This is a genomic window from Gordonia hankookensis (genome assembly GCF_014673215.1).
GTDB classification, from domain to species: domain Bacteria; phylum Actinomycetota; class Actinomycetes; order Mycobacteriales; family Mycobacteriaceae; genus Gordonia; species Gordonia hankookensis.
The window spans coordinates 287,363-748,735 of the sequence record NZ_JACWMS010000001.1; the positions used below are offsets into that span (position 1 = coordinate 287,363).

Here is a 461,373-nt window from a genome sequence, read left to right on the forward strand (position 1 = left end):
CCACAGCCTTGTTTTCACGTTTGCGCTGATCACACTCCCTGGGACACGTTTCGATAACGCATCTCAAAGTGGTGTCGAACCAGGTGTGGGTTAGATCAAGTTTGTGGGAACCCCACAAAAGGTCGCGACAAGGTTCATGGGGCTCAACACCCACAAAGACCCCTCGGACAGTGTTCTCTGGTCACGTGCTTTCGATGCTTGCGCCCGGCCAGGGCTCACAGACACCCGGGATGCTGTCCCCGTGGTTGGAACTTGCCGGTGCCCGCGACCAACTCGCGACGTGGTCGAAGCTGATCGGCCTCGATCTCGAGCGCCTCGGTACCACCGCGACTGCGGACGAGATCACCGACACGGCGGTGACCCAGCCGCTCGTGGTCGCGTCGGCGCTGCTGGCTCATCAAGAACTCGCGAGGCGTTCGGAACTGCCCGCCGATGCGATCGTCGCGGGCCATTCGGTCGGTGAGCTCGCCGCCGCCGCGATCACCGGTGTCATCAGCAGCGACGAGGCAGTGTCGCTCGCCGCCATCCGTGGCGCCGAAATGGCCAAGGCCTGCGCACTCGAGCCCACGACGATGGCCGCGGTTCTCGGTGGCGACGAATCCGCCGTCCTCGCGCGCCTCGACGAACTCGATCTCGTCCCGGCCAATCGCAACGCGGCCGGCCAGATCGTCGCGGCCGGCACCGTCGCAGCCGTCGATGAACTGATCGCCAACCCGCCGGAAAAGGCTCGCACGCGTAAACTCGCAGTGGCGGGAGCGTTCCATACGCGATTCATGGCCCCAGCGCAGGAGGCCGTCGCCGCGGCCGCGGCGAAGATCACCCCCGCAGATCCCCATCGGACGCTGTTGTCCAACTTCGATGGCCAACCTGTAACGAATGGCGCCGAAGCGCTGACAAGACTAGTGGGACAGGTGACAAAACCGGTCCGCTGGGACCTGTGCTCCGCGTATATGCGCGAGCGGGCCGCCACTGCCGTCGTCGAGCTTCCGCCCGCGGGCACGCTCGTCGGCATTGCCAAGCGAGAGTTGAAGGGCACGCCCACCCTGGCGCTGAAATCGCCCGACGACCTCGACAACATCACCGAACTTGGATAGCGGTCACGGCGAGAGGCCGTGACCCCCGGAAGACCGGCTCCCCGGTTGTCCAACCACTCACGGGCGGGATGCTCGTGAGTGCTCCGGAGAACATCAAAGCAAAACAAGAAGGGAACCACATCGTGGCTGCCACCCAGGAAGAACTCATCGCCGGCATCGCCGAGATCATCGAGGAAGTCACCGGCATCGAGCCGTCCGAGGTGACGTTGGAGAAGTCGTTCGTCGACGACCTCGACATCGACTCGCTCTCGATGGTGGAGATCGCCGTGCAGACCGAGGACAAGTACGGCGTGAAGATCCCGGACGAGGATCTCGCCGGCCTCCGCACCGTCGGCGACGCCGTCGCCTACATCCAGAAGCTCGAGACGGAGAACCCCGAGGCTGCTGCCGCCATCCAGGCCAAGGTCGAGGCAGACAAGAACTCGTGAGCTCCCCATCCCTCCGCGAATACTCGACGCTGGGCGGGAACTTCCCGAGCGTGGTGGTCACCTCCATGGTGGCCACCACCTCGCTGGGCGAAGATCTCGACACCACGTGGAAGAAGCTGGTGGCGGGTGAGTCGGGCATCCGTGAACTGACTGACGACTTCGTCACCAAGTACGGCGACCTGCCGTGCCGCATCGGTGGCCGTCTCGTCAAGGATCCGTCCGAAGAAGTGACGCGCGTCGAAGCACGCCGGATGGCCTACGTCGAGCGCATCGCACATGTCATGAGCAAGCGCCTGTGGGCCCAGGCGGGCGAGCCGGAGGTCGATCCCGACCGTCTGGCCGTCGTCTTGGGCACCGGTCAGGGTGGCGGAGATGCGATGGTCGATGCCGTCAAGGCGATCGAACAGTCGGGCAACTACCGCAAGGTCTCGCCGCTGGCGGTCTCGATGGCGATGCCGAACGGTCCGGCCGCCGTCACCGGACTCAATGTCGGTGCACGCGCCGGCGTGATCACCCCTGTCTCGGCGTGCTCGTCGGGTGCAGAGGCCATCGCACACGCGTGGCGCCACATCGTCATGGGTGACGCCGACATGGTCGTCACCGGTGGCGTCGAGGGACACATCGACGCGATTCCGATCGCGGCGTTCTCGATGATGCGTGCGATGAGCACGCGCAACGAGGATCCTGCTGGTGCCTCGCGGCCGTTCGACAAGGATCGTGACGGCTTCGTGTTCGGCGAGGGCGCGGCGATGATGATCATCGAGCGCGAAGAGCATGCCAAGGCACGTGGTGCACACATCCACGCTCGCCTGCTCGGCGCCGGTATCACTTCGGACGGTTTCCATCTGGTCGCGCCGGACCCGAGTGGCCAGGGCAACGCCCGTGCCATGACCCGTGCGATCCAGACGGCAGGCCTCACCAAGGCCGACATCAGTCACATCAACGCACATGCGACGTCGACCCCCATCGGCGACACGGCCGAGGCGGCAGGCATCAACGCCGCAGTCGGTCAGCATGCCGCGGTATATGCGCCCAAGTCGGCGCTCGGTCACTCCATCGGCGCAGTCGGGGCGCTGGAGTCCGTGCTCACCATCAAGAGCGTCGAGGAGGGTGTCATACCTCCCACGCTCAACCTGCAGAACCAGGATCCAGAGTGCGACGTCGACGTCGTTCACGGTGAAGCCCGTTACGGGCAGATCGATTACGCGTTGAACAACTCGTTCGGATTCGGTGGGCACAACGTCGCGCTCGCTTTCGGTCGCTACTGATACACCACCCCGACACCACAGGAGACAGCGATGACCACATTGGCTCCCATCACCGGCCATGAGGAAGCTGCGGATCCCAGCGATCCGCTGCTCCGGTTGACCAACTTCTTCGACGAAGGCTCGATGTCGCTTCTGCACGCTCGCGACAAGTCGGGAGTGCAGGCCGCAATCGGCTCGGTCAACGGCGTTCGTACTGTCTCTTATTGCACCGATGGCACCGTGATGGGCGGTGCCATGGGTGTGGTGGGTTGCGCTCACATCGTGAACGCAATCGACACCGCCATCACCGAACAGACGCCGGTCATCGGCATCTGGCATTCCGGTGGTGCCCGACTCGCGGAGGGCGTCGAGGCGCTCCACGCGGTCGGCCAGGTCTTCGAGGCGATGGTCCGCGCCTCCGGCTACGTGCCGCAGATCTCGGTGGTCGTCGGCTTCGCCGCCGGGGGCGCCGCATACGGACCGGCACTCACCGACGTCGTGATCATGGCCCCGGCCGGCCGCGTGTTCGTCACGGGCCCCGACGTGGTCAAGAGCGTCACCGGCGAATCCGTCGACATGGAATCGCTCGGTGGTCCGCTCACCCACGGCAAGAAGTCGGGCGTGTGCCACATCATCGCCGACTCAGAGCCGGACGCGTACTGGCGCGCACGCCGACTCGTGTCGACGTTCAGCCGGCAAGGGCACTTCAATCGGGAACAAGCCGAGGCAGGCGATGTCGACCTCAAGGCGTTGTTGCCCGAATCGAATCGTCGCGCCTACGACGTGCATCCGATCGTCGAGCAGATGCTCGACACCCAGATGGCCGCCGACGGCGAAACCGAGATCTCCACTTTCGAAGAGCTGCAGGCGAAGTGGGCTCCGAATATTGTGGTGGGATTCGGTCGCCTCTCCGGCCGCAGCGTCGGCGTCATCGCCAACAACCCGCTCCGTATGGGCGGCTGCCTCAACTCCGAGAGCGCCGAGAAGGCAGCACGATTTGTCCGCCTGTGCGACGCCTTCGGCATCCCGCTGATCGTCGTGACCGATGTCCCCGGCTACCTGCCCGGCGTCGGCCAGGAATGGAATGGTGTGGTGCGTCGCGGGGCCAAGCTGCTGCACGCCTTCGCCGAATGCACCGTTCCGCGTGTGACGTTGGTGACGCGCAAGATCTACGGCGGTGCCTATATCGCGATGAACGCACGCGCCCTCGGCGCCACCGCGGTCTTCGCGTGGCCGGGCTCAGAGGTCGCCGTGATGGGCGCCAAGGCGGCCGTCGGCATCCTCCACAAGAAGGCGCTGGCCGCCGCACCGGACGACGAGCGGGAAGCTCTGCACGAACGTCTGACAGTCGAACACGAGGCCATCGCCGGCGGACTGGGTCGCGCCCAGTCGATCGGTGTGGTCGACGACGTGATCGACCCCGCGACCACCCGCAGTCGCATCGCCGAGGCACTGGCAGCAGCACCTGCACGGCGTGGTCGTCACAAGAACATCCCGCTCTGACCCTCAGCCGGGCGGCACGCTCGGCGATCTCGATACGGCGCCTCGCTACGCTCGGTGCCTACTCGATCAGCATGACCAGGCCCCGCACGAGGTGTCCCTACCTGCCGGTCGAGTAGCGGCGACGAAGGAGCCGCGTATCGAGACCCCCACTCGCCGGTCGAGTAGCGGCGACGAAGGAGCCGCGTCCCCACTCGCCGGTCGAGTAGCGGCGACGAAGGAGCCGCGTATCGAGACCCACCCACCGACACAGCAATTCGGCCCCGGTAGTTCGCTACCGGGGCCGAATCTCGTATCGACGGTCGAAATCGGTACCGCCGAGGGGTCTATCCGACGCGTTGCTGGAGCCAGGTCACCTCGGCACCGGCGCCGCCCATCCGGTACGACTCGAGGGCGTCGTCCCAGGCCGTACCGAGGGCGGCCTCGAGTTCGCCGGCCAGTCCGGCACTGTCGGGCTGGGATTCGATCAACGTGCGAAGCTGCATCTCGCCGATCATGACGTCGCCGCTCGCGCTCGTGGAGCCACGCCACAGCCCGAGGCCCGGTACGTAGCTGAAGCGCTCGCCGTCGACGCCGTCGCTGGCGTTCTCGGTCACCTCGAAACGTAACGCAGACCACTCCCGCAGCGCCGTCACCAGGCGCGCGGCAGTGCCGACCGGGCCGGCCCAGTCAACGGTCGCACGTTGCATACCGGGGTCGGCCTCTTGCGCAGACCACTTCAGGTTGGCCCGCGCATTCAGGGTCGACGACAGAGCCCACTCGACATGCGGGCACAGCGCCACCGGCGCCGAGTGGATGTACACCACTCCTGTCGTCCTGTCCGCAAACTGACTCAGATTGCGCACCTTGTTCACCTCCGGTTTCGACGAGGAACGTCTTCCCCAACACACCTCGGAAACCAGATATCACACTTGTGTGGTTAATTGTGCCTCAAGTTGCCCGTGTTGCGCCAGTTTCTGGAGTGCTTTCTCAGGTTTCCCGATCACCGTGACCACTCGGCGACGACCGCGTCGTTGAAGTCCGTCCACAGCGGCTTGGACCACGCTCCGAATGCGCGGTCGGTGAGCACGACGCATGCCGTGGTCAGAACCGGATCCACCCAGAGGAACGTGCCGCTCTGGCCGAAATGGCCGAAGGTTCGCGGTGAGTTCTGCGTCCCCGTCCAGTGCGGTTTCTTCTCGGCCCGGATCTCGAATCCCAACCCCCAATCGTTGGGGCGGTGTTTGCCGTATCCGGGGACGAAGCCGTCGAGACCGGGGAACTGCACCGATGACGCGCGAGCTGCCAGGTCCGGCGACAGCATGGTCGCCGACAGGAGTTCGGTGGCAAAGCGCCCCAGATCGGCGGTCGTCGAACGGGCCCCGTGACCGGCAGGCCCCGCCAACTCGGTCGACGACAGGCCGAGGGGTTCACAGACCGCCTCGTCGAGGTAATCGGCGAAAGCGATGTCGGTCGCACGCTCGACCGTCTCGGCGAGCACCTCGAAACCCGAACTCGAGTAGATGCGTTGAGTCGCCACCGGCGCCGCGACCTCGCGGCTGTCGAAGGCGAGTCCCGACGCGTGAGCGAGCAGGTGCGCGACGGTGGCCCCCGGCGGACCGGCGGCGTCGTCGAGCTCGACGGCGCCTTCTTCCACCGCAACGAGAACCGCCTCGGCCACAAGGAGTTTCGTGACCGAGGCGAGCTCGAAGACACGATCGGGGTCGCCGAATTGCTCGACGACCCCGTTCGCGGTGACAACGGCGGCCGACACGTGGTCGACCGGCCAGCCGGCTAATGCATCAAGTGGCGACACACCGCACGACATTACCGTTCGTGGTACTCAGTGATCCTCGTCGGTGTACCGGATCACGCCGCGGATGTTCCGGCCCTCGAGCATGTCCTGGTATCCCTCGTTGATCTGGTCGAGGCGGTACTGACGGGTGATCATGTCGTCGATGTTGAGCTTGCCCATGCGGTACATCGAGAGCAGCTGCGGGATGTCGAGCTTCGGGTTGGCGCCGCCGAAGATCGAGCCCTGCAGGTTCTTCTGCAGCAGTGTCAGCATCGCGAGGTTGAGGGTCACCTCGGACTCCATCATGTTGCCCATGCCGGTCAGCACACAGGTGCCGGCCTTGGCGGTGATGCCCATCCAGGTGTCGACGTCTTTGCCGTGCACCTCCCCCACGGTGACGATCACCTTGTGGCACATGTGCCCGTGGGTGAGCTCCGCGATGCTCATCGCAGCCTCTTCGACCGACGCGAAGGTGTGCGTGGCGCCGAACTTCATCGCCTGCTCACGCTTCCACTCCACCGGATCGATGGCGATCACGTTGCGCGCACCGGAGATCACGGCACCCTGCAGCGCGGCCGTGCCGACCCCGCCGACGCCGACGATCGCCACGTCTTCACCCGGGCGGACGTGGCCGCTGCGGGTGGACGACCCGTACCCGGTCGGGATACCGCAGCCACACAGGGCGGCGACCTCGAACGGGATGTCCTTGTCGATCTTCACCGCCGACGCCTCGTGGACGACCATGTACGGCGAGAAGGTGCCGAGCAGCGTCATCGGATAGACGTTCTCGCCCTTCGCGGTGTGAATGCGGAAGGTGTTGTCCGACACGGCTTCACCCTGCAAGAGCATCGCCCCGAAGTCGCACAGGTTGGCGAGACCGGCCTTGCACGACGGGCACTTGCCACACGACGGGATGAACGACAGGACCACATGGTCGCCGACCTCGAAGTCGGTGACCCCCTCTCCCACTTCGGCCACGACTCCGGCGCCTTCGTGTCCACCGAGGATCGGGAATCCCGCCATCGGGATTCCGCCGGTCATCAGGTGGTGGTCGGAATGGCACATTCCGGCCGCTTCCATCCTGATCTTGATCTCGCTGCGCTGCGGATCGCCGATCTCGATCTCTTCGATCTCCCACGGCTTGTTGAGTTCGCGCAGCAGCGCACCCTTGGTCTTCACTTCACTTCCTCCACTTGTAGACACGCGTCATCCGACGGATCGATCCCCCCGACAGACGCAAGACAACCTATGAGAGACCCTAGTCACTCACGACCAAAAATGAAACGTGTTCTAGTCGCGATTCTCGTGACGTGACCCGGCAGCGGCTCGGATCAGTGGGCCAGGCCGGCGTCCTTGCTCCCGTACGACGCACGCAAAGTCGGCTTGACCACCTTGCCGCCCGCATTTCGGGGCAGGACGTCGACGATCACGATCTCCTTCGGATGCTTGAACCGCGCAAGATTCTCGTTGAGATACGGCTCGAGCTCGGCGAGGGTGAGGTCGTCGATGCCCTCGGCGAGGACCACGACGGCGACCGGCACCTCTCCCCATTTCTGGTCGGCACGACCGATGACGGCGGCCTCGGCGACCTTCGGGTGACCGAACAGGGCGTTCTCCACCTCGGCGCAGTAGATGTTCTCGCCACCGGAGATGATCATGTCCTTGGCGCGATCCACCACGTAGAGGAAACCCTCCTCGTCCTCGCGCACGAGGTCACCCGAGTGGAACCACCCGCCGTGGAACGCATCAGCCGTCCCCTGCGGGTTCTGCCAATAGCCCTTCATCATGTTCGGGCCGCGGTAGACGATCTCCCCCACCTCCCCGCGGGCGACATCGCGCATCTCCGGGTCGACGACCCGAGCGGTCACCGCCGGAACGACCTTCCCGATCGACCCGATCTTCCGCAGGGCATCCCGGCCCTCGAGCACGCAGGTGATCGGAGACATCTCGGTCTGACCGAAGACCGCGACGTTGACGGCGTCCGGGAAGGTCTCGTTCATCGCGTTCAAGACGGTGTCCGACGCCGGTGCCGCACCCCAGCTGATCACTCGCAGCTTGAGATCCCGCGGTTTGGCCTGCTGCGCAGCGCACACCGCCTGCCACTGGGCCGGCACCAGGAAGATCGAGGTCGTGCCCTCACGCTCCAGGGTGTCGAGCATGTCGTTCGGATCGAACGCACCGAGCGGATGGATCACCGACAACGCGCCCATGTAGATCAGCGGCGTCATGGCACCGAGACCCGCGATGTGGAACATCGGTGCGACGCAGGCCCCGATGTCGTCCCGCGAAGTCTGCAACGCCTGCAGACAGGTCACCGCCTGCGCCTGCAGATTGGTGTGGGTCAGCATGGCACCCTTGGGCTTTCCCGTGGTGCCGGACGTGTACATGATGAGCGAGACGGTATCTTCCGGTACGTCGATCTCCGGCAGATCGGATGAATCCTCGGCCACCAGCGCCTCGAAATCGAGATGGGCATCGACCTCGGTACCGCCCGCGACGATGATCGACTCGATGGCACCGGTCGAGGCGCTGACCGCATCCGCCAACGGCGCCAGCATCGACTCGGTGACGATGAGCTTCGATCCGCTGTCGGTCACCAGGAACCCGATCTCCGCGGGACTCATCCGGATGTTGACCGGCACGGGGATCGCACCGATCAGGTTGGCGCCGAGCACCGCCTCGACGTACTCGGTGCGGTTCAGCATGAGGATGAGGATGCGGTCCCCGAATTGCACTCCTCGCCGGCTGAGCGCCGCGGCGAACCCGCGCGCCCGCTCGTCGAGCTCGGCCCACGTGGTGACCGTGCCCTGGAACTTGAGGGCGGGCCGGTCGGGCGTCATGAAGGCGTGCCGGCGCACCTGGTTGTTCCAGTGGTTGCGGCGTGACCGCAACGGCTCGGTGGTCAGATCACTGCCGGGATCGATCGCGGCGGTCATGGGTGTCTCCTGTCCTGTGACGCTGTGACGGTCACGGTTTCGGGTCGGGTGTGATCGGTCGAAGTGTGGTCCGGCACACTCCGCCAAAGGCCGCCGATCAGCGCTTGGCGCCGGCGAAAGCGGCCATTGCCGCCTGGAACTCGGCAGATTGCAGCAGAGTCGTCTGCCCCTCGAGCTCGCGGTCGAGCGCCTTGTCGAAATCGGCCATCGAGTGGGCGTCGAGCGCCGCCTTGGTCAGTCGCAGTGCGCTCGCCGACGACGTCGCCAGCTTTGCCACCGCCGCGCCGACCGATGCGTCGAGCGCCGTCCGGTCGGCGACGACCTTCGTGATCAGACCGGCGTCGAATGCCTCTGCGGCGGGGAGCTTCTCACCGAGAAGGGCCATCGCGTTGGCCCTGGCGCGACCCACCGCCGCCGTCACCGACATGGAGGCCCCGCCGTCGGGCATCAGACCGATGTTGATGAAGGCCAGCAGGAAGTAGGAGCGCTCGGTCGCGTAGATCAGGTCGGCGGCCAGTGCCAGCGAGGCTCCGATCCCGGCGGCCGGACCGTCCACGACGGCGACGACGGGCACCCCGACACTGCGAACCGCACGCGCGAGATCCGATCCGGACGAGATGACGCCACGGGCCTGCGTCGCGTCGAGACCACCACCCGGCCCCCCGGCCGCGTCGGCGATGTCGATGACGTCGGCACCGGTACTGAAACTCCCACCGACGCCCTCGATCACCACGACACGAACATCCCCACGCGTCGACCAGTCGTCGAATGCATCGATGATGGTGCGACTCGCCGCCCCGTTCAGCGCATTCATCCGATGCGGCCGGTCGATCTCGATCCGGGCCACCCCTCGGTCATCCACACTGACCCGGACCTCGTCCGCACCGGCCGCATTGTCGCTCACGCTGCCTCGCCCCTCACTCGTTTCCTGATACCGACCCCTCGGGTCGGACGTCGACCACACTACTACCACGGTGCGATCCAGATCACGAGAATACTCGTTAACTTATCGATGCGAAAGGTGCCGTTTTGCTGGCATTTCTCGCTTCAGAGTCCAAACCGAGATGGTGAACGTCGACTCCGACTATGCTCGCACGACATGACCGCCCAGCCGACGCCACCGGCGACACCGCACACCGACCGCGTGCGCCGTCGCCGACCGGCCGACCGACGCGACGTCATCCTGCGGTCGGCGGCCAAGGCCTTCAGCGCGAACGGCTACCACGCGGTCCGTCTCGACGACATCGCCGACGCCGCCGGGGTCTCCGCACCGGCGCTCTATCGGCATTTCCCGAACAAATACGCGCTGTTCTCGGAGACCGCGCGCAACCTCGCAGACGCGCTCGCCGACGCCACCGGGTCGATCCCGCACGACCCGGACCATCCCGAGATCGAGCTGCGTGGGCTGCTGGCGGCGCTCACCGGTGCATCGATCGACAACCGCCGCACCGGCGGTCTCTACCACTGGGAGGCCGATTACCTCCACACCGACGATGCGCGATATGTGCGGGACATCGTCATCGCCCAGCATCGACGGATCCGTGCCGCACTTCGCCGGGCGCGGCCTCACCACGACGCCGAGTCCGCCGATCTGATCACCGCGGCGATGACGAGTGTCGTCGCCAGCCCGGCGACCCACCGCGCGGCGTTGCCTGCGCGCCAGATCAGCGATCTGATCACCGGGGCGGCCATGTCGCTGAGCGATGCCGATCTGCCCACCCGGCCCGAAGCCGACACCGACCCTCCGCCGACCGGGCTGTCGCCGACGTCCAAACGCGAGGTACTCCTCACCGAGGCGATGAAACTCTTCGCGGCACAGAGCTTTCGCGAGGTGACCATCGACGACATCGCACGCGCGGCCGACCTGCCGTCGTCCGGGGTCTACCGGCATTTCGAGAGCAAGGCGGCGATCCTGCAAGCCGCGTTCTGGCGCACATCCGATCGCGTCACCGCCTTGATCGCCGACGCGCTGTCGTCGTCGAGTACACCGAGGGAGGCCATCGTCGCCCTCGTGACCCGCTACGTCGATCTGTGCTGCACCAACACCGCGATGTTGTCGGTGTATGTGTCCGAGATCGGCAACGTGGCACCAGCCCAGCGGACCGAACTGCGCAATCAACAACGCATCAACGTCGAAGAATGGGCTGCGTGGCTCACCCGGGAGAGGCCCGAGCTCACCGCCGTCGCGGCCCGTTTCCTCGTCCAGGCCGCGCTCAACGTCACCATCGATCTGACTCGCCTGAGTCGCAGGCCGACGCCCGAGCGGATCTCCGCACTCGGACTCCGACTGCTGCTCGGCAGTGCGGATTCAGCTGGCGCAGATTCAGCGGGCGCGGATTCGGCCGGCGGGTCAGACGGTGTCGAGATCGGCGAGTAGCCAGCGACCATCCCGCCGTTCCAAGGTCACCTTGACCCTGGACTGGTACGGGATCCCTTCGGGCACTTCCGCACTCACCTGCGGCGAGGTCACCGTCTGGTCCAGGGTCACCAGAACCACGGCCTTGCCGTTCGAAATAGATTGCAGCCCTGCCTCTTTGGAATCCGCGCGGGAAGTCCCCCGGGCGGCGGCATTGCCGCGACGGGCATCTTGGGACGAGGTGATGTACGACTTGGCGAACTCTGGCGTCGCGATGTCGTGAATCCGCCGGTCGAGGTCCCCGTAGTTCGCCGGGTCGTAGGTGGCCACTGCTGCGGCATAACGCTGCGCCGATTCCATTGCGTCCTGACGAGCAACCTCCGATGGCCCGCTCGCATCTGCACGTCGGTCGGCCTGGTGCGCCGCATACGCGAAGTAGGCCGTGGTCACGGCCAGCACGACGACCAGCACCGACAAGGCGATGATCAGCATGCGTGATCGCCGGGACACGCCCCGAGGTGGTGCCGTCACGCGGCCGGGCGTCCGACCGGCAGCTGCCCCTGCGGAACCGTCTCCCTCGTCCGGTGTCCCATTCGGCGAGCCGTTCGCGCTCGAGTCGTCCGCAGTCTGCCGACCCCGCCGCCGCGACTCACGCTCGGCCTTCTGCCGGGCCTGCTCCCGAAGGCGTTCCCGGTTGGTGCGGTTGACAGCCAGGAAGTCGTCGCCGTCGAGGGGGGTCACCTCGCCCGGATCGCGGGCGTCGTCACGAGGTCGGTCGAGCACCGCGTCGGCGTCGCTCTCGGCCGCGGTCGGCCGCTGGGACTTGGGCATGCGACCAATGTAGCGACTCGATTCGGCGCTCCGGTGACGCCTATCAGATATATGTGCGCTACCTTGAGGGTCGACACAGAACTGAGAAACCGGGTTCGGCTCCGAGGATGGCTACTCGGCGCGGTCCCATCGACCGGCTACGGTGGCACGAATGAGACCCAGCGCGACATCCTCGCAAAGCCCTGCGGGCGCCGAGCGTTCCGCGCCCGCGCAACGCCTGCGACGTCGGCCGCAGCTGTCCGAAGAGGTGGCCACCCACCTTCGGGAACAGATCATGACCGCCGCCATCCGCCCCGGCGATTACGTGCGGATGGACGAGACCGCGGAACGTCTCGGCGTGAGTGTGACCCCGGTCCGCGAAGCCCTGCTGACGCTGCGCGGTGAGGGCATGGTGAACCTCGCGCCGCACCGCGGCTACATCGTCGCCGAACTCAGCCGAACCGACGTCGACGATCTCTTCTGGCTGCAGGGTGAAATCGCCGTCAAGCTCGCACTGCGTACCGCCGACGCGATCACGACGGAACAGATCACCGACCTGGAGCGTCACAACCAACAGCTCCGCGATGCACTGGAACTCGGCGACGGCGAGCAGGTGGCGATCGCCGAGTTCCAGTTCCACCGGGCGCACAACCTGGTGGCCGCAGGCGGAAAGCTCGCCTGGTTCCTCCTGAGCGCGACCCGCTACACGCCGTCACAGCTGTACGCCACCGATCCCGAGTGGGGCAAGGTGGCCGTCGATTCACACGCGAAACTCATCGAGGCCTACCGCGTCGGCGATCGCGACCAGATCGTCGAGCAGACACGCCGCCAATTCACCGACGGCGCAACCAGGCTCACCCGGCATCTGGAGACGACCGGCATCTGGGACGACCAGCAGTAGACTCGCCGGCCACACCAGCCCACCGCCATGCACCGCTCCGGGTCGGGTAGGGTGGATTCGTGGCGCCGCCCAGGGCGGGGCTGGTCACCCCCGACGACCAGCTCCGCCCTGGGCGGCGCTGATACATTTCGGGACCTCGACGTTCACAGGCGGCCGAGATCAGACGACACCCATCGTTGGGCGCGCAACACCACCTTGGTCTGAGCACCATGGTTCTCCCACGCGAAGTCGACGTACCCCGCGACCTTCTCGGCAGGCAGATAACGCGCCGCCATCTCGGTGAGTTGCTCGCGCGTCCCGTCCGTGTAGCTCTCGATGTCTCCCGAGACCGACACGTACCGGATCGTCGGTTCCAGTGTCTCCACCATGAGGCTGCAACGCCCGGCTTCCCGGATGAGTGCAAGCTTGCGCGATGACGTCCCGGTGAGGAACCAGACAGATCCCCCGGGCGCGTACTGGTACCAGATGGGGACCACGAGAGGTGCACGGTCGGGACCCGCCTCGGCGGCCAGGGCGGCGATATGGGGCTCGGCCAGGAACAGTTCTCGTTCTGATCGGGTGAGTGCCATGGCGCCACAGTAAGCCGCGGCAACGACAAGAACGCCCGCCTCCGGCATCGCTGCAGGTGACGGGCGTTCTGTTGCTCCCCCAACTGGACTCGAACCAGTAACCGTTCGATTAACAGTCGAATGCTCTGCCAATTGAGCTATGGGGGATTGTGCTCGAACCGAGTGCTGACTTTAGCGCATGGACACTCCCGACAACAAAACGCCTGCATCAGTACCGGCGGTGCGGCGGTCGATGCCTCGTTCGGGCATGGACCGCCACACCCCCTGGGCGGATCCGCACGTTGCTCAGTGGCCGGCGACCACGTCCGCCTCGTCGACGGTGACCGGCGTGCGGGCACCCGGGAGGAACCAGTAGGCGATGCAGACGATGCCGAACAACAGATAGCCGAGTGCCACTTCCGGATTGGCAGCCCAACTCACCTCGGGCGCATGGATGAGGCCGATGAACGACAAGACCGCACCGACACCACAGGCGATCGCGGCGATGTGGAATTTCTTGTCCACGATGAACGTGACGATCGCGCCGAGCACCAACCCCACCAGGACGGCACCCTCACCGAGGGTCCGCAGTCCCTCGTAGACGACGCCGGCGTTGTTGAGCGCGTCGTCGCCGACCTGTGACGCTGTGGTACCCGCCGCGCTCAGCGCGTTGTCGATCATCCCGGATCCCCATTGGGCGAGGTTCGGCAGGATGGCCGCCACCACCGCGACCGCGTGGATGCGCGGTACGGCCTGGAAGGCCTGCGCACCGATGAGTAGTCCGATGTAGAGCAGGATCGGCACGATCGCCGGCACCGGCAGCAAGGCCTCGAGCACCCCGAACAGTCCGACGAAGCAGAGGACTCCGATCGCCACGCCGCTCGCGAGCGAATAGCTCGAGCGGCCGCCTGCGTCTTTCCAGCCGGGATGCCCGATGTACACCGCGGGCGGGAAGGGCGAACCGAAGGCCGCTCCGATGCAGGCGCCGGCACCGTCGGCCAACAGGACGCTGCGCAGGTTGTAGTTGTCTCCTGCCGCGGCCGCACTCTCCACGTTGCTCATCGCCTCGGTGAAGTTGTACACGCCGAGCGGGATGGCCGTGCCGAGGAGCGGGGCGAGATCGCTCAGTCCCGAGAAGAGCATGTCGAACCGCTGGTCCGGGATGCCGACCGCGATGTCCGACACCGCCTGGGTGAGATCGGGTACGGACATGAACCCACCGATCCAACCGATGGCGGTACCGACCAGCAGGGCGGCGAGACCCACCGGGATGTTGCCGGGCAGGCGCACATCGGTGAAGAAGCCGATCAGGATGATGGCAAGCACCGGGAGTCCGATCCAGGCCGCTTCCCACATCTGCGCCGCGGGTCGCATCGCGATGAAGGTGATGGAGATACCTGCCAGTGTCCCCAGCATGGCCGCGCGCGGGGTGATCTTACGTACGTACGGCCCGACGAAGGCTCCGATCATCACGATCACGCCGATCATGAAGGCCCAGGCCAGGCCTGCTTCCCACGCCTGCATCGCATCGTCGGTGGCGAGATACACCGGCAGCATCACGACGAACACCACGATGAACATGTGCGGCACGCTCGGACCGTACGGGAGGGCGGTCACATCGTCGCGACCCTCGCGGCGTGCGAGCCGTCGCGCCAGGAAGGTGTAGTACACGTTGCCGAGGATGAGGGCGACGCCGAGTGCGGGCAGCACCGTGCCCAGGACATCTCCCGGTGACAGCTTGACCACCCCGATCATCAGGCCGGTCAAGGTGAGGACGTTCACCAGGATGTTGAACCCCAGCCCGAAGAAGGCGTTGGTGTCGCCACGCGTCCACCATGGCACCGTGACGGATGGGGCGGAGGGCGGATCAGCGGGTGGTGCGGGTTCGGTGGTGGTACTCATCGGCTTCGAATTCCTTTCGGCAACAGGAGATTGCAGCGATCACGATGCTGCGGACGACGGCGCCGTTGCCGAGTGGTCGGTGAGCGCGGCGATCAGTTCGCCGCTCGCGGCGGTCCAGCCGAAGATGCCGCCCTGCGCGGCGATCATCTCCAGACCCACACGCTGGAATTCCGGGAAATACGATCCGACACAGTCGGACACGACCACACACTCGAAGCCGCGATCATTGGCTTCGCGGGTGGTGGTGTGCACGCAGACCTCGGTGGTCACACCGGTCACGAGCAATTGGGTGATGCCGCGTTCGGCCAGGACTGCGGCCAGTTCGGTGGCGTAGAACGCACCCTTGCCCGGCTTGTCGATCACCACTTCGCCTGCCATCGGCGCCAATTCGTCGATGATGTCGTGGCCGTACTCGCCGCGGATGAGGATGCGCCCGAAGGCACCGGGGTCACCGATGCGCTTCGAGGGTGCACCCCGGTTCAGTTTGGCGGGCGGACAGTCGGACAGATCGGGTAGATGCCCCTCACGGGTGTGGATCACCATGAGGTCGGCGGCACGTGCCGCGGCCAGCAGGTCTGCCAACGGGCCGACGACGCGCTGCAACTGGGCGACGTCGTTGCCGAGCGTCTCACCGAACCCGCCGGGCAGCAGGAAGTCTCGCTGCATGTCGATGATGACGAGTGCGGTCCTGGCGAGGTCGATCGCGATCGGCTCCGGTTGTGCGGCAATGGTGGTCACGGTGTCGGCCATGTCGAGATCCTCTCGGTGTCGGTGATCATGGAGATGACGGGCGCACGGTCACGCGGCTCATCGAGCAGGGCTGCCGCGAACTGCAGCACCACGTCGTCGGACAACGCGTTGCCGAGCACCATCGCGCTGTGCGGGCGGCCGTCGTCGGTATGGCCCTGCGGCACCGCGACTCCGAGCAGGTCGAGCAGATTCCCGAAATGGGTGTAGTGACCGAGCATCGTGTTGCAGTCGATGGGCTGGTCCAGCACCTCGTCGACGGTGAAGGTGCGCCCGATCGTGGGCACGATCAGCACATCCATCGAGCCCCACAGCCGACCGACCTCCGACCGCAGTTCCTGCAGTTCCTGCAACGCCGCGAACGCGTCCACCGCGGAGTACCGCAGGCCACTGCGCAAGATGTCACGTACGACCGGATGTATGGCGTCGGGGTGGCCGGCGAGGAACTCGCCGAACACGACGAGCCGTTCGGCCACCCAGGGACCCGCGTAGAGCAGCTCACCGGCGGCCAGGAACGGCGCCGGCGACACCTCGACGATCTCGATGTCGAACGGGAATCCGCCGTGCGCGAGCCGGGCGCGGAACGCGAGGTGAGCGGCCCGCATGGAGTCGTCACCGAAGAACTCGAGCTCCGCGACGGGAGGCAGACCCACCCGGATCACATCCCCGGTGAACGACGCGCCCGGTGAACGCGACCACGGGTCGGCGTCGTCGCGCCCGGTCACCACCGACATCACCCGGTCGACGTCGCCGATGCAGCCCGCCATCAGCGTGATGCAGTCCAACGACTTACACGCCGGGACGAGACCCACCGTGCTGATCAGGCCACGGGACGGCTTGTATCCGACTACTCCGTTGAGCGCGGCCGGCACCCGCCCGGAACCAGCGGTGTCGGTCGCAACGGCGAAGGGCACCTGCCCGAGCGCCACTGCCACCGCCGATCCGGAACTCGAACCACCCGAGATCATCTCGCCGCCGTAGACGCTGCGCGGGATGGTGTACGGGGTCCGGGTCCCGTTGAGTCCGGTGGCGAACTGGTCCAGGTTGGTCTTGCCGACGTACAGCGCTCCGGCGTCGAGCAGCCGCTGGACCACCGGGGCGGTGCGATCGGCGACATAGGCGTAGTCGGGACACGACAGGGTGGTGCTCACCCCGGCCACATCGATGCTGTCCTTGACGCCGAAGGGCACCCCGTACAGCGGCAGTCCCCGTGCTCCCGGCCGCCGTTCCAGCTCCGCGGCCGCCGACAACAACTCGGCTCGCGGCACCGTGGACAACCACGTCCCGTCGTCGGCCCGGGCGTCGATGGCGTCTGCGACCGATCGTGCGGTTCGCGTCGGAGAGCCACTTCCACCGACGTGACTCTCGAGGATCTCGGCGACCGATGGACCGAGGGAAGGGCCGGATTCGGACCGGGATGCTTCTGTCATACCGTCGATTGTCGACAGAATTATGGCGCCTGCGGATCGCCTGTGTGTCGGTTGTGTTAGCGGGTCTCCGCCACCCCGGTGGCTTCGTCCGGGCCACCCGTCAGATCGAGGTACTGCAGGTGCCCGTGGTCGTGCAGGGCCGACACCGCCGCCGCCGGATCATTCCTCTCCAGCGCATCGAGGATGGCGAGATGGCGTTTGACGCCGTCATCGGGTCCGTGATGGTCGGCGGCCTCCATACGCAGATTCACCGCCATCGGCAATTGGAGCTTGAGCAGGATCGGTTCCAATGCGATGTCGAGCTGCCGATTTCCCGCCAGGCCCACGACCGCGGCGTGGAACCGGCGGTGCGCATCATCCTTGGCGAGCTCGTCGGAGGCCTGTTTCATCTCCTCGACCGCAGCCCGGACCGGCGCCAGCTGGACATCGGGATCGAGAAGCGGGAGCGCCGACTCCACCGCGAAGCTCTCGAGCAGCTGACGCAGGCCGAACAACTGGACGATGTCACGCGGCGACCACTCCGTCACCCTGGTGCCCCGGCGCGGCTGATGCTCGACAAGACCCTGCTGGGCGAGCAACCGCAGTGCCTCGCGCACCGGGGCACGACTGATCCCCAGGTCGGCACACAGGTTCTCTTCGACGATCTTCTGCCCCGGCTTCAGACTGCCGGACAAGATGGCACCCCGGATGCGGTGCCCGGCGACGTCCACGAGGCTTTCCGGCAGGGAGCTGTCCCCATTCGCCCCATCGGCCCCGGCCATCCGCTCCTCGCCCCTGTCGATCATGTCTGATGTCTCGCCGTCTTCTGATCTCTCGCAGTCTAACGGCGCCGCGCCGCGAACCGCCGCGACGGCCCGCACGGATGGCGACGCCGGATGCCGTCTGCGGTGTGCGGTAATGTGCACCGGCGGGTACGCCGTTGCCCCGGGGCGGTAGCTCAGTCGGTTAGAGCCGCGGACTCATAATCCGCTGGTCGTGGGTTCGAGCCCCACCCGCCCCACTCCCCCGGTTCGACCGGCCGCCACCGTCCGACCTCGGGCTCATGCCACCTGTCCGACGCCGCTGCCGGCGGAGCATGGAAAATCAGTGCGGGAGAATATAGTTCGTCGCACTAAGGGATTCAGCGTTACCCTGCGGCGGCAACGGCGGGCAGTTCGACAAACCGGCATCGAATATCGTTGCAATGGAACATGGTTCGCGGCGCTAACAGAATGTGCGACGACGGGTTAGCGATCGCTCGGTCGCCCCGGGGCGACCTGCTCACCATGCACACGCGTCTCACCTGCCACCACTGGCACCACGAATGCTGCTGCACTGCAGTGAAATACAACCCCCATTGAGTCCCGACAGATTGATTCGTTCGACTTGGCCTCCGGCACAACGGGACCGCTACTCGGCCGATGAGATGAATTCTCACCTCAGGCGGGGCACATCGCGGTATCGTTTCGACATCATCTCGACGTGATTTCGACGCAGCGCCTGTTCATTGCCACTCACAGAGCATCAGTTCCCCACAGCCCCGGCGGAGCCCCCGATGTCATGTACCCCTTCCTCGAACCGAGACCGATTGTCGTCTCCGCGCTCCGGTGAGCTCGCCCCATCCCCACCTGTCCGGCGGCCGTCCGTTCGTGGCCGGATTCTGGATCATTCCGTCGCCATGACGATCGGTACGGTCGGGGTGACCGTGGCTCTCGCGCTGGCGCCTGCGGCGACCGCCGTCGCCGACACCTCCCCCACCGCGTCCGGCGCAACGTTCAACCTGTTCATCCCGGGCACGTGGGAGACCAGTGAATCGGCGGATCCGTCGAAGCCCATCGGGGCACTGAAACCGATCGCCGACCGCCTTCGTCACGACCATGGCGACTCCGCGGTCATCTATTTCCTGCCGTATGTCGCACGGGCCTTCGACAACGGAGAGAGCTACGGCACCAGCAAGGCGACCGCACTGGAGAACGCCGGCACGGTGTTGCGGGATTACGCGTCACAGCATCCCGACGCCAGGTTCACGATCACCGGCTACAGCCAGGGCGCGGACGCGGCGGGCGACCTCGCCTCCGCGATCGGCAATGAGCTCGGTCCCATCGCAGCCGACGCCGTACTCGCCGTCGCTTTGTTGGCGGACCCACGTGCAGGCACCGCGGGCGAGACCGTTGTCGGTCCGCGGGAGGACGGGATCGGGATCGCCGATCCACGCCCGGCGGGCATGGGCAGCCTGATGGGGCGGGTTTCGGCCATCTGCGCCCCCGACGACCTCTACTGCTCGATCGACAAGTCGCAGAACCCGCTGCTCGGCCAGCTCGGTACGGTGCTCGGCAAGACGCCGGCCGACGCGGAGGCCGCGGTGAAGAAGGCAGCCACCGCGACGACCGTCCTCGCCTCCGTCGACATCCCGGGCATCATCGACGGGTTGACCCGGCTCCCGCGCGAGGTCGCGGCCGGCGACCTCCGGTCGGCCCACGTGGTCTCCGGGACCCTCAACAATCGCCTACGGCCACTCGTGACCCTGGCCTCGATGGTCGACTTCACCGAGGTCTCCACGACGTTGGCGTTGATCCCGGACGAGACCGGACTGACCAAGGCGGCCTCCCTGCTCGCCGCCGCCCTCGCACATGTCGACTTCCAGCGGACCGCCGATCTGGTGGGCAGAATCCAGGAGCTCACCTGGTCGGGGGTGGGGGCGGTGGCCGCCCGCACCGGCGCGAAGACGCTGCCGACCACCACCACGACACCATCTGATGTCCGACAGGTCGCCCGCGAACTCGCCGTACTCTCCAGCAGCATCGTCACGGTCCACCCGCGCACCGGCACTGAGGTGACGGCCGTCTCACCGGATCTGCGGAGCATGGCGACCGCGGTCACCGAGATCGTCGCGACACGCGCGATCACCGACCCGGCGACGGTGGTCACGGACGCAGTCAGCGCCGGCTCGTTCTACGCGTCCGACAGCCACGTGCACTATGGGACCCTCGTCGTCGACGCCGAGGGGCGTGACGCGATCGACTGGTTCGGGAAGTGGCTCTCGGACAGCATCGCCCGGGCATCGTGAGCCACGGACACCTACCGCTCAGCCCACGTCGACCGTGGGATCGACGGCCTGTTCGAGCAGGCTGCGCCGGTAGGCCTCCAACGCCACGAGGTCACCGAAGACGGCGTTGTACCCGTCCGGGTCCTCGCCCGGCGCCATTCGCCGCAGTCTGGACTTGATATCGGCGATCTGGGCGCCGACCCAGACCTCCTGCAGGCGGGCCATCACGCTCGAGATGTAGCGCGGGATGTTGTTCTCGCTCACCGGCATCGCCTCGACTGCGAGTTCGGTGACGAGTGGTCCCACGAGGAGGTCGTCGATCGAGTTGTGCACCGCGTCGACCCACTCGGCTCCGCCCATGCCGGAGGCGGCGCCGCCGAGTGAGGTCATCGCGGTCCGGATCATGGCGTAGGCCGGCTCGGTGAAACACTGGACCGGCAGCGAATCGAACACGGTGCCTGCGATCGCCGGATACTGCAGCGCGGCCTTGAGCGCCTCGCGCTGCGGCCACAGTCGCGGATCGGTGGGCAGCGGGCGCGGTGTCAGTGGTGCCGAGGCGGCCTCCGGGCGCTGACGTCGCATCGAGGTCACCCGGTCGCTGCGGCCGGCTGCGCGGCCATGTCGCGCGCCCTCCTCCCGCACCCGGGACAACACCTGGCCGACGTCTTCCCACCCGACCCAGCCCGCCAGTTGCCTGGCGTACTCGTCCCGCAACGCGATGTCCTTGATGCGTGCGACCACCGGCACGGCGTCGCGCAGCGCGTGCACCCGCCCCTCGGCGGTGTCGAGGTCGTGGTCGGACAGCAACGCCTTGATCGCGAACTCGAACATCGGGACCCGCCGGGCGATCAGGTCCCGGACCGCCGGGTCGCCGCTCCGCTGGCGGAGTTCGCACGGATCCATCCCGTCCGGGGCCACCGCCACGAACGTCTGGCCTGCGATACTCTGCTCGCCCTCGAAAGCCTTGAGGGCAGCGGCCTTCCCGGCTTCGTCACCATCGAAGGTGTAGATGACCTCGCCACGGAAGTACGAGTCGTCCATCATTAGCCGACGCAGGAGCGCAAGGTGGTCCTCGCCGAAGGCCGTTCCACACGAGGCGACCGCGGTCGTCACGCCGGACAGATGCATCGCCATCACGTCGGTGTAGCCCTCGACGATGACCACCTGATGTCCCTTGGCGATGTTCTTCTTCGCGTGGTCGAGACCGAAGAGCACCTGAGACTTCTTGTACAGCATGGTCTCCGGCGTGTTCATGTACTTGCCGAGATTGTCGTCGTCGAACAACTTGCGGGCGCCGAAGCCGATGATGTCGCCGCCGAGGTTGCGGATCGGCCACAGCAGGCGCCGATGGAACCGGTCGATCGGCCCCTTGCGACCCTGCTTGGCCAACCCTGCGGCTTCCAGCTCGGAGAACTCGAAACCCTGGGACAGAAGGGTTTTGGTCATCGTGTCCCAGCCGGCCGGCGCGTAGCCGCACCCGAAGGCGGTCGCGGTGGCGGCGTCGAAATCCCGTTCGGTCAGGTAGTCGCGGGCCTTCTGCGCCTCCGGGGTCTGCAATTGCTCCGCGTAGAACCGCTGGGCCGCCGCGTTGGCCGCGACGAGTCGCGCGCGCGTACCGCGATCCCGGACCACGGTGGTGCCGCCGCCCTCGAAGTGGATCTGATATCCGATCCGGTCGGCGAGCTGCTGCACGGCCTCGACGAAACTGACGTGTTCCTGCTTCTGCAGAAAGCTGTAGACGTCCCCACCCTCACCACAGCCGAAGCAGTGGAAGTGTCCGTGGTTGGGACGCACGTGAAACGACGGCGTCTTCTCGTCGTGGAACGGGCAGAGACCCTTGAGGCTGTCGGCCCCCGCGCGGCGCAACGCCACATAGTCGCCGACGATCTCCTCGATACGCGTCTGCTCACGGATCGCCGTGATGTCACGATCGGGGATTCGGCCTGGCACGCGGACCAGTGTAGTGACTGCACCCCGGGAACCGGCAGCCACACGTGCGGCCTCAGCCCAGATGCGCCTGTGCGCCCGAGTTCTGTCGGTCGGTGCGCTCCAGGCGCCCCTCTGTCATCGAGGCGATCTGATCGACGATGACGCGCAGGCGGGCATCATCGTCGACGGCCTCATGCCAGGACGGCACGAAGATCGGGTCCAGTCCGCCGGGAGCGGCCGCGGTCAGCCAGCCGGCCACCCGGTGGATGCGCTCGCGCTGTCGCTGCTGATGGGCCTTGTGACGGCTGTTGGAGAAGATGAACCGCAACGCCAGGGTCTTGAGGATCGCCACTTCGGCGGCCACCAGGGGTGAGACCGTGAGGTCGGCGTCGTAACGGGCCACCGAGCGACCACCAACCGCCGCCCGCGTCCCGGTGATCGCCGCCGACGCGAACCGGCCGATGAGCTCACTGGTCAGCCGTTTGAGAGCGACGGCGCTGTGCAGGCTGCCGTCGTAGACCCCGGCCCGGCCGACGATCTCCATCTGCGACAGGCGTTGCGCTGCGTCGATGAGGGCACCGGCCTCGAGTCCCGCGAACTCCTTCACCCCGATGTCGGCGAGTGCCCGCTGATCGGACGCGTCGCCGAGGGTGCGCAGGTCGATGCGGTTGGCGATCACACCGTCCTCCAGGTCGTGCACGGAGTAGGCGACGTCGTCGGACCAGTCCATCACCTGGGCCTCGATGCACTGACGGCCGGCCGGGGCGTCGAGCCGAATCCAGTCCAGGGCGTCTGCGTCGTCGTCGTAGGCACCGAACTTCGTCCCCGGCGCGCTGCGGGTCCAGGGGTATTTGAGCGTGGCGTCGAGCGATGCCCTGGTCAGGTTCAGTCCGGCACTGCGGCCGCTCTCGTCGAGGAGCTTCGGCTCCAGACGCGTGAGAATCCGGAGATTCTGGGCGTTGCCCTCGAACCCGCCGATCGCCGCAGCGACCTCGTCGAGAGCCCGCTCACCGTTGTGCCCGTAGGGCGGGTGACCGATGTCGTGGGCGAGACCCGCGAGCTCGACGAGATCGGGTTCGCAGCCGAGCCCGATCGCGATACCCCGCCCGATCTGGCCCACCTCGAGCGAGTGGGTCAGGCGGGTCCTGGGGGTGTCGCCCTCACGCGGCCCGACGACCTGAGTCTTGTCTGCCAGTCGACGCAGGGCGGCCGAATGCAACACCCGGGCCCGGTCACGAGCGAAGTCGCTGCGATGGTCGGTTCGGGTTCCGGGCAGGCTCGCGACCTTCGGCGCCTCCGGCACGATCCGTTCGACGGCCTCGTCGCCGTAGTCCGCCGTCGGCGGTATCGCGGCCGAACGGCCGGTCGGCGGTGCGCTAGTCAAGCACCCATCCCCGGGCCACCGCGAATTCGGTGATGCGCTGGCGGATCGCCACGATCTGAGCCGCGGTCAGGTCGTCGGACGAGTCGAGCAGCAGCTCGGTGACCTCTTCGGTGAACGATGCCGCGTCGAGCGAACCGCCGCCTCGCGGCTTGCGTGAACGGTCACGGTCCCGGTCTCGGTCACCGCCATGCGGACGACCGTGATCGTGGCTGTCGCGACGGTGCGGCCGGCCCGCCGGGGCGTCGTCGGCCGGCGCCGACTCGGTCACCGCGACGTTGACCGCCTTGGTGCCGCGGTCGGTCTCCTCGATGTCGAAGGCGACCTTCGCGCCCGGCTTCAGGGCGTTCTCGTCGATGTCGATGTCGTTTATGTGCAGGAAGACGTCGGCACCGCCCGCGTCCGGCGCGAGAAATCCGAAGCCCCGATTCGCATCGTAATGAACGACTTTGCCGTTGACGGTCACTGCTGCACTCACTCTCCTCGCCGCACACAGCTCCGGACCCCATGCCCGGGCGTGCGACAACTCCACACTCAACTATGACAGAACTATGCAGGTCGCACGTGGCGACGATGACCTCGACCGCTGGTCGGCAGGCCGCACCGAAGGGTCACGCCCCGAGCAGCTTGCCGCCCAGGAACTCCACGACCTTGTCGAGCGCGACGCGCTCCTGGCTCATGGTGTCGCGCTCGCGCACGGTGACCGCCTGATCGTCGAGGGTGTCGAAGTCCACGGTCACGCAGAACGGGGTGCCGATCTCATCCTGCCTGCGGTATCGCTTGCCGATGCCCTGCGCATCGTCGAACTCGACGTTCCAGTGCTTGCGCAGCTCCGCGGCCAGATCCTTGGCCTTCGGCGACAGCTTCTCGTTGCGGGACAGCGGCAGAACCGCCACCTTGACCGGCGCGAGCCGTCGATCGAGGCGCAACACCGTGCGGGTATCGGTGCCGCCCTTGGCGTTCGGCACCTCCTCCTCGGTGTACGCGTCGCACAGGAACGCCATCAGCGAGCGGGTGAGACCGGCAGCGGGCTCGATGACGTACGGAGTGAAGCGCTCGCCGGAGGCCTGGTCGAAGAACGACAGGTCCTCGCCCGAGTGCTTGCTGTGGGTCGACAGGTCGAAATCGGTACGGTTCGCGACACCCTCGAGCTCACCCCACGGATTCCCGGAGAAGCCGAACTTGTACTCGACGTCGACGGTGCGCTTGGAGTAGTGCGAGAGCTTGTCCTTCGGGTGCTCGAAGAGGCGCAGGTTCTCCGGATCGATGCCCAGGTCGACGTACCAGTCGAAGCGCTGGTCGATCCAGTACTGGTGCCATTCCTCGTCCTCGCCGGGCTTGACGAAGTACTCCATCTCCATCTGTTCGAACTCGCGCGTGCGGAAGATGAAGTTGCCGGGGGTGATCTCGTTGCGGAAGCTCTTGCCGATCTGGGCGATACCGAACGGGGGCTTCTTGCGCGCGGTGGTCATCACGTTCTTGAAGTTGACGAAGATGCCCTGTGCGGTCTCGGGGCGCAGGTAGTGCAGACCCTCCTCGTCGTCGACGGGGCCGAGATAGGTCTTCATCAGACCGCTGAACGCCTTGGGCTCGGTCCACTTGCCGGGCTGACCGGTGTCCGGGTCGTTGATGTCGGCGAGGCCGTTGGCCGGCGGCCGACCGTGCTTGACCTCGTAGGCCTCCAGAAGGTGATCGGCACGATAACGCTTGTGGGTGTAGAGCGACTCCACGAGCGGGTCGGTGAACACCTCCACGTGACCGGACGCCTCCCACACGCGCCGCGGCAGGATGACCGCCGAGTCGAGCCCGACGATGTCGTCGCGGCTGGTGACCATGCCGCGCCACCACTGCCTCTTGATGTTCTCCTTGACCTCGACACCGAGCGGGCCGTAATCCCACGCGGAGCGGGTTCCGCCGTAGATCTCGCCGCTCGGGAACACCAGGCCACGACGCTTGGCGAGATTGACGACGGCTTCGACGCGGTTGGACTGGGCGGCCACGGTTAACTGATCTCCAACGACTAGGGGTTCGATACGGTGACGCGGCCATTCCGTCGGAACACAGAACGGCAGCCCTTACAGGGTAGCCACAGAGGTGCCGGTCGTCGGAATCGTCACCCTTCTCCGATCACGCGTGCACGCGTCACAGCCGCTCCACCCTGCGTCGGCTCTGCCCACCCCAAATGAAAACGACTTCCTTTAGTATGGAGGCAATGGACTCCCAGGAACGAGATTGCGCAGCCACCACCGCCGACCGCGGTGTCGTCGGCGCGGTGGAGTGTGCGGCCGCAGGCGACCTTCTGCGCGCGCTGGCATCGCCGACCCGCATCGCCATCGTCATGCTCCTGCGCGAGCGTCCGCAGTGTGTCCACGAGATCGTCGGCGCCCTGGAGGTCAGTCAGCCCCTGGTGAGCCAGCATCTTCGAGTTCTCAAGGATGCCGGCGTGGTGCGTGGCCACCGGACCGGTCGGGAGATCGTCTACGAACTCGTCGATCATCACCTCGCCCACATCGTGACCGATGCGCTCGCGCATGCGATGGAGGTCTCCGACGGCACGGTGGCCGAATGACGGCGGGCCCGGACCGCCCGGTGACCGGCGTCCGGTCGACCAGGCAGCGTGCCGCGATCGCCGACGCGCTCGCCGCCGGGGACGACTTCGTCTCCGCGCAGGAACTGCACGATCAGCTCAAGGCGCGGGGAGAATCGATCGGGCTCACCACCGTGTACCGAAATCTGCAGGCGTTGAGTCAATCAGGGCAGATCGACATGCTGTGGGACGGCTCGGGCGAGACGCGGTATCGCCATTGTTCGTCCGGACATCATCACCACCTCGTGTGCCGTCGCTGCGGCACGACGGTGGAGGTACAGGCCGAGCCTGTCGAGAAGTGGGCGGCGAGTGTGGCCGCGCGGCACGGTTTCACCGACATCAATCACACCGTCGAGGTCTTCGGCTACTGCGCCGACTGCCGCGTGCAGAACTGACGGACCGCGGGAACGCGTGCTCGCCGACACCACACCCGGGGGAGCGAGCTCGCGAGCGTCTCGAAAGACCTAGGCACCCGAGAGGCGGCGAGCGGTATCGGCACCCGCCGACAACACGATGTGCAGCACCGTCAGCAGCGGGACGTCGTCGAGGGTCCCGGCCGGGAACGTGTAGTACTGCAGTACGTCGGTGGTGACGCCCTCCGGATCGGATCGGCGCAGTGCACCGAAACTCAGGTGGGCGTCAGCCGCCTCCACGTCGTCTCGTAGTGCGGATGTGTTCGGCAGGTTCACCGCGACCAGTTGTGTCACGGTGAGCACGTCGAGTCCGTCGGCCAAGGTCAGGACCCGCAACGACGCGCGGGTCGTACCCACCTGCACGATCACCGAATCCGCGTCTTCGTCTCCGACGTCTCCGAGCTCACCGACGAGGCGGGCGACCCGGGTCAGAAGGCCTTGGGTCCCCGATGCCGCACCGGTCATGTCGGCATCACTCCGCCGAATCGTCGGTCGCGCGATGCGTATTCGAGACATGCCGCCCACAGGTCGCGTCGGTCGAAGTCGGGAAAGAGCTTCTTCTGATACACCATCTCGGCGTACGCGGACTGCCACAGCAAGAAGTTCGAGATCCGCTGTTCGCCGGATGGGCGCAGGAAGAGGTCGACGTCGGGCATGTCCGGCTCGTCGAGATAGCGGGCGAAGGACGCTTCGGTGATCCGATCCGGATCGATCTCACCCGCCGCGGCACGACGGGCGATTTCCTTTGCCGCGTCCGCGATCTCGGCTCGACCGCCGTAATTGACGCACATCGTGAGGGTCATCACGGTGTTGTCCTTCGTCATCTCCTCGGCCACCTCGAGCTCGCGGATCACACTGCGCCACAAGCGCGGTCGGCGGCCCGCCCAGCGCACCCGAACGCCCATCTCGTGCATCTCGTCACGCCGACGGCGGATCACGTCACGGTTGAAGCCCATCAGGAATCGGACTTCTTCTGGACTGCGCGACCAGTTCTCCGTCGAGAACGCGTAGGCGGACAGCCAGGTCACGCCGAGTTCGATACATCCGCAGACGGTGTCCATCAAGACCGCTTCACCCTGCTTGTGACCTTCGGTGCGGGGCAGCCCTCGATCTTGCGCCCACCGACCGTTGCCATCCATCACCAGGGCAACGTGCCGCGGTATCAGTTCGGGCTGAATCCGTGGTGGGCGCGCGCCGCTCGGGTGCGGGTCGGGTGGGCGTACGGGGGTGCGATCTGCTCGTGATTCCGGTGCGGCCTGTCGTTTCCCGGATCGCGAGCCGGGTCGTAACGCCATCAACCGTCTCCTCTCACGCGGTGTCCACCAGCCTATGAGGTGCTTCGCGTTCGATGAGCGGCAGGGTTCTCAACTGACGCTCGAGATGCCACTGCAGGTGGGCGGCGGTCAGCCCGCTCGCCTGGCGCTGCATCGACGACGTGGCCTCGGCGGTGTGTTCCCACTGGCCACGGAACAGGGCATCCATCAGGTCGAGAACCCCAGGTGACGGGGTGGCCGATCCGGGTGGCCGACAGTGGATGCACACCGCACCACCGGCTGCCACATGGAATGCCCGATGTGGGCCCGGTTGCGTACAGCGGGCGCACACGTCCAGCGTCGGCATCCACCCCGCGCAGTGCATCGCGCGCAGCAGGTAGGCATCGAGGATGAGTTGGTTGGCGCGGCGGTGTTCGGCGAGCGCTTCCAGGGCACCGACCGTGAGTCGGTGCAACTGTGCGGCCGGTGCACGTTCCTCACCGGCCAACCGCTCCGCGGTCTCCAGCACCGCGCAGGCCGTGGTGTATCGGCCGTAATCGGCCACGATGGCGTCGGCGAATGCATGAAGGGTGTGCACCTGGGTCACGACGTCGAGGCTGCGACCTGGGTAGAGGTGGACGTCGACATGGGCGAAGGGTTCGAGCCGGGCACCGAACTTCGAGCGGGTCCGGCGGACGCCTTTGGCCACGGCACGTACCAGACCATGGTCCTGGGTGAGCAACGTGATGATGCGGTCGGCCTCGCCCAGCTTGTGCTGGCGAAGCACCACGGCCTCATCCCGATAGAACCTCACCGGCACATTGTTCCACCGGGCACCGACAGCACCCCACTACGACATGCGTCCCGGGTCCGCTGGTGCCTGTGTGACATCTGGTGTCTCCGATGCGGCCGGCGGGCCGGACGCCCCGGGAGGCCGAGGTGACCCCGGACCACTCACCGCAGCGACGTGTGCCGGGGACGGTGTGGTGATCGAGGCCGGCCCGTCGCCGTCGGCCAGCCTGCGCAGCCGCGGCGACAACGTCATCCCGCCGGGGAACCGGTGCCAGCCCTTGCGGTCGTAGAGCTTGGTGCCGCCCAGACCGAGCAGCACGCCCACCAGCAGACCGATAGCGCACTGGATGATCGACCGGCCCAGTCCGGCGTCGAGATCCGCGTCGAAATAGAGGATGGCGCGAGTCCCGAGATAGACCAGGTGCATCGGTTCCACCGCGGCGATCCAGGCGAACAGCCGCGGACTCGCCTCCAGCGGCACCGTGCCACCTGACGACGGGAGACCGAGGATCACGAAGAACACCAGGTTCAGGATGAGACCGGGATTGCCGAACACCGCCATCATCGAACTCGCCGACACCCCGACCGCGGTGATCACCAGCACCGAGAACAGCCACAGCGCGAACGCATTCGGCAGCGACGTGCCGACCGCCGTGCACACCGCGATGAACAGTGCTGATTGGATCACCGCGACGAGCACCATGACGGTCCACTTGGTCGCCAGCGTTCCCCAGCGAGAGATCGCGAGCCGCTGCCTGAGCTGATAGAAGGGGCCGTACTCGATGGGCGTCTGTCCGAGGATGCCGTCGACCACGACGCTGACCATCATCGCGCCGGTGAACCCCGCCAGGATGAGCAACAACGTGAAATAGAACGCGGACAACCCGTTTCCGGATCCGTCTGGCAACGGGGTCGGCTCGACGATCCGCACATCCACCGGGTTGGACAACGCCAGCTGGGCGGCCCCCGAGAACGGCACGTCGGCCTTGACCAGGCTCTGCCGGACGGTGGCCACGAGGCGTTCGCCGACCTGGGCATTGACCTGCTCCGACATCCGGTCGGCGAAGGTGGTGGTGACCGCCGACGCGAAGGTCCCGGAACCGCGGTTGATGAACACGTCGATCGCCATCGGATCCGGTTTGGCCTCGAGCACCGCGGCCCGGCCGAGGCTCACTGCGCGATTGGTGAAGTTGGGGCCGATCACCACCGCCCCGTAGGCCTTGCCGGAGTTCAGTCGGTTGAGTGCGGTGGTCCGGTCCACCTTCTCCACCGCGATCCCACTCTTGGCCGCTGTCGAGATCACACCCGCGGCGACCTGGTCACCGAAGTTCTGCTTCGTGGTGCCGCCATCCGGGTTGTCGACGTCGCCGCCACGATCCTCGTTGACGAGGGCGATCGGGAAATCGTGCAGGTTGCGCTGCGGGTCCGCGACCGCCCCCATGTAGAGCGCCGCCATGAACGACATGATGACGACGACCAGCAACAGCGGCGCCAGCCAGAACCGCGGTGAGCGCAGGACACCGGCGATCGTGGTGCCTGCCGCCGCATCCTGTTCGGGGGCGGCGTGTTCCGCGCCAGAGTATCCGGCAGACTCCCGCCCGCCGAGCCCGTTGCGCTCCGGCTCGTCGCCTGTTTCGTGCCGCCCCATCCGGACTCCCTCTCGACTCATTCGCACCGACGGACGGCTACGGACATCAGAAACCCATGCGCCCCAACTGCTTCGGGTCCCGCTGCCAGTCCTTGGCCACTTTCACATGCAGATCCAGGTACACCCTGGTGCCGAGCAGCTTCTCGATCTGTCCCCGCGCGACGGTGCCGACCTCTTTCAGCCGGGCACCTCGATGGCCGATGATGATGCCCTTCTGGCTGTCGCGCTCGACGTAGAGGATGGCGTGCACATCGACCATCGACGGCCCCTGCCCCTCCTGCTCCTCCTCGCGCGGGATGATCTCCTCGATGACCACCGCGAGGGAGTGTGGGAGTTCGTCACGGACACCCTCGAGGGCCGCCTCACGGATGAACTCCGCCATCAGCACCTCCTCGGGTTCGTCGGTGAGCTCACCGTCGGGATAGAACGCCGGGCCGGGTTCCATCAGGCCGACCAGCACGTCGGTCAGGATGTCGAGCTGAGCGCCCGACCTCGCCGAGGTCGGGACCACCTCCGAGGTGGGGCCGAGCAGTTCGGACAGCGCGACGAGTTGCGCGGCGACTCGATCCGGGGTGACGCGGTCGATCTTGGTGAGCACGCCCAGCACCGTGGTGCGGGGGGCCATCTGACGGACCTGGGACACGATCCAGCGGTCGCCGGGCCCGATCGTCTCGTCGGCCGGTACGCACACGCCGATCACGTCGACCTCCGAGTACGTGTCCCGGACGAGGTCGTTGAGTCGCTGGCCGAGCAGCGTCCGAGGCCGGTGCAGACCTGGTGTGTCGACCAGGATCAACTGGGCGTCGTCGCGATTGACGATCCCCCGGATGGTGTGCCGTGTGGTCTGTGGCCGGTTCGAGGTGATGGCGATCTTCTCACCGACCAGAGCGTTGGTGAGGGTCGATTTTCCGGTGTTCGGCCGACCGACGAAGCAGACGAAGCCCGACCGGAACTCGGTCATCGGTGCGCATCCTGACGACCGGTCGGTGTCCCCGACAGGTCGGTGTGCACCGCATATGCCTCCGAGCCGAACTCCGCGAGCGTGGCCAGACCCGGATCGTCGGCGGCGCCGTTGACCAATACGGCCGCCTCGAAGGCCTGGGCACCGCTGGAGAGCGCACTCGCCAGGGCGACCTGGAGGCCGGACAGGTTCAGCGTCTCGGCGGCCACGGGCGCGCCGGCATAGGTCCGGCCGTCGGCATCACGGACGGCGGCTGCCGATGGGCTCTCCGCGCGGGCGAGTGCGCCCCGCGCCAAGACGACCAGCTTCTGGTCCTCGTCGGACAACTCGGGCAGTCCGCTCGACGGTGCGGTCACGTTCGGTCCTCGCTCCTGGTGGTGTCACCCGTTGGGTCGCCGTGTCGTCGGACCTGCTCCCGGACCTGCGAACGCCCACGGCTGGACATCGAGTATTCCGCACCGCGGTCGGATTGCGCCGGATCGGACGTGGGCATGTCGGTGTCGTCGCGATCACCGTCGGCCGACGACGTGTCGCCGACGTCGGGGTCATCGACCCGGGTGACCAGCAGGGTGGTGATGCGTTGGCGGCCCCGCCGGTTCGGACCGCCTTCGGCGACGAGCAGCAGCCCGTTCGACTCGACCCGGGCCCCCGGCAGCGGTACCCGTCCGAGTTCGAGGCCGAGCAAACCGCCGACGGTCTCGATCTCGTCGTCGTCGATGTCGATGCCGAAGAGTTCGCCGAGATCTTCCACGGGTAGCCGCGCCGACACGCGGTAGGACCCGCCCTCGAGTTCTTCGATCGGCGCGACCTCGTCGGTGTCGTACTCGTCGGTGATCTCACCGACGATCTCCTCGAGGACGTCCTCGATGGTCACCAACCCCGCGATCCCGCCGTACTCGTCGACGAGAAGTGCCATGTGATTGCGTGTGCGCTGCATGTCCGCCAACACCTTGTCCAGCGGTTTGGAATCCGGGATGAACTCGGCGTCGCGCATGAAGTCGTGGACGTGCGCAGACGCCGAACGGCCTCCTTCGGCGACGAGGTCCTTGAGATAGACGACGCCGACGATGTCGTCGGGGTTCTCCCCGATCACCGGGATACGCGAATGCCCCGACCGCACCGCGAGATTCATTGCCTGGGCGGCGGTCTTGTCCTGCTCGATCCAGATCATCTCCGGTCGCGGCACCATGATCTCGCGAGCGTTGGTGTCGCCGAGATCGAACACCGACTGGATCATCCGACGCTCGTCGGCCGCCACCACACCACTGGCCTCGGCGAGGTCCACGACCTCGCGCAGTTCCACCTCGGTGGCGAAGGGCCCGTTGCGGAATCCCTTGCCGGGTGTCACCGCGTTGCCCACCATGATGAGCAATCGCGTGAGCGGTTTGAGCAGCAATCCGATGCCCTGCAACACGATCGCCGACGACAGCGCGATCGTGTACGCATGCTGCCGACCGAGGGTTCGCGGCCCGACGCCTACGGCGACGAACGACACCACCGCCATCCCGACGATGGCCGCGAACAGACCCCAGCCGACGCCGAGCCAGTCGGTCAACACCAGCGTCATCAGGGCGACTGCCGCCGTCTCGGAGGTGACCCGCATCAGGACGGCGAGACCCACATAGGTTGCCCGTCCATGCAGCACCGCGATCAGGCGCACCGCACCGGCGCGCTGCTCTTTCGCCATGTCCTCGACACGCGCCATGGACACCGTGGTGATGGCCGCGTCGACGGCGGCGAACAGCCCGCCGATCGGGATCAGCACGAGTGCCGCCACGACGAACCAGACGTCGTCGGGCACCGTCACTCGTCCTCGACGGGAGCGTTCTCGGGCCGGGCGGTCTCGGCGAAGCCGATGTTGGTCAGCAACTGGGTGTCGCGATCGGACTGTCGCTGTTGCTGTGCCCGGCGATGCCGCGCCGCGTAGAACTCCTCGAGGATTCGGTTCTGCAGGCCGAACATCTCTTTTTCCTCGTCGGGCTCGGCGTGGTCATAGCCCAGCAGATGAAGCACCCCGTGGATCGTCAGCATCGACAGTTCGTGCTCGAACGAGCGCCGCGCCGACTTCGCCTGCTGGGCGGCGAACGCCGGGCACAACACGATGTCACCCAGGATCGCCGGCCCCGGTTCCGCGGCGTCGGGCCGTCCACCCGGGACCAGCTCGTCCATCGGAAAGCTCATCACGTCTGTCGGGCCGGGCAGATCCATCCACTGCATGTGCATGTCGGCCATCGTGTCCTCGTCGACACAGACCACCGAGAGTTCCGCGGCCGGATGGACGTCCATCGCGGTGATGGCGAAGCGTGCCGATTCGATGATCAGGTCCCCGGGGACCTCGACACCGGATTCGTTGGCCAGTTCGATACTCATGAGCGACGTCCGTGCGCGGCGGCCCGACGAGACGCCCGGTTGCCCGGCAGATTGTCGGCGTCGCGTAATCGGCCGCCGACGCGCGAGTTCTCCTCGGCCCGTCCGTATGCGTCCACGATGTCGGCCACCAACCGGTGCCGGACCACGTCCGCGCTGGTGAGGTGCGAGAAGTGGATGTCGTCGATGCCGTCGAGAATCCTTGTGGCCGCAGTGAGTCCGCTCTGCGCCCCACCGGGGAGATCGACCTGTGTGGTGTCGCCGGTGACGACGACCTTGGACCCGAAACCCAGTCGGGTGAGGAACATCTTCATCTGTTCGCCCGTGGTGTTCTGGGCCTCGTCGAGGATGATGAAGGCGTCGTTGAGGGTGTTGTGGGTCAGCAGGAAGTCCTCGGTGACATACAACGAATCCTCGGCGGCGACGCTGATGCAGACCGCCTCCTCGCTGCCAACCGATTCGATGCTCTCGATGTGGCGACGGGGCTCCTCGGAGCCGTCCGCGCGGTACCGCTCGGCCTTGCTGCGGAGCCGGAAGGGTGCAACATCGTGCGGAAGTCGGATATCGAGCACATGGGCGTCGTGCCGCACCTCGGGCCCACGCGCACTGCCCGGAGTGCCATCTTCGGCAGCGCGCGTGCGTGTGTAGGCGATACCGCCGAGCGATTGAACGAGGAACGTCACGTCATCGCGCAGCTGGTCGGACACGGTCGTGTACCGGACGCCGCAGGTACGCCCGGCGTGTCCGACGGGAGCGCCGTCGGCGTCGAGCAGACCCTGCAGGACCGCGAGTCGCACCTCTGCGGAGTTGAGCTGGTACTGCTTCGGCACGCACTCCGTCGGCGACGTGCGAATGCCGGGCACCGCCGCATCGACCACCGCGTCGACCGGTTCCGGGTTCTCGGTCGTGGAGGACGGTGCCGTCTGGCCGGCCCCGCACTGCTCGCCCAGCATCAATCCGAGCGTGTAGGGGTCCAACGGCACCGGCTGGGCGTCGAAGGCCACCGGCGCGGTCACCAGCGGAAGCTCGTAGCGGTGGTGATGCGCCGCACGCAGATTCCCGATCATCTCTTTCGCCGCAAGGACCCGTGGACCCTTGCCCCGCCGCCGATCGCCGCGCGTGTAGACCGACCAGAGGTGGTCGGTCGAGCACAGTGTGGACGCACCGTCCTGGGTGGTCACCCGAACGATGTCCTTGAAGCCCTGGGGATACACACCGCGCACTTCGGTCGGTGTGCCATCCGAACCGATGACGGCGTCACCCACCTGCAGTTCGCCGATGGGGCGGAAACCTTGCGGCGTCAACACTCGGGTCGACAAGGGCTGTGCCCGCCCGCGCATGTACGCCAGCGGCGCGACCTCGATGACCCCGGCCGCCATCAGCTTCGGGATCGACTCCGGATCCATCATGTCGTGCAGTGCGTCGTAGAGCGGCCGCAGATACGGGTCGATCTTCTCGCTGAGCGTGCCCGGCAGGAAGCCGAGACGCTCACCGGCCTCGACGGCAGGCCGGGTCAGGATGATCCGGTTCACGGACTTGGACTGCAGGGCCTGCACGGCCTTGGCCATCGCCAGGTAGGTCTTGCCGGTACCGGCCGGGCCCAGTCCGAAGACGACGGTGTTGTTGTCGATCGCGTCGACGTACTTCTTCTGGTTCAGGGTCTTCGGCCGGATCGTCTTGCCGCGTCGGGACAGGATGTCGAGCGACAGCACGTCGGCGGGCGATTCGGCCGATCCCTCGGAGAGCATGGAGACGCTGTGCCGTACGAGGTCGGGTGTCAGGGGTGTGCCGCGACCGACCAGATCGACGAGTTCGGCGATCACCCGCTCCGATGCCGCGACGTCGGCGGGCACACCGGTCAAGGTGACCTGGTTGCCGCGCACGTGGATATCGGCCGGCAGCAATTGTTCGAGGGTGCGCAGATTGACGTCACTGGTCCCGAGCAGCCCGAACACCACCTCGGGAGAGATTTCCACGTTGGAGGTGACAGATCGACCCGCAAGAGTCCGGCTGGTCGGCGCGCTCAGGTCGGGGTTGTCGTCACTCACGTATGCAATCACTCCTAGGGGGTCGTCGCGGCGCGTCGATACGCCGGGATGTAGCCAGTCTAACGCGATTGAACCGTGCGCCAGCAGGCAATATTCCGGAGGCCGCGCAGGACACCTGCCGGAACCTCAATGAGAGTGTGCTCGCCAGTCCGCGGCCTGCCGGGCGGCGATCCCGACCAGCCTGTCGAGCCCGAAGGTGAAGTCGAGGTCGTGGGTGTCCAGCAACGGCACCTGGTTGATCGGCTGTGGCCGGATCATCCGTATGTGGTACTCGCGGATGCCGTACACCTCGTCGCAGCTGCCCACCCCGCGACCGCGGCCCGTCGTCCAGGTCGAAGACGACGTCGGCCAGGGATCCGGGAACCGGGTGTAGGTCAACACACCCGCGAGGAGCCAAGGCGGGAACGGCTCACTCGGCACCGTGATGCCGACCGGCGCACGACTGCCGCTCACCACCGCCGGGTCGGTGCAGGCGACCTGGTATTGCGGCCCGTTCGGCAAACCCGATGCCCGCGACGTCACGTCGACCGCACTGTTGCCGAACGCCGACACGGGTGGATAGACGACGTTCGACGAGTACGCCATCACGCACCGGTACTCACCCTGGCGGGTACACACGGGAATGTTGCGGAAATCCCCGCCCACGGCACTCCCCTTGGCGGTGGTCACGTTGGCGCCCATCAGAAAAGCGCCGGCGAATCGATGGAGCAGCGCCGGCCGGCCGTCGACTTCTTCGCGGATCAGTTTGCGGAGGTGGTAGGCGCCCTGGGAATCGGCGATGAAGATCACGCCCCGGTTGCCCGCGTGGGCGAGATACTCCCGCCAGGCATTGCGGACATCGCGATAGGCGATGGCCAAGGGTTCGGTCAGGCCGAGATTGGTGGGCACGGCGGCGGGCAGGGACACCTGTCGGTAGACAGGGGCGAACATGCGGCACGTCCGGTTGAATCGTGCCCCATGCAGTGAGGCGGCCGCCCGGATCTCCGGCGACGCAACCAGATCCGCGTTGAGCGAGAGCGCGTTTGTCGCGGTCCCGTACACGAAGAAGCAATCCACCGGCTTGGCGGATTCCGCGACCGGTGGCGGCGCGGTGACCCGACCGGTCAGCAGGTCGGTGGTGTCCTGAGGGAGGTCGCAGGGGTCCGACGCCATGGTCGGACTGCACAGCCACTTGGTGGGCGGGGCCGGTGCGGCGACGGCGGTGGATTGCGCACCGACCAACAGCGAGAACGACGCGACCGCGACACCGACCGCGACGAGGAGCCGACCGACCGACCCGGATCTGAGGGATTGCACCGCGACCTCCCACGGCCGAACCGGTTACTGACCTCGTACGCAAGGCCGTCGCTCACCACCGTCGCGCCACAGCAGAGACTGTCCGCGGTCTTGTCAAGATACGCCGTCGGCGACCACCACGAACGTGAACGACGTAATCAGATGCCCAGCAGCCGCACGGTGTGCCGGGTGGACGCGCTTCGCGGATCGACGAATGCGTCGTGCCCCTCCCCCGGGACAACGACAAGTTCGGCCGATTGGCCCCTGGCGGTCACGGCGTCGACGTATCGGCGGCTCGACTCGACCGGGATCGCCGTGTCGTCCTCCGCGTGGAGAGCGACGACATGCGCGGGGAACGGCTCCTGCGAGATCGGTGACGCCTCGCGGTATCGGTGCGGGATCTCGGCATACGGACGGCCCATCAGACCCCGGATCGACGGTCGATCGGCACCCGACACCAGGTCGAGCGCCGCCGATTGCGCGATCACCGTGCTGATCTGGCACGACTCGGTGCGCGCCCGCAGCTGTGCGGCCGACCACACGGCCAGCTGTCCGCCGGCGGAATGACCGACCACGGCCACCGAGCCCCAGTCGACCTGTGCCGACATCTCCGCCGGCAAGGCCGCGCGCACGGGACCGTCGAGTGCCTGCAGCGCGGCGACCACGTCGCGACCACTGTTCGGCCAGCCGCCGCCGTTCTCGCCGACACGCCGATACTCGACGTTCCACACGACCGCACCCCGCTCGGCGAACCGGCGGGCGATGGCGGTCTCGATCGTCAAGCCGAACTCGGTGGTCCAGTACCCCCCGTGGACCAACACCACCGCGCGCACTCGATCAGTCGGCCCCAGTCCACTCACCGGGTGATAGACGTGACCGAATTGCGATGGCGCACTTCCATATTCGACCTTGACGCGGTGCGCCCCACACTTCTTCACCGGCGCACCTGCCTCACCGGAGTGCCCACCGATCGGTCAGCACACCGATTGCACCGAGGGCCACCGCGGCCGCGCTCGATGTTCTCAACACCTCCGGTCCGAGGATCACCGACGACGCGCCGAGTGCCGAGAGGTCGGCGATCTCGGTGTCGTCGAGGCCGCCCTCCGGGCCGATCACGAGGACCAGCTCCGTCGCATCCGCCAGTGGTAGCTCACGCAGAGACGTCACACCGTGTTCGTGCAGGACCGCGACCAGGCCACCGGCAGCGACGACGTCGGCGCATCGCGCCCGGATGTCGGTGGTGGACGCCAACGGGGCGATGTCGGGAATCCAGGCCCGTCGGCTCTGTTTGGCGGCCGCCGACGCGGCGGCCGTCCACTTCGCGTGGCCCTTCTCCGACTTCCCCGTCCATCGGGCCACGCACCGGGCGGCCTGCCACGGAACGATCCGGTCGGCGCCCGCCTCGGTCGCGAGATCGACGGCGAGTTCCGATCGCTCGGACTTGGGCAACGCCTGCACCACCGTGACACGGGGGCGGGGCGGCTCGGCATATCCGTAGGTGTGCGCCCGTGCGACCAGGGTGTCCTTGGAGGTGATCGCACTCACCTCGCACAGCGCTGTGGAGCCGCGACCGTCCCCGAGGGTGATCTCCTCACCGACCGCCAGGCGCGCCACGGTCACCGCATGTCGCCCCTCCGGACCGGAGAGGGTCACGTCGGAGCCGACGCGCGGTACCTCGTCGACCCAGAACAGCGGCGGACTCACGCACGGACTCCGGTGGTCGTCAACGCCCGGCGAAGGCGTTGCGCAGTCGGGAGAACAGTCCGCCGGCTGCTGCACCGGTCGCCGTCGTGACGACCTCGACGCGATCGTCGGATGCGTCGCGGAAGGTGGTCAGGGCCTCGGTCTGCGCGGCGTCGAGTTTCGTCGGCACCACCACGTCGAGATGGGCGTGGAGGGTGCCGCGTACCCCGGTGTTCAGGTGCGGCATGCCCTGGCCCTTCACCTTGACGACCTGCCCGGGCTGGGTGCCCGCCGCGATGGTGATGCGAGCGGTGCCGTCGAGGATGGTGTCGATGTCGATGGAGCCGCCCAGGGCCGCGTCGACGATCGGCACCCGGATGGTGCAGTGCAGGTCGTCCTTGTCGCGGATGAACACGTCGTTCGGACGCTCGCCGACCTCGACGTACAGGTCGCCTGCAGGTCCGCCGCCTGCGCCGATCTCGCCTTGGCCCGACAGCCGGACCCGCATCCCGCTCTCGATCCCGGCGGGGATCTTGACCGTCATGCTCCGGCGGGAACGGACCCGTCCGTCGCCACCACACTTGCGGCAGGGGTCCGGGATCACCTCACCGACGCCATGGCAGGTCGGGCATTCGCGAACGGTCATCACCTGACCGAGGAACGACCGCTGGACCGCCTGGATCTCGCCGGCACCGTTGCACGTGTCGCAGCTGATCGGCTTCGAATCGCCGTGCGTCCCGGAGCCCTTGCACAGGTCACAGAGGATCGCGGTGTCGACGGTGATCTCCTTGTTGACCCCGGCCGCGCACTCCTCGAGGTCGAGTTCCACGGCCACCAGGGCGGGCTCACCCGGCTGCACCCGGCTCCGCGGGCCTCGGCCGGAACCGAATCCGCCGCCGCCGCCGAAACCGCCACTGGATCCGAAGAACGCCTCGAAGACATCGCCGAGGCCGCCGCTGCCACCGAATCCCCCGCCGAAGCCGCCGGCACCCGGACCGGCCAGCGGGTCACCGCCTGCGTCCACGATGCGGCGCTTCTCGGGATCGGTCAGCACCTCGTAGGCGGTGCTGACCTCTTTGAAACGCTCTTCTTCACCCGGATTCACATCGGGGTGCAGTTCCCGCGCCTTCTTCCGATATGCGCGCTTGATCTCCTGGTCGGTGGCGCCTTTGGCGACACCCAGGATTCCGTAGTAGTCACGTGCCACGGTCGTCTCGGTCCTCTATCTCACACTTGGTCTGCTTGGTGGGCGGCGTCTGTGGTCGTGGCCGGCTGTCGGCATCTCTGTCGGACCGGGGCCGCATGGTGGCGGCCACACAGGTCATCGATCGGCCAAGACCTCGCCGACGTATTTGGCAACGGCCGCGACCGACGCGATTGTTCCCGGATAGTCCATGCGTGTGGGGCCTACCACTCCGACGCCGCCGAACACCGTGCCCGATGCACCGTACCCTGTCGAGACAACCGAGGTACCACGCAGGTTCTCGGTCTGGGTCTCCTCTCCGATCTGGACTGTGACCCCGCCCATCCGTTGGGTGGTGGCGAGCAGTTTCAGCACCACGACCTGCTCTTCGAGCGCGTCGAGCACCGAGTCCATACCGCCGACGACCGGTGTGAAATCCGCCGCGGCCCGGGCCAGATTCGACGTGCCACCCAGCACCAGGCGGTCGTCACCACGTTCCACCAGCGTCTCGACGAGCACCGTGGCCACGCTGACCACCACGTCGCGGATGTCGTCGGGCGCCTCGTTGGCCACCTCGGCAACCGCGGCCGATGCCGCCTCGAGCCGCTTTCCGTACAAGGCCGCGGAGAACATGTCACGCAACCGCACGAAGTCGTCGTCGACGAGGTCGTCGCTGAGCGCCACCATCCGCTGCTCGACACGACCGGTGTCGGTGATCACGACCAGCAACAGCCGCGACGGCGACAGCGACACCACCTCGAGGTGTCGCACCGTCGCCGTCGACAGCACCGGGTACTGGATCACCGCGACCTGTCGCGTCAGCTGGGCGAGCAGTTTGACCGAGCGTCGCAGCACGTCGTCGAGATCCACGCCGGAATCCAGGACCGACAGGATGGCGCGACGTTCGGCCGCTGACAGCGGTTTGACCTCGCTGATCCGGTCCACGAACATCCGGTAGCCCTTGTCGGTCGGCACGCGGCCGGAACTCGTATGGGGCTGGGCGATGTACCCCTCGGCCTCGAGGACCGCCATGTCGTTACGCACCGTGGCGCTCGACACCCCGAGCTGATGGCGATCGACGATCGCCTTGGAACCGATCGGCTCCTGCGATTCGACGAAATCCGTCACGATCGCGCGCAGGATCTCGAATCGACGATCATCGGTACTCGACACGCGACACTCCTCCCGGCACAGAACTCTGCCATACAGTAGGTGACGTCCATCTTACGAACCGTGACGCGAAACTCGCTCGAACAGTTTTCGCGGCGGGCCGCGCACCGATGAGCATCATCGGGCCGGCCGATGCTCAGGAAGTGCCGGGATGATCTTCAAGGGGGTGCGGGAGGGTAAGCCCTATCCCGACCACGGATTGTCGGCGCGCGGTTGGGCGAAGATCCCGCCCCGACAATTCCGCCTGAACGAGCTGACCACGGTCACCACCGTGCTCGCCCTCGACCGGCTCCTCAGTGAGGACTCGACGTTCTACGGCGACCTGTTCTCCCATGTCGTCCGCTGGCACGGAGAGCTCTATCTGGAAGACGGACTGCACCGGGCCGTTCGGTCTGCGCTGCGGAACCGTCACATCATCCACGCCCGGATGCTCGATCTGGACGCACTCGATCTCGACCTCGATCCCGAGGCCCCGCCGGTCGAGGATCAGGTGGACACGGCGGAACTCCCGTCGCCGGGACGGGAGTCGGCCGGCGGCGTGCACCGGCGTGGCGCCCGCAGTACCGGCTGGACGGTGCCGGTGGCGGGCCGGCAGCCGCCCGAGTGGTGATGAGTCCGGGCCGCGACCGCGCTCAGCCGGCGACCAGGATCTCGCGCACCACACGGTCGGCAAGCAGTCGGCCCGCGTCGGTGAGCACCAGCCGGGCACCGACACTGCCCACGTGTTCGAGCAGGCCATCGTCGATGAACTCCGCCGCCCGCTGATATTCGCCTGCGGTGAGCTCGTCGACCCCGAGCCCGTCGCGGCAGCGCGCCTTGAGCATCACCGCTTCGAGATGCCGGTCCTCCGGCGTGAGGATCTCATGTCCACCGATCGGAAGCTGTTCGGCGGCAAGCGAATCCGCATAGCGCGCCGGGTGTTTGACATTCCACCACCGCACGCCGTTCACGTGTGAATGCGCGCCCGGCCCGATTCCCCACCAGTCGTGGCTGTACCAGTACGCCAGGTTGTGCCGGCATTCCGCGGCGCGCGACCGCGACCAGTTCGACACCTCGTACCAGTCGAAACCCGCGGTCGACAGCCTGTCGTCGAGAATCCGGTACCGGTCGGCGAGGACGTCGTCGTCGGGGGCGGGCAATTCGCCGCGCCGGATGCGCCGGGCCAGCGCGGTGCCGTCCTCGACGATCAGGGCGTACGCGGAGACGTGGTCGACCTCGGTCGAGAGGACGGCATCCAGACTCGCGTGCAGGTCGTCGTCGGTCTCCCCCGGCGTCCCGTAGATCAGGTCGAGATTGATGTGGTCGAACCCCGCGGCGGTCGCCTCGCGAGCTGCGGCGACCGCGCGGCCCGGCGTGTGCGTGCGATCCAGGGTTGCCAGCACGTGCGGAGCGGCGGACTGCATACCGAGGGAGATGCGATTGAACCCCGCGCCGAGCAGACCGTCGAAGAACGCCGGTGATGTCGATTCCGGATTGGACTCGGTGGTGACCTCCGCGTCGTCGGCGAGGTCGAAGTACTCGGTCACCGAATCCAGCAGCCTCGACAATCCCGCCGCACCCAGCAGCGACGGCGTACCGCCGCCGACAAAGACCGTCGATATCGGCCGACTCGGGTTCATCAGCCGTGCAGCACTTCTCAGCTCGCGATCGACGGCCTCCTGCCACGACTCCGGCGACGACGAACTCCCCAATTCACCCGCGGTGTAGGTGTTGAAGTCGCAATATCCGCAGCGCGTCGCGCAGAACGGAACATGCAGATACAGGCCGAATGGCGTCGTGGCGTCGACTGCGCCACACGCCGCACCGACGACGTCGCCGGTGTCCGATTCCATCTCGACCCTCACTCCTCCATCATGCTCGCCCCGCGCGGTGTGACCGTGACCACGCCACCGATCCGGGATTGCCCGCAACGACTGTCGCCGATGCGCGCCGACGGTGGGAATACCTCCCGCTCCGACTGCCTTGTCTTCTACATGCGGACCTCACGGCAGGGCTTTGCCTCACCGTGAGGGAAAATAACCCCAAGTAGACGAGGCAAGGGGCATCGTGGCACTATGAACGGCGTGACTTCCCCAGGGGTGTGGCTCGCGGCCCGACGCCACATCGATCTCAAGCGCGTCTGCAGCGCATTCTGTCGTCCTTAGACGACGTGCGCACTGTCCCCTGACGACAGGTCGGCCCCGAGAAGTCCCCGCTCAGCCGCGGGTATGCCAGCACGTTTCCAGCCCACTTCCATGTGAACGCTGACGCATGCTGCGTCGGCTCAGGAGACTTCATGACGTCCACCACCGACGATCTTTCCGTGACCACCTCGGACGCGGCCGAAGGGTCGGCCGCACAGGATCGCGCCGCCGGATCGAAGCCCACAGCACCCGCCGGTGATCGGCCGGCCCGCGGTGAGCGCCCGGCCCGCAAGCCCCGGCCGACCAAGCGTCGCGCCGAGGGCCAGTGGAAGCTGGGTTACCGCGAGCCCCTCAATCCCAACGAGCAGGTCAAGAAGGACGACAACCCGCTCAACGTGCGCGCCCGGATCGAGAACATCTACGCCAAGCAGGGCTTCGACTCGATCGACAAGCAGGATCTCCGCGGTCGCATGCGCTGGTGGGGTCTCTACACCCAGCGGGCCGAGGGCTACGACGGCACCTGGACCGGCGACGAGAACATCGACCTCCTCGAGGACAGCCACTTCATGATGCGAGTGCGCTGCGACGCCGGCGCCCTCGATGTGGCCCAGTTGCGCACGATCGGCGGCATCTCGACAGAGTTCGGGCGCGACACCGCCGATCTCTCCGACCGCGAGAACGTCCAGTACCACTGGATTCGTATCGAAGACGTGCCCACCATCTGGGAGCGACTCGAAGGCGTCGGCCTCAAGACCACCGAAGCCTGCGGCGACTGCCCGCGCGTCGTGCTCGGGTCGCCGCTCGCAGGCGACGCTGTCGACGAGGTACTCGACCCGACATCCGCGATCGACGAGATCGTCCGCCGCTACATCGGCGATCCCCAGTACTCGAATCTCCCGCGCAAGTTCAAGACCGCCATCTCCGGTCTCCAGGATGTCTCCCACGAGACCAACGACATCGCCTTCATCGGCGTGAACCACCCCGAACACGGTCCCGGCCTCGACCTGTGGGTCGGTGGCGGACTCTCGACGAACCCGATGCTCGCGCAGCGGGTCGGCGCCTGGATTCCGCTCGATGAGGTACCCGACGTGTGGGAAGGCGTGGTCGCGATCTTCCGTGACTACGGTTACCGCCGGTTGCGGACCAAGGCACGCCTGAAGTTCCTCATCAAGGACTGGGGCATCGAGAAGTTCCGCCAGGTGCTCGAGGACGAGTACCTGGGCCGCAAACTCATCGACGGCCCGGCGCCGGAACCGCTCACCGCGCCCCGCGATCACGTCGGCGTGCAGAAGTTGAAGAACGGGCTCAACGCGGTCGGGTTCGCCGCGATCGCCGGCCGCGTATCCGGCACCATCCTGAGCGCGGTCGCCGACGCGGCCGAGCGGGTCGGTTCCGACCGCATCCGGTTCACCCCGTACCAGAAGCTCGTGGTCCTCGACGTCCCCGATGACAAGGTCGAGCAGCTGATCGGCGAGGTCGCCAAGCTCGGCCTTTCCGCGCGGACCTCCAATTGGCGTCGAAACCTGATGGCCTGCAGTGGGATCGAGTTCTGCAAGCTGTCCTTCACCGAGACCCGCAAGCGGTCTCAGCGGCTCGTTCCCGAGTTGGAGGAACGACTCGCCGACATCAACTCGCAGCTCGACGTCCCGATCACGGTGAACATCAACGGCTGCCCCAACTCCTGCGCCCGGTCTCAGATCGCCGACATCGGATTCAAGGGTCAGCTCGTCGACGACGAACACGGCGGCCAGACGGAGGGCTTCCAGGTCCACCTCGGCGGAAGCCTCGGCCAGGACGCCGGTTTCGGCCGCAAGCTGCGACAGCACAAGGTTCTCTCCACCGAGCTCGGCGACTACATCGATCGGGTCGTCCGGAACTTCGTGGAGCAGCGTGACAACGGAGAGCGGTTCGCCCAGTGGGCCGTTCGCGCCGATGAGGAGGCATTGCGATGAGCACGGTCACCACCGCCACGACGGGTCGCCGTCACACCGAAGACGAGTTGCGTGCCATCGCAGAGGCAGGTGCCCGCGATCTCGGCCCGGACGCGACCCCCGAAGAACTGCTGCGCTGGACCGCAGAGACCTTCGGTGACAACTTCGTCGTCGCCTCCAACATGCAGGACGCCGCGCTGGTCGATCTCGCCAGCAAGCACGTCGACTCCGACCACCTGCACGGCGAGAAGCTCAAGGTGCTCTTCCTCGACACCGGGTATCACTTCGCCGAGACCATCGGCACCCGCGATGCCGTCGAGCAGGTCTACGACGTGGACATGGTCAACCTCACTCCGGAGCACAGCGTCGCCGAGCAGGACGAACTGTTGGGCCGCAACCTGTTCGCCCGCGACCCGGGCGAATGCTGCCGACTGCGCAAGGTGGTCCCGCTCAAGTCCGGCCTCGCGCAGTACGACGCCTGGATCACCGGTATCCGCCGAGTGGAGGCGCCGACCCGTGCGAATGCACCGCTCATCTCGTTCGACGAGGGATTCGGGCTGGTGAAGATCAACCCGATCGCCGCGTGGTCGGACGAGACGATGCAGGACTACATCGACTCCAACGGGGTGCTCGTCAACCCGCTGGTCGACGACGGCTACCCGTCGATCGGCTGCGCCCCGTGCACAGCCAAACCCGAACCCGGATCCGATCCGCGCAGTGGCCGTTGGGCCGGTCGCGCCAAGACAGAATGTGGGCTCCACGCATGACCATCGCCGACGCCACCGTCACCAGCAGCGCCTCCGCGGTCGAGGCCGACGCGGACGACTTCACCACCCTCGACGCACTCGAATCCGAGGCCATCCACATCTTCCGTGAGGTGGCCGGCGAATTCGAGCGGCCGGTGATCCTCTTCTCCGGCGGCAAGGACTCCACGGTGTTGCTGCACCTGGCACTCAAGGCCTTCTGGCCTGCTCCGCTGCCGTTCTCGCTGTTGCACGTGGACACCGGCCACAACCTGACCGAGGTGCTGGAGTTCCGCGACCAGGTCGTCGAGCGGCACGGGCTGCGCCTGCACGTGGCGAAGGTTGAGGACTATCTCGCCGACGGACGACTCACCGAACGGCCGGACGGTGTGCGCAACCCGCTGCAGACCATCCCACTGCTCGACGCGATCACCGAGAACCGTTTCGACGCGGTCTTCGGCGGCGGACGTCGCGACGAGGAGCGCTCGCGCGCGAAGGAGCGGATCTTCTCCCTACGCAACGCATTCGGCCAATGGGATCCGAAGCGTCAGCGCCCCGAGCTGTGGAACCTCTACAACGGTCGCCACGCGCCGGGTGAGCATGTCCGCGTGTTCCCGCTGTCGAACTGGACCGAACTCGACATCTGGCGCTACATCGCTCGCGAGCAGGTGCTGCTTCCGCAGATCTACTACGCGCACGAGCGCGACGTGTTCCTGCGCGACGGGATGTGGATGACCTCCGGTTCGTGGGGTGGTCCGCGCGAAGGCGAAACCGTCGAGCGTCGCTGGGTTCGCTACCGGACCGTCGGTGACGGGTCGTCCACCGGCGCCGTGCTCTCCGACGCCGCCGACAACGACGCGGTACTGGCCGAGGTGGCCGCCTCCCGACTCACCGAGCGCGGGGCGACCCGCGGCGACGACCGCGTCTCCGAGGCCGCGATGGAAGACCGCAAACGCGAAGGATACTTCTGATGTCACATGCTCCCGACCTTCTCCGCATCGCGACCGCGGGCAGCGTCGACGACGGCAAGTCGACGCTCGTCGGCCGGCTGCTCTACGACACGAAATCGGTCCTCGTCGACCAGATCGACGCCGTCACCAAGGCGTCGGTCGACCGCGGCCTCGAGGGTCCCGACCTCTCGCTGCTCGTCGACGGACTGCGCGCCGAGCGCGAGCAGGGCATCACGATCGACGTCGCCTACCGCTACTTCGCCACGCCGGCACGATCGTTCGTGCTCGCCGACACCCCGGGCCATGTGCAGTACACCCGGAACACCGTGTCCGGCGCATCGACCGCCCAGCTGGTGATCCTGCTCGTCGACGCACGCAGTGGTGTGGTCGCCCAGACCCGTCGTCATACCGCGGTGATGGCACTGCTCGGTGTGCCCCAGCTCGTGTTGGCGGTCAACAAGATCGACCTGGTCGACGACCAGGAGACGGCCTTCGCGGAGATCTCCGCCGAGTTCGGCGAACTCACCCGGTCCCTGGGATGGTCGCCCGAACAGGTGACCGCGATCCCGGTGTCGGCACTGCACGGAGACAACGTCGCCACACGCTCGAAGAACACCCCGTACTACGACGGCCCCGCGCTGATCGAACACCTCGAGACGGTCCCGAACGTGACCGATCCCCGGCCGGTCGGGTTGCGCTTCCCCGTCCAGTACGTGATCCGTCCGCGTACGCCCGAGTATCCCGACTACCGGGGCTACGCCGGGCAGATCGCGGCCGGTCGCGTCTCGGTCGGCGACGAGGTCGTGATCCTGCCCTCCGGTGTCCGCAGCACGATCCGCCAGATCGACACCGCCGACGGCGAACTCACCACCGCGCACACCGGGCGCAGCGTGACGCTGCTGCTCGACGATGACGTCGATGTGTCGCGCGGCGACCTGATCGCGGCCGTCACGGATGCACCCGAGCCGGCTCAGCAGTTCACCGCCACGGTCTGCTGGCTGGCCGAGAAGCCACTGCGGCCGGGCGCCCGGTTGCTGCTCAAGCACGGCACCAGGACCACCCAGGCGATCGTCGGGGGGCTCGAGGTGCTGTTCGACGAGCAGTCACTCGCGCTGATCGACGCCCCGGACACGGTGGAGCTGAACCAGATCGGCCGGATCGCGATCCAGACCGCCGAACCGATCGCGGCGGACGACTACCAGGTGAACCGTGAGTCGGGCAGCTTCCTGCTCATCGATCCGCAGGGCGGGAACACTCTCGGCGCCGGACTCGTCGGCGACGCCCTGGCAAATCTCCATCTGTCGGCGACACCCGAACTCGTCTGAGACCGTTGAGGATTCGGTTACGTTGACCCCTACCCTGCTGCTGGTCGCGCACGGCAGTCGTGACGCGCGCTTCCCGGCGACGGCCTGCCGCGTGCGCGACGCCGTCGCGGCCACGCTGCCGGGTGTCGACGTACGCCTGGCATACCTCGATCTCAACGCCCCCCTGGTCGGCGATGCCCTCGATGAGATCGCCGGTGATTGTGTGGTGGTGCCGCTGCTCTTCGCAGCCGGTTATCACCAGAAGATCGACCTGCCCGCGATCATCGGCGAGCACGACCGCCGAGGTCGGGTGGTGATCCGATCCGAGGTGATCGGAACGTTCCCGCTGGCGAATGCGCTGGCCGAGCGGCTGTCCGAGGCCGGCCTTGGCGAATCGGCCTGCCGGCGGGCAGGGATCATCCTGAGCGCTGTCGGATCATCGGACGCGGCCGCCGATCGCCACGTCAGACGCCGCGCCATCGAGCTGTCGACCTTGCTGAACCGTCCGGTGGAAGTGGTGTTCGCCACCAAGCTCGGGCACCGGGAGCACCAACTCCGCAACGCGGTTCGCCGACTGCGCGCCGCCGGAGCGGACCGCATCGCACTGAGTCCTTATTTCCTGTCCGCCGGACTGCTCACCGAACGGGTCGAGGCCGCGCTCGATGTCCACGCACCGGGAGCGCTGGTCGCCGGACCGCTGGGCGCCCATCGCGACATCGTCGACGCCGTGTGCCACCACTATTGGACTGCGGCCTCCACCCGCACGATGTCCGCGAAGGCCCCCGATCAGGAGTCGGTCAGCGCGGCCACCTTCGTCGCACGCGCGTAGATCGCCTCTCCCGCCTGCAGATTGAGCGCGTTGGCATCGCCTCGCGTGATCTGCGCCTGGAACTCGTCACCGGTGGTGGCCGCGATCAGTTCGACCCGGGTCTCGAATCCCAGATGGACCACCCGCTGCACCGTCGCCTTGATCACCCCGGTGTCGAGGGACGCATCGGCTGCCGGCAAGGCCATTTCCGGATTACGGCCGATCCGGATGTCGTGCGGACGCACCAGCTCACCGTTGAGGCGCACGGTGGATCCGAGGAACGACGCCACGAACTCGTTGGCCGGACGGTCGTAGAGGTCATCCGGCGCGCCGACCTGCTCGATCCGCCCCTTGTTGAGTACGGCGATCCGGTCGCTCACGTCGAGCGCTTCCTGCTGATCGTGTGTGACCAGGACGGTGGTGACGTTGACATCCTCGTGTAAGCGCCGCAACCACTTTCGCAGATCTTCACGGACCTTCGCATCCAGGGCACCGAACGGCTCGTCGAGCAGCAGGACCTGCGGGTCCACCGCCAACGCGCGGGCCAGTGCCATGCGCTGACGCTGGCCTCCCGACAGCTGCGACGGGAAGCGCCGCTGGAACACGGTGAGTCCAACGATGTCGAGCAGCTCGTCGACCTTGGCGTCGATCTGCGCCTTGGGCCGCTTGCGGATCTTGAGTCCGAATGCGATGTTGTCGCGCACGGTCAGGTGTTTGAACGCCGCGTAGTGCTGGAACACGAATCCGATGTCGCGCTTCTGCGGCGCCGCGCCCGACACGTCGTTCCCACTGATGATGACGGTGCCCGAGTCGAGACTGTCCAGTCCCGCGATGGCCCGCAGGAGGGTGGATTTGCCGGAGCCCGACGGTCCGAGCAACGAGGTCAACGACCCTTCCGGAATATCGATCGACACGTCGTCGAGCGCCGCGAAGTCACCGTATCGTTTGTTCGCGCCGATAACCGAGATGGACATGTCACACGCCTTCCTTGTGCTGCACGACTTGCTGGGCATCGATGGATGCGGGTCCGTGGGGGACGGTGAGATCGGGTTCGACCTCGGTCTCGGTGCTGCCGGTGTAGGTTTCACTCGCGTCGGCGTACCGGCCCTTTGCCCGCCGTTCGATGAGCGTCATCGCCACCAGGACGAGGATCGCCACCAGCATCAGCAGCGTCGCCGCGGCGTACGCACCGAATTCGTTGTAGTCATCGGTGTAGCGCGAGTTCACCAGCAGTGTCAGGGTCTGCGAGATGCCCGGGAAGTTCGACGACACCATCGTCACCGCGCCGTATTCGCCGAGAGCGCGGGCGATCGTCAGGACGATGCCGTAGGTGAGTCCCCAGCGGATGGCGGGCAACGTGATCCGGCTGAACGTCTGCCACCCGTTGGCGCCCAGGGTCGCCGCCGCCTGCTCCTGCTCGGTGCCGATCTCACGCAACACCGGTTCCACCTCGCGCACCACGAATGGCAGGGTGACGAACAAGGTTGCCAGCACCAGTCCGGGGAAGCCGAAGATGATGCGGAATCCGGTGCTCTCGATCCCGCCGAACCATCCCCCGTATCCCCACAACAGGATCAGCGCGACACCCGCCACCACCGGCGAAACCGCGAACGGCAGGTCCACCACGGCTTGGAGGAAGCCCTTCCCCGGGAACCGGCCTCGGACGAGGGCCAGCGCGGTCACGATGCCGAAGATCACGTTGAGCGGCACCACGATCACGACGATCAGCAGACTCAATTGCAGGGCGGCGATGGCCGCCGGAGTGGTGATCCACTCCCAGAACTGTCCCAGTCCGTGCTCGAACGATCGCCAGAAGATCAGCCCCACCGGCACGACGAGCAGGATGAACAGGTAGAGGAGCGCGATGGCGCGCAACGTATATCGCGTGGTTCTGGAGACCTTCATCGATCCTGCTCCTCTCGCATGGACTGACGGCGGCCGACGATCCGCAGGATGAGCAGGGCGACAAAGGCGATCACCAGGAGCATCACCGACACGGCCGCGGCGTTGACCGGCTCGTCGACCTCGATCTGTTGCTGGATGTACTGCGACGCCACCTGGGTGTCGCCGGGGATGTTGCCGCCGATCAGGACCACCGACCCGAACTCACCGATCGCACGGGTGAAGGCGAGGCCTGCGCCGGTCAGGATGGCGGGCAACAGCGCGGGCATGATGATCTTGGTCCAGATGATCCAGTTGCCCGCGCCCAGCACGGCCGCGGCTTCCTCGACGTCGGTGTCGAGCTCGATGAGGACCGGCTGCACCTGCCGCACCACGAACGGCAGGGTCACGAATGTCAGCGCGATCACCAGTGCCGGCTTCGTCGCATTGAGCTGGATGTCGATCGGACTGTTCGGACCGTACAGAGAGAGCAGCACCAGGCTGGCCACGATCGTCGGCAACGCAAAGGGCAGATCGATGATTGCATTGACGAATCCCTTGCCCGGGAAGTCATCTCGTACCAGCACCCAGGCGATCAACGTGCCGAACACGACATTGATGAGCGCCACGACCACGGAGACCAGGACCGTGATCCACAACGCGTCGAGCGCGTTCGGATCGGTGACCGCATCCCAGAAGCCGCCCCAACCGTCGGTGAAGGCCTGCACCGTGATCGCCGCGAGCGGGAGCAGGACGATCACGCTGAGCCACAGCCACGCGACACCGACCCCGAACGGCGACACCCCGCTGAACGTCCGGTTTCGCCCGAGGAACCCTCCCGGCGGGGTGGAGTCCACCGTCTGCGTACTCATTGCCGGCCTCCCGCGTTGTAGATCTCGGTGATGGCGCCCTTCGAGCCGAACAGGGCCGAGTCCACGGCCTTCCATCCGGTCAGGTCCTTGCCGTCGTTCTCCGCCGCCGTGCCCTCACCGAGCACCGCTCCGAGCTCCTTGATCGTCCAGAGCTTCGCGATGTCGCCGGGGAACAGGTCGTGGGTCCGCGCGATCACGTCCGGCAGCACCGGACGGAACCCCTCCTGCGCCCACAGTTGTTGGGCCGCGGGAGTGAAGAGGTAGTCGACAAACGACTTCGCGCCGTCCTTGTCTGTGGAGGTGTTGACGACGGCGACCGGGTTCTCGATCTTGAAGGTCTGGGATGGGAGGAGGTAGTCGACCTGTTCGTCGGCAGGCACCGACGCGTTGGCGCGGTTGAGCATGATCGCCTCGTTCTCGTAGCTGATCAGGACATCACCCTGCCCTTGCTCGAACGCGGTTGTCGCCTCGCGACCCGACTTGGGCACCACCTTGATGTGATCCCGGACGAGTTCGCTGACGTAGTCGAGACCCGCCTGAGAATTGCGGCCACCATCGCTCTTCGCGGCGTACGGGGCGAGGAGGTTCCACTTCGCCGATCCCGAACTGCCCGGATTGGGCGTGACGACCTGCACTCCCGGCCTGAGGAGGTCGTCCCAATCCCGGATGTTCTTCGGGTTGCCCTTGCGCACCACGAGTGCCACCACGGAGCCGAACGGAGTGCTGTTGTTGGGTGCCTGCTTCTTCCAGTCCTCATCCACGACGCCCTCTTTCACCAGACGCGTGATGTCGGGCTCCACCGAGAAGTTGACCACGTCCGCCGGGACCCGCCGGGCAACCTTGCGCGACTGGTCACCCGAGGCGCCATAGGACTGGGAGAAACCGATGTCGTGGCCTTGCTCGGTGTCGCGGAACGCGGGGATGATGGCGTCGAAACCCGGCTTCGGCACGGCGTACGCGACGAGGTTCAGGTGCCGGCTGCCACTCGAGATGTCGGCCCCTCCGGGTTCGTCGGTCGAACCGGCTCCACACGCCGTCACACTGGTGATGGCCATGAGTGCGACCGCCGCCACCACAGCGGTTCGCCACCTTCGCACAACCATGGTTCTCGCCACGCAATCCTCCCGGACTCACACGCCTGGACCGGGATGATCGAGCGCCTGCCCGTCCGCCCCCGGCACAACCTCGGACGCGTAAACGCTAGCAATGCCGTTTCGGTGTCCTGCGCATGTCAGATGCATGATTTGGGGTGCGCAGTCCGCTGTGCTAGCGGGTGAGCACCCACGCGAGGACCACCAGCACGATGAGGGCGATCAGGGCGAGGGTCACACGGGAACGGATCATGGCCTAGAGCCCCTTCCCGTCGTCATCGGCGAAGCGCCTGCGGTCGAGGACGTCGGAGACCGTATCGACCAGCAGATTGAGGACGGCGGCGATCAGGACCGCCAACGGGATGACGACGACCAGGGTCACCAGGAGCTGCGGCACGAAGGACAGTCCGGTCAGCCACTCCTCGACGCTGTCCCACCAGGCACTCACCGATGTCATCGTTCACCTCTTCCCGCAGTTCGCCCGAATCGGACACCGATCGAGAGTTTCGCTCAGTCTGAATAAAACGCCCGACAGTCGGGTCGCCGGTCGAGTGGCGACAACAGGGGCCGATGGCAATGATATAGCCATGACCGTCCCGGAAGACGCCGCCGTCACCGCACTGCCGACCGCGACCGCGTCGAACCGGCCGGATTCGACCGTCACCGAGCCCGAGGCCAAGGCGTTCTCGCCGGCCACGGCGGCGCACAATGCCTTCCCGCCCATCGGTGACTACGCCTTTCTCTCCGACACCGAGACCAACTGCCTGATCGCCCGGAACGGGTCGATCGAGTGGATGTGCGTGCCGCGGCCGGACTCACCGAGCGTGTTCGGCGCCATCCTCGATCGCAGCGCCGGTCATTTCCGGCTGGCGCCGTACGGCGTGAACGTCCCTGTCGACCGCCGCTACCTCCCCGGCAGCCTGATGGTGGAGACCACCTGGCAGACCGAGACGGGGTGGATCGTGGTGCGCGATGCACTCGTGATGGGTCCGTGGCACGACAACGAGCGTCGCTCGACCACCCACCGCCGCACCCCCACCGACTGGGATGCCGAGCACATCCTGTTGCGCACGGTGCGCTGTGTGTCGGGGACCGTCGAACTGTCGATGAGTTGCGAGCCGGCATTCGACTATCACCGCGGCAACACCGTGTGGGAGTACACGGGACCCGCCTACGGCGAGGCGATCGCGACAGGCACCAACACCACCTCCCCGAGTCCCACCCTGAAGCTCACGACCGACCTGAGGCTGGGACTCGAGGGCCGGGAGGCGCGCGCACGTACGAGGCTCGTCGAGGGCGACGACCGCTTCGTCGCCCTGTCGTGGTCGCGCCAGCCTGCCCCGCAGAACTTCGAGGAGGCGGCCCAGAAGATGTGGTCGACCTCGGAATGCTGGCGCCAGTGGATCAACGCCGGGACCTTCCCCGACCACCCGTGGCGTACCCATCTGCAACGCTCGGCCCTCACGTTGAAGGGTCTCACCTACTCCCCGACCGGCGCCCTGCTCGCGGCCGCCACCACATCGCTCCCGGAAACCCCTGGCGGCGAACGCAACTGGGACTATCGCTACGCGTGGGTGCGCGACTCGACGTTCGCCCTGTGGGGTCTGTACACACTCGGCCTCGACCGTGAGGCCGACGACTTCTTCTCGTTCATCGCCGACGTGTCCGGCGTGACCAACTCCGAACATCACCCGCTGCAGGTGATGTACGGGGTCGGCGGCGAACGCACCCTCGAGGAAGCAGAACTCCACCACCTGTCCGGGTACGACGGCGCGCGACCGGTCCGCATCGGCAACGGCGCGTACAACCAAGCGCAACACGATATCTGGGGAACAATGCTCGACTCGGTGTATCTCAACACCAAGTCCAACGAGGCGGTGCCCGAGACATTGTGGCCGGTGCTGAAGGCCCAGGTCGAGGAAGCGGTGAAGAACTGGCGCAAACCGGACCGGGGGATCTGGGAAGTGCGTGGTGAGCCCAAGCACTTCACCTCGTCGAAGGTCATGTGCTGGGTGGCACTCGACCGTGGTTCGCGGCTGGCCGCACTGCACGGCGAGAAGTCCTACGCCAGGCAATGGGCCGAGATCGCCGACGAGATCCGCGACGACATCCTCGCCCACGGAGTCAACGCCCGCGGCGTCTTCACCCAGCGCTATGGCGACGACGCACTCGACGCCTCCCTGCTCCTCGTACCGCTGCTGCGCTTCCTGCCCTCCGACGACCACCGGGTCCGCAACACCGTGCTGGCCATCGCCGACGAACTGACCGAGAACGGACTGGTCCTGAGATACCGCGTCGAGGAGACCGACGACGGTCTGTCCGGCGAAGAGGGCACCTTCACCATCTGTTCGTTCTGGTTGGTGTCGGCACTCGTGGAGATCGGCGAACTGCCACGAGCAAAGGCGCTCTGCGAACGCCTGCTCTCCTACTCCAGCCCGTTGAAGCTCTACGCCGAGGAGATCGACGCGAAGACCGGGCAGCACCTCGGCAACTTCCCGCAGGCATTCACCCACCTCGCGCTCATCAACGCGGTCATGCATGTGATCCGGGCCGAGGAGGCCGCGAGTCACGGGACCTTCCAGCCTGCACACCACTGACTGCGACGGCAGCGCAATCGAATCCGAGCGTCAGCAGATCACGCCGGGACCTCACCCGCGAGATGGTCGAATGCCACCTGGACGTGAATGCGCAGACTGTCGACCAGGCAGTCGTCGTCGGCGTAGAAGGCCGGACTGTGATTCATCGCCATGCCTCGCCCGCCCTCGACCGGCGCGAGCGATGTGCCCGCGAACTGCGTGTCCTGGGTGCCGAAGTTGAGGTACGCACCACCGAAGGCCCGCGTGAACTCCGACATGTCGTCATAACCGAGCATCCCGGGCATCTCCACCAGACGGTCGGGACCGATGACCCGTTTCACCGTCGGCAGGATCGCGTCGATCCACTCTTCGGTGTTGGCCAACGGCGGCACGTACTGCAGATAGTCGACCGTGGCACTCGCTCCGTAGGCCGCGGCGTGATGCTCGGCCATTCGGCGGAGGTTGTCCTGCACGGTGCCCATGGAGGTCTCGTCGAGGCAGCGGATGGTGCCCCACAGCGTGACCCGCTCACCGATGATGTTGAACCGGCCGACGTCCTCGACATGCCCGATCGACACCGTCACCGCGTCGGTGGCCGGTACCTGTCGGTACAGCTGCCCGGCACCGGAGATGATGTCGGCGACCGCCGGCATCGGATCGATGCCGTACCAGGGCATCGAACCATGTACCTGCTTGCCCACCACCTCGATCTTCACCAGGCACGACGCCGCGTACTGGTTGCCGATGCCATAGCCGACAACGCCTTTGGGCAACGGCGCGACATGCATACCGAACATCATCGTCGGGCGCAGGTCGGCGAACGCGCCGGCGTCGATCATGGCCTTGGCACCGCCGGCCTCGTCGATCGGCGGCCCTTCTTCGGCGGGCTGGAACACGAACATCACCGTCCCGGGCAGGTCGTCGCGAACCGACGCGAGCACGTCCGCCGCACCCAGCACTGTCGACGTGTGGCAGTCGTGGCCGCATGCGTGGGCCACCGGGAACGGACCGCCCGGATAGTCGGAGTCGACGACCGTGGACGCGAACTCGACACCTGAGGCCTCCGCGACCGGTAGCGCATCCATGTCGGCACGCAGACCCGCGACTCGATCTCCCGCGCGACCGCCGCGCAGGACACCGACCACGCCGTGCCCGGCGATGCCGGTGTGAACCTCGTCGAGGCCTGCCCGTCGCAGCCGCTCCGCCACCAGCGCCGAGGTGTTGACCTCACGGTTCGACAGCTCGGGATGGGAATGGAGGTGGTGACGCGTCTGGATCAGTTCGCCCAGTGCGTCTCGCGCCCTCTCGTCCAGCAGTTTCCTCGTGGCGGCAACGTCATCGGCATCCATCGGACCATTGTCGCCGATCTGCCCTGTCAGGTCAGCGGTATCTCAGTCCAGCCGCCACGGCTCGTACGCACGCGGATCGCCGATGGGTTCCACATGAGTGACCACGCTGAGGTGGTCGAGCATCGCCCGCAACTCGTCCTCGACCTCCTCGACCACGTCGTGTGCATGGTCCACCGACCAGTCGCCGGGCACGAGCATGTGCATCTGCAGGAAGCGTTCGTGGCCCGATTCACGCGTCCGGATGTCATGGAATTCGATCCCGCCGGCACGGTGCCGGTCGAGCACGGCGTCGATCGCTGCCCGATCACCTGCGGGCATCGCCGAATCCATCAGGCCCGCGCCCGACCGCAGCACCAGTCGCCCACCGACCACCAGGATGTTGATCGCCACCGCGATGGCGACGAGTGAGTCCAGCGCCAGCCAGCCGGTCACGGCCACCAGGGCGACCCCGACGACCACTCCTGCCGTGGTCCACACGTCGGTCAGAAGGTGCTTGCCGTCGGCCTCCAGGGTCAGCGATCGATACCGCCGCCCGAGCCGGAGCAAGACCACCCCGACCGCGCCGTTCACCATCGTGGCCACCACCGAGATCAGTAAACCCAGTCCGACGGAGTCGAGTTCACGCGGATGCAGGAGGCGCTCGGCCGCCGCCACGATGATCACCACCGCAGCGACGACGATCATGACACCCTCGAAGACCGCCGAGAAATACTCGACCTTGGTGTGTCCGAAATTGTGTCCCGCGTCGGGTGGGCGGGCGGCGACGCGGAGCGCTACGAATGCACCGATCGCCGCCACCACGTTCACCACCGACTCGGCCGCGTCGGAGAGCAGACCGACCGACCCGGAGACCTGCCACGCGACGATCTTCAACGCGATCACGACAATCGACGCCGCGACGCTCAGGGCAGCGTAGCGGGACAGATCCTGCCGCGTGGTCACTCGCCTGCCAGGCCCCGACGCACCAGCAACGGGCCGATCTCGGGTCGGCGGCCGATCAGTTTCTCATGTGCGACAAGTGGATCGACGCTGTCGCCCCGGGAGAGTGTCGCCTCGGCGAACTTCTGCCCGTTGGCGCGTTGCAGACCGCCTTCGGCCAGAAACCACTGTTCGGTCTCGGCGTCGAGAACCTCCGACCAGATGTAGGAGTAATAGCCGGCCGAGTACCCGCCGCCGAAGATGTGGTTGAAGTAGGCGCTGCGATATCGCGGTGGGATGAGATCGCCGACGAAGCCCGCCGACCGTAGCGCCGTGCGTTCGAATGCCTCGACGTCGTCGACGGTGTCGTCGGCGGCGATCCGGTGCCAAGCAAGGTCGAGGACCGCGGCGGCAAGGTATTCGATGGTGGCGTGCGCGGTCTCGGTGTTCGCCGACTCGCGCGCCGCCTCGGCCAGCGCCACCGGGATCGGTTCGCCGGTTGCGTGATGACGTGCGTAGTGCGACAACACGTCCGGGTGAAGCGCCCACATCTCGTTGACCTGCGACGGAAACTCGACGAAGTCACGCGGCACCGACGTCCCCGACTGCGACGGATAATCCACCGCCGACAACAGTCCGTGCAGGGCGTGACCGAATTCGTGGAACAGCGTGGTCAGCTGATCCATCGTGAGCAGGCACGGCTTGCCGTCGTCCGGCTTGGTCAGATTGAGGACGTTCACGACGACCGGCTGGGTGGAGAGCACCGTCGACTGGTCGACGATGTTGTTCATCCACGCCCCGCCCCGCTTCGACGGCCGCGCGAAATAGTCGCCGAGGAACAGACCGATGCTTCGACCGCCATCGCTGAAGACCTCCCAGATCCGGACATCCGGGTGGTAGCCGGCCAGGTCACCCCGCTCGGTGAATCGCAGTCCGTACAGCTTGCCCGCGGCGTGGAACACGCCCCGCTCCAAGACCGTGTCGAGCTCGCAGTAGTTCTCGAAGTCGTCCAGCGGTACGGCCGAGTTCGATCGTCGATCCCGCTCCAGCCAGAACGTGAGATCGGCAGGTCCGATGTCGTGGTCGGCCAGCTGTGTCAGCCTCGTCAGCTCCCGGCCACCGGCCCGCATCGCGGACTCGGTCAGCTCACCGAGCAACGCGGTGACCGATCCCGGGTCGGGCGCGGTCTCCTCTGCGATCACGTATTCGGCGTGATCGGTGTACCCGAGCAGCCGAGCACGCCGGGCACGCAGACCGACGATCTCCAGGACCAGTTCGCGGGTGTCATGGTCGTTGCCGCGAGAGCACCGGTTGACCGACGCATCGAAGACCCGTTGCCGCACTGCGGGATCGGTCAACGAGGTGAGCACTGATTGACTCGTCGGCAGTTCCAGCGTGATCAGGTATCCGGAGTCGTGCCCCGCGTCTGCGGCGGCACGGCGCGCCGCACGGATCTCCCCGTCCGACAACCCGTCGAGATCTGCTTCGTCGTCGACCACCACCGCCGAGGCGTTGGTGTCGTCGAGAATCCGCTGCGAGAACGTCGTGGTCAGAAAGGCCAGTCGCGACGAGATGTGCCGCATCTGCTCCTGATCGTCGCTTCGCAGGCCCGCACCGGCGCGGACGGATTCGCGGTATCGCTTGGCCAACAGTCGTTCCTGCGCCTCCGTCAGTCCCAGGTCGGGCAGGCGCGCGTGGAGATCGGCGATCCGCGAGAACAGTCGGCCGTCCATCGCGATGGTGTTGGCGTGGTCGGTGAGCAGTGTCGAGAGCTTCTGGGAGATCTCGTTGCGCACCGGATTCGTGTCCGGCCCGACCAGATTGAAGAACACTCCACTCGCTCGCGCCAGGTCGCGACCGGAGAGTTCGAGCGCCTCGACCGTGTTGTGGAAGGTGGCCGGGCGCGGGTCGGTCGCGATCGCCTCGACCTCGGCGATCTGGGTCGCCATCGCGTCGGTGAAGGCGGGCAGGAAATCATCGTCGCTGATCGACGCGAAGTCCGGCAGTCCATGCGGCAGTGCGCTCTCGGCCAGAACCGGGTTGACCTCACGACGACTCATCAGCCTATTTCCCCTTCGATTTGTCTCCGCCTGCATCGGTGGACAGAGCTGCGACGAAGGCCTCCTGCGGGACATCGACACGGCCGATCGTCTTCATCCGCTTCTTGCCTTCCTTCTGCTTCTCGAGCAGTTTGCGCTTACGGCTGATGTCGCCGCCGTAGCACTTGGCCAGCACATCCTTGCGGATCGCCCGGATGTTCTCGCGTGCAATGATCTTCGATCCGATTGCGGCTTGGATGGGCACCTCGTACTGCTGACGAGGGATGAGCTCCTTCAGCTTGGTCGCCATCTTGTTGCCGTAGGTGTAGGCGCCGTCTCGGTGCACGATGGCGCTGAAGGCGTCGACCGCCTCGCCCTGCAGCAGGATGTCGACCTTCACCAGGTCGGCCTCCTGTTCGCCCGCCTCCTCGTAGTCGAGGCTGGCGTACCCCCGGGTCCGCGACTTCAGGGCATCGAAGAAGTCGAAGATGATCTCCGCCATCGGCAAGGTGTAGCGCAACTCGACGCGGGTCTCGGACAGGTAGTCCATACCGCCGAGCTCACCCCGACGAGCTTGGCACAGCTCCATGATGGTCCCGACGAACTCGCTCGGAGCGATGATCGTCATCTTCACGATGGGCTCGTAGATGTGTTTGGCCTTGCCTGCGGGCCAGTCCGACGGGTTGGTCACGGTGATCTCCGCACCGTCCTCCATGATCACGCGGTACACGACGTTCGGTGCCGTCGAGATCAAATCGAGGTCGAACTCCCGCTCGAGACGTTCGCGGGTGATCTCCATGTGCAGCAGGCCGAGGAATCCGCATCGGAAACCGAAGCCGAGCGCCACCGACGTCTCGGGCTCGAACGTGAGTGCGGCATCGTTGAGCTGCAGTTTCTCGAGGGCCTCGCGCAGCACCGGGTAATCCGATCCATCCACCGGGTACAGCCCCGAATAGACCATCGGCCGCGGCTCCCGATATCCGGTCAGTGCCTGTTCGGCACCGTTGCGCGCGGTGGTCACGGTGTCGCCGACCTTCGACTGACGCACGTCCTTCACGCCGGTGATCAGGTAGCCGACCTCACCGACACCGAGGCCTTTCGACGGTTTCGGCTCCGGGGACACGATGCCGACCTCGAGCAGTTCGTGTGTCGCGCCGGTGGACATCATCAGGACCTTCTCGCGCGGGACGACGCGACCGTCGACGACGCGCACGTAGGTGACCACACCGCGATAGGTGTCGTAGACCGAGTCGAAGATCATCGCGCGCGCCGGGGCGTCTGCGTCACCGGTCGGCGCCGGGATCTCGTCGATCACCTTGTCGAGGAGCGCACCGACACCCGCACCGGTCTTGCCGGAGACACGCAGCACGTCGTCGGCCTCGCAGCCGATGATGTGGGCGATCTCGGCGGCATAGCGGTCGGGATCGGCGGCGGGGAGATCGATCTTGTTCAGCACCGGGATGATGGTGAGGTCGTTCTCCATCGCGAGGTAGAGGTTCGCGAGTGTCTGGGCCTCGATGCCCTGTGCCGCATCGACCAGCAGGACCGCACCTTCGCAGGCCTCCAGGGCGCGTGACACCTCGTAGGTGAAGTCGACGTGCCCAGGAGTGTCGATCAGGTGCAGAACGTAGTCGGTGGACGAGCCGTCGGCGTCGGTGACGGTCCACGGAAGACGCACGTTCTGCGCCTTGATGGTGATACCCCGCTCACGCTCGATGTCCATCCGGTCGAGGTATTGGGCGCGCATCGCACGTTCCTCGACCACGCCGGTGAGCTGCAGCATCCGGTCGGCCAGGGTGGATTTTCCGTGGTCGATGTGGGCGATGATGCAGAAGTTCCGGATCCGCGCGGGGTCGGTGAAGGTGGTGTCGGCGAAGGTGGGAATCGAACTGCTCCTCGGAACGTGCGTGGCATGGTTCGCGGTCGGTGCGGCCGCATGTCCAGACCAGTTTCTCATGCCTGAGCGTGGTGTCGACGTGGACGCTCGCCGCTACCGTGAGTGACATGGCCTCGAGCACCCCTGAGACGACGTCCCACGAGACCGGCGGCGTGGTCGCCGAGGTGTCTCGTCCGCCCGGCCGGCGGGTCGGCGTGGCGGTTCTCGCGCACGGCGCAGGCGGCAATCGCCACTCGCTGATCCTGCGTGCCATCGCCGCAGAACTCTGCGCGCACGGGCTCGTCGTCGCCCGCATCGACCTTCCGTACCGGCAGCGGCGACCCAAGGGGCCGCCGAGTCCGTCCACGGCCGCTGCCGATCGCGACGGCATCGTCGCAGCCTGCGCGACCTTTCGCGACGAGTCCACCGGGCCCCTCATCGTCGGCGGTCACTCGTACGGCGGTCGGCAGGCATCGATGGCAGTGGCCGAGAATCCCGACCTCGCCGACGGCCTGTTGCTCAGCTCCTACCCGCTGCACCCACCGGGCAAGCCCGAGCGCCTCCGAACCGAGCATCTCCCCTCGATCTCCGTGCCCACCGTGATCGTCCACGGGAGTACCGATCCGTTCGCGACCCCGGACGAACTCACCGCGGCCGTCGCACTGATTCCGGCACCGGTGCGCGTCGTCGAGATCGAGAAGGTCGGACACAATCTGAACCCTGACCGGAAGCCGACCGCCGCGCTCACGGCCGCGGCGGTCACGGAGACCTTCTTCAGCCCGGAGCCGACGTGACCGCCGACCGCGGGACCGGCGGGGCGCAGAGCCCGGCGCCCGGGCATCCGACACACGAGTTGGCCCGGCAGATCCTCTACTCGCCGGACCTCGACGGCGCGGCCGATCCGGGTGAGATCGTCTGGACGTGGGTCCCGTACGAGGACCGCGCGGACAAGGGCAAGGACCGGCCCGTACTGGTCGTCGGACGCGACATCGATGACGCCGACCGTTCCCACCTGCTCGGCCTCATGCTGTCCAGCAAGGACTGGCACCGCGAGGACCCGGATTGGATCTCGCTCGGGACCGGGGTGTGGGATTCCTGGCACCGCGAGAGCTTCGTCCGCCTCGACCGTGTTCTGATGGTCGCCGAACACGGCATCCGGCGCGAAGGGGCGATCCTCGACCAGGATCGGTTCGAGGTCGTCGCCGCGCGGCTGCGTACCGATTTCGGCTGGCAGTGAACCCTCGCGCGCACTCTCCGCAGACCGAGGCCGGTTCTCACGCGAGTCGTGTGATCTCCACGACGACGTCGAGGTCCGTTGCGCCGCCGCCGGTGTAGATGCCCTTCAGCGGTGACACATCGGAGTAGTCACGACCGACGCCGACCGAGACATGCTGTTCGCTGACGCCGGTGTTGTTGGTCGGGTCGTATCCCCACCAGCCGCCGGTCCACGCCTCGATCCAGGCATGGCTCTGCCCCTCGACGGTCGCGTCGATCACGGCATTCGGCTTCGGGTGCAGGTATCCCGACACGTAGCGGGCCGGTATCCCCAGACTGCGCAGCATCAGCAAGGTCAGGTGCGCGTAGTCCTGACACACGCCCTTGCGTTCGTTCCAGGCATCGACGGCCGTGGTGTGCACACCGGTGGTACCCGGGACGTATTCCATCTCCTCGTGCACATACCGGCACACCGCCTCGACGGCGCCTTCGGGATCGAGTCCTTTCGCCAGTCGGTTTGCCGCAGAGGACAGTTGACGGTTCTTGCAGACATATGAGGTGTACGAGAGCATCTCGTCGTAGCGATCGGCGACATACCCGCCGCGGATCTCGTCCCACGTGACCTTCTCCGAAGGACGTTCTCCCGCTTCGGTTTCCACCACCGACATACCCGACACCTCGAGCTCTTCATGTGGAGCGTGCAGATCGAACGCGGTCACTGCGCTGCCCCAGTAGTCGGTGTATCGATACGACCGGGTGGCGGGCACCGTCTCCACACGGTTCACGATGACATTCTGCCGATTGTCGCTGCGCGGGGTCAGGCGCGCCTCGTTGTAGGACGACGTCACCGGGCTCTTGTAGGCGAATCCGGTGGAATGGACGACGCGCAGACGCCAGCTCACAGCTCACTCTCCTCGATGACATGGTCTTCGGCATCGCTGACCCGGGCGTCCGCCCACGACACGTAGGGCGACACATGGAAATACTGTGCGGTGACCGCCTCGTTCACCTCACGACAGGTGTCCTGGAGATCGATCAGGCGGTCTTGCAGGTCGTCGAGGAGCCTGCCCGGCTCGAGGAACTCGAGCGAACTCCGCGCGCGCCCGAGCAGCAGGAGCGCCTCCACCTGGGCTCCAACCCGGCTCGGACGTTTCTCCAACTCGACCAGATTGCTCTCGGCCACACGAAGGGCGTGGAAGACCGATCGCGGAAAGAGCCGGTCGACCAGCATGAACTCGACGATGTTCTCCGCGTTGAGTACGCCGCGGTAGGTACGCAGGAACGTGTCGTGGGCGCCTGCCGACACCAGGACGCTCACCCACGCCGGCGAGCTGACCCGGTCTCCCGCACGCGACAACAGCATTCGGATGGTCATGTCGACCCGTTCGACCGACCGCCCGAGGAGCAGATAGCGGTACCCGTCGTCGTGACTGAGGGTCGCGTCGGCGAGGCCGGCGAACATCGCGGCCCGATTCTTCACATACGAGAGGAACTCGTGCGGCCCGAGCCGACGGGCTCGTCGTTCGGCGTCCCCGAGTCCGTTGTAGGTGGTGTTGAGGCACTCCCACATCTCGCTCGAGGTCACTTCTCGTGCACCGCGGGCGTTCTCGCGTGCCGAGCGGATCAGGTCGATGATCGACCCGACGGAATCCTTGTCGTACGCGACGCGTTCGGTGAGGGTCCACACGTCGAGCGGATCGTCGGTGTCGGGTGTGTCCAGACCCAACACCTGGATCACCAGGCGTGCCTGACGATCCACGTCCACTGTCGCGTCCTCGAGGAGTTGGTGGATCGCGACATCGAGGATGCGGGCCATGTCGTCGGCGCGCTCGACGTATCGGCCGATCCAGTACAGCGATTCGGCGTTGCGGGCCAGCATCATTGTCGGCCACCTCGCTCGGCGGCCGTGCCCTGCTGGGGCAACGCGGATTCTTGTCCCTGCTGCTGTTGCTGAGATTGGGTGTGCAATGGGTCCGGCGCACTCTCGGCCGGCCGCGCGGCAGCAACGCTGCCGGCGCCGACGACCTTCGCCCCCGAGAGTTCCCGTTCTTCCGATGACCGGGACGACGCGAGCACCCACGTGTCCTTGGAGCCGCCACCCTGGCTGGAATTGACCACCAGTGAGCCCTCTGGCAGGGCGACGCGGGTGAGTCCGCCCGGCAGCACCCAGACGGATTCACCGTCGTTGACCGCGAACGGCCGCAGGTCGACGTGTCGGGGCCGGACGTCACCGTCGATCTTCGTCGGCACGGTCGAGAGTTGCACCACCGGCTGGGCGATCCAGCCGCGGGGATCGTTGCGGACCTTGCGCGCCAGGGTGTCGAGCTCCGCCTTCGTGGCGTCCGGACCGAACACGATCCCGTAGCCGCCGGAACCCTCGACCGGCTTGATCACGAGTTCGTCGATGCGGTCGAGGACCTCCTCGCGTTCGTCATCGAGCCAGCAGCGCAGAGTGTCGACGTTCATCAGCGACGGCTTCTCGCCGAGGTAATACTCGATGATCTCCGGTACGTAGGTGTAGATCAGCTTGTCGTCGCCGACCCCGTTGCCGACTGCGCTCGAGATCACCACGTTGCCGGCCCGCGCGGCGTTCAGGAGCCCCGCGACGCCGAGCATCGAATCCGGCCGGAACTGCATCGGGTCGAGAAAGTCGTCGTCGATGCGACGGTAGATGACATCGACCCGCTGCTCTCCCTCGGTCGTCCGCATGTAGACGATGTTGTCGCGGCAGAACAGATCTCGTCCCTCGACGAGTTCGACCCCCATCAGGCGGGCCAACAACGAATGCTCGAAGTAGGCGGAGTTCGCGACGCCTGGCGTCAGCACCACGATGTTGGGGTCGGCCTCGTTGAAGGCGGCCGAAGCACGCAGCGCCCGCAGGAGGTGACTCGGGTAGTCGGCGACCGCGCGGACGCGGTGTGACGAGAACAGATCCGGGAACACCCGCGCCATCGTTCGTCGGTTCTCCATGACATAGGAGACGCCGGACGGCGAACGGAGATTGTCCTCGAGGACGCGGAAGTCACCGTTCTCGTCGCGGATCAGGTCGATACCCGCGACATGGATACGAACCCCGTTGGGTGGCCGGATGTTTGCGGCCTGCCGATGAAAGTGCTCGCACGAGTGGACCAGTCGTTTGGGCAGGACGCCGTCCCGAAGGATCTCCTGCTCGCCGTAGATGTCGTCGAGAAAGAGTTCGAGCGCTTGCACCCGCTGGGTGATCCCGGCCTCCAGCTTCGTCCATTCGGTGGCCGAAATGACCCGTGGCACAACGTCGAGCGGAAACGGTCGTTCTTTCCCCGACAGCGAGAACGTGACGCCCTGATCGATGAAGGCGCGTCCGAGCGCGTCCACGCGCACGTCGAGATCGGCGCGATCGTACTCGGCCATCGCCTTGTAGATACCCCGGAACGGGGCACGAACCTCGCCGTCGGCGTCGAACATCTCGTCGAAAGCCTTGCCGTATGGTCCTTTCGAGTACCCGGTGAAGATCGTGTCATCGATCGCCTTCGGTTCCCGCACAACGGTCTTCGCACGCTTGGCGGGTGCACTCGACTCACGTGCCCGCCCCTTGGCGGCCGGGGCCGCCTTGCCGTCGCCACGACCGCCGCCGGACTTGGCACCCTTGGTCGTCGCGGTTGCGTTCGACTTACCGGAGGCGGCCTTGGGAGCAGCTCGCTTGGTGGACGATGCGGACGTCGACGCGGGACTCATAACTTGACATGGTGCTACAAAAAAGCGGATTCGGCATGACGGTTCGGCATGCCTGTCTCACAGCGAGCGGCGAACTCCCAGTGCACGCCGCCGGATCCGGCGCACGATGTTCATCGCGCGGGTCTTCCACCTCGGGCCGACGGCAGGCAGCGGCGCCACCTTGACCATCTCGGCCATCGTGTCGAGAGCCACGTCGAGGACGTCCTGGACCGTCGGCGGCAAAGCGTCACCGGCCGCCAGCCGACTCACGGCCAGGTCACCGAGGTCTCCGGATACCCGGTATCCGGCCGAGCGCACCTCGCCGATCATCTCGTCGGCGGTGTGGGCGATCCATGTCCGCTGGTCCGACGTCAGGCCACGTGGGGCACCGTTGGGCGCCTCGAAGAGGATCTCGCCGATCAGTTGACCTTTGATGACGCGTTCGTAGCGCTGCCATGCCACCTCGGTGGGTTGCAAACGGTGGTTGAGCTGACGCAGGAACTCCGCCTGGGCGGCCGACAGCGACGAGTTGAGACTGGGCACCGGGATGGTGAGGGCGGCCGGCTCGACGTCGAGCACGCGCAGGAACCTCTCCCACAGATTGTCGCCGGGCGTGTCGCGGCGCGTTGGCACGGTCACGACGTGTACCCGCTCCGGCCCCACCGCCTGAGCCCAATCGGCGAGGATCCGGATGTAGTCCTGGAACTCCCAGAACGGTTCCTCGACGGCTCCGTCGGTCGGTGCGACGAATCCGGGAAGGGCCGGACCGCAGGTGTGCACGGAGGCGAGGAACTCGTCGAAGGTCGCCTCTCGCTGGTTCTTGATGTTCTCCTGCCACACCGACGGCAGTTGTCGCGCCAGGTCACGCACCGTGGCGATGACGTGCACCTCGTCGGCGAAGGAGAGGTCGTCCACCAATGTCGCGATGTGCTCCGGCGTGGCGGTGGCGTAGAGCTCGTGCGAGAGCAGGGAGGTCTGCGGCCACGCCTTCATCTGTGCGAGCAGCGTCGGCCACTTGCGCGCGAAGGCCGGGTCGACCCAGTCGAGGTAGCGCTCGGGCTGGAGATGGACCGCAGCGTGGAAGTGATCGGAGATGACATCACCCGGATAGAGGAGACCGGACGACCGCATTGCCAGGTCGCGGTTACGCCAGAGCCGATCCTGGAGATGAGTGGTCCCCGTCTTGGGCAGGCCGATATGCACGTAGACAACAGACATGATGAATTGAAGCCTAGTTGGTGGAAACCCTTGCGCATCGTCGGGCGACGGAGGCTCCGGTAGCGCCGACTGACACGATTTGGGCGCTGTCGAGCCCGGCTGGTAACGTAGAGCGCTGTCGCAGTGTCGGCAGGATCCTCCGATCCGGACCCGTCCGAACTGCTCAGGCGCGAGCCGCTCGCCGCCGAAACAGAACAACGAGTACCAACCCGAATCAAAGAGGTATACACGCGTGGCAAACATCAAGTCGCAGGTCAAGCGCATCCGCACCAACGAAGCGAACCGGCAGCGCAACCAGGCTGTGCGCTCGTCGCTGCGGACCGCGATCCGTCAGTTCCGCGCGGCTGCCGATGCAGGCGACAAGAACAAGGCCGCCGAGCTCGCCGCCGATGCAGGCAAGAAGCTCGACAAGGCCGCCTCGAAGGGCGTCATCCACGCCAACCAGGCCGCCAACAAGAAGTCGGCGATGGCGCTGGCAGTCAACAAGCTCTGACCTGCCCCCCCAACAGCTACAGCCAGATCTTCACGGCTCACCCCGGTGACATCCACGCGGTCACCGGGGTGAGTTGCGTCCTGTCATTCCCGTCGGCTGCGTTCGCGTGCCGGACGTAGATCCGCGACCGTCGCGACGGCATGCTCGAGGCTGAAGTCCGCATCCGCGGCCTGTCCCTTGACGTCGCCGTTGAGCTGGGCGACCACGACGATCGCCGACGCGATCGAGGTGGAGTCCCAGGCCCGGGCCTGTGCCTGCACCTTCTTCACGCGTCGCGGCGGCATACCCAATTCCGATGCGGCCGCGTACTGGTCCATCGACCCCATCGCCCGCACGCGGGCGATCGCGTGCACCGCCTCCGCGAGGGCGTCGGCAAGCAGTACCCGAGGCACCCCGTGATGCTCGGCCCACGCCAAAGACTCCAGGGCACCCGCCCGATCGCCGGTGACCGCCTTGTCGGCGACCTCGAAACCCGTGATCTCCGGACGGCCCTGATAGTAGAGCCGGACCGCATCAACGGTGACCTTGCCGCCGGTGTCGGCCATCAGCTGGCTGCATGCCGCGGCGAGTTCCCTCAACTCGGAGCCGACCCCCTCGACGACCTGCTCGACGACCTCGTTGCTGACCTTCGCACCGAGTGACCGGAACTCGTTGCGGACGAAATCGATGCGCTCGGACGGCCATTTGGGACCGGCGCAATCGTGCTCGACCGCACCCGCCTTCTTCAGCGCGGGCACCATCGACTTGGCGCGGCCCCCACCGGTGTGGGCGACCATCAAGGTGATGCCCTCGGGCAACTCCGCGGCCGCCGCGCTGATCAGCGCCGCCGGCTCCTTGCCTGCCTCGGCAGCCGACTCGACCACCACGATGCGATCCTCCGCGAACAACGACGGACTGAGCAGCTCGGCCAGCTCGTGCTCGGTCACGTCGCCCGCCCGGACCCGCGTGACCGGGATGTCGGCACCGGTGGCCGCGGACTGCTCGGTGACCACCGCCGTGATCACCCGGCCCGTCAAGAAGTCATCGTCCCCGAGCAGCAGGTGCAGGCGTTGCGTCACGGCGACCATGGTGCCAGACCCGCCCGACATCGCGCCCACGACCGGGGGCCCGTGCGTCGAGTTCGCCGCGCCGTGCCGCACGGTGAGCCAGGAGGTGGAGCACGAACACGAACAGACCGCTGCCGCCCGCCACGACGATCCCACCGACGACGCCCGACGGCACCGGCACCGCAGCCCAGGACAATCTGCCGAGTACGCGGGCACACATCGACATCCACCACAGCTCGGGCTCCAGACCTCGGATGACCAACTCGGCACAGCGCGCGCCGACACCGTCCGGACCGCCGATGGCACCCACCACCGCAGCCGCCGTTCCGACGACTCCGACAAGGCCGACCACCGGGACGACCAGGATGTTGGCCAGCAACCCCACGATGCTGAATCGTCCGCTCAGCACCGCGATGAGCGGTGCGGTGGCCAGTTGAGCGGCCGCCGCCATCGCCACGAGCTCCGCCAGCATCGGGGGAACACGCCGATCCCGCAACCAATCCCGTAGTCCGCCGGACCACAGCACCAGCCCCGCAGTGGCCGAGACCGACAACGCGAACCCCGGGGCGACAGCCAGTTCCGGCCACCACAGCAGCCCGATGACGGTCGCCCCGCCGAGGGCGGGCATCGCCTGTGCCCGCCGTGACCCGACCAGCGCCAGCAACCCGACCATGCCCATCATCGCCGCCCGCAACACGCTCGGCGACGGGCGGACGAGGATCACGAAACCCACCAGGACGATCGTCCCGGCAACCGCCGTGACCCACGGCGATGCGCCCAGCCACCGGATGCCGAATATGGCTGCCCCACAGACGATCGCGAAATTGCTGCCGGACACGGCAAGTAGATGGGTCAATCCGGCCTCGCGAAAGTCGTCACGCACCTCCGCGCCGAGCATGCTCGTGTCCCCGAGGACCAGCCCCGGCAACAGACCCGAGGCATCCGGGCCGAGTGCGCGTGCCGACAGCAGCCTCAGCCGTTGACGGATATCGCCCGCGACACGCTGGTGCGGTGGTGGGCGACCGACCAGTCGCGGAGCGGACACCGCTGACAGCCGTGCCGCCAGCAGGTCGTGGCCTCGCGCCGGACTGATCCGCACCAGAGCCGAAACATGCTGTCCCGGGGTGACTTCCGCCCAGTCATCGCCCGGACCGATCAGCTCGGCAGCGATACGGCGACAATCGCGACCGGCGACCGCGGCCACGTCCACGCGGATCCGGACCCGCGCTCCAGGATCGAGGGTCACCGGGTCGTCGCGGATGATGACCGTGACCCCGACCTTCCCGTCGATGTGCGACAACGGATGTGCGGCACGCGCATCGAGACGGATCGCCAGGGCTCCCGCGGTCACGGCCGCCACACCGCAGATCACCACCACGAATGACACCGCCGACCAGCTGACCCACCCTCGTCGGACGGCCCCGACGCAGGTCGCGCATCCGGCACCTCCGGCAATCACGATCGGCCAGAGCGAATCCGGCGGGCCAAGCAATCCGACCACGCTGACCACCCAGATGACCGATGCGGGGACGACCAGCCGGTAGTCGCCCGAGGGAATGAGCCCAACGATCGTCGACCTGCGCGTCACACGGCGACCAGGTCGCGCAGCTTCGCGAGCCGGGCCGGGCCGATGCCGTCGACTTCGCCGAGTTGCTCGACCGAGCCGAACCGGCCATGGGACTCGCGCCAGGCGATGATGGCCTTGGCCGTCACCGGACCCACGCCGGGCAGCTCGTCGAGCTGAGCCTCGGTCGCGGTGTTCAGGTCGACCTTGCCCGCCGCTCCCGCCGTCGGCGACGACGCCGCCGGTCCGCCGTTGGCGGACAACGGTGGTCCGGACGCGCCGGTGGTACCGGATGGCCCGACGACGGCGCTGCGGATCGACATCCGTCCACCGCTGCCGGCGTAGCCGACCAGGATCTGATCACCGTCGCTCAGCCGCTGAGCCAGGTTGAGAGACAGGAGATCTGCGCCTCGACGGGCACCGCCTGCCCGATCGATGGCGTCGGCGACGCGCGGCTGCCCGCGAAGCCGGACCAGTCCGGGCCGATGCACCAGGCCGACGACGCTGACCACGAGTTCCTCGGCAGCGGGCGGCGGCGACCCGGCCGACCCGCCCACCTCAGCCGACGCGGCCGGGGCCGCCGCCGAACTCGTCGGCCCGGCCGACATCGGAAAGGCCACGGGTGTCGTCGCGTCACCGGATCCGCCTCGGAGCAACGAGAACCCGGCCACGGCACACGCGACAATGCCGACCAGGATCAGGGCGATCGCGGCCGGCGGGGCGACGGCGAACCGCCGCCGCGGGCCCGGCTCGTCCAGGTCGTCCGGATCGAGGTCGCCGAAACTGTCTCCGACAGTCATCCGGGATCGCGGGCGGTCCTCCGGCGGAACGGGATCCAACCAGGTGGGCACAGCCGCGACCCCCCACGGACTGCCCACCGCGCCGGTGCTGCCGGGCGGGTCGTCCATATCATCGATGCGAGCAGCGGCGATACGGCCGACGTCGGGAGCAGCGTCCGGACCGGAGCCCCACCCGTCGGGGCGGTCGGTGTCACGGACATCGGGGACCTCGGCGTCACGGTCACGCGGCGCCGGTTCGGCGGCCGGCGGCGACAGTCGGTCCAGCGCGGATCGGGAGCGCCGCCCGCCCCGGTGCTCGACCGCTGGTGCACCGAAGGAGGGTCGTCGCGCAGAGGTGCTCATGACCGATGAGCCTAAGAACCGGCACCGCCGATGACGGCCGGGAAGGGGCAGGCAGGCCCGATCTGTGGATGAATCCGGATCTGTGAACGGCTCTCGGCCGCCGGCCTTCTCAGACCTCGACGGGGTCGAGTCCGGTGGCGATCGCCACCCCGATCGCCCCGGGACCAACATGGCAGCCCAGGATCGGCCCGAGATCGACGATGAGCTCCGACGTCACGACCCGCAGCCGCTCGGTCAGTTGGCCTGCCAGTTCTCGCGCGAGCTCGGGGGCCGCACTGTGCTGGACACCGAGGGTGACCGGCCTGCCGTCGGCCGATTCGACGGCGGCATCGACCATCTTGGTGAGCGCCTTGGAGAAGGTGCGGTGGCGCTCCTTGAGCGTGAGGATTCCGTCGACCATGTGCAGGATCGGTTTGATCGACAGCGCCGAACCCAGCATCTTGCTGGCGGCACTGATCCGGCCGCTCTGGCGGAGATTGTCGAGTTGGTGGACGCAGATCATCGAGTCGACGGTGGCCGCCTGTCGGATCGCCGACTCGTACACCCGGTCCCGATCGGCGCCGGACGCCGCGGCCTGGGCGGCACCGATGGCGGTGAAGCCGACGGCGAGACCGACCGACCTGGCATCGACGACCCGCACCTGTCCGGGAAACTTTTCGGCCGCCAGCCGGCCCGCCCCCCACGTGCCCGACAGCCTGCGCGACATGTGGACGGCAACCACGCCGTCGCCGTCGCTCGCGGCCAATGCTTCCTCGTAGGCGATCGCGAGGTCGTGTGGATTGGCACCGGATGTCGTCACGCCCGGCGTCGAGATGATGTCGTCGGGGATGTCGTCGACGCCTTCGAGATAGTCGGTGCCGTCGAGCTCGAGGTGGAGTGGTACCTGCCGGATGCCATAGTGATCGGTCACGGCGCGCGGCAACCGCGACGATGAATCGGTGACGACGACGACTGGCACGGGTCTACGTTAGCCGGTCGCCTCGCGGCCGGCCGCGCGCCGGTCGAGGACATCGTCGACCACCGGCACCACGACGTCGGCGATGCCCCGATGACACTCGTATCCCCAGTGGATCCCATCCGGATTCATCTCGTCACTCGCGCCGCCATCGACTGGATAGAACCCGTCTCTGGTGACCGGATAGAAGTCGGCGACGGCGAGATCGTGCGTGGTCGCCCACTCGGCCATCGCAGCCGTGGTGGGGATCCGGCCACTGTGCACGTAGCCGTAGTACGGACTCCGATGCGTGGGTGGCAGGCACACCACGATCGGCAGATCGGGCCGGAGGTGGGTCAGCGCGGCACGGATCTTCTCCAGGTATTCGACCGTCACCTTGGGCGGCAGGGCCAGCGGCCACCCAACCGTGGACAGCCGCGGTTGCAGCCACTGATACCCGTCCCGGACGACCTGTCGCAATCGGTTCGGCCGGACGTACCGGATCTGTTCTCGCACCGCGGTCGGCAGCGGCGACGGAAGGCTGTCCATCCCGCCGAAGGCCAGCACCACGACGTCGGCGCCCGGTACCGCGGCCCAGATGTTCGGGTCCTGGGTCAGCGCCCACCACACGTCTCGGCTCGTCCAGCCGATCCGTCCGAACAGGCGTACCTCACGGCCGCAGGCCTCACCGACCAGGTTCGGCCAGATCCTCGGGTCGTCGGCGGCCAGCCCGCCCGACGGGCCGTAATAGGCCAACGAGTCGGAGAGGATCAGGACCGTACCGTCCGAACGCCCGGACGCCGGCGTCGGGAGGCTCATTGGACGGCCGCGTCGGCGCTCTCGGCCGACGCGTTCCAGACGTCGAGCCGCCACCGTGGCGGACTCCCCGGGACGCCGTGCCCTGACAGTTGCACCCAGCTGGTGTTGGCGAGCCCGCCGAAGACCGGCCACGATGTCTCCGGGAGGTCGAGGAGCGCCGCGGTCAATGCGGCGATGACACCACCATGCGCGACCAGCACGACGGGAGCCTCCGGATTGTCGCCGGTCCCCCATTCGTCGAGATCGGCGACGAGTTCCGCCACGAGCGGCACGGCCCGACGGGCCACGTCGATCCGGCTCTCGCCGTTCGGAGGACGCCAACCCGCGTCGTCGCGCCAGATTCGTCGCGCACCCGGCATGACCTCGTCGACCTCGTGGTGGGTCATCCCCTGCCAGTCGCCGAGATGGGTCTCACGCAGTCGCCGATCGGTGTCGACCGACAGTCCGGTGCTGCGCGCGAGCGCTTCGGCGGTGTCCCGGGCACGCGTGAGATCCGACGACCTGATGAGCATCGGGGCGCGCTTCGCGAGCACCTCCGCCGCGGCAGCTGCCTGCCGGACCCCGAGAGCCGACAGATCGGTGTCGAGTTGCCCCTGCATCCGACTGGTCGCGTTGTACTCGGTCTGGCCGTGCCGCAACAAGATGAGGCGCCGCACCACCGGTGTCAGTCGCTCGACCGCGGTGTCGTGCGAATCGGGTCCCCCGCTCATCCCAGGCCGTCCACCTCGATGATCGGGCAGTCCTGCCACAGCCGTTCGAGCGCGTAGAACTGTCGCTCGTCGCTGTGCTGGATGTGCACCACGATGTCGGCGTAGTCGATCAGGGCCCACCGCCCCTCCCGGGTGCCTTCACGTCGCACGGGCTTGTACCCCGCCTCGCGGAGTTTGTCCTCGACCTCGTCCACGATCGATGTCACCTGCCGCTCGTTGTCGGCGGAGGCGATCACGAAGATGTCGGTGATGACGAGCTGTTCGGAGACGTCGATGACGGTGACGTCATGCGCGAGTTTGTCGGCGGCGGCGAATGCCGCGACCTTGGCCATCTCCAGCGCTTCGGCTGTGGCAGTCACGGGTGTCCTTCCATCGGATGTTTCGGGGCGGTCGCAACCGGATCGGTCGCACCAGATCGATCAGGGAGCGGAAACGCCCGGCGAGGATGCCCTCGGTGAACGGTACAGCTTGCGTTTGGCGATGTACTGGACCACACCGTCGGGAACCAGGTACCACACCGGTCTCCCGCGGGCTGCGCGGGCGCGGCACTCGGTGGACGAGATCGCCAGCGCCGGGATCTCGAGCATCTGCAGGGTGTCCGGGGGCAGCGCCTCGAGGTGCTGCGCCAGGTGCTTGACATGGAGTTCGTACCCGGGCCTGCTCACACCGATGAAGTTGGCGAGTTCGAAGAGTTCCTCCCAGTCCTGCCAGGACAGGATCGACTCGAGCGCATCGGCTCCGGTGATGAAGTAGAGCTCGGCTTCCGGATGCATCCTGCGCAGATCACGCAGTGTGTCGACGGTATAGGTGTCGCCCTCACGCTCGATGTCGACACGGCTCACCGTGAACCGCGGATTGGACGCGGTGGCGATCACCGTCATCAGGTAGCGATCCTCGGCCGGGCTCACCGCGCGTGCCTGATCGGCTTTCGCCACGGGGGCGTCGTCGTCGGTGAGTTTCTGCCACGGCCGACCGGTCGGCACAAAGATGACCTCGTCGAGGGAGAACCGGTGACCCACCTCGCTGGCCGCGACGAGGTGGCCGTTGTGGATCGGATCGAATGTGCCACCCATGATGCCGATACGGCGTGCACGCGGCTGCTGTTGCAACGGGCGGTCGGTGGCCATGAGGTGTGAGTTTACGCGGTCGGCGCCACGTGCCCGCCCGGCCCGGGCCAGATCACACCGGGAGCAGATCTGCGATCGCCCGGCCGAGTTGGGTCGCGTTGCGGCATTCGAACATCTCGATGATCTCGGCGTATTCGATCGCGGCGGAGTCGCCGGTCCCCCAATTGCGCTCCGCCTCGGGATTGAGCCAGTACGCATGCCGGGCACGGTCGGTGAGTTCACGCAGCGCGCCGAGATGAGGGTCGTGATAGTTGGTGCGCCCGTCGCCGAGGATCAGCAACGCCCCGCGATGGGTGAGCGACTCGCCGTATTCCTCGACGAACCCGCGCAGCATGTTGCCGTAGTCGGAATGCCCGTCCCGCGTGCTGATCCGCGCGGTCGTGATCATGCGGTGCATGCTCGCACCGAAGTCCTCGTCATCGGCGCCGCGGTCGAAGAAGTCGGTGACCTCGTCGACGGTGTCCACGAATGCGAACACCCGCACCTTCGAGAATTGTTGGCGCAGTGCGTAAACCAGCCGGAGGGTGAACTGCGAGAAGCCGGCGACCGATCCCGAGACATCGCAGATCACGACGAGTTCGGGCCGGCCGGGCCGCGGCTTGCGGTGGCTCAATTCGATCGGTACACCACCGGTCGACATCGACGCGCGGAGCGTCTTGCGGACATCGACGGCACCGCGGTGGGAGCGGCGACGTCGGATCTCCAGCTTCGCCGCGAGCAATCGAGCAAGCGGCTGGATGGTCCGTCGGATCTCGGCGAGATCCTTCGCGCCCGCGCTGAGGAAGTTGATGTTCTCGGGCAACGGCGGCACCGCGTAGTCGGCGACCCGGTCGCGACCGTTGCGGCCCGCCATCCGACGCTGCGTCTCCGCCTCGATGGCGGCCCGGAGCTCTCCTGCCCGGGCGCGGGCGGCGCGACGGTAGAGGGGTTCGGTGCCGGGGCGGTCGCCGCCCGCGCCGTTCGCGTCTCCCCCGCCCGCCATGGCCGCCGCGATCCGCGCGATCAGAGTCTGCGGGTTGACCGTCGACAGCGCCTGATAAGCCGAGAACGCCTCACCGCGCGTCGAGTCGTACCGACCGAGCTGATCGACGATGAGGGCGATCATCTGGTCGAGCCGACCATCAGCATCGGCCTCATCGTCGGCGAGCATGTCGGCGACCATCTCACGCATCGCCTCCACGTCGATCTCCCCGTCCGGTGTGCGCGGCAGATCTGTCGCCGTCGTCCGCGCGCCGGTGCCCAATGGGAACCACAGGTCGAAGACCGTGTCGAACACCCTGCGGTGCATCTGGTCACTGATCAACGTGGTGGCCAGGCCCTCGCGGAGGCTGCGCCGGTCGAGGAGGTCGAGGACCTCCATCGCCTGCGCGGCGTCGATGAGCGACGACGGCCCGACGACCATTCCGCGCCGGCGCAATTCGTCGACGAACCCGGTGAGGTGGGCGATCATCGGCACCTCATCGGTGCCCGCGGCACCCGACACGGCGGACCCGTCGGTCGACATCAGCCCAGCTTGAGTTCTTTGAGGGCCGTCTTGAGGTCCGGTCGGTGCTTGAGCACCACTCCGAGCGTGCGGGCGATGAGGCCGTCGTCGAGCTTGCCGCCGCCCTGCGAACCACTCGACTCACCGGCGCCCAGTGCGAGCAGGGTGTTGGCCCAGTCGATCGTCTCGGCCACCGACGGCTTCTTCCGGATGTCGAGGGTGCGCAACACCCCGACGACACGCACCAGTTCGGCCGACAATGCATCCGACAGTCCCGGCACGCGCGAAGCCAGGATCTCCCGCTCACGGGCGGCGTCCGGGAAGTCGATGTAGAGGTAGAGACAGCGACGTTTGAGCGCCTCCGACAGGTCCCGGGTCGCATTCGAGGTCAGGATCACCACCGGGCGCCGGGTCGCAGCCACTGTACCCATCTCCGGGATGGTCACGGCGAAATCGCTGAGCACCTCCAGGAGCAGACCCTCCATGTCGACGTCGGCCTTGTCGACCTCGTCGATGAGGAGCACCGTCGGCTCCGACCGCGAGATCGCCTTCAGCAGCGGCCGAGGCAGCAGGAACTCATCCGAGAAGATGTCGGCTTTTGCCTCGTCCCATTCGCGACTACCGGTCGCCTGGATGTGCAGGATCTGCTTGGCGTGGTTCCACTCGTAGAGCGCGCGTGCCTCGTCGATGCCCTCGTAACACTGCAGGCGAATGAACTCCGCGTCCGTCGCCTGCGAGATCGCCCGCGCCAGTTCGGTTTTGCCGACCCCGGCCGGACCTTCGACGAGCAACGGCTTGCCGAGACGATCGGCGAGGTACGTGGACGTCGCGGTGGCGTCGTCGGCGAGATAACCGGTCGACCGCAGCCGGGTGACCACGTCGGCGACATCACCGAACGAGGGAACAGTCGTCGGGCCTCTGCCGGCCGCATCACCCATCATGCCGGCCGGATGTGGCCGTCGCCCCAGACGATCCACTTGGTCGAGGTCAGTTCGGGCAGACCCATCGGCCCACGCGCATGGAGCTTCTGGGTCGAGATCCCGATCTCCGCGCCGAAGCCGAACTGTTCTCCGTCGGTGAATGCCGTGGAGGCATTGACCATCACCGCTGCCGCATCGACGCGGGAGGTGAACTCGCGGGCGGCCGCGAGATCGGTGGTCACGATCGCCTCGGTGTGGCCGGTGCCGTAGGTGTCGATGTGCGCGACCGCGGCGTCGAGTCCGTCGACGATCTTCATCGCCACGTCCATCGACAGGTACTCCTCGGCCCAATCGGTCTCGGTGGCCGGCTCCATTCCCGGCTCGTCACCGTGGATGACCACTCCCTGCGCCTGGAGAGCCTGCCTGATCTTCGGCAGCGCGTCGCCTGCGACAGCCTTGTCGATCAGTACTGTCTCGGCGGTGTTGCAGACGCTGGGGCGCCGCGTCTTGGAGTTCAAGATGATCCGCGTCGCGACATCGACATCGGCGAGCGCGTGGACGTAGACATGGCAGTTGCCGGTGCCGGTCTCGATGGTGGGGACCGTGGCGTTGGCGACGACCGCGTTGATGAGTCCGGCGCCACCGCGCGGGATCACCACGTCGACCAGACCCCGTGCGCGGATCAGCGCGGTGACGCTGGATCGATCCTCACTGGGCAACAACGCGACCGCGTCGGCGTTCACGCCCTTGGCGCGCAGCACTTCCCGCAGGACGCGCACCAGCTCGGCGTTGGAATCGGCGGCCGAGGACGAGCCGCGCAACAGCACTGCGTTGCCCGATTTGAACGCGATCCCGAAGGCGTCGACGGTGACGTTCGGGCGGGCCTCGTAGACCATCCCGACCACACCGAGCGGAACTCGGACCTGCCGAAGGTCGAGACCGTTCGGAAGCGTCTTGCCCGAGACGACCACACCGATCGGGTCGGGCAGCACCGCCACCTGCCGGAGGCCGTCGGCGATGCCGGTGATCCGTTCCGGGGTCAGACGTAGACGATCGATCAGGTTCGCCTCGGTGCCGTCGTTCTCGGCACGGAGGACATCGGCGGCGTTGGCGGCGAGAATGACCTCGGCGTCGGCTTCGATCGCCTCTGCGGCGGCGAGCAGGATCTCGTTCTTGGCCGCTGTGGTCAGGCCGGCCAGCGTCCTCGACGCGATCCTCGCCGCCTTGGCCAGCCCCCTGACGACCTTCTCTATGTCGGCCGTCTCCACGCCCGGTACGGCGGTGGGTGCACTCATGGATTCCTCGACTTCACGTGCGGAATTATGTCGCTCACCAGACTAACGCGGGTTGCCGAGACGCCCGCAGCGCGGTGCACCCACCGCCGAGCCGGAACCATGGCTCACTCGTCCGATGACCACACCTTCAGTGCGCCGTAGCCCGCGTCCGGGGTGTTGCTGATCTTCTCCATGGTGTTGAAGCTGACGTGCGGCCACCGGATGAGGCCCTCGGTGCCGTCGATGCGGTCGAAGAAGTCGAGCATCACGATCTGCAGATATTGCAGACGCAGCCTCGGGTGGCCGTCATTGTCCTTCTCCGTCAATTCCTGAATCCAGAACGTCGACGTCATCGACGTCGCGTCGGCCTGCTTCACGACGAACGGGATGTTGGAGATACCGCCATCGGTCTCGGTGTCGAGGCTCAGGATCGTGGTCCGTTCGATCTCCACGGCGCTGTTGACGGAATTCATCATGTCCGACACCTTGCTGATGTCGAACGATGCATTGTCGCCCTGGAACGGGGAGTCGATGAAGAACTGATAGGGAGCCAGATATCCCGATCCCGCGGGTACTCCGATGGGAAAGACGTCCACCGGCGCAATCGCGGGCATGCCCGCGACGACGTGGTCGTTCGGGATGTGTTTGCCCAATGCCAGCACCGCGTCGCCGTGCGGCACGGTCGCGAGACGACCGATGTTCGGACCGGGTTCGGTCTCGTTCTGCATGTACAGGAACAATCCCGGCTCGTGATGGATCGCGTCGCCGCGCTTGCCGGCGAGGTCGGTGCCCAGGTTGTCGGCCGAGGCGATCTGTTCGATCGACTGCTCGTAGTCGAGCGTGCCGACCTGCTGATCCGTGTTCGCGTTCGGGAGTCCTGACGGATCATTTCGCCGCACGCCCCGGTTCGGCACGTTCTTGTCGACGAGACTGAATTCGAGACGTTCGTTGAACTGGTTCAGCAGGACTCGATAGTCGGGCCGGCCGGCACCGATGTGTGGGAGTGCGATGAGATTCCACCCCCGCCCGACGAGGGCGTCACCGGTGGAGCCGCAGTTGGCCCAGACGCCCGGGAGCATGGCGAGCGGCCCGAGGTCTTCGTCGCCGGACCGAGCGATGCCGATGGTGCGCTGGTGGATGTCGGCGGTGCTGGGCGTCAGCGTGGCGGCAGGCGCGACACCGTTGGTCGTGGGGTCGTCGATCGTTGTCATGAGGTGATCCTTCGATGAGAGGCTGATCCCCCGAGGATCACCGGACAAACCGGACATGACACGAGTAGCCGACTACCCATTTCACGGCTGCTCGGTCGCCGAACTACTCAGGCTTGCGAACCCCGATCGGTCACCACCCCTGCCATGGCCGTACTCAGCACTGCCGCAGGGATTTTCGCAATATCGTCGCCGACGGGGCATCGAGTAGCAGGTGGTATGTGGACACCACGGTCACGAACTGAATGGAGTACTGACACCGGAATCCCCTGTTCGGGGGCATCCATCTCGCCGGCTCCTGATCCGACTTCGTCTGATTCGACGCCGCGTCCACCGCCACCAGATTGGCGGGATCGTTGGCCAGGTTCACGCGCGCCGTCGGCGACCACGACCACGCGCCCATGTCCCAGGCGTAGGCCAGCGGAACGATGTGGTCGATCTGGATGGCCCCCGCACGACGGTCGCGCCGGAACACGATGAACTCGCCCGTGTAGGGACTACGGAACTCGCCCGCGACAACCGCTCGCGCGCAGGAGGACACCGCCGCCCGGCGCGTGTCCGTCAGGTCGCGGGCGAGGACGTCGTTACGGGTGTCGCACCCGTTGAAACCTCCCGCAGCCGCCGTGGCATCGGTCCACGCGGACCCGAATGCTTCGCGTCGGTAGTCCCCTCGCGAAGGACGTTGCGCCAGTGCCGAAACCGCCGACAGTGCCTGCAGCGCCCGATCGGCGTGCTCGCGCACGGCGGGATCCGATGTCGAACGATCGCCCGGTACCACTGCCCCGACTGCCACGATCAGCGCGCTCAGGACACATCCGCCGAGGATCAGCCACCAACGCAGCGGCCAGTCGCCCATGAACGTCATGGTCCATTGGACGTGGCGGCCGCCCGCGCCGTTCCATCTGACGCAGGCGACTACGACTTGTCGAGGTACTTGACCTTGTTCGGCACGAGGATCGCATCGACGAGATCGGCGAGCGCACGGTGATCGGCCAACGGCAGATCCGTTCCCACGATCTGGTCGGCGAGGTCGCGTGCGTCGCTGATGACGTCGCTGTCGCCGAGCAGCGACAGGAAACGCAGTGACGAGGTTCCGCCCGACTGCAGCGATCCGAGGACGTCCCCCTCGCGTCGTTGTTCGAGATCGACTCGCGCGAGCTCGAATCCGTCGATCGACCCCTCGACCGCACGCAGGCGCTGCATCGCCTGCGACACCTGCGGGGCCGACGTCATCAAGAGGCACAGGCCGGCATGGCCGCCACGACCGACGCGGCCGCGCAACTGGTGCAACTGGCTGACCCCGAACCGCTCGGCATCCACGATCACCATCATGGTGGCGTTCGGGACGTCGACGCCGACCTCGATGACGGTTGTCGACACCACCATGTCGACCTCGCCGCGGCCGAACGCATCCATCACCGCGTTCTTCTCGTCCGCTGGCAGGCGCCCGTGGAGCATCTCGATCCGATGGGCCCCGAGCGGGCCGGTCAGCAACTCGGCATATTGGTCGACCACCGACGTGCTCTTCGGCGCCTGCCCGTCGCCGTCGCGTAGCGACTTCTTGTCGCCGTCGCGTAGCGACTTCTTGTCGCCGTCGCGTAGCGACTTCTTGTCGCCGTCGCGTAGCGACTTCTTGTCGCCGTCGCGTAGCGACTTCTTGTCGCCGTCGCGTAGCGACTTCTTGTCGCCGTCGCGTAGCGACTTCTTGTCGCCGTCGCGTAGCGACTTCTTGTCGCCGTCGCGTAGCGACTTCTTGTCGCCGTCGCGAAGCGACTTCTTGTTGTCGTCGACATCGTCGCCGATGCGGGAGCAGACCACGTAGACCTGCCGGCCCGAAGCAATCTCCTCGGCGGCGCGGGCCCATGCGCGGTCGACCCACGCCTCGTTGCCCATCGGGACGACCGACGTGCTGATCGGCTGCCGCCCCCGTGGCAGCTCGGTCAGCGTCGAGGTCTCCAGGTCGCCGAAGACCGTCATCGCCACGGTCCGCGGGATCGGTGTCGCCGTCATCACCAGGAAATGCGGCATCAATCCGTCTTTCCCTTTGGCACGCAATACATCCCGCTGTTCGACGCCGAACCGGTGCTGCTCGTCGACCACCACCATCCCCAAGTCGAAGAAGGTGACGTTCTCCTCCAGCAGTGCATGGGTTCCGATGACGATCCCCGCGGTACCCGTCACCACGTCGAGAAGGGTCTGCCGCTTGCCCGCGGTTTTCATCGAGCCGGTCAGCAGAGCGATCGTGGTGGCTCCCTCTGCGGCGGTGAGCTCGCCTGCCTCGGCGAGGTCGCCGAGCATCGTCCGGATGGTCCGATGGTGCTGGGCCGCAAGAACCTCGGTGGGCGCCAGGATCGCGCATTGATGACCGTTGTCGACGACACGCAACATGGCCAGCAGGGATACGAGCGTCTTGCCGGACCCGACCTCGCCCTGCAGCAGCCGGCTCATCGGCGCTTCTCGTCCGAGTTCCTCGGCGATCTCGGCGACCACCGTGCACTGTCCGTCGGTCAGGGTGAACGGCAACCGGTCGAGCAGCCGGTCCTCGAGTCCGCCGGGCACGTGCGGACACGGCGACGCGCTCTCGCCCCGCCCGGCGATCCGGCGTTGCGCGAGAACGGTCTGGATCGCCAGCGCCTCGTCGAACTTCAGACGGGCACGTGCCACGTCGATGTCGTCCTCGGTGTCGGGCAGATGAATCCGGCGCAGGGCGTCGCCCGTACCGATCAGACCACGGTCGGAGCGCTGGTCCGGGCTGAGCGCGTCGTCGGCGTTCTCGCCGCCCTCCATCGCCGCCAGGACACGACGGATCGCACCCCAGATGTCCCAGGTCTGGATGTCCTTGGTCGCCGGGTAGATCGGCACGATGGGGCGGTCGAAGGCGCCCGGGTCCACGTCGCCGCCGGTGATCTCGGCCTCGACGGCGTACATCTCGGAGAGCATCGCGGACCCCACCACGCGATCGACGTCCGGATCGCCGTCGGGGAGGATGGCCCATTCCGGATGGGACAGTTGGACCTTGCCCTGGAAGGTCTTCACCTTCCCGGCCATCATCACCCGTGCACCGGATTTGAGCTGGTGCTGAATGAACTTGGCGTTGAAGAAGTTCGCCTCGTAGGCGTGGCTGCCGTCGGTGACCGCGACCTTGAGGAACTGACCATGCCGCTTGCGCATCTGGATCATCCGCGAGCCGGTGATCCGGCCGACGATCGTCACCCACTCGTCGTTCTCGGGCAGTTCGTCGTTGGACAGCTGGCCGTGGCGGACGTAGCGGCGCGGTGCGTACCGCAGCAGCTCCCCCACGGTCGACACCGACAGGGATGCGAGCTTCGTGGCGGTCTTCGGGTCGAGCGCCACGTCGAGCGCGTCGGACATCTGAACCACTATTCGACCCCGACCTGGATCAACTGGTCCGACTGTCCCGTCTGGTAGACCGCGAGTTCCACACCTGGGTAACTGCGCCGCATCTGGACGCCGACCGCTTCGAGGGCCACGTCGTCCACATCGGCCCCGGCCATCACCGTGACCATCTCGCCACCGGTGGTCAGCATCAGGTCGATCAGCGCGGTGGCGGCGCCGGTCTGGTCGGGTGCGATGACCAGGACATCGGAGCCGATCAAGCCCAACACATCACCGACCTCGCAGGTACCGGCGAGTGTCATCATCTTGGCGCGGGCCCGGACCAGCGAACCCCAGCGCGTGGCGGCCGCCGCCTCCGCCATCGCGTAGGTGTCCGCGTCCGGCGACTCGGCGTCGTCGTGCACTGCCAGTGCCGAAAGACATTGCACCATAGACGATGTCGGCAGGTGAACCACTGTGCGCTGCGTCGATCGGGTCGCCGCGGTCACCGTCACCAGATCCTGTGACGCGAGCTTCCCGTTGGCCATCACCACCACATGCGCGCTGTCGGTCGCGCGGATAGCCTCGACCAACGCCTCCGGGGTGAGTCCGTCGTCGGCGCGCAACACGGCGGCGCCTGCGTCGCCGAACAGGCCGGCGGCCCCCTCCCCGGTGACCACGGCCACCACCGCCCGCTTGTGGCGGGGCGGCGGCTCGGCGGAGTCGGTCTGCGCCCTGATGGCGTCGAGTGCGAAACAGCTGATCCGGATGTCCGACACGGCACCCCGGGTGACGCCTGCCTCGACGGCCTTGCCGGGATCACATGTGTGGACGTGGACCGAGAAGCGCTCGCCGTCGCCTGCCGAGCTGTCCCCGACGATCACCACGGCATCGCCGAGATCGTTCAGCGTCTCCCGCAAGGACCCGATCTCACCACCGGCTGCACCGTCGAGGAAGTACATGACCTCGAAATCCATGTCGCTGCCACCGGAACACGCATCGTTGCCCTGATGTCCCGGCTCACCCCCGCCGGTGAGGATGCCGCGGTAACGACGGCGACGCTGGGCGACGCCGGTGAGCACCGCGACCATCGCGTCGGCGAGCGCCAGGAATCCGCGCGCGCCGGCGTCGACGACCCCTGCGCTCGCCAGCTCCGGCAGTTGTTCCGGCGTTCGCTCCAACGCATCGGCACAGTCGTCGGCCACCGCCCGGGCCAGGTCACCCGCCGACTCCGAGATGTGTGCGGCCGCGGTCTCGGCACCCACCCTGATCACGGTCAGGACCGTTCCCTCCCGGGGCTCGCTGACCGCGCGCACCGCGGCGAGCGAGCCCAGGCGGAGGCCCGCGGCCCACAGGTGGTTGAACGTCATATGCGACCCGTCCGGCGACAACTCGGCGGCGTCGGAGAGCCCGACCAGGATCTGAGAAAGGATGATGCCGGAGTTGCCCCGCGCCTGGGTCACCGCGCCGTCGGCCATCGCATGGGCGACCGCCGCGATCGTCGTGTCCTCCGGTACCCGATCGGCTGCATCTGCCGCGGCCCGCATGGTGAAGAGCATGTTGCTGCCGGTGTCCGAGTCGGGGATCGGGAAGACGTTCAGGTCGTTGATCTCGCCGCGCAGCGCCTCGAGACCGTCGACAGCCGCGTGCGCCCAGTCCCGCAAGAGCTGCGGATTCATCGTCCGGGTGGTAACGCCGTCGAACGCCGACTCCATGAAACCCCTTACCGTTGGCCGTGGCGAAGGCCGCCCGTCGGATGTGTTCGAGGTTACTCGCGCGGGCCGACAGCAGCGTAGGGTGACCACGCGCGGGCGGGTGCCCACATCGGTCTGGACAGGGTGGATTTGTCCGGGCCGGGCCGGTGCGGCTATTCTTGCAGGGTTGCCTTGCTGCAGTACCGGTCGACGCGGAGTCGCCGATCGTGGGACGAGCAGGTAGAACACGACCACTTTCATCAACACAAGGGAGTTCGACGATGGCTGCCGTCTGCGATATCTGCGGCAAGGGACCGGGCTTCGGCAAGTCGGTTTCGCACTCGCACCGGCGCACGAACCGCCGGTGGAACCCGAACATTCAGTCGGTGCGCGTCGAGGTCGCGCCGGGGAACCGCAAGCGTAAGAACGTGTGCACCTCCTGCCTGAAGGCGGGCAAGACCGCACGCGTCTGATCGTCGGGCGGCGACGCCCACATCGATCGAACCGATCTTCACGCTGAGCCCGACACCGAGCGAGCATCCGCTCGCCCTGGTGTCGGGTCTTTGTGCGTTCGGCGATAGAGTCTGCAGATCATGACCGCAGAGCCCATGACCGAAGCCGCAGAATCCCTCGTCACGCAGGACGGTTCCGTCCTCACGATCGCCGTGTCCACCCCTGCGGCGGGCAATTCGCTCGCCGACGATGCGATGCTCGCCGGAGCCGCGGCCCTCCGCGAAGTGGCGCGCGGCGAACGCGAGGTCGGCGCCGTCCTGCTCGTCGGTACCGGCAACAACTTCTGCGCGGGCGGTAACGTCAAGGCGTTCGCCTCCGCCGACCAGCGCCCGGCATATCTTCGCGAGATCGCCGACAACTTCCACGCCTTCGTCGGCGCGCTGTACGAGGCCAATCGCCCCGTCGTCGCCGCGGTCAAGGGATGGGCGGCGGGCGCCGGGATGAGCATCGTCCTGCACGCCGACGTCGCGGTCGGCGGAGCATCGACCCGCATGCGCCCCGCCTACCGCGGCATCGGCCTGTCTCCCGATGGCGGGATGACGTGGACCCTTCCGCGCATCGTCGGTCCCGCCCGTGCACGTCATCTCATCCTCACCGATCAGGTCATCGAGGCCGAGCAGGCACTCGCGTGGGGCCTGCTGTCCGACGTCGTCGACGATGCCGAGGTCGAGTCGTCCGCCCGCGCGGCAGCCGACAAGATCGCCGCAGGCCCGTGGCAGTCGGACGCCAGCACCCGCGAGCTCCTCTGGCGATCGGCGAACACATCTCTCACCGAGCACCTCTCCGCGGAGGCCAGGTCGATCTCCACGCTGTCGGGAAGCGTCGAGGGCATCGAGGGCGTCGACGCATTCGTCGCCAAGCGCAAGCCCGATTTCGCCGCCGCCCGCAAGTCCTGACGGGCCGATCAGGCCGGCAGGCGCCAGTCGACGGGTTCGGCACCCAACTCCTCGAGCGCCTCGTTGGCGCGACTGAACGGCCGGGATCCGAAGAAGCCTCGACTCGCCGACAACGGGGACGGGTGCGCGGACTCGATCACCGGGACGTCGGGCAGCCATTGTTTGAGGCTGCCCGCGTCCCGGCCCCACAGGATCGCCACCAGCGGCTCTGCGTCCCGCGCGACGAGGGCCTTGATGGCGCATTCGGTCACCTGCTCCCACCCTTTGCCACGGTGCGAGGCCGGCTCACCCGGAGACACCGTCAGGACCCGATTCAGCAGCAGCACACCCGATTTCGCCCACGGCGTGAGGTCCCCGTTGGCCGGCGTCGGATAACCGAGATCCTCGTTGTACTCACGGTAGATGTTCGCCAGGGATCGTGGGATGGGTGAGACGTCCTGGGCCACCGAGAAGCTCAACCCCACCGCGTGACCCGGCGTCGGGTACGGATCCTGGCCCACGATCAGCACCCGGACGTCGTCGAGCGGCTGAGTGAAGGCCCGCAAGACGTTTGCGCCCGCGGGGAGATAACCGCGGCCTGCGGCGTTCTCCTCGCGCAGGAACTGCCCCATCGCCGAGATCACCGGCTCCACCGGCGTCAGCGCCGTCGCCCAGCCGGGATCGATCAACTCCGACAACGGTTTCGGCGAGGATGCCGCCCCGGCCGCGGTCACCCGATCCTCCGCAACGCGTCACGGAAGTACTTGCCGTTCTGGAAGTACATCTCCACGTTGAGGTCCACGTGGCCCTCCGGGACCTCATATCCCGCACGGATCTTCGCGGGTACCCCGAGCGCCATCGACCTCTCCGGCACCGCGAACTTGAACGGCACCACCGCGCCCGCTCCGACGATGGCACCGGACCCGATCGTCGAGCCGTTCAGGACAACCGAACCCGACGCGATCAGGCAGTGGTCACCGATCGTCGCGCCCTCGATGTGCGCGTTGTGGCCCACCACGCACTCGTCGCCGATCACCGTCGCGTCGATCGGGGTGCAATGGATGATGGTGCCGTCCTGGATGTTGGTGCGGCGACCGATCGTGATGGTTCCCGAATCGCCACGCAGGACGGCACCCGGCCAGACCGAGACGCCCTCGGCGAGGGTCACGTCGCCTATCACCGTGGCATCCGGATGGATGTAGACGTCGTCACCGATGGTGGGTTCGCGGTCGCCGAGTGCGTAGATAGCCATGCACCGAATCTAAACATCCGACCCGGCAGGGGCGTCGTCAGGCGTCCGTCAATCCCCGAACGACTGCCACCCGTGCAGTCCGCGCACCACGCGACCGTCCACCCGCACCGCACTTCCCAGCCCGACGTCGCCGATTCGGGTCCAGCCGGGCGGCAGGACACCCGGGGGGAAGGCGGCCAACAGTTCGTGGTCCTCGCCGCCGGTCAGCTTCCACTCCTGTGGGTCCATGCCGAGCGTCGCCGCCGCGTCGTGCACCGCTGCGTCCGTGGGGATCCGGTCGGTCTGCACGTCCAGCGCGAGGCCGGCTGCCGTTGCCATGGTGATCAGTTCCTCGATCAGGCCGTCGGAGATGTCGGTCATCGCATGCGCCCCGGCCCGGGCCGCCACCGGTCCCTGCGTGAGATCGGGCGACGGCAGCCGGTAGGCGGCCAAGAGTGTGGGGAACTCGTCGAGGTGACCGGTGTCTCCACGGGTGTCGGCGTCGACCAGCAGAGCCAGACCGGCGGCACTCGCCCCCAGAGCGTGTCCGGTCACCGCGAGCACGTCCCCGGGTCGAGCACCACCCACGACGATCGGGACGGCGCCGTCGAGAGCCCCCACTGCGGTGACGCCGAGGACGACCTGGTCGGCGGCCACGAGGTCACCCCCGAGAACCCGTCCCCCGATGCGGTGAGCGGTCTCGACGATCCCGGCGTTGAGATCGAGAACGGTCCCGACCGTGGTGTCGGGAGGGCAGCCGATGGACACGACGATCCCGGTGGTGCGGCCGCCCATGGCGGCGATGTCGGCGGCGCTCTGGATGACCGCACGAGCACCGACCGTGCGCGCATCCGACCAGTCGAACCGGAAATGTCGTCCCTGTACGGACGTGTCGGTGCTGATCACCGTCGGGCCGGCGGTGTCGATCACGGCTGCGTCGTCGCCCGAGCCGATGACGATGTCATGGCCTGCGAGCGGCCCGACCGAGTCGTCGGCGAGAGCCGCGCGGGTGAGTTCGGTGATCAGGCGCCGTTCCCCGACCTCACCGACGGTGCGGGCCCGATCCACCGGGTCCCCGGCCCTTCCCACGGTCACGGCGTCTCCTCGGTCTCTGAGTCGCGCTTGGACGGGGTTGTCAGCGACAATATGGCGACAGTGTATTGGCTCGCCGGTACGTCACTGCGCCGTGCGGTCGTTCGCGACTCACGACGTCGGTGTCGGCGGGTCGGGCAGCGCGATCCCGGCCGGGGTCGCGTCGACGAGAGGATGGGCGTGGTTCAGGCATACATACTGATCCAGACCGAGGTCGGACGGGCCGCGCTTGCCGCGGCGACGATTGCGGAGATCTCCGGCGTCGCCTCGTCCGAGGAGGTCAGCGGTCCGTACGACGTCATCGTCCGAGTCGACGCGGCCGACGCCACGCACCTCACCGACGACGTCGTGCCGCAGATCCAGAAGGTCGACGGCATCACCCGCACCCTGACCTGCCCGGTGGTGCAGAGCCCTCACTGAGCCCGGGTCGTCCGGTCGCCGGCGCCTGCGAACGGGGCCGACGCGAGGGCGCACTAGGGTGTTGGACGTGACCGAGGAGAGCAAGCCCGACGGTGCACCCGACCAGGTGGAGGGCACGTCGGCCGACACTGTCGAAACCCGTTACGGCACCGGTCCGCGCCTGAGCCCGGCGTTGATCGCGACACTGGTCGCCGTCCCGGTCATGGTCATCATCGGTTTCATCACATTCGCCGCGCTGCGTCCCGACGACACCACGCCCATCGAGTCCTATGCGACCGGAGAGTCGGCTCCGGCCGACTGCGCGAAGCTGATCGCGGCGTTGCCGCAGACCTTCGACGGGTTCGGCGACAAGCAGGTCGACGGCACGACCGTGAGATGGCCTGCCGACGGTGACGGGGATGCGGTGACCTTGCGGTGCGGCATATCCCGGCCGTCCGAGCTGTCCCCGACCAGCAACCTGCAGGTGATCAATCCGGTTCAGTGGTTCATCACCGACACCGTCGAGGGCTCGGGTCAGGCCTACGTCTGCGTCGATCATCGTCCCTACGTGGCGATGTGGATACCCGCCAATGCAGGCAACGGTCCGATCACAGATGTCTCCGCGGTGATCGAACGCACCCTGCCGCGCGGCCCGCTCGATTTCGGCTGAGCCGGAACCCGATCGAAACTCACTCGTAGATCTCGGGTTTGGTGCTGCGACCGAGCAGCGAGCTGATCGCGTCGGCGACCGACAGCCCACCGTGACAGACCTGGTGGACCGCGTCGGTCAGGGGCATCTCGACGTCGAATTTGTCGGCCAGGGCACGCACCGAGGTGCACGACTTGACGCCCTCGGCCACCTGGCCGTGGGTCGCTTCCTGCGCTTCGGTGAGTGACAGGCCCTCACCGAGCCGGGCGCCGAACGTCCGGTTGCGTGACAACGGAGACGAACACGTGGCGACCAGATCACCGATCCCCGCCAGCCCCGCGAGCGTCTCGATCTGCGCACCGACGGCCACCCCGAGGCGGATTGTCTCCGCGAGGCCGCGGGTGATGATCGTCGCCAGGGTGTTCTGTCCGAACCCCACTCCGCTGGCCATCCCGCAGGCGAGCGCGATGACGTTCTTCACCGCCCCGCCGATCTCGCAGCCGACCACATCGGTGTTCGTGTAGGGCCGGAAGTATCCGGTGTTGAAGGAGTGCTGCAGTTCTCGTGCGCGTCCATCGTCGGTGCACGCGATCACCGTGGCCGCAGGCTGACCCTCGGCCACCTCACGTGCCAGATTGGGCCCCGACAACACCGCCACCTGTCCGGCCGGGACGCCGGAGACCTCGGCGATCACTTCGCTCATCCGTAGCAATGTGCTCGTCTCGACCCCCTTGGCGAGCGAGACGTAGGTGGTCTCCGGTGTCACATGCGGCAGCCAGTCGGTCAGGTTCGCGCGCAGCGACTGAGACGGTACCGCGCACACCACCACATCGGCGCCCGTCAGGGCGTCGGGGATCGAACTCGTCGCGACCAGCTGGTCGGGCAACGTGATGCCCGGGAGATAGTCGACATTCGTGTGATCGCTGTTGATCCGATCGGCCAGTTCCGGACGCCGGGCCCAGATGGTCGTGTCCGTACCCGCATCGACCAGCACCTTCGCCGTGGCCGTCCCCCACGACCCGGCACCCATCACCACCGCACGCACGACCACTCCTTCGCCGACCACCACTGCCGCCCTCAGCCTAGTGCGTGGCACGCCGGGCCCGGCGACGAATCCTTTGTGGGGTGCCCGTGACCACCCCGGTCGACGGGTCGGCATCATGGAGGCCATGGACACGCCATCGCATCCGGGTCCGGGCGGTCGTGGCCTGGGTGATGTCGTCGCGGTGATGGCGGTCAAGCGCCTCGAGCAGGCCAAGACACGTCTGGCCGCGAGCCGGGGGCCCGGTCACGGTCCCCTGCACCGTGCTCTCGTGCTGGCGATGATGGTCGACACCGTCGAGGCCGTCGAGGCCGCGGGAATCGGGCGCGTCATCGTGATCAGTCCCGACGATGCCGTGTTGACCGCGGCGGGTGCCGCGGGGGCCGTCGGGGTCCGCGAACCGTCCGACTCCGGATCGAGTGGGGTGACTCGGCTGAATCTCGCGTTCGCGCATGCCACGACGGTGGCGCGGGATCGATGGCCTTCCGCCCGGCGGGTGATGTTCGTCCAGGCCGATCTGCCCGCAGCCGGTGCCGGGAGCCTCCGCGAGGTGATCGCCGCCGCCGGGGCCCACCCGCACGCCCTGCTCACCGATCGCGACGGCAGCGGAACAACCATCCTCCTGCGCGACACGTCACTCGCCGGACCGCCCCATTTTGGTCCGAATTCCGCTGCAGAACACCGGAATTCAGGAGCCGTCGAGATCGACCCACAGCATGAGCACTGGCCCGACCTGCGCACCGACGTCGACACCGCCGAGGATCTGGAGGTCGCACGATCACTCGGTCTGGGCCCGCACACCGTGGCGGCGCTGGCGGACCGCGAGTGCTCCGCCGACGACACCGTTCCGATCGGTAACGGCACCTGACCGGTACCGCGCACAAGCCACCACCGGGCAGACGTGTCACGACACGGCCGATGCGTCATGATTGAACGGTGAGCCCCGCCGACGACATCGCCACCCAACCGATCACGTCCATCCCCGGTGCGCCCCCGGCCGCGACGCTGCTTCCCGACGAGTCCGCGGACCTGCCCGATGACCGCTACCTCAATCGCGAACTGAGCTGGCTCGATTTCAACTCGCGAGTGCTCGCGCTCGCCGAGGACGTCTCGATGCCGTTGCTCGAGCGCGCAAAATTCCTCGCGATCTTCTCGTCCAACCTCGACGAATTCTTCATGGTCCGCGTCGCCGGACTCAAGCGTCGCGACGAGACCGGGCTCTCCGTGCGTTCCGCCGACGGTCTGTCGCCACGCGAACAGTTGCTGCGGATCGCCGGGCGCACACAGACCATCGCCGACCGGCACGCCCGGGTCTTCCTCGACTCGGTTCGCCCGAACCTGGCGGAGAACGACATCCACGTCGTCACCTGGGCGGAACTGAACGACGACGAGAAGGCCCGCCTGGTCGATCATTTCCACGAGGACGTGTTCCCCGTCCTCACCCCGCTCGCGGTCGATCCGGCGCATCCATTCCCCTACATCAGCGGATTGTCACTCAATCTGGCGGTGACCGTGAAGGATCGCGCGGAGGGCGGCGAGCACTTCGCGCGTGTGAAGGTGCCCGACAACGTCAATCGCTTCGTCCGCGTCGACCGGCTGATGCGGCGGGGCTCCGGCTCGTCGAAGGACTCCGACCAGCGGGCGATCTTCCTGCCGTTGGAGACGTTGATCGCGGCCAACCTCGAACACCTTTTCCCTGGCATGGAAATCGTTGAACACCATGTCTTCCGGATCACCCGTAACGCCGACTTCGAGGTCGAAGAGGACCGTGACGAGGACCTGTTGCAGGCACTCGAACGCGAACTCGCACGCAGGCGCTTCGGTTCGCCTGTGCGACTCGAGGTGGCCGACGACATGAGTGAGCACATGCTCGAACTCCTGTTGCGCGAACTCGACGTGAATCCCGCCGATGTCATCCAGGTGCCCGGTCTTCTTGACCTGTCATGCCTGTTCGAGATCCACGGGCTCGATCGTCCCCATCTCAAGGACCGTCCCTTCGTCCCCGCCACCCATCCGGCCTTCGGCGAGCGCGAGACGCCCAAGAGTGTCTTCTCGACGTTGCGCGAGGGCGACGTGCTCGTGCACCACCCGTACGACTCCTTCTCCACCAGCGTCCAACGATTCATCGAACAGGCCGCCGCCGACCCTCAGGTGCTCGCGATCAAGCAGACCCTGTATCGCACGTCCGGTGATTCACCGATCGTCAACGCGCTGATCGATGCCGCCGAGGCGGGCAAACAGGTCGTCGCACTGGTGGAGATCAAGGCGCGCTTCGACGAGCAGGCGAACATCAAGTGGGCCAGGCAGCTCGAGCAGGCGGGCGTGCACGTGGTCTACGGCCTCGTCGGGTTGAAGACACACTGCAAGACGTGCCTCGTGGTCCGTCGCGAGGGGTCGGTGATCCGTCGCTATTGCCACATCGGCACGGGCAACTACAACCCCAAGACCGCCCGTCTGTACGAGGACGTCGGTTTGTTCACCGCCGCACCCGACATCGGCGCCGACCTCACCGACCTCTTCAACACCCTCACCGGCTACTCGCGAAAGATGGAGTACCGCAACATCCTGGTCGCCCCGCACGGCATCCGGTCCGGGATCATCGCCCGGATCGACGGCGAGATCGAACGCCACCGCCAAGGCGACACCAGTGCGCTGATCCAGCTCAAGGCCAACGCGCTCGTCGACGAGCAGGTGATCGATGCCCTCTATCGGGCCTCGCAGAGCGGCGTTCCGGTCGAGATCGTGGTGCGCGGTATCTGTGCGCTCCGTCCTGGAATGGCGGGGATCAGCGACAACATCGTCGTGCGCTCGATTCTGGGGCAATTCCTGGAGCATTCGCGAATACTGCATTTCGGCGCCCAGAATGAATACTGGATCGGCAGTGCCGACATGATGCACCGCAATCTCGATCGCCGTGTCGAGGTCATGGTCCAGGTCCGCGACGAACGCCTCACCTCCGAACTCGGCGACATGTTCGCCTCCGCACTCGACCCGCGCACACGGTGCTGGGTGCTCCACTCGGATGGGAGCTGGGTCGCCTCACCGGCCGAAGGAGAAGAGGTCCGCGATCACCAGCGTCAGATGATCCGACGCAATCGTCGCCGACCGGACCCGAATCCGTAACCGTTCTCGCAACATCGAACCCCTAGGATTCGTGTCGATGTCGAAGACAACGAAGACGGTCTGGGCTGCCGGCGGCGTCCTGTGGCGCCCGACTCGCGACGGGCAGGTCGAGGTCGCGGTGGTCCACCGACCCGACTATGACGACTGGACCCTGCCCAAGGGAAAGATCGACGCAGGCGAGACCTTGATCGCCACCGCTGCGCGCGAGATCCGTGAGGAGACAGGACAGCAGGCCCGGCTGGGGCGGCATCTGCGCGACGTCGGGTATGTGCTGCCGAACGGCAACCGCAAGCGTGTGCGGTACTGGGCAGCACGGGCCCTCGGCGGCGAATTCGAACCCAGCCACGAGGTGGACGAACTCCGCTGGCTCGACATGGCCACCGCCACCGAAAAATTGAGCTACCGACTGGATCGGGCGATTCTCACCGAGTTCGACAGACTCCCCACCGACGTCCACACGTTGTTGCTCGTCCGCCACGCGCGAGCCGGGCGGAGGTCACGCTACAAAGGCGACGACCGACTGCGGCCCCTTGATCGCACGGGCCGCCACGAGGCCCGCCAACTGGCCGGCCTGCTCGAGACCTTCGGGGCCGAGCGACTACACGCGGCCGATCGGGTCCGGTGCGAGCAGACCCTCGCACCGCTGGCGCACGATCTCGGGGTGGTGACGGTCCCCGAACCCACGCTGTCCGAAGAGGCCTACCTGGCCGACCCGCAGCGGGCACACCAGCGCATCCGTGAGATCGCATGGGACACCTCGGCCATCCACGCGGTCTGCAGTCAGGGCAAGGTCATCCCGCCGATGATGCGATGGTGGTCAGATCAGGATGGCATCACGCTGCCGCCCAAACGCAATCGCAAGGCGAGTGTCTGGGTGCTGTCGATCCATCAGGGGAAGCTGCTCGCCGCCGACCACATCGACAGCCCACTGGCGCACACCGACATCGACGTCGAGTCCTGACCCCGGACACACATCAGCCCCCGACGAGGGAAGAACGTCGGAGGCTGATGTCGGGTGACTCAGGACGCCTCAGCGTCGTGTGGCCTTCTTGGCCGGAGCCTTCTTGGCTGCGGTCTTCTTGGCCGGAGCCTTCTTCGCCGGAGCCTTCTTGGCCGGAGCCTTCTTGGCTGCGGTCTTCTTGGCGGGTGCCGCCTTCTTGGCCGGAGCCTTCTTGGCTGCGGTCTTCTTGGCGGGTGCCGCCTTCTTGGCCGGCGCCGCCTTCTTGGCCGGGGTGGCCTTCTTCGCCGCGGTCTTCTTGGCCGGGGTGGCCTTCTTCGCCGCGGTCTTCTTCGCCGGGGCCGCCGCGGCACCGCTGCCACGCTTCACCGCCGGGCCGGACGAGGCGAGCTTCTGCTTACCCGCGACGACAGCCTTGAACTGCGCTCCCGGACGGAACGCGGGAACCGAAGTGGCACGCACCTTCACGGTCTCACCGGTGCGCGGGTTGCGGGCGACGCGTGGGGCGCGCCTCCGCTTCTCGAACACGCCGAAGCCGGTGATGGTGACACTCTCACCCTTGTTCACCGCGCGCACGATCGTGTCGACGACAAGCTCGACAGCGGCAGTCGCAGTCTTGCGATCCGCATCCAGCTTCTTGGTCAGCTCATCGATGAGCTCTGCCTTGTTCATTGAAAACCTCCGCAAGCTGTTCTGACCCATCTGTAAAGCCAGCTATCTCCACACGGTAAACGTCCAATTCGAAAACGTCCATCTTCCACGCCAATTAACCAGGCATGTTGCGAAATCGAAAGCAGCAATCGCTTTCCGGGGAGGGAGTTTCCAGGCCGCGAATTTCAGCTGTCGAGGGTGACCGGCTTGAAGCGAGGACGCGAGGTCTCGAACTCAGAAATCGCTTCTACCTGGCGTAATGTCAGGCCGATGTCGTCCAGGCCCTCCATCAGACGCCATCTCGTGTAGTCATCAATTGCCAACGGCACCACTAGGTCTGCCGCGGTGATCGTCCGATCGGCAAGACTGACCGTCAGTTCCAGGCCTGGCTGCTCTTCGAGCCGCTTCCACAGCAGTTCGACGTCCGACTGCTCCACCTGGGCGGCGACCAGGCCTGCCTTGCCGGCGTTGCCGCGGAAGATGTCTGCGAACCGCGACGAGATCACGACCCGAAAGCCGAAGTCCGACAGAGCCCAGACCGCGTGCTCGCGCGACGATCCGGTACCGAAATCGGGACCGGCTACCAGAATCGAGCCGTTGCTCCACGGCTCGTTGTTGAGGATGAAGTCCGGGTCGGTGCGCCACCCGGCGAAGAGACCGTCTTCAAAACCTGTGCGGGTCACCCGCTTCAGGTAGACGGCCGGGATGATCTGGTCGGTGTCGACATTGCTGCGGCGCAGCGGCACACCGATCCCGGTGTGAGTGATGATGGGGTCCATGGTCCGATTCCGATCTGAGGAGTGGGGGCGGCGGTCAGGCGAGATCCGCGGGAGCGGAGAGCGTGCCTCGAATGGCCGTGGCCGCGGCCACGGCCGGTGAGACCAGGTGAGTTCGACCACCCTTACCCTGCCGCCCTTCGAAGTTGCGATTCGATGTCGATGCGCATCGCTCCCCGGGGGTGAGCTGATCCGGGTTCATTCCCAGACACATCGAGCAACCGGCCTGGCGCCAATCGGCGCCGGCCGCGGTGAAGATCTCACCGAGACCTTCGTCTTCGGCCTGTGCCCGCACGCGCATCGAACCCGGAACGATGAGCATCCGCATGCCGTCGGCGACCTTGCGACCCTTGAGGACATCGGCCACCGCACGCAGATCCTCGATGCGGCCATTGGTGCACGACCCGACGAACACGGTGTCGACCTTCACGTCCCGCAAGGGCATTCCCGGCTTCAGGTCCATGTACTCGAGTGCACGACGAGCGGCGCTCGCAGCGTTCTCGTCGGCGATCTCGGCCGGATCCGGCACGCGCGCGGCCAGCGGAAGGCCTTGCCCGGGGTTGGTGCCCCAGGTGACGAACGGCGTCAGTTTCGTGGCATCGATGTGGACCTCGGCGTCGAACTCGGCACCGGCGTCGGTCCGCAGACTGTCCCAGTACGCGACGGCGTCATCCCATTCCGAACCTGTCGGCGCGTTGGGCCTGCCCCTCAAGAATTCGTAGGTCACCTGGTCCGGGGCGATCATGCCGGCACGTGCGCCCGCCTCGATCGACATGTTGCAGATCGTCATTCGCGCCTCCATCGAGAGCTTCTCGATGGCCGATCCCCGGTACTCGAGGACGTAGCCCTGGCCACCACCGGTGCCGATCTCCGCGATGACGGCGAGGATCAGATCCTTGCTCGTCACCCCCGCCGGCAGTTCGCCGTCGACGGTGATCGCCATCGTGCGGAACGGGCGCAACGACAGTGTCTGAGTGGCCAGTACGTGCTCGACCTCGGAGGTACCGATTCCCATTGCCAGGGCACCGAATGCGCCGTGCGTCGAGGTGTGACTGTCTCCACACACCACGGTCATCCCGGGCTGCGTCAGGCCGAGCTGCGGACCGACGACGTGCACGATGCCCTGTTCCGCATCGCCCATCGGATGCAGACGGATGCCGAACTCCTCGCAGTTGCGGCGCAACGTCTCCACCTGCGTGCGCGAGACCTCGTCGGCGATCGGCTTGAAGATGTCGACCGTCGGGACGTTGTGGTCTTCGGTGGCGATGGTCAGGTCGGGCCGACGCACCGGACGGTCCGCGAGACGGAGACCGTCGAAGGCCTGCGGACTGGTCACCTCGTGGACGAGGTGGAGATCGATGTAGATGAGGTCGGGATTGCGATTCCCGGACGCGTCTTCTTCGCCGCGCACGACGACGTGGTCATCCCACACCTTTTCGGCGAGAGTACGCGGTGTGTTTGGGCTGTAACTCATGGCTGTACTCGCATCTGTTCGGATCGTCACGGCACGCCACCCGCTCCCGGGTCAGACGTGCATCTCACTATTTGGAACGCTAGTATCGTCCTATGGGAAAGGATAACGCATCGGAGCCCAGCAGTGGAATCGGTGTCCTCGACAAATCGGTGATAGTTCTGCGGGCCATCGCCGAGGCGCCCCGCAACCTGACCGAATTGTGCGATCGCACCGGTCTTCCGCGGGCCACCGCGCACCGCCTCGCCGTCGGGCTCGAGACCCACCGTCTGCTCGCGCGCAATGCCGCCGGACGCTGGTATCCCGGTCCTGCACTGAGCGAACTCGCGGCATCGGCGCACGATCCGGTCCGCGAGGCCGCGTTGATGGTACTGCCGCGCCTGCGCGAGATCACCGGCGAATCGGTACAGCTCTACCGCCGCGAGGGTGCCGAACGTGTCTGTATCGCCGCCATGGAACCACTGACCGGTCTCCGCGACACCGTTCCGGTCGGCACCCGGTTTCCGATGAGCGCCGGCTCGGCCGCCAAGGTCCTGCTCGCGTGGGCCGAACCCGGCACCCAGCGGGCGCTGCTGCACGACAGCGTCTTCGGTGAACGCGCATTGCACGAGATCCGGCGCCGGGGGTGGGCGCAGAGCGCCGGGGAACGGGCCGCCGGGGTGGCGAGTGTCTCGGCGCCGGTACGCGACGCGACCGGCGAGGTGGTCGCCGCGATCTCGGTCTCCGGGCCGATCGACCGGATGGGTCGTCGCCCCGGCGCCCGATGGGCCGCCGACCTTCTCGCCGCCGCGGACGCGATCCACAAGAGACTGCAACCCGCACGTGGCTGACGCGAGGGCCGTGACCGCCCGCGCGCCGATCGCCTGCACGCCGTCGCAGCCGGTCGGTTAGCGTCAGAGCATGGGAGTCAATCAGCGCAATCAGATCGTCATGTCCGAGACCGAGATCAACGAATTCGTCACGAACGGGAGAACCGCGACGCTCGCGACCACCGGTTCGGACGGGAGCATTCATCTCGTCGCCATGTGGTACGGCGTGGTCGACGGCGAGATCTGGTTCGAGACCAAGGCCAAGTCGCAGAAGGCCGTCAACCTACGACGCAACAATCGGTGTTCGGTCCTGATCGAGGATGGCGACACCTACGACACGCTGCGTGGCGTCTCCTTCGAAGGGACCGCCGAGATCCTCGACGACCCGGATTCCTGCCTGAAAGTGGGGATCAGTGTGTGGGAGCGCTACACGGCCCCGTACACCGAGGAGTCACGTCCGTTCGTCGAGCAGATGATGAACAAGCGAGTCGCGGTCCGCATCGTCCCGGGACGCATCCGATCGTGGGACCACCGCAAACTCGGGTTGCCCGAGATGCCCGTCGCCGGGAGCACCGCGCCCGGGGCGTGACGCGCGAATCCGGAGGACCGGAGAACACGCCCCGACCTTCAGACACAAAGAAACCCCCTCCCCTGCTTCATTGCAGGTGAGGGGGTCTCTTTGTTGTGTAGCCCCGACGGGATTCGAACCCGCGCTACCGCCTTGAGAGGGCGGCGTCCTAGGCCGCTAGACGACGGGGCCAGGAACTGAATGTTCAGTTGTACATCTGTGAATCTACGGGATACGGCCTCGGTTCGAGGTCGGCCACCCGAGGACTCGCTGGGGTACCAGGACTCGAACCTAGAATGGCGGTACCAGAAACCGCTGTGTTGCCAATTACACCATACCCCAAGGTTTTCCCTTCCCGGCTGGCTGGACTCAGCGCCCGGCCAGTCTGAAAAGGACCGAGGAGAAGAGTACCGAGGGGCACCCTCAGTTCACAAATCGCCAGGTCAAGGCGCTAGCTCGGCACGGTTTCACGCGCCGCGCCAAGGCGCGCGAGGCTCTTGTCGCGGCCGAGCAGCTCCATCGATTCGAAGAGCGGCGGGCTCACCTGGGAGCCGGTCACGGCCACCCGGACAGGACCGAACGCCTTACGCGGTTTGAGTCCGAGCGTGTCGACCAGCGCCTCCTTCAAGGCCTCCTCGATCTGCGGGCCCGTCCATGCCGGGAGCCCGTCCAGCGCGGCGACCGCGGCGTCGAGGACCTCACCGGCGTCGGCGCCGAGATTCTTGGCCGCCGATTTCTCGTCGATGACGAAATCGGCGTCGGAGACATACAGGAACGACATCAGCGACCAGGCGTCCCCGAGGACCTGGATGCGTGTCTGCACCAACTCGGCGAGCGCGGTGAACGACGCGTCATCGATCGGCTCAGCCAACTTGCCGTGCACGATGAGATAGTCCTTGAGTCGAGCAGCGAAGTCGCCCGGTTCGAGAGCGCGGATGTGTTCGGCATTGATCGCGTCCGCCTTCTTCTGATCGAACCGGGCGGGATTCGAATTGACCTGACGCACATCGAAAGCCGCGATCATCTCGTCGAGGGAGAAGACGTCGGTCTCATGGGAGTAGCCCCAACCGAGGAGGGCGAGGTAGTTCAGCAGCCCCTCGGGGATGAATCCGCGGTCACGATGGTGGAACAGGTTCGATTCCGGATCACGCTTGGACAGCTTCTTGTTGCCCTCCCCCATCACGAACGGCAGGTGCCCGAACTCCGGAACACGGTCGGCGATCCCGATCCGGGTCAACGCCTCGTAGAGCGCGATCTGCCGGGGCGTCGAGGAGAGCAGATCTTCTCCCCGCAACACGTGGGTGATCTTCATCATCGCGTCGTCGACCGGATTGACCAGTGTGTACAGCGGATCGCCGGTCGCCCGGGTGAGGGCGAAGTCGGGGACCGTGCCTGCCTTGATCGTCGTGGTGCCACGGACCAGGTCGTCCCACACCAGGTCGTGGTCCGGCATGCGCAGGCGGACAACGGGTTTGCGCCCTTCGGCGGCCAAGGCGGCGCGCTGCTCGTCGGTCAGGTCGCGGTCGAAGTTGTCATATCCGAGTTTGGGATCGCGGCCCGCCGCACGGTGGCGCGCCTCGACCTCTTCGGGTGTCGAGTAGGCCTCGTAGGCCTCTCCCGCGGCCAGCAGTTGGGCGACCACGTCGAGGTGGGTCGCGCGGCGCTCCGACTGCCGGTACGGCCCATAGGGCCCGCCCACCTCGGGGCCCTCGTCCCACTCGAGCCCGAGCCACCGCAGCGCGTCGAGGATCGCGGCGTAGGACTCCTCACTGTCGCGCGCGGCGTCGGTGTCCTCGATCCGGAAGACGAACGTGCCGCCGTCGTGCCGGGCCTGGGCGAAGTTGAACAATGCCGTCCGGGCGAGACCGACATGCGGAGTTCCGGTCGGGGACGGGCAGAAACGGACGCGCACATCGGAGCCACTCATGGAGGTCAGCGTATCGAATCGAGCGCCGCCGTCGGTTCCCCGTCCGATCTACGACCGGACGCTCAGGCCTGTGCGGCCAGGAAGTCCACGAGAAGCCGGTTCACCTCGGCAGGCTGTTCGAGGTAGCCGAAGTGTCCCGCCTTGGCCACCTCTTCGTACCGGGCCCCCGGGATCGCCTCGGCAACCTCACGCGCGAGCTTCGGCGGCAGAGTGCGATCGTCGGCGAATCCGATGACCATCGACGGCCGGGTGATACCCCGATACGCGCCCAGACGGTCGGCCTCATGGTCGTGCAAGGCGAGCTGTGCACGCACTCCCGGCGTGACCGTCTGCGGCGAGAAGCCGATGACGTCGAGCCAGTCCTTCGCCGTGCGGTCGTCGTCGAGCGTGTGCGGCGACAGATTCAGGTGGGCAGTGATCGCGGCCGCGTAGTCCGGCGGCAGGGTGATCTTGCTGTCGTACAGGGCGCGCTCCCCCGCCGAGATGGCCTGCTGCAACGGGGTGTTGCGACCATACGTGGCGATCATCACCGCCGCCTTCACGACGTCGGGCCGCGCCAGCGCCAGTTCCTGGGTGATCCGCGCCCCCAGCGAGGTCCCGACGACGAAGGCCGGACCACTGGCGAGATGCTCGATGAGCGCCGCGGTGTCGGCAACCATGTCGTCGTGGGAGAACCCGTCAGCACACTCCGACGAGGGGGCGATTCCCCGATTGTCGAAGGTCACCACCCGAAAGCCCGCCTTGGTGAGCGCCGGTTGCTGGTGGGCCTGCCACACCCGCCCGGGACTACCGGTCCCCATCACGAGCACCACCAGCGGACCTGAACCGAACTCCTCGTAGGCGATCTCTATCCCGTTGACCTGCGCGACCTTCGGGCCCCTCACGGCTTGTCCACCACCGGATTGACGAGTGTCCCGATTCCTTCCACGGTCACCGAGACCCGTTGTCCGGCCGTCATCGGGCCCACGCCCTCCGGCGTTCCGGTCAGGATGACGTCACCGGGCAGCAGCGTCATGACGCGCGAGATCCACTCGACGATCGACCCCACGTCGTGCAGCATCGACGAGGTCCTCGACCGCTGGGTCACCTCGCCGTCGAGTTCGGTGACCAATTCGGCGTCGGCAGGATCGAACTCGGTCTCGATCCATGGACCGAGCGGGCAGAACGTGTCGTAGCCCTTGCCGCGGGTCCACTGTCCGTCCGCCTTCTGCTGATCGCGGGCGGTCACGTCGTTGGCGACGGTGTAGCCGAGAATGACGTCCTTGGCCTTGGCGGCGCTCACGTCCTTGCACGGCTGGCCGATCACGACCGCGAGTTCACCCTCGAAATCGACGCGCTCCGAACTCGGCGGGCGCACGATGGGCACCTCCGGACCGATGATCGACGTGTTGGGCTTCAGGAATATCACCGGGTCCGCCGGCGCCTCCCCACCCATCTCGGCGACGTGAGCGGCGTAGTTCTTCCCGATGCAGATGACCTTCGACGCGAGAATGGGCGCGAGCAAACGCACATCGGCAAGCGCCCACGACCGCCCGGTGAACGTCGGGGTGCCGAACGGATGCTCCGCGATCTCGCGTGCCCGCTGCCCACCGTCGACGTCTTCGATGGAGACAAACGCGACCCCGTCTGGGCTGGCAACTCGTCCTAAACGCATGGCACGACATTATCGCACCGGCTTTCCCACAACTCGGGACACCGGTTTGACGTGAACTTCTCGCGTTCTAGAATATGGACGTTGCGTTCCACTATTTGAGATGAGGTGATCGTGTGAACGGCGTCGGGACAACCCGGTCGACGGCCGGACCGGCGGCGGTGACGATGTCACCGCGGCGCCGATGGGCCATGCTGTGTTGCGCGTTGGTGGCGGCCATGACCACGACCTGTGCCGTCAGCGGTGTGGCCTATCTCATCCCGGCGCTCCACACCGACCACGGGCTGTCCCTCACGCAGGCATCCGTTCTGGCCACCATTCCGACCGTGGGCCTGATGCTGCTGATCATCCCGTGGGGTGCGCTGCTCGATCGGTTCGGCGAACGCCGGGTGCTGATCATCTCCCTGTGCATCACGCTGGCGGGCACGGCGGCCACCGCAGTGGTCTCGGCCCTCGACGCGCCCTACTGGGTGCTGGCGACCGGCCTGTTCGTCGGTGGCCTGGGCGCAGGCGCGGCCAACGGCGCGAGTGGCCGGATCGTCGTCGGCTGGTTCCCCGCCCACCAGCGCGGAACCGCGATGGGCGTTCGCCAGATGGCACAGCCCCTGGGCATCGGAGTCTGCGCGCTCACCATGCCGTTCACTGCCCAGTCCTACGGTGTCACAGCCGCACTCCTCATCCCGGTCACCGTGACCGCCCTGGGTCTGGTCGCGTGCGTGATCGGGATCGTCGACCCTCCATTGGCCGGTACCCAGCCGTCGGGCGCCCCGCACAGGACCGACAACCCGTACCGCGCAGGCAGTTTCCTGGCCCGCGTACACGGAGTCAGTGTGCTGCTGGTGATCCCACAGTCGATGATGTGGACCTTCGTGCCCACCTGGCTGATCGTCGCGCACCACTGGTCGCCCGGCGCAGCAGGCGCACTGGTGACCGCCACGCAGGTCGTCGGGGCATTGGGGCGGATCGCCGCCGGCCGGGTCTCGGACAGGTGGGGCTCGCGGATGCGGCCCATCTGCGTGATCGCGGTCGCCGCGGCGTTGTCGATGGCGGTACTGGCGTTGACCGACTGGCTGCACAGTCCGGTCGCACCGGTGGTGATGGCGATCGCGACCATCGCCTCGGTCGCCGACAACGGCTTGGCGTTCACCGCGATCGCCGAGTTCGCGGGTCCAGGCTGGAGCGGCCGCGGTCTGGCGGTACAGAACACGGCTCAGTATCTCGCGACGGCCGCCACCACACCGGTGCTGGGTGCGCTGATCGGTGCCGCCGGGTTCCCCCTCGCGTTCGCCCTCACTGCCCTGACCCCGCTGGTCGCCGTTCCGCTGGTCCCTCGGGATCCAGCAGCCGATTGACCACACCTGCGGCGGTCGACGCGTCATCGACCACCACGATGTCGCGTCGACCGTCCTGCCGCACCACCAGGAGTGCGGAGCCGGATTTCAACACGAATCCCTTGGCTCCCTTGAGATCTCCGTGAACTGCGACGCGATAGCCGAAGCCCCCGAAATCACGCAGCGCCCGGACCCGGACCGCCTCGGCGTGGTCGATCTCCGGCATCGCGGCATGCGAGCGCGGCCACCCCAGCCTCCCGCGCACGCTGACCCCGGTCCGATCCACGGTGACCCGAGTGCCCCACATCGCGATGGCCGCCACCACGACGATCAGCAGGATCGCCGCGACGAGCCACGAGCGCAGCACCAGGGCCAGGCACGCGAGGATCACCACGGACCCACCGAGGATCAGCGACGCACCAGGCGACGGTGAGACGAACCGGGTCCAGACGATCCGCTCCTCCGCCCCGATCGCCACGAATGGGCGCTCCCCGATGTCACCGGCCGGCGGCGTCGCCGTCCATGATGGCACCAGCGCGGCGAGACCGAGACCGCTCGCGAGGCCGATCGCCATCGACAACGCGATCTGCCACTGCGGGGTCGGCACCGTGGCGGCATCTGCCACACCCCGTTGACAAGCCGTGGTCGACACGATCACGGCCACAGTCGAGATGACAACGCCTGCAACGATTCCGATACTTGTTCGGATGATCGTGGGGTCGGTGGCCCGGATACTCAGGGCCGCGCCGACGAATGGGCCGACCATCCCCACCACGATCGGCGCGACGATCACGAAGGTCAGACCGGAGAACCCGTCGGCGCCGTCCGACGACCAATGCGTGGCAACCGGATCGGGCAGGGTCGTCCGCCAGGACGCGACCAGGATGGCGCCGATCACCGCCGCCAGCACCGACGGCAGAATCGCCAGCGCGCACACGATCCGACGATCCCGGGCGGTCATGCCGGCCTCGCCCTCGCTCCGACCGTCCGTCGAATTCCTCACGTCTGCCACCTCTCTCGGATCTCGACCGCCAGCACGTCAGGCCTGATGTCCAACCGGCGCGCCACATCCACGAGCCGGTCCATCGCCTCGACGAACTCCGAGCGATCCGGAGCCGCTGCCGTGACGACTGCACCCCGGCCCCGACGGAGTTCGACGACCCCTTCGTCACGCAGCATCTGATACGCGCGCAGCACTGTATGCAGATTGATGTCGAGGCTCCGGGACAGGTCGCGGGCAGCCGGCAGGCGTTCACCGGCTTCCACCTCGCCGCGGACGATCGCCCCGCGGACCGACGCCGCCACCTGTTCGAAGATCGGGGCGCGTGAGGCGGGGTCGATACGGATCAACACACAAAGATCATATAGTTCTATTTCAACTAGAACAATATGGCCCGCCGACGCGAACGACCCCCACCCGGATACGTCCAGGTGGGGGTCGCAGGTGTTGTGCCCTAGAGGCGCTCGCGGATCCGGCGGCCGATCTCCGAGGTCTTCAGGTCGCCCGACCCGCGCTCGGCCAGGTCGTCGATGACGGCCTTCTCCACGCGCTCGGCGGCGTCCGTCTCGCCGAGGTGGGCAAGCAGTAATGCTGCGGACAGGATCGCGGCGGTCGGATCCGCCTTGCCCTGTCCCGCGATGTCGGGCGCACTGCCGTGCACGGGCTCGAACATCGAGGGATTCGCTCCCGTCGCGTCGATGTTGCCCGAAGCTGCCAGGCCGATACCACCGGTGACGGCAGCCGCGATGTCGGTGATGATGTCGCCGAAGAGATTGTCGGTGACGATGACGTCGAATCGGCCGGGATCGGTGACCAGATAGATGGTTGCCGCATCCACGTGGCAGTAGTCGGTGCTGACGTCCGGATACTCGGCGCCGATCTCCGCGACGGTCCGACTCCACATCGAGCCCGCGAAGGTCAGCACGTTCGTCTTGTGCACCAGCGTCAGCTTCTTCCGACGCGCCTGTGCACGCTCGAAGGCGTTGCGCACCACGCGCTCCACACCGAACCGGGTGTTCACGCTCACCTCGGTGGCCACCTCGTGCGGGGTCCCGACACGGATCGCGCCACCGTTTCCGGTGTAAGGGCCCTCGGTCCCCTCGCGGACGACCACGAAATCGATGTCGGGGTCACCGGCCAGCGGCGAGGTGACACCCGGCAGACGCCGCGAGGGGCGAAGGTTGACGTGGTGATCGAGCGCGAAGCGCATGTTCAGCAGCAATCCCCGCTCGAGTACCCCCGACGGGACCGACGGGTCCCCGATCGCGCCGAGCAAGATCGCATCGTGCCTGCGCAGCGATTCCAGGTCGTCCTCGGTGAGCAGTTCGCCGTTTCGGTGATAGCGGCGCGCGCCGAGGTCGAACTCGGTGGTCGAGACGTCGGGGACAACGGATTCGAGTACGCCGACGGCCTCCTCGATGACCTCGGGGCCGATACCGTCGCCGGCGATGACGGCGAGTTTCATGACAAGTCCACCTGTTCGATGAGAGTTGCGCCCACGGCGTCACCGATGGATGCGATGAGGTCGTCGTCGAGGGGGCCACTGACGCGCAGCATCACGGTCGCCCCGCCGCCTTCGGCATCCTGGGACAGACCTGCGGCCCGGATGTCGATGCCCGCGTTACCGAGCAGCGTGCCGATCTTGCCGAGCGAACCGGGCTCGTCGGCATAGCTCACGACGAGATTCAGTCCCTCGGCACGCAGATCGAAGTTGCGGCCGTTGATGTTGACGATCTTCTCGACGAGACGGGGCTCGGTGAGGCTGCCGGAGACGTTGTGCACCGACCCGTCGGCGAACACGGCCTTCACGTCGACCACGCTGCGGTGGTTGGGACTCTCCGACGCCGTGGTCACCTCGCTGGTCACGCCACGATCGGCGGCGACAGTCGGCGCGTTCACGAAGGTGACGGGCTCGTCGAGCACGGCCGAGAACAGCCCGCGCAGCGCCGACAGCCCGAGAACGTCGACATTGTTGGCCGCCAGTTCACCGCGGACATCGACGACGATCGAGGTCGGCGGCTCCTTGCTGATGGCGCCCACGAGGACGCCTGCCTTACGCGCGACCTCGAGCCATGGCGCGACCTCCTCGTCGACCGTGCCGCCGGTGATGTTGACGGCATCGGGCACGAAATGTCCGGCCAGAGCCAGACGCACGCTCTTCGCGACATCGGTGCCCGCGCGATCTTGCGCCTCACTGGTCGAGGCGCCGAGATGCGGGGTCACCACGACCTGCGGGAGTTCGAAGAGCGGCGAGTCGGTGCACGGCTCGGTTGCGTAGACGTCGAGCCCGGCGGCCCGCACGTGACCGGACGTGATCGCATCGGCGAGCGCCTGCTCGTCGATCAGGCCGCCCCGGGCCGCGTTCACGATGACAACGCCCTTCTTGGTACGCGCCAGCTGATCCGTGCCGATGAGGCCGAGGGTCTCCGGTGTCTTGGGAAGGTGCACGGTGATGAAATCGGCACGCTCGAGCAGCTCGTCGAGACTCACCAGCTCGATACCCAACTGGGCTGCTCGCGCCGGGGACACATAGGGGTCATAGGCAATGATCGATGTCTCGAAGGCGGCCATCCGGGCGGCGACCAACTGGCCGATACGGCCGAGTCCCACCACTCCGACCGTCTTGTCGAAGATCTCCACGCCGTTGAACGACGAACGCTTCCAGGCATGCTCACGCAACGTGGCGTCGGCCGCCGGGATCTGGCGCGCCGCGGACATCAGTAGGGCCACCGCGTGCTCGGCGGCGGTGTGGATGTTCGAGGTCGGTGCGTTGACCACCATCACTCCACGCTGCGTGGCGGCGGGCACATCGACGTTGTCGAGGCCAACGCCGGCACGGGCGATGATCTTCAGCCGCGGTGCGACGTCGAGGACCTCGGCGTCGACAGTGGTGGCCGAACGAACCAAGATGGCGTCGGCGTCGGCGGCGGCTTCGAGGAGCTTCGGTCGATCGGGGCCGTCGACCCAGCGCACCTCGACGTCGTCTCCCAGCGCCTCGACGGTCGAGGGTGCCAGTTTGTCGGCGATCAGAACGACCGGACGGCCAGCTGAGGTCACAATATTCTCCATGATCGAGGGGCGAAGTGAACGGTGCGGAGACCACCGCGACCCGCTCCGGTGACCGCGACGACTTCCGCGAACAGCTTAGTGGTCTGCTCGTCACCCATTCGCAGCCGGTCTCGACAGCTCGTACTCGGTCCCGCGATTTGCGGGTAGATTGTGATCGGCATTACGGATAGGTTGCAAACCGACCCCGGGACGATTCCGCGGAGCGCACTGCGCGGGTACCGACCGGTACGGTGAGCTTGGCCCCGAGCGACGTCTCTCGGGGCCGATGATTTCTTGTGTCTCGAACGAGCGGAGTGTGGATGATGAGGAAGCTGACGGCACTGTTGGCGGTTCTGGCTGCAACGGTGCTGGCCGGCTGGGGGGCTGGCATTGCCCACGCCGCACCGGCAAAGGTCTATCTCGGTGGAGGCTCCGGGATCCTGGTGCTCAAGGGCGGTAGTTCTGCCGCGGCCTGCACCCTGACCACGATCGGTAAGTCGAACACCGGCAAGCTGATCGGTATCACCGCAGGACACTGTGGCAAGCCGGGGCAGAAGGTGTACTCGGAGACCTTCCAGGACCGGGGACAGGCAGGAACCATCACGTACTCCGCCAGTGATCTCGACATCGCGGTGATCGAGTTCAACCCGGCGAAGGTCGTCCCCCTGCGCACTGTGCGGGGCGTGACCATCCGATCGGTCGACACGCGACCGCTCGCCTTCCCGACGATCGCCTGCAAGGAGGGCCGGACCACGGGCAACACCTGCGGCATCAGCTGGTTCTCCGACGGAGACGCGCACTTCAGTCAGATGTGCGTGATCGAAGGCGACTCCGGTAGCCCCGTGGTGGTCGGTGACCGCCTGGTCGGGATGGTGAACGCCTACTACTTCGTGGGCTGTATCGGCCCCGAGACAGGCACCAACATCGGCCCGGTGCTCAAGCGGATCGGATCACTCCCGCAGTATCGCGGATACCGGCCGATCTGATAGCAGGCCGACATACGAAGGAGGCCCCGGGACTTCGGTCCCGGGGCCTCCTTCGTGTACCGCAATCACCACGTGGCGATCAATCACTCGGTGTCGTATCGAGTCCCCGGATGCAGCCGCAACCACGCGGAGAGTTCGGCCAGGAACTGTGTCCGAACAAAATCCTCGACGCGGCTGAGCTCGTTCGGCGTGAGGCCTTCGATTGCTCGGCCGCCGGCGTCGGCGTCCCACTCGTCGACTGCCAACGCGCGTCGCCGCTCGTACTCGGCAAGCCGAACACGCCGGTCGACGCAGAACAGCTGGTAGTCGTCAGACCGCCACTGCTCCGGGATGGGCAGCACAGCATTCCTCAACTGCGCATCGCCCAGGTCCGCAAGCGCTTCGCGAATCTGCTCGATGGCGCTGGGATCCATCGCCATCGCCCGCAAGATCTCAACGTACTCAGCGGGGACGCTGCATACCCCCGCTCCGTCAGACATTGCGATGCGCATCCGGCACCAGCGATCCGTCACGCAACCGCCTGATCACTGCCGTGCCCCCGAGTTCTGCCCTCAACTCTGGGTGCCGATGGTAGAAATCGATGAGCCAGAAGGTCGCGGGGCCACCGAGACACGACTCGTCAACCCGGATCTGGTCGTACCGTTCGCCGGGACGAAGCGACATCCATGCCCCGTTACGTTTGTCGCCCTTCGTCAGAACCGGCGTCACTTCGGTGACGATTCCCCAGTCGAGGCCGTTGGCGGTCCGATGCGAGGGCACACTGATCCCCCGTTCCGACACGATCATCCATGCGGAATCACCGTTGGCCGCCCGCACCGCGTGGCCGATATAGAGGATTCCCACCACGAATGCCACAGGCGGATATAGGTTTTCGGCATGCTCGCTCGCGAGCGAAATGTGCACCGCATCACGCCAGGCCCCCAGTGCGAAGAGCAATGCACCGGCCCCAAACGTTGCGGTGGAAGCAATGTCGAATCCGCGCATCAGACGATCACGCCGGATGGTCAACACGCCGTCCCGGAGGAATGGAGCAACCCCCGCAGTTGTCATTGTGCGTAGCCGCGCTGATCGAAGAATCGAGCAGATGTCCAGGATCATTCCGCACGCAATCAGCTCGGCGCAGAGAAAGCCGAGTCGCTGACCACCCGCCAAGCCCACGATACCGATGCCGGCGAACAACGTACCGAGAACGGTGTAGACCAGTGCACCCGACCAATCGCCGCGCGGTCGCGATGACCACTCGTCCGGTACCGGAAACAGTGACCGCTGACTCGATGTCACTTGCACACTGCCTGACCAATGAGGCTCCCAGCCATACCCAAGGCAAGACCGCTGCCTGCGGTGATCCCGAAAGTCGTCAATGCGCCGGCTCCCTCCGGCGCGGCCAGCATCACCGCAACGTCACCGGCGAGACTCACACCTCCAACTGTGGTCGCCACGCACTTGTCGTAACCGCTCTTGGCATCCGCCACGGCGAGCGCGGTTCCGAGAATCGTCAGCGCCGGTCCTGCCGCCTTGGTCCCGATGGCCAGCTTCTCGGCCTGTGCTGTACTCAAGTACGGCAAACCGTCCGCCACATGGGGTTCCAGGGCGGCCATCCCACCGCTGGCCAAGGCCTGGGCGACGTCCTTGGTACCCGGAACCTGGACCTGCACACCATCCACGTCGGCAACCGCCTTGCCGTCCTTGGTCTCTCGCACGACAATCGGCGACTTCCCCTCACGCGTCAGCCTGGTCACGATCGACCCATCGGGGTTGTTCACCTTCGTCGAGACGAGGTTTCCCTTCTCGTCGAACAGGTCGAAGGTATCCCGCACCCCACCACGATGAGCATCTGTGTAGACCTGCCTGCTGCCATCGAGCATCCGCAAGGTCGTCACCGTCTTCCCGTCCGTGGAAGTCGTGTCCTTGTCGACGACTGTTCCCATCATGTGCTCGGCCAGCTTCTTCTGCTGGTTCTCCCGGCCTCTGGTCGGGTCCTCGCCGCGCGTTTCGTCAGAATACGGATCCGTCGTGGCGTCCTTCGGTGCATTCCTGTCGCTCCACAACTCCGACAGTCCGGGAGTCACCGACATGGTTTGCGACCGAATGAAGTTCCCGAGATCGTAGTCGGCATGTCCGAGATTCATCAGATGCGGATTCAACTGATCCTGGAATCCGGTCGCGGCGAGCACCAAGAGCTTCGCCATCGCCGGTGACATGACCTTCTCGCGAACGAGCACCGTCCAGTCGTCCGTGACGTAGAGATCGCCGGATTCGATGATCCGCACCAGATCGCTGATCGCTCGATGTTCAGCTGCCAGAGTCGCTCCGAACTTGTGGACGCCGACCTCGACATTCATCCCCAGATTGCCGAATGTCGAAGTCCGGCCACGAACGCGACCGGCCATGTCACCGGCAGCGCGGTATGCGAGACCATCCCAGTTCTCGTTGTTGTTGAGACCGGAGATCTCCCAAACCACCTCCCAGCCGGCCTGGTCGACGGTTTCGGAAGACGACTTGGCCACGTCCACGGCCGGCCCGAGTGCGTCGGGTCGCCACGTCTCGAATACGGAGCGACTGGGAATCATTGCGCGGATGCAATCCGGTTGAACGCCGCCGCCAACTCGTCATCGGCCGCCTCGAACTCGCCGGCAGCGTTGTGAACCGCGCCGGACATCGCCGAGTACGCCTCTGCCGTTCGCCGCAGCGGATCGTGCAGCGCATCAGCCAAGGTCGTCAACGCATATGCGGCAGACGATCCCGTCATACACGCAGCGATCCCGAGGAGGTCCGTGGGCAGCGACGAGTCGCGGATGACTGCCGCGGTCTCCTCCACCGTCCCCGAGAACTCGCGCAAGATCCCCGGATTCACCGTCGTCCCAGACATGTCTCCCCCTGTGCCACAGTCCGAATCGATGCGATGGTACCGGACAAACTGGGTGGTACCGGGCGCCGATCGAAGGGTGTGGACAAAGCTGTAGCCGTTGTCGCCGACCATCGGCGACAACGGCTACAGGATGCCGGGCGAGGCGCTTACGCGGTCTCGGTGATCGGGCGATCGACCCAGCTCATGAGATCGCGCAGCTTCTTGCCGGTGACCTCGATCGGGTGCTCGGCGTTCTTCTTGCGCAGGCCCTCGAGCTCCGAGTTGCCGTTCTCCACATTGGCGACGAGACGCTTGGTGAAGGTGCCGTCCTGGATGTCGCGGAGGATGCCGCGCATCCGCTCCTTGGTGTCGGCGTCGATGACGCGCGGTCCGGAGAGGTAGCCGCCGAACTCGGCGGTGTCGGAGACGGAGTAGTTCATCCGGGCGATGCCACCCTCGTACATGAGGTCGACGATCAGCTTGAGCTCGTGCAGCACCTCGAAGTAGGCCATCTCCGGCGCGTAGCCCGCCTCGACCATCACCTCGAAGCCGGTCTTGACCAATTCCTCGGTACCGCCGCAGAGCACGGCCTGCTCACCGAACAGGTCGGTCTCGGTCTCTTCCTTGAAGGTGGTCTTGATGACCCCGGCACGCCCACCGCCGATGGCGCTGGCATAGCTCAATGCGAGGGCCTGGCCCTCACCCTTCGGATCCTGGTCGACGGCGATCAGGCAGGGCACGCCCTTGCCGTCGACGAACTGACGGCGCACGAGGTGACCGGGCCCCTTCGGCGCGACCATGCCGACAGTGATGTTCGCGGCAGGCTTGATCAGATCGAAGTGGATGTTGAGGCCGTGTCCGAAGAACAGGGCGTTGCCGTCCTTCAGGTTCGGCTCGATGTCCTCGGTGAAGATCTTGGCCTGCGAGGTGTCCGGAGCCAGCAGCATGATGACGTCGGCCCACTCGGCGGCCTCTTTGGCGGACATGACCTTGAGGCCCTGCTCGGCAGCCTTGTCGCGAGACTTGCTGCCCTCACGCAGACCGACCGCGACATCGACCCCGGAGTCGCGCAGCGACAGCGAATGTGCGTGTCCCTGGCTGCCGTAGCCGATCACCGCGACCTTGCGGCCCTGGATGATCGACAGATCGGCGTCGTCGTCATAGAACAGTTCGATCGCCACAGTTGGATTCCCTTCGATTTCTGTTGTCCCTCAAAGTGTTGTGTAGTCCTCGAGGGCCTGTGTACTTCTCTGTGCGGCTCGCGCCGTGTGTCAGCGGTTGGCCGACATGCTCTTTGGGCCACGCCCCAGGGTGACCGCGCCGGATTGGGCGATCTCGCGGATTCCGTACGGATCGAGCATCCGCAGCAACGCCTCGAGTTTCTCGCTGGTACCGGTCGCCTCGATCGTCAAGGATTCGGTCGAGACGTCGATGACCTTCGCGCGGAACAGGTTGACCACCTCGATGACCTCGCCGCGCACCGACGAATCGGACCGGACCTTGATCATCATCAGTTCACGCGACACCGAGCTCGACGGGTCCTGCTCGACGATCTTGATCACGTTGATCAGCTTGTTGAGCTGCTTGGTGACCTGCTCGAGCGGGAAATCGTCCACGGTGACCATGATGGTCATCCGCGAGATACCTTTCAGCTCGGTCGGTCCGACCGCCAACGACTCGATGTTGAACCCACGCCGGGAGAACAGGCTCGAGACCCGGGCGAGAACACCCGGTCGGTCCTCGACCAGAACGCTGAGGGTGTGAGTGGTGCTCACTTGTCTTCCTTCCCTGCAGAAGCGGGCCGATTCGCCTGATCCGGACGCGCCATCGTCTCGTGGATGTCGACCGGATCCGATGCGGATTCGTCCTCGTCGAACAGCGGCCGGATGTCGCGGGCCGCCATGATCTGATCGTTACCGGTGCCTGCGGCGACCATCGGCCACACCTGGGCATCGGCGCCGACGATGAAGTCGACCACCACCGGCCGATCGTTGATCTCCCTGGCCTTGGCGATGACCTCGTCGACGTCCTCTTCGCGCTCGACCCGGAATGCCGCGCAGCCCAACGCTTCCGCGAGCTTCACGAAGTCGGGGATCATCCGCGAGTGGGTCGAGAGGTCGGTGTTCGAGTAGCGCTCCTCGTAGAAGAGGGTCTGCCACTGCCGCACCATGCCGAGATTGCCGTTGTTGATCAAGGCCACCTTGATGGGGATGCCCTCGATGGCGCAGGTGGCCAACTCCTGGTTGGTCATCTGGAAGCAGCCATCTCCGTCGATGGCCCAGACCTCGGTGTCCGGCGCGGCCATCTTGGCACCCATGGCCGCAGGCACGGCATAGCCCATCGTGCCCAGACCACCCGAGTTCAGCCACGTTCGGGGCTTCTCGTAGGAGATGAACTGCGCAGCCCACATCTGGTGCTGGCCGACGCCCGCACAGTAGACGGCGTCGGGACCTGCTGCCTTGCCGACGGCCGAGATGACGAACTCGGGCGACATCGATCCGTCCGCCTGACGGTCGTAGCTCAATGGATACGTACGGCGGACCCCGTCGAGGTACCTCCACCACTCCGAGATGTCCGGCGCCCCGGCGGTGGTGGCCCGCTCATTGCGGATCGTCTCGATCAGGTCGACGATGACCGCTTTGCAATCCCCGACGATGGGGACGTCGGCGTGCCGGTTCTTGCCGATCTCGGCCGGGTCGATGTCCGCGTGGACAACCTTGGCATTCTGTGCGAATGACGACAACTGGCCGGTGACGCGATCGTCGAAACGTGCGCCGAGCGTGATCAGCAGATCACTCCGTTGCAGGGCGGCCACCGCGGCGACCGTGCCGTGCATACCCGGCATGCCCAGGTGCTGCTGATGGCTGTCGGGGAACGCCCCGCGCGCCATCAGTGTGGTCACCACCGGGATGCCGGTCAGTTCCGCGAGTTCCCGCAACTCCTCCGACGCGTTCGCCTTGATGACGCCGCCGCCGACGTAGAGGACGGGCGCCTTGGCCGCCTCGATCAGCCGAGCAGCCTCCCGGACCTGCTTGCCGTGCGGCTTGGTGACCGGACGATATCCGGGCAGGTCGATCTGCGGCGGCCACGCGAACGTGGTCTGCGCCTGCAGGATGTCCTTGGGGATGTCGACGAGAACCGCGCCCGGACGGCCACTCTCCGCGATGTGGAACGCCTCGGCGATCACGCGCGGGATGTCGGCCGGGTTGCTCACCAGGAAGTTGTGCTTGGTGACCGGCATCGTGATGCCGGAGATGTCGGCCTCCTGGAAGCCGTCGGTGCCGATGAGCGCACGCCCGACCTGTCCGGTGATCGCGACGACCGGCACCGAGTCCATCTGTGCGTCGGCCAGCGGAGTCACCAGATTGGTGGCACCCGGACCCGACGTCGCCATGCAGACGCCTGCGCGGCCGGTGATCTGCGCGTAACCGGTCGCCGCATGTCCCGCACCCTGCTCGTGCCGGACCAGGACGTGACGAACCTTCTGCGAATCCAGCAGCGGATCGTAGACCGGCAGGACCGCGCCGCCGGGAATGCCGAAGACCACCTCGACGCCGAGTTCCTCGAGCGACCGGACCACGGACTGGGCACCGCTGACGCGCTCGGGTGCCACGGTGTGCTGGCCTACCGCCCGCAGGTTTCCTGCCGCGGGTGATTGCTGGCGCGGCGCCGTCTCACGGGAGGTATCGGCTCCGGTCGCGGCGTTGGTTCGTGCTGTTGGTGCGCTCACTGCACGTTCCCCATCTTCTGGTGTTCTGGTTGTTGACAAGAAAAAACCCCCGACAGCTGGGCTGTTCGAGGGTGGCGCGTCGATGCTCGAGGGTCTACGAAGTGACCGGTCAGGCGACGACGCGCCGGCCGAGTACTACGAGAATATCGTGCTGCATCACGCCTTCACGGTAGGACCGGCGCATGTCAAGAGTCAAACCACGGGACATCGCGTCTCACATGGTGGGAAATCACTGGTGGATCTGCGCTGTCGACGGGATGAGACAATGGAGACGTGTCTACCCCATCCGCCGCATCCTCCGACTCCACACCCCCCGAGGTGGAACTGCCCCAGACGTTCCGCATCCAGCGGATCGCCTATTTCGCGGTCCCGATGATGTTCATCGTCGCCGTGATCCTGGCGGGGGCCTCACTGGTGTGGCTCGGCTGGACTCTGGCCCTGCCGATACTCCTCGGCTGGTGGATCGTGCGGATTCGCACGGTGGTGACCGAAGACGGGCTGAAGGCGGTGCACACCTTCTCCACCCGCGAGATCGCCTGGAATGAACTCGACGGTCTGCAGTTCCCGCGGTGGAGTTCGGTGCGCGCGGTCCTGGTGAACGGCGCTCGGGTGCGATTGCCCGCCATCACCTTCGCCGATCTCCCCCGGTTGTCGGCAGCCAGCCGCGGACGGATTCCCGACCCGTACGCGGCGGCAGCGGCCGACCAGGCCTGACCACCACGAACCCTTCGGCAACCCCCGATCGGCGCGGAGTAGCCTCGAAACCCGGTGATGCGCACGCATTCGGCCGCCGGTGACCTCCACCGCAGAGGTCGGTCCGTCGTCCCGTGTCGAGATCACCACCCATTCCACGCCTGCCCGAGCCCAGGCAGGACGACGAACACCGAGGATTTTGCATGCCAGCTCTGAGGTCCCGAACCACCACCGTCGGCCGCGAAGCAGCCGGTGCGCGCTCGCTGTGGCGGGCCACCGGAATGACCGATGACGACTTCGGCAAGCCGATCGTGGCGATCGCCAACTCCTACACACAGTTCGTACCCGGTCACGTGCATCTCAAGGATGTCGGTGAGATCGTCGCCGACGCCGTCCGTGCGGCCGGTGGTGTGCCTCGCGAGTTCCACACCATCGCCGTCGACGACGGCATCGCGATGGGCCACGGGGGCATGCTCTATTCACTCCCGAGCCGCGAGATCATCGCCGACTCGGTCGAGTACATGGTCAACGCCCACACAGCCGATGCCCTTGTCTGTATCTCCAACTGCGACAAGATCACTCCCGGCATGCTCAACGCCGCGATGCGCCTGAACATCCCCACGGTGTTCGTCTCGGGAGGCCCGATGGAGGCCGGCAAGGCCGTCGTCGTCGACGGTGTCGCGCAGGCGCCCACCGACCTCATCACCGCGATCTCGGCGTCGGCGAACAGCGATGTCGACGAGGAAGGGCTGAGTGAGGTCGAACGATCCGCGTGCCCGACCTGTGGGTCGTGCTCGGGTATGTTCACCGCCAATTCGATGAACTGCCTCACCGAGGCACTCGGACTCGCGTTGCCCGGCAACGGCTCGACGCTGGCCACCCACGAAGCGCGCCGCGCATTGTTCGAGCGCGCCGGCAGCGTCGTGGTCGACGCGGCCAACCGCTGGTACCGCGACGACGACGAGTCGGTCCTCCCCCGCAACATCGCGACCCCCACGGCGTTCCGCAATGCCATGGCTCTCGACGTCGCGATGGGCGGATCGACCAACACCGTGCTCCACATCCTCGCCGCCGCGCAGGAAGGTGAGGTCGCCGACTTCGACCTCTCGGTCATCGACGAGATCAGTCGCAACGTGCCGTGCCTGTCCAAGGTCGCGCCGAACTCGGACTACCACATGGAGGACGTGCATCGGGCCGGTGGCATCCCGGCGATCCTGGGTGAACTACGCCGGGCCGGGCTTCTCGACGACACCGCATCAACGGTGCACAGCCCGACCGTCGCCCAGTTCCTCGACGACTGGGACGTCCGCGGCGGCAAGGCCCTCGACGAGGCACGAGAGCTGTTCCATGCGGCACCGGGCGGCGTCCGGACCACCACGCCGTTCTCCACCGCGAACCGGTGGAGTTCCCTCGACACCGATGCCGAGGGTGGCTGCATCCGCGATCTCGCACACGCGTACACCGTCGAGGGTGGGTTGTGCGTGCTACGCGGCAATCTCGCCGAAGACGGCGCCATCCTCAAGACCGCGGGCATCGATGAGGATCTCTGGCACTTCGAAGGTCCGGCCCGAGTCGTCGAGAGCCAGGAGGAAGCCGTCCAGGTGATCCTGTCCAAGACGATCCAGGCCGGTGAGGTCCTCGTGGTTCGATACGAAGGGCCGTCCGGCGGGCCAGGCATGCAGGAGATGCTGCACCCCACCGCCTTCATGAAGGGCACCGGCATGGGGAAGAAGTGCGGATTGATCACCGACGGCCGGTTCTCCGGCGGATCGTCGGGACTGTCGATCGGTCACATCTCGCCCGAAGCGGCGGCAGGTGGCGTCATCGGTCTCATCGAGAACGGTGACCCGATCCTGATCGACGTCAAGACCCGTCGCCTCGAAGTTCTCGTCGACGACGATGTGCTGGCCGAGCGACGAGCCAAGATGGAGGCGTCGGAGCGGCCGTGGCAGCCCAAGGACCGTGAGCGGACGGTGACCACCGCATTGCGCGCCTACGCCAAGTTGGCCACCTCGGCCGACCGAGGCGCTGTGCGCGTGGTCGACTGAGCGATCACGATTGCCGGCAGACCCGGCCGGCGTCAGCCGGTCGGGTTACCCGGCGACTCGAACGGATTGGTGCCGTTGAACACCATCCAGACGGCGACTGCGGCACCGATCCCGACGACGAGCAACGCCAGTGACCCCCAGGCCGGTCGTCGCGCCCAGCCGCGCGGCGCATCGAGTGAGATCCGGCCCGGACCGGTCAGGATGATCGCCACCGCGCACGCGCAGATGAGCAGTTCGTACTCGATGCCCGCGCCGTTCGGATCGGCCGCGAAGAACCAGACCCCACCCGCCAAGGTCGCCTTGTAGGCCGCGGCGACCAACATCACACCCAGGACCGCGGACGCGGCGAGCGGTGTGAACAATCCCACCACCAGCATGAGACCGCCGAGCGTCTCGGAGACCGCGCCCACTATGGCCAGGGGACGTGCGGCGTCGGGAGTGAATCCGATGGCCGGGTTGGGCGAATTGAGGAGCATGTCCTCGAACCCCGACAGTCGCGGCCCGTTCCACCAGCCGAAGAGCTTCTGCGACCCGTGCGCGAGGGCGATCACCCCGACCGCCACGCGTAATACGAGCAGACCGATGTCGAGGGTGCCACGGCGTGCACGGCGCTGCGCCTCGGACAGATCCTCCTCCGCCGACCGGAGACGTTCATCGGCGACTGCCGGGGCCGCCTCGTAGGAATCCCCGACGCCGGGCGCGACAGCGTCGGACACGTCGCTCTCCGGCACGGCGGTCTCCGAAGCCGCGACCCGGGTTGGCGGGACAGCCGTGAAGTCATCGGTGCGGACGTCCTCGACCGGTTGCGGGTTGGTGCGCGGTTGCGGCGTCGCAAACCGCTGGGTCTGTGCATCGGCGGGATCGTCGGGCCGTCTGATCGCCTCGGTCGGCGTCGCGGCGGGTGCGGCGCCGCTCTGCGCGGCCGGGCGGGCAGGCATTGCCTGGGTGTCGAGTTCGTCGGGATCGATGTCATCGAGGTCGTCGACTCTCGAGACGCCGGGCCGTTCGGGAAGCGCATGTCGGGCGTAGAACTCGTCCCGGTCATCCGCAGGCACCTGTCGACGACGCATCGAGGCGTCCTCGCCCAGATCGATCTCGCCCGTCGGCTCGTCGTACGGACTGGAACCGCTGCCTGCAGCCATGTCGCGTTCGCTCACACGCCCGACTCTATGCGCTGTCGGGCGAACCTGGCTCCAGCAGCACGCGGTGAGTCGAAATCGATCACCTACTCTGGGTCGTATGCGCAAGGGGTGGCCGACAGGAATGCGCGGCCGGAAGCGGTCGGCATCGGGGGGCCGGACGTATCGGGTCCGGGTCGGCGCCGTCGTCGCCATCCTCTCGGTCCTGACGATGATCAGCGGATGCGCGGACTTCTCCGCGCAGGACCGAGAGAAGGACGCGGGCACGTTCAGTGCCAACAACGAGTCACAGCAGAAGAAGCAGGCGCCGCCCCCGACACCCGCCGAGCCACCCATCCCTCCCCCACCTGGTCCCTGTGTGGATCCGGATCCTGCCGTGATCGCGACCTGCCTGGCATCCACCGCAGGGGTGATGCCGGGCGACGACAAAGGCGATGCCACGGTGGTCGCCGAGCGGACGACCGGCAAGATCATCACCACCAAACGCTATGGACCGCAACGTGTCCTGGCGACCGTGCCCGTCGACGCATCCGGCGACGGCGGACTGATCGACTTCGCGTTCTCACCGACCTACGCGCAGGACCGACTGATCTACGCGCTGATCACCACCGCATCCGACAATCGCGTCGTGCGGATCGCGCCCGGCGACGTGCCGAAGCCGATCCTGACCGGTATCCCGAAGGGCACCAACGGAAACATGGGTGCGATGTACTTCCGCAACCCTGCCGAACTGATCGTGGCGACCGGTGACGCAGGCGATCCCTCCGCTGCGGCGAGCCCGTCGTCACTGGCCGGGAAGATCTTGTCAGTGACCGCACTCGGATCGGGGGCCAACCCGCGTCCGCGCACGCTGGCCTCCGGTCTCGGTTCCAACGTATCGCTGTGCCCGAGCACGACGTCCGGGTCGCTGTACTTCGCCGATCAGACCGCCGCCGAGGATCGCGTGCAGGTGCTCGAATCGTCCGGCCCGAAGGTGTTGTGGACCTGGCCGGACCGGCCGCAGATCGCCGGCTGCGCCGTGACGTCGGGTGCGATCTTCGTCTCCACCACGCGAACACAGCACATCGAGGCGATCAACGAACCGACCCGGCAGAAGCCGGCGATCACCCCACCGGTGGTGGTGCTCGAGAAGCGGTACGGGGCATTGGGTCGAATGGTGGCACTGCAGAACGGCATCCTTCAGTTCGCGACGGTCAACAAGCAGTACGGAAAACCGGTGAGTACCGACGATCGAGTGGTGAAGTGGCTGCCGCCGTCGTCGACCGAAGATCGCACCTGACCCGACCTGTCCGGTTCACCTGCGGAAACTGCTGGTGACATAATCTCGAAAACACACGCACGCGCGGACGAATGCTGGTCAGATCGAGCATCGATCATTCACCCGTCGCGGAGGGTTCCCGTCATGGTTCGTCGTAGAGTCCTTCTCGTCCTGGCGTTCGCGTTCTCCCTGTTGTTCGGCGCCGGCGCCGTCGCCCAGGCCGCGCCGGGCCCGTTGGGACGCTTGGACCTCGGATCGCTCGGCGGTCCGGCAACCCAGGGTTGTTCGGTGGCCTCGTACGACGGAAACAGCCGATACGGGCCCCAGACCTTCTCGACTCAGCCGCCGACCGGCAGGCAGCTGGCCGGCTATCAGCGTTTCGGGTCGTACACCGGCGTGGACGCCGCCAGGAACTTCGACGAGAAATACTATGACGCCGACGCGAAATGGTGGATCTATCCACCGGAGCAGGGCTATGTCCTCGACCGCAACAAGCAGCCGATCAAACACAAGAAGTCGTTGCCGGTCGGTACCCGGATGGACCGGTACGGCGGCGAAGGTGGCAACTTCCTGGCGGTCCCGGGCACGAAGTATGCGGCCCGTGCCCTCCCGCCATCGAATCTCTCCGGCCCGCAGGGTCAGGAGCAATACTGCAACTATCACGTGTACGAGGTGATCAAGACCTTCTCGGTGGACACCGGCCGGATCGCTCCGTGGTTCGCGCAGCGCGGCGGCGGCATCCAGTATCAGGTGGTGAGGTCCTACCTCGACGACCCGTCGTATCCGCAGTGCATCAGCTTCATCAACCAGGACGGCACGCTGAGCGTCGGATGGTTGAAATGTGCCGGCTATCTGCGGCAGTCGTTTCCCGCCGTGAGTTGATGGTCGGGCCTTCTGCCGGCCGGGACGGATCGGATGATCTGCTCGACGACGAGATGCGTGCGCGGATCGAGGATCTCGCGGAGCGGCTCGGTGCCCGTCCGGAAGACCTGCCGGTGCTGGGCTCGGTGCGCGGTGAATCGACACCCTATTGCGTTCGCGGCCCCGACGGCTGGCATCTCACCGCGCGCGAACGCGACCGCATCCTGTCCGACCGGAGCACGCCGGACCCCGACGAGTTCCTCCGCTGGGTGGCGGAATCGATCTCCGAGCGTATGTCCTGGCGATTGCACCCGCCGGGCTCGCCGGACTTCAGCCGGGCCTCGTGGCAGGCGCAATACGAGATCCTGGCATCAATCGATCAGATGTGGGCCGACACCTGGCTCTCGTCGATGCGATCCCGATTGATCGATGCAGGCGCGACGGCCGACGTCCTCGCGATGCTGCCCACCCCGACGTGACCCTTCCCGGCCTCACACCGAATCGTCCTGACCGGCGAATCGTCACCGGGCAGAGAATCGTCACTGGCAGGCGGCGATCACAAGCTCTTTCACCCGCGCCGGATCCGCCTGACCGCGGGTGGCCTTCATGACGTCGCCGACGATCTTGCCGGCCGCCTGAACCTTTCCGCCCCGGATCTTGTCGGCGATGTCGGGGTTGGCGGCCAGCGCCTCGTCGACCGCCTTCTGCAATGCCGAATCGTCGCGCACCACCTCGAGCCCGCGGTCGGCGACGATCTGCTCCGGCTCGCCCTCACCGTCGAGTACCGCCACCACGACCTGCTGGGCGAGCTTGTTGGTGAGCTTGCCGCCGTCGACGAGCCCGATCACGGTCGCGACCTGAGCCGGCGAGATCGACAGCTCCGCGAGCTCGACGGCGCGGGTGTTGGCCTGCTGGGCAAGGAAGGAAACCCACCAGCCGCGGGCGGCCTCCGGACTTGCGCCCGCCTCGACGGTCTCGATGATCAGGTCCACCGCACCCACATTGACGAGATCGCGCATCACCTCGTCGGAGACGCCCCACTCCTCCTGGATTCGGGCTCGCCGCACCCAGGGCATCTCCGGCAACGTGGTCCCGAGCTCCTTGATCCACGACGGATCCGGTTGCACCGGCGGCAGGTCGGGCTCCGGGAAGTAGCGGTAGTCCTCCGCGGTCTCCTTGCGACGGCCCGCCGCGGTGGTGCCATCCTCCTCGTGGAAATGCCGTGTCTCCTGGACGATCTCACCACCGGCCTCGAGAATGGCCGCCTGACGGCGCATCTCGTGACGCACAGCGATCTCGACGCTCTTGAGCGAATTGACGTTCTTTGTCTCGGTGCGGGTACCGAACTGCGCGGCGCCCTTACGCATCAGGGACACGTTGGCATCGCAGCGCATCGATCCCTGGTCCATCCGGACATCGGAGACCTCGAGAGCCTTCAGCAGGTCGCGCAGGGCCGTCACATATGCCCGGGCCACCTCCGGCGCACGCTCCCCCGCACCGACGATGGGCTTGGTCACGATCTCCACCAGCGGGACGCCGGCACGGTTGTAATCCAACAACGAGTGACTGGCACCCTGGATGCGGCCGGACCCGCCGACGTGTAACGACTTGCCGGTGTCCTCCTCCATGTGCGCGCGTTCGATCTCGACGCGCCAGGGCGTTCCGTCCGGGAGCAACACCTCCAGGTACCCCTCGTAGGCGATCGGTTCGTCGTACTGGGAGATCTGGTAGTTCTTCGGCTGGTCGGGATAGAAGTAGTTCTTACGCGCGAACACACTCGACGGCCGGATCGAGCAGTTGAGCGCGAGGCCGATGCGGATCGCCGACTCGATGGCCTTCAGGTTGGCCACCGGCAGTGCACCCGGCAGGCCGATGCACACCGGGCACACCTGGGTGTTGGGGTCGGCACCGAACGTGGTCGGGCAGCCGCAGAACATCTTGGTCACGGTCCCGAGTTCCACGTGCACCTCGAGGCCCATGACCGGATCGAAATCCGCGATGACCTGGTCGTAGTCGAGCAGTTCAGTGGCAGCGGCTGTCATGGGGTCCATCTTATTGCTCCGCCCACGCCGCGACCGCATGGGTCGGCCAACTGCACGCGAGAACCGGGGTCGAGGTCAGGGTCATCCCCGATGCCGCCAGGCCTTCATCTGCGTAGCGTCGGGAGGATCAGAAAGGAATCCCCGATGACCACACCAGAACCGGCCACCACCCGATTGATGCGTTCCCGAGACGACGCCTGGCTCGGCGGAGTATGTGGGGGCATCGCCAAGCGCTTCGGCTGGGACGCCACGCTCATCCGTGTCCTGTTCGTCGCCTCGATCCTGCTACCCGGACCGCAGGTGCTGCTGTACCTGGTGCTCTGGATCGTCATCCCGCGTGAGCCGGTTGCGCAGCCGCCGGTCATGACCTCGCCGATGACCTATCCGTCGTCGAGTCCGTAGACCATCACCCGAAGATGACGCGGATCTCCTGATACTGGTCGGAGGGCACCGACTTCTCGTTGGCGAGAGCATCGGCGAAGTCGACGTGCACGATGTCCGTGCCACGCAACGCGACCATCTTGCCCCAGCCCTTGTCGGCGCACAGGTCGGTGACCGCCATGCCGAGTCGCGTGGCCAGCACCCGGTCGAACGCGGTGGGGACGCCGCCTCGCTGGATGTGGCCGAGCACCGTCGAGCGGGTCTCGATGCCGGTGCGTTCCTGGATGAGCGGGGCCAGCACCTCGCCGATGCCGCCCAGCCGCGGCCGGTTGAAGCCGTCGAGTCCTTTGTCGGAGTAGGCCTGGTCCATGTCGGGAAGCTTGAATCCCTCCGCGACCACGACCATCGGTGCACGTCCGCGATTCTTGACGCTGGTCGCCCAGGCGCAGATCTGATTGAGACTTTCCGGCTGCTCCGGGATCAGGATCGCGTGCGCACCACCCGCGATACCCGAGTAGAGGGCGATCCACCCGGCGTGGCGACCCATGACCTCCAGGACCATGCACCGTTTGTGTGAGTTGCCGGTCGTCCGGAGCCGGTCGATCGCCTCGGTGGCGATCTCCACCGCGGTGTTGAAGCCGAATGTGTAGTCGGTGGCGTCGAGGTCGTTGTCGATCGTCTTGGGCACGCCGACGATGTTGATGCCGTCCTCATAGAGTCGCTTCGACGCCGAAGCGGTGCCCTCGCCGCCGATCGCGATGACACCGTCGATTCCGAGGTTCTTCAGCACTTTCTTGATGGCCTCGGGGCCACCGTCGGGCTCCTGATACGGACCGAAGCGACTGGTGCCCAGGATCGTTCCGCCCTCGTGCGAGAGACCGCGGACGCGGGTGCGGTCCAGTTCGATGATGTCGCCGTAGACGAGGCCGTACCAGCCATCTTTGAAGCCGACGAACTCGTGGCCGTAGACGGTCTCACCCTTGAGTACTGCACCGCGGATCACCGCGTTCAGTCCAGGGCAGTCTCCGCCACTGGTGAGAATGCCGAACCTCTTGGCCATACCCTGGGACCTCCATGCCGACCGACGTCTTACCTACGCCACTCAATCTAGTGGGCGGGGCCATCATCTGCCGGACGTCGCACATCCCGGATGGCGAGCGCATCGAAGAGGACGCCGCTACTTGAGCCCGTTCTCGTAGGCGAAGACCACGGCCTGCGCTCGATCGCGCAGTCCCAGCTTGCCGAGCACGCTGCTGACATGCGTCTTCACGGTCTGCTCTGAGACGTACAGATCACCGGCGATCTCGCCGTTCGACTTGCCGTCCGAGACCAGGTCGAGCACCTCCCGCTCACGGGGCGTGAGATGTTCGACAGCGGCACTGCGCGGTACCCGCCCGCGGCGCGAGGTCACCTCGGCGATGAGTCGCCGGGTGATCGAGGGCGCCAACAGCGCCTCGCCCGCGGCGACCACCCGAACTGCTCGGACCAACTCGTCGGCCGGCGCGTCCTTGAGCATGAAGCCCGACGCACCGATGCGCAGGGCCTCGAAGACGTAGTCGTCGATGTCGAATGTGGTCAGCATGAGCACTCGGGTGGGGGTTCCGTCGTTGGGACGTGATGCCGATCGCAGGATCTCCTCGGCGGCCCGCAGCCCGTCCTTGCGCGGCATCCGCACATCCATCAGGACCACATCCGGCCGCACGCGCGCACACAGCTCGACCGCCTCGACCCCGTCCGCGGCGTCACCGAGAACCGAGATGTCGGATTGCGCGGCGAGCAGGGCCGAGAACCCCTGACGCACCATCGCCTGATCGTCGACGACCACCACGGTGAGAGCCACGAATCAGAGCCTATTCGCCCGCGCGCAACGTCGACGCGGCGACACCGACTGTGCGACCACCCTGTTCGGGGATCACGGCGCGGACCACGAAGCCCCCGTCGTCGCAGGGCTCGGTGGTCAGCACTCCCCCCACCGCCGAGGCCCGCTCGATCATCCCGGGGATGCCGGTGCCGGGCCCCGCGATCCGGACCGGCTCCGACGTCGGGGCCGAATTGCGAACCTCGATCTCGGTGGTCCCGGCACCTGCAGGCGCGATCCGCACCTCGATCCGGGCGCCCGGTGCATGTCGGGTGGCGTTGGCCAGACTCTCCTGCACGATCCGGTAGATGACCAGGCTCGATGCCTCGCCGATGCGGTCGTGGTCGACCGAATCGGAGAGATGGACGACTGCTCCGGCCATCCTCGTCTGCATCACCAGTCCGTCGAGGTCGCCGAGACCGGGGTTGGGAGCCGACAGCACCTCCCCGTCGGTCCGCAGCACACCCAGCAGCTGACGGACCTCGTCGAGTGAGGCACGCGCGGACACCGCGATCGCCTCGAATTCCGCAGCCGCTTCGTCACTGACGTCGTCGAGTCGGTATCGCGCGGTCTGCGCCATCACGACGACGACCGACATCCGGTGTGCCACAACATCATGGAGATCCCGGGCAATCCGGGTCCGCTCCTGCAGGATCGCCTTCTGGGATTCCACCAACTGCGTCTGCTCGGTGCTCCGCGCGAGTTGACGGCGCGAACGCGAGAGGAAACGCACCAGGGCCACCACCACCGCGAGGAAGGTCAGCCCGAACACCCACCCGCCGCGCGCATCGGGTGGCGCGGCGATCGCGAACACGATCGCGGTGCAGACCCAGACAACGGGCACCCATCGCAACGCGCAGCGGACATAGGCGAAGAACGTCAGCACCAGCAACGCGATCAGATGAGTCACCTGAATCGACCACGGCCAGCCGTTGACGGTGGGCACCACGATCCCGATCAGCTGTGCCGAGACGACCGAGATCGCCCAACCGATCAGTGGCGCCGACCACGCGAGCGCGACCGGGAAGGCCGCGAACGCCGCGACGACCGGCAATGCATAGGTCGGCATCGAATGGGTCAGCGGCAGCGTCGGCCACGACACCGAGTAGAGGACCACGGCCATCGTCAGGAAGAACCAATTGGCCCGCGACGCGAAGTAGCGGCGGACTGCCGGGTCCTGGGCAGCGGGCAGACCCTGGATCTCGCGCACCGCCGCCGTCCCGGCCGTACCGATCAACGACCTCGTTCGTCGGAACATTCTCATCACCTCGACTGTCCACGGTATGCGGGCACGACCTCGCACGTCCTCATACTCGAGAGGGATTCCGTTCTCCCCCGTCCGGAGCAGAGACCTCGGTTCACTCCCGACCATGCGACGGTGACTTATTCACCGTTAAGGCCGATGTGGCATAGTGCCGTGGATTCGTAACTTCGACGCCATGAGAAATCACAGAAACGACCGGCCCCGAGGGCGCCGGAGCTTGGTCATCCTCATTCTCATCGCCGCAGCCACAACAATTCTCGGCCTCGGCTTCGGTGCATCCGATGCACGGTCATCGTCCGAGGCGGACATACCGGGCACCACCCGGACGGCCCTGCCGCCGACGCCAGGTGATCTGGCCACACCGGCCGGCCGGATGGTGTGGGACCTCACATCCGGTCATCCCGATCGCGTCGCTCGCGAGCTACCGCCGGAGTTCACTGCAGATCTCGGCTACCGGCCGCGGGTCGTCGCCGGCTACCCGGTCAACCCGAGCGGTGGCTGCTCCTCACCGGTGACATTGCCCCGCCGGTTCGAGGTCCTGTGCCGATCGCACGACTTCGGTTACGACGTACTGCGTTACGCCGCGGCGACCGGGCATCCCCTGGGTGGATGGGCGCGCGTGAACCTGGATCGTCTACTCGTCGACCGGATGCACGCGTCGTGTACCTATCCGCTCTGTGACGCCGCCGCCACCGCGACGGAAGTGGCCCTCCGCCTCAACACCTGGCGGCAGTACGACGGTCCCCCCACCGCCGTCGAGTCCGCGACCCAGATCGTGTCGTCCGGCGTCGGACGGGGCTGGGCAGACCTCCTCGACCGACGAGCCGATACGCCGCAATGAGCACCGCCGCACCCCCGTTCGGGCCGGTGCGGTACCCACGACGAGCCACCTTCACCCCGCCCCACCCTGCCGTCTCGATCGCGGCGGCCCTGGGTGCGGTGATGGCGCTCTGGCCGTGTGGGCTCCCCCGATCCGGGATCATCTCGGGCGCCCTCACCGCCCTGTGCGTGGGAATCGCAACGACCGCAGCACTTGTCGCAACCCGGCACCGCACCGCGAACCCCGCCCAGGCGGTGGCAGCGGTCGCCGGGGCAACCGGTGCACTGGCCTCGATGTCGCTGTTCAGTCTGTCGTGGCAGAACTCACTGCGGACCGATCTGGGTGCACCACAGGCCGGTGCGTCCTGGCTCGCCGCCTCGATCGTCCCGGCGGCACTGCTGTTCACGGCGATCGTCTCGGTGCCACGGACCACCGCGATGATCGGTGCGACGGTGGTGGCGGTCGCAGCGGGATACCTTCCGGCAGCTCAGGCCGACGATGCGCCCTCCCCACCCCGCACACCGGCAGGCGTGATCTACGGCCTCGACGACGGCACGTCGCTGACGAATCGCAGCCGGGACCTCGCAACACGGTGGGTGGCCGCGGGGGGACTCGACCTCCAGGCCGTGGTGATCGCCGTGCCGACCGGCTCCGGGTGGATCGACACCACCGCCGTCGCCGGCTACCAGGACCGATTTGCCGGGCATGTGGCGATCCTGGCCCTGCAATACGCCCAGATGCCGTCGTGGCGAGCGTTTGTCGGCGACCGCTCGGCGGCCGGACGCAGCGCGGTTGCTGTGCTCCACGAGGTGATCGACCGCACCATGGACCGCCCGCCGGATCGACGACCACGCATCCACCTCTACGGACAGAGTCTCGGAGCCATCGGCGCGGAGGAGGCCAGGGTCTGGGCGGGCGACCACCGCCCCGGCGCGGTCGCCGAGACGCTGCTGGCGGGAGTCCCCGGAGACGCCGTCGCCGTCGACCCGGGAGCGGGCGCGCGACGGGTCGTGCTGGCCAACGCATCCGACCCGATCCCGCGGTGGTCACCCTCGCTGATCTGGCGACCGGCTCGGCAACCACAGGGCACGGTGGTCATCGGACGATCCGTCCGCCACCCACCGTGGTTACCGGTTGTCGGCTTCCTGCAGACGAGTGCGGATCTGCTCGGGTCGCTCGACGGCGCGCCGGGCGTCGGTCACCGATACGGGCAGGAGCAGTCGTCGAGCATGTCCTCGACGACCGACGGCGGGTGAGGGGTCAGCCGACGGGTCCGCGTGCGGCCTCGTAGGCAGCACCCACCCGGTACAGGCGATCGTCGGCGAGAGCGGGAGCCATGATCTGCAGGCCGACCGGCATCCCGTCGTCGGCGGACAGTCCGGACGGCACCGACATCGCGCCGATGCCCGCCAGGTTCACCGGCAACGTGCAGAGATCGAACAGGTACATGGCCAGCGGATCGTCGACCTTCTCGCCCAGGTCGAACGCGGTGGTCGGAGTGGTCGGCGACACCAGCACGTCGACCTTCTCGAACGCGTCGGCGAAGTCCCGGGCGATCAGGGTCCGGACCTTCTGCGCCTGTCCGTAATACGCGTCGTAGTAGCCCGACGACAGCGCGTAGGTGCCGATCATGATGCGGCGCTTGACTTCCGGTCCGAAACCCTGGTCGCGGGTCAAGGCCATGACCTCTTCCGCGCTGTGCGTGCCGTCGTCGCCGACCCGGAGGCCATACCGCATGGCGTCGAAACGCGCGAGGTTCGACGACACCTCGGACGGCAGGATCAGGTAGTACGCGCCCAGCGCGTAGGTGAAGTGCGGGCACGACACCTCGACGACCTCGGCGCCGCGGTCGGTGAGCACCTGGAGGGCCGCGCGGAACGAATCCAGTACGCCCGCTTGGTAACCCTCGCCTTGGAGTTCGGTGACCACACCGATCCGCACACCCGAAAGATCTTGCTGCGCACCGAACTCGGCTGCGGCAACCACATCGGGGACCGGCGCGTCGATCGAGGTGGAGTCACGCTTGTCGTGTCCGGCGATCACCGCGTGGAGCAGAGCCGTGTCGAGTACGGTGCGCCCGCACGGCCCACCCTGGTCGAGGGACGACGCGCACGCCACCAGGCCGTAGCGCGACACCGTGCCGTAGGTCGGCTTCACGCCGACCGTCGCGGTCACGGCGGCCGGCTGACGGATCGATCCGCCGGTATCGGTTCCGATGGCCAGCGGCGCCTGATACGACGCGAGTGCTGCCGCGCTGCCGCCGCCGGAGCCTCCCGGGATCTTGTCGGTGTTCCACGGGTTGCGGGTCACCTGATACGCGGAGTTCTCGGTCGAGCTGCCCATCGCGAACTCGTCCATGTTGGTCTTGCCGAGGATCGGGATGCCCGCCGCGCGCAGCCGCTCGGTCACGGCCGCGTCATACGGCGGCACCCACCCTTCCAGGATCTTGGAACCACAGGTGGTCGGTGCGTCGACCGTGGTGAACACGTCTTTCAGTGCGATCGGGACGCCGGCGAGCGGCGAGGGCGCCTCACCCGCCGCGATCGCGTCGTCGGCGGCCTTGGCCGCCACCAGCGCCTCGGCACCGCTGATGTGCAAGAAGGCACCGAGCTGGTCGTCGATCTCGGCGATCCGGTCCAGGTGAGCCTGGGTGACCTCGACCGACGACACCTCGCGGTTGCCGATCTTCTCGGCGAGATCGGCGGCCGAGAGGCCGGTGATCTCCCCGGCGACCCGTGATGTGTCGGTCACTGTTCCTCCCCCAGGATCTGCGGGACCGCGAACCGGTCCTGCTCGACGGCGGGTGCGCCGGACAGTGCCTGCTCGGTGGTCAGGCAGGGCGCCTCGACGTCTGGACGGAGCACATTCGCGAGTGCGGCGGGGTGTGCGGTACCCGGCACGTCGTCGGCCGCCACCTCCGACACCTGGGCGACATGCGCCAGGATCGAATCGAGCTGGGTCGCGTACTGGTCGAGTTCGTCGTCGGTCAGCGCGAGCCGGGACAGCCGAGCCAGATGCGCGACCTCCTCCCGAGAGATCGCCGACCCTGATCCGCTGGACATGCCAGGTCCTTTCGCCGTGTCGTGCGTGGTCTGCCCATCAGCCTATGGGAATGCACCGGGGCGGTGTCGTGGCGGTGGTCAGTCCAGCCATCGATGGAGCCGGCCGTCAGCCATGGCGGCACCAGGTAGACCATCAACGGCGTGTTGACGAGTGTGGCGATCAGCGTCGTGACCGCCGGCGGCGCGTGGCGATGACTGATCAGCAACAGGTTGACGGCCGGGGACAAGGGGAAGGCGCCCAGCCAGACGGTGATCGCCTGCCTCCAGCACGGCGGCGGCGTACCGGATGCCTCACCGCACGCGGGTCGATCGGTGGTGCGACAATGGCGGGCGTGTCTTACCTGCTGCGGGTGTACCTCCAGGACCGGCCGGGCAGTCTCGGATTGCTCGCCGTCCAGCTGGGTTCGGTGGGGGCCGACATCCTCTCGCTCGAGGTCGTGGAACGCGGCGACGGCTATGCCGTCGACGACCTCGTGGTCGAGGTGTCCCCGGGTTCCCTGCCCGACGCCCTGATCACGGCGGCCGAGAAGCTCAAGGGCGTCCGAGTCGACTCCATCAGGCCGTATTCGGGGGTGCTCGACACCCATCGGGAGCTCGAACTGGTCGACCAGGTCGCGACGGTCGGCCGGGATCGTCTGCAGGTTCTCGTCGACAACGCCCCACGCGTGTTGCGCGTCTCCTGGGCCATGGTCGTGACCGATGCCAGTGGCGGCGTCCTGCAATTGTTCGGCAGTTCAGGTGCCCCGGAGACCCCACTGACGCATGTCGACTGGCTGCCACTGCACGACGCCGCGCAGCTCGACGGCGAGGGCGACTGGGTACCCGATGCGTGGAAGGACATGGACACCCGGATGGCCGCAGCCCCACTCGGCAACGGGGACAAGGCGATTCTCCTCGGCCGTATCGGTGGTCCCGATTTCCGACCGTCGGAGGTGGCCCGGCTCGGTTACCTCGCGGGCATCGTCAGCACCGTTCTGCGCGCGGAGAGCTGACGTACAACAGCGATCCCGCCGTCTCGGCCGCCCGACTCAGACCTGGCCGGGATCCCCTGTCTCGAGAAGACGTTTGAAGGCGTCTTCGTCGAGGACCGGAACCCCGAGCTGTTCGGCCTTGGCGGCCTTGCTGCCGGGCGAATCACCCACCACGACGAAGTCGGTTTTCTTGGACACCGACCCCGACGCCTTGCCGCCGCGCACCAGAATCGCCTCCTTGGCGCCGTCGCGCGAGAAATCCTCGAGTGAACCGGTCACCACGACGGTCTTGCCCTCCAGCGTCCGGGCGATCGACTCGTCACGCTCGTCCTCCATGGAAACGCCTGCGGCACGCCATTTCTCGACGACGTCACGGTGCCAGTCGACGGCAAACCAGTCCCGAATGCTCTGCGCCAGCGTTGCGCCGAGTCCCTCGACGTCGGCCAGCTCGTCGGCACTCGCATCCTCGATCGCCTGAAGCGATCCGAACTCGGTGGCGAGCGCACGTGCCGCGGTCGGCCCGACGTGCCGGATGGACAATCCCACCAGGACCCGCCAGAGCGGTACCGTCTTGGCGTTCTCGAGATTCGCGATCAGCCGCTTGCCGTTGGCGGACAGGGCCCCCGCCTTGGTGGTGAAGAGATCGGTCTTCACGAGATCGTCGGCGGTCAGGCCGAACAGGTCGCCCTCGTTGACGATCACACCCGACGTCAGCAGCGCGGTCGCAGCCTCGTAGCCGAGGGCCTCGATGTCGAACGATCCGCGCCCGGCCAGGTGGAACAGTCTCTCACGTAACTGCGCCGGGCAGGATTCCGTGTTGGGACAACGGATGTCGGCGTCGCTGTCCTTCTCCGGCCGGAGCTCGGTCCCACACTCGGGGCAGTGCGTGGGCATGACGAACTCGCGTTCACTCCCGTCGCGGACGTCGACGACCGGACCGAGGACCTCGGGGATCACATCGCCGGCCTTTCGAATGGTGACGGTGTCACCGATCAGCACGCCCTTGCGCTTCACCTCGGACTCGTTGTGCAACGTCGCACGGGCCACCGTGGATCCGGCGACCAGGACCGGCTCCATGAAGGCGAACGGCGTCACACGACCGGTACGCCCGACCCCGACCTTGATGTCGAGGAGCTTGGTGGTCGCCTCCTCGGGCGGGTATTTGTAGGCGATGGCCCATCGCGGGGCACGAGAGGTCGCCCCCAGCCTGCGCTGCAGGGTGACGTCATCGACCTTGACGACGATCCCGTCGATCTCGTGCTCGACGTCGTGGCGGTGTTCACCCCAGTAGGCGATCTTGTCGAGGATCTGCGCCGCGCCGTCCAGTTTGGTGGTGTGGGCGGATACCGGCAGGCCCCATGCGCCGATCGCCAGGTAGGCATCGTGCAGCGATGCCGGTCGCCAGCCCTCGGTGTGCCCGATGCCGTGGCAGATCATCCGTAGCCGACGCCGGGCGGTCACCTGTGGATTCTTCTGGCGGAGCGATCCCGCAGCGGAGTTGCGTGGATTCGCGAACGGCGCCTTGCCGTCGGCGACCAGGGACGCATTGAGCGCCGCGAAGTCCTCCCCACGGAAGAACACCTCCCCGCGAACCTCGAGCACATGAGGGATCGGGAAGTCGTCGGATGCGGTCAGCCGGTTCGGGATGTCCTCGATGGTGCGCGCATTGAGCGTGACGTCCTCCCCCGTCCGGCCGTCGCCACGGGTGACGGCCCGGGTGAGTGCGCCGTCGGTGTAGACGAGGGCCAGTGCGACACCGTCGATCTTGAGTTCGCAGAGGAAGTCGACGCCGCTGCCCGTCTCGGCCTGCACCCGGTCGACCCAGGATCGCATCTCGTCGGAGTCGAAGACGTTGTCGAGGGACAACATCCGCTCGAGATGATCGACCGGTGTGAACGCGGTCGAGAATCCGCCGCCGACGAGCTTGGTCGGCGAGTCGGGGGTCGCCAGTTCCGGATGCGCGTCCTCGAGCTCCTGCAGCGTCCGCAGCAGGCGGTCGAACTCACCGTCGGAGACGATCGGTGCGTCCTTGACGTAATACCGGAACTGGTGATCGCGGATCTCGTCGGCGAGCGCGGTCCACTTCTCGCGCAGGTCGCCGCTCTGATCGGTGGTGCCGACATCTTCTGCCACGACCTGAGCCTATCGGAGCAGACCGACACCTCCGGCCTGCCGACCCGCCCTATCCTGGGTTCATGCCGCACCCGATCATGTTCGACGACGCCGATCCCGTCCTCGCTCGTGTACGGGAGATCGCGCTGGCATTGCCCGACACCACCGAAGTGATCGCCCACGGCCGCCCCACCTTCCGGTGCGGGAAGATGTTCGGCAACTACGGCGGCAGCGACAAGGGCAGCAAGGTACGACACGATCAGTCCATCCTGTTCATCCCCGACGAGGCGGAACGTCCGGCTCTCCTGGACGACCCGCGATTCTTCCTGCCCGCCTACCTGGGAGCGTACGGATGGCTCGGCCTGGTGCTCGAGGAGAAGTCCGACTGGGCTGAGGTCGGCGAACTCCTCGACGCCAGCTACCGACAGATCGCACCCCGGCGATCCATCGCCAAATTGCCGGCGCCCGACTGACCCCGGCGGTCGGGGCCGACACCAATCCGGCTGCGCCCCTTGTAGGTACGACAAATCCGACAAGTCGGCGAGTTGCCCACCGCGCGGTGACCGGGGTCTAGGCTGGGTTCGCAGTCGACCCGGGAGGTTCGGATGTCCACGGCCGCAGCGTCACCGCGCGAACGGCTCACCCCAGACCAGCGCAACTCGTTCGCCGCCGCCTATCTCGGGTGGGCGATGGATGCGTTCGACTACTTCCTGGTGGTGTTGATCTACGCCGACATCGCCAAGGATTTCGACGTGCCGCTGGATCAGATGGCCTTGATCACCACGATGACCCTCATCATGCGGCCGGTCGGCGCGTTCATCTTCGGCCTGTGGGCGGACCGTAAGGGCCGCAAGATCCCACTGATGGCGAACGTCGTGTTCTACAGCTTCGTCGGTTTCCTCTGCGCGTTCGCACCCAACTTCTGGATCCTGATGATCCTGCGAATGCTGTACGGCATCGGCATGGGTGGTGAGTGGGGCCTGGGTGCCGCACTGGCTATGGAGAAGATCCCCGTCTCACGTCGCGGCTTCTTCTCGGGCTTTCTGCAGAGCGGCTACTCGATGGGCTACCTGTGCGCCTCGCTCGCGTTCCTGCTGCTCAACACCTGGTGGGGACTCAGTTGGCGCTGGATGTTCGCCCTCTCGATCATCCCGGCCCTGATCAGCCTGCTCATCCGGGCCAAGGTCGAGGAGTCCGAGGCGTGGCGAGCCACCCGGGAGCGGGTGAAGCAGACCCAGACCTCGGTCCGCGACCTCCTGGCCAATCCGGTGATCTGGCGGCGATTCATCTTCCTGGTGCTGCTGATGACGGCGTTCAACTGGATGAGTCACGGCACCCAGGACATCTACCCGACCTTCCTGAAGGCGACCGAGCACGGCGGAGCGGAACTGGCAAAGAGCACGGCGACCTGGATCGCGGTGATCTACAACGTCGGTGCGATCATCGGTGGCCTCATCGCCGGCGCACTCTCCGAACGCTTCGGCCGCAAGGTGCTCATCGTCGCGTGCGCCCTCCTCGCCCTGCCGATCGTGCCCCTGTTCGCGTATTCCACCACCGCCGGCAGCCTGGCCCTCGGATCGTTCCTGATGCAGGTGATGGTCCAGGGCGCCTGGGGTGTGATCCCGGCCCACCTGACCGAACTGTCACCCGACGAGATCCGTGGGTTCTACCCCGGTGTGACATACCAGTTGGGCAACTGCCTGGCCGCATTCAATCTCCCCATCCAGGAGCGCCTCGCCGAAGGGCACGGCTATCCGTTCGCGCTGTCGGTGACGATCGTGCCGGTCCTGATCGTCGTGATCGTGCTGACGACGCTCGGCAGGGAACGCAAGGGCGTGGTGTTCGGGACCACGCAGACGAGTGTGCAGTCCACCGTCGACGCGGAGTCCGGCTGACGCTCCTCCGGAGGGAGTCGGACTCCCCGACCGGAAGCTACAGGGCCGTCGGATCGGCGGCCAGCAGTTCGCCTGCTGCCGCGCAGAGCCCCAGGGCAGCCTTCGCCCACGCCGGAGTGGCACCTGCCAGACCGCACGTCGGACTGACCATGACGTTGTGCGACAGCACTTTCCGGTCAAGGCCGATTCGGTCGGTGAGCGCCGCGAGGCGCGTGGCGACGATCTCCGCACGGAGTTCCCGATCACCACGGACGGCCGGGACGACACCTGCCACCAGCACGTCGCCACGGTCGATCACCGATCCGATGCCGTCGAGGTCCGTGGTGGTGGGCGAGGTGACGTCGAGCGACCATGCGACGCCCCGGAGTCGTTCGACCAGATCCCAACGCGGCGCCGCGCAACTGTGGATGATCGTAGGACGGCCGATCTGTTCGACCACCCCGTGCAGGGACTCGGCGACGTCTGCCACCGGCACCGCGGGAATGGTGTCGAAACGCGTCAGTGGCGTCACCGCACCATCGATGACCTGGCCGATCATCGGTTCGTCGAGTTGCACGATGACCTCGGCACCGAGCCGTCGGGTCACCTCGCCGACGAGTTCGCGCAGTCCCTCGGCCGTGGAGGCCACCACGTCGTGCCATGCGCCGCGGTCGCGCAACACCTTGTGTCCGGCGCGGAGCTCCACCGACGCCGACAGGGTGAACGGGCCACATGCCTGGATCTTGAACTGTCTTCCGGTCCCGCGGAAACCCGCTCGGTCCCAGAGCTCCTCGACGACATCGAGGTCGGCACGCAGGAAGTCCCGGGAGCGTCGGGAGACCGCCGAGCCGCGAGCCGCGAGCCGGTAGCCCCACGTTCCCGCATCCATCGGCAGATCCACCAGGACCGCCGCCATGCGGCCGACCATGTCCGCACCGGCGCCCCGGTCCGGGAGTTCGGCGAGGTGGGCGAGGTCCAGTTCGCCGTTGACCACCGCAGCGGTCTCGCGCGGATCGGTCCCCGGCATCGAACCGATGCCGGTGCCGACACCGCCGCCGAGGACGCTATTCGGTTGGTTCACGCGTTACGACCGGACGCGACCGGGTCCGGTCGAACGCCCGAGGCCGGATCGGAATCGGTCGCCAGGATGCGCCCCGAGCCCAGCACCAGGTCGCCCTGCTCCGAGTCGGGCAGATAGAGGACCGCGGCCTGTCCCTTGGCGACGCCGGTCAGCGGTGTGCGCAGGGCGATCTCGATCACCGGTCGACCGTCGCGGACGGCGGGGGTCGCGACGACCGGGGCGAGGCCGCCGTGCGCACGGACCTGGACCATCGCCTCGAACGGCCCGTCGGGTGCGGTCCCGGCGGTCCAGACGGGGCGATGTGCGGTGATCGACCAGACGTCGAGACGGGCGGCCGAGCCGACGGTGACCGTCCCCGAGTCCGGGTCGATCTCCGTCACGTAGCGGGGCCTGCCGTCGGAGGCAGGCGCCTCGATCCCCAGCCCCTTGCGCTGCCCGATGGTGAAGCCGTGGACGCCGTCGTGGTCGGCGAGCCGGTCGCCGGTGTCGGCGTCGACCACCGCCCCCGGCCGGATGCCGATGTTCGCGCCGAGGAATGCGCGGGTGTCACCGGTCGGGATGAAGCAGATGTCGTGCGAGTCGGGCTTCTCGGCGACCGCGAGGCCGCGCCGTGCGGCCTCGGCGCGGATCTCCCCCTTGGGGGTGTCACCCACCGGGAACATCGCCCGGGACAGTTGGTCGGCGGTCAGCACCGCGAGCACGTAGGACTGGTCCTTGTCCTCGTCGACGGCACGGCGCAGCTCACCGTCGTCGAGTCGGGCGTAGTGACCGGTCGCGAGGGCATCGAACCCGAGCGCAGCCGCCTTCTGGGCGAGCGCGGAGAACTTGATCTTCTCGTTGCAGGTCAGACACGGATTCGGGGTCTCTCCCGCGGCGTAGGCGTCGACGAACTCATCGATGACGTCGTCCTTGAAGCGATCGGCGAAGTCCCACACATAGAAGGGAATCCCCAGAACGTCCGCGACTCGTCGGGCATCCGACGCGTCCTCTCGGGAGCAACAACCGCGTGAGCCGGTGCGCAACGCCCCGGGGGCGGTCGACAGCGCCAGATGTACCCCGACGACGTCGTGTCCGGCGTCCACCGCACGGGCGGCGGCCACCGACGAGTCGACGCCGCCACTCATCGCTGCCAGTACTCGCATCAGCGTCCCTTTCCTGTCGGTGACGAGACCAGTCCCGCGGCCCGGGCGCGATCGACGACCTGGCCGATCACCTCGGCCACCGCGTCGACATCGGCTGCCGTCGAACTCGGCGCGAGAGAGAAACGCAGGGATCCGCGTGCCGTCGAGACGTCGAGTCCCATGGCCAGCAGGACGTGACTCGCCTGAGCCACCCCAGCGGTGCAGGCGGATCCCGTGGAACACTCGACGCCGTTGGCGTCGAGCAGCATCAAAAGCGAGTCGCCCTCGCATCCGTCGAAGGAGACGTGGACATTTCCGGGCAGTCGCCGCTCGTCGCGGGGCCCGTTGACGGTCGTGTCACCTACGGCGAGCAGGGCGTCGAACAGCCGGTTGCGGAGCGCGACGACGTGCTCGGTGGCAGCAGGCATGTGCTCGACCGACAGTCGCAGCGCGGTCGCCATCCCGACGGCACCGGCCACGTCCTGGGTGCCCGACCGCACGTCGCGCTCATGTCCGCCGCCGTGCAACAGCGGTACACATTCGACGTCGCGGCGCAGAAGCAGCGCGCCGACTCCCTGCGGCCCACCGAATTTGTGCGCGGCCAGACTCAGCGCCGACAGTCCGCTCGACCCGAAATCGACCGGGATGTGGCCGACGGCCTGGATGGCGTCCGAGTGCACGGGGATTCCGAACTCGGCACCGACCGCTGCGATCTCGACGATCGGCTGGATCGTCCCGACCTCGTTGTTGGCCCACATGATCGAGATCAACGCGGTCTCGTCCGCGTGCGCCGCCAATTCGGCGCGCAGCCACGACGACGACACGAAGCCCTCGGCGTCGACCGGTGCGATCACGAGTTCGGCGCCTGCCGCGTCGGCGAGCCAGGTCGCCGGATCGAGAACCGCGTGGTGCTCGACGGCCGACACGATGACCCTGCGCCGCTCCGGATTGTCCCGGCGGCGAGCCGCATAGATGCCCTTGACGGCGAGGTTGTCGGACTCGGTGCCGCCGCCGGTGAAGATCACCTCGGAGGGCCGTGCACCCACCGACGAGGCGATGGACTCCCGCGCCTCTTCGAGTCTGCGACGAGCCCAGCGACCCGAACCGTGCAACGACGACGCGTTGCCCGGCTGCGCGAAGACAGCCGTCATCGCCTCGACGGCGTCGGGAAGCATCGCTGTCGACGCAGCGTGGTCGAGGTAGACCGGGGCTCGAGAAGGCATGGACATGTCGTTGCAAGGATAAACGCGCGAACACCGCCGACCAATTCCCGCGCATCGGACAACGGGGATCACACCGCGATGACCGGCGGTTCCGGTCGCTCAGCTGTCGAGCAGCAGCACCGGTTTGATCGTGGCGCCGGTGAGCGAATCGGTCGCTGCGCGCTCGATCTCGGCGAACGGGTAGACGGTGATCAGGTCATCGAGGGGCAGCTGCCCGGCGGCGTACAGGTCCGCGAGCTCGGGGATGATCTCGTCCGGCACCACGTCGCCTTCGATGACGCCTCGGATCGCCAGCCCTTTGTACAGCACGGACATCACGTCGAACTCGAGGCTGCGACCGATCCCGACCAGCGCGATGTCGCCACGCGGCTCGGCGGCCGCAACGGCCGCGGCGAACACGTCCTGACGAGCGGTGGTGTCGATGGCGTGGTCCGTGCCACGCCCGTGCCGGGCGACCACCTCGGCGGCGAGGTCGTCGGTGGTGGCGGGATCGATGGTCGCGAACGCCCCGAATCTCTCGGCGATGGCCCGACGAGCGGCGATCGGGTCCACCGCCACCACCCGAGCGCCGGCACGAGCCGCGGCCAGCACCGAACACAAGCCGACACTGCCCGCGCCGTACACGGTGAGCGTCGCACCGGGCGCCGGCCGGAGAACCCTGGTCACCGTGCCGTAGCCGGTCTGCACGCCGCAGCCAAGCGGGGCCGCGATGACCGGCGGCAGGGTGTCCGGCACCGGAATCGTGTTGTCCTCGTGGGTGATCGCGTACGTGGCGAAGCTGGACTGACCGAAGAAGCCGCCGAAGACGGGTGCATCGTCACGGGTGAGCGTCGGGGTGCCGTCCGGCCGTCCGGCGGTGTTGAGGCCTGCGGTGCAGTACGCGGGGTGTCCTGCGCGGCATTGCGAACAGGTGCGGCAACTGCGGTAGGTCAGCGACACCGCCTGGCCGGGACGCACGCGCGTGACCCCTGGTCCGACGGCCTCGACCACCCCGGCGCCCTCATGGCCGAACACCTGCGGGCATCGTCGGGTCGACCAGGTCGCGCGCATCCCCAGATCGGTGTGGCAGATGCCGACCGCCCGAATCCGTACGAGCACCTCACCGACGCGCGGTGAATCGATCTCGAGCGGTGTCACCTCGAACGGGCCGCCGGGCACGGAGACCACGGCGGCGTCGATCCGCACCCGTCAGACCCGTTCGAGCAGGAAATACAGGTGGCGACCGTCGACGACGGCGGCCTTGCCGTTCATGATGCCCATGACGGTGTTCTCGTCCACCTTCTTGAAATGGTCGATGACGGCCTGCCCGTCGTAGACCATCGACGCCGTGACCTCACCGCGGAACTCGACCGCCCACAAGCTTGCCTCGCCCTTGCCGAGTTCGGTGTTCGAGAACAGGTCGCCGTTCTCGTCTCGGCACATCAGCGGCTGGACGTCGGAACGCGACGTGAACGTCTTGCCGAACCAGCCTGCCTTGTCCAGCAGGCCGTTGACCGGATGTCCGGTGGTGAACTCGTCTCCCTTCCACGCGCCGAACATCTCCTCGGGGCGCAGGGTTTCCAGAGCGGCCCACACTGCGTCGAGTTCGGCATCGTCGACGAGGCCGGTCACGGACCTGAGTTCGGTGAATCGTGCCCGGGCCTCGGCTCGGGACAGGGCCGGTGCGGAAGTCATGACTCGAACGCCTCCTGGTGATGATCACGATGCCGGGCGGGCGCCCGGCGTAGAGATACAACATATATGAGATATGTTCCAGGGCATCGGGCGGTGGCTGCGGTCAGGCCGTGACCAGGCGCTCGCAACGGGCGGCCAGGGTCCGACGATCGGTGTCGGGCAGCAGCGACTCGTGTACCCGGATGACGACCGTCAGGCCGCGCGCCCGCAGCACCCGACGCAGGGTGTCCACCGGGGTGTCGTCACCGATGAAACTCGGGACGGAGGTGGGCGATCCGTCCATCGCGGTGAACATCAGTCGGATCGGTGTCACCGCGACACCGGCATCGATCGCGGCCTGGAAGAACGCCGGACGGAATCGCCCGGCCTCTCGCCCACACCACGTGGTGCCCTCCGGGAACACCGCGACCGAACGGTCGCGGTGGAGTTCGTCGACCGCGCTGCGAATCGTCGTGGGGAGCTCACGCAGTGAGGCCCGCTCGACCGGGATGATGCCGAGGCGCCGTGCCAGACCCGAGATCACCGGCATCGTCGTCACGTCGGACTTGGCGACGAAATGCGAAGGGCTGACCACTGCGACGGCCAGGATATCCAGGTAGGAGATGTGATTGGCGACGACCAGGCCTCTGGATGTACCGGCGAACGGACGCCGGTCGTCGATGCGGACGCAGACTCCGAGAGCGGCCAGCAGGTGTCTCGCCGCCCGGCTGAGGAACCGCCTGCGCAGCAGCCGCGGGGCGAGCGCCACCACCGGTCCGAACGCGGCGAGGAAACCGACGACCGCCACCAACCGGACCACCCGGACGATCATCACCAGGCGGTTCACGACCGCCGGTGCCTGGTCGCGACAGTGGTCGCCGCACCGACTCGCCGGGTACCACGCGTGGCGTGTGTCCGGTCGGGCCGGCGCGACGACCCGCGCAGTGCTCGGCGCGGGGGCCGATCGCGCCGGGGAAAGCCCCGGCGCGGTCAGCGCGGCCGTCATGCGCGCGCTCCCACCGCGAGCCGGTCGACGCACGACCGCATTCGTTCGAGATATCGGTCGTTCCCGTGTCGCCGGTCGAGCACGGTGACGAAATCCCCCACGTCGAAGGCCGCATCGTGCGCCGGTTCACCGCAGACGCGAGCACCGAGCCGCAGATAACCACGCATCAGTGCGGGCATCACCACCGCATCCGGTGGTCCGATGTCATCGAGGCGCCGCCCGTGGATGCTCACCGGCCGACGCGGATACACCTGCCAGGCGGCCTGATGTCGATCCCGCAGGACGTCACGAACACCGCGCAGCGAGCTCGCTCGCGGACCCGGCCCGCTCAGCGGCACCGACACACAACCCATCAGGTAGCGAAGACCGGATTCGTCGAGGTGCCGCAGGAGTGCCGCCCACATCAGCGCGGTGGTGGTGCCCTGGCGATGACCGGGGGCCACCACGGCGCGACCCATCTCCACGGTGTCCGGGGCGATGCCGGCGAGTTCGTGGACGTCGAACTCAGTGCCGGTGTACCACCCGCCGGCGGCCACGGCGCGTGACGGCGACAGCAGCCGGGCCGACCCGATGATCCCGTCGTCGGCGTGGCGGACCACCAGATGCTCACAGAACTCGTCGAATCGGTCGCCGTCGCGGCCGGTGATCGGGTCACCGATGACGTCGGCGAAGCCTGGTTCCGCCCCGAACACCCGGCAGCGCAACTCCTGGATCTCTACGATGTCGGCGGCATCCTCGGTGAGACCCACGACCACCGGGCCGGCCATCAGGAGGGGACGGGCGACGCCGGTACGGGTCGGGCTGGGCGCGAGTGTCATGCCCTGATGACATCCACCACGGACGACGGGGCGCCAACGGCGGTGTGTCGTGTCGGTGCTGGGCCGGTGAACGTCGGCGACACCGGTTGAACACGGCCCGAAACGGCGATGGCCCCCCGGCGTGTCGACATGACACGGCCCGGGGGGCCATCGCTGAAGTGATCAGGTCACTTGCGCTTCTTGACCTCTTCGGTCAGCTGCGGGGCGACGTTGAACAGGTCGCCCACGATGCCGTAATCGGCGATCTCGAAGATCGGCGCCTCTTCGTCCTTGTTGACGGCGATGATCGTCTTCGAGGTCTGCATGCCCGCGCGGTGCTGGATCGCACCGGAGATGCCGAGTGCGATGTAGAGCTGCGGCGACACGGTCTTGCCGGTCTGACCGACCTGGAACTGGCCCGGGTAGTAGCCGGAGTCCACCGCGGCGCGCGAGGCACCGACGGCAGCGCCGAGCGAGTCGGCGAGTTCCTCGACCACGGAGAACTTGTCCGCGCTGCCGACGCCACGTCCACCGGACACGACGATCGACGCCTCGGTCAGTTCCGGACGGTCGCCGCCGACGTTGGGCTCGACCTTGGTGATCTTCACGACGCCCTCGGCCTGGGCCGGGACCTCGACGTCGACGCGCTCACCTGCGCCGGCCTGCGGGGCCGCCTCGACACCACCCGGACGCACCGAGAAGACCGGGGTGTCGCCCTTGGCCTTGGCGTCGACGGTGAACGCACCGCCGAAGATGGAGTGGATACCCACGCCACCCTCCTGCACGTCGATCACGTCGGCGAGCACGCCCGAACCCAGGCGCACGCCCAGACGACCGGCGATCTCCTTGCCGTCGGCGGTGGCCGCGACCAGGATGCCCGCCGGAGACGCCTGCTCGGCGATCGAGGCCAGGACATCGACCTGCGGGGTGACCAGGTAGCCCGCGGCGTCGTCGGACTCGGCGACGTAGACCTTCTCCGCACCGGCCTCCTTGAGGCCGTCGATGACACCGTCGGCCGATCCCGGCTTGCCCACGACGACCGCCGCGGGGGTGCCGAGGGCACGCGCAGCGGTGATCAGCTCGCTGGTGACCTTCTTGAGGGCGCCTTCGGCGTCCTGCTCCACGAGCACTAGTACTTCAGCCATGTTCTTATCTCCCTGAATGTCTCTTTTATCGCCAGTTGCTCTGAGTGACCGTCCGGACTAGATGATCTTCTGCGACACCAGGTATTCGGCGACCTTGGTGCCGCCGTCACCTTCGTCGGTGACGCGCTCACCGGCGGTCTTCGGCGGCTTCGGATTCGATGCGGTCACCTCGGTGCCTGCGTGCTCGAGACCCACGTCGGTGGCCTCGACGTCGATCTCCGCGAGGGTGACGACCTGAACTTCCTTCTTCTTGGCGGCCATGATGCCCTTGAAGGACGGGAAGCGCGGCTCGTTGATCTTCTCGTTGACACTCACGATCGCCGGCAACTGCGCCTCGATGTGGAAGATGCCGTCGTCGGTCTCGCGCTCACCGGTGAGGGTCTCGCCCTCCAGGGTCAGCTTGCGCAGATGGGTGAGGTGCGGGAGTTCCAGGTATTCGGCGATCATCGCGGGGATCGCGCCGACCCGTCCGTCGGTGGCCTCGTTGCCCGCGATGACCAGCTCGACACCCTCCACCGTGCCGAGGGCGCGCGCCAGGACGTATGCGGTCTGAACCGCATCCGAGCCGTGCAGCTGATCGTCCTTGATGTGGATGGCCTTGTCGGCGCCCATGGACAGGGCCTTGCGGATCGCCTCGGTCGCGCGCTCGGGACCGGCGGTCAGCACGGTCACCTCGCCACCGTCGGCCTCCTTGATCTTCAGGGCCTCTTCGACCGCGCGCTCGTTGATCTCGTCGAGAACGGCGTCAGCGGCTTCGCGATCCAGGGTGAAGTCACCGTCGGTAAGCTTGCGCTCGGACCATGTGTCGGGAACCTGCTTGATCAGAACGACAATGTTTGTCATGGGTCTGCGTCGACCTCCTGCGTCGGTTTCTCCCACCTTACTGCCGAGTAAGTTGGGTTCGGTCTCCCCCACTTTAGCGTTAGCTCGGTAAGCACAAAACATCGACTACCTCACATAACGCGCCGACTGGGGCAACCGACGAATCGTGGCCCACCGCGATACACGCGATGGGCCACGACAGCCGAGGGGTCGCCGGACCCGTCAGACGCCGACCAGCGAGTGCTCGGTCGACCGCTCGTCGGCCTCGATTTCACGGACGAGGGGCAACACACGCTTGCCGAAGTATTCGACTTCCTCCTGGAAGTGCAGGAACCCCGCCAGAATGAGGTCGACGCCACGCTTCCGGTAGGCCACGATGCGCTCGGCGATCTGATCCGGGGTGCCGATCAGTCCGGTGCGGAATCCGTCGTTGTACTGCACGAGATCCTCGAATGAGGAGTCCGCCCACATCCCGGTGTTGGTGGACGTGGAATTACCGGCCTGCCGGACGGCGTCCCGGAACCCCTCGACCGCGGGACGATTCGCTTTCTCCACGATCTCCCGCAAGGTGTCCCGGGCCTCCTTCTCGGTGTCCCGGGCGATGATGAAACCGTTCAGCCCGAACTTCACCTCACGACCGACCTCTCGTGCGGACGCCTGGACGTCGATCAGCTGCTCGGTCACCCCGTCGAAGTCCTTGCCGTTGGAGAAGTACCAGTCCGAGTGCCGACCGCCGTTGCGGCGCGCGGCCAACGAATTCCCGCCCTGGAAGAGCTCCGGGTTCGGGCGGGCCGGGGTGTTCAGCGGCTTGGGCTTGAGCGTGAAGTCATGGATGCGGTAGAAATCGCCCCGGAAATCCACGTTGTCCTCGGTCCAGATCTTGCGCAGGACCTGCAGGAACTCCGCACTTCGCCGATACCGTTCGTCGTGCTCCAGCCATGGTTCGCCGAGGTGGGTGAACTCGTCCTTGAACCAGCCGCTCACCACGTTGACCGCGAAACGACCTCCTGAGAGCTGATCGGCAGTGGCACCGAGCTTCGCGAGCACCGCAGGCTGCCACAGGCCGGGATGGACCGCAGCGATCACCTTCAGGCGCTGGGTCGCCAGGAGCAGCGCAAGACTGAAACTCGTTGATTCATGCTGGAATTCGGCGCCGTAGCTGGCCTCGTAGCGGACCTGGGACAGCGCATACTCGAAGCCGTTCTCCTCGGCCGTCTGCGCCAGCCGCACGTTGTAGTCGTAGTCCCAGCTCGTCCGCTGTTCGATGTCGCTGGTGACGAGTCCGCCGCTCACATTGGGGACCCAGTAGGCGAACGTGATCTCGTCGGAAACCGATTCGGTGGTCATGGCAGTGGTCAATCCTCCTGATTGCGGGCACGACAAGGCCCACACCTGTTGTGTGTCAAGCGAAGTGGAGTTCGCGATGTCGTTCGCGGAGGCACCGGGCCGGCATCCGTCGCCTTGTCTGACCATGTCAGCACCCGGCGGTCGAGCGGGTCAACGATAGGTTCAGGATGAACCAAACGAGCGCCAGGAGTGCGTTGGCCAGGCCGTCCGGGGAGAACACCCTCCGGTCGCCGTGACAGGGGGCACTAGTCTCGTGGGGATGAGCGAGTCACACGAGACCCTCGCGTTGACGGGCGAGCGAACCGTCCCCGGTATCGCCGAGGAGAACTACTGGTTCCGGCGGCACGAGATCGCCTACGCCCACGTCCTCGACCACTGTTCGGGTGCGGACGTACTCGAGGCCGGCTCGGGCGAGGGATACGGGGCGGCGATGCTGGCCGCCAGCGCACGCTCGGTGACCTGCGTCGACTACGACACCAGCGCCGTCGAACACACGCGGCGCAGGTATCCGGAGCTGACCGTCCACCACGGCAATCTGATCGACCTCCCACTCCCCGACCACTCCGTCGACATCGTGGTGAACTTCCAGGTCATCGAGCATCTCTGGGATCAGCCGGCATTCATCGCCGAATGCCGACGCGTCCTGCGCCCGGGTGGGCGGCTGTTCATCTCCACACCGAACCGCATCACCTTCTCCCCCGGTCGCGACACCCCGCTCAACCCGTTCCACACCCGCGAACTCGACGCCGTCGAGATGACCGGCCTGCTCTCCGACGGCGGATTCGACGTGACGACGCTGTCCGGGGTGTACCACGGCCCGCGGCTGGTCGCGCTCGACGAGAAGTGGGGTGGTTCGCTGATCGACGCCCAGATCGAGCGAGCGCTGGCGGGCGAACCGTGGCCTGACGACCTCTCGGGTGACGTCGCGGCGGTCGCCACCGACGACTTCACCGTCCTCGATCCGGCTCGGGACGGTGTCGACATCGACGCCAGCCTCGACCTCTTCGCCGTCGCCGTCCGACCCTGATCGGCGGCCGCCCCCGATGACCACCCGCTCCGATTCCCCCGTACCCGGCCGATTCACGTTGGTCCTGCACTCCCATCTGCCATGGCTGGCCAACCACGGCCGGTGGCCGGTCGGTGAGGAATGGCTCTATCAGTCCTGGGCCGGTTCCTACCTGCCGCTGTTCGCGATGCTGCGCCGGCTTGCCGACGACGGAGCACTGGATCAACTGTCACTCGGCATCACGCCGGTGCTGGCCGCACAACTCGACGATCCGCACTGCGGCTCGTCGATGCACGAATGGCTCGCCGACTGGCAACTCCGTGCGGTCGAGGCGGCGATCTCGCCCGACCCGTCGCGTCGCACACTGGGCAGTCGCGAGTACCTCGCGGCAGCGGATGCGATGACCGAGTTCGAGACTCACTGGCGGCACGGCGCGAGCCCGCAGATCCGCACACTCGCCTCGTCCGGCGTCGTGGAGATCCTGGGCGGCCCGCTGGCCCATCCCTTCGCCCCGCTCCTCGACCGTCGGCTTCGGCGGTTCTCGCTGGCCGAGGGGCTCGACGACGCGCGAGCACGGTGGGCGGCTCGTCCGGCGGGCATCTGGGCCCCGGAATGTGCGTTCGACCCGGGAATGGAGACCGAGTACGCCGCGGCGGGCGTCGGCCATTTCATGGTGGACGGTCCGACGCTGAAGGGTGACACCGCCCTCGGCAGGCCCGTCGGTGACACCGATGTCGTGGCGTTCGGCCGAGATCTGAGCATCAGCTACCGCGTGTGGTCGCCGAAGTCGGGATATCCGGGACATGCCGCCTACCGCGACTTCCACACCTATGACCACGCCACCGGCCTGAAACCGGCCCGGGTCACCGGACGCGGAGTCTCGTCGGCCGACAAGAAGCCCTATGACCCGGCGCGCGTGGATGCCGTGATCGACCGTCACGTCGACGATTTCGTCGACCATGTGCGACGCAGACTCATCGACGAATCCGCACGACAGGGGCGCCCTGCGCTGGTGGTGGCGGCCTTCGACACCGAGTTGTTCGGCCATTGGTGGCACGAGGGTCCCCTCTGGCTCGAACGCGTCCTGCGCCGGCTCCCCGAAGCGGGTGTCGAGGTCGGAACGCTCGCCTCGGCCCGACGAGACGGCTTCGTCGGTACACCGGTGGAGCTACCGGCGTCCTCGTGGGGATCGGGCAAGGATTGGCGGGTGTGGAACGGCCCGCAGGTCGAACACCTCGTCGCACTGAACGCCGAGGTCACCGAGACGGGACTCGAGGCGGTCGACAAGATCCTCGCCCCGGGGATCGGTGGCGCGCCCGGCCACCCGGCCGGACGCAACCGGGTGGCCGACCAGATCCTCCGCGAGACCCTGCTGACGGTGGCCTCGGACTGGCCGTTCATGGTCTCCAAGGACACCGCGGCCAACTACGCTGTGGACCGGGCACACAAACACGCGCACGCGACCCGCGAGATCTGCGACGCCGCACTCCGGGGACGGCACGACCTGGCGAACCGCCTCGCCGGCGACTGGGCGCGCGCCGACAATCTGTTCGCCGGGCTCGATGCGCGACGATTGCACACCAGGGATGCGGTCGACGAGGTCCGGGGATGATCGCGACGGGGGATGGTAGATGAGGATCTTGATCGTCTCGTGGGAGTACCCGCCCGTGGTCGTCGGCGGCCTCGGCCGTCACGTTCACCACCTGGCGACCGAACTCGCCGCCCAAGGACACGACATCGTGATGCTCACCCGCCGTCCGACCGGGACCGACGCGGTGAGTCACCCGACCACCGACACCCGTGTCGACGGTGTCCGGATCATCGCGACGGCCGAGGATCCCCCGGAGTTCGAGTTCGGCCGCGACATGATGGCATGGACGTTGGCGATGGGCCATTCGTTCGTCCGGACCGGCCTGAGAGTTCTTGCCGGCGAACGTAATACACCGGAGCAGCAGCCCTGGGTACCCGACGTCGTCCATGCCCACGACTGGCTCGTGGCGCATCCGGCGATCGCCCTCGCCGAATTCTTCGACGTTCCGCTGGTCTCGACCATCCACGCCACCGAGGCAGGCCGCCACAGTGGCTGGGTGAGCGGACCCACCAATCGGCAGGTGCATTCGGTGGAGTGGTGGCTGGCGACCGAATCGGACTCGCTGATCACCTGCTCGGCGTCGATGCGCGACGAGGTCACGCGACTCTTCGGACCCGACCTCCCGGACGTCTCGGTGATCCACAACGGGATCGATATCAGGACCTGGCCCTTCGCGCCACGGCCGGTTCGTTCCGGCCCACCCGAACTGTTGTTCGCGGGGCGCCTCGAATACGAGAAGGGTGTGCAGGATCTGCTGGCCGCGCTCCCCCGCATCCGACGCACCCATCCCGGCACCACCCTGACCGTCGCCGGGACCGGTACACAACAGGAGTGGTTGGTCGAACAGACCCGGCGCCACCGCGTGACCAAAGCCGTCCGGTTCCTCGGCGCCGTGGACCACCAGGGTCTGGTCGGTCTCATGCATCGATGCGCGGCCATCGTGCTGCCCAGCCGCTACGAGCCGTTCGGGATCGTCGCACTCGAGGCTGCCGCGACCGGCGCGCCATTGGTGGTGTCGACGGCGGGCGGACTCGGCGAGGCGGTGACCGACACCACGACCGGACTCACCTTCGATCCGGGCGACGTGGCGGGCATCGCGACGGCGGTGCGTGCAGCGCTGGGCGACTCGGCGGCGGCCGCCACCCGCGCCGCACGTGCGCGCGACCGACTCACCGAGGAGTTCTCGTGGAGTGAGGTCGCCGAGCGCACCGCAGGCGTCTATCTGGCTGCCAAACGCCGGGTCCGTCATCCGGTCGGACGACCGAGCATCCCGGAACGCCCCCTGCCGGAACGCGATCCGGGACAATCGGACTGAGGCATCACCCAGCGCCACCCAGAGGAGCCACCGACGTGCGCAGTCCGATCTTCGACCAGGTGAATCGAGAGAAGCAGAGCACCGAGCGGTGGACGATGCAGTCCGACAAGATGCTCCGGGTCGGATTCGGGCCGGAAGCGTTGGCCGCCAAGGGCGCGATGGTCGCCTATCAGGGCGAATTCGACTTCTCCCACGAAGGATCGGGCAGCGTGTCGAACTTCCTCAAGAAGGCGGTCACGAGTGAGGGCGGCCAACTCATGCGGGTGCGCGGCCAGGGCGAGGTGTTCTTCGCGCGCCGGAACAGCAACGTCTTCACCATCGACCTCGAAGGTGACTCCATCACCATCAACACCTCGAGCCTGCTGGCCTTCGATGCGTCACTGCAGTGGAAGATCACGTCGCTCGGCAACGCGGGCATGCTCGCCGGCGGGCTCTTCAACCTGACGTTGACGGGGCAGGGCACCGTCGGCATCAGCAGCGACGGCCCGCCGATGCTCCTCGACTGCTCGGTGCAGCCCACATTCGTCGACCCGCAGGCCGCGATCTGCTGGTCGGCCGGTCTTACGCCCGGCATCAAGAACGACTTCAAGCTCGGGTCACTGATCGGTCGCGGTTCGGGCGAGTCGTTCCAGCTGTCGTTCCACGGTCCCGGCTTCGTCGTGGTGCAGCCCAGTGAGGGAGTCGCCGTCACGCCAGGGCGCTGAGCGCGCTCACCGCTCCCGCTCGGCCGCCGCCTTCTTCCGCTCGATGTCGGCGAGCGCGCGTTCGAGCTCGGCTCGCTCCTCGGCACTCGTGGCCCAATCGTCCTTGCGATTCTTCACGACCCGGGCAGGTGCACCCACCGCGATCGAGAAGTCTGGGATGACACCTCTGACCACCGCGTGCGAACCGAGCACACAGCCGCGGCCGACGATCGTGTTGCGCAACACCGACACCTTGGCCGCGACCCAGGTGTCCGGCCCGATCCGCACCGGGCCCTTCACGATGCCCTGGTCCTTGATGGGCAAGGTGATGTCGTCCATCTTGTGGTCGAAGTCGCAGATGTAGCACCAGTCTGCGATGAGCGTGGAGCCGCCGATCTCGAGATCGAGGTAGGAGTTGACGACATTGTTACAACCGAAAACGGTCTTGTCGCCGATCTTCAGACTGCCCTCATGACAGCGGATCGAGTTACCGTCGCCGATGTGCACCCAGCGCCCGATCTCCATTCTCGACATCTGAGGGGTCGCGTGGATCTCGACGTTGCGGCCCAGGAAGACCATGCCGCGCAGCACCACGTGGGGGTTGGCGATCCGAAAGCGCGCCAGCCGGTAGTACCGAACGAGATACCACGGCGAATACGCCCGGTTACGCAGCACCCACCGCAGCGAATCAAGGCTCAGAAACCGCGCCTGTGCTGGGTCTCGGCGCCGGCCCGCCGTCCACCGGGACCGATAGGAGGCATTCCACATCGTGGTCATGACGACAAACCCTAATCGACCCGAATTCCGGGCACGATAGGCTCTCTGCTGGCACGTCGTCCGACGGGGCAGATCGCGATGAGAACAGGAGCTTCGATGGCTGTGACGGCCGGTGGGCGTCGGGTTCCCCGTCGCGTTGCGACAACCTTCGCGGCGCTGCTGGTGACCGTCATCGCCGTCGTGGTGTCGGCCTGCTCGGACGGCGAGGTCGATGTCCGGTCGGTGGCCGGCCCCGGGTGGTCGAGCTACGGCGGCAACGCAGCCAACTCGAACTTCTCCTATCCCCCCGTTCCCGACGACCTCGCGCTCAGCTGGACCCGCCCCACCGGTGGGCCGGTGACCGCGCCGGTCACGATCTCCACCCAGTCCAACGTCGGCGTCACGTCGAACACGGCGAGCGGGTGCAATCTGTTGATCCTCGATCCGCACAGCGGCCGGAAGAACTTCTGCAAGCGGATGCGCCCGGGTATCGAGGTCAACTCGCTGCTGTCCGACCAGTTCGACCAGCCGTACGTCGGTGAGGAGACCACCTTCCTGGCGTTCAACGCAGGTGGTGCGATCCGATGGCGGAGGCCCGTGTCGGGAGTTCCGTTGTCGGCCAAGTTCGCCGCGCCAGGGCAGGTCCTCGTCGCCACCACCCAGGGCCAGCTGCTCCTCATCGACAGCCAGACAAACGAACTCGTCGCACCCGAGGTGCGGCTGCGCGCCGATGCCGACCCCGACGACCCGACCAACGGCTTCGGCGAGTGCGTGACCAACGGCCCACGCTGCGCGGTTCCCGCGCCGCCTGCCGTCGACGAGGCGCACGAGAGGTTCTTCCTCAATTTCTGGCCGCAGGGCGCCATCGCATCGCAGGTCCGGGCGATGTCCTACGCCGAGCAGAACGGCGCGCGCGTGATGCGTGAGGCCTGGCATGCCGATGTCCCCGGCGGTGTCGTCGGGTCGCCGACATTGTCCGCAGACGGCGCCACGGTGTACACCTTCAGTCGCCTCGGCAAGCTCGTCGCCCTGGATGCGGCCACCGGCAAGACGCGGTGGACCTATGACAACGGCGGCTACGGCTTCGGCACCATGTCGGTGTCGCCGGACGGCCTGATCATCCCGACGGGAGTGCTCGGTGCCCCGCTGACGCTGCTGCGTGACCGTGGCGATCATGCCGAGCAGGTCTGGCAGCGCAAGGATCTCGCATCGGTGAGCCTGTCCACCCTGACCGCTCAGGACACCGCATGGACCGTCATCCGCGACAAGGGCAAGGACACCTTGTCACTGGCCGAGGTCTCGACCGCCGACGGCTCGACGAAACGCACACTGGCGCTTCCGGAATCGGGAGGATTCGCGACGGGTGTCGCCGTGTCTGCCAAGGGGCAGATCGCGACCGCGACGAATATCGGCAAGGTCTACTTCTTCGACAGCAGGTCCGAGATCGACTGATCTGCCACCGAATCGGAACCAGCGAAGGTCTTCCGGTACGACGACGGTGACATCCCCAGGCCACGTCGGAGGTGATGGCGGAGGTTGTCCGCCGTCCCCAGGCCGGACCGTTCGGCGACGAGATCGACTGGCAGGTCACCCGTTTCGAGCAGTTCTCGGGCATGGTCAAGGCGCCGTTCGCGCACCCACACCCCGGGCGGGACGCCTGTCTCCGCTCGGAATCTGCGACTGAAGGTCCGCGGGCTCATCCCGGCGCGCGCGGCCAGCTGCGGCACCGACAGCGGTTCGGTCAGGTTGCGCAGCGCCCACTCCTGGGTGGGAGCCGTCGTCCGCTCACCCGCGTTCGGCACATGGCGCTCGATGAACTGCGCCTGCCCGCCCTCGCGCCACGGCGGCACCACACAGTGGCGAGCCACCCGATTGGCCACGGCAGATCCGTGGTCACGCCGGATGATGTGCAGGCACAGGTCGATTCCCGCCGCCAGCCCCGCCGAGCTCAGCACGTCACCATCGTCGGTGAACAGCACTCGCTCGTCGAGCTCGACCCGCGGGAAGAGCCTGCCGAAGTCCTCGGCATAACGCCAATGGGTGGTCGCCCGACGCCCGTCGAACACACCGGCCGCGGCCAGGACGAACGCCCCCGTGCAGATCGAGACCAGCCGCGTCCCCGGACGGATGGTCGACCACGCCGCAGCGAGGTCCTCGGGTAGTTCCCCCAGACGGCGGGCGAGTTCCACCTTGGTGCCCGGGACCACCACGGTGTCGGCGGTGGCGAGCACCTCGGGGCCGGCCGCCGCGACCAGCTGGTAGTCGGTGGTCGAATCCACCGGGCCCGGCACCGGACCACAGGTCACCACTTCGTAGAGCTCCCGCCCCTGATCATCGACCGCCTGCCCGAAGAGCAGGGACGGAATGGTCGCGTCGAACCCGACGACGGGCGGTACCCAGAGAACTGCCACCCGATGGCGACGACCAGACGGTGATGGGTTGGCATGATTTTCCGACATATTGTCGATTATGCCAATGGTGTGATCCGTGGACCATGCCCGATGCTTGTCCCATGACCACACGTCTCGAGTCGGGCAGCCGCGTGCCCTGGGCCTGGCTCGTCGCCGGAGCCTCGTTCATCGCGATCATCGGCGCGGCGGGATTCCGCGCGGTGCCCAGCGTGATGATGGATCCGCTGCACATGGAGTTCGGGTGGTCGCACGCCACCGTCGGTGCCGCGATGTCGATCAACATGGTCCTGTTCGGCGTCACCGCCCCGTTCGCCGCGGCCCTGATGGACCGCTTCGGCATCCGCCCGGTTCTCACCGGCGCACTCCTGCTGATCGCCGCCGGTACCGGTCTCGGCGTCTTCATGTCCGCGAGTTGGCAGTTGCTCGTGCTGTGGGGCGTGCTGGTGGGCCTGGGCACCGGCTCCATCTCGATGGGATTCGTCGCCACGGTGTCAACGCGATGGTTTGTCGCACGACGTGGCCTGGTCACCGGAGTGCTCACGGCCGCGAGTGCCACCGGGCAACTGATCTTCCTGCCGGTGATCGCCCAGGTGACCGACAGCCACGGGTGGCGTTGGGCATCGGTCCTCGTCACGCTCGCGGCTCTGGCGGTCATCCCGCTGGTGCTGCTGCTGATCCGTGACCATCCCCGCGACGTGGGTACCACCGCATATGGCGCAGGCCCCGACGACACCGAGGACCACCTCCCCAACGGAAGTTTCGGGGCGGCAGCCCGCGGACTGGTCAGCGGTGCCAGAGTGCCCGCATTCTGGTTGCTGGCAGGCAGTTTCGCGATCTGCGGGATGACCACCAACGGATTGATCGGCACACATTTCATCCCGGCCGCACACGATCACGGCATGCCGACGACGGTTGCCGCCTCGCTGCTCGCGACGATCGGGATCTTCGACGTCGCCGGGACCATCTTCTCCGGGTGGCTCACCGATCGCGTGGACGCGCGTGTGCTGCTCGTCATCTACTACCTCGGCCGTGGCGCTTCGCTCGTCCTGCTGCCGATGCTGCTGTCTCCGCATGCGGAGCCCAGCACCTGGGTCTTCATCATCTTCTATGGTCTGGACTGGGTCGCCACGGTGCCGCCGACCATCGCGATCTGCCGCGAGTACTTCGGCGCGGCGACGCCGGTGGTCTTCGGCTGGGTGTTCGCGTCACATCAGATCGGGGCCGCGGTGGCTGCATTCGGTGCGGGTTACATCCGAGACGCACAAGGCAGCTATGACAACGCCTTCCACGTGGCCGCCGCCCTCTGCGTGGTCGCGGCGATCCTGTGCGGGGCGATCCGCCGCAGGCTCCCTGACCCGCGGCCGGACCTCGAACCGGTGCACGACGACCCCGAGATCAGAACGGCCTCATCCGAACACAGCGCGTGACCGTCAGAACCGGACGCCGGGCTCACAGAGAAAACCGATCCCCTTGCGGCCGATGCGGGTCAGCACGAGCGACAGGGGCCGGGAACCGCCGAGCTTCAACCGTTTGCGAAGCCGATCCGGGTCCACATCGAGTCCACGGACCAAGATCTCGAGGCTTCCGCAGTCATGTGCGGCAAGACGCTTGCGCAGTTCCTTCTCGGCGACACCGGTGGCCTCGATGACCCGAAAGCCTCGCTCCCCGGCAGGCACGTCGTCGCCGGTGAGGTAGGCGATCTGCGGGTCGAGCTGCCAGAGTCGGTGCCGGCGAGCGTAATTCCGGACCAGTCCGGCCCGCACGACCGCACCGTCCGGGTCGATGATCCACCGCCCCACCTCGCCGACCGGCACCTGGTCGGCACCATCGTCGACGACCTCGTAGCCCGCCACCGAGCCGTCCGGGCGGGACCGCAGGACGGTGGCGCGCCGACTCGGGTCACCATCACGTTCGGTCCACAGGCATGCCTCGCGAACCGCCCCGTCGAGCGAGGTGATCTGCACCTGACCGGCGAATCCGAAGCGATCCCGAAGCATCCGGTAGTCCAGCCCCGGAGCGCATTTCACACCGATCGGCCGACCGGCATAGGTGGTGAGCACATCGAAGAGTGGCGGCGCGAGCTGATCGAGCCGGAACACCCTACCCGCCCCGGATCGCCGCGCCGGATCGGCGAGCACGACGTCCGCGGTGGAGGTCGGGGTGAGGGCGTCTGCCTGCACGATCGTGGTCCGGCGATCGGACAACGATCCGTTGTGGCGCGCCATGCGCAGACGCACCGGGTCGATGTCGCTGCCCAGGACACCCGAGATCCCTTCGTGCGCGGCGAGCTCCATGATCTCGGCACCGATCGAACACGTGACATCGTGCACCACCGCCCCCGGGAAGCGCTCGGCTATCTCGGCCGCACGGTGTCGGGCCACCGCACTGGCGGTCGCCTGTTGCAGCGCGTCGTCGGTGAACAACATGTCGTCGGCCGCGTCGAGTCTCGCACGTCCTCGACGGCGACACCGCACCGTCTCGATCAGGGCGCCGTCGTATGAGCCGTACCGTCGGCGCAGCTCACCGATGTCGGCGAGCATCGACACCGCCGAGAGGTCCAGCATCGAGGCGGAGTCGAGCGCCTCGATGCCCGTCGGAGTCTGCAAGAAGGCGACGTCGTCGAGTGTGAATCGATACCCCATCGCCGATCATCCTTCCCGGCCGACGTCCGCTGCACGGACCCCGCGTTACGGCTTCGTGCCGGCGACGATCGCGTTGTAGAAGAACTTGGGCGGCACCACTTTCCGCAGGACTTTCTCGTCCAGCCAGGACAGCCGCTTCCATCCGTTGAACGCGAACATGGCCCAGCCCCAACCGAGCTTCGACGGCGGGACCGCCGCCTCGAAGGTCCGCACCGGCCACCCGAGCATGGCCGCGGCGAGTTCCTCGGTCGCGGTCTCCACGGCCGTCGCCCCCGCGGCGCGCGCCATGCGTTCGAGCTCGGCCGGATCAAAGGTGTGGATGTCGACGACGGCCTCGAGAGCAGCGGCGCGCGACGACTCGTCGAGCTCCTCCTGGGGACGCCGCCAGGACTGCAGCGGTCCGAGTCTGGTGATGTTGGTGGTCGCCGCCCACGTCGCCCGGCTCATCCACCGGGCATAGAAATCGCCGATGGTCGTCGGTTCTCCGGCGAACACGAATCGGCCACCCGGCTTGAGCACCCGCAACACCTCGCGCAACGCCTGCTCGACATCCGGGATGTGATGCAGGACAGCGTGTCCGACGACGAGATCGAAAGTGTTGTCGTCGTACGGGATCTTCTCGGCGTCGGCGACGCGACCGTCGACATCGAGGCCGAGGTTCTCGGCATTGCGCAACGCGACCTTGACCATGCCGGGCGAGAGGTCGGTGACCGAGCCCTTCTTCGCCACACCGGACTGCATGAGGTTGAGCAGGAAGAACCCGGTGCCGCAGCCGAGTTCCATCGCCCGCTCGTACGGCAGCGCGGTGTCCGACGCGACCGCGTCGAAACGTCCACGCGCATAGTCGATGCAGCGCTCGTCGTAGGAGATGGACCACTTGTCGTCGTAGGTCTCCGCCTCCCAGTCGTGGTAGAGCACCTGCGCGAGTTTGGTGTCCTCGAGGGCCGCCTTGACCTGTTCCTCGGTGGCGTGCGGATTCGGCTCCGGATCGGTTCCCGGCGTCACATTCGTGGTCATTCCTCGGCTACTTCCTCGTCATCGGGGTGAATCGCGGTCTGGTGAATCGCGGTTGGTGGGTCACTTGCCGGTGAACTCGGCCTTGCCCGGGCCGTTCTCGATGAAGGACTTCATCCCGACGGCACGGTCCTCGGTGGCGAACAGTGCCGCGAAGAGCTGTTCCTCGATCTTCAGACCGGTTGCGAGATCGACTCCGAGTCCCTGATCGACCGACTTCTTGCCGGCCGCGAGCGCGATGGACGCCGCATTGCGGAACTGCCCGGCCCACGTCAATGCCGCGTTGTACACCTCGTCGGGCGCCACGACCTCGTCGACCAGACCGATGGCGAGCGCTTCCTCGGCGCCGACGAAGCGACCGCTGAAGATCATGTCCTTGGCCTTGGCCGGCCCGACCAGTCGGGCGAGACGCTGGGTTCCGCCGCCACCGGGGATCACGCCGAGCAGGATCTCGGGCACACCCAGTTTGGCGTTGTCCCCGGCGATGCGCCGGTCCGCGCCGAGGGCGACCTCCAGACCACCTCCGAGCGCGTACCCGGTGATCGCGGCGACCGTCGGCTTCGGGATGTCGGCGATGGAACCGAGAGCAGCCTGCAGCCGACCGGCGACCTTGCTCATCTCCGCATAGGTCATGTCGTTCATCTCTTTGATGTCGGCGCCCGCGGCCAGCACCTTCGGTCCGCCGTAGACGACCACGGCCTTGATGTCGTCACGCACGGTCGCCTCCGCGGCGGCCGCAGCGAGTTCGGTCTGCACCTGCCGATTCAGCGCGTTCATCGGAGGACGATCGAGCCGGATGGTGCCCACGCCGGGATGATCATCAGATGTCTCGAGGGTGACGAACTCAGCCATGGTCGAAGGCTACCGTCTGCATTGCGTGTGCAGCCCCGGCGGGGGAGGTCACGGCTCTACAGTTGGCTCATGGCGAAGGCCTCGGAAGCCGGTGAGCCGGTCGAGCTGGAGGTAGGTGACCGGACGATCCGTCTGTCCAGCCCCGATCGCGTGTACTTCACCGAACGCGGCGAGACGAAACGCGACCTGGCCGAGTACTACCTCGCCGTCGGCGACGGGATCGTCCGCGCACTGCGCGAACGACCGTGCATGCTGCACCGGTTCCCGAAGGGAGTCAGCGGGAAGAAGGTGCACCAGAAGCGGATCCCGGCCGGCGCACCCGACTGGCTCGAAACCGTCGAGATCTGGTTTCCGCGCTTCGGCCGCACCGCCGACGAACTCTGCGTCACCGAGCTGGGCAGCGTGATCTGGGCCGTCCAGATGTCGACGGTCGAGTTCCATCCGTGGAACTCGCGGCGCCAGGACCCCGAGTGCCCGGACGAATGGCGTATCGACCTCGATCCGATGCCGGACTGCCCGTTCTCCCGTATCCAGCGAGTCGCACACGTCGTCGAGGAAGTCCTCGACGAACTCGGCATCCGGGGTTTCCCCAAGACGTCGGGCGGACGGGGACTGCACATCTACGTGCGGATCGAACCGGAATGGGGCTTCCCGCAGGTGCGCAGCGCCGCGCTCGCCTTTGCACGTGAGGTCGAACGCCGCGCCCCTGCCGACGTGACGACGACGTGGTGGCGCAAAGACCGTGATCCGGCCGCCGTGTTCGTCGACTTCAACCAGAACACCCGTGATCACACCATGGCCTCGGCATACTCGGTGCGCGGGAATCCACGCGCGACGGTCTCGGCACCCATCGACTGGGCCGAGATCGATGAGGTGGCACCCGACGATTTCACCATCGCGACCATGCCTGCCAGGTTCGCCGAGATCGGCGATCTGCACCGTGAGATCGACGATGTCGCCCACCGGCTCGACACCCTGCTGGAATGGGCTGAGCGCGATGGCGCCACCATCGGCGACGTCGGTGGTGACGGGCTCGATGGTGACGGGGTCGTCGACCTGGATTCCTGAGCTGCCCCGTGATCAGCGACTGAGGCCGGGCACCTCGCGGTCGGCGGCGACGGCGAAGTACCGATCCGATCCGGCGAACTTGAGACCGGCCAGCCCGGCGCCGGGCGTGACGGACGGTTCGATCGGCTCGATCACCCGATCAGCGCCCAGCAGTTCCGCGACCGAGGAGAACTCGGCCAGATGATTCAGCTGCGCCCAGGTCGGCGGGAGAAGCGTGTGCTCGTTCGCGATCCACGCGTCGAGGGCGGCACGCGGTGTGGCCCATGCGGTCACCTCGGCCTCGGTGGTCTTGCCGTCGGCCGTCTGTCCCTCGGGCAACGCTGCCAGGAAGAAACGGGTGTCGTAGCGACGCTTCTCGATGATCGGGGTGATCCAGTGGGCCAGCGGTCGCAGGAGATCTGCCCGCAGGCTCAGCCCCTCCCCGCGGAGGAAATCACCCAGCGACAGCGTCTTGTCGACGAGTTGGTCGCGATGGGACTCGTACGACTGCGGATCGACCGGAGTGCCATCGGGTCGGCTGGCCAGCAGCACGCCGCATTCTTCGAAGGTCTCGCGGACCGCGGCACACACCAGCGCCTGCGCCGTCTTGGGGTCGGTGTGGAACGCGTCGGCCCACCACTGCGCGTCTGGCCCGGTCCAGTCGATGTCGGCATCCGCGTCGCGCGGATCAACCCCGCCACCGGGAAAGACGGTCACCCCGCCCGCGAAAGCCATCTGCTTCACCCGGCGCTGCAGGAAGACCTCGACACCGTCCTCCGAGTCACGGACCAGCACCACCGTCGCCGCCCCACGCAGCGGGGCAGGTTCGGTTGCGGTCGGTTCCGGGGCAGATGGGCTCATGGCAGACACTCCTGTCGAACGATCACCGTATGACGGTAGCGCGCGCCGATCAGCCTGCCGCTCGGCGATGCCCTCCGGGGCGCCGGGTCCGCCGGGCGAAATAGCGCCCGTCGACCTTGCTCAGGGTGATCTGCTGCCGGAACGCCGTCGACAGGTTCTCGCTGGTGAGGACATCGTCGAGAAGTCCCTGCCCGACGATCTCCCCTTCGGAGAGCAACATGACGTGAGTGAATCCGTCCGGGATCTCCTCGACGTGGTGGGTGATCAGCACGATCGCGGGCGCCTCCGGATCGGAGGCCAGTCGACCGAGGCGGTCCACCAGTTCCTCCCGGCCGCCGAGGTCGAGGCCTGCCGCCGGTTCGTCGAGCAGCAGCAGTTCCGGATCGGTCATCAGCGCACGCGCGATAAGGACTCGTTTGCGTTCACCCTCCGACAACGTCCCGAACAGGCGATCGGCGAGGTGTTCGGCACCCAGCGACTCCAGGGACTCGACTGCCTGAGCGCGGTCGATGTCGTCGTAGGTCTCGCGCCACCTCCCGATGACCGAATACCCGGCAGAGATCACCACGTCGCTCACGACCTCGTCGGCGGGTACCCGTTCGGCCAGGGCCGCGCTGGACACACCGATGCGTGTCGAGAGCTCCCGGACCTCCACCTTCCCGAGCGGCTCGTTCAACACAAAGGCCCTACCGGCGGTCGGGTGGACCTGCGCGGCGGCCAGCCGCATGAGCGAGGTCTTGCCCGCGCCGTTCGGCCCGATCACCACCCAGCGTTCATCGAGTTCGACCTGCCAGGAGACGGGCCCGACCAGTGTGTTGCCACCGCGGACCAGCGTCACGTCGCGGAAATCGACCAACAGGTCCGGATCGGATTCGTACACCTCGTCGTCGTCGGTCGCGTCTGTCACTCCCCCATGGTGCCCTACGACGATGGCCGCCGCGTGGAGCCATGCGACACATGCTCGCCGACAAGGGAATCCGACATGCCGGAATACACCGGGGCGCCGGCGCCTTGACCACTACATGAGTGTTGATCTGTCCATCCTCGACCTGGCGCAGGTCGGCCCCGGTGAGACCGTGCATGACAGCTTCGTCGCGAGCGTCGACATGGCACAGCGCGCGGAACGTTGGGGCTTCCGTCGCATCTGGTACGCGGAGCACCACAACATGTCGTCGATCGCCTCGGCCGCGCCAGCTGTTCTCATCTCACATGTGGCGGCACACACCGAATCGATCCGGCTCGGCGCCGGTGGCGTGATGTTGCCGAATCACTCGCCACTGGCCATCGCCGAACAATTCGGCACCCTCGGCGAGCTGTACCCGGGTCGCATCGATCTCGGACTCGGCCGGGCGCCGGGCGGAGATCAGCAGACCTTCGCCGCATTGCGACGCTCGATGGCGTCGGCAGATCGGTTCCCATCGGATGTGCTGGAACTGCAGGGGTACCTCCGTGGTCAGTCTCGTGTCGAGGGTGTGGCGGCGACGCCGGGCGCCGGGACCGACATCCCGCTGTACATCCTTGGCTCGTCGCTCTTCGGCGCCCAACTCGCCGCCGCGCTCGGCCTCCCCTATGCGTTCGCATCGCATTTCGCGCCGCAGGCCCTCGAGGAGGCTGTCGCGGTGTACCGGCGCGAGTTCCAGCCGTCCGAACAGCTCGAGTCCCCTTATGTGATCGCCGGTGTCTGTGTGATCGCCGATGACGACGAGGCGGTCGCCCAAGAGCAACTGCGGCAGGCAAAACGTCACCGTGTCAACGCGCTCTTCGGCCGCGGCCGGAAGTTCACCGACGAGGAGGCCGACATGATCCTCGACATGCCGCAAGGCCGTCAGATCGATTCGATGATGACCTACGCAGGCGTCGGCACACCGACGCAGGTGCTCGACTACCTCGACTGGTTCGCAGGCCACGCCGCAGCAGACGAACTCATCGTCGCGTCCATCGCTCCTGATCGAGAGATCTGGCGGAACACCTTGGGGCACATCGCTCCGGCGACCGCACGTACCGCGACGCCCTGACAGTTCGCAGCACCCGCCGGGCGTCGGATCAGGTCACGTCGGGAGCGAGACGGAAGTCCGCGAAATCGAAGCCCGGCAGCACCAGACAGCTGACCAGCGACGGCTCCTCGTCGGTCGGTCGGGCGCGCTGCCATGTGCCGGGCGGGACGACGGCCTGGGGCTGCTGACCTTCGGCGATGTCGGCCCCGACCACGATGCCCGCGGGCGCACCGGGCGTCGGTCCGTTGCCACCCAGTTCGAGCAGCACCGGCGAGCCTCGGTGATGCAGCCACAGCTCTGCACCGCGGACCGTGTGCCACGCGGAATGCTCACCCGGCAGAAGCAGGAAGTAGATTGCGGTACCGGCCGATCGATCACCCGGATAGCCGTGCGGGAGAACATCGGCCGGGATCGTGACATCGCTGCGCCACGTCTCCCGATACCAGCCGCCTTCCGGATGCGGCGAGAGACCGAGCCCCCGTGCCCAATCCGGCAGTTCCGAGGCTGCACTCATCCGTCGATCACCTCCGCGATCACCGTCACCGATCCGGGTGCGATCTCGGTGAACCCGGCGTCGCGGACCGCGACCGCGTGACCCGTCGAGTCGGCGTCGAGCAGCGCCGCCCACTGCGCTGGCGACGCCTCGCGAACCGCGAGCGAACACGCCGCCCGGCGCCATTCCCGTGCCCGGTCCGCTGTCATCAGCTTGACGGCGAGCATCGCACCGTGACCGACCTGGGCTGCGGCCTTTCCCACCGTCATCTCGAGACCCGGATTGATCCAGAGGCACACTCCCACGTCAGGTGCGGTGGACGCGACCTCCCCGCCGATCTCCGTCCCGCCGATCTGCAGACGGGAGATCCGCTTGTCGACATCGCCGACCCGACCCGGCACGATCGCCCGCGCCTGCGCACTGCCCTGCGCGACGGTCACGCCCCAGACCTCCTGCGCCGCTGCCCATTGCGCACCGCGTGCACGGCGAGCGATCTTGCGGATGCGGGCATCGCACCAGGCATCCAGCGGCGCCCTCCACGGGCCGTCGCCACCTGAGCGGTCGTCGAGACAGAGCAGCGCCACCGAGCGGGCGGCAGCGGTCAGCAGCTCGGTGCGATCCGGCGGATCCGCCTTCTCGATCCGCACCACCATCTGCATGGCCAGCACGTCGCCGGGATCGTCCGGGTCCTCTCCCCCTCCGACATAGTCCACCAGGCGCCGATAGGCGTCGTCGAAAGGGTCCGCGGCATCGATCTCGGTCGCCGTGTCGGTCACCCCCACATCACCCCCAGTTCTCTGCTTTCGTGAGGCAGAACGGATGTCCCGACGGGTCCAGCAGCACCCGCCACGTCTCGCCGGGCTGCTCGGCCGGTACCGTCGCACCCAGCTCGACACATCGCGCCGACGCCGAATCGATGTTCTCGACGGCCAGGTCGAAGTGGAATTGCTTGGAGCCGTTGGGATTCGGCCACGCGGGTGGCACATAATCGGGAATCGCACCGAACCCGAGCGCGGCTCCCGTGCCCGTCAGCATCGCGTAACCGTCGCCCGATGCGGTGATCTGCCAGCCGAGCACCGCCGACCAGAACTCGGACGACACCTTCGCGTCGGCACAATCGAGCGTGACCATCGCCAGATCGCCGACCTTGTGTTCACTCGCCATCAGAATGTCCTCTCCCTGGGTGATTCGACAGTCCGATCATGCTCCTCGCCGCCGACAACGGCTTGAAGGAATACGACACGTCCATCGCTCAGCCGAGCGGCACGCGCCGGACCACCCCGTCCGCGGCGTCGGCCGCCTCGATCTCGTCGCGCGTGACGCCCAGGATGAAGAGCACCGCGTCGAGGAAGGGGTGGCTCAGTGCCGCGTCCGCGACCTCGCGCAGGGCCGGTTTGGCGTTGAAAGCGATGCCGAGGCCGGCCACGCTGAGCATGTCGATGTCGTTGGCGCCGTCCCCGACTGCGATGGTCTGCTCCATCGGAACGCCGACCTGGTCGGCGAAAGCGCGCAGTGCCTTGGCTTTTCCCGCGCGGTCGATGACCTCCCCGACGACCCGTCCGGTCAGTTTGCCGTTCACGATCTCGAGCGTGTTGGCTCGCACGAAATCCAACTCGAGTTCGTGCGCGAGTCCCTCGATCACCTGGCGGAATCCGCCGGAGACCACGCCGCAGTGGTAGCCGAGACGATGCAGGGTTCGGACCGTGGTCCGTGCGCCGGGCGTCAGTTGCAGTGAGCTTGCCACGTCGTCGATCACGCTTGCATCCAGGCCGGCCAGGACGGCGACCCGTTGATGCAGTGACTCGGAGAAGTCGAGCTCACCGCGCATGGCGGCCTCGGTGACCGCCGCCACCTCGGCTTCCTTACCCGCCTTGGCCGCCAGCATCTCGATCACCTCACCCTGGATGAGCGTCGAGTCGACGTCGAAGACGATGAGACGCTTCGCGCGCCGGGCCAGCCCCCCACGCTCCACCGCGATGTCGACCCCGTGGTCGACCGCAACCGCCGCCAGACCCTTGCGTAACGCCGAGTCGGCCGCGATGTCGTCGCGGTTGGTGCTCACCATCAGTTCCAGGCCGGTGAGCGGATAGTCCGCGACGCCGCGGATGGAGTCGATGTTGCCGCGCTGACTGGCGAGTTCGGCGGCGATCGCACGAAACGCGCGTGCGGTCACCGGACTGCCGAGGACCACCACCGCGTGGCTCGACGGACGTCGGGTTCCGGTGTCCGGACCGACCTCCACGATGACGTCGATGCCCACCGAGTCCATGGCCTGTTCGACCACGTCCTGGAGTTCCTCGGGATCCCCCGAAGCCGACACCAGCACACCCAGCGTCAGCCGACGCCGGATCACCACCTGCTCGACGTCGAGGAGGCTGACCTTCTGGCCTGCCAGCGCACCCATGAGCACCGACGTCACGCCGGGCTTGTCCGGCCCGGTGACGGTGATCAGGACTGTGGTGTCACCCGATTCCTTCGCCACGTGTTCGCGGTTGCCCGTGGCGTCAGCGCGGATCCGCGTCCCCGGACGCCTCGTGATCGCCGGTGGTCAGTGGCGCTCGACGGAGGTGCTCGGCCTCTTCGGCAACCTGCCGATCATGGCCGTGCTCGTCGTGACCCGGGCCGACATGAGCCTCCGCACGCATCCGGTCGATCATGTGCGGATAGTGCAGTTCGAAGGCCGGACGCTCGGAACGAATCCGGGGCAGTTCGGTGAAGTTGTGCCGCGGCGGCGGGCAACTGGTGGCCCACTCGAGCGAGTTGCCGAAGCCCCACGGGTCATCCACCGTGACCACCTCGCCGTACCGGTAGCTGCGGAAGACGTTCCACAGGAACGGCAGGGTCGACAGGCCGAGGATGAAGGCACCAAGCGTCGACACCATGTTCAGTGTGGTGAACCCGTCGGACGGCAGGTAGTCGGCGTAGCGCCGTGGCATGCCCTCGTTACCGAGCCAGTGCTGCACCAGGAAGGTGGTGTGGAAACCGATGAACGTCAGCCAGAAGTGGATCTTGCCGAGGCGCTCGTCGAGCATGCGGCCGGTCATCTTCGGGAACCAGAAGTAGATGCCGGCGTACGTCGCGAACACGATGGTGCCGAAGAGCACGTAGTGGAAGTGGGCGACGACGAAGTAGCTGTCGGACAGGTGGAAGTCGAGCGGCGGGCTGGCGAGCAGCACACCGGTGAGACCACCGAAGAGGAACGTGACGATGAAGCCGACAGAGAACAACATCGGCGTCTCGAACGTCATGTTGCCCTTCCACATCGTGCCTATCCAGTTGAAGAACTTCACACCGGTCGGCACCGCGATGAGGAATGTCATGAAGGAGAAGAACGGCAGCAGCACGGCACCGGTGACGTACATGTGGTGCGCCCAAACGGCCACCGACAGCGCGGCGATCGACAGTGTCGCGTACACCAGTCCCGAGTAACCGAAGATCGGCTTGCGGGCGAACACCGGGAAGACCTCGGACACGATGCCGAAGAACGGCAGGGCGATGATGTAGACCTCGGGGTGGCCGAAGAACCAGAACAGGTGCTGCCACAAGATCACACCGCCGTTGGCGGGGTCGTAGAGGTGCGCGCCGAACTGACGGTCGACCTCGAGACCCATGAGAGCAGCGGTCAGCAGCGGGAAGGCGAGCAGGATCAGGACGCTGGTCACCAGGATGTTCCAGGTGAAGATCGGCATCCGGAACATGGTCATACCGGGTGCGCGCAGACACACGACGGTGGTCACCATGTTGACCGCGCCCAGGATGGTGCCCAGACCGGACACGGCCAGACCCATGATCCACATGTCGGCGCCGATGCCGGGCGAGTGGATCGCATCGGTCAGCGGCGTGTAGGCCGTCCAGCCGAAGTCGGCGGCACCACCCGGGGTCAGGAAGCCTGCGACCGCGATCGTGGAACCGAACACGAACAGCCAGAAGCCGAAGGCGTTCAGACGCGGGAACGCGACGTCGGGCGAACCGATCTGCAGCGGCAGGACGAAGTTCGCGAAGCCGATAACGATCGGCGTCGCGTACATCAGCAGCATCACCGTGCCGTGCATGGTGAACAGCTGGTTGAACTGCTCGGTCGACAGGAACTGCATGCCCGGATGAGCGAGCTCGCCACGCATCAGCAGCGCCATCAGGCCACCGATGAGGAAGAACGCAAAGCAGGCGGTTATGTACATCATGCCGATCAACTTGTGATCGGTCGTCGTCAGCAGCTTGTAGATGAACGAGCCCTTGGGCTGGTAGCGCTCCGGATACGGACGCACTGGTGCCACTTGCGTGGTGGGCTGGTCTACCGCGGTCACAGATCCTCCTCGTTGCGCAACCGATCAGGGCCGGTCAACTCCCGTTTCCCCGCGGTCGCCACATGAACAAAGCGAGCGCTGAGTACTGATCCTAAACCCTCACACGGGCAGTGGCCGAGTGGGTCCTACGATACGTCGTATTCGACTGTCCGGGCCCCTCATCGGCACAGTTCAGGGCCCCCTTCGGCGGCGACGCGCTGGCCGTCGGGCGCCATCGCCCGTCGTCGCCGGCGACGCGGCGCGACCGCGGGAGGCCAACCGATCGCCCGGTGCTAGCGTGATCGCGTGCACCGCAGCGGCGAAACCCGGTTGAAACGGTCGGATCGAGGGGCCCGGGGCGTGGTTCGGGCCATCGGGGCCATGTCGTCGATCGCCGCCCTGCTGGCCGTCGCCGCCTGCAGCGACAACGCGCCTCTGACGACACCCGATGGTCAGCCGGTCTCCACGGTCACCACGCGGGTGGCCGAGGTGAACATCGTCAACGCCGACCGTGACCTGACCAAGACCTGCCTCGCGCCCACGGCACCAGATGCCGGACAAACGGACCCGGCCCGCATCGTCGTCACCGATCCGAGGCTCCTGGACGCCGTGTGCGCTCTGGGAATCGGACCGAGGGTTGTCGCGGTGACCGCCCAGAAGGGTGCGATCCCGACCTACCTCGGACCGCAGTTGACGTCGGTCCCGGCGATCGGCGAGGGTCCGGATCCTCAGGCCGCGAGAGCGGCGGCACCGGACCTCGTACTGAACAGTTCACAGAGTTTCGGGACCGGCGACCACACATTTCCGGGCATTCGTTCGGCGACCATCGACGTCAACAAGGATTGGCAGTCGCAGTTCCAGGCCACCGCCGACGCTCTCGGCCGGTCATCGACCGGGAAACGACTGCTCGACGAGTTCCACGCCGAGACCCAGAAGACCGGACGGCGTATGGACGCTCCGCACAGCCAGGTATCGCTCGTCCGTTTCACCGGAACTTCCGAGATGATCGCCGGGACCGAGACGTTCGCCGGACAGATCCTGTCGGAGGTCGGCGTGCAGCGACCCGAACCGCAGCGCTCACCCCGCTCGTTCACTGTCACCGACAAGAATTTCACCGACGCCGACGGCGACCTCATCTACGTCAGCTTCCAGGGCGAGGACGGGCTCGAGCACGGAAAAAAGGTGCTGCTGAGCGATCGCTGGCTCGACATGGGTGCGCCCACGTGGAAGCGGGTTCTCTCTGTCGACGATCAGATCTGGTACGGAACCTCCGGCCTCGCTGCCGCCTGGCTGGTCCTGAACGACGTGAAGGGATCCCTCGATGGCAACTCGTGATCTGGCCGTACAGGCCCGGGAACTGCTCGATCTGCACCGGCCCGGTGATCCGGGGGTGTTCCCGACGGTGTGGGACGCCTGGTCGGCAGGTCTCGCGGTGAGCGGCGGTTTTGCGGCGCTCACGGTGGGCAGCCACCCGGTCGCCGACTCGATCGGTCGGGCCGACAACGAGGGCATGACCTTCGACGAGTTGCTGGCCCGGGTGCGCCAGATCAGCGACGCCGTCGACGTCCCGCTGTCGATCGACATCGAATCGGGCTACGGCGAGTCGCCCGAACGCCTCATCGAGGGACTGCTCGAGGCCGGCGCGGTCGGCCTCAACATCGAGGACACCGTGCACTCCGAGGGCGGTCGTCTCCGCGATGCACAGGAACACGCGGATCTGGTCGCCGCGCTGCGCAGCGTCGCCGACGCGGCCGGTGTGCCGGTGGTCATCAACGCGCGGACGGATCTGTTCCTGAAGCAGGTCGGCGACGAGGCGGATCGGGTCGACCGGGCGGTCTCGAGGTTGACCTTGTGCGCCGACGCCGGGGCGAGTTCGCTCTATCCGGTCGGTTTCCACACCGACGCCGTCCAGCGGCGGCTCTGCACCGAGCTGCCGCTGCCGGTGAACGCCATCGGCAACCCGGCCGAGGGCTCGCGCGCGCATTTCGCCGAGCTCGGCGTCGGACGGATCAGCTTCGGCCCGCTGTGGCAGATGAGCATCGCCCAGCGAGCGACCGATCTGCTCGCCGACTGGCACTGAGTCCGATTCCGATCCGGCCGTCGGACTAACGGTCAGTCTGCGTTCAACCCTGGTCTCGGGACCCGGGACGTATGAGCCTGGACGCATGAGTGTCACCGACGACTACCTCGCCAACAACGCCGAATACGCGGCAACCTTCACCGGGCCCCTGCCCCTGCCGCCGAGCAAGCATGTGGCGGTGGTCGCCTGCATGGATGCCCGCCTCGACGTTTACCGCATCCTCGGCCTCGGCGACGGTGAGGCGCATGTGATCCGCAACGCCGGCGGCGTCGTCACCGACGACGAGATCCGCTCGCTCGCCATCAGCCAGCGCCTGCTCGGCACCACCGAGATCATCCTCATCCACCACACCGACTGCGGAATGCTCACATTCACCGACGACGACTTCAAACGCGATATCCAGACCGAGACCGGCCAGAAGCCGGAGTGGGCCGCCGAGGCGTTCCCTGATCTCGACGAGGATGTCCGGCAGTCGATCACCAGGATCAAGAACAGCCCGTTCATCACGAAGACGAGCTCGCTGCGCGGATTCGTCTTCGACGTCGCGACCGGCGTATTGAACGAGGTCGCCGCCTGACCTGCCGCACTCGACGACACGGACACCGGAGACGCCTCCCACATTGGTTACAGTTGCGGTTACAGTAGTGGCATGAACTCGAAGGTGCCCTCCGACTACGCGGATCTGCTCGAACGGCCGATCGTCGGCGTTCTCGCCACGGTCAGCCCCGACGGCTCCCCCAACCTGACCCCGAAACAGTTCACCTGGGACGGTGCGCATCTGCGGGTGAGCCAGACGATCCCCCGCAAGAAGTTCGTGAGTCTGCAGGCGAACCCGAATTACGCGTTCATGATCACCGATCCCGACGCACCCGCCCGCTGCCTGGAGGTCCGGGGCTGGCTGGTCACCGTGGAAGAGGACAAGGGCGCCCAGTTCTATCTCGACCTGGGCAAGAGGTACGGCGAGACCGACGGTGAGCCGCCGTCGGATGCCGACGATAGGGTGGTCATGATCCTCGATGCCACTCGATTCACCACGAAATAGGTCGACCACAGCCTCGACCGCCGACGCCTCCCCGACCCTGCCGCTGCACGCACTCTGGCGGCCGGGCGTTGGTCTGGCGCTGTGGTGGGCGGTGCCCGGAGCCGGCCCCGACGACCTCCCCGAGCTTCTCACCGACCACCTGTCCCGCAGACGCGCACGCCGGGAACTGGCCGTCATCGGTGAATCCGGGCGGCGCGAGTTCGTTCCCACCATGACCCTCGGTGCGGGGTCCGGGGTCGCATTTCTCGACCTCACCCGGCCGCACGCGGTCAGCGGGGAGATCCGCTGGTACCGATATCTGCTCGACGGCGTGCGAGCCCACATCGCCGCGGGCGCGGTGGCGCCAGGGGTCGCCGAGATCGACGGCGAACCGATGCTGCGGTGGCAGGCCGTACCGACCTCGTCCTGGCAGAGCTGGATGTCCGTCGTCTCGGCGACGGCACCTGGGCTGGTGGCGGAGAACGGTGGCACCGATGCGATCACCGACCTGCTCGGCGAACTCGTCGATCACGAATGCCGCGGACGGATCGCCGCCACGGGGCCGATCGCCGTCGACGGGCAGCCGTCCGGATGGCTGTTGCGCGCGCTGTGCCCCGATCCACCGGACCTCGAGGCCGACGGCCGCTCACGGTTGCGAAACGCATCCACGGCCTGGATGCACTGGAACAACGCCTCGCCACAGGATGATTCGACCATCGTTTTCCGACTGCACGAACCGGAGGACGAATCCGACGACGACCTCGGTGCCCGTCGGGGACCCGACGATGCCCGGTGGCGGTTGGAGGTGTGCAGGCGCGCGTCGGACGGCCGGATCCTCGCCGTCGTACCGCACCGGCTCGACGGACACGAGCTCGATCGGGTGACCACCGGACTCGCCGCCGCCGTGCGCGCCTTTCCCGAGTTGTCACAGGCGGAACCGGATCGGCACACCCTCGACTTTCTGCTGACCACCCCTGTCGTGGAGAAGCTGTTCGCCGGCGGCGCCGCCGTCCTGACCGATGCCGGTTGTCCGGTGCTGCTTCCCCGCACCATCGCCGAGGTGCGTCCGGCACTCGGGTTGCGCGCTCGGCCGGTGGCGACCAGCACCGGCCGCGCCGCGCAGATCGGGGTCGCCGAGGTCGGCGAGTTCGAGTGGCGCCTCGCGCTCGGCGACGATCCAGCCGCCCTGAGCCTCTCCGATGCCGACCTTGCCGAGCTCGCCCGACAGCAGGGCGACCTGGTGCGGATTCATGGGGTCTGGGTGCGCGCAGAGGGCGCCGCGCTCACTCGCGCGGCGGCCTTCGTCATCGCGCAGCGCGCCAGCGCGGCGTCGGATCAGCCGGCGGACATGGGCGAACTGTTCAATCTCGTCGTCGACACCGTGCCGGTCCCGGTGACATCGATCGAGGGACTCTCCTGGCTCGACGACATAGCGACCGGCGGCGCTCTACGACCTGCGCCGGTCACCGCTCCACCGTCGTTGCGCGCCGAGCTCCGGCCGTATCAGCAGCGTGGGCTGGACTGGCTGTCGTACCTCGCCACCCACCGGATCGGCGGGGTCCTCGCCGACGACATGGGGCTCGGCAAGACCGTGCAGGTGATCGCGTTGTTGTGCCACGAGCAGGCCACCGATCCCGCCCCCGGACGCCCGACGTTGATCATCTGTCCGATGTCGGTGGTGGGCAACTGGGAGCGGGAGATCGCCCGTTTCGCCCCCGATCTGCGCGTGGCCGTCCACCACGGGACCGCCCGGGCCGCCGGGAGCCGATTCGGCGCCGTACATGCCGACGCCGACGTCGTCCTCACCACCTTCGCCATCGCGACGCGCGACCGTGATCTGCTGAAGGCCCATCGGTGGCGGCGGGTCGTCGTCGACGAGGCCCAGCACGTCAAGAACGTCGCCACCAAGGCGGCCAAGGCCATTCGCGCGGTACCGGCGGACCATCGCATCGCATTGACCGGCACGCCGGTCGAGAACCGGCTCGAGGACCTGCGGGCGGTGATCGATCTGGTCAACCCCGGACTCCTCGGCTCCGCTTCCCGATTCCGGGCGAGGTTCGCCGAACCCATCGAACGCGAACGCGACCCCGCGGCGATCCGCAGACTGGGCGCCCTCACCCGTCCGTTCATCCTCCGGCGGGAGAAGTCGGATCCGAGCATCATCTCCGATCTCCCGGAGAAGACCGACATCACCGTCCGGGCCAATCTGACCGTCGAACAGGCGGCGCTCTATCGCGCGGTCATCGACGAGCTCATGGAGGCACTTCGCAGCAAGCAGCAGCGGACCATCCGCCGACGGAACATCCTGGCCGCACTGACCCGCTTGAAGCAGGTGTGCAATCACCCGGCCCACTATCTGGCCGACGGGTCGGATCTGTTGCGCCGCAACAGACACCGGTCCGGCAAGGTCGAGTTGCTGGTGGACATCCTGACCACGGCCGCCGCCGAGGGCGATCGGGCCCTGGTGTTCACCCAGTTCGCCGCCTTCGGCGAGTTGTTGTCGGAGTGGCTGGCACCCCACCTCGGCGAGCCGGTACCGGTGCTGCACGGAGGCCGTACCCGTGGGGAGCGCGATCAGATGGTCGCGCGTTTCCAGGGCGGTGACGGGCCCCCGGCGATGATCGCCACCCTGAAGGCAGGCGGCACAGGACTCAACCTCACGGCCGCCAATCACGTGGTGCATGTCGACCGGTGGTGGAATCCCGCGGTCGAGGATCAGGCCACCGACCGCGCGTACCGGATCGGTCAACAGCAGCGTGTCCAGGTGCACCGGTTCCTCTGTGTCGGCACACTCGAGGAGCGCATCGACGAGATGATCTCCGCGAAACGGGAACTCTCACGGCTGACCGTCAGCTCCGGCGAGAGCTGGCTGTCCGATCTCGGCGACGACGAGCTCTTCGACCTGTTCCGACTCCGCGACGAGGCGGTGAGCGAATGAGTCGCGGCAGCGAACGCAGGGGCAGCGGACGGCTCACGTCGACACGGGGCTACGGAGTGAGCCGGTGGGGACGCGCCTTCGTCGATGTGGTCGAGGGGGTGCACAGCGGCGACGCAGACCGGCGGCGGATCACCCAGGCCCGACGCTACTTTCGCGATCATCATGCCGAACGGATCGCGATCTCGGACGCCGCGGTGACAGCAGCAGTCCGGGGCAGTCAGCTCGACCCCTTCGAGGTGACCCTGAGCATGCGGCCCGTCGACGTGCCCACCGTCATCGCCCTGCTCCGGTCGCGTGACGCCGCCGGCGACCTCATGGCCCTGGCCCGGGGCGAACAGCCGACCACGGTGGGCGAACTGCTCCTCCCGACCGAATCGGCGGACATCGCCGCGGATTGTTCCTGTCCCGACGAATCCCCCCGGTGCATCCATGTACTGTGCGTCGCCTACGAGGTCGCGGCGGAGATCGACCGCAGCGCAGTGACATTGCTGACGGTCATGGGCACCGACCTGGCCACCTTGCTGTCCTCGGCGACGGAGGTGTCGCAATCGCGCGGCGATGGCGGTCCGCCCTCGCGCGAGCACGCATCTGCACCGGCCGTCGACTTCTACGGGACCAACGCCGTGCTGCCTCCGCTGCCGAACCCGCCCCGGCTGAACCCGATCATGGACCTGGACCCGGATGCGTTGCGCAAGGCACTACGCGCCTCCGGCGTCGCCCCCGCAGACATCGGCGAGACCCTGGACCTGCTCGACGAACTGTACGAACGACTCCACACGTAGCCACTGACCGACCGACCAGCAACTCCACCGGTAACCGCTGATCGAGTAGCCGGCGAGCGCAGCGAGTCGGCGTATCGAGATCACGCCCACCGACCAGCAAGCCCACCCGCAACCGCTGATCGACCGACCAGCAACTCCACCCGCAACCGCCGACCGACCGACCAGCAAGCCCACCCGCAACCGCCGACCGACCGACCAGCAAGCCCACCCGCAACCGCTGATCGAGTAGCCGGCGAGCGCAGCGAGTCGGCGTATCGAGATCACGCCCACCGGCCACGGAATCGCTTACCGGACTAGAAGTCCCAGTCCTCGTCCTCGGTGTTGACAGCCTTGCCGATCACGTACGAGCTACCGGAACCGGAGAAGAAGTCGTGGTTCTCGTCGGCGTTCGGCGACAGCGCAGACAGGATGGCGGGGTTCACGTCGGTCTCGTCGCGCGGGAACATCGCCTCGTAGCCGAGGTTCATCAGCGCCTTGTTGGCGTTGTAGCGCAAGAACTTCTTGACATCCTCGGTGAGCCCCACCTCGTCGTAGAGGGCCTCGGTGTAGTCGGACTCGTTGTCGTAGAGCTCGAACAGCAACTCGAACGTGTAGTCCTTGAGTTCCTGCCGGCGCTCCGCGGTCTGCACCTCGAGGCCACGCTGGTACTTGTACCCGATGTAGTAGCCGTGCACCGCCTCGTCACGGATGATCAGGCGGATGAGGTCGGCAGTGTTGGTGAGCTTCGCACGGCTCGACCAGTACATCGGCAGGTAGAAGCCGGAATAGAAGAGGAACGACTCCAGCAGCGTCGAGGCGACCTTGCGCTTGAGCGGGTCCTCGCCACGGTAGTAGTCCATGACGATCTGCGCCTTGCGCTGCAGATGCTCACTCTCCTCCGACCAGCGGAACGCCTCGTCGATCTCCTTGGTGGAGCACAGTGTGGAGAAGATCGAACTGTAGCTCTTGGCGTGCACCGACTCCATGAAAGCGATGTTGGTGAGCACCGCCTCCTCGTGCGGGGTGGTGGCGTCGGGAATCAACGAGACCGCACCGACCGTGCCCTGGATGGTGTCGAGCAACGTGAGACCGGTGAAGACGCGCATCGTCAGCTGCTTCTCGTACTCGGTCAGCGTGTTCCACGATGGGATGTCGTTGGAGACCGGCACCTTCTCGGGTAGCCAGAAGTTGCCGGTGAGGCGATCCCACACCTCGGCGTCCTTCTCGTCGGGCACTCGGTTCCAGTTGATCGCGGAAACCCGGCTCACCAGTTTGATCGGGGCGCCGTCGGCCGGGCTGTGGCTCTCGGTGGACGTCATTGGTCTTCCCTGTTCGCTCGCTGGTCTGACAGTGATTGTGCAGTAACGAAATCTGAGGTCACAACATGCACGAAACGCAACCCTCCACCTCAGTCCCCTCGAGTGCCAACTGACGCAGTCGGATGTAGTACAGCGTCTTGATCCCCTTACGCCATGCGTAGATCTGCGCCTTGTTGACGTCGCGGGTGCTGGCGGTGTCCTTGAAGAACAGCGTCAGGCTCAGACCCTGATCGACGTGCTGCGTCGCGGCCGCGTAGGTGTCGATGATCTTCTCGTAGCCGATCTCGTACGCGTCCTGGTAGTACTCCAGGTTGTCGTTGGTCATGTAGGGCGCCGGGTAATAGACGCGGCCGATCTTGCCTTCCTTACGGATCTCGACCTTCGCGGCGACCGGATGGATCGAGCTCGTCGAGTGGTTGATGTAGCTGATCGAACCGGTCGGCGGCACGGCTTGCAGGTTCTGGTTGTAGATGCCGTCGCGTTGCACGGCCTCTTTCAGCTCACGCCAGTCGTCCTGATTGGGGATGTGAATCCCGGCCTCGCCGAACAGATCCCGGACCTTCTGCGTCTCGGGTTCCCATGCCTTGGTGATGTACTTGTCGAAGAACTCGCCGCTGGCATATGTGGAGCGCTCGAAACCGGCGAACGGCCTGCCGCGTTCCCGGGCGATCCGGTTCGAGGCCCGCAGCGCGTGGAAGAGCACGGTGTAGAAGTAGATGTTGGTGAAGTCGACACCCTCGTCGCTTCCGTAGAAGATCCGCTCGCGTGCGAGATAGCCATGCAGATTCATCTGGCCCAGGCCGATGGCGTGCGAATCGTTGTTGCCCTTCTCGATCGACGGTACCGAGGTGATCGCGGTCTGATCACTGACAGCGGTCAGACCGCGTATCGAGGTCTCGATGGTCTGACCGATGTCCGGCGAATCCATCGTCTTGGCGATGTTGAGCGAACCCAGGTTGCACGAGATGTCCTTGCCGACATGTGAATACGACAGATCATCGTTGAAGGTCGACGCCGTCGAGACCTGCAGGATCTCCGAGCAGAGGTTCGAGTGGGTGATCTTGCCGTCGATCGGGTTGGCCCGGTTCACCGTGTCCTCGAACATGATGTAGGGATAGCCCGACTCGAACTGGAGCTCGGCGAGGGTCTGGAAGAACTCACGAGCCCGGATCTTGGTCTTGCGAATCCGCCGGTCCTCGACCATCTCGTGGTACTTGTCGGTGACGTTGATGTCGGCGAACGGCACCCCGTAGACGCGTTCCACGTCATAGGGGCTGAACAGATACATGTCGTCGTTGTCCTTGGCGAGCCGGAACGTGATGTCCGGGATGACCACGCCGAGGGACAACGTCTTGATGCGGATCTTCTCGTCTGCGTTCTCCCGCTTGGTGTCGAGGAAGCGGTAGATGTCCGGATGGTGTGCGTGCAGGTACACGGCTCCGGCACCCTGGCGGGCGCCGAGCTGGTTGGCGTAGGAGAACGAGTCCTCGAGCAGTTTCATGATGGGGATGACGCCGGAGCTCTGGTTCTCGATCTTCTTGATCGGCGCACCGTGTTCACGAATGTTGCTGAGCAGCAGGGCGACTCCGCCACCACGCTTGGAGAGCTGCAGCGCCGAGTTGATCGACCGGCCGATCGACTCCATGTTGTCCTCGATGCGCAGCAGGAAGCACGACACCGGCTCGCCACGCTGCTTCTTGCCGGAGTTGAGGAACGTCGGGGTGGCCGGCTGGAACCGGCCCTCGATGATCTCGTCGACCAGATTGCGCGCGAGCGCGGTGTCACCGTCGGCCAGGGTGAGCGCCACCATGCACACGCGGTCCTCGAACCGCTCGAGGTAGCGCTTGCCGTCGAAGGTCTTGAGCGTGTAGCTCGTGTAGTACTTGAACGCGCCCAGGAAGGTCGGGAACCGGAACTTCTTCGAATAGGCATGGCCGAACAGGAGTTTCACGAACTCGCGGTCGTATCGCTCCAGCACCTCGGGCTCGTAGTAGTTCTCCTCGACCAGGTAGTCGAGCTTCTCGTCGAGGTCGTGGAAGAAGACGGTGTTCTGGTTGACGTGCTGCAGGAAGTACTGGTGGGCGGCCTCACGATCCTTGTCGAACTGGATCTTGCCGTCCACGTCGTACAGGTTGAGCATCGCGTTGAGCGCGTGATAGTCGAGCTCGCCGGGCTCGTGCCCGGCAGGACCCGAGTGCATACCCGATTGGCTGGCGGAAGCGGTGTCGGAGACAGGGGCGGCGGTAGGCGACACGAAAGACTCCTGGCAGATAGGTGTTCTTATGAGAAAAAGCTACTCGGCGGGTCCGACAGTTTCAGGCGCGTGCGGCGCTGAGTTCGGCGTGCCGCGGATCGATGAACGCAGGACTCCGGACGAAATCCGCCAGACCCGCACGCACCCGATCGACGTCGTCGGTGGTGCCCATCAGCTCGAATCGGTACAGATAAGGCACCACGCATTTGCGCGAGATGATGTCGCCGGCATGACAGAACTCCTCACCGAAGTTCGTGTTGCCGGCAGCGATCACACCCCGGATCAAGGTCCGGTTGTGTGGGTTGTTCAGGAACTTGATGACCTGCTTCGGCACGTAACCGGACCGATCCCCGGTCGCCTTGCCGCCTCCGTATGTGGGAGTGATCAGGACATAGGGCTCGTCGACGGTCATACCGCCCGGCCCACTCGGACCGCTCGCAGACGTGCCGGCATCACCGTGAACCGGGATGCGCACGCTCCGCATGTCCAGCTTCTCGACGAATCGGTGGGTGTTCTCCGAGACGGACGAGAAGTAGACGATCAACGGCGACGCACCAGATCGGCTCACCATCGTCTGCCTCCCGTCCGTTCGTCTCTTCCGATATGTGGCGTGGCGGCCACCCGGTGCTGCCCACGATCCGGCTTCCCCGTCGGATCGAGCGGCGCACTCCGGGCAGGTCAGGCAGCCGCGACGGCCAACGCCTTGATGCGATCAGGACGGAAACCCGACCAGTGATCGTCGCCGACAACCACCACCGGAGCCTGCAGATATCCCAGCGCCATCACGTAGTCGCGCGCCTCGGCGTCCTGGCTGATGTCGACGACGTCATAGGCCAGGCCCTGCTTGTCGAGTGCCTTGTAGGTCGCGTTGCACTGAACACATGCCGGCTTGGTGTAGACGGTGATGGCCATCGAAGATTCTCCTTGCTCGATCAGGCTGCTGTAACTGGCTGCGTGCTGGATCGGTGTACGCGGTCGTCGTGGTGATCACCATCCGGTGAACCAGGTCGGTGCCGTCGTGCCACCGGGTCGTCGTGTCGCGGTCTGCTTGCCATGGCCGGCTCGGGTCCGACAAGACCTCTGCCGTTCGCTCCCCGGGGAGCGAACCCCGCCGCCCCCGTCAGCGCCGATATCGCCTTCACGACTTACAACACTGCCCACGGGCGAACACTTTCCCAACGTGAAGAAAGTGATTCAGGTCACCGTCTCCGTGGCTTCTCTCGCGTGGTCACACCGGTCTGCGACGTCTGCCGTGTTGGTGTTCAAAACACTACACCTAGTGTCTGCCATTTGGAGACACCACAACAAGTTGTGAATAACATTCGTGAAAGTCGCAGGTCGCGGCGTATGCGCGATCGTGAAGTCGGGCGTGTCCGGCGTGTCCTCCACATGTTGTCCCACGACTCTCCACAACGTGTCCCCAGGCTGCCAACAGGACGGACACAAAGACGCGCCGTCGCAGGCTCGTGAGAGCCCGCGACGGCGCGTCTGCGGCGGAGGATCAGGCGGCGACGGTCACCTCGTCGACGAGGCGATTGACCGCCACGACGACCTGCTCGACGACCTCGGCGGCGGCTACGCCGTGCTCGCCCAGTGTGGAGGTCTGGACCCCGACCTCGACGTCCTCGATCACACGGCCACCGGCGACACCGACGGACTTCCGGGTGTCCTCACGCGACCAGGTACCCGCGAACCGGCCGAGCGCGGCACCGATGACACCGATCGGCTTGCCGGACACGGCACCCGCACCGTAAGGGCGCGACAGCCAGTCGATGGCATTCTTCAGGACGGCGGGAATGGTGCCGTTGTACTCGGGCGTCACGAGCAGCACGGCGTCGGCGGCACCGACGGTCTCCCGCAGGGTTGCCACCCCTTCGGGCAGAACGGCCTGCGCCTCGATCGACGGGTCGTGATCCTCGCTGTAGAACGGCAGATCTCCGAGCCCCTCGACGATCGTCACCCGGACACCCGCAGGCGCATTGTCAGCAGCGACCTGCGCCAATTGACGATTGATCGACCCCTTGCGCAGACTTCCCACCAGCGCGACGATCTCCACGTTGCGTTCGGACACAATGCTCCCTTCGATGTTCAGCAAGTCGAGATATGCAACCGGACCACAGTCCGAATAATTCCGCGCTCAGTCAAGCGTTACGCTCGTCACGTGTCGAACGGTCCCGACGGCGGTCTCATCCCACTCCGTCTGTCCGACGGGTCCGATCCCGAACGGGCAGACGCGGCCCGTAATCGACGACTCCTGCTCGACGCCGCCAAGAATCTGATCGACAACCACGGCGCCTCGGCGGTGACCATGGATGCGGTGGCCCGTGAGGCAGGCGTCGGCAAGGGCACCGTCTTCCGGCGTTTCGGCAGCCGGACCGGTCTGATGGTGGCACTGCTCGACCATTCGGAATCCGAGATCCAGCGCGCCTACCTGTTCGGACCACAACCCCTCGGACCGGGCGCTCCCCCGCTGGACCGGCTGCTCGCCTACGGTCGTGCTCGCCTCAAGATGACCGTCGACCATCTCGACATCCTCATCGAGGCCGGCGGCTCCGGTGCGGAGTTCCTGAGTCATCCGGTGTGGGCCGCCTCCAACCGCCACGTCCAGATCCTGCTGCAGCAACTCGGTTTCGGCGACCGGGTCGACGTGGTCGCGGTCGCCGTGCACGCTCCCCTGAACGCCGCCGCGGTCAAACACCTCCGAGATGTCGTCGGTCTCGACCTGGAGACGATCACCACCGAGTGGGAACAACTGGTGACAACGCTCGCCGCAGGCCTGTCGGCGGATTGAGCCGCGCCTGCGACCTCGACGCGCGGCGAACCGCCATCGGTCTTAGCCTGAATGGACCGCGGGGACACCAGATACGAGGGAAGGCACAATCAGTGAAGGCTGTCATCATCGGCGCCGGTATGGGCGGGCTCAGTGCCGCCATCGCACTCAAGCAGATCGGCGTCGACGTCGAGGTCTACGAACAGGTCACCGAGAACAAGCCTGTCGGGGCGGCCATCTCGGTGTGGTCCAACGGCGTCAAATGCCTGAACCACCTCGGACTGGAGAAGGAGACCGCGGCGCTCGGCGGCATCGTCGATTCGATGTCGTACATCGACGGCTTCACCGGTGACACGATGTGCCGCTTCAGCATGCAGCCGCTCATCGACGAGGTGGGACAGCGACCGTATCCGGTGGCACGTGCCGAACTCCAGTTGATGCTGATGAACGCATACGGTATCGACGACATCAACTTCGGCAAGAAGATGGTCTCGGTGGCCGACGGACCCGACGCCGCGACGGTCGAATTCGCGGACGGCACAGCCGTTTCCGCAGACATGGTCATCGGCGCCGACGGCGCGCGGTCGCTGGCTCGCGAGTATGTCCTCGGCCATCCGGTCGATCGCCGCTACGCCGGATACGTCAACTTCAACGGCCTCGTCGACGTGGACGAGGCGATCGGTCCCGCCACCGAGTGGACCACCTACGTCGGCGACGGGAAGCGTGTCTCGGTGATGCCGATCGCGGGCAATCGCTTCTACTTCTTCTTCGACGTGACGATGCCCGAGGGGCGGCCGTATGAACGCGGAACGGCGCGAGAGGTTCTCGCGGAGAGTTTCGCCGACTGGTCGCCCGGGGTCCAACGCCTGATCGCTGCCCTGGATCCGGCGACCACCAACCGGGTCGAGATACTCGACCTCGACCCGTTCCACACCTGGGTCAAGGGGCGCGTCGCCGTGCTCGGCGACGCCGCCCACAACACCACCCCCGACATCGGCCAGGGTGGCTGCTCGGCGATGGAAGATGCGGTGGCCCTTCAGTTCGCCTTCGAAGAACATCCCGACGACGTCGGCGCCGCACTCGCCGCGTACGAATCGGCACGGACCGAACGCGCAGGCGAACTGGTCCTGCGGGCGCGCAAGCGCTGCGACGTCACCCACGCCAAGGACCCGGAGGCCACCGCAGCCTGGTACGACGAACTCCGCTCGGAGGACGGGACCCGGGTCATCCGCGGCATCGTCTCGAACATCGTCGGCGGTCCGCTCACGTCCTGAACGGATCGGCGGAGACGACGGACGCCAGAGCGCGGGGATCGGCAGATCAGTTGTCCGGCTGCCGGATCGCCTGACCGTTCTCGTCGGGCGCCATGCCGTCATGCGATACCAGGGCTGCCGACCGGGACAGCGATGGGCCCGCGGTGAGCAAGGAGATCATCGACCACGGCGCCCTCGCCGGGTTGTCCCCGAGCCCGAGGACCTGCCCCGTCCCGCCGTCGGCAACCCCGTATCTGACCCCGACATCGCTGATGTAATAGCGCGATTCGGCACGCTGACTGTTCGGCTCCGACCCGGTGGTCTGGATGTACTCACCCGATCCCGGCCGCAGATAGACCTGATCGACACCTGGTCCGGAGCCGTCGGCCGAGCTGACCTGCACCGGCGTGGCGCCCTCGGCGAGCGGCAATCCTCTCCCCACCAGGAACCGCGTGGTCGCAGCCGCATCCCCCGCACCTCGCGACCAGGACTGGCAGAGCGTCCCGGAGGATGCGACGTCCACCAGACTCGGTGTGTGACCCGGGAAATCGTCGACCGGCAACCGCTCACGGGTGGGGCTGGCGGCGACCTGACCGGGCGCGACGGTCTGCACCGGTGCGGCGCCGTCGCGGTCGGCGAGCCGCAGGATCTCCGCAGTCGCCTCACTGACCTGCTGGACTCCGTCCCGCAACACGACGTAGTAGCTGGTCTGGTCATCGATGCCCACCGACTTCACCACCGAGCCCACCCGCACGTCGTCGGGCAGCGCACCCGGCTTGCCTGCACCCTGGATCTCGGGGACGGTGAGCGGATCGACCTCCGGGAAGGTGTTGAGCAGACCTGCGCTCATCTCACGCGGGGTCGCGCCCTCGAGGTGCAGCGCACGCATCACCGGGACACTCGAGGTGTCCACCTCGGCGCGGACGGCGGCGGGCTCCCCGCCGCGGTCGATCGTGTAGATCAGGAAGTCCTTGCCACCGCTGGTGACCAGCGCTGCCTCGTCGGGGCGGGCGGCACCGATGGATCGCCCGAGTTCGGGACGGTCGCCGATGACGGTCAGCTCGATCGCCTCACCCGACACGTCCGGCGACACGGTCGCGGTGTCGCAGACCGTCCAGAAGGACTGTCCCCCATGGGCAGAGGACTGCAGCGCCGCAGGAGCACCAGGGATGCCCAGCAGCGGTCCACGCGGATACGAGGCCAGCTTGCCGTCGCTCACCGACTTCGGGCTCTCATTGCTGCCCGTGATCAGTCGTGCCGAGGCGAGATTGAGCACCGGGTGCATCGTGTCGTCGATGAGGACGTAGTTGCCGCCGCCGTCCTTGCTGACGACGATCTTGGCGTCACCCACAGAACCCTGGGGCTTCACGAGTCCCCAGACGCCACACCCACCGAGGACCAGGAGCCCGAGCACGGTGCCGACGAGGAGAGCCTGGAGCTGCGACCGCATCGGGTCGTGCAGCATGCGGACATCGCGACGAACCAGGGCGTGCTCGAGCCGGCGCAACAGGAACCGATAACCGTTCACCTGCGCCTTGGTCGTGAGCTGCCGGGCCATCGTCCCCCCTTCCGGCCGCACCTGGTCGTCCCGTCGTTTCCACTGAACGGGTGGTCACGGACGAATCGACGCGTAGTAGCGTAACCGATACATTTTCCGCGGGTGTCGCGCCGGTCACCCGTAGAACGGGGGGAACCATGGCGATGGCAGGCGCGCCGATGTCGACGACCGGTCATCCGGAAGCAACACCATCCGGCAGGTCACCACGGATGCGTGACGACCGGGGCACGAGGCGCACCCGCGGTGTGCGTCGCGGACGTGACCGCGCAGGCCGCCGCCTCAGCCTGCAGACGTTCGTGCTCGTCGAGGTCGTCCTCGCAGTCGGTCTGATCGTGTGGGCGGCCAGCGGCAGCACTCTGGGGTGGATCGCCCTCGTCGTCGCCGCGGTGACGTCCCTGACCCTCGTCCCGTTTCGCGGCCGACGCTCGGTGGTCGGCCGGTGGGCACAGCGATGGGGTTTCGTCTGGGCCCGATCGCGTCGCAGGTCCACCGATCTCGCGCCCGCACCGTTCGACATCCCGGCGGGGCCGCAGCAGGGGGCGCACACGTCGTTGCGGACCCCGGCAGGCGGTGGCGACACGATCGGCGCGCGCTGGGTCGGCGACACGCTGATCACCGTCTTGCGGGTGTCACCCGGCTCGCCGGCCGCCACGTATCTCACCCCTGGCACCGCCGACGTCACCGACCCGACCGGGCAGGTGGTGCCGCTCGACGCGCTCGCCGAATGCATCAACCCGTTCGACATCCCGCTGGACTCCATCGAAGTGATCAGCCACGGTGTCCGCAGCTGGGGCAGCGGCCCGATCGCGCAGACCTATCACCGGACCCTCGGGCCCCTGGCGGCGACCGCCCATCGCTCGGTGCTGGTAGTGTTGCGGCTCAATCCACTCGACTGCGCCGACGCGGTCGCCCGCCGCGGCGGCGGCGCGGTCGGTGCCCTCCGGACCGCCACCATCACCAGCCGCCGGGTCGCCAAGCGCCTCACCGAGAGTGGCCTGCGCGTCTCGCCGCTCAGCGGCGCCGAGATCACCGCGGTCACCGGCCAATTGTCGGAGGGTGTCGCACTCGACGATATGACCGAGCAATGGGATTCCATCGGATCCGGCCAACTGCGTTTCCGCAGCGCGGCCATCGAGCCACACCTGATCGGCTCGGTCTTGTCGACGGTATGGGTGAACTCGGCATTGTCGACCACCGCGACCGTGCGATTGCGCCACGACGCCGACGGCGCCCTCGAGATCACCGGCATGGTGCGATTCGCCGAACTCCCTTCTGCCAAGCGCAGTCTCGATTCGTGGCCCGCCGGACTCACGCCGCTCGACGGCCACCAGTTCGACGCGCTGGCCGCGAGCCTGCCCATCTCCGTCCCCGCTCGGCTGGACCGCACGCTCGGCGCCCTGCACGGCGCCGAGGCGGAGCATCTGCTGCGCACTCTGTCACTGCCTGCCGGCGGGTGCGGTCAGCTCGTCGGTGCCGACCACAACGGCCGCGCCGTCGCCGTCCCGTTGCTCGGCCCTGATCTCCGCTCGGTCGCGATATCGGCAGGCCCACAGCTGGTCTCACAGGTCACACTCCGCGCCGTGGCGATCGGCGCCTCGGTCACCGTGCACACCGTCCGACCCGCGCAGTGGCAGCACCTGGTCGCCGCCGTCGGCGACCTTCGACAGCTGGCCCTGAGCTCGGACCGCGTCCGGTCCCCCTCCGGACACCGCGTGCTGATCTTCGACGGATTGACCGGTCCCCCACCCGAGACCAACACCACCCACATCACCGTGTGCGCGCCCGGAGATCCGCGCGTGACCGAGCTGGCCCCCGACGCCACCGTCATCATCCGTCAGAATCCACGTGCACCGCAGGACATCTCGGTGGCCACGGCGACCGAGCGAGTGGCCGTGACAATGGTCGCGACACCGGACGAATGGACCTACATCGGACGCTGAGCCCAGCCCGGAAGACTCCCGGCGGGCGCTGTCAGCCCCGCGGTCCGGCCGGCACCAGCGCGCGGAAGAACACTGCCCGAGACGAGCCGGCGTGGACCACCACATCCGGTTCGGCATCGCCGATCCAGATCGCCCGACCCGCAGGGATCGTGGTGGCCTCCCCGCCCATCGGCCGGACGTCGATCGAGCCGTGCAGCACGGCGAGAATCTGCGGACCCGGCATGTCGAAGCACACCGACGACGCGTACCGCAGGCCGGTTCCGTCGAGCTCGACACGGGACAGCCGGAACTCCGGCGCGGGCGTCAGGTAGACCCGCTCGGCGCCCACGGTGCGGATCGGTGCGGTGATCTCGGCGACGTCGGCCGGGGTGAAGTCGAGGACACGGAGCAACTCGGGCACATCGATGTGCTTCGGTGTGAGTCCCCCGCGCAGCACATTGTCGGAGTTCGCCATGATCTCGATACCGATCCCGCGCAGGTAGGCGTGCAGGTTGCCTGCCGGCAGGTACAGCCCCTCACCCGGTTCGAGGCGAATCCGGTTGAGCAACAACGACGCCAGCACACCGGGATCGCGCGGATAGACCTCTCCGAGTTCCAGCACGGTTCGCAGTTCTGCCCCGAACCGGCTGCTGTTGCCCGATCCCAACCGCGACACGGCCCCGGCGAGCACCGCCGGGATCAATGTGGCGATCGATGCGTCCGGCAAGGTCAGCCAGGTGGTGAAGAGAGCACGTAGCCCCTCCGAATCGGGTTGTCCGGCAAGCATTCCGAGATAGGGGTCGAGCTCGCTCACCTGGAGTTCACGGAGCAACTCGACGGTGATTGCGGGATTCCGGAATCCCGCCAGCGCATCGAATTCGGTGGTCGCAACGATCAGTTCGGGTTTGTGCCACGGGTCCCGGTAGTTGCGGTCCGGGGCGTCGATGGGCACTCCGGCGGCGTTCTCGCGGTCGAATCCCTCGCGGGCCTGCGCCAGGCTCGGATGCGCCTGCAACGACAGCGGTTCGTCGGCGGCCAGCACCTTCATCAGGAACGGGAGCCTGCCGTCGAACGTCTCGATGGTGCGCCGCCCGAGCATGTCCACCGGGGCTGCGTCGATGGCACTGAGCAGGTCCGTGTCGTGCTCACCGTCCGGCCGCAGACAGACCGCAGGGCCGGCCGGATGAGCGCCGAACCACAACTCGGCCTCCGGATGCGGCGACGGCACCGGCCGTCCACGCAGTGAAGCAATGGCGGTGCGCGAACCCCACGCATAGGGACGCACCACCCCCTCGAGAGTTCTCATCGCCTCAGTTCCCGATCAGCCGGAGATACACGGCAGCCATCTCGATGCGCAGGATCAGCACCATCAGCGACACGAGGTCGCCCGGCGAATCGGCCGCGAGATCGTCCATGGTGGGCATGGCGGGCGGGCCGCCACGTCCACTCGTGCCGGAGTCGGCGTCGGAACCACCGTCGCCGGTGAGCACGTCGAGATCGCCGAGCCCGTCGAGACGCCTGCGCACATACCAGTCCCGCGACGGAGTGGTGGCCACGAACACCCGCGGCGGGCTCGGCGGGGCCGGGCCGTCGATCTCCGGGTCGTAGAAGATCGATTCGGACGGGGTCGAACCAGTCCGTTCCGACCACTCCCGCACCAGCCGCGCGACGTCACCGACCTCGGCCACCGCACTGATGACGCCCGCGAGGGCGAGCAGCGAGCGGGCCGCCTGACCGGCCACCACCGCGGTCCCGACCGTGTCACCCACCCAGACCGACGAGCGGGCGTCGAGCCTGGCCGCGAGCAGCTTGGCCCGGTTGTGGAAGCTCTCGTTGCCCGGATGGTTGGCGACCGCCTCGCCGTCGAGCGCGTCGGCGAGATCGCCGACCTGGGGAACCTGTCCGGTGAACCGGACCTGGGTCAACGAGACGAACACCGCGAGAAGAGCCGCAACGAATCCCGGAAACCGGAACCGGGGATCCACCGGCACGCGCGGCGAGAGGTCGATACCGTTGCCGCCCAGCGCATCTCGCAAGGGTCCCTCGATCGGGGCCGCCACCACCACCTCGGCGCGGCGCCGCACCGACCGCGCGGCCGCGTCCGCGAGGACCATGTCGCCGGCATCGTCGCCCGCCACCACCACCACGTCGAGCGGACCTATCCATCCCGGCAGGGCGGGGGCGGCGACGATCGGGACGTCGATACGCGAGCTGATCGCGGCGATCACCAGCTGTGTCGCCGGGGATGCCGCCCCGGTGGTACCGCAGACGATCACGACGCTGCGTGGGCGCAACTGTGCCAGGGGCTCGAGCACACCCTCCCGCTGCGCCTCCGCGACCGATCGCACCTGAGCACCGGCGAGCGCAACGGAAGGCAGAAGACCGTCCATGTCGGCCGCGATCAGTTCCTCGACATCATCGAGATCGGGGGCACCGGTACGCATGCCGTCCAGCCTAGTCACGCACACCGTCGGGCGCGCATGTGCCTGCACCGACGACGGCATCCGACAGCGGACCACGGTTCCCCGACGACATGCGTCGAACGCCGGTCAGTCGGTCGGGTCGGGCAGCACCCGGAGATGACCCCGACGGCCCGGCCGTGGTCGCGCCGATTGCGGCGGTCGACTGGCAGTGTCCTCACCCGGTGACGACGCGTCCGGGTGGCGGCCCTGGGAGCCACGACGGCCTGGCGCGACGTCGTCCGATCCGTCGAAGAGGTCTGGCCATCGCGACGGATCGACCCGTCCAGCACCGCCGACCTCGCGCACCGCCTCTGCCAGAGCGGTCAGCTCGTAGTCCTCGGCGACAGGGGCCGAGAAGCCGCGTTCGCTCCGGAGCATCTCCCAGCCACGCGGCACGGTGATCCGGCGAGCATGATCGTCACAGAGATCCCACGAGTGCGGCTCGGCCGAGCTGGCCAGTGGACCGATGACCGCCGTCGACTCGGAGTAGACGAACGTCAGGGTAGCCACCGCGGAACGGGCGCAGCCGGGCCTGCAGCACTGTCGGGGAAGCTTCACGCTGACGAGGTTATCCCCGGCGGCGTGTCCACACCGGCGGCGACACGCTAGCTCGCGCGAAACGCACCTCACACGCGACAGACACGTCACAAATCCTTACACTCTCGTCATGCGCTTCGATCCACCTCGCCCCTCGCGGGGCCGCGCCGACGAACCTCGTGGTCGCGCCCAGGATCCGCGCGGTCGGGGTGCCGATCCGCGGGCGCAGGATGCACGCGGTCGGGGTGCCGAGTTCCGCCGGGGTGTGCTTCGGAGCCCGACCCGGACAGTGCGACTGCGCGATCGGCGCGGTCGGGGACTCAGATCACCGTTGCTTCCGCAGTCGGTGCCTGCGTTCGCCAGCCGGGCCGACGCCTTCGACGTGATCGCCCTGGAAGCGTTCGCGGAGATCGATGCGAACTGGCACGACCAGCTCGCAGGCCTGGACATCGCCGTGGATGACATCCCGCGCATGTTGCCGCACGACCCCGACTCGATCCAGTGGCCGGACGAGGTCACCGCCGACGGCGCGGTGCCGCTGGCCCGGCTCATCCCGGCCGGGCTCGACGTACGCGGTCAACCCACTCGCGCGCAGATCATCTTGTTCCGCCGGCCACTCGAGATCCGCGCCAGGCGTGGCGCCGATCTGCTGGAGTTGGCGCACGAGGTGTTGGTCCAGCAGGTCGCCACCCACCTCGGCGTCGACGAAGACACCATCGATCGTGGGCCCGACTAGTTCTCCGGTCGCAGTGCCGTCAGATGATGCCGCGCTTGAGACGCCGACGCTCGCGCTCGGACAGCCCGCCCCAGATCCCGAAGCGTTCGTCGTTGTGCAGGGCGTATTCCAGGCATTCCGGCTTCACCTCGCACCCCTGGCAGATGCGCTTGGCCTCGCGAGTCGATCCACCCTTCTCCGGGAAGAACGCCTCGGGGTCGGTCTGGGCGCACAACGCCCGCTCCTGCCACTGCTCCTCGACTGCCTCGAACAGGTCGTCGAAGTCGTTGGCCACCAACGAAAGATGGCGCCGCTGTGACCAAGGAGAGTTGTCGCTCGGCGTTGCCGTGACGCCGCCGACACCAGGCGCCGTCATTGAATCACCCACCAGCCCAAGACGATTGGCTGCAACGTCGACGCCGGCGAGTTCCTCCGAACTATGTACCGGCTCAACGGGTTTGCGGGGATCGGAATAGTCGCGTGGTTCAAGTGGATTGCCGATCGGGTTCTCAAAAGCCATCGTCGGCGCCTCCTAGCTCGAGAAGTCTGTCAGTTCCAGTCGTCGGTGTCCGCGGCAACCCTGCCGCCCCACCACATCTGCCCACACCATCGATCATCACCGTGTGTCCGGGTATGGCACCCAATGAGTCATTCGAACAAATGATCGAAAACCTTGCGCTCCATCAATTCTCGATCTCAAACTCATAATGACACTGATGTGATTACACACGGCATGGGCCGCTGCGGTCAAGTTAAACCGAAAAGATTCCTTAATACCATCAGTTGTCGGAAACCCTCGGTCTCGACACGGGGGTCGGGCGCAGACATCAGCAATCTCACAGACGGTCGATCCCCTCCCCCGGAATCGAGACCCATGGTAGCGAACCCACCGCCGCTGAGCGTCATCCTGCAGATGACGGCCCAGTGACCACGCGGAACGTCGCCGCCCACCGCCGGTCGACACCACCCGCGCCTCGATCACTAGAGTGAACGAGGTGAAAGTGACGGTTCTCGTGGGTGGCGTCGGTGGCGCCCGATTCCTCTCCGGCGTCCGCGAATTGCTCGGCCCCACGCCGTTTCCCGGGCCGGGCGACCCGGACCAGGGCGGTACGGCGACGGCACCCGACGCCGAGGTCGACGGCGGGGAGCACGAGATCACCGCGATCGTCAACGTCGGCGACGATGCGTGGATGCACGGCGTCCGGATCTGCCCCGACCTCGACACCTGCATGTACACCCTCGGCGGCGGCATCGACCGTGAGCGCGGATGGGGACGTGTCGACGAGACGTGGCACGCCAAGGAGGAGCTCGCCGCCTATGGCGCCGACCCCGACTGGTTCGGCCTCGGCGATCGCGATCTCGCCACACACCTCATCCGAACCCAGATGCTCGACGCCGGTTACCGCCTGTCCGACGTGACGGCCGCGCTGTGCCGACGGTGGCAGCCCGGTGTCCGGCTCATACCCGCGACAGATGATCGCCACGAGACCCACGTGGTGGTGGCCAAGCCCGACGGCGACGACGGTGAGCGGGTCGCGATCCACTTCCAGGAGTGGTGGGTCAGACACCGTGCACAGATCCCGACCTTCGGTTTCGCCCAGGTCGGTTCCGACGACACCCGCACCGCGCCGGGGGTCACCGAGGCGATCGCCGCCGCCGACATCGTGCTGCTGGCTCCCAGCAATCCGGTGGTCAGCATCGGCGCGATCGTCAGTGTCCCCGGAGTGCGCAGCGCGCTGCGCACCACCTCGGCACCCGTCGTCGGCATCTCCCCCGTGATCGACAACCGGCCGCTGCGCGGGATGGCAGACGAATGCCTCTCGGTGATCGGTGTGGAGACCTCCGCCGAGGCCATCGCGGCACATTACGGCGCGCGCAGCGGCAACGGGATCCTCGACGGATGGTTGGTCGCCGACGGCGACCGGGCCGCCGTCGATGGCGTCGCGATCGGTTCCGCACCGCTGCTGATGAGCGATCCGGCCACCACCGCACAAATGGTCCGCGATGCATGTGCGCTGGTCGGAGTGGCCACCCCCGATCGCAATGTCGGTGCAGCGGAACGGAGTACCTCGTGACCGGCGCCCGGGCGGCCGGCGACCACGGGTCCGTCGGAGGCCTGGAGATCCGCGCGGTCACCGGTCTCGGCGAGTTCGGGCCGCATAGCGACATCGCCACGGAACTCCTCGCCGCGGCACCCTGGCTGGCCGACGACGACATCGTGGTGGTGACCAGCAAGATCTTCTCCAAGGTGGAGAACCGCATGGTGACCGCGCCGACCGATCCGGACGAACGCGATGCGCTGCGCCGCAAGCTCGTCGATGACGAGTCGGTGCGGATACTGGCACGCAAGAACCGGACGCTGATCACCGAGAACCGAATCGGGATCGTGCAGGCGGCGGCCGGGGTGGACGGATCGAACATCGCCACCGATCAGCTCGCCCTGCTGCCGGTGGACCCCGACGCGAGCGCGGCGGGGCTCCGGGCGCGGATACGTGAGGCCGCCGGCATCGACGTCGCGGTGATCATCACCGATACGATGGGCCGCGCCTGGCGTAACGGGCAGACCGACGTCGCCATCGGCGCGGCGGGCATCCGGGTCTCCCATCCCTACGAGGGCTCGGTCGACGCTTACGGGAATCCCCTGATCGTCACCGACATCGCCGTCGCCGACGAGATCGCCGCGGCAGCCGATCTGGTGAAGGGCAAACTCGGCGGCGTACCCATCGCCGTGGTGCGCGGGCTCGCGCCGGTCGATGACGGTTCCGGGGCCGCCGATCTCATCAGACCGGCGTCGGAAGACCTCTTTCGGCTCGGCACCGAGGAGGCGATCGAGCAGGGCCGTCGCGAGGCGGTGCTGACCCGGCGGTCGGTGCGCACGTTCACGCCCGGGGCCGTCGACCCCGAGGTCATGTCCGCGGCCTTCGCCGAGGCACTCACCGCACCGGCGCCCCATCACACTCATCCGGTGCGATTCGTCTGGGTCCGCTCCGACGAACGCCGTACCCGGCTGCTCGACGCGATGGCCGCCGCCTGGCGGCGCGACCTCGAGGGCGACGAGAAGTCGGCGGAGTCGATCCGCAAACGCGTGCGTCGCGGCCAGATCCTGTACGACGCACCCGAGTTGGTGATCCCGTTCCTCGTCCCCGATGGCGCTCACGACTACCCGGACGCCCGGCGAGCGGCCGCCGAACACACGATGTTCACGGTTGCGGCGGGCGGCGCGGTGTCGTCGTTGCTGGTGTCGCTGTCGGTGCGCGGGATCGGGAGTTGCTGGATCGGGTCGACCATCTTTGCCCCGGACATCGTCCGCGACGTCCTCGACCTCGACGAGAACTGGGAACCACTGGGCGCGATCGCCATCGGACGACCCGAGGAGGGCGCCGGGCTGCGGCCGCCTGCGGCGACTGACGGTTTGGTGATCGAGCGGTGACCACGGCGTCACTACACGAATCGGCCGTGGCGTCCCTGCGCTCGTGGACGGCACCGGATGCCGATCAGGACGCATTGCGCCACACGTATCTCGCGTTTCTCGACGCGGTGCCCGAAGCGTGCCTACGCCGTAGCGCGCCGGGCCACCTGACCGGATCGGCGATCGTCTTCGACGCGACGCTCACCCACGTCCTGCTGACATTGCATCCGCGGGTGGGCAAGTGGATTCAGCTCGGCGGCCACTGCGAGGAGTCCGACGAGACGCTGGCGGGGGCGGCTGCGCGCGAGGCACGTGAGGAATCGGGTGTGCCGGACCTGCGACTGACGGCCGCACCCGTCCACCTGCACACCCATCCGATCACCTGTTCTCTCGGCATCCCGACCCGCCACCTCGACGTGCGTTATGCCGCCGTCGCGCAGCCGACCGACGACGGCCTGCCGCCGGCGATCGTGCGCAGCGATGAGTCGGTCGATCTCGCCTGGTGGCCGATCGACGAGCTACCACCGGACACGGACACCGTCGACGTCCCGATTCTCATCGACCGCGGACTCGCGGCCTGGCGGCGAGCCACCTGAGCCACGACCGGTCGGTTCGGTCGATCGTGTACAGATTCTCGTTTCGCCCGGAGGCGTCTCAGATCCGGATGCCCTTGCCGACGGTCACCACGCCACCGCCACTGATGGAGAAGCGTTCACGATCCGCGGCGGCATCGACGCCGAGCTGCATGCCTTCGCCGACGTGCACGTTCTTGTCGAGGATCGCGTGACGCACCACGGCACCCTTGCCCACCCGGACGCCGGGCATCAGGACGCTGCCCTCGACGATTGCCCCGTCCTCGATGACGACGTTCGCCGACAGCACCGAGTCGCTCACCGTGCCGGCCGAGATGATGCTGCCTGCACCGACGACGGAGTCCTGTGCGGTGCCGCCCTGCACGAACTTGGCGGGCGGCAGGTTGACCGTCTCGCCGCGGATCGGCCAGCGCCGGTTGTACAGGTTGAAGACCGGGTGCACCGACACCAGGTCCATGTGGGCGTCATAGAACGCATCGAGTGTCCCGACGTCGCGCCAGTAACCCTTGTCGCGCTCGGTGGCGCCCGGCACCTCGTTGTCCTTGAAGTCGTAGACGAACGCCGTGTTGCGGCGAACGAACCCGGGGATGATGTCGCCACCCATGTCGTGATCGGAATCCGGGTCGGCGGCATCGGAGCGAATGGCGTCGACGAGCGCCTTCGTGGTGAACACGTAGTTGCCCATGGACGCAAACGTGGCGTCGGGATCATCCGGCGTGCCAGGCGGATCGGTCGGCTTCTCGAGGAATCGGGTGATCCGGCCGGACGCGTCCGAGTCGATGCAGCCGAAGGCCGTCGCCTCGGCGCGCGGCACCCGGATACCGGCAACGGTCACGTCGGCGCCGGCGTCGATGTGCGCCTCGACCATCTGAGAGGGGTCCATGCGGTACACGTTGTCGGCTCCGAACACGACGATGTACTCCGGTTCCTCGTCGGTGATCAGGTTCATCGACTGGAAGATCGCGTCCGCACTGCCGGTGTACCAACGGGGCCCGAGGCGCTGCTGCGCCGGAACAGGGGTGATGTACTCACCGTGGAAGCCGGCCGAGAACCACGTCTGCGAGATGTGCCGATCGAGCGAATGCGACTTGTATTGCGTGAGCACGCAGATGCGTTCGTAACCCGCATTCACCAGATTGGACAGCACGAAGTCGATGAGGCGGTAGGAACCGCCGAACGGAACCGCAGGTTTCGCACGATCCATCGTCAGGGGGTAGAGGCGCTTCCCCTCGCCGCCTGCGAGGACCATTCCGAGCACGTGCGGCTGTGTTCTCACACTCCCCAACTTAACCGGCATCCACGGCTCGGGCCAGACGAATGCCCCGCCCGCGGCCGCGTGTTTCGCAGCACCGTTGGCGAACCGCCGACGTTGGCGTTAGCGTCAACCGCATGAGGGTGGCGATGATGACCCGGGAGTATCCACCCGAGGTGTACGGCGGCGCCGGCGTACACGTCACGGAACTGGTGCGGCACCTTCGCAGCCTCGCCACCGTGGACGTGCACTGCATGGGCGCCGAACGCGACACCGCCCATGTCTATCAGCCGGATCCGGGGATCGCCGGCGCCAATGCCGCCGTCACCACGCTGTCGACCGATCTGCGGATGGTCGTCGGCGCGCAGGGCGCCGATCTGGTCCACTCGCATACGTGGTACACGGGCCTGGCCGGCCATCTCGCCGCGCAACTCTACGGGGTGCCCCACGTGTTGACGGCGCACTCGCTGGAACCGATGCGGCCGTGGAAAGCCGAACAACTGGGCGGCGGGTACCGGGTGTCGAGCTGGGTGGAGCGCAACGCAGTCGAGTACGCCGACGCCGTCATCGCGGTGAGTTCCGGTATGCGCACCGACGTCTGCGACACCTACCCACGCCTCGATCCCGAGCGGGTTCACGTGGTGCGCAACGGTATCGACACGACCTCGTGGTTTCCCGTGGACGATGCGTTCGGGCCCGAATCGACCCTGGTCGGCCTCGGTGTGGATCCCGACCGCCCGATCGTCGCGTTCGTCGGGCGCATCACCCGCCAGAAGGGCGTCGCCCACCTGGTCGCCGCGGCGCACCGCTTCGCCCCCGACATCCAGCTGGTGCTGTGTGCCGGCGCCCCCGACACCCCGGAGATCGGCGCCGAGATCGAGGCCGCGGTGTCCGAGCTGTCCGCGTCGCGCGATGGGGTGTACTGGGTCCGGGAGATGCTCCCCCAACCCCGAATTCGCGAAATACTCACCGCAGCAACAGTTTTTCTGTGCCCGTCGGTCTACGAGCCGCTCGGGATCGTGAATCTCGAGGCAATGGCTTGTGGCACCGCGGTGGTGGCCTCCGCCGTCGGCGGCATTCCGGAGGTCGTCCGCGACAACGTCACCGGTCGGTTGGTCCATTACGATCCGGTCGAACCCCGGGCCTTCGAGGCCGGGCTCGCCGAAGCCGTCAACGCCGTCGTCGGCGACCCCACCGAAGCATCGGCGATGGGCTCGGCCGGACGAGAACGGGCCGAGGCCGAGTTCTCCTGGGATGCGATCGCCGAACAGACGCTCGAGGTGTACCGCTCCCTCCTGCGGTGAGAGGGAGCCCTCACCGCCGCCGAGGGCGGCAGGTCGTGACCGTGACGGACACCGAGACGTCGAGCGGGCCGCCCCCTTCGGCGATCACCATGTCGGCATCGGACCGGATCTGCTCCGGCGAACGATGAAAGGCAGTCGGGCCCATGGCGACGACGTCCACGATGGCGTCGGCGTCGAGCGCCCGCCGGTCGCCGACGACGGATTCCGCGTCGACCTCGAACTCTCCGCCGAGCGCGCTGCGGAGACGGTCGTCCTTGTCCGCACCGACCGCGAGCATCCCCATCGGAGCGATGATCTCGCCGAGATGATCGGCATTGGGCGTCACCACCACGAGGACCCCGCGTGGGTGCAGCACGCGGACGAACTCATCGACGTTGCGCGGCGAGAAGATGGAGAGGACCACGCCGATCGACGACGACCGGATGGGCAGGGGCCGCCAGACGTCGGCGACCACCGACGCCGCGCGTGGGTGCGATCGGGCGACCGACCGCGCACAGTACTTCGACAGATCGAGACCGATTCCGTACAGCCCTGGCACGCGATCCAGTCCGGCCGCGAGGTAATGCCCGGTCCCGGCACCCGCGTCGAGCACGAGGCCGGGCCGATCGGTGTCCACCGAACTCTCGGCGACGGCTCGCTCGACGACATCGGCAACGGCCTCGGACACCGCACCGAAGAAACCGGACTCGTGGACGCGCCGACGCGCAGCGACCATCTGCGCGGTGTCGGACAAGTGATTCGTCGACCGTCCGTCGATCAGCGAGACATATCCCTGTCGGGCGATGTCGAAACGATGGTTTGCGTCGCAGTGCAGCGACCGGTGGTCGGCGGCGACCGCCAGGTCGGCGGCACATACCGGGCACCGCAGCGCGTACACGACGTCACGCAGCGGCCCCGCCATCACGCCTTCTCGGCTCAGCCGGTGACCCCGCGCAATTCCTCGCCCAACGCCGCCGCCTCGTCCGCGGTCAGTTCGACCACGAGTCGTCCGCCGCCTTCGATCGGAATCCGGACAACGATTCCACGTCCTTCCTTGGCCGCTTCGAGGGGGCCGTCCCCAGTACGTGGCTTCATTGCCGCCATTCTCGAACTCCCTTCAGAGCATTCGCCACACGGTGTGGAACGGACACCCTCAACATCGGTCGGAAATGCTGCAGGTGCCAGGACAATGATACGTGTACGACCGGGCGTCACTGCTGCGCACGTGGCCGGTCGGTGTCAGCGCTCGGCCGATGGCCCGTCCCGTCGGTCGCCATCGGTCGCCGAGAGGTCGGCCGCCTCGCGGCCTTGGAGGTCGAGGACCACGCCACGCAATTCATCGAGTTCACGCGCGAGTTTCTCCATGGCCCAGTCGACTTCGGCCGCCGAATAGCCACGGAACTTCTGCGAGAACGTGAGCGCACGGACATTGGCGCCGGTGATGCCGGCACGCGGGAGCCTGGTCAGCGTGGTACCCCGGTCGAGCGGCGGTAGGTCCTCGCCGCGACCGAAGACGAACCACACCACGGCGAAGACCGCGGCCACCACGACGGCCATGATCAGCAGGTACAGCAGGATCGTCTGCATACCACCAATACTGTCAGACGGTCGTGGTGATCACCCTCAGGAGTGACCCGTCAGGAGGCCATCTCCGCGGTGTCGGTCTCGACCGGCCGGATGGTGTTCATCGGCGGCCGATCCGCCAGGTAGACCTCGGTGGTGTGCGGGGTGAACGACCCGTCCGGCTCGGCGGTGAACTGCGTGAGCCCGATCTCGGAGTCCTCGATGCCACACCGTCGCATCAGGGTGCCGACGATCTGCCTGCTCATCACGCCCAGTTCGATCAGCGGCCGGTTCCGGTGCGTCCGAACCCCGAGATTGACCTGCCCGATGCCCTCGAGGCCGTACCGGTCGAAGGTGTCGATCAGCAGACCGATCTCGACGCCGTAGCCCGGCGCGAACGGTACCGACGAGAGCAGTTCGCGCGTTCCGGCGTACTCGCCGCCCAGGGGCTGCAGGATGCCGGTCAGATCCGGTCGCTGCGAAGCCAGCAGGGGACGTGCGACGAGCTCGGTGACGCGCCCACCGCCGTTGGCATCGTGCTGGCCACCGGTGCGCAGCGGACGCCGGTAGTAGCCCTTCACGAGTTGGATGCGGGGATCGATCAGGAGCGGCCCGAGCATCTTGGGTACGAACATCGGATCCGGATCGATCAGGTCGGAGTCGACGAATGCGATGATGTCGCCCGTGGCGACCGCAATCGACCGCCAGAGCACCTCTCCCTTGCCCTTCACCGGTTCGAGTTCCGGCACGGCCTGTTCACGTCCGATCACGGTGGCACCGGCGGCCCGCGCCCGCTCCTCGGTGGCGTCGGTCGACCCCGAGTCGAGCACGATCAGCTCGTCGACCAGCGTCCCGCACAGCGGCCGGATCGAGGCGATCACATCGGCGACCGTCTCCTCCTCGTTGAGCGCAGGCAGCACGACCGAGACGGTGCGACCGTCCTTGGCCGCGACGAGTTCGTCGAGCGTCCATTCCGGCCGTTCCCACGTGTTGGTCGCCGCCCACCGCTGCTTGGTGCCGAGGGTGTCTGCAGGTGTCGGCCAGATGTTGGTCTTGTTGCGGCTGTTGGTGACGGTCGCCTTGCGACGCGTCTGGGCACGTCGTCCCTGTTCGGTCATGCGAGTCCCCTGACTGTTCGGGCGGGCGGTCGTGACCCCGCGATGGCAGCGACCATGTCGACCACGCGACGAGTGGCGGCGACCTCATGCACACGAAAGATCCGAGCGCCTGCGGCGGCACTCAGGGCTGTCGCGGCCAGAGTTCCCTCCAACCGTTCGTCGAGATCCACACCCAGAGTCTCCCCCACGAAATCCTTGTTGCTCAGTGCCATAAGCACTGGCCAGCCGGTATTAACAAGATCGTTTACCTGGCGTAACAAGGCAAGCCCGTGGTGGGTGTTCTTGCCAAAATCATGTGTCGGGTCGATCACGATCGAGTCACGGGCAACCCCCGCATCGACAGCCCGTTGCGCCCCCGCCGTGACGTCGGCGACCACATCGGCGACCACATCCGCATAGGCGACCCGGTGCGGACGGGTCCGAACCGTCGCCCCGCCGGTGTGCGAGCAGACGATCCCGGCGCCGCATGCGGCGGCGACCTTGACCAGATCCGGGTCGGCTCCGGCCCAGGTGTCGTTGATCAGATCGGCGCCTGCCGCACATGCACGCTCGGCGACCTCACTGCGCCAGGTGTCGACGCTGATGAGGACATCGGGGTGGCGATCACGGACCCACGCGATCATCGGGACCACGCGATCGGTCTCGGTGGCCGCGTCCACCTCGACGCCCGGTCCGGCCTTCACCCCGCCGATGTCGACGATGTCCGCACCTTCGGCCACCACCTGATCGATGCGGGCCTGAGCGGCGGAGTCCGCGAAACTCGCACCCTTGTCGTAGAAGGAGTCCGGCGTCCGGTTGACGATGGCCATCACGAGCGCGCGGTCGGTCGCGACGGGTTTTCCGCACAACGTCGGGAGCATGGCACCAGCGTAACGAGTGGTCTCGATACGGCTCCTCGCTACGCTCGTCACCTACTCGACCAGCGCAAACCCCGGCTCCTCGCTACGCTCGTCACCTACTCGACCAGCGCAAACCCCGGCTCCTCGCTACGCTCGTCACCTACTCGACCAGCACAACCCACAGCTCCTCGCTACGCTCGTCACCTACTCGACCAGCACAGCCCACTCGACCAGGGTGATGCCACGAGAGAGTCGGTGCTCAGCCCTTGGGCACCTTCGCCGCTGCGACATCCGACGGGTAGTCGTCGTAGAAGTCGACGTATCCCTTGTCCCGGCCGGCGAGCACGTAGAGGCCGTCGTCGCCGACCTTGGTGAAGCCCTCTTCGCGCAGTTCCACCTTGCGATTCTTGAAAGTGGAGGTCTGCTCGAAGTCGTCGACGACCCGGATGAAGAGCGGCACCGCGTATGCGGGCAGATGATCGTAGAGGTGGGCGGCCAGTTTGCCGGGGTCGAGGTCGGAGCCGTCGCGGACCTTGATCGCACCCATACCGGCACGACCGTCGGTCTTCTCGATCTCGACGCCGTACACCACCGACTGGGCGATCGACGGGAAGGAGTCGAGCGCCGCCTCGACCTCGGTGGTCGCGACGTTCTCGCCCTTCCATCGGAACGTGTCACCGAGACGGTCGACGAACGCGATGTGGGCGAAGCCCTGATCGCGCACGAGATCGCCCGAGTTGAAGTACGAGTCGCCCTTCTTGAACGCGTCGCGGATCACCTTCTTCTCGGTGGCCTCGGGGTCGGTGTATCCGTCGAGGGGCACGCGTTCGCTGATCTCGGCAACCAGCAGACCGGTGCCCCCTTTGCCGACCTCGCTGAGGTGACCCTGCGCGTCGCGCTTGGGTTCGCCGTGGTCGTCGTACTCGACGATCTTGTACGGCAGCGGGCAGAAACCTGCGGTGCGCTTGACGCTGAAGGCGTTCACGAAGGCGAGATTGAGCTCGCTGGCGCCATAGAACTCGACGATCCGATCGATCCCGAATCGCTCGGCGAACTCGTCCCAGATCTCGGGCCGCATCCCGTTGCCGATGATCACCCTGACCGCGTGCTTGCGGTCGGTGGGCTTCTCGGGCTGGGCCAGGAGGTAGCGGCACAGCTCGCCGATGTAGCAGAAGGCCGTGGCCCGGTTGAGGATCACGTCATCCCAGAACTTGGATGCCGAGAACGACTTCCCGATCGCGATGCACGCACCCGAGGCCAGCACCGATCCGAGGGATACCGACAGGGCGTTGTTGTGGTAGAGCGGCAACGGCACGTACATGGTGTCGCTGTGCTTCAGCCGAACCGCGAGACCGCCGATGCCGGACAGGTTCGCCAGCCATCTGTTGTGGCTCATCACGCTGGCCTTGGGCATCCCGGTGGTGCCCGAGGTGAAGATGTAGAACGCCTTGGTCGACGCGGGCAGGGTCGCGGTCACCGACGGATTGTTCTCCGACCGGCCCTCTGCCGCCGCCTCGAAAGCAGCGAAATCGAAGACACGCGGCGGTCGCCCCTCGGCCGGGATCGACTCGAACGCCTCGGCACAGTCGGGGTCATGCACCAGCACCTTCGCATCGAGCAGGGCGACGCTGTGCGCCATGACCTTTCCGCGCTGGTTGTAGTTCAGCATCCCCGCGACCGCGCCGAGTTTCACCGTCGCGAGCATGACCATCAGGTCGGTCGGTGAGTTCTTGGCGAGGATGGCCACGACGTCACCGCAGCCAACCCCACTCTCGGCGAGCACCCCCGCGTACCGGTTGACCCGCCGGTTCACCTCGCCGTAGGTCATCGACCGACCCTGGAAGCGGATGAAGGGACGATCCGGGTGGGTGTGCGCGTGATTCTGGAATATCGAGCCGATGGTGCGCTTGGCCTCCGGCGGCCGACGGATGAGCCCCGGCACGTGTTTGAGCATGCCGGGGGCCTGCGGTGCCATTTTCACGACGCCGCGGATCAGATCGGTGAAACCGACTGCGGTGTGCGTATCACTGCTCGACATCAGTTGTGTACTCCGCTTCCTCGTGCGCTTGGGCGTCAGCCGGGCCGGGTTCGACAACGATCGTTGTCGAACATCTCGCCTACCTTACCGAGCAGTAGCAAACCGGATGGCCATCGGCACCGATTCGGCGACGAGTAGCCGGTCGAGGGCGTTCCGGGAGACGAATCCCTGCCCGCGAAGGTCGCTCAACCACCCGAGCAGCGGTGCATAGAACTCGAACGGGTCGAGGAGCACCACCGGCTTGTCGTGCATGCCGAGATACCCGGCAGTCCACGTCTCGAACAACTCCTCGAGGGTGCCGATGCCGCCCGGGAGGGTGATGAAGCCGTCCGCGCGATCGTCCATCAGGCGCTTTCGCTCGCGCATCGTCTCGGTGACCACGAGTTCATCGGCGCCGAGATCGGCGACCTCACGTTCCATCAGCGCGCGCGGGATGATCCCGACGGTGGTCCCACCCGCCGCTCTCGCCGACTCGGCGAGCGCGCCCATCATGGAGATGTTGCCGCCGCCGGACACCACCGTGTGACCCGCGGTGGCCAGCGCGGCGCCGAGATCGGCCGCGAGATCGAGGAAACGCTGCTCGACCGGACCCGATGCGCAGTAGACGCAGATCGCGCTCATCGACCACCACGTCCGGCCGCAGCCGCCCCGATGATGTCGACCGCCTCGGAGGGCTCGTCGACGAGATGCAGCAGGTCGAGATCGTCGGGCGAGATCATCCCCTTGGTCAACAGCACCTCACGCATCCAGCCCACGAGGCCGGACCAGTGATCACGGCCGATCAGCACGATCGGGAATCGGACGACCTTCTTCGTCTGCACGAGCGTCAGGGCCTCGAAGAGCTCGTCGAGGGTGCCGAATCCGCCCGGCAGACAGACGAAGGCCTGCGCGTATTTCACGAACATCGTCTTGCGCACGAAGAAGTAGCGGAAGTTCATACCGACGTCGACCCACTCGTTGAGGTGTTGCTCGAACGGCAATTCGATGTTGAGACCGATCGATTGGGCCCCGGCGTCCCAGGCTCCCCGGTTGGCGGCCTCCATCGCGCCCGGGCCGCCGCCGGTGATCACCGCATACCCGGCCTCCCCCAGCGCCCGGCCGAGCCGCACGGCGAGATCGAAGTCGTCGGAGCCGGGGACCAGGCGCGCGGACCCGAACACGGTGACCGCCTCGGCGACCTCACTCAACGCATCGAAACCCGCGACGAACTCCGACTGGATGCGCAGCACCCGCCACGAATCCCGCATGGTCCGCTCGGCGCGCAGATCCGCATCACGCGGATCGACCCATTCCAGGAGCCGGCGGTCGGTGGTCTTGCTCGGTTCGCCCTGTTCACGCCGGACACGCACCGGTCCGACATAGCAGGTCTCGAGATCGCCGGGGGACGGCGCGTCGCCGGACCGGGGACGGCCCGGTTCGTCGGAGGGATCAGCGGATGACATGGTCATCACGCTAATGGCTACCCGGACAGGAACGCACGCAGGAGATCGGCGACCTGACCGATCTGACCCACCGGCACCCGTTCGTCGACCCGATGAGCCAGATTCGGGTCGCCGGGCCCGAGATTCACCGCGGGCACGCCGAGCGCCGAGAACCGGGAGACATCGGTCCACCCGTACTTTGCCCGGAACCTGCCGTCGGCAGCCGCAACCAACGCTGCGGCCGCGGGATTCGACAGCCCGGGCAACGCCCCGGCCGCCGAGTCCGTGACCTCGAAACCCAGTTCGCCGTCGGTGAGTTCGGCCGCGAACACCTGCCGCACATGCTCGGTGGCCTGCTCGGCACTGCGGTCGGGTGCGAAACGGAAGTTGACGTCGACGTACGCGTCGTCCGGCACGACATTGCCTGCGACGCCGCCGCCGATCCCGACGGCGGACAAGCCCTCCCGATACTCACAGCCATCGATGTCGACGGTTCTCGGGCGGTAGGCCGCCAGGGTGGTGAGCACTCCGCCGAGTTTGTGAATCGCGTTGTCGCCCATCCACGATCGGGCCGAATGCGCGCGCACACCGCGCGCCGAGAACCGCGCCCGCATGGTGCCCTGGCAGCCCGCCTCGATCAGTCCGGCGGTCGGCTCGCCGAGGATCGCGACATCACCGCGAAGCCATTCGGGCAATTCGCGCTCGATCACACCGAGCCCGTTGTACTTCGCCGCGATCTCCTCGCAGTCGTAGAAGATCAGGGTGAGGTCGTGTGCAGGCGCGGTCATCGTCGCCGCGAGATGCAGGAAGACCGCGTCGCCGGATTTCATGTCGACCGTGCCGCATCCGTGCAGCACGTCACCCTCGGTCTCGTCGTCGGTGCGACGGTGTGGGAGATTGCCCGCCACCGGCACCGTGTCGAGGTGACCGGCGAGGATCACGCGACTCGGCAGTCCTCGATCGGTACGCGCCAGGACTCGATTGCCGTGCCGGATGATCTCGAAACCGCTTGTCTGGGCGCGGAGGGCAGATTCGACGGCGTCGGCCACGACCGTCTCGTTGCGGGATTCGCTCTCGATGTCGACGAGGGCGGCGGCGAGGTCGACGGGATCGGCATGCAGGTCGAGGTCGGGCGTGGTCACCGGTTCACCGTAACGCGTGGCCACGCCGCCGCCGACGCTCGCGGGACCGCCGGCGCGGTCATTTCTGGTAGCGGGGCTCGTACAACTGGACGGTGAACCCGCCCGGAACCGCGAAATACGTCACGAGTCCGTAGCCGTGATCCTCGACCTCCTGGGTGAACTCGACGCCGCGGCTCCTCAGTTCTGCGACCGTCTCCTCGATCCGGTCGCAGTAGAACGAGATGTCCGCAGTCCCCGACGGCGGGCTCGTGCCGTCGGTCGGGTGTACTCCCAGGTCCGCCTCCGGGGCATCGAAGATGAGCCAGCCGCCACCGGTATCGGTGGACGGCAACTGCAATTTGTCCTTGATGAAGTCACGAAGTGCCTGTTCTTCGGTCGAGTAGAACAGAGCGTGCATACCGCGGATCATCGGGTCCTCCACATCGGAGTCGTCGTCAGGTGTGCGTGAGCTGAACCTACCCGCTCGCCGGGCGGCGACCGGTGCATCGGCCGAACCCATCGATCGCGGTCGATCCCCGCATCGTCCGCCCGAATGACAAACGTCCGCTCGACACCGTCGGCTCCGACTCCGCGACCTATTCTCGTTCCGTTCCCCAGGGAAGGACACCCATGATCATCTTCGGCGGACGACAGACCTCGGCACTGCTGGCGGTCCTGTATTTCCACTGTGCGTTCTGTCGAGCACATGCCGCGCAACGCCTGTTCCGCACCAGGACATGGTTCACCCTGTTCTTCCTGCCGATCTTCCCGATGGGCCACGGCGCCTACTCCATCCACTGCGCATACTGCGGCAACGCCTGCGGGGTATCCCGGGAGAACGCAGACCGCTTCGTCGCCGACGCCCACGCACAGCCGCAGATGGCCGGTCCCGTGCCGTCTGCGCAGACGCAGCACTGATCGGAAAGACATCGAGCGGAACGACACCGAACGCACAGACACTGACCGCAAAGTCACCGCCGAGCTGTCCGAAACGTTCAAGACCGGACGCTGTGGGCGCAGTACCGTCGGCGACATGACCTCCGACAAGCCAGCACCTCCGACATTGAACGCCCTGTCGATCGTGACCGCAGACATGTCCGCCGCGCTCGCCTTCTACCGGCTCTGCGGCCTGGACATCGCCGCAGGCGCCGAGCAGGAGCCGCATGCCGAGGCAACGGCCGGCAGCGTTCGCATCCTGTTCGACACCCGTGAGGTGGTCGAATCCTTCACCCCGCAGTGGAGTGAGCCCTCCGGAGGCCACCGGATGGCGCTCGCCTTCGAGTGCGCGTCACCCGATCAGGTCGACTCCCAGTACGCGCGCCTCATCGAGGCAGGCCACGTGTCTCAGCGTGAGCCGTTCGACGCGTTCTGGGGTCAGCGGTACGCGGTGGTACTCGATCCCGACGGCAACCCCGTCGATTTCTATTGCCCGCTGGCCTGAGTCACGCACGCACGCCGGAGGCGCGCAGAAACGCCGACGGGCCCTGTCCGGTCAGTTCGACGAACTCCCGATGCATGTGCGACTCGTCGGCGTACCCGTGCCCGTACGCCGACGCCGTCAGATCCCGGCCGTCGGCCAGGTCGCCGAGAGCGGCACGCATCCGGAGGATGCGCTGCAACGTCTTCGGCCCGTATCCGTAGAACCTCGACGAGTGCCGATGAAACGTACGGACGGTCATCCCGAATCGTTCCGCGCACTCACCGACCCGGACGCCTGCGGCGAGATCGGCGGCGGCCGGTGCGAGCCAGGCCGGGGGATCCCAGGTCCTGGTGCGCGCGATGTCGTCGAGCACCGCCGCGGGATCGTCGGCCTCGGACAGTCGCGTACACCAGCGGTCGGCCTCGGTCTCCGACCAGAGGTCGGCGAGGTCGACGCGTCGGTCACGGAGTCGCTCGGCCGGATGGCCCAGCACGCCGGGCGCCACACCCGGTGGCAGGCGCAGACCCACCATCGATTCCGCACTGTGCGCGCGGTGGCGGTACGGACCGGTGTCCGGTCCGGCCACCAGCACCCGCCGTCCGGTCCAGATGAGGTCCATGCAGCCGTCTGGCAGGATCGTCGACTCCCCGGCCGGGTGCTGCGCACGCCACACCGTCCCGGCGAGCGGACCCGCCCGCCTGCCTGCGGTCATCGAGGCGGTCACGAATCCGAGTATTCCCCCATCCCGGTAGGCTGTCGTCCCGTGACGACGAATGGCGCTTACGCAACCGGCATTGCCACCGTGACCAACGGCGGATCCGCTGACCCGGGAGTGGTCCTCGACGTGTGGTTCCCCGAACCGGAACTCGACAGCCCGGCGACGTCGGACACCGTCGTCCTCGACGGCGACGACGTCCCCTCCGCGCTTCGCGATCTGGTCGGCACCGACAACTCCCGTGGCGTCAAGACCGTCGCCGTGCGCACCTCGATCACCGACCTCTCGTCGGCACCGGTCGACGCGTATGACGTGTACCTGCGGCTACATCTGCTCTCCCACCGGCTGGTGACGCCGCACGGCACGAACCTCGAGGGCATCTTCGGTCTCTTGAGCAACGTCGTGTGGACCAATTTCGGGCCCTGCCCCATCGAAGGTTTCGAGTCGACGCGCTCTCGCCTGCGCTCGCGCGGCCACGTCACCGTCTACAGCGTCGACAAGTTCCCGCGGATGGTCGACTACGTGCTGCCCGGCGGCGTGCGCATCGGTGACGCAGATCGGGTCCGCCTGGGTGCCCACCTCGCGCCCGGCACCACCGTGATGCACGAGGGTTTCGTGAACTACAACGCCGGTACGCTCGGCTCCTCGATGGTCGAAGGCCGGATCTCGGCAGGCGTGGTCGTCGGCGACGGCTCCGACATCGGCGGCGGCGCGTCCACCATGGGCACTCTGTCCGGTGGCGGCAAGGAGATCATCGCGCTCGGCAAACGGTGCCTACTCGGTGCGAACTCCGGTTGCGGCATCCCACTCGGCGACGACTGCGTCGTCGAGGCCGGTCTCTACGTCACTGCCGGAACAAAGGTCACCGGACCGGACGGTTCATCGGTCAAGGCACGCGAACTCGCCGGGCAGTCGAATCTCCTGTTCCGCCGCAACAGCCTCACCGGCGCGGTCGAGGTGGTGCCGTGGAAGGGCGACGGAATCGCCCTCAACGAGGCCCTGCACAAGAACTGACGTTCGGCACGGCCTGATCCGACCGCTCGTCGGGTCAGGCCGTCAGACGTGCGGCAACCGCGGCGATGCGTTCGTCGGACGCGGTCAGTGCCATCCGGACGTGCCGGTTTCCGGCCGGACCGTAGAAGTCGCCGGGCGCCACCAGGATGCCCCGATCGGCGAGCCAGTCCAAGGTGACCCTGCTGTCCTCGTCGCGGGTCGCCCACAGGTAGAGCCCCGCCTCGGAATGGTCGATCCGGAAGCCCGCGGCCTGCACCGCGGCAACGAGCTGTTCCCGGCGCGACCGGTAGCGCTCCCGCTGCGCCTGCACATGAGTGTCGTCGTCGAGGGCCGCGACCATCGCACCCTGGATCGGGAACGGCACGATCAGCCCGGCATGTTTGCGGACCGCGAGCAGCTCGGCGATCAGAGCGCGATCCCCTGCGAGGAATCCGGCCCGGTAGGACGCGAGATTCGACACCTTCGACAGTGAGTGCACGGCGATCAGGCCTGTGTGGTCACCGTCGCTGACCCGCGGATCGAGAATCGAGTACGCCTCCGACTCCCATGCGAGCCCGAGATAACACTCGTCCGACACCACGATCGCACCGCGCTCGCGTGCCCAGCCGATCATCTTCCGCAGATGCTCGACCCCGAGCACCTTGCCGGTCGGGTTCGACGGCGAGTTGAGGAAGACGAGCGCGGGCGACGTCGGCCCCAATTGGACGGTCGAGTCCGCACGCACCGGTGTCGCCCCCGCCAGGATGGCCCCGACTTCGTATGTGGGATAAGCGACTTCCGGGATCACGACCACGTCGCCTGCGCCGATGCCGAGGGTCGAGACGATCCCGGCGATCGCTTCCTTGGTCCCGATGACCGGTAGGACACCGGATTCGTCGAGGCCGGCCACCCCGTAGCGGCGGGCCATCGCGGACACCGCCGCCTCGCGCAGTTCGGTGATGCCCACGGTCGTCGGGTAGCCGGGGAACTCGGACGCCGCCGCCAGCGCCGAGCGGATGACCGGATCGACGGGATCGACCGGCGTGCCGACCGACAGGTCGACGATGCCGTCGGGATGTCCGGCAGCACGCGCCCGGGCATCACCGATGGTGTCCCAGGGGAAGTCGGGCAGGAGACCGCTGACGCGTCGTCGTGTCGTGAATCCGGACGTAGTCACCGCGTCAGGTCATTCCTCTTCGTTCATCGGGGGCAGACCCTTGATGAACGCAGCGTCGTGGTCGGTCTTGCCCACCTTGCTCGCGCCGCCGGGCGACCCGAGATCGTCGAAGAAGTCGGCATTCGCACTCACGTACGGCTCCCACTCGTCGGGCACATCATCCTCGTAGAAGATCGCCTCGACCGGACACACCGGCTCACAGGCGCCACAGTCCACGCACTCGTCGGGCTGGATGTAGAGCATCCGACCGCCCTCGTAGATGCAGTCCACCGGGCATTCCTCGACGCAGGCCCTGTCCAGGACATCCACGCAAGGCTCCGCGATGATGTAGGTCACCACACTCTCCTTCGCTGCAAACTCGGGTCGACGACGATCGCACGTGCGGCAGAGTCATCGTCGAACGGCGCGTGGGCTGGACGCACCGCATTGCGGACCGCCTGGCCAGGCCGTCGAGGGCCGGTCGCAAGAGAGTCCACCGTCAATCGTATCCGTCGCGGGCGCGGCCCCTCGACACCCGCCCCATGCTCACGACCTGGGAGTAACCGGGATCACATCCGGCCGAGATGTTGCGATCAACGCGCGTCCAACCCTCGACGTCGTCACTGCTCCGCGCGACTGTTGTGCACGTGACCGAGTACGAACGCGACGGCGACGTCCCGCACGGGATGTGTCCGGGCTGTCGAGACTGACCGCCCACCCTCATCCTTCGACTCGGAGACCACGATGACCACGACGTTACGCCGCCCCGATCCCCGCTTCGAACCCGCGCATGCGCGCTCAGCCAACCTGCCGACGCGACTGCGCCCCGCCGATCTGCTGCGCATCACCGATCAGGGTGTCGCCGACGTCCTCGACGGCGTCTACGATCACCTCCTCCCCGACCGCTGGGATCCGGTGGAACGGTGGGCCGCCCGCCTGGAGACGACCGACGACCTCGACCTCTGGCTCATCAGTTGGACGCCGGACCGCTCGACCGAACTCCATGATCACGCCGGTTCACTCGGAGCGCTGACGGTGCTCTCGGGCTCATTGCGCGAATACCGCTGGATCGGGAACGAATTGGCCCTGCGCATCCTCGATTCGGGCGACCAGGCCGCGTTCCCGCTGGGGTGGGTCCACGACGTGCAGCGGCACGACGCACTGGCGATCCGCTCCGACGACGCCGTCGACAACATTCCTCTCGACGCGGTGACGCCCACACTGAGCGTGCACGCCTATTCGCCGCCCCTGACCGCGATGTCGTTCTACGCTGTGACCGATCACGCCACCTTGCGGAGGACGCGAACCGAACTCACCGACCAACCGGAGTGACCGATATGCCGACGATCGACGATCTGCTGCTCGATGCACGTGACCGGCTCGAACGGCTCGCTCCGACCGAGGTGGCCGAGGAGATCGAGCACGGTGGCGTACTCGTCGACATCCGCCCCGCGGCCCAGCGCGCCGTCGAGGGTGAGGCGCCCGGCGCACTCGTCATCGAACGCAACGTGCTCGAATGGCGATGTGATCCGGCCAGCGACGCCAGGGTGGCCGAAGCAGTCGATCACGATGTGCGATGGATCGTGTTGTGCTCGCAGGGATTCACCTCCAGCCTCGCCGCGGCCGCCCTGCAACAACTCGGCCTGCACCGCGCCACCGACGTCGTCGGCGGGTGGGAGGCACTGCGGGCCGTCGACGCACACCCAAGCGCCTGACCCCAGGCCATGTCCCGTCCCCACCTTCGGGGATCGTGCACGGGCGACTGCGGAACGGTCGGGCCGGTCAGGCGACGGCCGGCCAAGGACGACCGCGGGGGGTCACCTCGGCGGCGAGGCCCGTGGCGGGGTCGGCGACGGCGGCGACGTGCCCGGCGAGTGACGGGTCGATCCAGCCGTCGCCGAGGACATACGGCGGCTGAGCGGTGATGCGTTCGGTGAGGGTGTGACCCGCCGCGGCGGTGATCTCCGCGAGCACGTCGAGATTCGGCCACGGACGCTCGGGATTCACGTGATCGGGGGTCAGCGGCGACACCCCACCCCAGTCGTCGATGCCCGAGGCGATCAGGGCAGCGCACTCCTGCGATGACACCAGATTCGGCGGCGCCTGGACGCGCATCGCCGGCCCGAGCACGATCCGGGCCACCGCGACAGCCGCGAGGAACTCGGTCATCGCCGCGTCGGGAGTACCCCGCATCGCGGTATCGGGCTTGGCCCGGAAGTTCTGGACGATCACTTCCTGGATGTGACCGTGGGCCCGATGGATGTCGGCCATCGCGAGGATCGATTCGGCACGTTCGGTGAGAGTCTCGCCGATACCGACCAGGATGCCGGTGGTGAACGGGACGCGGACGGCACCGGCGTCGCGCAGCACCTGCAGGCGCACGAGCGGGTCCTTGTCCGGACTCCCGTAGTGCGGCTGGCCCTTCTCGGTGAACAAGCGGCGGGACGTGGTCTCGAGCATCATCCCCATCGACGGCGCGACCGGCCGCAGCAGGCGCATCTCCTCGACGCTCATGACACCGGGATTGAGGTGCGGCAACAGCCCGGTATCCTCGAGGACCGCCACCGCTGCGGTACGCACATAATCCAGTGTCGAGCTGTACCCGCGTGCCGCGAGCCATTCGCCCGCCTGCGTCCATCGCTCCTCGGGACGATCCCCGAGGGTGAACAACGCCTCTTTGCAACCGAGTTCGGCGCCCTTGCGGGCGATGTCGACGACCTCGTCGAGGTCGAGGTACATCCCGTGTCCCTCGCGGGCCAGTTTTCCCGGCACCGTGACGAACGTGCAGTAATGGCAGCGATCACGACACAGTCGGGTGAGCGGGATGAACACCTTGCGCGAGTATGTGATCTGACGTTCGCGGCCGATCGCCGCGAGGCCGGTGTCGCGGATCCGGCCCGCGATCTCCTGCAACGCGAGCAGGTCGTCACCGGCGCACGCCAGCAACGTGGTCGCCTGTTCGAGGTCGATCGGTTCTCCGGATCGCGCCGCCGCCAGGGCGGTCGACGTGGTTCCCGCGTCGGTCATCGTGACGGACCTCCTCTGTCCTGGGGTCGGGTTTCGGTCAGATACGGTTGCGGGTCGAAGGTGCCGTTGCGTTCTCGGAACGACACCGCGGTACCCGGCCACAGCAGTGTGAGCCGCCCGCTTCTCGGGTCGACGTACCAGCTCTCGCAGCCGGTCAACCACACCGTGGCCGCGCTGCGCTCGTCGATCTCCCGGGTGTAGTCCTCCTCGGCCTGTGCAGTGACCTCCAGTGAACGACTTCCGTTGTGCGCCAAGAAGTCCAGAGCGCCCACCACGTAGTCGAGCTGGGTCTCGATCATGTAGATCGCGGAGTTGTGCCCGAGTGCCGCGTTGGGGCCGTCGAGGACGAACATGTTCGGGAACCCACTGACCGTGGTGGAGGCGTAGGAGACCATGCCGTCGGACCAGTGGTCGGCGAGCACCCGCCCGCCGCGTCCGCGGATACGCGTCGCGGCAGGGGGTCTGGTCGCCTCGAACCCGGTGGCCATCACGAGAATGTCCAGATCGTAGGTGTTGCCGCTGACGGCGCGCGCCTTGCACTCGACCACCGAATCCAGCGCACTCGACTCGAACACCACGTTCGGACGCTCCAACGCCGGGTAGAAGTCGTCGCTCAGCAGTATTCGCTTACAACCGATCTCGTACTCGGGCGTGAGCTCGGCGCGCAACGTCGGGCTGGCGACCTGGCGGTTCAGATGCCCGAGCGCGCGGTCGCGGATGTCATCGATATCAGGATGGAGGCCGAGGCGCTGCCGGAAACCCTTGTCGGCGTCGTGGAGCAGTCGTTCACGAAGCGCCTGAGCGTTCTCCGGCACCTGCAGCTCGGCTCGTTCGGAGTCCGAGAGTCGACGATCCTCCCGCGGGACCACGTAGGGAGGAGTCCGTGAGAAGACCACCAGCTCTTCGGCGTTCTCGGCAAGGTGCGGGATCACCTGGACGGCTGATGCACCCGTGCCGACCACTCCGATCCGCTCTCCTCCGGAGAGCAGGCCCTCTCGCCATGAAGCCGTGTGGACGACTGTGCCGGTGAATGATTCGAGGCCTTCGACATCGGGCAGGTGCGGCTCGGACAGGCGACCGACGGCCATCACCAGGACCCGGGCACGGATCGGTCCCGACCCGGTGACGAGTGACCAGTATGCGCCGTCGTCGTCCCACCGGGCTTGCCGCAGTTCACAACCCAGACGTATGTGCGGCGCGAGGCCCTCGTCGTCGACGGTGCGCTGGAGATACCGCTGGATGTCGGCCCCCCGCGGATACAGGGTCGCCCAGTCGGTCGGCGGGCGGAACGAGAACGAGTACAGATGTGCCGGGATGTCGCAGGCGATCCCGGGATAGGTGTTGTCGCGCCAGGTGCCACCGACCGCGTCGGCGCGCTCGAGAACCACGAAGGATTCCGTTGCGCGTCTTGCCAACTGCGTGGCCATCCCGATCCCGGCAAATCCGGCGCCGACGATCGCGACGTCCACCGAGGTGGGCGTGACGGGACCGGGGGTGGTCATCGACGCACCTGCGGGATCGACACGAGACGGTCGGCAGGCGGATCGGTATGGGCGGTGGTGCGTTGGCGCGGTGTGCGGCCGACTCGTGCCGCGATGTCGACGAGGTCATCGACATCGAGGACCCGACCGGCCTCCTGACCTGCCGCCGGCATCAGCTCGCCGTCGAGCAGGAGGCCACCGATGTCGTCGACGCCGCCGCGCAACACCTGCTCCACCACCTCGCGGTCGAGTTTCGTCCACGCCACCTGCAGATGGTCGAACCGGCCGAGGGTGAGCAACCGGGCGACGGCGTGGACGGCGCGGGTCTCACGTTCGGAGACGGTCGTGGTCGCGATCCCGGACAGGTGCGGTCCGGCATTCGCCGGCAGCATGGGCATGACGATCAACTCGCTGAAACCGGCAGTACGGCTCTGGATCTCGGTGAGCAGGCGCAGGTGCGCGACCTGGTGGCGCGGCGTCTCGACATGGCCGTAGAGCATGGTGGCCGTGGAGAACAGACCGACCCCGTGCGCGGCCTCGATGACCTCGATCCAGTCCTCCACCGCCGGTGCGCGACCACCCCCGAGACGGGACCGTACCTCGTCGTCGAGGATCTGCGCGGCGGTGCCGGGCACCGATCCGAGCCCTGCATCGCGGGCGGTCCGCAGGAAGTCGGCGATCGGCACGTCCATCCGCCTCGCCGCATCGCGTACCTCGGGCGGGCGGAAGGCATGCAGGTGCAGATCCGGCGCCGCACGATGGATTCGCTCGATGAGACGCAGATACCCGTCGGGCGGGGCATCGGCGGGCACCGGCCCCTGCAGACAGATCTCCGTGGCACCGAGCCGCCACGCCTCGTCGACCAACGCCTCCACCGCCGGTACGTCCGCACGTCCTGCGGCGACCACCGCGGTGTCGAGATTGCGATTGACCACGAAGGTCACCGTGTCGGGATCGGTCACCTCACGGCGCGCGGCGTCGGCGAGCGCACACAGTGCCTCGAGTTCGGGTCCCGACGCGCCGAGCAGGGCGACCCACTCGTCGTCGGTCAGCGACGCCGGATCGTCGGCGACGTGACGCAATGCTTCCCGGGCTTCGTCCACCGCGGCGTGCGCGTCCCGAGCCCACTCCCGCAGGACCATTCCCTCACTGTAACCGCACGCGGCGCGGCCCCGACGTCGCGTCGATCCGGGCCGCGGCACACCCATCTCGACGTGGTCAGACGTCATCGGGTGTGGGCAGCCGCCCCGACCACGCGACGACTGCAGGCAGGCCCGCCCCGATGGCGAGCAGCGCCAGGGTGGGCAGCATCAGCACGCCGTCCGGGAGCAGCTCGACGTCGCCGCCCGGACCGGGCAGCGCACCGATCACCAGGGCGAGGAGCCACGCCAGCAACGGAAAGTAGCGCACCGGACCGTCGGTGTAGGTCGAGGCGAGCCAGAGCAGCACGGAGTTCACGATCCCGGCGAGTACCGCGGCCACCGGGATGGCGACGCCACCGAATCGCAGATATGCGAACGCCACGGACATCACGCCGACCACGAACCCGTCGACGACGAGGAAGGCCAGCAGGATTCGGTCGGACCAGCGCATCAGACGACCCCGGCGAACAGATCGATCTCACGGCCCGGCCCGACACCGTCACCGGGGTGGCCTGCCGTCCGGACGAAGTGCTCACGGTCGAGGATGGGCTGCACGATGTTGTTGGACAGGGCGTACTCGGTGCCGGAGGCGGCGACGGTCACCTGCGTGGCATGTGCAGCCAGTGCTGCCGCCTTCAGGTGCAACTGGGGACGGACGTCGATCTCGGTGGTGATCGTCTCGTCCGGATAGCTCGGCAGCTCATCGGTTCCGGGCATGCGCCAGCCCTGCGGGACGCGGCCGGATGCCGCGGTGAGACCGACCGCGAGCGCCGACTGCTCGGTCACCGACTCGTACACCTTGAGGTGCGCGCCGCCGAGACGTTCGGCGGCCTCCGGCACAGCCGCGACCGTCGTCGCATGGACCAGTTTGTGGTCGGGGTGACCGTAGGTACCGGCGTCGTCGTAGGTCACGATCACCTGCGGCGCGAAATCCACGATCTCGGCGACGAGTGCGGCCACCAGGTCGTCGAACGGCGCTCCGACGAGGGCGCGCGGGTGGTCGGCCGACGGGGCACCGGCCATCCCCGAATCGCGCCAGCGTCCCGCGCCGCCGAGGAACCGCGGACGCACCGGTGCGCTACCCGCAGGGGTGAGCGCGGCGAGGGCGCGGGTGAGTTCGAGGATGCGGTAACCGCCCAGTTGGTCGGCGCCGCCGTCGGCGGCCAGCTGCGACCACTCCTCACCGATCACCTCGCCCTCCTCACCGAGGGTGAAGGTCAGGACGCGTACGTCGACGCCCTCGGCGAGATAGCGGGCGATGGTGCCGCCGGTCATGATCGATTCGTCGTCGGGATGCGCGTGCAACAGCAGCAGCCGCCGACCCTCAGGTGCCGTCACGACAGCTCCCACGAGACAGCGTCGCCGTAGATCCCCACCTGGATCGGCCCCGACAGCGGCACGTTCTTGACCTGACCGGTCCGGCCGACGAGCGTGCTGTCCTGGTAGAGCGGCAGGTAGACCGCTTGTGCGGCCAGGAGCGGCTCGGCCTGGGTCAGTTGCGGGATGGGGTCGGCCGCCGACAACGCGCCGCGCGCGAGCGCTATCAGCGCCGGGTCGCACACGCCCGAGATGTTGCTGGCGTAGCTGTCGCCCGGACCGGCGCTGGTCTCTCCGGGTGCCACACTGGTCGGCGTCGGCGGCGTCGAGAGCGACGGCGCGGTGCCCGGCTTCGGCTGATCGCAATCGACCTGCGACGCCAGGGATGCCGCGGGCGGCACCCCGAGTCCGGTCCAGCCGACGACGAGATCGACCCGGGCGTTGGTCAATGCGACGCCGTACAGCTCGTTGTTGGGCAGGGCCACGACGGATGCGCGCACACCCTGGCCGCGCAACTGATCGACGATGTTGGCCGCCGCGGATGTGGATCGCGGGTCACCGCTGATCGCGCCGACCCGCACGACGAGATCCTGGCCGTCCTTGCGGTAGGGCGCGACACCCTCCGGCAACGGTTGGGTGTCGGGACTCGCGCCGGGTGCCTGGGACGGACTCGTCGCAGCACCCGGTGGGGATGAACTCGGCGAGGACGAGTTCTGCGACGACGAGCCCTGCGTCGGGCTCGTCCCCGTGGTGCTCGGGGTGCCTGCGGCCGGCGTGGCGCTGTCGCCCTCGGCGCGTCGGTAGCCTGCGTCGGCCAGCAGACCGGTGATCGCACCGGCCGACGGTCTCGCCCGGTCGACCGGGAAGTAGCCGCGGTCCGTCGGGGCGAAAACGGTGTTGGCGTATGGCGTCACGATGTCGTCGCCCGCGCCGGCGAGAGAGACCAGACCCGGATCGACCATGCCGAGGACCGCCTGGCGCACCTGCAACGAACGCATCGTCGACGTCCGGGCATTGACGCCGATCGACAGGGCGCGCGACGTCGGGTTGCGCTGCGTCTGCACTCCCGGCACCGCGGCGAGTTCTGCGGTGGTCGCCGGCCCGGTGCTGAGGTTGACGATCGACGAATCTCCCGATCGCACGGTCTCGACCATCTGCGACGCCGTGCCAGCCCGACGCAGGACCACCTGGTCCAACGACGGCGGCTTCATCCAGTACCGGTCGTTGCGTACCAGACGCACCTCGTCGCGGGTCTGGTCGATGGACACAACCGAATACGGACCGGCCGAGACGGGCTTCCCGCTGTCCATGCCGGTCTGGAACCCCGCGGGCGCGCCCCGCAGGACGTGGCTCGGCAGCAGGTCCGTGAAGAGTTCACGCCAGGCCGGATACGGCCGCGCGAACGTCACCGCCACCTCCTTGCCGCCTGCCCGCGACTGCACCGAGTCGATCAGGCGATAGCCTGCGGGCGCGACGACGTTGGGTTGCCGCGACATCTGCTGCCAGAGGTACGAGAAATCGTCGCCGGTCACCGGGAGGCCGTCGGACCACTGCGCGTCGGTCTGGATGTGATAGGTGACGGTGAACGGCTCGGTCGAGGTGACCGCAGCCGAGGTGATCAGCGCGTTCTGGCGCTCCCACACGACCCCTGCCGGGGTGCTGACCGGCTGGAACGCACTCGGAAGGGTCATCGCGGCGATCGCCGTGGTGACCGAACCCTGATCGGCACCGAGGTGCGGGTTGAACCCGCCGCCCACGGAGTCGGTCGCGATGTAGACCGTCTTCTCGGTCGGATACTCGGTCGGGGTGGCCGGCGGCGCCGTCTCGCGTACCGGTGGCGGCGGATTGGCCGAGCACGCGGCACCCACCACCACGATCGCCGCGAGCAGGGCAGGCAATCGGCCGCGACGGCGGGCGGCGCGCACCGACGATCTCAGCTGCCAACGACTCACCAGCACTACCCCCACCTCATGGGTGCCCGGCGCATATCGTCCGGGCACTCGGCCTTGCCTTATCCCGCCGCCTGATCGCGCGACTTCGCCCGTGAGCGTTCGCGGGCGCGAGTCGAAGCGTCGAGGTGCACCTTACGCACCCGGACGACCTCGGGCGTCACCTCTACACACTCGTCGGCGGCGCAGAACTCCATGGCGCCCTCGAGGTCGAGTTGCATCGGCTTGGCCAGCGTTTCCATCACGTCGGCCGACGACTGACGCATGTTGGTGAGCTTCTTCTCGCGGGTGACGTTGATGTCGAGGTCCTCGGCGCGCGGATTGATCCCGACGACCATGCCCTCGTAGGTGTCGGCACCCGGTTCGACGAAGAACGTCCCGCGATCGGCGAGCTGGATCATCGCGAACGGCGTGACACTGCCGGTGCGGTCGCTGACCAGGGATCCGGTGTGCCGCGCCCGGATCTCACCCGCCCAGGAGTCGTACCCGTCGAACACGGCGTTGGCGATACCGGTACCGCGCGTCTCGGTGAGGAAGTCGGTACGGAAGCCGATCAGGCCACGCGAGGGGACGATGAACTCCATCCGGACCCACCCGGTGCCGTGGTTGTTCATCTGCTCCATGCGGCCCTTGCGCGCGGCCAGCAGCTGGGTGACCGCACCGAGGTACTCCTCGGGCACGTCGATGGTCAGGTGCTCGAACGGCTCCTGCACCTTGCCGTCGACCTTGCGGGTGACCACCTGCGGCTTGCCCACGGTGAGCTCGAAGCCCTCGCGGCGCATCTGCTCGACGAGGATGGCCAGCGCCAGCTCGCCGCGGCCCTGCACCTCCCACGCGTCCGGTCGGCCGATGTCGAGGACCCGCAACGACACGTTGCCGACCAACTCGGAATCCAGACGCGACTTGACCATTCGCGCGGTCAGCTTGTGACCTGACACGCGACCGGCCAGCGGTGAGGAGTTGGTGCCGATGGTGACCGAGATCGCCGGCTCGTCGACGGTGATCCGCGGCAGCGGCTGCGGGTTCTCCACGTCGGCGAGGGTGTCGCCGATCATGATCTCCGGCATGCCGGCCACTGCCACGATGTCGCCGGCATCCGCCGACTCGGCGGGCGCCCGGTCCACACCGATGGTGGCGAGCAGTTCGGTGATCTTGGCCCGCTCGACGACGGGTTCGCCGTCGACCTCGCGGCACCACGAGATCTGCTGCCCCTTGCGGAGCGTCCCGTTGTGGATGCGCACGAGTGCGAGGCGGCCCAGGAACGCCGAGGCGTCGAGGTTGGTGACATGGGCCTGCAACGGGGCATCGGGGTCGCCCTTGGGCGGCGGCACGTGCTCGAGGAGCACGTCGAAGAACGGGTCGAGGTTCTCCCCGGACGGCACCTCGCCATCGGCGGGCTTCACTGTGCTGGCGATGCCCGCACGCCCGGAGGCGTAGAGGATCGGCAGGTCGAGGACGAGCTCGGCGGCTGCGGCCGCCTCGTCATCGAGATCCGAGGCGAGGTCGAGCAGCAGGTCCTGCGTCTCGTCGACGACCTCCTGGATCCGCGCGTCCGGGCGGTCGGTCTTGTTCACGAGGACGATGACCGGCAGCGACGCGGCCAGCGCCTTGCGCAGCACGAAGCGCGTCTGCGGCAGGGGCCCCTCGGAGGCGTCGACGAGCAGCACCACGCCGTCGACCATCGACAGACCGCGCTCGACCTCGCCGCCGAAGTCGGCGTGGCCGGGGGTGTCGATGACGTTGATGATGACCTCGGTGCCGTCGGGCTGGCGCCGGTGGACCGCGGTGTTCTTGGCGAGGATGGTGATGCCCTTCTCGCGTTCGAGGTCACCGGAATCCATCACGCGGTCGACGAGCTCGGCGCGTTCGCCGAAGACGCCGGACTGGCGCAGCATCGCGTCGACCAGGGTGGTCTTGCCGTGGTCGACGTGCGCGACGATCGCGACGTTGCGGAATTTGTGGACAGCGCTCACTGAGCTCTCTTTCACTGCGGTTCGTACTCGAGGTCTGGGCTTGTGGGGTCGATATGTCCCGCTCGCTCACTCCCGGCGCGGCGGGCGGCGGGGAAGCGTGGCGGCATGGCCGGCCGGTACCCGGCGATCGCCAGCGGACAGGTCAACCTGTACAGGGTATCGGTCGACCGCCTGAGACGGTGATCACATCACGCGGACAGCCCGAAGTTAGGGCATGCTAACGTCCCGCTATGGGCAAGGTGAAGCCGGCGGAAGTGTGCGATCTCAAGGCCAAGAAGACGTGCTGCCGGAAGTCCACGCGGTGTGTCCGTTGCCCGGTGGTGATCCACCGGATGCGCAAGCTCGACAACTCGCAGTTGTCCAAGAAACAGCTGGGTAAGGCGCTCAAGAAGGCCCGCGCCGCCTGATCGGGCCTTCTCGAGCCGATCACGCCGTCGGCGGCGACTCCCCCTCATCGGCCGACCGGACCGCGACCGCCGCGGCCACCGCGACGATCCCCACGGCCTCCACCGGTGTCGGGATCTGTTGCAGCACCACCACCCCGATGATCGAGGCCGCCACCGGCAGCAGGGCCAGCAGGATGGCGAACCGGGCACGTCCCACCTGCCGCAACACCACCTGATCGAGTGCATAGGGGACGGCCGTCGACGCGAGTCCGAGACCGAGTCCGAGCAGCAGTAGCCGCGCGGTCGGCGTGTCGCCGGCGAACGCCGGGCCGAGCGACAGTGCCAGGGGCGACGTGACGATCGCGGCGACGACGAACCCGGTCGCCAGATCCTCCATGCCGCGCCCCCGCTGCGCGACCCGCTTTCCCAGCACGATGTAACCCGCCCAGCAGGCCGCGGCCACCAGTGCGAGCAGCACCCCGACCGCGGTGCCCTCCCATCGGACATCCGCGATCAGCACCACGCCGGTCACCGCGAGCCCCAATGCGAGCACATCGCGGCGTGTGCGCGAGCCGAGCGCCGCGACCGCGACCGGGCCCAGGAATTCGAGCGCAACCGTGGTGCCCAGTGGCAGTCGGTCGAGCGCCTCGTAGAAGGCGATGTTCATGGCGGCCGTGATGAGGCCGAAGGCGGCCGCCAGGACAAGACGCCCCGGCCGCCACGCAGCCCGCCCGGGACGCACCCAGAGCACCAGCACGAGCGCTGCGCCTGCGATGCGCAGCCAGGCCACCGCCCCGGGCGACAACGTGTCGAAGAGGTCGACGGCGATCGCCGCGCCGAGGTACATCGAGACCGCGCCCACGATCATCAGCGCCGGGGCGGTCACGCGGGTGCTCGACCCGCGCATCATTCGAGTACGGCGAGGAGTTCGGGAACCCAGGCGGTGTCGGCGGGCACCAGCCGGCCGTCGTGGGTCAGCGCTCTCAGTGCGGCCGCATCCACCCACCGCAGGGCCTGGTGCTCGGCCGGATGTGGGGTTCCGGCGACGATGTGTGCCCACAGCGCCATCAGGGTGAGACCGGCAGGCAGATCCACCGTTTCGCGCAACCTGTCGCCCACCGAGACCTCGACCCCGAGTTCCTCCATGAGTTCACGCCCCAGGGCGGTCTCGGCACGCTCCCCCGGCTCTGCCTTGCCGCCGGGCAGCTCCCACAACCCGGCGACCTCGACCGGGTACCGCCGCTGCGCGAGCAACACGCGCCGACGACACGCGTCCACGATCGCGCCGGCGACCACCAGCCGTCGCCCGGCGCCCTGCGCCGCGCTCACGAGCCGATCACCGCGACCCGCTCGCCGACCATCAGCAGGCCGACCCGATCGCCCACCACGACCCGCTCGGAGGCCACCGCGTCGACCTCGCCGACGTCGGTGACCACCCGCAGCCGGCGACCGGCTGGCAGATCTGCGACCGCCGTGACCACGCCGACGACGTCGCCCTCGATGTGGTCACCGACGACATCGCCGTCGGTACCGGCCCGGACCGCCCGCATCGACTCGGGCCGAAGCCCCAGCAGTCGAGGGCCGTCGGGAACGGGGAGACCGACCGGTCCGATGGGGGTCTGCGCGGACCCGTCGGCGAACTCCGCCCCGATCACCGTGGTCACCCCCAGGAACCGGGCGGTCCACTCGTCGACGGGGCTGCTCCAGAGATGTTCGGGCACATCGGTTTGCACCAATTCACCTTCGCGCATCACCGAGATCGTGTCGGCCATCAACGCGGCCTCGTTGTGGTCGTGGGTCACCACGATCGTGGGCGTTGCCGCATCTCGGACGATCTCGGCGATCTCGATGGCCAGCTGATCCCTGAGCAGCCGATCGAGGGCCGCGAGGGGCTCGTCGAGCAACAGCAGCCGCGGTCGTGGCGCCAGCGCCCGTGCGAGCGCGACGCGCTGGGCCTGACCACCGGACAGCTCATCGACGCCGCGCCCCGCGAGATCGGGCAGACGCACCAGATCCAGCATCTCCGCCACCCGGGTCCGGATCGCCGCACGCGACCAGCGTCGCATCCGCAACCCGTAGGCGATGTTGGACGCGACGGTTCGACCGGGGAACAGCTGCCCGTCCTGGAACACCACTCCGAAGTCGCGGCGGTGCGCGGGCAATTCCGACAGGTCATCTCCGTCGAACCGGATCTGCCCGTGGCTCAACGGTTCCAGGCCCGCGACCGCACGGATCAGGGTCGACTTGCCGCACCCCGATGGGCCGAGCAGGGCGGTCACCACCGAACCCGACGTGCCCACCGTCCAACTCAGGCCGTCCAAGACCACGGTCGATCCGTACCTGACCCCGACATCCTCGATCTGCAGCATGTCAGAGCAGCGCTCCCGTCCTGGGCCGCAGCGCTTCGATCACGACGACCGCCAGGGTCGTCACCGCGACCAGCAGCATCGAGGCCGCCATCGCCGTCGCCAGGTTGTCGGCGCCGGGCCGGTTGAGGGCCGATCCGATCAGCACCGGCAGCGTGGTCGTGTTCGCGCGGGCCAGGAAGCTCGTGGCCCCGAACTCGCCGAGCGCCATCACGAATGCGAAGCCGCCCGCTACGCAGAGCGCGCGCCCGATGAGTGGGAGGTCGACGGTGAGGAACACCCGCACCGGGCCGGCACCCAGGGTCGCCGCGGCCTCACGCAGCCTGCCGGGCACCGACGACAGGGCGGGCAGCGCGATCCGCACCACCACCGGGATGGCGATCAGGGCCTGCACACACGGGATCACCAGCCCCGACGAAGCGACGTCGGCGGGCAGTGACGCCAGCACGATGAGATACCCGAAACCCAGGGTCACCGCGCTGACTCCCAGGGGAATCGTCGCGACGACGTTGCCGGTCGCGGCCCACACGCCGTGGGAACGATGCATCGCGACCGCGGCCAGCAGTCCGACCACCAGCGCGATCGCCATCGCCAATGCCGCTGTGCCCAGCGAGTACCTCAAGGTGTCGAGGGGTGTGACGCCGTTGACGGATTCGGTCAGGGATCGGTATCCGTCGAGTGTCCAGGCACCGTCGGCGCCGGGACGCACCGAACGGAGTGCGAGAACCGCGATCGGTCCGACCAGAACCACCACGGTCCAGGCGACCGACGCCAGCACGGGCAGCCATTGCCTGCCGTGGGGCCGGAATCGGGTCTCTCTCGGACGGGCACCCGCACGCGATCCGGCGGGGTCGCTGAACACCCGGGTCAACAGCAGCGCCGCGACCACCACGACGATCTGCACCATCGACAGCGCCACCGCCTCAGGGATCCGGAAGTAGCCGATCGCCTGGGTGTAGATCTCGGTCTCCAACGTCCGGATCTCGCCGTTGCCGAGGACCACGATCACGCCGAAACTGGTGGAGCAGAACAAGAACACCAGTGCCGCCGCCGCCCCCACGGCCGGCATCAGGCGAGGCGCGACGACGGTCAGGAAGGCACGGATTCGCCCCGCCCCCAAGGTCTGCGCCGCCTCGGCCTGTCGCGGGTCCAGTGATCGCCACGCTGCGCCGACGACGCGCGCCACGACGGCGACGTTGAGGAATGCATGGGCGAGCAGGATCGGCCACAGCCCGGAGCCGACGTGTGCGAACTCGAGGGGCCCGTCGAGCAGCGCTCGGAACGCGACCCCGACGACGACCGTCGGAAGCACGAAGGGCACGGTCACGATCACCATCAGCACCGCCGATCCCGGGATGCGGACCCGGGCCACCAGCCACACCATCGGCGCCGCCACCACGAGTGCCAGCACGGTGGACGCGGCGGCCTGCCAGAGGGTGAACCCCAGCAGATCCAGGGCGTGCGTCCGCCGGAGGAGCTCACCGACCCCCACATCGGATCCGCTGTCGATCGCCCGCCGGACGAGTGCGCCCAGCGGCCAGATGAACAGGATCAGGATGAATGCCGCCGGCACGACCCGCAGGGCGAGTCCACCCACTCGGCCCGCGGTCACCGCCCGAGCGCCTCGCGCCACTGCTCGAGCCACTTCTCACGATTCTGCGCGATGTAGGCGGGCGGAAGGCTCACCGTCCACGGCGGCACCGGTGCCCGCTGTTGCCAGCCGTCCGGGAGCGGCGTGCCCTTCTGCACGGGATAGACATACATCGCCGACGGCAGCGCGGCCTGCACATCCGGGCCGAGCATGAAGTCGACGAGTTTGCGTGCGCCCGAAGGGTTCTTGGTGCCCTTGAGGACGCCGACGTACTCGACCTGCCGGAAGCAGCTGTCGAGCAATGCCGAGGTGCCCGGGGTGGCGGCAGGCGACGACGCATAGGACACCACGATCGGCTTGTCGCCCTTGCCCTCGCCCGCACTGAACTTCTGGTTGTAGGCGATCTCCCAGCCCGACACGATGCTCGCGCCGCCCGCGGTCACGGTCTTCCAGTAGTCCTGCCATCCGTTGCCGAAGGCCCCGACGGTGCTGAGGAGAAACGACATCCCCGGTGACGACGTCCCCGGATCGAGCAGCACCGACTCCGACGCGTATTTCGGATCGCGGAGGTCGCGAAGGCTTTTCGGCGGTTCCTCGCCTCGGGACGAATACCAGGATTCGTCGACGTTGAGGCACACATCGCCGCGGTCGACGGCCGTCAGCTCGTTGTTCGAATCTGGGATGGCGAAGTCGGCTGCGCCGTTGGCGGCCAGCGGCGACGCGTACGGCTCGAGCGCGCCCGCCTGGATCGGCCGGGAGGCAAAGGTGTTGTCGATGCCGAAGACGGCGTCTGCCTTGGGCGACCCCGGTGTCAGCGACACGGTCGACGCCAGCTGACCCGCGTCCCCGGATTTCACCACCTTGAGGGTCAATCCGGTCTCCCGACGAAAGGCGTCGAAAACCGAGTCGGGCAGCGCGAACGAGTCGTGCGTCAGCAGGGTGACCTCGGCACCCTGCTCCGCATCGTCACCGCATGCAGCGAGCATGGTTGCGGCAACCACCGCCACGACCGCCAGGGTGATGGTTCGCAACGCTCCGACGTGTCGGCGCGCACCGCTCGCGATGTCTCGGGCATCCTTCGCGCGTCGTCTCCCCACACGCTCGATCTAACCAGGTGCATCTCGACGGCACGACCGGTGGACGCAGCGTCACATGAGTAACAATTGAATCAATAATCACAGGAGTCACACAGACCGGCGTTAGGCTCCCTGGACAGTGCCCGCCACCGGGGCGTGCATAGAATGACGCGCGACGCCATTCCGGCGTCCGAGTCACTGACAGCGGAGTGTGCGACCCCCACCGGCGCACACCGACGACCGATTGGACCGGAAACAGTGCGTTTGCCTGTACTCCAGAGCCTGCGTTCCCACCGCATGAACCGACCATCGAGCAGTACTGTCCGCCGGGTCGCGGTCGCCGCGATGAGCGTCGCCGCCGCGACCTCGCTGGCGATGCCCGCGGTCGCGCAGGCCGCACCGAAGGCGCCGGCCCCCAAGGTCGACCAGCGCACGCTCGATTCGATGAGCGCGTTCGCGCCGGCGATCATCGGCGCGGTCACCACCAAGGGCCCGGACGGCAAGATCAACCCGCAATTGATCAGCCAGGCCAAGGCCCTCGCCGCGACACCGGGCCTGCCGCCCCGCGCCAAGGACATCTGGCAGGACGTGATCGACTTCCTCGGCGAGCCGGGACGGGCCGCACTGATCCGTCAGCACAAGGCCGCCGAGCACAAGCCGGGTGATCCGGAGATCCCGCAGGGCCCGGGCGCGCCGAAGATCCAGGAATTCCTCTATCCGACCATCGGTATCGGTTGCATGCCGAACGCCAGCCTGACGTCGGGCAATTCGCTCGGCCGCGCCCTGATGACCGCCGGGCCTCAGCAGGCCCCGGCACCGGGACCGAAGAAAGGTCAGGCCGGCTACGTCTACACCAGCCTCGGCACCGGACCCGCGATCAACAGCTCCGCGCGCAAGCTCTGGGTGACCTGGCTCAACATCGACACCGGCCGCTCGGGGCAGGTGCAGCTCAAGCGCAACCCGAAGATCAATGCGACCGACGGCCCTGGCACGTTCACCGGCATCGCGCCGACCGGCAAGGGCCGGATCGTGTCGACGATCTACGGCGACGTGACGACCAAGACCAAGGGGAAGGTCATCTCCTGCGGGATCGTCCCCACGATCGGCATCGGCATCGTCTGATCCGTTCCGACTCGACGACACCCCCGGTCCTCACGACCGGGGGTGTCGTCGTATGCGCCAGGTTTCCCGCTGTGACGCGCGCCACAGGAGCGTGACCTGCGCGGATCGCCCTGGCGGCGCCACGGTTGCCCATCGGTCGCGGCGATGTCACAAGACGGCCTCACGACTTGAACATTCGACACTCTTCGTGCTCTCTTTTAACTTGAGCAACATCTGTCACACCCGCAACAGGCGATCGCCGTGCGGGTGGATCGGTCGATGAAGGAGAAAACATCATGGTCGCCATCTCGAAGCGCGCCGCAGGCACTCGTCGCTTGTCGTTCCGTCTGCGCGCAGGCGTCCTCGGTGTCGCCGCAGCGGCCGCCACCGCACTGTGCGCGCCGGGGCTTGTCGCACCCGGGGCCGCCACCGCCGAGCCTCTCGTCGGCGACAACACGATGACCCTGCCTGCAATCCCCTTCGACAGCGAGCTCGCCGCAGCCGTCCGGATGCTCCGTGACGCCGGCGTGGACCGGATGGCACTCGAGGCCGCCCAGGCCATCATGACCAGCGTCGGCCAGATGTCGTCAGAACAGGTTGCCGCACGTGCCGCGGGCGTCCCCGTCGCGGACCGGGGCGTGGCCACGCCCGTCGCAGCCGATCCCCTGGCGCTCCTGCGCAGCCTCGGCATCCAGCCGCTGAGCCCGTCGGTCGCGCCCTTCTGCACCGATCCGACCGCCGACAACCCGCTCGGCCTCGTCACGGCAGGTGCCGGAGCGGTCGCGGGCCCGTGGCCGTTGGCGCAGGAACCCCTCGCGCCCCTGCAGCAACTCCTCGGCATCACGATGCCCAAGCTCAACCTCGTCGACAACGGTCAGACCGCCTACGCGTTCGTGCCCGCCGCGGCCTCCAACGGAACCGGCGGCGCGATGCAGGTCGCATGGTTCAACACCTCCACCCTGCAGGGCGGATTCGCCGACCTGAAGCCGATCTCGAACGCGCCGATCATGAAGGCATTGCCGCTGCTGTCCGGTGTCCGTCTCGCACCCGTCAAGACCGGCAAGGGGACGATTCTGTCAGCGGTGTACGGCACCGCCCAGAACGGCAACCGCACCTGTTACTTCCTGCCCGCAGTCGGCGTGATCGACGCCTGAGCCGTCACCCGACCCGAGCCGACGACGAGACCCTGACCACAATGCCCAATCGCATATCCGCACCGACCGGCCCGCACCACCGCGGGCCCGGACAACCGATCCCCCGCCGATCGGCGCTGCCGAGAATGATCACGTCGCTGATGGTCGCCGCGGTGATCGGCGGTGTCGCGCAAGCCGCCCCGGCCCATGCCGCACCGGCCGGGTCGGCGCCCGGCACGGTCTTCACCAATCGCGACCTGCCCGCCAAGAGCCTGGCCCGTGGGGCGGGTTCCGGCGACTCGTTCACCTACTGGACGACCGGCACCGACCGTGCCCCACGGCTGTCCACCAGCATCGTGCAGGTCCCGGGCGGCCGGGCACCCAGGGACGGATGGCCCATCGTCGTCTGGGCGCATGGCAGTCGCGGTATCGCCGACCAGTGCGCCCCGTCCAACCAGCCCACCAAGGCCGACCGGGACGAGATGGGACGCTGGCTCGACCGCGGTTACGCGGTCGTGGTGCCCGACTACGCAGGCCTCGGCACCCGGGGCACTCCCGAGTACTTCGACACCGACACCACCGCGAGCAACATCGTCGACGCGGTGCGCGCCAGCCGAGACGTCGCCTCGGGGCTGGCCCGGCGTTGGGCCGTGGTCGGCGAAGGGCAGGGCGCCGGTGCCGCGATCGAACTCGCGCGGCAGGCGACGCGTATCCAGGGACCGACCCTGGACTACCGCGGTTCGGCGGCCTCCTCGATCCCGGTCGAGTTCGACACCCTGATCGGCAGTCTCGGACCGTCGACCACCTCGATGCCGACCGGTGTCGCGGCCGACATCCTGTTCACCCTCAGTGCGATCCGCAATGCCCAGCCGTCGGTGCGACTCGATCCGTACCTGACCGATGCCGGGGTCGGTTGGCTCGATCGTGCCGCCCGGGTCTGCGCCGACGACCTCACGCGCGAGTTCGCCGGTCAGACGCTTGGTTCGTTGTTCCGCACCCCGCTGTCGGAGAATCGCGAACTGATCGAGGCCGTCTCGCGCACCCACATGATCCCCATCAAGGGCTTCACCCGCCCGGTGATGATGACGCAGAGCCTGTTCGATCAGAATGTCGTCGTGCCCCTCTCCCTCCGATATCTGAACGACGCCCGGGCGGCGGATCGCCGGGTCACCGCCCGCACGTATCTCGCGGTCAATCAGCAACAGTCCGATGCCTTGTCCGACAACGACATCCGATGGTTCGTGTCCCGGTTGGCGAATCGGTGAGCCGGGCGCGGGTCCGGTCACGGCGACTCGCGACGAGGATGGGCCCGACGGTCCCGTATCTGGCCGCGGCCGCAGCCGCGACCATTGCCGGCGCCGCGCACCGGCGGCGGGCCGCGGAGATCACCAAACCTCTGCCGCTCCTCGTCCTGGCCGTCCACTCGGCGCGCGGAGCGCGACGGCGCGGTGGCGTCGACAACGCACTTCTCGCAGGCGCGCTGGCATTCTCGGCCGCAGGCGACCGGGCCATGTTGCTCGAGGAGTTCACCGACGAACCATCGGCCAAAGACCGCCGACTCCAGATCGGTGCGTCGCTGTTCGCCTGCGCCCAGTTGTGCCTGACCGGCATCATGTGGCGCCGAGGCGCTCGGCCACGGCGGGCCGGACTGGTCCTTCGGACCGCCATCCTGGCCGAATCCGCAACGGTGATGGCGCTGCGACGACCACGGCTTCTCCCGGTGCTGGGCGGCTACGGCAACACCCTCGCGCTGATGTCGTCGACGGCCGGGGCTGCCGAGCGCCCACAGCCCAGGCTCCGCACGGGCGGCTGGCTGTTCCTCGCGTCCGATCTCACGATCATCAACCGCCGGCATCTGATCGGCGACAAACGTCTCGCCGCAGTGGCCGAAGCCTGGGTGCTCGCAAGCTATTTCGCAGCGCAGTGGCTGCTCGTGACGAGCCTGTCCGAATCCGACGGGTGATCGTCGGCCCGGGCGGTCATGGGGCCTGGTGCGGGCCCTTCGCCGACCGAACCGCCTCGAACTCCGACAATCGCGTGGCGGCCACGCCGTCCATGTCCTCGAGTTCGAGCCCCTTGGTCTCCTGCACCTTGGCCCTGACGTAGAAGAACGACGCGGCGGCGCAGAACGCGAAGAAACCGTAAACCCATCCGAGTCCCAGCACCTTGCTGACCTGCGGGAACAGCATCGAGATCGTGAAGTTCGCCAGCCAGTTCGCGGCCGTGCAGACGCCGAGGGCCACACCGCGGATGCGATTGGGGAACATCTCCCCGAGCATCACCCACATCACCGGCCCCCAGGTCGCCGCGAAGAAGACGACGAAGAGGTTGGCACCGATCAGGGCGACCACGCCCCACTCGTCGGACAGCGTGACCTCGGCGACGCCGTCTTTCACCGTGGTCATCGCCTGGGTGAACGCGACACATGCCATCAGCAGTCCGATGAACATGCCGACGGATCCGATGAGCAACAATCTGCGTCGGCCGAGCCGGTCCACGAACAGGATCGCGACAAAGGTCATGCCCACGTTGATCGCCGACGTGATGACCGACGTGGTGAACGCCTGATCGGTGTCGAAGCCAACGGACTTCCACAGTGTCGTCGAGTAATAGAAGATCGCGTTGATACCCACGAACTGTTGGAAGATCGCGATCCAGATACCCACCCACACCAGCGGATGCAGACCGAACGATGGCCCGCGGATGTCGGCAAGCGACGTGCTGGCCTCGCGTTTCACCGTGATCTTGATCTCCCGGACCCGCTCGAGCGGATTCGCCTCGCCGGTCACCTCCTGCAGGATGCGCGCCGCCTCCTCGTCACGGTTGCGACCCACGAGGTACCGCGGCGACTCCGGGATCATCAACGCGAGCAGACCGTAGATCACGGCGGGCACCACTCCGACGAGGAACATCCAGCGCCATGCCTCGAGACCCCACCACAGCTCGTTGAGAGGATCGCCCGCGGCGTCCTGCAGCAGGGTGTCGGAGAGGAGTGCGGCGAAGATGCCCAGCGTGATCGCCAACTGCTGCATGGATGCCAGCGCGCCGCGATAGCGGGCCGGTGCGATCTCGGAGATGTACGCCGGCGCGATCACCGACGCGATACCGATGCCGATGCCGCCGAGCACGCGCCACAGCAGGAGATCCCAGACGGTCTGGGTGTACGCGGTCCCGATCGCCGAGATGACGAACAGCGCCGAGCCGAGCAGCATGACGCGCTTGCGCCCCCAGACGTCGGCCAGCCGCCCCGCGAACCACGCACCCAGAGCACACCCGAGGAGCGCGATGGCGACCGCGAATCCGGTGAAGAGGGCCCCGAGACCGAAGGTGTCCTGAATCGAGTCGACGGCGCCGTTGACCACCGAACTGTCGAAACCGAACAGGAATCCGCCGACCGCCGCGGCCACCGTGACTCCGATGACCTTCGCCGTGTGCTGCTCGGCGATCTCCTGATGATGCTCTTGCGACATATGCCGTGTCCTCATCGTCGAGTCCCACCGAATGACCGGCGGAGTTATGCGATTGCCAGGCTACTAGCCGAAACGCCTTGTTCCGCGGGATTTCCGCGCAGTGCGTGGGGTCAAGATTCGGTATCGGAACCCGGAACCACGCCGGGGTCAGGCCGACGCGCGGCCTGCGCAGGTCGAGTTTCGCGCATTGACCATCGGGACGAACGCCATCAGCCCGACCTTCTGATGGATCCGGAACACCACCGGTCCTCGTCCGGGGTGCAGGTCCACCTGCCAGGTCACCACCCGGGCCCGACTCGGCACCGTCACCGACCCGGTTCGGCCACTCGCGAGATTGCGCCAGTCGACCCGGGTCTCGACGGTGTAGTCGAGGAGCGGTGACGGCTGCGCACGGTTCGATGCGATCAGCGATATGGCCGGTCCCGCAAGCCCGTCGGCGGGGAACGGTATGCCGTTGTACACGTCGACGCGGACCGGGATCGGCGGGCCAGGCAACGGATTGGGGCTGTCACAACGCAGTGTGGTGACGAGATTCGGCTCGGTGTACTCGGGGATCGCCTGCGCGACTCCGCTCCCCGCGGTCAGCGCGCATGCCGCCATCAGCGCGACGGCCACGACGCCGCCGACTCGCCGCCCGATCGACAGATGTCCCCTCCCACCGAACCCCATGGAGCCGAGTCTAGGGGTTACTAGGATGGGCCCATGGCGAATCTCCAGATTGCCCAGGACCCGGCCGCCGACGCGTTGCTCTCGACCGACGCTTTCGCGTTGCTGACCGGGATGTTGCTCGACCAGCAGTTCCCGATGGAGCGGGCATTCGCAGGTCCGGCCAAGATCCGAGACCGTTTCGGCACGATGGACCCGGGCGCCATCGCCGCCGCCGAACCCGATTCGTTCGCCGATCTGTGTGCGACACCGCCTGCCATCCACCGATACGGGCGGTCGATGGCCGGCCGAGTCCAAGGGTTGGCCCGGGTGGTCGTCGACGAGTACGGCGGTGACACCGAACGGATCTGGACGGAGGCGTCGTCGGGCGCCGATCTGTTCGCACGCGTGCGAGCACTTCCCGGTTTCGGGGACCAGAAGGCCAAGATCTTCACCGCCCTGTTGGCCAAACAACTCGGCGTGAAGCCCGCGGGATGGACAAAAGTGGTGGGCGACTACGGCAAGGCCGGGTATCGGTCGGTCGCCGATGTCACCGATCCGGAATCCCTGCAGAAGGTCCGTGACTTCAAGAAGGCTGCGAAAGCAGCCAAGGCCGCACAGCAGGCGTGAGGTCACACCGGGGGCGACGCCCGCCGTCCCGCTGACGCGGGCGACCCGGCGAAGCTGTGCCGCAGGCCGCCGGTGTCCTAGGGTCAGCACATGGACTCGAACAGCGTCGACACCCGCAGTGTCGTCGAACTGCCGTTTCGCCTCGGTTTCGCGGTCACCGGTGTGGTGCTGACCGCCGCCGAATCGGCCGTCGCCATCGCACGGATCACCGCGAGCAGCGTTCAGCACGAGGTGAATGTCGCGCTCGGCCTCTCCGGTGACGAACTCGGCAGCGCCCGCACCCCCATCGCGCTCCTGAACCAGCTCGCCGAGCTGCTCGGACCGGACCGGCCGTTCGGGCGGATTCTGGCTGCGGGTGGCCCCCTGGAACGTCTCCTCAACCCGGACGGCGTGATCGATCGGCTGACCGCTCCCGACGGACTCCTCGAGAAACTGACGACCAGCGGCGGACTGCTGGACCAGATGGCCGAGGACGGCGGCATCCTGGTGCGGCTCACCGCGAAGGACGGCCCGCTGGACCGGCTCACCCGGCCGGGTGGCGTTGTCGATCAGTTCACCGAGAGCGAGGGCATCCTCGAACGCCTCACCTCCGAGGGAGGCATCGTCGACAAGCTCACCTCGCCGGACGGCGTCCTGGAGAAGGTGACCGTGTCGGGAGGTGTCCTGGACCGCATGGCCGAGGACGGCGGACTGCTCGATCAGCTCGTCGGCGAGAACGGTGCGGTGGAACGCGCCATCGCCCCCGACGGGCCGCTGGACCGGATCACCGAACTGACCGAGGTGATCGGACAGCTCGCCCCCAATCTGCTCGCCATGCAGGACACGGTGCACGAGCTCGCCGAGACCGTCGATCTGCTCAATCAGACCGTGGCGCCGCTCGGCGGGCTCGCCGACCGGCTCCCGAAGCGGCTCACCCGTGGTTCCAAGAGCGGTTCCGGACATTCGTCGGGCACGCCGTCGATCACCGACGGTTCCGAACGCAACGGCTATCCGCGGTCGGGCTCGGGCGAATCGGGCGGCCCGGCCGAATCCTGACGGCCGTCGATCGTGGCGACCAGCGCCAACGCGTCGGTGAGCAGTTCGACGTAGCGTTCCACGTCTGGCATCACCTCCGGACTCGTGGTCACCGAGATCGCGATCGCATTCCCGATGCCGTGAACGCCGTGGGTCAGGCCCTGCGCCGGCGACAGGGCGGGGAACCCGGTGGTGAACCGGACCGGCCCACTGCCGAGCGTGAGGTCGGCGGCGCCGCGGTACACCGACGACACCACCGTCACGCCGGTCACCTTCTCCGGCGGTGCAGCTGGGTCGAATTGCCTTGTCCCCCAGTGCGCCAGGAAGGCCGGCGTGGCGTCGGAGGCCCGCCTCTCGGCCACCCGGGCGGGTTCATCGTCGGCATCGGCAGCACGAGCGATCTCCCCCGCGATGAGTCGTGCGCGCCCGGACGGGTCGGCCACCTCGACATGGAGGTCGATACCCGCATTGCGAAAGTTGTTACGCGCCTTCGCCTGAGCGTTACGTCCCATGGTCAGTTCGGCCCCGATCGGCTCGGCACCGGTCCCCAGGTACCTCTCGAGCGCGATCGAGATGGCCGTGAGCGCACCGACCGTCACGGTGTGGCCTGCAGGCAACGTGGTCCGGTCGACCACCACCACCCGCAGCGTCCGCTGGGCACCGGGAGGTCTGTTGAGCCGCGTCAGTGCATATCCGGGTCTCGACGACGGCGGCCGGGCGCCGACCGCGCGGAAGGCCTCGAGACCCCACCACAGCATCCGGCCGACCCGGACCGGTGTCGCGAGCGCTCCCCCGGCGGCCGCCGACGGCCCGGCGAGGACGGGCGGGAGCGCGTCGGTCGGAGCCCTCGTGGCGGTGTGCAGGTCGTGCTCGCCGAAGAGATCACGGGCGATCTGAGACGTACGGCGCCCGTCACCGAGCGAGTGGGTCACCTGCAACACCGCGACCACCCCGGGGCCTCGCGGGGCATCCTCGACGGGGCCGAGAAGATGTAACCGCCAACAGGTTCGGGAGGCGACGAGCTGGTCGGCCGTCAGCTCCCCGACCCTCTCGAGGCACCGCGACCAGGCGTCGATGCCGGGATGGACGACGACCTGATCTGCCGTCGTCGGCCGATGCACCCAGAGCGGATGGTCCAGCGACAACGGGACGTCGCACACCCGGAGACCCAGATCCGCCACCCGGCTCGCACGACGGCGCAATCCGTCCGCAAGATCGTCCATCGGAACCTGCTGATCGGCAAAGCAATACAGCAGGAACTGATCGTTGGGAATCGTGGCCGACAGCCAGTACATCCGGGAGTCGGCGGGCTCCATCCGCCTCACCCGCTCACGGTAACAAGTCGTCCCGATCCGCCGGTCAGGTCGCCCGCGGCTCCAGATGGACAAGGGCCTGAACGTGGATGTCGGCGCCGTCGAGCGCCTCTCGGATGTCCTCGACCGCCTCGCCGACCGACCCGGCGATCTCGGCATAGCTGTGCGTCGGCGCCGCGGTCACCGTCAGGCGGATGATCTTGCGACCGCGATCGTCCGTCGCCTTCGCGACCGCACGGTCCACCCTGGGGTCGGATGCCAGCTCGTCGGCAACGGCGGCTGCGATCAGTTTGGGCGCCACGGTCAGGCTGCCGGTCTCATCGGAGCCCTGCAGGACGAGGTCATCGACCTTTCCGGGCCGGATCGTCGCCGCGATGAGTCGCAGGCCCCAGATCACCGCGAGCAGCGCCGACCCGATCAGGACCACCGGCCACCAGCCCGTGTCCGCGAACCGCGCCACCCATCCCTGGTCGATCCGGTCGATCCGGTCCCGCACGGGGGTGACATCCGTGCGCCACAGGATGGCGCCGAGTCCCACCACGAGGAACAGCACGCCGAACAGTCCCACGGTCAGCCGGTGCCACGCGGCGGGTCCGCGGTTCATCCTCGATCACCGTCCCGCCGACCGACCGGCCGCACCTTCGCGCGCAACGGAGCGTGGATGTCTGCGAGCACGTCGCCGACGACCCGGTCGATGTCCCCGAGGTCTGCAGCGTCGGTCACGGTGACCCGGAGCTTGACGGTTCGACGACCGACCACCGTGGTCGCGTGGTCGACGCCGGGTAGGCCCGATGCAGCGGTGCTGCACCGGCGGGCGAGGTCACCACGACGAGTCCACATGACCTCATAACCCTTGAGGCTCAGGTGCGTCCGGCGTCGCGGTTTCGCGGCGAGCCAGATCATCGCGAGGCCGACCACGATCAGCGCGACGGCCACCGGCCACATCCAGTCCGACCACCGGAGGTCGCCCACACCGTCCGCCGCGTCACGGGTCCATTCGGAACCCGACAACCAGCCGACCTGGACCAGCAGATCGCGGACGGCCACCACCGCGAGACCCAGCAGCAGCAGACCGATCACGCAGCCGACGATCGTCGCGGCCGGATTGGCCGCCGGCGCAAAGACCTTGGCGTCGTGGGTGTCTGCGGTCTTGGCCGTGGTCGATCGGTCGGAGCCGGTTGTCGTGGAGGCCGTCATGACCGGACCTCCTCGTCGGCGGGAGCCGGTTGCGGTGCCGGCAGCTCGACGAAACCGGGACCCGTGCGGTCGGCGGAGACGACCGGACCCGACAACACCGCCGCCACCGTCACGTCCACCCGCCCGGGCCGGACACCGGTCAGTCGGGCCAGTTCGTCGGCCGTGACACCGCGCACCTGCCGGCAGACGTCGGTCAACCGGCACGGCCATCGGACTGCGATGGTCAGGCGAACCGACGGAGCGGTCACGGACATGTCGACCGACGCCTGTGGGTAGTCGCCGCCTGCAACCGCTCGCCCAGGGGTGGCGCCCGACAGCATCGACCCGAGCGAGGTCTGATGGCGGACCACCCCGTCGACGTCGAGAGCGGCACGGACGGCGATCTTTTCACCGACCCGGTCGGCGATGCTGAGCGTGCCGGGGTCGGTGGTGAGCGTCTCAGCCACGATTTCGACTCCGCAGCAGTGCGCCCAGATCCACCACCCCGTCGCGCTGCAGCCCGATCGCCAGGCCGACCGCCCCGAGGACCAGTGCGAGCACGAAGCCGCCGAATCCGCCCGTCGTGGCCGCGATGGCGAGGAGCAGACCGGCGATCAAACCTATTGTCGCGTTGTTGGCCATGTGCTTTCCGTCCTCAATCGTCTGTGGTGGAGCCGGCGGTGGGATCCGCACCGAGACGGTCGGTATGGACACTGATGTCCTCGACGGTCACGGTGACCGGTAGGCCGGTGAGCTCCTCGATGCGGCGGCGGACCCGATCGGCGACGCCGCGGAGGTCATGGTCCATGTCGACGACGACATGGACGTGCGCGGAGTCGTCGTCGACGACCACCCCGCTCACGCGACCGCCGGGCAGGTAGGTGGCGATCTCGCCGAACGCCCCGCCGTACAGACCGGTGACGCCGGGAACCGCCGTCACCGCGTCGGCGACCTCCCTGGCCCCGGTCGAAGCGGTGGTCACGTCATCGGACATCACTGCACGCGCGGTTCCTCGTCGACGGATTCGTCGTCGTCGCCGAAGTGGATGTCGTGGACGGTGACGTTGACCTCGGTCACCTCGAGACCGGTCATCTGCTCGATGGCCGCGATGACGTTGCGGCGGATGGCGGCGGCCAACTGATGGATGGCGACCCCGTAATCGGCGACGATCGACACGTCGACCGCGGCCTGGAGCTCACCGACCTCGACGTTGATGCCCTGAGTGGTGCTGGTGGCGGTTCCGGGCAACACGTCACGCACCTTCCCCACGACGCGCTCGGTCGCGCCGCCGACGTCGTACACGCCGTCGATCTCACGGGTCGCGATCCCGGCGATCTTGGCCACCACGATGTCGGAGATGGCAGTCTTGCCCCGTTCGCCGACCAGCGAGGAGTCGTTCTTGGCCAGTGCCAGGCTCTTGCCGGACGATCCCGGGGAACCCGTCGAGACGGGCTCGGCCGTGGCGGCCTGCGGACGATTGGTCGTATCCGACATACGATCCCCTTCACTTTTCTGAACAGATCCTTGCGACCCGTGTATAGAGTCAGTCGCAGTGGACACCGAAAGCGCACGCATGGATTCGGGTGACGCCGATCACACCTCCGAGGTGACGGTCCGTAGGACCGGCGGTGACGTCGCGGCCCTGGATCGTCGACGAGGCGCAGCGGCAGCCCTGCCCCTGAGCGAGATGTCCGACGACGAGCTGGCGGCCGCGGCGGCCGTCGGCGATCGCGAGGCGTTCGCCGTGCTGGTCGCCCGGGTCTCACCCGGACTCCTGCGGTATCTGCGCCGCATGGTCAGCGATCCCCCGACAGCCGAGGATCTCGCCCAGGAGACCCTGCTTCACGCATGGAAGAGCCTGCCCGACTTCGGTTTCCGGAGCTCGTTTCGTACCTGGATGTTCTCCATCGCACATCGCCGGACCGTCGACCACCATCGGCGCCGTCGTGACGTGCCCACCGACGAGGGCCGATTCGCGGAGCTGGCCGATCCCGCCCCCCTACCTGCCGAGCAGGCCGAGCACTCGTCGCTGGTCGATGCCCTTCGGCACGAGTTGACCAACCTCCCCCCGACGTCCCGGGCCGCCTGGTGGCTGCGCGAGGCCGAAGGACTGTCCCTCGACGAGATCGCACGGGTGTTGCAGATCAGCACCGGCTCGGTCCGTGGCCACCTCCAGCGCAGCCGCCGATACCTGTCGGCGCGCTTGGCCCCCTGGCGCCCCGGCCCGCCGCCCGACACCGTTCATCGCGGCCGCGGGCCGAACGAGGCCGGACACCACCGGAAAGGAGCGCAACCGTGAACGATCTACACGTCGACGACGAGCACTCCGACGAGACCGACGCCTGGCTGGTGGAGGCAGGCCGTCGGCTCGACGAGCCGACCGGCGACGTCCAACGCCTGATCGATGCGATCTCGGCAGACCTCAGCCGTGTGCGTCGACCCGCACGAACGCTGACCAGTGACACCCCGGGCGTCGCGGTGAGCGACCGGATCATCAAGCAGCTCTTGTCGATCCGCATCCGGTCGACCCTCGGGCGGCTCGTCGTGTTCGTCGCGGTCGACGGCGAGGCCGACCTGATCGACGGCATCCGGATAGGCCTGATCGCCCGGTACCACGACGAATTGCCCGCGCGCTCCGAGGATGTCCGGGATGTGGTGGACGACGTCCTCGTCGCCGCGCTCGGTCGGCATACGACCGCCACCGCACGGCAGAACATCACCGTGCGGTGGCAGGACGTCTACACCCGGGAATGGCTCACCTGACAATCGGTCGAGTGAACTGTCAGCGGCGGCCTGCACTCCACGCGTACGGCAGATCGGCACCGTTGAGTACGTGATCGCCGATGGCCTGCAGCTTGTAGATCAGGGGATTGTGCACCGAGATGGTGCGCGCGTTGCGCCAGTGCCGATCAAGACGCAGCGACTCGGACGTGATCGACGCTCCCCCGACCTCGAACAGCTGCGTCGTCGCATCGAGGACCGTGGAGATCACGGCCTGCTGCGCGCGCGCCACATCGAATTCGACTCGATCCAGGAGCTGCTCGTCCTGCCCGCCTGCGGCGAGGAGTTCGTCGAGCTCCGCGGCGATGTCCAGGACGAGCGTGCGCGCCGTGTAGGCCGACGACGACAGCCGACCGATCACCTGCTGCACCAGCGGATCGTGCCGGGGCCGGTCGGCGGGCGCATGGGTGTACGTGCGCGTGCGATCACGCACCCAGGCGGTGGTGTCGTCGAGGGCGCGCTGGGCGATCCCGGCCAGCACGGCGAGCTGCACCAACTGGAGATACGAGGTCGCGTAGGTCCGGCCCCCGACTCCGTAACCAGGACCGAGGATCTGGTCGGCCGAGACCGCGACACCGGCGAACTCCGTTGTGCCGCTGGCCGTCAGACGCTGGCCGAAGCCTTCCCAGTCGTCATGCTGGGTGACCCCCTCCGCATCGCCTGCGACGAGCACCGAGACCCGCTCCCCGTCCCGGTCGGCAGCGACCAGGATGTGGTCGGCGTACAGACTGCCGGTGCTGTAGTACTTGGTGCCGTCGAGTCGCCAGGAGTCACCGTCGGCGGTGAGCCTGGTCTGATAGCGATCGATCGCGCCGACGCCCGGTTCGGTGATGGCATTGCCCACGAGCGTCCCGTCGGCGACCGCCCGCAGCCACCGTTCACGGGTGACCGCGTCCGAGGACAACAGCTGATCCTCGACGAACGACCAGTGCACCCGCAGAGCCTGCGGCAGATTCGATTCGGCACCGGCCAGATCGATGAGCAGACGGAACAACTGGCGCACCGATGCGCCGAGGCCGCCGAACTCGACGGGCACCCGAAGTGCGCCGAACCCGGCCTCGTTCAGCCATCCGACCTCGTCATGGGCCAGACGTCGATCCACCTCGCGCGCCACCGCGCCCTCGGCGATCCGTGCAAAAACGGGCGAGAAGATTTCATCGAGCTCGGCATCTGTATACGAGCTCCGGTCGGCAGTCGCGGTCACATGCGCGGTCACAGGGGTACCTTTCCTCGGTGCAGGTCGATCGGCGTGCACAGTCTGGTCGCCGACGACCCGCACGAGAAGTCTTCCGCGCTGCGTGACCTGAATCCGAGGCCGTCTCACCGGCCCGCCGAGAACGACGCACCGCGACACGACGCGCCGAGGCTCTCCCGGCCGGCAGGTTCAGTCGACAGCCGGGCCGGCGTCCCGGATCTCGTCCACCTTGCTCATGGCTTCGCGCAGCTCGTCGAGCCACGAATCCGTGTGCTGCCCGACGAGTTTCACGCACCACGACAAGGCGTCCGCGCGACTCCTGGCCACCCCGGCGGCAACGAGCGTGTCCAGAACCTGCCGTTGCGGTTGGCGCAGCCTGGTCATCACCGGCACTGCGAGATGGGTGAACAGTTGCGATGTCTCGCCACACCGAACTCCCCACGCCACCTTGCGGTCGAACCGATGCTCGGCCTCCCGGGCCACCTCGATCCGTTGATCGCGCGTCGATTCCCGGAATCGGGCGATACGGCCGGCCTCCGCCTGCCGCACCGCCGCCGGGTCGGCCCCATCGTCGACGTCGGGCGGGCCGATCGTGCCGATGACAGTGATCTCCTCACGATCAACCCGCACCTCAGGCGCCGCGGTGAAGAGGCCGTCGGGAAGTCGTCCCGTCAGCCAGCCGGCCACGGAGGTCTCGGTCTCGGTCATGTCGACTCCCTCGTCAAGCGCTGCCACGATGGTGATTACTTGTAATCAACGTTAGCTCGTAATCATCGCCGTGTCACCGGAGTGGAACATGTTCGGGGGTCGGTGCACCGACCGACGACAACGGGTGGATTAATGGATCCCGCACACTGCCATCGATCAATGGTCAGATGGCCCGTCGTCCGAACGTTGTCCCGGAAGGTCATCCGATGCCACGATCCGCTCACCTGTCCGAACTCGACCCGAACACCCCGGTGATCGTGGGTGTCGGTCAGGCCTCCGAGCGGTTGAGCGACACCGGCTACGAAGGGTTGAGCGAGGCCGACCTCGCCGCCCGCGCGGTCCAGGTGGCACTGACCGACTCCGGGGTCGCGGCACCAACCATCGCGGCCGAGATCGACACGGTGGTCGCTGTGCGAACCTTCGAGGAGTCGAGTCCGCTCTCCACCTCGCCACTCGGCCGACACGACAACATGCCGCGCGCAGTCGCCAAGCGGATCGGGATGGACCCCCGACGCGCGGTCGTCGGGGTGACCGGCGGGCAGAGCCCCCAGAGTCTGCTGACCGAGTTCGCGGCGGAGATCCAGGCCGGACGGTCCACGGCCGCAGTACTCTTCGGCGCCGAGATCATGTCGACTGTCCGCCATCTCATGTCGACCACCCCGGAGGACCGACGACCCGATCTCTCCGAACAAGTGGGCGGTCAACTCGAGGACCGCGGCTACGCGATCGCGGGCCTCACCTCACACCAGGAGGCCAAGCACGGACTCATCGCGCCGATGACGCAATATGCCGTCCTGGAGAACGCGCGCCGCCATCGACTCGGTCTCGGCCGCGAGGAGTATGCGCGCACCATGGGCGAGTTGTTTGCGCCCTTGTCACGGATCGCGGCCGGTAACCCCCATGCCGCCGCGCCGACGGCGCGCAGCGCCGACGAACTGGTCACCGTGGGCGATGACAACCGCGTGGTGGCTGATCCGTTCACGCGCCTGCTGGTCGCTCGCGACCAGGTCAATCAGGCCGCCGCCGCCGTGATCCTGTCGGTCGGCCAGGCCCGGGCGCTCGGCGTCGACCCATCGCGGTGGGTGTTCCTGCACGGGCACGCCGACGTCCGCGAGCAGACCCTGATGAAGCGCCCGGACCTCAGCACCGGGCCGGCTGCCGCGGCCGCGGTCCGCCACGCCCTCGACGTCGCCGAGATCGGCCTCGACGACGTCTCGTTCGTCGACATCTACAGTTGCTTCCCGATCGCGGTCTCCAACGTGATCGACCCACTCGGGATCACCGCGGACGATGCCCGCGGGCTGACCCTGACCGGCGGCCTCCCGTTCTTCGGTGGCCCAGGGAACAATTACTCGCTGCACGCGATCGCCGAGGCCGTGGATCGGGTCCGTTCGGCGCCCGAGACGTACGCGTTGGTCGTCGCCAACGGCGGCATCCTCAGCAAGACCTCGGTCGGCGTCTACAGCGCGCGGCCCGCTGCGTGGCATCCGGCGGATTCGGCCGGTGTGCAGGAAGAGGTCGACAGCGCGCCGACGGTCCGGCCCGTCGACTACGCCGACGGTCCCGCGACCATCGAGACCTACACGGTTGTCCCGGGCAAGGACGGCCGCCGGAAGGGCATCGTGATCGGTCGCGTGGCCGACGGCGCGCGATTCGTCGCGAACGTCGATGACGACGACGACGCGATGTTCGACGCGCTGGCCGCCGACGATCCGGTGGGTACGGAGGTCTACGTCCGATCGTCGGCGAGCGGCAACCGGGTCTTCACCAGCCGCGCCGCGATGGTCCGCCGCCACCCGCCGACGGCGCCGGCATTCCGTGCTCAGTACGAACATGTCGAGATCCGACGCGATGGTCACCTCCTCGAGGTCACAATCAATCGGCCCGACGCCCGCAATGCGCTGAATCCGGCCGCCAACGCCGAGCTCGACGCGGTCTTCGACGCCTACTTCGCCGACCCCGAACTGTGGGTGGCCATCCTGACCGGCGCAGGCGACAAGGCGTTCTCCGCGGGCAACGATCTCGCCCAGACATCCGGCGCGGGACTGGAGGTACCGAAGAACGGATTCGCCGGCCTCACCTCGCGACGCCATCGGCCCAAGCCGGTCATCGCGGCCGTCAACGGCCATGCGCTGGGCGGCGGGTGCGAGATCGTGCTCGCATGTCACATCGCCGTGGCCGATGAGCGCGCCACCTTCGGGCTGCCGGAGGTCAAGGTCGGTCTCGCGGCGGTCGCCGGTGGCCTGGTCCGGCTGCCCGCGGCGGTCGGCGGCGCCCTTGCCCGCGACATGATCCTGACCGGACGACGTCTCGACGCATCCGAGGCCATGTCGGCCGGATTGGTGAGCAGGGTCGCGCCTGCCGGCGGGGTGATGACGCTGGCCCGCGCGGTCGCCGACGAATTGCTGACGAGTTCGCCCACGGCAGTGCGCGAATCATTGCGGGCCATGGAGTCCGCCGCGGTGATCCCTGACGAGATCGACGCCATCGACGCCACCTCGACCGCCCTCGACAGTCTCCTGGTCAGCCAGGACACCATCGAGGGCATCACCGCCTTCGTGTCGAAACGATCGCCGCGCTGGACGGGTCGCTGAGCACCCGCGTGCTCCCCGCCTCCCCGCTCTCCGAGGGTTAGGATCAGCGCGACCGACGAGAGGCTGGCAATGACAGTTGAGCAATCCGACGCCGATCAGACGCAGAGGTGGTCGATGCCCCGCGGCACAATCGTGCTGCTCTCGATCACCGGGCTGATCGTCACCGTCGGCGGGATGAAGGTGGTCTCCGGCCTCGTCGGCCCGGTCTTCCTCGCGCTGATGCTGACCGTCGCCGTCCAGCCGATCCCCGCATGGCTACGCCGCAAGGGATGCCCGGCGTGGCTCGCCTTCATGGCAACGCTGCTGGCTGTCTACGGAATCTTGTTGGTGCTCTTCGGTTCTCTGGTCTTCTCCATCGCCAGACTCGCGACGATCCTGCCCGAGTACTCCGACAAGTTCCAACACCTGCTCGACAACTTCCAGAAGTTCCTCACCGACCACGGGGTCAGCCAGGAACAAGTACACAACATGATCTCGCACATCGACCCGGGGAAGGCGATCGGCTACATCGGCGATGTGCTGGAGAGCACGCTGTCGGTCGCGTCGGCGTTGATCCTGGTGATCACCGTGTTGCTGTTCATGGCGGCGGATGCGATCTCGTTCGACAAGCGGATCGCGGTGTTGCGCGGTCAACGTGCCGACATCGCAATGGCTTTCAGCAGCTTCGCACGGGGGACGCGCAGCTATCTGCTGGTGTCGACGGTGTTCGGCCTGATCGTGGCGGTCCTCGACACCGGCGCGCTGTGGCTGCTCGGGGTACCGCTGCCGATCCTATGGGGTCTGCTGTCGTTCATCACCAACTACATCCCCAACATCGGGTTCGTCATCGGTGTCATACCACCTGCCCTGCTCGCCCTGCTCGACGGTGGCGTGGGACAGATGCTGCTGGTGATCGTCGTGTACAGCGCGATCAACATCGTGATCCAGTCGGTGATCCAGCCGAAGTTCGTCGGTGACGCAGTCGGTCTGTCCACCACGCTCACCTTCCTGTCATTGGTGTTCTGGGCGTGGGTGATCGGACCGCTCGGTGCCATTCTCGCCGTCCCGCTGACCCTGATGTCGAAGGCCCTGCTGATCGACATCGACCCTTCCACGCGCTGGGTGGATGTCCTGCTCGCGTCGTCGGCGCCGAAGGATCAGCCGACACCTGCCGACGAATCCCCCGACCCGCCCGACGAGCCCACCGGCTCCGCAGGCCCCGGGACGAGCGGTCCCGACGATCCCGGAAGCGCCGATTCCAGCGGGACTACTCAGCCCGCCTGAGTAATCACACGCATCCGCCCGGGCTCGACTGCTGGGAATCTGATCGTCATGAGCACCTCGAACGAGATCCCCCAGACCGTCACCACCGCCGCGTTCTACGCCCAGGCCGCCATCGCCTTCGGGGTCAGCCTCGCGACCGCGATCGTCGGCATCCTCTACCTCCCCCTCGACCCGTGGCAGCGGGGCTTTCTCGCAATCACGCTTCTGTTCCTCACCTCGAGCACGTTCACGCTCGCGAAGGTCGTCCGCGATCGGCAGGAACAGACGACGGTCCGCGCCCGCCTCGACGAGGCGCGGATGGACAAGATCATGGCCGACCACGACCCCTTCAACCGCGTCGCCTGAGCATCACCCCGCCCACCGCCCGGATCCCGTCTCCGACCTCGCGTCGCGACACGGGATCCGGGCATCCGGCTTTCCTGGCACGGGCGCCCTGACGTACATTCGACTGAGAACATATATTTGATAGGCGGCGCCCACGGAGTGGTGCAGCGCAGACAGGGGTGACACTTCGATGGACATGACGTGGTCGGATGCCGACATCGCGTTCCGCGACGAGGTACGGGAGTTCCTCGAAGCCAACCTCACGCCCGAGTTGCGTGCCGCAGGTCGTTTGAGGACCAGCGTGTATGCCGATCACGAGGCGTCCATGGCCTGGCAGGCCATCCTGCACGAACGTGGCTGGGCCGCACCTGCGTGGCCCGTCGAGTACGGCGGCTGCGACTGGACCCTCACCCAGCACTACATCTTCAGCCGGGAGTCCGTCCTCGCCGGCGCACCTGCCCTGTCCCCCATGGGTATTCGCATGGTCTCCCACGCGATCATGGCCTTCGGTACGCAGGAGCAGAAGGATCACTTCCTGCCCGGCATCCTCGACGGCAGCGTCTTCTTCTGTCAGGGCTACTCCGAGCCGGAGGCAGGCTCGGATCTCGCGTCCCTGTCCATGGCCGCGGTCAGCGACGGCGACGACCTGGTGGTCACCGGCAGCAAGATCTGGACCACCCACGCGGCAGAGGCCAATTGGATCTTCTGCCTGGTCCGGACGTCGCGGCAGGAGCGCAAGCAGCAGGGCATCACCTTCGTGCTCATCGACATGCGCTCGCCGGGTATCGAGATCCAGCCGTTGGTGATGGCGTCGGGCGAACAGATCCAAGCACAGGTGTTCTTCGACGGCGTGCGAGTGCCGAAGGCCAACGTGCTGGGCAGCATCGACGACGGCTGGACCGTCGCCAAGTACCTCCTCATCTTCGAACGCGGCGGTGGCGCGGTCGCGCCTGCACTCCAGGTGATGTGCGAGCACATCTCCGAGCGTGCCGCCACCGTGACCGGACCGTCGGGGGTGCCGCTCATCGAGGAGCCGGCGTTCGCGGCCAAACTCGCGGACGCACAGATCCGGGCCAAGGTCCTCGAGGTGCTCGAGTACCGTGCCCTCGCCGCGATGAGTTCGGGCGGCGACGCCGGTTCGGTGGCGTCGATGCTGAAGATCCTGGGAACCGAACTCAGTCAGCACATCACCGAACTCGACCTCGAGGCGGCCGGTCCACACGGCCGGGTCTACCAGCCACACGCGGCGGTACCCGGTGGGCCGATCGCGCAATACGAGGCACCTGCCGACGGCTACGTCAGCGGAGAGACCTGGCAGGCGGTGGCTCCGTTGCACTACCTCAACGACCGTGCGGGATCGATCTACGCGGGCAGCAACGAGATCCAGCGCAACATCCTCGCCAAAGCCGCCCTCGGACTCGGTTAGAAAGCAACGGAGCAACTCACGTCATGGACTTCACACTCACCCCCGAACAGCAACTGCTCCGCGACGGCCTGACCAAATACCTGGCCGCCCGCTACGACCTCGCGACGAGCCGGGAGGTCGCCAAGGTCGGCGCCGGTTGGCAACCCGAGATCTGGCGTTCCTTCGCCGATGAACTCGGCGTCATCGGCGCCTGCCTGCCCGAATCGGTCGGCGGTGACGACGGCGGCCCGGAGGAACTCATGGTGGTCACCGAGGCGCTCGGATATGCCCTCGTCATCGAGCCGTTCGTCGATTCGGTTGTCCTCGGCGCCCGTCTGCTCGCACGTACCGGTTCCGACCGTGCGCTCGCCGTCGCAGCGACGATCGCTGCCGGGACAGGAGTCTCGGCACTCGCGACGATCGAGGACGGCTCGGGCGGAATGCTCCATCATGTCGCCACCCACGCCGAACGGTCCGGGGACGGCTGGATCCTCAACGGCGCCAAGGCAGTGGTCACGTCGGCACCGATCGCCGACCACCTGATCATCACGGCACGGACCTCGGGTGACGTCCGCGACCGCGACGGTTTGTCACTGTTCCTCGTCGACCTCGGCGGCGACGCGGTGCCCGACGGCCTGTCCATGAACACGGTGCGCACGATCGACGATCGGCGAGCCGCCGACATCACCCTGACCGATCTGCGGCTCGACGCCGACTCACTCATCGGGCCAGAGGGCGCGGCTCTCCCCCTCCTCGAGCGGGCGTGGGACGAGGCGACCGCGGCGGTCGTCTCGGAGGCCGTCGGCGCGATGCGAAAGGTCCTCGACGACACGGTCGAGTACGCAAAGCAGCGACAACAGTTCGGGGCCCCGATCGGAAGCTTCCAGGCACTGCAGCACCGGATGGTCGACATGTACATCGAGCTCGAACAGGCAGTGGCCGCACAGTATTACGCGATCCTCACGCTCGATGCACCGCCGGCCGAGCGAGCGGCCGCGGTATCGGCGGCGAAGGTGACGATCAGCCGGGCGGCCCGCTTCATCGGACAGAACGCCGTCCAGCTGCACGGGGGCATGGGCATGACCGAGGAGCTGGCCATCGGCCACTTCTTCCGCCGACTCACCGCGATCGAGTACGAATTCGGTACGGCCGATGCGCATGTGGCCCGCTTCGCCGCCGCGACGCGCGGCTGATCACTCGATCGCCCTACGCAGCAACAGACCTCGCGGCCGCCGCCCTGATCATCGGGGCGGCGGCCGCGAGGTTGCGATCGTGGTCGGCGATCACCCGGGCCGACGCGATCGCAGCATCAGCACCCCGATGGCGATGATCGCGATCCCGCGGGGCGCTTCGTAGAGGAATCCCGAGAGCCCTTCCACCGCGGGAATCGGAAGCATGAAACCGACCATGCCGACCAGCGTGAGCACTCCGATCCACAGCGGGACCGCCCGGTTCCGGATCAGGCTGGCGCCCAGCAAGCCCATGCCGGCGAGCATCACCAGACCTCCGACGGTGTTCAGCAACTCGAAGGCGGTTGTCCCCAGCATCGAGTCGTCGTCGGCGATGAGCCTCGCCGTATCCGGATCGTGCGCAAACGGGTAGGCGACGAAGAGTTCGACGATGAGGTGGCCGGTGGCCGTGACCAGGTTGCCGATGAAGTAGGCGACGACTCCCACGAATCCGCCGACGCCGACACGGGGTGCGAGCCACGCGTACATGCCCGGCAGACCCAGTAGCAGGAGCGTCGTCCCCACACCCAGGAGAATCTGCGCCCAGGGCGCACCGGCACCGTGGAGCGCGTCCACCGAGTGTGCGTTGCCATCGACGATCGGATGCAGTGTGCCGCCGACGATGCAGGCGGCGCCACCGGTCGCCAACGCGGCGCCGGTGAGTCGGCGCAGGGTCGGCCAGGTCGGTGACCGGAACGGGCCGGGCGTATCGAACGCCTCGACGTGATGTGGTGCATGAAGGTGAGTTGTATCTGTCATGACATCGAGCTTTCCGGGCACGCCTGGTGTTAGCCTTGTGTCCGGCTGGTGCGCATATCGGCACCACATCGGACCAGGTCAAGCCGCTTCTCGACGAACTCGGCCGACCCCGGAACCATCGGGACGGTGTACGTGGGAGCTAGTGATCCGCACATCCCGATCCGCGTTCTCGGTCCACTGTCGGTCACCGCCGCGGACGGCACCCCGATCGCCATGACCGCTCGTAAACACGCGGAACTCGTGACCATCCTCACGGTCGAACGCAGTGCGTGCTCCCCCGAGCGCATCGCCGATGCCCTCTGGCGTGGGAAACCTCCGCGCTCGGCAGCCGGGACCCTGCAGGGCTACATCTCGCGACTCCGAAAGCAGCTCGCCCCCACCGGGTCGGTTCGCATCGACACCGAGCCCGCCGGCTACGTCCTGCGGTGCGACGGCGCCGCCACCGACCTCGACGTCCTCGACAAACTCGGCCAAGAAGGTCTGCAAGCGATCCGTTCCGACCCGGCCGTCGGCGCCGACCTGCTGCGCCGGGCCCTCGATCTCTGGCGCGGCGAGCCACTGGCCGAGATCGCGGACATCGCCGACTACGAACCAGAACTCGTGCGGCTCGACGAGATGCGTTCCGAACTCACCGAATCCGCTGCCGACGCGTTTCGGACGGTCGGCGAGCACCGTCGGGCCGTTGCGATGCTGACCCCGCTGTGCACACGTCACCCCTATCGAGAAGGCGCCGCGCGGTCACTGGCGCGCGCTCTGCGCGAGGACGGCCGGACCGCCGACGCCCTCGCCGCGATCCGCAGACTGCGACGAATGCTCGCCGACGATCTCGGTCTCGACCCGAGTGACGAAACCATCGCGCTCGAATCCGAACTGCTCGACCCGTCCCGGTCCATCACCGGTGAGGGTGCCACCGAACGACCCGCTCCCGACCGGCCCCGCCTGATCGGGAGGGCCTCCGAAGCCGCTGTGCTCGACCGGGTCTGGGATTCCGGTGCAACACGGCCCGCCGGAGTGCTCGTGTTCGGTCCGTCGGGAATCGGGAAGACCGCGCTCGTCGAGGACCTCATCTCCCGTCACCACGCGGCCGCACGCCGATTCATCGGCAGGCCGGTGGGCGGAGGCCGGGTCTTCGCAGCGATCGACGACCTGTTCGGCCTGCAGGTGGCAGGGGCGGGTGCGCACACGGTTGCCGGCGACATGTCGTCACAGATCTGGTCGGACATCCATACCCACGGGCGGTCGGTCCTGCTGCTCGACGACCTGCAATGGCTCGACGTCGACTCCGCACAGCTGCTGGCCCGGGTCTTGTCCGGCATGCCGAAGACACCGATCACAGTGGTCGCCACCGGCCGCATGTCCGACGACACGTGCGCGCAGATCATCCGGGCAGCCATCGGCCGCCACGGGCTCGTGACGGATCTGACGGTAGGCGAACTGAGCGGCGCCGACCTCCGCAGACTCGTGGACGAGAGATTCGAGAATCTCGGCGTGGCGCCGACAGTCGACCGGGACGACCTCGCCGCGCAGAGTCTCGGCAGCCCGTTGATCGCGAACCAGATCTGTGACGCAGTCGCGCTCGGCGCCACCCTGGACCCTCGACATCCTGCCCGCACCGCGGTGGCCGCCCGCCTCGACGAGCTCACCCCGGAGGCACGAACCCTGATGACGGTCCTCGCCGTCGCGGGCGGCCGTCTGTCGGCCTCCGTACTCGCCGAGATCGGTGGTGGCGTCCCGGCCTCGGTCGTCGACGAGCCGCGTGGCCTGGGACTGGTCGAGATGTCCACGGATGCGACGCTCACCGTCGCCCACGACGGGGTGCGCGAGGCAACGCTGGCGAGATCCTCACGAACGGAGCAGGTCGACGCCCACGCCTCGCTTGCGGCCGCCCTGGAAGCCGCAAGTCCGGAGGATCGGGAGTCGATCGCCGTGCACCTCGCCGAATCTGCCACCGATGTGCAGACCACCGAACGCGCCGCGCGAGCCTGTCGGGATGCCGCGCGGGCGGCGATGGATTCGGATGCCGACCACCGGGCCCTCGAACTCGCGCGGCGAGGTCTCGCCCTGAGCACCACCGACGACCTTGTCGTCGATCTCAATCGGATCGCCGGGACGGCGGCGATCCGCGTCGGCGATTTCGACAGTGCCACGGCCTCATTCGATACCGCCGCACACGTGAGCCGAGGTCACCGGGACTGGCCCGCTCTCGCCGACACGGCACTCCTGTCGTCTCCCCAAGGGGTGGCGGGCTACTGGTCCGGGTTCGGCGTCATCCAGTCCGCGTATCCACCACTTGTGCGAGAAGCATTGGCGCACAGCGAGAATCTCGATCCTGCCATTGCGGCCCGACTACAGGCGGGTGAGGCGGCACGGCTGAGCGTTCTCGGGATGCCGGGTGCCCAGGACCACCTGGCCGCCGCTCAACTCGCGACCGGCTGCGATCCGTCGGTCGACTACGAGATCGCGCTCGCCGATTTCCTGCTCCGGTGGGAACCCACCATGCTCGAGGAAAGGCGCAAGATCGCAGCGACGCTCGACACGCTCTCGGGCGGAGATGTGAACCGACGTGCGACCGCACTGCATCTTCAACGCGTCTGCGCGCTCGAGGCCGGGGATCTCCGCATGACTCGCAGACTCTCGCTCGATTTCGCGCGGCTGGTCGACAGCCGCGACGGCACCGATCTGCACACCATGCAACTGTGGTGGCAAGTGATGCTCGCACTCCTCCGCGGCGACTACGCCGCCAGTCGATCACTCACCGAACGGTTCTCCACCGTCGTCGGCGACCTCTCCGAGCGTGCGCGCATGCTCGGAGAGGCCTCGATGGCGACCAGCCGCTCCATCGAGGCATGGCACCACGGCGCCCTCGCCTCGATGCTGGGCACATTCGACACGCTGGTCGACGAAGTCGACGACGACTTCGCCCTGGTCATCGCGCTCGGCTCGGCCGAGGCAGGTGACCACGAGCGGGCGCTCCGCGTCGCAGGCGAGCTCACCTCCGACGCCGCGTACTGGAGTGGTTCTCGCATCGTCGCCCGCGTACCCCTGCTCATCGAAGCCCTGTTCGCGATCTCGAGGGATCCCGACCACGTGTCAGCGGCACGCGAGATCTGCGGCCGCCTGAACCATCTCGTGTCGGACTGGTCATCGGGGCTGATCGTCCAGTGGCCAGGACTCGTGTGTCTCGGACCTGCCGTGTTGTACCGCGGGACAGCCGAGGCGATCCTCGACCGGGACGGCACGCCTGACCTCCGCGAGGCGGTGCGGGTGGCCCGTGACGCGGGGGCACTGCCCTACCAGGCACGTGCCCAGCGGCGACTCGATCAACTGACGGCCACCCGGCCGTGATCACCGACACACCGGGCGATCGGTGCCCTCCGGCGGGAATCTCTCGTGAAGTTCTCGGCGTTCTTCTCTCACGTGACCATCAGTCCCGCTCTCTTCAACCCGCTGACCATCCGCGATCTCGAGATCCCCAACCGCATCTGGCTCGCCCCGATGTGCCAGTACAGTTGCTTCGCCGGTGACGGCGTACCAACCGACTGGCACCTCGTGCACCTGGGCGCCCGGGCGACCGGCGGTTTCGGGCTCGTCCTGAGCGAAGCGGCGGCCGTGACGCCGGACGGACGCATCAGCGCTCAGGACGCGGGGATCTGGAACGACGCCCAGGCCGGGGCGTGGCGACGGATCACCGATTTCGTGCACGCGCAGGGCGCCACGGTCGGCATCCAACTCGCACACGCCGGCCGCAAGGCGTCGGTGTATTCGCCGTTCGCCAAGCAGTCGGGCAGCGTGCCCGCAGCCGAGGGCGGCTGGACCACGGTGGGACCGTCGCCGATCGCCTTCGACGGATTCGCCGAGCCGGTCGCGCTGAGCACCGACCAGATCGCCGGGGTGGTCGATGCGTTCGCCAACGCGGCCCGCCGCGCCGATGCCGCCGGTTTCGACGTTGTCGAGATCCATGCGGCGCACGGCTACCTGCTGCACCAGTTCCTGTCACCGCTGTCGAACGAGCGGAACGACTCGTATGGCGGAAGTTTCGACAACCGCGTCCGAATCGTGCTCGAGGTTGCCGAGGCGGTCCGACAGGCGTGGCCGGAAGGCAAGCCGCTGTTCGTCCGCATCTCCGCCACGGACTGGACCGACGGCGGATGGACTCCCGCCGACAGTGGCCGGCTCGCCCGGTTGCTCGGTGACCGCGGTGTCGACCTCATCGACGTGTCGACCGGCGGCAACGTGCAGGCCGACATCCCGGTGGGGCCCGGGTACCAGGTGGAGTTCGCGCGCTCGGTACACCGTGAGTCCGGGATCGCCACGGCTGCAGTCGGGCTCATCACGCAACCCGATCAGGCCGAGAAGGTCGCGGGCGACGACGACGTCACGGCGGTGTTGCTCGCACGCGCTGCGCTCCGTGAACCCGCCTGGCCGTTACGGGCCGCATACGAACTCGGGGTCTCACATCGCGACGCTCCGTACCCCGCCCAGTACACCCGAGGCGCCTGGCGATAGCGGTCAGCGCGCTCGGACCACGCCGTCGGCGTCGGCGAGCACCTGGGTCTTCAGTACCTTCTTGGCGACCTTGCCGGTCGCGGTCCTGGGCATGTCGGATGTGAGATACAGCGCCTCAGGGCATTTGAAGGTGGCCAGGCGCAGGTCGGCGAAGGCACGCAACTCGGCCAGGTCGGGCGTCGCCCCAGGTCTGGGCACGATGACCGCGCACACCCGCTCCCCCATCGCCCGGTCCGGTATGCCCACCGCGGCGACGTCGAGAACGGCCGGATGCTCGTAGAGAACCGCCTCGACCTCGGCGCAGTAGACGTTCTCGCCGCCCCGGATGATGACGTCCTTCACCCGGTCGACGACGTAGACGAATCCGTCGTCGTCGACGTATCCGAGGTCGCCACTGCGAAACCATCCGTCCACGAACGATTCTGCGGTCGCCTCGGGATTGCGCCAGTACCCCGTGGCGACCTGCGGTGAACGGAAGCACAGCTGGCCGGTCTCCCCGACGCCGAGCGGTTCGCCTGCCGGCCCCTCCACACGCAGGTCTGCGGTCGGGTTGAGGCGGCCGACACTGTCGGGATGGGCCGCATATTCGTCCCCGACGTTGCTCACCATCGCCGACGTCGTCTCGGTGAGCCCGTAGCCGTTCACGATCTGGACCGATTCGCCGAGCACCTCGCGCACCAGTCGTGGCAGCTCGGAGGGGACGTTGGCGGCTCCGCAGGTGAACGACGCCACCAACCCGTTGAACTCCTTCGCGCGGGGGTGCTCGAGAAACTCCCGAGCCATCGCCGGCACCCCACCCAGGCCACTGACCTGTTCTTCGTGGGCCCGCCGGATGAAGTCATCGACATCCCATTTGGGCAGCAGCACAGTCTTGCTGCCGCCCATGGCACTGCCGACGATCGCCGCGATGCCACCGATGTGGAACAGCGGCGCGACCATGATCCCGGCCATCTGACCGGACCGTGGCGGCGACTGGCGGCCGGAGATGAGGACATCGCGGAGCGCCATGAACCCCATGTTCATCACATTGGTGATGATGCCGCGGTGGGTGATCACCACCCCTTTGGGTCGTCCGGTGGTCCCTGACGTGTACAGGATCGCCGCGACATCGTCCGTCTCGACAACGGCGAAGTCGTCGCCGCCCAACGGGTCTCCGTGGATGAGGGCGTCGAACGCGACCTCACCCGGATGGCCCCCGCCGTCGGTGCGGACACCGATGATCGGGACCGACAGCTCACCGAGCGCGGCGAGACGCTCGACCCGTTCGGCATCTGCGATGATCACCGCCGGCTCCGCCTCGGTGATCGCCGAACCGAGCTCCGGACCTTTCCACCACGAGTTCATCGGGACCGCAACGGCTCCGAGCACCACCGACGCCCACCAGCTGGTGACGAACTCGGGGCAGTTCCGCATGACGATGGCGACGCGATCTCCCCGGCGCACACCGAAGTCCCGGGCCAGTCGTGCGGCGAGCGCACCTGCCTGCGCGCGCACCTCGCGGACGGTCAGCCGATTGTCCTCGTGGACGAGATGCGTCGTGTCGTCGTGTGCCCGCATCGCCTCGAAGATCTCGATCAGGGTCCCGGGGATGTTCGCGTACGCGCGAACGGGGTGGCCGTCGATGATCACCTCGGTGGTCTCGAACGGGGCCCCGGGCCCCATCAAGCCGGCGAGCGCAGGGTCATCGGCGTAGTCGGCGGTGAAGGTACCGAAAGTCGGGCTGAGCGTCACGGTGGGCCTCAGACCGCGATGCCGAGGAAATCGAGGACATTGGTACGCATGATCTGATCGACCTCCTGGTCGTCGAACTCGCCGAGTTCGTTCTCGAAGTCGGTTGGTTCACTGAGGCCTTCACCGTGCGGCCAATCCGAACCGAACATGACACGCTCGATCCCGATGAGGTCGGCCAGAGCCCCGATGTCTTCCTCGTAGTACGGCGAGACCCACACGTGCCTGCGCAACGTGTCGAGCGGGTCCTCGACGAATGACCACGGAGTTTGATTGGCCTGCTTACGAAGTCGCTTGAGCAGCAGCGCGAGCCAGTCGGAGCCGTTCTCGATGCTCGCAACACGCAGCGTGGGGTGCCGCTCGAAGACCCCGTCGACGACGAGGGAGGCGACCGTGTCGTGGATGGCGCGGTCGGCGACGACGATGGTGGCGAGGACACTCGGATTGCGGAACGGGACGAAGCGGTCGGGGGCACCCCAGGCCCGCGCGACCGTGCCGTTGTAACCACTGTCGCTGAGGTGGAAGGCGACCCCGACGTCGGCGTCGGCGAGTCGGGCCCAGACCTTGTCGAACACCTTGTCGCCCAACGATCTGCCGGTGCCGTGTCCGGCAGGCACCGGGGCCGGACGGACATAGACAACTCTCACATCACGTTCGACGAGCCGATCGATCTCCCGCACGGCGTCGTCGGGGTCCGCGAACGACAGCATCGGTGCGGCGAAGATGCGGCCCCGATACGCGTACCCCCACTCGTCGTCGAGCCATCGGTTGAAAGCGGTGATACTCGCCATCAAGGCCGGGATGTCATCCTTGAGCGCCTCCTCGACCCCGCAGGCGAGCGTGGGCAGCAGGATGGCGGCCGACATCTCCTGCCGCGCGATCGTGTTGATCCGGACATCACGGTCCTGGTAGGCGGGGTGGAGTGGCTCCACCGCCATCAGACTTCGCGGGTCGACGCCGTCGGGGACCTGACCCCGGAAGAGCAGATCCAGACAACCCGGCACGACGACCGGATCGAAGGTCGGGTTGGGCACGAACTCGAAGAGGGTCCCCCCGGCCAGGAGTTCCGTGTGGGTGCCTCGACTGATCACCTCGATGCCCCGGTGGGTGAACGCGGCGTCCAGATGCCGCGTGAACGCATCGATCGTCTCGTAATAGTGGTTGTCGCAGTCGACCGGCCGGTCGTACGTGACCTCGGTGCCGCTGGTTCGCGCCCGGGAATCGATCCGCAATCTCCCCGCCTCCTCGTGGACTCCGGTCGACATTGCCGACCACACTACGGGTCAGCTTACTGTTGGTCTAACAGTATTTGTCGCCGTATTGACGAACCGAGCCCGGTGACATCACCGGGCCGACAACACGTCGGCCGCGATCACCGGATGCTCAGAGGGCGAACGAGTACCCGCCGTTGACCGGGATCGTCTGTCCGGTGATCCACGAACCCTGATCGCCGGCAAGGAGAACCGCGAGGTGGGCCAGGTCGTCGGCGGTTCCGGGACGGCGGATCTGATAGTTGTGCAACACCGCCTTGGCACGCGGCGAGTCAGGGTCATCCCAGAGCGCCGCGGTGAGCGGCGTACGCATCGTGCCGAGCGCGATGCTGTTCACCGTGATCCCGTGGCGCCCACCCTCCATGGCCATCGATCGCATGAAGCCGGCCGCACCGGCCTTCGACGCGGCGTACACGGCGCTGTTGCGATCGCCGGTGCGTGCCGCGTCGGAGACGATGGTGATGATGCGGCCCCACCCCCGGGCGATCATGTCCGGCATCACCGCGTGCGTGCAGTGCATCACGCCGTAGAGATTGACCTGGATGAACGGCTCCCAGTCGACCGGATCGGTCTCGTGGAAGCGACGACCCACTGTGAACTGGCCTGCACCGGCGTTGCCGGCATTGTTCACCAGGATGTCGATCGTCCCCGACGCGGCGACCGTATCCGCGACGGCATGATGATCGGTCACGTCGAACGCGGCCGCAGTGGCCGCGCCCCCCGCGGATCGGATCTCGTCGACGACGGCATCAGCGCGCTCCCGATCGAGATCATTCACCAGAACCTCGGCCCCTGCCTCGGCGAAGGCAAGGGCCAGCCCTCTGCCCACGCCCTGCCCGGCCCCGGTGATCAGGACCCGTCGACCGTCCAACTGCAGATGTATCGCCACCGTCGACAACATAGTATGGATTTCGGTGGTCGATCAACCTTCGATGTTCGCACCCACCAACGCGATACACGCGGCGACCGCCGGCTCGACGATGGTGTGGAGCGAGCGATTCTCTTCCAGCGCCGAGGCCGCGAGCTCACGGATGCCACCCCAGATCATCACGCCGATCTCGCGGCTCATCGGGGCGATGCCCGCCGCGCGCATCTGCGGATTGTCTGTCAACGGCACCAGTACCTCGATCAGCGACTCCATCGCCTCGACCTGCACCCGCCGCGCCGACTCGCCGAGTGCCGGCAGCTCACGAATCCAGCTCCATGCGATCTCCGGATGTTCGTCGGTCACGGACACGTACACCTCGACGGCCTGCCGGATCTGCGTTCGCCATTCGGCCGCCGGGTCGACCGCACCGGCGATGGCTTTGACCATGCTGTCATTGGTCGTCTGCAACAGGTCGACGAAACACGCTTGCTTGTCACTGAATTCCTGATAGAAGGACCGGCGGGACGTGCGCGCCACCCGCACCACATCGGCCACCGTGGTCGCCCGATATCCGTGCTCCATCAGGCACATGGCCATGGCATCGAGCAGGCGTTGCCGCAGCGGCGACACCCTCTCGCCGCCGGGGCCGGTCGACCCCGTCCCGGCGTGGGCCACCGTCGGGGCCACCTGGGACACAGCTGTATCGGACACCCCCCAACCATACGACGCCGCCCCTTGCGACAACGCGGAACGCGGGCGTACCGTGGTGGCGGTACGCCGCTGTACCAGCCGTCGCCGCCACCGGACACCCGGGAAGGGAACCGCACATGGTCGCCGCACAACCCGTCGGAGGATCCGTCGCCGACTCGATCACCTCGACCGGCCCGTCACCGGTGCTGCCACCGGGACCGCATCTGCCCGCGTTCGTGCAGGGGCTCGGGTTCGTGACGCGGCGCCGACAGACACTCGCCGCGTTCGCCCGTCGGTACGGCCCGGCGTTCACACTCCGAATCCCGTTGTTCGGCAAGGTTGTCGTCATCGCCGATCCGACCATGGCCAAGCAACTGTTCACCACGCCGACCGACCAGGTGGCCAACGTCCGGCCGAATCTGGGCCGCATCCTCGGCGACGGATCGATGTTCGCACTCGAGGGCACCGACCACCGCCGCCGCCGCAAACTCCTCACTCCTCCGCTGCACGGACGGAGAATCAAACAATACGAAGCCGTGGTCGCCGAAGAGTTCGACGCCGAGGCACGGACCTGGCGAATGGGCACCGAGTTCGCCACCCTCGAACCGATGATGCGCGTGACGCTCAACGTCATCCTTCGGACGGTATTCGGCGCAGACGGGCGCGAGCTCGACACCCTGCGCGACATCATCCCGCCGCTGGTGACGGTCGGCTCCCGCCTTGCATCCACCCCCGACATCCCGTTCTCTCTGGGCCGTCTGGATCCACGGCGCAGTTTCGTGACCCGCAGGCAGATCTACGTCGACACCCTCGCGGCGCTGATCACCAAGGCACGCGAGGACCCCCGGCTCCACGAGCGCGACGACATCCTTGCGCTGATGCTGCAGAGCACCTACGACGACGGTTCGTCGATGACCGACGCCGAGATCGGCGACGAGTTGCTCACGCTCCTGGTGGCCGGCCACGAGACCACCGCGACCACGTTGGCCTGGGCAATCGAACGGCTGCAACGCAATCCGGACGTTCTTCGCAGACTGGTCGACGAGGCCGACGAGGGTGGCAGCGAGCTCCGGATGGCCACCATCATGGAGATCCAGCGCAGTCGCCCGGTCATCGATCTGGCCGGCCGCCACGTCGTCACCGATCTCCTCGAGCTCGGCCAGTACCGGATTCCCCAGGGCTACAACGTCCTGGTCGCCATCTCCCTCCTCCATGACGACAGCCGCCAATTCGCCGACCCGGAACGCTTCGATCCCGACCGTTTCGTCGGGAGCCAGCCGGGCCAGGCCTGGCTCCCGTTCGGCGGCGGGACCCGCCGGTGTATCGGCGCGGCATTCGCCCACATGGAGATGGACGTCGTCCTGCGAAGCATGCTGCGGGACTTCGTGATCGAACCGACCGCGAACAACGGCGAGGCGTGGCACAGCCGTGGCGTCGCCTATTCCCCCCGCCGTGGTGGTCGCGTCACTCTCCGGCGCCGCACGACCGCGGTCTAGGCAAGCAGGTCGTCGAGCGCGGCGGCGTCGAGGCCAAGCATCGGCGAGATCCGGCCGATCGGGAACGACGAGACCATCATCAGGATGGCCGGGTCGAGTTCGTCGACGCCCATCGTCGCCGCGATCCGGGAACGGAATTCGGGGCCCGCGACGGGATGATCCAGCACCTCCCCGACCGTCGACGACGGGCCGACCGGTGCGGTTCGTTCGTCGCCGGCCACCTCGACGGCGCCCGACACCCGGATGTCGCGGCTCGAAGCACCGACCTCCACCCGGTAGGTGCCGGCCTCCACGACCCAGTCGCCGGCCACCCGATCCCAATATGCCAGTTCAGATCTCGGTATCCGGAGTCCGAGACGCCGGGACCCTCCCGGTTCGAGGTCGGCGATGCCGACCGCCTTCAGCTCCCGGGGCGGACGGGCGACCACCGAGTCGTCCAGGCCGAGATAGACCTGCGCCACCGCCCGTCCCGCACGGCCGCCCGCATTCGACACCGTGACGTCGAGCTCGAGGCCCGCCTCGGTCGCCCTCACCTCGAGATCGTCGAATTCCATCGTGGTGTAGGACAATCCGTGTCCGAACGGATAGCGCACCGGGAGATCGCGAGCGTCGTACCATCGATACCCGACGAAGATCCCCTCGCCGTAACGCACATGCAGCTGTTCGCCGGGAAAGTCCAGGAAGGACGGACTGTCGGCGAGGCGTACGGGGATCGTCTCCGCCAGTCGCCCGGACGGATCGGCCACGCCATAGAGAATGTCGGCGATCGCTCCGCCACCGGCCTGCCCGAGCAGCCAGCCCTCGAGCACGGCAGGAGCTGCATCGACCTCGGTCAGGTCGACCACACTGCCGTTGGAGAGCACCACGACCGTCCGGGGATTCTCCTCGACGACCCGCCCGAGCAGCTCGAGCTGCGGCGCGGGCAGACGCCAGTCCGTGCGGTCGAAACCCTCGGATTCGTCGTCGTCGCCGAGCCCGAGGAAGACCACCGCGACCTCGGCACGGCGAGCGGCTTCGAGGGCCTCCCGGATCAGGACGTCGTCGGATTCCGTTGCGCCGACCACGAATCCCGGAGCGAACGACACTGCGTCCGGGTCTGCGAGCAATCGCATCTCATCGAGCGCGACGTCGAGGCGGAAGGGATTGATCTTCGAACTCCCGCCGCCCTGGTAACGCGGTGTACGCGCGAACTCGCCGATCACCGCGACCGACGTCGACCGGGCGAGCGGCAGCACCGGACCGAGGCCTTCGACGGCGTCGTTCTTCAGCAGGACCGGACAGCGCCTCGCCACCTCCCGCGCCAGGCTGTGGTGCGCCTCGCGGTCGTAGGGCGTGACATCGGCGCCGTGCTCCGCGGCGGCCAACGCCAGCTCGACCACTCGGCAGGCCGCGGCATCGAGCACCGCCCCGGCCACCTCGCCCCGGTCGACTGCCGCCCGCACCGCGCCCGGCCCGACGTCCCCGCTCGAGGGCATCTCCAGATCGAGTCCGGCACTGAGCGCGGCGACCCGGTCATCGACCGCCATCCAGTCGGAGACCACCAGCCCGTCGAATCCCCATCGCCCACGCAGGGTCTCGGTGAGCAGCCAGGTGTTCTCGGTCGCGTACACCCCGTTGATCTTGTTGTACGACGCCATGATCGTCCACGGCTGTTCGGTACGGACGATGTACTCGAACGCCCGGAGATAGATCTCGTGCAACGGCCGGTCATCCACATCCGCACTGACCCGGAGACGTTCGTGTTCCTGGTTGTTCACCGCGAAGTGTTTGACCGATGTGCCGATTCCGTGATGTTGCACGCCGCGCACGAGGGCGGCACCGATGCGGCCGGTCAGATATGGGTCCTCGGACAGGTACTCGAAGTTCCGCCCGCCCAGCAGGGACCGCTTGATGTTGACACCCGGCCCGAGGATCACCCCGACCCGTTCGGCGATGCACTCGGCGCCGAGCGCATCCCCGACTCGCTCGATCGCGGCGGTATCGAACGATGAGGCCATCGCCACCGCAGGCGGGAAGCACACCGCCGGGACCGAGTCGTTGATGCCGAGGGCGTCGGCATCGCCCGCCTGCTTGCGAATCCCGTGCGGCCCATCGGTGAGCATCAGCGGCTCGACACCGTGGTCGGCGAATCCCACGGTGTGCCAGAACGATGCTCCGGACGTGAGGGCAGCTTTCTGCGCCGTCGAGAGGTCGGCGACGATCTCGACGGCTCGCCGGTGATGGTCACCGGGCCGCGACGGGAAGGGCGTTTGAGTCGGCATGAAGCCAGCCTGCCCGAGGCGATATCTCGATTCAATGTCCCCGCCGAGCGGGTCCCGACACGGGCTGTATAGTGACCCGGGCCACACTCGTGACGAGGAAGGTAGCGCCGATGACGGTTACCGACGAACGCGCGGACGACCCGAACTTCGAGTACGTCAGAACCGATCCCGACCGGCCGCCCGTGGCGATCATCGATCGCTCGCCGATGACGACCGGCAAGAAGATCCTGTTCGCCGTCATCGGGTTGATAGGTGCGGTCTCCTGGGCGATCGTCGCCTTCGTCCGCGGCGAGACCGTGAACGCGGTGTGGTTCGTCCTGGCCGCGGTCTGCACGTACGTCATCGCGTACCGCTTCTACGCCCGGATGATCGAGATGAAGGTCGTCAAGCCACGCGACGATCACGCAACTCCCGCCGAGGTTCTCGACAACGCCCGCGACTACATGCCCACCGACCGGCGCGTGCTGTTCGGACACCACTTCGCGGCGATCGCCGGGGCGGGACCTCTCGTCGGTCCGGTGCTGGCCGCCCAGATGGGTTATCTGCCGGGCACGATCTGGATCATCATCGGCGCGGTGTTCGCCGGCTGTGTACAGGACTATCTGGTCCTGTCCATCTCGACGCGTCGTCGGGGACGGAGCCTGGGCCAGATGGCCCGCGACGAACTCGGCGCCATCGGCGGGACGGCGGCCATCGTCGCCGTGTTCGTCATCATGATCATCTTGATCGCCGTCCTCGCGCTGGTGGTCGTCAACGCGCTGGCCGAGAGTCCGTGGGGCGTGTTCTCGATCGCGATGACCATCCCGATCGCCCTGTTCATGGGTGTCTACCTGCGCTACCTCCGGCCGGGTCGGGTCAGCGAGGTCTCTCTCATCGGCGTCGTGCTGCTGCTGGGCGCGATCGTCGCCGGGCGCTATGTCGGCGAATCATCCTGGGGCAACGACTGGTTCAGTCTCTCGCCGGTCTTCCTGAGCTGGGCCATCATCATCTACGGCGTCGCGGCGGCCGTCCTGCCGGTGTGGTTGCTGCTGGCGCCGCGCGACTATCTGTCCACCTTCATGAAGGTGGGCACCATCGCGCTGCTCGCCCTTGGCATCCTGCTGGTCCGCCCGGTGATGGAGGCGCCTGCGGTCAGTGACTTCGCCTGGAACGGAAAGGGCCCGGCCTTCGCGGGTGCGCTGTTCCCGTTCCTGTTCATCACGATCGCCTGTGGTGCCCTGTCCGGATTCCACTCGCTGATCGCCTCGGGCACCACACCGAAGATGCTGGCGAAAGAGGGCCAGGCCCGGATCATCGGATACGGCGGCATGCTGACCGAATCCTTCGTCGCGATCATGGCGCTGATCACCGCGTGCATCCTCGACCAGCACCTCTATTTCGCGATGAACGCCCCGAAGTCGGTCACCGGCGGCACCGCCGAAGGGGCCGCGGACTACGTCAACGGCCTCGGCCTGGGTGGCACACCGGCGACCGCCGAGCATCTCCAGCAGGCCGCCGATGGCGTCGGCGAGTCGTCGATCGTGTCCAAGACCGGTGGCGCGCCGACGCTCGCGATGGGTATGGCCGACACCCTCCAGGACGCGATCGGCGGCGAATCGCTGCGGTCGTTCTGGTATCACTTCGCGATCATGTTCGAGGCCCTGTTCATCCTGACGACAGTCGATGCCGGCACGCGGGTCGCGCGATTCATGCTCTCCGACGGCATCGGGAACCTGCCCGGCGCAAAGCGATTCAAGGATCCGTCGTGGCGACCCGGTGCGTGGCTGTGCACGCTCATCGTCTGCGCGCTCTGGGGATCGATCCTCCTGATGGGTGTCACCGACCCGCTCGGCGGCATCAACACGCTGTTCCCGCTGTTCGGCATCGCCAACCAATTGCTCGCGGCGGTCGCGCTCACAGTGGTCACGGTCGTCCTGTTCAAACGAGGCCAGGTCAAGTGGGCGTGGATCCCGGGAGTGCCGCTGATCTGGGATCTGGTCGTCACGATGTCCGCGTCGTGGCAGAAGATCTTCTCCGACAACCCCTCCATCGGGTACTGGTCACAGCACAAGGCGTTCGTCGATGCCAAGGACCAGGGGCTGACGACGTTCAAGACGGCGAAATCCGCGGACGAGATCGACGCGGTCATCCGGAACACCTTCATCCAGGGCACGCTGTCGATCATCTTCGCCGTCCTGGTGTTGATCGTCGCCGTCGTCGGCGCCTACATCTGCTTCCGGGCGCTGCGGCTGGGTGGCATGCCGACCACCGAGGAGGAACCGGTGCCGTCGACGATCTTCGGTCCACGCGGACTGATCACGACACCCACCGAGAAACGGGTCCAGCGGGAATGGGACGAGTACCTCGCGGCCCATCCGGCGACGGAGTCACCGTCGAGTGGGTCACCGTCGAGCGGGTCACCGTCGAGCGAGACGAGATCGCCATGATCGACACCGTCCGCCGCGGCTGGCACGCCGTCAGTTGGTACGTCGGCAGCGTGATGGGTGACCGCGACTATGCGCGCTATCTCGAACACGCCGCACGCACTCATCCGGATCGGCCTCCACTCTCCGAGAGGGAATACTGGCGGCGCCGGTACGCCGAACAAGACCGCAATCCCGGCGCCCGCTGCTGCTGACGGGTAGCTGACACCGGACAGGCTCCGTGTGGTTGATCCGTTCCCGGGGCGGGTAGTACTGGATTCATGGATCATCCCGAACAGACCGTCGGCGACGCGGGCCGTCGCGACGTGGCCGACCGTGCCGACGCCGACTCATGGTCGGTGCGGATCGTCGCCGATCCAGGTCCGCCGACTGCCACCGTCGACCGTATCCGCACACGGCTGGACAAACGCCTCAGTGAGGCCGCGGGGATCGGGTCACTGACGGCTGACACCGAGACTCTCGCGCTGAATCCGGATGGCGGGCTCCTCATCCCCGAGCGGGGACACGCCCTACACGACGATGCGTCGGTGGTCGTGGTGATCACCGAGTTCCCGCGCACGGACCGCCGACGAGGTTTGATCGCCGAGGTCGACCACCGGCAGTCCACAGTCGTCGTGTCTCTACCGGCGCTCGGTCTCGCCACACATCGCCTGTTGCCCGTCCTCGTTGCCGCGGTCACCCGCATTCGCACACCTGCCGAGTCGAAAGCGCCTCACGGCACTCGTTGGCAGCCCGGCGAACGGGATGACATCGAATTCCTCGCCGGCAGAAGGTTGTTGAGCCGCACCAGGATGGTGGCCGGAATGGTCCGCGGCAATCGTCCGTGGCGGCTCATCCCGACACTGACCGGACTGATGGCCGCGGCCGCCGCCACTGCCAGTTTCGGCGTCTTCTACTCGTCGATATGGGCGATGGCCAACGCACTCAGCCCCTGGCGGTTGGCCGGCCTTTCCGTGCTCTCCGTTGTCGTGATGACGGTCTGGCTGATCGCCAACAACAGATTGTGGGAACGCGGTGGCTCCTTGCCGTCTGCACGCGCCCGGCTCTACAACGCGGCGACCGCGACGACGGTGCTGCTCAACGCCGCAGTGCTGTATGTCGGCCTGTTCGTCGCCACGGCGTGTGCGGCACTCGCCGTGATCGACTCCGGCTTCCTGGCACAGGAGCTGGGCCGCCCCAGCGCCTCATATCGCGATTACGGGTATCTGGCCTGGCTGGCCACCTCCATGGGTACGGTCGCCGGCGCGGTCGGATCCAGCGCCGACAGCTACGAGGACATCCTCTCCGCGACCTACGGATATCGCGAACGCGGCCGAAGGAGAGCCGAGGATGACCACGAACGCCGGATCGAGGCTTCGCGCGAGACGACCAGAGATGAGCAGGAAACATGACCGCGAAGCCGCAACAGATCGCCACCACACTCCTCGAGCGTGCCGGTCGCACCTACGCCGACGAGGCCGGCATCACCCTGAGGGACAAACCGGCTCCACTGTTCCAAGTCCTCGTCCTCTCCCTCCTGCTCAGCTCCCGCATCTCCGCCGACATCGCCGTCGCGGCAGCGCGTGAACTCTTCGCCGCCGGCTACCGCACGCCTGAGAAGATGGCCGGCGCACCCTGGCAGTCACTCGTCGACGCCTTGGGACGCGGCCGCTACGTGCGCTACGACGAGAGCACGGCCACCCGGCTCGGCCAAGCGGGCCAGAAAGTCCTCGATGATCACCACGGTGATCTGCGTGTGCTGGCGAAGAAGGCGGACGGCGACGTCGCTCGGGCCGACGCGCTGTTGCAGGAGTTCACCGGGATCGGCCCGGTCGGCGCGGACATCTTCCTGCGCGAGGTTCAGGCGGTCTGGGAGTGGGCCGCCCCCTATTTCGACAAGCGAGCGCTCACGGCGGCGGCAGACCTCGGTCTGCCCGGCGATCCCGCCGAATTGGGCCGGCTCGCCGACGGCCGCCCGGCAGTCCTCGCGGCCGCCCTCGTGCGGGCATCCCTCGACGACGATCTCCGCACGGATCTGGGCTGACCCCAGAGCCACATTTCGGCCGAAATGCTGTGACGCACCACACAGTTCAAGTGTGTTCTTCGTCACCGTGGATTTGATTGCGGAAAGTGATTGTCGGTCACCAAAACGCCGCGATGCGCAGGGAATTCACAGGAATCCCTGCCGTGTTATCTGAGCGTTATCGAAATGCCGCAGGTCATCGTGTCGGCGTGACCTATCCGTTACCGGTCTTGTACGGTCGCCACCGGTCCGAAGATCAGCTGCCCAGCCCGCTATGGGGCGGCGATAGGAGGAACGATGACCATGAGCATGAAGAAGCTCGCAGTGCGCGCCGGAATCGTCGGTGCGCTGTCCCTGGCCCCACTCGCCGCCTTCGCCGGTAACGCTTCGGCAGCCGGCAACTGGGACGCTGTCGCCCAGTGCGAGAGCGGTGGCAACTGGTCCACCGACACCGGCAACGGCTACTACGGCGGCCTGCAGTTCTCGCAGAGCACCTGGGAGGCCAACGGTGGGTCCGGTAGCCCGGCCAACGCCTCGAAGGCCGAGCAGATCCGCGTGGCCGAGAATGTCCTCGCCTCGCAGGGTCCGGGCGCGTGGCCCGTGTGCGGCTCCAACCTCTGACCTCAGAGCAGAGCTGAACGTCTGACCCGTGAGCCGGGTCGAGGAGTGTCGATGTCGACACCTCTCGGCCCGGTTCACGTCGTCACGTCACTCCGATGCCGGGCTCCGATGAGCCGTGCCACCATCGGGAAGAGCAGGACCGTCGTCGCGCCTGCGGCGACCAGGGTCGACGCCACCCCGATCGACATCAGATCCGACGCCGTCGCAACCTGTGTCACCGCGACGATGATCGGCAGTCCCGTCGCGGCGTAGAGCGCCAGCTGTGCACGCTCATGGCCGAATTCGAGATTCGCCCCGTGCTCGATGTATCGCTCGCTCAGCCACACCGGTAGCCCTCGGGCGACCGCGATCGCTGCGACCAGGGCTGCCCACATACCCGGGTGTCCGAGAACCGCGGTCACGTCGATACCCATCCCCGACGTCACGAAGAAGACCGGGATGAAGACGCCGAACCCGATGACCTCGAGAGACTTCCCCACTTCTTGCTGTTCGGGCCCGATCAGGCGCCGCAAGATCAGGCCGGCCGCGAACGCACCGAGCACAACGTCGAGATCGAACACGGCCGCCACCGTCATCAGTGACACGAGCAGCAGGATGACGATCCGCACCGGCAACTGAATGGTGCCGCCGCGCATGACGGTCACGGCCCGTCGCACGCCTGGCACACGCGTGATGAGCCGTTGCGGCACAGCGCCGATGATCACCGCGGCAACGCCGAAGAGCACCAGCACCACCAGAGCTCCCACCAGGTCTCGGCTGGTCAGCAGGAGCGACATCGCCAGGATCGGCCCCAACTCCCCCACGGCACCGTGCGCCATCACCGAGCGCCCCAGTGGTGTGTCGAGAACACCGGCCTCCCGGATGATCGGCAGCAGAGTGCCGAGCGCAGTGGAGGTGAGGGCGATGGCCACGGCGATGTGGGTGGAGAAGCCCTCGCCCGGAACCGTCAGCGTGACGACGACCAGCGCGGACCCCAGGCCGATCAACCAGGTCAACCGGGCAACGCGCCCCGATTTGCCGCTCAGCAATTGCGGATCCAGCTCGTAGCCGGCCAGCAGGAAGAGCAGTCCGAGACCCATCTGGCTCAAGATCGCGACACTGTCGTTGTCGGCCCAGCCCAGCATGTTCGGTCCGACGACCATGCCCGCGATCAGCAGCACCACCGCATCGGGCACATAGCCCCGAGTGACCCGGGAGATCAGTGGCGAGGCCACCGCAGCTGCCGCGATCCAGAAGAGCGATTCGATCGCCGTCGTGTCCATCTCGGACGACGCCTCGGCCAGCAGCATCATGTGGAACATCCTGGCACAGCGCGGTTCGGGACCGATCCCGTCATGTGCGAGCCGATCGGGGACTCGACCAATCCGCTCACGAGCACCACGCGAATGCTCGATAGAAGGACCACTTCTCGACGACAAGCCGGAGGTTAGAACGCATGAGCAATCGCACACGAGGCCGTCACCGCGCACCGAACCAGCACCGCCGCATGGCAACATTCGTCGCCGCAGGATCCGCACCTGTGGTGTTCGCGTTCGCCGCAGCCGGGGCCGCGTCGGCGGCGCCGGCAGTGCCGCCGTCGCATGACCGTGCGCCCATGCCATCAATTCCCACGCTGCCCGCGATGCCGGCCCTGTCCGCGCCGTCGCTGCCCATGCCGCCACTGCCCGCACTGGCACAACATGTCCCGCCGCCGCCGGTGGACTCGGAGGCCGCCGCGCCGCGCGCCGCGATCAGTCCGCCGTCGGGTGGCGCCGAGACCGGAGCCCAGCGCACCGGACGAGGCACCCGGGTCCAGCGGACGCAGCCATTGGGACCACTCGATCTGAGTTCACTCCATGCACCGATGCCGGTGGCACCGGTCAAGCCGATCACGCCGACCCCCGGAACCGTGCGCGCCGGTGACCTACAGGCACCCGCACCCGAGTGGCTCTCGCCTCAACAGACGCGGCAGGTGAACGACGCCGCCGCAGGGGCCGAGGCCCAGGTCGCGGCCGCAGGTGACTCGATGGGCCTCGACCCGGCACGTTCTGACCGAGTAGCGGCCGCGACCGTCGGCGACGCGACCGCAGGCGCAGCGATCGCGACCGTGACCGTCGGCGCACCCCTCGCCGCGGCCGGCGGGGTGGTCGGCGGGGTCGCCGGGCTGGTCGCCGGTGTGCCCTTCCTGCCCGCAGGGCTGGTGGTCGGCCCGGTCGCAGGCGCCGCCATCGGGGCCGCGGTCACCGCGGCGCCGTTCACCGCCATGGGTGCCGGAATCGGCGCGGGCGTCGGGATGGCACGGGGACTCGCCGAGCCCCCGCACCGGTAGGCGCGACCGGCACCACCACACGTCGTGCAACGACACCAACAGCCCGACCTGACCGTCGGGTAGGTGACAGGGTTGGAGACCAGACCCGCACCCGCGATTGGAGTCGCACGATGGAAACCCTCGACGACCCGGAGGCCGTCGGCAGTTCCGACGACGAGTTGTCCGACCGCATCAGTCTGTCGATGTCGCTGTTGATGACCCCCGACATGGCGAACTTCGCCGGGAACGTCCACGGCGGCACGCTGCTCAAGCTGCTCGATCAGGTCGCGTACGCGTGCGCGAGCCGCTATTCGCGGAGGTACGCGGTGACGCTCTCGGTCGACCGGGTGATCTTCCGGGAACCGATCCGGGTCGGCGAGGTCCTCACCCTCACCGCGTCCGTCAACTACACCGGTCGTACGTCGATGGAGGTCGGCATCCGGGTCGACACCGAGGATGTGCACACCGGACAACGACGCCATACCAACAGTTGCTACTTCACGATGGTCGCGACCGACGACAACGGACGGCCACACGAGGTGCCGCAACTCACCCCACGAACAGAGGTCCAGAAACGTCGCTTCCGCGAGGCACAGGACCGGCGTGCGGCGTTACGGTCGGCGCAATGATCGGTCAGCCCGCCACCTTGAGGCCGATCACGCCGCCGACGATGGCCACGATGCAGACGACCTTGACCACGCTGACCGCCTCCTCGCCGGTTGCCATCGCATAGACGACGGTGAGCGTTGCGCCGATGCCGACCCAGACGGCGTATGCGGTTCCGGTGGGCAGACTGCGCATCGCATAGGCGAGACCGGCCATGCTCGCAATCAGTGCGACGCCGAAAACCGCGCTGGGTCCGAGTCGGCTGAAGCCCTCGGACTTGCCCATCGCGGTCGCCCAGACAGCTTCCAGGACACCCGAGACGACCAGAACGAGCCAGGACATGACAGTGACCTCCAGAGCCACCGTCTTGTCGTCTGCCGGGTACGGCGGGCTCGTCCGGTTGTCATCATCGACCGATCCAGGCTAGCAAACCGGAGATCGGGCCCCGCCGATCTCGGGGCCCTGGGACGGCGGTCAGTCCTCTGCGACGTCGTCCTCGTCGAGGGCACTCACCGCGATCCCGTACGGCAGGAACCGCACCTTCCGCTTCGGATCGGTGTTGTGCTTGTTCGCGCGCAGGGCATCGAGTTCGGTGGCATAGACCTGTTCGACGCGGGCTCCGCCTTCGTCATCCACGACGAACACCGCCCAGACACCGGTGCCGGTGTCACCGGTTGTCTCCGGCTCGCGGCGGGTGCGGCGCCCGGTGTCCTCGAAGATCGCCGACCACGTGCCGCCCGGTGCGCCGGGACTGGCCAGGAACCTGCCGACCATGTCGCGGACCCCGTCGGTGGCCTCGCGTGCGAACCGGTCGAAATCCTCCGGGCTCATCCCGAATGGTCCGTTGTTGTCCGCCATGTGAGCCTCCTGATGCAGCGGGCCGCGGCAGTTGTGCCGTGTCCATCCAGTCTCCACAGGTTCGGCGCTCTCCGCCACCATCTCCCGCGGTCGACGGGGCCTCAGGCCAGGTCCGCGTCATGCATGATGATCGCGACCTGGACCCGATTCGAGGTCCCGAGCTTGCCGAAGATGTGCGAGATGTGCGCCTTCACGGTTGCCACGCTCATGTAGAGCTGCTCGGCGATCTCGGCGTTCGACGCACCTTTCGCCAGGCACACCGCGACCTCGCGTTCCCGCTCGGTCAGACTGCCGAGGGAGGCGCGCTCGGGCGACGAACGGCCGGCGACACCACCGTTGTGCACCACCTGCTTGATCAGGGCGGCGGTCACCGACGGACTCAGCGCCGGCTCACCGCGAAGCACATTCTTGATCGCGGCGACGATGTCCTGCGGTGCCGTGTCTTTCAGCAGGAATCCGTCTGCGCCGACGGCCAGCGCGCGGACCACGTAGTCGTCGGCATCGAAAGTCGTCAGGACGATGACCGACGGGGGACGCTCGGTGGCCTTGAGTGACGCCGTCGCGGCGATCCCGTCCATCACGGGCATCCGGAGATCCATCAAGACCATGTCGACCGGCTCGGCGCGATGCCGATCGACGGCCTCCTGGCCGTTGGATGCCTCGGCCGCGACGTCCAGCTCGGGATCGCCACCGAGCAGCAGCCGCAGACCGGATCGGACAAGCGGATCGTCGTCGACGATCATGATGTGCGCGCTCATGTCTGCCACGGTAGCCAGACATGTAGGACGAAATGTCGGTCGTCGGTGCGCACCGCCGAGTGTCGGCCCCCGCTCAACGCGACCCGCTCCGCGACGCCGACGAGACCCAGACCCGAATGCGGTGGCGCGGTGGTGGGTTCGTGCCGCAGCGGGAGCGGGTTGTCGACCAGAAGGTCGACGCCCGAATCGGGGTCGCCCTTGATCCGTACCGCGACGGTGGCCGCGGGCGCGTGTTTGCGCGCATTCGTCAGCGCCTCCTGGAGGCATCGGTACAGAGTCCGGAATCGCGCCGGAGCGATGGCGGTCAGGTCCGCGGCGCAGACATATTCGATCCGCATCCCGCCTGCGCGGTTCTCCTCGATCAACGCATCGAGGTCTTCGGGAAGTGCCTGCGGCAGTTCCGGATCGGCGTCCCCGGGCCCCTCCCGGAGGACCCCGAGCACCTCGCGTAGCTCGGTCAGGGCGAGGTGGGAGGTCTCCTGGATCGTCTGCGCGGTCTCCCGTACCTGCCGCCGATCGAGGTCATCGCGATACGCCAGTGCGCCCGCGTACATGCTGACCGTTGAAATCCTATGGGCGAGAACATCATGCATTTCACGGGCGATCCGCGCCCGCTCGACCGACCGGGCTCGGCGCACCTCAGCCTCCTGCTCGGCCTCGGCAAGTGTGGCCCGCAGGCGCCAACTCGCCAGCAACTCCCGGCGGGAGCCGATGTACATCCCCCACGCGATCATCGTCGCGATGGCCGCCAGCATGGTGCCGTAGCGCACGAGCAGTGGCTCTTCGACATCGGGCACATTGAAGAATTCCTCGGCGAGGACCCCACATCCGACCGCGAGGACGGCCTGCGGAATGATCTCCCGCCACTTCCGCCTGGTCGACAACGACACCATCGCCAACGTGCTCGGCCCGAGCGAACTCGCCGACAGGATCCCGGCCAGATTGGTGAGGGTCGCGACTGCCACCGGATGCGAACGCCGCCACCACACGAGGATGTAGCTGACGATCCCGACGGCGAGGTCGGCCGCGAACCACCAGCGGACATGCTCCCACTGATAGCCGACCCGCGAACCCCAGGCGATCCCGGTTATCAGGAGCATCAACGCCAGGCGCCATCCGTGACTCCACCAGGTCAACGGTGGCTGATAATCCTCGGGACGCACACCCTCACGGTAGTCGGGGTGTTCCCGGGGGCACCTCATACTCGCGGCCACGGCGATATCCGACTTTGGTCGCACCCGGTGATGGCCACGAGCCCGATGCGCGCGATCCCCTGTGTCGCGAACGATGGACACCATGATCACCGTCGAGAACCTCACCAAGAGATACGGCGACCACATCGCCGTCGATGACGTGTCCTTCGCCTGTAAGCCCGGTCAGGTCACCGGATTTCTGGGACCGAACGGCGCAGGCAAATCCACCACGATGCGAATCATCGCCGGCCTGACGCCTGCCTCCTCGGGCACCGCGACCGTCGGCGGCACGGCGTTTCGGGACATCCCGAATCCGGCGACCCAGGTCGGGGTGCTCCTCGACGCGTCGGCCCAACACGCCGGACGCACGGGAGCCGAGATCCTGCGGTTGAGTGCGATGACTCTGGGTATCCCGAAGTCGCGTGTCGCGGAGATGCTCGAGATGGTGAGTCTGACGCCCGACGAGGCCGACCGCCGTGTCCGCAACTACTCCCTCGGCATGCGTCAGCGCCTCGGGATCGCGAACGCGCTGCTCGGCGATCCGCACATCCTGATCCTCGACGAACCGGCCAACGGCCTCGATCCTGCGGGTATCCACTGGATGCGAACTCTGTTGCGGGACTATGCGAATCGGGGTGGCACCGTCTTGCTGTCGTCGCACCTGCTGCATGAGATCGAGATCATCGCCGACGAGATCCTGGTGATCGGACACGGCCGAATCGTCGCCGAGGGCACCAAGGACGAACTCCTCGCCGGAAACGGTGCCCGGGTCCGCTCACTCGACGACACCGCGCTGGCTGCGGCCCTGTCGCGCGCCGACATCCATGCCCGACCGGCGGACGGGGGCGGTCTGACCGCCGACGCCGCCCCCGAAGACGTGGGCCGGGTCGCCGCCGCCTCCGGCATCGTGTTGGTGGAACTGCGGCCGGGCGACGGTGCGCAACTCGAAGAGATGTTCCTGCAACTCACGCAACAGACCCAACGCGAACAACCAGTCCTCCAGGGAGCACAGCCATGACCGTCCCAGTGCAGAACGCGCCCGCCGACGACACGGTCGCCGTCGACCGGCGAACGGTGCCGATTCCGTTGACGCGCCTGACCATCGTCGAACTCCGCAAACTCGTCGACACGCGCGCAGGCTTCTGGCTCACCGCGTCTATCGGGCTGATCTCGGTGGTCGTCGTGGTGGCCATGCTCATCGCGAACCGCGACAACCCCGCCGACCTCACGTTCGGTCAGTTCTTCGGGATGATGAACATCCCCACCGGGATCATCCTGCCCATCCTCGCGATCCTGCTGGTGACCGGCGAGTGGAGCCAGCGGACCGCACTCACCACGTTCACGATGGAACCGCGCCGCGAGCGCATCGTCGCGGCCAAACTCCTCGCCGCACTGGCCGCAGGCATCGGCGCCGTGGTCCTCTCGCTCGTCCTCGGCGCCGTCGGAAACGTGATCGCGGGCATCGCCTTCACCGATCCGGCGGGTGCCTGGTCGTTCACCGCGGCCGGACTGGTCAACTCGTTCCTCCTGCAGATGTTCGGCCTGCTCCTCGGCTTCGCCTTTGCCGCGCTGATCCTGAACACCCCTGGCGCAATCGTCGCGTACTTCGCACTGCCGACCGCACTGTCCCTGGTCACCGAGCTCGTGCCGTGGTTCAAGGACAATCTCGGCCAGTGGATCGACACCGGATCGACCAATGCGCCTTTCCAATCCGGTGACTGGGCCACCGGGGGCGAATGGGCACGGCTGATCGTCTCCGCAATCATCTGGATCGCCATCCCATTGACGCTGGGGGTGATCCGGGTACTGCGCTCCGAGGTCAAGTAGACCCCGGCGCGTTGCGACCGGCGGGCCCACTCTCCCCGAGGCCCGCCGGTCGCACTCATCTCCGTATCGGCCGGTTCATCCGAACAACCAGGCATTCGGCGAGCAGACCACGGGCACCGGCACCCCGGGGCCGCCGGGCACGACGGGGATCTTCGCCGAGAAGGTGTTCAGCACGATCGACACCGCACGCAACGAATAGCTCAACGCGAGGTGATCGGAGGTGTCGATGCCACAGCCGTCCTGCAGGGTGATGTTGCGGACGTCCGGACCGTTGAGGAAGGTCGACTGATACGGCGTGGTGACCTCGTCGTATTTGGTCCCGATGACCGTGTACTTCACCCCCGGCACCGTGTCACCACCGGCATTGAGTTTCTTCAGGAACTCCGAGTCGTAGACCTGCTGGATTCCGGAGACACCCACTCCCAGCGCGATCGGGCCGAGCACATCGATTCCCGCGTTGTTGATGAGACGCCCGAGCGTGCCGATCCCGAGCAGCGTGGTGCCGTGGTTGGTCGCACCCAACGTCACCAGTCGATCCACCTTGTCGGCACCACCGTCGAACTTCAGGTACTGCCGGGCCACCAGCCCGCCCTGCGAGTGGCCAACGATGTTCACTTTCGAGGCGCCGGTCGAGGAGCGCACGCGATCGACGAATGACGCCAACTGCTCGGCGGACTGGGCGATGTCGCCGGTGCCGTATGCACCAGGGATCGCGCTGCCGAGCCCTCCGCCACCGGCTGCGCTCAGGATGCCGTAGTTCAGCGCGAACACGCACATGCCTGCGCGCTTGAGGTAGGGCGACAGGTACGCCCAGTTGTTGTAGGCGTTCTCCCAGGTCCCGTGCACCAGGACGACCGGGGTCCGTCCGTCGGAGGCCTTGCAGTTCCAGTCGTTCGCCCCGGGCGGCGCGACGTCGGGATTGCCCAGTCCGTTGCCGAACGCCTTCCAGAAGTCGTCCTCCTTCTTCCCGCTACCGGCCGGGACCTTCGACGTGCTCGAACCGCTCAGGATGACATCGTCGGCCACCCGCTTCTTGAGACCTGACTTGATGGTGGCGTCGAGACCCTGCTGGGTGGCGGCCGATGCCGGCGCCGCGGCCCCCCATGCCAGCGATACCACCGCGGCCACCGCGATCGCTCCCCCCATCAACCGCCGGCGCCACCCTCGCGACGCAATCGCTTGACCCATTCGTTCCGCACTCCTTCTCGCTGTCGTCGGTGACCGCGCGCTGTCTGATGACCCCCCTGCAGCAGGCGACCGCGATCACACCTCTGCCGGAGCAAACGTACGCACGCGGTGTCCAAAAATGAAGCAGAAAGAACGTTTTGGTATCGCTAACACCGAATATCATTCGTGAACAGGACTACCGACCGATCAGTCGCTCGATGGTGTCGTATTCAGTTGCGTAACAGCCTTTTTCATCAGACAGATCTCGTGACAATTGACTGGGTCATACGTCCCACTCGGGGTCGGCGCAGGTCCCGAGCACAGGAGCGCCGCCGGACTGGCGTCCCGACAGAAGTGGCCCTAGCATCTGGACCCACGCGTCGCACGGGGGTCATCACACCGCCGGCCGGATGGCCGGCGATGCACACGCGTTCACAGGGGAGGAAAATTCAATGCCACATCGGCGCAAAGCTTTTCACTGGATCACTGTGGTGATCACCCTCGGGCTGGTCTGCGGTGGATGGATGCAGACCGCTGCCATCGCATCGGCCAACCCGGGCACCGCACTCGAGAGCGCTCGGTCGGGGTCTCCGGACTGCCGCGACCTGATGTCCGGTCACACGTGCGTGGCCGGCGGCCCGACGACCGTTCCCGTGCTTCTGCGCATCAATCCGTTCGGAACCCGCATCATCGTGCTCGGAGCCGCCCTGAACCACGATGGATCCATGAAACCGGTTCTTCTCCAACGGCTCCGCGCTGCACTGCCGTTGGCTCGCCAGGTCCCGCAAGCACAGGTGATCACCACCGGGGGCCTGCCACGGCGCGGGCGAACCGAGGCCCAGGCGATGAAGGACTGGCTGGTCGCCCACCGCATCGCGCCGGCCCGGATCACCCCCGAGAACCGCTCGCGGACCACGGTGGAGAATGCGCGCAATTGCGCCCGGATCCTGTCAGCGGGCGGTTCCACCGGAGTAGTGCTCGTGACCAGTTCGAATCACATCGCACGTGCGATGAAGGACTTCCGCCAGGCGGTCGGCGGCGCCATGCCCATCACTGGTGTCACCTCCCGGTGACCGTCAGCGCGACGACCGGGTGCCGCCTGCCGTCCAGGCGAGCAACCGGTCGAGGGTCCACGTCGTCACGATCCGGTCGGGCTCGATTCCGAGACGCTCTGCTCGTTGGGCGCCGAGCGCCTTGAAGTCCAACTGCCCGGGCGCATGCGCGTCGGAATCGATCGCGAACAGGCAGCCGAGGTCATACGCCAACTCGATGAGATCGTCCGGCGGGTCGACACGTTCGGGGCGGGAGTTGATCTCCACCGCGGTGCCGTGATGGGCACATGCGGCGAACACCTCTGCGGCGTCGAAGACCGATTGCGGGCGCGCTCCCCGACCGCCTGCCACCCGGCGGCCCGTGCAGTGGCCGAGCACATCGACCCGCGGATCGGCGACAGCGGCGACCATCCGCCTGGTCATCGGCGCCGCATCCATCCTGAGTTTCGAATGCACCGATGCGGTGACCACATCGAGATGGTCGAGCAGTTCGTCGGTCTGGTCGAGTGATCCGTCGTCGAGGATGTCGACCTCGATGCCGGTCAGGATGTGACAGGTCCCGTCCGAACTCCGGTTCAGTTCGGCGATGTCGTCGATCTGACGTCGGAGACGTTCGGGACCGAGCCCGTTGGCCACCGTCAGACGCGGCGAATGGTCGGTGATCGTCAGCCATTCGTGCCCCAGCGCGCTCGCCGCCCGCGCCATCTCGTCCAGGGGCGCGCCACCGTCGCTCCAGTCTGTGTGGGCGTGGAGGTCGCCGCGGATGGCCAGATAGAGATCGTCGCCGCCACTCGCGAGAGAGTCCGGCGATGTCTGCTGCACGTCCGCCAGGTAACCGGGCAGCTCACCGGCAACCGATTCGGCGATCACCGACGCCGTCGTCTTCCCGATCCCGACGATCGCGGTCAGTGTCCCGGCCGTGGCCCGCTCGGTCAGTTCCTCGACACCGACGCGTTCCGCGGCGCGTGCCGCCTTCCGAAACGCCTCCACCCGATACGTACTCTCTCGCCTGCGCTCCAACAGCCAGGCGATCCGCGTCAGTGCGACGACCGGGTCGACCGGTGCCCCGACCGCGACGAACGATCTCATGGCCGATCGCCGGACTCCCCGCCTGTGCGTGCCTGCGCATCGGCATGGCGCCGATGCAGCCGTTCTCGGACGTCATCGGCACTGTAGGCGTTGCGCTGACGCTGATCTCGGGCGACCAACACCCCGCCCGCGGCCATCCCGATCGCACCGGCCAGGCCGACCCACTTCCACGCGCTGTGCATGTGCTCGAGGATAGTGTCTGATCTACGCTGCACTCGTGCGCACAGGACACGATCTCGGCGACGGTCATCCCGTCGTCGGCCTCGACGACGCGCTCGACGCCACCCGCACGGGCGATATCTGGCTGTTCCGTGGCAGTTCCGGGCCCGATCGGGCCATCCGGGCCCTCACGAACGCCCCGGTCAACCATGTCGCCATGACCGTCGCCATCGATGATCTTCCGCCGCTGCTGTGGCACGCCGAACTCGGCGACCGACTGACCGACGTCTGGACCGGCAGCAATCATCGCGGTGTCCAGCTCCATGACGGCCGCGAAGCGATCGAGCAATGGATGAACCGCTACGAGCAGGAATGCTGGCTGCGGCAACTGACCCCGGACGTGACCACTGCACAGGAGGACGCGCTGCTGACGGTGATCGCCCGCCTCGACGGCACCCCGTTCCCGGCCACCGCACGCCTCGCCGGCCGGTGGTTCCGGGGTCGGGTTCCCAACAGCGTCGATCTGGTCCGAGGGATCCCGTATCTGGATCGTCTCGCCCGCGACCGACGGGCGAGACGACGCCCGCGCAACGAGAGCCTGCAGGCCGCTTACTGCGCGGAGGTCGTCGCGATCACCTACGCCGAGATCGGCCTACTCGATGCCACCAAGGACTCCAACTGGTTCGACCCGCGGCGGTTCTGGAGCGGCGACCAGTTACCACTCGCTGCCGGATACGGGCTCGGCGACGAGATCGCTGTCCATCGCTGATCCTGCACCCGGGCGCTCCATCGCCCGCTGACCCCGTTCGGTCAGAGGGAGGCCTCCACCTCGGCCCGCCCGAGCGTGGGATCCGGACCCAGGTCGCGACGGGGCTCGGTGTGCGGCACCGACGTTCCGTCGGCGACCCTGGCGCGGGCGGCGGTGAACTCGGGCGCCTCACCCATGGTGGCGTGCAGCCCGTTCAGCGCCGTCCAGACCGCGCTGCGACGTGCGCGGCGTTCGATGGGATTGGGTGGCCGGTGCATCACCAGTTGGGCGGCCCACTCCGGCATCGTGTCCCGGATCGCCCAATCGACCGCAGCCTGAGCCGGATTCGTGAGATTCGGTCCGGTGGCGATCGCATTGCCATGCGTCAGGGCCAGTTTGGGTAGATACTCGGCGAGGCACGCGAGGGTATCGGCCTTGGTGGCAGGCAGATCGGTGCCGCCGAGCGCGTGTCCGACACGTACGAACTCCGCGTAGTAGCGATCCAGTTCCCTGCCACGCAGCGGTTTCGGATGATAGATCTCGTGCGCGGTGGCGATCCCCCAGACGACCGTGGCGTAATTCCATCGCAGCCATGCCGGATCGTCCGCGTCGTAGGTGAGACCGTCGGGACGCTGACCCTTGATGGTGTGGTGCATCGCACGGACGGTGGTGGCGAGGCGTTCGGCGGTCTCCGTTGACCCGTAGGCGGTACCGATGAAGAAGGCAACCGAATGCCCCAGGCGAACGGCCGCACCTGCGGGGTCGATACGTCCGGTCGGCTCGCCGTCGTCGTCCTTCTGCACCAGACGCGAATGATGCACACCCATCCAGAAGATGCTCGGGTCCAGCCTCTCCAGATACGACGCGCATTGCAGACCGAAGATCAGGGCGGGCGTGTGCGCATGGACATACCAGGTCGCGCTGTCCGGCCCGAACCATCCCGGGTCCCCGGTCGGCCCGGAGAACTCCATCCCACGGAAGTACCTGACCCGGATGTTCTTCTCGAAACGGTCATTGAGCCACATGCCCGCCAGTTGATGCGGCAACGGAAACGGGAACGGAAGTGAACCCAGGGACATCGACATCGGACTCGCCCTCGCTGTCGGTTGTGGTTACAGACGTGACCAGAATATCGTCTGGTCACGGATGTGACCAGACTTGATCGGTTCCCGTCGGCGGACGTACGCTGGTCCGATGTCCAGCCCCACCCGTTGGGCCGGCGTCCCGCTGACCGACCGCCGCACCGAACGGCGCGCGCTGCTGGTCGACGCCGCGTTCACGGTGTTCGGTGCCTCGGGTGCGCCGGGCCTGTCGGTGCGATCGGTCTGCCGGGAGTGCGGCCTGAACACGCGCTACTTCTACGAGAGCTTCGCCGGCACCGATGAGCTGCTCGGGGCCCTCTACGACGGCGTGGCACAGGAACTCGCGACCGTCGTCGAGGACGCCATGGCGGTGGCCGGCCCGTCGATCCGGGCCAGGACCACAGCAGGCATCCGTGCCGTTCTCGGATTCGGTTCCGGCGATCCCCGCCGCGGTCGCATCCTGTTCACCGAGGGGCGATCGAATCCGGTGCTCGTCGCGCGACGAGCCGCGACCCAAGACCTGCTCATGGAGCTGGTTCTCACCGAAACTGTTGCTGCTCACAGGCTTCCCGACGGTGTGCCCAGTCGGGTCGGCGCCATCATGTACACCGGCGCGATGGCCGAACTGGCCCAGCAGTGGCTCGCAGGCAACCTTGGCGACGACCTCGACGCAGTGGTCGACCACGCGGCCGCCCTCGTGTTGCGCTGACCGGCCTCCGGCAGGACCCACAGAGGCCTTGACCGCCAGCGATTCTCGGAATCAGCTGAGACGCCGCGGTGAGAACTGACAGGAAACCCGATGCCCGTTTCTTCACGTTCTCTCATACTGCGACGGCATCGTGGTGTCGTGAACCAATCCCAGCCGAACGAGGGCAACCGGGCTGAACACGACGACGTCGACAGCAGCCCGGTCACCCAACCATTCACCCAGCAGAGTCCGCCTCAACCGCCGAACACTCACTGGGATGCCTATCAGCCGAGCGCGTATCCGCCACCGCCGGTGGCAGATCGCCCACGCAGCCTGGCCAGGCCGATCGTGGCGACCGCCGTGCTCGCGGGTCTCGTCGGTGGAGCCGTCGGGGTGGGCGGCAGTGCGCTGCTGAATCGTTCGGACGCGAGCCCGTCGGTCCCCTCGCTCACCTCGCAGCCCGCGTCGGCGGCCAACGCCGCGGACGTGAAGCCCGGCTCGGTGACCTACGCCGCGCAGGTGGCCTCCAAATCGGCTGCCGACATCAAGGTGAGCACCGGCCAGGGAACCGCGGTCGGCAGCGGGATCGTCCTCTCCCCGGACGGCTATGTGCTGACCAACAACCACGTGGTCGCGGCAGCCGGCAACGGGAGCACCATCCAGGTGACGACCAGCGACGACAAGACGCACACCGCCAAGGTCACCGGCACGTCCCCGTCCTACGACCTGGCCGTCATCAAGCTCGACAATGCGTCGGGACTCACCCCGGCCGCGCTGGGCGATTCGAGTGGCCTGCAGGTCGGCGAGCAGGTCGTCGCGGTTGGTAGCCCCGAGAACCTGTCGAACACGGTCACCTCCGGCATCGTCAGCGCTCTGTCGCGCACCGTCACCGCAGGCGACGAGTCCGGATCCGGGCTCACCGTCTACAACGGCCTGCAGACCGACACCGCGATCAATCCCGGTAATTCCGGTGGCCCACTGGTGAATCTGAAGGGTCAGGTGGTGGGCGTGAACTCCGCCGTCGACACCGGCCAGAGCTCCAGCGGCGGGGTCCAGGCCTATGGACTCGGCTTTGCCATCCCGATCAACGCCGCCAAGCGGATCGCGAACGAACTCCTGCAGGACGGCCACGCGACGAAACCTGTTCTGGGTGTGTCGGGTTCGCTGGCCTCAGCAAACGGTGACCAGAACGTCGAGGGTGCCCAGATCTCGGCGGTGCAGTCGGGTGGCGCAGCCGCGGACGCCGGCCTCAAGGCCGGCGACGTGATCACCAAGATCGGCGACACCCCGATCAGCGATTACGCCGATCTGATGGCACAGGTCCTCACCCACGCGCCCGGCGACACCGTGCCGGTCACCGTCGGGTCGGGGAACAACGCACACACCGTGCAGGTCAAGCTCGGAAGTGCGGTCGACAAGGAACAGACGACCATTCCGGAGTCCGGCGGCCAGGGTGGTCGATCCGGCGGCGGCCAGGATGGCTTCGGCGGCCAGGGCGGCGAATTCGGCGGCCAGGGCGGCGAGTCCGGCGGCCAGGGCGGCGAATCCGGCGGATCAGGGCTGCCCTTCGGCGGCAGTCCATTCGGCATGGTGCCCTAGAGAACCCCGGGGAGCGGGGCGGCTCCGTCGATCACCTGATCGACGGAGCCGTTTGCCTGTCCGGCCCCCGCATGCCGGCCCCCGCATGCCGGTCGCCTCGTCGCGTGCCGGTCAGCCCACCGTGATGGCGTCGAGCCGCTCCTTGATGAAGTCCCCGGAGATCACCGGCGGACGGTCGGCGTGACGGCCCACCGGCGGTTCGAGTGGTGACACGATCGCGTCGTGATCGAGCTCGTAGAAGAAGATGAGTGACACCAGATCCTCCTCTGGCGCATCGGGTTGCGGCGGCAGGACGCGATGGCGCCCCGCAGGCCACCGCCCGCCCGACCAGTACTCGAGCAGATCGCCGATGTTGACGGTCAGCGCGGCCGGATCGAATGGTGCGTCCGCCCAGCCGGTTTCGTCGCTGTACACCTGGAGACCACCGGCGCCGGGCTCGCGGTCGAGCACGGTGACCGTACCGAAGTCGGTGTGCGGGCCGATCCGGAACTGGCCCGGTTCCGGATCTCCCACCACAGCCATCGGCGGGTAGTGGTTGATGTTCGAGGTCCACGTGGAATTGCGGGCCAGCCCCTGGAAGGGGTTGGCGTCGCCCACGAGGCCCAGTGACGCCGACATGAGCGCCAGCAGATCGTCGGACAGTGCCTTCACCTGAGAAGTCCACTCGGTGAACAGCTCACGCAGGCGCGGCACCTCGGCCGGCCACACGTCTGGGGCGAACCAGTAGTCATCGACCTCTGGAACGCCCACCCTGGTCTGGGCGCCGGAGTTGTAGGTCTCCTTCAGGTCCGGAGGCGTCTCGGTACCTTCCGCGTATCCGTTGGCCTCCATCCCCGGTCCGATCCAGCCACGACCCCCGACTCCCACCGAGTACTGCTCTTTGATGTCGGTGGGCAACGCGAAGAACTGACGGGCAGCCGCCCGCAGCGTCGCCGGCAGATCGGGATCGATGCCGTGCCCGGTGACCAGGAGGAAGCCTGCCTTCTGCAGCGATTCGTCGACAGCCGCACACACCCGGTCGGCCGCAGCTCCCCCGGCCCGCCACTGCGCGATGTCGACGGTGAGGATCGGGCTCGCGGTCATACATTGCCTCCGGTCAGCTTGGGTACCGTCGCGTCCGCGACACCGATGTCCTCGTTCCACAGGGTGGGGTTCGCAGCGATGAAGTCGGCCATCATCGCCACGCATCGACCGTCGTCGACCACGGTCACCTCGATCCTGTTGTCCCGCAACCAGTCCTCGCCACCGGAGAAGGTGCGGTTCTCCCCGACCACCACCGCACCGATCCCGAACTGACGGATCAGCCCACTGCAGTACCAGCAGGGCGCCAAGGTGGTGACCATGATCGTCGATGAATAGTCCCGCTGACGTCCCGCCGCACGGAAGGCATCGGTCTCGCCGTGCACCGACGGGTCGTCGTGCTGGACCCGACGATTTCGCCCCTCCCCGAGGAGGGTGCCGTCCACGGCGAACAGGGCGGCGCCGATCGGGATACCCCCCTCATCCAGACCGAGACGCGCCTGACGGTAGGCGACGTCGAGCAGGACGGCCGGATCGAGGTCGACGGCATCGGTGCGGCTTGTCATGCAGACGAGCCTGCCCCCGCACGACGCCGCGGACAACGGACAGTCCGTCGCCTCGCGAACCGGGGCGAACGTGCATATCGTCGGATCATGTCCTCTGCTCCCGTGGCTCTGCCGACCTTGCGCGAGATCGTCGAGCGCCACCTGCACCGAGCCGACCCGCGGGTCCTGACCGCGCACGATCACCTCGACGTCCCGGTCGGTTGGGTGCACTCCAGCGAGATCTTCGAGATCGGGCCGTTGCTGTCGGGTGGCGAGCTCCTCCTCACCACCGGGCTCGGGCTCGGCGGGCTGGACGCAGGCACACGCAGGCACTACGTGCGCGACCTCGCCGAGCGCGGCGTCGCCGGCCTCGCATTCGAGATCGGCCGGACCTTCGACGCGATTCCGGAGGAGATGATCCGGGAGGGATCGGCGCGCCGTCTACCGATCATCGAGCTGCGTCGCGTGCTGCCGTTCATCGAGGTGTGCCGCGAGGCGAACACGTCCATCGTGAGCGGGGAGCTCGCCGGTCTACGCCTGCGCGCACAGCTCGACGATGCCCTGCACACAGACCTGTTGGCCCCCGGCGCAGTGGCGCGGATGCTCGCCGATGTGTCCGAGGTGACCGGGCGCCAGATCGCACTGGTCGGTTCCGGCGGAGCACTGCTCGCCGCGCACGGCGTCGACGATGACAGATCGGCCTGGCGGATGGTCGACGCCGCGACGGCCTCGGCGGCAGTCATGGCGCGGGATCGCGAGATCGCCCGCCTGATCGCCGGTGGGGACTCGGCGGGCCACCCGCCACCCGTGGTCGCCATGATGCTGGCGGCCGCGGCCGGTCCGATCGCAGCAGCCCTGACCCGTTCCGGTACAAGGGGTTCCGCGGTGGGCACCCGTCTCGTCGAGGAAATCGTCGGCGGGCGGCACGTCCGCCGCGCCGATCTCTTCGCACGTCTTGTGAGCTCCGGGGTCCGGGTCACCGATTCGACGCGACTCGTCACAATGGCGGCCGAGGCGCCCGACCCGAGGATGGTGGAAGCGGCGCTCGCACGATCGGCGTCGGCCCTTCCCGGACTGGTGCAGGCGACGATCGATGCCACCGTGTACGCGCTGGTGGCCGCGCCGCGCTCCGAGCACGGTGACGATCCGGTCCAGCGGGTCACCGACACACTCGTCGACCTCGGCCCGCAGGCCGGTCGGATCACCGCCGTGGTGGGCGACGCCTACTCACTCGACGCTGCCGACCCGGGGGCAGAACTCTCCGCGACTCTGGCCGCGTCTCTGCACCGTTGCGCCGAAAGGCTGTCCATCGCCGTGGGTCTGATGCGTGACGGCGTCACCGACAAGCGGATCTTCACCGGCCGCGAGCTCGTGGCCGACAGCACTGCGCGGTCCGCCGACCCCGAGATCCACGGTGAGTTGCGACAACTCATCGCACCCCTGATCGCCCACGATCACAGCCAGTCCACCAACCTCGTCACCACTCTCGACGTCCATCTCCGTCACGGATGCAGTGCCACCCGGTCCGCCGAGGTCCTCCACCTGGGCAGGCAGAGTCTCTACCAGCGACTCGACCGCATTCGCGGACTCCTCGGCTTCGACCCGACCTCGCCGGCGATGTACACGTCGATGCTGTTGGCCATCAGTGCGTTCCGCTCACAGCCGCAAACCCTGCCCGGTCGGCCGTGAGAGCGGATCAGGCGTATTCGCGCTGTGATCGCTCGACCCGCTTGCGGGCCAGGATCAGGTATCCGACGAAGGCGATGACGAATCCGACGAACGCCCCGATGTCACCGAGCTCCGGCACGGCACGGACGACGTATCCGACGAAGCGCTCCTGATTGCAGAACAACAGCAGCGATGTCACCAGACCGATCGCGAATGCGGCGACGCCACCCCAGTTGGTGTAGCGGGTGTCGTAGAGCAGGGCGAGCGACGGTGGTTCGCGTCGGAGCAGCCGATCGGCGAACACCACGCCGAGCCACGGGCCGATCCAGTAGGCGACCAGCAGCAGGAAGGCCTCGTAGGATGCCGCGGCGTCGGCCAGCGCCCACCAGGCGACCAGGAAACCGACGATCCCGAAGAACACCGTCACCAGTGCCCGCTGGATCCCGATCGGCAGCCGGAAACCCATCGTCACGAAAGCCATTGCGCCCGAGTAGACGTTGATGGCATTCGCCGCGACGGCGCCGACGGCGATCGCCAGCAGCGTGAGATCGGCGACGACGCTCGGCAGGTTGGCCGTGAACGCCTCCGTCGGATTGTCGGAGGAGGGTGCGCCGATGGTCACCGACGCCGCTCCGACGACCATCAGGAACGTGCACGAGATGTACAGGCCCGCAGACGCGAACAGTCCGGTCTGCAGCTTGGACACGGTGGGCGGCAGGTACCGCGTGTAGTCGGCGGCATAGGGCGTCCAGCCCGCGGTGTAGCCGAAGGCCGCGCCGACGGTCAGCAGGAAGCCACCGAGCGAGAACCCGCCGTCGGCGGAGCCGGCCGAGACGTCGGACTTGCTGAAGATGATCACCGCACCGATCAGGAAGACCACGGCCAACACCGGGGCGGCCACCCGCTCGAATCGCTGCACGAGATTGTGACCGAAGAAGGCGAACGCTGTCTGCGCGATCACGATGATCACCAGACCGAGCAGGGGCGTGAGTCCGAAGAGTGTCGACAGCGCGAAGGCACCGCTGACGCTGTTGGTGGCGAACCAGCCGACGCCGCACATGATCGCCATGAACGTCGCGGGCAGGACATTGCCGCGGTGGCCGAATGCGAGGCGACCGAGCACCATCTGGGGCACCCCGTGCAGCGGTCCTTCCGCCGACAACAGGAAGTGGGCGACCGCGCCGAGGAGGTTGCCGATCGCCATCGCCGCGACGGCCTGCCAGAACGACAGGCCGAAGTACAGCACGGAGATGACGCCGACGAAGATCGTCGCGAACTCGAGGTTGGGCGCGGTCCAGGTCCAGAAAAGCCCGCGCGGCGAACCGTGCCGCGCATCGAGCGGGATCGGCTCGTTGCCGCCCGGCTCGACGGCGAGAACCTTGTCGCGATAACCGGCCTGTGGTGCGACGGCAGCCGCGTCGGGGTGTTCAGGGGGTGCGCCGAGAGTCATGGCGCAACTCTGCTGCCCCCGACCGGCGTCGGCAACTGACGGACTGTCCGCTGCCGACGCCACGAGACGACACAGATCGACGCCCCTCGGTCCCCGGCTACTACTTGATGCCGATCATTCCGTCGAAGACGAACGGGGTCATCGCCGGTCGGCAACCGTCGAACGACGACGTCGCCATCGGGCCCATGATGCCCACGTGGCTCGCGGCACCCGACGCCCCCTTGCGCACGGTGATCTGGACGGCGGCCGCACCGCGGGCCGCAGCCGGCAGGATGTCGGGGGTGGTCGCGGTGATCGGATAGATCAGCGACGCCGTGTTGCCGGCGGTGTAGAGGCAGGTGATGGGTCCGCGGACCTGGATCGGCGTGGGATTCATCCCGTCCAGCACGGTTGCCCGATAGGTGCCCGTCGTCTTCCCGTCCGCGGCGCGGGAGCCGACCGCCTCGATCCTCAGCAGGTGCACACCCGGGGCGATCGCCATGTCACCCGACACGACGAGCGCAGCGGGTTTCTCGGCGGTCATGGGCGCGGCGGACACTGCTGGTGCGGTCACCAACGCGGTCGCACCGAGAACGGCAGCCGCCGCGGCGACCAGGACTCGACGAATTGTCGGATGACTCATCATTCCTCCTCGTGGAGTTGAGACCCGACCTGGGATCGAGGCTAATCCGCCGAACCGGCCGCTGCGACACCGCTCTCTCAGCGCACTTTCAGCTTGACCGGATCGTCGCCCGACGAGCTTCGAGGTATGCCCTCTCGGCGGGATCGGTGGTGAGCGCGATCGCCTTGTCGAAGGCCGCGGTCGAGGCGTCTTCGCGACCGAGCCGGGCCAGCAGGTGCGCTCGCGTGACCCACGCCGGCTGGAACCGATCGACGTCGGCCACACCGTCGAGTCGGCCCAGAGCGGCTGCGGCGCCGTCGGTCTCGGCCACCACCGCCACCAGTGCCACCGCGCCCGCCACGGTCGGCGAGATCGTCTGCAACGCCTCGTGGAGTCGGCGCAGGGTGAGCCAATCGGGAGCCGCATCCGGCCTGCGGGCGCAATGGACCGCACCGATGGCGGCCTCGAGCTGAAACCGACCGATCCGGCCGAGACCGTGTGCGGTGCGCAGGTGGGCGTGCGCGCGTGCGATGAGGCCGGCGTCCCAACGCCCCGGATTCTGCTCGGCCAGTGGCACGAACCGCCCGTCGTCATCGGTCCGGGCGGGTAGTCGGGCACTCGACAATTCCATCAGCGCGACAAGGCCGTGCGCCTCGGCGCTCGTCGCGGCGACCTCGGCCACCACCTCCCCGAGTCCGAGCAGCAGGGCCTGACGCTCGTGCGCCAGGGCGGGCCATTCGATGGTGTACGCGGCGTAAATCGCCTCGAGGACAGGTGCGAGGCGATCGGTGAGCTCGTCCACCGGGGGAACCTCGAACGGCAAGCCGAGGTCGGCGATACGTCGTTTGGCGCGTCCGAGACGAGCCGCCATCGTGGCACCGGGAATCGCGAACGCGCGGCCGATCCGATGGGCCGGGTGACCCAGCACCGTGTTGAGCATCAGCGGCGCGTGCACGGCCGCCCCGATCTCGGGGTGAGCGCACACCAGGAGCAACTCGAGGCGCCGGTCCCGGAACGGAGACACCCCACTGTCCGGGCCGTCGGCACCGGCCGGCGCCGGAGCGCGTGACACCGCGTCGAGGGGAACCGAGGTCCGTACCGCCACCGAACGCCAGCGGTCGCGTTGACGATTGCGGGCGACCGTCAGAAGCCAACCATCCGGATCGCGTGGCACGCCGTCGACCGGCCACCGGGTCAGGGCCCGTTCGAACGCGTCGCCGAGCGCGTCTTCGGCTCCCGCGACGTCGTGTGTGGCCGCGGCCAACAGCGCGAGAAGGCGGCCATGGGATTCTCGTGCCGCCCACTCGGCGTGCGCCCGCGCCTCGGCGATCGCACTCGCCGAGGGCTGGGCGCCGTCAGTCCGACCAGACACCGTCGACACAGGAGAGCACGGACCGCCTGACCTCCACGACCGCGTATTGCGTGGCGGGCATCTTCTCGGTCCAGGCCAGCGCGGCGTCGTGATCGGGGACATCGATGACGAACACGCCGGCGAGCGCCTCCCGGGTCTCGGCGAACGGTCCCTCCTGGACCCGGAGGTCCCCGTCGCGCCTGGTGACCGTCTGCGTGGCGGTCGGCGAGGCGAGGATCTCGGCCGCCACCAGCACGCCTGCCGCGTACAACGCGTCGGTGTAGGCGCGGATCAACGACTTCATCTCGTCGACGGCCTCGGCCGTGACCTCGCCCGGAGCGGGCTCGGCATTGTTGATCAGCAATGCATAACGCATGGTGTCCTCCTTCTCTCAGTGTGGCCCGTTGTCGGTGCCACATCAGAAGGACGAACGAGATGCGCCGAAATCGACACCACCTACCAGCGATAGTCGAGGAACTTGCCGTCGAACGTGATCACCACCCGATCCCCGTCCTGATCCGCTCGCCGGGAGAAATCGACCTTGAAGTTGATCGCACTCATGATCCCGTCGCCGAACTCTTCGTGGATCAGTTCCTTGAGTGCCGGGCCATAGACGGCGAGCGCCTCGTGGAGGCGATAGATGGTCGGGTCGGTCGCAACCGATTCGTCGGCGACCCGGGTCGGCTGGCGTACCAGGCTCTCGATCACGCCCTCACCGAGGCCGAGGAGTTCGCACACGATGGTCGCCTTGTCCACCGGCACCGGATGCTGCCCGAGGAGTGCGGCCACCGTCCAGACAACCGGAGCGTCGATCCGATCGGCGATGTCGGACCAGGACAGTCCCTGACGGATGCGGGCGGCGACGATCAGTTCTGCGGCATCGGACTTCGGCATGATCGGAGTGGTCATCGGAGCTCCTCGACGATTCGGATGGACCGCTCTACCTTGACCACATCGGGTTCTGGGTGTCCACCGGAACCGATCCCGACGACGTCGTGATCACCGTGGGACCGCCGTCCACGGTGTAATCTCACTCAGGTGACGGGACCCACATCCCAACGGCCGCAGCCGATGAAACTGCAACGCGTGACCAACCGCATCGTCCGCGCCCTGCTGGCCACACCCGTGATCAGCCGCGGTATCGGCCGACGTCTGGTCACCGTGTACGTCGTCGGGCGGAAATCCGGTAAGCGGTACACCGTGCCGGTCGCCTACACATCCCACGACGGGAAGTTGTTGATCGGCACGCCGTTCGCGTGGGGCAAGAACCTGAGAACCGGCGAATCCGTGGAGATCCGGCTGATGGGCCGGCGGCGGCCGGCCGATGTCGAGGCGTTCACCGACGAGCCGAGCGTCGTCGAGCACTACGCCGTCATCTGCCGTGACAACAAGCAGTTCGCCTCCTTCAACAAGATCGGCATCGGCTCCGACGGGACTCCCGATCCCGAGGATCTGCACACCGCATTCACCGCCGGAGCGCGCTCCATCCTGCTGACCCCCCGCTGAGCAGCGGGAGACGACGCATGCAGTCCACCCCTGCCTCGGTGCCTGGGCTCGACCGCCGCCTCAGCGCCGGCATTGCTCTGACCGGTGTCGCCCTGATGGCCGTGGTGGTGGTGGGGTTCGTGATCACCCGAGGAATCGACGTCGTGATCGGGCTCATCGGCTTCGGCATCGCCACCGCCGGTGCGTGGTGGGTCATCACGGAGCGGGCCGTACGTCGCCTCGGCGGGGCGATCGCGGTCGCCGTCGGCATGGCCGTCATCGCCGTCGCATTGACGCAGGCGCTCGCCGATCCGGCAACGGTCGCGGTTCGACTGCTCACCGCAGGCGCCGTGTTGGCCGTCGCCACCGGGTGTGCCCGGTACGCGCTGGCGCCGGATCTGCATGCACTCGATCTGACCAGGGAGTCCAGACGCCCGGCGAAGCCGGTGCTGATCTGCAATCCCAAGTCGGGCGGCGGGAAGGTCGAACGGTTCGGCATCGTCTCTGCGGCAAGGGATCTGGGTGTTGAAGTGCTCGTACTCGGTCCCGACGACGATCTCGAGCAACTCGCCCGGGATGCCGTGGCGCGCGGGGCCGACTGCCTCGGCATGGCGGGCGGCGACGGGTCGCAGGCCCTCGTCGCGTCGGTTGCCGTCGAGAACGGACTGCCGTTCGTCTGCATCAGCGCGGGCACGCGCAATCACTTCGCCCTCGACCTCGGGCTCGACCGTGAGGACCCGAAGGCAGGCCTGCTGGCATTCCGGGATGCGGTGGAGCGGCGGGTCGATCATGCCACCGTCAACGGCCGTCTGTTCGTCAACAACGTGTCACTGGGCGTCTACGCGACCGTCGTGCACGAGAGCTCGTATCGGGCGGAGAAAGCCCAGACGTTCGCCACGATGCTGCCCGACCTGCTGGGCCGCACCGCCGAGCCCTTCGATCTCCAGTTCACCTCCCCCACCGGCGACGAGGTCGACGGGTCGTTCGTCATCCTGGTGTCGAACAATCCCTATACCGCAACGGCTTCGCTGGACGCCGCGACTCGACGGGCGATGGACACCGGTCGGCTCGGCGTCATCGCGATCTCCACCTCGACCGGGGCCGAGGCAGCCCGACTGCTGACCAGATCCGCGCTCGGCCTACGCAGGACCAGCCGCTTCTGGCATGAATTCGCGACCGAGGAGTTCGAGATCCGATCGCGCGGCGGGCGGGCATTCGTCGGCATCGACGGCGAAGCACTGGAGCTGACGACACCTTTGCGATTCCGCAGTCATCCGCGGGAGCTGCGCCTGCTGGTCCCCGCCGGCAATCGCGCCGCCGCGGCGCGCCGACGCGCACGGGCCGTGGATCTGCGGTCCCTGGTCGATCTGACGAGGGGGCAGGCCCCGCGGATGTGAGATCCCGGGTCATGGCCATCCGATGACCGCCACCCACCGACCGGGTCACCACCACACGGTTGACAGCCACGCGACCACCGCAGCGACGGCGACCAGTGCGACGTTCAAGCCGATGAGCCGAGCCTCACCGCGGCGGAGATGCAGTGCGATGGCACCGATCTGGAGTAGCACGAGCGCGACCGCCGACACCGATGCGAGGACCGCGGCGATGCCCGTTGCGGGCGGCAGGATCAGCCCGAGCGCACCGAGCACCTCGAGGATGCCGATGGTCCGCACGAACCCCAGTGGCACGGTGTCGATCCACCCCATCATCGGTCGGAGCCGGTCCGGGGATCGCATCACTTTGATCCCGCCCGAGTAGAGATAGAACAGCGCCAGGATCGCGCCGACGATCCAGTAGGCGATGACCACGGGAATCCTCCTTGGTTACGATGTGTAAGCAACTGCATTGTCGATCAGAATCGGGTGCCGTACAAAAGGCACACGCGTGTGCGTCACTGACAAGGAGCTGTCGATGGCCGACGACGAACGCCTCTGTTCGATCCGGGGCGACCTGGGGCAGGCCGTCCGAAATCTACTCGACCGGATCGCGGACAAATGGGCGCTGCTCATCATCGCGACCCTGCACGATCGCCAGTTGAGGTTCACCGAGGTGCAGCGGCTGATTCCCGGCATCTCACAACGGATGCTGTCGCTGACCCTGCGAAAGCTCGAACGCGACGGTCTGGTCGCACGCACGGCGTATGCGGAGGTGCCGCCCCGAGTCGAGTACCGTCTCACCGACCTGGCGGACTCGCTGCTCCCTCATGCGATCGCGCTGGCCAACTGGGCGGCCGAGCACAACGACACCATCGGCATGAATCGTCGCGAGTACGACGCGAGGCGTGACGAGGAGACGGCATCGCGCCGACGACGCCGGATGCCCTGACGGCCGGCATCCCCAGCTCCGGACCGCGGCCGTCAATCCCTCGAACTCGCCACCGGCTTCTGTGGCGGCCTGCCGCGCAATGCCGACGCCACCGCCGCACAGATCGACAGTGCGATCGAGGCGGCGAAGACCACCACGAGGCCATCGTGGAAGGGCCCCGAGAGCAGATCCGGGAAGAAGCTGTGCCCGGTCAGGTGATCACGTTGGGCGGCCGTGAGCCCGTCGAGCGTTCCCGTTCCCGCGAGCAGGTGATCGATCGGGTTGACGCCGAGCATGGCCGAGAAGAGTGACGACACCGGCGGCAGGTTCGCGACATCGTTCGCGACGCCCGCCGACACCCCCTGCTGCTGGAGCCCGGACGACATCGCCTCGGGCAGATTTGCCGAGAGCCCGACCACCATGAGCGAGAAGAACACGCCGATCGACAGCGCCGTCCCGGAGTTCTGGAACGTGGCACGCATGCCCGACGCGACCCCGCGGTAGCGCGCAGGCACACTGCTCATGATCGACGATGTGTTGGGCGCGGCGAACATCCCCGTGCCCACGCCGTTCAGCGCGATCAACAGGGCGAAAGCCCAGTACGAGAAGGTGATCGGCAGGAACAGCAGCCCGACGAAGCTCGACCCGAACAGCACCATGCCGACGGTCGAGAATCCGCGCGCGCCGAATCGGTCCGACATCGCGCCGGTGAGCGGGCCGGACACGAAGAAGCCCAAGGTCAACGGCAGCATGAAGATACCCGCCCACAGTGGGGTGTCGGCATAGTCGTAGCCGTGCAGCGGCAACCAGATGCCCTGCAGCCAGATGATCAGGATGAACTGCAGTCCGCCCTGCGCCAGCGACGCACAGAGAGCCGCCCCGTTACCCGCCGAGAAGGCGCGGATCTTGAACAGGCCCAGCTCGATCATGGGTTCGGCCACACGCTTTTCGATGAGGACGAATGAAACGAGCAGCACCACCCCGGTCACCAACAAGGCGATCGTCGTCGGTGCGGTCCAGCCCATCGTGTGCCCACCATGGGGCTGCAGGCCGATCGTGATGGCGACGAGGACCGCGGACAGTCCGATCGCGAAGGTCCCGTTACCCCACCAATCGATCCGGCCGGGATGCCGTTCTCCGCTGTCGCGGAGTTTGAGATAGGCCCATAGAGTGAAGAAGACGCCGACCGGGACATTGACCCAGAACACGGCGCGCCAGTCCCAGGCCGCCAGCAACCCGCCGAGAACCAGCCCGGTGAGTTGGCCCGCCAGCGCCGCAACCTGGTTGAGTCCGAGTGCGAAGCCACGGCGATCGGCCGGGAAGGCATCGGTGAGAATCGCCGCGGAGTTGCCCGTGAGCATCGACCCGCCCAGGGCCTGGAGCACGCGCCAGGCGATCAGCCAGGTCGCGGCCGCCGAAGCGTGAAAAGGGTCGAACGACAACAGGATCGACGCCACTGTGAACACCGCGAAGCCCGCGTTGTAGATCCGCACGCGGCCGAACATGTCACCCAGCCGGCCCAGCGTGGTGACCGCCACCGCCTGGACGAGGCGATACCCCATGATCATCCAGAGCAGGTACCCGATGTTCTCCGATGCAAGGGGATCCAGGCCGATACCCCGGAAGATCGCGGGCAGCGAGATGATCACGATCGACCCGTCGAGCGCTGACATGAACACCGCCGCAGTGGTGTTCGACAACGCGACCCAGCGATAACCGTCGTCGGGTGTCGTGGGCGTCGGTGACGTGGACTGCAGCGCGGAGGACGTGCTCACAGCGCATCCCGCACTCGTTCGAGAAGCGGTAACGCGTCGGCCACGGTTGCGATCTCGTCAGCGCTCAACGTCGACGACATCGCCTCGGCGATGGAACGAGTGCTGTGATTGCGCCGGTCGGTGAGCGCCTCCCCACCAGCAGCGGTCAGACTCAGCAGGATGCGACGGCCATCGGTCGGGTCGGGCGCACGGACGATCAGCCCCCGCTCCTGCAGTGCGGCGATGGTGACCCCCATCGACTGGGGGCTGACGTGACCGTGCCGGGCCAGATCCGCGGCCGAACAGGAGCCGTCCCGATCCAGCCGGGCGAGAACCATCGTCTCCGGCACGCTCGGGTCGTCGGGGCCGCGGTGCTGGCGTAATTGGCGCACCAACGACCCGACGGTGATACGCAGCCCGGACGCCACATCGAGGACATCGCGATCGCCATCAGCCATTTCATCAACCTAACTTGATCAGTTTCTCCTGATCAAGTCGGACATACCGACTGTTTCGACGACGACCTCGCCTCGCAACCGGCCGCGGAGTCCGTCGAATCCGACACCGGCTCGGGCCGATTCGGATGAATCGGACAAAGTTCGTGGCGATCCGCGGGCTGACGAAGCCTGAGTGATCGAGTGCACATCCGGACGTCTAGATTGGGCCGCTGACGGTACACAATTCTGAGGGAGTCGGTGTGGTGACGAACGAAGACGTCGAAGTCCGGGCATCCACGGAACGCGACGAGGGCTACCAACGGGGTCTGACCACCCGGACGGTCCAGATGATCGCGATCGGCGGCGCGATCGGCACCGGCCTGTTCTACGGTTCCGGCGGCGCGATCGAGAAGGCCGGGCCGGCTCTCATCCTCGCCTACGCCCTCGCGGGCCTGGCGATCTTCATCGTCATGCGCGCGCTCGGCGAATTGCTGATCTACCGACCGATCTCGGGCGGCATCAGCGAGTACGCCGACGAGTTCCTGGGCCGCTTCGCCGGCTTCAGCCAGGGGTGGACCTACTGGGCCGTGTGGACAACGACCTGCATGGCCGAGATCACCGTGGCCGGCAAGTACATCAACTACTGGTGGCCGTCCATCCCCGTCTGGGTGACGGCGCTGGTCGCGCTGATGGTCCTCTTCGGCGCGAACCTGATCTCGGTCGGCATGTTCGGTCGCGCGGAGTTCTGGTTCTCGGCGATCAAGGTCACCGCGATCCTCGGCATGATCATCGTCGGCATCGGGGTGCTGCTGCCGATCGCGGGCCTGGGACCCGACACCGGCCCATCGGTGACGAATCTGTGGAGTGACGGCGGCTTCTTCGCGACCGGGTTCACCAATGCGTTGCTGAGCCTGCAGATCGTGATGTTCGCCTACGTGGGTGTGGAACTCGTCGGCGTGACCGCCGGTGAGGCGCAGAACCCGAGGGTCACGTTGCGCAAGGCCATCAACTCCGTTCCGTTCCGCATCGGCGTCTTCTATGTGGGCTCCCTCGTCGTGATCCTGTCGGTACGGAGCTGGCGCGACTTCCAGGAGGGCCAGAGTCCGTTCGTGTCGGTGTTCGAATACATCGGAATCCCTGGTGCGGCAGGCATCGTCAACTTCGTGCTGCTGACCGCCGCACTGTCGTCGTGCAACTCCGGCATCTACTCCACCGGCCGGATGGTGCGTTCGCTGGCCCAGCGCGGCGATGCACCACGGCAACTCGCTCGGCTGTCCGGTCGCCAGGTCCCCATCGGGGGAATCGTGCTGAGTGCCGTGGTGATGGTGGCCGGTGTCGTCGTGAACGTGATCGACCCAGACCACGCCTTCTCCTACATCACCTCGGTGTCCACGGTCGGCATCATCGTCGTGTGGGGAACGATCCTGGTGTGTCACATGGCCTATCGCAAGAAGGTGGCCCGCGGAGAGCTTCCGGCGTCGGACTATCGAGTGCCGGGCGCGCCGGTCACCACCTGGGCTGCGCTGGCCTTTCTCCTCATGGTGTTCGTTCTGCTGTTCTTCGACACCGACGGCCGCGTCGCGTTGATCGTCGGCGCGGTCTGGTTTGCCTGCGTGGGAATCGGCTACCTGGCGTGGTCGCGTGGTAGATCGCTCGCCGGAACGCGCTGACCGACGTGCGGTAGATCGCCCGTCTCCGGCCGACCCATTCGGTCGACTCCCCAGCTTCGTTCGACGTAACCGATCACCCGTGCGACGTCCTCGGACGGAACATCTTCGGTCGCACCGTCTTCGAGCGGGTCGGCGTGAAAGATGTACAGCCGCGAGGCGAATTGTTCGAAGGGCAGCGATCCCTCGCCTGGTCGCTCACCGTTGCCTGCCGTGCCGACCACCACCGAGTCTCCCCAGTCCTGCCCGCTGTCGTTGTTCGGGTTGAAGAAATAGACGCGGATGACACCGTTCGGGTCCGCGGCGACCCGCAGGATGGTGATCGCATGCCAGCCGACGTAGCGCGCGGCGCTGTCGGTGAACGCGATCCCGGCGGGTTGCGGGTGGATGAGCGGCTGATTGCCGTTGTAGCCGGGGTGGTACGCCGCGTAGAACTGACGGATGAAATCGTCGAGGTCGATGATGTCGCCGGTCGCCACGTCGACGTTGATCCGGAAGCCCCGGGCCGACCACCAACCGTGGAACTCCGGGTTCACCCAGCGATGTGGGTCACCGGGACGGTCGGCACAGCGGCGGACCATCTCCGCGTAGATCCGATCGAGATGCGGAACCACCAGGAGCGAAACAGGATCCAGATCGATCGGATCGGCCGTGGCGACCCCGCCGACGCTCTCCACCGACGACACGCGCTGCCCTTCGAAATGGGCGACGACCTCGTCGTCGCGGGCCGCCCAGGCCACCACCTGCAGCAGATAGTCGGGATCGTTGTACGCCCACATCGACAACGCACGGGCCGACTGGCAGGTCGGATTATCCCCCTGCCCGACACCCAGCGGCTGGCCGAGCATCGACAGCAGGCCGCCGATGAGCAGCGACTCGGGATCGACGGCGGGGCCGAAAGCCGACTGCAGACGTCGGGAGACCGTCGACGAGAGCTTCAGCGCCAGTTGCCGCCACAGCGACGGGACCACCGGTGGCTGATGCAGGATTCCGCGGTCGAGCAGCAACGCGAGGCCGTACAGGCACTGCGCGTTCTGCGGATGCACGGTCCGGGTGATCAGCTCGAGCACCAGGTCGGTGTAGCGGAGCAGACAGTTGCGCCCCACCTCCGACAACCCGAGCGCTTCAGGGAGGAGAAAGACGTTGTCGTCCACCAGGAACCGGGCCAACGCGGCGTGGTACGGGGACACGAGGCCGGTGTCGTGCATGGCTCGCGCGAATCCGCGTGCCTCGAACTCGAGCCCTTCGGCGTCCATCGCCGACAATCGCGACAGATAGACGTCGGTGCCCGGATCCTCCCGACATGCCTCGGTCGGCCCGAAGAGCGCCGTGGTCAGCCGATCGAGACCCTGCGCGGACGTGCCGAGGTCGACGTCGGGATCGTTGCGATGGACCGCGATCCGCGTGACCATGGCCTTGACGTGATCGACCTGGATGGGTCGCTGCCGGAGTATCCGCCAGATCTCCTCGACCAACTCGTCGAGCACGCTGTCGTAGCCGATCTGGTCGAGAACGTAGCCGAAGACCTCGCGGATCACCTTGGCGGCGCTCCCCTGTCGCACGCGCTCGGCCTCCGACGGCGGCGCGAGCAGCAGGTCGAGGTTCATCGCGAGGATCTGTGACAGGAACCGCCGGGCGTCGTCGGCCGTCATGTCGGCATGGTCGTAGTCGCCCATCGCGATCGCGACCATCCGCAACTCGCTCGTCGACTCCAGGATCACGGTGTCGGTGTGACCACTGCGCAGGCTGGGACCGGCGAGCGCCGGCACCAGGATGCTCGGTTGATCCCAGTCGGTCCCGGCAAAGACGCCGGCACTCTCGAGTGTTGCGGCGCGGTCGCGCACGGCCGCGCAGCCACCCTCCTGGGTGAGCACACGGCGCAGCGCATCGAGGACCCGACGCACTTTGCCGACCTTGGCGAAGTCCGGCGCGTCGAGCATGGCCGCGGTGGCGTGATCGAGTTGCTCGACCCGGGTTGCCAGCGCCCGGCCGGAGTCGGTGTGGTCCGAAGAAGGCACTAGCACCCTTTGCTGTCCTCACGGTCCGCACAGGGCACGCGTGGTGGCCCCGTCCAGATCTCATACGTAGAAGTCGAGCTCTTCTTGCTGTTTGAGCAGATCCCGCATCCGGTAGGGATCCTCCCCGAAGAAGTACAGCAGACCCCAGTGCGTCCCGAAAGCCGTGCGCTTGGTGACCGTCTCCTCGAGGGGTTCCGCGAGATCGTTGGTCTCGTAATAGTCGTCGTCTGCGGTCACGTCGGGGATCTCCAGGTTGGAGACCACACGGCGACGTGGATACACACCGAAACAACCCGCGACACCGCTCGCGTCCACCACCTCGCGCGGGAAGAACGCGTCGATCTCCTCCTCGGTGGTCTTCGGATCGAAGGAGAGCACCAGGGCCTGGTAGGCGTTGAACCCGTATGCGCGTTCGAGCAGCTCGAACACCTTGAAGCCCGGCGGCCGGTAGGCGACCTCGCCGAAGTACATCTCGCCGTCGTTGGTGACGAAGTACTCCGGGTGCACGAAGCCGAAGTCGATCTCGAATGTCTTGATCAGCTTCTCGATCTGCGCGGTGATCGCCGGACGATACTTCTCGAGCTCGGGGGTGGCTGGCACGAACACCGAGTACCCCAGTGTCACGTACTCCGAGATGTTGAGGAACTTGATCTTGCCGTTGTGGATCCAGGCCTCGACCGCGAACTCCCAGCCGTCCAGGTGGGACTCCATCAGCACCGGGAACTCTTCCTCGGGAATCGTGTCGACCTCGTCGGGTGTCCGGATCACCCGATGTCCGAGGCATCCCGCCTTGTCGAACGCCTTGAGGTGAATCGGGTCGTTGGGGTCGCCGTCGAGCTTGAGCAGTGTCTGGTTCACGCGGCGGAGGAACCGGACCACGTCGTCGCGGTCGTGCGCCTCCTCGAAGATGCCGACGCGGATGCCGCCGAGTTGCGCGCGACGTTTCATCAGCGCCTTGTCGCGCAGCAGCATCGCCTGCCCGAACAGGCGCGGCTTGTTCATCAGCACGGAATTGATGGCGCCCGCCCACTCGACGGTCTCCTCGAACAGCGGAATCGCGACGTCGACCCCCATGTCCTGCAAGGTCTCGGCGATCTCGAGGGACCGATCGTTCAGGCGTTCGAAATTCCACGGTACGTAGGGAATGTCGTGTTCAGAGCAGTATTCTTGCGCCCAATCGGGCGCAACCACCACATATCTGCGGTCGAATCGATCGAGGGCCTCGATGGCCCCGAGACTCCAACCGAGCAGTGCCACAAACCCCTTGTCGGGGTTCTTCGCTGTCTTCGCAGGCTTGGTCATGCATGTCCTCTCGCTCAGATCGTGCGCGATTCATGCTCTCTGGTCCTGCGCACAACCGTACAGAGGCGCCCGACGACCGCGCGCGGTGCCGCCACCTCCGAGTTGCGACGAGAGAATCTTCCATTCTCGATCGTGAAGATGAATTGCGCTGTGCCTGTTCAGCGCTCACCCTTGTGCACTCACAGGGTGCACTCACGCGCAATCCCGACCGTCCCACACACAGTGCAACGCCCGCCTAGGCTGGTGGTCGTGTTCGATGTGGAACGGGACCCGACTGCGGTCGAACTGGGTCTGTTCGTGCCGCAGCCACCTGCCGCAGTGTGGCGCGCGCTCACGGAGCCGGCACTCCTCGAGCGCTGGCTGGCATCGACCATCGGGTTCGCGACCGAGGTCGGGACGACGTTCATCCTGGAGATCCCCGCCGACCCACCCGCAGAGGTGGCATGTCAGGTACTGACAGTCGACCACGGGCGACGATTCACCCACAGCTACACGGACTTGCGCGGCAATCCGCCTGCACGCTGGTTCGTCGACTGGCGGCTCGAACCACAGGGCCGGGGCACACGGGTGCTCTTGACCCACAGCGGTTTCGACCTCGACGACCGCCTGCAGAAGATGGCGCGCAACGCGATCGAGCGAGGCTGGCGCAATCGGTTGCTGCCGAGGCTCACCGACGTCGTCGCCGACGTCGGGCTCTGATCGATCTCGACGTGCATTCACGTTCAGGCAGCGGAACATCGCGCAGGACACTCCCGAAGCCGCTAGCCTTTGCACACATCGTGGTGAGACGTTCTGGAGGTCGAACAGCAATGAGGCATAACAGCATCCGAGCCGTGGTCGCCCGCCGCGGACCGGACGTGACCCGATGAGTCTCGTCGCGGGACACGGTCCCCTGAGCGGGAATCCGGCCGGTTGGTTCTCGGGTGCGCTTCCGGCGGATCTGGTGTTCGTCGAGCCGCATCCGCGCCGCATCCAGGCGATCCGCGACGGACAGACGGTCCTCGACACCGAACGCGCGGTGATGGTGCATCGACCCGGTCAGTTCCTCAGTTACGCGTTTCCGGTCGACGAGGTCGGCGGACTGCCCACCGAACCCGAGCCGCAGGCCCCGGGGTTTGTCCACGTCCCCTGGGACGCTGTCGACGAGTGGTACGAGGAAGGCCGCAAGCTCGTCTGGTACCCGCCGAACCCCTACCACCGGGTCGACTGCCGACCGACCACCCGGGGCCTACGCGTCGACGTCGCGGGCGTGACCCTCGTCGACACCACCGACACCGTCATCGTCTTCGAGACCGCCTTGGAACCGGTGCTCTATGTGGCATCGGCGCACGTGCGCACCGATCTGCTGCGCCGCGGCGACCTGACCACCTATTGCAACTACAAGGGCAACGCCACCTACTGGAGCGCGGTCATCGGTGACACCGTGGTCGAGAACGTCGCCTGGAGCTACGAGGATGTGCTGCCGGAGAGCACTCTCATCCGTGGACATCTCAGCTTCGACCCGGCCAAGGCGGATGTGCTCGCCGAGCTTCCGGTGCGTGCCCCGGGAGCTGCGGATTGCGGCTGCGAGATCTAGGCCCCCTACAGCCTTGCGCGCGCCGCCACTGCTGCATCAGATGTGCGCAGCGGACGGATGAGACCGTCCTGGACGAAGGACGCCAGGAGCGCACCGTCGTCGGTGTGCACCGTGCCGCGCACATAGGACATACCCGCACCGACCTGCGTGCTCTCGTGAGAATAGAGAATCCACCCACTCCACCGGACCGGCTCGTGAAAGCTGATCCCGATGGTCATCGGCGCGGTGGACACGGTGAGATGCGCCTGGCTGGTGCCGATCCCGGCGTGCGCACGCATCGTGGTCGAGATGCCGAGATGGCCGGTGAAGTGCGCCAGCAGCGCCTTGGCCAGGTCGTCGCGCTGTGGGACCGGATCGTATTTCACCCAGGCGTACAGCTCCGGCGGCCCCACCTCGTCCGGACTGTTGACCTCGTGGACGTCGACCAGACGCACATCGCGGCCTGGCAAGGGCATTCGTGCGGCAAAGGCCTCGTCGGGCGCGGCGACCATCGGGCGCGGGAGGTGGTGGGTGATCAGGTCTTCGGTCGGGACGTCGGCGAGGACGGTCACCGTGACGCATCGCCTGCCGTTCTGCGAGGCGGCGACGACGGCGGTCGCCACGGACCGCCCCTCGTGGACGACGTCGACGTCGAACTCCACCACCGGACCGACCGTGACCGCCCGTGCGAACACGGCCTGCGCCGACCGTATCGACTTGTCCGGGAACCGCTTGGCGGCAGCGACGATCGCCTGCGCGAGTACCTGCGTGCCCTCCACGACCACGCGGCCCTCCTCGCCCTCGATCCCGGTCGCGCCGGTGAATCGATCCGGTCCGGCGGGCTGCACGTCGAACAGGTCGAGAAGTACGTCGAGCGACCAGGCGGTCTCGTCGGATGTCGTCGTCATATCGGTTTGCTCTCTCCCGTCCCCGTGTCCAGCACTGTGATCGTGGCCACCGCGAACGCTACTGGATTCGCACTGGATCGTGATCGGTGTGTTCGTGCCGAGAACACACAGTGGAGCGACATCCACCTCCGTTCCGACGAGCCACCTTCGAACCGTACGACGGTGAATTGTCGGAACAGGGGTGGTCGGGTCGACGGCGGAACGCCGTCAGGCCGGCTCGCGCATCACCCCGACATGCCGCACCTGACCGGAGATGCCCGGAAGTTCCTTCACCGGCGTCCAGGTGCGCAAACCGTTCGTACTGTCGGAGTACAGCTGCTTTCCTCTGGTGTAGGCGTCGAGGTACATCCGCCAGGCGCCGCTCGGCAGCTGGACCACGGCCGGGCCCTCCACATACGTTCCCCAATTCCCGGGCGGGACGAACCGATAGGGCCCGACCAGTGACGACGCGACCGCATGCTGGATGACTTTCTTCGTCTCGTTCTTGGTGAACGCGTGATAGGTCGCACCCACCTTGACCACGGTGGTGTCGATGTGGTCCGCGCCGATCCCGGCGAGCGGAACCGGTGGGCTCCACAGCCGCAGCGAGGGCTCGAGGGCGGTCATCAGGTAGGGCACGAACCCGCCACCGGTCGACATCGACAGGATGACGTTGATGCGGCCACCCTCCACGAACCATTCGGGCGCCCAGGACTTGGTGGTGAACGGCGACAGGGACGGACCATCGCTGGAACCGGCCGACCCGGAGGATCCCGGCCCGCTTGACGAGCCGAGCCCCCTCCCGTCCCCCGTTCCCGGTAGGAACGCACAGCAGAACGGGGTCGGATAGTTGTGCAGGAACGTCCAGTTCACGCGATCACGGCTACGCGCGAACCCGATGTTCGCGCCGTCGGCCGTCGTGTAGGTGATGTAGTACCACCCATCGGTATTACGGAAGATGCTCGCGTCCCGCACACGCCCGGACGGGGGCCGATATGCCGACCTGCGGAGGAGCTGGAATGTCGTGCCGTCCCCGGACCCGTAGACGTCCATGTCGCGGTCGGTCGCGCTGCTGAACGCCACCATCGTGTATCGCCAGCCGGTCGACGGGGCGGCGCCACTGCTCCCCGAGGCCGTCACGAGCAGTGCCGCGACAGCGAGCAGCACCACCGTCACGCCGGAAAAAGTGGTGGTTCGCTTCGTGAGGATCACCGATGCAGTATCGACGGCGACCAGCACCCTGTGCGCGGCTTTTGCCACAGCCGGGCGAAATTGTTACTGGTGGGGCCACAGTGTCACATCCAGGCGACTCGCCACTCACTGCTCGGTGACGCGACCACCGTCCACCTGCCAGACGCGACCGAGACGCACGTTCGCCAACATGCGGCGATCATGGGTCACCAGCAGGACGGCGCCGTCGTAGGAGTGCAACGCGGATTCGAGTTGCTCGATGGCGGCGAGGTCGAGGTGATTGGTGGGCTCGTCGAGTACCAGGACATTGGTGCCCCGCGCCTGCAGCAGGGCCAGCGCAGCGCGGGTGCGTTCTCCGGGTGACAGATCGGCCACAGGACGGTCGACGTGATCGGCGCGGAGCCCGAACTTCGCGAGCAGCGTACGCACCTCTGCCGTCGTGAAGTCGGGAACGAGTTCCTCGAATCGCTCGGCGAGTGGCCGCGACCCAGCGAATTCGGCACGCGTCTGGTCGATTTCGCCGATCGCGACGTTCGCGCCCAACTGCGCGGTCCCGGCCTGGGGTGTGATCCGACCGAGGATGAGCCGCAGCAGGGTCGACTTCCCGGCCCCGTTGGGGCCGGTGATACCGATCCGGTCGCCCGCGTTCACCTGTAGTGATACCGGACCGAGAACGAAATCTCCCTGTCGCACAACGGCATTGTTGAGCGTCGACACGACTGAGCTCGAACGTGGGGCGGCGCCGATGGTGAACTCGAGCACCCATTCCTTACGGGGTTCGGCGACCTCGTCCAGACGCGCGATCCGACTCTCCATCTGGCGGACCTTCTGCGCCTGTTTCTCGCTGGATTCGGTGGCCGCGCGCCGACGGATCTTGTCGTTGTCCGGCGCCTTGCGCATCGCGTTGCGCACACCCTGACTGGACCATTCACGTTGTGTTCGCGCCCGCGCCACCAGATCGGCCTTCTTCTCGGCGAACTCCTCATATTCTGCACGCCGGTGCCGGCGCGCGACTTCGCGTTCCTGCAAGTAGCTGTCGTAACCGCCGCCGAAGAGCGTGTTGGTGTGTTGCGCGAGATCGAGTTCGAGCACGCCGGTGACACTGCGGGACAAGAACTCCCGGTCGTGACTCACCAGCACCACACCGCCACGCATGGCGCCGACCACGCCCTCCAGCCGATCGAGTCCATCGAGATCGAGGTCGTTGGTCGGCTCGTCGAGCAGCACCACGTCGAACCGCGAACACAGCAACGCGGCCAAACCCACCCGCGCGGCCTGTCCGCCGGAGAGATCGGTCATCATCGCCGATTCCGGCGCCACCACCCCGCTGTCGAGGCCCAGATCGGCGAGGACTTCGGGCAGACGCTCGTCGAGGTCGGCGGCACCGGTCACCAGCCAGTGGTCGAGCGCCGCAGCGTAGGCGTCGGCCGGATCGACTGGGCCGGTCGCGCCCGAGGGGTCGGCGAGGACGGCCGCGGCCGCGTCCATGGCCTGCGTCGCGGCCGCACAGCCGGTGCGGCGGGCGACATAGTGGCCGACCGTCTCGCCGGGAACCCGAGCGTGCTCCTGCGGCAGCCAGCCGACGAATGCATCGGCCGGCGCGCGCGTCACCCGGCCGTCGAGCGGTGCGAGGTCACCTGCGAGCACCCTGAGCAGCGTTGTCTTTCCCGACCCGTTGGCCCCGACCACGCCGATCACGTCACCCGGCGCGACCGTGAGATCAAGATGGTCGAACAGCACACGGTGCGCATACCCGCCGGCGATGTCCTTGGCGACGAGTGTTGCGGTCATGAAGAGATGATCGCACCTCGATCGGAACCGAGGTCAGACGCGTTCATCCTCGGCCGTCAGCCGGCTGGTACCAGCTACTCCTGCGACCGCCGTGCCGAGTCAGATGTCTCCGCCCACCGCACGCACCCTGAACCGCTCCGCGAAGCGAGCGGTGAAGAGGTCGAAGCCTTTTCGTTCGATGACGTCGGTCAGAGACGCCCGCATCGCATCACCCTCGGGGCCCGGGAGCTGGCCGACGCCACCTCGAGTACCCAGCGGCAAGAGGATGCGTGGAAGCAGCGCCGGTTGGTACGCCGACAGGGTCGGCTCACCGTGCAGCTGCGCCCGGATGTTGTCGACGACGACCAGCGCCTGCGTCTGGGCATGGGTGGCCATCTTGGCGTCGGTCAGGTCGGCGATGTCGCCGACTGCGTAGACGTTCTCGTACCCCACCACATTCAGGTGCTCATCGACGGGGACCGTGTGACGGTCGGTCAACGGGACCAGGGCCCCGTCATCGAGGTAACCGGTGTTGACCCGCGCCCCGTAGCAACGGAACCAGATGTCCGCGGTGATCGATTCGCCCGCGTCGGTGGTCACCGTGAAAGTGGCTTCGGCCCCCATCTCGACCGACGGCAACGCGGCCAGACGGGTGTCGAGGCGCATCTCCACGCCCATTCTGTCGAGCTGGCGACGGAGATCGGCTCGGACGTCCGGAAGGAAGCCGGGCAGTACGTCGGCCGACGGGTCGACAACGGTGATGCGCTTGTCCGGCCACACGTCGTGTATCTCGCCTGCCAGCTCGAGCCCGACCGGGCCGGCCCCGAGGATCAGCACCCGCCCGGACCTGGCGAGCTCGGCGTTCGTGACGCGTAGGTCCTCGACCGCCTGTTCGGTACTGGCGGTCATGTGACGCGGAGCCGCTGGATAGGGATGACTGGATCCGGTTGCCAGGACCAGATGGTCGGCATCGACGCGGCTGCCGTCCGACAGGAACACACCGCCGGGATCCGCGGAGGCCACCGTCCCCTGGACGACGCGACCCTGCGTGAGCAGACATCGATAGTCGAAGAACGGCCGGTGGGCCCAGTCCGGTTGCGTCAGCGCACGAAGCGAGGCCGCGACGTTGACGAAGGCATCCCGGGGATCGATGAGAGTGACCTCTGCGTCGTCGTCCAGAGACCTGGCGATGTGGGTTCCGGCGTATCCACCGCCGACGACCACGACCCTGCGTCGCATGTGTTGAGACCTTCCACCGAGACAGTTGATACGACAACTCTATCGCGCTCTGTTGATGCGTCAACTCTTGGCCGGATATAGTGCTCCCATGACCGAGGCGTCGGCGTTGTCGCCCGAGGATTGGGCGTTCTGGGATCGCTGGATGCAAGCGCAGCGCCGGCTCGCCGCGGAGGTCGACCGGGCACTGCAGCGCGATTTCGGTATCTCCAAGGCCGAGTTCAGCATTCTCGTGACCCTCCACCACACTGCTGACGGTCGACTCCGGGTCACCGAACTGGCCGATCGCCTCGACTGGGACAAGAGCCGCGTCGCGCATCAACTCACACGGATGGAAGGTCGGGGCCTGCTCGAACGGAGTGAATCCGGTGCCGGACGCAGGACCGGCGTCGCGCTCACAACCTCAGGGCGAGAGGTGGTCGAACGCGCTGTCGAGGGACATGCCGCGAACGTCCGTCGGCTGGGCCTCGACCTGCTCACCCCTGATCAAAAGGCAGCCATCGACGGATGGAGCCAGGCACTCATCGATCACCTGGCCCTGCCGTCCTCTCGGGACAGTCCGCCTGCGGATTCGTGATGCGCCTGACCGATGGGTGCGTGATCGTCAGACTTCAGCTGCGGTACTTGGTCAGCAACCCTTCAGGGATGTGGCAGAACTCCTCAGGGAAACGTGCGAGCCGATGCTGATGTTCTTCGGCACTTCGCACATAGTTGTCGAGCGGCAGCACTTCGACGGCAACGCAATCGGCGTCGTCCCTCGCGGCGATGAAGTCTCGCGCCTGTTCGAGGTGCGTCGGCCTGTCGGAGTACACGCCGGTGCGATATTTCTCGCCGACATCCGGCCCCTGTTTGTTCACGCTGTACGGATCGATGATCTCGAAGAAGTACACCATCAGTTGCCCGACGCTCACGACGGTCGGGTCGAATCGCGTCCGTACACATTCGGCGTACCCGTCATAGTCACCGTCGAGGGACTGACTGGTGCCGTTGGCCCGTCCGGCCTCGGTGAACGTCACCCCTGGCAACGTCGCGATGAACGCCTGCACGCCCCACAGACAGCCGCCCGCGAAGTAGACGTCTTCGGTCTCGCGCTCCACACCCACGTGGGCGATGGTACGGGCCACCCGACGCGTCGGGACGAACCCCTCGATCAGACGTTGAACCGGAACTCCACCGGATCGCGGTACAGACCAACCTTTGCCGTGGACTCAACTGTCCATTCGCCATGCGCCGCCGGTGCGGACGAACACAATCCGGCTGTGACGACGGTCCTGAGACCCTTGCCAGAACTCGACACGGTCCGGCACGACACGCCACAGCACCCAATCATCCGGGTCCACGCGGTTCTGAGCAGCAGTACTTCTGGCTCGCAGATCAGCCAAGCTCTCCTCATGCGATCCCTCGACCACTCTGCCCCGCACCCGAACGGACCGGACGAGTGGCTGCCACCAGAAGGTGAGCGCAGCGTGCGGGCTCGACGCAAGCTGCTCACCTTTCACGCTCGATCTCGTACTAGCGAATGCCCATCCACGGACATCGATCTCCTTCAGCACCAGGACCCGCGCGTCCGGTACACCGCACGGATCAACGGTCGACAGCGTCATCGCGTGCGGCTCGGGCACACCTGAGCTTCGGGCGACATCAAGCCATTCGAGGAACAGATCCACCGGGTCGCCCGGCAAGCTGTCGAGATCGAGTGGCGGCGCGTCACCCGACAACGAGGGCAGGTCCCGCAGGAGCAGTCTGGTGTCGATGGTCATGCGGACTTCAGCGGCGTGATCGCAGCAACCTGATCCCGCAGCGAGCGCCGCTCGAGCCGAAGTTCGTAGTTCGTCTGTAGGTTCATCCAGAACTCCTCGGATGTCCCGAAGTACCTCGCCAGCCGGATCGCCGTATCCGCGGTGATCCCCCGCTTGCCGTGCACGATCTCGTTGATCCGTCGCGGCGGCACGCCAATAGATACGGCCAGCTTGTTCTGCGTGATCTCGAAGCCCTCGATGAAGTCCTCCATCAGGATCTCTCCCGGGTGAATCGGCTCGATCATGTCCTTCTCAGTGGTAGTCGACGAGTTCGACATCTTCTGCACCTCCTTCCGACCAGACGAAACAGATGCGCCACTGCGCGTTCACGCGGATGCTGTGCTGTCCACGGCGGTCACCGACCAGGCGCTCCAACCGGTTTCCTGGCGGTATCCGGAGGTCTTCGACGTCCTTCGCCGCATGAACCAGCTCCAGCTTCCGCAAGGTCGCCCGCTGAACCGTCCGGTCGACGCGCTTGACGTACTGCTCGTGCCAGATCCGCTCGGCTTCTTTGCTGCCGAACGATCTGATCACAGCAGCATTTTATAACGTATAGCGTCAATAACGCTATACGTTAAACCGGAACTCCACCACGTCGCCGTCCTGCATGACGTAGTCCTTGCCCTCCATGCGCACCTTGCCCGCCGCCTTCGCGGCGGCCATCGTGCCGGCGGTGTCGAGGTCGTCGAAGGAGACGATCTCGGCCTTGATGAAGCCCTTCTCGAAGTCGGTGTGGATGACGCCTGCCGCCTTGGGTGCGGTGTCGCCGCGATGGATCGTCCAGGCGCGCGACTCCTTGGGTCCCGCGGTCAGATAGGTCTGCAGCCCGAGCGTGTGGAAGCCGGCGCGGGCCAGTGACCGCAGTCCGGGTTCGGTCTGGCCGATCGAGTCGAGGAGCTCTTGCGCGTCCTCCTCGTCGAGCTCGAGGAGTTCGCTCTCCACCTTCGCGTCGAGGAAGACGGCGTCGGCAGGCGCGATGGAATCGCGGAGTTCTTGCTTCCGCGCGTCGTCGGTCAGCACCGACTCGTCGGCATTGAAGACGTAGAGGAACGGCTTCGCGGTCATCAGGTGGAGTTCGCGAACCGCCGACAGATCGAACGAATCCTTCTGGGAGAACAGCGTCTTGCCCTCGTTGAGGAGTTCCTGCGCCTTCTGCGTGGCCGCGACGGTCTCGGCGAGATCCTTGTTCTTGCGCGCGTCCTTCTCCAGACGCGGCAAGGCCTTCTCGATGGTCTGCAGGTCGGCCAGGATCAGCTCGGTCTCGATGACGCCGATGTCCGACAGCGGATCCACCCGGCCGTCGACATGCACCACGTCGTCGTCGGCGAAGACGCGGACCACCTGACAGATGGCGTCGGCCTCACGGATGTTGGCGAGGAACTGGTTGCCCATGCCCTCGCCTTCGGACGCGCCCTTGACGATTCCGGCGATGTCGACGAAGGAGACGGTCGCGGGCAGGATGCGTTCGCTGCTGAAGATCTCGGCCAGCCGGTCGAGGCGCTTGTCGGGCAGCTCGACGACGCCGATGTTCGGCTCGATGGTCGCGAACGGGTAGTTGGCGGCCAGCACGTCGTTGCGGGTCAACGCGTTGAACAGGGTCGACTTACCGACGTTGGGAAGGCCGACGATTCCGAGGGTGAGACTCACGGGCGACCAGTCTATCCGCCGCAGGTCGTGGATCGGCGGGCGCCGTCGGTGCCATCGGTGAAAAAGCGGTTGCTGTCGGCGGGTCCTGGTCCGGGTCGGGTCAGGAGCGGGTGGCGGTGCCGGGGTCGTCGGCCGGGGCGTCGGGCGGCGGGTCGTCGTCGGGAACGCTCTTGTGGGCCGTCACCGGAGTGCCCTCTGGCGGCAGCGACTCCCCGGCGCGCAATGCGATCTGCTCGTTGAGGTACCGCAGCACCACCGCGATGGCCGCGGCGGCGGGCACCGCCAGGAATGCACCGGTGATTCCGAACAGCGTGCCGCCGAGAGTCACCGCGAGCAGCACGATCACCGCGTGCAGGTCCATGGACTTCGACTGCAGCCACGGCTGCAACACGTTTCCCTCGAGCTGTTGGACCGCCAGGATGATCCCCAGCACGATCAGTGCAGTGGTGAGGCCGTTCGACACCAGGGCGATCAACACCGCGAGGGCGCCCGCGACGAATGCACCGACGATCGGGATGAACCCGCCGAGGAATGTGATCACCACCAGCACTCCGGCGAGCGGCACCTGCAGGATGAACAGGCCGGCACCGATCAGGGTCGCATCGACAAAACTCACGATCGCCTGGGTCCGGATGAAGCCGCCGAGACTGGTCCACATGCGGGTCAGCACCTCGCCGACGTGGGTCCCGGACGGTTTGCCGACCGTGCGGTCGAGCCACGGGATGAACTTCGGCCCGTCCTTGAGGAAGAAGAAGACGAGGATGAGGGCGGTGAACAGCGTGACGAGAATCGAGGTGGCGGTGCCCACCCCGCTGAACACACCTGCCGCGATACTCGACGCGCTCGACTGCAACTTGTCGGTGACCGTGTTGACGATGTTGTCGAGCTGTTCGTCTTTGACGTTGAGCGGCGGCCCCTGAATCCAGTCCTGGAGTTTGTGCACACCGTCGGTCGCCCGCGATGCCAGCTCGGGTGCCTGACGCACGATGGACGGCACGATCAGACTGATCACCCCGGCCAGCACCCCGACGCCGAGCAGCATCATCACCAGCGATGCCGCCGCGGGCGGGACGCCACGTTTGCGCATCCAGCGGACGGGCGGCCACAGCACCGTGCAGACGATGATCGCGAACAGGATCGGCAACAACACGACCCAGAACTTGCCGAGGAGCCAGAACAGGATCCACAGCGCCGCGACGACCAGGACGATCTGCAGCGACACGACCGAACTCGCCTTCAGCCCGGTGAGAACCACCCGAGCCCTGGTCGGATATGCGCCGTCGGTGCCGCTGGCGGGACTGTCCGAGCTGTCCGGCACGCCCGATTCTTCTGTCACGCAGAGATCGTCACATACCGGGTCTGCGTCTGGGCCCATCCGCGGGTGTGTCGGGCCGGACGCGCATCACACTTCGGAGAATCACCCTTGGTGGTGCCGCTTGATTCTGCGTTCGACGTAGCGGACCAGTTCGTTGACCGCCTCGAGCTGCAAGACGAGTGGCGACATCGGCGCAACCGTTGGCGACGTCGGGCTCGCTTCGCCCGTCGCCTCGGGCGCGACCCGCCGGTCGTGCAACGGCGGCGGCGAGGGCGGTGCCGCACCCGCCGGTTCCTGCTGCGCTGCGCTCTGGACCGTCTCGGGTCCGTACAGGCCCATCATGATCTCGAGCCCCCACGCCGGGAATTCCGACAGCGGGAGTTCGTCGTGCCGACCTCGTTGTCGAGCACCGGTGAACGGTGTGTTCATGGGCTCATCGTGCCAGGAATTGTTATCTACGTCACCAATTTCCCCAATCCGGCACGCCTCAGACGGCCGTGTCCGATTCCCGCCAGAATCCGTCGGCGATCGGTGTCAGAGTTGTCTGGTGACCACGACGATCAGCGTTCCCGACACCCTGGACTTCGATCGGTGCTATCGCGCCGTGTCGTCGCGAGACGCACGGTTCGACGGACAGTTCTTCGTCGCCGTGCACACCACCGGGATCTACTGCCGGCCGTCGTGTCCCGCGCTGACGCCTCGCGCGCAGAACGTGCATTTCGTGCTGACCGCTGCCGCCGCACAACAGGAGGGGTACCGGGCCTGCCGGCGTTGTGCCCCCGATGCGGTCCCCGGTTCCCCGCGCTGGAACACGGGCGCCGATCTGTCCTCACGCGCCATGCGACTGATCGCCGACGGTGTGGTGGAACGAGATGGCGTCGACGGCCTGGCCGCCAGACTGGGCTACACGCCACGGCATCTGAACCGGGTGCTGACCAGCGAACTCGGCGTCGGTCCCCTCGCGCTGGCCCGGGCACATCGCGCCGCCACCGCGCGGGTCCTGATCCAGTGCACGCCGATGCCCATGGCCGATATCGCCTTCGCCGCCGGCTTCACCAGTGTCCGGCAGTTCAACGACACCGTCCGGGAGGTCTTCGCCCTCACGCCGAGCCGCCTAAGGAAGTTGCCGTCGCCCAACAGCCGGCCGGAGCAGGGCGCCGTCGGAGAGGTGACCCTGCGACTCGCGCACCGGATGCCGCTGGACACCCGCTGGCTGCACTGGTTCCTCTCCGCGCATGCCGTTGCGGGCGGCGAACTGGTGGAGGCCACCACCGATGGCTCCTGGCGTTATCGGCGCACGATGCGACTCCCACACGGCCCGGCCCTGGCCACCATCGAACCCGGGCCCGCACACATGATCGCGACCATCACCCATCTCGACATGCGCGATCTCGGCGTCGCGGTCAACCGCCTCCGGCGGTTGCTCGATCTGGACGCCGACCCGGTCAGCACCGACCTCGCGCTGCGGACCGACCCTTCGCTGGCGCCGCTGGTCGACGCCGCGCCGGGCCTGCGGGTCCCCGGGTCGGTGGACCCGACCGAGACCCTGATCCGGACGATGATCGGTCAGCAGATCAGCGTGAAGGCGGCCCGGCACCATACGACACACCTGGTCGAGACGCTCGGACAGCCGGTGTCGTGGCCGCCCGATGCCGACGCGGAGCACTCGCCCACCGCAGGCTGGACGCTGTTTCCCGACGCGGCCACGATCGCCGAGCACGGGCACCGGGTGCTGACCGGGCCCAAGCGCCGCGTCGAGGCCATCCTCGCCGTCGCCGAGGCCATCGCCGACGGCCGTCTGGACATGCACGCCGGCCGCACGGCCGCCGAACTGCGGGCCGCCTTGATCGAGCTACCCGGGATCGGGGCCTGGACCGCCGACTACGTGGCGATGCGGGTCACCGGCGAGCCGGACATCCTGCTCGATCGCGACCTCGTCGTCGCACGGGCCGCCACAGAACTGGGTATCGATCTGCCCGACGGTGCGCAGGCGTGGTCGCCGTGGCGCTCGTACGCATCGATGCATCTGTGGCGCCACCGGCTGTCGGTGACCGAGCCGATACTGAGCGGACCGATCACGAGCGAGCAGACGTCGACGCACCATTCCACGCGGGCCCCGTCCTCAGGATCGCGAATCGCCCGAGCGGCGCAGACGCGGTCGACCCCACCAACTCGTCGGCAGCAACTCGACGAGCCTGCAGAAGGAGCACGATGACATCCACGATCTCGAACCCCACGACGACCGCCACCGCGGCCACCACCACGGCCCGCTGGACGTCGGTGCCCACGCCCGACGGCACATTCACCGTCGTCGCCGACGACGCCGATCGCGTCCTGGCCTCGGGCTGGACCGACGACCCGGAGTACCTGGCCGCGCTCGTCCACCGCTCCATCCGGCCGGACCGGTTGCGACGCGGCCGACTCGACGGGCTCCGTGAACGGGTGGACGCGTACTACGCGGGCACCTTCGATGCTCTCGACGCCGTCGAGGTCGTCCAGCATTCGGGCCCGTTCCTCGAGCACGCGTGGTCGGTGCTGCGAACGGTGACGCCCGGCGCACCGGTGACCTACACGCAGTTCGCAGAACTCTCCGGCAACCCCGCCGCGATCCGCGGCGCGGCGTCGGCGTGTTCACGCAACGCTGCGGCGTTGTTCGTCCCCTGCCACCGAGTGCTGCGCAGCGACGGCTCGCTCGGCGGGTTTCGCTACGGCCTCGAGGTGAAGCGCTCACTACTCGACCGTGAGGATCCCGCGGCCGGGTAGCGATCCGGCTCCGCCGGCGATCGCGGGTGTGGTCCACTGTCGGACCCGTCGAGCACCATGACGGCCATGAACACCTCAGTGATCCTCGCCCTGATCGCCGGCGTGATCCTCGGCGGGCTGGTCGGGTGGCTCGCGCACGCGTCGCGGTCCGCCGCCGCCCTCGCCGCTGCGAGGGCCGAACTGCACTCCGTGCGGGCCGCGCACGATCTCGCAGCCCGTTCACTCTCGTCGGCGAGCGAGGATGCGGCGCGGCGCCAATCCTCGGCCATCGGCACGCAGGTCGCACACATCGTCGACCCGCTCAGGGCCGTGCTCGGCCAGCTCTCCGACGAGTTGCGTCGAACCGAACACCATCGGATCAGCGCGTACTCAGGTCTCACCGAGCAGGTGCGGGGTATGCACGCCGTGTCGACGCAACTGACCGACCAGACCAGGCAGCTGGCCAATGCCCTGCACACACCTCAGGTCCGCGGTCGGTGGGGCGAGCTGCAACTCGAGCGGGTGGTCGAGCTGGCCGGGATGACGCGGCACTGCGACTTCTCGACGCAGGTGTCCGCGGACGGGTCGTCGGGGCCGGTGCGGCCGGACATGGTGGTCCACCTCGCGGGTGACCGGAACATCGTGGTGGACGCCAAGGTGCCGCTGCAGTCGTATCTCGCCGCCATCGAGGAGCCGGACCCGGCGACCGCCGACCGGCTGCTCGGCGAACATGCCCGGGCCGTCCGCTCCCACATCACGCAGCTGTCGTCGAAGGCGTATTGGTCGGCTTTCGACAACACCCCGGAGATGGTGGTGCTGTTCGTACCGAGTGATCCGGTGCTCGAGGCCGCGGTCCGTGCCGACGGAGAGCTCATCGAGTTCGGTTTCGGCAAGAACGTGGTCCTCACCACTCCGTCGACCCTCATCGCCCTGCTGCGCACCGTCGCGCTCGGCTGGCGGCACGACGCGATGGCGCGCGATGCCGCTGTGATCCATCAGCTCGGGACCGAACTGCACCATCGTCTCGGCGGCGTGCTCGGCCACCTCGACCGGCTGGGCGGGTCGTTGCGCCGCGCCGTCGAATCCTTCAACTCGACGGTCGGTGCAGTCGATGCTCGCGTAGGCGTCACAGCTCGCAAACTGGCCGAATTGGACGCCCTCCAGGGTGAGCCGCAGCACAATTCCACCGCCCCGATCGACATCACCGTCCGCACTGCGGGAGGCATCCGGACCAGCGACGACACATCCGAAACGGGGCAATGGGCAACATCACCCGGTGGTTAACAGTTTTCGGGGGGTTAACCGGTACCGTCTAGATGTGTCTTCTGCCCCGCAACAGCGATCAGCGGTACCGCTGGATCAGCAATCCGTGCTGCCGACGGTCCGCGGCCTCCCGTGGTGGGGCGGCGTGCTGGTGGCCACCGTCATCACGGGTATCGGTGCGGCGATCGATGCGAGCAACACCGACGCCCTCGGCGGCATCTTCAAGTTCTGCTATCTGGTCGGCTGCGTCGTCGCAGCGCTCGCCGTGCGGCGACGCGCATTGTTCACCGCCGCGGCCCAGCCGCCCCTCATCGCGTTCCTCGTCGGTGTCATCACGCTCTATGGCCTCAACTCCGACCAGGCCTCGTCCGGCCTGAAGAGCCTCATCTTCAAGGTCCTGCTCCCGATTGCCGACGCCTTCCCCTGGATGCTGCTGACGTTCTTGGTGACCCTCGGTCTCGTCGTGGCGCGGTGGTACCTCACCCGCGACCGCTCCACCGGCATCGGTCTCCGGCGATCGAAGGGATCGACGCCGAAGCCCAGCCCCGCCACGACCGCCGACCGCCGACCGCGTACCGCCACCAAGCGCGCCGCTCGTCCGGCCGCGACCAAGGCTCGGCCTGCCGAATCCGGCGACCGGAGAAAGCCTGCTTCCGCCGCGCAGAAGTCTCGCCAGCCACGTCCGGCCCCGGAAGGCGCGGCCGACGGTGCCGGTGTCCCGAAGGGTCAGAAGGTCGTCGACGAACCGGCCACCCGCGCGGCCGCCCCGACCAAACGCTCCGAGGGCGGCAAGCGGGCGGCTGCCGACCGGCCGCAGGCAACCAAGCGCCGCGCGACAGCGGGCGCAGTACAACGGGCCGAGGCCGGCGAGCTCATCGGCCCCGGCGAGGAGTCGATCGGCGAGACGATCGCGCCGCCGGCCACCCAGGCCCGACCCACCGCCGGTGCGGCAGCCCGTCGACGGTCACCGTCGTCGGCGGCCGATCACGCTCGCTACGAGTCGGCCACACCGCAGCCGTCGGCCTCGCGCTATCCGTCGACCCGCGCGCGCAATCGAGGCTGACAGCACTCACGTCACGCCGGGGAAACGGTCTCGAACCACTCGCCCAGTCGACGTGCCGCGTCATCGACCAGTGATGGCCAGTCCATCGCACCCTCGTCGGCGCCGTCGCTGACCACCTTCACCATTCGACAGGGCACCCCGAACTCCGCACTCACATGGGCGATGGCGCAACCCTCCATGTCCACCAGGTCGGCTCGCGCGGCCAGCGTCGCGCGTCGCACCGGGTCGGCGACGAAAGTGTCCCCGGACGCCAGCACGGTGCCGTCCCCGTCGGGCATCTCCCATCGGTCGACCACCGGATAGCCCATCGAGCGCAGCTCGGTACTGCTGATGTCGTGCTCGATGACGGTCGACGGCTGGAAGATGCCCGAGTGGTGGTCGTGGAGTGCACCGGCGGTTCCCACGTTGACGATCTGACGGACCGGCGCATCGCCGCCGACGGCGGCCAGCAGTCTGGTGAGGGCCGTTGCCGCGCGGACCTTGCCGATGCCGGTGATCAGGACACGGGTACCCGTCGGCACGTAGCGCGCCTCGGCTCGGGTGGCGGCGACGACGAGCGTGCCGGGGTCGATTGTCACGCAGTGAAACTATCGTCACCGCGCGGCGAGCGCGACGCAGGCCCGGGCCGCACGTCCCAGCGCCGTGCCGTACGACGGGCCGTGGCCGGCGGCGTGTACCGCGAGAGGATGCAGCTGGTGCAGCGCAACGCGATCCTCCCATCCGGGACGCAAGGGGTGCTCCCCCTGGTAACCGGCGATGACCTCGGTGAGCAGCGGACACCCGAACAGCGCGAGCATCGCCAGGTCCGTTTCGCGGTGGCCGCCGTGGGCGGCCGGGTCGATCAGCACCACGCCGCGCGCGGTCCACAGCACGTTCCCGGTCCACAGGTCGCCGTGTAGCCGTGCGGGTGGGTCGCCGTCGTCGAACACGCCGCTCGCGAGGAGCGCGCACGCCTCGCGGGTCGCGTCCGCGTCCGCGGGCTCGAGATACCCAGCGTCGATCGCAGGCGGGAGATACGGCAGCACCCGCTCGTCGGCGTAGAACTCGCCCCAGCGCTCGTGCGTGCGGGTACTCAGCGGCCGCTCGCCGATGAACTGTCTGCCGCCATAGCCTGCGGGCGGACTCCCGAACTCGACGGCACCTGCGTCGTGCATCCGGGCCAGCGCCATGCCGAAGTCCCGCGCATGCGATGCGGTGGGACGCGTCGACGTCAGGTGTGCCAGCTCGATGAAATCGTCACCGACGTCGATGACCTCGACCATCGGTCCACCGCCGTCGCGCAGCCATCGGAGTCCGGCCGCCTCGGCACGAAAGAAATCCGGATCGACGTCACGGCGATCCTTACGGAAGCCACGAGTCATGTGGACGAGACGTCGGTGCCGTTCTGCGCGGCGGCCTTGCGTTCCAACGACCGTGCGCTGGCCCGTGCCAGATGATCGAACTGGTTGTTGGCCACCCGCATCAGGATCTCGTAGGGCAGCGCGAACTTGCGCGCCCACCAGTATCCGAAGCGAATGTCGAACGAGGTGTAGACGAGGAAATGATTCTTCCGGATCCCCTTGAGGATTGCTGCGGCAGCGGTTTCGGGCGTGACGGCGACCTTGTGGAACCGGGCGATCTGCGCCTTGATCCGCGGGTCGTCGCGGTTGATGCCTGCGATCTCCACGCTGTCGACCAGAGGCGTGTCGACGCCGCCCGGGCACACCAGAGACACCCCGATGCCGTGCCGCCGCAGGTCGAATCGGAGGACTTCCGACACGCCGCGCAATCCGAATTTGCTCGCGCTGTACGCCGCATGCCACGGCAGCGCCAACAACCCGGCCGCCGACGACACGTTCACGAGATGGCCGCCCTTGCCACGTCGGATCATCTGCGGCACAAAGCATTCGATGACATGGATGGGGCCCATCAGATTCACGTCCACCATGGTGCGCCAGTGCCGGTGTTCGAGGTTCTCGACGGTCCCCCACGCCGACACACCGGCGATGTTCATGACGACGTCGGCCACGCCGACCTCGGCGTCCACCTGATTGGCGAACGAGCGGACCCAGTCGTAGTCCGAGATGTCCCCGGACTGGTGGTAGACAACCGTGCCGCCCGCGTCGTTGATCTCCTGCACCACCGCGTCGAGTGGATCGGCATGCAGGTCCGTCAGCACCAGCCGGGCGCCATTTCTAGCCGATGCGATCGCGGTCGCCCGGCCGATCCCGCTCGCGGCACCGGTGATCAGCACGATGCGGTCACGCAGCGTGGGCACCGGTGTCGACATGACGATCAGATCCTTGAGCCCCATGACACCACCCTATGCGCTGCATCCCGCACCGACGACGACCTTGGTCGAGCCGAGCACCGTCATCCGATGGGCAGCTTGCCGCCGAACAGTCCGTACACCACCGTCAGCATCGCCTTGAGCACCTGCGCCGAGACGTCCTGCCCCTGACCGAGGAGCAACTGGGTGATCGCCTTCGGGTCGTCGGTGCCCAGGAGTTGCTGGACGAACGGGATGACCGTGGCGAGACCGTCGTCCTCGCTGTCGGGAGTCGACGGGGTCGTCGAGTTGGGTGCCGCGTTCGGCGCCGGTGCTGCCGATTTGGGCGCACTGGAGTTGGGTGCAGCGGAGTTGGGTGCTGTCGAGTTGGGTGCGGCCGGTGCCGGAGCAGGCGCGGCCGCCGGGCCGCGCACATAGTCGAGAATGCCGTCGGTGACCGCCATCGCGTACTTGAGCTGGCCGTCCTTGCCCGAAAGTGATGCCGCCTCAGCCGGATTCGACAGGTTACCCATCTCGATGAACACCGCGGGAACCTTCGTCAGATTCACCGCCGCGATGTCTGACCGGGTCTGCAGACCCTTGGTGACACCCGCGTAGTTGGCCTCGGGGAAACCCGCCTTCACGAATGCATCACGCATGGCCGACGAGGCCTTGCGGCCCTCCCCGCCCTGGACGCGGCTCACCGTGCCGTCCGGGACCGGTAGCTGCGGCACGATCATGTGGAAGCCCTTCTTGGAGCCATCCGATCCGGCCGAGGTCGAATCCGCGTGCAGACTCACCGCGACTGCGGCACCGGAACGGCTGGCGGCCGCAGCCCGTTGGTCCACACAGCCACCCCATCCGGTGTCGTCGGGTCGGCTGAGGACCACGCGCGCACCCTGACTCTCCAGGCCTGCCTTCACCAACTGGGTGATCTGCCAGTTGACGGTGTGCTCCTGGGCGCCGTTCACCCCGGTCGCACCCGACGTCTGGCAGTCCTTCTTGCCCCCTCGCCCGTCGGGCACCTGAGCATTGAGTTGGTGTCCGGCCGAGCCACCCTGGTGTCCGGGATCGAGGAAGATCGTCTTGCCCGCCAGGACGGTGCCGGTCGGTTGCGGCGCCGCGACGGCGTCGGGTGCCGCGATGGTCGTCATCGTGCCGGCCGTCAGGGTGAGGGCGGACATCGCCGCCACGACGATCCGCCGCCGCCGGCCGATCATCCGTCCCCCGGAACGCCGGGTCATCACAGTCTGGGTCATCACACACCGGGCGCCATCCGACCTGCGGTCGGACCGGCGCCGCACTCCCTTCCAAGATGCAACACTGGCCACTTTAGTCACATTGGTAACAGTGAAACAGGCTGCCAGACGAAACGAAAATTCGCGACCTGCGGTGATGGAAACCGTTAGGGAGCTGTGACATCGCGCCGGGTCGGAGCGGACCTCACACCGACGAGAGATATCGCGTGATGCGGAGGATGCCATGCTCGTCGGGGATACCGTCGCCGACCGTCTCCTGGAGCCCACGATGCGCCTCGGATGCGTCGAGACCTGCACCGATCACCACCAGGCGCGAGATCCTCGGTTCGCCCGACCACGGCAGCCGGTGCACCCGGACGAACCCGCCGACGGCGTGCACGACGAATTTCTGACGGTGTCCCGGCACGTCGAACGCGGCGACACCCTTGATCCGGTAGCAGCCGGCAGGCGGACGCTCGAGAAATGCGGCCAGTCGCCTCGGGTCGAGCGGAGCCTCACTGACGAACTCGACGGATTGGTACTCGTCGTGCAGATGGGTGTGGCCGGAATGATCCCCGCCGTCATGACCGTGGTCATGGCCGCCGAGGTCCTGGTCACCGGTTTCCGCCAAGAGCGCGTCCAGGGTCAGTTGGCCGCCCGACGCGGTCGAGGTGACCGGCCGGTCGGCGGCGTCGAACAGCAGCCCGGGATCGACCACGGCGTCGGCGGTGACGACCGTCGGCGCGGTGTCGTTGACGGCACCGACGAGGTCGCGCACACCGGCCAACCCGACGTCGTCGACGAGGTCGGCCTTGTTGATCACCACCAGGTCGGCGATCTCGATGTGCCGGTCCACCTCCGGGTGGCGCCGCCGCAGATCGGGCAGCGCAGCCGCGTCCACCACATAGGCCAGGCCGCCGTACCGCAGCCTCGCATCCGTGAGGCCGGTGATCATCCGGATCAGTGCGCGGGGCTCGGCGATGCCACTGGCCTCGATGACGATCACGTCGATCCCCGCGGCAGGCCGCAGCAGAGCGGTCAACGCGCTCTCGACCCCGTCGGCGTCGACGCTGCAGCACACACACCCGTTGGACAGGCTCACGGTCCCGTCGGCCTGACCGGCGATCAGCATCGCGTCGATGTTGATCGACCCGAAGTCGTTGACCAGCACGCCGATCCTGGTTCCCGAGGCAGTTCGCAGCAGATGATTGAGCAGTGTCGTCTTGCCGGAACCCAGATACCCGGCGACGAGGACGACCGGTACCGATTCGCGGGTCACCGTGACGCCGCCTCCAGTGACTCGCCCGCATCCGCCTCGCAGCCGGGACAGAGCACCGCGAGCTCGCGACCGAGGGAGTCGGGAAAGTTCGCCACGCCGCTGGTCTGCGCCCCACAACGCGCACAGGTGCCGACCACCGCGGCGTGATCGGAGAACTCGACCGTCATGCGGTTGTCGAACACGTAGAGCGAGCCCTCCCACAGTCCGTCGTCGCCGAACTCCTCGCCGTAGCGCACGATGCCGCCGTCGAGTTGGTAGACCTCCTGGAATCCTCGCGCCCGCATCAGGCTGCTGAGGACCTCGCAGCGCACCCCGCCCGTGCAATAGGTCACGACCGGCCGTTCCTTGAGGTGGTCGTAGGCCCCGCTGTCGAGGAGTGGGACGAAATCACGCGTCGACTGCGCGTCGGTGACGACCGCTCCCGCGAAATGGCCGACCTCCGCCTCGATCCGGTTGCGTCCGTCGAAGAACACCACGTCCTCGCCGCGGTCGGCCACCAGCTCGTTGACCTCGCCGGGGCTCAGCTTGGTGCCACCACCGACCACCCCGTCCGGACCGACATGAACCTCGTCGGGTACGCCGAATGTGACGATCTCGGGCCGAACTCGAACGCTCAGTCGTGGAAAGTCGTCTCCTGTCCCGTCGGACCATTTGATGTCGGCCTGCTTGAACGCGGGATATCCGCGGGTGGCCTTGACGTACCTTTTCACCTGAACGATGTCGCCGCCGACGGTGCTGTTGATGCCGTGCGGTGACACGATGATCCTGCCGCGCAGGCCGTGCTGTTCACAGATGGCCTGCTGCCACAGCCGGATGGCGTCGGGATCGGCCAGCGGCGTGAACACATAGAACAACACGATCTTGGGAGTCGACACAGTGCAAGGGTACGGACGACTGCGCAGGCGCTCCTTTTATGTCGGCGTCATCGGGGCTCTGGTGGTGCTCGTCAGCGCGGGGTGTTCGCTCACCTCGGGCACCGATCCGTCCCGCATCGTGCTGCCACCGACCGATGTGCTGTCCACCGAGTCCGAGGTCGAGACGACGACGACCGCCGCGGCGCCCTCCACCCCCGATACCGCCGTCGCCCTGCCGGACTGGACGATCGGCCGCGTGATCGCGCTGGCCCCTCGTGTCGACAATTCCCACTATCACCAGGGTTCGGTGCGACCCAATTCTCCGATCGAGGACACGTCCGGCTTCCACTTCACCACTCCCGACCGTCGGGTGAACTGTTCCACCGGAACCAACGGCAGCGCCACGTTGGCCTGCCGACTGAACACGGAAACACGTGGGAACCCACCGGCCGACACACCGAGCAGTTGTCGATGGGCGCGCAATCTTGTGACGCTGAGCACCGATGACACACAACGCGGCGCGTGCGCCAATCGCTATCCCGTCCTGTACCGGAGCACAATCGTGGACTACGGCCACACCATTTCGATCTCGCGGTTTTCCTGTCTCGTCGAGTCAGCCGGAATGTACTGTCTCGAATCTCGATCGAAGTCCGGATTCGCCATCACCCCAAGGGGTTACCTCCCGATTGCGGCCGGGGACCGCGCCCCGTCAACGCTGACCGGAATACCCGAGTCGGCTTCCGAATCCGAGGCCGCGACCACAGGTGAGGGAAATCAGGAAACGCCCGTACCCAGTCCGCCCACTTCATGATCGGACTCCGGTAATCACTCGAGTCGTTATTCGCATACTCCGGGGAATGGTGGGGTTCTCAGGAACTTATTAATTCTGGACGTCTACCATGTATCCCACCAACAAAGAAACATTCGCTGTTGCTCCCGACTTGCGCACGACGAATGGTTGGTCGAGACAATTCAGGTGAGAACAGATTCTCACCAGGAGGACAGGGAGTTCACTATGGCGAAGAAGGAAATCGTCCAAGTCATTGATGACATCGACGGCAAGGTCCTCGACGATTACGAGACCGTGCGTTGGTCATTGGACGGAAAAACCTACGAATTCGACACTTCGTCGAAGCATGCGGCGCAGTTCCGTGATTCGTTGGAGAAGTATGTCTCGGTATCGCGAGTGACGTCGTCCCGAGGCATCAAGCGAGTGGCCCCGGTTTCCACGGCTCGCAGCAAGGAGCAGACCAAGGCCATTCGCGAATGGGCCAACAAGAACGGCTACGAGGTCAGCGATCGAGGCCGCATCCCGCTCAGCGTGATCGAGGCCTTCGAGGCCGCACACTGACCGACCGAACACGCTTCGCCATCGCGAACGCCTGTCGCCGGAAGGCCCGGACCCGCAGAGGTCCGGGCCTTCCGGCGCTTCGCCTCATCCCGCCAGCAGCGTCGATTCCGCTCGCAGGTCCGCAGGCAGATCCTCATCGGCGGAGCCGAGCCCGAGGTGCTCACGCAGTGTCGTGCCGTGGTACTCCTTGCGGAACAATCCGCGCCGTTGCAATTGTGGCACCACGTAGTCGACGAAGTCGTTGAACGTGCCGGGGGTCTGGGCGCTCGACACGATGAATCCGTCCGCCTCTCCCCCGGCGAAGGACTCCTCGATCTGATCGGCCACATCGGTGGCCGTCCCCACGAATTGCGGGAGCAGAACTCCCTGGGCGTAGAGCTTTCCGATGTCACGCAATGTGAGACTGTCGCGCTGACTGAGCCGCCGCGCGACATCGAAGAGTCCCTGGGTTCCGCTCACGGAGATGTCCGCGACGGGCGCGTCGAGGTCGTATTGCGAGAAGTCGTGATCGGTGTGGACCGAGAGCGTGATGAGCCCCGAGATCGGATCGGCGAGTTCGTTGTGAAAGGCCTGCTTCTCCCGCGCAATGGATGCGGTTTCCCCGATGAAGGGGATGAACGACGGAAAGATCTTCACGTGATCAGGATTGCGACCATGATCCGACGCCCGCGACTTCACGTCGTCGTAGTACGCCCGGCGCCCCTCCGGGGTCGGGTCGATCTCGAAGATCGCCTCCGCCCATCGTGCGGCGAAGTTCCTCCCGGTCTCCGACGCCCCGGCCTGGATCAGCACCGGGCGGTGTTGCGGTGACCGGGGCTGGTTCAGTGGTCCGCGCGTCCGGTAGTACTCACCGATGTGGTCGACCGTCCGGATCTTGTCCGGGTCGGCCCACACGCCCGACTCCTTGTCCGCGGTGACGGCATCCGGTTCCCAACTCGACCACAGTTCGATCGCGGTTCTCACGAACTCCTCCGCGCGCAGATAGCGTTCGTCGTGCTCGAGGTGCGACTCGAATCCGAAGTTCTGTGCCTCGGCCTGCGACAGGGACGTGACGATGTTCCACGCGATCCGGCCGCGGGTCAGGTGATCGAGCGAGCCGAACACACGCGCGAGCTCATAGGGGTGGAAGTAGGTGGTGGACTTGGTGACCGCGATGCCGAGTCGGCTGGTGACGGCCGCGATGCTCGCGGCCACCAGCGTCGGGTCGATGGTCGCGGCCGCCTGCGTCCCTCGCCGAAACGGCTCGGATTGGTCGCCGCCGAATCGCACGGGAGCCGCGAGCAGATCCGCGAAGAATGCGAAATCGAACTTGCCGCGTTCGAGGATCCGCCCGACCCGGTGATAATGGTCGGGACCGAAATAGTCGGTCTCCGAACCCGGATGCCGCCATGCGGCATGCGAATGGGTGACCGGGGAAGCGATGAGGAATCCGCCGAGGTGCAACTGTCGGGTCATGGTGCGTCCTTCACTGGGTGTGCGATGCGCGACGAGTCAATCCCGATCGAGCGCCGTTGCCCACGGTTTGGGTCGTGCTGATCCGATCCGGACCTCCTGCTCCGCCCTTACGATGAGCGGATGGCGACCTTCGCACTCGTTCCCGGGGCCGGTGGTAGCGGCTGGTATTGGCATCGCGTGGTCCCGGAACTCGAGCGGCGAGGCCATCGCGCGGTGGCGCTCGACCTTCCGTCCGGGGATCCGGCCGCAGACTTCCCCGCATACACCGACGCCTGTGTTCGCCAACTCCGCAACGCCGGTGTCGATATCGCGGCAGGCGACGCCGACATCGTGGTGGTCGCGCAGTCGCTGGGTGGATTCACCGCACCGGTGTTGGCCGAACGAGTGCGCGCCGCACGCATCGTGCTGGTGAACGCGATGATCCCGCTCCCCCACGAGACCCCTGGTCACTGGTTCGGCCACAGCGGCGCCGGGCAGGCGCGCAGGGCACTCGCCGCGGCCGAGGGACGTGAACTCGGCGACGACATCGATGAGATGCAGGAGTTCTTCCACGATGTGCCCGACGACGTCGTCGAGGAGGCAATGAGGCAGGGCGAGCCCGAACAGTCCGACGCGATCATGGACTGCGCGACCCCGTTCGACGTCTGGCCCGCACCCGTCACGGTCGTGACAGGTCGCGACGACCGCTTGTTCCCGAGGGACTTCCAGGTACCGTTCGCCAAGGAACGACTCGGCGTCGACGCCGTGGTGGTCCCCGGTGGTCATCTGGCAGCGCTGAGTCAGCCGGCGGCGTTGGCCGACGCGTTCCTCTGAGGGCTGCACCCGACAACCGGTCACACCGCCCGACTCGGGTAGTGCACTACTCTTCCGGTCAGATCGCCGGGCTCGCAGAATGATCTGGAGTGTTCGATTCCTCCACATGGTCCGGCCGGACCATGTGCCGATCATCGCGTGTGAGGCCGAAACATGGAGCGATACCCGATCATCTACATCCGTGGCTACGCTGGCGGGACGGCCGGTATCGACAGCCAGGTCGATGATCCGTTCTACGGATTCAACGAGGGCGCAACCCATATCCGGGTCGACGGAAACGGGGATCCCCGCTTCTATCAGTTCGAAGGGCCGATGCTCCGATTGCTGATCGACCACGATTACAAACTGCTCGTGCACGGCGACCAGGAAGCGTATCTGCGCACTGCCGATGACGGTGCCATCGCCCCGGACTCGATCTGGGTGTACCGGTTCTACGATCAGGCCGCGACCACATTTGCTGCTCCGCCTCACCAGAACATTGCGCAACGCGTCTTCTCCTCGATACATCAACGCGTCACCGCCGACGGATTCGACATCGAAGAGGCCGCACTCGGCCTCTACGACCTGATCGATCTGGTGCGTCGAAAGACCAGCGCGGACAAGGTGATCCTGGTGGCTCATTCGATGGGCGGACTCGTCGCACGCTGCATGATGCAGAAGACCTGCCGAGAACAAGAGCGAACGCCGGCACGAGAACTCGTCACAAAGTTCTTCACCTACGGAACCCCGCACGGCGGCATCGTGTTCGGCAGCGGCGTGCTGAACTGGCTCGAGGAAACGGTCGGCCCGGCAGGCGCAGACATCTTCGCCCCCGAGAAGATGTACGGATATCTCACGCCTGGCAAGACGTTCGGTGACGAACCGAGAAGCGGCCAGTTCGACCCGCAGGACCTCGCCGACGCGCTGGACACCGACGACGTGTTCTGCCTGATCGGCACTAATCCGAAAGACTACGGTCCGTCCAAGGCGGTGGTCGGCCCCAAGAGCGACGGCCTCGTCCGGATCGAGAACGCCTACGTCCGAAAGGCGCACCGAGCCTTCGTGTATCGGTCACACTCCGGCCGATACGGCGAGGTGAACTCGGAGGAGGGCTATCAGAACCTGCGGCGCTTTCTGTTCGGACGCTGGACGGTCAAGGTCGGCCTGGACGGACTGACGGCCCTTCCCGACAATCGAGACGGCGACGATCACGTGACGTGGCAGGCCGATCTGCGCCTGTCCATTCGTGGGCTTCCCGTGGTGCTGAGCGAGCAGCGGGCCGACCAGTACTGCCCCATTCAGCTCGACGACGAACTGCGCAGGCTCGGTGACAGCCCCGACCATCCCGTCCCCCTGCTCAGCACCTTCTTGCTGGATCCCGCATTGGCCGCCGGAGATACCGGTGACCAGGTCCGTCACGGAGGGCGTGCTCGATACAGCCTCGTTCTCCGGGTGAGCAAGCTGATCCAGCGAGACGGCCTGTTCAACTACCGCGACCATCTCGAGCAGGTCTTCGATTGGGCAGACACCCTCATCGTCGACGTGGGACCGAACACGGCCCAGACGGGTATCGAGGCCTTCACGGCATGGAACTCATCGATCGGCGGAGCGATCGATGCTTTCGACCCGATCACGCAGGGGCTCAACGATGCAGGCCAACAGAACACGCCCGTCCAGACGGAGCAGAGCGACGGAAGCTGGCGCTTCGGAGTCTCCTTGCCAGAGGTGGCCCGGAAACTGGAGATCTTCGGCGTCGATGCCCGACTGACGTTCGAGATCACCGATCGCGACGGCCCGGCCCGGTAGCGTGCACCGCATGCCCATCAAACTGGAGAACGTCGGCATCGCCGTCGATGACCTCGAAGCGACGATCGCCTTTTTCACCGACCTCGGTCTCACGGTGCTCGGCCGTGACACGGTCAGTGGTGAGTGGACCGACACCGCCGTCGGTCTCGACGGCAACCATGCCAAGATCGCGATGCTCCAGACACCCGACGGTCACGGCCGGCTCGAGCTCTTCGAGTACATCCACCCCGAGGCCATCGAGACTGCACCGACGCTTCCCAACGAGATCGGTATGCACCGGGTCGCCTTCTCCGTCGACGACATCGACCACGCCCTCGAGATAGCCGCGCGCCACGGCTGCCGCCCCTTACGCGGCGTGGCGACCTACCAGGATGTCTACAAGCTCACCTATGTCCGCGGTCCCAGCGGCATCATCGTGATGCTCGCCGAGGAACTGAAGAAGGACTGACGTCCCCAGCGACGCCCCCAGGAACGCCGAAACCCGCTCCGACCGAGGTCAGAGCGGGTTTGCGGAGTGGAGCTAAGGGGACTCGAACCCCTGACCCCCACACTGCCAGAGCGAGCACGCGGGGGGTTTTGCGTATCCTCGCGTCCGAATACGTCCAGGTCAGGGGTGGTTTCGCCGTCTAGTGCGTGTCATTGCGTAACGGCCCGTTTCGGCCCGTCTTGGCCCGCTCCGGGGGTTTTCGGGCGCTGACCTCGGGCCGCTCTTACGACACTCACCGAGCCCGGGCCCGGCGGCCGATCGGTGGGTGTCTCGGTGACCGGCTCGGCGGCCGCGACGACGGCACAGTAGGTCACGGTCCGGCTGGGCGGCCCGAACCGCGAGGCACCCGCAACGAGCTCGATCAGCCGGGTCACCGTCGCTCGGCGGTCTCGCTGACGCGCTCGTCAACGGCCACCGCCACCGCCAGGTGATCGCCTGCACGGGCGAGCATCTTGCGCCGGAGGCACCCGAGCGCGACGATAGGTGGCGGGCGGGTACCCGTACCACCCGACCCTGGAGCCCGTCCCCGTCAATCCGCTGGCACTCTCCGGCGGCGGGCGGGGCCGGGACCAGCCTTCTTGCCCACCACATTGCCGTGCCGGATCGTCCAATCGTGCTGGAGTCGAGCAATCAGGCTGTGCAGATCATCCAGTTGCCGTGCCGAACTCGTCGCCGTTGTCATCCAGGGCGATCGCCGTTGCGCTCAGGCGGGTACAGAGGATCCGCAACAGGTCATCGCCACCGGCCGCCGTCGCGACGGGGTGAAGGGCGGCCGCGCAGTGTCCGGCGAGGACCGCCAGCAGGTCAGCGATCTGATCGGTGCTCAGTTCGCCAGTCAGCGTGTGCCCGAGCGTGATCAGCTCGTGAAAGTGGTCGCGGTCGTCAGCAGCGGCCGCCACCGTCAACAGCGTCGCGGCCGCCCGGATGACCGCCGCCTGCTGCTGCGAGTCGCACCTCATCGGCTACCGCCGGGAGGCCACGGCATCGACCGGCGATCGCAGGACCGGCACGCGCAGTGTCAGATTCCAGACCTTGTCGGGTCCGGCGAGCGAGGCGGTGATCGGACCGTCCAGGACGTTCACGCCCAGCGCGTCGGCGATGTCGCGATGACCCAGGGTGCCCGTCTCACAGAGCAGCTTGGCGAGAGGGACGATGGCCGGTCGCCAGAGCGCTTCGAGGGTGGGGATGATGCCCAGCGGCAGGCCCGCGCCACCGGGCGGGGCCTCGGCGTCGAGATCATCGCTGTCACACGATCCAGCCAGGGCCGCGCGGATCGCGGCGTGGTCGGGGCGGCGACGCATCGTGAACCGTGCGTCAGCCCACGGTCCGGCGAAGATGATCTCGCGCTCGGGCACCCGCACCCCGGCCGGTATCGCGTACTCGCACCAGCCGCCTCGCGGAGCCCGGTCATCATCGATCAGCCGCACCTCGGTCACCCGCGCACCCAGCAACACCGCCGTGACCGCATGAGCTGACTCGTGAAGGGAGTTGGCGGCGTGGACCGCCGGAGTCATCGACCGCCGCATTCAGCTCACCTCGCCGTCGATCGTGACCGCCACCGCGAAGCACTCGTAGCCGACGGTGACCGACCGCTCAGCCAGCGCCGCCATGATGTTCTCCATCGCATCGGGCGTGGCGTGTTCGTCGACCGGCGAGGTCCAGACCGTCGTCGGGCCGGTCGCGATCACCGTATCGCCCAGTGCCTGCACGTATCCGCCGCCGAACGCCCACGACGCACCCAGCGGCGACCGCAGGATCGGTGACCCGGCCGCGAGGAGCGCCGACACCGCCGGGGCGGCCCACTGTGCCCCGGCGTGCAGCACCCCGGCGATACCGCGCACGGCGAGTGCCGATTCGAGCATGGCGGTCGCGGTGGTGATGTCGGGTGCGGTGCCCAGGTCGGTAGCAGCGCCGAGCAACCGGTCGGCGAACCCCGACTCCACCATCGTCTGCTCATGCAGCACGAGGTTCTGCCGGGCCCGGGTCAGCGTCATCTCCTCGGTCTGGGTGATGAGGCTGCACTCGTCGTAGCCCCAGACCACCAGCGGGAAGAACGGATCGAGCGGATCGGCACGCGCGCCGGTCTTGCGCGCGTGGTCATCGACCGGGTTCAGGCACGGGTCCACCGGCCACGTGCCCCAGCCGGACGCACAGTTGACCGGCCAGATTTCGATGCCCCCGTACCAGTGCTCGGGCATCGGCAGCGGCCCGGTCGAGACCGCGTAGAGGCCGCCGCCGATCGGGGCGGCCGGTGGTGCCTCGTAGACGACCGGCGGCAACGTCGAGGTCACAGCGGACGGCGCGGCGGCAGGGTCGGTGGTCGTGGTCATGCGCTCTCCCTGCGGGACGGGGGTCGGGACTGATCGATGGTGCCGAGCGGCCCTGGCCGCTCGGTCCACGACGCCACCCCCCACTCACGCAGCCGCGCATCGGCCCGCGCGTCGACGTCAGGCAGCGGCCGTGGCGGCGTCGCCGCCCGCGACCGTAAGACAGACTCGATGCGGTCAAGGCGGGAAGCGAGTTCGCCAGCGGCCAGATCGATCACGCGCAACGCCGCGACCAGCTTGTCCGAGCGCGCACCGTCATCCCGACGGCCCGGCAGCGGTGAGTCGGCCGGGATCGCGCCGACCGGCGCAGCGAGCGCATCGGCCAGCGGCCGCTCCAGAGGCGCGGCCAGGGTGGTCAACGCGGCGATCCAGGTGCCACTCGTCACCATCTCCGGCGTCAGAGGTGGGGCGGTGATGCGGGGGCGGGTGCGGACCAGTTCGCGGCGAGCCGCCGCGCGCCGCTCGTAGGGTCCGATGTGGGCGGTGCGCTGGGCAATCTCACGGTCGGCGATGATCGCGGCGCACCGGTCGAGTGCGAGCGCGGACTCGGTCACGACGTCGGAGACCTCAGCGATCACCATCGCCGGACGCGGCAGTGCCCCTGCCCGATCGGCCAGCGGAGCGAGGATCGCAGCGACCTCGTCAGCCAACCGGAACCGGCCGTCGTAGGTCACGGGCAGACGCTGACGCCGGGCTGCGCGCTGCTCATCCTGCGACGGGGCCGGGGCCGATACAACACCTGAGAGTGCCTGTCGACGTGGGGAACCCGGCCGCCGCAGCCGGATCACGACGTCACCTCATCCAGGTCATCGGTCAGCATCTCCGCTGCTGCCTGCTCGGCGATCGTGGCGGTGCGCTCCAGGTCATCGGCCAGTCGTTCGAGGCGGCGCGCCTCGCTGCGCAACGCGGTCGCTGCTGTGCGCTCTTTGCTCGCGAGCAAGCTCATTCGATCCGCACAGTCCATGTCGACCCAATGGCGCGGTGACGAATCCGGCTCCCGTGCGGGTGAGGGTGCGGGTGCGGGTACGGGTGGGCTCGGCCGCGCATGGGCCAGCGCCGGAGTCGATCGGGGGCTCACCGCGCCACCGCCGCATCATCGGTCAGCGCATCACGGACGCGCGTCAGCAGCGCGTCACGGTCGAGGCCCGGGTCGGAGTCGAACACGGCCTTGACCCGGAAGAACGCGATCTCCGACCGCGCCGCACGCACATCGGGATGGTCCTCGGGGTAGCCGTGTTTGAGCAGGAATCCGAGACGGCCCGACGCGGCATGGCGAGAACCGTAGCGGGCGGTGTCGGCGGTGGCGGTCATGGTCCTCACGATAAGCCGACAGCGCGCTATACGCTAGCCCTAATCTGTTGCAGCACTGACATTTACAGCACTACAGGGCAATGTCAGAGACCTGCCAATCGGACCCAATACCCCCGCCATCCGGTCCGGCACACCCACGGCCAGGGGTCGCGATTGCCTATGCGCGTGACAATTTCGGACGCCCGGCCACGTGTCAGCGGGCCCGAGCGGCCCTACCCCCGGCCGAGGGACCGGATCGGGAGCGTTCCTCGACACGACGGGCGATCGCGCGGGCTTCGAGCGCGGCCGCACGGTGCCGCCAGGCCAGGGCGTCGTCGGAGGCGGCCTGGTGTCGGAGCGCACGGACAACGTCAGCCGGATCAGTCGAGTCAGGCAAGACGCCCGAATACCGTGCCGCGACAGTTGGATCGACACCGGCCCGCGTCAACAACTGGCCCGTGGGCCGTCGGAAACCGGGGTCACGCACCGGGGTGGGCATCGGTCGGTTGGGAGTGCTCATCTGGGTGTCCTTTCACCAGTGGCAGTGCCTGACTGCTCCGCCAACAGCGCTTCGAGACGGGTGGGCAGGGTACGCCTTGCCGTCGATGCCGGTGGCGCGGTCCGGCAGTTCAGTGGTTTCCACTGAACTGGTGGACAGATCGTCGCGGATTGTTGACTGGCTCACCCCCACGGCATCGGCAATGGCTTGCTGGCTGAGCCCGCGCTGGCGTAGGTCGATGACGGTGGCCTGGCGCTCTGCCCGGGGCAGCTGTAGGCCCGATGGCGGCGGCCGAGTGGGCCGCTCGCGCCGGGGTGCCGGGTTCGGGCAACCTGGTGGCGGAGTCAGGTCGCGGGGCGCTCTGGGCGACTCTCGGCCGCGATCGGTTGCGGGGGCGGCCCGGGCGATAGGCCGCCAGCGGGTCGTAGTGGTTGCGTTGTCCGGCGCGTAGCGAAACGTCCAGCGCGGTCATCGAATCAGCCCCCACCACCGCGACTCACCGCCGCACGGCGTCGAGGGCGGGGCTGTCGTCGACGGCATCAGCATTGTCGTCAGGGTCCTCATCGGTGTCGACGTCGGTGACCTCACCGTCGAGCACCGGCGAAGTCCACCCCGGCGGGGCCCCGCTGATCTCTCGCAGCAACCGCGCAGCCTCCGTGGCGAACTCATGCTCGGTCAGCCCCTGCTCCACCTGGACCTGCACGGGCGCGTAGGCACCCACGAGCTTGGCGATCTGGTCACGGTTCGCCCGCATCTCCCGGCTCAGCATCACCAACGTCAGATCATCGCGACGGGCCAGCGCCTCGGAGAACCGGCCGTACAGGACCGCATTGCTGATCCGCGCCCCTTCGAGCAACTCGCGCAGGGTCGCGTCGCCGGAGTTCAGCCGCTCCTCACGGGCCAGATGACGCTTGACCGCTGTCTGCGCCGCCCCGGGGCTGCCGTAGCCCAGTGCGCGTGCGACATCGAGCCACGATCGACCGCACGCACGGAGCTGGAACGCCCGCTCTGCACGCTCGCGGGAGTTGCGAAACGTTCGCTGATGATCGGCCATCGTACGCAAGTCTGCCGCCTTGACGAGGCGTTGTCCATCGACCAGCCCGCAGCCCGCTCGGTACTGAGGTCCGCTCGGTCACGGCGGGGAGCCACTGGGGCGCAGCACTTCTCACATCACCACGGTTGACGGGCATTGTCGCCGGCAGTGGGCGTGGAGGTCCGGCCGATGGCCCACTCAGACGGCCGCTCGCTGCCTCGGCCGCTGTGGGTAGGCCGTGGGGCCAGTCGCCCGCTGTTTGGCAGCGAGGCGGCCAACGAGGACCACCAAACCGACGGCCCTGACATCGTCTGCCATGCCGCCCCGGCCGCTCCGGTCACCGTCGCCCGCCGATCACGCCCCCGCCGCCGCTCACATCCGCCCGCTCAGCCACCCTCAAGACCCCATCGTCGTCCGTCGTCGTCCCATCGCCCCCTCCCTATAGGTCGGGGGGCGAGGGACGATAGGTAATTGGACCCCATCGGTCCCCCGTTTCGGGGCCGATAGAAACCACTGCTCATACACAGTTTTTGAGCGGTCGTCTCAGGTATCGGCCCCTATCGCCCCCGACGTCAGGGGCCGATGTATCGGCCCCAAAATCAGGGGCCGATAGAAACCCCAGGTCAGACCATGTTTTTGCCCAAATCCCCGTGTCACCGCGCGGGCGGCCCCGATGAGCCCGCCGTGTCCCCGAATCCACCGAACCGGCCCTCGATCACTGTGCCGGTGTTGAGCGGGTCGCGGGCCTCATCGGCCAGCCGGTGGTAGGTCGCCCGGCCCCGGCGGGTGATGTGCAGCAGGTCGCGCGACTCGGCCAGTCGGATGGCGGCGGTCAGCGTCTCCTTCTTGCCGCCGACGGCGTCGCGCAGATCGGTGGTCAGCATTCCGAGATAGTCGTCATCGTCGCTGTGCGCTTCACGGTCGTCGGCGAGCACGTTGAGCATCTCCTGCATTCGGGCTTCGGCGGCGGTGTCGTTGGCATGCGCCCGGCGGTCACCGCCGACGTAACTCAACCGCAACGTCGCCGGGTCAAACGTGAGTTGTCCCTCGGCGACTGGATCGTCCGCCATGTCGCGCACGTCCTCGGCCGCGAAGAACCGCGTCGGCAACAGCGGGTCAGGCCGCAGACCGCGCCAGTTGCCGTCGTAGCGGCCCAGCAGTGACGAGTCACCCCGCGCCCGCTCCATCCCATGCCCCATGTGCGTCACCATCAGCGCGTCGGCGATCCCGGCTTCGTGCAGTAGCTCGTCGAACGGCTCAGTGAACATGCCGGTTTCGGTGCCCTCCGACAGCCCCAGCGCGTCGAGCACTGGTTTGAGGCAGTCGAAGATCAACATGTCGCACCCTAGATCCGCCAACCGTACTGCCCATCTGGCACGTAGCGCGTCGTTGCGCAGGTCAAATAGTCCGGCCTGGCCCCGCAGACAGATCACATCCACGACCGCCTCGGTATTGGTGATCTGCTGGCTACGCAGCCACTTCCGCACCATCGCCCTCGACATTTCGGTGTCGACGATGACGATGCGTTCGGCTGGCCGCCGGACTGCGAAGGCACCAAGGAACTCATCACCATCGGCCCACGACCGGACCAAGTTGTAGACGAGCGTGGTCTTGCCGAACTTGGCAGCGGCCGCAAGCAGAATCCGCGCGCCACCCTCGGGCCAGAGTCGATCGATCCGAGCGATAACCTCTGGGTCGTCACCAGAGAGCAACTCATCGAGCCCGGTCACCGCCGGTAGCTCGATGACGCGCACCTTCTCGCTCGCCAGCGCAGCACGGGCGTCTTGCCGCGCACGCTCGTACTCGACCTGCTTCCAGAGCATCAACAGCCGCGCTGAGGCTACCCGAGCAGCCGGGGTCACCGTCGGCAACGCCGCCAGTTCGTCGATGCTTGCCCCGAAGCCGAACAGGTCTGTCAGGGCGACCTCGGTCGGTGTGGTCTTACGCCGCATAGCATCGCGCGACAGCGCCGACTCCCGCACCCAAGCGAGCGCGCGCTCGATCCACTCAGCCCCGGACTCGGATTGTGCTGCGATCAGGTCGCTGATGGCGAACCTCGATGCGACACCGACCCCGGCTACCGCAAGCCGCACCTCGGTCTGATGCACCGGCGTATTCCGGTCGACCTTGCCGTTCGGGGCGGGCCGGGTCGGGTTGATCCCGTGCCTACGGCACCACCCGTCGATGTCGCCAACCGTCGGCAACACTCGTAGTGCCGGATTCAGCGCTTCCTCCGCGCGCAGAGCGTCGATGTTGACCCACTCCAGCGAGCGCAGCGCGGCGCGGGCGGGCTCACCCACCTCAGCAGCGGTCAGGCAGTCCGCCGCGTACGGTCCGGGCACCGCGATGGCGCGCTCCGCGCTGTCCGAAGGGTCAGTGGGTGGCTCCCAGGCGGGACCGGCGCTGGTGAACGGATCGCTCATCGCAGCCCCCCGACCACCGGCGCGTTGTCTGCGCCCGATCGTGTTGGGGCGAGGGGTAGATCAGCTATCATGAGTTTGCCTTCCTATGGTGTGGATGCCTGACACGTGATGCGCGTCCTGGGTGGGTTTCGACCTCCTTTCGGCGGGTGGGTCGGCTACGACGAACAGGGTCTCGGCGTCCCGCGCGGGGCCCTGTTCGCGTGTATTCAGCCGTCGCGCTGATCGATTCCGGCGTAGTCTGCGGGTGATGCCGCCCTCCTGCGGTGTCGCTGCCGGGCCCTCAGGGCCTCTCCTGGTCGAGACTGCCCTGGGGGCCGGGCGATGTCTCAGCCCAACCTTAGCCCGCAAGCGGGGTCATGGCTCACGAATCTCACTCTCGCTCAATGCTTTTGACAATGGCCCGTAGTGCTGGCGAACACAGGACCGACACCGGCCTGGCCGCCCACCGCTCGCAGACACCGAGGGCCGCCGGTCGGATCGTTGTGGGCCCGTGGGTCACAACGCGGCGATTGCGCACGAGCGGGCCGCCGAGCGGGCCTCGTGACAGGCGAACACCCCAGCGGCGACCCGCTGGGGTGTCCTTGTCGGTGTGTGGCATCGAGACCGAGCAGAGGTCCGCCGAGCACGGGGCGGGCAACCCTGATATGCCCTGACCCGAGGTTCTGTTGCGTAAGTGACGTTTTCGCCTGACCCGGTTCGGGGAGTGCGACATCGCCAGACCCACGGCCACGGAGGCAGACCAGCGTTCACGGCTCTGTCCGGTCGAAGCCGCCTACGCGCCGCGCGGCTGCTCCTGACCGTCCAAGATGCGTTGGAGCCGCGACGTGGAGACTCGCAGCTTGCGTGGACCGACCCTGATCACCGGTAGGTCACCGGACTGGATGAGGTCATAGGCAGTGGCCCTGGATATTCCGAGCAGCAGCGCAGTCTCGGGCACGGACACGGTGGTCTGCTCGGTAAGGGCTTTGCGCGCCAGTTCCATCGGGGTCTCCCGCCGTCGGCTGGTGGGCATCGTGGTCTCCTGTCGTTCGGTGGGCGGTCACTAGGGGCGGCGGGGTGTCCAGGCCAAACATAGACCAGCACGGCCGTTTGCGTCTAGTCTGGTGTCGTGAAATCTACTGCTGCACAACAGTTCTCAATGCCCTGTAGTGATGGCATTGTCATCGCCACCCACCACCTACCTGCCCCGATCTGACGTTCGGTGAACCGAGAGATAAACCTCAGAGCCGCAACATGTCTCAGCCACCACTGGTTGAGTCGCCCACTGCTGAGTAACCAACCCCCGCCCACTGGTGTGCGTGTGGGCTATGGTTTCGAGCTTCCAAACCCCGTCGATGAAGGACACCCGCATGACCGAACAGAAGAAGACTCGCCGCGCCGAACCCATCAACAGGCGCGTCGCCGCCGACGGCACCATCTCCTACTGGTTCCGCGTCGACCTCGGCATACAGCCCGACGGCCGCCGTGTGCGCCAGCGTCACACCTATCCGACGCTCAAGGAGGCTCGGGCGGCCTACCGCCGCATCTCGACCGAGGTCGCCAGTGGCACGCATGTCGCGCCGCGAGAGGTGACGGTCGGTGAGTACGTGACTGAGTGGCTGGCCGGGCGGCGCAACGTGCGCCCGAACACCCTCGCAGGTTACCGCGACAGCCTGCGCCCGGTCATCGACACCCTCGGCGACATCAAGCTCCAGAAGCTGACCAAGGCCCAGATCGATGACCTGGTGACTGTCCGACTCACCAGCGGCCGCAAGGCGAGTCGCCCGCCGCTCTCGCCCACGGCTCGTGCGATTCTCGACACGGTGACGGCCGGGGGTGATGCGGGCGTGCGGTATTCGGAGATCACCACCGCCTTCGGGGACCAGGGCGGCAAGGTCCTGGATCGGCTGCGTGAGGCGGGATGGGTCACCAAGCCCCGGCGCGGACGCTACGTCACCAGCCCCACCCCACCGGCGTCCGAATCCGCCAAGGGCGTCAGCCCGGTCACGGTGTCGAGCATGCTCGTGCTGCTCACGGCCGCCCTCAATGACGCGGTGGATGAGGGGCTGCTCGTGCGCAATGTCGCACGGCTGGTGGAGCGTCCGCGTGAGACCCAATCGGAGATGAGTACCTGGACCCGGGAGCAGGCCGCCGCATTCCGCGAGCACATCAGGGGCGACCGCATCGAAGCACTGTGGTTGCTGTCGCTACTCGGGCTGCGCCGCTCCGAGGTGCTGGGCCTGACGTGGGGCGCGGTGGACATCGAGGCCGGGACGGTCACCATCCGCCAGGCCCGGGTCACCGTCAACGGCGGAGCCGAGACAGCCATCGGCGAACCGAAGTCCGCCCGATCGCGGCGGACGTTGCCGGTCGGGGCGGACTCCGAGGTCATGACCGCGCTGCGCAGTCTGCGCGCGACCCAGGCCCGCGAACGCCTCGCGCTGGGTGGGTGGGGTGACGACCGCGACCTCGTCGCGGTCGACGCGACCGGCACCCCGCTGCGACCTGAGGCCTACACCGACACCTTCCGGCGACTCGCCGCCGAGGCCGGGCTGCCCCGTGTCCGGCTGCACGATCTCCGCCACACCGCCGCGAGTCTGATGCTCGACAACGGGCACTCACCGCACGCAGTCGCGGCGTGGCTCGGGCACGACCCCGGGATGACGCTGCGGGTCTACGGCCACGTCTACACCGACGCCCTCGCGGCTGCCGGAGGGTCACTGCTCGGCGGCCGCACGGACATCTCGCGGTTTACGGGCTAATCGCCCGGGAGACAAGCTCTCGTTAATCGGGGTGCGTATTGGTCGGGGGCGGCTACGCAGAGTACGGTCTCGATGGCAGGCGCTACTGGGGGTGCCCCTATCTCGTGGACTCGGGATCTCCCCGCAGGGCGGAGTCACAAACGAACGTCGCCTCAAGATCGAGCCGACGATGCACGCTTCGTCAGAACCTCAGCGACGAATGGAGGAGGAGCGGCTGGGACGAGCAACGCGGCCAACGTTCTATTTGCTTGTCGTCCGTATGAATAGCGATACTTGTTCGCCTCAATCGCGAGCTTCCACCACAACAGCTCACCGGTCGACATCGCTAGCTTCGGCGTCAACACCGCGACGTGGAAGGCAGTGACATACGGCTCGTTATGAAGGAACGTCGCGAGCGGTGTCGCCCCTAACGCTACCGACAACGTTCCCGCCTTCGCGGGTGTCACACCTTGTGGGACCGCTACTCGCCCGGCAATACCGTTGTCCTTGGCCTTCCTGCTAACGAAGTTGACCCCATCTGGCGCAGCCACCGGGGTCAACTTACTTAGCGTCAGAGCATGACCGCCGTCGATCTCAAACAGCTCCGAGACAGGCACAAGGCCGTCGTAGGAACCGATGTAGGCGCCGGTCACGAGGCCCATGTCGGCCACCTCATCCAGTGAGAGGCTAGGCATCGATGCCTGTCCCACCCACCGTGGGATCTCGTCGGGCACCACCAGCGTTCCCAGCGTGCGATTAGCTTCGCGTCCAAATGCACTGTAGCGAAACGCGTTCGCTCGAATGCACATCGCGTAGTACAGACGCTCCTTCAGGGTCATCATCGAATTCTTCGGACGGAGCACCGCGACGTTCTGCGCCGTGTAGAAGGGCATCTGCTGAACATAAGCTGAAAGCAGGCGCGATCCGCCCAGAGCGACCGTGAGTGATCCAGCGGGGTAAGGCTCGACCCCCGGAATTCGCTTCACAAACCCGGCGACCCCCGACTTGCCGTTCAGTCCGCCGATTCGTCCAACGAATGCCACGCCGTCTGCACGAGTCGCTGCCACCATCTTGTTCATGTCGAGCTTGTTCCCATACCCGATATCGAAGAGCTGCGCCAACGTGGTCACTCGTCAGTTCCTGACGCGACTTCGTCCTGCTCGGGCAGGGAGTTACTCAGCGAGAACAGCGCATAGTCGAACAGGACACGCTGGTAATCCGAAGCATCGAGGAGCGAGTAGTCTGTTTCCATGTAAGCCTCAGCAACCCACTCATCCTCGGCATCAACGCGCTGCATGACAGATTCGCCCGCGTGTACCTCACGGTTACGATACAGCTCGACCCAACGGTCACGAACGCCTGGCCACGTTCCATTCTTGTCAACCCGGCCCAGGTTCTTCACCTTGACGAACGTATCCTCACGCCAGTACCCGAACCATGTCTTTCGGTTCGTCTTCGCATGGGGCTCATGTGCCTTGAAGACCATGATGCAGGTGATGACCCCGACGGGGTAGAAGGCTTCCGAGGGCATCGACATTACGGCTTCGAGCGTGTGCTTCTTCATGAGGTTCTTCTTGTGAACGCTTGGCGCGGTGGCGCAAGACACCGGAACAATCGCGATTCCTGTTCCGCCAGGCGCTAGGCAGTCGAGCATTTGCTCAACGAACCGCAGCTCGTGAAGGTCCTCCTTCGACTTCGCGTACGGCGGATTGACCATCCCGATGTTGGCCGTATGCGCCTTTACACCCTTGGCGATCGCCGTATCGAAGCACGACCCCTGGTAGAGGTTTGCCTTGCCATCCCCTCGCAGAATCATGTTCGACGCACCTAGGGCATACATGCTCGGGTTCTGCTCGACGCCAATCAATCGGTACTTCTTGATGTCGTCGACCTCGGCCTCAGTCGTGGCCGTCTTAATCATCTGCACCATCGACGAAATGAGGAACCCGCCAGTACCGGCACAGATATCGAGGACCTTGTCGTCCTTGCTAACGTTCGCGACTAGTCCGAAAAGCTCCGTGACATGTCGAGGCGTCAGGACGATGCCGAGCCCCTTCCCGTCGCCACCGGTGTACTTGAGGAACTCGCCATAGAACGCTCCTACGACGTCGAAGTCGTGATAGATCGTGAGAAACGGCATCACCTTGTCGGCGAGCATCGTGACAATCTCGTTCAGCAGCCCCTTTGGGTAGCCCTTGGTCGGCTTGCGTAGCTCAGGATGAACCTGAATGCCAGTGAACGGTTGCGTCATATTTTCAAGCTTGGCGACAGGCAGCTTCGCGTCGCGGATCACTCGCTTGATCGACTGGATCCAAAACTCGGGGAGCTCGGTCGCGGGGTACGAGTCGTAAGTCTTGGCGAAGATCTGATCGTTGAGGGCGATCAATGTTCCCGCGACTGCGAGCGGCTTCTCCTTCTCTTCTAGCTCGGCCTCATCGCGCATGAACTCATGCATCTCCATCGAGAAGGCAATGAGGTCGCGTTCTCGTTGACGCTGGACCTGCGGATCGAACGATGCTGCGGCGAACAGGTCTCCAAGCCCAACCATCGAGTTGATCGCGGCACCCGAGGGCGAAACGAGGTTATGTTCTTGGGATGAGCCTTTGGGCGTGACAAAGAACGACCACTCGTTCGACTGCGGTGTCCCCGACACAGCGATCGATATCACGGTGTACACCGGCGAAAGATGCCTCGCGTAGTGCAGGACCCCATCGACTGCAAAGTCTTTGGGCTGGTCGCGGTTAGCCGACTCGTGATGCTTGACGTCCGCCTTGCATTCGATCAGCACAACCATGTCGGGAGTGCCGGTCGCGGTAATGATGAATTCGGGATAGCCAGCAGCCTTCCCTTTGCCCGACTTTGATGCCCTTGACAGCCCCTTGCGAATGTCCTGCACAACCGACTGCTGCTTCTCCACGACTATCGCATCGGGGTCGTCGTAGTAGCCAAGGTCGCGCAGGTGGGCCTCGACGAGATCCTCCGTAATTCGTTCGTTAGCCACCGCAATACCCAGCGTCTCTCATCACTCTCCCATCATCGGACACTTCATCCTGCCGCAAGGTGAGCTTTGAGCTTCGACGTACTCGACCCCGAGCGTGTCGCCGCACCAGTCGCGTAACACAGCTGAACTCCTGAGCGTCGCCCACTCGCGATGACGTCGCGGACTTGCTCGGCTGCCCTACGTGAGTGGTTCGGGTGGCATCGAGTCTCGCGTGCAAGAAGTCAACTAACAGCAGTGTTAAGGTCGCTCGCCTCGTTGGCCGGAGCCTCCCGATTGGGTTCCCTTGACCTGGTTGCCGTTCCACATACTGGCCCGCTCCCGGCCCGCTCGGGTCGTAAACACGAAGAAGGCCAGGTCAGAAAATGCTCTGACCTGGCCTTTTGCGTGGAGCTAAGGGGACTCGAACCCCTGACCCCCACACTGCCAGTGTGGTGCGCTACCAGCTGCGCCATAGCCCCGTGTGTAGTTGTCTCGGCCCTTCGACGTGCTCACCGTGGTGGTCACATCGTTTCAAGAGCAAGGGCAAAACTACACCATCGCCGGGATTCCGGCCAAATCCGCCTGCCGCGCTCAGCCCTTGTCGGCGAGTAGGCCGTCGAGCCATCCGGTGCCGTCCATGATGCCGTCGACGGGTGCTCCGCCCGACAGCACCGTCGGCGTCGCGACCTGCCCGTTGGTGGCCTTCGAGAGCTGGGTCTCCGATTGGTCGGCGGCGTCTTTCGCCTCGTCGACCTTGGCGCCGTCAGCGACGCATTTCTGGGTCGCGGGTGATGCCCCCTGCTCGCCCGCGATGCGGGCGAGATCGGCGTTGCTCAGGTCCGTCCCGCCGCCCTCCTTGGGCTGGTTGGCGAACAGGGCGGAATGGAACTTGAGGAAGATCTCCTTGTCCTCCCCGGCGCCCACACACTGGGCGGCACCCGCGGCCCGCGAGGAGTAGTCACCCGATGACGACTGGTTGTCGAGGAAGTTCAGCATGTGATAGCGAACCCGCAGCGTGCCCTGGTTGATCGCGGTGGTGATCGAGGCGCCCGACTGCTGTTCGAACTCATGGCACACCGGGCACATGAAGTCCTCGAACACATCGATCGTCTGCGGGGCCGACGGCGCACCGATGATCTGCGCCGCGTTCTCGCTGAGCACCGCCTCGTCGACTCCGCCGGAGTCACGGTGGCTGTTCCATACGATGCCGCCGACCACCAGCGCGGCGATCACCGCGACCGCGGCGCCGGCCAGGATGTAGGTGGTCCGGCTCGAGGTGGCCCTCGGCTGATATCTCGACGTCTCTTTCGGCGTCGCGGGCTTGCGCTTGTCGCTCACACCATCACCTTCTCATCGCTCATGCGACCGCCGGGAATCGGAGCCGTCGTCGACCGGTTGATGACGTCGACTCCGGCCGGCCGCCGACGAGAGCGGACTGCGACGAGCCGCAGGTCAGACGAGAACAGAGTCGACCAGCTCCTGCGCCTGCGCCTGCACCGTCGCGAGATGTTCGGCTCCCTTGAAGGACTCGGCATAGATCTTGTAGACGTCCTCGGTTCCCGACGGACGTGCCGCGAACCAGGCGTTCTCCGTGGTCACCTTGAGGCCACCGATGGGTGCGCCGTTGCCGGGCGCCTCGGTGAGGATCGCGGTGATCGGCTCACCGGCGAGCTCGGTGGCGCTGACCTGATCGGCGGACAGCTTGGCCAGCAACGCCTTCTGATCTCGCGACGCCGGCGCGTCGATGCGAGCATATGCGCTCTCCCCGTACCGCTCGGCGAGCTCGCGGTACCGCTGCGACGGCGTCTTGCCGGTCTTCGCGAGCATCTCCGACGCCAGCAGGGCCATGATGATCCCGTCCTTGTCGGTGGACCATGGCCCGCCGTCGAAGGTCAGGAACGATGCCCCGGCGCTCTCCTCGCCACCGAAGGCGATGCTGCCGTCCAGCAGTCCGTCGACGAACCACTTGAACCCGACCGGCACCTCGACGAGCCGCCGACCGATACCGCCGACGACGCGGTCGATCAGCGACGAACTCACCAACGTCTTCCCCACCGCCGCGTCGGCACCCCAGCCCTCGCGATGGGTGAAGAGATACTCGATGGCCACGGCGAGGTAGTGATTGGGATTCATCAGGCCCGCGTCCGGGGTGACGATGCCGTGGCGGTCGGAGTCCGCGTCGTTGCCGGTCGCGATGTCATAGGTGTCCCGCGCGGAGATCAGCGACGCCATGGCGTTGGGCGACGAGCAGTCCATCCGGATCTTGCCGTCGGTGTCGAGGGTCATGAAGCGGAACGTCGGGTCCACGGTGGGGTTGACGACGGTCAGGTTCTGGAGGTTGTACCGGAACCCGATCTCCGCCCAGTATCCCACCGACGCACCACCGAGCGGGTCGGCGCCGATGTGGACCCCGGCGTCGCGGATCGCCGTCATGTCGACCACCTCGTGCAGGTGGTCCACATAGTTCGCCGTGTACGGATACTCACGGATGTACTCGCTCGTGCGCGCTCTCTCGAACGGGATGCGCTTGACCCCGGCGAGGCCGGCGGCGAGCAGATCGTTGGCGCGACGCGCGACAACCGATGTGATGCTGGTGTCGGCCGGTCCGCCGTTGGGCGGGTTGTACTTGAACCCGCCATCGCGCGGCGGATTGTGAGATGGGGTGACGACGATCCCGTCCGCGAGCACCCCCGGGTTGGCCTGATTGAAGCGCAGGATCGCAAAGCTGACCGCCGGGGTCGGCGTGAATTTCTCGTTCTCCGCGATGTAGACGGTGACCTCGTTCGCGGTCAGGACCTCGAGCGCGCTCCGCCAGGCAGGAATCGACAATGCGTGGGTGTCGAACCCGATGAACAGCGGCCCCGTGATCCCTGCCGACGTCCGGTAGTCGACGATCGCCTGGGTGGTGGCGAGGATGTGCGCCTCGTTGAACGCCGAATCCAGGCTGGACCCGCGATGCCCCGAGGTACCGAACAACACCTGCTGCATCGGATCGGCCGGGTCCGGGACGCGGTCGTAATAGGCACGCTCGACGGCGGTCACATCGATCAGATCTTCGGGGAGTGCCGGTGTTCCTGCGCGCGGGTGTGCCATGGCCGCAATTCTGCCATCGTGGGACCGATCCGGTCGGTGACTGCGATCGAACGGCTACGGTGGGCTGTCCGAACGACCTACGGAGGACCGGCCGCATGAGATCTGCACGACTCCCCACTCCTGCGGTCAGACGTCGCTCATCCCCCGAACTGGCCGTCCTCGTCCTGCCGGGCGGCACCGACTCCAGCTACCGGCCGTTCAGTCCGCGTCAGGCATCCGCCCTCCGGATGTATCCGTTCACGTGGTCGATCCGGGCACGGTTCGGGCGGTCGGTACGCGTGCGGCAGGTCCGCTATCGCGTCTATGGGTGGAACGGCCGGCAGGACAGTCCGATGCCGTACGCGCGGGCCGCACTCGACGACCTCGAACGTACTCACCCCGGTGTGCCGGTCGTGCTGATCGGGCACTCGATGGGCGGCCGGGTGGGCGCACAGCTGGCCGCCGATCGGCGGGTGGTCGGTCTGCTCGCCCTCGCCCCGTGGTGGCAGTACGCCGATTGGCGCTTCATCCACGACGGGGTACGCGTGGTGGCGATCCACGGGACCGCCGACCAGCGAACCTACCCGCGACGCACCGAGAAGGGCGTGCACGAACTGCAGGCACGCGGCGTGGACGCCACGTTCGTGCCGGTGCCCGACGGCGACCACGCCATGCTCGATCACATCCGGCTCTGGCAAGGCGCCGCACTGGATTTCGTCGGCGCGGCGCTCAGCCGTGGTCGCCTACCGGCCCCGTCATCGGCTCAGGAGGAGACCTTCGCCCCTGCCGACGCGATCACATCGTCGAGGTACTCGGGCCGGTAGGTCTCGTATGTCGCGGGGTTTCCCCGTAGGACGAAGACCGGGTCGTCACCGGTGTCGGTGTACCCCTGATTTCGGAGATCGACGCGGACGTTCTTGAACGTCGAGGTGTGTTCGAGATGATCGACGATCCGGATGAACAGCGGTATCGCGTAGCGCGGCAACGTCTCCCGCACATGCTCGGCGATCTTGTGGGGGTCGAAGGGGGCACCGTCGGCCAGCAGGACTGCTGCCATGCCCGCTTTGCCGTCCGCTCCCGGCACGCCGACGCCGAACACCACCGACTGATCGACGAGATCACACGAGTCCAGTGCCGCCTCCACCTCGGTCGTCGCGACGTTCTCACCCTTCCACCGGAACGTGTCCCCGATCCGGTCGACGAAGGCGATATGGCCGAATCCCTGATCGTGCACCACGTCTCCGGTGTTGAACCAGCGGTCGCCGGCCTTCACCGCATCACCGACGACCTTCTTCTCCGACGCCTTCGGGTCCGTGTATCCGTCGAAATGGGCGCGCTCGTTGATCTCACCGAGCAGGAGTCCGGTGCCGTGCTTGCCGACCGGGATCACGTGGCCGTCGCCGTCGCGGCGCGGCTCCCCACTCTCCTCGTCGAACTCCACGATCGCGTACTTGAGCGGACTGAAGCCCGCCGATTTCGGAATCCCCAGGAGATTGACGAAACCGATGTTCCCTTCACTGGCGGCGTACAGTTCGGCCACCCGGTCGATACCGAATCGTGTGGTGAACTCGTCCCAGATCTCCGGCCGCAGCCCGTTCCCGACCACGACACGGACCGAATGCGTACGGTCGGTCGGCTTTTCCGGCTGTGCGAGCAGGTAGCGGCACAGCTCCCCGATGTAGCAGAACGCGGTGGCCTTGTTGAGGATGATGTCGTCCCAGAATCCGGACGCGGAGAACTGCTCGCCGACCGCTACGCAGGCGCCGGCGCGCATCGCCGCCGACACGGACACCGTCAGGGCATTGTTGTGATAGAAGGGCAACGCCGCATACATGGTGTCGTCCGGGCGCAGCCGCACACCCATGCCCCCGATGCCGTGCATCGCGACATGCCACCGATGATGACTCATCTTGCTGGCCTTGGGATATCCCGTCGTGCCGGAGGTGAAGATGTAATACGCCGTCTCCCCGGCCTGGACGGTGTCGGTCACTGCCGGGTCGCTGGGGCTCAGTGTGGCGCTCTGCGACTTCAGATCGTCGAAGTCGACGATCGCGGCAGGCAACGACCCGCTCGGCACGGATTCCACGGCTTCTTCCAGCCCTGGTTGCAGCAGAAGGATTTTCGCATCGATGAGACCGAGGCTGTGCTCGAGCACCGCGCCCCGCTGATGGAAGTTGATCATGCCGGCGATGGCACCGAGTTTGACGGTTGCGAGCATGCACAGCACGACGTCGGGGTGATTCTTGGCCAGGATGGCGACCACATCGCCACGCCCGATCCCCCGCTCCGCGAGGAACGCCGCGAAGCGATTGACCTGGGCGTTGCATTCCCGGTACGTCATCGATTCGCCGTGGAACCGCAGGAACGGGCGCTCGGGGTACTTCGCCACCGTCTCCTGGAATGTCTTCCCCACCGACTCCCTCCGGGTGAGCGGGCGGGGGATCATCTTCGGGACCACGCCTGCGAGGATGCGCCAGTCCTTGCCGATCCCGCGCAGCCCACGCAGGATGTCTCCCCCGGTCACATCGATGTGGTCACGGTTCTCCGTCACTGCCGCCATCTGTGTTCCTCCCCAGCATCGCTTGTCGCCGATCGAGACGTCCGCCCCCGCGCACGCCACAACCGACCCGAATCGTGACCGCCAGGCTATCCGAAGACATCTGTGGTCAGAAGAGGATCGCCGATTCGTCGGACGATCCAGCGACTCCGACCGATACTGATGTGACCACCATCACACAGTATGGAGGATCGTCATGACCGATGAATCCGATCGTCCCGTCGTCACCACCACGGCCGGACCCGTCCGCGGCCGCAGGCTCACCGACGGCGTCGTCCGGTTCCTCGGAATCCCCTATGCGGCAGCTCCGTTCGGGGTCAATCGGATGCGTCTCCCTCAGCCTCCGGAGACCTGGCAGGAGCCCAGGGACTGCGATGAGTTCGGTGCGACGGTACCCAAGGGTGATTACCCGCCGCACTACGCGGCGCTCTTCGCCGAGGTGACCGTGGACGGCGACGAGTGCCTGAACGTGAATGTCTGGTCCCCCGGTCTCGACGACGCGCGGCCGGTGCTGGTGTGGATACATGGCGGTTCGTTCATGAACGGATCGAACTCGGTGGCCGAGTACGACGGCACCGCGTTCGCGAGGGACGGGGTCGTGCTCGTGTCGGTGAACTACCGGCTGGCCGCCGAGGGCTTCCTGTTCCTCGACGACGGCACCGCCAATCTCGGGCTGCAGGACCAGATCTCCGCCTTGCGATGGGTACAGGAGAACATCACCGCGTTCGGCGGCGACCCGGGTCGGGTGACCGTCGCAGGAGAATCCGCCGGGGCGATGAGTGTGGCCACCCTGCTGGCGATCCCGTCTGCCCGTGGCCTGTTCACGCGTGCGATCACCCAGTCGGGTGCCACGGCGCACACCATCAGTCCCGAACAGGGACTGATGGTTGCCCGGTACCTCGCCGAGTCGCTCGGCGTCGAACCGACCCGTGAGGCCATCGCGGCGGTGCCGCTGGAGCGGCTGGTGGGCGCTGCCGCTGATCTGGTGACCGAGGTGCAGACCACTCCAGACCCCGAGAAGTGGGGCACCCTCGCGATGAGTCTGCTGCCCTTTGCTCCTGTCGTCGACGGAGATGTCCTGCCGCGCCATCCTCTCGACGCCATGGCCGAGGGCGCGGGCGCCGACGTCACGGTGCTGACCGGCTCGACCAGAGACGAGGCACGGCTGTTCCTGGTGGCGCCGCAGACCATCGATCTCGTCGACGAATCGACCTATACCGCGACCGCGCAGGTGTACGGACTGGACGCGCGGGCAATCGAGACCTACGCGCGGAACCGTCCGGGCGCGAGCCCCGGCGATCTCGTCGCCGCCGTCGTGACCGACTGGTTCTTCGGCATCCCGGCATTGCGCGTGACGGAGACACGAGTGCGGGCCGGCGGCGCGCCGACCTGGCTGTACCGGTTCGACTATCCGGATCCGGTGGCGAACCACGGGTTCGGCGCGTCGCACGCGGCGGAGATACCGTTCGTCTTCGACACCCTGCACGAGGAGACGGTGGCGCCTCGCCTCGGCGACCATCCGTCACAGACGGTTGCCGACACCGCGCATCGCGTCTGGGTCGACTTCGTCACCACCGGTTCGCCGGGATGGACGTCCTATGACCTGCGCGGTCGGCATGTGGGGTTGATCGCCGACGTGGTCGCCGACGTCTCCGATCCGGCCAAGGACGAACGTGAGGCGTGGGAGGGCGTGCGCTGATCGCCACCCGGCGAACGACGTGTCTGACGCGAGATCTTCCCGGGCAACCACATCGAGTCGGTCACGTCGGTATACCTCGGCGATTCACCGCCGCTGTTCGGGAAGCGGCGAAAAAAGTGCCCCACCTGAGTGACAGGTGGGGCACTTCCGTGGAGCTGCCGGGAATTGAACCCGGGTCCTCCGTCGCTTCAGTAGGGCTTCTCCGTGTGCAGTCCGCTATGCCTCTACTCGGATCTCCTGGTCACGCGAACAAGCCAGGATGACGATCCCAGTCGCTGTTGGTTGTCCCGTCCACACCCGCGACCGGCGAGGACGGTGAGCTCCCTGAGATGATGCCGGGACCCGGGCTGGGAGCAGACCCGGGCCGACAGACTAGCCGTCGCTGTCAGGCAGCGAGGGCGTAGTCGCGCTGATTCTTATCGGCGCTTAATTGGTTGCTACGACGCTTACGGTGGTCTCTAGCCTGCACCGACACGCTTCCCCTACCTCGACGCACGCAGTCGAAACCGATCAGCCCCGAGACAGGAACCCACCGATCTCTCGGTGAGCACTTCAGTCTAACAACGCCCGGCGACGAAATCATCCGGGTATCCGCGGTGGCCGGTCGCCCGGCTCAGGCGATCTGCAAGACGACCGTGTCGTGGACACCGACGTCGGCGCTGAGCCGGCCGCCCGAGGCCTGGTATCGCCTCCCGGACCACGCATCCACCGCACTCACGGTCTTGTCGCCCACCAGGCCCAAGCTCGTCAACGGCACCGACATCCGGCGAGGGTGACCGGCCCGGTTGGTCAACGAGACGACGATGCCCTTCTCCCCTATTGCTCTTGCCCAGATCTCGGGATCGTTGTCCACGGGTGCGCCCGCGCTCACGCGCTGGTCCTGGTCGATCGCGAGAATCGACCGATTCCGCAGGATGTCGATCGTCGCCTGCGACATCCGCGTGAGGTCGTTGCCGGCCATCAGGGGGGCGGCCATCATCGCCCACATGGACATCTGGGTCCGTTGCTCCGCAACGGTCAACCCCGGATCGCCGTCCACACCGACGACCAGCATGTCGGGGTCGTTGTACGACGACGGTCGCACCCGGGCCGCCAGCGGAGCGATGGCGTCGACGATGTCGGTGATGCCCTGGGACCCCGACGACCCGGTGTCCGTGGACCACTTCGGCTCGATGTCGTTGGTGACCCGCGTCATCGTCGCCACCCCACCCCAGTCGTAGCGGGTGCCCGGTACGGATCCACTCACCCCGCTGTTGGGATTGATGCTGTACAGGATCGGCCGGCCGGTATCGCGGATACCGTCGCGCATCGCCGTGAACGCCTCGACCTGATGATCGTGGTCGGAATCGCTTGAGCACCAGTCGTATTTCAGGTAGTCGACCTGCCAGTCGGCGAAGGTCCGCGCGTCCTGCTTCTCATGCCCGCGACTCCCGGTCGAGCCCGGGTGCGTCCCCTGGAATTGGGTGCACGTCTGTTCGCTTGCGCCCGAATAGATACCGAACTGGAGCCCGCGCTCATGAAGATATGTTCCGAGTGCTGCCATCCCGGACGGGAACCGGGCCGGATCGGCCTGCAACGAACCGTCGGCGGCACGCTGATCGGCCGCCCAGCAATCGTCGACGACCACATACCGGTAGCCGGCGTCCCGCAGACCCGACGACACGAGCGCGTCGGCCTGTGCCCGCACGATCTGCTCGGTGATGTTGCAGCCGAAGGTGTTCCAGCTGTTCCATCCCATCGGCGGCGTCGGGGGCAACCCGGCGACGGCCACCGCGTCACCGCCGATCCGACCCGGCGGGTCCGGGGTGCAGGCCGCGATCAGCACGACCAACCCGACGGCCACCACGCAGAGAAGTCGGCAGCGCGTCGCCCGGGCACGAGGAATCGGCACCGATCACATCCCCTTGACGCGACGACCAATCTCGCGGGCCACTTCACGCTGCGCGGTCCGCCGCGCGATGTCCTGTCGTTTGTCGTGCGCCTGCTTGCCTCGCGCGAGTGCGAGTTCCACCTTCACCTTGCCGTCGCTGAAATACATCGACAGCGGGACCAGGGTGAGATTCCCGTCCCGGATCTTGCCGATCAGGTTGTCGATCTCACGCCGGTGCATCAAGAGCTTCCGGTTGCGGCGCGGCGTGTGGTTGGTCCACGACCCGCTCCCGTATTCGGGGATGTGCAGCGCGCGCAGCCAGATCTCACCGTCATCGACGGTGGCAAAGGCATCGACGAGCGACGCCTTGCCGTCCCGCAGGCTCTTCACCTCGGTGCCCAGCAACGCGATCCCGGCCTCGTAGGTGTCGAGGATGGCGTAGTTGTAGCGCGCCTTACGGTTCGTCGCGATGACCGTGCGGCCCTTCTCCTTCACCATCTCAACACCTCCTCGTACTGGTTCGTCACTCGCGGACGTATACGCGAAGCGTCACATATGCGGTGACGCCTGACAACAGAATTCCACCGATGATGAGCCACGGGGACACGAACAGCACGTCGGATGCCCCGATACGCGCCAGGATGTTGACACCGTACAGATCCGCCAGGGCCTTGTCGAAGAAGAGGACCTTCGCGGTGAAGAGCCCTCCGATCGCAAGGAATGCACCGACAAGGGCCGCGACCACCGCCTCGAGCAGGAACGGCAGCTGCGTGTACCACCGGGTGGCGCCCACCAATCGCATGATCGACACCTCGGTCCGACGGGTGAATGCCGCCACCTGCACCGTGTTGACGATCAACAGGATCGCCGCGAGAGCGAGCACGAGCGCAACGGCGAAGGCGGCGTTGCGGGTTCCGTCGAGCACACTGAATATTCGTTTCACCAACTCACGCTGGTCGAGCGCCCCGTCGACGCCGAGATCCTTCCGGTCCTTGAACTCGTCGAGCACCGGCCCGAATTGCGAGGGATCGGACATCCGCACCTTGAGCGACGCCGGGATGGTGCCCTCGCGGATGTTGTCGGCGATGTCGGGGTTGTCCTTGAACGTCTGCTTGGCGGCCTCGAAGGCCTCCTTGCGATCGATGAAGGTCACCGAGCCGACGCCTGGCTGGTTCTGGATCTCGGTGCGCAGGACCGAACACGGCGCCTGCTGGCAGTTCGGGTCCGCTTCGGAGACCGCGTCATTGATGAAGAACTGCATCTCCACCCGGTCGAGGAAGATCTTCTGACTCTTGTCGGCCATCTGGATCACCAACAGTCCACCACCGAAGATGCCGAGAGTGATCGCCGTGGTCAGGATCATGGCGATCGTCATGGTCACATTGCGGCGGAGACCGTTGAGGACCTCACTGATGATGAAGTTCGCTCGCATGGGAGTGCGCAGTCCTTACAGGGATCGAGGGCGGAAGGGGCGGTTTCCCTCCGGCGGTCGTGTCACGGGGCGGGTTGCGGGCGCTCGGCTAACCGATGCCGTACACGCCTTGCGGGTCGTTGCGGACCAGCCTGCCGTTGTCGAACTCGAGGACCCGCCGGCGCATCGCGTCGACGATGTGGCGGTCATGGGTGGCCATGACCACCGTCGTGCCGCGCCGGTTCACCCGGTCGAGCACATCGACGATCTCCTCGCTGGTCTCCGGATCGAGATTTCCGGTCGGCTCGTCGGCGAGCAGGACGAGCGGGCGATTGACGATCGCCCGGGCGATCGCGACCCGCTGCATCTCTCCGCCCGAGAGTTCGTTTGGCATCCGGTCGGCCTTGCCCGCGAGCCCGACGTAGTCGAGCACCTCGGGCACCACCCGGCGGATCGTCGACGGCGGCTTGCCGATGACCTCGAGGGCGAAGGCGACGTTGTCCGACACCGACTTCTGCTGCAGCAGACGGAAGTCCTGGAACACGCAGCCGATCGATTGACGCAGCTTGGGCACCGAGCGCGCCTTGAGCGTGTTGACATGGAACTCGCCCACGTAAACCTGCCCCGACGTCGGCTTGTCTTCCTTCAACAGCAGTCGGAAGAAGGTGGACTTGCCCGAGCCCGACGGACCGATCAGGAACGCGAACTCACCCTTGTCGACCTCGAGACTGAGGTCTGACAGGGCCGGTCGGCTGGAAGCCTTGTACTTCATCGTGACGTTCTCCAGCGTGATCACGAGAAGCCAGTGTAACCGTGGGCCCTGAGAGGACCGCTCAGGTCTGCGCCACCGTCGACCCATGCTCGGCGTTCACCGTTGCGGCACCGAACTCTCGTCCCCGGTCGGCGGTGCATTACCGAAATTCGGCAGTGTCACGCCCGGCAGACCAGGGATGGTCTGACGTGTCGTGGTGGTGCCCGTCTGCTGACCGGTCCGATCACCGCCGGGGGTGTCGTTCTGGCCGGTCTCATTGCCCGTGGTCGTCGTCGACTCCGTGGTCGAGGTCGACGACGGTGTCGAACTCGGCGTCGAGGACGGCTTCGGTGTCTCGGTGGTCGTGGTGCTCGACGGCGTCGTCCGTGCCGGCTGCGGTGCGGGTGGGGCGACCACCCCATAGCGCTGGGAGGTGTAGCCGTAGAGCACGACCGATCCGAAGAAGACGATCAGCAAGATGGCCGTACTCGTGCGCATACGGGTCTTGTAGACGTGTCGCCAGTCGCGCGGTTCACGGTGCCCGACCTCGCCGCGGTCGTCGTGCTCACTCGTCACGATGCTTCGCCTTCCCGAGCTCATCGGCGAGCGCGGCGGGCGGGGCACTCGCGGCCTCCACCTCGCGCCCCGGCGCCACCGTGATCCCCTCGCGCGCCAGGGCCCGCACGATGCTGACACGCAGGGCGCGACTGATGTCGAACTGCTTGCCCGGCAGCGTACGTGCCACCACGCGGACGGTGATCGAGTCCAACTCGAGGTCGATGACGCCCAGCGGCGAGGGCGGGTCGAGCATCAGGTCATGCCACCGCTTCTCCTCGTAGAAGTCGGTTCCGACCCGATCCAGTGTCTCGTTGACCTTCGCGATGTCGGCCTCGGCAGGCACCGGGACGTCGACCACCGCTCGTGCCCAGTCCTTGGAGAGGTTGGTCGCCTTGATGATCTGACCGTTCGGCACCGTGATCACCTCGCCCTCGCTGGTGCGGAGCTTGGTCATACGCAACGTGACGTCCTCGACGGTGCCCTCGGCGAGCATGCCTCCGGTGACCGCGAGGCTGACCACGTCGCCATAGCCGTACTGTTTCTCGGCGACGACGAAGAAACCCGCGAGAATATCTTGGACGACGCGTTGGGCGCCGAAACCGAGAGCCGCACCGATGACTGCACCGGGTCCGGTCAGCCCGGTGATCGGGATGTTGAAGACCACCATGATCCGCAGGATCACGATGATCGCCACGATCACGATCATCGTCCATGCGACCACGTCGACGAGGGCCCGCCGATGCTTGGAGTCCTCGGTTTGGACGATGAGGTCGCTGTTGTGGAACTGCGATTCGACGCGAGCCGCGTATTTGTCGGCCGACCAACGGATGCAGCGGATGACGAGGAGACCACCGAGAATCCAGATCAGGATCTCGAGTCCGTCGGTGGCCGCCCAGACGTAGAACCGCCCCAGCACCGATGCCGTCGCGCCGTCGGCAAACGCCAGAGGCGTCAGGTCACGCATCCGCCGAGGCCATCCGCCATCGGATTCCGGCTTCGATGAACTTGTCGATGTCGCCGTCGATGACCGCGGTCGGGTTGTTGTCCTCCACGTTGGTCCGCAGGTCCTTGACCATCTGATACGGGTGCAGGACATACGAACGCATCTGGTTGCCCCAGCTCGAACCGCCGTCGCCCTTCAGGGCGTCGAGTTCGGCCCGTTCCTCCTGGCGCTTGCGTTCGAGCAGCTTCGCCTGCAGGACGCGCATCGCCGACGCCTTGTTCTGCAGCTGGCTCTTCTCGTTCTGACAGGTCACCACGATCCCGGTCGGGATGTGGGTCAAGCGGACCGCCGAGTCGGTGGTGTTGACCGACTGGCCACCGGGTCCCGAGGACCGATACACATCGACCTTCACGTCGTTCTCGTCGACGTCGATGTGGTCGGTGGTCTCGACCACGGGCAGCACCTCGACCTCGGCGAACGAGGTCTGCCGACGGCTCTGGTTGTCGAACGGACTGATGCGCACCAGCCGATGGGTGCCCTGTTCGACCGACAGCGTGCCGTACATGTACGGCGCCTTCACCGTGAAGGTGGCGCTCTTGATGCCCGCCTCCTCCGCGTAGGAGGTGTCGTACACCTCGACGCCGTAGTTGTGCTTCTCCGCCCAGCGGATGTACATCCGCATCAGCATCTGCGCCCAGTCCGCAGCATCCACGCCACCTGCGCCGGAACGGATGTTGACCAGGGCGTCACGCTGGTCGTACTCGCCGGCCAGCATGGTCTTGACCTCCATGGCCTCCACATCGGCCCGCAACGATGCGCGCTCGGCATCGGCATCCGCCAGTGCGGCGACCTTGTCGTCCCCGTCCTCGGACTCGGCGAGCTCGTAGTGGACGGGGAGATCGTCGAGGCGCTGACGCAGTTCACTCACCTTGCGGAACTCCGACTGCGCATGCGACAGCTCACTGGTGACCTTCTGCGCGTGCTCCTGGTTGTTCCATAGCTCCGGGTCAGAGGCCTGCATCTCCAGCTCGTCGATCCGTCGACGCAACTCGTCGAGGTCGAGCACCTTCTCGACCGTGGTCAAGGTGGTGCCGATGGATTCGAGGTCTGCGGTTACGTCGGGATGCACGGTGATCAAGACTACCGGGGCAAAACCGTCTCGGTATGCCCCTGCCACCACCTCGTGGCCCACTACCCCGTGGCGCAGTCGATCACGCGGGCGGGAACTGACCGGATGGCGGCGCATCCATCGGCGGCAACTCGCCGAACCGCCACGTCGATGTCGCCTTCCCCGGCTTGTAGACGACCGGCAGATCGGCGCCGATCTGGGGCCATGGGTCGTGCTCGCCGAACACGAGGGTTCCGTAGACCTCCGCGGGATCGGTCTGTGGTCCGACGATCGTCCCCGACACCGTGCAGTATCGCTCGCCCTTGGCATCGCCCTGGTCGGGCCGGTCGCTGACACCGGTGACCGTCAGCGTGCCCTGCACGAACTGACCCGCCCTCGACGGGTCGAGCGGGCGTGGGTTACGCCCGCGCTGCCATTGGACGAGCAACGCCACCAGAAGAGCCGCCAAGATCGCACTGAACGCCACCGCGAGCCACATGAACCCACCCTACCGTCGGCGGTCGGGCAAATCCGACGTACTGCTCCGGCGGAGGCCATCGTCGATCTCCGGTGTGACGTGCCTGGCGGTGGCGATAACCTACCCGCATGCCACACGACCTCGGGCCAACCGGGATCTCCGACGATCTCGAACTCGCGCTGTCGCTAGCGGACTCGGCCGATGCCCTGACGACGGAACGGTTCGGCGCGGTCGATCTGCGCGTCGACGACAAGCCCGACCTCACTCCCGTCTCCGACGCCGACCTCGCCTGCGAGACCATGGTGCGCCAACGGCTCGCCGCGCGACGCCCCGACGATGCGGTCCTCGGTGAGGAGTTCGGCGGGGATGCCGTGCTGACCGGTCGGCAATGGGTCGTCGACCCCATCGACGGCACGAAGAACTTCGTGCGCGGTGTGCCTGTGTGGGCCACCCTGGTCGCACTCCTCGTCGACGGTGTCCCGCGGGTCGGCGTGGTCTCGGCGCCTGCACTGCGCCGACGATGGTGGGCCGCCGAGGGCCTCGGCGCATTCTCGACGTTCGACGGTGAGGAGTTGCCGCGTCGGCTGTCCGTGTCCGCGGTCGCCGACCTGCCGTCGGCCAGCCTCGCGTTCTCGAGCCTGTCGGGCTGGGCGGATCGGGGTATCCGCGACGAGTTCATCGCGCTGACCGATGGGGTGTGGCGGGTCCGCGGCTACGGCGACTTCTGGAACTACTGTCTGGTCGCCGAGGGTGCCGTCGACATCGCGGCCGAACCCGAGGTCTCGCTCTGGGACCTCGCCGCCCTCGACATCCTGGTCCGCGAGGCCGGCGGGAGTTTCACCGCACTCGACGGCACCGCCGGACCGTCCGGCGGCAGCGCCGTCGCGACCAACGGACGGCTCCAGAACCCAGTACTCGAGGCACTCGCACCCGCTCCGAACCGCCCCTGAACCGTCCATTCGGAGAGTTCACTGCCGGTGTCGGCACGCCTAGGATCGGTGAGACGGGGGCACTCGCCGACCAAGGAGAACCGGACATGGCATTTCCCGCGTTGACCCACGCTGCCATCACCGTCACCGACCTCGACGCCAGCACGCGCTGGTACACCGAACTCTTCGGATCGAGCCCCGTACTCGACGAGGACGAGGAGTCGGGCACCTTCCATCACACCGTGTTCGCACTCGACGGGGGCATGCTCTTCGGCTTGCACACGCACACCGAGCCGGGACCTGCGGACGCCTTCGATGAACGACGCACCGGACTCGATCACCTCGCGTTCGCCGTCGGCCGCGATGAACTCGATTCATGGACGACCCGACTCGATGAACTCGGCATCGCGCACGACGGCGTGAAGCACGCTCATTACGGCTCGGGCATCTCGTTTCGCGATCCCGACGGCATCGCTCTCGAGTTCTTCGCCCCACCTGCGTGAGCGCCGGATCAGGCGACTAGAGATCCGTGGCCGACTCCTCGTCGAGGACCACGAACTCGGTCGCGGAGTCCTTCATGTCGGACAGCCGTCCGTAGTGGATGCCGGTGCCGGCGTCGGACAGGATCGCCTGGTGAATCGGCACGGCGACGCGCGGTGCCATCGCACGGAGGTAATCGACCGACTCACTCAGCTTCATCCAGGGCGCCGCCGACGGCAGCGCGAGCACGTCCACGGTCTCGAACGGGATGTAGAACGAATCGCCGGGATGCATGAACCGGCCCGTCATCGACTTCGTGTCCAGGACGTAGGCGACGTTGTCGATCACCGGGATCTCGGGATGGATGACGGCGTGGCGACCGCCGGTGAAACGCGCCGTCACCGCCCCGATCTGCACATGCGACCCCGCGTTGGCCGTCTGCCACGGTCCCGCGACATCGTCGCCGTTGAGCTGTGACGCGGTCTGCGGGTCCGCGTAGCGGATCGCATCCGGATTCGCCGCGACGAGGTCGGGCAACCGGGCGACGTCGCAATGATCGGGATGCTGATGGGTGATGAGGATCGCGTCCAGCCCGGTGACGCCGTCGAATCCGTGGGAGAAGTTGCCCGGGTCGAAGAGGATCTTGGTTCCGTCGATCTCCACCAGGACGCACGAATGACCGAAGTGAGTGATCTGCATGGGTCCACTCTGCTCCCGACCCACGCCGACGTCACGTCGCGACACTCACCGCGCCACACCTACCGGCCCACCGCGGTCACGCGATCGCGGGAAAGACTCCCCACCCGAATCCCGCGTCGACGGCACGCGCGATCCCGTAGCCGAGCCACACCACCAGGACGGCCAGGGCGACCGGGCTCGTGAGGGTGCGCTGCAGTCGCGTGAGAGCCGGACGTCCGGTCACCAACGAGCCGATCGCGACGACGGTGACGACGGTGACCACCACCATGGACAGGGGCCCGAAGGCGTTGAACGAGAACGCCGACGCCAGGTCGCCGTGCCCGAGTGCGACCCAACTGCGGGTGAGCCCGCAGGCCGGACAGGGCAGTCCGGTGATCCGAAGGAACGGACACAGCGTTGGGCCGCGGTCGACCACCTGTGGGCCGAGTACCGTCGCGAGCCCGAGCGCCGTGAATCCTGCAGCACCGACAGCGGCTACGGTCAGACGGCCGCCCGCACCGGGCCGCCCGGGCCCGGCGGACCCACTCGGCCGGACCGTTGCGTGCTCGCCCGTGCTCACCCGACCAGCGTAGATCGATCGTGACGGCATCGTCATCGGCGAGCTGCGTGACAAGCTCCTTACCGGATAGTAAGGTCAGTACTTACTACCGAGTAAGATCGGGTCGCGAGTCCGTCCGGACGCGGCCCCAACCGCCCGAGAAACAGCTGGTGATCATGACCTCACAGACCGAGTCGCGGCACACCGAACCGCGCGACACCTCCGCCGTCGGAAAGAATCCGCACCCACGTTCGTTCATCGGTACCGCGATGCGCGTGCTGACCACGGTGACCGGATCCGAGTTCGCGGAGAAGTACAAGATCCGCGAGCCCATCAACCGGATCGCCTTCCAGGGCACCAAGACGGGCTTCCAGACGCTCGGTGCCGCGAACCGGGCGTTCAAGGCGGCCCAGGGCGGCGGTTCCGGTCAGGCGAAGCGTCTGACGACGGCCCCGAAGGACTACTTCAACCTCAACCCGGACGACGAGCAGCAGATGATCGCCGAGACGGTGAAGGAATTCGCCGTCGAGATCCTGCGCCCGGCCGCCTACGACGCCGACAACGCCGCCGCCGCGCCCGAGGAGATCCTGAAGCGGTCGGCCGAGCTCGGCATCACCATGATCAACGTCCCCGAGGAGTTCGAGGGCGCCGCATCCGAGCGGGGCGTGGTGACCAACGCGTTGGTCGCCGAATCGATGGCCTACGGCGACATGGGTCTCGCGCTTCCGCTGCTCGCGCCGAGCGGGGTCGCGACCACTCTGACGAATTTCGGCACCGACGAGCAGCAGCGCACCTATCTGCCCGACTTCGCCGGTGAGAACGTACCGCAGTCGGCGGTCGTGATCGCCGAGCCGCGTCCGCTTTTCGACGCCTTCGCGCTCGAGACCAAGGCCACCAGGGTGCCCAGCGGCTACCGCCTCAACGGGGTGAAGTCGTTCGTGCCCGCGGCGGGATCATCCGAACTCTTCATCGTCGGCGCGCAGCTCGACGGCCGGCCCGCACTGTTCATCGTCGAGTCCGACACGAAGGGCCTGATCGTGGAGGCCGACCCGGGCATGGGCGTGCGGGCGGCGGGCATGGGACGCCTGCTCCTGCAGGATGTCGCCGTGCCCGAATCCGCCCTCCTCGGAGGGACCGAGGGCGAGGCCGCCACCGTCGCCTACCGCGACGTCGTGCGCCTGTCGCGGCTGGGCTGGTCGGCGTTGGCCGCCGGTACCGCAAAGGCTGTCCTCGACTACGTGATCCCCTACGTCAACGAGCGCGAGGCGTTCGGCGAGCCGATCTCCAACCGCCAGGCAGTGGCCTTCATGGTCGCCAACATCGCGACCGAGGTCGACTCGATCCGGCTGGTCACGCTGCGTGGCGCGGCGCGCGCCGAGCAGGGGTTGTCGTTCGCCCGTGAGGCGGCGCTCTCCCGCAAGCTGACCATCGACAAGGGGCTGCAGATCGGTCTCGACGGGGTCCAGTTGCTCGGCGGCCACGGCTTCACCAAGGAGCACCCCGTGGAGCGTTGGTACCGCGACCTGCGTGGCGCAGGCATCGGCGAAGGCATCGTCGTCCTCTGACGGCCAGAACAGGGACACTGACATGAGCATCAACCTCGAACTCCCCAAGAAACTGGGCGCGACGATCGACCAGGCCCACCAGGCGGCCGCGGAGATCTTCCGGCCGATCTCTCGCAAGTACGACCTGCGCGAGCACGAATATCCCGTCGAACTCGACACCCTCGCGAGCCTCTACGACGGTCTCGCCGAGGCCGGGCAGGCCGGTGCGGGCGCGGACGGCGGCCGCAGCCAGAAGAAGTCCGACCGGCCTCGGCCCGAGGGCGCAGTGGTCAACGGCGGCAACATGCAGTCGGTGATCAACACGATGGAGACCTCGTGGGGCGACGTCGGCCTGATGCTGACCATCCCCTATCAGGGGCTGGGCAACGCGGCGATCGCCGCCGTCGCGACCGACGAGCAGCTGAAGAACTTCGGCAAGGTGTGGGCCGCGATGGCCATCACCGAGCCGAGCTTCGGTTCGGACTCGGCGGCCGTGTCCACCACCGCAACCCCCGACGGCGACGACTACGTCCTCAACGGCGAGAAGATCTTCGTCACCGCGGGTTCGCGCGCCACGCACATCGTGGTGTGGGCGTCGGTCGACAAGAGCCTGGGCCGCGCGGCCATCAAGAGTTTCGTGGTGCCGCGCGAACATCCGGGAGTCGAGGTCGTCCGCCTCGAACACAAGCTCGGCATCCGCGTCTCCGACACGGCGGTCATCCGCTTCGAGAACTGCCGCATCCCCAAGGCCAATCTGCTGGGATCGCCGGAGGTGGACACCAAGAAGGGCTTCGGCGGTGTCATGCAGACCTTCGACAACACGCGACCGATGGTCGCGGGTATGGCCGTTGGCGTCGCCCGCGCCGCGCTCGAAGAACTGCGTCGCATCCTGGAAGAGGCCGGCATCGAGATCGACTACGACCGCCCGGCTGCCGACCAGCATGCCGCCGCGGCCGAGTTCATCCGGATGGAAAGCGATTTCGAGGCGTCGTATCTGCACACGATGCGCGCCGCGTGGATGGCCGACAACAAGGAGCCGAACTCCCTCGAGGCCTCGATGTCCAAGGCGAAGGCCGGACGCACCGGGACCGACATCACCAACAAAGTGGTGGAATTGACCGGCACCCTGGGGTATTCGGAACGACTGCTGGTGGAGAAGTGGGCCCGTGACTCGAAGATCCTGGACATCTTCGAAGGCACCCAGCAGATCCAGAACCTCATCATCGCGCGGCGCGTGCTCAACAAGAGCAGCACCGAGCTGAAGTAGCACGACACCTCGATCCGCCGGTCGAGTTAGCGCACCTCGATCCGCCGGTCGAGTAGGCGCACCCAATCCGCCGGTCGAGTAGGCGCGAACGAAGTGAGTGCCGTATCGAGACCAGCTCTCCCACACGAGAACCGGCCTCGAAACGCGCCTCGCTCCGCTCGACGCCTACTCGGCCGACGGCGGTTCGGTGCCCGGCACGAGGAGCAACGGCGTCCTGCGCATTCCGATCAGGGCCTGCGCAACCGACTGCCCCAGAACCGAATCGAGATGGGACAGCACTCCGCCGCGCGGACTGCCGATCACCACCATCAATGCCGAGTAGCGGTCCGCGACAACCGACAGCAGGTCGGCTGCAGTACCGTGGCCACTGTGATAGGTCCACGATGCGGCCAGCGTGTTCAGCAGGTCGCGGGCCTCGGCGACCTCACCGATGATGGTGGCTCGCAACTGTTGCTCCCAGTCCGGCGCGTCCGGGTCCACCGGTATGTCATCGAGATCGACGATGTGCACGACATGTACGTGCGCGGTGAGCCGATGTGCGAGGTCCACCGCGAAGCGCAGCGCGGCGGTACTGGCCGGATTCCGGTCCCACCCCACCACAACACTCGCGTGGGCACGTTCGCGCGGCGGTGGTCCGGGTAGGTGTCGTCGCAACGGCGTCGGGCCAGGCTGCTGGCCGAAGTCGACATCTCGTTCCATCACAACTCCTTTCGCCCGATCGGCGCCTCGCGCCGAGATGTCACAGTGCCCACGCCAGCACCAGACCGAGCCCGCAGACGAGAGAACTGACGAGTACCGATCCGAGTGCGTACACAGCTGCCGACATCGTCCGACGCTTCTCGGCGAGCCGCACGGTCTCGAAACTCGCGGTGCTGAAAGTCGTGTAGCCGCCGCAGAATCCGGTACCGAGGACCGTCTGCCATCCCGTCGGAGCAGAGTGGAACATGACCAGCCCGGCCAGGAACCCCAGCAGTAGCGAACCGCTGACGTTGATGATGAACGTCGCCCAGGGGAAGGTCGTCGGCCGCCACTGTTTGATCGCGCCGTCCACGACGAAACGGGCCACCGCCCCCAGGGCGCCGGCGAGCATCACCGCGACGACCGTCACGACACCTCACCGCGCCTGCCCAACAGCGCCCCCGCAGCTGCGATCCCGAGCCACGCGCACAACAGCCCGACGATCACGGTCGTCACCCCGTAACCGACGGCGACCAGCGCCGCACCGCGGTGCGCGAGCAACGACGCCTCGAGCGCGAAAGTGCTGTAGGTGGTGAAGGAACCGCAGAATCCGGTACCGGCGAGGAGCCGCGTGCGGCGACGCCATCCGTCGTCGTCACCGGCGAGGACCAGGCCTTCCAGCAACGCTCCGAGGAGGAACGCGCCCAGCACGTTGACCAGGAATGTGCCCCACGGCCACCCGGTCCCCTCGGCCGGCAGCAACTGCTCGACCCCGTAGCGCAGACCGGTGCCGACCATACCACCGGCAAACACCCAGGCGAGTGCGGATACCCGCAGGTGTATCGGGCGGACGGCATCAGGGTCGATCGGGAGGTCGGCGTACGGATCGTCCTGACCTGGACGATCCGCGGAATGATACGAACCCATGCAGCAGCCCTATCCGTCGATCGGAACAGGAACCATCAGCCGGCATCGGCGGTTCGGGCACGGACAGCTGTCACCGTCGGCCCGGGCGAGATCCATCACCCGCCGCAACCCTACACCCGACCCAGATCTCACGTGACGACCACGTACAACACGATCAGGTAGATCGGCACGATCACGTCGAAGAACAAGATCGGCCCGGCGTTGCCCGGCGCGAAGTTGCGGTGCACCAGCATCTCTCGCACGTGACCGACCGCCGCGCCGAGATAGAACACCGCGAAGGCGATGATCGTCGCCAGCCAGAACTCGGTGCCGAATGCCGAGGCGATCACGCCCAGGACACCCGTCGCCAGACTGGCCAGTCCGACCTCCCACTGCCAGGGCGTCTTTGCCGGCCAGCCGATGGACGCGGCGATCGGCTCACCGAAGAACATGTGCCCGAAGCCGGTCATCCATCCCTGCACACCGATCATCCAGAGGATCGAGTTCGCGAGCAGGTCGGAACCGAGATCGCCACCCGCAGTGGCTGCGTCGATGGCCGTGGACACCACCGTACCGATCAGACCCACGAACGGGATCACCTGGATCGACAGCCTCAGTGCCCGGTCGAGGCCGTTACCCGCGTCGACGTCGGCCACCGCCGTCAGCCGCCCAGTTGCTTCGCCAGATCCGCCAGCACGTCGGCATCCTCGATGGTCGAGGGCACCGTGTAGTCCTGGTGGTCGGCGATCTGACGCATCGTCTTGCGCAGGATCTTGCCCGACCGGGTCTTCGGCAGGGCCGGCACGACCGTGACGTCGCGGAAGGTGGCAACGGCGCCGATCTCATCGCGCACCATGGCGACCAGCTCGTCCCGCAACGTGTCCGGTTCGATCTCGACGCCCGCCTTGAGGACCACGTAACCGCTCGGACGCTGCCCCTTGAGGTCGTCGTGGATGCCGATCACCGCACATTCCGCGACCGCCGGGTGCGACGCCACCACCGCCTCGATGCTGCCGGTGGACAGGCGATGCCCGGCGACGTTGATGACGTCGTCGGACCGCCCGAGCACGAAGACGTAGCCGTCGGCATCCACATAGCCGGAATCGCCTGTCAGGTAATAACCCTCGAACGCGGACAGGTATGAGGTACGGAATCGCTCCTCGTCGTGCCACAGGCCGGCCAACGTGCCCGGCGGAAGGGGCAGTTCGATGACGATATTGCCTTCCTCCCCCGCCGCGAGCTGAGTGCCCTCGGCATCGACGACCCCGACGCGGTAGCCCGGAACGGGTACGGTCGGCGAGCCGGCCTTCAGCGGCATCGGTTCCAGCCCACGGAGATTCGCCGCGATCGCCCAGCCCGTCTCCGTCTGCCACCAGTGATCGACGACGGGAACCCCGAGCACGCGGGTGGCCCACCCGAAGGTGTCCGGGTCCAGCCGCTCGCCTGCTGCGAACAGTGTTCGCAGAGAGGATGTGTCGTACCGCGCGAGTTCGGCGGCGTCGGGATCCGCCTTGCGGATGGCACGGATCGCGGTCGGTGCGGTGAACAGCGCGCGGACACCATGATCGGCGACGACCCGCCAGAACGCCCCGGCGTCGGGCGTTCCGACCGGCTTGCCCTCGTACATCACCGTCGTCGCACCGATCAGCAACGGCCCGTACACGATATAGGAGTGTCCGACCACCCAGCCGACGTCCGACGCCGTCCACCACACGTCGCCCGGCTCGATACCGTAGATGGTGCTCATCGACCACGTGAGTGCGACGGCATGGCCACCATTGTCCCGGACCACCCCTTTGGGCTTCCCGGTGGTCCCCGAGGTGTACAGGATGTAGAGCGGGTCCGTCGCGGCGACCGGCACCGGCCCAACCGGGCGCGCATCGGCCATCGTCGTGTCCCAGTCGAGCCAGCCGTCGTGATCGGCTGCGCTGCCGGTGATCTCGGGGCGATCCTTGACGACGACCGTGACCGGCGGAGACGCCGCCAGTTCGACGGCGCGAGCCACCATCGGCAGGTACGGAACCGACCGACCCGGCTCCAGGCCGCCGGATGCGGTGACGATCGCGACAGGTTCGGCGTCGTCGATACGGCTCGCCAACTCGGGAGCCGCGAAGCCGCCGAACACCACCGAGTGCACTGCCCCGATCCGGGCACACGCCAGCATGGCGATCGCGGCCTCCGGGATCATCGGCATGTAGATCACCACCCGATCACCCGCAGCCACACCGTTCGACGAAAGCACTCCGGCGAACCGCGACACCTCGTCGAGTAGTCGCGCGTAGCTGAACGTCCGGGTCTCGCCGATCATCGCCGAGTCCCAGATGAGTGCGGTGCGATCTCCGTGCCCGCCCTCGACGTGACGATCCAGGGCGTTGTACGACGTGTTCAACGTCGCGTCGGGAAACCAGCGGTAGAACGGCGCAGCGGAATCGTCGAGCGCCGTGGTGGGCGGCGCCACCCAGTCGACGCCCTCGGCCGCCGCCAGCCAGAAGGTCTCCCGGTCATCTCTCGCCTGCGCGAACGCTTCGCTGTATCGACCCATCGCGGTCCCTCTCACTCGCTCACCCGTGTGTCACGGACGGTGCGGTACGTCGGTTCGAGCGTAGCCATGTGATCGCCACCCCGATGTCGGTTCCTGTCGACCCCCGGTGAACGCGTTGGCGACGCCGCCCGGGTCAGTCCAGATACTTCTCGACGACGTCGGCGGGCCGCACCGACGCATCGTCCGGGTCGGCACCGGCGTCACGCTTCGCCTGCCGCTGGCGCAGCAGATCCCAGCACTGGTCGAGCGACACCTCGACGTCGCGTAGTCGACTGTTCTCCTCGTCGCGGGAGATCTCACCTCGGCCCAGCTTGTCGCGCAACTCGCGCTCCTCGGCGATCAGGTCGGTGATGTGCCCATGGATCGACTTGTCGGTTGCCATGTCCCCCACGGTAGTCCGCCCCACCGCCAGACGCGTCGGAACAGCGGCATGCGGATCAGTACAGCCACTTGCGGAAATTCGCCTCCGCGAACCCCTCTTCGAGCTCCGCCTCGTCGAGTTCCGGCATCAGCGTCTTGGTGATCTTGGCGGTGCTGGGCAGCGCTTCCGGTCGCCAGGTGTCGGGACGCCAGAGATCCGATCGAAGGAACGCCTTGGAGCAGTGGAAGAAGATCTCTTCGATGTCGATCTCGACGGCCAGGATCGGCCGCCGGTCCTTCACGGCGAGGCGGTCGAAGTAGTCGCCGTCGTCGACGATCCGGGCCGAGCCGTTGATCCGCAGCGTGTCCCCGCGACCCGGGATCACCGCGATGGTCCCGATGTGCGGATTCTGCAGGATGTTGAGGTAGCCGTCGACCCGCCGGTTGCCGGGACGTTCCGGGATGGCGATCCGCGTCTCGTCGATCACATGCACCACCTTGCCGGGCGGGTCCCCCTTCGGGGACACATCGAGCCCACCGGATGCATCAGACGTCGCGAGGAACACGATCGGGGTCGCTGCCAGCCAGTCGATGTGGACCTGATGCAGCGACGACCGGACCTTTGTCACGACGGTCTCGTGCGGATGGCCGACTATCCCGCGCAGTTGCTCCTCGGTGGTGATCTCCACGGAACCCATGGTCTCACCACGCCGCGCAGCCGACGAAATCCTGTCGACCTGCGCGCGATCACGGGACTCGTGTCAACGCTCGGCGACGGCGCGCCGAGACCACCATCACGGCGCCGAGCACCGCCCACACCAGCACGATCGCAATGGTCAGGCCCCACCCGAACGGGCGGTCGAGGATGGTCGCATTGGCCGGCCGCTCTCCTGCCGGGCGCGGTGCGAGCACCGGTAAGGCGAGCATGACCAGCAAGTTCGTGTACGCCAGCGCGAGCAACACGGGAGTGCACCACGCAGGTGGGAGTGCGCGGCGTGTGATCGCGGCGACCATCAGGCACAGCGGCGCGAAGACCAGGTCGTGGGCCAGGAGCCCGGCCGCCAGCCACAGCACGATCGACAGTCGGTCGCCGGAGGAGAACGACCAGATCAACGCCAGACCACGGATGACGAGGACGCACCCGGTCAGCACCAGACCGATCCGGAACAGCCGCATCACCATCACGACACCTCGATCCTGCCGACCCATTTCGTCTGCATGACCCCGGGCAGATTCGGGGCGATGAGCCGCACCGGGAACCCGTGGTCGATGTCGAGATCGGCACCGTGCAGACGCAGTGCGAGCAGCGTGCGGGGATCGGCCGCATGGGACGACGGCACCGTGCTGACCGCATATGGCCCTCGCTCCAGTGAGATCACCCGCACCGGCGCGCCGACGGTCCCGCCGACCGCCCGGACCAGGTCGCGCAGGCGCACCCCCGACCACACCGCGTCGGCACTCCAGCCCTCGACGCAGGTGATCGGCAGCGACTCCGTGTGTTGCGGCAGGGCTCGGAGGGCGGCCAGATCCCAGGAGACGTCGCCGGCAGGCCCGGACACCGCGAGACGGTAGGAGTCGGAGGTGGCGGCCACGGTCACCTGTGCCTGCTCGGCAGTGCGATTCACCGGCAGACCCGCAGGACCGGCACCGCTTCGGGGCGCGAACACCGCGACGCGCCGGAGTGCGGGCACGGTCTGCCCGGCGAAGGCCACGACGGCGACCGCGACGGCACCACCTGCCCCCAGCAGGACCGTACGACGGTCGAGGCCACCGGGCCGTCGTCGGCCGTTGTCGTCGACCGTCTGTTCGGGCTCGGCCTCACCCAGTGCGACACGGATGATCGGCAGCTTCACCGCGACATGCACCAGCAGGGCCCCGATCACGATGTAGGCCATCGCGTGGTGGGTCGTGGTGAAAAAGAAGCGCCATGGATACCACTGGGCGATGTTGAGCAGACCGGTCAGCAGTTGGAAGATGCTCGCCGACACCAGCACCGCGATCGACAGCCGTTCGATGAGACGCACCGGCGATCCGATGAGTGGTCGCTCGAAGAGCTTGCGGTAGACCACTCCGAGTTTGATCAGCAACAGAGGTATCGCGGCGATTCCCGAGAGGACGTGAACACCCTGTGTGGTGCGGTACAGCCATACCGGCGTCGACGGCCAGGCGAACCACCCCGGCGGATGCTGAATCCAGTGACTCAGCAACCCGGTCACGAAACACGTGGCGAAGCAGGTGGCCAGCGCGAGTCCCACGCGGGTGGCGCGAGCCCGCCGTTCGCCTTCCGATTCGTCTGTTTCGACCGCCGAGGTCATCGCGAGACCAGTTCCGCCACTTCGCGTTCAGCGATCCGACGAATCGATCGGACCTCGAGTGCGCTCTGGCGCGCCGCGTCCTCGAGCCCCAGGACGCCCAGCCGCGCCCAGGGGAACCAGGGACCGACCGACCCGCCCGACTCAAGTCGGACGGTCTGGTGGTCGACGTGTTCCACGTCGGGATCGAGTTCCACGTGGACAACCCCCGCCGGATCGATCAAGGTGGCGGCTCGTCGCAACACCCTGGTCGGGTTCCCGCCGATGCCGACGTTCCCGTCCATCACGAGCACGTTCTGCCAGCGCCCCTCGCCGGGTAGCCTGTCGAAGATGTTGCGGCAGAGCGCGACCGCTCCCCGACGACGCGCCTCGGCGACCGCCGCACGGGAATGATCCACGCCCAGCGCGACCCGGTCCCGGGCCGTCAGCGCGGCGACGAAACGTCCCGGACCGCAGCCGAGATCGATGGTGGTACCCGGACATCGTGAGACCAGCTCCTCATCGAACGCCCGATCACCCGGATCCGTCGACTCACCGCGCCACCGTGACACCGGCAGCCGATCCAGTGTGCCATCGGCATGCCTGAGGAAACACGCATCGGCGCGCAGTATCAGATCGTGGGTCGGCGGCACGGCGGACGGACCTGGCACACCTATCGGGTCGTGGTCGGGCGCGGCGGTCATCAGGCGCTCACACCGAACGGGTCCAGCATTCGCACCCTGGTCGCGAATGCGCTCTGCGGCGCACAGAGTCCGGCCACCGCCGCGACGTCGTCGGGCCGGTCGACATCGACGAGCGTACGCAGTGGCCGCACCACCAGGCCCTCGCGACGAAGTCCGTATTCGGTATCGGCGCGGGTGTCCGGGGTGGACATCGCAACATCCGGCAAGACATCCGCTCCGCGACCACCGACCAGTCCCAGCGCCCACCAGCCGCCGTCCGCGGCGGGCCCGAGGACGGCGGCATCGGAACACAACAACCGCAGGCCCGCACGGAGATCACGCGCCGTCACCTGCGGTGTGTCCATGCCGATCTGCAGCACCCGGTCGACGCCGAGTGCGACCGCGTCGACGTGGGCGTTGCGGAGGCGATGACCGAAGGTCGCGCCGCGCTGGCCGATGACCGTGCAGTGGCGCAGCAGATCCGCGAGTTCGGCGGGCCGCGCACCCTGCGCCGGTTCGCCTGCCATCGCGACGATGACCTCTGCGCCGGCCGTGCGGGCCGTTCGGACGGTGTCGACGAGCGCGGCCGCGGCGAGGTCGGCCGCCACCCGCGGACCGAATCTCGGGATGAGTCGCGTCTTCGCCGCACCCGGAATCGGCGCCTTGGCCACGATGAGCACGGCGTCGGTGTTCCGGGCGGCCGACGGTCTCATGACAAGGCCGCCAGGAAGTCCCGACCCGCCTGCACCGATCCGGCGATGGAGCCGGACACCTTGGAACGTCCTGCGGTTCGCGGCGTATAGGTGACCGCACACTCGGACACCCGCAGGCCGGATCGTGCTGCGCGCACGAGCAGTTCAACCGGGTATCCCGAGCGCCGATCCTCGATCCCGAGGGCCAGCAGTCGCTCGCGCTCGATCGCTCGCATGGGACCTATGTCGTTGACCGGCAATCCGTATCGCCGACGGAGCCACCACGCGACGGCGGCCGACCCGGCACGCGCATGGAGCGGCCACGCCTCGGGCCGGGTGGGCCGACGGCGGCCGACGACCAGGTCGGCTCCCGCACGCAACCGGTCGACGAGGCCGGGCAGCTCGGTCGGCGACATCGACCCGTCTCCGTCGATGGTGCAGACGATCGGTCGCCGCGCCGCCAACACCCCGGCATGGACGGCCGACCCGTATCCGGGCCGCGGTTCGGCGATCACCCGCACACCGCACTCGGCGGCCACCTCCGCAGTGCCGTCGATGGAACCGTTGTCCACCACGATCGCCTCGAAACCATCCGGAATCCTTTCCAGGACAGAGACGATCGCCCCGCGCTCGTTTCGGCAGGGAATGATCACGGATACGTCGACAGCGCTCATGAATCCCACGCTATGAGCGGTTGGCGCCCGTGAACAGGGTTCGGGCGGTGACGGAAGTGTGACGTCGGGTCCGGACCCCTGTCGTCGTGCCGCCCTGGCTCCTACGGTGGGACATGTGAGGTCACCGACGGCACCCCCCGCCACCCCCCTGCACGCCGGAGAACCCGTGCGCCGCCGCGGCATCGCGCGCAGTGACGTCGTGTGGGTCTCGATGGCGATCGCACTGGTGGTCGCGGCGATCGTCGTACCGATCACCATGGGTGATGCTTTACGGGGCCGGATCTTCGCCGGCGCCGCACCGCTGTTCGGGCAATGGAACCCACACGTCGGTCCGGGTTCGATCCCCGCCGTCGTGATCGCGGTCGCTGCGGTGATGTTATTGCCCGGCTGGGCGTCTCGACTCCGATGGCGGACACTCACGATCACCGTGTGGGTCACCGCCGTGACATGGACGCTGAGCCTGGCGTTGATCGACGGCTGGCAGCGCGGCATCGCCGGGCGCCTCGTCCGACCCGACGAGTACCTGTCGGAAGTGCCGGGCGTGCACAGCATCCCGGGCATGCTCGCGACGTTCTCGGATCGCATCCTCGATCATCAGCCGGACTCCTGGACCACCCACGTCTCGGGGCATCCACCCGGCGCGCTCATCACTTTCGTGTGGCTGGACCGGCTCGGCCTCGGCGGTGGCGGCTGGGCGGGCATCTGGTGTGTGTTGACCGGATGCAGCGCCCTCGTCGCGGTGATGGTCACCCTCCGCAATCTCGGCGCCGAGGATTGGGCGCGCCGTGCTGCGCCGTTCCTGGCGCTCTTTCCCGGTCTCGTCTGGGTGGGGGTGTCCGCCGACGGATACTTCATGGCAGTGGCGGCGTGGGGTGTCGCATTCGTCGCGATGGCGACGCAGCGGCGTGGTCTGGCCGCGGCCGCATCCGGCCTTCTCGGCGGAGCGTTCCTCGGGTTCTCGATCTTCCTCAACTACGGGCTAGTGCTGATCGGATTCGTCGTGCTTGCCGTACTGATCTCGGCCCGTACGGCACGGCCGCTGCTCCTTGCCGTGCCCGCCGCCCTCGCGGTCGTCGGCGTCTTCCGTGCCTTCGGGTTCTGGTGGTTCGACGGCTATCGGCTGGTGGTCGACCGCTATTACCAGGGCATCGCATCGATCCGGCCGTTTGCGTATTGGGGGTGGGCGAACATCGCCGCCACCCTGTTCGCCGTCGGTCCCGCAGTGCCCGCCGGACTCGGCCGGATCTTCGGATCGCGGATGTGGCGTCATCCCGTCGCGCTGCTCGCCCTCGGCGGCCTGGTGGCCATCCTCGCCGCCGACCTCAGCGCCTTGTCCAAGGCCGAGACCGAACGGATCTGGCTGGGCTTCAGCCTGTGGACCATGGTGAGCACGGCGCTGCTCCCCGTCCACCGGCAGCGCGTGTGGCTGTGCGCCCAGGTGGCCGTCGCCCTCGTGGTCAATCATCTTGTGTTGACGTACTGGTGAGACGGGTGTGGGCTGACTTCATGCAGATTCTCGTCGCCGACGACGACCCCGTGGTGGCCGACGTCGTCCGGCGATACCTCGAACGGGACGGTATGCACGTCACGGTGGTCGGGTCGGGCCGGCAGGCCCTCGACGAACTCGAGCGGATTCGGGTCGATCTGGCGATCCTGGACGTGATGATGCCCGACGGCGACGGGATCGACGTATGCCGCCGCATCCGCTCCGGCGTTCATGCAGACCTGCCGGTCATCATGTTGACGGCTCTCGGGGAGGCCGAGGACCGGGTACTCGGCCTCGAGTCGGGTGCCGACGACTACGTCGCGAAGCCGTTCAGCCCGCGCGAGCTGAGCCTGCGCGTCCAGTCGGTACTGCGTCGCGCGAGCGCGGCCACGGTGGAATCGACGGCCGGCCAGTTGTCCGATGGCGCGGTGACCGTCGACCTGGCGGCCCGCGAGGTCCTGGTGGCAGGCCATCCGGTGTCCACCACCAAACGCGAGTTCGATCTGCTCACCTTCTTCATCGGTCACGTCGACACGGTGTTCTCCCGGGACGAATTGCTGGAGCGGGTGTGGGGCTGGCGGTTCGGGGATCTGTCGACCGTGACGGTGCACGTCAAGCGGCTGCGTGCCAAGCTCGGCGACGCATCGCGGATCGAGACGGTGTGGGGTCGTGGATACCGGTGGTCGTGCCGGGCCGATGGTGACGCGTGAGGTTCCGTACATGAGTGCCGACCGATGAATTCCGAGATCGTACGAATCCTGCTGCTGGCATTGGCCTGGACTGCGCCGGTGGTGTTGGCGGGCGCCCTGTTGCTGGTGGCCATGCGGCGTGCCTCGCTGCTGATCAGCATGGTGCTGATGGTGCTCATCCCGATGGTGGCGACGTTCGTCGGTGTGTTCGGCGTCAGCGGCATGATGTTCACCGGCGACATCTGGCGGATCGCTGCCGTGCTGGCGGCAGTCGCGCTGGTGACGATTCCGGCAGCGCTGTGGCTGGGCCGGTTTCAGGCCAGGCGCACCGTCTGGGAACGTCACATGCGCGAGCAGGAACGCGCCGCAGAACGCTCCCGCCGTGAACTGATCGCCTGGGTCAGCCACGATCTGCGCACGCCGCTTGCCGACATCAAGGCGTTGGCGGAGGCGTTGAGCGACCATGTGGTCACCGATCCCGGTGAGGTGTCGTCCTTCGCCACGCAGATCGATCGACACACCGTTCGGCTCGCCCGCATGGTCGACGACCTGTTCGAGATGGCGCGGATCAACGCCGGGGCGCTGACACTGGACATGGAGGCCATCGACCTGCGCGAGGTGGTCGACGAGGTGACCGGTGCGACAAGCACTCTCGCTGCTCGAGCCGATGTGACCGTGCGCGTCACCTGCCCCGACGTGGCGGTCACGGTCAACGGCAGCGCCTCGGCGCTGTCCCGGATCCTCACCAACCTGATCGTGAACGCGGTGGCACACACGCCGCCGGGCGGTGCGATCGACGTCGCGCTCGGCAGCTCGCAACGGGCCGCGTGGATACGGGTCGACGACACGGGCGTCGGCATCCCGGAGAACGACCTGGAGCGCATCTTCGAGACGTCCTATCGGGGCAGCCCGTCGCGCACACCCTCGGCGATCGACGGGGTGCCCGCGGGCGCCGGGCTCGGATTGGCCATCGCTCAGGGCCTTGTCGACGCCCACTCGGGGTCGATCGTGGCGTCCAACCTCGACTCCGGGAGCCGGTTCGAGGTGACCTTGCCGCTCATCCCGGCGGGTGCCTGACCCGCCGATCTGCGCAGCGGTTCGGAGGCGAAGCGCGCAATCCCCTCGTCCGGCGGGATCATGGCCCGAAAGCCGATGTGTTCCTGGGCCCGTCGAGGATCCGCGACGACGTGGCGGACGTCGCCGAGCCGGAATCCGCCGGTGATCTCCGGTACCGGGCCACCGGTCGCCTCGGACAGCAGACGCGCCACGGTCCCGATCGAGATCGGGGTTCCCGAACAGACGTTGAGCGCCCGGAAACCGTCGGCATCGGTTGCGTCGATCGCACAGCCATTGGCCTGCGCGACGTCATCGACGTGCACGAAGTCGCGCATCTGGCCACCGTCCTCGAACACCAACGGGGCGAGGCCCGCGGCCAGCCTCGACCGGAACACCGAGGCCACACCGGCGTACGGGGTGTCGCGTGGCATCCACGGGCCGTACACATTGTGGTAGCGCAGTGCGACCACCGATCCGCCGGTCTGCTCCGACCACGCACGTGCATAGTGTTCCTGCGCGCACTTGCTGGCCGCATACGACGTGCTCGGCGCGAACGGTGTGTCCTCATCGGTCAGGGTCCAGCGCAACGGCTGCCCGTCGCGCAGATGCTCGAACGTTCCCGCGCGCAGATCCTCTGGCCTGCGATCGCCCACCGGGTGGACCGGGGTGCCGTCGGCATCGAGAAAGCGCCCCGCCCCATAGACCACCATCGACGACGCCAACACGAGTCGCGCACACCCGGCGTCGAACATCGCGGCCAGCAGTCGAGCCGTGCCGAAGTCGTTCTCCCGGGCGTAGCGGGGTGCATCCGATGCGTCCACACCGGCTCCGACCATCGCCGCCTGGTGGCACACCACGTCCACGCCGTCGAGTAGCGCGACAATCGCCTCGTGGTCGGCGACGTCGACGCGGTGCACGCCGTCGGGAAGCCCGGCATCCACCGGGTGCGCGGCAGGGATGAGCGCGTCCACCCCGACCACCTCGTGATCGGCTGCCCGCAGGAACTCGGCGATTCGCGATCCGATGAATCCCGCGGCTCCGGTCACCAACACGCGGCTCATCGCGCACCGGCCGTCGGCCGGGCTCCGAGCGTGGTGCCGAGCCCGGTGGCGAACAGCGAGTCCACGTCGTGCTCGGCTGCACCACAATCACATTCGGCGCCTGCGTCGATGGACTCGATCGCGGCCCGGATCACGTCGACGAGACGCGGCAGACTCCTCGCGAATTCGGCGAACACCTCGGCGGCCGTGACCCCCATACCCGCCTCGATGCCCGCGTCGAGGTCGGTGACCAGACACGCAGCCGAGTAACACATCTTGAGTTCGCGGGCGAGCGCAGCCTCGGGCTGTCCGGTCATGTTGATCAGCGAGGCACCTTCGGTTGCATACCACCGACTCTCGGCCCGAGTGGAGAACCGCGGGCCCTCGATGACGACCATCGTCCCGCCGTCGATCACGTCCGCGGACGCGGACGAGAGCGATTCACGCAGACCCGGACAGTACGGATCGGCGAACTGCACGTGCACCGGGCCGTCGGGCCGCGTGGCGCCTGCCCAGATCTCGGGCCGGTCGAAGAAGGTCTGCGCCCGCTGCGTGGTGCGGTCGATCAACTGATCCGGGACGACGATGGTCCCGGGCCCCTGGTCGGGACGGAGGCCGCCCACCGCGCATGCACCGATCACACGCCGGACCCCCAATGCCCGCAACGCCCAGAGATTGGCCCGGTAGGGAATCCGGTGCGGCAGGTACTCGTGATGTGCACCGTGCCGCGGAAGGAACACCAGACGTCTCTCATCGACCGTGGCGACCCGCAGTGGCGCGGACGGAGGACCGAAGGGGGTATCCACCTCCGTCTCGAGAACCGCGTCGTCGTCGGAGAAGAAGCGGTACAGGCCGGTGCCGCCGATGATGCCGATGGCGGGTGCGGAATCGTTCGTCGCGCTGTGCATGCCTTCGATGGTGCGCGTCTGCGATGCGCGACGTCACCCCCTGCGACCGATCGGTCACGGTTTCGTCATGGTGACCGCCGACGGCGGCGGGTTCGGCATCGGGCCGGGAAAGCGAGAACCCCCGCCCGGGTGTCCCGGGCGGGGGTTCTCGTGTTGGTAGCGGGGACAGGATTTGAACCTGCGACCTCTGGGTTATGAGCCCAGCGAGCTACCGAGCTGCTCCACCCCGCGTTGGTGAATACAACGTTACACACCCGTTCCGACCAGATGCAAATCGCCTCCGATATACGGCGCCACCTGCGACGATGGTGTGATCGCCGCCACGTCGACGAGCCCGGCGATCATCGCGGGTGGACTCCCATCAACGCCGCCAACTGCTGCGCCAGCGGGTTGAGATCCAACCGGTCCGGATCCTTCTTCGGGGTGTCGTCCCACGGCTGCGTCGTCTCGGGGTTCGCCAACGCAGCGCGAGCCGCTCCGCGCACCCCCGTGGGGTTGCCCACCGGCACCGAACACTTCGCATTCGTGTTGAACGGGAAATCGTCGTAATGGATGTCGAACGACGGATCCTTGCGCTTCATCTCCCGGATCATCGCGTCGGTGCCCTCATAACCCCGCGTACACGCGGCAGGATTGTTCGTCTCCAACACCACGCCGAAATGGATCTGACCATCACCCGGCGCGGTGGCATGACTACTTGCCGAGAGCTGGGACAGCATTGCCAGAGCAGGACGGATCGCATACGACGTCGGCCCGATGGTCCGCAATGTGCTCGACAACTGCTTGACAACAGTAGAGATGTCACCGCCACTGCGCCGCAACAACTCCGAGATCTGCGTCGCCGACGCCGTACCCGTCGTCAACAACCGACGCAGATCCGGATCCGACGACGCCAACGTCGCCGTGATCAGATCCAGATTGTGCGACCACGACAAGATGGAATCGGACTCGTCGGCTTGGGTTTCCAGCACCATATTCGAATTGCGAATCAACGAGATCGTCTGATCCAACGAGTCATAACCCGACCGCGACAACTTCGACAACGAATCCACCAACCGCGTCAGATTCTCACCCTGACCGTTGAACGCCTTACCCAACTCCGTGATCACCGTATGCAGATCATCCACCGGAATCGACGACGTGAAATCAATCGCCGACGACACCACATCCTCCAACGGCGGCGGCACCGACGACTTCGTGATCACCGACCCATCCGACAAAAACGGACCCGCCGACGACGTCGGCTGCAAATCCACGAACTGCTCACCGATCGCCGACCGATTCGCCACCACCGCCGTCGCCGACGCCGGAATCTCCGGACCCCCCGAATTCAACTCCAACGCCACATCCACACCCGACTTGGTCAACGTCAACTTCCCGACCCGTCCCACCGGAACACCCTGATACGTCACCTCGGCATTGGTGAAAATCCCACCCGAATCCTTCATCGACGCCGTCACCGTGTAGACACCGAGACCGACGGCATGCTCGAGGTGGACATACCGGAACCCCGCATAGGCAGTAGCGACCAGGCCGAGAACCACCACGACGGCAATCTGCATGCGCGCCAACCGAGACAGTGGTGGCATGAACGACCGCCCTTCCCCGACGACCAATGGCGCCGGCCAGCGCCGTCGTCACCTTACTGACGAGTCAGTCCGTCGGACAGATGTTCGTGGCGCATCCCAGGCCCGGTCTCGGCGATGATCGCCGTCACCTACAGCGACGTAGTGGACCACGGTCACGCCGGCAACCGGTGACCCACCGAGGCAGGCGACGGTCGAGCATCGCCACCGCTCCAGCACAGCCCACTCAGCCCACTCACGAGCGTCGATGAAGAACGTCGAATTGGCGCGCAACACCCGCGCTGACCTGCGCAAAGGCCACGTCCTTACAATCGGTATGTGACACACATCACAGGGGCGTATCCTGGCGTTACGTCAACCGAAGGAGGAGAAACGATGGCTTCCCATCATCTGCCCCATCACGAGAGCCACGGAAATCATCCGATGAGCGTCATCGGGTACGTGCTGGTTCTCGGCGGTTTCGCTTCCGCCGCGCTCTGGCTCGTGTCGATGGCAGGCGGCCACGTCGCAGCAGCCATCTTGTTCGGCTTGTTGATGATCGGTGCGTTCGCCGTAGCCGCATCGATCTTCCTGTCGCTCAACCACCGCCACCATCACAGCCCGGTGCTGCCCGACAACACCGAGCCGGAACTCGATCGGTACATGCGCCGATATCGCGAGTGATCCAGTCACATCGGCCGACGACATGGCGGGGCGCACCAGAGAATTCTGGTGCGCCCCGCCATTTTCCGATCCGAGCGGCAGCGATCAGCCTCCCGCCGGCAGTGATTCGTATTGCGACACCGCCTGATTCAGTTGATCGAGCGCTTCGCCGTAGGCCTTGAAATCACCCTTCACCTGCGCGTCCTTCAACGCCGTCAGAGCCGTGCCGATCGCCTGGACGGCAGCGTCCCGTTCCGGCGACTGCCCCTGATTCGGCGACGGACTCGCCGCCGCGGCATTCGCGGACTGTGAGGGCTGGGCGCTCGCACCGCCTTCGACAGCCGGACCACTCTCCGGGTCGGTCACCGCCGCGGGATTGATCCCCACCTGGCGCAGCGCCTCCGACACCGTGGCCGCGTAGCCGACTCGGGCGCCGTCGCTGGCCGCGTTGTAGTAGACCAGCACGCGATAGAGCTTGGGAATCGCCGAGTCGTCGGTCTTCGACTGGGTGTACATCGGCTCGACATACAGAATCCCGTTGCGGCCCACCGGTAGCGTCAGCAGGTTGCCGTAGGTCACCCGGGTGGTGTCCTCGACCTGTTTACGATCCGAGGCGACCGGGCCGGCGCTCTTCATGTTCTCCTGCGCCTGCTGCGGGCCGACGGTCTGCTTTTGCGTCGGCAACGTCTTCACTGTGATCCGGCCGTAGTCCCGAGGATCCGACGACGCCGTCATGTAGGCGGCCAGGTTCCGGGTGTTCAGACCTGTCATCACCGTCGTCAGCTGGAACTGCGACTGGGTGCCGTTGGGTGCGGCAGCGGTGAAGTAATACGGCGGCTGATTCAGCCCCTGCTGCACGGCCTGGTCCTTGCTCGGATCCGCGGGAATCGACCAGAAGTTGTTGCTGCGGAAGAAGGTCTCCGGATCGGACACGTGGTACTTGGCGAGCAAGGCACGCTGGATCTTGAACAGATCCTCCGGATACCGGAAGTGCGAGAGCAGATCCGGGTTCTTGTCGAGCTCGGCGCGCGACTTGACCGTGCCCGGGAACACCTTCATCCACGTCTTCAACACGGGGTCGGAGGTGTCGAACTGATAGAGGTCCACCTTGCCCGTATAGGCGTCCACAGTGGCCTTCACGGAGTTACGTGCGTAGGAGATCTGACGGTTGACCTGGGTCCGACCGGTCTGCCCCTGATTGAGTTCCTGCGCGTCGGACGTTGCGCCCTGCAGCGACATCCGTTGCGCGTACGGGTAGGTGTCGAGCGTGGTGTACCCGTCGACGATCCACTTGATCGACCCGTCGGCCATCACCGCAGGATAGGTCTTGGAGTCGAGCGTGAGCCACGGAGCGACCTTCTTGACACGGTCGCGGGGATCGCGGTCGTAGATGATCTTGGAGTTCTTGTTGATCGCACCCGAGAGCAAGATGTTGCGCTCGGTGTACTTCACCGAGTACAGGAACCGGTTGAACCAGTTGCCCAGCGAGACACCGGAATCAGCGGTGTAGGTGTAGTTCTTGCCGTCCTCGTCGTACTCACGGTCACCGTTGTCCGAGCCGACGATGGCGTAGTCGGGGTTCACCTTGGCGATCAGCTCACCAAAGTAGATGCGCGGCTGCTTGACCTTGATGGGCGCATTCTTCTGGTAATCCTGCGACCGGATCGTCTCGAGATCGCTGACCTTGAACACGGGCAGACCACCCCGGTCGCTGTCACTGTCGGACGACGCCTCGTCGACCGTGTTGGCCGGCGCTGCGATGAAGCCGTTGCCATGGGTGAACACGGTGTGCTTGTTGATCCAGTTCTGCTGGTTCTCGCCGTACTTCGACGGATCGAGCTCACGGGCCGCGACCACGAAGTCGCGCTCTTGTCCGTCCACCTGGTAGCGATCGACCGCCAGCTGCGCGGGGAAACCATAGAAGTTCTTGAGGAATTGCCGCTGATTGAAGGCCGGCGCGATCACATTCGGATCCAGGATCCGGATGTTCGACAACGTCGCCGAATCACTGTTGACCGCCACCGGATCCGCCGGTGTCGCGGTCCAATTCGGTTCGTAGGTGACGTCGTCGTTGTCACGTATCTTGTACGCCTGCTTGGTGGCCGTCAGGTTGCGCGCGATGTACTCCGATTCCTTCTGCGCGGCGTTCGGCTTGACCGAGAACTGCTCCATCGCCAGTGGCCACCCCACCCCGATGACCAGGGCCGACAGCAACATGAGTGCGGTGGCGAGCGCCGGCACCCGGAGGTCGCGCAACACCACGCCTGCGAAGAACGCCAGGGCGCAGATGATCGCGATGGCCATCAGGATCAACTTCGACGGCAACACCGCGTTGATGTCGGTGTAGCTGGCGCCGGTGAAGATCTCCTGTTTGCGCTGGCTCGACAACAACGAATAGCGGTCGAACCAGTACGCGACGGCCTTGAGCAGCAGGAAGATCCCGGCGAGCGTGGCGAGCTGCACACGCGCCGCGGTGGTCATCGACGGCTTCGTCCCGCCACCACCGAGGCGGATCCCGCCGAACAGGTAGTGCGTGATCAGGTTGGCCAGGAACGAGATCACCACGATGACGAACAGCAGGTTGAGCACGAGCCGGTAGAACGGCAGATCGAACGCATAGAAGCTGACGTCGAGCCCGAACTGGGCGTCCTTGACGCCGAAACTCTCACCGTGCAGGAAGGTCTGGACCGTCGCCCACGAACCCTGGGTCACCAGGCCGGCGAGCAGGCCGATCAAGGCCGACGGCACGATCACGAACCAGCGCGTCCGTCCCATCACGGTGGCCCGATAACGAGCCAGCGGATCGTTCGGTCCCGACGCCGGCACGAAGACCGGCCGGGATCGATAGGCCATCGCGATGGCCCCGAACACGACCAGACCGACCACCACGGCCGTCACGAGGAACAACACGACGCGTGTCCACACGATCGTGGAGAACACCCGGGTGTATCCGAGATCGGAGAACCACAGCCAGTCGGTGGCCAGTCCCACCAAGCGTGGCCCGATCAGCAGCAGCACGAGAACGGCGACACCGATCCCGATGGCGATCTTGCTCCTGCGCGACAGTGTCGGCATCCCTGCCGGCCCGCGTACGCCCACCTACCCACACTCCAAAGTTCTCATTTCGGGCATCGGCCCGACCCGTACGAAGCCCGCAGGGCTCGTGTTCGTCCAACTGTACTGGCCCGGCGTGGCGCTGGTCCGACACCGGTGCCGCCGGGCGCCGACCCCGCACTCGGTGACGAGGTCGAGGGGGCGGCGCCCTGCGTGAATCGACAACGCATTCCCGCCCGGGTGAGTTCCATGTCACATCGCACTCGGCGTGGTGGGCCCCGCGCGAGTAGGCACCCGACGTCGTCGGAACACGGCAAGATGGACCGGTGACCGATCAGCCATCACCGTCGTCCGGCGGCCTCTCTCCCGACGCACTGGGCCGCGCTCTGAGCGACATCGTGACATTCGTCGACGAGAGCGGCTGGGATCAGCCGCCTGCCCTCTTCGCCCTGGTCCCGACCGCCACGCTGGCGAGGGCCCAACCGGATCTGGTCGACCCCGACGACGACTCAGAACTGAGCCCGATCGCGCAGGAGCCCCTCCCCGTCGGCACCGAACCGTCCCGCACGGCAGACCTCGAACGCATCCTCGCGACCACGACCTGGCCGGCGCAGGTCATCGGCGCGGCGCTGGTCCAGGAGATCCTCGTACTGCCGCCGGAGGCCGAGGCAGACCTGGACTCGGCGTTTCTGCAGGTGCCGGGCGACCCGGACGACCCGACCGGGGGTGATGCCGTCCTGCGCGCCTCGGCCGACGCCCACCCGGGCGCACGCACCGCCCGTCTCGCCGTCGGTGCACTGCGCAACGGACGCACCCTGGCGCTGATGCAGCTACGTCCCGAGCAGGGGGCCGAAGCAACCGGCATCGAGTTGCTCACCCATCACGACCTGGCCACCGATCTGCGCGCCGCCCTGGCGCACACGCTCGACCACGGCCCCGACAGCTGACACGGTCGGCGATCAGCAGTGCGGGGCAGGCCGTCCTGCACCTACATCGCCGAGCGCGTCGACGGCGCCCTGCAGGGTGTCCACCTTCACCAGGGTGAGCCCGTCCGGCGCGTCGGATGCCGCCTCAGCGCAATTGCGCTGAGGCACGAGGAACACGGTGGCGCCGGCGTCCCGGGCGGCGCGCGTCTTGTGCGTGATGCCGCCGATCGGACCCACCGCACCGTCTTCGTCGATCGTCCCGGTCCCCGCGATGAACTTGCCGTGGGTCAGTTCGCCCGGGCTCAGGCGGTCGATCACCGCCAGACTCAACATCATCCCGGCCGACGGACCACCGATGTCACCGACGTTGTACGAGATCTTCAGTGCCGGATCGGCATTCACCACTTCAGGGGTGACCCCGAGATAGCCGACCTTGGGATCGTCGGGACGAGCCGTCAGCGTGACCGTCACGGTCTGCTTGGCACCACCGCGATCGATCTCGATGGGAACGGCGGTTCCCGGGGCATTGCCCTTGACCGCGGCCTGCATCTCCGCCGTCGTCGACACCGGCTTGCCTGCGACCGTCAGCACCTGATCGCCCTGCCGGAGCACGTTCGCGGACGGGCCGTTGGGCGCGACGCTCACGACGACGACCTTGGTCGGCCGGTGCAAGAATCGCAGAGCCGCGGCGGTGGCGCTGTCCTCCGATCCCGTCATCTCCTGCTGATTCTGTTGCTGGACATCGTCAGGCGACTGATCGGGCGGGTACAGGCGGTCACGCGGCTCGAGCGTGTACGTGCCGGACATCCACATCCCGAGAGCCTGGAACATCGACATTCCGTCGGTCACCGAGACGGTCGTCAGGTTGAGATTTCCGGTCGTCGGATCGGTGGGCGTGCCGGTGATGTCGACCACGGACTTGTCGTCGAGGGTGCCGAGTGTGTTCACGGTCGGACCGGGACCGAGTGCCACGAACGGCACCTGCACCGTCGTCCCGACGAACAGCAGTGCGACGAAGACCAGCGCGGTGACGGCGACGGTCGCGATCCGACGATGCCCGGGCTGCAAGCTCATTCCGCTCACAGTAACGGACCCCTCCTGCATTGAGCTGCCTACGCTCAAGGCGAACGCCGCGACGCCTGGCGGGCGGTACCGTGGAGGCATGAGTGATCTGCCCTTCGGGTTCTCCCCCTCCGGCGACGACGATGACGAGCGTCGCAGCGAGAACAAGCGTCGCGCGGACAAGTCCGACAACGACGCGACCCCCGGCGATCCGGGCAACCCGCAGAACCCCTTCGGTTTCGCGATGGGGGGCGCCGAGGGTTTCGATCCGTCGCAGCTCGGCCAGATGTTCTCCCAGCTGGGCAACATGTTCAGTGGCATGGGCGCCGGGATGGCGCCCGGCGCCGGAGGCGGTCCGGTGAACTACCAGGTCGCCACGAACCTCGCCCGCCAGCAGATCGGCAACTTCACACCCGTGCTCGACAAGGAGACCCAGGCCGTCGCCGATGCGGTCCGCCTGGCCGACGTCTGGCTCGATGATGTGACCACCTTCCCCGGCGGGGTACGCCAGGCCGTCGCGTGGACGCCGGTGACGTGGCTCGAGGAGTCGATGCCGACCTGGAAACGGCTCTGCGATCCCGTCGCCACCCAACTGTCAAGAACGTGGGAACAGAACCTGCCCGCGGAGGCCGCCCAGTTCGCCGGCCCCATGATGGGCATGCTGACCCAGATGAGCGGGATGGCCTTCGGTACCCAGCTCGGCCAGGGACTCGGCCAGCTGGCCAAGGAGGTCCTCACCTCCACCGACGTCGGGCTCCCCCTCGCCCCGGAGGGCACCGCGGTCCTGCTGCCCGAGGCGATCGCGAGTTTCGCCGAGGGGCTCGAGCAACCGGCGCAGGAGATCATCCTGTTCCTCGCCGCCCGGGAGGCCGCGCATGTGCGCCTGTTCACCCACGTCGGGTGGCTGCGGCAGCGCCTGCTGTCCACGGTCGAGGAGTATGCGCGGGGCATCAGCATCGATTTCAGCGGCATCGCCGACATGACCTCCGGCATCGACCCGCAGGAGCTCCTGTCGGACCCGTCAAAACTCGAGGAGCTGATCGGGTCGTCGGCGTCGTTCGAGCCGACCACCACACCAGAGCAGCAGGCGGCGCTGGCCCGGCTGGAGACCCTCCTCGCCCTGGTCGAGGGCTGGGTGGAGCAGGTGGTGTCGAAGGCTCTCGACGACCGCATCCCGAGCGCGGCAGCCCTCACCGAGACGATGCGACGGCGGCGCGCCACGGGCGGGCCCGCCGAGCAGACCTTCGCGACGCTCGTGGGCCTGGAGTTGCGGCCACGCAAGGTGCGGGAGGCCTCGGCCCTGTGGCGGCAATTGCTGGAGGCGGGCGACATCTCGACTCGTGACGGGGTGTGGGCGCATCCGGATCTGATGCCCGACGCCGACGATCTCGATCATCCGGCGGCGTTCATCGACGGCGTCATCGGCGGCGGGGCCAGTTCCTTCGATGACCCGATCGCCCAGCTCGAGGCCACTCTCGCGCAGGAGCGCGCGGACCAGGAGTCACGGGGCGACAAGCCGGACGGCTCCGCTGACTCCCCTGACTCCGACGATCCGCCCCGCGACTCCGGCGCATCGTGATCGCCGCGGTGGTACCGGACGCGTAGGCACCACCGCAACCGCACTGATCACAGGTGTTCCCACTTGTGCACAACCTCTTCGGCGAGCCGTGAGATCGCGTCCGGGAGTGGCAGAGTGACGTCATGTCCGATCCGAGCGCCCGGCACCCACGCCCCCGGAACGAATCCCACGGTGCCCGGGAGCCGGTCGAGCTGCCGATCAGTCTGCCCCTCGTTCGACCGGGGACACCTGTCCTCGTCCGGCCCGGCAATCGCGTGCACGTCGGCAGCGATCCGCACCGCAGCCTCATCATCGAGCTCACCTCGCCGGTCCGGGCGGACGCGGTCGCCGCACTGGTCCGTGATCTGACCCGCCCCCGGTCGCGGGGCGAGATGCTGCGCCGCGCGCGGTCGATCGGCCTGACGGCGGCCGACCTCGCCACCATCGTCGGCACACTCACCTCCGCAGGTCAGGCGATCGCCACCGACAACGGCAGATCGTCGTCCACGCTGCGCATCCGTCTACACGGACGCGGCCCCCTCTCGGACCTGCTCGCCGCCTCGCTTGCCGAGGTGGGGATGGTGCCACGCCGGTCGACCCGTCGTCCCCATGACTCCGTGGTCGACGGGTGGGATGCGAACCTCGTGGTGCTCACCGACTTCCTGGTCCACGAGCCCGCCGTCGTCAACGCACTCATCGCCGCCCGCATCCCGCATCTGCAGGTGCGCGTCCGGGACGGTGTCGGTGTGATCGGACCCCTTGTGTTGCCCGGCCTCTCGAGCTGTCTCCGGTGCGCAGATCACCATCGCACCACGATGGAACCGGACTGGCCTCTGCTGGCCGCACAGATGGTGCGTCAGCCGGGCTATGCCAGTGCCGGCACCATCCGGAGCACCGCCGCCCTCACCCATGAGCAGATCGAACAGCTCGCGGGGGCGCTCTGGGCCGGCGCGTCGACTGGATCGACGCCCCAATTGTTCAATCGCGCTTTGGAATTCCACGCAGATCCGGCAAGGCTCGCAGTGGTGGAATGGCCACCGCATCCGCTGTGCGACTGCCGCCCGATCACCGCGCAGGCCGGTTGACCACGGCAGCAGCCCCGCGCTCGGGTGTGGCGGTCGTCGGGGCACGCCCGTCCTCTATCCTGAGGTGGGGAAAGGACGCTATGAGCGACATCACTCGGGGGCAGGGACGACGCAACGCCAAGTTGGCGTCGCTGCCCATCGGTATGGCCGGACGCGCAGCGGCCGGTCTCGGTAAACGCATGGTGGGCAGGGACAAGGACGAGGTCCAGCAGGAGATGCTGGAACGAGCCGCCGAACAGCTCTTCGCCGTGCTCGGCGAGCTCAAAGGCGGCGCCATGAAGGTCGGCCAGGCCATGTCGATCATGGAGGCCGCCATCCCCGACGAGTTCGGGGAGCCCTTCCGCGAGGCGTTGACCAAACTGCAGGCGGAGGCGCCTCCGCTACCCGCAGCCAAGGTGCACAAGGTCCTCGACCAGCAACTCGGCACCAAGTGGCGCGAACGGTTCCGTGAGTTCTCCGACGAACCCGCCGCGTCGGCCAGTATCGGGCAGGTCCACCGGGCCGTCTGGTCCGACGGCCGCGCCGTCGCCGTCAAGGTGCAGTACCCGGGTGCCGATCACGCACTCAAGGCGGACCTCAAGACGCTGTCCCGGATGTCCGGCCTGCTGCAGAAGCTGTCGCCGGGCACCGATGTCCGGGCGATGATGGACGAACTCATCGACCGCACAGAGGCCGAGCTCGACTATCTCGGGGAGGCCGACAATCAGCGCGCGTTCGCCAAGGCCTTCGACGGCGACCCGGACTTCCTGGTTCCCAAGGTCGTGGCGAGTGCACCGAAGGTGGTTGTCTCCGAATGGATCGACGGCACCCGACTGTCCAAGGTGATCGCCGATGGTGATCAGGCGACCCGCGACAACGCGGCCGCGAAAATGGCCACCTTCGAGGTGAGTTCACCGTTCCGTGTCGGGCTGCTCCACGGCGATCCGCATCCGGGCAATTTCTTCCTGATGGACGACGGCCGTTTCGGCATCCTCGACTTCGGAGCGGTCGGTCACTATCCCAACGGTCTGCCACCGGAGACCGGGCCCATTCTCCGTCTGGCACGGGACAAACAGTACGAAGAGCTCAAAGAGCTGATGGTGCAGACCGACTTCATCCGGCGCTCACATGCCGATCGAGTGAGCCCGGCCGACATCGAGGCCTACCTGAAGCCGTACGTCGATCCGCTCTACACCGAGTCGTTCCATTTCACGCGCAAATGGATGCAGCGCGCCGCAGGCAAGGCCACCGACGTCCGCGGTGACGTCTACAAGACATCGCGAAACCTGAACGTGCCCAAGAACTATGTGATGGTCTTTCGTGTGCTCGCGGGATGTGTCGGCATCGCTTCACAGCTCGAGGCGAACGCACCGTATCGCGCGATCATGGAGAAGTGGGTGCCAGGCCTCGCCGATTGAGTTCGGCACGACACTTCGTGCAGTTCGCCCGGCCGCCGCTCAGGGCCGACCGGGATTCCGGCCGGCCCTGAAGGGGCCGCCACCTCATCAGGCAGCGTTCTTGCGCGGCCGACCGCGCGGGCGCTTGCGCGCCACCACGGTGCCACGGTCGAGGATCTCACCGCCCCAGACCCCCCAGGGCTCGGCACGTTCCAGCGCAGCCCTCAGGCAGGCGTCACGAAGAGGGCACTCGGCACACATCGCCTTGGCCCGCTCCAGATCTCGGGGGTCCTCGGCGAACCACAGATCGGCGTCGGCAACCTGGCACGGCAGGTCCAGGCCATCGACCGACACGCGGTCCGCCGAAAGACACGATTCGAGAACGCAATCGACGGTCATCTTGCTCTCCACATCTACTCGTGTTGGGTGTTGAACCCGGAGTCCTCGATGTGGATGAGACGAAATGGGAACTCATCGTCTGGGATGAGACCGATTTCGGGTATCTACAAGAAGGGCCACGGGTTCGCGTCTGCGATTCGCCCGTGGCCCGAAAGTGCGGAGTTAACGTCTCCGCAGACTTCGTATCTGCACGGGGAACCGCTGCGCGGCTCGCGCGCCGGCGATTGCCGGGTCTGCGAGCACTACTGCTGCGGCGGGCACATGGGCTGCCAACGGGCGCACATGGGTCTTATCGACCCAGAAGCGGTCGCGACGGAATTCCATACCGACGAACTCGGTCGACGTCGCCGTCGGCGCCAAAGGCATCGCCACAGGCACGCTGATGCTCGCCTGAAGGTTGATTCCGTTCACTGATCCGCTCCTTTCCGTGCTCGTCGGCTTCCACATGTGAGGCGTCCCGTTACGGACAAACAGGTGGCACCCCGTGCTGACCAATCAAGACTAGGGGTGGGACAAACTTCGCACAACCCATTTTTGACCTGCGGTTTCCATACACGCCGAGCTCGGTTTCGACACGGCGCGGGCTCGGTTTCGCCTGCCCACTCAACCCGACGGCCACGCTCACGCGTCACTAGTCGACCCGGCGGCCTTTGACCAGGTCGAGCAGCTCTGGGCCGAACTCCTCGAGTTTCGTCGGTCCGATGCCCGGAATCGCGCCGAGGGACCGGGCATCTACCGGTCGCCGATCGGCCACCGCATCCAGCATCGCATCGGTGAGGATGGCGAGTTCCCGCACGCCCCTCCGCTGCGCCCGGTCGGCTCGCCAGGCCCTCAGCGCGGACACCAACGACTCGTCTCGGTCCTCGATACGACAACTGGCGCACCGACCTCGCACCCGCGACTCCGGGTTCACCAGTTCCGCTCCGCAGACCGTGCACCGCCCGCTTCGATTCGGATCGAGATCGATGCCGTCGAGGAACCTCGTGCGTCGCCGGGTGGCCCGGCCTGCCCCCGATCGCGACAGGCTCCACGACAGGTAGAGGTGTTCGCGAGCCCGGGTGATGCCGACGTAGAAGAGCCGGCGTTCCTCCTCGACCGCCTCGTCGCCGCGTTCGATCGCCTGGGTGATGGGAACCGATCCCTCGGTGAGTCCGACCAGGAACACCGCGTCCCACTCCAACCCTTTGGCTGCGTGCAAGGACGCCAGCGTGACGCCGACCTGCGCTGGGGTGTGCCGCTCACCCGCCCGCAATGCCAGCTCGGACACCAGCCGCCGCAACGTCATACCCGGTTGGTCGGCGATGATCTCGTCGACGACGGACATCAACGTACGCAACGATTCCCATCGGGCCTTCGCGGTCGGGCCCGCCGGCTCGGTCTCGCTCAGTCCGAGCGGCGCAAGAACCGCGCGGACCACCCGCGTGGTCTCGGCGCCTGCGGGCAGGTCGGTGCGGCCGGCGGCGGCCTCGAGGTTGCGCATGGCCTGCCCGATCTCGGTGCGCATGAAAAACGCCTCGGAGCCCCGCACCTGATAGGGGATGCCCGCCTCGGTGAGTGCCTCCTCGAATCGTTCGGATTGCGCGTTCACGCGATAGAGCACGGCGATCTCCGAGGGCGAGGTACCGGCGTTCACCAGGTGTTTGATCTGCGCGGCGACCCCGTTCGCCTCACGCGGGTCGTCGGCGAACTCGGCGGGTCGGGGAACCGGCCCCCGGGGACGTTGTCCCACCAACTCCAGCCTGGTACCCGGGGAACGTTCCGTCGCGGCACCGATGACCTGATTCGCCAGTGACACCACCTCGGGGGTGGATCGATAGTCACGTTCCAGACGGACCAGCGTCGCCTCGGGGTGGCGGCGGGTGAAGTCCAACAGATATTTCGCCGTCGCACCGGCGAACGAGTAGATGGTCTGGTTCGCGTCACCCACCACCGTCAGGTTGTCGCGCTCCCCCAGCCACGCCTCGAGCAGTCGTTGCTGGACCGGTGTGATGTCCTGATACTCATCGACGACGAAACACCGGTAGCGCGAACGGAAATCGGCTGCGTGGTCGCTCTCCCGAAGCAGCTCGCCTGCATAGATGATCAGATCGTCGAAATCCAGGAGCAGATGTGCGCCATCGCGTTTCGCAGCCTCGTACGTGTCGAAGACGGCGGCCACCGCATCGTGGGGGAACGGGGTGTCGCGACCGGCGACACCTGCGTGCGCCACGTATTCGCCGGGTGTGATGAGAGACCCCTTGGCCCACTCGATCTCCGACGTCAGGTCGCGCAAGGATTCGCTCGTGGTGGTCAATCCGACGTGACGGGCGGCGCGTGCGACCAGAGGCATTTTGTGGTCGAGGAGCTCCCAGCTCAGGCCGCGCGGCCAGAAGTATCGGAGCTGACGCAGGGCTGCCGCATGAAATGTCTGCGCCTGCACCGAATTTCCCGGCCCGGCGATGTCGAGCGACCTGAGTCGCGACCGCAGTTCGCCTGCAGCCCGCGTGGTGAACGTGACGGCGAGCACCTGGCTCGGATTGACCTGGCCGCTGTCGATCAGATGCGCGATGCGGCGGGTGATGGTCCGCGTCTTCCCGGTCCCCGCTCCCGCCAGCACGCACACCGGGCCCCGAGGGGCGAGTACCGCCCGCTGCTGCTCGGGGTCGAGACCGTCGAGGATGCGGTGGAGATCGGGCACCGGTTCACTATGCCATCCGGCACGGACACCGATCGTCACGTCCCACGACGCCGATCAGCGCACAGACGGCCGATCAGCGCACCTCCGCGAGAGTCGGCGCAGGCGCCACCGGCGACGGTCAGACGCCGAGCTTGGCCTTGACGTCTGCGATCGATGGATTCGTGGCGGTACTGCCATCGGCGTACAGCACCGTCGGGACCACGTGGTTGCCGCCGTTCACGCTGCCGACGAACTCCGCCGCGTCCGGGTTGAGCTCGATGTCGACCTCCTGCCACGTCAGGCCGAGGCTCTTGAGTCCGGTCTTGAGCCGCGCACAGTAGCCGCACCAGCTCGTGGTGTAAATCGTCAGTTCGCCGGTTTCGGAAACCCGGGCGGAGGCGTCGTCGTCGATCACATTGCTCATGACACCCATAACAGCACGGAACGGCGCACTGTTCCCGGCAAGCCCGGTATCAGCGGTCCGCGTACGCCCACGCGGTGATGAGCGATCGAGCGATGGAGATCGACCCCGGCAGGCGCAACCTGCGCTCATCTGTCCCGGTGCCGACGGATCCGTCGCCACGCACCCATTCGGTGCCCTCCTCGAGCGCGTCGATGACCTCGGCGCGGTCGAACCAGACGGCGTCGCCGATCTCCCCGTCCAAGAACTCCAGAGGTTCGTCGGGGTCGGCGATCGCGGCGAAACCCAGCATCAGCGACCGCGGGAACGGCCACGGCTGGCTGCCCAGGTAGCGAGGTTCGCGGATGCTGATGCCGACTTCTTCGTGGACCTCGCGCGCGACGCATTGTTCGAGCGACTCTCCGGGTTCGACGAAACCGGCGAGGGTCGAGTACCAACCGTCGGGCCAGATCGCCTGCCGGCCGAGCAACACCCGATCGGCACCGTCGTGGACGACGGTGATGATGGCGGGGTCGGTTCGCGGGAACTCGTCGGCGCCGGTGTCCACGTGCCGTCGCACCCAACCGCCGCGGGCCGGGACTGTCGCCGACCCGTCCACCGGCGAAAAGCGTGCGGTGGCATGCCAGTTCAGGATGCCAAGCGCCGTGGCGAGGAGACCCGCCTCGTCGGCGTCCAGGCCGTGTGCGCCGCGACGCGGGTCGTCGGTGGGACCGTCGATGTGATCGACACGTCGAGCCCACAGATCCGCTCCGGCGCTCCCGGCGCCGCCGATCCCGAGGAACACCGCATCCGCGAGCGGCTCGTCGGCGAACTCGGTGGCGGCGAGCCAGTGCAGGCCACCACCGTCGGACACCGGGTAGCGCCCGCTCGAATCGATCAGGAGCAGGCGGGCCGTCGACCAGCCCGCCTGCATACGTTCCGGATCGTCGCGGACCTCATCGGCCCGGTCGAACGTCGCGCGCGACAACAGCGGCGGCTGGTCGAGCACGAACTGGTCACCGATCATTCGGACTGTCCCTTGCGCACGTAGAGCAACCTGTCCCCTGCCTCGATCTGCTCGACCTCACTGTCATCGACACGATGCAACACTCCCCTGCGCACCACGCCGAGCACGATGTCGCGGGTGTGTGCGGGCGATCCGCCGGTCTCGGTCGGGTCGACCTCGCGCTCGGCGATCGCGTACCCCGCATCCGGCGTCAGGAGATCCTCGATGACCTCCACCACCGACGGTGTCATGGTCGCGATACCGAGCAACCGGCCGGCCGTCTCCGACGACACCACCACCGAGTTCGCACCCGACTGCCGCATCAGGTGGGTGTTCTCCGATTCCCTGATGGACGCCACGATCTTCGCCCGCGGATTCAGTTCTCGAGCGGTCAACGTCGCCAGCACGGCGGTGTCGTCGCGGTTGGCCGCGACCACGATGCTCGCCGCGTGGGCCACCCCCGCGAGCCGCAGGACATCCGACTTGGTGGCGTCCCCGCGGACCGTCACGAGGCCATCGGCAGCGGCTGCCTCCAAGATGTGCGGGTCCGAGTCGACCACGACGATCTCGGCCGGCTTGATGCCGTCGCCGATCATCGCGTCCACCGCGGTCCGTCCCTTGGTGCCGTAACCGATGACGACGGTGTGATTGCGCACGCTGTTCCTCCAACGCTGGATCTTGAGCGCCTGCCGCGACCGTTCGGTCAGCACCTCCAGTGTGGTGCCGATCAACACGATCAGGAACAGCACGCGCAACGGGGTGATGATGAGAAGGTTGATCAGCCGGGCCGACGGGGTGTACGGGGTGATGTCGCCGTACCCGGTGGTCGAGAGCGTCACCGCGGAGTAGTACATCGCATCGAGGAACGACAGTGGGTTCGGCTGGACATCCCGATACCCGTCGCGGTCGAGATAGACGATGATCGACGTCGCGAACAACGCGACCACGGCGAAGACCACTCGCTTGCCGATCGCCCGGCCCGGACTCTGCTGCAGTTCGGGAATCCGGACAACTCCGACCAGCGCGTAGTCGGGGCTGTCCGCGAGTTCCTCGGACCGCAGGCGCCGCCGAAACCCCCTGGACCGCATCAGCCGTACCGCCGTTCGCTCACGAGTGGAATCTAGCTCATTTCGCCAGCATTGCAGCGAGCGCCGGCCGATCGGGCAGGTCGTCGGGTTCCAACGTGTAGCCCGACCGCACGTAGTGGAATGCGGCACGCACGTTCTCGAGCGGCACACCGGCCAATTGCGCCCACGCGATCCGGTAGGCGGCGAGCTGGACGAAGAGCGATTCCCGACGCGCCGGTTCGGGCACCGACCCCGTCTTCCAGTCGACCACCAGCCAGCGTCCCCCGGCCTCGGCGAACACCGCATCGATCCGGCCGCGGATCACCGTCGGACCGATCACCGTCTCGAACGGCACCTCCACCTCCGTCGGGCTGCGCTGTGCCCAGGACGACGCCAGGAACGCATCACGCAACTGATCGAGGTCGGCGTCGGGTGACGCGGTCCCGTCGGCGGCCCCCGGCAACTCGTCGACATCGAGAAGGCGGGTCGCGCCGAACCACCGCTCGACCCAGGCGTGGAACGCCGTACCCCGGCGCGCGGTCGGGTTGGGCTGATAGGGCGTCGGGCGCCGCAGCCGTCGAGCGAATGCCGCCTCGTCGGTGTCGAGCTCCACGAGCTGGCTCACCGACAGATGCGTCGGCAGCTCCACATCGACCTCCGCCTGATTGGTGCTGTGGTGTTCGGCCAGCAAGGCCGCCACCTCGGCGCGCCAAGCTGCGATCTCCTCGTCGTCCTCCTCGATTCCGGTCTGCTCGGAGGCCGGGGCATCGAACAGGGCAGGTGCGTCGCGATCGGCGATCGCATCGAGGACCAGGCGGGCCGCAGCCGTCACCGCGAGGCGGCGTTCGCCGAGGAGATCACGCGGCCACGACTCGCTGACGATCCGCTCTGCCAGCGGATTGGCCGCCCCATCGACCGGCTCCGGTGCGTCGACATCGATCACCATGTCGGTCGAGTCGACGTCGGGGTCGGCGATGGACGTCGACATGATGGTGCGGATCTCCTCGAAGAACGCTGAACCCCCGCGCGGCTTGTCGCCGGTCTCGGACCAATGGTGAGCCGAGATCAACAACTCGTGCTTCGCACGGGTCAGGGCCACATAGAGCAATCGGCGATCCTCTTCCAGCCGCCGCTGCCCGATCGCCTCCTTGTGTTCGGTGAGCGTCGTCTCGAGTTCCTTGCGATCCGACACCGACCGCAGATCCAAGGCCGGGAACCCCTCCGCATCGGTCCCGTCGGCAAGATCGCCGCGCAGTGCCGCAGGCAATTCCTTGGCACTGCCCAGCCACGTCGTGTCGGCGCGACCGCCGGGAAAGATGCCCTGACACAGATGTGGCAACACCACGACATCCCACTCGAGCCCCTTCGCGGCATGCACGGTGAGGATCTGCACCCGCTGTTCGGCGACCTCGATCCGGCCGGGTTCGAGTCCCTTCTCGATGGTCTCCGCGGTAACCAGGAACGCCAGCAGCCCCGGCAGATTCGCACCGGGCCGGTCGGCGTATGCGGTCACGTAGTCGGCGAAGGCGTCCAGATGTTCACGACCGGTGATCGCACCACGCATGCGATGGGCGCGGATCTGCGCCTCCACCGCCACCCCGATGGTGTGTTCGACGTCGGCCACCAGTTCGGGGAGCGGTTGACCGATCCGACGACGCAACGACTCCAGTTGCGCGCCGAACGCGCGGATGCGGGCGTACCCCTCGCTGCTGTAGCGCTGCGCGTCACCGGGATCGACGATGGCATCCGCGATCCCGGCGCGGTCGACGATCTCCGTGGGCAGGACCGCGTCGAGGGCATCGTCGAGCTCCTCCCGGGACGCCACCACGCCGGTCGAGCCATACGACTCCACCGCCGCCAACTCGGTCGCACGTCGCCACAGCGTCGCCAGGTCACCGGCGCCGAGTTGCCATCGTGCACCGGTGAGCAGACGCATCGCCGCGGTACCGGCCATCGGGTCGGCGATGACCCGCAACATGGCCACGATGTCCTCGATCTCCGGGACATGGAGCAGGCCGCCGATACCGACGACCTCCGCAGGGATGCCACGACTCTCCAACTCGGCAGCCAACGGAGCGGAATCCTCGTTGCGCCGCACCAGGATTGCCGTGGTGGGGGGCGCCTCGCCCGCAATCTCGGCGTCCCGGTAGTGCCGCTCCACATGATCAGCGACCCAGTTCCGCTCGTCGACGACGGTGTCGGTGAGCGCCAGCCGCACCGAACCGAGCGGGGCGTCGGGACGTGGTCGTAGCACACTCACCGGTATCCCCCGCCGACGCAGTTCGTCCGACGTCTCGTTCGCGAGGCGCAACGCGTGGACGGCATTTCGCCAGCTCGTGAGCAATTCCAGCCGAACGGCGGGAGACGAGTCGGACTGCCGGAAGTCGTCGGTGAACCTCGGGAGATTGGCCGCCGACGCACCACGCCACCCGTAGATCGACTGGATGGGGTCACCGACGGCGGTGACGGCGACGCTCCCGGCCCCACCGCGCCCGCGTGTGGGTCCTGGCCCGCGCCGTCCCGGCGCCACGCCGAACAGGGTGGCCAGCAGGATCCGCTGCGAATGGCCGGTGTCCTGATACTCGTCGAGCAGCACCGCCTTGAATGATTCACGTTCGGCGGCAACCACTTCCGGATTGCGCATCACCAGGCGCGCCGCCAGCGACATCTGACTGCCGAAGTCGAGCGCGGTGGCCGCCCGCATGGATTCCGACAGTGCCTCCACCATCGGGATCAGTTCGCGCCGTTCGTCGATGACGTCGCGCACCTTCAGCAGGGCCTGGGTCGGGGTGTCGCGCTGGCGTGGCCCCTTCGGCAACGTCTCGATCAGTTGATAGAGGTCGTCGCCCGTACGTCTCAGGTCGTCCATGTCGACGAGGTGCTCGGCCATCTCCCCGTACAGCTTCAGCACTGCCTCGGTGACACTGGCCGGAACCTTCTTCGTCTGCAGCTCCCCGGTCCAGTTCGCGACCACCGAGAACGCCATCTGCCACAGCTCGGTCTCCGACAACAACGTCGAATTCGGCTCGACCGGCAGCAACAGACCGTAGTCGGCGATGAGCCGTCCGGCGTAGGCGTGGTACGTGCTGACCTCCGGGTCACCACCGCTCAGGCGCGCAGTGATGGCACCATCCGGATCCCAGCTGCGCAATGCGGGCGATCCTGCCAGCATCGACAGTCGACGCCTGATGCGAGCCCCCAGCTCACTGGCCGCCTTACGCGTGAAGGTCAGTCCGAGCACCTCATCGGGCGCGACGAGACCGTTGGCCACCAACCACACCACCCGGGCCGCCATTGTCTCCGTCTTACCGGCCCCCGCGCCCGCGACGACCAGGATCGGCTCCATCGGCGCCTCGATCACGGCGACCTGTTCGGGCGTCGGTGTGGGGAGCCCGAGGGCGGCGGCCAACGACACGGCGGAGATCCTCGACCTCACGAGTCGGTCAGTCATCGATCACCGTCTTGCCGCGCAATTGCGCCGGACAGCTGGTGGCCAGCGCACAATGGGCACATCCCGGGTTGAGGGTCGCGGCAAAGCCCGGACCGATACTGGCCCGGGCTGCCTTGCGCACCACAGAGATCCACTCGTCCACCCGCTCCGAGGTGAGAGGCTCCTGGACCCGTTCCGTTGCGCCGCTGTTCCGGTTCGCCGCCGAGACGTACACCAGGCGACCGCCGCCGGGTGCGGTGCCGGTGCCCTCCACCCCGCCCAGTGCCAGTGCCAGCTGATAGGTCGCCAGCTGCGCGTGATCGTGTGCGTCCGCCTTGGTGATCGCGGTCTTCGCAGTCTTCACGTCGACTACCACCGGCCGACCCTCACGGTCGCGTTCGAGACGGTCGATCCGGCCGCGTAGGCGCACCGGCACGTCCGGATCGCCGTCCGCGCCGCTGTCGGCGTCCCCGGCCGGCAGGGTCGCGTCGATCTCCGCCTCGACACCCATCTCCGACAGCTCGTCACGCGAGAGTCGCAGCCAGTCACGGAAATTCGTCAGCATCGCCTCAGCCCGTTCGAGTTCGCGCACCGAGTACCACGCTGCCCCGGTGTCGACCCGGTCCCAGATGCCGCGTAGGGCAGCGGTCACCTCGGCAGGCTCGATCTGGCCGGCCACGGCCTGCACCAGGGTGTGCACCAATGTCCCGGTCAGCGCAGGCGTGCCGTCGCCGTCGCGTCCGCCATGCCGTTCGAGAACCCAACGCAACGAACATCGCGTCAACGACTCCACATTCGACGGCGACAACATCACCGGCCCTCGGTCGGGAGTCCACAGGGCCGCATCGGAACTCGGTCCCGCCAATCCGTACCAGTCCTTCGGTGCAGCACCGGGAATGTCCGAGTCGGCAAGCTCGGCGAGCAGTCCTGCAGCGGCGCGGGTGCGTGCATCGAGCTCGGCGCCGGCTTCATTCGGCCCGCTCGCTGCGCTCCCGGCGCCGGCTTCATTCGGCCCGCTCGCTGCGCTCCCGGCGCCGGCCACATTCGGCCCGCTCGCTGCGCTCCCGGCGCCGGCCACCACCGCGGACCGCAACGTCGCAATCAACGACGGCAACGACAGCACTCGATCGACGCCGGGGTCCAGCGGCAATTCCGCGAGAGACTCCGCCGGTTCGCCGTCCGTCGAGCCCTCCCGGCTGTTGGCGAGTGCATCCGCGATCTCCGCGACGAACCGCGACGGCGATGCGTCGCCGCTCCCGTCTTCCACGGCCGTGACCAACAGACGCCGCCGCGCCCGTGTGCACGCCACCAGAAGCAGCCGTCGCTCGTCGGCCAGCGCAGACGTGGTGCGGGCCACCGTGTCCAGCGCCTCCGGATCCACCCCGTCGAGCAGATCGACCAACTGACCCGTCCCCAGCACACTGCCCCGACTGCGCAGCGACGGCCACAGTCCGTCGAGCACCCCGGCAACCGCCACGACATCCCACTCGCGGCCCGCGGCGGCATGTGCCGACAGCACGGTCACCGCATCGGCACCCGCACCCGGGACGCGGCTGTCCCGCGGGATCTGCAGCGCCGCAAGGTATCGGACAAAACCGGCAGGTCCCGCCGCGGGCAGGTTGTCGGCGAATCCGGCGGCCGCCTCGAACATCGCCATCACCGCGTCGAGATCGCGGTCGGCCTGCTCTCCGGCCGGGCCACCACGGATCGCACTCGCCATCCACCGACGTTCCAGACCGGTCGTCTGCCAAGCCGCCCACAGGGTTTCCTCGACGCCCCGACGTGCCGCATCGGCACGGTGGGCGGCATCGACCACCTCGAGTACGCGGACCAGCGGGCGGGCCTCTGCGTCGGTCAGAGCTCGGAGATAGCGCTCGGCCTCCGTGCGGTCGAGGATCGCGCGCCGCAGGGCGATCAGCGAATCGGTGGCCGCTCCGCCGTCGCCCGTCCGCTCGTCGAAGCGGCGGACCCCGCGCCGCAGTCGGCGCATGGCGCCCGGGTCGGCACCGCCGACAGGACCGGACAGCAACGCGACCGCGTCCTCCACCGCGAACGCCTCCACGGCATCGTCGTCCGACAACCCGCGTGCGGCGACGGCGCGCAGGACCTGCATCAGCGCCGCGACGGCACGCTGACGGTGCAGCGGCAGGTCACTGGTCGGCGTGGTGACCGGGACTCCCGCGGAACGGAATGCGCGACGCAACGCGGGCAACGCCAGCGACACCGACCGCACGATCACCGCCATCCGGGACCACGGGACACCCGAGAACAAGTGCGCGCGACGCAACAGGTCAGCGACCGCGGTGGCCTCCTTGGCACCCGAGCTGAAGACCCTGACCTCGGCTCCGCCCAGCGGGTCGTCATTCGGGTCGGTACCGTCCGACCTCACCTCCGGTGGCAACGGATAGGGATGAGGACGAGCCCCCGGGAGCCGCGACACCAACGCCTTGCCGACCACGGCGACCGCCGGATGATTTCGAAAACCCTGTGCCAGGACGATGTCCCGGTCGGAACCGCGGTCGGCGAGCCCGTCGGCGAACCGAGGGCTGGCACCCCGGAAACCGAACACCGACTGATCGGTGTCGGCGGCGATCAGAGTCGAATCGGTGCCGGTCCCGATCAGCGTCACCAGCGCCGATGCCTGGGGATCGAGGTGCTGGGCATCGTCGACGAGGAGGTGCCGGATCCGTCGGCGTTGACCGGCGAGAAGCTCCGGGTCCGTGGCGAATGCCGACAGGGCCGACCCGACGAGTTCCGCGGCATCGACCGCGGGCGCCGATGCCCCCGGGGCGTCGGCGCCGACCGCGCCGCGCAACAACATGTTCTGCTCGTACTGGCCGTATGCCCGGCCTGCTGCGACCCACTCCGGGCGGCGATGACGGCGGCCCATGGCGGACAGTTCCTCCGGGCCGACCCCACGTTCGGCGGCACGCATCATCAGATCGCGCAACGCCTGTGCGAACCCATCGGTGCCCAGGGCAGGACGCAGCCGATCCGGCCAGTACTCTGCGCCGTCCTCGACATCGCCTGCCAGCAGTTCACGCAGCACCATGTCCTGTTCGGAGCCGGTGATCAGGCGGGGTGGCGGATTTCCGTGCGCCGAAGCCTGTAAGCGGAGGACGGCGAACGCATAGGAGTGGACCGTGCGCACCAGGGGCTCCCGCAACGCGTGGCCCGCGCCGTCGGCGTCGGTACCGCGCCGCGCCGCCAGCACGCGGCGGGTGATCTCCTCGCGGAGCGTTCCGGCGGCACGCCGTGACGACGCCAGGACCAGCACCGACTCGGGATCCACCCCGGGCCGCACCAGCCGGGACACCGCGGCGTCGACGATCAGAGCGGTCTTCCCGGTGCCCGGACCGCCGTGGACGCGGATCGGCGACCACGGTCGTCCGGGGTCTGCCGACGACGAGCCGCTGATCGCTTCCACGACCTCGGCAGGCCATCGCCGGACGGCATCGTCGGCGCCGGACCGGGTGGCGACCAGTCGGGTGCGCAGCGCGGTGCCAGTCCCGGGCGTGGAATCGACGCGGCGTGCCATGACCCTATGGAATCACGGCACCACGACACCACTGCGCGCTCGACCCCGTGCCTGCCCGATCCTTCGACGTCGGTCCACCTGACATGCGGCAGGATGGCTGTCATGACGTTGACCACCCACGTCTTCGGGACCGACGCACCCGGGGCACCGCACGTCCTCGCCATCCACGGGCTCACCGGCCACGGCAGGCGATGGGAGTCGCTGGCCGCCGACCACCTCACCGACCTGCGGGTCATCGCCCCCGACCTACTCGGGCACGGATACTCGCCGTGGGTGCCGCCATGGTCGTTGGAGGACCACGTCGCGTCACTGGTCGACGTGGTCGACCAGTACATCCCGGTGGTCGCCCGGCCGTTCGTCGTGGTGGGGCACTCGTTCGGCGGTGCCGTCGCGGTGCGCCTCGCCCACCGGTTGGGCAGTGAATCGGTGTGCGGGCTGGTCCTGCTCGACCCGGCGCAGGGCCTCGATCCCGCCATGGCCCTGCGGGTTGCCACCGACAGCCTCGAGCACTGGGACTACCCGGATGCGGCGGCCGCCAAGTCGGCCAAACGCGCGGAAGGGTGGGCAGACATCCCAGAGATGCTGTTGGACAAGGAGATCGACGATCACCTCACCGACAGCGCGCCGGGCCGGGTGGGCTGGCGGGTATCCGCCCCGGCCGCGGCCACCGCGTGGAGCGAGATGGCCCGTGACGCCGTGGTGCCGCCGCCGGGTCTGCCGACCACGGTCGTCGTGGCCGATCGGGTCGACCCACCGTTCGTCCGGCCCGCCTTTCTCGAGGTCTGCGCCACCGAACGCCATGACTCTGTGGAGATCGTGCACGCCGATTGCGAACACATGGTGCCGTTCCTGGCACCCGAGCTCACTGCGCGAGCCATCCGGTCGATGGTCGATCGGGGCTGACATGGCGGCGGTCACCGACGACGAGGTCGAACAGGTGCGCGCGCTGGTCGGCGCGATCCCGGTCGGTCAGGTCACCACCTACGGCGACGTGGCGGCGGCCGTCGGACTGTCCAGTCCGCGGATCGTCGGATGGATCATGCGGACCGACTCGGCCGACCTGCCGTGGCATCGCGTCATCTCCGCAAGCGGGAAACCTGCTGCCCACCTGGCCGGCCGCCAACTCGAACGCCTACGAGCCGAAGGGGTCCCGGTCCGCGACGGCAAGGTGATCCTCCGCGAGTGCCGGTGGACGCCGACCGGGTGAGCGCGTGGTCTCGATACGCTGCCTCGCTGCGCTCGGCGGCTACTCGACCAGCAGGACACCCACCCACCACTCGACCAGCAGGTCACACACCCGCCACTCGACCAGCAGGACACACACTCGCCACTCAACCAGCAGGACACACACTCGCTACTCGACCAGCAGGACACTCACCCGCCAATCAGCCAGCAGGACACACACCTGCCACTCGGCCGCAGGACGCACACGCCCGGCTCTGCGGTGACGACCGGATAACCTACAGGCACGACAACGACTTTCAGCGACGGACCGCCGCATTACGCCGGTACGGACTCACCGCGGCGCGCATTCGGGTCACGATCAGATCGACGATCCGGCGATCCGCGCCGAGCGGATCGGCGACCGCGTCGGCACCATGGGTGTGCAACCGGTTGTGGAACAGGCCCGGCGCCAGCAGATGGCTCGCTATCACCACACGGGAACCGTGTCGGGAGGCACGCTCGAGCGCTTCCGGTACCGATGGTGATGCGGTCGCGATGAACCCGACCTCCACCCGGCCGCCGATCAGCGACTCGAGCTGGCGTGCCGCGAGATGAACCTGACCGCAGGCACTTTCGTCCGATGACCCGGCGGCGGCCAGCACCACCGCGTCGCCCGGCTCCCAGCCCGCCTCGATCAGCCGCAGCCGTGCCACCGCCGCGATGGCAGGATCCGGTCCGAGAGCTCGGGTCACCACCGTGTCCGCCCGGCCCGCTTCGACGACGTGCCGGGGGATGTCCTTGCGCACGTGATATCCCGACGCCAAGAAGGCGGGCACCAGAACGGCCGGCCGGTCGACATCAGCGATCACCTCGGCAGGTGTCGGTCCGAGCACGTCGACGAACGCTGTCCGGGTGGTACCGATCCGATCGCTGACCGCCTCGGCGATCTCGGCGATCACGTTGACACCATGCGGGTTACGGGTGCCGTGCGCGACCAGGACCGGACTGATGTCGCGAAGTCGATCCCCGGTCGGCAACATCGGATCGCTGCTCCTGCGCGTCATTCGGGGTCGTCCTCTCCGTCATACTCCAGATCGACCGCGAGTCGGTACCCCCGCTTCACCACTGTCTGGATCATCTTGGGGTCCCCCAGTGCATTACGCAGGCGGGCAACGGCGACCTCGACGGCGTGCGTGTCGCAGCTGTCACCGGGGAGGCCGGCCAGGAGTTCCTGACGGGAGACGACCCGTCCGGGGGCCACGGCAAGCGCCTTGAGCAGGCCGAGGCTGGTCGCCGACAGATCACGGAGTTCACCGTCGACGACGACGGCCTGGCCGCGGATCGCGGTGTTGTGACCGTGGATTCGCAGATTGTGACTGCGCCGCGGGAGCTCTTCGGTGATCAGTCGCGCGAGCGCACCGAGACGAAATCGCTTGGGATAGATCGTCGGGATCTGCAAGGCCTCGAGTGGTCCGGCCGTCACCGAACCGACGCACATCACCGGTACCGCCGTTCTCATGGCATGGACGAACTGCGAGAGCTTCCCCAGTTCTTTTGCCCGGGTGAGAATGGCCGCCGCGGCAGGTGCGCTGGTGAACGTGATGGCATCGAGATCGCCCCGGGTGACCGCCCCGACCATCCGGTCGATCCGGTCGACGTCGGGATGCATGTTCCATCGGTAGACCGGCACCGGCAGCACTTGCGCCCCGGCGGCACGCAGCACCGCACAGAAGTCCGGCAGGGGTTCCCACTCTGTCGTCGCCCCGTGCAACTGCACGGCGATCCGCACTCCGTCAACGCCCTGCTCGAGCAGCCGGTCGAGTACCTCCGACGACGACTCGCTCTCGGGCGACCACTCCTCCCGCAGGCCTGCGGCCCGGATCGCGCCCTTTGCCTTCGGCCCGCGAGCGATGAGCCGACTCTTGCCGAGTGCGTCGATCAACGACTCGGCACTCCCCCATCCGTCGGCGGCCTCCACCCAGCCCCGGAAGCCGATACCGGTCGTGGCGACCATCAGTTCCGGCGGATCCCCGATGATCTCGTTCGTCACGCGTTCGAGCTCGGTGTCGTCGGTGAGCGGCAGGATCCGGATGGTCGGTGCAGCCATGATCTCGGCGCCCCGCCGGGTCAGCAGTGCCGCGAACTCGTCCGCGCGACGTGCTGCGGTGATCCCGATGGTGAAACCCGCCAACGGCAGGCTCTCCAGGGCATCGGAGGATTCCTTGTGCTTGTGTGTGCTCATCGGCGCGGGAAGAACACCTCGACCATGTCGTCGACGACATGGACGGCGTAACTCGCCACCGACGTCGTCTCGTCGTCGAGGCACAGCCCGGTGCGCAGGGAGAACACCTGCTTGCCCAGCGGACTCGCAACGGTCGGTTCACCCGAACGGTCGCCGCTCACGCCGCGTGAGAGCACCGCGGCGCGGGAGAACGGATCGATGTTGCCGATCGCATACAACCGTGTGCGGCCCACGACGGCCTCCCGGTCGGTCTCCACCGCAGGCACACGGAACAATGCCGCCTGTTCGAAATCCGGCCCGAGAACACCGACGCCCCGCCCGATCGCCAGATCGGCCACGGCGCAGGCGCGCACCCACTCCCCGGGCACCGCGTCGGGATGGGTCCCGGGTTCGGCGGGTTCATGAGCGAGGATCACGTGGGCACTCCTTCACGTTCGGGTTCGGTCACGTCACGGACCGCGGTCTGCGACGCGGAGGCACGTGCCGGCATCGCGGGCATGTCGAGCAGCACCGGCACCTTCCTATCGACGTCGGCGAATCGGATCGTCGGGTCGACCACGTCCGGTGCGTTCACGAACGAGACGAAGCGCTTGAGCTTCTCCTCGTCGTCGAGAACGGCGGCCCACTCGTCGCGGTACCCGGCGACATGCGCTTCCATCGACGCCTCCAACTCGGTGGCCAGTCCCAGGCTGTCGTCACAGACCACCGCGCGCAGATGGTCCAGACCGCCCTCCAACGACTCCAGCCACGGCGCGGTGCGCTGCAGCCGATCGGCAGTTCGGACATAGAACATCAGGTACCGATCAATGTATGCGACCAACGTCTGGTCATCCACTCCGCCGGCCAGGAGTTGCGCGTGCTTCGGGCTCTGGCCGCCGTTGCCCGCGACATAGAGATTCCACCCGTGCTCGGTGGCGATGACGCCCACATCCTTGCCACGCGCCTCGGCGCACTCACGCGCACAGCCCGATACCCCGAACTTCAATTTGTGGGGCGACCGGAGCCCCCGGTATCGCTTCTCCAGGAACACGGCCATGCCTACGGAGTCCTGGACCCCGTAACGACACCAGGTGGACCCGACGCAGCTCTTCACAGTGCGCAAACTCTTGCCGTAGGCATGGCCCGATTCCATACCCGCGTCGACGAGCCGACGCCAGATCTCCGGTAGCTGATCGACCCTGGCCCCGAACAAGTCGATTCGCTGGCCACCGGTGATCTTGGTGTAGAGCCCGAAGTCACGAGCGATCTCGCCGATCACGATGAGCTGCTCGGGAGTCACCTCGCCGCCCGGCATCCGCGGGACCACCGAGTACGAACCGTTCTTCTGCATGTTCGCGAGGAAGTGGTCATTGGTGTCCTGCAACGCGGCCTGCTCGCCGTCGAGGATGTGATCGCTGGAGGTGGATGCCAGGATCGAGGCGACGGTCGGCTTGCAGATCTCGCATCCCTGCCCGGTCCCGTACCTGTCGATCAGTTCGGAGAACGTCCGGATTCCGGTGACGGAGACGATCTCGAACAACTCGCTGCGCGACTGCCCGAAGTGCTCACACAGGGCCTTGGAGAGCTTCACTCCCGACGCGGCGAGCAACGCCTTCACACTCGGCAGACAACCGCCGCACGTGGTGCCCGCGCAGGTCGCCTTCTTGACGTCGGCGATCTCGCAGGCGCCACCCGCAATCGCCGAGCAGATGGCGCCCTTGGAAACACCATTGCACGAACAGATCTCGGCATCGTCGGGCAGCACGTCGATACCGACACCCGGCCCGGCGGCGGGCGCGATCAGCGCGGCCGGGTCGCCGTGGATCTCGCGCCCGACCATCGGCTTGAGCATCGCGTAGGCCGATGCGTCGCCGACCAGGATGCCGCCGAGCAGCGTGGTGGCGTCGTCGGACACCACGACTTTCGCGTATCGGCCGGCCACCGCATCGTGATAGACGATCTCCAGCGCGTTCTCTGTCGTCGCCATGGCGTCGCCGAAGCTGGCGACATCCACGCCGAGGAGCTTGAGCTTCGTCGACATGTCGGCGCCCGGGAAGGTGCTCCCCCGGCCCAGCAGCTGATCGGCGACCACCTCGGCAGTGCTGTACCCCGGCGCCACCAGCCCGTAACACCGGCCGTTCACCGCGGCCACCTCGCCGATCGCGTAGACGTCCGGATCGTCTGTGCGACAGGTTTCGTCGACCAGGACACCACCGCGCTCCCCGACGGCGATGCCCGCGTCGCGGGCCAGCTGATCGCGTGGTCGGACACCTGCAGAGAACACGACCAGCGCGGCCTGGATCTCGCTGTCGTCGCTGAGTGTGACGGTCACACCATCGGACTCGCCGTCGGCGATGTTCGCGGTGCCGACACCCGTGTGCACGGTCAGTCCGAGGTCGGTGACCAGGTTCTTCAGCACCGCGCCGCCGCCGTCGTCGACCTGCATCGGCATCAGCCTCGGGGCGAACTCGACCACATGCGGCGTCATCCCCATCGACTTCAGCGCATTGGCGGCCTCGAGTCCCAGCAGGCCGCCACCGACCACGACACCCGGCGCGCCGGGACCTACGGCCTCGGCGGCGACCCGGATCGCGTCGAGATCGTCGAGGGTGCGATAGACAAAACACTGCTTGTGGTCGTGACCGGGGACCGGAGGCACGAACGCGTACGATCCGGTGGCCAGAATCAAGGCGTCGTAGTCGATCTCGCGGCCGCTCGAGGTGACGACGCGATGTCCGGACCGATCGATGTCGGTGACGGTCTCGCCGAGATGTGTCACGACGAGATCGTCGCCTGCGTAGGTGTTGCCCTCCAAAGCCAGCGAATCACGCTGCCACGAGCCCACATACGACGACAGCCCCACACGGTCATAGGCCGGATCCGATTCTTCGCACACCACCTCGACGCGCCAGAGCCCCTCGGTGTCACGGTCACGTAGCGTCTGCACGAAGCGGTGACCCACCATGCCGTGGCCGACCACGACTGCCGTCCTGGATTCGCTGGTCACTGGTAACTCCCTCGATGTTCGACTTCGGACCGGACTCGCGGTCAGGCCATCGCCTTGTCGGTGGACCCGGGGTCCGTGGTCGGCTGGATCGACGCGGAGGTGGGATCTGCCACCTGCAGGTCGGTGGTAGCGCCGGTGATGATCGGGCGGCGAGCGTAGAACCACCAGGTGATGATCCCGGCCACCACGTAGAAGACCATGAAGATCCAGAACGCCACCGTGGCCGACTGATTCGACTTGTAGCTGGCCCGCAGGACGAGGTTGATCCCGACGCCGCCCAGGCCTCCGGCGGCACCGGCGATCCCGATCAGCGCACCCGACATGCTGCGTGACCATTTGGCCCTGCCGTTCGCGTTGAGACCGGTGATGTTCTGCGACTTGTGTTCCCAGATCGTCGGGATGATCTTGTACACCGATCCGTTCGCGATACCGGAGATCAGGAACAGCAGGATGAAGCCGACGATGAACGCCGCGAGGACGCCGCCGCCGATGACCTTGCCGTTGGCGTCGGCGATCGAACCCGCGACCACCAGAATCGCGGCGGAGAACGTCATCGCGATGAAGCTGTACATGGTCACCTTGCCGCCGCCGACACGATCGGCCAGCTTGCCGCCGTACGGGCGGGACAGCGATCCGAGCAGCGGACCGATCCAGGCGATCTGCGCAGCCGCCAGCGCCGGCTTGGCCGCGCCTGCGGAGGTGAAACTGATGTTGAGGACCTGACTGAACGCAAAGCCGAAGCCGATGAACGAACCGAACGTGCCGATGTAGAGGAAGCAGATCAGCCAGGTGTCGCGGTGCCGGAGGCAGTCCAGCATCGCGCGAGCGCTCGACGTCTGGTGATCAAGATTGTCCATGTAGATCGCCGCACCGACACCCGCGACCGCCAGGGCCACCAGATAGACGGCACAGACGATCTCGGGCTGATCGGACGCGAGCCAGATCACCAGCAGACCGATCAGCTGGACGACCGGGACACCGATGTTGCCACCGCCCGCATTGAGACCTAGCGCCCACCCCTTCAGCCGCTGCGGGTAGAAGGCGTTGATGTTGGTCATCGACGACGCGAAGTTGCCGCCACCGAAGCCGGTCAGTGCGGCAACGGCGAGAAACCAGCCGAACCCGAACTCGCCGGGATTCATCATCAGCATCATCGTCAGGCCGGTGGGGATGAGCAACACGATCGCGCTGAAGATCGCCCAGTTCCGCCCACCGAACCGCGCAGTGGCCTGGGTGTAGGGAATCCGCAGGCAGGAGCCGACGAAGGTCGCCGTCGCGGCGATCACGAACTTCTGGTCGAGGCTGATGCCGTACTCCGGCCCCATGAACAGGGCCATCACCGAGAACAGCGACCAGATCGAGAAACCGACGTGTTCGCAGATCACCGACCAGACCAGATTGCGCTTGGCAACGGCCGCATTGCCGCCATCCCAGGCCTCTCGGTCCTCGGGATCCCAATCGGTGATCTTGTGGTCACGTTTCAGCGCGCTCCGCAAAGAGGCGACGGGTGCAGGCATGGGCCATCCAATCGTGGGTCGAGATGGTTGGCCGACGACGATGTCGGACGATTGGATGCCACGTTAGGTAGCCAGTGTTGCCGGGATTTTCCCTCGCGTGACCGAAGAGTCACGTTGTGCTCACTTTGCGGCACGTTCCCTGTGAGAAGGCGTCGCAGAGGCTCTACCTGCGTCGATTGACCTAGAGTAGCAATCGAACGAGGTCGACGACCCGCTGCAGACCGGGCAGGGCCCCTGCCGTTGCCCGTGGATGTAACGCGTGGACTCCCAGCCGGAACATGGTCGCGCGCAGCATCATCTGGGGCCACTCCGGCTGATCCGCCCATCGATGTACGAGGTCGTCGTCGGCGCCACCCCAGGCCAGCGAGTCGACGACGACGACAGCGGCGGCCCAGGGCGCGGGCCGCCAGTACGGGACGATGTCGGTGATGCCGGGCGCCGCGGCACCTGCGAACAGCACCGTGCCGAACAGGTCGCCGTGCACCACCTGCGACTTCAGATCCACGTTCTTGCGAAGCGTGGCAAGAGTTTTCAGCATCTGGACGCTCGCCACACCGTCTTCAGAGGTCGGCTCACCCATGCCGGCCGCGCGCGCCGTACGCATCGGGACGTCCTCCCAGGCGGCGCGGTCGGCGGCGGTGAAGACGTCGACGTCGGTGTGCGGCGGCGCAGGCGACTGCAGCAGGAACCTCGGCCGCTCGAGTTCGGCGGTCGCCGCATGCAAGCGATCGGCCACCAGGACGACCTCGTCATGACGCGGCTCGGGTATGCCCGCGATGTAGGTGTCCGCGCGCCAGCCCGACACCACATAGCGGCCGTCGGTGGCGCGGAAGGGCCGTGCGACCCGCAGCCCCTCGACGTAGAGCGACTCACGCACCGATGCCGACCACGCCGCACGCGCGTGGTCGGGGACCAACGACAACACGACCTCACCGACACGCCAGCCACCGATCCAGGAATCGCCCATGGGGATCGGCGGGTGGGCGGTCAGCCCGAACGTGTTCAGCACGTGTTCGGGTGGCTCGAGGGTCGTCACACCTGTGAGATTACCGATCGATCCAGGCATTATCCGGGAGCGACGCACGTCGGACCCCACCGTGCTCGGAACCCGCCGCGCTGCGCGAAGGCGCGCGACCAGCTCACCGGTGTGACGCACCGCACATCGATGTCGCGTCACACGATCGACCCCTGCGGTGTCATTGGTATGTGACCGACGCCGACGACGTATTCACCGAGCTCCGACCATTGCTGTTCACGGTCGCCTACAACCTCGTGGGGACGGCGACCGACGCCGAGGACGTGGTGCACGACTGCTATCTGCGCTGGCGGGATCGATCGCCAACCGACGTCGACGATCCGCGCGCATATCTGGTCGCCGCAGTGAGTCGCACCGGCCTCAATCACCTGCGGACGGTCGGTCGTCGCCGCGAGACGTACGTGGGCAACTGGCTGCCCGAGCCGATCCGCACCGACGACGACGCGAGCCACGACGCCGTGCTCGCCGATTCGGTGTCGATCGCGATGCTGGTTGTGCTGGAGACCCTCGCACCCGTCGAACGGGCGGTGTTCGTCCTGCACGAGGTCTTCGATTACCCGCACGCGGAGATCGCGACGATGATCGGGAAGTCTGAGCAGGCTGTCCGGCAGATCGCACATCGCGCCCGTGGACACGTCCGTTCACGACGTTCGAATGTCGGCAATGAAACGGCGACGCCGCGATCGCGGGATGGTCGCGACGTGGTCGCACGCTTCCTGTATGCCGCGCACACCGGTGACCTGGAGGTCCTCGTCTCGATGCTCGCGCCCGACGTGGTCCAGATGTCCGACGGCGGCGGACGGGTCGCGGCGGCCCGGCAACCGATCATCGGGGCCGACAAGGTCGCCGCATTCGCCATCGGCCTCGCCCGGACCTCGATGGCGGACGCGCACGTCACGCTCACCACGGTGAACGCCGCACCGGGGGCGATCTTCACGATAGCGGGCACCGTCGACTCGGTCGCCTCATTCGATGTCGCCGACGGTCGGATCACAGCGTTCTATGCGATCCGCAATCCAGAGAAACTCGGGGCCGTCGACGAGATCCGTCGACTGGACAGAGGAAGGGACATGACATGGAGACCGTGACAGTCGAGCGCACCATCGACGCACCGGTGGACACCGTATTCGCGTGGATCAGCAACGCCCACAACTACACCCGGACTCCGCTGGTCGTCTCGGAGCGGCTCCGCACGCCCGGGCGCGACGCCCCGTACGGTGTGGGCGCGATCCGGGTGCTGACCTGGCTGATCGGATGGTTCGCCGAGCGCATCACGGCGTACGTCCCGCCACACTCCTTCGATTATCACGTCTACCGCAGCTTCCCACCGTCCCGACACGAGGCCGGACAGGTCACCGTCGACGACGTTGGTGGCGCCTCCCGCGTCATCTGGACCACGACGTTCGAACTCGCCATCCCACTGCTCGGACCGATGCTCACCCGTCGTGTCGGCAAACCACTCGTGGGCTATGCATTCGGTCGGGTTCTCGACGGCGCGGCAAAGGAGTTGAGCGCGGAGCCGCCTCAATAGACCGGAAGCGTCTTGTCCACCTGATTGGCCCACGCCGTGACGCCGCCCTGCAGATGGCTGGCATCTGCGAACCCTGCGCGCTTCAACGCGGCGAGCGCCTCGGCCGACCGGATGCCGGTCTTGCAGTACAGGACCGTCGGACGGTCCTGCGGAACCTTCGCCAGACCTGCGCCCGACAGGATCTCGTCCTTGGGGACCAGCGTCGCACCCTCGATGTGGACGATGTCCCACTCGACGGGCTCACGCACGTCGATCAATGCGAGCTTGTCGCCCTGGTCGATCTTCTCCTTGAGCTCGGCCGGGGTCAGTGTGGAACCCGCCGCGGCGTCGGCCGCGTCGGTGGAGACCACGCCGCAGAAATCGTCGTAGTCGATCAACTCGGACACCCGTGCACCCTCCGGATCCTTGCGGATCTTGATGGTGCGATAAGTCATGTCCAGGGCGTCGTAGACCATCAGTCGACCCAGCAATGGTTCCCCGATGCCGCAGATGAGTTTGATCGCCTCGGTGCCCATGATCGAGCCGATGGAGGCGCACAGGATGCCGAGCACCCCACCCTCCGCGCACGACGGCACCATGCCGGGTGGTGGCGCCTGCGGGTACAGATCGCGGTAGTTGAGGCCGCGACCGTCCGGCGCGTCCTCCCAGAACACCGACGCCTGACCTTCGAACCGGTAGATCGATCCCCAGACGTATGGCTTGTGGGCGAGCACCGCGGCGTCGTTCACCAGGTAGCGGGTCGCGAAGTTGTCGGTGCCGTCGAGGATGAGGTCGTACTGCGAGAACAGTTCGATGGCGCCCTCGGGCTCGAGCCGTTCGTCGTGGATGTTCACGGTGACATACGGGTTGATCTCGGAGATCGAGTCGCGCGCGCTCTCGGCCTTCGGACGCCCGATGTCGGACTGGCCGTGAATGACCTGACGTTGCAGATTCGACTCGTCGACGACGTCGAATTCGACGATGCCGATGGTCCCGACTCCGGCGGCGGCGAGATAGAGCAGTGTCGGTGAGCCGAGACCGCCGGCGCCGATCACCAGCACTTTCGCGTTCTTCAACCGCTTCTGCCCGTCCATCCCGACGTCGGGGATGATCAGGTGCCGGCTGTAGCGCGCCACCTCTTCGTTCGACAGTTCCGCTGCGGGTTCGACCAGCGGGGGCAAGGACGACACGGGCGCCTCCAGTACATCTGACTCAAGTGGACTGTTGTGCTCAACGGTCTCGACCCCGCGGTCATTCCGCCGCGGTATGTGGCAGGTGCGCCGCGAGACTCACTTGTTGGGGAACGGCCAGGGGTTCGGCTTGCAGACCAGATTGCGATTGGCCTGCATCTGCGGATCGAGAGCCATGATCTGACTGTTGGCGACCCCGAACGACTGCTGCATCATGACCGGGGCGAGGGCACCGTTCTCTTTACAGGGTTCGTGCGACTCGTAGCCGATGCCGTGGCCGGTCTCGTGGTTGACCAGGTATTGGCGATACAGCAGATCGTCGCCCTCATAGGACAGCGCACCCCGCACCCAACGCGCCTCGTTGAGGGTGACGCGCTTCTCCGGCGGATAGAAGCACGATGTCTCGAGTTGGATCTGGTAGCCGCAGAGTTCGCGGGCGGTCGCCGGTGACGCGAGTGTGATCCGCAGGTCGGGTTCGCCGCCTGTGATCCGGCGGAAGGCCACTTTTCCGTCGCCGATCCAACTGCGCGGGTTGGCCAGGGTGGAGTCGACCATCTTGGCGAACGAGCGGTCGCCTCCGAAGTCCTGCGAGTTGACGCCGTTCTCCACCTCGACGGTGTATGTGTACACCTGCGGACCGGTCCCGACCTGCTTTCCCGCACCGGGGACCACGTGGTAGGACTCCCGGCCCTTCTGCGTGTACGGACCGCCCGGCGGCAGGGTGCCCGCGGGAAGCGACGCGGCCTGGATGGAGCCGGTCGGCGCACCGATCGGTTTGGTCTCTTTGCTGACGTCGGTGTTGCGCGATGCCGAATCCGGATTGACGTCGGCCGCGGGCGTCACAGCGGCGTCGTTCCCGTCCCGGACGGTCATCACGATGAGCACGATCGTCAGGATCACGAGCAGCGGGATCGCATAGGCCCGCCACCCGTAGGTCGCCACGAACCGGCCGAGAGCACTCTGCTTCTTGCGCTCCGGCTGGGCGTCGCGGTCGACACGGGCACGCCCGCTGTCGTCGGTCGGGTCCCAGCGCGCCCGTAATGGCTGGTCCGGCCTCGGGCGGGTCCGGGGGCCCGCCTCCATGCTCGACGATCCGCCGGTCGACGATCCGCCCGAGGACCCACTGTCCCGTCGGGGCGGCCGCGGCCCCATGTCCTTGGCACGTGCTCGCGCGCCGCCGACCCCGGCGTCGGGTGCGCCGGCACCTGCGCTCCCGGAGTTCGGCCCGCCTCCTGGGTGACTCACAGGCTCAACTTTCTCACAGGTCAGCGCGGATCCGGGGAACCGAGGGCCGATGCCTGTCTGTGCGAATCGGTTCCGCCGATGGACCCCGAGTACGCTCAACGCATGTCGACCACCACGAACTCTGCACACAACGCGGGGCGCAGCACGCGTCTGCCACGGAGTGCACGTCGGATGCAGCTGCTCGACGCCGCCAGCGAGATCTTTGTGGAGCGTGGCTACCACTCGGCCGGGATGGACGAGATCGCGGTCCACGCCGGCGTGAGCAAACCTGTTCTCTACCAACACTTCCCGTCGAAGCTCGACCTGTACATCGCCGTGGTGGATTCGCATGCCGAGAAGTTGGTCAGCGATGTGAACCGCGCACTGCTCACGACCACCGACAACAAGCAGCGCGTCCAGGCAGCCGTCCAGGCCTTCTTCGATTTCATCGACCAGGACAACTCGGGATACCGACTGATCTTCTCCTCGGACGCGATGGACCCCGCGGTGATCCGGCGGGTCGAGGGCGCCACCGAGGCCTGCGTGGACGCCGTCTACGGACTGGTCATGCACGACTCGGGTCTGGATCCGTATCGGTCACGGATGCTGGCCGCCGGACTGGTCGGTGCGAGCCAGGTGAATGCGCGCTACTGGCTCGAGGCGAAACGTCCCGTGGACAAGCAGGCCGCCGTCGACACGACGGTCGCGTTGCTCTGGGGTGGGCTGTCGCACGTGCCGATGCTCGAATCGGCCGACGACGAATCCTGATCGATCGGCGGCTGCCGGGCACCCGGAGCGCAATGCCCGGCCCCGACAGCAACCGATCGCAGGAGGTCGGGTCAGGTGGCCCCGAAGCCGACCCGGCGATTCTCCGAACTACCCACCTCGACGTAGGCGATCTTGGTGACCGGTACCAGGATCCGAGCGCCCTTGTCGTCGACAAGGGCGAGCAGTTGCTGCTTGCCCGACAATGCGGCCTCGACCTCGGCGTACGCCTTGTCACTGGTGAGCGTGGTCTGAATGGACAGCTCACGTGAACTGTCGGTGATACCGATCTTCACTTCAACGGCCATGGCCACCCTTCTTCTCCTCTGACGGCGCCCACGCCGACGGGCCGACACCGGTGGTGCCGACGCCGATGGCGCACGACGACTCTGTGCCGCACCAGGCTAGTTCAGCCCACGACGGCGCCGACAGCGGCTCCGCTCACAGCGCAAACAGCGGGCGCGTCATCCGAGACCGAGCTCGGTCATCCTCTTGCCGTGCTCGTCTGCGATCACATCGAAGAAGCTCGCGACCCCGTGCAGGGACGCCGCCCCGGCGAAGAGCAGATCGGTGACCTCCTCCTCGGCCGCGAGGACCCACTGTGCATGGGTGACGGCCTCTCCGAGCAGGCGACGCCCCCACAGCGTGAGTGGCGACTTGAGCGCCGGATCGGCGGCCACGGCCGCCGATACCTGCTCCCGGGCGAACCGCGAGTTCGCGGTCTCCGCCATCACCTCGCCGACGATCGCCTGGGCCTCGACGGGCAGCACGCCCGCGACCTCGGTGTAGAAATCAGCGGCGAGCCCGTCACCGAGGTACGCCTTGACCAACGACTCATACCAGGTCTTGGGCGTCGTGACCTGGTGATACTGGTCGAAGATCCCGCGATACCGCTCGACGGCCTCGGTCGGGTCGATCCCGCGGGACGCCACCTGCGCGGCGAGCGTGTCGAAATGTCCGATCTCCGAAGCGGCCATGCGGGCGATCGCGATCCGGCTGTGGACGTCCGGCGCCATCCGCGATTCATCGATCAGCCGGTAGAAAGCGGCGTACTCACCAGCGAGGAGTACCGCGAACAGCTTGGCGATCCCACCACCGTCGCCGTCGATTCCTGGACGTGCTGCGGGCTCGGGCGTGACTCCGGATGGGGGCGGCGCGGTCGACATGGTGGAGATGGTAGGCGGGGCCGAAGCGTTCACCAAGTACACTTGACAACGGTGCACTGACGCGACCATGACGATCCGGTGTCAGCCCGACTGCCGCATGGCCGGTCGACCGATCCGGATCACCCGCGCAGGTACCGGACAATGTGCGCGCACTCATGTCGGGCGATGCAGCCCGACCTGGCCACCACACAGTCACCGACCACGGTTTGCCCGGTCCACCCGGACCCCTTTCTCCGCAAGCCGCTCGATCCCACTGTGGTGCCTTTCGTGCGTGCGGGAAAATGCAGAAAGGCATACAACCTCACATGAGCGATTCCATCGCGACACAGACGAACGACACCGCGCCGACCACCGGCACGGACGACGACGTGAAGACCACCATCGTCGACGAGACCCACACCTCCCCGACGTTCGCCGAACTCGGCGTCGACGAACGGATCGTCTCGGCCCTCGCCGACGACGGCAAGACCCACACCTTCGCGATCCAGGAGCTGACCCTCCCCCTCGCCCTCAGTGGCGACGACCTGATCGGGCAAGCCCGCACAGGCATGGGCAAGACCTTCGGCTTCGGCGTTCCCCTGCTCCACCGCCTCGCACACGCCGAGGAATCGGGTCTGCGCGCCCTCGACAACACACCGCGCGCCTTGATCATCGTCCCGACCCGCGAGCTGTGCCTGCAGGTCACCGGCGACCTGGAGGTCGCGGCGCCCAAACTCGACGTCACGCTGGCCGACGGCACCAACCGGCCACTGAAGATCACGTCGATCTATGGCGGCCGGCCGTACGAGTCGCAGATCGCCGACCTCCAGTCCGGCGTCGACGTGGTCGTGGGTACCCCGGGCCGATTGCTCGATCTGGCCCAGCAGGGCCACCTGGTCCTCGGCAAGGTGTCGATCCTCGTCCTCGACGAGGCTGACGAGATGCTCGACCTCGGCTTCCTCCCCGACATCGAGCGGATCATGTCGGCGCTGCCCACACCGCGGCAGACGATGCTCTTCTCCGCGACCATGCCCGGCCCGATCGTCACCCTCGCCCGGACGTTCCTGCACCGACCGACGCACATCCGCGCCGAGCACGCCAACGATTCGGCCATCCACGAACGCACCACCCAACACGTCTACCGCGCCCACGCACTGGACAAGGCGGAGCTCGTCGCTCGTATCCTGCAGGCCGAAGGCCGTGGCGCCACAATGATTTTCACGCGAACCAAGCGCACCGCACAGAAGGTCGCCGACGACCTGGGCGAGCGCGGGTTCTCCGTCGGCGCCGTCCACGGCGATCTCGGCCAGGTGGCACGCGAGAAGGCGCTCAAGCGATTCCGCAACGGCGACATCGACGTCCTGGTCGCCACCGACGTCGCGGCCCGCGGCATCGACATCGACGACGTCACCCACGTCATCAACTACCAGTGCCCCGAGGACGACAAGACCTACGTGCACCGCATCGGCCGCACCGGTCGTGCAGGCCGCACCGGCATCGCGATCACCTTCGTCGACTGGGACGAGATTCACCGCTGGGAGCTGATCAACTCGGCACTCGGCCTCGACATGGCCGACCCTGTCGAGACGTACTCGACCTCCGAGCACCTGCGAACGGATCTCGGAATCCCCGAATCGGCCACCGGACGGATCACCGCACCGAAGACCGACTCGGACGGCGATGCGAAGTCGGAGCGACGTTCGCGGTCCGAGCGCCCCAAGTCGAATCGGACCCGTCGGCGGACACGCGCCGGCCGCCCCGCGTCCGGCGACGGATCGCCTGCCGGTTCCGAGAAGTCCACGAGCACGACCGCGGACACGTCGGCCGCCGACAACACCGACGCCTCCACAGACGAGACCGCCGACAAGCCGCGTCGGCGTCGACGTCGACGCGGCGGTGCCAAGCGCGGCGGTTCCTCGTCGAACGGACAGCACACCGACGAGACGCCGGCCACCTCGGCCGCCGAGTGATCCCGGCCTAATCACTTCCCAGCGCGGCGACCGGAGGGTGCGTGGTACGAATCCGACCTGAGCGACGAACACCGGTCGACCTCGTCGTCAGTGCTGCCATCGTGGTGATCCTGCTCGTCGCCGGACTGTTGGTGTGGGCCCACAGCGCGGTGCGTCACACCGACAGCGCACAGGCCGCGGCGTCGGTGCCCGACGTCGCCCCGGCCACCGCCGTACCGGCCGGATTCACGCCGCTCTGGCGTGCGCGATCAGCGGTCACCGACACCCCCGCGATCGCGCGGTCGGTGGTGGTGACGGCCGACGGCGGGTCCGTGGTCGGCCGGGATCCCGCCACCGGCCACGAGGTCTGGCACTATCGGCGCGATCTCGGCTTGTGCGCCATAGTCGCAGCGTGGCCGTCGAGCAACAACGAGGTCCTGGCCGCCTACCGGAACTCCCGCGGGTGCGGCGAGGTCACGGCCCTCAACGGCTCGTCCGGTCAGCGCGAAGGCGGCCGCAGCTCGGACGCCGACGACCGCATCCATCTGGTCGCGGACTCGGGTTATGTTGTGTCCCAGGGCTCCACGCGACTAGAGACCTGGGGGTCGAATCTCGTCCGCGGCATCGAGTACGGACGTGTCGACGCGCCGGTCAAACCGGATGTGCAACCCGGCCGGACCGGGTGCCGACTCATGTCTGCGACAACGGGAGGCGATCGCGTCGCAGTCATCGAACACTGCGGAGACGAACCCGGGTACCGACTGACGGTCCTCGGAGCGGTACTGAACAAGGACGAGGAGGTCCAGCAGTACGGGTCGTCGCTGATCACCGATGGCACATCAGGGCCCGCGCCGGTCGCGATCGCCATGAGCAGCTCCGGGATCGCTGTCTACGACGGCGGCGGCAATCGTCCTGCCCCGGCGTCGAACGACGCCCCGGCGGGACCGGTCGCCCCGTCGGTGCGGCAGTTCACCACCGACGGCGTGCCCACGGTGGTGAACACTGTCGCCGGCGCACCCGCTCCGCCCGAGAACGTCGAGCCCGTCACCAACGGTGGGCTGACCTCGTATTTCACCGGCGGCACCACCGTCGTGCTGGACGCCCAGAACGTACGACCGATCTACCAGGTGCCGGGTGCCATCGGCACCGGCGACGTGATGGCCGGGCAGCTGCTGCTCCCGACTGCGACCGGGATCAGTGTGCGCGACGCGGCCACCGGCCGTGAGGTGCGCTCGATCCCGATCCGGCGTGACGGATACACCCGCGGGCCGATCAGCCTACGAGTACAGGGTTCCACCGTGATCGAACAGTGGGGATCGACCGTCGCAGCATACGGACCGGCCTAGCGTCGACAACGAAGGCTGCGACTCGAGGATCCCGACGGGAATCGGGTCGTCGTCGTCCAATGACGCCGGGCGTCCCGTCCCCCGGTGGTCAGGCGGAAGTGCGGACCGGCTCTCCGGCGTCCCAGTACTTCCACAGGTTCTCCGCGAGTTCACGATATGCATTGGCGCCCTTGTTCTTTCGGCCGCGCATCACCGACGAACCAGAGGCCGACGCCTCTGCGAACCGCACCGTGCGGGGAATCGGCGGCTCCAGTACCGGGAGGTCGTAGCGGTCCGAGACGTCGGACAGGACGTCTCGGCTGTGCGTGGTCCGCGCGTCGTACAACGTGGCCACCGCCCCGAGCATGGTCAAGCCAGGATTGGTGATCTGCTGCACCTCGGTGACGGTCCGGAGGAGTTGCCCCACGCCGCGATGGGCCAGCATCTCACACTGCAGTGGCACCACCACCTCGTCCGCGGCGGTCAACCCGTTGAGGGTGAGCACCCCCAACGACGGTGGACAGTCGATGAGGACGACGTCATAGTCCTCGGCCACCTCGGCGAGCGCCCGTTTGAGTGCGTACTCGCGACCCGGCCGCATCAGCAGCAGTGCCTCGGCACCGGCCAGATCGATCGTGGCCGGCAACAGGGTCACGTTGTCGTCGGTGTCGAGGAGCACGTCGGCGATCTCCTCCTCGCCGAGCAGCACGTCGTGCACCGAGACCTCGAGCTGGTCGGGATCGTGTCCCAGTGAAAAGGTAAGACAGCCTTGGGGATCGAGGTCGACCACGAGGACGGAGACGTCGAGGTCGGCAAGTGCCGCCCCGAGCGACGCCACCGTCGTCGTCTTGGCCACCCCACCCTTTTGGTTCGCGATGGCGAGCATACGGGTCATGTGCCAACTGTACGGCCCATCAGCGCCGTCGTCGGGGTTAACGCCTGGGCGGGCCGAGGAAAATCGCCGTCGGCGGCGCGAGGGAACTCAGCGCTTGCGCACCCGGGAGCCGTCGTCGGGCGGACCGTCGGGCTCGTACTCCCCCACCAGCCAGCGCGTCGATGACGGACTGAAGATCAGAACCAGGACCGCCAGCGCGGCGATGGCCAGCGGTATCCCGAACCACGGCTGATGACTGTCGGTGAGCAGCGCGTACGCAACCGGTAGCAGCAAGATCTGGGCGACCACCGCGATCGCGCGCCCCCAGCGCCGCCCGGTCAGCAGAGCGATCCCGCCGACCACCACGCCTGCGCCGATGATGCCGAACCACGCTGCCGTTCCGTAACCGCTGATCGCGGCCTCCCGGTGACCGCCGGCCTCGCGGATCGCCAGGACGATCGCCACGATGACCGCGATCGCACCTTCCAGCGCCGTGACCGCCCCGGCCACCCGGATGGTCGTCGGCACCTGCCCGGAATCGGCCTGTTCATCCGGCTCCCGGTGCTGGTCGTCGCCTGCATCGGCGTTGCCGCCCCGCTTCGTGCTCACCCGTCCAGACTATGGGTGAGTACTCGTGCGGCGCCGCTCGCCCCCGTACGAGACGGACCCCACGCCCGCACCGACGACGGGCGGATGTACGTCACACCTGCAGACCCAATATCGTGGGGTCTCGTGCGCGTCATGCTCATCGTCAATCCATTCGCGACGGCCACCAGTCCGGCAGGCCGCGATGCGCTCGCGCACACCCTCGGTTCCCGGTTCACCCTCGACGTCGAACACACCACGCACCGCGGACATGCGGGCGAACTGGCGCAACGAGCGGTCGCCGAAGGCGTCGACGTCGTCGTCGTGCACGGCGGAGACGGATCGGTGAACGAGGCCGTGAACGGAATCCTGGGGGCCCCGGGCGCCACCGATCCGACCCGCCGGCTGCCGAGCGTCGGCGTGATCCCCGGCGGTAGCGCCAATGTGTTCGCCCGCACCCTGGGCATGCGCTCGGACCCGCTGGCGGCCACCGCTCAGATCATCGACCTCCTCGAGGCCGGTCGGTGCAGGCGGATCGGCCTCGGTCACACACAGGACCGCTGGTTCCTGTTCAACACGGGCATGGGTATGGACGCCGTCGTGGTCCACGCCATGGAGGACAAGCGCCACGCGGGCAAGGCCGCGACTCCTTCTCGGTATCTGTGGACGACCGTCGCGTCCTTCGTCCGCCATGCCGCCAGCCGCGCGTCCTTCACTGTCGAGATCCCCGACCATGAACCCATCACCGACGTCCGATACGGGTTCGTCAGCAACACCAGCCCGTGGACGTACTTCGGTGACTACGAGATCCGGACCAACCCGACGACCGGATTCGACACCCGCCTAGGGCTTTTCGCGGCGACCTCCACATCGGTGGCGCGGAATCTGCCCCTCGCCGCGCGGTTGCTCACGCATCGCAACCCGAAGGCCCGGCATCTCCATCGCGACGACGACGTGGCGTGGGTGCGGTTCCGGGCCGATGAGCCGATCGACGTCCAGATGGACGGTGACTACATCGGGGCCCACCTGTCCATCGAATTCGGCTATCGACCGGAGGCCCTCGCGGTGGTGGCACCCGACGACGAGACCATCAGCACGACGGCGAGCACGGCGTAGGGAACGGCGGCCACAGCGAACGACGTCGTCGGCGCGAGCCACTCCGATCCGACCGCCCACGCACCGAAGGCGGCGATCGCGACTGTCTCCTCACCCACTCCGACCACCGAAGTGATGGTGGCACGGGCCCCCGAAGGGATCCGGTGCTGCATCATCGTATCGGCCATCACCAACGACCAGCCGAAGACGCCGAATGCGAACGCCACCAAGATGATTCCGGCCGGATGACCGGAAATGGCCCCGATCGCCAGAGCCACGGCGCCGGCAAGCAGCCACGGCGCCAGACGACGCGGGCGGAAGTCGGTCACGTCGGTGCGTGATGCCGCATGGCCACCTGCGATGTCCCCGACGGCCACCACCACCATGAGCATCGAGACGCCGGTGGCCGCCGCCGGCCCCGGCGCCGTGGCGCCCGACCACATGGCGTCTGCCAGCAGTGGCAGATACTCGTCGAGCGCCGCCACCCAGGTCAGTGCGATCAGCAGGACGACGACACGTCGAAGCCCTGGGTCGCCGCGCAGGCCGGTGAGCGCCTCGCCGACGACGATGCGCCACCCAGCCGCGGTTCCACCGCGCGCGGGATCGGCGTCGTCGTGTTCGGCCTGGCGCCGTGGCGGCGCATCCTCCGGCAACATCGCCGATGATGCCGAGCAGACGATGCACGCCAGAACGCCGGCCGCCCCTGCGGCCGAATACCCGCCCCAGGCGGTCAGCGGGACCGCAGCGGCGGTCCCGAGCAGGACTCCGGTCGCCCCCATCGCCCGGACCCGACCAGCGAGGCCTGCATACTGCAGGGCCTGCCCACGAGCGGCGAGAGTGTCATAGAGCAGCGCCTGCAGCGACCCCGAGCGCAGCGCCGTACCGGCGGCCCACAGCACGAATCCGGCAGCAAAGGCGCCAAACGACGGCCACCACGTCCACAGGGCGAAACCGGCCCCGCTGCACAACGGCCCTGCCACCAGCAGCATTCGTCGCGGTACGCGATCGGCCAGCACGCCGGTCGGGATCTCGAATACGAAAGAGCATGCCGACCACACGATGAACAGCGAGGAGATCGAGGCCGCCGACAACCCTGCCCCCGGTATCGTGGGGTCCGCGAACATCACCGCATAGAGCGGATAGAGCGGGATGGCGTCCTCGGCCAGAGCGGCAACATAGGCAGCCGCCCTCAGTCGATGTGATGAAGATCAACATCGTCGTCGTGGCATGACTCACAGAATACTGCGGTTGACTCCAATGCCACCAGTGATCCGTGACGACGACCTGGGAAATCGGGCGAATTCCACGTGAAGAACGGGTAGACTAGTACATCGGTGCACAACGAGTGCAAGCACCCCCAGGAAATCGGGGTGGTCACCACAGTGATATTGCACACGTGTTAACGGAACACCATTGACTTCGCCTGGATTCGTGAAAGTATTCACAAGCAACAGTGCGGAAACATTTGGTGGGTCCGCGTGAACTAGCGGTTACAGCCACAACAAACCAGACATGGGAGTTGTCGAGTGGTGCGCAAAACGCACCTGAAGGAGAAGGAATGGACTGGCGTCACAACGCAATCTGTCGCGACGAAGATCCGGAACTGTTCTTCCCAGTGGGAACCAGTGGCCCGGCCATCGCGCAGATCGCTGATGCGAAGCTCGTCTGCGCCCGGTGCCCCGTCACGGCCGAATGCCTTTCGTGGGCCCTGGAATCCGGCCAGGATGCAGGCGTCTGGGGAGGCATGAGCGAAGATGAGCGGCGTGCGCTCAAGCGGCGCACCGCACGTACCCGGACGCGCAGCAGCGTCTGAGGGCATGACCCCGAGCCGCGTGAGCGGCCATGAAAGAGACCCGGCCTCCGCCGGGTCTCTTTCGTTGTACGGACAGTTGCCGGCAACCTGACCTGTTGAGCGAACGCGGATTTCGTGCCTGGTATGCCGTAACCCGAACCGGTAACCGATAATTCGGCTCGACGAGCCTGCGATCGGTTGTCGCGCACGGCTAACGCAACGGAATGACGATGTTCACCTCGGTGCCCCGGCCCATCGGGTTCGGGCCCATCGTGAGGGCGCCACCCAATTCGATCGACACGAGGGTCTGCACGATCTGCAATCCGAGTCGGTCTGACGTCGCCACCTCGAAGCCCTCCGGGAGTCCGGAACCGTTGTCACGCACAGCGATCCGCAATTCCCGGACATCCCGGTCGGCGACCACGTCGATCTCGCTGTCGCCCGTCTGCCCGGTGAACCCGTGCTCGATGGCGTTCTGGATCAACTCGGTCAGCACCATCACCAGCGGCATCGCCAATTCGGCGGTGAGCACGCCGAGTCGATCGCGATGGGTGACCCGAACCGTGGCATCCCCGGACGCGACGTCCACCAGGATGGGGACCAGCCGGTCGACCACCTCGTCGAGGTCGACCTCCTCGTCGACGCTCCCCGACAGCAGTTCGTGGACGAGGGCGATCGATGCCACCCGGCGGACCGCCTCCGTGAGAGCGCCACGGGCCTCCGGGTTGGTCGTGCGGCGGGCCTGGAGTCGCAGCAGCGCCGAGACCGACTGCAGATTGTTCTTCACCCGGTGGTGGATCTCCCGGATGGTGGCGTCCTTGCTGATCAGTGCCAGGTCGCGGCGCTTCACCTCGGTGACGTCACGGATCAGCACCACCGCCCCGGTGCTGGCACCGCGCGGGCGCAGCGGAACCGCCCTGAGCAATGCCGTCGCGCGCCGCGCGTCCGCTTCCATCCGCATACCGACGTCGCGGTACGGTCCGGCGGGCGGTGCGGTGGTGCCGACTGCCTCATCGATCATCACCGCGACGTCCTCGGATTCGAACGGGTCGGTCAGCAACGACGCGGCCACCTCGGACAGCCGGGTGTGGGTGAGCTCGGTCGTCCACCCCATCCGGTGGAACGCCGACAACGCGTTGGGACTTGCATAGACGACCATGCCGTTCTCGTCCACCCGGACGAAACCGTCGCCGGCACGCGGTGTGGACAGGCCTCGCGGATTGCCCTCCACGTGCGGAAACGAGCCGTCGGCGACCATTTGGCACAGATCGTTGGCCGAGTCCTGATACGCGAGCTCCAGCGGCGAGGGCAGGCGCGGATGGGTCAGATCGACGGCACGGGTCAGCACGGCGATCACACCGTCGTCAGCGGTGAATCCGACGGGCACGGCCTCACGCCTGATCGCCACCGCACCCAGCCATTTCGGATCCTCGTCACGCAACACCCGGTCGGCGGAGAACGCACGTTCGAGCTGCCGGTTGACCGTGGGATCCGCGATACGCCCCACCTCGTCGCTCGGGAAGACGGTCGAGGCCGTGTTGGGCCGGCACTGGGCCACCGTGACGATGTCGCCGTCCTCGGTGCGCACCGACATCAGGAAGTCGGCGAACGACAGATCAGCGAGGAGCTGCCATTCGGCGACCAGACGCTGCAGATGCGCGGCCGCGGCATCCGACAACGTGGTGTGCTCGGCGAGAAGGTCGGCAAGGGTGGACATGACGTGATGGGCTCAGTGGAGCTGCGATCGCAGCGAGGTCGGCGATGAAGGGTTCGGTGGCACCGAGGACGGATTACTCGTAGACGGCGATGGTGTCGCCGGCCTGGATGACGTCACCGACCTTGACCTTGATGTCCGCGATCGTGCCGGATTCCTCTGCGAGGACAGGGATCTCCATCTTCATCGATTCGAGCAGGAAAAGCGTGTCGCCGACGTCGACCTGTTGACCGGCCCTCGCCCGCACCTCCAGCACGCTTGCCACGATCTCTGCAACGACGTCTTCAGCCATGCCACATAACCTAGCCCATTCCGATGGCCACACGGCGAGGTCTGGGCACCTCTCGACGGCTTCTCGCCGAGCGGCGCGCCGGCCCCTACGGGCTCGAAACGAGGCGATTGGGACCACGGACCCCGGACATGGGACAATCAAGGACGCACACAGCACGAAGGAGATCCGTCATGGGTAAGCGCGGACGCAAGAAGCGCGCTCGGAAGAAGAACGCTGCCAACCACGGCAAGCGTCCCAACTCCTGAGTCGAGCACGACTCAGCCGAGTACGAGCACAACGTCCGGGCGCCTGCCGACCACTTCACGTCGTCACGGCGCCCAGAAAAACATCGAGAGCATCCACCCGCTTCGAGAGCACGACTCTCTGGCAGTTGGATGCTCTCGACGTCTCAGGGGCCGTCGAGACCCGCTCAGTCGGCCGAGCCGCCGGTCTCCCGAACGATGACAGTCTTGCGGATCTCGATCCGCAACCGGTCACGCAGCCCCTCGGGTGCGTGTTCGCCACCGCACTTGCGGTTGATCAAGGTCTTGAGCTGCTGCTCGATGCCGTAATGGGCGAAACACGACGGGCAGCTGTCCAGATGCCCCTGCAAGCGCGATCGTGCGTCCGAATCGCACTCGTTGTCGAGCAGCAACCACACATCGGCGATCACCGCCGAGCAATCGAGCTGCAGAAACTCCGGATCGATGTCGTCGGAGCCCATTCGTGGCTCCTCGGGACGAGGTGTGCCGCTCATCGCGCCGCCCCGCTCTCCGAGGTCTGGGCGGATCGATTGAATCCACGTTCGCGAGCCACGTCGGCGAGCAGCTCACGCAGTTGACGGCGTCCGCGATGCAAGCGTGACATGACGGTGCCGATCGGCGTGTCCATGATCTCGGCGATCTCCTTGTACGGCAGACCCTCCACATCGGCGTAGTACACCGCCATGCGGAAGTCCTCGGGCAATTCCTGCAGCGCTGCCTTGATGTCGTCGTCCGGCAGGGCGTCGAGCGCCTCGATCTCGGCCGACCGCAAGCCGGTCGAGGTGTGCTCGGCAGTGGCGGCGAGCTGCCAGTCGGTGATCTCGTCAGTCGGGTACTGCGCGGGCTGCCGCTGCTTCTTGCGATAGCCGTTGATGTAGGTGTTGGTGAGGATCCGGTACAGCCAGGCCTTCAGGTTGGTGCCCTCGCGGAACGAGGAGAAGGCCGAGAACGCCTTGACGTACGTCTCCTGGACCAAGTCTTCGGCATCGGCCGGATTGCGCGTCATCCGGAGCGCCGCACCGTACATCTGGTCGAGCAGCGGCAACGCATCGCGCTCGAAACGTTCGGTGATGGCCTCGGGCGACTCGCCCGGATCGGCGCGGCGCGGCGCCTGTGACCCGGCACCGGCGGACTTCGATGCCGACTCGGACGCTTTCGCCTGGGCCGGCTCTGCCCGGTCGATGTCCTGGGGCGGCTGATCCTGTGAATCGGGTTCGACCACTACGATCCCTTCGGTGACGGCATGCGCGGAGAGAATGCCCGCAGCCGGCGTGACCTCACGGGACGCCGGCACGGTCTTTCCGCTGTCGGTCCAGCTTACCGATGCCTTCGCGGTCGCGAGGCCGCGCGGGTCGACGGCCTCGGCGAACCTGTCGTGAACCGCTGGAGTGGGTGCGAGCAAGCCGGTGGTCATCAGGCTGATCGACCTTCCTTCGGAGTCGGGAGAGTGCAGTGGTCGCGGCGACGACACGGCTCTCGCCTTCGTCGCCAACCCTGTCAACAGACGCACCGCGACAAATGTTCCAGAACGACCGATGCGTTTCGGTCCCGACCAGGAAGGAGGCGATCGAATGGCAGCGACTCCGGCGGTCAGGGCGCTCGAACGCGCAGGCATCGACCACGCCGTACACCGATACCCGCACGATCCGCGCAGCGACTCCTACGGCGACGAAGCCGTTGCCGCTCTCGGTGACGGTCTCGGCGTCCACGCCGATCAGATATTCAAGACGCTGGTCATCGACATCGCAGGCACACTCGCCGTGGCCGTGGTCCCGGTACCGCGGCGTCTGTCGCTCAAAGCGGCCGCCGCCGCATTGGCGGAGGCGACCTCCGGTGGCACCAAGGCACGGATGGCCGACGAGAAATCGGTGACCCGCGCGACCGGTTACGTCCTCGGCGGGGTCTCACCGATAGGTCAGCGGACGCTGCTGCCCACGGTGGTGGACCGGACGGCGCTCGACTGGCCGGAGGTCTTCTGCAGCGCCGGGCGACGTGGTCTGGAGGTGTCACTGGCGCCGGCAGACCTGATCTCCGTCATCGGTGCCGTCGTGGCCGACGTCGCGACCTGACGCCGCGCGCAGACGAGCACACCGTCTCCGGTCGCGTGACAGCATGGAGACCATGTGCGGACGTTATGCGGTGACCACCGACCCGGCGAAGCTCGCCGCGGAGATCGATGCGATCAACGAAGTCCCGGTCCCCCTGGACCCGGGCAGCGGCTCAGGTCGCGCCGAGGACTCGTCCACGGCCGAACCGGTCGCTGCGGAGTCTGCCGACAGCGAGCCGGCCGCTACCGACAAAACCACTCGGCGGGCGCCCGGCGCGAACTACAACGTGGCCCCGACCAGCACCGTGATGACCGTGGTGAAACGCCACTCCCCCGACCATCCCGACGACGAACCCGCCTTGCGCATCCGCGCGATGCGCTGGGGTCTGGTACCGCCCTGGGCGAAGGAGGTCGGCAAGGGTCCGCTCCTGTTCAACGCCCGTGCGGAGAGTGCAGCCGAGAAGAGCTCGTTCCGTACGTCGGTCAAATCCAAGCGCTGTCTGGTCCCGATGGACGGCTGGTACGAGTGGAAGAAAGGGCCGGCCGACGCCAAGGGCAGGCCGACGAAGGTGCCGTTCTTCATGTCACCGCACGACGGCACCCGGTTGTTCATGGCGGGCCTGTGGTCGGTGTGGCGGCCGAAGGGCGCGTCGAAGGAGGAGCCTCCGCTGCTGAGCTGTTCGATCCTCACCACCGATGCCGTCGGTCAGCTGCGCGACGTACACGACCGGATGCCACTGATCATGCCGTTCGCGCAGTGGGACCAGTGGCTCGATCCCGACCACACCGCACCCGAGGATCTCTTCGCACCACCGACCGAAGAGATCGCGGACGCCATCGAGATCCGTGAGGTCGCACCGCTGGTCAACCGGGTCGCCAACAATGGGCCGGAGCTCCTCGAACCCGTGTGAGGCCGCTCAGTCCGGGACCAGCACGGCGGCGCCGTCGAATCGTCCCGCCTCGAGGTCGCTCAGCGCGTGATCTGCTTCCGACAGTGGATAGGTATGGGTGGTGGGGGTGATGCCGTATCGCGCCGCCAGTCGCAGGAATTCGTGGCCGTCGTTCCGGGTATTGGCGGTTACTGATCGGATCTCCTTCTCGTAGAACAGTTCCCGCTCGTAGTTCAAAACCGGGACATCGGACAGGTGGATGCCGGCGATGGCGAGGACCCCACCGCGATCGAGTGCCCGCATCGCGACCGGGACCAGTTCGCCGACGGGCGCGAAGGTGATCGCCGCATCCAGCGGCTCAGGCGGGCCGTCGGCCGGGTCGCCTGCCGAGGCCGCACCCAGGGCGAGCGCGAGTTCCCGCGCAGGGCCGGCCCGCGTCATGACATGCACGCGCGCACCCAGGGCGACGGCGAGCTGGGCACACAGATGAGCGCTCGCACCGAAACCGTAGAGCCCGAGTGTCGGCGGCACCGTCAACGTGATGTCGTCGGACCCGGCCACCGTACCGGCCCGCTTCAGCGCCCGATACCCGATGATGCCCGCGCACAACAGGGGTGCCGCGGCGACGCTGTCGAGGCCGTCGGGGATCCGGTAGGCGAACCCCGCAGGTACCGTCGTATACTGCGCGTATCCGCCGTCGGCATCCCATCCCGTATACGACGAGGCGGGACAGAGGTTCTCGGCGCCGCGTCGACAGTAGGAGCACGTCCCATCGGTGCTGCGCAGCCACGCCACCCCCACGCGATCGCCCACTGCGAATCCCGTGGTGTCCGCACCGAGTGCGACGACCTCCCCGACCACTTCGTGACCGGGTGTGACCTGCTGCCGATGAACCGGGAGATCACCTTCGGCGACATGCAGATCGGTGCGGCAGACCCCACACGCGAGTACCCCGACCAACAGTTCGCCCGCGGCCGGATCGGGTGTCGGCTTCTCCACCAGCCGCAACGGGTGTTCGCCGATCGGCCCCGGCCGGATGACCGCCCACGCGCGCATGTGGCCAGGATAGGACGATTCGGGTCGATGCTCAGCTGTAACGGTAGGCGTCGACGGGAAAACGTTCCATCTGACGCAGGGTGCTCAGGGTCGAGTTGGGACGCAGCAGCGCGGCCTCACCGTGCTGATTGAAGTAGTAGCTACGCGCCGACGCGCAGTTGCCGTTGTAGAACACCGACGACTGCAGGTTGTCGGTGACCTCCGCGAGGAACCTGTCGTTCGCATCCGTGGTGACCTCGAAGGTCGTTGCGCCGCGGCGTTTCAACTCACCGAACAGGCGACGCATGTGCTTCATCTGACCTTCGATGGTCGTGAAGTACGACAGGCCACTGTAGGAATAAGGACTGTTGAGCGACAACAGATTCGGGAACGCCGGGACGGTGATTCCCTCGTAGGCCTGAAAACGGTTGTCCCGCCACCACTTCCCCAGATCCCTGCCGTCCCGGCCGATGATCTGGAACGCCGGGAAGTTGACGTCCCACAGATTGAAGCCGGTGGCCAGCACGAGAGTGTCGACGAGGACCTTCTCGCCGTCGGCGGTCACGATCCCGTCGGGTTCGACGCGCTCGATCGAGCTCGTCTGCAACGAGACGTTGGGCTTGTTGAAAGTGCGGAAGTACGTGTTGGAGAACGTCGGACGCTTGCAGCCGAAATCGTAGGACGGCGTCAGCGCCCGCCGGGTCGCGCGATCGCGCACCTGAGCACGCAAGTGCGCCTTGGCGACGAGCGCCGCGAGGCGATTGCCGGGCTTGGCCTGTCTGAAGTGCAGCACCCCGAACACCATGAGCGCCTCGAGCAGGGAGGTGTTGACCATTCGCGCGATCCGTTGGGTGAACGGCACCCTGGCGAAGATCTTCTGCGCACCGGGCGGGATCGCGAAATCGAGCTTGGGCACCACCCAGATGGGCGTCCGCTGGAAGACGGTCAACTCATCTGCGCGCTCGGCGATCTCGGGGATGAGCTGCACCGCGGTCGCGCCGGTACCGATGATCGCGGCACGCTCACCGGCGAACTCGTGGCCGTCCTCCCACGCGGTGGTGTGGATGATGGTGCCCGCGAAGGAGTCGATCCCGGGAAAGTCGGGCGTATGGGGCTGTGAGAGGAACCCGGTCGCGGTGACGAAATACCGACACGTACGCACTCCGCTCCCGGTGGTCACCCGCCAGAGCTGTTCGGAATCGTCCCATTCCGCCGTCCGGACGACCGTGCCGAACTCCATGTGCCGCTTGAGGTCGTACTTGTCTGCGACGTGCTCGGCATACTGTTTGAGCTCGACACCGGGTGCGAACAGCCGCGACCAGTACGGATTGGGCTCGAACGAATACGAATAGGTCACCGATGCGATGTCGACCGCGAGGCCCGGGTAGTGGTTGACGTGCCATGTCCCGCCGAGATCGTCCTCTCGTTCGAGAATGGCGATGTCGTCGATCCCCAGGCGCTTCAGCTCGATTGCGGCACCCATGCCACCGAACCCCGCACCGACGATCACCACGTCATGATCTGGCCGCATGTCCACTCCCGTGTGACGTCAGAGGGACGTCGTCCCCAGAGTTACTGTTACGCGAGACACACTAACCGCCCATCCGCTCTGTGACCAGGGTCCGGCGCCGCGCGACCGATCCGCGCGTGCGGGACTCAGCCGATCGCCGAGCCGTCCCACGACACATCGAAGAACTGTGTCGCCATCAGCTGCTCACGAGTGTTGCGATCGATGCCGAGTTCCTTGCGGTAGTGCAGCACGTGCTGAAGAGACAGCGCCGAGTACAAGAGCGGCAGGCGGTCACCCTTCTGGTCGTACACGCCGGTGGCGCCGCGCGTCGCCACGAGGTCGGTGTGCAGGTGACGGGGGTGCTTCAGGACATCGCGGAGCACCGCCGCAGTGATCATCTTCTTGCGTCCGGGCGGAACGACGACGAGTCCGGCGGGGTCGAAGAGCGCGGTGGCGAACTCGTCGGCGGTCGCAACGGTGCAGCCCGCAGTCGGCCGGGGGTTGCATTCGACCATGTGGTGTACACCATCGCCGGTCATCAGATAGTCGAAGCTGAGCTGCCCGTGCCAGTTCAGCGCTCGTGCCACGGTCTGCGCCGTGGCAAGCGATTCGGGTGACTCGACCGACTCGAAGACGATGCCGCCGCGGTTGTCGATCGCGAGTGGATGTTCGTAACACGAGTGCAGGACCACCTCGCCGTGGTGGACCACACTCCAACTGCAGCGATCGACGCCCTTCAGGTACTCCTGCACCAGCCACGAGTCCTCGGGGGTCGGATGGATCTCATCGAGGTCGGTCTCACCCGCGAGCGGACCGGAATTGGTGATCACGTCCAGACCACCACGCCCGAACGCCGCCCGGGCGAACCACGCATCCCACCGCCCGACGGCCGCCCGCAGTTCGTCGGCCGACGTGGCCGTGATCGACTCCGCCACGGGCAGTCCGAGGTCCCGGCACAGACCTGCGAACGAGACCTTGTCGTGCACCCTCGCCAAGACGTCGAACGAGGGGAAGAACAGCTCAAGGTCCGGCCTGCCCGCCGCGAGCCGATCGCGATGCGCGGCAAGGTAGAACACCTCCTCGAACATCGGCAGGAGCCAGGTGATATCGAATCTGTCCAGTGTGTCGATGACGGCCACGAGGAATTCCTCGGTGTGCTGTGTCGGGGCGGGTACCTCGACATGCCGGTGGGCACCGCGCGAGTGACTGCCCGGCGATGCCGAGAAGGTGTCGGCGGCAGTGACCTCGTGACCGGTGACCCCGAGCTTGTGGATCTCGTCGACGGCGAAGGGCATCCGGGACGTGGTGGCGAGGACACGTTCGACTGACGTGGCGGGACCGTCCATCGACCGACCGTATCCAACCCGGTGTCACCACGCTGGGCGGACGCGAATCATCGGCCCCGGCGAACGCACTCGTGATGAGGAATAGTGTCCGAGGTGATGATGCTGGGTAGGGATATGCGCAACGGACACCCGCGATCGCCCCGCGACGCCGCGGGCGTACGCGCATTCGTGTCCGCGGTCTGCGCGTTCGCCGTGGTCATGCTCGGGACCACGCTGCCCACTCCCCTCTACGCCATCTACTCCGGAGAACTCGGTTTCGGGGTGACGACCACGACCGTCATCTTCGCGATCTACGCGGCGGGTGTGATCGCCGCGCTGATCATCTTCGGACGCTGGTCCGACGTGGTGGGCCGCCGGCCGCTCCTGGTCGCCGGGGCGCTGTTCTCGGTCGCCAGCGCAATTGTGTTCATCACCGCAGGTCCCGTCTGGCAACTCATGATCGGACGCGTCCTGTCCGGACTCTCCGCGGGCATCTATGCCGGCGCGGCAACCGCCGCCGTGATCGAACTGGCACCACCCGGTTGGCGGCAGCGCGCGCCTGCGATAGCGACCGCTGCCAACATCGGCGGACTGGGGCTCGGGCCGCTGATCGCAGGGCTCCTCGCCCAGTTCGCGCCCGCGCCGCTGCATCTGCCGTTCGCCATCGACCTCGTGCTCCTCGTACCGGTCCTGGTCGGGATCTGGCTGATCACAGAGCCCGTCGAGGTCAAGCCGGGAGCGAGGCTCTCGGTGCAACGGCTGTCGGTGCCGCCGGAGGTACGCGGGGTGTTCCTCCGCGCGTCGATCGCAGCCTTCGCGGGATTCGCCGTGATGGGCACCTTCACCGGTGTGACGCCGTCGTTCATCTCGCACATCCTCGGCATCGACAGCCATGCAGTTGCCGGCGCCGTCGTCGCAGTGCTGTTCTTGTCGTCGGCGGTCACCCAGATCGCCGGACGCGGCTACCCCACCGAGCGTGCGCTGGTCGCGGGCTGTGCGATCCTGGTGGCGGGCACCCTGGTCCTGATCGTCGGCCTCCTTGCGTCATCGCTCGCCGCGCTGATCACCGGGGCCGTCGTCTGCGGTATCGGACAGGGACTCTCGTTCAGCAAAGGCCTCGCTGCCGTGGTCGCGGCCAGCCCTGCCGACCGGCGCGCAGAGGTCACCTCGACGTACTTCGTGGTCGCCTACGTCGCCATCTCGATTCCCATCGTCGGCGAGGGAATCGCAGCCTCACACTGGGGATTGCGGACATCTGGCGTGGTGTTCAACGTCGCGGTTGCCGTGCTGGCGCTGCTTGCGCTCGTTTTGACCATGGTCGCGGTGGCCCGGTCCCGGCGCACCGACGACGCCCCCTCGACCTAGCCGACATCACAGGTCGCCATAGCCGACTCCGGCGTCGTTCAGCGCCGCGACGAGACTCGCGAAACGGGCGTTGCCTGCGAGATCTTCTACGAGTACCGGATCGCCGTGGTCGTCGGCGAGCGGAATACACCAGTTCGGATACTGCGCCGACCCGGTGCCGGGCTGGTTCTGGATGCGTCGCTCCCCCACGGCGTCGACGAGTGCGACACCCAGGAGTGCCGACGGAGTGGCGGCGACGAGCCGGTAGAGCGCCTCGACCGTTCGCTGGTCCGTGAGCGGAGTCCCGTCCTGCAGCAGGCCACGGTCGCGCGCCAGCGCCAGCACGGCGTCGCGCTCACGCTCGTCGCGCGCCCGTTCGGCTTCCTCGCCGGTCTCCAACAGACCCAGCCGGGAACGCAATTCGATGTGATCCCCGGCGAGATAGCCGACGGTCGGCGGAAGGTCGTGCGTCGTCACGGACGTCAGGCAGAGCTGTCGATACTTTTCCGGGGGGATGGCACCGTCGGGACCGTGTTCGAACCAGAGGATCGATGTACCGAGAATCCCTCTCTGCGCCAACGCATCCTGGACATGATGCTCGAAGACTCCGAGATCCTCCCCGATCACCACGGCGTCGGCCCGCTCGGCTTCCAACGCCAGGATGCCGATGAGCGCATCGTGGTCGTACCGGACATAGGTGCCGTCGGCCGGTCCCATGCCATCCGGAATCCACCACAGTCGGAACAACCCGAGGATGTGGTCGACGCGCAACCCCCCGGCATGCCGAAGAACCGTCCGGAGCATGTCCCGGTACGGCGCATAGCCGGCCTCGGCCAGCCGCCGGGATGCCACGGCGGCTGATCCCAGCCCTGACCCTGCTGATTGAAGCCGTCCGGAGGCGCGCCGACCGTGGCTCCGCGCGCCAGGACGTCGCCGAGCATCCAGACATCGGCGCCGTGCCGGGCCACCCCGACCGCCAGGTCGGCGATGATCCCGATGTCCATCCCTGCCGAGCGCGCTGCCCGCTGCGCCTCGGCCAGCTGCTGGTCGCAGATCCACTGCAGCCAGGTGTAGAACTCGACCCGGTCCGCCAGGCGATGACGCTGTTGTTTGACAAAGGCCTTGTCCTGCAGATGCTCGGACCATCTCGGATCATCCGGCGCGTATCGCTCGGTCAATGCGCACCAGGTCGCGAACCTGCGTAGGCCCTTGCCCTCGCGTGTGCGGAACGCGCGGTACTCGGCCGCCCGGGCCTCATCCAGCGGTTGCCGATGAATGAGCTCGAGGATCGACATCTTGGCGCGGAAGGACTTGTTGCGCTTGATTTTCCGTGGATTCACGTTGTCGTCGAGGAAATCCCGGCCAAGGGCGCGCAGCTTCTTGGCCACGCTCTTGTCCAGACCGGACAGCTCGGGGATGTCGGTCACGCGGATGTAGAGCGGGTTGACGAATCGACGGGTCACCGGCAGGTAGGGCGACGCCTCGATGGGCGCGTGCGGCTGCGCGGCGTGCAACGGATTGACCTGCACGAAATCCGCGCCGTAACTGCTCGCCGCCACTTCGCAGATCTGGGCGAGATCGGCGAAGTCGCCGACTCCCCACGATCGGGCCGATCTCGTCGAATAGAGCTGGACGGCCAGCCCCCACCGCTTGCGACCGGTCAGCCGTGCCGCAGTGGACAACCGTCGCGGCGTGACGATCAGTGGACGCCGGGCGGTCACCTCCGACACGGGGTCGAGCGCGTGCAGCGTGTGATAGCCGGGTGTCAGATCACGCGGGACCTCGAATGTCGCACGGCCGACCAGGATCTCGTCGACCACACGGGGCTCCACCCAGACATCGACCTGGGACGGGTGCGCGTCACCACCGTCTTCCGTGGTGATCCACACGTGCACGGGATTCCAGTGCGGGACATGGACGACGAACGTCGACCCGGACCCCTCGGTGGACACCGTCACGGGCGGGAGCATCATGCGCCACGGTTCGTCGTCGAGAGCGGCATGCGCCGTGGCGATCTCGTCGGCCGAACCGGCTGCGAAGCCCAGCGAACCGAGTACCGCGACTATCGTCGCCGAGCTCACCTCGTGATCGAGCTCGTCCCAGCCCACGTAGCTCGTTGCCACACCACACCGCCGGGCGAGTCCGGCCAGCTGCCCGCGGGACACATCGTCGGTCGTCACGCCAGCATCGTCTCAGGGTTCGGGCCGGAGCGCGCGTCATCGCCGCTCTGCGGGCAACCGTCGAATCGCTCCGCTAATGTGATCGCCATCACCACAACCGGTGGGCGCAGGCGGGGCCCACCGAATCGAAAGGGACATCATGGCCGACACCCTGACGCTCGACCCCACCACCACCGCTCTCGTTCTCATCGAATTCCAGAACGAGTTCACCAGCGACGGCGGCGTCTTGCACGATGCCGTCTCCGAGGTGATGGACAAGACCGGAATGCTCGCGAACACCGTCACGCTGGTCGAGAAGGCCCGCGACGCGGGTGTGACGATCATGCACGCCCCGATCACCTTCGCACCGGGCTATGGCGAACTCACGCGACATCCGTACGGGATCCTCAAAGGTGTCGTCGACGGCAATGCGTTCGTCAAGGACTCGTGGGGTGCGACGATCGTCGACGACCTCACCCCGGCCGACGGCGACATCGTCATCGAGGGCAAGCGCGGACTGGACACCTTCGCGAGCACCAACCTCGATTTCATCCTGCGCAGCAAAGGCATCACCACGATCATCCTCGGCGGATTCCTCACCAACTGCTGTGTGGAATCGACCATGCGATCGGGGTACGAGAACGGGTACCGCGTGATCACGCTGACCGACTGCACAGCGGCCACATCGGTCGCCGAGCACGACAACGCGATCAGTTTCGATTACCCGATGTTCTCCCAACCGGTGGAGTCGACCGCGGTACTGTCCGCCCTCTGACCGGAGCTCCGTTCACGGTGTCCGGGTCTCCGTCGCCAGATGCAGGTCGCGCTGCCGGATCAACGAGGTGGCGATCACGCTGATGACCGCCGTGACCGCGAGATACGCCGCGGCGAGCCATGGAGACCCACCGGCGACACCGATCAGGGCGGTCAGGATCAGCGGCGTCAGGCCGGACGCGTAGATGCCGGAGAATTGATAGACCACCGACAGCCCCGTATAGCGGACTTCGGTGGGGTACAGACTGGCGAAGAGGGTGCCCTGTGCGCCGTAGAAGAGTGCGTGCACCACCCCGAAGACCACGACCAGCGCGACGGTGAACCACACCAGGCTCTTCGTCCCGAACAGCGCGAACACCGGGAAAACGACGAGCCCGTACGCCGCGATGCCGATCAGATAGATGCGTTTGGGTCCGTAACGGTCGGTCAACAGCCCCGACACCGGCAGGAGCAGTGCCATCACCACCGATGCGATCGTGACGGAGATCAACACCGGCACCTCCGCGAGATCGAGTTCCTTGGTCGCGTAGGCGATCGCGAAGACACCCCACGTGTTGAACGCCGATCCCTCACCCCAGCGGGCCAGCATGCCGAGGACCGTGTTGCGCGTGTTCGGTGGCAGCATGACGTCGCGCAACGGCGCCGACGATTTCCTGGCGAGCGCCGCCACCTCGGCGAACGCGGGCGTCTCGTCGACCTTGAGCCGGACGATGAAGCCGATCACCACCAGCACGACGCTGACGAGGAAGGCGATCCGCCAGCCGTAGGTGAGGAACGCGTCGTCGTCGAGGGTCACCTGCAGGATCGCGAAGACTGCGGTCCCGAGCGCGAGGCCCAGTGCCAGACCGATCTGCGGGATGCTGCCGAACACTCCACGACGACGGCGTGGGCTGTGCTCGACGGCGAGCAGGACGGCGCCTGCCCACTCGCCCCCGAGCGCGAAACCCTGCAGCACCCGGAGCGCGAGGAGCAGGATCGGCGCGAGCACGCCGATCGATGCCGCGGTGGGCAACACCCCCATCAGTGCGGTCGCCGCACCCATCAGCACCATGGTCAACGCCAGGGTTCGCTTGCGCCCGATGCGATCTCCGATGTGCCCGAAGACGATCCCGCCGACCGGACGGACGACGAACCCCACCGCGAAGGTGGCGAAGGAGAGCAGGGTGCCGACGAATGAGCTCTGATCTGGGAAGAACACCGTGTTGAACACGAGACTCGCCGCGGTCGCGTACAGGAAGAAGTCGTACCACTCGATGGTGGTGCCGAGCAGACTCGCGGCGACGACGGTACGGAGCCGCCTGCGGCGCTCGTCGTCGGTCTCGTCGCCCAGGACGCGGGTGTCCGGAGCGGTGAGCGTGGTGGTGGCCATGACCGACGTACGTTAGCGACTCAGCGTCGCGCGCCCCAGGGTCCGAATCACGGTGATCAGAACTCTCCGGCCGTGACGTTCACGCGGACGAACGGCGCACTCAGCCGAACAGGACACCCGGATTGAAGAGGCCTGCCGGGTCGAATGCGTCCTTGACGGCACGCATCGCCGCACGGTCGACCTCTCCCCGTCCGAGATGGGTCCACGCCGTCTTCGCACGCCCGATCCCGTGCTCGGCACTGATGCTGCCGCCGTTGGCCGCGACGATGCCGAACACATGTGCGGTCAGCTCGTCGACGCGGTCCTCGGGGACGTCGAGCAGATTGACATGGATGTTGCCGTCACCGATGTGCCCGAAGAGGATCGGGCGGCACGGATGGTCGACCATCCCGGCCACCGCCTCGAGTTCGGCCAGAGCCTCGGGGAGCGCCCGGATCGGCACCGACACATCGAGTTTGACCACCGGTGTCGCGCTCGATCGCGCAATGGATTCGGTGTGCTGTTCCCGGGCCGCCCACAGCGCCCTGGCCGGGCCCGGCTCGAGCACTGCGTCGGCGACCGGCGCACTCTCCAGCGCCTCGAGCACCACGGCCTCGACGTCGCCCGTCCCGGATGTCTCGACGAGCACGTAGAAGGGTGCGCGCGCGGCAACCGGGCGTCGTGGTCCGTACTCCTCGACGAGCGTGATACCCGCCTCGGTCATGATCTCGGCTGCCTCGATGTTCAGCCCCCGATCGGTCAGGGACCCGAGGAAGCCGATCGCGTCCGCGACATGGTGCACGGCCGCCACACTGACGATCGTGTCGCCGGGTGTGGCGACGAGTCGGAACAGCACGCGGGTGATGACCGCAAGGGTGCCCTCGCTACCGGCGAGCAGTCCCGGAAGGTCGTAGCCGACATTGTCTTTCACGAGCGATGTCCACCGGCGCAGGATTCGGCCGTCCGCCAGGACTGCCTCGACACCGAGGACCTGGCTGCGGGTGTTGCCGTGCCGGATCATCCGGATTCCGCCCGCGTTGGTTGCCACCAGGCCGCCGGCGGTCGCCGATTCCCGCGATGCGAGGTCGACGGGAAATCTCAGTCCGGACTCGGCGGCCCGGCGATCGATCGCGTCGATCGTCGCTCCGGCCTGCACCCCGACGCAACGACCGATGGTGTCGACGCCGTCGATGTCGGTCATCCGCGTAGTCGTCACGAGGACCAGCGGACGGTCGGCCGGGTCGCCACCGACGGGCGGTACCGACCCGCCGACCAGCCCGGTGTTACCGCCTTGCACGCAGATCGCGATCCCGGCAGCGGCGCACGCGGAGACGACGGCGGCCATTTCCTCGGTGGTGCGCGGCCGGATCACTGCATCGGCCCGGCCGGTCCACCGGCCGGTCCAATCGGTCAGGTAGCCGGCGGCCGCGTCGGCGTCGTCGAGCACGTGCGCATCGCCGACGACGGCACGCAGGTCGGCCAGTGGCATCGCGCTCATCCGTCGATCCCGGTCATCTCTCGAGTATCGACCAGAATTGCGGGCTTCTCAGGTGAGCGCGTCGGGGATCGGGGTGTCTCCGTCGTCGAACTCGATGGTGCGCTCGACGGTCGTCGGGTCGGCGAGCACCGCGGCGGCCACCAGCGCGACGTTGTCGCGGCTGACCTCGCTGCTCGCCGCACGGTTCCCACCGGCGGTGATCCGACCGCTGCCCGGCTCGTCGGTCAACCGGCTCGGCCCCAGAATGGTCCAGTCCAATTCCGACGCCCGCAGATGCGTGTCGGCCGCCGCTTTGGCCTCGGCATAGGGGTAGAACGAATTGTCCTCGGGAACACCATGATCGGGTCCGGCACCGAAATAGGACACCATGACGTAGCGCTTCGCGCCCGCCGTCGCGGCGGCATCCATCGACCGGATCGCCGCGTCGCGATCCACCGCGAAGGTCCGGTCGGGGTCACCGCCCCCCGCTCCCGCGGACCACACCACTGCGTCGTGACCGGCCAGCACGGATGCGAGTCCGGCTGCGTCCAGGTCCTCGACGTCGGCCACGACAGGTGTGGCGCCGGTGGCGGCCACATCGTCGACCTGCGCTTCGTTGCGGATGATCGACGTCACGTCGTCACCGCGCTCGGACAACGTCTTCGCCAAGCGCAACGCGATCTTGCCGTGTCCTCCGATGATTGCCACGCGGGCCATCCTGGACTCCTCTCGATCGGGATCGTCTCCGCTCCACGCTACCGACGTCACACCTTGGTGCGCCCCCGGACGAGGCCGACCAGCCAGATCAGCAGGCACGCCCCCGCCAAGCACGTCACGAAGCTGAAGACGAGGCCTCCGCCCTCGACGTCGACGCCGAACAACCGGAGGATGAACCCACCGATCAGCCCTCCGACGATGCCGACCACGATGTTCAGCAGAATGCCCTGTTGGGCGTTGGTCTTCATGATCATGCTGGCCACCCACCCCGCCAGTCCGCCGATGATGATCCATCCGATGATTCCCAGTCCGAGCACGGCTCCTCCAGATCGTCGGGCGTCGGCACACCGTCGCCGCTGCGATCGGTGGCATCTACAGCGCGGACGCTACGCCGACACCTCGCAGGGCGGACCCACGACACCGGATTCGTCGCGAAGACGAGACCACCGACACTCCCGCCGTCCACTGAGACCTTTACCATTCGCTTACTTAGCACTAAGCAACTAATGTGCTGGGCAAGCGACAACCACTGGCCGCGGTGTCCCACGCGACCTCTCAGGGCGAAGGAATCAGGCCATGACACGAGCCGTCTCCGGTGCGGACATCGTCGGCGACGCCGAGGTCGCAACGCTCTATCACCAGCTCACACGGATCAACCGGACGCTGCGCACCCGGGGTGGCAAGAGCAATCTCACCGCCGGGGTCGCCGCAGCGCTGTGGACGATCATCAATCACGCCCCCATCCGTCTGTCGGAACTCGCCGAGCGTGAGTCCGTGACCGCGCCGACGATGTCCCGGATCGTGGCAGCACTCGAGGAACAGGGTTTCGTGGAGCGGACCCCGGACCCCGACGACGGCCGGGCACGGTTGCTCAACCCGACCCCGGCAGGGGTGGAACTCATCGCGAACGCACGGACCGAGAGGGCGCGCGTGCTCGCGGCGGCCCTCGACCGCCTCGACGACGACGACCGAAAGACCGTCGGCCATGGGCTGAGGCTCCTCGCCGAGGCCCTCGGCACCACCTGACCTCGCCGACCCCGCGACCCGATCCGCCGACTCGCCGATTCCCCCAAGGACTTCCATGACCTCCGCCACCCTCGCCGCACGTGCCGCGGCCGACCCGGGCCTTGATTCCGGGTACAAGTGGATCGCGCTCTCCAACACCACCTTGGGCATGCTGATCGCCACCATCAACAGCTCGATCGTTCTGATCGCCCTCCCGGACATCTTCCGCGGGATCCACGTCAACCCGTTGCTCCCCGAGAACACCAGCTACCTGCTGTGGATGATGATGGGCTTCCTGGTGGTCACCGCCGTGCTGGTGGTGAGCTTCGGACGCCTCGGCGACATGTTCGGTCGCGCCCGCATGTACAACCTGGGGTTCGCGATCTTCACCGTCTCGTCGATCTTTCTCGCCATCACCTGGTTCGACGGCAGCGCCGCCGCGATCTGGCTCATCGCCTGGCGCATCGTCCAAGGCGTCGGCGGCGCATTTCTGATGGCGAACTCGTCGGCGATCCTCACCGACGCCTTCCCCGCCGACCAGCGCGGACTCGCGCTCGGCATCAACGGGGTCGCCGCGATCGCCGGTTCGTTCCTCGGTCTGTTGGTGGGCGGCATCCTCGCGCCCATCCACTGGAACCTCGTCTTCCTCGTGTCCGTGCCGTTCGGCGTCATCGGGACCATCTGGGCCTACCTCAAACTGCGAGACACCGGCGTACGCCGGCGCGCCCAGATGGACTGGTGGGGCAACATCACCTTCGCGGTCGGGCTCGTGGCCGTGCTCGTCGGCATCACCTACGGCATCCAGCCGTACGGCGGACACAGCATGGGCTGGTCCAGCCCGATGGTGCTGTCGTGCCTGATCGGCGGCACCCTCATGCTGGTCGTCTTCGTGTTCATCGAGACACGGGTGCCGAGCCCGCTGTTCGACCTGCACCTGTTCGCCAACCGCTCGTTCACCTTCGGCAACATCGCCAACCTCATGTCATCGATCGGTCGTGGCGGACTGCAGTTCATCCTCATCATCTGGCTCCAGGGGATCTGGCTTCCCCAGCACGGCTACAACTTCGAGCAGACCCCGCTCTGGTCGGCCATCTACATGATTCCGATCACCATCGGATTCCTGCTGACCGCACCGGTGTCGGGCGCTCTGTCGGACCGATTGGGCACCAAGTGGTTCACCACCACCGGCATGCTCATCACCGCCGGGACGTTCGCCGCGCTCATCGCGATGCCGGTCGACTTCTCCTACCCCACGTTCGCAATCGTGTTGTTCCTCAACGGTGTCGGCATGGGTATGTTCTCGTCACCGAACCGCGCCGAGGTGATGAACAGCCTGCCCGCCGACGCCCGCGGCTCGGGATCGGGCATGATGACGACGTTCCAGAACGCCGCGATGGTGCTGTCGATCGGCCTGTTCTTCAGTCTGATGATCAGCGGGCTCTCGGCCCACCTCCCGGCGACGATGGGCGCAGGGCTCACCGCGAACGGCGTGCCAGCGGTGCAGGCCGACCAGATCGCGCACCTCCCGGCGGTCGCCGTCCTCTTCGCCGCCTTCCTCGGTTACAACCCGGTGGAACAACTGCTCGGCCCACAACTGTCGAGCCTGCCGCAGGGCAATCAGGACACGCTGACCGGACTGGACTTCTTCCCCCATCTCATCAGCAGTCCGTTCGCCGACGGCCTCAGTGCCGCTTTCACCTTCGCGATCGTGTGCTGTGTGATCGGTGCGCTCGCATCGCTGTTCACCGGCGCCCGCAGGTCGAAGGCCGTCGAACTCGAGGAGATCGGGCAGGAGACCTCCGGCGGGGCGACCGCGGACGTCGTCGAGCCGGTCACGTCCGAACTCTCGCCGCCGCTTCGGTCGTGAAGGTCTGAGCGAGCGCGCGGAGCCGTGCGTGATGCCGGTCGCCCTGGCGATCGAATGGTCGTCGAGCCGCATGCGATCGTCTCGGATCGAGCCGATCACCCCTCAGTCGTGGAACTCGTTCTTCGGCAAGCGCGGTCGCGCCCCGGCAGGCCAACGCCGACCCGGCACGCGCAGCGTCCATCCGGCCGGTGTCACCGTGAAGTCCATCCACCGGCCGTCGCCGAGCCAGAGCGACCACAGGTCCTCATCGGGAAAATCGCCGATACGCACGAACAGGTCCTGGCGACCGACGTGTGCAGTCATCCAGCCCTGGTCGTCGGGATCGTCGACGAAGACCGCCGTCGCGGCGAGCGCCGCCTCCAGGTCGTCGACGCGATCGGAGCGTTTGACCATCTGATCGTCTCCCTCTCAGTCCTCGAAGCGGACCGAGCTGACGGCCGATGCGATCGACCGCCGGAACATGTCGCCTTCGCGGGCCGGCGCCGTTCCGGTCGCGTGCAGGAGATACGCGACGTTTCCGCGGCGGTAGGCGGCGTATCGGATTGCGCAGTACCAGGTCTGATCGTCACCGACGTAGGTGCCCGTCTGCATCGAGGAGCCCTCGGTCCGGAAGCCCGGTTGCGTTCGGGTCGCCTCGTTCTCGGTCCACCCGGGCAGGGCACGAGGCTCGACGAAGGCGTGGTCGATCAGGCGGGACACATCGGCGCCGTGGTCGACGACGAAACGGGTCACCACGACCGCCACCGTTCCGTCGTTGCCGTGGTCTGCGATGAAGAGCTGGAGGTATCCCGGCGCAGTGGCCCGTCGCCAGACGTCGCGGTCGACGTCGATCAGGACCTCGCCCGGGATCGATCGTTCATCGGTCACGCGACTCGCGGTGACCGCCATCCGTTCGAGGCGTTCGAGAATCGGTGTCTCGTCGCCGTCGTGTGAGCGGTCGATCCGACGTGCACGCGCCGCGGGGTCGTACGCAACCGCATACGGTCGCAGCAGCGTCGGCTCCACCAAGCGGTTCTCGTCCCGGGTCGGGCGGTCGAGGTGATCGGTCTCAGCGGTCACCTCGGGTCACGCACCCTGCCACCTGCGGCTTCGGCGCGCATATCTGCGCCCGTCGCGTCCACCCAGTATTCGGCCACCAGCCGAGGATAGTCAGGAGGACCGACCAATGGGTGATCAACTCAGCGCGCGGCGTGTGAGATCCGCGATCTCGTCCGAAAAGGCAACGAGCATAATGGATTCGACAGTTGAATTTGCATCTTTGACAGCCCGAACCTGCTGGTCGACGGCGTCGTCGAGCGGCCATCCGTAGGCGCCACCGGAGATGAGCGGGAAAGCAACGGATCGCGCGCCGAGCGAGGCGGCCAGACGCAGGCTGCGGGTGTAGCACGACCGCAACACCTGTGACCGGTCGTCACGGTCGGAATACACCGGGCCGACCGTGTGGATCACCCAGCGCGCCGGCAGGTCACCGGCCGTGGTGGCGACGGCGGCACCGGCCTCGAGACCGGACGGCAACGTCGTCTCCCGAAGCAGACGGCAGTCCCGGAGGATGGCGGGGCCGCCGGCGCGATGAATCGCACCGTCGACGCCACCGCCGCCGAGCAACGAGGAGTTCGCGGCGTTGACGATGACGTCGGTACGCACCGAGGTGATGTCACCGGTGACGACGTCGATACCGCTCATGTTCGCCGATTGTAGGCGCGCCTACAGCGACATCGTAGGCACGCCTACAGCGACGACGACCCGTTCTGATGTTTGCCCGACCTGGACCGGTAAAGCACGTAGCCGCCGTAGATGGCCAGGCCGAACAGCGCAATCCAGAAGAGTCCCTTCAGAAGTGGGCCGACCATCGCGAGGGCGAGGAGCACCACCGCGATGATGCCGAGTACCTTCCAGAAGCCGAGTCCGTTGCCGGTCGTGTTTGTGGGTGTTGTTGGTGTGGTCATGACTCCACTGTGGACTTCCGCCGGCGGGAAATCATCAGGTGACGGTCGAATTCGGGGAAAGATCAGGGGCATCCCTGACCCGGGGCCGCGCACTCATCTCGACGCCGACCGCCCGAGCCGCGCCGGCTCGGTGTACGAGCAGCCGAGATCGCCCGGAGACGGGAAGCCGCAGCGGTCCCGGAACCATGCGACACCGATCTCGGCGACGCGGCGACGGGAACGACTCATCAGATATCCATGGGTGCACTCGTCGAAGACGTCGTCGTAGAACCAGGTGTCGAGCGCGGTGCGCGGCACGCTGAACGACGCGAGCAGCGGCGCCGACATGACCACGGTGGAGAGCCGGAGCAGGAACGTCTCCGAACTCAGCGACTGGATCTGTGCGCATTCGACGTCGTCGGTGTCGTCGACCCGCACGCCGGCCGGGCCGATGTCCAGGATGGCGGCCCGGGGCATCTCCGCCATCGATTGCACGAGCCACCGTTCCATCGCATCCCAGGTCATCGTGGGCGACGCGCCGGTCCCGCCCGACTCCATGCCGTGCATGTCCGGATGGGGATCTGGTTGCTGCGCGTTCACGGGCACCTCCTGTGGTCGGGATGGCGTCAGTGAATCACCGGCCACCGACAGTCTCCGTCGCCCGCCGGTCGTGTTGGCAGGATGGATTCGTGCCCATCCCAGATTTCATCCGTGACCTACGCCGCCACATCGGACATGAACCTCTTTGGCTGTCCGGGGTCAGCGCGGTGGTGCTCGACGGCACCGGGCGCATCCTGCTCACCCACCGTGCGGACACACACGAATGGGCGGTGGTGTCCGGTGTCCTCGAACCCGGGGAGGAACCCGCTCGGGCGGTACTGCGCGAAGTCGCCGAGGAGACCGGCATCCGGGCCGAGCTGGTGCGCCTGACCAGTGTCGACGTGACGCCGATGATCACCTACCCGAACGGCGACCACTCGCAGTACCTCGACGTCTGTTTCCTCGCCCGCCACGTGGACGGTGAACCGCACGCGGCCGACGACGAGAACACCGACGTCGCCTGGTTTCCCGCGGACGACCTACCCGAAGACCTCGCCGAGACGTCGCGGCTGCGCATCCAGAACGCTCTGCGCGACGATCCGGCGGCGTGGTTCCGCCGGTAACCGGGCGGGGCCGTCGCCCCGAATGCATCAGGGCTGCGGCGATCCGGCGTCACCGGTCACCGACTGCCCGACGGCCAGGTAGTAATCGCGCTGCGAAGGGTAGTAGTCGTCGAAATCGATGACGTCCGGATCGGAACCGCCGATCGCGGCCGACAACCGATCCAGGTAGTACTCCCATCCCGGTCCGGTGTTCTCGATCGTCGATGGATCGTCGACGATCTGACTGAGCACCAGCGTCGTGACCCCGTCGGCCTCGGACAGTTCGATGATCAGATCCCAGGTGCCGAAGTCATCGGCGGTGTACACCCGGAGCACTCGAGGCGGCTCGCAGCGACGGATGTCGTACCGGGTCGGCGACATGTTCTCCTCCCCCTCGGCGTTCATGGTGAAGTCGACGTGGCCGCTGAGAGGGTCACCGCTGTAGAAACCGATCCACCGGGCCAGTCGATCGGATTCGGTGACCGCCGCCCATACGTCGTCGATACCGGCCCGAAAGGTACGGGTGAACGCCACGGCGCCCCCTTCGGCGCGGACGACGTGACGGCCGGACGGATCTGTGGTCATGCGGAGTCCTCCTGTCGCTCGACCGCCGCCCTGCGCCGGTCACGCCTGGTGCGGTACACCTCGGTATCGAGGGCATCGAGCATGTCTTCGTCGATCCTCGACCGGCGCGAGCCCGGCGGACCGGTGCCGGGCGACGTGTCGGGGCGCGAACCGAGTGCTGCCAGGAATGTCCGGACGTCGTCCAGGGGTGCCGGATCGAGGTGGTAGTGACGTTCGCGGCCCCGCTCGGTGACGTCGACCAGGTCCGCGGCCGCGAGTATCCGCAGGTGGCGGCTGATGGCGGGCCGTGAGATCGGGTGGTCGCCTGCGAGCAGGTCGGTGATGTCGACAACCCGGCAGGGACCGTCGGCCAGGATCCCGAGGATCCGGCGACGGACCGGATCTGCGATCGCATCGAAAACGCCCACACGACGAATGGTAACCGATCGGTTACCATTCGCACCACAACCCGACGAAGTGAACCCCGCGTGACGACGCCTGCCGACTCGGATCGGAATACTCGCCCCGGCCCGTACCCTTGGAACGGACATGGCCAAGAGATTCGTCGCGACCGCCTATGGCGACCCTGCTGATGTGCTCGAGTGTGTCGATCACGAGATTCCGGCTCCGGTGTCGGGACAGGTGGTCGTGCAGACGCGGGCCATCGGGATGAACCCGGTCGACGTCAAGTCCGTCCGCGGCCAGACCGGCACCGACGGGTCGAGACTGCCTCTCGCCGTCGGGTACGAGCTGGCGGGAACGGTGACCGCGGTCGGCGACGTCGCAGACCCCTTCGCGGTGGGTGACGAGGTCATCGTGTACCGCGCTCACGGCGCGTACGCCGACAGCGTGCTCGCGAACGTCCGTGCCGTTCATCCGCGGCCGGCCGACCTCGACGTCGAACGCGCTGCCGGGCTCCTCCTCGTCGGGGTCACCGCGGCCGACGCCGTGCGTACCGCCGACGTGACCGAATCCGATGTCGTCCTCGTCCATGGCGGTTCCGGCGCGGCCGGCTCCATCGCCGTGCAGCTCGCCGTGACAGCAGGCGCGACCGTGATCGCCACGGCGAGTCCGGCCAACCATGAACATCTGCGCGCCCTCGGAGCGATCCCGGTGGCCTACGGCGACGGCCTCCTCGATCGGATCGTGCCGCTCACGCCTGCCCCGATCACCGCCGTGATCGACACGGTGGGCAACGACGAGGCCATCGACACCTCACTCACCCTGGTCGACAACCCGGGAAGGATCGTCAGCATCGCCGCCTTCGGACGTGCCGCCGACGGCATCGTCCTGGTGAACGGCAGCACACCGGAGAGCAGACGATATCGGGCCGAGGCCGTCGAGGGCCTCATCGCAGACGCTGCGGCGGGAACACTCGTCACCGAGGTCGCCGCGACCTTCCCGCTCGCCGACGCCGCGACTGCACTCGTGGAGCTCGAGCGCACACATCCACGGGGCAAGTTCATCCTGCTGCCGTGACCAATCCGAAAGCTGATCCAACCGAAAGGAAGTAGCCGAATGTCGGTTCCCACAATCACTCTCAACAACGGTGTGCCTATCCCCCAGCTCGGTTTCGGCGTTTTCCAGATCCCGCCGGAGGAGACCGAGGCGGCCACTCTGGCCGCACTCGAGGTCGGCTACCGCCACATCGACACCGCGGAGATGTACGGGAACGAGAAGGGCGTGGGCGCTGCCCTCGCCAAATCGGGGCTCGATCGTCGCGACGTGTTCATCACCAGCAAACTGAACAACGGCTTCCATGCCTACGACGACGCCCTCAAGGCCGCCGATCAGACGCTCGCCGACCTCGGTCTCGAGCAGATCGATCTGTTCCTGATCCATTGGCCACTACCCGGTGTCGGTGACTATGTCGAGACCTGGCGGGCGCTCGAGAAGTTCCACGGCGACGGCAAGGCGCGAGCGATCGGTGTCTCCAACTTCCAGCGCGCCCACCTCGAGCGGTTGTTCGCCGAAACCGACGTGGTGCCGGCGGTCAACCAGATCGAGGTCCATCCGTACCTGACGCAGAATGCCTTGCGCGCCTTCAACACCGAGCATGACATCGCGACCGAGGCGTGGTCGCCGATCGCCCAGGGCGACGTCCTCGACGACCCGGTGCTCGTCAAGATCGCCCAGGAGAAGAACCGCAGCACGGCTCAGGTCACCTTGCGCTGGCACATCCAGCGGGGCGACATCGTGTTCCCGAAGTCGGTGACCCGGGCACGGGTCGAGGAGAACTTCGCCCTCTTCGATTTCGAGCTCTCTGCCGAGGACGTGGCTGCCATCGACGGGCTGAACAAGGACCGTCGTCGCGGCCCGGACCCCGACGAGTTCAACTACATCCCGGAGAGCTGACCCGCGGCGTACCGGAACGATCCGGCCCCGTTCGCAGGGCCTCGGCCGCCGGGACCACAATGACCCCATGAGGATCTCCCAGCGCGCCGAGGCCGTCGCGCCGTTCTACGCGATGGAGTTCGGCAAGCGTGCCGCCGAACTCGAGGCCGCCGGTCACGACGTCATCAAATTGAGTATCGGTGAGCCCGACTTCGGTGCACCACCGGCCTTTCTCGCCGCGATCCGTGAGCTGACCGACGGGCGGCCGCTGACCTACACCGGGGCACTCGGCTTGCCCGAATTGCGCACGGCGATCGCCGGGTTCTGCGGCACCCGCTTCGGCGTGGATGTCGACCCACGGCGAGTGGTCGTCACGTCCGGGGCCTCCGCCGCATTGTTGTTGAGCTGTGCGGCCCTCGTCGATCCGGGCGACGAGGTCCTCGTCGCGGATCCGTCGTATCCGTGCAACCGGCAGTTCGCGGAGAGCTTCGGTGCTCACGTCCGTCTGATCCCGACCACCCCGGCGACGCGTTTCCAATTGACCGCGGAGCTCGTCGCCGGCACCTGGGGCGAGCACACCCGGGGAGTGATGGTCGCATCACCGTCCAATCCGACCGGGACGTCGGTGCCACACGACGAACTGGTGCGGATCTGCGCCGACGTGGCCGACCGCGACGGATGGCGGATCGTCGACGAGATCTATCTCGGCCTGGCCGATCGCGGGCCCGACGGCACCGCCCCGACGAGCATCCTGGCCGCAGACCCCGGGGCGATCGTCATCAACAGCTTCTCCAAGTACTTCGGGATGACGGGCTGGCGTCTGGGCTGGTGCATCGTGCCCGACGACCTCGTCCCGGTGATGGAGCGACTGGCGCAGAACTATTACATCTGTCCTCCGACACCGGCACAGCACGCCGCACTCGAGTGCTTCACCGACGAATCGCTCGCCCTTGCCGAGGCCCGCCGCGAGGAGTTCCGTATCCGTCGCGAACTCGTCGTCGACGGTCTGGCGCGGATCGGACTCGATGTGCCGGTCGTGCCCGACGGGGCGTTCTACGTCTACCTCGACGTCTCGCGGACCGGACTCACATCGTCGGAGTTCTGTGACCGAGCACTACGCGAGGTACACGTGTCCCTCACCCCGGGAAAGGATTTCGGCCACCACACCGCCGATGATCACGTTCGGCTGTCGTACGCGGCATCGACCGACGAACTGACCGAGGGGTTACGACGGCTCGGCGAGTTCGTCGGCACGCTCCCGCCACCCGCCTGAATCCGACTGTCAGAGCATCGAGGAGGATGACCGCCATGGGTACAGAGATCATCGATTCACGCAAGATCGAGCGCGCGGTCGGCGAGGTACTCGACGCTGCGGTCTCGGGCTCACGCCGCGTACCCGGTGTGGTCGCAGGCGTCACCACCGACACAGAACTCCTGACGCTGTCCGCGGCGGGCCTGCGCGCCGACGACGGCACCGATCCGATGACCACCGACAGTGTCTTCGCCATGTTCTCCACCACCAAGGCGATCACCGCGACCGTCGCTCTGCAACTCGTCGAGCGTGGTCTGCTCGATCTCGATGCGCCTGCCGCCGAGTACGCCCCTCGGTTGCGTGACGTCCAGGTGCTCGACGGCTTCGCCGACGACGGCAGCCCTCGCCTCCGCTCACCGGAATCCGACGTGACGACACGTCAATTACTCACCCACACAGCCGGTTTCGGATACGACTTCTTCAACGAGAACTATCGTCGACTGACGCGTGACCATGGCATCCCAGGTGTCATCAGCGCCACGATGGAGTCACTGTCCACCCCGCTGCTCTTCGATCCCGGCACACGGTGGGAGTACGGCAGCAGCATGGATTGGGCCGGACTCGTCGTCGAGGGAGTCACCGGCCACCGACTGGGCGAGGTGATGTCCGAGCACGTCTTCAGCCCCCTCGGCATGTCCGACACGTCGTTCACCCTCGTCGACGACCTGGCCCGCCGACGTGCCGTCCTGCACCACCGGGCGCCCGACGGTTCACTGTCCCCCAATCACAAGTGGAAGATGCCCGACGACCCCGAGGTGCACATGGGCGGGCAGGGCCTCTACTCGACGGCGCGCGATTATCTTGCGTTCATCCGGATGTGGCTCAATGACGGCCTCTCCGACTCGGGCGAGCAGATCTTGCGGCCCGAGACGATCGCCGATGCCGCGCGCAACCACCTCGGCGACCTCACGGTGACCACGCTGCCCGGGGTGATCCCCGCACTGTCCCACGATGTGGATTTCTTTCCGGGAATCCCCAAGTCCTGGGGGCTCAGCTTCCTGATCAACGACGAGGACGCACCCACTGGCCGGCCCGCGGGATCGCTCGCCTGGGCCGGGCTGGCGAATCTGTACTACTGGATCGATCGTCGCACCAAGATCGGTGGATTCTGGGCGACCCAGATCTTCCCGTTCGTCGATCCGACCGCCCTCGACGCCTATCTCGACTTCGAGCGGGCCGTCTATCGCTCACTCGCCTGAGGCCGCACCTGTAGAAGTACGGGCTCACCACCAACGAGCACCACCGGCACGAGGTGGCACGATTTCGTCACCGTCGGCCAGACGGTCGGCCACTGGCGCATCGACGCCATGACCGCAAGGACTTCGAGTGGTTCGAGGAGACCTACTTCGGCGGGTACCGTCCGGGCAACGGACGATCCGCCATCTCAGCGTGGCAACGGTTTACGCCACTGGGTGACGTTGATACCGATCCGGTCGTGCCGCGAACCCGACCATGCGACATCGAGTCCGTGCCTGCGCAGGGTCTCGACGATCTGCTCGCCGAGCAGCGTCTCGGTGCGCTCGTACGCGACGTCTTCGGCATCGGTGTCACCGGCCGACATCGCGTCGAGCAGCGACTCCGGCAAGGTGGGATGCGGACGAAAGGCGCTGTACCCCAGGTAGAGGACTGCGTCGTCGTCCGCGAGCCGTTCGGCGTCCTGTTCGTGGAAGAAGACATAGGCCCATTCGCGGAACTTGTACCAGTCGTCGCGGTCGGGATCCGGGGTGCGTTCGCTGTCGATCTCCTGTGTGGCGCATCGACTGCAGCACGAGAAGTTCATCCGCGCCAACACCCCGTCCGCGTCGAGGTCGTCGAAGGCTGCGCGTAGGCGCGCATAGTCACCGGTGTCGGTCCACTGCCGTTGCGCCTGTGCCCGATCGTCCCAGAGCCGGCGGACCTCGCCGACCGCGTCGTCGGGCGACTCACCGGCGTCCTCGGCCCAGTCCCGCGCGTCTGCCTCGATCTCGACGAGCCCGGTGAATCCCGGGATCAACCGAGAGCTGACGAGATCACGCAGATCGGCGAGGTGCGCTCCCTGCATATGACTGCTCCATCCAACGGGTCTGATTGGCCATTGGACGCCGCCACCGACCGAATGGTTCCGGCGACGGCGGCGGTTCGTCTGTTCGGACGACACCGCGTAATCTCTCCGACGTGCGCTTCTCCGAGGAACGCGCGGCGCTCGCCGCCGCTGCCCAGCGACTTGCCCGCGCAGGGATGACCCACGGCACCGGCGGGAATCTCTCGGTCCGCGTCGACGATCACGTCCTGCTGACCCCGTCGGGCTGCCGGCTGGCCGATGTCACGCCCGAACAGATGGTCGCCGTCGACCTCGACGGAACGGTCGTGGAGGACACGCCCTTGGCGCCGACATCTGAGCTGCGCATCCACCTCGACATCTATCACCACACGTCGGCGGCCGCAGTGGTCCACGCACACCCGATCGCGTCGATCGCCGCTGCCAACATCGTCGACGAGCTGCCCGTGGTGCACTACACGGCCGCCCTCATCGGGGGTGCGATCCGGGTTGCTCCGTATGCCGTGTTCGGCAGCGGCGCACTCGGCGACGCCGTGGCCGCGGCCCTGACCGGTCGCACGGCCGCCCTGATGCGCAACCACGGTTCCGTCGCATACGGCGACGACCTCGAGTCGGCTTGCGACCGTATCGAACTCGTGGACTGGCTCGCCGAGCTCTACCTGCGTTCCGCGGCGATCGCGCCGCCCGCGGACCTCACCCATGACGACGTCGTCGACGTCGTGGTCACCGCGACACGACGGCAGTATTCACCGTTCCCCGGGAGGAATCCATGAGAGTGGCCACGTTCGGAGCACATGTCCTCGACGTGCTCGCACAGCCTGTGGACGAGATCCCCGGCGGTCAGGGCGCTGCCCTCGTCCAGAACATCCGGATGTCACCGGCCGGTCCGGCGGGTGGCACCGCGGTCACCCTCGCCAAGCTGGGCGTCGAGGTCTACACGGTGGGCGCGATCGGTCGCGACGACCCCGGCGACCTGTTGACGACGATGCTCGAACGCAACGGTGTGAACACCGACCATCTCGTCACCGTCGACCAACCGACATCGATGAGCATGCTGCCGATCCGCAGCAACGGCGACCGACCCGCACTGCACCTGCCGGGCGCCAATCTCGCCTACCCACTCGACAGCACCCCATTCGAACTCCTCACCGGGATGGACCACGTACACATCGGTGCACCGGAGCTCCTCAACCCGCCGGAACTCGCCCCTCTGCTCGCCGACATCCGCGCCACCGGGACCACCATTTCCGCTGACATCCTCGCCGACGGCGACCCGGGTCTGCTCGCGTGGATCGAACCTGTTCTGCCACAACTCGATTACCTCCTCCCCAACGACGACCAGGTCCGCGGATTCACCGGCGAGTCCGACCTGATCGCCGCGTGCCGACGCCTCATCGACCGCGGGGTCAGCTGCGTGGCGGCCACCGCAGGCGCCGACGGAGCCCACGTGGTGACCGCCGAGGACGCGGAGCACGCCCGCGCCCGGGATGTGAACGTCGTCGACACCAGCGGTTGCGGCGACTCCTTCTCGGCGGGCTTCCTCGCCGCCCGAGGACACGACATGGGACTCCTCGCCGCCGCGGAGATCGGCTGTGCGGTGGCGGGGATCGTCGCGACCGGCCTGGGCAGCGACCACGGCGACTTCACCTGGGCGTCGATCACGCGCTGACGTGTCGTCGATCGATCGCATGACCCCCAGAAATCTGGGCCGAGAAATCCCCTGCTGATCGGGATGGGAATGGTCGTGCGCACGAGCCAGTCTCGAAGGCGTGAACACATCCACTCCCACCACCGCGCGGATCAACCCGTCGACGTGGAATGCGCCGTTCCGCTTCGATCACGCCCAGTTGCGACCGGCGCCACGCGAAGTGCTGACCATCGCGGGTCAGGCCTCCGTCGACGACGACGGGCGTGTCCTCCACGAAGGTGATGTCGCGGCGCAACTCTCACTCGCCGTCCACCACGTCGAGGAGATCCTGGCACGCGTCGGCATGACGCTCGCCGACACCTTCTCACTGACCATCTACACCACCGACATCGCGGCGACCCTGGCCGCCTACGAGGCGCTCACCGAGCGGCTCGACGCGCACGACGCGACGCCGCCCGCGGCACTCGTCGGCGTCGCCGCCCTCGCCCTCCCCGGTCTCGCGGTCGAGATCACCGCCCAGGCCGGCCGCTGAACCTCCACGTCATGTGGTCTCGATACGCCCCTCGCCTGGCGGCTCGTGACTACTCGACCATCCGAAAACCTCGATTGGAGAACGCATTCCCCCGATCAACCACGCAGCCAGCAATTCCCGCCGATCGAGTAGGCAGCGAGCGCAGCCACCACCTCCCGCCGATCGAGTAGGCAGCGAGCGCAGCGAGCCGCCGTATCGAGATCACCTCCACACCCCTCCCACCACCAGGAGAAATCCATGTCCCTCACCACCCCCGACGCCACCACGGTGACCGGCCCCGTCCTCACCCCCACCGATCCCGGATACGCCGACGAACTCGCCGGCTTCAACCTCGCAGGCGTCCAGACGCCGGACATCGTCGTCGGTGCCACATCGGCCGACGATGTCGCGGCGGCGGTCCGCCATGCCCGCGGCCACGGTCTACGAGTCGGCGTTCGCGCCACCGGTCACGGTCCGGTCATCGAAGGCGACGGACACCTCACCATCACCACCTCCCGGATGAACGAGGTCATCGTCGACCCGGCCGCGAAGACGGCGCGAGTCGGCGCGGGCGCCCGGTGGCGCGACCTGGTCGCCGCCACCGCACCTCATGGGCTCACCGGCCTCGTCGGGTCATCGTCGTCGGTCGGTGTGGTCGGGTACACACTCGGTGGCGGACTCAGTCCCCTCGGACGGCAATTCGGCTATGCCGCCGACCGCGTCCGGAGCATCGAGGTGGTGACCGCCGACGGCATCATCCGCACGGTCGACGCCGGCGCCGGGTCGGATCTGTTCTGGGCCCTCCTCGGCGGCCGGGACGGCTGCGGGATCGTGACGTCGATCGAGTTCGACCTGATCGGCCTCACCACGATCTATGGCGGCGGCATCTTCTTCGCCGGCGCCGCGGCCGAACAGGTCCTGCACGCCTGGCGGCGATGGACGCCGACCCTCCCGGCGGAGGCGGGAACCTCGGTGGCCATCCTCCGCCTGCCGCCGGACCCCACGCTCCCGCCTCCGCTGCAGGGGCAGATCGCGGTGCACGTGCGGTTCACCTACACCGGAGATCCCGCGGTCGGTGCGCAGTTGCTCGCCCCGATGACGACCGCCGGACCGGTGCTGCTGGCCGACGTCGACGTGATGCCGGTGGCCGCGCTGGATGCCGTGCACATGGATCCGCCGGGCCCGATGCCCAGCATCGAACGTGGCAGCGCCTTACGGGAACTCCCGGCCGAGGCCGTCGATGCGGTCCTCGAGGTGGCGGGCCCGACGGTCGCGAGTCCACTCGCCATCGTCGAACTCCGCCTGCTGGGTGGGAAATTGACCGCACCCCAGGGTGTTCCCAATTCGGTCACCGCGCGATCGGCGGCTTACAGCATCCTCGCCATCGCGGTCCCGGCAGGCCCTGCCGCGGAACTGGCCGGCCCGCACGTCGGCGCGGTGAACGATGCAGTCGCACCATGGGCCGACGGAGCGCTCCTGAACTTCGCCGGCCGGACACCGGCCGCGGACTTGCCCACGTTGTGGTCGCCGGACGATCGTGACCGCCTGTCCGCCATCCGCGAGCGCCACGATCCGGACGGGATGTTCCGCCGGACCGTATGACCCCCGAATGTCTGCCCCACAAATCTGGGATGGACATCTGACCTGCGACGACGGAAACTGATGACCATGGCCACAGCAGCCTTGAACGCCGAGCGCGTACGCCGCGACATCGACGTGCTGGCTCATGCGGGTCTCGGGGTGAGCGACTTCATCGGCGAGGCGATCGAGTCGCTCACCCGTGCGGTCCCGCACGCCGCGGCGTGCGCGGCCACCGTCGACCCGAACTCGTTGATCCTCACGAGTGTTCGCAAGTACGGATCGTTGGTCGGTCGCAACACCCACGACGACGAGTTCGGACTGATGGAATACGGGCGGGCGGAGGACTCGTCGTTCCGTGAACTCGCACTCGCCCAAGTCGACGCCGTGGGCGTGCACGAACTGACCGGCGGCGACCACCGGCGGTCGCCCCGGATGGCCGAATTCATGATGCCGCACTTCGACTTCCGGGACGAGGCACGGCTGATCCTGCGCGACGGCGCGCAGGTGTGGGGCGCCATCGCGTTCTTCCGGGAATCCGGGGAGGCTCCGTTCGACACGGGCGAGATCGACTACCTCGACACCTTGTCGCAGACCATGGCACGCGGCGTCCGGACCGGGCTGCTCACCACGATCGTCGCCGAACCCCAGGTCACCTCCACCGGACCGTGTGTCCTCATCGTCGACAGCACCAACCAGATGATCCAGATGAGCGCGGGCGCCGAAGAGCGACTCGACGACCTGCTGACCGGAAACAACAGCGGCGCAGCGAGTTCGGTGATCACCTCGCTGGTGGGTGCGGCGCGGCGTTACGGTCGGGGCGAGACCGACGTCCCGCCCCGATTGCGCGTCCGGGCGGCTTCCGGCATGTGGTTGGTGGTGCACGCGTCACCGCTGTCGAACGCCGAGGGACGAGTCGGCGAGGTGGTGGTGACGATCGAGGAGGCGCGGCCACCGGAGATCGTGCCCATGGTGGTCGCCGCCTTCGGGCTGACCGCCCGTGAACGCGACGTCACCCAGATGGTGCTCCAGGGCGTGGCGACCAAGGACATCGCGACCACTCTGCACCTGTCCGCCTACACGGTCCAGGATCACCTCAAGTCGATCTTCGACAAGGCCGGTGTGCGGAGTCGGCGCGAACTCATCGCACGTGTCTACTTCGACCAATATGCGCCGCGGATGAACGAAACGTTACTGCCGTCGGGGTCGTTCGACGTCGCCGGCGGCTAGCGCCTATCTGACCATCCGCACCGCAAGGTCGCCGTAGGCGTGGCCAAGGGCCTCGGGGTCACGATGCGTCCGCGACGGAAACCAGCGGCAGACGTCGACGCACAGAGAGGACAGCGCCAACACCGCATCGTCGGCCGCGGCGACGGTGAACTCCCCGGACGCCACGCCCCTGCTCACGATGGCGCCGATCACGTCGGACGTATCCCGACGGATCGCGGTGATCTCGCGGTAGTGCTCGTGGGTCAATCCGTGCAGTTCGTACTGCACGACTTTCGCGAGCTGGTGGTGCTCCGCCTGCCACCGGGCGAATTCCCGCACGACCGCCCGTAACCGCTGGTCGTCTGGCGCCGACTCGTCGTCGACGGCGCGCAGTGCCGCCAGCACGCCGCGGTGGCCTTGGAGCGCGATCGCGTAGAGCAATTCCTCCTTCGATCGGTAGTGCGGATACATCGCCGCGGCGCTCATGTTCAATCGCTTGGCGATCTGCCGCGTGGAGGTGCCGCCGTATCCGACCTCGGCGAAGGACGCGATCGCCGCCTGACGGATCCGTTCGGCAGCCACCGAGTCGCCCGCACGCGTCACGGCCATCTCCCACCTCGCTCCCGACCACAGCCCTGTTGACCAGATCGCACTGTACGGTGCATCATAAGCGAGCGCTTAGAAATGAGCGAGTGCTTAGTTGCCGAAGGAGTCCCATGGCCGCCCCGATCTCCCGCCGCGATCTCGAGTTCCTGCTCTACGAGTGGCTCGACGTCGAGAAGCTGACCAGTCGCGAGCGCTTCCGGGAACACTCGAGGGAAACCTTCGACGCGGTGCTCGAACTCAGCGAGGACCTGGCGACCAAGCGTTTCGCCCCGGCCAACAAGCTCGGCGACCAGAACGAGCCGTATGTCGGCGACGACGGGAAGGTCGTGCTGCCCGCAGAGATCTCCTCGGGCATCGCCGAGTTCGTCAAGGCCGGCCTGATGGCGGCTTCGTACGACGAATCGCTGGGCGGCATGCAGCTCCCCACCGTGATCAGCCGGGCTTCGAGCGCCTGGTTCCAAGCCGCCAACGCCGCGATGTCCTCGTACACGTTCCTCACCGTCGGCAATGCGAATCTGCTCGCCGAGTACGGCACCCCCGAGCAGCTCGACACCTGGGTCCGCCCCATGGTCGAGGGCCGGTTCTTCGGCACGATGTGCCTCTCGGAACCGCAGGCAGGCTCGTCGCTGGCCGACATCACCACCAAAGCCGCGCCGACACCCGACGGCACATACCGGATCACCGGCACCAAGATGTGGATCTCGGCCGGCGATCACGAACTCGCCGAGAACATCGTGCACCTCGTGCTCGCGAAGGCACCAGGAGGCGGGCCCGGCGTCAAGGGCATCTCCTTGTTCATCGTGCCCAAGTACCTGGCGGACGGCACCCGCAACGACGTCGCGCTCGTCGGCCTCAACCACAAGATGGGCAATCGGGCGACCACCAACACGCTGCTGAACTTCGGTGACGGAACCTTCTCTCCTGCAAATGAATCCGACGCTGACCCCGACCAGCCCGCTCGCTCCGCTCCCGGCGCTGACCCACACCAGCCCGCTCGCTCCGCTCCCGGCGCTGACCCACACCAGCCCGCTCGCTCCGCTCCCGGCGCCGACCCACACCAGCCCGCTCGCTCCGCTCCCGGCGCGGTCGGCTACCTCGTCGGCGAGGAACACCGAGGCCTGAGCTACATGTTCCACATGATGAACGAGGCACGGATCGGGGTCGGATTCCTGGCCACGTCCTTGGGGTACGCGGGGTACCTCGCATCGCTCGAGTACGCGAAGGTCCGCACTCAGGGCCGTCCGGTCGACCAGAAGGACCCGGCGAGCAAACCTGTACCGATCATCGAGCACGCCGACGTCAAGCGGATGCTGCTGGCCCAGAAGTCCTACGTGGAAGGCGCTCTCGCGCTCGGCCTGTACTGCAGCAAACTGGTCGATGAGCAGTCCACCAGCAGTGGCGATGAGCAGGCTCGGGCGGGTCTGCTCCTCGACGTGCTCACACCGATCGCGAAGAGCTGGCCGTCTCAATGGTGCCTGGAGGCCAACAGCCTGGCCATCCAAGTACACGGCGGCTACGGCTACACAAAGGAATTCGACGTCGAGCAGTACTACCGCGACAACCGGTTGAACCCGATTCACGAGGGCACCCACGGCATCCACGGGCTCGACCTGCTCGGCCGCAAGGTGATCATGCAGGACGGCGCGGGCCTCGGCCTGCTCGCCGAGACGATCGGCGCCACCATCGATCGCGCGGCTGCCGGCGAGGCCACCGCCGAGTACGCCACCGACCTCCGGAAGGCTGTCGACCAGCTGGTCACCACCACGGCACAGGTGTGGTCGGCCGGCGATCCGGCGTTGTCGCTCGCCAATGCCACCGCGTATCTGGAAGCAGCCGGACACATCGTCGTGGCCTGGATGTGGCTCGAGCAGCTCCTCGCGACCGCGGACCGGACGGGCGATTTCTACGACGGGAAACGTGCTGCGGCCCAGTACTTCTTCCGTTACGAGTTGCCGAAGACCGCTGCCCAGCTGTCGCTGGTCGCAGCACTCGATCGCACCACCCTGGACACCGAACCTGCCTGGTTCTGACCGGCCGCCGCACCGACCCTAGGAGTCACAGATGTCACTGTTGGACATGTTCGACCTGACCGACAAGGTCGTCGTCGTCACGGGCGCGTCGTCGGGTCTCGGGGTGTCATTCGCCACCGGGTTCGCCGAGGCCGGCGCCGACATCGTGCTCGCCGCCCGGCGTGCCGAGCGGCTCGCCGACACGGCGGCCAAGGTGGAGGCCCTGGGCCGCCGAGCGCTGTGCGTGCCGGCCGACGTCGCCGATCCGGACCAATGCCAGGCCGTCGTCGACGCCGCGATGGAAACCTTCGGCCGGGTGGACGTCCTGATCAACAACGCCGGTGTGGGTACCGCGGTCCCGGCCACCCGCGAGACGCCGGATCAGTTCCGGTCTGTCGTCGATGTCAACCTCAACGGTTCGTACTGGATGGCCCAGGCATGCGGTCGGGTCATGCAGCCCGGCAGCGCGGTCGTCAACATCTCCAGTGTCCTGGGCATCACCACCGCCGGACTCCCGCAGGCCGCGTACGCGTCCAGTAAGGCAGGCATCATCGGACTCACTCGCGATCTCGCCCAGCAATGGGCATCGCGCAAGGGAATCCGGGTCAACGCGATCGCACCGGGATTCTTCGAGAGCGAGATGACCGACACCTACCACGACGGCTATCTGGAGTCCCAGTTGCCGCGCGTTCTCCTCGGCCGGATGGGACGGGGCGAGGAACTCGCGGCCACGGCCGTGTGGCTGGCCTCGCCCGCTTCGGGTTACGTCACCGGGCAGACCGTCGCGGTCGACGGCGGCGTCACCATCACGTAGAGACCGGAATGTACGGGGGCACAATGCGTTACGTTGCTGTTGGGGACAGTTTCACCGAAGGCGTCGGCGACGAGCCGGACGGCATCCATCCTCGTGGATGGGCCGACCTGGTCGCGGAAGGACTCGCAGCCGAGCACGGCGGAGTCGAGTACGCCAACCTCGCGATTCGCGGCCGCCTCCTGGAGCCGATCGCCACCGAGCAGATCGACGCGGCACTCGCCCTGGATCCGCTGCCCACCCTGCTCACCTTCAACGGTGGCGGCAACGACATGCTGCGCCCCGGCAGCGATCTCGCCGGACTGATCGAACTCACGCGCGCAGCAGTGCGCCGGTGCACTGCGGCCGGCATCGAGGTCGTCTTGCTCGCCGGCGCGGATCCGTCGTCGGGACTGCCGTTCGGGGAGAAGATCCGTGGCCGCGGCGAATACCTGACCACCGAGATCGCCACCCTGGCGGCCGACGAGGATCTGACCTTCGTCGACATGTTCCACGACAGCGAGATCCGGCGTCCGGCCTATTGGTCCGACGATCGACTCCACCTCAATCCGATCGGCCACCAGCGCGTCGCCGCACACGTCCTGCGCGCTCTCGGCGTCCACACCATCGCGATACCCGACCGGCCGACCGCACCGATCAGCGGATACCGATGGACCGAGGATCTGCGTTTCACGCGCAGCCACCTGGCCCCGTGGGTCATCCGGCGGCTCCGGGGCCGGTCGTCGGGCGACTCCCGGGAGGCGAAGCACCCGATGTGGACCGCCGTCGAACCACGAGGCGCATCGCGGTAGTCGCTGCACTCGGAGCCCGACGGACTGGCACGATGCCCGGGTCCCGACACCGGGGCTTCGGGTTCTGCACCGATCTCGAGCGGATCGGCGCCTCCATTCATCCCCACGCCGAAGGAATGGCCGCCATCGCGGAGAGCAGGCGCGCGTCGCTCGGCTGATCCCACCGAGCACCGTTTGCCCACAACGACAACCGCGTCCCGCCTTTCACCGACGCACCACGCACCTCGACAACATCGCCGCCTGAGGTCTCGATACGCGTCCTCACTGCGTCAGGTCTCGATACGCGTCCTCACTGCGTTCGTCGTCTACTCGACCAGCGGGCTGGGAAAGATACGCACATCAGCGCAGCCGGGTCGGATCGAGAACGACGCATCAACTGTCGAATAGACTCGGCCGAGATGGAACCCACACCGCCGTTGCTGCTTCGCGAACCCGTCCATCAGGTGGATCCACGCGCTGTCACCATGTGGCGGATGACGCCACTGCTGACGGGTATCCCGGTCCTCGCCGCGGCCGTCGTCGTCGCAGCACTCGCTGATCAGGTGCGTTGGGCGGCACTTGCCGTCGCGGTGGTCGCCGTGGTGCTCACGGCGTTCTTCGTGGTCGTGGTGCCGGGATGGCGGTATCGCTTTCACCGGTGGGAGATCAGCGACGACGCCGTCTACACCCAGTCCGGCTGGTTCGTGCGCAGCCGCGTGATCATCCCCATCGCTCGCATCCAGGTTGTCGACACCGCGGCCGGCCCCATCGAACAGACACTCAACCTGGCGACGCTGACCGTCACCACCGCGTCGTCGGCAGGAACGATCCGGATCGTCGGGCTCGATGCCACCGTCGCGCGGAACGCCGCCGCAGATCTCACCGCTCGCACCCAGGCCCACACCGATGACGCGACCTGACAATCCACCCGCGGAGATCTTCCGCGACGACGGCCCGGAGGTCTGGCATCGATTGTCCCCGTGGATGATCGCGGTCAGGCCGATCGAGCAGTTGCCTCAGCTCATCCCGCTGGTCATCGCGATCGTCTTCGCCGGCCGCGGCGCGCCGGACATCAGCATCATCCTCACCCTGATCGCGGTCCCGCTGATCACGATCGTGCCTTGGCTCGTGACCCGTTACCAGGTGACCGACGAGCATGTGCGGGTACGGAGCGGCCTGATCACCCGCAAGGTCGCGACTGCGCGACGAGACCGGATACGCAGCGTCGACCTCACCGCGTCGGTACCGCATCGGGTCCTCGGCCTCAAGAAGGTCCGGATCGGCACCGGAGGCGACAAAGAGTCGTCGGTGGTGGAACTCAACGCCATCCCTGCCGCGGAGGCCGACACGTTGTACCGCCACCTGATGGCGACCGTGGCGCGGACCACGCGCCCGTCGGTTCTCACCGAAGTAGCACCGTCACACCGATCCGCGCCGCCGGAACAACTGTCCCGACTCCAGCTCTCGTGGTTGCGTTTCGCGCCGTTCTCGTTGACGGGTTTCGCCGCGGCGGCTGCCGCGGGTGGCCTCGCGGCACAGTTCGCCAACGAAGCCGGCCTGTTCGAGCAAGGTGCCACGGCCGCCGAACACGCGATCGACCGCATCCGTGACATCCCCGTCTCCCTCGTGGTGACCGCGTCGGTGATCGTCGTGATCGCGGTGGGGGCGCTGCTGTCCTTCGGCGGCTACGTACTCGCGTACTGGAACTTCTCGCTGGTCCGAAACCACCGGGACGGGACGCTCCTCATCCGCCGTGGCCTCCTCACCACCAATGCGAGCAGCCTCGACGAGAACCGTGTCCGCGGCGTGCATCTGCACGAGCCGGTACTCATGCGCGCGGTCCGCGGCGCCCGGCTCAACGCGATCGCCACCGGGTCGTCCAAGAACCCATTGCTCCTGCCACCTGCGCCGTTCGACGAGGCCGTCCGGGTGGGTCAGTTCGTCGCACACGACGGCGACGAGCTCACGTCGCCCCTGAACCGACATGGTCGCGGCGCGCTTGTCCGGCGCCTGACCCGCGGATTCTGGGGTGGCCTGTTGTTCGCAGTTGTCGTGGTGATCGCGGTGATCGGACCGCTGACCTGGCCATGGCTGTTCCTTGCCGCGGTCGTTGCCTTGGCGTCGTCGGCGCTCGGCGTCGTTCGGTACCGGAATCTGGGCGTCCGCGTGACCGCGACTGCTGTCGTGATCGCGCCCCCGCGTGTCGCACGGCACCGCTACGTCGTCAGCCGCGAGGGAGTTGTCGGGTGGGCGTCCTCGGCATCGTTCTTCCAGCGACGTCGAGGCGTGGAGACCACGGTCGTCGCCACCGCTGCCGGGGCCGAAGCCTATGCCGCCGTGGATCTCGACCCTGCCGCGGCAGCCGAGCTGATGACAGCGGTCTCACCAGACCTGTTGGCACCCTTCGTCGTGTCCCGATGACGTACCACGTCCTCGGGTGATCACCCGGGTCGACGTCGTCGCATAGTGAGACGATTGACCAACTTTTCTGAGACTTTTCGTCGATTCAGTCCCAGCCCCGCTCCAAAGAGTGGTAAACCTCACAATCAGTCAGTACTGACTGATTTGAAGGGACGGGGACATGGACGACGACCACTACGACTTCTCCCGACGCTCGGTGCTGAAGGGCGCGGCCGCCGCGGCCGTGCTGGCAGGGACCGCCGTGGCGCTACCGAACGTGAAAGTACCTTCGGCGCAGGCGATTCCACGAACCGGAATCCGTCGTCGGCGCGAGGTCGCCATCTTCGGCGGCGGAATGTCGGGGCTGGCCGCCGCCCACGAGCTCGTCGAACGGGGCTTTCGGGTCACCGTCTACGAGCCCGCCTTCCTCGGCGGCAAGGCGCGCAGCCACGACGTCCCGGGCACCGCTCGCGGCGGTCGGCTTCCTCTCCCGGGAGAGCATGGCTTCCGGTTCTTCCCGGGGTGCTACCAACACGTCACCGAGTCGATGGAACGCATCCCGCTCGCCGGCGGCGGCAACGTCAAGGATCGCCACCTCATCAACGTCGAGACCGCGGTCATCGCGTTCGACGAAGCCGGGTACGCGCCCACCACCGCTCCGGCCTCGATCATGGGCTTCGTCGACCACGCATCCTCGATCGTCGAACTGGACAACCTCCGCAACGCGCTGACCACCGGCCTGAAGTTCGTCGTCGACGTGCCGCCGCAGGAACTCGCCTACTTCGTCACACGCGAGCTCATCATCGCGACGAGTTGCCAGGAAAGGCGCCTGGGTCAGTGGGAGAAGCAATCCTGGATTCAGTTCGTCAAGGCGAATGGGAAATCGCCCGCCTACCAACGCTATCTGGCCGGGGCCCTCACCCGCGCCCTGGTGGCGGCCAAATCGCAGACCGCGTCAGCGCGGACGATCGGGCAGATCGGCCTGGCGCTGGCCACCTCCGCAACCGGCTTGCTCAGCCAGTACGACGCCGGCCTCGTCCATGGCGGCGTTGATCGAATCCTCAACGCCCCCACCACCCATGCGTGGATCGATCCCTGGGTCGCACACCTCCGACGGCTCGGGGTGAGTTTCGTGATGGGCGAGGGAGTCGCCGACTTCCAGATCTCCGGTGGGCACATCACGGGTGCGCGCCTGCAGTCCGGTGCTTCGGTCTCCGCCGACTGGTATGTGGCGGCGATGCCGCTCGACCGTCTCCGAACGCTGCTCACGCCGGCGCTGCTGACTGCCGATCCCTCCCTCGCCGGAGTCGGACACCTCGAAGACGACTGGATGGTCGGAATACAGTACTTCCTCTCCCGGC

448 protein-coding genes, 6 tRNA genes, 1 other RNA gene, 1 pseudogene and 2 riboswitches (1 of these 458 running past the window's edge) are annotated in these 461,373 nt (G+C 67.1%); of the genes and pseudogenes, 164 read left to right on the plus strand and 292 right to left on the minus strand.

Annotated elements, in window-relative coordinates; genetic code table 11:
* Positions 1-185: 185 nt before the first annotated feature.
* The 4 genes from IDF66_RS01305 (at position 186) to IDF66_RS01320 (ending at position 4,272) form a co-directional block, all read left to right on the plus strand.
* A complete protein-coding gene (locus IDF66_RS01305; RefSeq protein WP_164309195.1) occupies positions 186-1,094 on the plus strand; it encodes an ACP S-malonyltransferase in 909 nt (302 codons plus the stop codon).
* A gap of 122 nt (positions 1,095-1,216) precedes the next feature.
* Positions 1,217-1,522 (plus strand): meromycolate extension acyl carrier protein AcpM, encoded by a 306-nt coding sequence (gene acpM, locus IDF66_RS01310; protein ID WP_164309194.1) that lies wholly within the window; start codon positions 1,217-1,219, stop codon positions 1,520-1,522.
* Positions 1,519-2,790, plus strand: a complete 1,272-nt coding sequence (locus tag IDF66_RS01315; protein ID WP_164309193.1) for a KasA/KasB family beta-ketoacyl-ACP synthase — start codon at positions 1,519-1,521, stop codon at positions 2,788-2,790. Before acpM ends, IDF66_RS01315 begins: the two co-directional genes overlap by 4 nt.
* A 30-nt stretch (positions 2,791-2,820) precedes the next feature.
* Entirely contained in the window at positions 2,821-4,272 is a 1,452-nt protein-coding gene (locus tag IDF66_RS01320) for an acyl-CoA carboxylase subunit beta (protein WP_190265484.1), read from the plus strand.
* Positions 4,273-4,595: 323 nt separating this feature from the next.
* Here the strand turns inward: IDF66_RS01320 and IDF66_RS01325 are convergent, their stop codons facing one another.
* The 5 genes from IDF66_RS01325 to IDF66_RS01345 form a co-directional block, all read right to left on the minus strand.
* Positions 4,596-5,114, minus strand: coding sequence for a DUF3145 domain-containing protein (locus tag IDF66_RS01325; protein ID WP_190265485.1), 519 nt, complete (start codon positions 5,112-5,114; stop codon positions 4,596-4,598).
* Between the two features lie 137 nt (positions 5,115-5,251).
* On the minus strand, positions 5,252-6,064 hold the full coding sequence (locus tag IDF66_RS01330) for a serine hydrolase domain-containing protein (protein WP_190265486.1): 813 nt from the start codon (positions 6,062-6,064) through the stop codon (positions 5,252-5,254).
* 27 nt (positions 6,065-6,091) lie between these two features.
* Positions 6,092-7,222, minus strand: coding sequence for an NDMA-dependent alcohol dehydrogenase (locus tag IDF66_RS01335; RefSeq protein ID WP_164309185.1), 1,131 nt, complete (start codon positions 7,220-7,222; stop codon positions 6,092-6,094).
* Between the two features lie 152 nt (positions 7,223-7,374).
* Positions 7,375-8,979 (minus strand): fatty-acid--CoA ligase FadD5, encoded by a 1,605-nt coding sequence (fadD5, locus tag IDF66_RS01340; protein ID WP_190265487.1) that lies wholly within the window; start codon positions 8,977-8,979, stop codon positions 7,375-7,377.
* Positions 8,980-9,076: 97 nt separating this feature from the next.
* On the minus strand, positions 9,077-9,883 hold the full coding sequence (locus IDF66_RS01345) for an enoyl-CoA hydratase-related protein (protein WP_317628544.1): 807 nt from the start codon (positions 9,881-9,883) through the stop codon (positions 9,077-9,079).
* A 195-nt stretch (positions 9,884-10,078) separates the two neighbouring features.
* Here IDF66_RS01345 and IDF66_RS01350 point away from each other — a divergent pair, with 195 nt between their 5' ends.
* Positions 10,079-11,356: a TetR/AcrR family transcriptional regulator gene (locus IDF66_RS01350; RefSeq protein ID WP_190265488.1), complete on the plus strand. Its 1,278-nt coding sequence runs from the start codon at positions 10,079-10,081 to the stop codon at positions 11,354-11,356.
* Here IDF66_RS01350 and IDF66_RS01355 read toward each other — a convergent pair.
* Entirely contained in the window at positions 11,330-12,166 is an 837-nt protein-coding gene (locus IDF66_RS01355; RefSeq protein ID WP_190265489.1) for a hypothetical protein, read from the minus strand. The genes IDF66_RS01350 and IDF66_RS01355 overlap by 27 nt on opposite strands.
* Before the next feature lie 151 nt (positions 12,167-12,317).
* Here IDF66_RS01355 and IDF66_RS01360 point away from each other — a divergent pair, with 151 nt between their 5' ends.
* Positions 12,318-13,046 (plus strand): GntR family transcriptional regulator, encoded by a 729-nt coding sequence (locus IDF66_RS01360; RefSeq protein ID WP_164309178.1) that lies wholly within the window; start codon positions 12,318-12,320, stop codon positions 13,044-13,046.
* Positions 13,047-13,189: 143 nt separating this feature from the next.
* Here the strand turns inward: IDF66_RS01360 and IDF66_RS01365 are convergent, their stop codons facing one another.
* From IDF66_RS01365 to IDF66_RS01390, 6 genes are all read right to left on the minus strand, one after another.
* The gene (locus IDF66_RS01365) at positions 13,190-13,615 is read right to left on the minus strand and encodes a pyridoxamine 5'-phosphate oxidase family protein (RefSeq protein WP_190265490.1); all 426 of its coding nucleotides are present in this window, start codon (positions 13,613-13,615) and stop codon (positions 13,190-13,192) included.
* A 74-nt stretch (positions 13,616-13,689) separates the two neighbouring features.
* A tRNA-Asn gene (locus tag IDF66_RS01370) sits at positions 13,690-13,762 on the minus strand.
* A gap of 138 nt (positions 13,763-13,900) precedes the next feature.
* Entirely contained in the window at positions 13,901-15,496 is a 1,596-nt protein-coding gene (locus IDF66_RS01375) for a SulP family inorganic anion transporter (protein ID WP_190265491.1), read from the minus strand.
* A gap of 39 nt (positions 15,497-15,535) precedes the next feature.
* On the minus strand, positions 15,536-16,246 hold the full coding sequence (locus IDF66_RS01380; protein ID WP_164309173.1) for a cysteine hydrolase family protein: 711 nt from the start codon (positions 16,244-16,246) through the stop codon (positions 15,536-15,538).
* Positions 16,231-17,673, minus strand: a complete 1,443-nt coding sequence (locus IDF66_RS01385; protein ID WP_190265492.1) for an allophanate hydrolase — start codon at positions 17,671-17,673, stop codon at positions 16,231-16,233. Before IDF66_RS01385 ends, IDF66_RS01380 begins: the two co-directional genes overlap by 16 nt.
* Before the next feature lie 56 nt (positions 17,674-17,729).
* Positions 17,730-18,458, minus strand: a complete 729-nt coding sequence (locus IDF66_RS01390) for a GntR family transcriptional regulator (RefSeq protein ID WP_388000578.1) — start codon at positions 18,456-18,458, stop codon at positions 17,730-17,732.
* Positions 18,459-18,599: 141 nt separating this feature from the next.
* Here IDF66_RS01390 and IDF66_RS01395 point away from each other — a divergent pair.
* Both IDF66_RS01395 and IDF66_RS01400 read left to right on the plus strand, forming a co-directional pair.
* Positions 18,600-18,673: transfer RNA gene (locus tag IDF66_RS01395), tRNA-Ile, on the plus strand.
* 657 nt (positions 18,674-19,330) lie between these two features.
* Positions 19,331-20,719 carry a cutinase family protein gene (locus tag IDF66_RS01400; protein ID WP_190265493.1) on the plus strand — a complete coding sequence of 463 codons (1,389 nt, stop codon included), beginning with the start codon at positions 19,331-19,333 and terminating at the stop codon, positions 20,717-20,719.
* Between the two features lie 18 nt (positions 20,720-20,737).
* Here IDF66_RS01400 and dnaG read toward each other — a convergent pair whose 3' ends face one another.
* From dnaG to IDF66_RS01420, 4 genes are all read right to left on the minus strand, one after another.
* Positions 20,738-22,648: a DNA primase gene (gene dnaG, locus IDF66_RS01405; RefSeq protein WP_190265494.1), complete on the minus strand. Its 1,911-nt coding sequence runs from the start codon at positions 22,646-22,648 to the stop codon at positions 20,738-20,740.
* Positions 22,649-22,700: 52 nt separating this feature from the next.
* A complete protein-coding gene (locus tag IDF66_RS01410; RefSeq protein ID WP_164309164.1) occupies positions 22,701-24,011 on the minus strand; it encodes a deoxyguanosinetriphosphate triphosphohydrolase in 1,311 nt (436 codons plus the stop codon).
* The gene (locus IDF66_RS01415) at positions 24,004-24,474 is read right to left on the minus strand and encodes a cold-shock protein (RefSeq protein ID WP_190266246.1); all 471 of its coding nucleotides are present in this window, start codon (positions 24,472-24,474) and stop codon (positions 24,004-24,006) included. Before IDF66_RS01415 ends, IDF66_RS01410 begins: the two co-directional genes overlap by 8 nt.
* 145 nt (positions 24,475-24,619) lie before the next feature.
* Positions 24,620-26,008 carry a glycine--tRNA ligase gene (locus tag IDF66_RS01420; RefSeq protein ID WP_164309163.1) on the minus strand — a complete coding sequence of 463 codons (1,389 nt, stop codon included), beginning with the start codon at positions 26,006-26,008 and terminating at the stop codon, positions 24,620-24,622.
* Between the two features lie 212 nt (positions 26,009-26,220).
* On the opposite strand from IDF66_RS01420, the gene IDF66_RS01425 reads away from it, so the two are divergent.
* Together IDF66_RS01425 and IDF66_RS01430 are read left to right on the plus strand one after the other, a co-directional pair.
* On the plus strand, positions 26,221-26,577 hold the full coding sequence (locus tag IDF66_RS01425) for an ArsR/SmtB family transcription factor (protein WP_321189490.1): 357 nt from the start codon (positions 26,221-26,223) through the stop codon (positions 26,575-26,577).
* A complete protein-coding gene (locus IDF66_RS01430; RefSeq protein WP_164309161.1) occupies positions 26,574-26,990 on the plus strand; it encodes a Fur family transcriptional regulator in 417 nt (138 codons plus the stop codon). Before IDF66_RS01425 ends, IDF66_RS01430 begins: the two co-directional genes overlap by 4 nt.
* A 69-nt stretch (positions 26,991-27,059) precedes the next feature.
* Here the strand turns inward: IDF66_RS01430 and IDF66_RS01435 are convergent, their stop codons facing one another.
* The 14 genes from IDF66_RS01435 to hrcA all read right to left on the minus strand — a co-directional run bounded on the left by IDF66_RS01435 (position 27,060) and on the right by hrcA (position 41,391).
* On the minus strand, positions 27,060-27,473 hold the full coding sequence (locus IDF66_RS01435) for a hypothetical protein (RefSeq protein WP_190265495.1): 414 nt from the start codon (positions 27,471-27,473) through the stop codon (positions 27,060-27,062).
* On the minus strand, positions 27,470-28,303 hold the full coding sequence (locus IDF66_RS01440) for an isoprenyl transferase (protein WP_190265496.1): 834 nt from the start codon (positions 28,301-28,303) through the stop codon (positions 27,470-27,472). The genes IDF66_RS01435 and IDF66_RS01440 overlap by 4 nt, the downstream gene beginning before the upstream one ends.
* 13 nt (positions 28,304-28,316) lie before the next feature.
* Entirely contained in the window at positions 28,317-29,075 is a 759-nt protein-coding gene (gene recO, locus IDF66_RS01445) for a DNA repair protein RecO (protein WP_190265497.1), read from the minus strand.
* Between the two features lie 36 nt (positions 29,076-29,111).
* Positions 29,112-30,701: a YhgE/Pip domain-containing protein gene (locus IDF66_RS01450; protein ID WP_190265498.1), complete on the minus strand. Its 1,590-nt coding sequence runs from the start codon at positions 30,699-30,701 to the stop codon at positions 29,112-29,114.
* Positions 30,702-30,747: 46 nt separating this feature from the next.
* Positions 30,748-31,662: a GTPase Era gene (gene era, locus IDF66_RS01455; RefSeq protein ID WP_190265499.1), complete on the minus strand. Its 915-nt coding sequence runs from the start codon at positions 31,660-31,662 to the stop codon at positions 30,748-30,750.
* The gene (locus IDF66_RS01460) at positions 31,659-32,018 is read right to left on the minus strand and encodes a cytidine deaminase (RefSeq protein WP_388000584.1); all 360 of its coding nucleotides are present in this window, start codon (positions 32,016-32,018) and stop codon (positions 31,659-31,661) included. The genes era and IDF66_RS01460 overlap by 4 nt, the downstream gene beginning before the upstream one ends.
* Positions 32,015-33,463: a hemolysin family protein gene (locus IDF66_RS01465; RefSeq protein WP_190265500.1), complete on the minus strand. Its 1,449-nt coding sequence runs from the start codon at positions 33,461-33,463 to the stop codon at positions 32,015-32,017. The genes IDF66_RS01460 and IDF66_RS01465 overlap by 4 nt, the downstream gene beginning before the upstream one ends.
* Before the next feature lie 2 nt (positions 33,464-33,465).
* Positions 33,466-34,032, minus strand: coding sequence for an rRNA maturation RNase YbeY (gene ybeY / locus IDF66_RS01470; protein ID WP_164309151.1), 567 nt, complete (start codon positions 34,030-34,032; stop codon positions 33,466-33,468).
* On the minus strand, positions 34,029-36,077 hold the full coding sequence (locus tag IDF66_RS01475) for a PhoH family protein (RefSeq protein WP_190265501.1): 2,049 nt from the start codon (positions 36,075-36,077) through the stop codon (positions 34,029-34,031). The genes ybeY and IDF66_RS01475 overlap by 4 nt, the downstream gene beginning before the upstream one ends.
* Before the next feature lie 126 nt (positions 36,078-36,203).
* The gene (locus IDF66_RS01480; RefSeq protein WP_317628545.1) at positions 36,204-37,373 is read right to left on the minus strand and encodes a DUF3089 domain-containing protein; all 1,170 of its coding nucleotides are present in this window, start codon (positions 37,371-37,373) and stop codon (positions 36,204-36,206) included.
* A gap of 137 nt (positions 37,374-37,510) precedes the next feature.
* Complete coding sequence (locus IDF66_RS01485) at positions 37,511-38,290, minus strand: alpha/beta hydrolase family protein (protein ID WP_190265502.1); 780 nt, start codon at positions 38,288-38,290, stop codon at positions 37,511-37,513.
* A gap of 13 nt (positions 38,291-38,303) precedes the next feature.
* Complete coding sequence (locus IDF66_RS01490; RefSeq protein WP_190265503.1) at positions 38,304-39,056, minus strand: 16S rRNA (uracil(1498)-N(3))-methyltransferase; 753 nt, start codon at positions 39,054-39,056, stop codon at positions 38,304-38,306.
* A gap of 19 nt (positions 39,057-39,075) precedes the next feature.
* On the minus strand, positions 39,076-40,242 hold the full coding sequence (gene dnaJ, locus IDF66_RS01495) for a molecular chaperone DnaJ (RefSeq protein ID WP_164309143.1): 1,167 nt from the start codon (positions 40,240-40,242) through the stop codon (positions 39,076-39,078).
* A gap of 114 nt (positions 40,243-40,356) precedes the next feature.
* On the minus strand, positions 40,357-41,391 hold the full coding sequence (gene hrcA / locus IDF66_RS01500) for a heat-inducible transcriptional repressor HrcA (RefSeq protein ID WP_164309142.1): 1,035 nt from the start codon (positions 41,389-41,391) through the stop codon (positions 40,357-40,359).
* 148 nt (positions 41,392-41,539) lie between these two features.
* On the opposite strand from hrcA, the gene IDF66_RS01505 reads away from it, so the two are divergent.
* Positions 41,540-41,998: a type II toxin-antitoxin system VapB family antitoxin gene (locus tag IDF66_RS01505; protein ID WP_164309140.1), complete on the plus strand. Its 459-nt coding sequence runs from the start codon at positions 41,540-41,542 to the stop codon at positions 41,996-41,998.
* 22 nt (positions 41,999-42,020) lie between these two features.
* On the opposite strand, the gene hemW is transcribed toward IDF66_RS01505, so the two are convergent.
* Positions 42,021-43,220, minus strand: coding sequence for a radical SAM family heme chaperone HemW (gene hemW, locus IDF66_RS01510; RefSeq protein ID WP_190265504.1), 1,200 nt, complete (start codon positions 43,218-43,220; stop codon positions 42,021-42,023).
* A 443-nt stretch (positions 43,221-43,663) separates the two neighbouring features.
* Between hemW and IDF66_RS01515 the strand changes: the two genes are divergently transcribed.
* From IDF66_RS01515 to IDF66_RS01535, 5 genes are read left to right on the plus strand one after another with little or no spacing between them, the layout of a single operon-like run.
* Complete coding sequence (locus IDF66_RS01515; RefSeq protein WP_223309083.1) at positions 43,664-45,463, plus strand: nitrite/sulfite reductase; 1,800 nt, start codon at positions 43,664-43,666, stop codon at positions 45,461-45,463.
* Complete coding sequence (locus IDF66_RS01520) at positions 45,460-46,209, plus strand: phosphoadenylyl-sulfate reductase (protein WP_164309137.1); 750 nt, start codon at positions 45,460-45,462, stop codon at positions 46,207-46,209. The genes IDF66_RS01515 and IDF66_RS01520 overlap by 4 nt, the downstream gene beginning before the upstream one ends.
* On the plus strand, positions 46,191-47,156 hold the full coding sequence (cysD, locus tag IDF66_RS01525) for a sulfate adenylyltransferase subunit CysD (protein ID WP_388000593.1): 966 nt from the start codon (positions 46,191-46,193) through the stop codon (positions 47,154-47,156). Before IDF66_RS01520 ends, cysD begins: the two co-directional genes overlap by 19 nt.
* On the plus strand, positions 47,156-48,460 hold the full coding sequence (locus tag IDF66_RS01530) for a sulfate adenylyltransferase subunit 1 (RefSeq protein WP_190265505.1): 1,305 nt from the start codon (positions 47,156-47,158) through the stop codon (positions 48,458-48,460). Before cysD ends, IDF66_RS01530 begins: the two co-directional genes overlap by 1 nt.
* A gap of 22 nt (positions 48,461-48,482) precedes the next feature.
* On the plus strand, positions 48,483-49,268 hold the full coding sequence (locus tag IDF66_RS01535) for a sirohydrochlorin chelatase (RefSeq protein ID WP_190265506.1): 786 nt from the start codon (positions 48,483-48,485) through the stop codon (positions 49,266-49,268).
* Here IDF66_RS01535 and IDF66_RS01540 read toward each other — a convergent pair.
* The 5 genes from IDF66_RS01540 to IDF66_RS01560 all read right to left on the minus strand — a co-directional run bounded on the left by IDF66_RS01540 (position 49,226) and on the right by IDF66_RS01560 (position 53,548).
* Positions 49,226-50,221 carry a sulfate/molybdate ABC transporter ATP-binding protein gene (locus tag IDF66_RS01540; RefSeq protein ID WP_164309133.1) on the minus strand — a complete coding sequence of 332 codons (996 nt, stop codon included), beginning with the start codon at positions 50,219-50,221 and terminating at the stop codon, positions 49,226-49,228. The two genes, IDF66_RS01535 and IDF66_RS01540, sit on opposite strands and share 43 nt — an antisense overlap.
* 1 nt (position 50,222) lies before the next feature.
* Positions 50,223-51,152 carry a sulfate ABC transporter permease subunit CysW gene (cysW, locus tag IDF66_RS01545; RefSeq protein ID WP_164309132.1) on the minus strand — a complete coding sequence of 310 codons (930 nt, stop codon included), beginning with the start codon at positions 51,150-51,152 and terminating at the stop codon, positions 50,223-50,225.
* On the minus strand, positions 51,149-52,000 hold the full coding sequence (cysT, locus tag IDF66_RS01550; RefSeq protein WP_164309131.1) for a sulfate ABC transporter permease subunit CysT: 852 nt from the start codon (positions 51,998-52,000) through the stop codon (positions 51,149-51,151). Before cysT ends, cysW begins: the two co-directional genes overlap by 4 nt.
* A complete protein-coding gene (locus IDF66_RS01555) occupies positions 51,997-53,055 on the minus strand; it encodes a sulfate ABC transporter substrate-binding protein (protein WP_223309084.1) in 1,059 nt (352 codons plus the stop codon). Before IDF66_RS01555 ends, cysT begins: the two co-directional genes overlap by 4 nt.
* A 292-nt stretch (positions 53,056-53,347) precedes the next feature.
* Positions 53,348-53,548, minus strand: coding sequence for a hypothetical protein (locus IDF66_RS01560; RefSeq protein WP_164309129.1), 201 nt, complete (start codon positions 53,546-53,548; stop codon positions 53,348-53,350).
* Positions 53,549-53,678: 130 nt separating this feature from the next.
* Between IDF66_RS01560 and IDF66_RS01565 the strand changes: the two genes are divergently transcribed.
* Positions 53,679-55,688 carry a glycoside hydrolase family 15 protein gene (locus IDF66_RS01565; RefSeq protein ID WP_190265508.1) on the plus strand — a complete coding sequence of 670 codons (2,010 nt, stop codon included), beginning with the start codon at positions 53,679-53,681 and terminating at the stop codon, positions 55,686-55,688.
* 38 nt (positions 55,689-55,726) lie between these two features.
* Here IDF66_RS01565 and IDF66_RS01570 read toward each other — a convergent pair whose 3' ends face one another.
* From IDF66_RS01570 to lepA, 4 genes are read right to left on the minus strand one after another with little or no spacing between them, the layout of a single operon-like run.
* The gene (locus tag IDF66_RS01570; RefSeq protein ID WP_164309127.1) at positions 55,727-57,016 is read right to left on the minus strand and encodes a M20 metallopeptidase family protein; all 1,290 of its coding nucleotides are present in this window, start codon (positions 57,014-57,016) and stop codon (positions 55,727-55,729) included.
* Positions 57,017-57,058: 42 nt separating this feature from the next.
* Entirely contained in the window at positions 57,059-57,958 is a 900-nt protein-coding gene (locus tag IDF66_RS01575) for a cation diffusion facilitator family transporter (RefSeq protein ID WP_190265509.1), read from the minus strand.
* Complete coding sequence (locus IDF66_RS01580; RefSeq protein ID WP_190265510.1) at positions 57,955-59,994, minus strand: M3 family metallopeptidase; 2,040 nt, start codon at positions 59,992-59,994, stop codon at positions 57,955-57,957. The genes IDF66_RS01575 and IDF66_RS01580 overlap by 4 nt, the downstream gene beginning before the upstream one ends.
* Before the next feature lie 4 nt (positions 59,995-59,998).
* On the minus strand, positions 59,999-61,930 hold the full coding sequence (gene lepA, locus IDF66_RS01585; RefSeq protein WP_223309085.1) for a translation elongation factor 4: 1,932 nt from the start codon (positions 61,928-61,930) through the stop codon (positions 59,999-60,001).
* A gap of 47 nt (positions 61,931-61,977) precedes the next feature.
* On the opposite strand from lepA, the gene IDF66_RS01590 reads away from it, so the two are divergent.
* Complete coding sequence (locus IDF66_RS01590; protein WP_190265511.1) at positions 61,978-62,643, plus strand: alpha/beta hydrolase family protein; 666 nt, start codon at positions 61,978-61,980, stop codon at positions 62,641-62,643.
* A complete protein-coding gene (locus IDF66_RS01595) occupies positions 62,640-63,086 on the plus strand; it encodes a type II toxin-antitoxin system PemK/MazF family toxin (protein ID WP_164309122.1) in 447 nt (148 codons plus the stop codon). Before IDF66_RS01590 ends, IDF66_RS01595 begins: the two co-directional genes overlap by 4 nt.
* Before the next feature lie 37 nt (positions 63,087-63,123).
* Here IDF66_RS01595 and IDF66_RS01600 read toward each other — a convergent pair whose 3' ends face one another.
* From IDF66_RS01600 to IDF66_RS01615, 4 genes are read right to left on the minus strand one after another with little or no spacing between them, the layout of a single operon-like run.
* Entirely contained in the window at positions 63,124-63,966 is an 843-nt protein-coding gene (locus IDF66_RS01600) for a transglutaminase family protein (RefSeq protein ID WP_164309121.1), read from the minus strand.
* On the minus strand, positions 63,963-64,946 hold the full coding sequence (locus IDF66_RS01605; protein WP_164309120.1) for an alpha-E domain-containing protein: 984 nt from the start codon (positions 64,944-64,946) through the stop codon (positions 63,963-63,965). Before IDF66_RS01605 ends, IDF66_RS01600 begins: the two co-directional genes overlap by 4 nt.
* Positions 64,943-66,778, minus strand: a complete 1,836-nt coding sequence (locus IDF66_RS01610) for a circularly permuted type 2 ATP-grasp protein (RefSeq protein ID WP_190265512.1) — start codon at positions 66,776-66,778, stop codon at positions 64,943-64,945. The genes IDF66_RS01605 and IDF66_RS01610 overlap by 4 nt, the downstream gene beginning before the upstream one ends.
* A gap of 57 nt (positions 66,779-66,835) precedes the next feature.
* A complete protein-coding gene (locus IDF66_RS01615; protein ID WP_190265513.1) occupies positions 66,836-67,975 on the minus strand; it encodes a sulfotransferase family protein in 1,140 nt (379 codons plus the stop codon).
* 232 nt (positions 67,976-68,207) lie between these two features.
* Between IDF66_RS01615 and rpsT the strand changes: the two genes are divergently transcribed.
* On the plus strand, positions 68,208-68,468 hold the full coding sequence (rpsT, locus tag IDF66_RS01620; RefSeq protein WP_164309117.1) for a 30S ribosomal protein S20: 261 nt from the start codon (positions 68,208-68,210) through the stop codon (positions 68,466-68,468).
* An 83-nt stretch (positions 68,469-68,551) separates the two neighbouring features.
* On the opposite strand, the gene holA is transcribed toward rpsT, so the two are convergent.
* From holA to IDF66_RS01695, 15 genes are all read right to left on the minus strand, one after another.
* Positions 68,552-69,535, minus strand: coding sequence for a DNA polymerase III subunit delta (gene holA / locus IDF66_RS01625; protein ID WP_164309116.1), 984 nt, complete (start codon positions 69,533-69,535; stop codon positions 68,552-68,554).
* Entirely contained in the window at positions 69,489-71,102 is a 1,614-nt protein-coding gene (locus IDF66_RS01630) for a ComEC/Rec2 family competence protein (protein WP_317628546.1), read from the minus strand. Before IDF66_RS01630 ends, holA begins: the two co-directional genes overlap by 47 nt.
* The gene (locus IDF66_RS01635) at positions 71,099-72,220 is read right to left on the minus strand and encodes a ComEA family DNA-binding protein (protein ID WP_223309086.1); all 1,122 of its coding nucleotides are present in this window, start codon (positions 72,218-72,220) and stop codon (positions 71,099-71,101) included. Before IDF66_RS01635 ends, IDF66_RS01630 begins: the two co-directional genes overlap by 4 nt.
* A 109-nt stretch (positions 72,221-72,329) precedes the next feature.
* A complete protein-coding gene (locus IDF66_RS01640; RefSeq protein ID WP_164309115.1) occupies positions 72,330-73,178 on the minus strand; it encodes a DegV family protein in 849 nt (282 codons plus the stop codon).
* A 9-nt stretch (positions 73,179-73,187) separates the two neighbouring features.
* Positions 73,188-73,973 (minus strand): diglucosylglycerate octanoyltransferase, encoded by a 786-nt coding sequence (gene octT, locus IDF66_RS01645; RefSeq protein ID WP_190265514.1) that lies wholly within the window; start codon positions 73,971-73,973, stop codon positions 73,188-73,190.
* Positions 73,970-74,683, minus strand: coding sequence for a histidine phosphatase family protein (locus IDF66_RS01650; RefSeq protein WP_190265515.1), 714 nt, complete (start codon positions 74,681-74,683; stop codon positions 73,970-73,972). The genes octT and IDF66_RS01650 overlap by 4 nt, the downstream gene beginning before the upstream one ends.
* Positions 74,680-75,042, minus strand: coding sequence for a ribosome silencing factor (gene rsfS / locus IDF66_RS01655; protein ID WP_164309112.1), 363 nt, complete (start codon positions 75,040-75,042; stop codon positions 74,680-74,682). The genes IDF66_RS01650 and rsfS overlap by 4 nt, the downstream gene beginning before the upstream one ends.
* A 60-nt stretch (positions 75,043-75,102) precedes the next feature.
* The gene (gene nadD / locus IDF66_RS01660; protein ID WP_190265516.1) at positions 75,103-75,810 is read right to left on the minus strand and encodes a nicotinate-nucleotide adenylyltransferase; all 708 of its coding nucleotides are present in this window, start codon (positions 75,808-75,810) and stop codon (positions 75,103-75,105) included.
* Between the two features lie 52 nt (positions 75,811-75,862).
* Positions 75,863-77,314: a vWA domain-containing protein gene (locus IDF66_RS01665; RefSeq protein ID WP_190265517.1), complete on the minus strand. Its 1,452-nt coding sequence runs from the start codon at positions 77,312-77,314 to the stop codon at positions 75,863-75,865.
* Positions 77,314-78,234, minus strand: coding sequence for an AAA family ATPase (locus IDF66_RS01670; RefSeq protein ID WP_190265518.1), 921 nt, complete (start codon positions 78,232-78,234; stop codon positions 77,314-77,316). Before IDF66_RS01670 ends, IDF66_RS01665 begins: the two co-directional genes overlap by 1 nt.
* Positions 78,231-79,508 carry a glutamate-5-semialdehyde dehydrogenase gene (locus tag IDF66_RS01675; protein WP_190265519.1) on the minus strand — a complete coding sequence of 426 codons (1,278 nt, stop codon included), beginning with the start codon at positions 79,506-79,508 and terminating at the stop codon, positions 78,231-78,233. Before IDF66_RS01675 ends, IDF66_RS01670 begins: the two co-directional genes overlap by 4 nt.
* Positions 79,509-79,612: 104 nt before the next feature.
* Positions 79,613-80,698, minus strand: coding sequence for a heme-binding protein (locus tag IDF66_RS01680; protein ID WP_223309087.1), 1,086 nt, complete (start codon positions 80,696-80,698; stop codon positions 79,613-79,615).
* Between the two features lie 154 nt (positions 80,699-80,852).
* Complete coding sequence (locus tag IDF66_RS01685; RefSeq protein ID WP_223309088.1) at positions 80,853-81,551, minus strand: HNH endonuclease family protein; 699 nt, start codon at positions 81,549-81,551, stop codon at positions 80,853-80,855.
* A gap of 59 nt (positions 81,552-81,610) precedes the next feature.
* Entirely contained in the window at positions 81,611-84,067 is a 2,457-nt protein-coding gene (locus IDF66_RS01690; protein WP_190265521.1) for an ATP-dependent DNA helicase RecG, read from the minus strand.
* Between the two features lie 8 nt (positions 84,068-84,075).
* Entirely contained in the window at positions 84,076-85,746 is a 1,671-nt protein-coding gene (locus IDF66_RS01695) for a DAK2 domain-containing protein (protein WP_223309089.1), read from the minus strand.
* Between the two features lie 260 nt (positions 85,747-86,006).
* Between IDF66_RS01695 and rpmB the strand changes: the two genes are divergently transcribed.
* Both rpmB and IDF66_RS01705 read left to right on the plus strand, forming a co-directional pair.
* Entirely contained in the window at positions 86,007-86,198 is a 192-nt protein-coding gene (rpmB, locus tag IDF66_RS01700; protein WP_124706538.1) for a 50S ribosomal protein L28, read from the plus strand.
* A 120-nt stretch (positions 86,199-86,318) separates the two neighbouring features.
* Positions 86,319-87,134, plus strand: a complete 816-nt coding sequence (locus IDF66_RS01705) for an enoyl-CoA hydratase/isomerase family protein (protein ID WP_190265522.1) — start codon at positions 86,319-86,321, stop codon at positions 87,132-87,134.
* A gap of 8 nt (positions 87,135-87,142) precedes the next feature.
* Here IDF66_RS01705 and IDF66_RS01710 read toward each other — a convergent pair whose 3' ends face one another.
* Genes IDF66_RS01710 through thiL form a run of 3 tightly spaced genes read right to left on the minus strand, consistent with a single transcriptional unit; the run spans position 87,143 to position 89,439 of the window.
* On the minus strand, positions 87,143-87,847 hold the full coding sequence (locus tag IDF66_RS01710) for a uracil-DNA glycosylase (protein WP_190265523.1): 705 nt from the start codon (positions 87,845-87,847) through the stop codon (positions 87,143-87,145).
* The gene (locus IDF66_RS01715) at positions 87,844-88,365 is read right to left on the minus strand and encodes a gamma carbonic anhydrase family protein (RefSeq protein ID WP_164309104.1); all 522 of its coding nucleotides are present in this window, start codon (positions 88,363-88,365) and stop codon (positions 87,844-87,846) included. The genes IDF66_RS01710 and IDF66_RS01715 overlap by 4 nt, the downstream gene beginning before the upstream one ends.
* Positions 88,366-88,413: 48 nt before the next feature.
* Positions 88,414-89,439, minus strand: coding sequence for a thiamine-phosphate kinase (gene thiL, locus IDF66_RS01720; RefSeq protein ID WP_164309103.1), 1,026 nt, complete (start codon positions 89,437-89,439; stop codon positions 88,414-88,416).
* Positions 89,440-89,610: 171 nt separating this feature from the next.
* Between thiL and IDF66_RS01725 the strand changes: the two genes are divergently transcribed.
* On the plus strand, positions 89,611-89,856 hold the full coding sequence (locus IDF66_RS01725; RefSeq protein WP_190265524.1) for an Lrp/AsnC ligand binding domain-containing protein: 246 nt from the start codon (positions 89,611-89,613) through the stop codon (positions 89,854-89,856).
* Between the two features lie 61 nt (positions 89,857-89,917).
* A complete protein-coding gene (locus IDF66_RS01730) occupies positions 89,918-90,505 on the plus strand; it encodes a DUF3515 domain-containing protein (protein ID WP_223309209.1) in 588 nt (195 codons plus the stop codon).
* Between the two features lie 19 nt (positions 90,506-90,524).
* Here IDF66_RS01730 and IDF66_RS01735 read toward each other — a convergent pair whose 3' ends face one another.
* On the minus strand, positions 90,525-91,529 hold the full coding sequence (locus IDF66_RS01735; protein WP_164309100.1) for an NAD(P)H-dependent glycerol-3-phosphate dehydrogenase: 1,005 nt from the start codon (positions 91,527-91,529) through the stop codon (positions 90,525-90,527).
* 124 nt (positions 91,530-91,653) lie between these two features.
* On the opposite strand from IDF66_RS01735, the gene cofC reads away from it, so the two are divergent.
* The 3 genes from cofC to IDF66_RS01750 all read left to right on the plus strand — a co-directional run bounded on the left by cofC (position 91,654) and on the right by IDF66_RS01750 (position 95,610).
* Complete coding sequence (gene cofC / locus IDF66_RS01740) at positions 91,654-92,394, plus strand: 2-phospho-L-lactate guanylyltransferase (protein WP_203588610.1); 741 nt, start codon at positions 91,654-91,656, stop codon at positions 92,392-92,394.
* Between the two features lie 68 nt (positions 92,395-92,462).
* On the plus strand, positions 92,463-94,649 hold the full coding sequence (locus IDF66_RS01745) for an RNA degradosome polyphosphate kinase (RefSeq protein ID WP_164309098.1): 2,187 nt from the start codon (positions 92,463-92,465) through the stop codon (positions 94,647-94,649).
* A gap of 37 nt (positions 94,650-94,686) precedes the next feature.
* Positions 94,687-95,610: an NUDIX hydrolase gene (locus tag IDF66_RS01750; protein ID WP_164309097.1), complete on the plus strand. Its 924-nt coding sequence runs from the start codon at positions 94,687-94,689 to the stop codon at positions 95,608-95,610.
* A gap of 69 nt (positions 95,611-95,679) precedes the next feature.
* On the opposite strand, the gene IDF66_RS01755 is transcribed toward IDF66_RS01750, so the two are convergent.
* From IDF66_RS01755 to leuC, 3 genes are all read right to left on the minus strand, one after another.
* Positions 95,680-96,279, minus strand: a complete 600-nt coding sequence (locus IDF66_RS01755) for an HU family DNA-binding protein (protein ID WP_164309096.1) — start codon at positions 96,277-96,279, stop codon at positions 95,680-95,682.
* Positions 96,280-96,443: 164 nt separating this feature from the next.
* Positions 96,444-97,037, minus strand: a complete 594-nt coding sequence (gene leuD / locus IDF66_RS01760) for a 3-isopropylmalate dehydratase small subunit (RefSeq protein WP_164309095.1) — start codon at positions 97,035-97,037, stop codon at positions 96,444-96,446.
* Between the two features lie 34 nt (positions 97,038-97,071).
* A complete protein-coding gene (gene leuC / locus IDF66_RS01765) occupies positions 97,072-98,508 on the minus strand; it encodes a 3-isopropylmalate dehydratase large subunit (RefSeq protein WP_190265525.1) in 1,437 nt (478 codons plus the stop codon).
* 92 nt (positions 98,509-98,600) lie between these two features.
* Here leuC and IDF66_RS01770 point away from each other — a divergent pair, with 92 nt between their 5' ends.
* Complete coding sequence (locus IDF66_RS01770; protein WP_164309093.1) at positions 98,601-99,335, plus strand: IclR family transcriptional regulator; 735 nt, start codon at positions 98,601-98,603, stop codon at positions 99,333-99,335.
* Positions 99,336-99,405: 70 nt separating this feature from the next.
* Complete coding sequence (locus tag IDF66_RS01775) at positions 99,406-99,903, plus strand: pyridoxamine 5'-phosphate oxidase family protein (protein WP_164309092.1); 498 nt, start codon at positions 99,406-99,408, stop codon at positions 99,901-99,903.
* A gap of 98 nt (positions 99,904-100,001) precedes the next feature.
* On the opposite strand, the gene IDF66_RS01780 is transcribed toward IDF66_RS01775, so the two are convergent.
* The 6 genes from IDF66_RS01780 to IDF66_RS23900 form a co-directional block, all read right to left on the minus strand.
* A tRNA-Glu gene (locus tag IDF66_RS01780) sits at positions 100,002-100,074 on the minus strand.
* Positions 100,075-100,152: 78 nt separating this feature from the next.
* Positions 100,153-100,224: transfer RNA gene (locus IDF66_RS01785), tRNA-Gln, on the minus strand.
* A 109-nt stretch (positions 100,225-100,333) separates the two neighbouring features.
* Positions 100,334-101,809: a glutamate--tRNA ligase gene (gene gltX, locus IDF66_RS01790; RefSeq protein ID WP_190265526.1), complete on the minus strand. Its 1,476-nt coding sequence runs from the start codon at positions 101,807-101,809 to the stop codon at positions 100,334-100,336.
* A 62-nt stretch (positions 101,810-101,871) separates the two neighbouring features.
* Positions 101,872-102,693, minus strand: a complete 822-nt coding sequence (locus IDF66_RS01795) for an alpha/beta fold hydrolase (RefSeq protein WP_164309090.1) — start codon at positions 102,691-102,693, stop codon at positions 101,872-101,874.
* The gene (locus IDF66_RS01800) at positions 102,690-103,463 is read right to left on the minus strand and encodes a fumarylacetoacetate hydrolase family protein (RefSeq protein WP_190265527.1); all 774 of its coding nucleotides are present in this window, start codon (positions 103,461-103,463) and stop codon (positions 102,690-102,692) included. Before IDF66_RS01800 ends, IDF66_RS01795 begins: the two co-directional genes overlap by 4 nt.
* A 91-nt stretch (positions 103,464-103,554) precedes the next feature.
* Complete coding sequence (locus IDF66_RS23900; RefSeq protein ID WP_263282304.1) at positions 103,555-103,680, minus strand: hypothetical protein; 126 nt, start codon at positions 103,678-103,680, stop codon at positions 103,555-103,557.
* On the opposite strand from IDF66_RS23900, the gene IDF66_RS01805 reads away from it, so the two are divergent.
* Positions 103,679-104,812: an MFS transporter gene (locus IDF66_RS01805; protein ID WP_263282305.1), complete on the plus strand. Its 1,134-nt coding sequence runs from the start codon at positions 103,679-103,681 to the stop codon at positions 104,810-104,812. The genes IDF66_RS23900 and IDF66_RS01805 overlap by 2 nt on opposite strands.
* Here IDF66_RS01805 and IDF66_RS01810 read toward each other — a convergent pair.
* The 4 genes from IDF66_RS01810 to serA form a co-directional block, all read right to left on the minus strand.
* Positions 104,751-105,794, minus strand: a complete 1,044-nt coding sequence (locus tag IDF66_RS01810; RefSeq protein WP_190265528.1) for a DUF1648 domain-containing protein — start codon at positions 105,792-105,794, stop codon at positions 104,751-104,753. The two genes, IDF66_RS01805 and IDF66_RS01810, sit on opposite strands and share 62 nt — an antisense overlap.
* Entirely contained in the window at positions 105,791-106,144 is a 354-nt protein-coding gene (locus IDF66_RS01815) for a GntR family transcriptional regulator (protein WP_190265529.1), read from the minus strand. Before IDF66_RS01815 ends, IDF66_RS01810 begins: the two co-directional genes overlap by 4 nt.
* Before the next feature lie 101 nt (positions 106,145-106,245).
* Positions 106,246-107,256 carry a 3-isopropylmalate dehydrogenase gene (locus IDF66_RS01820; RefSeq protein ID WP_164309086.1) on the minus strand — a complete coding sequence of 337 codons (1,011 nt, stop codon included), beginning with the start codon at positions 107,254-107,256 and terminating at the stop codon, positions 106,246-106,248.
* Positions 107,253-108,848 (minus strand): phosphoglycerate dehydrogenase, encoded by a 1,596-nt coding sequence (serA, locus tag IDF66_RS01825; protein ID WP_190265530.1) that lies wholly within the window; start codon positions 108,846-108,848, stop codon positions 107,253-107,255. The genes IDF66_RS01820 and serA overlap by 4 nt, the downstream gene beginning before the upstream one ends.
* 311 nt (positions 108,849-109,159) lie before the next feature.
* On the opposite strand from serA, the gene IDF66_RS01830 reads away from it, so the two are divergent.
* Positions 109,160-109,825 carry a chymotrypsin family serine protease gene (locus IDF66_RS01830; protein ID WP_164309084.1) on the plus strand — a complete coding sequence of 222 codons (666 nt, stop codon included), beginning with the start codon at positions 109,160-109,162 and terminating at the stop codon, positions 109,823-109,825.
* An 83-nt stretch (positions 109,826-109,908) separates the two neighbouring features.
* Here the strand turns inward: IDF66_RS01830 and IDF66_RS01835 are convergent, their stop codons facing one another.
* The 7 genes from IDF66_RS01835 to IDF66_RS01865 all read right to left on the minus strand — a co-directional run bounded on the left by IDF66_RS01835 (position 109,909) and on the right by IDF66_RS01865 (position 116,403).
* On the minus strand, positions 109,909-110,253 hold the full coding sequence (locus IDF66_RS01835; RefSeq protein WP_190265531.1) for a hypothetical protein: 345 nt from the start codon (positions 110,251-110,253) through the stop codon (positions 109,909-109,911).
* A gap of 43 nt (positions 110,254-110,296) precedes the next feature.
* Positions 110,297-111,004, minus strand: a complete 708-nt coding sequence (locus IDF66_RS01840) for a hypothetical protein (protein WP_190265532.1) — start codon at positions 111,002-111,004, stop codon at positions 110,297-110,299.
* Between the two features lie 98 nt (positions 111,005-111,102).
* Positions 111,103-112,395, minus strand: coding sequence for a hypothetical protein (locus IDF66_RS01845; protein WP_190265533.1), 1,293 nt, complete (start codon positions 112,393-112,395; stop codon positions 111,103-111,105).
* On the minus strand, positions 112,392-112,694 hold the full coding sequence (locus IDF66_RS01850) for a hypothetical protein (protein ID WP_164309080.1): 303 nt from the start codon (positions 112,692-112,694) through the stop codon (positions 112,392-112,394). The genes IDF66_RS01845 and IDF66_RS01850 overlap by 4 nt, the downstream gene beginning before the upstream one ends.
* 146 nt (positions 112,695-112,840) lie before the next feature.
* Positions 112,841-113,854, minus strand: a complete 1,014-nt coding sequence (ilvC, locus tag IDF66_RS01855) for a ketol-acid reductoisomerase (protein WP_164309079.1) — start codon at positions 113,852-113,854, stop codon at positions 112,841-112,843.
* A 90-nt stretch (positions 113,855-113,944) separates the two neighbouring features.
* Positions 113,945-114,448 carry an acetolactate synthase small subunit gene (gene ilvN / locus IDF66_RS01860; RefSeq protein ID WP_164309078.1) on the minus strand — a complete coding sequence of 168 codons (504 nt, stop codon included), beginning with the start codon at positions 114,446-114,448 and terminating at the stop codon, positions 113,945-113,947.
* Positions 114,445-116,403, minus strand: a complete 1,959-nt coding sequence (locus tag IDF66_RS01865; RefSeq protein ID WP_164309077.1) for an acetolactate synthase large subunit — start codon at positions 116,401-116,403, stop codon at positions 114,445-114,447. The genes ilvN and IDF66_RS01865 overlap by 4 nt, the downstream gene beginning before the upstream one ends.
* A gap of 273 nt (positions 116,404-116,676) precedes the next feature.
* On the opposite strand from IDF66_RS01865, the gene IDF66_RS01870 reads away from it, so the two are divergent.
* Both IDF66_RS01870 and ilvD read left to right on the plus strand, forming a co-directional pair.
* Complete coding sequence (locus IDF66_RS01870; protein WP_317628547.1) at positions 116,677-117,117, plus strand: PH domain-containing protein; 441 nt, start codon at positions 116,677-116,679, stop codon at positions 117,115-117,117.
* A gap of 182 nt (positions 117,118-117,299) precedes the next feature.
* Entirely contained in the window at positions 117,300-119,144 is a 1,845-nt protein-coding gene (ilvD, locus tag IDF66_RS01875; RefSeq protein WP_190265534.1) for a dihydroxy-acid dehydratase, read from the plus strand.
* Between the two features lie 32 nt (positions 119,145-119,176).
* Here ilvD and IDF66_RS01880 read toward each other — a convergent pair whose 3' ends face one another.
* Complete coding sequence (locus IDF66_RS01880; protein ID WP_190265535.1) at positions 119,177-120,301, minus strand: DoxX family protein; 1,125 nt, start codon at positions 120,299-120,301, stop codon at positions 119,177-119,179.
* Between the two features lie 193 nt (positions 120,302-120,494).
* Here IDF66_RS01880 and IDF66_RS01885 point away from each other — a divergent pair, with 193 nt between their 5' ends.
* The 3 genes from IDF66_RS01885 to IDF66_RS01895 all read left to right on the plus strand — a co-directional run bounded on the left by IDF66_RS01885 (position 120,495) and on the right by IDF66_RS01895 (position 122,881).
* Positions 120,495-121,562 carry a PQQ-dependent sugar dehydrogenase gene (locus IDF66_RS01885; RefSeq protein WP_388000986.1) on the plus strand — a complete coding sequence of 356 codons (1,068 nt, stop codon included), beginning with the start codon at positions 120,495-120,497 and terminating at the stop codon, positions 121,560-121,562.
* A gap of 123 nt (positions 121,563-121,685) precedes the next feature.
* Entirely contained in the window at positions 121,686-122,423 is a 738-nt protein-coding gene (locus IDF66_RS01890) for a TNT domain-containing protein (RefSeq protein ID WP_190265536.1), read from the plus strand.
* Positions 122,423-122,881 carry an Imm63 family immunity protein gene (locus tag IDF66_RS01895; protein ID WP_190265537.1) on the plus strand — a complete coding sequence of 153 codons (459 nt, stop codon included), beginning with the start codon at positions 122,423-122,425 and terminating at the stop codon, positions 122,879-122,881. The genes IDF66_RS01890 and IDF66_RS01895 overlap by 1 nt, the downstream gene beginning before the upstream one ends.
* 60 nt (positions 122,882-122,941) lie before the next feature.
* On the opposite strand, the gene gatB is transcribed toward IDF66_RS01895, so the two are convergent.
* Positions 122,942-124,444: an Asp-tRNA(Asn)/Glu-tRNA(Gln) amidotransferase subunit GatB gene (gatB, locus tag IDF66_RS01900; protein WP_190265538.1), complete on the minus strand. Its 1,503-nt coding sequence runs from the start codon at positions 124,442-124,444 to the stop codon at positions 122,942-122,944.
* A 144-nt stretch (positions 124,445-124,588) separates the two neighbouring features.
* Between gatB and IDF66_RS01905 the strand changes: the two genes are divergently transcribed.
* Complete coding sequence (locus IDF66_RS01905; protein WP_190265539.1) at positions 124,589-124,846, plus strand: PspC domain-containing protein; 258 nt, start codon at positions 124,589-124,591, stop codon at positions 124,844-124,846.
* A gap of 4 nt (positions 124,847-124,850) precedes the next feature.
* Here the strand turns inward: IDF66_RS01905 and IDF66_RS01910 are convergent, their stop codons facing one another.
* The 3 genes from IDF66_RS01910 to IDF66_RS01920 form a co-directional block, all read right to left on the minus strand.
* Positions 124,851-125,885 (minus strand): 6-phosphofructokinase, encoded by a 1,035-nt coding sequence (locus IDF66_RS01910; protein ID WP_164309069.1) that lies wholly within the window; start codon positions 125,883-125,885, stop codon positions 124,851-124,853.
* A gap of 117 nt (positions 125,886-126,002) precedes the next feature.
* Positions 126,003-126,665, minus strand: a complete 663-nt coding sequence (locus IDF66_RS01915; protein WP_164309068.1) for a response regulator — start codon at positions 126,663-126,665, stop codon at positions 126,003-126,005.
* 10 nt (positions 126,666-126,675) lie between these two features.
* Positions 126,676-127,941 carry a sensor histidine kinase gene (locus IDF66_RS01920; RefSeq protein WP_190265540.1) on the minus strand — a complete coding sequence of 422 codons (1,266 nt, stop codon included), beginning with the start codon at positions 127,939-127,941 and terminating at the stop codon, positions 126,676-126,678.
* A 181-nt stretch (positions 127,942-128,122) separates the two neighbouring features.
* On the opposite strand from IDF66_RS01920, the gene IDF66_RS01925 reads away from it, so the two are divergent.
* Entirely contained in the window at positions 128,123-128,788 is a 666-nt protein-coding gene (locus IDF66_RS01925) for a hypothetical protein (protein WP_190265541.1), read from the plus strand.
* The gene (locus IDF66_RS01930; RefSeq protein WP_190265542.1) at positions 128,785-130,023 is read left to right on the plus strand and encodes an alpha/beta-hydrolase family protein; all 1,239 of its coding nucleotides are present in this window, start codon (positions 128,785-128,787) and stop codon (positions 130,021-130,023) included. Before IDF66_RS01925 ends, IDF66_RS01930 begins: the two co-directional genes overlap by 4 nt.
* Positions 130,024-130,027: 4 nt before the next feature.
* Here IDF66_RS01930 and gatA read toward each other — a convergent pair whose 3' ends face one another.
* Together gatA and gatC are read right to left on the minus strand one after the other, a co-directional pair.
* Entirely contained in the window at positions 130,028-131,518 is a 1,491-nt protein-coding gene (gatA, locus tag IDF66_RS01935) for an Asp-tRNA(Asn)/Glu-tRNA(Gln) amidotransferase subunit GatA (protein ID WP_164309064.1), read from the minus strand.
* Positions 131,515-131,829 carry an Asp-tRNA(Asn)/Glu-tRNA(Gln) amidotransferase subunit GatC gene (gene gatC / locus IDF66_RS01940; protein WP_164309063.1) on the minus strand — a complete coding sequence of 105 codons (315 nt, stop codon included), beginning with the start codon at positions 131,827-131,829 and terminating at the stop codon, positions 131,515-131,517. Before gatC ends, gatA begins: the two co-directional genes overlap by 4 nt.
* Positions 131,830-132,152: 323 nt before the next feature.
* Between gatC and IDF66_RS01945 the strand changes: the two genes are divergently transcribed.
* Positions 132,153-132,821 carry an ACT domain-containing protein gene (locus IDF66_RS01945; protein WP_190265543.1) on the plus strand — a complete coding sequence of 223 codons (669 nt, stop codon included), beginning with the start codon at positions 132,153-132,155 and terminating at the stop codon, positions 132,819-132,821.
* 36 nt (positions 132,822-132,857) lie between these two features.
* On the opposite strand, the gene ligA is transcribed toward IDF66_RS01945, so the two are convergent.
* Positions 132,858-134,933, minus strand: a complete 2,076-nt coding sequence (gene ligA, locus IDF66_RS01950; RefSeq protein ID WP_190265544.1) for an NAD-dependent DNA ligase LigA — start codon at positions 134,931-134,933, stop codon at positions 132,858-132,860.
* Between the two features lie 62 nt (positions 134,934-134,995).
* Between ligA and IDF66_RS01955 the strand changes: the two genes are divergently transcribed.
* On the plus strand, positions 134,996-135,385 hold the full coding sequence (locus IDF66_RS01955; RefSeq protein ID WP_190265545.1) for an MmcQ/YjbR family DNA-binding protein: 390 nt from the start codon (positions 134,996-134,998) through the stop codon (positions 135,383-135,385).
* A 132-nt stretch (positions 135,386-135,517) separates the two neighbouring features.
* Entirely contained in the window at positions 135,518-136,807 is a 1,290-nt protein-coding gene (locus IDF66_RS01960; RefSeq protein ID WP_190265546.1) for an MFS transporter, read from the plus strand.
* Positions 136,808-136,844: 37 nt separating this feature from the next.
* Here IDF66_RS01960 and IDF66_RS01965 read toward each other — a convergent pair whose 3' ends face one another.
* From IDF66_RS01965 to sfnG, 10 genes are all read right to left on the minus strand, one after another.
* Positions 136,845-137,867 carry a uroporphyrinogen decarboxylase/cobalamine-independent methonine synthase family protein gene (locus IDF66_RS01965; RefSeq protein ID WP_317628548.1) on the minus strand — a complete coding sequence of 341 codons (1,023 nt, stop codon included), beginning with the start codon at positions 137,865-137,867 and terminating at the stop codon, positions 136,845-136,847.
* Positions 137,864-139,009 (minus strand): tRNA 2-thiouridine(34) synthase MnmA, encoded by a 1,146-nt coding sequence (gene mnmA / locus IDF66_RS01970; protein WP_190265547.1) that lies wholly within the window; start codon positions 139,007-139,009, stop codon positions 137,864-137,866. Before mnmA ends, IDF66_RS01965 begins: the two co-directional genes overlap by 4 nt.
* Complete coding sequence (locus IDF66_RS01975) at positions 139,009-140,211, minus strand: cysteine desulfurase family protein (RefSeq protein ID WP_190266258.1); 1,203 nt, start codon at positions 140,209-140,211, stop codon at positions 139,009-139,011. Before IDF66_RS01975 ends, mnmA begins: the two co-directional genes overlap by 1 nt.
* A gap of 99 nt (positions 140,212-140,310) precedes the next feature.
* Positions 140,311-141,396: an NAD(P)-dependent alcohol dehydrogenase gene (locus tag IDF66_RS01980; RefSeq protein WP_190265548.1), complete on the minus strand. Its 1,086-nt coding sequence runs from the start codon at positions 141,394-141,396 to the stop codon at positions 140,311-140,313.
* Between the two features lie 3 nt (positions 141,397-141,399).
* A complete protein-coding gene (locus IDF66_RS01985; RefSeq protein WP_164309054.1) occupies positions 141,400-141,885 on the minus strand; it encodes a DUF4334 domain-containing protein in 486 nt (161 codons plus the stop codon).
* Between the two features lie 103 nt (positions 141,886-141,988).
* On the minus strand, positions 141,989-142,711 hold the full coding sequence (locus tag IDF66_RS01990; protein WP_317628549.1) for a lysophospholipid acyltransferase family protein: 723 nt from the start codon (positions 142,709-142,711) through the stop codon (positions 141,989-141,991).
* A gap of 155 nt (positions 142,712-142,866) precedes the next feature.
* Positions 142,867-143,688: a GNAT family N-acetyltransferase gene (locus IDF66_RS01995; RefSeq protein ID WP_190265550.1), complete on the minus strand. Its 822-nt coding sequence runs from the start codon at positions 143,686-143,688 to the stop codon at positions 142,867-142,869.
* Positions 143,689-143,855: 167 nt separating this feature from the next.
* A complete protein-coding gene (locus tag IDF66_RS02000) occupies positions 143,856-144,812 on the minus strand; it encodes an electron transfer flavoprotein subunit alpha/FixB family protein (protein ID WP_164309051.1) in 957 nt (318 codons plus the stop codon).
* A gap of 57 nt (positions 144,813-144,869) precedes the next feature.
* A complete protein-coding gene (locus IDF66_RS02005; RefSeq protein WP_164309050.1) occupies positions 144,870-145,655 on the minus strand; it encodes an electron transfer flavoprotein subunit beta/FixA family protein in 786 nt (261 codons plus the stop codon).
* Between the two features lie 201 nt (positions 145,656-145,856).
* On the minus strand, positions 145,857-146,981 hold the full coding sequence (gene sfnG / locus IDF66_RS02010) for a dimethylsulfone monooxygenase SfnG (RefSeq protein ID WP_190265551.1): 1,125 nt from the start codon (positions 146,979-146,981) through the stop codon (positions 145,857-145,859).
* 259 nt (positions 146,982-147,240) lie between these two features.
* Here sfnG and IDF66_RS02015 point away from each other — a divergent pair, with 259 nt between their 5' ends.
* The 4 genes from IDF66_RS02015 to IDF66_RS02030 are packed head-to-tail and all read left to right on the plus strand — an operon-like array spanning position 147,241 to position 151,597.
* Positions 147,241-148,008 (plus strand): class I SAM-dependent methyltransferase, encoded by a 768-nt coding sequence (locus tag IDF66_RS02015; protein ID WP_164309048.1) that lies wholly within the window; start codon positions 147,241-147,243, stop codon positions 148,006-148,008.
* A 16-nt stretch (positions 148,009-148,024) separates the two neighbouring features.
* Positions 148,025-149,599, plus strand: a complete 1,575-nt coding sequence (locus tag IDF66_RS02020; RefSeq protein WP_190265552.1) for a 1,4-alpha-glucan branching protein domain-containing protein — start codon at positions 148,025-148,027, stop codon at positions 149,597-149,599.
* A gap of 19 nt (positions 149,600-149,618) precedes the next feature.
* Positions 149,619-150,893, plus strand: a complete 1,275-nt coding sequence (locus tag IDF66_RS02025) for a glycosyltransferase family 4 protein (RefSeq protein ID WP_164309046.1) — start codon at positions 149,619-149,621, stop codon at positions 150,891-150,893.
* A gap of 35 nt (positions 150,894-150,928) precedes the next feature.
* Positions 150,929-151,597, plus strand: coding sequence for an AIM24 family protein (locus IDF66_RS02030; RefSeq protein WP_190265553.1), 669 nt, complete (start codon positions 150,929-150,931; stop codon positions 151,595-151,597).
* Between the two features lie 6 nt (positions 151,598-151,603).
* Here the strand turns inward: IDF66_RS02030 and IDF66_RS02035 are convergent, their stop codons facing one another.
* On the minus strand, positions 151,604-152,353 hold the full coding sequence (locus tag IDF66_RS02035) for an acyltransferase (protein ID WP_164309044.1): 750 nt from the start codon (positions 152,351-152,353) through the stop codon (positions 151,604-151,606).
* Between the two features lie 96 nt (positions 152,354-152,449).
* On the opposite strand from IDF66_RS02035, the gene IDF66_RS02040 reads away from it, so the two are divergent.
* A complete protein-coding gene (locus IDF66_RS02040) occupies positions 152,450-153,784 on the plus strand; it encodes an outer membrane protein assembly factor BamB family protein (protein WP_190265554.1) in 1,335 nt (444 codons plus the stop codon).
* Here IDF66_RS02040 and IDF66_RS02045 read toward each other — a convergent pair.
* The gene (locus IDF66_RS02045; protein WP_190265555.1) at positions 153,751-154,791 is read right to left on the minus strand and encodes a GlxA family transcriptional regulator; all 1,041 of its coding nucleotides are present in this window, start codon (positions 154,789-154,791) and stop codon (positions 153,751-153,753) included. The two genes, IDF66_RS02040 and IDF66_RS02045, sit on opposite strands and share 34 nt — an antisense overlap.
* A 53-nt stretch (positions 154,792-154,844) precedes the next feature.
* Between IDF66_RS02045 and IDF66_RS02050 the strand changes: the two genes are divergently transcribed.
* Positions 154,845-156,170 (plus strand): MFS transporter, encoded by a 1,326-nt coding sequence (locus IDF66_RS02050; RefSeq protein ID WP_223309090.1) that lies wholly within the window; start codon positions 154,845-154,847, stop codon positions 156,168-156,170.
* Positions 156,171-156,173: 3 nt separating this feature from the next.
* Here the strand turns inward: IDF66_RS02050 and IDF66_RS02055 are convergent, their stop codons facing one another.
* Genes IDF66_RS02055 through IDF66_RS02065 form a run of 3 tightly spaced genes read right to left on the minus strand, consistent with a single transcriptional unit; the run spans position 156,174 to position 159,251 of the window.
* Positions 156,174-157,385, minus strand: a complete 1,212-nt coding sequence (locus tag IDF66_RS02055; RefSeq protein WP_190265557.1) for a class I SAM-dependent methyltransferase — start codon at positions 157,383-157,385, stop codon at positions 156,174-156,176.
* Positions 157,386-157,430: 45 nt separating this feature from the next.
* Positions 157,431-158,402 carry a class I SAM-dependent methyltransferase gene (locus IDF66_RS02060; protein WP_190265558.1) on the minus strand — a complete coding sequence of 324 codons (972 nt, stop codon included), beginning with the start codon at positions 158,400-158,402 and terminating at the stop codon, positions 157,431-157,433.
* A gap of 60 nt (positions 158,403-158,462) precedes the next feature.
* Entirely contained in the window at positions 158,463-159,251 is a 789-nt protein-coding gene (locus tag IDF66_RS02065) for an enoyl-CoA hydratase/isomerase family protein (RefSeq protein ID WP_164309040.1), read from the minus strand.
* Between the two features lie 69 nt (positions 159,252-159,320).
* Between IDF66_RS02065 and ligD the strand changes: the two genes are divergently transcribed.
* The gene (gene ligD, locus IDF66_RS02070; protein WP_164309039.1) at positions 159,321-160,319 is read left to right on the plus strand and encodes a non-homologous end-joining DNA ligase; all 999 of its coding nucleotides are present in this window, start codon (positions 159,321-159,323) and stop codon (positions 160,317-160,319) included.
* A 12-nt stretch (positions 160,320-160,331) separates the two neighbouring features.
* Here the strand turns inward: ligD and IDF66_RS02075 are convergent, their stop codons facing one another.
* Together IDF66_RS02075 and IDF66_RS02080 are read right to left on the minus strand one after the other, a co-directional pair.
* A complete protein-coding gene (locus IDF66_RS02075; RefSeq protein WP_190265559.1) occupies positions 160,332-161,159 on the minus strand; it encodes an NUDIX hydrolase in 828 nt (275 codons plus the stop codon).
* A gap of 49 nt (positions 161,160-161,208) precedes the next feature.
* Positions 161,209-162,039: an ABC transporter ATP-binding protein gene (locus IDF66_RS02080; protein ID WP_164309379.1), complete on the minus strand. Its 831-nt coding sequence runs from the start codon at positions 162,037-162,039 to the stop codon at positions 161,209-161,211.
* Between the two features lie 142 nt (positions 162,040-162,181).
* On the opposite strand from IDF66_RS02080, the gene IDF66_RS02085 reads away from it, so the two are divergent.
* Positions 162,182-163,174, plus strand: coding sequence for an LLM class flavin-dependent oxidoreductase (locus IDF66_RS02085; RefSeq protein ID WP_190265560.1), 993 nt, complete (start codon positions 162,182-162,184; stop codon positions 163,172-163,174).
* A 28-nt stretch (positions 163,175-163,202) separates the two neighbouring features.
* Here the strand turns inward: IDF66_RS02085 and IDF66_RS02090 are convergent, their stop codons facing one another.
* The 5 genes from IDF66_RS02090 to ctaD all read right to left on the minus strand — a co-directional run bounded on the left by IDF66_RS02090 (position 163,203) and on the right by ctaD (position 167,950).
* On the minus strand, positions 163,203-163,667 hold the full coding sequence (locus IDF66_RS02090) for a cupin domain-containing protein (RefSeq protein ID WP_190265561.1): 465 nt from the start codon (positions 163,665-163,667) through the stop codon (positions 163,203-163,205).
* Complete coding sequence (locus IDF66_RS02095; RefSeq protein WP_317628550.1) at positions 163,664-164,422, minus strand: peptidyl-tRNA hydrolase; 759 nt, start codon at positions 164,420-164,422, stop codon at positions 163,664-163,666. Before IDF66_RS02095 ends, IDF66_RS02090 begins: the two co-directional genes overlap by 4 nt.
* Before the next feature lie 7 nt (positions 164,423-164,429).
* Complete coding sequence (locus IDF66_RS02100; RefSeq protein ID WP_190265562.1) at positions 164,430-164,810, minus strand: VOC family protein; 381 nt, start codon at positions 164,808-164,810, stop codon at positions 164,430-164,432.
* 88 nt (positions 164,811-164,898) lie between these two features.
* On the minus strand, positions 164,899-166,128 hold the full coding sequence (gene serB, locus IDF66_RS02105) for a phosphoserine phosphatase SerB (RefSeq protein WP_164309033.1): 1,230 nt from the start codon (positions 166,126-166,128) through the stop codon (positions 164,899-164,901).
* A 22-nt stretch (positions 166,129-166,150) separates the two neighbouring features.
* Positions 166,151-167,950: an aa3-type cytochrome oxidase subunit I gene (ctaD, locus tag IDF66_RS02110; protein ID WP_164309032.1), complete on the minus strand. Its 1,800-nt coding sequence runs from the start codon at positions 167,948-167,950 to the stop codon at positions 166,151-166,153.
* Between the two features lie 360 nt (positions 167,951-168,310).
* Between ctaD and IDF66_RS02115 the strand changes: the two genes are divergently transcribed.
* The 6 genes from IDF66_RS02115 to IDF66_RS02140 all read left to right on the plus strand — a co-directional run bounded on the left by IDF66_RS02115 (position 168,311) and on the right by IDF66_RS02140 (position 174,750).
* Positions 168,311-169,264: a TroA family protein gene (locus tag IDF66_RS02115; RefSeq protein ID WP_223309221.1), complete on the plus strand. Its 954-nt coding sequence runs from the start codon at positions 168,311-168,313 to the stop codon at positions 169,262-169,264.
* Positions 169,251-170,009 carry an isocitrate lyase/PEP mutase family protein gene (locus IDF66_RS02120; RefSeq protein WP_190265563.1) on the plus strand — a complete coding sequence of 253 codons (759 nt, stop codon included), beginning with the start codon at positions 169,251-169,253 and terminating at the stop codon, positions 170,007-170,009. The genes IDF66_RS02115 and IDF66_RS02120 overlap by 14 nt, the downstream gene beginning before the upstream one ends.
* An 85-nt stretch (positions 170,010-170,094) precedes the next feature.
* Positions 170,095-170,586, plus strand: a complete 492-nt coding sequence (locus IDF66_RS02125) for a beta-class carbonic anhydrase (protein ID WP_164309029.1) — start codon at positions 170,095-170,097, stop codon at positions 170,584-170,586.
* Between the two features lie 72 nt (positions 170,587-170,658).
* Entirely contained in the window at positions 170,659-171,051 is a 393-nt protein-coding gene (locus IDF66_RS02130; RefSeq protein WP_190265564.1) for a pyridoxamine 5'-phosphate oxidase family protein, read from the plus strand.
* Entirely contained in the window at positions 171,026-173,968 is a 2,943-nt protein-coding gene (locus IDF66_RS02135) for a DEAD/DEAH box helicase (protein WP_190265565.1), read from the plus strand. Before IDF66_RS02130 ends, IDF66_RS02135 begins: the two co-directional genes overlap by 26 nt.
* On the plus strand, positions 173,965-174,750 hold the full coding sequence (locus tag IDF66_RS02140; RefSeq protein WP_190265566.1) for an SWIM zinc finger family protein: 786 nt from the start codon (positions 173,965-173,967) through the stop codon (positions 174,748-174,750). The genes IDF66_RS02135 and IDF66_RS02140 overlap by 4 nt, the downstream gene beginning before the upstream one ends.
* Positions 174,751-175,043: 293 nt before the next feature.
* Here IDF66_RS02140 and nrdF read toward each other — a convergent pair whose 3' ends face one another.
* The 5 genes from nrdF to IDF66_RS02165 form a co-directional block, all read right to left on the minus strand.
* The gene (gene nrdF, locus IDF66_RS02145; protein WP_164309025.1) at positions 175,044-176,048 is read right to left on the minus strand and encodes a class 1b ribonucleoside-diphosphate reductase subunit beta; all 1,005 of its coding nucleotides are present in this window, start codon (positions 176,046-176,048) and stop codon (positions 175,044-175,046) included.
* Positions 176,049-176,106: 58 nt separating this feature from the next.
* Positions 176,107-178,302, minus strand: a complete 2,196-nt coding sequence (gene nrdE, locus IDF66_RS02150) for a class 1b ribonucleoside-diphosphate reductase subunit alpha (RefSeq protein WP_190265567.1) — start codon at positions 178,300-178,302, stop codon at positions 176,107-176,109.
* 61 nt (positions 178,303-178,363) lie between these two features.
* Complete coding sequence (gene nrdI, locus IDF66_RS02155) at positions 178,364-178,873, minus strand: class Ib ribonucleoside-diphosphate reductase assembly flavoprotein NrdI (RefSeq protein ID WP_190265568.1); 510 nt, start codon at positions 178,871-178,873, stop codon at positions 178,364-178,366.
* Positions 178,874-178,980: 107 nt separating this feature from the next.
* Positions 178,981-179,214 carry a glutaredoxin-like protein NrdH gene (nrdH, locus tag IDF66_RS02160; protein ID WP_164309022.1) on the minus strand — a complete coding sequence of 78 codons (234 nt, stop codon included), beginning with the start codon at positions 179,212-179,214 and terminating at the stop codon, positions 178,981-178,983.
* Between the two features lie 589 nt (positions 179,215-179,803).
* Positions 179,804-180,373, minus strand: coding sequence for an NAD(P)H-dependent oxidoreductase (locus IDF66_RS02165; RefSeq protein ID WP_190265569.1), 570 nt, complete (start codon positions 180,371-180,373; stop codon positions 179,804-179,806).
* A gap of 90 nt (positions 180,374-180,463) precedes the next feature.
* Here IDF66_RS02165 and IDF66_RS02170 point away from each other — a divergent pair, with 90 nt between their 5' ends.
* Both IDF66_RS02170 and hpxO read left to right on the plus strand, forming a co-directional pair.
* Entirely contained in the window at positions 180,464-181,093 is a 630-nt protein-coding gene (locus tag IDF66_RS02170; RefSeq protein ID WP_164309020.1) for a TetR/AcrR family transcriptional regulator, read from the plus strand.
* A 92-nt stretch (positions 181,094-181,185) separates the two neighbouring features.
* Positions 181,186-182,346, plus strand: coding sequence for an FAD-dependent urate hydroxylase HpxO (hpxO, locus tag IDF66_RS02175; RefSeq protein WP_164309019.1), 1,161 nt, complete (start codon positions 181,186-181,188; stop codon positions 182,344-182,346).
* Positions 182,347-182,392: 46 nt separating this feature from the next.
* Here the strand turns inward: hpxO and eccB are convergent, their stop codons facing one another.
* Complete coding sequence (eccB, locus tag IDF66_RS02180) at positions 182,393-183,883, minus strand: type VII secretion protein EccB (RefSeq protein ID WP_190265570.1); 1,491 nt, start codon at positions 183,881-183,883, stop codon at positions 182,393-182,395.
* 209 nt (positions 183,884-184,092) lie between these two features.
* On the opposite strand from eccB, the gene eccE reads away from it, so the two are divergent.
* Positions 184,093-185,823: a type VII secretion protein EccE gene (gene eccE / locus IDF66_RS02185; protein ID WP_190265571.1), complete on the plus strand. Its 1,731-nt coding sequence runs from the start codon at positions 184,093-184,095 to the stop codon at positions 185,821-185,823.
* A 31-nt stretch (positions 185,824-185,854) separates the two neighbouring features.
* On the opposite strand, the gene manA is transcribed toward eccE, so the two are convergent.
* From manA to IDF66_RS02200, 3 genes are all read right to left on the minus strand, one after another.
* Entirely contained in the window at positions 185,855-187,108 is a 1,254-nt protein-coding gene (manA, locus tag IDF66_RS02190) for a mannose-6-phosphate isomerase, class I (protein ID WP_190265572.1), read from the minus strand.
* A 4-nt stretch (positions 187,109-187,112) separates the two neighbouring features.
* Positions 187,113-188,246: a hypothetical protein gene (locus IDF66_RS02195; RefSeq protein ID WP_190265573.1), complete on the minus strand. Its 1,134-nt coding sequence runs from the start codon at positions 188,244-188,246 to the stop codon at positions 187,113-187,115.
* 105 nt (positions 188,247-188,351) lie between these two features.
* Positions 188,352-188,822 (minus strand): DUF3499 domain-containing protein, encoded by a 471-nt coding sequence (locus IDF66_RS02200; RefSeq protein WP_190265574.1) that lies wholly within the window; start codon positions 188,820-188,822, stop codon positions 188,352-188,354.
* 109 nt (positions 188,823-188,931) lie between these two features.
* On the opposite strand from IDF66_RS02200, the gene IDF66_RS02205 reads away from it, so the two are divergent.
* Complete coding sequence (locus tag IDF66_RS02205; RefSeq protein ID WP_190265575.1) at positions 188,932-189,537, plus strand: metallopeptidase family protein; 606 nt, start codon at positions 188,932-188,934, stop codon at positions 189,535-189,537.
* A gap of 19 nt (positions 189,538-189,556) precedes the next feature.
* On the opposite strand, the gene IDF66_RS02210 is transcribed toward IDF66_RS02205, so the two are convergent.
* Entirely contained in the window at positions 189,557-189,814 is a 258-nt protein-coding gene (locus IDF66_RS02210; RefSeq protein ID WP_223309227.1) for a WhiB family transcriptional regulator, read from the minus strand.
* A gap of 697 nt (positions 189,815-190,511) precedes the next feature.
* On the opposite strand from IDF66_RS02210, the gene cofD reads away from it, so the two are divergent.
* From cofD to IDF66_RS02225, 3 genes are read left to right on the plus strand one after another with little or no spacing between them, the layout of a single operon-like run.
* Entirely contained in the window at positions 190,512-191,591 is a 1,080-nt protein-coding gene (gene cofD / locus IDF66_RS02215) for a 2-phospho-L-lactate transferase (protein ID WP_164309011.1), read from the plus strand.
* A complete protein-coding gene (locus tag IDF66_RS02220) occupies positions 191,588-192,946 on the plus strand; it encodes a coenzyme F420-0:L-glutamate ligase (RefSeq protein ID WP_317628551.1) in 1,359 nt (452 codons plus the stop codon). The genes cofD and IDF66_RS02220 overlap by 4 nt, the downstream gene beginning before the upstream one ends.
* Positions 192,943-193,521 (plus strand): NUDIX domain-containing protein, encoded by a 579-nt coding sequence (locus IDF66_RS02225; protein WP_190265577.1) that lies wholly within the window; start codon positions 192,943-192,945, stop codon positions 193,519-193,521. The genes IDF66_RS02220 and IDF66_RS02225 overlap by 4 nt, the downstream gene beginning before the upstream one ends.
* A gap of 58 nt (positions 193,522-193,579) precedes the next feature.
* On the opposite strand, the gene glgC is transcribed toward IDF66_RS02225, so the two are convergent.
* Positions 193,580-194,794, minus strand: coding sequence for a glucose-1-phosphate adenylyltransferase (gene glgC / locus IDF66_RS02230; protein WP_164309008.1), 1,215 nt, complete (start codon positions 194,792-194,794; stop codon positions 193,580-193,582).
* A 113-nt stretch (positions 194,795-194,907) separates the two neighbouring features.
* On the opposite strand from glgC, the gene glgA reads away from it, so the two are divergent.
* Positions 194,908-196,074, plus strand: a complete 1,167-nt coding sequence (gene glgA, locus IDF66_RS02235; protein WP_223309091.1) for a glycogen synthase — start codon at positions 194,908-194,910, stop codon at positions 196,072-196,074.
* A 10-nt stretch (positions 196,075-196,084) separates the two neighbouring features.
* On the opposite strand, the gene IDF66_RS02240 is transcribed toward glgA, so the two are convergent.
* From IDF66_RS02240 to IDF66_RS02285, 10 genes are all read right to left on the minus strand, one after another.
* A complete protein-coding gene (locus IDF66_RS02240; RefSeq protein ID WP_190265578.1) occupies positions 196,085-196,975 on the minus strand; it encodes a putative RNA methyltransferase in 891 nt (296 codons plus the stop codon).
* Between the two features lie 14 nt (positions 196,976-196,989).
* Positions 196,990-197,157: a DUF3117 domain-containing protein gene (locus tag IDF66_RS02245; protein WP_004019232.1), complete on the minus strand. Its 168-nt coding sequence runs from the start codon at positions 197,155-197,157 to the stop codon at positions 196,990-196,992.
* 135 nt (positions 197,158-197,292) lie between these two features.
* On the minus strand, positions 197,293-197,640 hold the full coding sequence (locus tag IDF66_RS02250) for a DivIVA domain-containing protein (RefSeq protein ID WP_164309006.1): 348 nt from the start codon (positions 197,638-197,640) through the stop codon (positions 197,293-197,295).
* Between the two features lie 50 nt (positions 197,641-197,690).
* Entirely contained in the window at positions 197,691-198,734 is a 1,044-nt protein-coding gene (locus IDF66_RS02255) for a glucosyl-3-phosphoglycerate synthase (RefSeq protein WP_190265579.1), read from the minus strand.
* Entirely contained in the window at positions 198,731-199,594 is an 864-nt protein-coding gene (gene folP / locus IDF66_RS02260; protein ID WP_164309004.1) for a dihydropteroate synthase, read from the minus strand. Before folP ends, IDF66_RS02255 begins: the two co-directional genes overlap by 4 nt.
* Positions 199,595-199,832: 238 nt before the next feature.
* Positions 199,833-201,611, minus strand: coding sequence for a long-chain-acyl-CoA synthetase (locus IDF66_RS02265; protein WP_190265580.1), 1,779 nt, complete (start codon positions 201,609-201,611; stop codon positions 199,833-199,835).
* 84 nt (positions 201,612-201,695) lie between these two features.
* A complete protein-coding gene (locus IDF66_RS02270) occupies positions 201,696-202,232 on the minus strand; it encodes an LOG family protein (RefSeq protein WP_164309002.1) in 537 nt (178 codons plus the stop codon).
* Complete coding sequence (locus tag IDF66_RS02275; RefSeq protein WP_164309001.1) at positions 202,229-203,053, minus strand: LOG family protein; 825 nt, start codon at positions 203,051-203,053, stop codon at positions 202,229-202,231. The genes IDF66_RS02270 and IDF66_RS02275 overlap by 4 nt, the downstream gene beginning before the upstream one ends.
* Before the next feature lie 17 nt (positions 203,054-203,070).
* Positions 203,071-204,174, minus strand: a complete 1,104-nt coding sequence (gene dapE, locus IDF66_RS02280) for a succinyl-diaminopimelate desuccinylase (protein ID WP_190265581.1) — start codon at positions 204,172-204,174, stop codon at positions 203,071-203,073.
* Positions 204,175-204,232: 58 nt separating this feature from the next.
* Positions 204,233-204,673 (minus strand): VOC family protein, encoded by a 441-nt coding sequence (locus IDF66_RS02285; RefSeq protein ID WP_190265582.1) that lies wholly within the window; start codon positions 204,671-204,673, stop codon positions 204,233-204,235.
* Between the two features lie 110 nt (positions 204,674-204,783).
* Here IDF66_RS02285 and IDF66_RS02290 point away from each other — a divergent pair, with 110 nt between their 5' ends.
* Together IDF66_RS02290 and IDF66_RS02295 are read left to right on the plus strand one after the other, a co-directional pair.
* The gene (locus tag IDF66_RS02290; protein WP_190265583.1) at positions 204,784-205,071 is read left to right on the plus strand and encodes a zinc-ribbon domain-containing protein; all 288 of its coding nucleotides are present in this window, start codon (positions 204,784-204,786) and stop codon (positions 205,069-205,071) included.
* 115 nt (positions 205,072-205,186) lie between these two features.
* A complete protein-coding gene (locus IDF66_RS02295) occupies positions 205,187-205,594 on the plus strand; it encodes a VOC family protein (protein WP_190265584.1) in 408 nt (135 codons plus the stop codon).
* Position 205,595: 1 nt separating this feature from the next.
* On the opposite strand, the gene IDF66_RS02300 is transcribed toward IDF66_RS02295, so the two are convergent.
* Positions 205,596-206,297, minus strand: coding sequence for a helix-turn-helix transcriptional regulator (locus IDF66_RS02300; protein ID WP_317628552.1), 702 nt, complete (start codon positions 206,295-206,297; stop codon positions 205,596-205,598).
* 39 nt (positions 206,298-206,336) lie between these two features.
* Between IDF66_RS02300 and dapD the strand changes: the two genes are divergently transcribed.
* Positions 206,337-207,302 (plus strand): 2,3,4,5-tetrahydropyridine-2,6-dicarboxylate N-succinyltransferase, encoded by a 966-nt coding sequence (gene dapD / locus IDF66_RS02305; protein ID WP_164308996.1) that lies wholly within the window; start codon positions 206,337-206,339, stop codon positions 207,300-207,302.
* A 34-nt stretch (positions 207,303-207,336) separates the two neighbouring features.
* On the opposite strand, the gene dapC is transcribed toward dapD, so the two are convergent.
* Both dapC and fdxA read right to left on the minus strand, forming a co-directional pair.
* On the minus strand, positions 207,337-208,458 hold the full coding sequence (dapC, locus tag IDF66_RS02310) for a succinyldiaminopimelate transaminase (protein ID WP_190265585.1): 1,122 nt from the start codon (positions 208,456-208,458) through the stop codon (positions 207,337-207,339).
* A 9-nt stretch (positions 208,459-208,467) separates the two neighbouring features.
* Positions 208,468-208,794: a ferredoxin gene (fdxA, locus tag IDF66_RS02315; protein WP_164308994.1), complete on the minus strand. Its 327-nt coding sequence runs from the start codon at positions 208,792-208,794 to the stop codon at positions 208,468-208,470.
* A gap of 387 nt (positions 208,795-209,181) precedes the next feature.
* On the opposite strand from fdxA, the gene IDF66_RS02320 reads away from it, so the two are divergent.
* Positions 209,182-209,769 (plus strand): cupin domain-containing protein, encoded by a 588-nt coding sequence (locus IDF66_RS02320; RefSeq protein WP_190265586.1) that lies wholly within the window; start codon positions 209,182-209,184, stop codon positions 209,767-209,769.
* A 5-nt stretch (positions 209,770-209,774) separates the two neighbouring features.
* Entirely contained in the window at positions 209,775-210,152 is a 378-nt protein-coding gene (locus tag IDF66_RS02325) for a rhodanese-like domain-containing protein (RefSeq protein ID WP_190265587.1), read from the plus strand.
* A gap of 67 nt (positions 210,153-210,219) precedes the next feature.
* On the opposite strand, the gene cofG is transcribed toward IDF66_RS02325, so the two are convergent.
* The 7 genes from cofG to typA form a co-directional block, all read right to left on the minus strand.
* Positions 210,220-211,464 (minus strand): 7,8-didemethyl-8-hydroxy-5-deazariboflavin synthase CofG, encoded by a 1,245-nt coding sequence (gene cofG / locus IDF66_RS02330; RefSeq protein WP_190265588.1) that lies wholly within the window; start codon positions 211,462-211,464, stop codon positions 210,220-210,222.
* Positions 211,461-212,966, minus strand: coding sequence for a flavin-containing monooxygenase (locus tag IDF66_RS02335; protein WP_190265589.1), 1,506 nt, complete (start codon positions 212,964-212,966; stop codon positions 211,461-211,463). The genes cofG and IDF66_RS02335 overlap by 4 nt, the downstream gene beginning before the upstream one ends.
* A complete protein-coding gene (locus IDF66_RS02340; protein ID WP_190265590.1) occupies positions 212,963-214,087 on the minus strand; it encodes a radical SAM protein in 1,125 nt (374 codons plus the stop codon). The genes IDF66_RS02335 and IDF66_RS02340 overlap by 4 nt, the downstream gene beginning before the upstream one ends.
* A gap of 76 nt (positions 214,088-214,163) precedes the next feature.
* The gene (locus tag IDF66_RS02345; RefSeq protein WP_164308988.1) at positions 214,164-214,538 is read right to left on the minus strand and encodes a facilitated glucose transporter; all 375 of its coding nucleotides are present in this window, start codon (positions 214,536-214,538) and stop codon (positions 214,164-214,166) included.
* Positions 214,538-215,425 (minus strand): N-acetyl-1-D-myo-inositol-2-amino-2-deoxy-alpha-D-glucopyranoside deacetylase, encoded by an 888-nt coding sequence (gene mshB, locus IDF66_RS02350; RefSeq protein WP_317628554.1) that lies wholly within the window; start codon positions 215,423-215,425, stop codon positions 214,538-214,540. Before mshB ends, IDF66_RS02345 begins: the two co-directional genes overlap by 1 nt.
* Positions 215,422-217,329: an ABC transporter family substrate-binding protein gene (locus tag IDF66_RS02355; RefSeq protein WP_388000991.1), complete on the minus strand. Its 1,908-nt coding sequence runs from the start codon at positions 217,327-217,329 to the stop codon at positions 215,422-215,424. Before IDF66_RS02355 ends, mshB begins: the two co-directional genes overlap by 4 nt.
* An 86-nt stretch (positions 217,330-217,415) precedes the next feature.
* Positions 217,416-219,326, minus strand: coding sequence for a translational GTPase TypA (gene typA, locus IDF66_RS02360; protein WP_164308986.1), 1,911 nt, complete (start codon positions 219,324-219,326; stop codon positions 217,416-217,418).
* A gap of 230 nt (positions 219,327-219,556) precedes the next feature.
* Between typA and IDF66_RS02365 the strand changes: the two genes are divergently transcribed.
* The gene (locus IDF66_RS02365) at positions 219,557-219,733 is read left to right on the plus strand and encodes a hypothetical protein (RefSeq protein ID WP_190265591.1); all 177 of its coding nucleotides are present in this window, start codon (positions 219,557-219,559) and stop codon (positions 219,731-219,733) included.
* A gap of 19 nt (positions 219,734-219,752) precedes the next feature.
* Here IDF66_RS02365 and IDF66_RS02370 read toward each other — a convergent pair whose 3' ends face one another.
* Genes IDF66_RS02370 through IDF66_RS02390 form a run of 5 tightly spaced genes read right to left on the minus strand, consistent with a single transcriptional unit; the run spans position 219,753 to position 224,655 of the window.
* The gene (locus tag IDF66_RS02370) at positions 219,753-220,619 is read right to left on the minus strand and encodes an EamA family transporter (RefSeq protein ID WP_223309092.1); all 867 of its coding nucleotides are present in this window, start codon (positions 220,617-220,619) and stop codon (positions 219,753-219,755) included.
* Positions 220,619-221,041, minus strand: a complete 423-nt coding sequence (locus tag IDF66_RS02375; RefSeq protein WP_317628555.1) for a (deoxy)nucleoside triphosphate pyrophosphohydrolase — start codon at positions 221,039-221,041, stop codon at positions 220,619-220,621. Before IDF66_RS02375 ends, IDF66_RS02370 begins: the two co-directional genes overlap by 1 nt.
* Positions 221,038-222,081: an ABC transporter ATP-binding protein gene (locus IDF66_RS02380; RefSeq protein WP_190265592.1), complete on the minus strand. Its 1,044-nt coding sequence runs from the start codon at positions 222,079-222,081 to the stop codon at positions 221,038-221,040. Before IDF66_RS02380 ends, IDF66_RS02375 begins: the two co-directional genes overlap by 4 nt.
* Position 222,082: 1 nt before the next feature.
* Entirely contained in the window at positions 222,083-223,690 is a 1,608-nt protein-coding gene (locus IDF66_RS02385; RefSeq protein WP_317628556.1) for an ABC transporter permease, read from the minus strand.
* Positions 223,687-224,655, minus strand: a complete 969-nt coding sequence (locus IDF66_RS02390; RefSeq protein WP_190266268.1) for a thiamine ABC transporter substrate-binding protein — start codon at positions 224,653-224,655, stop codon at positions 223,687-223,689. Before IDF66_RS02390 ends, IDF66_RS02385 begins: the two co-directional genes overlap by 4 nt.
* Positions 224,656-225,042: 387 nt before the next feature.
* Between IDF66_RS02390 and IDF66_RS02395 the strand changes: the two genes are divergently transcribed.
* From IDF66_RS02395 to IDF66_RS02410, 4 genes are all read left to right on the plus strand, one after another.
* The gene (locus IDF66_RS02395) at positions 225,043-225,867 is read left to right on the plus strand and encodes an Rv1157c family protein (RefSeq protein WP_190265594.1); all 825 of its coding nucleotides are present in this window, start codon (positions 225,043-225,045) and stop codon (positions 225,865-225,867) included.
* Between the two features lie 275 nt (positions 225,868-226,142).
* A complete protein-coding gene (locus IDF66_RS02400; RefSeq protein WP_190265595.1) occupies positions 226,143-227,000 on the plus strand; it encodes a hypothetical protein in 858 nt (285 codons plus the stop codon).
* Between the two features lie 41 nt (positions 227,001-227,041).
* A complete protein-coding gene (locus IDF66_RS02405) occupies positions 227,042-228,244 on the plus strand; it encodes a lipase family protein (RefSeq protein WP_190265596.1) in 1,203 nt (400 codons plus the stop codon).
* 38 nt (positions 228,245-228,282) lie between these two features.
* Positions 228,283-228,942, plus strand: a complete 660-nt coding sequence (locus IDF66_RS02410) for a lysoplasmalogenase family protein (protein WP_190266269.1) — start codon at positions 228,283-228,285, stop codon at positions 228,940-228,942.
* 16 nt (positions 228,943-228,958) lie between these two features.
* On the opposite strand, the gene IDF66_RS02415 is transcribed toward IDF66_RS02410, so the two are convergent.
* Both IDF66_RS02415 and IDF66_RS02420 read right to left on the minus strand, forming a co-directional pair.
* Complete coding sequence (locus tag IDF66_RS02415; protein ID WP_164308979.1) at positions 228,959-230,449, minus strand: sugar porter family MFS transporter; 1,491 nt, start codon at positions 230,447-230,449, stop codon at positions 228,959-228,961.
* 147 nt (positions 230,450-230,596) lie between these two features.
* Positions 230,597-231,118, minus strand: a complete 522-nt coding sequence (locus tag IDF66_RS02420; protein ID WP_388000680.1) for a hypothetical protein — start codon at positions 231,116-231,118, stop codon at positions 230,597-230,599.
* A gap of 33 nt (positions 231,119-231,151) precedes the next feature.
* Between IDF66_RS02420 and IDF66_RS02425 the strand changes: the two genes are divergently transcribed.
* Positions 231,152-231,724, plus strand: coding sequence for an HhH-GPD-type base excision DNA repair protein (locus IDF66_RS02425; RefSeq protein WP_164308978.1), 573 nt, complete (start codon positions 231,152-231,154; stop codon positions 231,722-231,724).
* Positions 231,725-231,814: 90 nt separating this feature from the next.
* A complete protein-coding gene (locus IDF66_RS02430) occupies positions 231,815-232,759 on the plus strand; it encodes a hypothetical protein (protein ID WP_190265597.1) in 945 nt (314 codons plus the stop codon).
* Here IDF66_RS02430 and IDF66_RS02435 read toward each other — a convergent pair.
* Genes IDF66_RS02435 through IDF66_RS02465 form a run of 7 tightly spaced genes read right to left on the minus strand, consistent with a single transcriptional unit; the run spans position 232,711 to position 236,721 of the window.
* Positions 232,711-234,054, minus strand: coding sequence for a WS/DGAT domain-containing protein (locus IDF66_RS02435; RefSeq protein ID WP_223309235.1), 1,344 nt, complete (start codon positions 234,052-234,054; stop codon positions 232,711-232,713). The two genes, IDF66_RS02430 and IDF66_RS02435, sit on opposite strands and share 49 nt — an antisense overlap.
* A 43-nt stretch (positions 234,055-234,097) precedes the next feature.
* Positions 234,098-234,655 (minus strand): Asp23/Gls24 family envelope stress response protein, encoded by a 558-nt coding sequence (locus IDF66_RS02440; protein ID WP_190265599.1) that lies wholly within the window; start codon positions 234,653-234,655, stop codon positions 234,098-234,100.
* Positions 234,652-235,248, minus strand: coding sequence for a DUF6286 domain-containing protein (locus IDF66_RS02445; RefSeq protein WP_190265600.1), 597 nt, complete (start codon positions 235,246-235,248; stop codon positions 234,652-234,654). Before IDF66_RS02445 ends, IDF66_RS02440 begins: the two co-directional genes overlap by 4 nt.
* Entirely contained in the window at positions 235,245-235,694 is a 450-nt protein-coding gene (locus IDF66_RS02450) for an Asp23/Gls24 family envelope stress response protein (RefSeq protein ID WP_317628557.1), read from the minus strand. Before IDF66_RS02450 ends, IDF66_RS02445 begins: the two co-directional genes overlap by 4 nt.
* Positions 235,687-235,869: a DUF2273 domain-containing protein gene (locus tag IDF66_RS02455; protein WP_164308973.1), complete on the minus strand. Its 183-nt coding sequence runs from the start codon at positions 235,867-235,869 to the stop codon at positions 235,687-235,689. The genes IDF66_RS02450 and IDF66_RS02455 overlap by 8 nt, the downstream gene beginning before the upstream one ends.
* A gap of 13 nt (positions 235,870-235,882) precedes the next feature.
* Positions 235,883-236,221 (minus strand): Asp23/Gls24 family envelope stress response protein, encoded by a 339-nt coding sequence (locus IDF66_RS02460; RefSeq protein ID WP_190265601.1) that lies wholly within the window; start codon positions 236,219-236,221, stop codon positions 235,883-235,885.
* The gene (locus tag IDF66_RS02465) at positions 236,221-236,721 is read right to left on the minus strand and encodes an Asp23/Gls24 family envelope stress response protein (protein WP_190265602.1); all 501 of its coding nucleotides are present in this window, start codon (positions 236,719-236,721) and stop codon (positions 236,221-236,223) included. Before IDF66_RS02465 ends, IDF66_RS02460 begins: the two co-directional genes overlap by 1 nt.
* A 193-nt stretch (positions 236,722-236,914) precedes the next feature.
* On the opposite strand from IDF66_RS02465, the gene IDF66_RS02470 reads away from it, so the two are divergent.
* Positions 236,915-237,526: an RNA polymerase sigma factor gene (locus tag IDF66_RS02470; protein ID WP_190266272.1), complete on the plus strand. Its 612-nt coding sequence runs from the start codon at positions 236,915-236,917 to the stop codon at positions 237,524-237,526.
* On the plus strand, positions 237,523-237,990 hold the full coding sequence (locus IDF66_RS02475; RefSeq protein ID WP_190265603.1) for a hypothetical protein: 468 nt from the start codon (positions 237,523-237,525) through the stop codon (positions 237,988-237,990). Before IDF66_RS02470 ends, IDF66_RS02475 begins: the two co-directional genes overlap by 4 nt.
* Before the next feature lie 19 nt (positions 237,991-238,009).
* On the opposite strand, the gene IDF66_RS02480 is transcribed toward IDF66_RS02475, so the two are convergent.
* A complete protein-coding gene (locus IDF66_RS02480; RefSeq protein WP_190265604.1) occupies positions 238,010-239,224 on the minus strand; it encodes an acyl-CoA dehydrogenase family protein in 1,215 nt (404 codons plus the stop codon).
* 168 nt (positions 239,225-239,392) lie between these two features.
* Entirely contained in the window at positions 239,393-239,911 is a 519-nt protein-coding gene (locus IDF66_RS02485) for a hypothetical protein (protein ID WP_164308968.1), read from the minus strand.
* 206 nt (positions 239,912-240,117) lie between these two features.
* Between IDF66_RS02485 and IDF66_RS02490 the strand changes: the two genes are divergently transcribed.
* The 5 genes from IDF66_RS02490 (at position 240,118) to IDF66_RS02510 (ending at position 246,690) form a co-directional block, all read left to right on the plus strand.
* Positions 240,118-242,505 (plus strand): acetyl-CoA acetyltransferase, encoded by a 2,388-nt coding sequence (locus IDF66_RS02490; protein WP_190265605.1) that lies wholly within the window; start codon positions 240,118-240,120, stop codon positions 242,503-242,505.
* Between the two features lie 69 nt (positions 242,506-242,574).
* Positions 242,575-243,768, plus strand: coding sequence for an AI-2E family transporter (locus IDF66_RS02495; RefSeq protein ID WP_223309093.1), 1,194 nt, complete (start codon positions 242,575-242,577; stop codon positions 243,766-243,768).
* A 48-nt stretch (positions 243,769-243,816) separates the two neighbouring features.
* On the plus strand, positions 243,817-244,113 hold the full coding sequence (locus IDF66_RS02500; protein WP_164308965.1) for a YiaA/YiaB family inner membrane protein: 297 nt from the start codon (positions 243,817-243,819) through the stop codon (positions 244,111-244,113).
* 169 nt (positions 244,114-244,282) lie between these two features.
* Complete coding sequence (locus IDF66_RS02505; protein WP_190265607.1) at positions 244,283-245,518, plus strand: acyl-CoA dehydrogenase family protein; 1,236 nt, start codon at positions 244,283-244,285, stop codon at positions 245,516-245,518.
* Positions 245,519-245,541: 23 nt separating this feature from the next.
* Complete coding sequence (locus IDF66_RS02510; RefSeq protein WP_190265608.1) at positions 245,542-246,690, plus strand: acyl-CoA dehydrogenase family protein; 1,149 nt, start codon at positions 245,542-245,544, stop codon at positions 246,688-246,690.
* 90 nt (positions 246,691-246,780) lie between these two features.
* On the opposite strand, the gene IDF66_RS02515 is transcribed toward IDF66_RS02510, so the two are convergent.
* Complete coding sequence (locus IDF66_RS02515) at positions 246,781-247,485, minus strand: hypothetical protein (protein WP_190265609.1); 705 nt, start codon at positions 247,483-247,485, stop codon at positions 246,781-246,783.
* Between the two features lie 126 nt (positions 247,486-247,611).
* Between IDF66_RS02515 and IDF66_RS02520 the strand changes: the two genes are divergently transcribed.
* Both IDF66_RS02520 and IDF66_RS02525 read left to right on the plus strand, forming a co-directional pair.
* On the plus strand, positions 247,612-250,830 hold the full coding sequence (locus IDF66_RS02520) for a BTAD domain-containing putative transcriptional regulator (protein WP_317628558.1): 3,219 nt from the start codon (positions 247,612-247,614) through the stop codon (positions 250,828-250,830).
* A gap of 45 nt (positions 250,831-250,875) precedes the next feature.
* The gene (locus tag IDF66_RS02525) at positions 250,876-251,991 is read left to right on the plus strand and encodes an NADH:flavin oxidoreductase/NADH oxidase (RefSeq protein WP_317628559.1); all 1,116 of its coding nucleotides are present in this window, start codon (positions 250,876-250,878) and stop codon (positions 251,989-251,991) included.
* A 3-nt stretch (positions 251,992-251,994) separates the two neighbouring features.
* On the opposite strand, the gene IDF66_RS02530 is transcribed toward IDF66_RS02525, so the two are convergent.
* The 4 genes from IDF66_RS02530 to IDF66_RS02545 all read right to left on the minus strand — a co-directional run bounded on the left by IDF66_RS02530 (position 251,995) and on the right by IDF66_RS02545 (position 256,569).
* Positions 251,995-253,722 carry a class I adenylate-forming enzyme family protein gene (locus IDF66_RS02530; protein WP_317628560.1) on the minus strand — a complete coding sequence of 576 codons (1,728 nt, stop codon included), beginning with the start codon at positions 253,720-253,722 and terminating at the stop codon, positions 251,995-251,997.
* 8 nt (positions 253,723-253,730) lie between these two features.
* The gene (locus IDF66_RS02535) at positions 253,731-254,984 is read right to left on the minus strand and encodes an amidohydrolase family protein (protein ID WP_190265610.1); all 1,254 of its coding nucleotides are present in this window, start codon (positions 254,982-254,984) and stop codon (positions 253,731-253,733) included.
* Positions 254,985-255,102: 118 nt separating this feature from the next.
* On the minus strand, positions 255,103-255,879 hold the full coding sequence (locus IDF66_RS02540) for an SDR family NAD(P)-dependent oxidoreductase (RefSeq protein ID WP_190265611.1): 777 nt from the start codon (positions 255,877-255,879) through the stop codon (positions 255,103-255,105).
* A 33-nt stretch (positions 255,880-255,912) separates the two neighbouring features.
* Positions 255,913-256,569 carry a TetR/AcrR family transcriptional regulator gene (locus IDF66_RS02545; RefSeq protein WP_317628562.1) on the minus strand — a complete coding sequence of 219 codons (657 nt, stop codon included), beginning with the start codon at positions 256,567-256,569 and terminating at the stop codon, positions 255,913-255,915.
* A 116-nt stretch (positions 256,570-256,685) separates the two neighbouring features.
* On the opposite strand from IDF66_RS02545, the gene IDF66_RS02550 reads away from it, so the two are divergent.
* Positions 256,686-258,044 (plus strand): cytochrome P450, encoded by a 1,359-nt coding sequence (locus tag IDF66_RS02550; protein ID WP_190265612.1) that lies wholly within the window; start codon positions 256,686-256,688, stop codon positions 258,042-258,044.
* Here the strand turns inward: IDF66_RS02550 and IDF66_RS02555 are convergent.
* Positions 258,041-260,305, minus strand: coding sequence for a glycoside hydrolase family 3 C-terminal domain-containing protein (locus IDF66_RS02555; RefSeq protein ID WP_190265613.1), 2,265 nt, complete (start codon positions 260,303-260,305; stop codon positions 258,041-258,043). The genes IDF66_RS02550 and IDF66_RS02555 overlap by 4 nt on opposite strands.
* Positions 260,306-260,415: 110 nt before the next feature.
* Here IDF66_RS02555 and IDF66_RS02560 point away from each other — a divergent pair, with 110 nt between their 5' ends.
* The 5 genes from IDF66_RS02560 (at position 260,416) to IDF66_RS02580 (ending at position 265,351) form a co-directional block, all read left to right on the plus strand.
* Positions 260,416-262,731 (plus strand): carbon starvation CstA family protein, encoded by a 2,316-nt coding sequence (locus tag IDF66_RS02560; protein WP_190265614.1) that lies wholly within the window; start codon positions 260,416-260,418, stop codon positions 262,729-262,731.
* The gene (locus IDF66_RS02565; protein ID WP_190265615.1) at positions 262,728-262,922 is read left to right on the plus strand and encodes a YbdD/YjiX family protein; all 195 of its coding nucleotides are present in this window, start codon (positions 262,728-262,730) and stop codon (positions 262,920-262,922) included. Before IDF66_RS02560 ends, IDF66_RS02565 begins: the two co-directional genes overlap by 4 nt.
* Before the next feature lie 66 nt (positions 262,923-262,988).
* Entirely contained in the window at positions 262,989-264,119 is a 1,131-nt protein-coding gene (locus tag IDF66_RS02570; protein ID WP_190265616.1) for a hypothetical protein, read from the plus strand.
* Positions 264,116-264,751 carry an HhH-GDP family DNA glycosylase gene (locus tag IDF66_RS02575; RefSeq protein WP_190265617.1) on the plus strand — a complete coding sequence of 212 codons (636 nt, stop codon included), beginning with the start codon at positions 264,116-264,118 and terminating at the stop codon, positions 264,749-264,751. The genes IDF66_RS02570 and IDF66_RS02575 overlap by 4 nt, the downstream gene beginning before the upstream one ends.
* 276 nt (positions 264,752-265,027) lie before the next feature.
* Positions 265,028-265,351 (plus strand): transglycosylase family protein, encoded by a 324-nt coding sequence (locus IDF66_RS02580; RefSeq protein WP_164308955.1) that lies wholly within the window; start codon positions 265,028-265,030, stop codon positions 265,349-265,351.
* A gap of 74 nt (positions 265,352-265,425) precedes the next feature.
* Here IDF66_RS02580 and IDF66_RS02585 read toward each other — a convergent pair whose 3' ends face one another.
* Positions 265,426-266,640 (minus strand): cation:proton antiporter, encoded by a 1,215-nt coding sequence (locus tag IDF66_RS02585; RefSeq protein ID WP_190266276.1) that lies wholly within the window; start codon positions 266,638-266,640, stop codon positions 265,426-265,428.
* 305 nt (positions 266,641-266,945) lie between these two features.
* Here IDF66_RS02585 and IDF66_RS02590 point away from each other — a divergent pair, with 305 nt between their 5' ends.
* Both IDF66_RS02590 and IDF66_RS02595 read left to right on the plus strand, forming a co-directional pair.
* Positions 266,946-267,659, plus strand: a complete 714-nt coding sequence (locus IDF66_RS02590) for a hypothetical protein (RefSeq protein ID WP_223309094.1) — start codon at positions 266,946-266,948, stop codon at positions 267,657-267,659.
* A 110-nt stretch (positions 267,660-267,769) separates the two neighbouring features.
* Positions 267,770-268,267, plus strand: a complete 498-nt coding sequence (locus IDF66_RS02595; protein WP_164308954.1) for an acyl-CoA thioesterase — start codon at positions 267,770-267,772, stop codon at positions 268,265-268,267.
* 4 nt (positions 268,268-268,271) lie between these two features.
* Here IDF66_RS02595 and IDF66_RS02600 read toward each other — a convergent pair whose 3' ends face one another.
* The 4 genes from IDF66_RS02600 to IDF66_RS02615 form a co-directional block, all read right to left on the minus strand.
* Complete coding sequence (locus IDF66_RS02600; RefSeq protein ID WP_190265618.1) at positions 268,272-268,586, minus strand: DMT family transporter; 315 nt, start codon at positions 268,584-268,586, stop codon at positions 268,272-268,274.
* A gap of 14 nt (positions 268,587-268,600) precedes the next feature.
* A riboswitch (guanidine-III (ykkC-III) riboswitch) is annotated at positions 268,601-268,663 on the minus strand.
* A 55-nt stretch (positions 268,664-268,718) separates the two neighbouring features.
* Entirely contained in the window at positions 268,719-269,102 is a 384-nt protein-coding gene (locus tag IDF66_RS02605; RefSeq protein WP_164308952.1) for a hypothetical protein, read from the minus strand.
* A gap of 101 nt (positions 269,103-269,203) precedes the next feature.
* Entirely contained in the window at positions 269,204-269,860 is a 657-nt protein-coding gene (locus IDF66_RS02610) for a response regulator (protein WP_190265619.1), read from the minus strand.
* Entirely contained in the window at positions 269,857-271,023 is a 1,167-nt protein-coding gene (locus IDF66_RS02615) for a sensor histidine kinase (RefSeq protein ID WP_190265620.1), read from the minus strand. Before IDF66_RS02615 ends, IDF66_RS02610 begins: the two co-directional genes overlap by 4 nt.
* A 133-nt stretch (positions 271,024-271,156) precedes the next feature.
* Between IDF66_RS02615 and IDF66_RS02620 the strand changes: the two genes are divergently transcribed.
* Together IDF66_RS02620 and IDF66_RS02625 are read left to right on the plus strand one after the other, a co-directional pair.
* Positions 271,157-272,071, plus strand: a complete 915-nt coding sequence (locus IDF66_RS02620; protein ID WP_190265621.1) for an ABC transporter ATP-binding protein — start codon at positions 271,157-271,159, stop codon at positions 272,069-272,071.
* Positions 272,068-272,880, plus strand: a complete 813-nt coding sequence (locus IDF66_RS02625; protein WP_203588637.1) for an ABC transporter permease subunit — start codon at positions 272,068-272,070, stop codon at positions 272,878-272,880. The genes IDF66_RS02620 and IDF66_RS02625 overlap by 4 nt, the downstream gene beginning before the upstream one ends.
* A 75-nt stretch (positions 272,881-272,955) precedes the next feature.
* Here IDF66_RS02625 and IDF66_RS02630 read toward each other — a convergent pair whose 3' ends face one another.
* Positions 272,956-274,068 (minus strand): esterase/lipase family protein, encoded by a 1,113-nt coding sequence (locus IDF66_RS02630; protein WP_190265622.1) that lies wholly within the window; start codon positions 274,066-274,068, stop codon positions 272,956-272,958.
* A gap of 431 nt (positions 274,069-274,499) precedes the next feature.
* On the opposite strand from IDF66_RS02630, the gene IDF66_RS02635 reads away from it, so the two are divergent.
* Positions 274,500-275,120: a YdcF family protein gene (locus IDF66_RS02635; protein ID WP_190265623.1), complete on the plus strand. Its 621-nt coding sequence runs from the start codon at positions 274,500-274,502 to the stop codon at positions 275,118-275,120.
* 3 nt (positions 275,121-275,123) lie between these two features.
* Here IDF66_RS02635 and IDF66_RS02640 read toward each other — a convergent pair whose 3' ends face one another.
* A complete protein-coding gene (locus IDF66_RS02640) occupies positions 275,124-276,188 on the minus strand; it encodes a PHP domain-containing protein (protein ID WP_190265624.1) in 1,065 nt (354 codons plus the stop codon).
* Positions 276,185-276,370, minus strand: coding sequence for a hypothetical protein (locus IDF66_RS02645; RefSeq protein WP_164308946.1), 186 nt, complete (start codon positions 276,368-276,370; stop codon positions 276,185-276,187). The genes IDF66_RS02640 and IDF66_RS02645 overlap by 4 nt, the downstream gene beginning before the upstream one ends.
* A gap of 35 nt (positions 276,371-276,405) precedes the next feature.
* On the opposite strand from IDF66_RS02645, the gene IDF66_RS02650 reads away from it, so the two are divergent.
* Positions 276,406-277,116, plus strand: a complete 711-nt coding sequence (locus IDF66_RS02650; protein WP_190265625.1) for a guanylate cyclase — start codon at positions 276,406-276,408, stop codon at positions 277,114-277,116.
* A gap of 41 nt (positions 277,117-277,157) precedes the next feature.
* Here the strand turns inward: IDF66_RS02650 and IDF66_RS02655 are convergent, their stop codons facing one another.
* Entirely contained in the window at positions 277,158-278,180 is a 1,023-nt protein-coding gene (locus IDF66_RS02655) for an oxygenase MpaB family protein (protein WP_190265626.1), read from the minus strand.
* A gap of 109 nt (positions 278,181-278,289) precedes the next feature.
* Here IDF66_RS02655 and IDF66_RS02660 point away from each other — a divergent pair, with 109 nt between their 5' ends.
* Positions 278,290-278,886, plus strand: a complete 597-nt coding sequence (locus IDF66_RS02660) for a TetR/AcrR family transcriptional regulator (protein WP_164308943.1) — start codon at positions 278,290-278,292, stop codon at positions 278,884-278,886.
* A gap of 138 nt (positions 278,887-279,024) precedes the next feature.
* Entirely contained in the window at positions 279,025-280,464 is a 1,440-nt protein-coding gene (locus IDF66_RS02665) for a S1C family serine protease (protein ID WP_317628563.1), read from the plus strand.
* Between the two features lie 111 nt (positions 280,465-280,575).
* Here the strand turns inward: IDF66_RS02665 and IDF66_RS02670 are convergent, their stop codons facing one another.
* Positions 280,576-281,547, minus strand: a complete 972-nt coding sequence (locus IDF66_RS02670; RefSeq protein ID WP_190265627.1) for an isopenicillin N synthase family dioxygenase — start codon at positions 281,545-281,547, stop codon at positions 280,576-280,578.
* On the minus strand, positions 281,544-282,050 hold the full coding sequence (locus IDF66_RS02675; RefSeq protein WP_190265628.1) for a nucleoside deaminase: 507 nt from the start codon (positions 282,048-282,050) through the stop codon (positions 281,544-281,546). Before IDF66_RS02675 ends, IDF66_RS02670 begins: the two co-directional genes overlap by 4 nt.
* 87 nt (positions 282,051-282,137) lie before the next feature.
* Between IDF66_RS02675 and IDF66_RS02680 the strand changes: the two genes are divergently transcribed.
* A complete protein-coding gene (locus IDF66_RS02680; protein WP_190265629.1) occupies positions 282,138-283,718 on the plus strand; it encodes a PucR family transcriptional regulator in 1,581 nt (526 codons plus the stop codon).
* 7 nt (positions 283,719-283,725) lie between these two features.
* On the opposite strand, the gene IDF66_RS02685 is transcribed toward IDF66_RS02680, so the two are convergent.
* From IDF66_RS02685 to cynS, 5 genes are all read right to left on the minus strand, one after another.
* Positions 283,726-285,147, minus strand: a complete 1,422-nt coding sequence (locus tag IDF66_RS02685; protein ID WP_164308939.1) for a purine-cytosine permease family protein — start codon at positions 285,145-285,147, stop codon at positions 283,726-283,728.
* 100 nt (positions 285,148-285,247) lie between these two features.
* A complete protein-coding gene (locus IDF66_RS02690) occupies positions 285,248-285,769 on the minus strand; it encodes a hypothetical protein (protein ID WP_190265630.1) in 522 nt (173 codons plus the stop codon).
* An 88-nt stretch (positions 285,770-285,857) separates the two neighbouring features.
* Positions 285,858-287,120, minus strand: a complete 1,263-nt coding sequence (locus IDF66_RS02695; RefSeq protein ID WP_317628565.1) for an RNA polymerase sigma factor — start codon at positions 287,118-287,120, stop codon at positions 285,858-285,860.
* On the minus strand, positions 287,104-287,475 hold the full coding sequence (locus IDF66_RS02700; RefSeq protein ID WP_164308936.1) for a YciI family protein: 372 nt from the start codon (positions 287,473-287,475) through the stop codon (positions 287,104-287,106). The genes IDF66_RS02695 and IDF66_RS02700 overlap by 17 nt, the downstream gene beginning before the upstream one ends.
* 80 nt (positions 287,476-287,555) lie before the next feature.
* A complete protein-coding gene (cynS, locus tag IDF66_RS02705) occupies positions 287,556-288,008 on the minus strand; it encodes a cyanase (RefSeq protein WP_190265632.1) in 453 nt (150 codons plus the stop codon).
* A 129-nt stretch (positions 288,009-288,137) separates the two neighbouring features.
* Between cynS and IDF66_RS02710 the strand changes: the two genes are divergently transcribed.
* Both IDF66_RS02710 and IDF66_RS02715 read left to right on the plus strand, forming a co-directional pair.
* Positions 288,138-288,605, plus strand: coding sequence for a PNPOx family protein (locus IDF66_RS02710; RefSeq protein ID WP_317628566.1), 468 nt, complete (start codon positions 288,138-288,140; stop codon positions 288,603-288,605).
* 17 nt (positions 288,606-288,622) lie between these two features.
* Positions 288,623-289,981, plus strand: a complete 1,359-nt coding sequence (locus IDF66_RS02715; RefSeq protein ID WP_190265633.1) for a diacylglycerol/lipid kinase family protein — start codon at positions 288,623-288,625, stop codon at positions 289,979-289,981.
* 45 nt (positions 289,982-290,026) lie between these two features.
* Here IDF66_RS02715 and IDF66_RS02720 read toward each other — a convergent pair whose 3' ends face one another.
* On the minus strand, positions 290,027-290,392 hold the full coding sequence (locus tag IDF66_RS02720) for a DoxX family protein (RefSeq protein ID WP_164308933.1): 366 nt from the start codon (positions 290,390-290,392) through the stop codon (positions 290,027-290,029).
* A gap of 103 nt (positions 290,393-290,495) precedes the next feature.
* Here IDF66_RS02720 and IDF66_RS02725 point away from each other — a divergent pair, with 103 nt between their 5' ends.
* Positions 290,496-290,909 carry a winged helix-turn-helix transcriptional regulator gene (locus IDF66_RS02725; RefSeq protein ID WP_164308932.1) on the plus strand — a complete coding sequence of 138 codons (414 nt, stop codon included), beginning with the start codon at positions 290,496-290,498 and terminating at the stop codon, positions 290,907-290,909.
* 32 nt (positions 290,910-290,941) lie between these two features.
* Here the strand turns inward: IDF66_RS02725 and IDF66_RS02730 are convergent, their stop codons facing one another.
* Both IDF66_RS02730 and IDF66_RS02735 read right to left on the minus strand, forming a co-directional pair.
* Complete coding sequence (locus IDF66_RS02730) at positions 290,942-292,663, minus strand: MFS transporter (RefSeq protein WP_317628567.1); 1,722 nt, start codon at positions 292,661-292,663, stop codon at positions 290,942-290,944.
* The gene (locus IDF66_RS02735; protein ID WP_164308931.1) at positions 292,660-293,100 is read right to left on the minus strand and encodes a MarR family winged helix-turn-helix transcriptional regulator; all 441 of its coding nucleotides are present in this window, start codon (positions 293,098-293,100) and stop codon (positions 292,660-292,662) included. The genes IDF66_RS02730 and IDF66_RS02735 overlap by 4 nt, the downstream gene beginning before the upstream one ends.
* 242 nt (positions 293,101-293,342) lie before the next feature.
* Between IDF66_RS02735 and IDF66_RS02740 the strand changes: the two genes are divergently transcribed.
* Positions 293,343-294,749 carry an amino acid permease gene (locus IDF66_RS02740; RefSeq protein ID WP_190266279.1) on the plus strand — a complete coding sequence of 469 codons (1,407 nt, stop codon included), beginning with the start codon at positions 293,343-293,345 and terminating at the stop codon, positions 294,747-294,749.
* Here IDF66_RS02740 and IDF66_RS02745 read toward each other — a convergent pair.
* Positions 294,704-296,686: a hypothetical protein gene (locus IDF66_RS02745; protein ID WP_223309246.1), complete on the minus strand. Its 1,983-nt coding sequence runs from the start codon at positions 296,684-296,686 to the stop codon at positions 294,704-294,706. The two genes, IDF66_RS02740 and IDF66_RS02745, sit on opposite strands and share 46 nt — an antisense overlap.
* A gap of 138 nt (positions 296,687-296,824) precedes the next feature.
* On the minus strand, positions 296,825-298,066 hold the full coding sequence (locus tag IDF66_RS02750) for an ATP-grasp domain-containing protein (RefSeq protein WP_190265634.1): 1,242 nt from the start codon (positions 298,064-298,066) through the stop codon (positions 296,825-296,827).
* A 249-nt stretch (positions 298,067-298,315) separates the two neighbouring features.
* Here IDF66_RS02750 and IDF66_RS02755 point away from each other — a divergent pair, with 249 nt between their 5' ends.
* On the plus strand, positions 298,316-298,765 hold the full coding sequence (locus tag IDF66_RS02755) for an SRPBCC family protein (RefSeq protein WP_203588642.1): 450 nt from the start codon (positions 298,316-298,318) through the stop codon (positions 298,763-298,765).
* 166 nt (positions 298,766-298,931) lie between these two features.
* Positions 298,932-299,642, plus strand: a complete 711-nt coding sequence (locus IDF66_RS02760) for a DUF427 domain-containing protein (protein ID WP_190265635.1) — start codon at positions 298,932-298,934, stop codon at positions 299,640-299,642.
* A gap of 5 nt (positions 299,643-299,647) precedes the next feature.
* On the opposite strand, the gene IDF66_RS02765 is transcribed toward IDF66_RS02760, so the two are convergent.
* From IDF66_RS02765 to IDF66_RS02780, 4 genes are all read right to left on the minus strand, one after another.
* Complete coding sequence (locus IDF66_RS02765; RefSeq protein ID WP_190265636.1) at positions 299,648-300,529, minus strand: acyl-CoA thioesterase; 882 nt, start codon at positions 300,527-300,529, stop codon at positions 299,648-299,650.
* Between the two features lie 207 nt (positions 300,530-300,736).
* Entirely contained in the window at positions 300,737-301,720 is a 984-nt protein-coding gene (locus tag IDF66_RS02770) for a glycoside hydrolase family protein (RefSeq protein WP_388000717.1), read from the minus strand.
* Between the two features lie 105 nt (positions 301,721-301,825).
* Positions 301,826-303,490, minus strand: coding sequence for an ABC-F family ATP-binding cassette domain-containing protein (locus tag IDF66_RS02775; RefSeq protein ID WP_190265637.1), 1,665 nt, complete (start codon positions 303,488-303,490; stop codon positions 301,826-301,828).
* Positions 303,491-303,589: 99 nt separating this feature from the next.
* Positions 303,590-304,708: an NAD(P)/FAD-dependent oxidoreductase gene (locus tag IDF66_RS02780; RefSeq protein WP_190265638.1), complete on the minus strand. Its 1,119-nt coding sequence runs from the start codon at positions 304,706-304,708 to the stop codon at positions 303,590-303,592.
* A gap of 88 nt (positions 304,709-304,796) precedes the next feature.
* On the opposite strand from IDF66_RS02780, the gene IDF66_RS02785 reads away from it, so the two are divergent.
* Positions 304,797-305,282, plus strand: coding sequence for a MarR family winged helix-turn-helix transcriptional regulator (locus tag IDF66_RS02785; RefSeq protein WP_190265639.1), 486 nt, complete (start codon positions 304,797-304,799; stop codon positions 305,280-305,282).
* Positions 305,283-305,316: 34 nt separating this feature from the next.
* Here the strand turns inward: IDF66_RS02785 and IDF66_RS02790 are convergent, their stop codons facing one another.
* From IDF66_RS02790 to IDF66_RS02820, 7 genes are all read right to left on the minus strand, one after another.
* Positions 305,317-305,808: a peptide-methionine (S)-S-oxide reductase gene (locus IDF66_RS02790; RefSeq protein WP_317628568.1), complete on the minus strand. Its 492-nt coding sequence runs from the start codon at positions 305,806-305,808 to the stop codon at positions 305,317-305,319.
* A 105-nt stretch (positions 305,809-305,913) separates the two neighbouring features.
* Positions 305,914-306,423, minus strand: a complete 510-nt coding sequence (locus IDF66_RS02795) for a pyridoxine/pyridoxamine 5'-phosphate oxidase (RefSeq protein WP_223309095.1) — start codon at positions 306,421-306,423, stop codon at positions 305,914-305,916.
* Between the two features lie 38 nt (positions 306,424-306,461).
* Complete coding sequence (locus IDF66_RS02800) at positions 306,462-306,749, minus strand: HigA family addiction module antitoxin (RefSeq protein ID WP_223309096.1); 288 nt, start codon at positions 306,747-306,749, stop codon at positions 306,462-306,464.
* A gap of 7 nt (positions 306,750-306,756) precedes the next feature.
* Entirely contained in the window at positions 306,757-307,038 is a 282-nt protein-coding gene (locus IDF66_RS02805) for a type II toxin-antitoxin system RelE/ParE family toxin (RefSeq protein WP_190265642.1), read from the minus strand.
* Between the two features lie 33 nt (positions 307,039-307,071).
* Positions 307,072-308,151 (minus strand): redox-regulated ATPase YchF, encoded by a 1,080-nt coding sequence (ychF, locus tag IDF66_RS02810; RefSeq protein ID WP_164308919.1) that lies wholly within the window; start codon positions 308,149-308,151, stop codon positions 307,072-307,074.
* Between the two features lie 100 nt (positions 308,152-308,251).
* Entirely contained in the window at positions 308,252-309,526 is a 1,275-nt protein-coding gene (locus tag IDF66_RS02815) for an AI-2E family transporter (RefSeq protein WP_190265643.1), read from the minus strand.
* A 42-nt stretch (positions 309,527-309,568) separates the two neighbouring features.
* Positions 309,569-309,895 carry a hypothetical protein gene (locus IDF66_RS02820; RefSeq protein WP_190265644.1) on the minus strand — a complete coding sequence of 109 codons (327 nt, stop codon included), beginning with the start codon at positions 309,893-309,895 and terminating at the stop codon, positions 309,569-309,571.
* Positions 309,896-310,013: 118 nt separating this feature from the next.
* Between IDF66_RS02820 and IDF66_RS02825 the strand changes: the two genes are divergently transcribed.
* The 4 genes from IDF66_RS02825 to IDF66_RS02840 are packed head-to-tail and all read left to right on the plus strand — an operon-like array spanning position 310,014 to position 314,534.
* A complete protein-coding gene (locus tag IDF66_RS02825) occupies positions 310,014-311,681 on the plus strand; it encodes a DNA-3-methyladenine glycosylase 2 family protein (RefSeq protein WP_317628569.1) in 1,668 nt (555 codons plus the stop codon).
* Positions 311,678-312,229, plus strand: coding sequence for a methylated-DNA--[protein]-cysteine S-methyltransferase (locus tag IDF66_RS02830; RefSeq protein WP_190265646.1), 552 nt, complete (start codon positions 311,678-311,680; stop codon positions 312,227-312,229). Before IDF66_RS02825 ends, IDF66_RS02830 begins: the two co-directional genes overlap by 4 nt.
* A 57-nt stretch (positions 312,230-312,286) precedes the next feature.
* The gene (locus IDF66_RS02835) at positions 312,287-313,492 is read left to right on the plus strand and encodes a DNA recombination protein RmuC (RefSeq protein ID WP_190265647.1); all 1,206 of its coding nucleotides are present in this window, start codon (positions 312,287-312,289) and stop codon (positions 313,490-313,492) included.
* 34 nt (positions 313,493-313,526) lie between these two features.
* Positions 313,527-314,534 carry a DUF6542 domain-containing protein gene (locus tag IDF66_RS02840; RefSeq protein ID WP_190265648.1) on the plus strand — a complete coding sequence of 336 codons (1,008 nt, stop codon included), beginning with the start codon at positions 313,527-313,529 and terminating at the stop codon, positions 314,532-314,534.
* 11 nt (positions 314,535-314,545) lie between these two features.
* On the opposite strand, the gene IDF66_RS02845 is transcribed toward IDF66_RS02840, so the two are convergent.
* The 6 genes from IDF66_RS02845 to trhO form a co-directional block, all read right to left on the minus strand.
* On the minus strand, positions 314,546-315,112 hold the full coding sequence (locus IDF66_RS02845) for a nucleosidase (RefSeq protein ID WP_190265649.1): 567 nt from the start codon (positions 315,110-315,112) through the stop codon (positions 314,546-314,548).
* Between the two features lie 15 nt (positions 315,113-315,127).
* A complete protein-coding gene (locus IDF66_RS02850; RefSeq protein ID WP_190265650.1) occupies positions 315,128-315,895 on the minus strand; it encodes a fructosamine kinase family protein in 768 nt (255 codons plus the stop codon).
* Positions 315,892-316,827: an SDR family oxidoreductase gene (locus IDF66_RS02855; protein WP_164308911.1), complete on the minus strand. Its 936-nt coding sequence runs from the start codon at positions 316,825-316,827 to the stop codon at positions 315,892-315,894. Before IDF66_RS02855 ends, IDF66_RS02850 begins: the two co-directional genes overlap by 4 nt.
* A gap of 59 nt (positions 316,828-316,886) precedes the next feature.
* Positions 316,887-317,936 carry an N-acetylmuramoyl-L-alanine amidase gene (locus IDF66_RS02860; RefSeq protein ID WP_388000999.1) on the minus strand — a complete coding sequence of 350 codons (1,050 nt, stop codon included), beginning with the start codon at positions 317,934-317,936 and terminating at the stop codon, positions 316,887-316,889.
* Between the two features lie 289 nt (positions 317,937-318,225).
* The gene (locus IDF66_RS02865) at positions 318,226-319,299 is read right to left on the minus strand and encodes a CobW family GTP-binding protein (RefSeq protein WP_190265652.1); all 1,074 of its coding nucleotides are present in this window, start codon (positions 319,297-319,299) and stop codon (positions 318,226-318,228) included.
* Positions 319,296-320,174, minus strand: a complete 879-nt coding sequence (gene trhO, locus IDF66_RS02870) for an oxygen-dependent tRNA uridine(34) hydroxylase TrhO (RefSeq protein WP_190265653.1) — start codon at positions 320,172-320,174, stop codon at positions 319,296-319,298. Before trhO ends, IDF66_RS02865 begins: the two co-directional genes overlap by 4 nt.
* Here trhO and IDF66_RS02875 point away from each other — a divergent pair.
* On the plus strand, positions 320,161-320,964 hold the full coding sequence (locus IDF66_RS02875) for a hypothetical protein (protein ID WP_190265654.1): 804 nt from the start codon (positions 320,161-320,163) through the stop codon (positions 320,962-320,964). The genes trhO and IDF66_RS02875 overlap by 14 nt on opposite strands.
* A gap of 204 nt (positions 320,965-321,168) precedes the next feature.
* On the plus strand, positions 321,169-321,504 hold the full coding sequence (locus IDF66_RS02880) for a histone-like nucleoid-structuring protein Lsr2 (RefSeq protein ID WP_190265655.1): 336 nt from the start codon (positions 321,169-321,171) through the stop codon (positions 321,502-321,504).
* An 84-nt stretch (positions 321,505-321,588) separates the two neighbouring features.
* On the opposite strand, the gene IDF66_RS02885 is transcribed toward IDF66_RS02880, so the two are convergent.
* Positions 321,589-322,959, minus strand: a complete 1,371-nt coding sequence (locus IDF66_RS02885) for an LLM class flavin-dependent oxidoreductase (protein WP_190265656.1) — start codon at positions 322,957-322,959, stop codon at positions 321,589-321,591.
* 120 nt (positions 322,960-323,079) lie between these two features.
* On the opposite strand from IDF66_RS02885, the gene IDF66_RS02890 reads away from it, so the two are divergent.
* The 3 genes from IDF66_RS02890 (at position 323,080) to IDF66_RS02900 (ending at position 326,005) form a co-directional block, all read left to right on the plus strand.
* The gene (locus IDF66_RS02890) at positions 323,080-323,772 is read left to right on the plus strand and encodes an alpha/beta fold hydrolase (protein ID WP_190265657.1); all 693 of its coding nucleotides are present in this window, start codon (positions 323,080-323,082) and stop codon (positions 323,770-323,772) included.
* 153 nt (positions 323,773-323,925) lie between these two features.
* Positions 323,926-325,557: an esterase/lipase family protein gene (locus IDF66_RS02895; protein ID WP_190265658.1), complete on the plus strand. Its 1,632-nt coding sequence runs from the start codon at positions 323,926-323,928 to the stop codon at positions 325,555-325,557.
* 10 nt (positions 325,558-325,567) lie between these two features.
* Positions 325,568-326,005 carry a VOC family protein gene (locus IDF66_RS02900; protein ID WP_190265659.1) on the plus strand — a complete coding sequence of 146 codons (438 nt, stop codon included), beginning with the start codon at positions 325,568-325,570 and terminating at the stop codon, positions 326,003-326,005.
* A gap of 683 nt (positions 326,006-326,688) precedes the next feature.
* Here IDF66_RS02900 and IDF66_RS02905 read toward each other — a convergent pair.
* The 10 genes from IDF66_RS02905 to IDF66_RS02950 form a co-directional block, all read right to left on the minus strand.
* The gene (locus IDF66_RS02905) at positions 326,689-327,003 is read right to left on the minus strand and encodes a hypothetical protein (RefSeq protein ID WP_190265660.1); all 315 of its coding nucleotides are present in this window, start codon (positions 327,001-327,003) and stop codon (positions 326,689-326,691) included.
* A gap of 3 nt (positions 327,004-327,006) precedes the next feature.
* Positions 327,007-327,558, minus strand: a complete 552-nt coding sequence (locus IDF66_RS02910) for a hypothetical protein (RefSeq protein ID WP_190265661.1) — start codon at positions 327,556-327,558, stop codon at positions 327,007-327,009.
* 12 nt (positions 327,559-327,570) lie between these two features.
* Positions 327,571-328,374 (minus strand): hypothetical protein, encoded by an 804-nt coding sequence (locus IDF66_RS02915; RefSeq protein WP_190265662.1) that lies wholly within the window; start codon positions 328,372-328,374, stop codon positions 327,571-327,573.
* Positions 328,371-329,045, minus strand: a complete 675-nt coding sequence (locus tag IDF66_RS02920; RefSeq protein ID WP_190265663.1) for a hypothetical protein — start codon at positions 329,043-329,045, stop codon at positions 328,371-328,373. Before IDF66_RS02920 ends, IDF66_RS02915 begins: the two co-directional genes overlap by 4 nt.
* Positions 329,046-329,155: 110 nt before the next feature.
* Complete coding sequence (locus tag IDF66_RS02925) at positions 329,156-329,317, minus strand: hypothetical protein (RefSeq protein WP_190265664.1); 162 nt, start codon at positions 329,315-329,317, stop codon at positions 329,156-329,158.
* Positions 329,318-329,445: 128 nt separating this feature from the next.
* Positions 329,446-329,682 carry a hypothetical protein gene (locus tag IDF66_RS02930; protein WP_190265665.1) on the minus strand — a complete coding sequence of 79 codons (237 nt, stop codon included), beginning with the start codon at positions 329,680-329,682 and terminating at the stop codon, positions 329,446-329,448.
* A gap of 511 nt (positions 329,683-330,193) precedes the next feature.
* A complete protein-coding gene (locus IDF66_RS24100) occupies positions 330,194-330,568 on the minus strand; it encodes a helix-turn-helix domain-containing protein (RefSeq protein WP_190266283.1) in 375 nt (124 codons plus the stop codon).
* Positions 330,569-330,656: 88 nt separating this feature from the next.
* On the minus strand, positions 330,657-331,214 hold the full coding sequence (locus tag IDF66_RS02940) for a hypothetical protein (protein WP_190265666.1): 558 nt from the start codon (positions 331,212-331,214) through the stop codon (positions 330,657-330,659).
* Positions 331,215-331,846: 632 nt separating this feature from the next.
* A complete protein-coding gene (locus IDF66_RS02945) occupies positions 331,847-333,616 on the minus strand; it encodes an AAA family ATPase (RefSeq protein WP_190265667.1) in 1,770 nt (589 codons plus the stop codon).
* A 772-nt stretch (positions 333,617-334,388) separates the two neighbouring features.
* Positions 334,389-334,628, minus strand: a complete 240-nt coding sequence (locus tag IDF66_RS02950; protein WP_223309097.1) for a helix-turn-helix domain-containing protein — start codon at positions 334,626-334,628, stop codon at positions 334,389-334,391.
* A 337-nt stretch (positions 334,629-334,965) separates the two neighbouring features.
* Between IDF66_RS02950 and IDF66_RS02955 the strand changes: the two genes are divergently transcribed.
* Entirely contained in the window at positions 334,966-336,357 is a 1,392-nt protein-coding gene (locus IDF66_RS02955) for a site-specific integrase (RefSeq protein ID WP_223309098.1), read from the plus strand.
* Positions 336,358-336,509: 152 nt separating this feature from the next.
* On the opposite strand, the gene IDF66_RS02960 is transcribed toward IDF66_RS02955, so the two are convergent.
* From IDF66_RS02960 to pgm, 5 genes are all read right to left on the minus strand, one after another.
* Entirely contained in the window at positions 336,510-337,466 is a 957-nt protein-coding gene (locus IDF66_RS02960) for a restriction endonuclease subunit S (RefSeq protein WP_190265669.1), read from the minus strand.
* Positions 337,463-339,337 carry an HsdM family class I SAM-dependent methyltransferase gene (locus IDF66_RS02965; RefSeq protein ID WP_190265670.1) on the minus strand — a complete coding sequence of 625 codons (1,875 nt, stop codon included), beginning with the start codon at positions 339,335-339,337 and terminating at the stop codon, positions 337,463-337,465. The genes IDF66_RS02960 and IDF66_RS02965 overlap by 4 nt, the downstream gene beginning before the upstream one ends.
* Positions 339,338-339,722: 385 nt before the next feature.
* Positions 339,723-339,795, minus strand: a tRNA-Ala gene (locus IDF66_RS02970).
* 112 nt (positions 339,796-339,907) lie between these two features.
* Positions 339,908-340,654: a DsbA family protein gene (locus tag IDF66_RS02975; RefSeq protein ID WP_190265671.1), complete on the minus strand. Its 747-nt coding sequence runs from the start codon at positions 340,652-340,654 to the stop codon at positions 339,908-339,910.
* A 114-nt stretch (positions 340,655-340,768) separates the two neighbouring features.
* Positions 340,769-342,409, minus strand: coding sequence for a phosphoglucomutase (alpha-D-glucose-1,6-bisphosphate-dependent) (gene pgm, locus IDF66_RS02980; RefSeq protein WP_190265672.1), 1,641 nt, complete (start codon positions 342,407-342,409; stop codon positions 340,769-340,771).
* A gap of 95 nt (positions 342,410-342,504) precedes the next feature.
* Here pgm and IDF66_RS02985 point away from each other — a divergent pair, with 95 nt between their 5' ends.
* Positions 342,505-343,212, plus strand: coding sequence for an alpha/beta hydrolase (locus IDF66_RS02985; protein WP_190265673.1), 708 nt, complete (start codon positions 342,505-342,507; stop codon positions 343,210-343,212).
* Here the strand turns inward: IDF66_RS02985 and IDF66_RS02990 are convergent.
* A complete protein-coding gene (locus IDF66_RS02990) occupies positions 343,152-344,948 on the minus strand; it encodes a long-chain-acyl-CoA synthetase (RefSeq protein ID WP_190265674.1) in 1,797 nt (598 codons plus the stop codon). The genes IDF66_RS02985 and IDF66_RS02990 overlap by 61 nt on opposite strands.
* Before the next feature lie 193 nt (positions 344,949-345,141).
* Between IDF66_RS02990 and IDF66_RS02995 the strand changes: the two genes are divergently transcribed.
* Positions 345,142-346,644: a carboxylesterase/lipase family protein gene (locus tag IDF66_RS02995; protein ID WP_190265675.1), complete on the plus strand. Its 1,503-nt coding sequence runs from the start codon at positions 345,142-345,144 to the stop codon at positions 346,642-346,644.
* A 147-nt stretch (positions 346,645-346,791) separates the two neighbouring features.
* Here IDF66_RS02995 and ssrA read toward each other — a convergent pair.
* From ssrA to IDF66_RS03040, 9 genes are all read right to left on the minus strand, one after another.
* Positions 346,792-347,162, minus strand: a transfer-messenger RNA (tmRNA) gene (gene ssrA / locus IDF66_RS03000).
* A gap of 95 nt (positions 347,163-347,257) precedes the next feature.
* Complete coding sequence (locus IDF66_RS03005; protein WP_388001003.1) at positions 347,258-348,529, minus strand: glycoside hydrolase family 27 protein; 1,272 nt, start codon at positions 348,527-348,529, stop codon at positions 347,258-347,260.
* Between the two features lie 9 nt (positions 348,530-348,538).
* Positions 348,539-349,012: an SsrA-binding protein SmpB gene (gene smpB, locus IDF66_RS03010; RefSeq protein WP_164308896.1), complete on the minus strand. Its 474-nt coding sequence runs from the start codon at positions 349,010-349,012 to the stop codon at positions 348,539-348,541.
* 25 nt (positions 349,013-349,037) lie between these two features.
* Positions 349,038-349,946: a permease-like cell division protein FtsX gene (gene ftsX, locus IDF66_RS03015; protein WP_190265677.1), complete on the minus strand. Its 909-nt coding sequence runs from the start codon at positions 349,944-349,946 to the stop codon at positions 349,038-349,040.
* Positions 349,947-350,034: 88 nt separating this feature from the next.
* Positions 350,035-350,721: a cell division ATP-binding protein FtsE gene (ftsE, locus tag IDF66_RS03020; protein WP_164308894.1), complete on the minus strand. Its 687-nt coding sequence runs from the start codon at positions 350,719-350,721 to the stop codon at positions 350,035-350,037.
* Positions 350,722-350,793: 72 nt separating this feature from the next.
* Positions 350,794-351,252: a hypothetical protein gene (locus IDF66_RS03025; RefSeq protein ID WP_190265678.1), complete on the minus strand. Its 459-nt coding sequence runs from the start codon at positions 351,250-351,252 to the stop codon at positions 350,794-350,796.
* The gene (locus IDF66_RS03030; protein ID WP_164308892.1) at positions 351,242-352,198 is read right to left on the minus strand and encodes a mechanosensitive ion channel family protein; all 957 of its coding nucleotides are present in this window, start codon (positions 352,196-352,198) and stop codon (positions 351,242-351,244) included. Before IDF66_RS03030 ends, IDF66_RS03025 begins: the two co-directional genes overlap by 11 nt.
* On the minus strand, positions 352,191-353,306 hold the full coding sequence (gene prfB, locus IDF66_RS03035; RefSeq protein ID WP_164308891.1) for a peptide chain release factor 2: 1,116 nt from the start codon (positions 353,304-353,306) through the stop codon (positions 352,191-352,193). Before prfB ends, IDF66_RS03030 begins: the two co-directional genes overlap by 8 nt.
* 82 nt (positions 353,307-353,388) lie before the next feature.
* Positions 353,389-353,784 carry a hypothetical protein gene (locus IDF66_RS03040; RefSeq protein ID WP_190265679.1) on the minus strand — a complete coding sequence of 132 codons (396 nt, stop codon included), beginning with the start codon at positions 353,782-353,784 and terminating at the stop codon, positions 353,389-353,391.
* Positions 353,785-353,891: 107 nt separating this feature from the next.
* On the opposite strand from IDF66_RS03040, the gene hisN reads away from it, so the two are divergent.
* The gene (gene hisN / locus IDF66_RS03045; RefSeq protein WP_164308889.1) at positions 353,892-354,713 is read left to right on the plus strand and encodes a histidinol-phosphatase; all 822 of its coding nucleotides are present in this window, start codon (positions 353,892-353,894) and stop codon (positions 354,711-354,713) included.
* Positions 354,714-354,799: 86 nt separating this feature from the next.
* Positions 354,800-355,195 carry a VOC family protein gene (locus IDF66_RS03050; RefSeq protein WP_190265680.1) on the plus strand — a complete coding sequence of 132 codons (396 nt, stop codon included), beginning with the start codon at positions 354,800-354,802 and terminating at the stop codon, positions 355,193-355,195.
* A gap of 16 nt (positions 355,196-355,211) precedes the next feature.
* Here IDF66_RS03050 and IDF66_RS03055 read toward each other — a convergent pair whose 3' ends face one another.
* Positions 355,212-355,871, minus strand: coding sequence for an MBL fold metallo-hydrolase (locus IDF66_RS03055; protein ID WP_164308887.1), 660 nt, complete (start codon positions 355,869-355,871; stop codon positions 355,212-355,214).
* A gap of 76 nt (positions 355,872-355,947) precedes the next feature.
* A complete protein-coding gene (locus tag IDF66_RS03060) occupies positions 355,948-356,430 on the minus strand; it encodes a DUF2752 domain-containing protein (protein WP_317628570.1) in 483 nt (160 codons plus the stop codon).
* Positions 356,431-356,585: 155 nt separating this feature from the next.
* On the opposite strand from IDF66_RS03060, the gene IDF66_RS03065 reads away from it, so the two are divergent.
* The gene (locus IDF66_RS03065; protein WP_223309099.1) at positions 356,586-357,974 is read left to right on the plus strand and encodes an acyl-CoA dehydrogenase family protein; all 1,389 of its coding nucleotides are present in this window, start codon (positions 356,586-356,588) and stop codon (positions 357,972-357,974) included.
* Positions 357,975-357,996: 22 nt separating this feature from the next.
* A complete protein-coding gene (locus IDF66_RS03070) occupies positions 357,997-359,220 on the plus strand; it encodes an acyl-CoA dehydrogenase family protein (RefSeq protein ID WP_164308884.1) in 1,224 nt (407 codons plus the stop codon).
* Positions 359,221-359,385: 165 nt separating this feature from the next.
* Here the strand turns inward: IDF66_RS03070 and IDF66_RS03075 are convergent, their stop codons facing one another.
* The 12 genes from IDF66_RS03075 to IDF66_RS03130 all read right to left on the minus strand — a co-directional run bounded on the left by IDF66_RS03075 (position 359,386) and on the right by IDF66_RS03130 (position 368,046).
* On the minus strand, positions 359,386-359,919 hold the full coding sequence (locus tag IDF66_RS03075; protein WP_190265682.1) for a universal stress protein: 534 nt from the start codon (positions 359,917-359,919) through the stop codon (positions 359,386-359,388).
* Between the two features lie 40 nt (positions 359,920-359,959).
* Positions 359,960-360,328 carry a fluoride efflux transporter CrcB gene (gene crcB / locus IDF66_RS03080; protein WP_190265683.1) on the minus strand — a complete coding sequence of 123 codons (369 nt, stop codon included), beginning with the start codon at positions 360,326-360,328 and terminating at the stop codon, positions 359,960-359,962.
* Positions 360,325-360,825, minus strand: coding sequence for a fluoride efflux transporter FluC (locus IDF66_RS03085; protein WP_190265684.1), 501 nt, complete (start codon positions 360,823-360,825; stop codon positions 360,325-360,327). The genes crcB and IDF66_RS03085 overlap by 4 nt, the downstream gene beginning before the upstream one ends.
* A gap of 19 nt (positions 360,826-360,844) precedes the next feature.
* A riboswitch (Fluoride riboswitch) is annotated at positions 360,845-360,934 on the minus strand.
* Positions 360,935-360,953: 19 nt separating this feature from the next.
* Positions 360,954-361,460, minus strand: coding sequence for a DUF6790 family protein (locus IDF66_RS03090; protein WP_190265685.1), 507 nt, complete (start codon positions 361,458-361,460; stop codon positions 360,954-360,956).
* Positions 361,461-361,465: 5 nt separating this feature from the next.
* Positions 361,466-363,346 carry a propionyl-CoA synthetase gene (locus IDF66_RS03095; RefSeq protein ID WP_190265686.1) on the minus strand — a complete coding sequence of 627 codons (1,881 nt, stop codon included), beginning with the start codon at positions 363,344-363,346 and terminating at the stop codon, positions 361,466-361,468.
* A gap of 133 nt (positions 363,347-363,479) precedes the next feature.
* Positions 363,480-363,728, minus strand: a complete 249-nt coding sequence (locus IDF66_RS03100) for a DUF2630 family protein (protein ID WP_190265687.1) — start codon at positions 363,726-363,728, stop codon at positions 363,480-363,482.
* A gap of 55 nt (positions 363,729-363,783) precedes the next feature.
* Positions 363,784-364,395: an MSMEG_1061 family FMN-dependent PPOX-type flavoprotein gene (locus IDF66_RS03105; RefSeq protein WP_164309353.1), complete on the minus strand. Its 612-nt coding sequence runs from the start codon at positions 364,393-364,395 to the stop codon at positions 363,784-363,786.
* A gap of 58 nt (positions 364,396-364,453) precedes the next feature.
* Positions 364,454-364,888, minus strand: a complete 435-nt coding sequence (locus IDF66_RS03110; protein ID WP_190265688.1) for a hypothetical protein — start codon at positions 364,886-364,888, stop codon at positions 364,454-364,456.
* A complete protein-coding gene (locus tag IDF66_RS03115) occupies positions 364,888-366,021 on the minus strand; it encodes a molybdopterin-dependent oxidoreductase (RefSeq protein WP_190265689.1) in 1,134 nt (377 codons plus the stop codon). Before IDF66_RS03115 ends, IDF66_RS03110 begins: the two co-directional genes overlap by 1 nt.
* A complete protein-coding gene (locus IDF66_RS03120; protein WP_223309100.1) occupies positions 366,018-366,701 on the minus strand; it encodes a class I SAM-dependent methyltransferase in 684 nt (227 codons plus the stop codon). Before IDF66_RS03120 ends, IDF66_RS03115 begins: the two co-directional genes overlap by 4 nt.
* Positions 366,701-367,393 (minus strand): TIGR04282 family arsenosugar biosynthesis glycosyltransferase, encoded by a 693-nt coding sequence (locus tag IDF66_RS03125; protein ID WP_190265690.1) that lies wholly within the window; start codon positions 367,391-367,393, stop codon positions 366,701-366,703. The genes IDF66_RS03120 and IDF66_RS03125 overlap by 1 nt, the downstream gene beginning before the upstream one ends.
* On the minus strand, positions 367,390-368,046 hold the full coding sequence (locus IDF66_RS03130; RefSeq protein WP_190265691.1) for a glycosyltransferase family 2 protein: 657 nt from the start codon (positions 368,044-368,046) through the stop codon (positions 367,390-367,392). Before IDF66_RS03130 ends, IDF66_RS03125 begins: the two co-directional genes overlap by 4 nt.
* A gap of 211 nt (positions 368,047-368,257) precedes the next feature.
* Here IDF66_RS03130 and IDF66_RS03135 point away from each other — a divergent pair, with 211 nt between their 5' ends.
* The 3 genes from IDF66_RS03135 to IDF66_RS03145 are packed head-to-tail and all read left to right on the plus strand — an operon-like array spanning position 368,258 to position 371,298.
* Positions 368,258-369,532, plus strand: a complete 1,275-nt coding sequence (locus IDF66_RS03135) for a hypothetical protein (protein ID WP_223309265.1) — start codon at positions 368,258-368,260, stop codon at positions 369,530-369,532.
* Between the two features lie 20 nt (positions 369,533-369,552).
* Entirely contained in the window at positions 369,553-370,242 is a 690-nt protein-coding gene (locus IDF66_RS03140) for a response regulator transcription factor (RefSeq protein ID WP_164308872.1), read from the plus strand.
* Between the two features lie 24 nt (positions 370,243-370,266).
* The gene (locus IDF66_RS03145) at positions 370,267-371,298 is read left to right on the plus strand and encodes a sensor histidine kinase (protein WP_164308871.1); all 1,032 of its coding nucleotides are present in this window, start codon (positions 370,267-370,269) and stop codon (positions 371,296-371,298) included.
* Here the strand turns inward: IDF66_RS03145 and IDF66_RS03150 are convergent.
* From IDF66_RS03150 to IDF66_RS03165, 4 genes are all read right to left on the minus strand, one after another.
* Positions 371,196-372,338 (minus strand): NAD-dependent epimerase/dehydratase family protein, encoded by a 1,143-nt coding sequence (locus tag IDF66_RS03150; protein ID WP_164308870.1) that lies wholly within the window; start codon positions 372,336-372,338, stop codon positions 371,196-371,198. The two genes, IDF66_RS03145 and IDF66_RS03150, sit on opposite strands and share 103 nt — an antisense overlap.
* Positions 372,335-373,225, minus strand: coding sequence for an S-methyl-5'-thioadenosine phosphorylase (locus tag IDF66_RS03155; protein WP_190265692.1), 891 nt, complete (start codon positions 373,223-373,225; stop codon positions 372,335-372,337). The genes IDF66_RS03150 and IDF66_RS03155 overlap by 4 nt, the downstream gene beginning before the upstream one ends.
* Before the next feature lie 154 nt (positions 373,226-373,379).
* Positions 373,380-373,456 (minus strand) — tRNA-Met (locus tag IDF66_RS03160).
* Positions 373,457-373,566: 110 nt separating this feature from the next.
* The gene (locus IDF66_RS03165; protein ID WP_190265693.1) at positions 373,567-374,814 is read right to left on the minus strand and encodes an MCE family protein; all 1,248 of its coding nucleotides are present in this window, start codon (positions 374,812-374,814) and stop codon (positions 373,567-373,569) included.
* A gap of 372 nt (positions 374,815-375,186) precedes the next feature.
* Between IDF66_RS03165 and IDF66_RS03170 the strand changes: the two genes are divergently transcribed.
* Entirely contained in the window at positions 375,187-375,474 is a 288-nt protein-coding gene (locus IDF66_RS03170; protein WP_164308868.1) for a hypothetical protein, read from the plus strand.
* Positions 375,475-375,558: 84 nt separating this feature from the next.
* Here the strand turns inward: IDF66_RS03170 and IDF66_RS03175 are convergent, their stop codons facing one another.
* A complete protein-coding gene (locus IDF66_RS03175) occupies positions 375,559-378,552 on the minus strand; it encodes a UPF0182 family protein (RefSeq protein WP_190265694.1) in 2,994 nt (997 codons plus the stop codon).
* 281 nt (positions 378,553-378,833) lie between these two features.
* Between IDF66_RS03175 and IDF66_RS03180 the strand changes: the two genes are divergently transcribed.
* Complete coding sequence (locus IDF66_RS03180) at positions 378,834-379,454, plus strand: PPA1309 family protein (RefSeq protein ID WP_190265695.1); 621 nt, start codon at positions 378,834-378,836, stop codon at positions 379,452-379,454.
* 12 nt (positions 379,455-379,466) lie between these two features.
* On the opposite strand, the gene IDF66_RS03185 is transcribed toward IDF66_RS03180, so the two are convergent.
* Positions 379,467-380,507 (minus strand): YlbL family protein, encoded by a 1,041-nt coding sequence (locus IDF66_RS03185; RefSeq protein WP_190265696.1) that lies wholly within the window; start codon positions 380,505-380,507, stop codon positions 379,467-379,469.
* An 88-nt stretch (positions 380,508-380,595) separates the two neighbouring features.
* On the opposite strand from IDF66_RS03185, the gene IDF66_RS03190 reads away from it, so the two are divergent.
* The 3 genes from IDF66_RS03190 (at position 380,596) to IDF66_RS03200 (ending at position 384,535) form a co-directional block, all read left to right on the plus strand.
* Positions 380,596-382,074 (plus strand): zinc-dependent metalloprotease, encoded by a 1,479-nt coding sequence (locus IDF66_RS03190; RefSeq protein ID WP_190265697.1) that lies wholly within the window; start codon positions 380,596-380,598, stop codon positions 382,072-382,074.
* A gap of 122 nt (positions 382,075-382,196) precedes the next feature.
* Positions 382,197-383,138 carry a hypothetical protein gene (locus IDF66_RS03195; protein WP_203588655.1) on the plus strand — a complete coding sequence of 314 codons (942 nt, stop codon included), beginning with the start codon at positions 382,197-382,199 and terminating at the stop codon, positions 383,136-383,138.
* A gap of 80 nt (positions 383,139-383,218) precedes the next feature.
* The gene (locus IDF66_RS03200) at positions 383,219-384,535 is read left to right on the plus strand and encodes an ABC1 kinase family protein (protein WP_164308863.1); all 1,317 of its coding nucleotides are present in this window, start codon (positions 383,219-383,221) and stop codon (positions 384,533-384,535) included.
* Positions 384,536-384,622: 87 nt separating this feature from the next.
* Here IDF66_RS03200 and IDF66_RS03205 read toward each other — a convergent pair whose 3' ends face one another.
* The 8 genes from IDF66_RS03205 to IDF66_RS03240 all read right to left on the minus strand — a co-directional run bounded on the left by IDF66_RS03205 (position 384,623) and on the right by IDF66_RS03240 (position 397,010).
* Positions 384,623-384,913: a WhiB family transcriptional regulator gene (locus tag IDF66_RS03205; protein ID WP_164308862.1), complete on the minus strand. Its 291-nt coding sequence runs from the start codon at positions 384,911-384,913 to the stop codon at positions 384,623-384,625.
* 162 nt (positions 384,914-385,075) lie between these two features.
* Complete coding sequence (locus IDF66_RS03210; protein ID WP_190265698.1) at positions 385,076-385,324, minus strand: hypothetical protein; 249 nt, start codon at positions 385,322-385,324, stop codon at positions 385,076-385,078.
* 220 nt (positions 385,325-385,544) lie between these two features.
* Positions 385,545-387,590, minus strand: coding sequence for an ATP-dependent DNA helicase UvrD2 (locus IDF66_RS03215; protein ID WP_190265699.1), 2,046 nt, complete (start codon positions 387,588-387,590; stop codon positions 385,545-385,547).
* 118 nt (positions 387,591-387,708) lie between these two features.
* A complete protein-coding gene (locus IDF66_RS03220; RefSeq protein ID WP_190265700.1) occupies positions 387,709-387,993 on the minus strand; it encodes a mycoredoxin in 285 nt (94 codons plus the stop codon).
* A gap of 49 nt (positions 387,994-388,042) precedes the next feature.
* Positions 388,043-388,996: an NAD(+) diphosphatase gene (gene nudC, locus IDF66_RS03225; RefSeq protein WP_190265701.1), complete on the minus strand. Its 954-nt coding sequence runs from the start codon at positions 388,994-388,996 to the stop codon at positions 388,043-388,045.
* Positions 388,993-390,063, minus strand: coding sequence for a potassium channel family protein (locus IDF66_RS03230; RefSeq protein ID WP_164308858.1), 1,071 nt, complete (start codon positions 390,061-390,063; stop codon positions 388,993-388,995). Before IDF66_RS03230 ends, nudC begins: the two co-directional genes overlap by 4 nt.
* A gap of 37 nt (positions 390,064-390,100) precedes the next feature.
* Positions 390,101-393,493, minus strand: coding sequence for an ATP-dependent helicase (locus IDF66_RS03235; protein ID WP_190265702.1), 3,393 nt, complete (start codon positions 393,491-393,493; stop codon positions 390,101-390,103).
* Complete coding sequence (locus IDF66_RS03240) at positions 393,486-397,010, minus strand: ATP-dependent helicase (RefSeq protein ID WP_190265703.1); 3,525 nt, start codon at positions 397,008-397,010, stop codon at positions 393,486-393,488. The genes IDF66_RS03235 and IDF66_RS03240 overlap by 8 nt, the downstream gene beginning before the upstream one ends.
* A gap of 102 nt (positions 397,011-397,112) precedes the next feature.
* Here IDF66_RS03240 and IDF66_RS03245 point away from each other — a divergent pair, with 102 nt between their 5' ends.
* Positions 397,113-397,913 carry an alpha/beta fold hydrolase gene (locus tag IDF66_RS03245; RefSeq protein ID WP_190265704.1) on the plus strand — a complete coding sequence of 267 codons (801 nt, stop codon included), beginning with the start codon at positions 397,113-397,115 and terminating at the stop codon, positions 397,911-397,913.
* Position 397,914: 1 nt separating this feature from the next.
* Positions 397,915-398,217 carry an MGMT family protein gene (locus IDF66_RS03250; RefSeq protein ID WP_190265705.1) on the plus strand — a complete coding sequence of 101 codons (303 nt, stop codon included), beginning with the start codon at positions 397,915-397,917 and terminating at the stop codon, positions 398,215-398,217.
* Between the two features lie 274 nt (positions 398,218-398,491).
* Here the strand turns inward: IDF66_RS03250 and IDF66_RS03255 are convergent, their stop codons facing one another.
* The 6 genes from IDF66_RS03255 to IDF66_RS03280 all read right to left on the minus strand — a co-directional run bounded on the left by IDF66_RS03255 (position 398,492) and on the right by IDF66_RS03280 (position 405,955).
* Positions 398,492-399,238, minus strand: coding sequence for a sirohydrochlorin chelatase (locus tag IDF66_RS03255; RefSeq protein ID WP_223309101.1), 747 nt, complete (start codon positions 399,236-399,238; stop codon positions 398,492-398,494).
* On the minus strand, positions 399,235-400,416 hold the full coding sequence (locus IDF66_RS03260) for a uroporphyrinogen-III synthase (RefSeq protein WP_164308853.1): 1,182 nt from the start codon (positions 400,414-400,416) through the stop codon (positions 399,235-399,237). The genes IDF66_RS03255 and IDF66_RS03260 overlap by 4 nt, the downstream gene beginning before the upstream one ends.
* Entirely contained in the window at positions 400,413-400,832 is a 420-nt protein-coding gene (nirD, locus tag IDF66_RS03265; RefSeq protein WP_164308852.1) for a nitrite reductase small subunit NirD, read from the minus strand. Before nirD ends, IDF66_RS03260 begins: the two co-directional genes overlap by 4 nt.
* Entirely contained in the window at positions 400,829-403,402 is a 2,574-nt protein-coding gene (nirB, locus tag IDF66_RS03270) for a nitrite reductase large subunit NirB (protein WP_190265706.1), read from the minus strand. The genes nirD and nirB overlap by 4 nt, the downstream gene beginning before the upstream one ends.
* Before the next feature lie 41 nt (positions 403,403-403,443).
* On the minus strand, positions 403,444-404,919 hold the full coding sequence (locus tag IDF66_RS03275) for a nitrate/nitrite transporter (protein ID WP_190265707.1): 1,476 nt from the start codon (positions 404,917-404,919) through the stop codon (positions 403,444-403,446).
* Positions 404,920-405,100: 181 nt separating this feature from the next.
* A complete protein-coding gene (locus tag IDF66_RS03280) occupies positions 405,101-405,955 on the minus strand; it encodes a TIGR02569 family protein (RefSeq protein WP_164308849.1) in 855 nt (284 codons plus the stop codon).
* Between the two features lie 170 nt (positions 405,956-406,125).
* Here IDF66_RS03280 and sigJ point away from each other — a divergent pair, with 170 nt between their 5' ends.
* Together sigJ and IDF66_RS03290 are read left to right on the plus strand one after the other, a co-directional pair.
* Positions 406,126-407,043, plus strand: coding sequence for an RNA polymerase sigma factor SigJ (gene sigJ / locus IDF66_RS03285; RefSeq protein WP_190265708.1), 918 nt, complete (start codon positions 406,126-406,128; stop codon positions 407,041-407,043).
* Entirely contained in the window at positions 407,031-407,486 is a 456-nt protein-coding gene (locus IDF66_RS03290) for an SRPBCC family protein (protein ID WP_190265709.1), read from the plus strand. The genes sigJ and IDF66_RS03290 overlap by 13 nt, the downstream gene beginning before the upstream one ends.
* Here IDF66_RS03290 and moeZ read toward each other — a convergent pair.
* Positions 407,480-408,655 carry an adenylyltransferase/sulfurtransferase MoeZ gene (moeZ, locus tag IDF66_RS03295; protein ID WP_190265710.1) on the minus strand — a complete coding sequence of 392 codons (1,176 nt, stop codon included), beginning with the start codon at positions 408,653-408,655 and terminating at the stop codon, positions 407,480-407,482. The genes IDF66_RS03290 and moeZ overlap by 7 nt on opposite strands.
* A 99-nt stretch (positions 408,656-408,754) precedes the next feature.
* Positions 408,755-409,738: a DUF3152 domain-containing protein gene (locus IDF66_RS03300; protein WP_223309271.1), complete on the minus strand. Its 984-nt coding sequence runs from the start codon at positions 409,736-409,738 to the stop codon at positions 408,755-408,757.
* A 264-nt stretch (positions 409,739-410,002) separates the two neighbouring features.
* Here IDF66_RS03300 and IDF66_RS03305 point away from each other — a divergent pair, with 264 nt between their 5' ends.
* Complete coding sequence (locus IDF66_RS03305) at positions 410,003-410,647, plus strand: TetR/AcrR family transcriptional regulator (protein ID WP_190265711.1); 645 nt, start codon at positions 410,003-410,005, stop codon at positions 410,645-410,647.
* 71 nt (positions 410,648-410,718) lie between these two features.
* Here the strand turns inward: IDF66_RS03305 and IDF66_RS03310 are convergent, their stop codons facing one another.
* Together IDF66_RS03310 and IDF66_RS03315 are read right to left on the minus strand one after the other, a co-directional pair.
* The gene (locus IDF66_RS03310) at positions 410,719-410,952 is read right to left on the minus strand and encodes a DUF3107 domain-containing protein (protein WP_164308844.1); all 234 of its coding nucleotides are present in this window, start codon (positions 410,950-410,952) and stop codon (positions 410,719-410,721) included.
* 156 nt (positions 410,953-411,108) lie between these two features.
* A complete protein-coding gene (locus IDF66_RS03315; RefSeq protein WP_190265712.1) occupies positions 411,109-411,810 on the minus strand; it encodes a ferritin-like fold-containing protein in 702 nt (233 codons plus the stop codon).
* A 305-nt stretch (positions 411,811-412,115) separates the two neighbouring features.
* Here IDF66_RS03315 and IDF66_RS03320 point away from each other — a divergent pair, with 305 nt between their 5' ends.
* Together IDF66_RS03320 and IDF66_RS03325 are read left to right on the plus strand one after the other, a co-directional pair.
* Entirely contained in the window at positions 412,116-413,759 is a 1,644-nt protein-coding gene (locus IDF66_RS03320; RefSeq protein ID WP_190265713.1) for a DEAD/DEAH box helicase, read from the plus strand.
* Positions 413,760-413,800: 41 nt separating this feature from the next.
* Positions 413,801-415,084, plus strand: a complete 1,284-nt coding sequence (locus tag IDF66_RS03325) for an Rv3212 family protein (protein ID WP_190265714.1) — start codon at positions 413,801-413,803, stop codon at positions 415,082-415,084.
* Between the two features lie 88 nt (positions 415,085-415,172).
* Here IDF66_RS03325 and IDF66_RS03330 read toward each other — a convergent pair whose 3' ends face one another.
* Together IDF66_RS03330 and IDF66_RS03335 are read right to left on the minus strand one after the other, a co-directional pair.
* Positions 415,173-415,958 carry a ParA family protein gene (locus tag IDF66_RS03330; RefSeq protein WP_164308840.1) on the minus strand — a complete coding sequence of 262 codons (786 nt, stop codon included), beginning with the start codon at positions 415,956-415,958 and terminating at the stop codon, positions 415,173-415,175.
* Positions 415,959-416,045: 87 nt separating this feature from the next.
* Positions 416,046-416,465, minus strand: a complete 420-nt coding sequence (locus IDF66_RS03335; RefSeq protein WP_190266290.1) for a hypothetical protein — start codon at positions 416,463-416,465, stop codon at positions 416,046-416,048.
* 204 nt (positions 416,466-416,669) lie between these two features.
* Here IDF66_RS03335 and IDF66_RS03340 point away from each other — a divergent pair, with 204 nt between their 5' ends.
* Complete coding sequence (locus tag IDF66_RS03340; protein WP_190265715.1) at positions 416,670-417,638, plus strand: diacylglycerol/lipid kinase family protein; 969 nt, start codon at positions 416,670-416,672, stop codon at positions 417,636-417,638.
* On the opposite strand, the gene IDF66_RS03345 is transcribed toward IDF66_RS03340, so the two are convergent.
* Positions 417,566-418,741: an MFS transporter gene (locus IDF66_RS03345; protein WP_190266291.1), complete on the minus strand. Its 1,176-nt coding sequence runs from the start codon at positions 418,739-418,741 to the stop codon at positions 417,566-417,568. The genes IDF66_RS03340 and IDF66_RS03345 overlap by 73 nt on opposite strands.
* A 434-nt stretch (positions 418,742-419,175) precedes the next feature.
* Between IDF66_RS03345 and IDF66_RS03350 the strand changes: the two genes are divergently transcribed.
* Positions 419,176-419,430 carry a WhiB family transcriptional regulator gene (locus IDF66_RS03350; RefSeq protein WP_161062209.1) on the plus strand — a complete coding sequence of 85 codons (255 nt, stop codon included), beginning with the start codon at positions 419,176-419,178 and terminating at the stop codon, positions 419,428-419,430.
* A 190-nt stretch (positions 419,431-419,620) separates the two neighbouring features.
* On the opposite strand, the gene IDF66_RS03355 is transcribed toward IDF66_RS03350, so the two are convergent.
* Together IDF66_RS03355 and IDF66_RS03360 are read right to left on the minus strand one after the other, a co-directional pair.
* Complete coding sequence (locus IDF66_RS03355; RefSeq protein ID WP_190265716.1) at positions 419,621-421,126, minus strand: sensor histidine kinase; 1,506 nt, start codon at positions 421,124-421,126, stop codon at positions 419,621-419,623.
* Between the two features lie 73 nt (positions 421,127-421,199).
* The gene (locus IDF66_RS03360; RefSeq protein ID WP_164308836.1) at positions 421,200-421,415 is read right to left on the minus strand and encodes a biotin/lipoyl-binding carrier protein; all 216 of its coding nucleotides are present in this window, start codon (positions 421,413-421,415) and stop codon (positions 421,200-421,202) included.
* A 170-nt stretch (positions 421,416-421,585) separates the two neighbouring features.
* On the opposite strand from IDF66_RS03360, the gene IDF66_RS24105 reads away from it, so the two are divergent.
* Positions 421,586-421,660 carry a 50S ribosomal protein bL37 gene (locus IDF66_RS24105; protein ID WP_370452957.1) on the plus strand — a complete coding sequence of 25 codons (75 nt, stop codon included), beginning with the start codon at positions 421,586-421,588 and terminating at the stop codon, positions 421,658-421,660.
* A gap of 164 nt (positions 421,661-421,824) precedes the next feature.
* Here the strand turns inward: IDF66_RS24105 and rsrA are convergent, their stop codons facing one another.
* The gene (gene rsrA / locus IDF66_RS03365; RefSeq protein WP_223309103.1) at positions 421,825-422,118 is read right to left on the minus strand and encodes a mycothiol system anti-sigma-R factor; all 294 of its coding nucleotides are present in this window, start codon (positions 422,116-422,118) and stop codon (positions 421,825-421,827) included.
* A 29-nt stretch (positions 422,119-422,147) separates the two neighbouring features.
* Positions 422,148-423,074 carry a sigma-70 family RNA polymerase sigma factor gene (locus tag IDF66_RS24005; protein WP_388001009.1) on the minus strand — a complete coding sequence of 309 codons (927 nt, stop codon included), beginning with the start codon at positions 423,072-423,074 and terminating at the stop codon, positions 422,148-422,150.
* A 154-nt stretch (positions 423,075-423,228) separates the two neighbouring features.
* Here IDF66_RS24005 and IDF66_RS03375 point away from each other — a divergent pair, with 154 nt between their 5' ends.
* Positions 423,229-423,726 (plus strand): aminoacyl-tRNA deacylase, encoded by a 498-nt coding sequence (locus IDF66_RS03375; RefSeq protein WP_164308834.1) that lies wholly within the window; start codon positions 423,229-423,231, stop codon positions 423,724-423,726.
* 52 nt (positions 423,727-423,778) lie between these two features.
* Complete coding sequence (locus tag IDF66_RS03380) at positions 423,779-424,615, plus strand: SOS response-associated peptidase (RefSeq protein ID WP_190266292.1); 837 nt, start codon at positions 423,779-423,781, stop codon at positions 424,613-424,615.
* A gap of 6 nt (positions 424,616-424,621) precedes the next feature.
* Here the strand turns inward: IDF66_RS03380 and IDF66_RS03385 are convergent, their stop codons facing one another.
* The 3 genes from IDF66_RS03385 to IDF66_RS03395 all read right to left on the minus strand — a co-directional run bounded on the left by IDF66_RS03385 (position 424,622) and on the right by IDF66_RS03395 (position 428,485).
* Complete coding sequence (locus IDF66_RS03385; RefSeq protein WP_190265718.1) at positions 424,622-425,650, minus strand: zinc-binding alcohol dehydrogenase family protein; 1,029 nt, start codon at positions 425,648-425,650, stop codon at positions 424,622-424,624.
* A gap of 31 nt (positions 425,651-425,681) precedes the next feature.
* Entirely contained in the window at positions 425,682-427,160 is a 1,479-nt protein-coding gene (locus tag IDF66_RS03390) for a flavin-containing monooxygenase (RefSeq protein WP_190265719.1), read from the minus strand.
* Positions 427,161-427,285: 125 nt separating this feature from the next.
* Positions 427,286-428,485: an ATP-grasp domain-containing protein gene (locus IDF66_RS03395; RefSeq protein WP_190265720.1), complete on the minus strand. Its 1,200-nt coding sequence runs from the start codon at positions 428,483-428,485 to the stop codon at positions 427,286-427,288.
* A 99-nt stretch (positions 428,486-428,584) separates the two neighbouring features.
* On the opposite strand from IDF66_RS03395, the gene IDF66_RS03400 reads away from it, so the two are divergent.
* The gene (locus tag IDF66_RS03400) at positions 428,585-429,829 is read left to right on the plus strand and encodes an MFS transporter (protein ID WP_388001012.1); all 1,245 of its coding nucleotides are present in this window, start codon (positions 428,585-428,587) and stop codon (positions 429,827-429,829) included.
* A 6-nt stretch (positions 429,830-429,835) separates the two neighbouring features.
* Here IDF66_RS03400 and malQ read toward each other — a convergent pair.
* A pseudogene (gene malQ / locus IDF66_RS03405) lies at positions 429,836-431,988 on the minus strand (4-alpha-glucanotransferase).
* 139 nt (positions 431,989-432,127) lie between these two features.
* On the opposite strand from malQ, the gene IDF66_RS03410 reads away from it, so the two are divergent.
* Complete coding sequence (locus IDF66_RS03410; protein ID WP_164308829.1) at positions 432,128-432,742, plus strand: cysteine hydrolase family protein; 615 nt, start codon at positions 432,128-432,130, stop codon at positions 432,740-432,742.
* Positions 432,743-432,754: 12 nt separating this feature from the next.
* On the opposite strand, the gene IDF66_RS03415 is transcribed toward IDF66_RS03410, so the two are convergent.
* The 4 genes from IDF66_RS03415 to IDF66_RS03430 all read right to left on the minus strand — a co-directional run bounded on the left by IDF66_RS03415 (position 432,755) and on the right by IDF66_RS03430 (position 436,600).
* Positions 432,755-434,110 (minus strand): MFS transporter, encoded by a 1,356-nt coding sequence (locus tag IDF66_RS03415; protein ID WP_190265721.1) that lies wholly within the window; start codon positions 434,108-434,110, stop codon positions 432,755-432,757.
* 100 nt (positions 434,111-434,210) lie between these two features.
* Complete coding sequence (locus tag IDF66_RS03420) at positions 434,211-435,587, minus strand: FAD-binding oxidoreductase (protein WP_190265722.1); 1,377 nt, start codon at positions 435,585-435,587, stop codon at positions 434,211-434,213.
* A gap of 48 nt (positions 435,588-435,635) precedes the next feature.
* Entirely contained in the window at positions 435,636-436,283 is a 648-nt protein-coding gene (locus IDF66_RS03425; protein WP_190265723.1) for an SDR family oxidoreductase, read from the minus strand.
* 47 nt (positions 436,284-436,330) lie between these two features.
* Positions 436,331-436,600: a GlsB/YeaQ/YmgE family stress response membrane protein gene (locus tag IDF66_RS03430; protein ID WP_164308825.1), complete on the minus strand. Its 270-nt coding sequence runs from the start codon at positions 436,598-436,600 to the stop codon at positions 436,331-436,333.
* Between the two features lie 259 nt (positions 436,601-436,859).
* On the opposite strand from IDF66_RS03430, the gene IDF66_RS03435 reads away from it, so the two are divergent.
* Positions 436,860-437,309, plus strand: coding sequence for a MarR family transcriptional regulator (locus IDF66_RS03435; protein WP_190265724.1), 450 nt, complete (start codon positions 436,860-436,862; stop codon positions 437,307-437,309).
* 55 nt (positions 437,310-437,364) lie between these two features.
* Positions 437,365-439,155 carry an MFS transporter gene (locus tag IDF66_RS03440; RefSeq protein WP_190265725.1) on the plus strand — a complete coding sequence of 597 codons (1,791 nt, stop codon included), beginning with the start codon at positions 437,365-437,367 and terminating at the stop codon, positions 439,153-439,155.
* A gap of 102 nt (positions 439,156-439,257) precedes the next feature.
* On the opposite strand, the gene IDF66_RS03445 is transcribed toward IDF66_RS03440, so the two are convergent.
* The 5 genes from IDF66_RS03445 to IDF66_RS03465 form a co-directional block, all read right to left on the minus strand.
* Positions 439,258-439,548, minus strand: a complete 291-nt coding sequence (locus tag IDF66_RS03445) for a hypothetical protein (protein ID WP_164308822.1) — start codon at positions 439,546-439,548, stop codon at positions 439,258-439,260.
* Between the two features lie 15 nt (positions 439,549-439,563).
* Positions 439,564-440,214: an LpqN/LpqT family lipoprotein gene (locus IDF66_RS03450; RefSeq protein ID WP_317628574.1), complete on the minus strand. Its 651-nt coding sequence runs from the start codon at positions 440,212-440,214 to the stop codon at positions 439,564-439,566.
* A gap of 114 nt (positions 440,215-440,328) precedes the next feature.
* Positions 440,329-440,838, minus strand: coding sequence for an O-acetyl-ADP-ribose deacetylase (locus IDF66_RS03455; protein WP_190265726.1), 510 nt, complete (start codon positions 440,836-440,838; stop codon positions 440,329-440,331).
* Positions 440,839-440,882: 44 nt separating this feature from the next.
* The gene (locus IDF66_RS03460) at positions 440,883-441,101 is read right to left on the minus strand and encodes a hypothetical protein (protein ID WP_190265727.1); all 219 of its coding nucleotides are present in this window, start codon (positions 441,099-441,101) and stop codon (positions 440,883-440,885) included.
* Positions 441,102-441,194: 93 nt separating this feature from the next.
* Positions 441,195-441,680 (minus strand): hypothetical protein, encoded by a 486-nt coding sequence (locus IDF66_RS03465; protein ID WP_190265728.1) that lies wholly within the window; start codon positions 441,678-441,680, stop codon positions 441,195-441,197.
* Between the two features lie 89 nt (positions 441,681-441,769).
* Between IDF66_RS03465 and IDF66_RS03470 the strand changes: the two genes are divergently transcribed.
* On the plus strand, positions 441,770-442,243 hold the full coding sequence (locus tag IDF66_RS03470; protein ID WP_190265729.1) for an NUDIX hydrolase: 474 nt from the start codon (positions 441,770-441,772) through the stop codon (positions 442,241-442,243).
* 27 nt (positions 442,244-442,270) lie between these two features.
* Here IDF66_RS03470 and IDF66_RS03475 read toward each other — a convergent pair whose 3' ends face one another.
* Complete coding sequence (locus tag IDF66_RS03475) at positions 442,271-442,807, minus strand: SRPBCC family protein (protein ID WP_190265730.1); 537 nt, start codon at positions 442,805-442,807, stop codon at positions 442,271-442,273.
* Positions 442,804-443,214, minus strand: coding sequence for an ArsR/SmtB family transcription factor (locus IDF66_RS03480; protein ID WP_190265731.1), 411 nt, complete (start codon positions 443,212-443,214; stop codon positions 442,804-442,806). The genes IDF66_RS03475 and IDF66_RS03480 overlap by 4 nt, the downstream gene beginning before the upstream one ends.
* Positions 443,215-443,335: 121 nt before the next feature.
* Here IDF66_RS03480 and IDF66_RS03485 point away from each other — a divergent pair, with 121 nt between their 5' ends.
* The 4 genes from IDF66_RS03485 (at position 443,336) to IDF66_RS03500 (ending at position 447,631) form a co-directional block, all read left to right on the plus strand.
* Positions 443,336-444,265: an NADP-dependent oxidoreductase gene (locus IDF66_RS03485; protein ID WP_190265732.1), complete on the plus strand. Its 930-nt coding sequence runs from the start codon at positions 443,336-443,338 to the stop codon at positions 444,263-444,265.
* 39 nt (positions 444,266-444,304) lie between these two features.
* Positions 444,305-445,141 (plus strand): aldo/keto reductase, encoded by an 837-nt coding sequence (locus IDF66_RS03490; RefSeq protein ID WP_164308814.1) that lies wholly within the window; start codon positions 444,305-444,307, stop codon positions 445,139-445,141.
* Between the two features lie 67 nt (positions 445,142-445,208).
* Positions 445,209-446,393 carry a pyridoxal phosphate-dependent aminotransferase gene (locus tag IDF66_RS03495; RefSeq protein ID WP_190265733.1) on the plus strand — a complete coding sequence of 395 codons (1,185 nt, stop codon included), beginning with the start codon at positions 445,209-445,211 and terminating at the stop codon, positions 446,391-446,393.
* A 35-nt stretch (positions 446,394-446,428) separates the two neighbouring features.
* Positions 446,429-447,631 (plus strand): serine hydrolase domain-containing protein, encoded by a 1,203-nt coding sequence (locus tag IDF66_RS03500; RefSeq protein WP_190265734.1) that lies wholly within the window; start codon positions 446,429-446,431, stop codon positions 447,629-447,631.
* A 185-nt stretch (positions 447,632-447,816) separates the two neighbouring features.
* On the opposite strand, the gene IDF66_RS03505 is transcribed toward IDF66_RS03500, so the two are convergent.
* A complete protein-coding gene (locus IDF66_RS03505; protein WP_190265735.1) occupies positions 447,817-448,473 on the minus strand; it encodes a DUF6891 domain-containing protein in 657 nt (218 codons plus the stop codon).
* A gap of 113 nt (positions 448,474-448,586) precedes the next feature.
* Between IDF66_RS03505 and IDF66_RS03510 the strand changes: the two genes are divergently transcribed.
* The 5 genes from IDF66_RS03510 to IDF66_RS03530 all read left to right on the plus strand — a co-directional run bounded on the left by IDF66_RS03510 (position 448,587) and on the right by IDF66_RS03530 (position 453,437).
* Positions 448,587-449,243 (plus strand): class II aldolase/adducin family protein, encoded by a 657-nt coding sequence (locus tag IDF66_RS03510; RefSeq protein ID WP_190265736.1) that lies wholly within the window; start codon positions 448,587-448,589, stop codon positions 449,241-449,243.
* Positions 449,240-450,139 (plus strand): carbohydrate kinase family protein, encoded by a 900-nt coding sequence (locus IDF66_RS03515; protein ID WP_190265737.1) that lies wholly within the window; start codon positions 449,240-449,242, stop codon positions 450,137-450,139. The genes IDF66_RS03510 and IDF66_RS03515 overlap by 4 nt, the downstream gene beginning before the upstream one ends.
* Positions 450,140-450,239: 100 nt before the next feature.
* On the plus strand, positions 450,240-450,650 hold the full coding sequence (locus IDF66_RS03520; protein ID WP_190265738.1) for a RidA family protein: 411 nt from the start codon (positions 450,240-450,242) through the stop codon (positions 450,648-450,650).
* 237 nt (positions 450,651-450,887) lie between these two features.
* Positions 450,888-452,231, plus strand: a complete 1,344-nt coding sequence (locus IDF66_RS03525; protein ID WP_190265739.1) for an FAD-binding oxidoreductase — start codon at positions 450,888-450,890, stop codon at positions 452,229-452,231.
* A 66-nt stretch (positions 452,232-452,297) separates the two neighbouring features.
* A complete protein-coding gene (locus IDF66_RS03530) occupies positions 452,298-453,437 on the plus strand; it encodes a helix-turn-helix transcriptional regulator (RefSeq protein ID WP_190265740.1) in 1,140 nt (379 codons plus the stop codon).
* A 3-nt stretch (positions 453,438-453,440) separates the two neighbouring features.
* Here the strand turns inward: IDF66_RS03530 and IDF66_RS03535 are convergent, their stop codons facing one another.
* Complete coding sequence (locus IDF66_RS03535) at positions 453,441-454,025, minus strand: TetR/AcrR family transcriptional regulator (RefSeq protein ID WP_164308805.1); 585 nt, start codon at positions 454,023-454,025, stop codon at positions 453,441-453,443.
* A gap of 107 nt (positions 454,026-454,132) precedes the next feature.
* Between IDF66_RS03535 and IDF66_RS03540 the strand changes: the two genes are divergently transcribed.
* The 7 genes from IDF66_RS03540 to IDF66_RS03565 form a co-directional block, all read left to right on the plus strand.
* Entirely contained in the window at positions 454,133-456,052 is a 1,920-nt protein-coding gene (locus IDF66_RS03540) for an acyl-CoA dehydrogenase (RefSeq protein WP_190265741.1), read from the plus strand.
* A gap of 31 nt (positions 456,053-456,083) precedes the next feature.
* Positions 456,084-456,845: an SDR family NAD(P)-dependent oxidoreductase gene (locus IDF66_RS03545; RefSeq protein WP_190265742.1), complete on the plus strand. Its 762-nt coding sequence runs from the start codon at positions 456,084-456,086 to the stop codon at positions 456,843-456,845.
* Between the two features lie 23 nt (positions 456,846-456,868).
* Positions 456,869-457,633 carry an SGNH/GDSL hydrolase family protein gene (locus IDF66_RS03550; protein WP_190265743.1) on the plus strand — a complete coding sequence of 255 codons (765 nt, stop codon included), beginning with the start codon at positions 456,869-456,871 and terminating at the stop codon, positions 457,631-457,633.
* Positions 457,634-457,665: 32 nt separating this feature from the next.
* Positions 457,666-457,791, plus strand: a complete 126-nt coding sequence (locus IDF66_RS23905) for a hypothetical protein (RefSeq protein WP_263282307.1) — start codon at positions 457,666-457,668, stop codon at positions 457,789-457,791.
* A gap of 240 nt (positions 457,792-458,031) precedes the next feature.
* A complete protein-coding gene (locus tag IDF66_RS03555) occupies positions 458,032-458,532 on the plus strand; it encodes a PH domain-containing protein (RefSeq protein WP_164308801.1) in 501 nt (166 codons plus the stop codon).
* On the plus strand, positions 458,519-460,033 hold the full coding sequence (locus IDF66_RS03560) for a PH domain-containing protein (RefSeq protein WP_190265744.1): 1,515 nt from the start codon (positions 458,519-458,521) through the stop codon (positions 460,031-460,033). Before IDF66_RS03555 ends, IDF66_RS03560 begins: the two co-directional genes overlap by 14 nt.
* A 160-nt stretch (positions 460,034-460,193) precedes the next feature.
* Positions 460,194-461,373: the 5' portion of a hydroxysqualene dehydroxylase gene (locus tag IDF66_RS03565; RefSeq protein ID WP_190265745.1), read on the plus strand. It continues 632 nt past the right edge of the window; only the first 1,180 of its 1,812 coding nucleotides appear in the window; its start codon is at positions 460,194-460,196; its stop codon lies beyond the right edge, outside the window.

Bases quoted from the DNA above. Each gene is read 5' to 3' on its own strand.
- IDF66_RS01320 (WP_190265484.1), top strand. From the start codon at position 2,821: ATGACCACATTGGCTCCCATCACCGGCCATGAGGAAGCTGCGGATCCC.
- fadD5 (WP_190265487.1), bottom strand. From the start codon at position 8,979: ATGACCGCCGCGATCGATCCCGGCAGTGATCTGACCACCGAGCCGTTG.
- IDF66_RS01350 (WP_190265488.1), top strand. From the start codon at position 10,079: ATGACCGCCCAGCCGACGCCACCGGCGACACCGCACACCGACCGCGTG.
- IDF66_RS01355 (WP_190265489.1), bottom strand. From the start codon at position 12,166: ATGCCCAAGTCCCAGCGGCCGACCGCGGCCGAGAGCGACGCCGACGCG.
- IDF66_RS01360 (WP_164309178.1), top strand. From the start codon at position 12,318: ATGAGACCCAGCGCGACATCCTCGCAAAGCCCTGCGGGCGCCGAGCGT.
- IDF66_RS01365 (WP_190265490.1), bottom strand. From the start codon at position 13,615: ATGGCACTCACCCGATCAGAACGAGAACTGTTCCTGGCCGAGCCCCAT.
- IDF66_RS01375 (WP_190265491.1), bottom strand. From the start codon at position 15,496: ATGAGTACCACCACCGAACCCGCACCACCCGCTGATCCGCCCTCCGCC.
- IDF66_RS01380 (WP_164309173.1), bottom strand. From the start codon at position 16,246: ATGGCCGACACCGTGACCACCATTGCCGCACAACCGGAGCCGATCGCG.
- IDF66_RS01385 (WP_190265492.1), bottom strand. From the start codon at position 17,673: ATGACAGAAGCATCCCGGTCCGAATCCGGCCCTTCCCTCGGTCCATCG.
- IDF66_RS01390 (WP_388000578.1), bottom strand. From the start codon at position 18,458: ATGATCGACAGGGGCGAGGAGCGGATGGCCGGGGCCGATGGGGCGAAT.
- IDF66_RS01400 (WP_190265493.1), top strand. From the start codon at position 19,331: ATGACGATCGGTACGGTCGGGGTGACCGTGGCTCTCGCGCTGGCGCCT.
- IDF66_RS01425 (WP_321189490.1), top strand. From the start codon at position 26,221: ATGGACTCCCAGGAACGAGATTGCGCAGCCACCACCGCCGACCGCGGT.
- IDF66_RS01430 (WP_164309161.1), top strand. From the start codon at position 26,574: ATGACGGCGGGCCCGGACCGCCCGGTGACCGGCGTCCGGTCGACCAGG.
- IDF66_RS01435 (WP_190265495.1), bottom strand. From the start codon at position 27,473: ATGACCGGTGCGGCATCGGGGACCCAAGGCCTTCTGACCCGGGTCGCC.
- IDF66_RS01440 (WP_190265496.1), bottom strand. From the start codon at position 28,303: ATGGCGTTACGACCCGGCTCGCGATCCGGGAAACGACAGGCCGCACCG.
- IDF66_RS01450 (WP_190265498.1), bottom strand. From the start codon at position 30,701: ATGGGGCGGCACGAAACAGGCGACGAGCCGGAGCGCAACGGGCTCGGC.
- era (WP_190265499.1), bottom strand. From the start codon at position 31,662: ATGACCGAGTTCCGGTCGGGCTTCGTCTGCTTCGTCGGTCGGCCGAAC.
- ybeY (WP_164309151.1), bottom strand. From the start codon at position 34,032: ATGAGTATCGAACTGGCCAACGAATCCGGTGTCGAGGTCCCCGGGGAC.
- IDF66_RS01505 (WP_164309140.1), top strand. From the start codon at position 41,540: ATGATCTTCAAGGGGGTGCGGGAGGGTAAGCCCTATCCCGACCACGGA.
- hemW (WP_190265504.1), bottom strand. From the start codon at position 43,220: ATGGAATCGGACACCGGCGACGTCGTCGGTGCGGCGTGTGGCGCAGTC.
- IDF66_RS01515 (WP_223309083.1), top strand. From the start codon at position 43,664: ATGACGTCCACCACCGACGATCTTTCCGTGACCACCTCGGACGCGGCC.
- IDF66_RS01520 (WP_164309137.1), top strand. From the start codon at position 45,460: ATGAGCACGGTCACCACCGCCACGACGGGTCGCCGTCACACCGAAGAC.
- cysD (WP_388000593.1), top strand. From the start codon at position 46,191: ATGTGGGCTCCACGCATGACCATCGCCGACGCCACCGTCACCAGCAGC.
- IDF66_RS01530 (WP_190265505.1), top strand. From the start codon at position 47,156: ATGTCACATGCTCCCGACCTTCTCCGCATCGCGACCGCGGGCAGCGTC.
- IDF66_RS01540 (WP_164309133.1), bottom strand. From the start codon at position 50,221: ATGTCCATCTCGGTTATCGGCGCGAACAAACGATACGGTGACTTCGCG.
- cysW (WP_164309132.1), bottom strand. From the start codon at position 51,152: ATGAAGGTCTCCAGAACCACGCGATATACGTTGCGCGCCATCGCGCTC.
- cysT (WP_164309131.1), bottom strand. From the start codon at position 52,000: ATGAGTACGCAGACGGTGGACTCCACCCCGCCGGGAGGGTTCCTCGGG.
- IDF66_RS01555 (WP_223309084.1), bottom strand. From the start codon at position 53,055: ATGGCCATCACCAGTGTGACGGCGTGTGGAGCCGGTTCGACCGACGAA.
- IDF66_RS01560 (WP_164309129.1), bottom strand. From the start codon at position 53,548: ATGACATCGGTGAGTGCCTGGTGGGACAGCGTCGAGGAGTGGCTGACC.
- IDF66_RS01565 (WP_190265508.1), top strand. From the start codon at position 53,679: ATGACCGTCCCGGAAGACGCCGCCGTCACCGCACTGCCGACCGCGACC.
- IDF66_RS01570 (WP_164309127.1), bottom strand. From the start codon at position 57,016: ATGGATGCCGATGACGTTGCCGCCACGAGGAAACTGCTGGACGAGAGG.
- IDF66_RS01580 (WP_190265510.1), bottom strand. From the start codon at position 59,994: ATGAGTCGTCGTGAGGTCAACCCGGTTCTGGCCGAGAGCGCACTGCCG.
- lepA (WP_223309085.1), bottom strand. From the start codon at position 61,930: ATGAGAAACTGGTCTGGACATGCGGCCGCACCGACCGCGAACCATGCC.
- IDF66_RS01590 (WP_190265511.1), top strand. From the start codon at position 61,978: ATGGCCTCGAGCACCCCTGAGACGACGTCCCACGAGACCGGCGGCGTG.
- IDF66_RS01605 (WP_164309120.1), bottom strand. From the start codon at position 64,946: ATGATGCTGGCCCGCAACGCCGAATCGCTGTACTGGATCGGCCGATAC.
- IDF66_RS01610 (WP_190265512.1), bottom strand. From the start codon at position 66,778: ATGAGTCCCGCGTCGACGTCCGCATCGTCCACCAAGCGAGCTGCTCCC.
- IDF66_RS01615 (WP_190265513.1), bottom strand. From the start codon at position 67,975: ATGTCTGTTGTCTACGTGCATATCGGCCTGCCCAAGACGGGGACCACT.
- holA (WP_164309116.1), bottom strand. From the start codon at position 69,535: ATGGTCGCCGTGACGCAACGCCTGCACCTGCTGCTCGGGGACGATGAC.
- IDF66_RS01635 (WP_223309086.1), bottom strand. From the start codon at position 72,220: ATGAGCACCTCTGCGCGACGACCCTCCTTCGGTGCACCAGCGGTCGAG.
- octT (WP_190265514.1), bottom strand. From the start codon at position 73,973: ATGAGCCTCCCGACGCCGGCGTCCGGGCGTTCGGACGGTACGGTCCTG.
- IDF66_RS01650 (WP_190265515.1), bottom strand. From the start codon at position 74,683: ATGAGCGGGGGACCCGATTCGCACGACACCGCGGTCGAGCGACTGACA.
- nadD (WP_190265516.1), bottom strand. From the start codon at position 75,810: ATGGCCACCGACCGCCCGTTGCAACAGCAGCCGCGTGCACGCCGTATC.
- IDF66_RS01665 (WP_190265517.1), bottom strand. From the start codon at position 77,314: ATGTCGACCGACGGGTCCGCCGTGTCGGGTGCCGCGGGCACCGATGAG.
- IDF66_RS01670 (WP_190265518.1), bottom strand. From the start codon at position 78,234: ATGATGGGTGATGCGGCCGGCAGAGGCCCGACGACTGTTCCCTCGTTC.
- IDF66_RS01675 (WP_190265519.1), bottom strand. From the start codon at position 79,508: ATGAGTGCACCCACCGCCGTACCGGGCGTGGAGACGGCCGACATAGAG.
- IDF66_RS01680 (WP_223309087.1), bottom strand. From the start codon at position 80,698: ATGACAACGATCGACGACCCCACGACCAACGGTGTCGCGCCTGCCGCC.
- IDF66_RS01685 (WP_223309088.1), bottom strand. From the start codon at position 81,551: ATGGGCGACTGGCCGCTGCGTTGGTGGCTGATCCTCGGCGGATGTGTC.
- IDF66_RS01690 (WP_190265521.1), bottom strand. From the start codon at position 84,067: ATGTCCGACGCGCTCGACGTGGCGCTCGACCCGAAGACCGCCACGAAG.
- IDF66_RS01695 (WP_223309089.1), bottom strand. From the start codon at position 85,746: ATGGAGTCGGCGTTCGACGGCGTTACCACCCGGACGATGAATCCGCAG.
- rpmB (WP_124706538.1), top strand. From the start codon at position 86,007: ATGGCTGCCGTCTGCGATATCTGCGGCAAGGGACCGGGCTTCGGCAAG.
- IDF66_RS01705 (WP_190265522.1), top strand. From the start codon at position 86,319: ATGACCGCAGAGCCCATGACCGAAGCCGCAGAATCCCTCGTCACGCAG.
- IDF66_RS01715 (WP_164309104.1), bottom strand. From the start codon at position 88,365: ATGGCTATCTACGCACTCGGCGACCGCGAACCCACCATCGGTGACGAC.
- IDF66_RS01725 (WP_190265524.1), top strand. From the start codon at position 89,611: ATGGGCGTGGTTCAGGCATACATACTGATCCAGACCGAGGTCGGACGG.
- cofC (WP_203588610.1), top strand. From the start codon at position 91,654: ATGGACACGCCATCGCATCCGGGTCCGGGCGGTCGTGGCCTGGGTGAT.
- IDF66_RS01750 (WP_164309097.1), top strand. From the start codon at position 94,687: ATGTCGAAGACAACGAAGACGGTCTGGGCTGCCGGCGGCGTCCTGTGG.
- IDF66_RS01755 (WP_164309096.1), bottom strand. From the start codon at position 96,279: ATGAACAAGGCAGAGCTCATCGATGAGCTGACCAAGAAGCTGGATGCG.
- leuD (WP_164309095.1), bottom strand. From the start codon at position 97,037: ATGGACCCCATCATCACTCACACCGGGATCGGTGTGCCGCTGCGCCGC.
- leuC (WP_190265525.1), bottom strand. From the start codon at position 98,508: ATGAGTTACAGCCCAAACACACCGCGTACTCTCGCCGAAAAGGTGTGG.
- IDF66_RS01770 (WP_164309093.1), top strand. From the start codon at position 98,601: ATGGGAAAGGATAACGCATCGGAGCCCAGCAGTGGAATCGGTGTCCTC.
- IDF66_RS01775 (WP_164309092.1), top strand. From the start codon at position 99,406: ATGGGAGTCAATCAGCGCAATCAGATCGTCATGTCCGAGACCGAGATC.
- gltX (WP_190265526.1), bottom strand. From the start codon at position 101,809: ATGAGTGGCTCCGATGTGCGCGTCCGTTTCTGCCCGTCCCCGACCGGA.
- IDF66_RS01800 (WP_190265527.1), bottom strand. From the start codon at position 103,463: ATGCGTTTAGGACGAGTTGCCAGCCCAGACGGGGTCGCGTTTGTCTCC.
- IDF66_RS01805 (WP_263282305.1), top strand. From the start codon at position 103,679: ATGACCACGACCTGTGCCGTCAGCGGTGTGGCCTATCTCATCCCGGCG.
- IDF66_RS23900 (WP_263282304.1), bottom strand. From the start codon at position 103,680: ATGGCCGCCACCAACGCGCAACACAGCATGGCCCATCGGCGCCGCGGT.
- IDF66_RS01820 (WP_164309086.1), bottom strand. From the start codon at position 107,256: ATGAAACTCGCCGTCATCGCCGGCGACGGTATCGGCCCCGAGGTCATC.
- IDF66_RS01830 (WP_164309084.1), top strand. From the start codon at position 109,160: ATGATGAGGAAGCTGACGGCACTGTTGGCGGTTCTGGCTGCAACGGTG.
- IDF66_RS01845 (WP_190265533.1), bottom strand. From the start codon at position 112,395: ATGATTCCCAGTCGCTCCGTATTCGAGACGTGGCGACCCGACGCACTC.
- IDF66_RS01850 (WP_164309080.1), bottom strand. From the start codon at position 112,694: ATGTCTGGGACGACGGTGAATCCGGGGATCTTGCGCGAGTTCTCGGGG.
- ilvD (WP_190265534.1), top strand. From the start codon at position 117,300: ATGCCAGCTCTGAGGTCCCGAACCACCACCGTCGGCCGCGAAGCAGCC.
- IDF66_RS01885 (WP_388000986.1), top strand. From the start codon at position 120,495: ATGATCAGCGGATGCGCGGACTTCTCCGCGCAGGACCGAGAGAAGGAC.
- IDF66_RS01890 (WP_190265536.1), top strand. From the start codon at position 121,686: ATGGTTCGTCGTAGAGTCCTTCTCGTCCTGGCGTTCGCGTTCTCCCTG.
- IDF66_RS01895 (WP_190265537.1), top strand. From the start codon at position 122,423: ATGGTCGGGCCTTCTGCCGGCCGGGACGGATCGGATGATCTGCTCGAC.
- gatB (WP_190265538.1), bottom strand. From the start codon at position 124,444: ATGACAGCCGCTGCCACTGAACTGCTCGACTACGACCAGGTCATCGCG.
- IDF66_RS01905 (WP_190265539.1), top strand. From the start codon at position 124,589: ATGACCACACCAGAACCGGCCACCACCCGATTGATGCGTTCCCGAGAC.
- IDF66_RS01910 (WP_164309069.1), bottom strand. From the start codon at position 125,885: ATGGCCAAGAGGTTCGGCATTCTCACCAGTGGCGGAGACTGCCCTGGA.
- IDF66_RS01920 (WP_190265540.1), bottom strand. From the start codon at position 127,941: ATGTTCCGACGAACGAGGTCGTTGATCGGTACGGCCGGGACGGCGGCG.
- IDF66_RS01925 (WP_190265541.1), top strand. From the start codon at position 128,123: ATGAGAAATCACAGAAACGACCGGCCCCGAGGGCGCCGGAGCTTGGTC.
- IDF66_RS01930 (WP_190265542.1), top strand. From the start codon at position 128,785: ATGAGCACCGCCGCACCCCCGTTCGGGCCGGTGCGGTACCCACGACGA.
- gatC (WP_164309063.1), bottom strand. From the start codon at position 131,829: ATGTCCAGCGGATCAGGGTCGGCGATCTCTCGGGAGGAGGTCGCGCAT.
- IDF66_RS01945 (WP_190265543.1), top strand. From the start codon at position 132,153: ATGGCGGGCGTGTCTTACCTGCTGCGGGTGTACCTCCAGGACCGGCCG.
- IDF66_RS01955 (WP_190265545.1), top strand. From the start codon at position 134,996: ATGCCGCACCCGATCATGTTCGACGACGCCGATCCCGTCCTCGCTCGT.
- IDF66_RS01960 (WP_190265546.1), top strand. From the start codon at position 135,518: ATGTCCACGGCCGCAGCGTCACCGCGCGAACGGCTCACCCCAGACCAG.
- mnmA (WP_190265547.1), bottom strand. From the start codon at position 139,009: ATGCGAGTACTGGCAGCGATGAGTGGCGGCGTCGACTCGTCGGTGGCC.
- IDF66_RS01975 (WP_190266258.1), bottom strand. From the start codon at position 140,211: ATGCCTTCTCGAGCCCCGGTCTACCTCGACCACGCTGCGTCGACAGCG.
- IDF66_RS01985 (WP_164309054.1), bottom strand. From the start codon at position 141,885: ATGACTTCCGCACCGGCCCTGTCCCGAGCCGAGGCCCGGGCACGATTC.
- IDF66_RS01995 (WP_190265550.1), bottom strand. From the start codon at position 143,688: ATGACACTCGCGCCCAGCCCGACCCGTACCGGCGTCGCCCGTCCCCTC.
- IDF66_RS02000 (WP_164309051.1), bottom strand. From the start codon at position 144,812: ATGGCTGAAGTACTAGTGCTCGTGGAGCAGGACGCCGAAGGCGCCCTC.
- IDF66_RS02005 (WP_164309050.1), bottom strand. From the start codon at position 145,655: ATGACAAACATTGTCGTTCTGATCAAGCAGGTTCCCGACACATGGTCC.
- sfnG (WP_190265551.1), bottom strand. From the start codon at position 146,981: ATGACCACCGAATCGGTTTCCGACGAGATCACGTTCGCCTACTGGGTC.
- IDF66_RS02015 (WP_164309048.1), top strand. From the start codon at position 147,241: ATGAGCGAGTCACACGAGACCCTCGCGTTGACGGGCGAGCGAACCGTC.
- IDF66_RS02020 (WP_190265552.1), top strand. From the start codon at position 148,025: ATGACCACCCGCTCCGATTCCCCCGTACCCGGCCGATTCACGTTGGTC.
- IDF66_RS02025 (WP_164309046.1), top strand. From the start codon at position 149,619: ATGAGGATCTTGATCGTCTCGTGGGAGTACCCGCCCGTGGTCGTCGGC.
- IDF66_RS02035 (WP_164309044.1), bottom strand. From the start codon at position 152,353: ATGACCACGATGTGGAATGCCTCCTATCGGTCCCGGTGGACGGCGGGC.
- IDF66_RS02040 (WP_190265554.1), top strand. From the start codon at position 152,450: ATGGCTGTGACGGCCGGTGGGCGTCGGGTTCCCCGTCGCGTTGCGACA.
- IDF66_RS02045 (WP_190265555.1), bottom strand. From the start codon at position 154,791: ATGTCGGAAAATCATGCCAACCCATCACCGTCTGGTCGTCGCCATCGG.
- IDF66_RS02050 (WP_223309090.1), top strand. From the start codon at position 154,845: ATGACCACACGTCTCGAGTCGGGCAGCCGCGTGCCCTGGGCCTGGCTC.
- IDF66_RS02055 (WP_190265557.1), bottom strand. From the start codon at position 157,385: ATGGGGTATCGATTCACACTCGACGACGTCGCCTTCTTGCAGACTCCG.
- IDF66_RS02060 (WP_190265558.1), bottom strand. From the start codon at position 158,402: ATGACCACGAATGTGACGCCGGGAACCGATCCGGAGCCGAATCCGCAC.
- IDF66_RS02065 (WP_164309040.1), bottom strand. From the start codon at position 159,251: ATGGCTGAGTTCGTCACCCTCGAGACATCTGATGATCATCCCGGCGTG.
- ligD (WP_164309039.1), top strand. From the start codon at position 159,321: ATGGCGAAGGCCTCGGAAGCCGGTGAGCCGGTCGAGCTGGAGGTAGGT.
- IDF66_RS02075 (WP_190265559.1), bottom strand. From the start codon at position 161,159: ATGAGCCCATCTGCCCCGGAACCGACCGCAACCGAACCTGCCCCGCTG.
- IDF66_RS02085 (WP_190265560.1), top strand. From the start codon at position 162,182: ATGAGTGTTGATCTGTCCATCCTCGACCTGGCGCAGGTCGGCCCCGGT.
- IDF66_RS02090 (WP_190265561.1), bottom strand. From the start codon at position 163,667: ATGAGTGCAGCCTCGGAACTGCCGGATTGGGCACGGGGGCTCGGTCTC.
- IDF66_RS02100 (WP_190265562.1), bottom strand. From the start codon at position 164,810: ATGGCGAGTGAACACAAGGTCGGCGATCTGGCGATGGTCACGCTCGAT.
- IDF66_RS02115 (WP_223309221.1), top strand. From the start codon at position 168,311: ATGTCGTCGATCGCCGCCCTGCTGGCCGTCGCCGCCTGCAGCGACAAC.
- IDF66_RS02120 (WP_190265563.1), top strand. From the start codon at position 169,251: ATGGCAACTCGTGATCTGGCCGTACAGGCCCGGGAACTGCTCGATCTG.
- IDF66_RS02125 (WP_164309029.1), top strand. From the start codon at position 170,095: ATGAGTGTCACCGACGACTACCTCGCCAACAACGCCGAATACGCGGCA.
- IDF66_RS02130 (WP_190265564.1), top strand. From the start codon at position 170,659: ATGAACTCGAAGGTGCCCTCCGACTACGCGGATCTGCTCGAACGGCCG.
- IDF66_RS02135 (WP_190265565.1), top strand. From the start codon at position 171,026: ATGCCACTCGATTCACCACGAAATAGGTCGACCACAGCCTCGACCGCC.
- IDF66_RS02140 (WP_190265566.1), top strand. From the start codon at position 173,965: ATGAGTCGCGGCAGCGAACGCAGGGGCAGCGGACGGCTCACGTCGACA.
- nrdF (WP_164309025.1), bottom strand. From the start codon at position 176,048: ATGACGTCCACCGAGAGCCACAGCCCGGCCGACGGCGCCCCGATCAAA.
- nrdI (WP_190265568.1), bottom strand. From the start codon at position 178,873: ATGGTGAGCCGATCTGGTGCGTCGCCGTTGATCGTCTACTTCTCGTCC.
- nrdH (WP_164309022.1), bottom strand. From the start codon at position 179,214: ATGGCCATCACCGTCTACACCAAGCCGGCATGTGTTCAGTGCAACGCG.
- eccB (WP_190265570.1), bottom strand. From the start codon at position 183,883: ATGGCCCGGCAGCTCACGACCAAGGCGCAGGTGAACGGTTATCGGTTC.
- eccE (WP_190265571.1), top strand. From the start codon at position 184,093: ATGCGTGACGACCGGGGCACGAGGCGCACCCGCGGTGTGCGTCGCGGA.
- manA (WP_190265572.1), bottom strand. From the start codon at position 187,108: ATGAGAACTCTCGAGGGGGTGGTGCGTCCCTATGCGTGGGGTTCGCGC.
- IDF66_RS02195 (WP_190265573.1), bottom strand. From the start codon at position 188,246: ATGCGTACCGGTGCCCCCGATCTCGATGATGTCGAGGAACTGATCGCG.
- IDF66_RS02205 (WP_190265575.1), top strand. From the start codon at position 188,932: ATGCGCTTCGATCCACCTCGCCCCTCGCGGGGCCGCGCCGACGAACCT.
- glgA (WP_223309091.1), top strand. From the start codon at position 194,908: ATGAGGGTGGCGATGATGACCCGGGAGTATCCACCCGAGGTGTACGGC.
- IDF66_RS02240 (WP_190265578.1), bottom strand. From the start codon at position 196,975: ATGGCGGGGCCGCTGCGTGACGTCGTGTACGCGCTGCGGTGCCCGGTA.
- IDF66_RS02245 (WP_004019232.1), bottom strand. From the start codon at position 197,157: ATGGCGGCAATGAAGCCACGTACTGGGGACGGCCCCCTCGAAGCGGCC.
- IDF66_RS02250 (WP_164309006.1), bottom strand. From the start codon at position 197,640: ATGCAGACGATCCTGCTGTACCTGCTGATCATGGCCGTCGTGGTGGCC.
- IDF66_RS02255 (WP_190265579.1), bottom strand. From the start codon at position 198,734: ATGACCGAACAGGGACGACGTGCCCAGACGCGTCGCAAGGCGACCGTC.
- folP (WP_164309004.1), bottom strand. From the start codon at position 199,594: ATGCTCCCGACGTTGTGCGGAAAACCCGTCGCGACCGACCGCGCGCTC.
- IDF66_RS02265 (WP_190265580.1), bottom strand. From the start codon at position 201,611: ATGTCGAGCAGTGATACGCACACCGCAGTCGGTTTCACCGATCTGATC.
- IDF66_RS02270 (WP_164309002.1), bottom strand. From the start codon at position 202,232: ATGAGCGCGATCTGCGTCTACTGCGCATCGGGTCCGGTCGAGCAGCGT.
- IDF66_RS02275 (WP_164309001.1), bottom strand. From the start codon at position 203,053: ATGTCATCCGCTGATCCCTCCGACGAACCGGGCCGTCCCCGGTCCGGC.
- IDF66_RS02285 (WP_190265582.1), bottom strand. From the start codon at position 204,673: ATGGGTTCGGCCGATGCACCGGTCGCCGCCCGGCGAGCGGGTAGGTTC.
- IDF66_RS02290 (WP_190265583.1), top strand. From the start codon at position 204,784: ATGATCATCTTCGGCGGACGACAGACCTCGGCACTGCTGGCGGTCCTG.
- IDF66_RS02295 (WP_190265584.1), top strand. From the start codon at position 205,187: ATGACCTCCGACAAGCCAGCACCTCCGACATTGAACGCCCTGTCGATC.
- IDF66_RS02320 (WP_190265586.1), top strand. From the start codon at position 209,182: ATGACCACGACGTTACGCCGCCCCGATCCCCGCTTCGAACCCGCGCAT.
- IDF66_RS02325 (WP_190265587.1), top strand. From the start codon at position 209,775: ATGCCGACGATCGACGATCTGCTGCTCGATGCACGTGACCGGCTCGAA.
- cofG (WP_190265588.1), bottom strand. From the start codon at position 211,464: ATGACCGACGCGGGAACCACGTCGACCGCCCTGGCGGCGGCGCGATCC.
- IDF66_RS02335 (WP_190265589.1), bottom strand. From the start codon at position 212,966: ATGACCACCCCCGGTCCCGTCACGCCCACCTCGGTGGACGTCGCGATC.
- IDF66_RS02340 (WP_190265590.1), bottom strand. From the start codon at position 214,087: ATGGTCCTGCGGGAGTGGGCTCGGGACGCGCACGCCGCGGTGGACGAA.
- IDF66_RS02345 (WP_164308988.1), bottom strand. From the start codon at position 214,538: ATGCGCTGGTCCGACCGAATCCTGCTGGCCTTCCTCGTCGTCGACGGG.
- IDF66_RS02365 (WP_190265591.1), top strand. From the start codon at position 219,557: ATGGGCAAGGTGAAGCCGGCGGAAGTGTGCGATCTCAAGGCCAAGAAG.
- IDF66_RS02370 (WP_223309092.1), bottom strand. From the start codon at position 220,619: ATGCGCGGGTCGAGCACCCGCGTGACCGCCCCGGCGCTGATGATCGTG.
- IDF66_RS02380 (WP_190265592.1), bottom strand. From the start codon at position 222,081: ATGCTGCAGATCGAGGATGTCGGGGTCAGGTACGGATCGACCGTGGTC.
- IDF66_RS02390 (WP_190266268.1), bottom strand. From the start codon at position 224,655: ATGCTCGCTGCATGCGGTGACGATGCGGAGCAGGGTGCCGAGGTCACC.
- IDF66_RS02395 (WP_190265594.1), top strand. From the start codon at position 225,043: ATGAACCGACCATCGAGCAGTACTGTCCGCCGGGTCGCGGTCGCCGCG.
- IDF66_RS02400 (WP_190265595.1), top strand. From the start codon at position 226,143: ATGGTCGCCATCTCGAAGCGCGCCGCAGGCACTCGTCGCTTGTCGTTC.
- IDF66_RS02405 (WP_190265596.1), top strand. From the start codon at position 227,042: ATGCCCAATCGCATATCCGCACCGACCGGCCCGCACCACCGCGGGCCC.
- IDF66_RS02410 (WP_190266269.1), top strand. From the start codon at position 228,283: ATGGGCCCGACGGTCCCGTATCTGGCCGCGGCCGCAGCCGCGACCATT.
- IDF66_RS02415 (WP_164308979.1), bottom strand. From the start codon at position 230,449: ATGTCGCAAGAGCATCATCAGGAGATCGCCGAGCAGCACACGGCGAAG.
- IDF66_RS02420 (WP_388000680.1), bottom strand. From the start codon at position 231,118: ATGGGGTTCGGTGGGAGGGGACATCTGTCGATCGGGCGGCGAGTCGGC.
- IDF66_RS02425 (WP_164308978.1), top strand. From the start codon at position 231,152: ATGGCGAATCTCCAGATTGCCCAGGACCCGGCCGCCGACGCGTTGCTC.
- IDF66_RS02430 (WP_190265597.1), top strand. From the start codon at position 231,815: ATGGACTCGAACAGCGTCGACACCCGCAGTGTCGTCGAACTGCCGTTT.
- IDF66_RS02435 (WP_223309235.1), bottom strand. From the start codon at position 234,054: ATGGAGCCCGCCGACTCCCGGATGTACTGGCTGTCGGCCACGATTCCC.
- IDF66_RS02440 (WP_190265599.1), bottom strand. From the start codon at position 234,655: ATGAACCGCGGACCCGCCGCGTGGCACCGGCTGACCGTGGGACTGTTC.
- IDF66_RS02445 (WP_190265600.1), bottom strand. From the start codon at position 235,248: ATGACGGCCTCCACGACAACCGGCTCCGACCGATCGACCACGGCCAAG.
- IDF66_RS02455 (WP_164308973.1), bottom strand. From the start codon at position 235,869: ATGGCCAACAACGCGACAATAGGTTTGATCGCCGGTCTGCTCCTCGCC.
- IDF66_RS02460 (WP_190265601.1), bottom strand. From the start codon at position 236,221: ATGTCCGATGACGTGACCACCGCTTCGACCGGGGCCAGGGAGGTCGCC.
- IDF66_RS02465 (WP_190265602.1), bottom strand. From the start codon at position 236,721: ATGTCGGATACGACCAATCGTCCGCAGGCCGCCACGGCCGAGCCCGTC.
- IDF66_RS02470 (WP_190266272.1), top strand. From the start codon at position 236,915: ATGTCCGACGACGAGCTGGCGGCCGCGGCGGCCGTCGGCGATCGCGAG.
- IDF66_RS02485 (WP_164308968.1), bottom strand. From the start codon at position 239,911: ATGACCGAGACCGAGACCTCCGTGGCCGGCTGGCTGACGGGACGACTT.
- IDF66_RS02490 (WP_190265605.1), top strand. From the start codon at position 240,118: ATGCCACGATCCGCTCACCTGTCCGAACTCGACCCGAACACCCCGGTG.
- IDF66_RS02495 (WP_223309093.1), top strand. From the start codon at position 242,575: ATGACAGTTGAGCAATCCGACGCCGATCAGACGCAGAGGTGGTCGATG.
- IDF66_RS02500 (WP_164308965.1), top strand. From the start codon at position 243,817: ATGAGCACCTCGAACGAGATCCCCCAGACCGTCACCACCGCCGCGTTC.
- IDF66_RS02505 (WP_190265607.1), top strand. From the start codon at position 244,283: ATGGACATGACGTGGTCGGATGCCGACATCGCGTTCCGCGACGAGGTA.
- IDF66_RS02510 (WP_190265608.1), top strand. From the start codon at position 245,542: ATGGACTTCACACTCACCCCCGAACAGCAACTGCTCCGCGACGGCCTG.
- IDF66_RS02515 (WP_190265609.1), bottom strand. From the start codon at position 247,485: ATGACAGATACAACTCACCTTCATGCACCACATCACGTCGAGGCGTTC.
- IDF66_RS02535 (WP_190265610.1), bottom strand. From the start codon at position 254,984: ATGTCGACCGGAGTCCACGAGGAGGCGGGGAGATTGCGGATCGATTCC.
- IDF66_RS02550 (WP_190265612.1), top strand. From the start codon at position 256,686: ATGGTCGCCGCACAACCCGTCGGAGGATCCGTCGCCGACTCGATCACC.
- IDF66_RS02555 (WP_190265613.1), bottom strand. From the start codon at position 260,305: ATGCCGACTCAAACGCCCTTCCCGTCGCGGCCCGGTGACCATCACCGG.
- IDF66_RS02560 (WP_190265614.1), top strand. From the start codon at position 260,416: ATGACGGTTACCGACGAACGCGCGGACGACCCGAACTTCGAGTACGTC.
- IDF66_RS02565 (WP_190265615.1), top strand. From the start codon at position 262,728: ATGATCGACACCGTCCGCCGCGGCTGGCACGCCGTCAGTTGGTACGTC.
- IDF66_RS02570 (WP_190265616.1), top strand. From the start codon at position 262,989: ATGGATCATCCCGAACAGACCGTCGGCGACGCGGGCCGTCGCGACGTG.
- IDF66_RS02575 (WP_190265617.1), top strand. From the start codon at position 264,116: ATGACCGCGAAGCCGCAACAGATCGCCACCACACTCCTCGAGCGTGCC.
- IDF66_RS02580 (WP_164308955.1), top strand. From the start codon at position 265,028: ATGACCATGAGCATGAAGAAGCTCGCAGTGCGCGCCGGAATCGTCGGT.
- IDF66_RS02585 (WP_190266276.1), bottom strand. From the start codon at position 266,640: ATGCTGCTGGCCGAGGCGTCGTCCGAGATGGACACGACGGCGATCGAA.
- IDF66_RS02590 (WP_223309094.1), top strand. From the start codon at position 266,946: ATGCCATCAATTCCCACGCTGCCCGCGATGCCGGCCCTGTCCGCGCCG.
- IDF66_RS02595 (WP_164308954.1), top strand. From the start codon at position 267,770: ATGGAAACCCTCGACGACCCGGAGGCCGTCGGCAGTTCCGACGACGAG.
- IDF66_RS02600 (WP_190265618.1), bottom strand. From the start codon at position 268,586: ATGTCCTGGCTCGTTCTGGTCGTCTCGGGTGTCCTGGAAGCTGTCTGG.
- IDF66_RS02605 (WP_164308952.1), bottom strand. From the start codon at position 269,102: ATGGCGGACAACAACGGACCATTCGGGATGAGCCCGGAGGATTTCGAC.
- IDF66_RS02610 (WP_190265619.1), bottom strand. From the start codon at position 269,860: ATGAGCGCGCACATCATGATCGTCGACGACGATCCGCTTGTCCGATCC.
- IDF66_RS02620 (WP_190265621.1), top strand. From the start codon at position 271,157: ATGATCACCGTCGAGAACCTCACCAAGAGATACGGCGACCACATCGCC.
- IDF66_RS02625 (WP_203588637.1), top strand. From the start codon at position 272,068: ATGACCGTCCCAGTGCAGAACGCGCCCGCCGACGACACGGTCGCCGTC.
- IDF66_RS02630 (WP_190265622.1), bottom strand. From the start codon at position 274,068: ATGGGTCAAGCGATTGCGTCGCGAGGGTGGCGCCGGCGGTTGATGGGG.
- IDF66_RS02635 (WP_190265623.1), top strand. From the start codon at position 274,500: ATGCCACATCGGCGCAAAGCTTTTCACTGGATCACTGTGGTGATCACC.
- IDF66_RS02640 (WP_190265624.1), bottom strand. From the start codon at position 276,188: ATGAGATCGTTCGTCGCGGTCGGGGCACCGGTCGACCCGGTCGTCGCA.
- IDF66_RS02645 (WP_164308946.1), bottom strand. From the start codon at position 276,370: ATGCACAGCGCGTGGAAGTGGGTCGGCCTGGCCGGTGCGATCGGGATG.
- IDF66_RS02655 (WP_190265626.1), bottom strand. From the start codon at position 278,180: ATGTCGATGTCCCTGGGTTCACTTCCGTTCCCGTTTCCGTTGCCGCAT.
- IDF66_RS02660 (WP_164308943.1), top strand. From the start codon at position 278,290: ATGTCCAGCCCCACCCGTTGGGCCGGCGTCCCGCTGACCGACCGCCGC.
- IDF66_RS02670 (WP_190265627.1), bottom strand. From the start codon at position 281,547: ATGACCGCGAGCCCGATCCTCACCGTCGACATCGCGCAGTGGCGGGCC.
- IDF66_RS02675 (WP_190265628.1), bottom strand. From the start codon at position 282,050: ATGACAAGCCGCACCGATGCCGTCGACCTCGATCCGGCCGTCCTGCTC.
- IDF66_RS02680 (WP_190265629.1), top strand. From the start codon at position 282,138: ATGTCCTCTGCTCCCGTGGCTCTGCCGACCTTGCGCGAGATCGTCGAG.
- IDF66_RS02685 (WP_164308939.1), bottom strand. From the start codon at position 285,147: ATGACTCTCGGCGCACCCCCTGAACACCCCGACGCGGCTGCCGTCGCA.
- IDF66_RS02690 (WP_190265630.1), bottom strand. From the start codon at position 285,769: ATGAGTCATCCGACAATTCGTCGAGTCCTGGTCGCCGCGGCGGCTGCC.
- IDF66_RS02700 (WP_164308936.1), bottom strand. From the start codon at position 287,475: ATGCGTTATGCATTGCTGATCAACAATGCCGAGCCCGCTCCGGGCGAG.
- cynS (WP_190265632.1), bottom strand. From the start codon at position 288,008: ATGACCACTCCGATCATGCCGAAGTCCGATGCCGCAGAACTGATCGTC.
- IDF66_RS02715 (WP_190265633.1), top strand. From the start codon at position 288,623: ATGCAGTCCACCCCTGCCTCGGTGCCTGGGCTCGACCGCCGCCTCAGC.
- IDF66_RS02725 (WP_164308932.1), top strand. From the start codon at position 290,496: ATGGCCGACGACGAACGCCTCTGTTCGATCCGGGGCGACCTGGGGCAG.
- IDF66_RS02735 (WP_164308931.1), bottom strand. From the start codon at position 293,100: ATGGCTGATGGCGATCGCGATGTCCTCGATGTGGCGTCCGGGCTGCGT.
- IDF66_RS02745 (WP_223309246.1), bottom strand. From the start codon at position 296,686: ATGCTCGACGCGCCGGACTTCGCCAAGGTCGGCAAAGTGCGTCGGGTC.
- IDF66_RS02750 (WP_190265634.1), bottom strand. From the start codon at position 298,066: ATGACCAAGCCTGCGAAGACAGCGAAGAACCCCGACAAGGGGTTTGTG.
- IDF66_RS02760 (WP_190265635.1), top strand. From the start codon at position 298,932: ATGAGTCTCGTCGCGGGACACGGTCCCCTGAGCGGGAATCCGGCCGGT.
- IDF66_RS02765 (WP_190265636.1), bottom strand. From the start codon at position 300,529: ATGACGACGACATCCGACGAGACCGCCTGGTCGCTCGACGTACTTCTC.
- IDF66_RS02775 (WP_190265637.1), bottom strand. From the start codon at position 303,490: ATGACCGCAACACTCGTCGCCAAGGACATCGCCGGCGGGTATGCGCAC.
- IDF66_RS02780 (WP_190265638.1), bottom strand. From the start codon at position 304,708: ATGCGACGCAGGGTCGTGGTCGTCGGCGGTGGATACGCCGGAACCCAC.
- IDF66_RS02785 (WP_190265639.1), top strand. From the start codon at position 304,797: ATGACCGAGGCGTCGGCGTTGTCGCCCGAGGATTGGGCGTTCTGGGAT.
- IDF66_RS02800 (WP_223309096.1), bottom strand. From the start codon at position 306,749: ATGATCGAGCCGATTCACCCGGGAGAGATCCTGATGGAGGACTTCATC.
- IDF66_RS02815 (WP_190265643.1), bottom strand. From the start codon at position 309,526: ATGGGCCCAGACGCAGACCCGGTATGTGACGATCTCTGCGTGACAGAA.
- IDF66_RS02820 (WP_190265644.1), bottom strand. From the start codon at position 309,895: ATGAACACACCGTTCACCGGTGCTCGACAACGAGGTCGGCACGACGAA.
- IDF66_RS02830 (WP_190265646.1), top strand. From the start codon at position 311,678: ATGACATCCACGATCTCGAACCCCACGACGACCGCCACCGCGGCCACC.
- IDF66_RS02835 (WP_190265647.1), top strand. From the start codon at position 312,287: ATGACGGCCATGAACACCTCAGTGATCCTCGCCCTGATCGCCGGCGTG.
- IDF66_RS02850 (WP_190265650.1), bottom strand. From the start codon at position 315,895: ATGACTCGTGGCTTCCGTAAGGATCGCCGTGACGTCGATCCGGATTTC.
- IDF66_RS02855 (WP_164308911.1), bottom strand. From the start codon at position 316,827: ATGGGGCTCAAGGATCTGATCGTCATGTCGACACCGGTGCCCACGCTG.
- IDF66_RS02860 (WP_388000999.1), bottom strand. From the start codon at position 317,936: ATGACGACCATCGCGGCACCCGACGCCGTCGCGGCGCCGCAACCGACC.
- IDF66_RS02880 (WP_190265655.1), top strand. From the start codon at position 321,169: ATGGCGAAGAAGGAAATCGTCCAAGTCATTGATGACATCGACGGCAAG.
- IDF66_RS02885 (WP_190265656.1), bottom strand. From the start codon at position 322,959: ATGACCCGACAGTTGCACCTCGGCGGATTCCTCATCGCTTCCCCGGTC.
- IDF66_RS02890 (WP_190265657.1), top strand. From the start codon at position 323,080: ATGGCGACCTTCGCACTCGTTCCCGGGGCCGGTGGTAGCGGCTGGTAT.
- IDF66_RS02895 (WP_190265658.1), top strand. From the start codon at position 323,926: ATGGAGCGATACCCGATCATCTACATCCGTGGCTACGCTGGCGGGACG.
- IDF66_RS02900 (WP_190265659.1), top strand. From the start codon at position 325,568: ATGCCCATCAAACTGGAGAACGTCGGCATCGCCGTCGATGACCTCGAA.
- IDF66_RS02905 (WP_190265660.1), bottom strand. From the start codon at position 327,003: ATGAGGTGCGACTCGCAGCAGCAGGCGGCGGTCATCCGGGCGGCCGCG.
- IDF66_RS02910 (WP_190265661.1), bottom strand. From the start codon at position 327,558: ATGACTCCGGCGGTCCACGCCGCCAACTCCCTTCACGAGTCAGCTCAT.
- IDF66_RS02915 (WP_190265662.1), bottom strand. From the start codon at position 328,374: ATGACCACGACCACCGACCCTGCCGCCGCGCCGTCCGCTGTGACCTCG.
- IDF66_RS02925 (WP_190265664.1), bottom strand. From the start codon at position 329,317: ATGAGCTTGCTCGCGAGCAAAGAGCGCACAGCAGCGACCGCGTTGCGC.
- IDF66_RS02930 (WP_190265665.1), bottom strand. From the start codon at position 329,682: ATGACCGCCACCGCCGACACCGCCCGCTACGGTTCTCGCCATGCCGCG.
- IDF66_RS02940 (WP_190265666.1), bottom strand. From the start codon at position 331,214: ATGGCCGATCATCAGCGAACGTTTCGCAACTCCCGCGAGCGTGCAGAG.
- IDF66_RS02945 (WP_190265667.1), bottom strand. From the start codon at position 333,616: ATGAGCGATCCGTTCACCAGCGCCGGTCCCGCCTGGGAGCCACCCACT.
- IDF66_RS02950 (WP_223309097.1), bottom strand. From the start codon at position 334,628: ATGCCCACCAGCCGACGGCGGGAGACCCCGATGGAACTGGCGCGCAAA.
- IDF66_RS02955 (WP_223309098.1), top strand. From the start codon at position 334,966: ATGACCGAACAGAAGAAGACTCGCCGCGCCGAACCCATCAACAGGCGC.
- pgm (WP_190265672.1), bottom strand. From the start codon at position 342,409: ATGGCACACCCGCGCGCAGGAACACCGGCACTCCCCGAAGATCTGATC.
- IDF66_RS02985 (WP_190265673.1), top strand. From the start codon at position 342,505: ATGAGATCTGCACGACTCCCCACTCCTGCGGTCAGACGTCGCTCATCC.
- IDF66_RS02990 (WP_190265674.1), bottom strand. From the start codon at position 344,948: ATGGCGGCAGTGACGGAGAACCGTGACCACATCGATGTGACCGGGGGA.
- IDF66_RS02995 (WP_190265675.1), top strand. From the start codon at position 345,142: ATGACCGATGAATCCGATCGTCCCGTCGTCACCACCACGGCCGGACCC.
- smpB (WP_164308896.1), bottom strand. From the start codon at position 349,012: ATGGTGAAGGAGAAGGGCCGCACGGTCATCGCGACGAACCGTAAGGCG.
- ftsX (WP_190265677.1), bottom strand. From the start codon at position 349,946: ATGCGAGCGAACTTCATCATCAGTGAGGTCCTCAACGGTCTCCGCCGC.
- IDF66_RS03030 (WP_164308892.1), bottom strand. From the start codon at position 352,198: ATGCGTGACCTGACGCCTCTGGCGTTTGCCGACGGCGCGACGGCATCG.
- IDF66_RS03040 (WP_190265679.1), bottom strand. From the start codon at position 353,784: ATGTGGCTCGCGGTGGCGTTCAGTGCGATCTTGGCGGCTCTTCTGGTG.
- hisN (WP_164308889.1), top strand. From the start codon at position 353,892: ATGCCACACGACCTCGGGCCAACCGGGATCTCCGACGATCTCGAACTC.
- IDF66_RS03050 (WP_190265680.1), top strand. From the start codon at position 354,800: ATGGCATTTCCCGCGTTGACCCACGCTGCCATCACCGTCACCGACCTC.
- IDF66_RS03055 (WP_164308887.1), bottom strand. From the start codon at position 355,871: ATGCAGATCACTCACTTCGGTCATTCGTGCGTCCTGGTGGAGATCGAC.
- IDF66_RS03065 (WP_223309099.1), top strand. From the start codon at position 356,586: ATGACCTCACAGACCGAGTCGCGGCACACCGAACCGCGCGACACCTCC.
- IDF66_RS03070 (WP_164308884.1), top strand. From the start codon at position 357,997: ATGAGCATCAACCTCGAACTCCCCAAGAAACTGGGCGCGACGATCGAC.
- IDF66_RS03075 (WP_190265682.1), bottom strand. From the start codon at position 359,919: ATGGAACGAGATGTCGACTTCGGCCAGCAGCCTGGCCCGACGCCGTTG.
- IDF66_RS03085 (WP_190265684.1), bottom strand. From the start codon at position 360,825: ATGGGTTCGTATCATTCCGCGGATCGTCCAGGTCAGGACGATCCGTAC.
- IDF66_RS03095 (WP_190265686.1), bottom strand. From the start codon at position 363,346: ATGGGTCGATACAGCGAAGCGTTCGCGCAGGCGAGAGATGACCGGGAG.
- IDF66_RS03100 (WP_190265687.1), bottom strand. From the start codon at position 363,728: ATGGCAACCGACAAGTCGATCCATGGGCACATCACCGACCTGATCGCC.
- IDF66_RS03110 (WP_190265688.1), bottom strand. From the start codon at position 364,888: ATGGTGATGCGGCTGTTCCGGATCGGTCTGGTGCTGACCGGGTGCGTC.
- IDF66_RS03115 (WP_190265689.1), bottom strand. From the start codon at position 366,021: ATGACCTCGGCGGTCGAAACAGACGAATCGGAAGGCGAACGGCGGGCT.
- IDF66_RS03120 (WP_223309100.1), bottom strand. From the start codon at position 366,701: ATGACCGCCGCGCCCGACCACGACCCGATAGGTGTGCCAGGTCCGTCC.
- IDF66_RS03125 (WP_190265690.1), bottom strand. From the start codon at position 367,393: ATGAGACCGTCGGCCGCCCGGAACACCGACGCCGTGCTCATCGTGGCC.
- IDF66_RS03130 (WP_190265691.1), bottom strand. From the start codon at position 368,046: ATGAGCGCTGTCGACGTATCCGTGATCATTCCCTGCCGAAACGAGCGC.
- IDF66_RS03135 (WP_223309265.1), top strand. From the start codon at position 368,258: ATGGCGATCGCACTGGTGGTCGCGGCGATCGTCGTACCGATCACCATG.
- IDF66_RS03140 (WP_164308872.1), top strand. From the start codon at position 369,553: ATGCAGATTCTCGTCGCCGACGACGACCCCGTGGTGGCCGACGTCGTC.
- IDF66_RS03145 (WP_164308871.1), top strand. From the start codon at position 370,267: ATGAATTCCGAGATCGTACGAATCCTGCTGCTGGCATTGGCCTGGACT.
- IDF66_RS03150 (WP_164308870.1), bottom strand. From the start codon at position 372,338: ATGAGCCGCGTGTTGGTGACCGGAGCCGCGGGATTCATCGGATCGCGA.
- IDF66_RS03155 (WP_190265692.1), bottom strand. From the start codon at position 373,225: ATGCACAGCGCGACGAACGATTCCGCACCCGCCATCGGCATCATCGGC.
- IDF66_RS03165 (WP_190265693.1), bottom strand. From the start codon at position 374,814: ATGCCACCACTGTCTCGGTTGGCGCGCATGCAGATTGCCGTCGTGGTG.
- IDF66_RS03170 (WP_164308868.1), top strand. From the start codon at position 375,187: ATGGCTTCCCATCATCTGCCCCATCACGAGAGCCACGGAAATCATCCG.
- IDF66_RS03185 (WP_190265696.1), bottom strand. From the start codon at position 380,507: ATGAGCTTGCAGCCCGGGCATCGTCGGATCGCGACCGTCGCCGTCACC.
- IDF66_RS03190 (WP_190265697.1), top strand. From the start codon at position 380,596: ATGAGTGATCTGCCCTTCGGGTTCTCCCCCTCCGGCGACGACGATGAC.
- IDF66_RS03195 (WP_203588655.1), top strand. From the start codon at position 382,197: ATGTCCGATCCGAGCGCCCGGCACCCACGCCCCCGGAACGAATCCCAC.
- IDF66_RS03200 (WP_164308863.1), top strand. From the start codon at position 383,219: ATGAGCGACATCACTCGGGGGCAGGGACGACGCAACGCCAAGTTGGCG.
- IDF66_RS03205 (WP_164308862.1), bottom strand. From the start codon at position 384,913: ATGACCGTCGATTGCGTTCTCGAATCGTGTCTTTCGGCGGACCGCGTG.
- IDF66_RS03220 (WP_190265700.1), bottom strand. From the start codon at position 387,993: ATGAGCAATGTGATCGACGACGACGCCTCCGCCCGGGTTTCCGAAACC.
- nudC (WP_190265701.1), bottom strand. From the start codon at position 388,996: ATGATCGGTGACCAGTTCGTGCTCGACCAGCCGCCGCTGTTGTCGCGC.
- IDF66_RS03230 (WP_164308858.1), bottom strand. From the start codon at position 390,063: ATGCGGTCCAGGGGGTTTCGGCGGCGCCTGCGGTCCGAGGAACTCGCG.
- IDF66_RS03235 (WP_190265702.1), bottom strand. From the start codon at position 393,493: ATGACTGACCGACTCGTGAGGTCGAGGATCTCCGCCGTGTCGTTGGCC.
- IDF66_RS03240 (WP_190265703.1), bottom strand. From the start codon at position 397,010: ATGGCACGCCGCGTCGATTCCACGCCCGGGACTGGCACCGCGCTGCGC.
- IDF66_RS03245 (WP_190265704.1), top strand. From the start codon at position 397,113: ATGACGTTGACCACCCACGTCTTCGGGACCGACGCACCCGGGGCACCG.
- IDF66_RS03250 (WP_190265705.1), top strand. From the start codon at position 397,915: ATGGCGGCGGTCACCGACGACGAGGTCGAACAGGTGCGCGCGCTGGTC.
- IDF66_RS03255 (WP_223309101.1), bottom strand. From the start codon at position 399,238: ATGACGCGCAGGAGCAGCGATCCGATGTTGCCGACCGGGGATCGACTT.
- IDF66_RS03260 (WP_164308853.1), bottom strand. From the start codon at position 400,416: ATGAGCACACACAAGCACAAGGAATCCTCCGATGCCCTGGAGAGCCTG.
- IDF66_RS03275 (WP_190265707.1), bottom strand. From the start codon at position 404,919: ATGCCTGCACCCGTCGCCTCTTTGCGGAGCGCGCTGAAACGTGACCAC.
- IDF66_RS03290 (WP_190265709.1), top strand. From the start codon at position 407,031: ATGGAGACCGTGACAGTCGAGCGCACCATCGACGCACCGGTGGACACC.
- IDF66_RS03300 (WP_223309271.1), bottom strand. From the start codon at position 409,738: ATGGAGGCGGGCCCCCGGACCCGCCCGAGGCCGGACCAGCCATTACGG.
- IDF66_RS03305 (WP_190265711.1), top strand. From the start codon at position 410,003: ATGTCGACCACCACGAACTCTGCACACAACGCGGGGCGCAGCACGCGT.
- IDF66_RS03310 (WP_164308844.1), bottom strand. From the start codon at position 410,952: ATGGCCGTTGAAGTGAAGATCGGTATCACCGACAGTTCACGTGAGCTG.
- IDF66_RS03315 (WP_190265712.1), bottom strand. From the start codon at position 411,810: ATGTCGACCGCGCCGCCCCCATCCGGAGTCACGCCCGAGCCCGCAGCA.
- IDF66_RS03320 (WP_190265713.1), top strand. From the start codon at position 412,116: ATGAGCGATTCCATCGCGACACAGACGAACGACACCGCGCCGACCACC.
- IDF66_RS03330 (WP_164308840.1), bottom strand. From the start codon at position 415,958: ATGACCCGTATGCTCGCCATCGCGAACCAAAAGGGTGGGGTGGCCAAG.
- IDF66_RS03345 (WP_190266291.1), bottom strand. From the start codon at position 418,741: ATGTTCGCGGACCCCACGATACCGGGGGCAGGGTTGTCGGCGGCCTCG.
- IDF66_RS03350 (WP_161062209.1), top strand. From the start codon at position 419,176: ATGGACTGGCGTCACAACGCAATCTGTCGCGACGAAGATCCGGAACTG.
- IDF66_RS03355 (WP_190265716.1), bottom strand. From the start codon at position 421,126: ATGTCCACCCTTGCCGACCTTCTCGCCGAGCACACCACGTTGTCGGAT.
- IDF66_RS03360 (WP_164308836.1), bottom strand. From the start codon at position 421,415: ATGGCTGAAGACGTCGTTGCAGAGATCGTGGCAAGCGTGCTGGAGGTG.
- rsrA (WP_223309103.1), bottom strand. From the start codon at position 422,118: ATGGGCTCCGACGACATCGATCCGGAGTTTCTGCAGCTCGATTGCTCG.
- IDF66_RS03375 (WP_164308834.1), top strand. From the start codon at position 423,229: ATGGCAGCGACTCCGGCGGTCAGGGCGCTCGAACGCGCAGGCATCGAC.
- IDF66_RS03380 (WP_190266292.1), top strand. From the start codon at position 423,779: ATGTGCGGACGTTATGCGGTGACCACCGACCCGGCGAAGCTCGCCGCG.
- IDF66_RS03385 (WP_190265718.1), bottom strand. From the start codon at position 425,650: ATGCGCGCGTGGGCGGTCATCCGGCCGGGGCCGATCGGCGAACACCCG.
- IDF66_RS03390 (WP_190265719.1), bottom strand. From the start codon at position 427,160: ATGCGGCCAGATCATGACGTGGTGATCGTCGGTGCGGGGTTCGGTGGC.
- IDF66_RS03395 (WP_190265720.1), bottom strand. From the start codon at position 428,485: ATGGACGGTCCCGCCACGTCAGTCGAACGTGTCCTCGCCACCACGTCC.
- IDF66_RS03400 (WP_388001012.1), top strand. From the start codon at position 428,585: ATGCTGGGTAGGGATATGCGCAACGGACACCCGCGATCGCCCCGCGAC.
- IDF66_RS03410 (WP_164308829.1), top strand. From the start codon at position 432,128: ATGGCCGACACCCTGACGCTCGACCCCACCACCACCGCTCTCGTTCTC.
- IDF66_RS03415 (WP_190265721.1), bottom strand. From the start codon at position 434,110: ATGGCCACCACCACGCTCACCGCTCCGGACACCCGCGTCCTGGGCGAC.
- IDF66_RS03420 (WP_190265722.1), bottom strand. From the start codon at position 435,587: ATGAGCGCGATGCCACTGGCCGACCTGCGTGCCGTCGTCGGCGATGCG.
- IDF66_RS03425 (WP_190265723.1), bottom strand. From the start codon at position 436,283: ATGGCCCGCGTGGCAATCATCGGAGGACACGGCAAGATCGCGTTGCGC.
- IDF66_RS03435 (WP_190265724.1), top strand. From the start codon at position 436,860: ATGACACGAGCCGTCTCCGGTGCGGACATCGTCGGCGACGCCGAGGTC.
- IDF66_RS03440 (WP_190265725.1), top strand. From the start codon at position 437,365: ATGACCTCCGCCACCCTCGCCGCACGTGCCGCGGCCGACCCGGGCCTT.
- IDF66_RS03445 (WP_164308822.1), bottom strand. From the start codon at position 439,548: ATGGTCAAACGCTCCGATCGCGTCGACGACCTGGAGGCGGCGCTCGCC.
- IDF66_RS03455 (WP_190265726.1), bottom strand. From the start codon at position 440,838: ATGAGCGGTATCGACGTCGTCACCGGTGACATCACCTCGGTGCGTACC.
- IDF66_RS03460 (WP_190265727.1), bottom strand. From the start codon at position 441,101: ATGACCACACCAACAACACCCACAAACACGACCGGCAACGGACTCGGC.
- IDF66_RS03475 (WP_190265730.1), bottom strand. From the start codon at position 442,807: ATGACCACAGATCCGTCCGGCCGTCACGTCGTCCGCGCCGAAGGGGGC.
- IDF66_RS03485 (WP_190265732.1), top strand. From the start codon at position 443,336: ATGGCCAAGAGATTCGTCGCGACCGCCTATGGCGACCCTGCTGATGTG.
- IDF66_RS03490 (WP_164308814.1), top strand. From the start codon at position 444,305: ATGTCGGTTCCCACAATCACTCTCAACAACGGTGTGCCTATCCCCCAG.
- IDF66_RS03495 (WP_190265733.1), top strand. From the start codon at position 445,209: ATGAGGATCTCCCAGCGCGCCGAGGCCGTCGCGCCGTTCTACGCGATG.
- IDF66_RS03500 (WP_190265734.1), top strand. From the start codon at position 446,429: ATGGGTACAGAGATCATCGATTCACGCAAGATCGAGCGCGCGGTCGGC.
- IDF66_RS03505 (WP_190265735.1), bottom strand. From the start codon at position 448,473: ATGCAGGGAGCGCACCTCGCCGATCTGCGTGATCTCGTCAGCTCTCGG.
- IDF66_RS03515 (WP_190265737.1), top strand. From the start codon at position 449,240: ATGAGAGTGGCCACGTTCGGAGCACATGTCCTCGACGTGCTCGCACAG.
- IDF66_RS03525 (WP_190265739.1), top strand. From the start codon at position 450,888: ATGTCCCTCACCACCCCCGACGCCACCACGGTGACCGGCCCCGTCCTC.
- IDF66_RS03530 (WP_190265740.1), top strand. From the start codon at position 452,298: ATGGCCACAGCAGCCTTGAACGCCGAGCGCGTACGCCGCGACATCGAC.
- IDF66_RS03535 (WP_164308805.1), bottom strand. From the start codon at position 454,025: ATGGCCGTGACGCGTGCGGGCGACTCGGTGGCTGCCGAACGGATCCGT.
- IDF66_RS03540 (WP_190265741.1), top strand. From the start codon at position 454,133: ATGGCCGCCCCGATCTCCCGCCGCGATCTCGAGTTCCTGCTCTACGAG.
- IDF66_RS03545 (WP_190265742.1), top strand. From the start codon at position 456,084: ATGTCACTGTTGGACATGTTCGACCTGACCGACAAGGTCGTCGTCGTC.
- IDF66_RS03550 (WP_190265743.1), top strand. From the start codon at position 456,869: ATGCGTTACGTTGCTGTTGGGGACAGTTTCACCGAAGGCGTCGGCGAC.
- IDF66_RS23905 (WP_263282307.1), top strand. From the start codon at position 457,666: ATGCCCGGGTCCCGACACCGGGGCTTCGGGTTCTGCACCGATCTCGAG.
- IDF66_RS03555 (WP_164308801.1), top strand. From the start codon at position 458,032: ATGGAACCCACACCGCCGTTGCTGCTTCGCGAACCCGTCCATCAGGTG.
- IDF66_RS03560 (WP_190265744.1), top strand. From the start codon at position 458,519: ATGACGCGACCTGACAATCCACCCGCGGAGATCTTCCGCGACGACGGC.